We start from the raw sequence: 421,695 nt of genomic DNA, 5'->3' as shown, positions 1-421,695 counted from the left end.
AAAACAGAAAATTCAATTAAAATTCACGCGACGCTAGTGTTTTATGCCCTTTTTTGACAAGCTCCCAATCAACCTCGATATTTTTCCTAACCCTTCCAAGGAGCTGGAAAATAAGGTCAGTTTCCTCAGCAGAAAAGCCTGTTAATGCCACGCTGTTTGAGTAATCATTTTCTCGTTTAATCATTGGAAATATTGTCTTGCCTTTATCAGTTGGAAAGAGTCGTTTTATTTTTTTGTTTTGCGTATCGTTTCTTTTTTCAATAAAGCCATTTGCCTCTAATTTTTGGATAGCGCGTGCGGCGGTTGTTCGATCTACCTTTATCTTCTCAGCTAGCTTTTCCTGAATAATACCTGGATTTTCGCATATTCGTACAAGATATAAATATTGTCCTTTTGTTAAATGATATTCTTTAAATTCGATATTGCTGATGGAATCCAATGCCCTAGCAATCATACCGATTTCACGAAGAATTTCTGTCATGTTGCACCTCCTTAGCAATGTTTTTTATTGCAAATACAATAAAAAAGCTGTATGGTTAATATAATGTAATTTTGTTGTATTTGCAATAAAAATAAGGACGGAGGGCTAGAAGGTATTTTTTTAACATTCGGGACTTCGTTAATGATTTAAGCCAACTAAGAGTAGCTCCTTCTGATATAATACTAATAGGGCTGTATGTGACGGGGAGAATTATTGCCTTATCCTGATAGACTGTAATCTTTTTTCAGTGAGGCAAAAAACTGAATTTTTGGTAGTAGCGAAAACTTTGGAATTAACTCTTATGTCCCTATTTATCCTATAATTTTATATTTTTTTAACAAATTTGACCATGATTATTGCAGAGATTTTACATAGATAAAATTAAGGTTTCAAATTTGTTATTCACTAATAATCAGTAATACTATTGAAAAATAATACTTATCTATTTCGTGCTATTCTTACTCTAGTCAAAAGCAAAAGCGATTTGAAAGGAGTAAGGTTAATTGAAGAAAAAATGGTTACTACCCATTTTTGCATCTTTCACACTTTTCACAGGAATCGGTATACATGATGCAAAAGCAGCAACAATAGCAGATATTACTAATACAGCTAAGGAATATATCGGGGTTCCCTATAAATATGGAGGAAGCGATATGAGGACAGGCGTTGATTGCTCAGCCTATACACAATTTGTTTTTTCGAAGGTAGGCATCTCGTTACCACGTACCTCCAAAACTCAATATCAGCAAGGTACTTCTATCTCAAAGGAGCATTTAAAGACAGGTGATCTTGTATTTTTTAATACTTCAGGAAGCGGTGTTTCCCACGTTGGTATATACATAGGTGACAGTAAGTTTATTTCAGCTACAACAAGTGCTGGAGTTAAAATAGATAAAATGAACGATCCCTATTACTGGGGGTCTCGTTACATAGGAGCAAAACGTATTGCTGACTTCACTGAAAATGATTTTGGAGAAGTAAAAGATGCAGAGATTGACTTTAGCGTTTATGCATCGCGTGGAGAGGTGGCACTTCGACTTGCGGACGTACTACAGCTAGATACAAGTGAGACAAATACAAGTTTCCCTGATATCAAGCCATCTTCTAACTATGCAGGTGCTGTGGAAGCACTAAAAAAGATGGGCATTTTTACGGGCGATGAACACGGAAAATTTAATCCAAGTTCTCCGATTACACGTGGCCAGTTATCCAAGGTTTTAGTGGAAGCCTTTCATTTACAACAACAAGGAACAGCAGATGAATTTACAGATGTTCCGCCTACACACTGGGCTAATCCATATGTAGTAATTCTTGCCTCCACTAAAGTTACAGTAGGTAAAGGAGACAATACATTTGGGGTAAATGACAATGTCACATTAGAACAATTAGCTGCCTTTATTCAACGATTAAGTCAGTAACATATAAAACGGGGGCTGCGTATTTTAAGGAGCCCCCGTTTTGTCATTTATTTATGATCACTAACTTCCTCATTCATGTTACTGTCATGAGCAGGTGAAACTCTCTTCATAAAGAAGGCAAGAATAAGTGCGATGACTGCAATTAATGTGGAAATAAAGAAGGTGAAGGTAATGCCATGCAGCATTGATTCATTCACTATATTGGCTGTCCCCTGCGTAGCGGAAGAAGCTAATTCCTCTGCTTTTGCAGTGGCTTTATTGTTCATCACAGTAATTAATACAGCAGAGCCAATAGCCCCTGATACTTGCTGTAATGTATTATTCATTGCTGTCCCATGTGGGTTATTATAGGCTGGTAGCTGATTCAAGCCGTTGGTCATCACGGGCATCATGACCATGGACATCCCAAACATACGCAATGTATAGAGCCAAACAAGCGTAGCATAAGTTGTCTCCATATCAATTTTGCTAAAGTAATAGGTTGTCACAATGGTAATGGTTAAGCCGATAATTGCTAGGCTTCTTGCACCGTATTTATCAAATAGCTTACCTGTAATAGGTGACATAATCCCCATCACAATCGCTCCTGGTAGCATCAGTAAACCTGAATCCATCGGGGAAATCCCACGAATGGTTTGCACATAAATAGGCATTAAGATCATGGCTGAAAACATTGCGACTGAAAGAACAATTGCAATGGCGGAGGATAGCGCAAACATTGGATATTTGAAAATACGAAACTCCAGCATCGGCTCCTCCATTCGTAGCTGACGAAGAATAAAGGTTATTAATGCGAGTGTACCAATAATAATTGTGCCGTAAACAAGAATATGGTCCCAGCCCTTGTCCCCTGCTGAGCTAAAGCCGTAAAGCAGACCGCCAAAGCCGATGCTTGATAAAATAAGCGAGAATACATCGAGCTTAATGGCACGCTCTGGTGTGACATTTTTTAATTTAAAAATCGCAAAAATTAACGTTAAAATGGCAATTGGTAAGACAATATCGAATAAGATACGCCAGCTATAATGCTCAATTAACCAGCCAGAGAGTGTTGGTCCAATCGCTGGAGCGGTAATCATCACAAGCCCAAACATCCCCATCGCTGCTCCACGTTTTTCAACTGGAAAGGCTGTTAGCATCACATTCATTAACAAAGGCATCATAATTGCTGAGCCTGCTGCCTGAATCATACGAGCAGCTAATAATACACCGAAGGCTGGCGCAACACTTGCCAGGAATGTCCCAAGTGTAAATAATGCCATGGCCGTAATAAATAGCTTTCTATCTGTAAAACGTTGAATAAAGAAGGCACTTGCAGGTATTAAAATACCATTAATCAGCATATAGCCTGTAGAGAGCCATTGCACAGCCGTTGCTTTTACATGGAATTCATCCATAATCGCTGGCAAGGCAATATTAAGTAATGTTTCATTTAAAATCGCTACAAAGGCTCCGATAAATAAAATGGCAATCATACCATAGGGTGTTTTTGTTTGGGTGGAAGTTATGTTTTCTGTCAAATAGCCTCAGTCCTACTTTCTATATTTTTATCTTAATTATGACTACATGTACTGATCTTGTCCCCCAATCTGTTGAAATTGTAAATGGATGTCAACCTCTTCTAAAAATAAATATAAGAGTTGACATAAAGATAGTTTTCATTGTATAATTAAAATGTGGAGATGTGAGTAAAAATAATTATACGCAGTCTATCTATCTAAATTTATCATAAAATATAATTGATTTCAAGTCGATTCCTGCATATTTAAGGAATCGACTTTTTAGTTATTAATCAGATAGTGGCTTTCGTTAATTATTTCCTGCCTTTATTTTAAATTAGCAATGGGAGGTTAGAGGAAACCTAAAGCTCCCTCTTAGCACTGGCTTTTTCGCTAAAACAAATAAAGCATCATCATCATTTGGATGTAAGGCTACTGTCATGCCCTCAATAGAAAAATCAGGTGTGAAATAAAAGATCACCTTTTTCGTTGTTTCCTGTACAATCCTTGCTAATACAGCATCCACCTTAAATGATTGTAACGCAATGATATCATAAATATTTAGCACACCGTCCTCTTCCTCCATAAGCACAATTGTTTCTAAATCCTCTATATAATAGTTGGCTTTATGGAATACTAAGATGAAATAAAACATTAATAAATGCTGATTATGTTCAACATCTAAAATAGTTGAATTTACCTGGCGATTTTTTGCGTATTTTTCAAGTAGTATAAGATCCTGTTCAATGGTAAGCTGCTGTACGCTGGCATGCTGCTTCCGTTGAACAGGATTTTTTACAAGATCGAAGCTAAACTCACTTTCCTGTATTCGTGAAAAGCCAAACTTTGGATAAAAATCCAATACCGTATCATTGGCGAAAAGGTAGAAAAAATCACAAGCTTCTTTATATTCATTGAGAATATGCTGCATTAACTGCTTAGCCAAACCTTGATGGCGATAATTTTCCTCTGTCATCACAGTGCCAATTTGAATACTCTTATAACGTTGACCATTTATCACTACTGACATTTTACTGATAGAAGCATTGGCAATCACCTTTCCTTGCTGAATAAATGAATAAGGAATATATTGGTCATTCCAATAGCCTTGGTTGTACCAATTTTGAAAATCTAAGCCGAACGTTTTGATGGCTAAGTCATTAAAACTCGTCTTCAATTTTTCATCATGGCGATAATTACTCACTAATTCATATTTTTTCATATCTCTTCCCTCTCATTGTCTGTTTGAATATTAGATTTTATGGGAATGATCACCTCCTAAAAACAGCAAAAGACCTTATGAGAATAAACTCATAAAGTCTTTAATATATAGGCAGGAAGGCTATCTTCATCTCTGCTTATAATATGGATTAGACATTTTAGCAGCTCATCATTATCACATAAGGGCAACACAAATAAACCGATCATATGATAGACTCGCCCTTCTATTAAATTCATAGGAATTTAATGTGCGATAATAAGTTTTAGCATAGCTGTCTAATCCCCTTCTGCTTTTAAGATTATAGATATAATACTATCAAATGGTGAAGAATGTCTAGCATTTCATTTTGAGATAGGCTTCTCCAACAATATTGTTCATACTCTCCTTTGAAACAATTGCTTTTTATTTGTCAACACACTTTGCATTATTTGGTTATGTCTCCCAATCTAAAGTGAGGAATGATTGAAAATAAATGAAATACGTATAGAACACCTTTCTACCGTCAATTCTATAAACTAAGCTAACAATGAAGGGAGCCTCGTCATTCAATATGAAGCCTTTCAATCAAAACCAGTCACCTACAGCCATGAACTCGGAAGCTCCTACAGAAAATCTCGAAACAATTGCACAGGCACAAGATCATTTTATTCAATCAATAAAGGACGCAACAAATAATCCAGATGATTTAATTATTCAGTCTTTTCCGCCAAATATCACCCTTATTTATATCGATAATTTAGTGGATGATCAGACATTAAACAATAATATCATAGCCGATTTACAAAACAAACCAAACGATACACCAGAAATTTTGATGGCTGCCCTTTCTATTCCTGAGGTCACTGTAACGAGTCTACTAATAAAAGCGATAGAAGGAATCATTAATGGATCTGTTTTACTTCATATAGAAGGCTATCCGCAAGTTGTCATAGCCAATATTGCAAGTCGAGAATCGAGAGCTTTATCGACACCCGAAAATGAATCACAAGTAATCGGCACACAGGTTGCCTTTAATGAGAGTCTATCTACAAATATTTCGCTAATTCGTCGTTACATAGTAAGCCCAGATCTGTGTAATGAAAAAATAAAAATTGGCAGACGTACGAATACGGCTGTGACACTTTTATATATGAATGGTCTTGCCTCCGATCAAATGGTCAATACTGTACGTCAGCGCCTTGCCTCCCTCGATTTAGACGCATTAATTGATAGTGCGGTTTTAGCCGAAATGATTGATGATAATTCATTGTCTGTTTTTCCGCAAATGCTGTTAACTGAAAGACCTGACCGATTTTGTGATGGTTTATTGGATGGTAAGATCGGTGTGATTGTAGACGGAAGCTCGATGGCAATTATTTGTCCGCAATCGTTTACTGAATTTTTCCAAAGCCAAGAGGATCAAAACTTACGTTGGCAAATTGCTACCTTTGTGCGATTATTACGACTTGCCGCCTTCTTTTTATCTGTTTATTTAACACCATTTTATGTGGCCGCCCTCACCTTCCATTATGAGGTGATTCCACAAGCCTTTTTAGTGCCATTAAGTGAATCGAGAGCTTTAGTGCCTTTTCCACCCATATTTGAGGCATTGCTGCTGGAAATTATTATTGAACTATTGAGAGAAGCCAGTGCAAGGCTACCCACTAAAATTGGGCAAACAATCGGTATCGTTGGTGGTATCGTAATTGGGACAGCAGCGGTACAGGCAGGCATTACCAGTAATATTTTATTAATTATTATTGCTTTAAGTGCCCTAGCATCCTTTACCTCCCCAAGTTATATGATGGGGAATGTGATTCGACTTATTCGTTTCCCCATTATTATACTTGCAGGGTTTTGGGGCTTTTATGGAATTATGCTGGCGGTCTGTTTTATACTCGTTCATCTTTTACGCCAGTCAAGCTTGGGCGCACCGTATATGTCTCCCTTCTATCCTCCAAGATTGAAGGAAATGCGAGATAGTATTATCCGAATGCCAATTCCATTAACAGCAAAAAGGCCTGCTTTAACAAGATCAAAAGATGACTACAAGTTCGACCCTGAACCGATCAAGCCGAAAAAAAGTTGAACTGAAGGTGAAATAAATGAAAAATCCTCTACAGCTTAACCCTAAAGATATGGTCAATACTTATCTACTGTTTTTCGTGATGCACAGTGCTCAAATTGGGGTGGGTGTACAGGGATTTCAACGTATTGTGTTCCAGGATGCAAAACATGATGCATGGATTTCAGTTCTATTAGCGGGTATTGCCACACATATTGTGACCTTTTTTATGATTAAAACATTAGAAATATATGGCGCTAATGACCTTTATGGCATTCAACAAGATATCTTTGGAAAATTAATTGGTAATGTTTTGAATATCCTTTATATTTTCTATTGCTTTATGTCGTTTTTCTCCATTTTACGTAATTATATTGAGGTTATTCAGGCATGGATTTTTCCTAGTATTAGTGCATGGTTTTTAGCGATAACCTTATTAATCATTATTATCTATGCCTTTACAGGTGGATTACGTGTGATTGTAGGTGTCTCCTTTTTTAGTGTTGTATTGTCTTTATGGATTATTCCCATGCTTGCTTTTCCATTGAAATTTTCATCTATAAACAGCCTACTCCCTGTGTTAGAAACAGATTTTCGCTCTATTTTAAAAGGGGCAAAATCCATGACCTTTACCATTATTGGCTTTGAGATATTAATGGTTATTTATCCTTTTCTAAACGATAAAAAGCATGTTCAGAAATATGCTCATTTAAGTTTGCTCGCTACAACGGCTATCTATGTAGCTGTGATGGCCGTTTCGATTACCTATTATAGCAATGAGGAAATCGTAAAAACTGTATGGGCCACATTAACATTATTTAGCTTTATTAGCTTCCCTTTTATCGAACGCTTTGAATTTATGGCAGTGTGCTTTTGGATGCTCATTATTTTGCCGAATCTTTGTCTTTATTTATGGGCTGCTTATCGTGGTGCGATTCGTTTAGTCAATATTGGTCATACAAAATTTGTTTGGCTCTTCGCCTTCTTTATTTTCCTTGGCACATTATTTGTGCAAACACGTATACAAATCAATGCGATTAACAATCAATTTGCAAACATAGCGTTTTATGCCATCTTTGTCTATCCGATTGTGTTATGGATCATAGCTGCATTGAAAAAGAAAATCACCACAAAAAAGGAGCAAAAAAATGAACAAGCTTAAATATTTTTATAGTCCTTTGCTTGCGTTGGTGCTTTTATATGGATGTGTAGAGACTAACATTCTCGATAAAGTAGGGCTAACAACCTTAGTTGGCTATGACGTAGGCACAGAAAAAAAGATAGCTGCGACGGTGGTGATTCGGGAGGTCAACCCAGAATTTCAAAGTAATGTAGAGGTGCTGACAACAGAAAATGATACAAGTAAAGGCAATCGAATAGAAGCCAATCATCAGCTATCGAAAAAAGTTGTTGTTGGTCAAATGAGGGTTGTTTTATTTGGTGAAGAATTGGCAAAAGAAGGACTTCGTTACTTTATTGATACGAATCTGGAAAATGCCAGTGTGAGCAATGGTATATATATGGCTGTCGTAGAGGATAGAGTCGCACCCTTATTGGAATATGAATACGAAAATATTGAGGATATTGGTCAGCATATCTTTCGCCTTATTGAACAAAACATTGAGCAGGAATATATGATTTCAAGCACATTGCATGAAGTGGCACGCGATTATTATTCCGTTGGTAAAGATGTAGCCATGCCTATTATTAAAAGAGATAAGGAACTTGTGAAATTGAGCGGTGTAGCCTTATTTAAAGATGGCAAAATGGTAAGTAGACTCCCGGCCACAGATAGTTTTTATGTAAAAATTGTAAGAGATACATTTAAAGCTGGATTATACGAAACGATATTGCACCATGAAGACCTTCCTTCCGCCTTACAAAAAATAACAACGGATGACATGACAGTAGCCTTCGATGCGATCCATTCCAAAAGAAAAGTAACATTGGTGAATGCTGCAAATCCAGAATTTGATCTAAACGTTAAAATCAAAGCAAGAATTTTAGAAACCTATCCCGATATTAATCAGGGAGATCCCAAAAGTGTAGCTGCACTGGAAAAAGCCATTCAAAACAAATTAGCTAAAGAATTAGAGAAGGTGATTGCCCAAAGCCAGAAGGTGGAGTCAGATATTTTTGGCTTTGGTGAGATATATAGAGGTTCTGTAAGACACGCGCAACTTACAAAAGAAAAATGGCATGAAATGTATAAAGATATGAAAGTCAATATTCATGTTGATTTTGTTGTTTTGAGAAATGGTGTATTTGAATAAAGTGTATCTTTGTTTTTACAGGCTGCTTGATCCTCAATTAACTATTTATTAATACGGAATAAATGGCTATTCAGTGATGCCCTGTCATCACTGCTAAAAAGTGATGAAAAAATTGTTCATAATGAAGGTCAAAGGCAATACGGTGCACTTTCGCACCATTTTTTTCATTTTCATAATGCCTTGTTTCAGCAATGCTTTGCCCTCGCGCAGGCCCTTCCAGCTTATCAACAACCATTACAGGATAGGATTCGAAGATAAACATTTCAGGATGAATCGTCGCTATAAGTGTTGCGGCATCATGCACAGGGCTACCTAGTAAGGATGGATCACGCTCTCGATAAAAGTTTGTATAGTAGTCCATTAAAGGCTTGAAAATTTTTGCTTTGCCAAAAGAATCAATATAATTCACCATACCGGGTGTGACAATCGCCTTTTGCGTCGCATTCAATGGAATAATTGTTACATTATTGGCATATGTCAGAACAATATTGACTGCAAAAGGGTCACCATGAAAATTCGCCTCTGCAACGGTTGTAACATTGCCAGGAACCCAAAAAGCACCACCCATAATATAATATTCCTTGATATGTTTCATTAAATCATTGTACAGAATAAACATAATTGCCAGTGAGGTTAAACGACCAATATTGACAATTACTAGCTCATCTTGATAGCGCTTAATAATGTTAACGATTTCAAGAAAGTTTTCAATTTGTATATCATGATCATTGGTTGGGATAATAGGTCCAAGTCCACGCTCGCCATGGATTTCTGGATAAAAAATAGGCTGCTCTCCTGTTAAGGGCACCTCTGCCCCTAAAATAACGGGAATCTCTTGTGGAAAATCAAAGAGCTTCATCACATAATAAATATTGGCTACAGCATCATCCCTCGATACATTGCCGTAATCTGCCACTAACCCTACAATTTCAATCTCTTGATTCAGCCATGCATAGATTAAGGCTACTGTATCGTCAATACCAATATCTCCAAATAACAGCACCTTTTTTCCCAATAATATCCTCTCCTTTCCCTTATAGTACGGTGAAAGCTTGTAAGATGATACTCTATATAAAGAAAAAAACTCATTTGCCAATTGTGATGGCAAATGAGCATTGTTGTTAGCGATGCTGCTCAAGGCAGTGATAAATCGCCATCATCTGTTGTTTATTTAACTCTCGAATACGACTAAAAATAGGAATATTGGCGGCATCCTCTGTATATAAGCTCTCTGCGATGACATCACGAACAGTACCTGTTAGCCATATCTGAACATTGATGCCTTCAATGCTTTCCTTTAGCCCTTCCTCATTGATACCACTTGCGCCACAGCTAACACAAGGAATGGATAATTTCTGAACCCCATCATGCAAGCCGTCCTCTGCGATAACCTTTTTCCCTTTACAGAATGGACATGGATGACTTGCTTTTACTTTATTTATTTGTGTAACGATTTTTTTATAGCCAAATGCTTCATAGACATATGTGAGCTTTTTATATTTGCCATTTGTGAAATATTGGTCGATTATAGCCTCTCTTGTTTCGTAAATAGTAGCAAAATCACAGATTGTCACAAGATTTCTATGGCTAACCGTTTCGATATTGTCTTTGATTGTATCCCAGAACGGTAAAGCATTTTGCAGCACAATTTCATAGCCTACAAAGCTTGCTAGTTCCAATTCGAGCATTTTTAAGGATACTTGTGTGGCTCGTGGCAGCAGGGACACATCTTGTAGCAAGGACATCTCCCCACCGACAATTGCCTTTAGCCTATCAAGCACGGGTAGTTTGCCAACGATATTGATCACCTTATCAATTGGGAGATGAATGATTTCACGAATATCTGTATGGCCAAACAGCAATTTTCTTTGATGGTTAAGCACAGTGCCATGACAGATTGGACAAGGTAGCTTCTCTTTTGAATCTTTAATTTGCTGTTTAATAGCTGATTTGGAGATGACAATATAACGTCCGATAATGAAATTAAAGCCTTCCCATTTCTTCGATGATTTTGTGGCTTTATCATAAAACGGCTTGTCCCAATAGCCATATAAAAATGTATGCTTTTCATCCTCTGTCATATCATTGTAGCTTTTCGTTAAATCTTGACCAAGCTCACGTTTCATTTCCTCAAATAAAAAGGCTAATTTTGCATGCTGATAGTATTGTAGCACTTCCATAATATCAGGATGTAATAAGCCATCCCAAAAGGGTACGTCTTTATTTTGTATAACAATATCCATATCGAATTTTTCAATTTCTAGGCGACCTGAACAGCTCGGACAATGATTTTCTTGACGGAAAAAGTCAAAGCTTCGTGTATCTTTATTTGTTGGATGTGCAGCAACAATATGATTAATTAGCCCGCCCATTTCATATAGGAAGCTATACTGGCTATATAAATGTCTTTCAAGATCAATCGCCACAACAGGCGCAATTTTATTCGATTCATACTCCCCATAAATGAGGCGTGCCATAGATGATAGACTCTTTAAAATGCCGCCCTTATAAATATTTTCAGCCTGTTTAAAGTAGCTGATAGGGTCATCTTCTTGGTAGGCAATACCGTTTTTCACTGCCAATGTTGAGGTAATTTGCAATGGTGTAGCATGCTCTTTGTTATTTGATGGTTGGAAATAGTCATGATGACTGACAACATGGAGATGCTGAACTGGCTCCTGCTGTCTTTTACCAAAGTCAACAATAAAATCAGAGCTTTCCAGCATATAGGCATTATGCTCAATCATCAGTATGGAAATGGCTTCATCTTGTAAAATAGTACGGATGCTATCAATAAATTGATTTAAAATATTTTGCGATAATCCTTTTGAAGGCTCATCAAAAATAAACAGTGTATGTGGATGCTTCGTATTGGCAAATAGCTCTGATACTAAGTGCACACATTGGAATTCCCCTGTTGATAGAGATTGTGTTTTTCGTTCGAGCGTTAAATAGCCCAGCCCAAGCTTAATTAATAGACTTAAACGCTTATGAGCTATATCTGCTGCTGGTAGCTCATCAATAATATCCTCAATGGAGCGCTGGAAAATATCCTCAATATCCTCGCTATATTTTGTCAGCTTCTTTTTAATATCTAAAAATGTGGCAACGGTGGAGCGGCTTGTAATCGACTGGTTGCGGTCTTGTCCAACCATCACGAGCTTATCCTGTGGGTAGCGCTTGCTAAAATCCTTTGCCATACATTCATTGACAAGTGTTGATTTTCCACAGCCAGATTCACCCGTAAAGGTTACAAGACGATTTTGCGGAATTTCGATATGATCAATTTCAATATTACGGCAATATAAATCGTGAAATTGATAATAGGCTGTAGGGGCTGCCTCATTGCGCTTACAATAAATGGGCTGAGGTCTTGGTGATTGTTCAACAATTTTTCCACCGTATTTCCCACTGCCTGGCCCAAAGAATACAGGCTGATCAGCCGTATCAAGCACCGTATCGGAATGATCAATCAACCAAATTTGATTTTTTGTGCTTAATTGTTGAATTTGTTGTAAAATCTTTAGCAATGTATCGTGGTCAAGACCAACAGAAATTTCATCCACAATAATGACCGTATCTTCACTTGTTGCCATAAACTCTGCTAGGTAAAGTCTTGTTAATTCTCCACCTGATAATGTTCCCATAATGCGATTTAATGTTAGGTAACCAATATTCATTTCCATAATATTGCGCAAAATATGCTGTTTCTCTTCGCTAATTTTTAATTCCTCTGCTAATGCATAGATGGTTTCAACACTTAACTCATGAATAGCTGAAATGTTATAGGGCTGACCTTGTAATGTTATAATATGCTGCTCTACCTCAGGATTGTAGCGCTTCCCTTCGCACTTTTTACACTGTATATTTTTCGTTGTGCCACGTCCCTTACAGGCAGGACACCAGCCAAGTACATTGTTAAAGGAAAAAACCTCTGGCGATAGCTGAAATTCCTCTGCCATGTGCAGACGTATTTCTTTAAAAACACCTGTATGTGTGCCAATTGTTGAACGTGGATTAGTGGAAATAGATGATTTCCCTAAAAACAGCACTAAGGGCATATCCTCCATTTGAATGGCACTAAAATTGGTTTCCATAATAGCTGGAAATAAATATTGATATTCAGCCTTTGGCAATAACGATACAAGGCGTTTCTTTGATTCTTCTCCAATTGTTTGACAAAATGTTGTTTTCCCTGAGCCAGATAACCCAGCAATACCGAGTGATTGATTCTCGGGTAATGTCACATTTAGGCGATAAATATTGTTGGCAATTAGTTGGTTAATTTTCATGGTATGGTCCTTTCTCTGTCAATAAAAATGGAAAGAACACAATTCTATGTAAGGAATTGCGTTCTTTTTCACTATGCTAATACCTTTTGAAGCTGTTCACCCATTGTTATCCAGGAATATTTAGCCCCTTCAATTGCTCCTTGACGTGCTTTTGTCTCTTCACTAAAGCCAGATTGGTCGAGGCGTAGCTGGGTAGTACCATCCTCATTTTGTGTGAGTGTCCATGTAACGGTTGTTGTTTCACCAGCACTTGCCCAAGTGTACGATATTTTATGAGGCTCATCAATTTCCAGCACCTCACATTGGACAATGCCGTCCCACCATTCATTTGGCTCTGCACGGAATTGGAACTTGTGACCTACAACTGGCTGAAAATCATTGCTCCATATCCATTTTGCGAGCATATCCGAATCTGTTAAGGCATGCCAGACTTGTTTGATCGAACTTGTAAATTGATAATCAACTGATACATCTGGTTTCATTAGTTTTCCTCCAATAAACGTTGTAATTGACCCATTCGTTGCTTCCAAAAGCTTTCATAAAATGCGACCCAATCCTGAACCTCTTGTAATGGAGCAGCATGTAAACGATATTTCGTTTCCCTGCCATCCTTTCTTGCAAGCACAAGACCAGCATCCTTTAAAATAGTTAAATGTTTGGATACAGCAGTGCGCCCCATGTGAAAATGAGCGGTTAATTCATGAAGTGGTAATTCCTCTGCCTCTGCTAATAAACGCAATAATTGACGTCTTGTTGGGTCAGCAATGGCTACATAAACATCACGCTCTTGATTATTATGGCTCACAACCACCACCCTTTCTAATTGGACACTAAAAGGTGTCCTAATTATATGACACCATTTAGTGTCTAGTCAACATCTCCTTTATTTTTTCCATAAAAAAACGTTATGAAGAAGTCTTTCCCTTTTCCATAACGTTTTAATACGTAATTAATTGATAACCTTTAGGCTAATTCCAGCGGTAAAAAAACATATTCACCATCTTTGTGAATAGGGCATTGACGAACAGTGATAGGCTGTTGAAAAAGTGGTCCATCCAGCACGGTTGTATGAAATTCCCCTCCTTCTCCGCAAGGGTCAATCCCACGTGCTTCAAGCTCCTTTATATACTCATGGGTAAGCACACGCCCTAAATCTTCTTCTGTCATACCAAGTGATAAATTAACGGTCACCACCATGGTAACAAAGCCTAAATCAATAAACTCCTGCACAGCATCACGATGATCCATTTCCCATAATGGCATAGCTAACTGTAAACCAGCCAGCTTTGTGACCTTATCATGCCAGCAATTGTGAATAGGCATATCTAAATCCCCTGTCACTAATACCTCTGCTCCTTGCTGCTTGGCCTCTGCTAAAAGTTGGATAAATACATGCTCATAATCCGCCCAGCTCGCAGCAGCCGTATAAACAGGCAGCCCAATCGCCTGTGCTTGTGCCAGTATTAGTGCAGGAGGCATACCATGCGATCGGGAACGTTTGCCTTCCTCCTCCAGCATTACAATCAAGCCTAGTGCATGCCCGACTTTTCTTGCTTTGTATAATGCTAGCACGCTGTCCTTGCCCCCACTAAAGGAGGCAATAAATCGCTGACCTTGTGCATTGTTTTTCCAATTGACAGATTGTGACATGATGATCATCTCCTTTTGCTATCGTAAACGCTGCTTGTTTCCTGCTTGAGAAATTGGGTAATCCTTGGATAATCGCTTAAAGCAATATTGTTTTTTTGCCTAAAGATGGACTCCACTGAAAATCATTTTCTAATTTGTTTTTGTTGACGGTCTAGCTTTATCAAATAGACGATAAAACCTTCAACGAATGGGCGTGTTTGCCGAAGAATATTTAAGTAAATTTATTTGAGTTATTGTTTATTGCTAGCTATTTTTTTTACTGGCATCCAAATTTCGCTATATACATTTTCCGAAGTACTATTGTACTCTGTAAAAGAAATTCCAGGTATATCCACTACTTCATAGCCTGACGAAGGCAACCATTCAGAATAAATTTTAGCGGTAGTTTCTTGAAGCGTAACAGGAAATGGTCCTTTGTTAGGGAAAATTGCCCATAAACTTTCTGCAATGGAAAGTTGCTCTAAATCATCAAATGTATTTTCTTTTGTTGTGGCAAAACCAATCATATGCGTTAAGTATCCTTTTTCTTCTAAGAAACCATCATCAAAATCATAAGATACATTCAAGACCTGATGAGGATATAAATCAGCCAATTGATGCATTTCATTTCTTTGTTGTTCAGTAATTGATTGGGCTAGTTCTAAGATAGCATTATTTTCACCTTCGAATTGAATTGGTACTCTTTTCGATACACCGACTATATTAAATTTCTCTTTCCTCTCAATTTTGAATTCCATTGATATTCCTCCTCTTATATCGATAAAGAATGAAAATTTGGGAAATGATTTTTGAATTTTGTTTTTAGCTACTTCTGAAGGTAAAAAGCCACTCCATTCACGAAAGGCTCTTGAAAAACCTTCTATAGATTGATAGCCATATTTATAGGCAATATCTGTCACTTTTGCTCCGTTAATTAATTCAGCATTTGCAACGGATAATCTTCTATTTTTGATATACTCATTCAAGGACATTCCAGCCATATATGAAAACATCCTTTTAAAATGATAATCTGATAGCCCTACAATTTTTGCTATATCTTTTCCAGAGATTTCTTCCGTCAAATGGATTTCAATGTAGTTCATTAAATTATTGAATTCTTGTAACATTCATTTCCCTCCTTTACAAATACATATTATCGGCAAAATTTATTTTTCACTCGATATTTTATAGACGGATTATATCGGAATTCGCTTTTATAGGCACTTTAACAGCAGGTCATAGCATTTCTATATTCGTCACCTACGATGTTAAATAGCGATGAAGATTTATCATCAGCAACCTCATTCCTAGCCATTCAGCCATTATAATAATGACCCATTACCATTTGCACAATTTTTACGAACAAGCCGATTTCTAAAAAAGAAATCGGCTTAGGTTCATTAATAGGCTTGGGCAAACCAAACTGTATGCTTGGCTTTATAGCCACAGCCAATACAGGTTGGTTTTGTTATTGGTGGATTGAATGGAATATTACGAGAGGTATATTTCGTTTCTTCTTTTACTTGTTCCTCACAGGCATTCTCGCCACACCATCCAGCAAGCACCCAGCCTGGAATTGTGCTATTCTCTTTGGCTGCTTTAATATGCTGCTGAAGCTGTGCTAGGGATTCAATATGTGTATAAGCATTGGCCTCGCGGAATTGACGTGCTTTTTCTAGTAAGCGCGTTTGCATTGTTGTTAACTCTTGCTCAATGGCTGTAACAATATTGGCTAGCTCAATGGCTTGTTTATCCGCCTCATCACGTGCCTTTAGTTGTGCCTGGTTATTGTCGAGATCACGAGGCCCTAATTCTACACGCAATGGCACACCTTTGAGCTCCCACTCATTAAATTTAAAGCCTGGTGATTGGTCTGAATCATCGAGACATACACGAATACCCTTCGCCTTAAGCGCCCCAAAAATCTCATCCAGTTGCTCTATAATTTGAGGATTCTTTTTCCACGGCCCGACAGGAATTAATACAACCTGTGTTGGTGCAATACGTGGTGGTAGGACAAGCCCTTGCTCATCACCATGCACCATAATGACAGAGCCAATTAAGCGAGTGGAAGTTCCCCAAGAGGTTGTGTGTACATAGTCATGCTTATTTGCTTTTGTTAAATACTTGATATTAAAGGCTTCTGCAAATTTAGTGCCTAAATAATGCGAGGTACCGGCTTGCACAGCCTTGCCATTTTTCATCATGGCCTCAATGGAATACGTATCAACAGCACCTGCGAAACGCTCAGAAGGTGTTTTTTGTCCATCATAGACAGGAATGGCTAATACTTGCTCCACAACCTCTTTATAAATTTCCAGCATTTGCATTGTTTCTTGGCGCGCATCCTCTTCGTCTACATGAGCGGTATGCCCCTCCTGCCATAGAAATTCAGATGTTCGAATAAATGGCAGTGTTTTCTTTTCCCAGCGGAAGACATTTGCCCATTGATTAATAAGAACAGGTAGGTCACGATAGCTTTTGATCCAATTCGAGTAAAGATGGCCAATCATTGTTTCAGAGGTTGGACGAAGTGCTAGGCGTTCCTCTAATGGTTCACCTGCTGCCTCTGTCACCCAAGGAAGCTCTGGCGAGAACCCTTCGATATGATCCTTTTCCTTTTGAAAGAAGGATTCAGGAATAAGCATTGGGAAATAGGCATTACGATGTCCTGTTTCTTTAAAGCGACGATCCATTTCCTCCTGAATATGCTCCCAAATTTCATAGCCATCTGGCTTAAAGGCAATACAGCCACGAACAGGTGTATAGTCCATTAAATCTGCCTTTTGAATGGTTTCGATATACCATTTTGAAAAATCCTCTAGTTGCTTTGACATATGCATTCCTCCATTTCTATAAAATAAAAAAGCACAAAGCTGCCCTCGTTATAAGGACGTCTTTGTGCTGGATCGACGTGGTACCACCTTGATTTAGCTTTAAATCAAAACTTAAAACCCTCTCACGTTTGATAACGAAAACGACTCGGTTATGTTTGCATAACATCTCCGTGGTAGGTGTTCAGTGAAGAAGCGGTGATATAGCTTTCAGCAACTGCTATATTTTCTGTTTCACAATTCTTCCTTACTTGGCCACATCATCAATTATATTTGATCTAACTGTAGCAAAACAGCTCTCTAATAGCAATTAAAAACTGGATTGTTTAATTAAATTAGTAAAATCCTCTACAGACAAAGGTTTACTGAAATAATAGCCTTGTACATATTCACAGCCATGCTCTCGTAAAACCTTTAATTCTGCCTCCTCCTCAACCCCTTCAGCTACAACTTGTAGATTTAAGGCATGGGCTAAGGAAATCATCGCTGAAATCATCGCGATACCTGATTTTTCAGGTACAATATCACGTACAAAAGCACGATCGATTTTCAGCACATCCACAGGGAATTTTTTTAAATAATTTAACGATGAATAGCCTGTGCCAAAATCATCTAATGAAATGGTAATACCTAGTGCTCGTAATTGCTTAATGGTATTAATTAATTCCTCTGTATAATCAAGCATACTCATCTCTGTAATTTCAATTTCTAATAAATGTGGATCAATGGCTGTTTCTGTAATTATTTTACGAACCATATCGACAAAGCCGTGTGTACTAATATGGATAGGCGAAATATTAACAGCGACGCGTAAGCTTAGGCTATACTCTTGATTCCAAAAACGAGCTTGCGCACATGCCTTGCGTAGCACCCATACCCCAATATCATTGATAAGCCCACATTCCTCTGCAAATGGAATAAAACGGTCTGGTGGAACATGTCCTAATTCTGGATCATACCAGCGTAGCAATGCTTCCATACCAACAATTGTATCTGTTTTTAAATCAATTTTAGGTTGGTAATGTAATGCTAAACTATCCTTTTTTAAGGCCTGATGTAATTTCGTTTCTAATAAAAGCCATTTATCGTTTGCTTCTTCCATATTATCACGATATAAACGATATTGATTGCCACGTTTCGTTTTTGCGGCATACATCGCAATATCTGCGTTCTTTAATAATTCTTCAATGGAGCTTGCATGATCAGGGAATACACTAATACCGATACTAATGCTTGCATAAAACTCATAGTTATCAATGATAAAGCTCTCATTAAAAGCATTAATAATTTCCTTTGCCATTTCATCAATGCGATCGACATCATTTAAAATCATCACAAATTCATCACTATTATGGCGATAGAATGAGTTGGATGTATAATCAATACTGTGTAAACGATTGGCCATTTCTACTAAAAACATATCACCAATAATATGACCAAGCCCATCGTTAATGTGTTTGAAACGATTCACATCAATGAAAAATAGCGCAAACTTCTCTCCTGTACGCCGAGATTGATGAAATTCATTTTCTAAACGCTGTTCTAATTTACGACGATTTGGTAGTCCTGTTAATTCATCATGATAGGCAATATGTGTAATTTTCTTTATATCCTTTTGTGCTGTAATATCCACACGTATCGCAATATATTGATATGGCTTCCCTTTTTCATCAAGGAAAGGGAAAATAGTTGTCTTTACCCAATAAAGGCTGCCGTCTTTTGCACGGTTACACACCTCACCATTCCACATCTTTCCATTACCAATTGTTTTCCACATCTCTCGAAAGAAAGATTTAGGATGAAAGCCTGAGTTTAGTAAACGGTGATCCTGCCCTACTAATTCTTCGCGTGAATATTTCGAAATTTTACAAAAATGATCATTCACAAATGTGATTTTTCCTTTGCGATCCGTAATAGCAACAATAATGGAACTATTCATAGCAGAAAAGATATCCTGTAATTCTTTTAAACTATAGTTGATTTGATTCATACTACTAGGCGTGATATTCATCATTTTCATTCTCCATTCATTAAAATATGAAGGGTTTGGTACTTTTGCTTTATCTTACAGCGAGGTATAAAGTTGTGGTATAGCGCCCCTTTTTTATGTAACTATATTATAGTCCTAGAAAAGCAGTTAATTCAACCCAAATATCAAAAACATTTAAGGTTACGTTTTATATATTTTAACAAAAAAACAAATAATAGGATTTCTAAATCTTTCTATATCTTTCTACATGAATTACTTTTTTACCATAATGGATAATTTGTTTTTTTAAATGACAGTAAAAAATACCTTACTGTCCTAGGTAAACAGCAAGGCATTTTACAGGCTAAGAGACCTCATATTCGATTGAACCTCCTGATGTTTTGGCATAATGATTATAAGCATCTAATTGCTCTTGCGATAAATTTAAAATGTAATAGTGAAAATTAATAGGTTCCAAACCATGCTTTTCACAAGCTTGTCGATAATATTCATAACCTTCTCGATAATCTGCCATATTTATAACTTCCTTTCAGCGGTACGAGTATACTAAAATTGCAGAAGCCCAGTCCATGTTATTTAGTATGGCTGGGCTGTTTATAAAATATTCACGTCGGCTTCCGTCATAATCACATCCCTTTAAATTCCTAATTGTTTTGCTTGCATATTATAAGCAGAAAGCTGCTGCTGTGATAGCTGTAATACATAATAGCGGAAAGAAATTGGTTCTAATCCATAGCGCTCACACATTTCACAATAAAATTCATAGCCTTCACGATACTTTGACATATAAATTCCTCCTCTAAAGAAACTGTTTTATAACAGTTGTTATTATTTTTATTTAATATATAACAGATTATTTTATCCGTCAAGTATTCTTTTTTAAAAAAAGGGAATTTGGCTTTTTGCGTGAAAGCCAAATTCCCTGCTGTTTAATTCAAATCAGCTTTTACTGCATCCAATTCAACAGGTATATTTGCATGTAGTGCATTGAAATTGACCCTTAGAACATAGGTATCTGTACTAAAATCATGCACTGTCCCAATATTAAATGTACTCCGAAAGCGTAAGTTATCTTTATCTATCGCTTTTGTGGTATGTTTGATCGGCTTCTTGTACACTTCTTCTTCAGATTCTTCAACAAGTTCGACATTGTTTCGAGCAAAGTTTTCAAACAGTATAAAATCTTTATGTTCACTATTGAAGTGGAAATCAATCGTCAATTTTTCGTCCTTTAATGTTATCTTTTCTACTGTTATACCTAGCTTTTGTCGAGCAGAGTCAATATGAATCGGCGTTGGTTGTTCTAATGTGATAAACCGATCCTTTTCATAGACAGCTACTTTTGGAGAGATTGTTAAATAGCTTGTTACTTCTGCTAGGGGCTGTGGTATGATCGTTCTTCCTTTAACGGTTATAGAATGCTGATCCTTAGACGTTTCTAAATCAATACCATCTGCTAATAATGGGAGTTGTCTTCCTTTATCATCAAAAATTTCTAATCTTACTTGATCATGCTTTCCTTCACGGGGAAAGGTAGCTGTATAATTAATCGCAGTGGATGCCTGTCCTTGTATAATGGCATCAAACAACACGCTTACACCTGTATCTATAGCACTGCTTTTTTGCTGAAGCTGAATGGTTTTATACGGTAATTGCTGAATCGGCACATCAAACTTCCAAGCACCCTCTTTTGTGCCTATACGCTTAAATTCAAGTGGAAAAGTTGTGTTAGGCGGTAGCTCCGTTTTTGGATAATATAATCGAATATGACCTACATAGCCATCCTCAGTAGGATCTAAATAGACCAGTTCTTTACTATCTGCTATCTCTTCCTTCCCATCAAATAGTTCATAAAAGCCCTTCAATCTGCCATCAGCTTCTGTTTGAGCATCACCAGTGATATAAAAAGTAACGCCCATCACTGCGCCATCATAATAGGCACTTTTAATGCTAATATCAATGCCCTGATTGCTGGCTGTTTCATTTAATTCGGTAATTAATTGTTGTGAGGCTAAATTTCTGCCGACTAAATCATTCATATTTTCATATACCTTGCCGATAAAAGGTACTTCAGCCATGACGTATGATAAAGATGGAGAGATAAAGCTCGCTGTAATAAAAAGTGCTGCTGTTGCTGCTAGTAGATAAGGTTTTAAACGTTTTTTTACACTTTTTGTAGCCGTTGCTCGATTAATACCAGTCTGTATAGCCTGTAAAACCTCCTCCTGCGGTACTTCAATCTTTTCATATTCTACTTGAAACGGTTTCTTCTCCATTGTAACCATCCCCCCTTAGTAGTTTTTTTAACTGTCCCTTGCCACGATAAAGGTATGTTTTCACTGTATTTTCAGGAATATTCATTATTTTGGCTACCTCACTAATCGGCAAATCATGAAAATAAAATAGAATAATAGCATCCCGATAAGAGGCTTTTAATTGATGGATCACCTCTACTAAATCTAAATGTGTATCTCTTTTTTCTAATTTTTCAGATGAAAGCTCCATTATTTTTTCAATGGGCATTTCTTGTTTCTTCTTTTTTATGACATCAAAAGCACAATGCATTAAAATTTTTGTGAGCCATGTTAAGAAAAATTCCTCATTTCTTAACTGACCTATTGCTAAAAGCCCTTTATAAGCGGCTTCTTGTACAATATCTAATGCATCTTCACGATTTCCTACATATAAAAAGGCAGTGCGATACAATTGATTGCTATGTAGAACGAGAAGTTTTTCAAACGCTTCTTTGTTGCCCTTTATCGCCTTTTTTACTAGTTTTCTTTCGTTCATGCTCCAACCTCCTCTCGTTCATTAGAGACGGTACTCAGCCAAAAAGTTTCAATTTTTTTATTAGGGAAAAATTTTAGGGTCATTGGCTAAAAATCAAGCCGATGACCCTATTTCTTCTTATTTTTTGTGAGCAGTATTAAATGGATTGTTGTCGAGTACCTGTTGCAGCTGTTCGTCCTCGATATGGGTGTAAATTTGGGTGGTTGCGACACTGGAATGCCCTAAAATATGTTGCAGGCTACGAATATCAGCGCCTGCCTTATACATCATTGTGGCGGAGGTATGGCGCAGCTTATGTGGTGTTAAGCGCTCCTTTTGTAACCCTGATTGCTGATTAATGCGTTTTACAATTCTTGCAACGGTTTGGCGCGTAAGTCGTGTGCCCTTTTGTGAGACAAAAAGCGGCTCCTCGCCCTCCCCCTTATAGGTTGTTTTACCGCTGTTTTCATAATCTTCCAGAGCCTGTATACAGCTATCATTTAAATAAACGGTGCGCTCCTTATTGCCCTTTCCAACGACTGTTAAATAACGCCCTTGAATGGAAGACTTATTCAGCTGGCAAAGCTCTGTGACACGGATTCCTAGATTTAAGAAAAACATCATGATGCAGTAATTGCGTGGAGAAGCCTGTAGACCATCCATAAATTGTGTTGCCTCCTGCATATTTAGATAGATTGGTCTTTTGCGTCCAATTTTTGGTGTTTCTAATTCATCTGCTGGATTTTCCTCGATTAGCCGACGCTTCCCCTTTATGTATTTAAAGAAGGATTTTAAGGTGGCAACTTTGCGTGCCCTTGTCGCAGCCGAATTGCCACGCTGTACCTCACAATATTCCATAAATAAATAGAGGTCCTCTAATGTAATCTCACGAATATCATCAATGGAAATACTAGCAATATCAATGGCTGCTAAGTGATCAGCAGCTACATCCTCCTGCACAGCCTTGTAGAAGCGGAAAAATAATAGTAAATCATATTCATATTCTTTTCTTGTGCGCTGTGATTTGCCTTTAATGGTTGTTAAATAAATAAGAAAGTCCTTTATGATTTTTGGTAGTTTTGTTTTTTGCATAAAATCACCTCTGGTTGCTTTCTATTTTATCATAAAAAACGTTCCCAAATTGTATTTAGAGTAGATCATTTAATTTTACCTAGGCTATGAAAGGAAATGGATATTTCAATGTAAGAGATATAATTAGAGTTAACTAGTGACCAAATTGATTATTTACATCATTTAGAAAAAGAACATACTATAAAGATACGATATTTAACATTAATTGATTTAGAGCGAGCTTTATATCAATACCCTGAGCTTCAACATGTTTTAGTAAATGGGAAAATCTTAAGACAACAGGAGTGAAAAGTATGTACAAATTGAGTTATGATTCAACTACAGCAGAAATAGAACTTTATAATGGTTTAGAAATTATAAAAAAGTATGAAATGACAAGTGAACTATAAGCTAGCTGTTTTGTTTTATTTAAGCCGCATGCTTTTATTAATAGATATGTTTATTCCTGAAGTGCTTAAACAGGGAGACCTGAAAAAGTTTATAATAGATAGAATATAGAAAAAGCTTATGGAGGGGTTACTATGGAATTGAAGATATGTCCACAGTGTAATAATAAGGATATTCGTAAGGGAATTATTCGAGCTGCTCATGCTCCACTTCATATGTTTCCTGAAGAATCATTTAAAACAAACGCACCACTTAATTCTCACCAAAGAAAGAATTCTAAAATAAGTTCATACTATTGCCAAGATTGTGGTTATATTTTAGGGATGTTTGTAGATGAACCTCATAATCTTAGCTAAAATGAAAAGCTTCATTTTGATTAATCCTTTTTCAAAATGGAGCTTTTGTATTTTCTTTACTATAAAAAACGTTCCCAAATATAAATTTGGGAACGTTTTTTATAATCCATGGTAAAGAATATAGAATAGATGTAAAGGATAGACTGCCATACAAAAAATTATGTTCATCAACATGAATGGGTAAAAAATGATCAGAAATTTAGCTATCAAAGCATGTGGAACAGTGTCACATACTTTTTTGTATTTTGATTTTAATAAAAATGCCCTTTTTGGACACAAAGAACAAATGTTCTGTATAAAAATAAAAAAATCCTCTGTCAGTAAAGAGGACTTTTGCAATAGCAGGTATAAAATTCATTGGTTATGAATATTAACATGTAGTAGAGACTTTTTGCGCTGTGAAACGATTTGAAAAAGCAGAAGATGGATAACTACCTATGTCGATTCTTCTCATAACGAATGTTACATTATTTTACAAATATAGCGTATGTACCATCTGCTTGCTTTGTGAGTGACCAATTGCTGGAGAGCATTTGCTGAAGCTTGTCGATTGTTTCACTATTACATGTTAAATGCTGGATACCGGTTTCTTCTAGTTCGTAATCCTTGCCTGCCTCTAATTGAAAGCGTAGTTGTAATAAACGTTGGATGCCTGGCAATGTTACATATTTGATTTGATAATGGCCATGTAAGGCAGCTAAGAATTTTTGTTCCCCTTCCTGATAGAGTGCCATTGTTTCTTGAAATTCATAGTTTGGCACTTGTTGCTGCCAAGCTGATATATCCCCTGCTCGTAAAGCTTGTAAAATTTCCTCATCTGCTAACTGTAGTTTGGATAGCTTATCTATTTCATAGGCTTGCATTAAGTTAATCAGTGTCATAACTATTAGCTCCTTTTATCTATTTATTCACAGTGTAACATGTTTTCACCACTACTTAAATTCGGAGGCGATGCTATTATGATCAATTTCTATGACTCCAGCTTATTCTTTGATGAAATGTTTGAAGGTACTCAGCCCAAGCCGCATTATCGTTCATTTTATCGCAAGCTAGCCATGTTTTCTCAGGAGCAGCTTGAAGAAAAATATCGCCAGGCACAGACAAGTTTTCTTACACAAGGAATTACCTTTACAGTATACGGTGCGCAGGATGGAACAGAGCGCACAATGCCCTTTGATTGTGTGCCCATTATTATTCCACATGTACAATGGGCAACCATTGAGGCTGGTGTAAAACAGCGTGTCAAGGCTTTAAATTTATTTTTACAGGATATTTACGGGGCTCAAGCAATTATTCGAGATGGACATATTCCAAGACAGCTTGTTGAAAATAATCCTTATTATGCGCTAACAATGAAAGGGCTGAAGGTTCCAATTGCTAATCATATCTTTTTAGCGGGGATTGATTTAATTCGCGATGAGCATGGTAATTATCATGTATTAGAGGATAATTTACGTAACCCTTCTGGTATTTCCTATGTTTTTCAAAATCGTCATGTCATGAAAGAGGTATATCCTGAATTTTTCTCCAAGCATACGATACGCTCCCTCGATAAGCACATCGTTTATATGCAAAAAGCATTGCTAGCCCATCGCTCCCCCTCTATGCCAGCAGAGCGAGAGCCAAAAGCTGTGTTACTAACAGCAGGTATGTATAACTCAGCTTATTATGATCACGTGTTTTTAGCCCAACACTTAAATATTCAGCTCGTTGAGGGGCGCGATTTAGTAGTGAAAGATTTAAAAGTTTATATGAAAACAATTTATGGCTTGCAGCAAATCGATATTATTTATCGCCGGATTGATGATGATTTTTTAGACCCTATTGTATTTCGAGAGGATTCCTTATTGGGCGTTCCCTCTTTAATGGCAGCGTATCAAGCAGGAAATGTGGCCATTTTAAATGCTGTGGGTAATGGTGTGGCGGATGATAAGGCGATGTATGCCTATGTACCTGAGATGATTCGTTACTATTTGCAGGAGGAGCCTATTTTACCGAATGTAAAAACCTATCATTTAGGAGATGAGCGTCAGCGTGCATGGGTGCTGGAGCATTTACAGGAGCTCGTTATTAAAAATGTCGGTGCCTCTGGGGGCTATGATATGCTGATTGGCCCACATGCAAGCGAGGAAGAAATTGCTCTATTTAAACAAAAAATAGTAGCACAGCCCCTGCAATATATTGCACAGCCAACGATCAAGCTATCACGAGCACCTGCGTTTCAGCAAGGACGCTTTTATCCTTGCCATGTTGATTTACGTGTGTATGTGATAAAAAGTGATGACTGCTATGTATTACCTGGTGGTTTATCGCGCGTGGCATTACAGGAAGGATCATTGATTGTCAATTCATCGCAAGGTGGCGGCGCTAAGGATACTTGGATACTAAAGGAGGATGTGCAGCATGCTAAGTCGAGTAGCGGACGCACTATACTGGATGGCACGGTATAGTGAACGTACACAAACAAATGCACATATATTACAGGTACAGCTGTTGAATATGCTGGAGCAATCGGGAAAAGAGCATGATTATCTTGATCATTGGGAGGCTATCTTAAATATTTGTGCTTCTAAACAGGAATATTTATCGAATTACACAGCTCTACGTGTTAATCCATTAATTGATTATCTGCTATTTTCAACAAAAAATGGAAATGCACTTCATACGACATTGCGTGCTGTGCGGGAAAATGCACGTGTAACACGAGATAGTATGCCAGCAGAGCTATGGGAAATACAAAATGCTTTTTATTTAACAAAGCAGCAGGCCTTATTGACAAGAAAGCGCCCCATTCCACTTATTGAGCTTCAAGCCTTTTTACAGGATATACGAAAAACTTTATTAAAAGCAACTGGACTAATTGAAGGCACGATGGATCGCGATCTCCCCTTTTATTTTATGCAGATTGGCAAATGGCTTGAACGAGCAGAAAAAATCATTCGAATGATCGTTACTATTTTAGCGCAACATAAAGAATCAGCTATATCTCTTGCGGAGGAGGATGGCACCTTTTTATTGGATCTTGCCGCAGCGAGGGAATCATTCCTGCGTAAATATCGTCAAACGAACTTAGTAGCGGTTATGCGCTATTTAGTACAGGATGAGCATTTTCCATGTTCAGTCATGTTTTGTCTTCAAAAAATTGAAGAAGCTATCATAGCCATTGAGCAAGATACTTCATCTGTAAGATTTTTAACGCTGCATGCAATGATAAAGCGCTTTGCTTCTACAATGAACTTGATTAATTTTGAACAACTGGATATTCATGAAGCTATTATCATTATGGAGGAACGATTGGGGCAATGCATTGCCTTTGGTGATGCATTTTCAACAATCTATCATTTATATGAACCCAACCTACAACCTTGAAGGGAATCCACCACAGCTCCCTGTCAACAAGCAAGTCAGTAAGCAAAAGGAAGCGGACACGATGAAATTTGAAATTCAGCATACAAATATTTTTCAATATGAGTCTGAAGTCGATCAAAGCTTAAATACCATTCGTTTAAAGCCGCGCAGTGATGAGCGTCAGCGATTATTATCCTATCGAATTGCGATTACGCCTTCCTCCCTTACCCGTGAGCATACGGATATTTGGGGCAATACAGTTGGTTCTTTTTATATTCCAGAGCAGCATCAAACATTAGAGATTGATACATCCTCTATTGTTAGTATTCAGCGTGCACCATTTATTCAGCGTATCCAATATTCACCTGAAATGCAGATTATCTTTCACTCACAGCTATTTTATGAGCATTATTTACCTTATTTAAAGCAAACTCATTTTACATTTATGTCAGAGCGGCAATTAGAGGAGGTTTATCATGCGATCGGTCATGCTGAAAATCCTGTGCTGTTTTCGTTGAATTTAATGCAATATTTATATGCTAGCTTTGATTATGATCCAGCCGCAACAGATGTCACAACAACTGCTAGCGAAGCATTTGCATTAAAGCGAGGCGTTTGTCAGGATTTTACGCATGTCATGCTGGCTGTACTGCGCGCAAAAGGGATTCCAGCACGCTATGTTAGTGGTTATTTATATGTGGATGAAAATTCAGGGCTTATCGGTGATATTGCGACACATGCCTGGGTGGAAGTCATGATACCTGGTATTGGCTGGATTGGTCTTGACCCGACAAATAACGTGGAAGTATTAGAAAACCATATTATTTTATGCATTGGCCGTGATTATAGTGATATAAGCCCCGTAGAAGGTGTTTATACAGGTGGTAAGCATGATTTAACGGTAAAGGTAAGCGTTAAAGCATTAAATCATTTATAACAAAAATGTGCAGCAATGGCGAAAATGCAGTTGCTGCACATTTTTATTCAAAACGTTGCTGTCTTTCAGTTAGCACCCATTTACGCACATAGCCCATCTCCTGCTGAATATGCTCCAATGTTTTTTCCTGCTGAAATGCCCTCTGCATAACGGTATAGCGCAAATCTGTTGCCCTGACATTTTTCCCGATTTCCTGAGAGATGGTTTGAAAAATGCGCTCCACGGTTTTGGTCGTAATCGGCTTTGTCTGACTTGCCTCGCTAACCCACACCCATTCCCCCACCTCTTGCTGGTGTAACGTCTTTGTTTCCTTTTGATAATGTGCCAGCATATCCATTAATAACGCAGATAGCTTGATGGCCCGCCGTCCATTTCGATTGGCAATATAGAGGGATGATTCGTCATAGTTAAAATGTGTCCATTTCATGCGCACAAGCTCTGCCGGCTTACATCCCGTTTCCATTAGCATCTGGACAATACAGCCATTGCGCCGTGCCAGCCACGCATGTTCTGCTGTTTTAGCATATTGAAAATAGGTTGGCCAAACATTAGAAATTTGCATAATCTGTTTATTTGTTAGTAATTGAAGTGCCTCTTTTTGCCGTTTTTTCGGCTGTAAAATATGCTGATAATCAAAAGGCTCCAACCATTCACGTAAAAAAATAAAGTCTATAAAGCCTCTAAGCGTCGCGATTTTATGATTAAATGTATTGATATTGCTGTATGTTTCCTTGAGATAGTTACAATAGAGGACTAATAAATCTTTGAAGTGCTGATCTACATATAAGTAGTTTTTCTCATAAGCAAATGTTAAAAATTGCTGCCCATCCATGTTGTACTGCTTTTTTGTGGCAGCGCTTTTTTTCAATGATTGCAGCAATAATAAATAGCTATTCCATGCTTCCTTTAATGTGACCATAGAATCTCTCCTTGCTTATTATGCGTAAATTATTTATAGTTTACTATATTTTTGGTGCGTATGTTCTATTTATTTAATTAAATAGTAATGTCGGATAATCTGTTTTTAACTATTTCTTTATTAGGATGCCCTCACAGCAATAAGAAACTTATGTTCCTATAGCAATTTCTTATATTTGCGACATGCTTTCACTCAGAAATGCCGCTTCCTTGTAGAATTCAGATAATTTCGCGTTTTTTATTGTTTGTGTTATATAATAAGTAAATGAACGAAACCTATAGGAGGCTTTGCCGATATGCAAGTAAGGACAACTCGACTGGAAGCAGAAGATGCAAAAATTATTTATCAAGAAACCGCTGGACTAGCGATTATTACCATTCACCGCCCGCAGGCAAAAAACGCATTAACCGCAAATATGTGGGATGAATTAGCAAAGATCGCTCAGCAAGTATTAGAAAATCCTAAAAATAAAGTATTAATTTTACGCGGCTCAGGTGAAAACTTCACAGCAGGCTCCGATATTAAAGAATTTAATGCCATTTCTCTCGACAAAGCAGAGGAGGCGTTTCTTCATATGGAAAAAACCATTTCTACGATTGAGCGTCTTCCCCTGCCAACGATTGGCGTGATTAATGGACCTGCGATGGGCGCAGGCCTAGAGCTCGCTTTAGCATGTGATATTCGCATTGGCTCTGATAAAGCCAAGCTCGGTATTCCCGTTGGCAAATTAGGCATTACATTAAATAATCAATTTGCCAAGCGCTTAGTGCAGCTAGTTGGTCCCGCTACCACAAAGGATTTAGTCTTTACAGGACGCATGTTTAAAGCTGAGGAAGCCTTTAAGCTAGGATTGCTTAACTACTTAGTGGCAGAAAAAGACTTAAATAAATATATGATTCGCATGGGCAAGCTGGTTGCGGGCATGTCGCCAGAATCGTTGCTAGCTGTGAAACAATCTGTGCAGGAATGCCTCGATAGTGCACCCGTGTTATGGCAAGAATCTACTCCTTTTGTTGGCAGTGATTTTGCTGAGGGCTGCCGTGCCTTTGTTGAAAAGCGTCAACCCCAATTTACGCGTCAGCCAAAATAATTGAAAAGCTTCGATATGAGGCGTAGAATAATGGCAATATAAATTGGGATAAAGAATTCGAGCTATTATGATCACATGACTAACCATGTGAAGGATAAAAAAACAGGTACTCTCTTCGCTTATTTGGCGAGTGGAGTACCTGTTTTTATGGTTTTTTAGCTGTTTTGACATGAAGATGAATTGCATCTAATTCATAGCCAAAGTGCTGATAAAACTCCTGTTGGACCGCTTGTTGCAAGGCATGCAAGCGTTCTTTTAATGGATAATCAATGGGTAGCTTAAGCTGTATCGTCACAATTGCTTGCACCTGCTCGCCTAGTATAAATTGCACCTGCTCCACCTTCTGTACAATGGTCTGCTTACGACAGCAATAGGTTAGTAGCTGAACGTATACCTGCTTGCCAATTTCAATATATTCCCGCTGAAAATCAGGACGCACAATCGTTGTTTCACCAATTTTCTCACGTTTAGGACTAAAAATTTCTATACCCTTTTGCACTAAGCGCTTAAAAAAATTTTGCTCGACTTGGCGATATGGGATAGGCATTACATGCTTCCCCTGTGTTTGACGAATAAAGCGTGCCTTTTGAATATCCTTAGAGGAACGAACATCCCCCACATCATAATACTGCTCAATAGGTCCTAATGCTAGCTGCTTTGCAATACTATTGGTCATTTTATTTGATGTACCAATAATTAAAATCGACTGAACCTGATAGCTAGCTAACGCTTTCTTCACAGCCTCCCGATGCACTTCATCTGTAAAAATAGCACGTCGTACAGCCGTAATTGTATTTTTTTCAAACTTTGCTGACACACCAGCTACTCTTGTACCATTAACAATCAGTAAACCATCATCGATAATGGCTTCGACATCTAATTTATGCGCAAAGGCAAGCGCGCTGGTACTTTTGCCTGTGCCGCTTGGTCCACTTAATGAATATACTTTCAACAGCACTCTCCTCCTCTCTTAAAAATGGATGTATCTTGCTGTGTAATTGTTAAGATCAAGTCAAATATCTCTTGCTCGGTTCTCATCAAGCTCCCCCAATGAAGAAATTTTCCTATTTAGTATAATACAAGTTTAGCTATTTCGGAAAGTCCACTCCTAAAAAACTAGGTTTCTCTACCGTAAAATTCGCTAGCCTATGCAACCATTTTCTTTATTAAATAAATATTTTCTTTTTTCAGAATATCTTGCCCTTTCTACGCTTTCGTATGATAAAATGTGAACTACTATTCTTTGATAGGAATCCTCATAGAACAATAAGGAGTGTACGTGTTTTGAAAATCATACCATCTAAAAAAATGTCATTATTTACACCAGCAATTTTCGGAGATTTAAAAAACTTTGCGAAACAGCAGCAAGCAAAGGGGATGCATATGATTGATTTAAGCTTAGGCAGCCCTGATATTCCCCCACATGCGAAAATTCGTGAGCATCTATCCCACCGAGCAAGCCTAGCAGCATCTTATGGCTATACGCTCACAGGTACACAGCGATTCTATGAAGCTGTTAGCCGCTACTACAAGCGCCGTAGCCATGTTGACTTAGACCCCGCTTCGGAAATTATTCAAACAATGGGCTCACAGGAGGGCTTAGTTCATTTACCAATTGCCTTCTGTGACCCTGGCGATATTGTACTCTCTACCAATCCCGCTTATGTTGCCTATGATGCAGGCATTCATTTAGCAGGAGCAACACCTTACTATATGCCCCTAACAGCGGCTAACGATTATTTACCTGACTTAGACGCGGTGCCTGAGGAAATTGCCTATCAAGCAAAACTATTAATTTTAAACTTACCAGGCAATCCAGTACCTGCTATGCCGTCTTTCGCCTATTTTGAAAAGGTGATTGCCTTTGCCAAAAAATACAATATTATGGTGTTGCATGATGCAGCCTACTCTGAGTTTTATTTTACAGGAGATCAGCCAATTAGCTTCCTTGCTGCACCAGGTGCGAAAGAAGTTGGCTTAGAAATTAACTCCCTCTCAAAAAGCTTTAGTCTTGCTGGAACACGAATTGCCTATATCGCAGGTAATGCGGAGATGATTGCTGTGTTAAAGCAACTCAAATCTAATTTAGACTTTGGGATTTTTGAGCCGATTCAGGAGGCAGCGATTGTCGCACTTGATCATGCGGAGGAAGTGACTGACCATCTCCGTGCAACCTTTTCAGAGCGCCATAAAACGCTTATGAACGGCTTACAAGCATTAGGCTGGGAAGCAGCTCCGTCAGAGGGAGGTATGTTTGTCTGGGCGAAATATCCGTATGATATTGACTGTACAGAACTAGCCTTTCAATTGATTGAGCGAGCTGGCGTTGTCACAGTTCCTGGAACCGTATTTGGTACTGCGGGACAAGGGTATTTACGCTTAGCATTAGTACAACCAAAAGAGGTGCTGCAAGAGGCAATCGAACGCTTAGCGCAAGTGCAATTAATACCACAACCTTAATCAGACAAAAACCCTTCTAACGTTGCAGGCTAGAAGGGTTTTGTTATGATTTTTAAAGCCAGACATCATTTTCTGCTGTCTGTGCTGTTCTTTCTTCACCAGTATTTACTACACCGCTAGGTTCTACAAGCATAATTTTACATTCTGAAGCAGCGTAAGGTTTATGCTCCACATTGCGTGGTACAACAAACATTTCACCTGCACCTAAACGCACTTCACCATCTAGGAATTCAATTGTAGTTTTATAAAAAAGTTTAATCACTTAAAAAAAGTTCGATTATTTAAAACAAAGATTGATAATTTATATTAAAGTTTGATTAAACATCCTGTGTTGATATGCAGGATTTTTTTATTCAACAAACGGGCTATTTAATGGAATAAGGCTTCCAATTAAAAATGAATATTTAAGTTCATATAGCTGTTTGATTATGAAGAATGTACTTAAGCTAATAGTGCAGGATAATGGAACAAGTTAAACATAATTTTTGTAACAGATAGTAAAAATGTTCGTCAAATCTTATGAGGGAGTGATGATATTGAAAAAAATTAGCTTAATTTTGTCTTTTCTGTTTTTATCAATTGGTTTATTTGGTTGCCAACAAAGCAGTGGAATCGAAAATAACAATGATAATATTACAACACAAAATGAAGCAACCGAGAATGATGTAACGAATAAAAACTATGATATTGCAGGGATTGTTACCGAAGTAGATAGTGAGAATAAAGGAGTATTATTAGATTTAACAGAAATGGGAAATGAAAGGGCGGAACAAATGTGGGTTTTTTCGAAAGAGAACACTAAAATTTATAATGAAAACGAAGAAACTGTTCGTTTTGAGGACATAAAGACAACAGTTACATTAAAAGCTAATCTTAGCAAGTGCAATCAACCAGCAATACCACAATGCTCTGCAAGAGAAATTGTAATTGAACAATAATTAATCTTCTTTCGCTACTGGGTGCTCATCTATAATAAAATAACATAAGACAAAATATATGATCTTCCATAACAGGGCGCGATTGTGGAGCAACACAGGTAGAAAATAATCAAACTTCTTTTATAAAACCTAACTTAAAACTGCTAAAGAGGAATCCCTTTTGATCAATCTTTTTTCAAAAGGGATTCTTCTTATTTATCGTAAAATAAGGGTTTGCGAGGCATTTTTGCTCAAACTTTATTTCAAAGCAACATCAATGATTAAATTCCCTTCAATCACTATAAAAACTTCATCCGTATCTTCATGCTTATGCCAAAGAAAATCGTCCCGCACTTTCACAAGTTTAAATTGATAATCATTCATTTCTGCAATTACTTTTGGCGCCCACTGATCTTGAAATTTAGCTAATTTCTCTTGAATATTAATCGGTATGTATGACATGCTCTCTTCCCCACCCTTTTTATGCATCTCCTCAAAGAATAGCATAGTGACCTTCTCTTCTATCAAAAAACAGCTACTGCAGCAAGGCAGTAGCTGATCATACATCATATTTTTGATGGATATCATCTTCATAACGGTTATAACGTTGTTTAAAGAGCTTAAATAAATGGGACACAAGCACCTTAAAGATAGCGTAGCCTGGAATCCCTAAAATCACACCAGGTACACCGAATAACGAACCTGCCGTTAACAGTACAAAAATAATCGTAATCGGATGAATGCTTAGTGATTTCCCCATAATTTGTGGAGAAATAAACTTCCCTTCGATTAACTGAACAATCGTCCATACAATTGCTAGTTTCACCAGCATAAATGGGGATGTTACTAGCGCAATAATAACAGCGGGTGTAATCGCAATAACGGGCCCTAAATAAGGTACAACACTTGTAATCATTGCTAGGAAGCCAAGTAGTAGTGCATATTTCATACCGATAATTAAAAAGCCAATCGTCACCATTGCCCCTATGCACATAGAGACCAAAATTTGGCCTTGAATATAGGAGCTAATTTGCTTGTCCATATCATGAAAAATATCAGTCATTTCTTTACGCATACGTGGGGGACAGATTTTTAGCATAAATTTCGGTAATTTTTCGCCTTCTTTTAGTAAATAAAATAAAATAAATGGCACCGTTACAAGCGATAAAATAATACCTGTTAATGTAGATAAGAACCCTGTTATACCTGATGCGACGCCCTGTGCAACATTCGCAGCCGTATCCTTCACTGTTTCAATCATATCCGTTGTGAAATTATTCACAACTTCATCATAATTCATATTAATTTTATCTAAGTATTCATTAAAGCGTGATTGATTCAGGAATTCAACAATATTTTGCGTAAATGCCATAAAATACTCAGGAAACTCCTGGACTAAATTTGTGAATTGGTCGCGTAAAAATGGATAGACCAACACAACCAATAATGTAATAACACCGATAACAGCAATATAAAGCAGTAAAATACCCCAGATTCTTGGGATTCGCCCTCTCACCAATAGCGCTAACAATGGGCGCAATAAATAGTAGCCAATGACAGCTAATACCCCTGGCAAAATCACTACTTCAAATAATACTTGAAGGGGGGTAAAGATAAAGGAAACTTGATTAAACATAAAAATTACACATGCCACTAGCAATAAAATCACCAGTGTAAATAATAGGTTTCTACCACCTAAAAAACGAATAAACTTGGTTGCTAATAGGTTTGAACGCTCTTTTGGTCTCTCTTTTTCCATATATCCACCCCAATCCATATGCTCTCCCTTTATAGTACAGGATCATGCTGGTTTTTGCGAAATATCTACTCTAGTGAAATACCTAAAAAATCACTTAAAAAGGCTTTGTTTTGCTCCACATCGATGACGATCGAATCACCTGCATGGCTAAAGTTTTGGAATTGATAGCTACCCTCAATCGGAATCGTTGCTTTTTCAATGTTGACCTTGCCTTTTGATAGTAATTTAAGCACTTGCTGCATTTCCTCAGCAGATGAATAATCTGTTGTAATATAGCCCTGTGCTGCTCCAACGAATTTTGGTAAATGCAGCATATTCGTAGGCGTTAACAGTTCCGTTTTTAAGGCCTCTATGACTTTTTGCTGACGTGCAACACGACCGAAATCGCCTTCTGCATCTTGACGGAAGCGTGCATATCCTAACAGTTCCTGCCCATTTAGACGATGTACACCTTGCTTAAGCTCTACATCAATATGTTCAGACATATCCTTTTCCACATCCATCTCTACCCCATTTGGTGCTAAAATATCAACCAATGCTTCAAAGTTTTTAAAATCAATCAGAGCATAGTGATGAATTGGTAGCCCGAACATATGTGTAAGTGTATCTTTTAATAATTGCACACCATCTAAGTAGTAGGCTGTATTTAGCTTATACGACTGATAGCCGGGAATATCTGCATAAATATCACGCATAAAGGAAACAAGCTTCATATCATTATTGGCTTTATTCCACGATAATACCATCATTGTATCGGTCCGTGACTTTTCCTCCCCACGTGTATCCACACCTAATATTAAATAATTTTCGATATCGCCTTTTATCGCGTCACCCGTAAAATTCTCCTGCATTACATTGGTATTAGTGGCAAGCTTTAAGCCACTGCGATATTGCATCACAGAATAACCCACGAGCACAATCATACAGAGTATCAATAGGGTAAAAATGGCTCTTCCTTTACGCAATCGACGTTTTCTGGGACGTTGTGAGCGTCTTGTATATTCTTGCTCTTCCATACTGTCTAACTCCTCTATTTTATAATAATTAATGTAACGAATGTGTCGCTGGAAAGTTTCATCTTTCTTTTTGTTTTGCAAATGCTATAATAATGTTCACATAAAGAAAGGATGATTTAAATGATAGAAAAAGCTGCATTTGCGGGCGGTTGCTTTTGGTGCATGGTCAAGCCGTTCGTTGAATGGGATGGTATACATAAAGTAACATCTGGTTATATGGGTGGTCATCTCGAAAACCCCACCTATGAGGATGTCAAAAAAGGGACTTCTGGTCATGTAGAAGTCGTAGAAATTGAATTTGATCCAGCGATTTTTAGCTATGAGCAGCTCCTTGATATTTACTGGATGCAAATTGACCCAACGGATGCTTATGGCCAATTCCATGATCGCGGCGAATCCTATACAACAGCCATCTTTACTTATACAGCTGAGCAAAAGCGCCTTGCAGAAGCCTCCAAGGAAAAGCTGGCGAATAGCGGACGCTTTGATAAACCTATTGTAACCAAAATTCGTGATGCCGAACACTTCTATCCAGCAGAAGATTATCATCAAGATTATTATAAAAAAGAAGCTGAACATTACCAGCAAGACCGCGCTATTTCTGGTCGTGATGCCTTTATTGCCAAGCATTGGGGGCAATAAATAAAAGCCTTATTTCTCTCGATTACCAAAGAGAAATAAGGCTTCTATCATGCAAACGCAAAAGTGCCCTTCCTATATCAAAAAAGTTTTAGCTAACCTTATATTCAATAATTAGTAAGAAAGGTGCTTACGATGAAAAATAATAGTGTTGATTACATGGTAGTCTGCTTGCCACCAATCCCAAACCTAAAGGCACTCCTCAAGGTAAAATTATTATGAATGCGACTTCCTATCAGCCTGCTATAAAGGATTTCCTGCTAAAAAAGCTTGCAATGCTTCGAAAAAGCGTTTGCCATACTTGTCAAATTTCACCTCACCAATGCCGCTCACATGGCGTAGCTCTTCCAATTGGCTTGGTTTTTTATCACATAATTCACGCAATGTTTTATCTGAGAATACTACAAATGGTGGCACACGTTCTTCATCGGCAATTTGCTTGCGAAGCACACGTAAATGCTCAAATAGTGGGTCATTCGTTGCAATTTGGCGAACGACCACTGCCTCCTTGCGCATAACCTGTTGCTGGCCAAGCAGCACCTCCTTGCCCTCTGCTGACACATAAATAGTTGGATATGTACCGTGCTTTACTGCTAATAAGCCTTCTGCAATTAAAAATTCAATAAAGCTTGACACATCCTTTAAGGAATATTGCCCCTTTAATAAACCATAAGTGGATAGACGCGCAAAGCCAAAGTCAGTAATTTTTTGGTTTTTAGAACCAATTAAGACCTGTGCCACCATGGTCTTACCGAATTTTTGTCCCATGCGCACAACACAGGCTAACACCTTCTGTGCATCCTCTGTGACATCTGTTACAGCTCGTCCATCATTACAATTACTACAACGGCCACAGGGCTGCTCTTGGACCTCTCCAAAATAAGCCAAAATCGCATTTTGCAGGCAGCCCTCCGTATGACAATAATCGACCATTGTTTGCAGCTTCGCTAATTCTTGGGGAATCCGTGTCTCATCCTGAGCTTGTTCAATTAAAAAACGCTGGGTTTGCACATCTCCTGAGGCATATAGCAAAATACAGGCACTTGGTAAGCCATCACGCCCTGCTCTGCCTGCCTCCTGATAATAGCTCTCCATATTGCGCGGCATGTGATAATGCAGGACAAAACGCACATTGCTTTTATCAATGCCCATTCCAAAGGCATTTGTCGCTACCATAATTCGTGCCTCATCCTTTAAAAACCGCTCCTGCTCCAGCATTCGCAAATCCTCTGATAGCCCCGCATGGTATTTCGCAACTGCTTCGCCTGCACGTTGAAGCATGTCATAAATGGCATCTACTGCCTTGCGTGTAGCAGCATAAATAATACCAACTTCCTGGCTATTTTTCAGTAAATAATTTTTAATATAACGCTCTTTGTTTTCACCAATTAACACAGAAAGCGCCAAATTATTACGGGCAAAGCCTGTTATCACCGTTGCTTGTTCATCAATTTCTAGCAGTTGCCGAATATCCTCACAAACCGTTGGCGTAGCTGTAGCTGTTAGCGCCAAAACAGTGGGCTTTTGCGGCCATAGGGTAACAAGCTTTTGAATTGATCGATAGCTCGGGCGAAAATCATGCCCCCATTGTGAAATACAATGTGCCTCGTCCACTGCGATCAGTGGCACAGCAACATGTGACAGCGCCTGTAAAAAGGCTGTGCTATCCAGGCGCTCTGGTGCAATATACAAGAGCTTTAAATAGCCAGCACTTGCAAGCTGCATCGTTTCATCCACTTCCTGTGCTGTCAATGTACTATTAATATAGGCAGCAGGAATATTGGCAGTGCGTAACGCCTCTACCTGATCCTGCATCAATGAAATCAGCGGGGAAATAACAATCGTTAGCCCTTCAAGCATGAGCGCAGGAATTTGATAGCAAATCGACTTTCCTCCACCTGTTGGCATCACACAAAGGCTTGATTGCCCGCGTAATGTTTGCTTAATAATTTGCGCTTGGCCTTGGCGAAAGTTTTCGTAGCCAAAATGATGCTGTAGCATTTGTCTTGCTCGCTCCATAGAATGTTCACTCCTCGGTTGTTAGATGTAGTAGCTTGTACTCGCCTTGTTCATTTTTTGATAATTTATACAGGACCGTAGAATAAGCCAAAGCCTCCTGTCCTGCTGCATTGGTCAAGATATATTCCGTTTTCGCTTGCACTAGGAGATGCTGTCCCTCTACGCGAATATTCTGAATGTCCGTGTCAGAGAAATGTATTTTTGCTTGTTTAGAGGCATAGTAAGCAACCATACCAGCCAAGGTATCTTGTAAATCCTCTGTGCCTACGATTGGCTGCATAACGCTGGCATCCTGTATCGCTACTGCTCCCTTTAAATACTTATGGAACACCTCTAAAAAGAGCTTGATTTCATCTGTATTATATGCAAACAAATTTTCACCATAATGATCGATAGCTTGCTGTACAGCTTCTTGATCGCCCTGCTCAATATACGGATATAAATTTCTGGATTGAGATAATCGCACACTAGCTTTCATACCCTCTTCTATCCATTGATCCATCAGTGATTGAAGCTCCTTTAGAGGCAGTATGTACGGCTGTGATTTCCCCTGCTGTTGACGTTTAAAATAAAGACCAACAATAGCCCCACTATCAGCCTCCATCACAGGGCTTCCTATAGGTAAAGCTTCTTGCGCATCAATATAGTAAGCGGCGATCTTGTCCTGATATTGTTGAATTGTATAAGGTGAGCCATTCACATAAACGGCCAACTGAGATAGCTCACCTTCATAGATTTTCGGGACTCGCACATGTGCTTTATACGATATCTGCAAAAGAGCAACATTATAAGCGGTTGACATAAAATGAACATTTGCTGCCACTAACTTGTCTTGACCAAATTGTACAAGGGCAGTTGGTTTCGATGCAACCAGTGCACCATTTGTTAAAATATATAGCTGATCATCTTGTTGCTTGATAACGATGCCTGCACCAATCCCATACTCTCCGATAACCTTAACCTCAGGCACTATTTTTTGTGCTTGCTTCGTCGTCACGGTCGTTTGTACCTCTGCATTGTTTAGCTCAGAGGATCCCTTATCACAGCCTGTTAACAATAACATAGCTGCTCCGACTATAAGCCTTTTTTTATACATACGTTCACCAAAACTTTCTATAGTAACATTCTCTCCTGTCTATCATAATCAAGGATTTAGGATGTTTCAAGTTTACATAATAATATTATTTATATTTAAGTATTAGAAAAATGCAGTAACCATTCTAAATTTATTTCATTCTACCTATTATTATTTACGGAATATAAAATTTGCTATGAGAATTGAACGAGCACCTCATCATAAAATAATATTCATTAAAAAAGACATGTGCACTATGCCACATGTCTTTTTCATCTATTTTTTCTTAACAGTCCTGTCGTGGCGATAATGCACACCATCAATCCTAAAAAGATTATATACGTCCATGTATGGTTGCCTGTTCTATCATAGCAAACCCCAATCATCATCGGAATAATGGCGCTTAACATAAAGCCACCTGATAGCACCATCGATGACCAGCTATTAGCCTCCAGATCATTTTTGGCTTCGTCAAGCGGTAATAACAGGCCAATGGGAAATAGCCCACTTAACACAATGCCGATTAATAAAACAGCCAGCCACAAATAAGCACCTGACATAAGCCATAGGAGCGTAAAGCCTATCAATCCTACAAAGCCAAGTGCTAGTAACCATACCGTCCGACTTTGCCATTTTTCCATAAGTAGTGGCACCGCAATATTACCAAGCATTTGCACAATGGACATAAACGTTAACATGACGCTTGCTGTTTCAAGTGACATGCCTTTATCCTGCAAGAGCGGTGTAAGCCATGCCATCATTGAGAAAAACAGCGATGTTTGTAAACCAAAGTATAGTAAAATTGCCCAAGCACGTCCTGATGTCCATGGATTACGGGCATGTTCAATCGTTGTGATCCTTTGTAGCTGCTCATTGCTTTGCGCTGGTATCGCCCACAGCCATATCACTAGTGCCATCACAGCAAGTAAAGCCCAAATTCCAAGGGCAACCGTCCAGCTATTACCAAAGCTCTGATAAAAGGTCACGCTTAAGGCGGCACTTAATGTAGCACCTATGCCAATACCAAATGAATAAATGCCCACAACGGTTGTAAAACGTTGGGGAAATTTGTTCTTGATATAGGCATTTAAAATAGGACCCATTATCGCAATCGCCAAGCCTGCAGCAAAGCTTGTCATAACTAGCAAGAGATAGCTTTCCTGTAAAAAACGTAGCCCATTGGCTAGGATAAGGATAACCAATAAGAGCGCGATGGCTGATTTCGTGCCAATCTTGCGTTGAAGCGGTACAGCAAGGGAGGCAAATAATCCCATACAAAAAACAGGGATAGATGTAAGTAAGCTTATGCTTGTACTGGAGACATGTAAGGATGTCATTAGTACATTGAATAGTGGTCCAATCCCTGTTACTGCTGGTCTCATATTGAGTGCAACAAAAAATATACTTACCACCATAAGTATGAGTGAGATAGTCCATTGCCTTTTAGCCATTTGTTTGATCCTCTCTACTGTCACGCAACATTCATTTCTGAAAGAGTTTATTCATTACTTTATCCTTTTACCATGTTTTCTATAAACGGTCAATCATTGGACCGTCTGCTTGAAGATGGCTGTTTTTTTATTACATATTTTCAGGTGATTCAATACCCAATAGCGCTAATGATTCTTTTAAGACAATCGCAACACAACGACATAGTGCAAGACGAGATGCTTGTTGTTCATCGTCAGCTAATATTTTATGCTGTGCATAATATTTATTTAATAAACGTGCCAGTTGTAAGGCATATTTCGCTATTTGGGACGGATCAGTCTGCTCAAAAGCCATAACCACCGCTTTTGGAAACTGCTCCAGTAATAAGATAATCGGCCAAGCCTGCTCTCCTAATGGTGTGAACGTCATATCTTGAGTTGGTGCATTTGCTTTATCTAAAATGGAACAAATACGCGCATACGTATACTGCACATATGGTCCTGTTTCGCCCTCAAAATTCATCATTTGCTCAATTGAAAATTCAATATCGTTTAGACGATGGTATTTTAAATCATTAAAAATTACCGCTCCAACCCCCACTTGCTGTGCTACTCGCTCTTTATTTGGAAGATGAGGATTTTTCTCCTCAATATTACGCTTCGCCGTCGCAATGGCCTCTGCTAGCACATCAGCTAATAACACCACTTTGCCTTTACGAGTCGACATTTTTTTACCATCCTTCAGCATCATGCCAAATGGGACATGCTGCAGATTCTTTGCCCAAGGATAGCCCATTTTTTCGATGACCTGAAAAAGTTGTTTAAAGTGGAGGGACTGCTCATTGCCAACAACGTAAAACATCTTTTGGGGCTGGTAGTGCTGTTGGCGATACAGGGCTGCTGCTAAATCACGCGTCGCATAAAGCGTGGCTCCATCCGTTTTCGTTATTAAACATGGAGGCATCTCCTCCATCTCCACAACATACGCACCTTCTGATTCCACAAGGAGCCCTTTTTCTTTTAATTCTGTTACAACGGACGGCATTTTGTCATTGTAAAAGGCTTCACCTATAAAGGCATCAAAATGAATTCCTAATAGCTCATATATTGTTTGAAATTCTATGAATGACACATCTCGGAACCATTGCCATAATGCCTGTGCCTCTTCATTACCGTCCTCCAATGCTTTAAAGGCGGCACGAGCCTGTTCATTGAGCGTTGGGTCTTGCTCGGCCTCTTCATGAAACTTCACATAAATCTTTAATAACTCCTCTATTGGTGACGCTGAAATAGCTTGTTTATCACCCCAAAGCTGATAAGCAACAATAAGCTTGCCAAATTGTGTACCCCAGTCCCCTAAATGATTGATACGAATGGCTTGATAGCCATTTTTTTCTGCAATATTTGCTAAGGCATTGCCGATGACCGTTGAACGTAAATGTCCCATCGAGAATGGCTTGGCGATATTAGGAGAGGAAAAATCTAAGACGACCGTTCCCATCTTTGTTGGCGTAGTACCATATTGTTGCTTGTCGCGCAGAATCTTGCGTAACACCTGTTGCGTCACCTTTTGTTGATCAAGAAAAATATTGACATAGCCACCAACGGCTTGCACACGCTGGATACTGTCATGGTTTAATTGACTTGCTATATCTGCTGCGATACTTTGCGGAGACTGTTTCCACACTTTTGCTAGGGTAAAGCATGGGAAAGCCACATCCCCTAGCTCCAAGCTTTTTGGTTTTTCTAATAATAACAATATTTCCTCTCCTGTTATTTGTTGCTTTACTGCGACTGCTATACTATCAGCGATTGGTTTTTTCATCTTGCTCTTCCTCCTGTTCAAATAAAAAGCCCTCGCCTCTAAAATTAGAGACGAGAGCATGATAATCCCGTGGTACCACTCTAGTTGCCATGTGACATGACCACTTTCCGTTGTTAACGAGGTGACGCCCCGCTATTCTCTACTATTTGTTCAAGAATCTTCTCCAAAGTGCGCTTCATTCATGGTTCCTGCATTAGGCTTCCACCATCCCTAACTCGCTTGCCAGTCCTCCCATCAATTACTCTCTTTTTCATCGAATTTTTCTATGATTTTGACATATATTACAGGACTTTCTTTTTGGCGTCAACCCTTTATCGTTTGGCAAAAAAACGCCCCTCATTAAGAGGAACGTTCCTTTTCAACATAGCGAATAGCATCTGCCATAATCGCATACATTTCTTTTAATTTCAGTTTCTTATTGTCCTTGATTTTATCAGCTACTTTTTCTGTCACAATACCTTTATCGATCAACGTATCCCAACTTGTTGTATTCGATTCACCAATCAGTACATCCGCTAAATATTGTGCCACCTCATCACGTGTGATTGTCTCATCACCTGTGCTGTACACTTTATTAATCACAATTTCAAGCTGATCACGCATATTGGTAGCATTTTCTGGATAGGCACGTAACATGCTTTCTTTTAATGTTTTCGCAAATTTTAGTTTTGTTGCTTTACTATCTACGTTTAAATCATTATCATAGCCACCTACCACAAGGCCATAATTGATTAATGTTTGAATCGCCTCATCATACCATTCTCCTTGATATGGATAATCAACAGAAAAGGCATCGACATATGCGCCTTGCTTAGCTAGTTGCTTTCGCAGTGAAGCAATTAGATCTTTGTCCTGGCTCATTTCTCTAAAGCTTATAGTATGCTCAAGGGCTAGCGCTGCTGCTGTGCCTGCCGCTTCCCCTGCCACCATTCCTGTTGGCACAATACGTGCACTTCCCGCTGCTAATGAAGAATAACCAGCCGAACGTCCAACTACCAGTAAGCCATCAATATCCTTTGGTACAAGTGAACGGAACGGAATAGCGTATTGCTTTGGTGCAGCAATAACATAGCCATAATCGTGTGGTGTTTGCGCTTGAACATCGACGGGATAGGATGCAATGCCAATGCTATCCCAATGATCGCTGTTCGTCCAAATATCAGCCATTGGTAATTGATATTCTGCCCAAATATGTCTTGTTTCTCTAACATATAATTCCTCTGGATAGCTCACAACTTCAGCCTGTTCAAACCCTGGGAAGTGTTCCTGTAAATAATGTAAAATATGCTCTGTTTCTTTTTTCCCTACTATAATAGCAGCTTGCTTGGAATGTTCACTCAAGCCATCCACACCAAAAATTTGTAAGGCATTAATAAAATATTCATCATCCACGCGTGCTAAATTCAAGCCTCGTAATCTTACTCCCTCTTGAAGAGGCTTGTATTCATCATGAAGCTTTGTAAAGCCCCACATCACGCTAGCGTTTAAGTTAGCACCACCAAATACATCGGAGTTGGCCGCTGCTTTCACTTGATCCCAATCCACATTTTTTAAATGCAGCATTAACGTTACTGCCATACGTTTATCCTTAATGCCAATGTCCTCACCACCAACAAAATAAGGAACACCTGCCATCGTTGCAAAATCAGCATCCTGTGTCGCATCAATAAAGGACTTACCTGTTACAACATATGTACCAAATTCATTTTTTAATGTCACAGATGCTAATTGCTGTTGATTGAGATTCGCCTTGATGACCTCTGTTTGTACGGACAATGTTAAGTTTGGCTCCTCATCAACAAGCTTTTTAAAGGCTGCCTTTGCTCCTACAATCCCAAAAGCATCTTTGCCTTTCACAAGCTTATGCCATTCTTTAAAAATGCCTTCACTGAGGGAATGATTATTACCATCACGTGGAATATCAAGAAAATTGAGCATACCGTATGTAAATAAGCCACCTAATTCTTCTCTTTTTTCAACCAGTAATGTTTTTGCGCCATTTCGTGCCGCAGCTACCGCAGCCGCAACGCCCTCTGGCTCGCCACCAATGACAATCACATCATATTGTTCCTCAATATCCTGTATGGGTACTGGCTTTTGATATGCCTCTACTAATTGCTGATAGGCCCGCTCGCTTATCATTTCTTTAATATAATAATAGGCACCCAGCCCCAATAATATAACAATAATCGTAGCGGCTACCCACAATATTTTTCTGCCCATAAAACACCTCCTATAGTTAATATTTCCATGAAAAAGCTGATGTAATCACTCTTTCCATTACTCTATTTTATTTGCGATGTATTCATGAAAGGGTTTGTTTGCTGTTTAGCTATTGGTATAAAAGTGAGGGAGTAATAAGTTTCACCAAATAGCTTTGTGGTCGAAACATGTCAAGTGATCCGAAGTAAAAACAGTCAGCCTCCATTTTAGTTGATACTACGTTTAATAGGCAATGGAAAATGATGCAATGTTTCCATTCTTTTTCAAGAACAGTCAATCACCTGACATAATAGACGTCTTCTTCTCGTAAAAAGTTACAGATAAAAAATTTTTATTGTACCTTTATTCAATTTATGTGTCATAAAAATAGTAAAAAGAACGCCAAACCTTGATTTAATAATGTTTATAGACTATGGAACATATTTCATGCTATACTAGAGCCATTGTGAAAAAAGGAGGAACTTGCATGATTCAAGTTAGTAATGTAGGTCTTCGCTATGGCGATCGTAAACTATTTGAAGACGTAAATATAAAATTCACACCAGGCAATTGCTACGGTTTAATTGGGGCAAATGGTGCTGGTAAATCAACATTTTTAAAAATCCTTTCTGGTGAAATTGAAGCCCAAGAAGGTAACGTATCGATGGGTAAGGACGAACGTTTATCTGTCCTGAAACAAAACCACTTTGAATACGATGAGCATACAGTGCTCGACACAGTAATTATGGGAAATAAACGCCTTTATGATGTGAAAACAGAAAAAGACGCTATCTATGCAAAGGAAGATTTCTCAGATGAGGATGGCATGCGTGCTGCAGAGTTAGAAGGTGAATTTGCAGAGCTAAACGGTTGGGAAGCTGACTCAGAGGCAGCAACATTGTTAAACGGTTTAGGTATTTCAGATGATCTTCATTACATGCTAATGGGCGATCTTGAAGGTTCTGATAAGGTCAAAGTATTACTTGCACAGGCACTGTTTGGTCAGCCTGATGTGCTATTACTCGATGAGCCTACCAACCACCTTGACTTAAAGGCTATTCAATGGTTAGAAGAATTCCTCATTAACTTTGAGAATACAGTTATTGTTGTATCCCATGACCGTCACTTCTTAAACAAAGTATGTACACATATTGCGGATTTAGACTTCTCTAAAATCCAATTATATGTAGGGAACTATGATTTCTGGTATGAATCTTCTCAATTAGCGCAAAAAATGGCACAAGACCAAAATGCGAAAAAAGAAGAGAAAATTAAAGAATTACAAGCGTTTATCGCACGTTTCTCTGCGAATGCTTCTAAATCCAAGCAAGCGACATCTCGTAAAAAAATGCTGGATAAAATCGAGCTGGATGATATTAGACCATCAAGCCGTAAATATCCGTTTATCAACTTCCAAATTGGTCGTGAAATCGGTAATGATGTCCTAACAGTGGATGGTCTTACTGCGAGTCATGAGGGCGAAACATTATTCAAGGACATTCGCTTCTCGATGAACAAAGAGGATAAAATTGTTTTACTTGGTAGCCCAATGGCAAAAACAGCGCTTCTCGATATTTTAATGGAAGAAACAGAAGCGGATGCTGGCACATTTAAATGGGGTGTGACAACATCGCAAAGTTACTTCGAAAACGACCATGATAAATACTTTGAAGGCTCTGAGAAATCATTAGTAGAATGGCTACGTCAATATTCTCCAGATGATGAAACAGAGAGCTTCCTACGTGGCTTCCTAGGACGCATGCTGTTCTCTGGTGAAGAAGTGAAGAAATCCCCTGCTGTTCTTTCTGGGGGCGAAAAAGTACGTTGTATGCTATCGAAAATGATGCTTGCGACAGCAAACGTTATTTTACTTGATGAACCAACGAACCATCTTGACCTTGAATCCATCCAAGCATTGAACGAGGGCTTAATTCGTTTCAAAGGTGCGATGATTTTCACATCTCATGACCATCAGTTTATCCAAACTATTGCTAACCGTGTCATCGAAATCCGTGAAGACGGCTCGATTTTAGATAAGCAATTAACCTATGATGAATTCTTAGAGTGGAAAGACAGCCAAGGCTTAAGCTAAGGGAAAAATCCTCTGCCTGAAATTATTGGCAGAGGATTTTTTGTTTATTTAACATACCATTGCAGGGCATTATGATAGAGTATTTTATTCCTCAAACCTTTTAAAGGCTAGCACGGCATTATGGCCACCAAAGCCAAAGCCATTGGATAGCGCAATGTTGACAGGTTGCTGCAGTGCCTCGTTTGGTACATAGTTTAAATCACACGCTGGATCAGGTGTTTCATAATTAATTGTTGGTGGAATAATGCTATCCATTATACTTTTCAATGTAATAATAGCTTCGATCCCACCAGCCGCGCCAAAGAGATGCCCTGTCATTGATTTTGTGGAGCTAACCTTTAGTTGATAGGCATGGTCACCAAAAACGTGTTTAATAGCCTTCGTTTCAGATTTATCTCCCTCTGGTGTGCTTGTGCCATGTGCGTTGATATAATCGACAGCTGAGCCATCAATATCACCCATTTTTAATGCCAGCTTCATGGCATTGGCAGCACCCGTAAAATCAGGTGCTGTAATGTGATGAGCATCGGTTGTGACACCATAGCCAACAATCTCACCAAGAATCGTAGCACCCCTTTGTTTGGCGTGTTCATATTCCTCTAGGAACACGATGCCAGACCCTTCAGACATAACAAAGCCATCTCGCTCGCTATCGAATGGTCGACTAGCCTTTGTTGGCGCATCGTTTCTTGTGGACATGGCTTTCATACGAGAGAATCCTGCAAAGCTAAGTGGATTGATGGGTGCCTCCGCTCCACCTGCTAAAATACCATCCGCATAGCCATGTCGAATCGCTAGGAACGCTTCTCCAATGGCCTGGTTTCCTGTCGCACAGGCCGAAACAGGTGAAAAGCTTGGCCCTTTAAAGCCCGTTTTAATCGCTAGAATCCCTGCAGCCATATTGCTAATCATCATCGGTACCATAAACGGGGACACCTTTCTTGGCCCATTATCGAGCATAGCCTGATGATTTTCTAAAATCGTCTCAATGCCCCCGATCCCTGAGCCAATGTATACGCCTAAACGCTCCTTATCCACCTGCTCCATATTTAAATTGGCTTGCGTCAGGGCTTGTTGGGAAGCGGCAACAGCATATTGTACAAATAAATCATACTTACTGATTTCTTTTTTATCCATATACTGCGTTGCATCGAAATCCGTGATCGTCCCAGCAATTTGCGTATTAATGCCGCTAAATGCCTCCCCTTGAATATTTCGAATCCCTGATTGTCCTGCTTTAATATTCTCCCATAAGGCTGATACTGAATTACCTAACGGGGAAACAACACCATATCCAGTAACAACGACTCTTCGTATCATGTACATCGCTCCTTTTTGTTTTCGTTTTTTATTTTAACAATTCCTGTAATTGCGCCAGCATTTTGAGAAAGAAAGCTTCTCCTAAAACGCGTTTGTATTGTAATGCCCCTTTCGTACTTGAAATAAGGAATACAGCTAGTGCCTCCAAATCATTAGTGGCTTGGAGGGCGCCCTGTTGTTTAGCATCTTTCAGTAGCTCTACAAAGACATCGATTTCCATTTGGCTAAGCTGCTGAAGCTTTTCTTGCATCGGTTGCGGTAATTCTTGATAGTCTGCCTGTAAAGCTGAGATAGGGCAAACACCATCTTGCTCAAGGAATTTTACACGCTGCATAATAAAGGCAAAAGGCTTTTCTTCAGCTGGCATAGTGGACTCTTTAATCAGTGTATAAGCCCCCACTAACCCTTGTTGAATTCTTTCGCAAACAGCGATCCCTAAATCTCCCTTCTTCTCAAAATGATAGTGAATACTTGCCTTCGTAACGCCAAGCTCCTTTGCTAAATGCTCATAACTAAATGATGTGAAACCTTTTTCCTGAATATTCTTCAATGTTAATTCTATAATTTGCATTTTTCTATTTGTCATGGCTTTATACTAACTTACTAGTAGGTAAGTGTCAATTTAAAAAAGCAGCAGATAAAAACTATATATCTGCCGCTTGCGTGGTTATTGCATTTCCTTTGTTGGTCCCATCACACCAGGTACTGGTAAACCAGCTTGACGTAGCAGGACCGTCATTTGTCCACGATGATGTGTTTGATGGTCGATTAATACACGTAATAAAGCCCCTTTTGGCATGGGTGCCGTAAAGCCATTTACTACCTCTAGTAAATCGTCATTCGAAAGCTTAGCCACTTCCTCTTTGATACCGTTTGCAACGCTTTCATAGGCTGTCACGATCTCAGCTGCAGTCGTTGGTACAGGATCTTCTTGACGAATCATTGGTACTTTTAACCCTGTTAGATAGCTAAAATAACCAGCCGCCCCAACTAAATGCCAACCTAACCAGCCAAGTGTACTATGACCCTCTACAATACTTTGCGCTAGCTTGTCATCTGTTAAAGCCTGTAATACTTGCAGTGTTCCCTTCGATGCATTTGACCATTCTTGTAAAAAATCATCTACTTGTCTATACATATCTTTGCCCCCCATTTTTAACTTCATTTCTATCATAGTTAATTTTCCATTCTGTTACAAGTTTCTAGTATTTAGTTTACATAATATTATTATAAGATAAATATCTTATTTCATTCGTATAACACACTCCCTTCACGTATAATGAAAGAAAATAGCGAAGGAGTGTGCTTATGAGATACCATGTTCTCGTACTTTCTCTTGCATTTCTACTTGCTGGCTGTCGTGAAGAAGTCAAAGAAGAGCCTGTGCCATCGCCAACACCACCTGTGGAGGACAAGCAATCAGATGAACAAGATCAAACGTCACTTCTATCCTATTTTCCACCTGATGGATCCGTCGCCTCTTTTCAAGGGGAAGGAAATGAGTTTGCCAGCTTCACACTAAAAACAACCTATCTCGATACACAGCATATCGCGCAAATAGAGGATAATGGTGGTGTGACACTATTAAAAATCTATCGTATAACCGATGCAAGCATTGATCTTGTCTATCGAGAACCCGTTGACAGCAATCCAAGCATGCCAAGTGCAGCAGCGGCAGCTTCTTACCCTGTACTGGAAACCATACTTCAAAAGCCATTACAAGTCGGGATGAGCTTTCAAGGTTGGACCATTGAATCAACGACCGCCACTGTCGATACAGGCACAACGGTCTATCAAGATGTCATCCAGCTAAGCCGCTCTAAAGATCAAATGACGACAATCAAATATTTTGCAAAAGATATTGGCCTAATCCGCACAGAGGATACGATGGAAACAGAGCAAGATGAGCCATTTGTTGTGACATCAACCTTGCAAAAAATAGAATAATTGAATGAAAACAGGCGTCCTGCTTGGGCGTCTGTTTTTTAGCAAAGGGGGGCCATACATGAGTGAAATACATAATGCAACACCAAAGCAAGAAGACTTAACGGAAGAAGAATTTATTGAACTTGTACTCGAGGAACAGCAAAAAGCATTGGCACAGGAGCGAGAAGAACGCATTCACGGAAAAAAGCCCAAAAAACAAAAGCCTTTTGTACGCTGGATTGTGTGGGGCATGGCATTGGTGCTGTTTTTCAATACGTTCGCCCTAATTTTTCAAATTTATTCCATACCAGCAATTGAATTTTTGAAGGCTTCAACGCGACTCTCGACACAAGAGGATATCCAAACCTATAAAAAGGCAGTCGTTGAAATTTCGACAGGCTCCAGTAAAGGCACTGGTTTTGCCATCTCTCCTGATGGTCTGATTGTCACCAATGCCCATGTAGTAGAAGATGCGATGTCATTATCTGTTGTCTTTCCTGATGAGGGATTAATGAAGGCAACATTAATCGAGAGCGATCCAGCCGTAGATTTAGCCTTATTGCAGGTGGAAGCGGAGCAACTCCCCTCTCTTCCTCTTGCAGAAGATCCAGCTTTTTCTGCAGATGAACATGTCTATTTTATTGGGAACCCCCTTTCCTTCACGGGCATTGCCAATGAAGGGACATTACTTGAAGCCATCCAATTAGAGGATTGGCAGGAGCCTGTTATGATGTTAAAAGCACCTGTTTATCGTGGTAATAGTGGTAGCCCTGTCATCGATCAACAGGGCGAGGTCATTGGGGTGATTTTTGCAACGATGAAATATGAGCCCATTGGACGTGTCGGCCTGTTTGTACCTGTGCAACAGCTCCAACTTTTATTAGAAGAGCAACATAAAAAATGAGCCTGCTTATAACAGGCTCATTTTTTATGGGAAGTTTAGGGTTTACATAATAATATTATTTATCTTTACTCTCTTGCTTTACAAACTGAGCGATTGGCGATTTAACAGGGATTTTACTAATCACCTCATCACTCACTTCGGCAACCTTTTGCAGCACATGTAAAAGCTTGTCATCTCCTGTCCAATGCTTTTCTACTACGTCTGGTCCCAATTTATTGATGATCGTATTTACCACAAAAGTTGCAAGTACAATATCATCTAAATAACCACCAAAGCCCAGTAACCCTTCTGGCATCAGATCCAGTGGCAATACAAAGTATGCAAGGGATGCTCCGATTAACGCGCGACTTTTTTTATCCACACCTGTATCGGTTACTGTCTTAATTAATAAATGAAATAAATCAGGCACAAACATTAAATATGGAGTAAATTTATTGCTCTTTCCTTTTTTTGATTCAAGATAAGCTACTAATTTCGCACGTAGTTTCTGATAAAAATCTTGCTGCTCCTGTTCATTAGGTACTTTTTCTACAGTATTCAAATTCATCTGCCTCCTTCTTTGCAAGCTATCCAGTATTTTTGTGGGCCTATCTGCAGCATGATCCGCTTCTTTTATGAGGCTATCCGTTACTTTAGTGTGCCTATCCACTACTTATACGGCTATCCCTCATTCTTGCAGCGCTATCCTCCACTTTAGCGGGGCTATCCGTCATTTTAGCATTGCTATCCACCGCTACTTTATATTTAACCTAAATTAAGATTTGTAATCCTTAAAGTTCTAAATAATACAAAAAAGACATCCTATTTACATAGGATGCCTCGTGTTTAACGAAAGTAATTTTAATTATTGTGAATTAAAGTTTAGTTACGTTAGCAGCTTGTGGTCCGCGGTTGCCATCTACAACTTCGAATTCCACTTTTTGACCTTCGTCAAGAGTTTTGAAACCTTCGCCTTGGATAGCTGAGAAGTGTACGAATACGTCGTTTTCACCTTCAACCTCGATAAATCCAAAACCTTTTTCTGAGTTAAACCATTTTACTGTACCTTGTTTCATTTAAGAAAACCTCCAAAAAATAAAAGTGAACAATATGTAATTTCTTCAGCGAATGAAAAAAATTCACATATTACAAAGAGTACCGAACTAACGCGATCACTTTTTGTAATATGTGAATTCATGTTTCCGGTGAAGCAATTAAATTGTTAACCTAAGTATAACCGCCATTCATAATTTTGTCAAATAAAGAAAAGATATTTTTTTAATTTTTTTTCAAAATTATTTTACAACACTTCTTGCTTACAAGCAATAATGCCATGATAAACTTGAGCATCATCCTCACAAGCCTCGCAGTAAAAGCTTTCATGCTCTGACCAGAAAGCCCAATACTGCCCTTCCTTCATTGCTTCATTATCATAGATTGAACGAAAGTGTGCTAATTTTTGCTGTAAGGCAAGCTCAAATAGCTCCTTTGTTTCAAATGTATGTTGTGTTTGAATAAAAGCTTCCCAGCCTTCAAATTTCCACCAAGGCTCATAATCTGCTTTCATGTAAATAATTGTATACATATTTGTCCATTCCTTGCTGTCATAAGATATGTTCATTTTAGCAAAGCCACCTGAAATGTCTATTAAAACTATCTGTATTATGCTATCATTACCTTATTATATATACTTTCAGGAGGTATTTTTTTATGTTTTCAAGCATTCGTCCTAAGGCAGAGCTAGACGAGTTACTAAAACGTGGTACAGATTTACATGCAACAGGTCGATTTCACCAAACACTGGCATTTAATCATTTTCAATTAGAAGATGAGGAGCGTTTAAAAACACTCTATGAGAAGTTAAAAGATGTTTCTCCTCCTATGAATGCCATTTTTCATCATTATTTAAGTGAGATATCTCCTACCTCTCAATTAACTATTAGTGAAGAACAGATTCAACAATACTTAACGCAATTTTTCTTAGCAACACGTGATGATGATTACGTGGATAAAACCGTTAAATTTTTTGATTTACTACGCCAGCAACGATATGAACCTGGCCAATTAATCATTGTTTTCAATCAATTTGCATTTTATATTACTACATATATCTTACACAACTTCGGTATCAAACCAAATAAAGCCTTTCAATATATGAAATCTTTCCAAGCCGCTATCAACGTTGATCAGGAGCTGCTTGTGGAAGTATTGACAGAACGCATTATCGAAAATGTCGTTAGTGAAATATCCTCTTTAATGGATGTCAATGCAAAGATTATGTATATGAAGGATTTAGTTTTTAGCTTAGATAAGCAACATGCGGAAATTCAATCCTCTACCGCTGCTACAGAGGAAATGGCCGCTTCTATTAATGAAGTAGCGCGTATGTCCTCACATATATCAGAGAAAACAACGGAATCAGTTGATCATGCGACAAAAGGGAAAAATGCGATTGAACATGCCTTAACTGAAATCTTTAAAACAGAAACAACTTTTACATCTATTGTTCAATCATTTTCAGAACTGCAAAAACGGGTAAATGATATTGAACAGGTGGTCACATTAATTAATCAAATTGCCGATCAAACAAATTTACTTGCCTTAAATGCTTCGATTGAAGCAGCACGTGCAGGCGAGCATGGCAAGGGCTTTGCAGTCGTTGCACAGGAAGTACGAAAGCTAGCAGAAAGCACAGTCTCTGCACTTAGCGAAGTATCAACAAATGTCCATCATTTAAAAAGCTATTCCAATGAGGTAGCTGGCTCGATTACAGAAACAACGGCAATTATTAAGGAAGCAACCGTTGAGGCAAAAGATTCGCTACCGTTGTTAAATGCTATTGTCGATACAATTGAACGTATCAATACCGATGTAACAAATACAGCAGCCATTTCGCAGGAACAAGCAGCGGCTATTGATGAGGTAGCTTCAAGAATGATTAAAATTTCAAATTTACAGGAAGATATACGGGATTCTAGCCATCATACATCCAAGGATATTCATCTATTAGGGCGAGAAATTAACCGTTTCCGCAATGATATTATTGCCAAGAATAATGTACAGCTATCATCGATTGCCCTGTTACAATTATCAAAAGCTGATCATATTTTATGGAAGTGGCGTATTTATAACATGTTCCTTGGTTTAGAGCATGTGGAACCAAGCGATGTCTCCTCTCATCGAGATTGTCGTCTTGGTAAATGGTATACGGCTCCTCGTACAGTCGAGCGCTTTGGACATTTACAGGATTACCGTGAATTAGATAGCTATCATTTACAAGTACATGAATCAGCGAAGCTCGCAGCAGAGGCCCATAAAGCGGGTAAGATTGAACAGGCTGAGTTACATTTAAAAGAGATCGACAAAGCTTCTCAACAAGTTCTTTATTATATTAATAACTTAATTGCCTTTGTGGAAAAAGATCGTGTGATGCAATAAAGGGCGAGGAACATTTCCTTTCCCTCATTCGTAGGAGGTATTCGCTTGAATAAACGAGCAAGAATTAAATTTTTTGGTGATGTCTATGGAACCGGCTATCGTTTCTTTATTAAGCAAAAAGCAATTGAATTAAGATTAAAAGGATACTGTAAACTTAATGAAGCAGAGCAAATTGAAGTGGAAGTGGAAGGCTCAGAAAAAGCCATCAATGAATTTCTTCTTTTTGTACAAAAAGGCGTTAGCCCCCAAGCAGATTCCAATTCATTTTCATTAGAGTTGTATGAGGATTTAAAAGGATATGTACGTATGGAGTCAGACATTGTTTAGTCTGGCTCTTTTCTTTTTGTAGTGTTGTAGCAAGGTTCTTCAAGTTTTTTGGCTATTGTCGACGATGAATGAATACGGTTTAACTAAAGTGACGTTGCTGGGGTAAGTTTTTAAATAGAAGATGGGGGCTAAATTTGGCCCTCCCTATGAATAGAATAGCTATGGCATATACGCTATACTGGAAGCACAAATAAAATTAAGGAGCTGGAGCAAATGGCAATGGATGAACGACGTTTAAAGCAGCGTTCTGAAATGATTAACGGTAAAACGATTATGATGTCACCACGTCCAGTTGTTAACCATAATAAGATCATTGTCAATCTATCTATACTATTTGGTGTTTATTTAAAAGGGAAAAAGTGTATTAATCTTTCTGACGGCGTAGATGTTCACCTAGACGAAAAAAATAGGGTCGTACCTGATAGCATGATTATCTGTAATCAAGATATTATCAAGCGGGATGGTGTATATGGCGCACCTGATTTAGTGGTCGAAGTGCTTTCACCCTCTACAGCGCGTCGGGATAAAGGCGATAAAAAGGCACTTTATGAAAAGCATGGTGTAAAAGAATATTGGATAATTAGTCCTGATGAGAAGTCTATTGAAGTCTATTTATTAAAAGATGGCAAATATAAATGGGATAATATCTATACTGTGATTCCTGATGATGATTGGTTGGAAATGACTGAGGAAGATAAAGCAGAAGCTGTGCTCACCTTTAAAGTATCGCTTTATGATGACTTTATAATCGACATCAAAGAGGTATTCGAAAACGTTATTACTTACTAGCGTTTCGTATTTCTGGCACTAAAATAGTAAAGCACCCGTTCATTTGAATAGGTGCTTTTAAGCCGCTTCTATCTATAGGGTTACTGTGTATTCAGAAAGCGGATGTTTTTGTTATAGACACGCAACCGAGCTCTTTTGTTGTGGCATATGTGAGAACCTTTAGCAAGCTGTTAAACGTTTCTACTACTTTCATCCTCCCAAGTTTTGCTTCAACGTATTGACCACTATTACGCATTTCATCCACATGTGCTTCCACTATTTTATAGGTGATTTAACCGTCACTCTTTAAAAATTTAATAACTATTGCATTCGTATGTCGAGATAAATTGCCAAGCCAAATTAAGTGTCCCCAAGTATCTAATAAATATAGTTTGGAATGTCGTATATTGGCATGGGCTAGCTTGGCATGCTCTGTAGAAACTGCACTATCAAAATTACTATGCATAATCAAAGTTGGGCAATTAATAGACTTTAAATCCTTAACGGTTAGTTCCTTGGTTTGCGATAAATCCATTAAAAATCCATGACCTGAACGTTGGCGACGATTCATTTGAGCAACTGATGGAATGTCATTATTATTAATTTTGTCTTTTGCCTGTTTATATTTTAGAGTGCTGAAGGAGGAAAACATTTGTTTAAACATGAAGCGTGGGAAAACATTCGTTATTCCAGCAATCATAGCCCACGTATACTTTTCGGTACTAGCATTGAATAAGATCGATGCTAATTTATATGTGTGATCCTTTGGCATAAGCCATTCTTTAGTGACTGCCGACTGCAATATAAGTGAACGTGTAAGATGTGGAAATTTACTTGCAAAAATGATGCCCGTTGGCCCACCCGCTGATATCGCTACTACATGCACCTTTTCAATATTTAAATGCTGTAAAAGCTTTACATAGTAGTCACAAGCCATAGAAAGAGTCTCCCCTATCTCTTTGGATGTTTTTCCATACCCTGCCCTTGAAGGTGTGATAATAGAGAAGCCGTTCTCTATTAATGCTTCATATCCAAATTCTTCATGACAATTCGAATGCCCACCGTGAAAAACAAGTACAGGTTCCCCTATCCCTACCATTGTGTATTCAATGGATACATTATTAATTGTATATTCACCGTATATTTTCTTCACTCAATTAAGCCCCCTCATACAAATACCTTCCTTTACCCTAGTATACTTACGACCACTTGGCTATAAATCATAAACCTTGTGGCTGAGCATCCGCCTATTGACGATTTATTAGGAGAGGTTGGTTGTACTCCCGCAATACAGAAATTGATAGGATACAGTACTATTCTAAAATGGTAATTATTTAATTTTCACTTTGTGAATTTCAGCAACAGATATAGATGCTTCTGTGATTTTCATATATTGATTTTTGGATTCCTTAAAATAGCCTTCTTTGTTTAAATATTCTTTTAACTTCACCTTTCTCTTAAATACTTTTTCTTCAATCTGCTGTTCGTATTCTTGTCCATCATTTCCTTTTGTAATGAACAACCTATAAATTTTCGCCATGTCCTATTCCCCCTTGCCTAACTTACGAATATAATTGGCAAAAGTTTCACAAAAAAGTGACGCTTTATAATGTGACACCTTAATTATTTGTTTGATGCTTCTTAATTGGATAAAACCGCTCAATGCTATCCCTTATACGACCATTATTAGGAAAACATCTTGCTTTTTCTATGTATTATCATTGAGAAAGTTAGCGATTCGCAGTAAAATTTATGTAGAGTTTCTTTTTTCAATGAAACTTTATGTCGATTATTTCGTATAAGAAGATAGATATATTGAAAAGCAAGGAGGAAGGAACAATGCTTAGTGTTGGACAGTTTTTTTCAAGACATACTGCTAGCTTCTTTATTTCGCTCACAACTGTTTCTATCGCAGCAATTGCGGCAAATCCTGGATTCTTCCTTGGTGGTTTACTGTTTGCAGGTTCGTATGCGACGAGTACAGCATTGCTGAAACATAGACAAAAAAGAAAAGTCATGCAAATAGCAGGCATCACAAAAGAAGAATACAAACATATTGAAACACAGCTATCAACAGCGAATAAACAAATTCAAACATTAAGTCAAAATTATTTACGTGTACGCTCTGTTGCAGCCTTTAAGCAACTACTGGAAATGACACGTATCTCCAAAAATATTGTAAAAATCGTGAAGACTGATCCACGTAAATTTTATAATGTTGAGCCATTTTTCTATGCGCACTTACCTTCTGCTGTCGAATTAACAGAGAAATATTCAATGCTGTCAAAGCAGCCTGTGAAGGATAAGGATATTCAACTGACATTATCAAAAACACGTGAGACATTAACCGATTTAAACGATACGATTCAAATCGATTTAAAGGATGCGCTTGCAAATGATATTGATCACCTGCAAATGGAGATTGAATTTGCAAATCGCTCCAATCTTAGACGTAGAGAACAATTGGACTGGCGAGGCGATGACAAATGACAGCAAACAACCATGCATTTCAGCTCCATACAATACCAGGACTTTCTCCGCTCGTGCAATCCTACTTAGAGACGACTCCACAGCAAGAGGCGATGGCGACATTTGAAACGCTATCGCCTCTTGCACAAAGTCGTGCATTGCTGTATGCGAGTCAAATTGATTTGGCTAATTTTGAATCGTTGCTGTCACTTGGGCATGATTCACAGCGAGCCCTTTCTCAATTTGCAGATCGTATGCTAGCACAGGTCAAGCAAAAAGATGTCACGAAAATTGGGCAAATGCTTGATTCCCTTATGCAAACATTGGATCGGGTAGATCCAGCAGCTTTAGAGCCAAAGAAGCAGTCCTTTTTGAAAAAAATCTTTAGTAAAACAGAGCCCACCGTCAAACAAACCTTAACGGAATTTGAACGTATTAGTATACAGGTAGAGCGCATTGGCGTACAGCTAGAACGTGCACAGCTTCAGCTTATGAAAGATGTTGAAAACTTAGAGGCACTTTATGCACATAATCGAGGATTTTTTGAGGAATTGGCTACAGCCATTGCAGCGGGTCAAATGAAAAAGCAGCAAGTGATCGGGGAGGAGCTACCAGCAAAGGTCATGAATGTTCAAGCAACAAAGCAACCGTTAGCCATTCAACAGCTCAATGACTTTACTGCACAAATCGAACGACTGGATCAGCGTATTTATGATTTACAGATCTCACAGCAAGTTGCACTTCAAACAGCTCCACAAATTCGTATGATTCAACAGGCGAATCAAACTTTGGCTGAAAAAATAGAGTTTTCTATTGTAACCTTGATTCCTCTATGGAAAAATCAGCTTGCGATGATGTTATCGATGCATATGGACCATCACTATACCCAGTTAGAGGAACGCTTGTCACGTGCACAGGATCGCTTTGCAAGCCCTTCCTTTGAGCAGCAAGTATCGAAATTTAAAGAAACCCAGCTAGAGCTTCAGACAGCCATTAAGGATGTTTTTGCGCTACATACAGCAACCGAACAGGAAAAGCAGCAATTACAGGATGTAGCAAATGCTCGCAGCTTTGAAAGAGACTAGCATGTCCGAAAAAAGGGTGGCTCAGCAACTCTGAACCACCCCGCTATTATTTATTCAAAATAATCTTTATAGTAGCCACCGATTTTTCCTGTATTATCGATGATAAAAATGAACTCCTCTGTTTCATTTTTCACTTCATATTCTTTCCCAACTGTTAATACGTTTGACACTAAGTATTTTGATGCATTTGTATGTTTGCAAGTGACAGTACGTAATGTGGGCGCATCTTTCCATTTTAAATGTAACATATTCTCTCTACCTCTCTTTACTAGCGCAAAGCTAATGTCTATTGCTTATTTTATAATATTTTTAGGTCTTTGTGGAGAAAAAAGCGATAGAAGACCTGTTTAATCCAAAAAATTTTGAATAGTTGAGGTGTTAGCATGAGTTTTGGTGGTGTACCGCAATGGTTTTTTATTATTGCCGTAGCATTCGCAATCTGCTTTGTCCTTTATGCAGAGTGGAATTCCAGAAAATAGCTATTCTGTTGAGTGATCTTAAAATTTATTTATAAAAGATTGAAGCGTCTTGCTATATTTTATTGTAGCAAGGCTTTTTCCCAGCTAAATTTAACATTTATCTTCCACCACTAACATGTATAATTTCTCCGAGGATATAATTTGAAGCATCGGAGGAAAGAAAGGCAATTACCTCCGCTATTTCGACAGGTGTTGCTGCCCGATTAATAGGTACAGATGAAGCCATACGCTCAAGTCGATTATCACTGGGCGCAAATTTATTATGAAAAGGCGTTTCTACTATTCCTGGTGCTACCCCATTTACGATAACTCCATATTTAATTAGCTCTCTGGACATGCCAATTGTCATCGTATTGATCGCTCCTTTAGCAGATGCATAATGAATACTTTCACCTGCACCACCAATACGTGCAGCCGCTGAAGATATATTAATAATTTTTCCGCTTTTTTTCGGCATCATATATTTTAATACAGCTTGGGAGCATAAGAGGACACTGTTGACATTCAGCTTGAACGTTTCCTCCCATAGCTCCTCACTCATATCCATAAATGTACTTTGGCGGAGACCACCACCAGCGTTATTGACTAAAACATCAATTGTGCCAAATGCAGCAGTAGCCTGCTCAACCATTGCGTTCACTTTTTCTTTTTTCATCACATCCGCTTGAATGGCAATGGCATCTCCATCTTTTTCTCGAATACGCTGGACGGCTTCCATCGCACCCTTCATATTTGAATGATAATTCATAATGACTTTAGCCCCTTTAGCGGCCAGTAGCTCAGCTGTGGCTAGTCCAATACCGGAGCTTGCACCTGTAATAAGAATAACCTTTCCTGATAAATCATGCATAGCTTCCCTCCTAACAAAGTGTGTTGAATAGTAATTGTCGTTAAATCTTCTGAAGCGTTAATAAGAATTTTGTTAGATGACTGATTCTATAAGACCAACCCGATGCAGGAACCTTCCACCGTGCTAGAAAAACGCTAAAAATCCGCTTCACTTTCCACAGAAGGCTACACGGATTTATACGCTTTATTTTAATGTACGCTTTAAAAACTCTTTTGTGCGTTCGTGATGTGGGTGTACTAATACTTGGGTAGGCGGTCCTTCCTCGACAATTACTCCTTTATCCATAAAGACCACACGATCTGCTACTTCTTTCGCAAACTCCATCTCATGCGTGACAATCAGCATCGTATTTCCCTCATCGGCGAGCTGACGCATTACCTTTAATACCTCACCCACCATTTCAGGATCAAGGGCGGATGTTGGCTCATCAAACAGCATTACATCAGGATTCATCGATAATGCACGTGCAATTGCTACACGCTGTTTTTGACCTCCTGATAGCTGACGAGGCTTAGCATTCACATATTGATCCATGCCAACGATTTTTAAATATTTCAGCGCTATTTCCTCTGCTTCCTTTTTAGAGCGCTTTAATACCTTCATTTGCCCTACTGTACAGTTACTTAAAACATTATGATTATTAAATAAATTAAACTGCTGGAACACCATTCCTAGATGTGTACGATATTCGTCGATATTATGCTTATCATCAAGGATGTCTTCCCCTTTATAAATAATTTGTCCACCACTTGGCGTTTCCAATAAATTAATGCAGCGTAGTAATGTTGATTTACCAGAGCCAGAGGAGCCAATTAAGCAAACAACCTCACCCTTCTCTACTTGAAAATTCACATCTTTTAACACTTGGTTACGTCCAAATGATTTACTTAAATGCTCAATTTTAATAACAGCCATTTGTGCGTCCCCCTATACAGCTTCCTTTTGTTCTTTTTGATAGGCATCAGGTCCATCCAAACGTTTTTCAACATATAGAAGAATGCGAGATGCGGTAAATGTCATAACGAAATAAAGCACACATGCCACAAAGAATGACTCGAAATAACGGAAATTGTTTCCTGCAATTGATTTTGTTTGGAAGAATAGCTCTGTTACTCCAATCACATTTAAAACAGCCGTATCCTTAATATTCATAATTAATTGGTTCCCTGTTGCTGGCAGTATATTACGTGCAACTTGTGGCAAGACAACATAGAACATAATTTTAACGTGATTCATACCAATCGCTGATGCTGCTTCGTATTGACCTTTATCAATCGACACAATCCCACCACGCACAATTTCTGCCATATAAGCACCTGTATTCAGTGAAACAACAACAATCCCTGCTGTGATAAAGTGCATATCAATGCCAAATGCAATATCTAATCCGTAATAGACAACCATCGCCTGTACAATCATTGGTGTACCACGGAAAAATTCAACATAGCATGTTAGTATAAAATTAATAAGCTTTAAACTATAAAATTTCAAATTCTTTTTACGAACAGGAATCGTATGCATAATTCCAATGAAAAATCCGATAAATGCACCAATAATTGTACTAATAATCGAAATCAGTAATGTATAATACGCACCTCGTAAAAACATTTGCCAGTTGTTTTCAATAATTGAAAGTATCCATTCAAGACTCATGATGATCCTCCTAACAAGCGCGTGTTGCTTGTGTATATCTTTTTTGTTCTAGTATTCGATATTGACTAGAACTGTATCATTATGTAGAGAGGTTCTCATTTTAATAATGATGAAATGATAGTGCACGGACCAGTAGCTAGTCCGTGCAATGTTATTATTGTGCTGCTGGTTGCTGCTTAATTGCATCTTCCATAATTTGCTGACGCTCATCTTCGGAAATACCTTGGAGGATTTCATTGATTTTATCGAGATTTGCATCCTCTTTGCGTAAGCCTACAGCAATAGATGTGTTTGAAAGATCTGTCTCAAAGCCTTTATCTTCTTCAAATGAAACATATGTGAATTTATCGTTCGCTGCTGCAGCAGAAATACCCTCTGGACGCTCTGCTACATAGCCATCAATTTTACCAGCCTCTAAAGCAACACGCATGGCTGGGAAGTTTTCCATTGCTGTTTGCTTCTCTACACCCTCAATTTGATCAATAACATTATAGTTTGATGTATTCAATTGTGATGTAATTTTAGCACCTGAGAAATCTTGAATCGATGTTGCCGTTTCAAATTCACTGCCTTTTTTCACAACGATCACAAAATCAGATGTGTAATAGTTTTCTGTAAAATCAATTGTTTGCTTACGCTCTTCAGTTGGCGACATACCTGCGATAATAGCATCAATTTTATTGGACTGTAGCGCTGGTACTAGACCGTCCCATTCCATTTTAACAATGACTAACTCTTTGCCTAAACCTTCAGCGATTTTTTTCGCCATTTGTACATCATAGCCACCAGCATATTCTGCATTATCGGCAATTTTTACTGCGCCATTGTCATCACCTTGCTGTGTCCAGTTGAATGGTGGATAACCAGCCTCCATGCCAATGCGGAATTCACCGCCACCTTCTTCACTATCTGCTCCAGCGTCACCTGATCCCTCTTCTTTTTTGTCGCTAGTGCCACATGCAGCTAGCACAATTACCGTCATGATCGAGATCATTAGTAACAACCATTTTCTTTTCATGCAAAACTCCCCTTTTCTGTCAAAAAATAAAACAACTGTACTAAAAAAGACCTAAGTATCTGAACTTAGGTCTTACCTTTTATAACAGTTGCCCAAATCCTCACTATAATTTCCATATTTCCGAGATAGCACAACCTAGTAAATCTGGAAATCATTTTACTAGGACAGTCCTGCACTTATTCACTGCAGACCCAGCATAAAAGTACGAGCTCCTTTTATACTTCGGCGACATTTCCTTCTCCATTGCGTCTTCGCTTGCTTATACTCAACAATGAACTAATAAATATCGCGCCTCTACCTCACTTATTGACAACAGTGAGGTTTGTCTATTTAATTGCTACTTAGATACTACTATAAAACATATCTATTCGTCAAGATAATTTTATCATTTTTCTGACTAATGACAATATTAGGCGATTATACTTTCTCTATCTAAGTTAAAGCAATCTATTTTTAGCGATAACCCCTCTAAATATAGCAAATTTTTACTACAAAAGGTCATATATATGCAAAAATATATGAATATTTGATTTCTCCTATGACGTTTAGCCCTTCTTTTTTTAGAGGTTGCTTGCTTCATGCTTCCATAGTTTATCGTAAAATAGATTTGCTATTTTATGAATAAACAACTTTGCTCAAAAACAACAACCCTGCTAAGCAACGTTAGCAGGGTTGTTTTAGCCATAAGGGCATTATGAATTTAATAATAAATCTTCTGGGTTTTCAAGTAATTCTTTCACTGTTTTAAGGAAGCCTACAGAATCTTTACCATCGATAATACGGTGGTCGTAAGAAAGTGCTAAGTACATCATTGGGCGAATTTCCACTTCACCATTCACTTCTACTGGGCGTTTTTTAATTGTGTGCATACCTAGGATAGCAGCTTGTGTACCATTCATGATTGGTGTAGACATTAATGAACCGAAGACACCACCATTTGTAATGGTGAATGAACCACCTTGTAAATCTGCTAAACCTAATTTTTTATCGCGTGCTTTTTTCGCTAAATCAGCAATTGAATCTTCAATTTCAGCAAAGTTTTTACGGTCTGCATCACGGACAACTGGTACGACTAAGCCCTCTTCTGTTGATACAGCTACACCGATATCATAGAAGTTATTTAAGTGAATTTCATCACCAACGATTTGAGCGTTCACATATGGGTATTTTTTCAGTGCTGCAACAACTGCTTTTGTGAAGAATGACATGAAACCAAGTTTAGAGCCTGTTGACTCGAAGAATTGGTCTTTTTTACGAGAACGTAAAGCCATTACATTGGTCATATCTACTTCGTTAAATGTTGTTAGCATTGCTGTAGATTGTTTTACTTCAAGTAAACGTTTCGCAATTGTTTGACGACGACGACTCATTTTTTCTACAGTTACACGTGATTCATCAACTGCTGGAGATGCTGCTTTTGGTGCTGCTGGAGCCGCCGCAACTGGTGCAGGTGCTGTACCATGTGCTGCTACATCTTGCACACGTACACGACCTTGTGGGTCTACTGGAGATACCGCTGCAAGATCAATGCCTTTTTCACGTGCTAGTTTACGCGCCGCTGGAGATGCGATCACACGCTCGCCAGATGTTTCTTCTACTACTGGCGCTGCTGCAACTGGTGCAGGTGCTGCTTGTGGTGCTGCCGGAGCTGGCGTTGCTTCAGCTGGAGTCGCTGCTGGTGCAGCTGCTGCGCCTTCGCCTGCTTCTACTACTGCGATCACTTGACCGACTAGTACAGTATCGCCCTCTTCAGCTAAAATTTGTGTTAATACACCTGCTTCTTCAGAAATGATTTCAGCGTTTACTTTATCTGTTTCAAGTTCAACGATGAATTCACCTTTTTCAACGCGATCGCCCACTTTTTTTACCCACTGTGCGATACTACCTTCTGTAATCGATTCTGCTAATTCAGGGACTTTAATTTCAGCCACTTTTATTTCCTCCTTTGATTAACGTGCATGATGCACATAAAAGGGCTACTGCTCTAGGCAAGTAGCCCAGCTGTCAAAAATTAATATGTGATTATTTAACCTTTACTGGCTCAGCAACTGCTGCTTCAATCAATGCTGCTTGTGCTATTTTATGAGAATCTGCATCCCCTTCAGAAGTAGAGCTCATTGCAGGACGTCCTACATAACGAAGCTTTTTACCTGCTGAAAGTTCATATAATGTTTCTAATGCATAATTCCATGTGCCTTGGTTTTTAGGCTCTTCTTGTACCCATACAATTTCCTTCACATTAGAATACTTAGCAATGATACCAGCAACTTGCTCTTTTGGGAATGGGTAAAGTTGTTCCACACGAATAATATGCAGATGATCAAAGCCTTCGCCATCTTTCACGCGATCTGCTAAGTCAATCATTACTTTACCTGTACCTAAAACAATGCGCTCTACAGCCTCTGGTTTAGCGCCTAAGCCTGGTTGTTCAATCACTTCTTGGAATGAACCATCTGCTAATTGCTCAGCACTAGCCGCTGCTAATGGATGACGTAATAATGATTTTGGTGATACGACTACTAATGGACGTACCCCTTCTGTACCTAGTAACGCTGCTTGACGGCGCAATAAATGGTAGTAGTTGCCCGCATTTGAACAGTTGGCAACGAACCAGTTATTTTCTGCTGACATTTGTAAGTAGCGTTCCATACGGCTTGAAGAGTGCTCTGGACCTTGCCCTTCATAACCATGCGGTAATAGAATAACTAGGCCAGATTTTTGACCCCATTTCGCACGTGCCCCTGAAATAAAGTTATCAAACATCACTTGAGCCATGTTCGCAAAGTCACCGAATTGTGCCTCCCAAACCGTTAACACATGGCTGTTTTCTAAGTTATAGCCATATTCAAAGCCTACTACACCCGCTTCAGTTAATGGGGAGTTATACACGGTAAACGATGCATTAGCCCCTGAAATATAATGAAGTGGTGTAAAGACATTTCCATTGTTTTTATCGTGCAACACTAAGTGGCGTTGTGAGAATGTACCACGCTGTGCATCCTGACCAGTAAAGCGTACTGGTGTACCATCTTGAATAATTGTTGCGTATGCTAACGTTTCTGCATGGCCCCAGTCAATTTTTGCAGAAGCAAAAGCATCACGACGTTTTTCTAAAATCTTGCCAAGCTTTTTTTGTGGCTCAAAGTTTTCTTCAAACACTAAAAGCTCTTCATTGATTTTTTCTAAGCGTTCTGCTCCAACGGCTGTATCTAATTGTGGGAACTCAACTTTTAATTCTTCTGGCATTGCTAATTGCTTATGCTCATCTTTCTCAGCCATTTCTTTAACATGGTCATACGCAGCTTGCATTTCTGCATAAGCAGCTGCATCTAATGCTGCAACATCGTCAGCAGATACAAGACCTTCTGCTACTAATTGTTGACCATATAAAGCACGAACTGTTTCATGCTTCGCTACTAATTTATAAGTTTCTGGGTTTGTTACTGTTGGGTCATCTGTTTCATTGTGACCATGACGACGGTAACCGATTAAGTCAATCACAATATCTTTTCCGAACTTTTGACGATATCTAGCTGCAAAACGTCCAACTTGTGCAACGGCCTCTGGGCTATCTGCATTTACATGAACTACTGGTACTTCATAGCCTTTTGCTGGATCAGAAGAGTAGATCGATGAACGAGAATCTTGTTGCTCTGTTGTGAAGCCAATCATATTGTTGGCGATAATATGGATTGTTCCACCTGTTGTAAAGCCTTCTGTTTTGGCAAAGTTTAATACTTCCGTTACAATTCCTTGACCTGGGAATGCCGCATCCCCATGGACAAGAATACCTAAGCCTTTTGTGCGATCATGCACGGCTTGACCTGGGTTTGACGTATCATCCTGTGTTGCACGTGTAGCACCAAGCACAACTGGGTCCCCTACTTCTAAGTGAGATGGGTTGTAAGCAAGCTTAACATTCATACCTGATTCACGTTGGTAAGATGCACCCATATGATATTTGACATCGCCTGTCCAACCTTTTGTAATTTCAAGGCGGCCATGCTCCGGTATAAACAAATCATTTGAAACATGCGCAAAATCAGCAAACATCATGTCGTATGGTTTATTTAAAATATGTGTTAAAACATTTAAACGACCGCGGTGTGCCATACCAATGCGTACATTTTCCATGTTATCGGCTTCTACAGTTTTTAAAATCGCATCAAATAGAACGATTTGCGTATCTAAGCCCTCACCAGAGAAACGCTTTTGCCCTACAAAAGTTTTATGAATAAATTTTTCAAAATTTTCCACATGTGTTAAACGATCTAATAATGCTTGTTTCTCTTCAGCCGTGAATGCTTGTTTCAAAGCGCCTGATTCAATTTGAGCTTGAATCCATTCACGTTCTTCTGTTGCTGTTACATGACTATATTCAAATGCTGCTTTATCTGTATATACAGCTTTTAAATAGTCGATTGCATCCTTACCATTTTTCACGTTTGCTGGCACATCTTTGAAGAAGATTGCTGCAGGGATTGCTGCTAAATCTGCAGCGCTTAAGTTGAACGCGCTTTCTTCAATTTGAGCTGTTTGAAGTTCACGATTTTTCAGGGGATAAAGATCTGCTGCTAAATGCCCTTGTGAACGTATTGCCTCAGCTAATCTTATAGCGGCTAACACTTTTTTATAATCGCCAGCAGGAGCCGCTTCCGCATGACTAGCTACAGCTATTTCACCCTCTACTACTACTGGTGCACCAAATTGTTGGAATAAAGAAACTAACTCCGGTTCTACTTCTTCAGGAGACTGTAAGAATAAGTCGTATTGCTCCATCACATATCCTAGGTTAGGACCAGAGAAAGCTGACCATGGAGAACTTACAGTTGCTACGTTGTTCGACATGAAAAATGACCTCCAAATTTTGCCTTTTGGCAGTTCCAATTAATTAAATTGCAATTAATTATATAATATTTTACCGTTCTTTAAAAGGTTGTATTTCATCGTCTGTCCATATTTTAAAGAACGTTTTTTCCACTTCAATCTTACTACTCTTCACAAAAAATACAACTCTTTTTAGCAAATTAAGCAATTTTTTTCGCAAAGGATAGAATTCTGAAATAAAGCATATATTTTTCTTAATATTTCAGTGGTATTTTCAACAAGAAAACGGTTCCAACATTTACTTCACTCTTGACTTCTACCGAGGCATTGTATTTTTCAAGTAACATCTTCGAAATACTCAATCCTAAGCCTGTTCCACCAATTTGCCGATTTCTTGCTTCGTCGACTCGATAAAACCGATCAAAGATAAATGGTAGATTATCCTCTGTTATGCCTATACCATTATCCACAATTTCTAAACATGCATGATTTCCAGTGGTAAAAAGTGACAGTTTAATCTCAGGAATTTTTTCACAATAACGAATAGCGTTCTCTATTATATTACGCACAACTTGACTAAGTGCATTTTCTGTTATAAATAGCGGACCGACTTCGCCATTTTTTGACAGCGTAATTCGAGCCTCGGGATGTAAATGGACCATCTCCTCTATCACTGCTTCAATAACGGTTGGTGCATCCGCTTCGCTGGCCTCATCCTTTTCCTCACGTCTCGCCAGCTCTAATAATTCCTCAATCATTTTGCGCATGCGAGCAATCTCTGTTAACGATGTCTCAATGGATTCCTCTAAAATGGCTGGATCATGTTTCCCCCAGCGCTTTAATAGAGAAAGATGCCCTTCAATAGCTTGGATGGGCGTACGTAATTCGTGGGACGCATCGGCGACAAATTGCTGCTGCTGGGTAAAGGCTATTTGTAGCTCATTCATCATGGCATTATACATTTTCAATAAATCGCCAATTTCATCATGCGATGTATACGTTAATTGAATTGGCTCCTTAAAGCCCTGATCCATCACCGTTTTCATGGAGGCACGCAAGGTATGGAGCGGCTTCATTAAATAATTAGCAAGATAATAGCCAATCGAGCCTGATACAACTAATGCCCCGAGACCTGCAATCAGCATGGCTGTCAGCAAATAATGCATCAACGATTGAAAGCTTGTTAACGGGTGTATCACCTGAATATAGCCCTGGAAAAAGCCGAGCTGGATTGGTTCATTCACAACAAGAGCATCCTGCTTATCAATGGTCATCTCCACTATTTCCTGCATGGTATTGAATGGTGCGGCAGGGGACGTATTGTTAATGCGCAATATTTCAACGCCATCTCTATTAAACATTCTGACCGTTTCATCGCGATCAACAATGGATTCCAGCAAGCCCGTATTTTGTTGAATCTGCTGAATTGTAATATTTGGGCCTTGTGCTTCTAAAAAAGAGCTAATATCCTTACTAGTCCGTATGACTTTACTTTCCTCCTCATGTAAAAGCCATGTATGAAGGAATACATAGACCACGATACAAATAATCGTGTAACTAATAAAGATCACACTGCTTGATGTAAGCATCCATTTTTTTTGCAAAGATTGGTGACGTAAATAAGTTTTTAAGTTTGTCATTCACGCATCACATACCCAACACCACGAACCGTTGCAATATAAGCATTCATATCACCTGGTAGCTTTGTGCGTAAATGTCTGATATAGACGTCTACTACATTTGTTTCAATATCTGTATCATAGCCCCAAACAGATGTTAAAATTTGCTCACGTGTACATACGCGATTCTTATGCTCGATTAATAGTTTGAGTAAATCATATTCTGTCTTTGTTAGGTCAAGTTTATTCCCTTGCACAAAAACTTCATAGGCGGCTGTATCCATTTTAATATCACGAAAATGCAATGATTCACCAGCGGACTGCTCTGGGGCTACACGACGTAAAATCGTGCGTATGCGAGCCAGCAGCTCCTCAATCGCAAAAGGCTTCACGATATAATCATCCGCTCCTGCATCTAAGCCTGCCACACGATCCATCACAGCATCTCTTGCAGTTAATAAAAGAATGGGGACCTGTGATTGCGTGCGGATACGCCGACAAATTTCAATACCATTGAGCCCTGGTAGCATCACATCAAGTAGTAAGACATCAAAAGCTTCAGCCGTTGCCAACGCTAGCCCCTCTCGACCATCGTAGGCAACAGTGACCTCATAGCCCTCATGCTGCAATTCTAGCTCCACAAAGCGCGCAATATGCTTTTCATCTTCGACCAATAATAGCTTTTTAGGCATTCTATCACCTTCTATTTTAAAATAATATCCATCTTTTAGTTATAGCACATCCGTGAACAAAAAGTCTTTTATGTGATTGAAAAACGATTTTTGAAATAAACGAACAATTTAATGCTAGGGCGACTAAAAAGCTTATAAAGCCTTTTAAACAAGAGACTAATCCGTGTAGGAGGAGAATGTATTATGAAAAGATATACATGTTACTTTTATGATGTTTTATATGTATAGGAATAATTGGCGTACCAACAAATGCTTTCAATAGCCTAGAAGAAATTTATTTAGAAAGTGAAGACAGCTATTCAGAGGTTTATCAGGCAATGCGTGAAAGTGAGGCGTTCTTTCATAAAGAGATTGCATTACCAGCTCGTCTTCCCTCCATTGCTTTTACACATCATTTCGGTCGATTTAGTCATTTGTCAATGCCATTATTGGAAATAACTTATTTAAATGAGTATTCAGGCTATACGCATTATGAAATAGCTATTACATCAAACGAATATAAATCAGCACGCCCTACAGATGCTAAAACAATACGTTTAGACAACGGGAATCAAGCTTTTTATTATAACAGGAGAAAGATGGATGGGTATATACATTTAAAATGGACAAAGAAAGTGCCAAAAAAACGACAATCGAAGGCATCTTACAAATAACTAATTCAGTGAAAAAGGGCAATATTAAAAGTCTGTCTTACAAGACAGACTTTTAATATGTTTCTGAAATAGAAAGATTATTTTTGCCAGATTCCTTTGATTTATATAGCGCTTGATCAGCTAAATCCATTAATACCTCTAATGTTTGGGCATGGTCTGGATAATAGGCAATACCCATTGAGGCTGTTGGTGTAAAGTGATGGTCATCAATGATCCAGCCCTCTGCCAAATCGCCGCGAATGCGATGAATAATATGCATCATTTGGTCATGTCTTTTCTCTTGATCTCTCGTTAAGCCTGTTAGCAGTACGATAAACTCATCGCCGCCCATTCGAATCACCATATCATGGCTACGAATCGTTTTGCTTAATGCATGCCCAAATCGCTGAATAAACGCGTCACCTGTCTCATGACCATAGCGATCATTGACCTCTTTAAAATCATCCCCATCTATATAAAGCATTGCTACAGATGTCTGATTGACCTGTGCCTCAGCCACTATTTTTGGAAATTCCTTTTGAAGAAAGCGTCTGTTTGGCAATTGTGTTAATGAATCATGGTAAGCTAAATATAATAAATCATTTTCTCTTTCCTTACGATGCGTAATCTCCCGAGAAACCATCATAATTTGTGACACCTTTTCACGTTCAGGGTCATGCACGACCGTTACATTACTTTCTGTCCAAATAAGAGTGCCATCTTTTGCTTTTAATAATAGCTCAAATTGTGTATCTGTTTGACCTGTAAAATTATTTAAAAAGGTTTGCCATGCGTTCTTGCTTTCTTCATCGACAATATCACTATAAAACTGCCCCTGCAATTCTACATTTTCATAGCCTAAGTAAAGACGACAAGATGGAGACGCATAAATAATGATGCCATCCTCATTTGTAATAACAATTAAATCATTGGTATTTTCAGTGATCAGTCGGAACGTACGTTCAATATTTTTTAATTCTGTAAACATTCTTTTTTTATCTGTAATATCATAGTTAATGCTTAAAATTTGCTCTAATTCACCAGATTCATTTTTCAACGGAACAATGGTTGCTTCTACCCAATAATCCGCATGATATTTAGTGCGATAGCAAAGCTCCCCTTGCCACATTTCTCCTGCATCAAGCTTTTCAACAATCGTTTGTAAAAAATTACTGGAGTGATGGCGGGGTTCAATAATATCATAGGGCTGACCGATTAATTCTGCTGCTGTGTAACCAGAAGCACGTAAAAACATCTCGCTTACCTCGATCACAGTACCTTCATGGTCTAGCAGAGCAATGGCTGTTGCTGAATTTAAGGCAGACTTAAAAACCTCTAGTCCATGTGACTTTGAGCGCAATTCTGCCTTTTGAAGCGCATTCTGTGTGCAATCCTGCATAATTAAAAAAATCGCAAATGAATGATCATCCTGCCTCACTGGTGATAAGGAGAATAAATACATGCGCTCCTCACCATCTAATGTATATAGCTTAATAAGCTTTTCGCTAACGGTTTCCCCCATAGCTGCCTTTTGAATATACAGCTTTATTTTATGTGCCTCATCCTTTGGAACAATCGGTAAATCTATTAATAGCTGTTGCTTCACACTTGCATGGTCCAAGTGGAAATCTTCCATAAATCTTGCATTTACCTCATAGATCATCCCCTCAGCCGATAACATCACGGTGGAGAAGAAAGCATGGTCAAGTATGGACTGCATAAATAAAAATTTATCTTCAATGCTGCGACCATAACAAATTTCCTTCATAATCGCTAAAATATAATCATCGTTTTTATAGCGCAATGGTCTAACAGTCGTTTCGTATTTACGAACCTCTGACTGCACATATGCATAATCTACATAGTCGACCTGACTATGCTCGCTAATCGCTTGATGATAGCTTTTCTGAATCGTTGAAAAATAATGATTTGACATAACACTGGAAAGCATTTTTCCAATCGCTTCATTTGATAACAGTTCTTGAGCTGCTTGGTTTAAGCGAATATATTGATAATCATCCCCTACTTTTTTCATAAGAAAAACAAAATCCTTACCAATGAATAATTCATTGAAAAATTCTTCGCTTAAAAGATACTCCATACTGTCACCCCCAGAAAAAACCATGCTATCATGCTCAAAATATTACTATTTGGCTTATTTATATAAAATTAATATTACTATTATAACATAAAATTAAAAAATTACCTTTCAAAGAATAAGAGAAATTAAATCCTCTTAAGGGTATTTTTACTATATTACCTATATTGGCAAAAATAATATACTACTAAAGAAATATATAAATAATTAATAGTAGATAAATATAATCATATAGACTTAAAATCAAAAAACTATCCTATCATCGACAATGTTACAGGTGAACTTTTGGTATGTTTTAATTTCATTGAAATAGGGAAAATAAAGCCTAAGATCCTGTTGTCTCTCAGCAATGCCGCTAGTTGTGAGAGCGAGCTAATCCTAATAGGTAAATAAATTGTCAATAAAGACGGCTGATAGCAGTCGCTATTTATCAGAATTTACTGACTTTTAAACTTAAATTTTAGTTTTTTCGAGCAAAAATATTGCGTGAAGTAGCTTGTTTGATATATTATATTTAAAAAACTACCCTTTTTTTCGGTATGGTAAAATCAGTAAGACAGCGGGAGATTATGGAATATCATAGTTATAACGTCTAGTTCTTTGGGTTTTAATTCCAGTACGAATATTAGTTTTCTTCTTTATGTTTTAAAGGAATTGTATAACTACCCTAGTAAAGGAGGCGTTTCGTATGCTTAGACATCGAGACCTGCACGAATGCACAGAGCTTTATGAACTATTATCACACCCTTCTGTATTCCCTTTTGTCCGTCAAAAAGCCACATCTGCGGATGAGTACTGGTTTATGACAAAGCAACTGATTGAGGAGGAAGCGAGAGGTCTCGCTATCTCGAGAACCATTGCGGATGACTGGGGTCAGCCAATCGGCACGATTAGCATTCATGATATTGAAAATGGTGCTGGCTTCTTAGGAACATGGATTGGCGTCCCATATCAAGGTCAAGGTTATAATCAGAAAGCAAAATTGCTATTTCTGAATGAATTATTTTTTGACTATCATTTCCATACGGTATTTCTTCGAATTCGAGTTGAAAATATAAAATCACAGCGTGCTGCCTTAAAGCTACCTTATGTGGTAGAGGCCAATGAAAGTCATCCGACATTACTAGCACAGGTCAATAGCGGCGAAGCGCAATTTAATTTATTTAAAATTCCTAAAGATTTATTCTATCTAACAACTGCACATACAATGCAAGAGGACGAAGAACAAGCGATGTAATTAATTTTTATAAAGCAGAAGCTATAGGTTATTATTGCCATATAGCTTCTTTTTTTGTAGAAAGATTTATTTCTTATAATGTAAAATAAGCGCTGCCATTTCATCTGGTGTTTTGGGCTTTGGCGTTTGCTCCATCGTTGCTACCATTTCCACCTTACGCTCCGTTAATGTATAAACAGACTTTAAAAACGATTCCTTCGTCAGCTCTTCTTCCTGTAGTACCTCTGCATAGCCTTGTTTTTTAAATAAATTAGCATTTAAAATTTGGTCGCCGCGACTTTTTTGTGCAGATAGCGGCACTAACAGCATCGGCTTATGCAGTGCTAAAAATTCAAAAATGGAATTGGAGCCCGCACGTGACACAATAAAGTCAGCAGCATGTAGTAAATCAGGCAATTCTGTCGTGACATATTCAAACTGCTTATAGCCAGGCATTGCAGCCAATGCTTGATCATAGTGTCCTTTTCCGCATAAATGAATGATATAAAACTGCTTTAATAGCTCTGGTAAATTTTTACGCAATGCCTCATTCAATACGACAGAGCCTAAACTTCCTCCCATTACCAATAAAACAGGCTTCAATGTTGTAAAGCCACAGAAAGATAGCCCTCTTGCTTTTTCTCCCTTAAATAGTTCTGGACGAATAATAGAACCTGTGCATGTTGCCTTTTCCTGCGGCAAATGCTTTAATGTTTCCTCAAAAATTGTGAAAACATGAGAGGCAAAGGGCAGCGCAATTTTGTTTGCAAGGCCTGGTGTTACATCTGATTCATGGATCACAACTGGGACACTTGCAAGCTTAGCTGCCATAACAACAGGAACGGATACAAAGCCACCCTTTGAAAATATTACTTGGGGCTTTACTTTTTTTATAATGCGAAAAGCCTGCATTACGCCAGCAAGTACTTTAAACGGATCTGTAAAATTTTTCATTGAGAAATAACGACGGAGCTTCCCGCTAGCAATGCCGTAAAATGGGACATGTGGGAATGCCTCACCAATTAATTCTTTTTCGATCCCTTCATCTGAGCCAATATAATGGACATCATAACCTTGTTCAAGTAAGGACGGGAGTATCGCTTGATTTAACGATACATGGCCAGCTGTCCCACCACCGGTTAAAATGATTGTTTGTTGTTTCACACAAATTCTCCTATTCCGTAAAAGCCATCGTAGTTAGGTGCTACTTTCAGTCTTCTATTTTACTATATGCGAATGAAAAGATATAGATGAAGCATGAAAATTTCAGCCTCTCACTCTTTAAATATGCTATACTTTTTCATTATGTTCATAAAGGAAGTCTAAACTATGTATCAAACATCCACCATCAAAGAGAAATATACATTATTGTTAAAAATGATTGTTCCTATTTTAGTGACGCAAATAGCTATTTATTTAATTTCATTTTTTGATATTTTAATGTCAAGTCGCTACGGCACTCCTGATTTAGCAGGTGTATCCATTGGCTCCTCCATTTGGATGCCCATATACACAGGACTATCAGGCATTCTTCTTGCCATTACCCCTATTGTCTCACAGCTTGTCGGGGCAAAGAAAGAGTTAGATGCTAAAAAGGCTGTCCAGCAAGGTCTTTATGTGGCGATAACACTTGCCGTCATTATTTTTATCTCCCTGTTTTTTAGCATTGATTGGATTCTTAGCAAAATGAGCTTAGAGCCTGCTGTACACCGTATCGCCAAAAGCTACATCCATGTAATGTGCGCTGGTCTTGTGCCATTATTTTTATTTTTTGTAATGCGCTGCTTTATGGATGCGCTTGGTCAAACACGTGTCACAATGATAATTACCATCCTGACAACACCTATTAATATTATCCTAAACTATCTATTTATTTTCGGAAAATTTGGGCTACCTGAGCTTGGCGGTGTCGGGGCTGGTGTGGCAACAGCCATTACCTACTGGCTTATTTTCTTCATCACTGTATGGATTATTGCAAAACGCGTACCATTTGAACGCTTCCGTCTGTTTCATCAATGGCCAAAGCTGGAGTGGCTACGCTGGAAGGAAATTTTACTGATTGGTGTACCGATTGGCATTTCATTATTTGCCGAAACTAGTATTTTTTCTGCTGTAACGATGATGATGAGTAATTTTAGTACAGCCATCATTGCAGCCCATCAGATCGCTTTAAATTTTACGTCCCTCCTCTATATGGTGCCGCTTAGTATTTCGATGGGTGTCACGATATTAGTGGGCTTTGAGGTTGGAGCTGGCCGTATGGGAGATGCACGCATATATAGCTATTTATGCATAGCAACAGCTATTTTATTTAGCTTTATTTCTGCTTGTATTTTATTTATTTTACGTGAACCGATTGCCCATATGTATACAGCCGATGACATTGTACTTGAATATGCAGTGCATTTTTTAGTGTACGCAGCCATTTTCCAGTTATCCGATGCGATCCAAGCACCTGTACAGGGGGCTTTAAGGGGCTATAAAGATGTGATGATCACCTTTATTATGGCGATTATTTCCTATTGGGTTATTGGTCTACCCGTAGGCTATGCGCTCGCCACCTATACCGACTTTGGTCCATTTGGCTATTGGATTGGGCTTGTGGCAGGGTTAACAGCAGGTGCGATCACCCTTTTTATGCGCCTACTTATTGTACAAAAAAGAGTGACTGTTTAACGATAAAATCGCCTCACTCCCTAATATGGGAGAAGGCGTTTTTTTATGCTCTACTCTTTATTAAAAAATGCTTCAATATCTTCATAGATAAACGGCGTTCCTTTAATTTTTTTATGCTGATTATGCAATGCCGTCATTCGATTAATAATCGGCGCTAGCTTCCCCTCATCTTCAGGCTTTAAATGAAACGCCACACCGTAAGAATAGATTTGATAGCGCTCCTCCAATGTCCATCTAAATGTCCCCTCAATCTGAAAGGCTTGGTCCATTAACACAAAGCTAAATTTGAATTTCATGGTTTGGTTAATCGGTAGCTTTAACGTCGAACGAATTTTCATTCCGCCTAAGCTAATATTTTCAATTAAGATCGGTGTATGGCCAATATTAATTTTTTGCTGATTCATTTCAATAATCGTCATAGAGCCCTTTACATAGGCTGGAAAAGGGAAACGATAGTATTTGCGTCGTTCAACGGCTGGCTTCTTGTTCGGGCTCACTTTCTGCGGTGTTAAAAAGCCTCGTGCCAGCATTTTTTCAAACGCCTTTGCAGGAACCGCCTCTGTGTAAATACTACCTTGTATATAGTTACATTCCTGCTGCTTTAAAAAGATAAATTGGTCATAGCTTTCTACACCCTTCGCTACTACCTGAATACCAAGCATTTTTGTTAGATAAATCGTTGTGGAAATCAGCCCATTTTCGATGGGACGGTCATGGCGAAGTTGACGAATAAATGCCTCATAAATATGAATAGTTGTTGGCCGAAACGTTCTTAATGATTCTAGTGAGGAATAGCCTGCGCCAAAATCACCAATGGCAATCTTGACACCAAGTTCCTGTAACACTTGTAAGATATTCCGCACACTTTTACTATTTTTAAGCATCGCATTTTCTGAAATCACAAACTCTAAATAGTCTGCCTTAATAGCATGGATACTTATTTGTTCCTGCACAAATTCTACAAACCCTTTTTTCACTAGGTGAATAGGTGAAATGTTGATACTGATGGTACGTAATACATAGCCTTGTTGTTGCCATTCTTGTAAGAGTGCACAAGTTTTTTTAATCACCCAATCGGTAATAATATGAATCATATGATTTTCTTCCGCTAATGGAATAAATTCACCAGGTGATACGAGACCCCATTCTTTATGATGCCAGCGAATTAATGCCTCTGCACCGTACAGAATACCTTTCTGTGGCTCTACTAATGGTTGAAAATAAAGTTCAAACTCCTCATTTAGCAAAGCCTGTCGCATATCCCGATTTAGCACATATTGCTTATAAGAGGTAATATCTTCTGTAATGGCATGGATATGAAAATTATTGCGCCCTTGCTGCTGCGCATAGCACAAAGCAGCATAGCCATTTTCTAATAAGATATTTCTTATCGAGCCGTCTTCTGGATAAAACACAATACCAATGTTTGCAGATACATGGAGCTGATAGTCTTTGACGATGAGTGCTGTCTCAAAGATTTTTAATAATCGATTGGCTAGTGCATAAATAGTTTGTTTACTACTATATTTTTTAATAATAATCACGAAATGCTGATGATCTAGTCGTGCCATATAGCTATGATCATCTAACACTGTTGCGCAATAATTCGTCACGACTCGCAGCAATTCATCACCAATTTGTAGACCAAGCGCATGATGCACAACATGGAAGCGGTTGATGGACATATATAGAAGGGCAAATTGATCGCCTGCTGTACATAAAGTATCAAGCTTATTATAGAGGCTAAGCTGATTTGGCAAGCCTGTAAGCTCATCATAGTACACTAAGTAATTCAGTCGTTCCTTCCGCTCAATTTCAGTTGTAATATCTGTGACTAAGCCAAAAATATGATGGACATCTCCTTGCTGATCCAGTCGCGGGACAATTTGCTCCAGTAGCCATTTTATGGTTTGATCTCCCGCAATAATCCGATAGATAACCTGATAGCTTTGCCCTAATGCCAGATGATCTGTATAGGCTAAAACCTCCTCACGATGTGCAGGATGAATCAAATTAATCCATGCTTCGGAGTCTTCATAAAGCTTCTCTAATGGAATGCCTAGAATTCCTTCAAGCCCCTTTGAAGCAAAAAGCATATTCCCGCGAATGGAATCTCTCATCCAAACACCTGCATCTAAATTATTAAAAATATCATGATAGTTTGCGAGCGTGTCATTCAGCGTTTGCTCCATTTGCTTAAAGGAGGTATGGTCTTTAACAACCCCAATCATTTTAAAAGGCTTATGATCCTTCCAAACCACCTCTGCTGCTGCCTGTAAATAACGTAGTTCATTCGATTTACCATGATAAATCTGAAATTCACTGTCAAAATTTATACCATTGCAAGCCGCCTCAAAGGCCTTAGACGTTCTTTCATAGTCCTCAGGATGGATCAACTGAAATAGCTGGCGAATGCTCTCGTTTTCCGAACGGTCAAAGCCAAAAATATGATAAAAATTATCTGAGCAATAAAGTTTATCATGTTGAATAAAATACTCCCAGCTTCCAACCGCGGCAATTTGCTGGGCATAGTTTAAATGCTTTTCATGAAGCAATAATTGATGCTTCATCGCCTCGTAGGTAGACATGTCTTCAACGATTAAATAAAGGCCCTCTGCTTGCCCCTCATAATTTTTTATTGGAATAAATGTGAGCGTAAGGCTAAGATGACGCCCTTGATGCTGAAGGCTTTTAATTTCAAGCTTTGTTGATTGTCCCCGTAATGTTTGATTAAAGGCCCGTTTTAAACGCTTATAATCGGTTGCTGAAAAAATCTGTTGAAAGTCCTCTGCATGATTTGGGTGATACTGCAAGAGTTGATAAAGCGCCTCTTGATTCACATAAACCATCTCACCATCCGCTGCAAAGACAATCATCATATCGGGATGGTATTTCGCAAAGGATAAAGCATAGGCAAATAATTGAGAATCCTGAACCTCGTCTAATGCCACCGGCTGTGCAATCACTTCTTTTGAAAAAAACTGCTTTAAACGATTTGACCGTTTCATCCCCTCACCCCTCCGTACTTTTTACCCACTACTAATTTAGTAATTCCCTAAAATTATAGATTAAAAACTCCTATTTTTCTATTTTTTATTTTAGGATAGAAGCGTTATAGGACAGCATCTTAGCTCAACAGGCGAATAGAACAACTAAGGTGATAGATTGGGTTGCTAAAGTGACGGATGAAAATGATACACTCATGGAGAAAGGCTCCCTATTCAGGGAAGCGCTTCATTTCGTGGATAGAACGTTCCAATCAGCGGATTGAGTTGCTACTTTGATGGATAGAACCCCATCATTAACGGATAGCGGCTCTGCTCTATAGGAGGAGGTCCACCCATCAAAAAAGATGCCCTGCTAAAATGACGAGGGCATCGTTGATAAATCTATTATTATTTTTGAATAAATTGTTGTGTCCAATAGTTACCTGATTGAACATAACCCACACCAATATGGGTAAATTTCGCATTTAAAATATTGGCACGGTGACCTGGTGAGTCCATCCACGCTTTAACAACTTCTTGTGGTGAACGCTGACCTTGAGCAATGTTCTCTCCTGCCGCTTTATACTGAATGCCTAAAGCCTTCATACGATCAAATGGTGAACCGAATGTTGGGCTTGTATGAGAGAAATACTTATTTTTTTGCATATCTTGTGATTTTTCACGAGCTGCCGCCATTAGTGGTGCATCTGTTTGAAGTGGTGATAAACCAGCTTTTGTACGCTCAGCATTTGTTAATGTTACAACCTCTTGCTCAAATGCATTGACATCTGTTGATGGTGTAGATGTTGCTGGCGGTGTTGGTTGTGTCGTATTTGGTACTTCTTTAGATGGTGTTGATGGCTGCGTCGTATTTGGCACTTCTTTAGATGGTGTTGATGGCTGTGGTTGTTTTATCGACCACTTATGATGATTAGACCATTTATAATAAGAAACGTTGCAGTTCGTTGATGGCTGTACAGCATTCTCCTCTGATGTATTGGCAGCAGCTGATGCGAATTGAATTGGAGCTGCTAAAAGAAATGTTGCACAAATTGCAGTAAGTGTTTTTTTCATGTTTGCAATTCCTCCTTGTCTGCCACTAATCGTAAAGGATAATTTTCGTTAAAATCTCACCAACATCTACCAGCTGCGCCAGTCCACCAAAAAATGCGCGAAAAATCGGGATTGTTTCACACTATTTTTTAGTAGATTTCGCCAATCTATGAAATACTTACGTTTAAAAGAGTGTTGACACCTCTCTTAAACTAGCAAATAAACAATAATAAAATGCATATTTTATTCATGTACAGCCGAGCCCATAGCCGCGCTAATATTACATTTGTGTTACATTCATGTTACATAAATATAAAAAAGCCTGCGTAAATGTACATTCGCAGGCTGGTCATTTATTCAATTAAACCCAATAACGGGTACAGTGTCTATATTTTCACCAATCATCACAAGCTTAGCTGGCATTTTAAGATATTCAGGTAGCCATTGCACCATACCATAAGCGTATTGAAATAGCATTGGATTTTTAATGCCCTCGATCGGGACATAGCCCTTCATTCGATAAACAGTGTCAGGCAATGTCCGTACCCACTCCTCAAACTGCTCCTGTGTAAATTCCTTGCCTGTAAATTCTACTAAGCATGAGCCAAGCTGCATGGCGCTAAGTGGTGCTTTGATAATCTCCTTTTTAGCCACCTGTGCTGTCGCCTTTAAGTCCTCTAATAAATTTAATGGTACTCGTCCATTTGTTGTCTGCAAAATGAAGGCATGTGGATTCAAGCCCTGTAGCTCGTAAACAGCCTGACCCTGCTCTGCCTCCGTTAATAAATCCATTTTATTTGCTAGTAATAAGTGCGCATGACGAATCTGTTCCATAAATAACGAGCGCACTTGTGGTGTCAGCGTCTGACGATGCAGCCACAGCTTTGTATCCACGACTGTCACAATCCCTTTTACATTCAACTGATCGGCAAAAAGCGGGGAATACACCGCATCCAACGCTTCCACAGGATGGGCAGCACCCGTTGTTTCGATAATTAACACATCAAAATTACTATCTAATAGAAGAGATTGAATTTGTGCCTCTGTTTTTTCAGCACCTGAACAGCAAATACAGCCCTCTAGCATCTCCTTGAGGGGGATATCCTTCTCCACTACCTGTGAGTCAAATGGCAGCTTCCCTAGCTCATTCATCATAACAGCAGGTTTTAAATTTTTTTCTTTTAGCTGGCGAATGACATCTGTCAGCATGGATGTTTTGCCACTCCCTAAAAAGCCACTAAATAGGTATACATCTTTCATCCTTTTTCCTCCCATAAAAAAGCTGCCACAGATGCCGTGAAAGACGACTGCTGCGACAGCTACATTGTTAGTTTGTTGTTTCCTCTGTTTTTTCGGTTGCTCCTACAAGAAGCTCTTTCGCTTTTAGTAACTGAGGATCATCGGCTTTCATTTTTGCACGTAACGCATCCATTAATGCGTACGTTGTATTACCTGTTAAAATACCTGTTTGTTCAAGATTATTCGCTGTTTGTAGTTCTTCGATAGCACGCTGTGTATTGTTATCAAAAATACCATCGACTTCACCAGGCTCGTACCCTAGCACCTGTAGCATTTCCTCTGCTGCCTTGATGGATTCAGACTGCATACCTTCCTTCATCTCTAAAGAAGCATTTAAGTATGGTAAGGAAGCATAGGATGGGTACGCCACTTTGACATCAGGCTCAATTCCTTTTTCATTAATCCAATTACCATTTGGTGTTAGCCATTTACCTGTTGTAAATTTCAAATTCGAACCATCTCTTAATGGTGCTACATTTTGGACAGTACCTTTACCAAAGGATGTTTCTCCAACAACTTTTGCACCGACAGATTCTTTTAATGCACCTGCTAAAATTTCAGACGCAGAAGCACTACCACCATCCACAAGAACTGTTACTGGTAGGTTATATTTTTTCCCACCAGTTGCGTTGATGATTTGAGGCTCTTCCCCTTTTTCTTGTACTTGTACAATCGCTTTGCCTTCTGGTACAAATAAATTCGAAATAGCCTCAGCTGCATTTAAGTACCCACCAGGGTTTTGACGTAAATCTAAAACAATGCCCTTCATGCCTTTGCCTTCGTACTCAGCAAGAATGGTTTCAAGCTCTTTTGCTGTATCCTCACTAAACGATGTAATTTGAATATGGGCAATATTGCCATCAAGCAGCTCACCGTAAACCGTTTCAACTGGAATGTCGTCACGAACAATCGTCATCTGAATAGGCTCTGTATTTTCTCCACGTTTTACCGTTAATTTTACAGGGGTACCTTTTTCCCCACGGATAAGAGCTACGGCCTCTGTTGCACTAAAGCCTTGAATACTTTTACCATCCACCGTTAAGATTATATCTTTCGGTAATAAACCCGCCTTTTCAGCAGGTGAATTTTTGATTGGTGATACAACCGTAATATATCCATTACGCTCTTGAATTTCCGCACCTATTCCTTGGAAGCTAGAGGATAAGCCAGTGTTAAATTGTTCTGCTTCCTCCTTAACCATAAAATCAGAGTACGGGTCGCCTAGTGCATCAAACATCCCATTAATCGCACCATCGACTACCTTTTCATCATCAATATCTTGGTAATATTTATTTTTTAGTAAATCAAACGCCTCATATAATTTTGTAAATTCTGCACGTTCAACTGGAACCTTTACTTCCACTACTTTTTTATCGCCAAATGTTAACGCAAAAATCGTTAACCCTGCAGTAATCAGAATTGTAAAGAACATTAACATAATAAATTTAAACGGTTTTAATTGTATAAATTGCCCTGCTGGTTTTACTTCAGCTTCTGTTGGCTCTTGTTGTTCTGTACGATCTTTTTTCTGTTCATCCATCTTGATTGTCACCACTCTCATTTACACTAACTTCTTGTCACACTACTACCATCTTAACAGGTTATCGAGAAGACGAAAAGAAAAAGACTGTCACAATTTCTTGACAAACCTTGTTTTATCAAACTTCCATCGTCTATTCTTCCATTCAAGCATAGGTATGTAAGGATACTGCCTTTTCATTTTACTCGTTTCCTAGTAGCAGTCAACTAAAAATCCAAAGAATCATAGAAATCCTATAAGAATATAACGTACAAGTGCTGTAAAAAGTTGCAGACGAATAAAGTGAACCTTCACTCAATGGTAGTTTCACTAATCGGTTTTTACAGGCTGTTTGTCCCCCATTTAGTTTTATCTTATGCTTTTGGGGTCTTACAGCTTGTTAATACGGGATAAAAATAGTGTTGAAGGATGATGTCTTCAACACTACTATTTCTTTTCCATTTTTTTATTGGTGTTTTGTACCTCCAGCAATTCCGAAACAGTGACAAATTGATAACCCTGTTTTTTTAGCTCAGGAAGAATTTGCTCTAATGCCTTAACAGTTTGTGCTCGATTGCCACCACCATCATGAAATAATACAATATTGCCTGCCTTTACACCTTTTAGCACTATCTGTACAATGCGATACACACCAGGACTTTTCCAATCGAGTGTATCCAAATGCCAGGACCACATCACCACCTTATAGCCCTCCTTTGCTATCGCCTTAATCATAGCATCTGTATATTGGCCCTCTACTGGTCGAAATAGTGTCGGTCGATAGCCACTAATTTCAGCAATGACTTCATCGGTTTGTTGAATTTCTTTCAGTAAATTTGGCACTGTTGTTTTTAAAGGATGTGTAAAGGTATGATTGGCTAATTCATGCCCTTCTTCATACATTCTTGCAATAATTTCAGGATTTTTTTGCGCATTTTGACCAACAATAAAAAAGGTTGCCTTGGCATTATGCTTTTGCAAAACATCGAGAACAGCTTGTGTATAGATACGATGTGGTCCATCATCAAAGGTCAAGGCAATAATTTTTTCATCGGTTTGGATTTCCCATAAAATTTGACCCGCTTCTTCATAGTATTTTCTTCCTTTATTTTCAGAAGAGCTTACTTTACTATAAAAAAACAACATGGTGAGCAAGCAAATGGGCAGTAAAAATAGCGTAAATTTTTTCACAGCTTCACATCCCCAAATAATTTTTGTACTTTATTATTTGAGGATTTTATGAAAAGATGCCTAACATTCAGTTTTATTAATTGCTTGATTGTATGTAGGGTAGATGAGGAGATAATAATTCAATAAATTAATAACAGCCTGGGCTTTTTTATATTCTTTCTCAACTTTATATGAAATGATAAGAATGGCAACGGTCAAGCTTACTATAGCTAATGCCATTATTTGTATCAATGAAACCTCTACTATCAGCCTACTCATCCCAGCAGCAAGCAACGTCATCAGGGATAAAATAACACCACTTAATAAAATAAAAATGGGCTTTAGTCGCAACAATTCATCGGCTTGATGCTTTAAACGATCAACGATATAGTCTAGCTCCTTTATCGTGTAGTGCTGTTGAAAAATCACAAAATAAGACATATAAACATCATGGTGAAGCTTTTTATCCAAAATATTTTTATGAATTTTTTGGATAAATCGATCACAGAACTCTTTATCCAATGTTTCTTCAGGTCTTAGCAACTCTTTTTTATTAGCCATACTATTGATATTACTATGTCTCAAGCCTCCCCATCCTTTCCTAGTGATATTCCTTCTCATAATGTACTATATGAAAGAATGAAGGGAGGTTATGCCCTGGCTATTTTCAATTGTTCTTCCCTATTACAAAATAACTGTACAAAGCACATCGCCAGTACAATCACTTACATTATATAGGCAACTTCATAATTTACCGTATAGCAATATGGAATTCTTTCATCATACACTCAATTTTATCGTCAACAATTGTCATCAATCATTACTCCTTTTTCAAGCATGGAAATAGTAGGTTAATATGGTATAATTCTATATAGAAGGAGGTTTCGAAGCATGAAAAAACTATTCACAGCTATTTTTGCAGTATGTATATTGTTATGGACGATGACTCCTGTTGATGCCGCAGCCATTCAAATCAAAATGGATGATGTACTTGTAAAATCTGACATAGCTCCTGAAGTTAAAAATAACCGAGCAATGGTGCCTCTTCGTGTGATTAGTGAAAATTTAGGTGCACAAGTTCACTGGCAGGACGCAACTATTACCCTTACACTGGATAAGGTGACAGTCCAATTAAAGCTGAACAGTCGTACAATCATAAAAAATGGTCAAGCAGAGCAATTGGATGTACAGCCATACTTAAAAAATAATCGCGCCTTTGTACCAATTCGTTTTATTGCTGAAACATTTGGTAGTCAAGTTCATTACAACAATAGTCTTGTTCATATTACGAACGAGCCTTTAATGCTTGATAATGTAAAAATTCAAGCCCTTCGCTATGAATACCATATGACAATGGGTGGCGTAGTACAGGATATCAAAGGTAATGCTTATATAAAAGAAATTTCGTGTGCCTTCCAAGAACAGCAAGGCCAGCCCGTAGCAGCTCCTGCTGACTATTCTTGGCAGCTTAGCATTGCTCAGCCAGGGTCTTATTCTAAAAGTGGTCAATACGATTTTAAAAGTGCTGATGGTAAAAGTGGTCAGCAATTTGATATTTATTCTTTAAATAAAGGATTCCCTGTCGAACTATTAGAGGGGTCCCCTGCCTTATTGCTTCATGATGTAAGCGCAGATAAATGGTATACATTCACAGAAAAAGGCGTCCAATCCATTAGCCAACTTATTCAAAATGCCATAAAAAACGGCTTTAGCACGCTTATTAGTAATACAGTGGCTTAATCAATTAAAGAGCAAGCTTTGGGAAGAGCACATCAACAGGGGGTGTTCTTCTTTTTCAAGTCCAGACAATAACCGTGCGCAACAGTTTGACATCTTCGAATTACATTAATCCTCCCATACAAACCCTCGATAACACCACAAACAATAGCTTCGTACCCCCATCATCAAAATGACGATTATGATACAAAACTTGTAAAGAAAATACTAAACCTTCTGCCAGCTACATCCTTGAACTATAAAAATGGCTTAGTAAAACTTCAAGCAATATGGGCTATTCTTGTTAATAAGAAAAAGTTATACTCATAGGATCACTCTTGTCATTATAAATGATTCCAAAATGGGGTCATTTTTAATAATCTAATAAGAGTTCCCATTACTAGCGTATTTACTCGAAATAACCCAGTATCAAAAAGAAATCATCGTTCTTTTACTCACCATTATTTTAGGCTTTAGGATAGCTCCTTCTTTTTTAAGAAAGGTTATAAAAAATAGTAAAATTTTTCGTATATACCAAAGAATATTATGGTAAAATTGCTTGGTTACTATGTGTTTTGAATAAAGGAGGTTTTTTGCAATGAAGAAGTTTTTTACGGGGATCGTTTTAACATCTATGTTTTTGATGGCTTCCCCCGCTGATGCTGCGACAACGCACATTCAAATTGATCAGGTTGTCGTAAAATCCGATGCAGCACCCAAAATCAAAAATAATCGAACAATGGTGCCTTTGCGCGTGATTAGTGAAAATCTAGGTGCAAAAGTACAATGGAAGGATGCTCAAATTACCCTTTCAACGGATGAGACAACCGTTATTTTAAATTTAAAGAACAAGACGGTCATTAAAAATGGCAACGTTGAACAATTAGATGTGCAACCATATGTAAAAAACAACCGTACTTTTGTACCGATTCGTTTTATTGCTGAAACATTCGGCAGTCAGGTGGATTACAATCAAGGGAACATTAGCATCACATCAACACCATTGCTACTTGACAACGAACAAATCGAAACGCTTCGCTATGAATACAACATGGCAAGGGATGGAGAAATGCAGCTAATTAAAGGAAATGCTTATCACCAAGCAATTTATAATGTGCTTCAAAAGCAAAAGGGTGAAAAAGTAGAGGCTCCTAAAGACTACTATTGGCGCTTTAATTTAGAAACGGTTGGCTCTTATACGAAGCTTGAGCAGTATAACTTTTTAAACCAAGACAATAATAGTGTGGAGCAGTATGACATCTATGAATTAAATCAATCGTTCCCTGCTGAAGAATTAGCACCGTATCCAACATTCCTTCTCCACGATTTCAGTGAAAATGTTTGGTATCTATTTACGGAAAAAGAAATTAAGGCAATCCATCATATTCTGGATAATGCCGCAAACAACGGTTTTACAACGGTATAATTCAATCGAAAAGAGCAAATTTTGACCTGTAATCAAAATTTGCTCTTCCTAATTCCTTATCGTTTTTTTGAAAAATGGACAAAATAGGAACACCACTTTGCAATGGAGGTTGCGCCCGGTGTATAAATTTCTATTAGGAGCTAGCATTACCTTATTTCTTCTCCCCCCTGCACAACAGAAGAAGCCTCACCAGACAAGGAGGTAGAGCACCACTTATGCAGATACTCCTTGAGCAGAGCGAGTCCTTTGATTATGAAGGCTCTATCCTTCTATTTCACCACCAAAGCAGGGCATTGTACGCGTTTCATTACTTTATGGCTGACGCTGCCAAGCACCATTTCCTGAAAACGATTTAAGCCACGACTGCCGATCACAACTAAATCTACTTGTTTTTCATTGGCATAGCGCACAATTTCTGGTCCAGGCGTTCCTTTTAAAATCGTTGTTTGAAAAGAAACCTGTGCGGCTGTTAGTGCTTGCTCAACAGGGGCAATTTTACGTTGACGTGCTAACTCCATTGTTTCAGGGGAGCCTGCTCGTAATAATTCATTTTTTACTTTTTCTACATTGACTACATACACGATCTCAACCATGGAAGTCTGTGAAAGCTTGGCGATTTTAATGGCCTCCTGCGCTGCACGAAATGCATTATCAGAGCCATCAACTGCTACTAAAATATGCGAATACATCTAATCCCTCCTAATGATTTATTGTTAAGCCACTTAATTGATTATATAGGGCTTGGCTGGCAGGATTTAAGCCTATGACATTGACTTGAATATGCTGTGCCTCTAAGCGATGGATCACCTTGACAAGTGCCCCTACTGCCGATTCATCCCAGAGATGACTGCTTGATAAATCGATGGTAATGCTAGACGCTTCAATTTGCTCAAAGGTCTGCATAAAGCTTTTAGTCGAGGCAAAAAATAATGGCCCTTCAATTATATAGGTTGTTCCCCTCTGCTGAATCGTTACCTTTGATACAGTTGCCACAAAAAAGAGCGCACTTAAAATGACACCAATCACTACCCCAATCGCTAAATTATCGGTATACACAACAATCAGCACTGTCACAATCATCACAAAGGCATCAGCGCGAGGAGCAGTTACGATATAACGGAAGGAACCCCAGTCAAAGGTGCCAATACTCACCATAATCATAATCCCCACAAGCACAGGCATTGGAATATCCACCACTAAATCACCCAGAACAATAATTAAAAACATCAGAAACACGCCTGCCACCAAGGTAGATAAACGACCTCGTCCACCTGATTTTACATTAATCACCGATTGACCAATCATCGCACAGCCAGCCATCCCACCGAAAAATCCATTGATGATATTAGCAATTCCCTGTCCACGTGCCTCACGATTTTTATCACTTTTCGTGCTTGTCATCTCGTCGACAATTTGAGCCGTTAATAATGACTCTAATAGCCCAACAATAGATAGCGCTAAGGAATACGGTAGAATAATCATCACTGTTTCAAGATTGAAGGGTACATTGGGTAGGAAAAACGAGGGCAATGCACGTTCAATCGCGCCTAAATCACCAATTGTTTTTAAGTCTATACCTGTTGTAAAAGTTACAATGGTTAAGATAACAATGGCAATTAACGGTGCAGGAATTGCCTTAAAAAATCGAGGCACAACATACACAATCAGCAATGTTATGGCGATAAATAGATATGTCCAAAGTCCCTCCTTTAAAAAATGCGGAACTTGTGCCATAAAAATTAAAATCGCCAATGCATTGACAAAGCCAATCATGACAGCATTGGGCACAAAACGCATAAGCTTGGCAATCCCCAATACGCCAAATAGCAACTGTAATAAACCTGTTAAGATAGTAGCTGCCAACAAATATTGCAGCCCATGCTCCTTGACAAGACTTGTCATGACTAATGCCATCGCGCCCGTAGCAGCGGAAATCATCGCTGGGCGCCCTCCGACAAAGGCGATAATCGTTGCGATACAAAAGGAAGCATAGAGCCCAACCATTGGGTCAACCCCTGCAATAATGGAAAAGGCAATAGCTTCAGGAATTAGTGCGAGGGCAACAACGATGCCTGATAAAATATCGCCGCGAACATTGCCAAACCATTGTTCTTTTAATGTTTGCATAAATAAACTCCCTTAGTTATAGTATAAATAAACGTACCAAAAGATACCTTTTTGGAACGACAACAAGTAGCATAGCATAATCATTCCCAAAAAGGAATGGTTTTGGGAGGAAAATCATGATTTATGGCTACAAACGCCCGATTATTGGCGATGAATTAGGGGAACAGCAATTAGCGGGTATAGCGCTGGATCAATTATTTGCAGAGAGACATCCGTATGCAAAAAAGCGACAAGCCTTAGAGGAATTATTGATGGTCCTACAAGCGGGGGATGAAATATTCGTTGAAAATGTAGTGGTGCTTGCTGACTCCATACACCAATTAGCAGATATCCTGCATATTTTGGCAAAGGATGATGTGAAGATTACATTTCGACAGGAACAAATCACGAATATAACGCATCTACCTATGTCTTTGTTAGATAGTGCCGCACTTTTTGCCAATTTACAAACCCAGCTTAAAAGTCATGCCACAACCTTTGGACTAGCTGAGGCAAAGAAGGCTGGCAAAGCCATTGGCCGTCCTAAAAAATCTGATGATAATTTACGCAAGGCCCTTGCGATGTATCAAAGCAAGACCTATTCATTACTTGACATTAAAAATGAAACAGGCATTAGTAAATCCACCTTGTATCGCTATATAGATGAGATCAATAAACAGCAAAGATAGGGCTAACATCCCTTGAATTTTAAAATGCCAAAGCGTTGATCAACGCTTTGGCATTTTAATTTTGTTTCTTTGATAGCTTGACTTAAATCGACCCTTCCATTAATAGACCGCTTTCTTAGCTAATACAATAAAGGAAATAGTTGTGCCTTGATTTGGGCTACTTAAAATTTGTAAGCCCTGCCCATAATGCTGCTGCAATCGAAGATGAGTATTTAATAAGCCGATGCTTTTGGATGAATGGGCTGTTCGTTGCAGGAGCTGTGCCACTTGCCGCTCATCCATACCAACGCCATCATCAGCCACAGTGATTTCAAGATGCTCACCATTATCTAGTATGCGAATACAAATGGTACCACCCTCTGTTCGCTTTAAAATACCATGCTTTAATGCATTCTCCACTAAAGGTTGCATAATGAGTGGCGGAATAAGTACATCTTTCTCTGCCTCTATCTCCCACACCACCTGAATACGATTACCAAAGCGCTCCTGCTGAATATAAAGATAAGCTTGAATTAATCGAAGTTCATTTTCTAATGGTACAAGAGCTTCTACATTTTGAAAATTATAAGACTCTCTTAAAAAATCGCTCAGTGCCTCTACCAATTTACTTGTTCGTGCACTTTCTGCTTCACTTAATGTAAGAATCGCATTTAATGTATTAAATAGAAAATGGGGTTCAATTTGTGCCTGAAGCCAAGCAGCCTCCATACGATGTCGTTCCTGTACAGAGCGCTTCACCCTCGCTAAGGCCTCTACACGAGATCTTAGTTCTAAAGCATCCACAGGCTTCACCACATAATCATTAGCACCTACTAAAAAGCCTTTTTCAATCTGATGAGGCTGACTACGTGCTGTCAGCAATAATACAGGCAATTCTGTTAGCGAAAATTGCTTGCGAATAATCCGTACCAATTCATAGCCTGACATTTTTGGCATCATCACATCTGAAATGACTACATCCCACTTTTGCGATTGGATGCATTCCAATGCCTTTATGCCACTTGTTACTGTGACAATATCATATTTATCATTCGTTAAAATTGTTTCTACTACTCTTAGATTAATCGGCTCATCATCCACCACTAAAATACGAGATCGGCTCCAATCTACCACGCTAGTAGCCTCTGTAGACGGCTTCATTTGCATCTCCTCTTGGTGAGAATCGTTACTTTGTGTCACTCTCTCACCCTGGACATCTTTGGACAATGGCAGGGTAAACGTAAAGGTTGATCCTCTACCTAGCACCGATTGTACATCCAATGTCCCACCTTGCAGTTCAATTAATCGTTTACTAACGCTTAGCCCTAGCCCAAAGCCACCTTCAACAATATGTTTACCTGCTGCCCCTTGCTCATAGGGTCTAAAGATACGTTGGGTTGTTTCTTGATCCATACCAATGCCTGTATCTTCCACTATAATTTTTGCCAGCCCGTCTTTGGTATAGCCTGAAATACTAATATAGCCCTCATTCGTAAATTTCACTGCATTGTGCACTAAATTCAAAACAATTTGCGTCACGCGGTTTTCATCAGCCCATACTTGCTGAAAATCGGCTGGAATGCGATGAATAAATTGCACAGGCTTCCCTTCCACTGTATAACGCAGCATTTCTAACACACCCGATACAACAGTATGAATGGAAACATTCCCTAGCTGCAATTTTTGTGTATTTTCCTGTAAGCTCCTAACATCCAGCAAATCATCTAACAACAGGGACATGCGTTTCCCTACAGATAATACCGTTTCTAAATCGTTCACACTTGTATCGCTCAATGCATGGACCTCACGATCTAATACCGCTCTTGAAATATTAATAATACTATGAAGCGGATTGCGTAATTCATGAGAGGTACTTGCCAAAAATTCATCCTTTTGCTTATCTGCTTTTTGCAGCTGTAAGGCAAAGGCTTTTGTATCGGCATGGACCTTTGCAAAGCCCTGAAACCAGACAATCGCCAAACAAGCAATCGTGATAATCAGGTCAAATGGATAAAAGATCACCTTACTTCCTATAATCATCAAGAGACCAGCCCAAATCATACTATTCACAAAGGCAATAATGGCAAGTAAAACAAAAATATTACTTCGAATATCCTTTATAGAGTTTCCTAGGACAATCACTATCGTAATCATAATAGAGACACCGAAAATAAGAATATAGACGATTTGTATGGTCACAAGATAGTGGGTTGGCAATAGAATCGTCAGCAGCGAAGCTACAGCACAGAGAATCGCAAAGGCTTTTTTATACAGCTTGAAATGTGGTGGTAGCCAATGCTCAATGCATTGAAGCAGTGGGTAGCCAATGCCAATAGCCGTAAGATGAACAAGTATAAAGCTCCACTCATAATTAATGGAAAACCAAAAGGTCAACAGTTTGTCATCGTTACTCAGCAAATAATAAAACATCGTACTAACCATTAACAGTGAAAAGTAGAGTAATCGTTTATCCTTACTGCCAACGAAATACAGAATGATTGCGTAGCCGGCATGAATAAGTAAAACAACAGCGACTACTAGCTGCATAGTAATAGACAATAATGTTTCCCGATAAATGACATCCTCATGCCCAAATTTAATGGAACGCACAATACCACCCATACGAGGATCTTGAAAGTTGGCTACTTGAATAACGATCTCAATTTTACTTTGTCCCTGGACCTCAAAAGAAGCGGTAAATGGCACATTTTCTGCGACTGTTTCTGCACGATTTTTACCTACCTCACCTGATTTCGCCAGTAACCGTCCATTAACATAGACTTCTGATGCACTACGAATACTTGGTACTCTTATACTATAAGTCGTTGTTTCTTCTGGATTAACCAATATATGAAGGCGATAAGAACCATAGCCATAAGGGTTCGGCTCCTTTTCCTGAACAACTTTATCCCAGCCACCTGGAACCTGTATATATGTTGGCTGACCAGGCTGCTGCTTTTCATCCATCAACCATTGGGATGGGTAAAACAGCCACTCACCATCTAATGTGAGTGTATTATCTTGAAATTGAAAATCTCGGACATCTAGTTGACCTCTTTCGGCATATAATTGCTGTTGCTGGGTAAATACCTCAAGCCACACTAGCCGTAAAGCAGTTAACGATATAACAAATAGTGTAATAATAACTATAATTTTTTTTGTTTTCATTAATGATATTGTAAAAGAGCTAATGAATAATAACCTTCTACCAATTTCACCTCCCTGACCAGCACAGTCTAAGATCCGATCTATTTTAACAAACAAACCTCTACAAATTCTTTACAAAAAAAAATCGAGACAGTAGGGTTACTGACTTGATCTTTTAAAATACTTACTTCAATTATATTTAGGCATCATTGTTCCAAGCTTACGTAGAAGATTCTCTTGAAAGTCTGTGTGATCTATCAGGGCTTCCCTTGGTACAGCAGACCCTCTATCATCTACTGCACCAATAAACTCTATACTATTCCTGTTACAAGCAATAAGAAGAATACGAGTGACGCTACAAAGACAGGATCATTCCAACCTCCTACCTGTTTACGAGATACATAAAGCCTTGTCGTCCCCCTACCACTACTGGAAAAATAGTATAATATCATACCTGTAAAACGATAAAGCGGACAGAGAACATTCTAGCAACCAAAGTAATCAATACAATATATATGTATGGGATAGCGACCCTTTCCCTAAACCGTCACTCTTTTTATATCCCTCACGCATAAGGAGTTTCATTCTTCTCATTATTGGATAGCTGCCACTAATTTATTTAATTCTTGCTTACTGATGTCCCCTTTAATTGTATACGTTAATATACCTTCAGCGTCAAAAATAAAAGTTGTTGGATACCCTACCACTTGAAAGGATTGCTGAAGCGTCCCTTTTGGATCCAAAAAGACAGGAAATTTCAATTGATAGGTCTCCTGAAATGCCATTGCTTGCTTATGGCTATCATGCTTAGTTGCATTAATTGCTAATAGCTCTACTTGCTTGGATTTTTGCTCATAAAAGGCATTTAATGCAGGCGCTTCCTCTTGACAAGGTCCACACCACGATGCCCAAAAGTTAACCACCAAAATTTTCCCCTTATAGGCCTCAAACGTTGTTGTAGATTGATCCAGCTTCGTTAATGGTGTCGCAAAATCAAGCTGTGTTGTACCATCTGCTAAATCCACCATCGCTGATGATACTTCCTCTTTATTCAATATATTTTTCAGCATTATCCCAAGTAATAAAACAATGATGAACGCTGAAAGCATCAACCTAAGTGTTTTTCGTTGCATGTTCCGTCTCCTTTCATCTATTTGAGAACCATTTTGCACAAGAGATTTCCATATCTTTTTATTTTAACAATATTGAACTACCCCCACTTAGTTATTGAAGTGGGGGATTCCTAAGAACACCAGCGTAACCGCCAGTTATGGATTAGGCTATCCCCGTAGTCCCTACGGTTAGCAGTCTTATCGCTTCATTTTTAAGATTTTGTCCTGCGTTCCTATCTCTATCGTGATGTGTGCCGCAGGAAGGGCAATTCCACTCACGAAGATGTAAATGCTTAACGTCTTTGTTTTTGTGTTCGCAAGCTGAACATCGTTGAGAACTAGCAAATCTTTTTGATACAGCCACTACTTGTTTGCCATACCATTTCGCTTTGTACTCAAGTATGGTTCTAAATTGCGACCATGATGCTTCACTGATTGCTTTCGCTAACTTGTGGTTTTTTAGCATATTGGACACTTGCAAATCTTCGATACCGATGACATCGTGGTTTTTGATGATGTCAGTAGAAATTTTTTGCAAATAGTCTGTTCTTGCATGCGTTATTTTTTCATGAATGCATGCGACTTTCACCTTTTGTTTTTGGTAGTTTCTTGCTTCCTCTAACGGCTTCTTTTGCTGCAAAGCCATTTCTTTTCGCCTGAACAAAATACGCTGTGCTTTCGCCAGTTTCTTTTCAAGTGAACGGAAAAACTTCGGATTTTTATACACCGTTCCAGTAGAAAGAATGGAAAAATCTTTCAGACCAACGTCCATACCGGCAGAAGAACCTGTTTTTTCTAATGGCTGCACGTCTGTTTCAGCAAGAATTGAAACAAAATATTTACCACTTGGATTTCGTCTAATCGTAGCATTTACTATACGTCCTTCTACCTCACGACTTTTAGCAAAGCGAACAAGACCAAGTTTAGGTAGCTTGATATAGTTACCATCAACCGCAATATTTCCGTTTGTCTGTTTCGTTGTGTACGATTGAACAGGATTCTTTTTAGACTTAAATCGTGGTGCTTGATTTTGCTTCTTGAAAAAACGAGTATACGAATCCGCAAGGTTTTTAAGGGAGGATTGAAGCGCAATGCTGTCTACTTCTTTCAACCATACGAATTCTTTTTTTAACTGCGTTCATTCGGCAGAACATGAATGATAAGTGAATCCTTTGCCCGTTTCTTTGTAAGCAGCCTTCCATTTTGCTAAAAAATAATTGAAGACAAAACGCGAACAACCGATTGTTTTAGCTAGGAGGATTTCTTGTTCTTTGTTTGGATAGAGACGAAACTTATACGCTTTGTTGACCAACACACGAAATACCTCCCTCTTTGCCCGAATGTTTGTTTCTATTTTAACCGAAAGGACGTGGCTTTGGCTATCACCAACCGCCATTCATCACCCACTTACGCATTCCTTGAAGGAGGCGTCTTCTGTCGGAAAACGATAAATAATCCTTTACGTTTCAAACACAAAAAGACCAGAAAGCTCAAAATATTTGAGTCCTGATCTTTTTGTGAAAAGTGAATCTTACTAAGCTTTGCTTTAGTTTTTGTATTCTACTATTATAGTAGTCGCGCTAAGCCAATAAAAGTTACAGATTTTCAAAAAACTTTTTAGGACCGATTGATTCTTGCAGGCGTTGAACGCATTCCGTAAGCTTGCATTAAAGGCTTCCTCCAGATCCTTATTCATAAGCCCTGGTAAGTTTGCCTCTCTAACTTAGTTTGAATTGTCCTACCTGCTGATTTAATTCCTCTGCCATGTTGGCTAACTGATTAGAGCTATTTGAAATTTCCTCCATGGTGCTTGAGGTTTGCTGCATCGTTGCAGAGGTTTGTTCAACCCCAGCAGCCGATTCTTCTGAGATAGCTGCAATATCTTCAATCGCTTGGTCGATACGCACCGAATTTTCCACTAACTGATCAAGATTTTGTGAAACATTTGAAATATTATGCGCCATCGCTGTCACGGCAGTGCCGATTTCCACAAAGGTTTCATTGGTTAATGAAATTTGCTCTGAGCCGTGCTGTACCTCTTCATAGCTTGACTTTAATGAATTTGTTACATGATTGGTTTCCTCCACAATTTCTTCTACAATATGCTCAATATCAACCACCGATAACGACACCTGCTCAGCTAATTTTCGTACTTCTTCAGCTACTACAGCAAAGCCCTGTCCCTGCTCTCCTGCTCGTGCCGCTTCAATTGCTGCATTCAGGGCCAATAAATTCGTTTGTTTAGCAATATCATTAATGACCACCACAAGCTTGGAAATATCTTTGGATTTATCATTTAAGCCCTCTACCTTCCCTACTACCTCATGGACAATATGATCAATCTTTAACATTTGCTCTGTCGATGCTTGAATTAATGTTTGACCTGATTCCGTTAATGTAAGAACCTGATTGGAATCCTCCTCCACACGCTGACCATTTTGGCTAGCCTCGTTCATGCGCTTTACAAAGTCACTCATTAAATGCGATAAATCACTTGCATTATTGGCCTGTGATTCAGTGCCCTCTGCAATATCATTCATCGTAAGGGCCACTTGCTCCGTGCCTGTTTTTACCTCAACCGAAGACTGGAGCAATTCTTCACTATGTGCTGCTACTTCATTAGACACACTGTGTATACGCTGTAGCATATCCTTTATTTTTGTATTCATCGTATTGGTGGAATCCGTTAACTCACCAAGTTCATCTCGTGCATCGTTAGCAAGCGCCTCTTGGCTTAAATCACCATTTGCAATTAATTTTACACGCTGGGAAATTCGTTGCACAGACTTGGAAATAGTAGTCGCATTATAGAGAGCTACACCAATAGACAATACGATAATGATCACAAACATAATGATACTGATATTCGTGAGATGATTATTGTTATCCTTTAATTGGTCCCCAGCCTGTCGAATGATCTCCTCGCGAGCACTCGCTAATGACTCAAATCCTTGTTGAACCTCTTGCACTACTACTTCCTGGCTCATCACATTGCGAATCGCTAAATCTATATTTCCAGCCTCATAAACAGGGAAAACGTTTTTTTCAATATATTGACGCCAAGATTTTGCTCTTGCTGCATATTTTTCAAAATCCTCTGACTCACCAAGTTGTCGAGCACGATCTTCATTTTCTAAAGAGATTTTAATGTATTCATTAAATGTATCTTTATAGGATTGCTCACCTGTTAACACATAGCCCCGTACAGCCCCTATCCTCATCGACATGGAGTTCGCTAAATGTTGATCAATAATGGACAATTCTAGCTCCTTCTCGACTATATTTTCAATTTCCTTGTTCATTTTTATATTCGAATAAATGGTATAGCTACTTTGTATTATTATCCCTATTAAAACAATGGAAAAACCAACTAAAATTTTTGTCCGTATTGACTTAAATCTCATTCATACTAACCTCCCTCTCTTCGCTATCAGTTGTTTGAGCTGTCTGATAGGTGCTACAAACAAATAAAACTTATACATTTAACATAATTTTATTGATTACTAGCGCTTCATTCATAAATAAACACGCTCCTTTTATAAATAGTAGGTATATTCACTTGAATTTTTAAAAAGTGAAAATAAATATACAGTACTATTATCATCTTATTTTACTCTATATTGGAAATTATGTAAATTAAGAAATCTTATTATCAAAACATATGGTGTATACGTCCATACAAGCTAATACTTCTCGTCAAAAAGAGTAGGCTAATTTTATTACTTTAATTGCAAAGTCATACATTTTTGGTAAAACAATAACATATTACTATTCTACTAGGAGGAAGCTACTTGAAAAGTTAAGAATAATCATTCTATATATTATTTTATATATGAATTGCATTAGGAAACAAAAGTGTTAGTGCTCCATCGGGAATATCCATTTACGTAAACGGCGAAAAACAACCATTTTAGAAATCAAGCAGTAATTGAAAATGGTGTTACACTATTACACATGTGAATTATAGTTGGCAAAATTATAAATTTGGTGGTTGGGATGAAGATGAAATGGGGTTTTATTTCCTTAAGGAGTAAACAATAAAATGGTGAGATAGCCTATTAACAAAGGACATCGAGAGTGAATTTCTCGATGTCCTTATTATTTTTTATATGCCCTCTTTTTAAAACGCCTCACCAAGAAGATAATCCCAAGATCGATAGCCACAATACCCCCTAGTGTCTTATACCAAATGCTTTTTTGTAATGTAGTCTCTTTTTCTACATATGTATATTCCCCTTCTCTAAGTGCCTTGACATAGGTATCATTCGGCGTGTGTACGGCAATTGCATGATCGGTATCTACGCCTTTAATCGCATAATAGCTTGTTCCCTCTGGATAGATATTAGAGAAGTTGCCTTCATATTGCTCCATATCTGAATATACTGTGACGGCTCCAATTTTTTCGCCAAGGCTTGTTACTTGCTCATCCCCCACCACATATATATAGCCATTCCATACAACAAAAAGATAGACCCAGCTCGTCGCAAGGGCTTTCACAGGAACAAGCATAATAAGCAGCATTATAGCTCCCATGAATGGTTTTCGTGCACTCATCTAACCCTCTCCTTTTAGTATTAGACCTCTCTATTTGAGAAAAAATTACAATTGTTCAACATAAAGATTGACTTCACGTAGATGAAATGTTAAATTTACTAATGCAGTAATTTAGTAAATTACTAAATAAAAAGGAGCGTTAAAAAATGAAAATACCAACACATTTAAAGCATAAGCCCGTGATTGTGGCAGAAAACTATGCCAATATTGATGGACGCACAGCATACGACACAGATGCACAGGGGCTGTCACTTGGCTTAGCACAATGGAATGATCGCGGAAAGGTCGATATTTCGGCAAAGGTTTGGCGCCATACAGGTGGCAAATGGTCGCGTCAATCAGAGGAGCTACCCCTTCACCGCGTGCTTGACCTCGCTATTTTAGTATGTGAAACAGAGCTTTATTTCAAGGAGGCATACCGTCACGAGCATTTATATGACGAGGAAAATCCGCTTATTAAGCGTGTCGGCTTGCAGGGAGATGCCATGACTGTAGAGGTTTGCACAGACAATGAACAAATTAACGAGGATATTCAGCTTTTTCAGCAGGCATTAAACAATGATGGTGAATTAATTGGCGAACGCCTGCGTACATTATCACGAATTTTAAAAGAAATGGGTTATTAATACTCAAGAGGATCAAATGATGAATGAACAATTACTACAGGATGACAAACAACTACGAAAGGCTTTTTTTAATTTTTTAATTCCCGTGATGCTCGCTAATGTCCTGCAATCAGTTGGGCAAGTATTTGCGATGTTTATCGTGGGACGCAATTTAGGTGTCGATGCACTCGCTGCTATCTCGGCATTCTTTCCATTTTTCTTCTTTTTAATGGCTTTTGCGATTGGCATTGGCTCAGGTAGCTCGATTTTAGTTGGGCAAACATTTGGCGCTGGCAACCATGCAAAAATGAAGGAGGTTGTTGGCGTAACGCTTGCCTTTACAACCATTTTATCCATTGCCGTTGCGATTTTTGGCGGCTTCTTCATTGAATGGATTTTACGCTTTATGCAAACACCCGCTAATATTTTAGAGATGAGTATTAGCTATGCACAAATTTTATTTTTCACGCTGCCAATTATGTTTTGGTATTTTGTTTATACAACTTTTATGCGTGGCGTTGGCGATTCCAAAACACCCTTTTTATTTTTAGTTGTCAGTGTTATTCTCAATATCGCCTTTCTTCCACCATTAGTATTTGGCTGGTTGGGCTTGCCTGCATTTGGCTTAAACGGTGCTGCCTATGCCTCAGTGCTCTCAAACCTTGTAACCATGTTAATATTATTTATTTACTTGCATAAAACAAAGCATTTATTACGTTTAGACAAAACTATTTTACAGCACTTTAAGCTGAAAAAGGATATTTTAACGTCCCTGCTAAAGCTAGCCATTCCTTCAAGTATTAGTATGGTTGCCATCTCTGTTGCAGAAATTGCCGTGATTGGCTTTGTCAATCTGCATGGCTCAAATGCAACAGCTGCCTATGGAGTTGTCAATCAGGTGGCAAGCTATGCCCAAGTGCCAGCAATGAGTATTGCTATTGCCACATCTGTCTTTGTTGCACAGGCACTAGGCGCAAACTCTACAGAAATGATTAAAAAAGTTCGTCAGATGGGCGTGCAAATTAATTATCTTTTAGGTGGCGCCATTATTTTATTGATGTATGTATTTGCAGGACCTATTCTCGCTTTATTTATTGATACACAGGAAACCCTGCATATTGCTAAAAATTATTTATTTATTGCCTTTTGGAGCTATTTAATTTTTGGACATATGCAAACCGTGTCAGCAACCATGCGCGCAACAGGCGTTGTGCTATGGCCGACTGTCTTTTTAATTATTGCCATTTGGGTTGTGCAAGTGCCGTTAGCCTACTTCCTATCCCATCATACTTCACTTGCTCTAAATGGCGTATGGTTAGCCTACCCGATTACCTTCTGTGTCCTCTTTATTATGCAGTATGCGTACTTTAAGCTAGGCTGGCAAAAACGAACATTACAAGCTATGTTAAAATAATAAAATGGAAAGGGGATGTTTCAAAAGCCAATTGAAACATCCCCTTTTCTAATTTTGGCCTAACAATATCCTATGTTATTGACTAGCATTACGCTTTTTTACTGTTAAATTCATAGCGTTTATAGGTACCCATTGTTATCATGCCAAGAATAGGGCCAATCGCCAATATTGTAAAGACCCACTCCCAACCAACAACCCTTTGAATGAGCGGAATTAAATTGATAGAAAAGATCGTGATTAAGAAGCCTATGCACATTTGAAACGTAAGGGCTGTCCCTACATACTCCTCTTCGGCTACTTCTGTAACGGCTGCGGAAAATTGAGCGGAGTCAGCTATCACTGCTGCGCCCCAAATAATAGAGATAAGGAGCGTAAGCCAAATAAACTGCCCAAATGTAAAGCCGATGACGATCGAACAAATAGCGCTGATTAACATAGCCAGCATCGTTAGATTAGCTCTTCCAATTCTATCTGAGATAAGTCCACCAATCACACAACCAATTCCCCCTGCAATGCCTATTGATAGAAAAGAGGATAAGGCAATAAACCATTGTGGTGTTGCTGGTGAATAGGCTAAAAAGCTAGCTGTCAAAAAAGCAGGAAGCCATGTCCACATTGCATACAATTCCCACATATGACCAAAATAGCCGTAGTTCGCAAGCATAACAGGTTTATTTGTCACTACTTTTTTAATTAATTTTAAAGAAAAAGGCAATTTTTTTGATTTTACTGGAGCATCCTCTAAAATAAAGAAAACAATAAAAGCTGACAATAAAGCTAATATGGAACTACAAATAATCACAAACTGCCAACTTAATGAAGAAAAGAACATAACAATAAAGTGTGGCAATGATGATCCTACTGTTAATGCCGCAATTAAGATACCAATCGCTAACCCACGCTTTTTAGGAAACCATTCCGATAAAATTTTTACAGCGATTGGGTAGACACCAGCAAGTATGAGGCCTGTTAATACTCTTAGTAAAATACCGAAAAAACCAGAATCAACGAAAATTAATAAAATATTCAAGAATGCCCCTAGACATGCTGAAATACCAAAAACTTTGCGGGGATTAAAACGATCAGCAACCCCAAAATACGCACTACATAATGCCCCTATAACAAAGCCAACAGGGACAGCAGCAGAAAGCCAAGCCTCCAAATTAGCGCTAAGATGCCAAATGGCAATTAGTTCAGGTGCAATCACGGAAGCACTATACCATAAGCTTAAGGCACATAATTCTGCTAAGCCAATCCATACCAATGCTCTCCAAGACCCTTGTATCATCCTATCCCCCCAAATTAGAAAAACGGATTCCAACATGCTCCTATACAGTTATTAAATAATTTTAGCATATTTACTTTAAAACGGAGGCATTTATACTATAAAAATTTTCCTATAAATGATAATGTAACCTTTTTTTATAGATTATCACTTTTTCAATAGATTTGTTTGAAGGAATGATTTTGGTTTATTTTTATAGGAGGATAGTAGCTGTTTAAAAAATTAAATGTAAAGCAACAACTATTAACTGTTTTTAGTGTTATTTTAACAACAGGTGTTGTTGCTAGCCTAACGCCTTGGAATCAATATAAGACTCTTTTTATGGCTCCTATTATCACTTTGGCAGCTTTTATTGGTAGTCTTATTTCAAAATGAAAAAATAGGTAAATTAAAATGCTAAAGCATTAATGGCATTTTCACATGCTCATTTCCCAAAAAACAAAACAACCAGGCACTCAATCCTGAGCCCTGGTCATTTTGTGAAAAGTGAATGTTACGAATTGCCTAAGTTTTGTATTCTACTATTAGAGTAGTCGTTTCATAACAAAAAAGGTTACACAAAAAAAATAAAAATTTTTTATTTTTCACTAGGCATTCTGCTTATCCATTAAACACCATATGCAGGCAATAAATAGAAAAAATCTATAAAGATTAAAATATTGATTGTTCACATGGATCGTTAAGCCAGTGGTGATATCTTTAATATATTGCAGATCGGCAGTGCCATTTTGCTGAAGCCATGCCTCTTTTATAACCTCTCGATAATTGGCCAAAGCGATTCTTTGATAAACAATAGCAGCGCTGCTATAAGTAATTGTAACCACCAAGCTTATTGAAGGGTACGCTTTTTCATAGCGTACTGGCGAACAAGCCGAATCCATAACAACAGCATTCCTTTGAACTACCCCCACTTATAGAAGAAGAAGTGTGGGATTCCTGCGAACACCAGACCAACGTCTAGTTATAGTAGCAGGCTCTACCCGTAGTGAAACACTTGCAATGATTGTACGTTAGACTCTGCTGTCTAGCGTACTGCTTGGTTTTCGCTTTTCGGCTAGACAGAGCGATAGAACGTTGAAGATTTTACATAACAGACGAACTTTCCTGTTACAACCTCCTATCTTCAGTTTTCAAAGAGCAATCTGTACAGGTTCGTTATAGCACATACGTTCTAATTGTGCGATAATTTAGGCGAACGCCTACCGACATTCATCTCCCCCTTACTCATAGGGTTATCCCCTTCACGTTCCTTAAAGTGGGCGTCTTCTGTCGGAAAATGATAAATAGCGGCAGTAGAAAGATCGCTATTAATAAAGCTGGATTGCCATTACCTGAGATAGTCACTGGGCTTACCGTCCTTTGATTAATAACCTTAAACAGTGCTAAAACAAGCAAACTTGTCCATAATAAGAGCCATTTGGTCGTCTTCAATAGAAATCCCCTTCGCTTTACTTTTATCATAATCTAGCAAAGGAAAAAGGACAAGGCACATTCACCCTGTCCTTTTTGTGCGTGTTAGTTACTTACGCATCCCGACGTTAGTAAGATTATCATATCATTCTCTACAACTTCTAAACAATAACTCAACAAATTCTTTACAAGAATAGTGGGTTAGTAAAACGATAAATACTATAAACCTTATATAAGAAATTTTGCTTAGTGAAGCCAAAAAAAGCAGATCTATACACTTTTTCAACAGCGTGTAGCATTCACTTTATAGGGTGATTCCATATTTAAACAAACCTTTGAAGCGTGTGTATGACTTTTCCCAAACTTATGTCAAATAGAATGAATGAATCATCCTATTCTTGCGCAAACGGAAGAAATTAAAAAGCTTCATGAGGAAGTACAGATACTTAAAGAAAATCATTCTTCAGATCGCTCTTGATAAGTGCTCTTTTATAATGTCGTCTTTTTCTCCATCCCATCAGGCACACACATCCCACTAATACCACCACACTAATGACAATATATGCAAATAGATGAATCACCATAAAATAACTATCTTGGAACTGATAATGGCTGCTTGCCACTGGCATACAAACGCCTCCTTTATTCTCGTTCATAATATTGGAAAATATGTTTGCAATACTCTTCTAATTCCTCTGCTGAGAACAACTTTGTAATGGGAAATATCTTGGAAGTTTCCTGTGCGTATGTTAAATGGACAATCGCATATTGTTCAATAGCGCTTATCCAAAACACAACATCATCATTGTCCTCTCGCTTCGCTATGGCTTGAGCCTTTGTACCATATAATACATGCTCTCGAGAAAGCTCCTTTACTAATTCCTGTTGAAGTCGCTCTGCCATATCATCATTAACAGGCAACCATGGCTTGTTTTTAAAAAATATTTTCAAATAAATTGCAATCCTTTCCAGATAAAATAAGCTTAAATACATCATAACTGATAGCATAGATGATTAGGTTATTTTTTCTTCTATCTATCAGCATATACATATTTTCAATAAATAAGGCCAGTTGGTTTTATTTATTGTTAGGAATGAATATATATCTTTTGTCCTTATTTAAATTGGTTTTATTTTCTAATTATAAAGGTCTAAAATATCAGCAAAAAATATTATATAAGAAAGCCAATCACTTTACTGACAACACTTACCATTATTGATACAATTTAATAACAATTACCTATAAAGGAGGATATTCTATATGAGAAAGAAACTAATATTTAGTATATCTTTAGTCTTATTTTTAGGTCTAGCAGCTTGTGGTGAAGAAAATGTAAAAGAGGAAGAAACGCCCAAAGAAGAAATGCAAAAACCCGCGTCTACCGACAACGAAAGTGAAGGGGCTGCTGATAACTCAGCAACTGAAGAATCGAATGGCGTTGGGGACACAACAGAATCTGAATTAGGTAAATTAACCGTTCTCTATAAAGATAAAGAGCTTAATAGGACGGTAAATAATGGTCCAGTAAATGCAACATTAGATAAAATCCAGTTGGCAACTCTTGAGCCTAGTGAATCCTATAAAGAGTCATTTGACGGACAAGATAAAGTAACGGTTGTAACGATTGAAGCTTCAGCAGAAAATACAGTCGATAACACGATAAACTACTACTTGAATCAAGCAAAACTTGTCACAGATACTGGTCAGCAAGTTAACGCAGATATTTGGTTTAGTGACGATATTGGTGGAGAATTTTTAGGTAAAGTCAAGAAAAATGGCAATATTATTTGGATTCTTAAGCATGATGAGGCTGTAAAAAAAGTCACACTACATATCACTGGGGCATCTAATGATACTTTTGATCATATAGGAGAAGACTTGAAAGTAGAAATACCCTTAGATAAATAACTAGTCCAATGTTTGTTACTCTTGTAGCAAGAGTACCTTGTCTTCTATATTAAAATTTTTCATAATTACCATGGTTCAATGCATACTACATTTCGCAATAGTAGCTTTTGTTCTTTTCATAGATAAAATCACCAAAGAGGATGCCCCAAGCATTATGGGAGACATCCTCTTTAAGGTTCTCTTTATGATTGTTTCTGAGACAACATATTTACAATTTCTTTTATTTGCAGCTCCAATGATATAGGATCATTACCCCAGAATAAATCTGGATCAAGCTTGTACACTCGGTCATTCTTCACAGCGTCCAATGACTTCCAAAGTCCTTCGCTCTCGCCCCATACTTCTGAGATCAAATCACCCTGGTCAATGAAGATATAATCGCCCGCATATTCAGGAATAACCTCGTACGAAACCTGTCGGTAGGCCTCTTTCCCTATCATTTCCTTCTCCTGTTTTGCAGGTGGCTTTAATTGAAGATGCTTATAGATGGCTTCACCGCCTCTATAGCCTCCATCCCCGTAAATATAAAATCCTTTATCTACTACGAAAACGCCCATCAGTGCAAATGTATCATCTGGCTTCATAATATCTACAAGCTGTGCTCGTGCTTCCGCTGCTATCTTATCTAAGTGCTTAATCCATTGTTCGGCTTCCTCTTTTTTATCTAAAGCATCACCCAAACGACGCATAATTTCATAAATATCACCTGAAGAGCTATAAGGGAGTGCAAGCGTTGGTGCGATTTTTTCATACTNAGTGCAAATGTATCATCTGGCTTCATAATATCTACAAGCTGTGCTCGTGCTTCCGCTGCTATCTTATCTAAGTGCTTAATCCATTGTTCGGCTTCCTCTTTTTTATCTAAAGCATCACCCAAACGACGCATAATTTCATAAATATCACCTGAAGAGCTATAAGGGAGTGCAAGCGTTGGTGCGATTTTTTCATACTGCTGAAGTATCTTTTCATCACTCACCCAAGTGATAATTAAATCTGGTTTCAATTGTACAATTGTCTCCAATGATCGCTCTCCAGTTGATTCAATTCCATCAATCTGATCCTGAATGACTTTGTTCTCCAAATCCCATTGCGTCGAACCGACCGGCTTCACACCTAGCACAAGCAGCTCTGGTAAATAGCCATCCGTCACAATACGCTGCGGATGACGTGGCATTTCAAGATCACCACGCTTTGTTTTGATTATTTTTGTTGCTGACTCTGATGTTTCAGCTTTTGTGGACGAGTCGCTATTTGTGCTATCATGCGCATTGCCACAAGCAGTAAGTATAGCAATTAAAGCAAGAAATAATATCGATTTTAATAGCTTATGTAAGTACAAGATTATACCTCCTTGTTTGATAATGATTATCATTCGCGATGATATATTCATTATAAAGACAGTCTTGTACAAGGACAATGTCTATAAATTGGATGTTTCATAGGGAAAATTGTTGGATTTAGCTTTGCTCCATTAACAATTTTACCATTACGTCAAGCTGAAGCTCTAATGAAAGACCATCATCAAACCAAAACTCATTTAGCTTAAGTAAGTGCAATTGACAGCCTTGTTCATGCACTAATCGTTGCCACACAGAGCGCTGCATCAGCTTGGCACGGAAGGATTCCGTATCATCCGTTGGCACAATTAAAAACATGTGACTTGCCGCGTACAATGGGAGGTCCTGCTCTTCGACTTTAAGATGTTTCCCTGTTTGCAGTACCTCCTGCTGAATACGTTGAGGAGCACTGAGTCCTAAAAGCTGATATAGCGTATAGGCAGAGCGAACCGATAAATAAGGCATTAGCCATAAATTATCGTGACCTAATTCAAAGATCCCTGCTGTTGTGCCAGACTCGATAATGGGAGTGATGGCTTTTCTTGCTCCCATCGCTATTTGCTGCAACCTCGCAATCCACTCCTCAGTCTCTTGTACTCGCCCAAAAAGTCTCCCAAGCAGTCGCACCTCCTCAAGCTTGTCCAACTGTCCCCAAGGAATCATCAAAACAGGGGCAATTTGTTCGAGTGCCTTCAATATATCAGGATAATTATATAAATAAGTTGGAGCCACGATTAACTCTGGGTCTAATTGTTGTATCACTTCGATTTGGTCAAAGGACGCTATCTCTACAATATCTGGCACTCGTTTGTGTAACAGCTGGGATGATTGAAGTAGCTCTCGTGTAGTAGCAAGAGGCTGAATTTTTAAAGCCAGTAATGCCCCAAGAAATTGTATACTGACTATACGGTTTGTATGCTTCCTTTTGCGAAAACTACTAGGTGACAGATGTACGTACTTGGTGAACGTTTTTCCCAAATATGAGCCATCTGCGAATCCTGTTTTCAATGCAATATCCTGTAATTTATCATTTGTTCCGAGTAGCATAAGCTTTGCTTGATCAATTCGTATTTGATTTACATACTCAGCAAAGCTCCACCCTGTTTCCTTCTTAAACAATGAGGAAAAATAGCTTTCGTTAAAACCCGTCATATTGGCCATAAAAGAACGCGTTAGGGGTGCTTCAAAATGCTGTTTAATATAGGTAACAGCCTGCTGAATTGCTTGATCGTTTGTCACAAAGCTGATATCGATGCTCTTTCTTTCAAAAATCGTATCGAGTAACTCATGTAGAAGCAAATGAAGCTTAGGAGTAGCATGTGGTCTTTGTGTCTGCTGAAACTGCTCCATTAATTTTTTTAGCAGTCCCTCCGCATATCGTGGAAATTCCATGATCTGTCCATGCGCAGGCAAATGTGTTGTATCCTTTTCATATAATAGCGTATCTTTTTCACGTTTTGCCAACCGATAGCTGTTAAAGGAAATGCTATAAACAGGAGCCAATTCTTCACCCTCACTTGGGACTATATAAATACCCTGCTCTGGGTATAGAAGCAAGATAAATTGCCCTTTGCCTATTCGACAAGCATGTTTCTCTGCTTGAATGACTATCGGTTGCGTAGGAATAATAATCATCGGAAACATCCCTGTCAGCACCACAGGACTAATCATTCCTTCATCGGCTAGTAGCCTTGTATCCAGTAGCTCATATGTTAGCATTTTACTTGATCCTCCCCTTATTGTTAGATCATCGATTATTATTGTAAAACAACGAAACTACAAACTATCATAAGAAAATCCAAATGACTGTTAAAACTGATCAGTTGTGCTTCTACATAGATTTAGACACTGCTACTATATGTAGAATTATTTCACATTAGATCAAACGGCATTTTCAGTATGTGAACAAACCCCTTGGAAAAATGTTCATTATCCCAGCTTTATTCGCCCATGTTGTTATGGTGCTGGATGGCATTGGGAAAGGGTTTGCGGTAGCTACGATAGCCATTATTTAGGAGGACCCTTTACGTTTTTTATTAGTGTTAACACAAAAGCTTAGGTTCAAAAAGTTAATTGTACCCTCTACGATAGACATTTTGAAAACAGTCCATCTTGTTTATGCTACATAACTTTACTATATAAATTGAACTAAAGCTTCTATCTCCTTCAAAATGGGTAAAGTATACAAACTTATTGTCGAAAGGATGATCCCACATGTTACGCAATGAACAACGAGAAGAACTTCAAACGGCGATGCGACAAACAAAGGATAAGCGACTATTTGAGCGGTATCAGACTGTATTTCTACACCTTGAAGGAAAAAATAACGTTGAAATTGCGATGATCATTCAACGCAATCGAGCAACTGTTGGTGAATATATTAAAGCCTATAAAAAAGAAGGCATAACAGGTTTACGCATGGGGATTTCTACAGGTAAACCACATCGTTTGACCATCGAACAACGTGCTGAGTTGGCTGAGATTGTCACAACGAAAACGCCTGCTGATGTGGGATTTGCACCGTATACGAATTGGACGCTCGCGTTACTCGTTTCACTCGTGAAACGTGAATGGGCTGTGTCCTATTCTTTACGTGGCATGTCTAAATTATTAGAACGCATGCAATTTAGTCATACGCGCCCTACCTATACGTTGGCGAATGCGGACCCAGAAAAGCAAAAAACATTTAAAGAAGAAACATTTCCTGCTTTAAAAAAAGCTATTGTATGAGGAAATCGATCACCTTCTCTTTCAAGATGAGTCCATGATTCGTGACTACCAAGCCATTCAAAAGTCATGGTTTCCAAAAGGGAAACAGCGTCAAATCCCCACATACGGTAAGCATCAAGGCGTGAAATTAATCGGTACGTTAAATTATGAAACAGGTGAAATCTTCTGCGTCGAAGAAGAGAAATACGATGCAGAAGTCTTCCTGCGTTTCTTAGAAAAAGTCATTGCTCATTACCCAAATGGAAAAATTGTCATGATCCTCGATAACGCTCGCATTCATCATGCGAAGCTCATTCAGCCTTTTTTAAAGCTGCATCAAAATCGATTACAACTGGTGTTTTTACCACCTTACAGCCCGCAATTGAATTTAATTGAGGGGCTATGGAAATGGTTGAAAGACAGCGTCATTCATAATGTCTTTTTTTCAAGTACATCGCAAATCAAACTCGCTGTTCGTGAATTTATCCGTTGTCAAAGTGAAGATACACAAGGTATAATCGACCGACTTTGTGTTAGGTTCTAAAGTTCAATCTATATAGTCAAAAGACATGAAAAATTGAACAAGTGATAAAGTTCTAAATAAAAAATATTTATCGACTCATTTCCCAAACAATATCTTGTAATCCTTTTAGATTTCCCTTTCCTAAAGTTGAATAATAGTTTATATGTTTCTGTACAGCGCTTAAAGCATCCTGGAAAGCATCATTGCCAAAATCTTCTTTAATACTTTCAAGTAAAAATTTATTAGTTTCATTATTGAATGCTCTTTTATATACTTCTCCATTCATCATAGCTAGGAATATAGTAATAAAAGCTTGTGCTGACCCTACATTCATTCCTGTAACTTTGTTTATTTCTAAAGAGCCCTCGATTCTTGTGATCTGCTTAAAATAAACTTTTTTGGCTATTTCATAGGCACCCTTACTCATATCTATCGTTATCTTACTCCCCATTTTTCTCCTCCTCTTGTTAAATTTTCAATATTATACAGTCCATTATACGTAAATCTATTCTTAAATTAAATACACAAAAAGCTCGTGTACAAATTTGATTACCTTGGTCTCCCTTTTATTTTGTTTTACGATTAACGTAAGTCATAGCAAAATAGGGCCCTTAAATAAGAGGGCCACAAAAATAATTTGTGTCGTAGTTTTTACTGTAAGCTTGTTTTGATAATAAATGCTAATAACCTGCACCAATCATCATTGTAGAAATTTTATTTAATCATGGATGGGCGTTTTCGTACTCCCATATACCTTGCTTTGGATAAAATAAAAGCCCTCCACAGCAATCTATGGAAGGCATAAAAAAGAACACTAGCTTTTGCATTTATTTATTTTTTCTAGTAATGCCCGTGAAAAGACGCCCAATGCCTATAAAAAAGAACAATGGGAACGTTATTACCATTATTGCAATTCCTGTCCAACCATCATCTAACATAAAGCCAATGATAAAACTCACTAGCACTGCTAATAACGGTGCTATCACCAATATAGTTACGATTCCCCAAATAATATTTCTTTTTATAGATTTCCCTTTACCTAGTCGAAAACCTATGTATAATCCTACTATTAAATCAAATAAAACAATGACTAATTGCACCAACAACTCTGATCCCAATCAACAAAACCCCCTTTAGCTACTAAACTTTCGACAAAAACAGAGAATATCCTTTAATAAATTTTTGATCTACGCAAATCTTCAATGTAGCGCCTTTATCTGTCAGACGCAATAAAAGTCTCTGCTTGCGTAGCTGTTACAGATAGACTACTATAGTCCCTTCAGTATTTACAAAATTACTCCTTTAATCATGAAGTATAGCACTATCAAATTGTGCTTTTATTAAATTAATCGCCAGTCCTTTGCTTTGAAATTAAGTTTCTTTTCTTGCTACAGCGTTCACTTTTATTATAAATCTGTAAAATTATTCAGAAACAATTCAGACATGAAAACATTCATGCTAGCAATTTAATATTTAAAGATCAAGAGAAGCAGGTGATCATTTTATAGTATGAAAACCCTGCCATATCGATTATTCCTAAATCCCTCCCTCTAAGGCTACAATTATCATAACTTAAATTACTAGTACTTTTTATCAAGTCAAAATACTTCAATAACATTGATTTAACAGTATTTTATATTTTATGAAAGGTTTCTTAAAATGTTACCTAAATTTTAAACATTGGACAGCTTTTTAGTAACCCCTCAACCTAGAGTGGGCTGACAATTGTCATGAAATTTATGATAAATTCCAAAATTACATGGCAGATTTAATTTCATAAATAAATTGGTGATTCTCTCATTTTTTATATTTTTATGTTGAAGCCTGTCTTATAATAGGAAGTGTTTCATAAGCTACAAAAAATAGAATGAGAGGTATAAATATGAAAAAGTTCCTAAAAATTTCCTCTGTTACTATACTTGTTATTGGAATCGTGTCGGTAGTAGCCTTGCTATTATTTGGACGTAACAACCATAGTAATTTATCTGGAAGCGTTTCTGAAAAAATCGATCAATATTTAACAAATGAAAAATTCCAGGGAACCGTCCTTATTGCAAAGGAAGGAGAAGTTTTATTTACACAAGGATACGGAATGGCAGCTCCTGGTTTACCTAATAGCCCAAGCACCCTCTATCAGATTGCTTCACTATCTAAAACATTTACTGCTGTAGCAATCATGCAATTAGTAGAAAAGGATCTTCTAAGCTTAGATAATCCAATTTCTCAATACTTTTCGGACTTTCCAAATGGAGAAACAATTACAATCAGTCATCTACTAAGTCATAGCTCGGGCATTCCTGATTATCTAACGGAAAATGCTGAATTTGACTACAGCAAAGAATGGAAGCCCAATGATATTGTAAATACCATTCGTGATTCTGAATTAAAGTTTACTTCAGGCAAAAGCTTTAGTTATAGTAATACGGGGTATGTGATGCTAGGACTTATTATTGAAAAAGTCAGTGGCCAATCCTATGCGAATTATATAGAACAACATATTTTTGAGCCGAGCAACATGGTTAATTCTATGTTTACAGTTCCGCCAGGTGTACCGAAAGCACAAGGATACGTAGATGGAAAAGCCGGGCCCTTCATACATAATTCTGCAGCGTATGCAGCCGGGGATATCATTTCGACAGTTGAAGATTTAGAGCTATTTGACAGAGCCTTGCGTAATCATGTATTGATAAGCAAAGAGACATCAGAGCTGATGAGTAGAACTCATGCTAAAAAGTTCCCCCATCAATATGGATATGGCTGGTATACTCAAGATGTCATGGGGAAACAAGCTGTCGGGCATTCAGGAGGATATCCAAGTGGTTTTCGTCATTATATAACACGACTAAATGATGAGGAATTAACAGTGATTGTTCTTAGCAACGAGATGACAATAAATTCAAAAAGAATCAATCGACATCTGACATCCATCGTTCTCCAGCAGCCGATTTGGATATGGCAGGAGAAATTTTGATTAGAAAATAATTGGTATTAAAAGGTGCTTTTTCTAAAGCTATTGATTGATGAATGAAGTAAAGAGATATTGGGAAATACAATTTTATTAACTACACTCAATACTATGAATGAATACGATGACATTGCTGAGATGATAAAAAACTCAATTTGTGAAAGTCATGAATTTCCTTCACCTCTTGATGGAACGTCTAATTTTTCATCAATTACACCACACATATGCTTTATAGATGATAAGTAAAAATATAAATTTTAGAGTTATTTGAGACACCATAAATACTTATATTTAACAGGTAAAGGTAAAGATAAAGAAAAAGCAACCGATTCTCCTGAACCGCTGCCTCTAACACGACAACCATCATCCTGTTGAAATATTTGTGCTATCACAATAAATCATGACTGGTCAACAGCTTGATATAACAGTATTTTATTGTCTGCAATCTTTTATTAATCCTCAAGAATTATCATAAATAATCTTTAAATATCATGGTTTGGTCGGATTTTAGTCGCTTGCTTTTTCATCGATTAAGACTACCCATCACGGAATGGTCTAATTTTAAAATAATTTAAGTGTAAAGTTGAAATAAACAAGGGATATTTTATTGAATAAGTTAAATAATATCTTTAGGAGGTGTCGAAATGAAAAGAGATAAAAAAATTACAGAATTTGCAACAGACGAGCCAACAAAACAATCATTCTCTAATGGAGCAGACCTAGAAAAACCTAATGGGCATAAAGGAGCTACTGAACCCCCTCGCCCACAACATGAAGAAGACCTTATTATTAATGAGAAAAAAAGTAAGTCAACTTCACTATAATATAAGACTAATTAGGTTTTATTTATTTTGACCACCCATATTGGAGTGGTCTTTTATGGTGTATTTAATTAAAGCATTCCGTTAGTTGAAGAAGAAAAAAGAGCTGTATATGCAACTCAATAATCTTCAAGAAAATCACCCATATAGTTTAAGTAGAGATTTCTTCACAAACTTGTCTTTTTTAAACCTAATTAATTATTACTATTTATATGCTTATTTATTTTTTCTTCTGTCAATGATAAACCATTTTAAGATTCCAATTATTAGTATTAAAAGTGGTATTCCCTGGATGAGGAGAAATCCTGTCCAAAAATCATTTGTAGTGCTGGTCGGGGAGGCTGTTGCCATTATACCTATAAATAAAGCCAATGGAGTTGCGATTACATTGAATCCCAAACTAATCATAACAAATGATAATTTTTTACTTTTAATCTTCGGTAATCCAGCCGACCAAAATAAAATTATTGCAACTAACAAAATTAAAACACCCCAAACACCAAAAACAGCCAAAACAGCCAAAACCTCTACCTCCTAACTAAACGGTAGCCCATCCCACCTTCCTGCAAAGATGTAGATGCACCTACCGTCTACTATTTTACCACAAAAAACCATATCGTTATTCAACTGAACGCTCCTTTAGTTTAATAATACCTCATCTCAATATCACTAGGATAACTATTTCCATTTACCACTCCAGCCAATTATCTAACGATGGTTCATTATGCACTATTGATTGTGGAAGCTATTCCTTTCATTTAACCAATTATAGAAAGGGACTGGACGTTCTCTAAGAGCTTTGCCCTCCACAGATGATGAATTTAACTAATCTTTATACTAGAACGCTTTATAGCCTTACTATATGCCCCCTGAAAATACAGCGCTCAGTGTACTTGATACCGTTAACACACCATCCTTAATATCCATAGAGAATATATAATTTTTTCCTTCAAAACATTTCAATAAGTGTTTGATAATAAGGACTTCAAAATTGACTTTCTACTATAAATAATCAATAAAACAGGCCACCTTTTAATGGTAGACTGTTTTTGTATAAATTTTATTTTTTTATAAGCTTATCTTTCACAAGCCCATCCATCTCCATCAGGAAGGGTATGCTTTTCTTAACACAGTACAGCCAATCAAGTTCTTCAAATTATACCTTGTCAATAAACATTTTAGTGCATACAACTTCCACCTTTAATGGCGGCATAAAAATATTGCACTTTAATAAGGTTTTTCCGCCCTCAATGTCCAGCTTACTGATTTCAATATCCTGAATAAAATAAGGAATCTGAGGTTTAGTTAATTCTTTTAGAGGTTTTAATCTATCCTCAACACTGGTTATAAATGAAAATTTTGAACAACCAGTGAATAGTAAATTTACATTATAATCGGTGTCCTCAAACATAATGGTAAGCTCATCACAAAAAAACTAGTGTCCATTTGCAATACTCTTGCATCCCAATAATGCATAGCCTCTATTTCACTTTGAATATGCTTTGCTTTCAACTTAATCATCTCACTTTTTATAAGGTATATGTGCATCTGGACTTTTTCTATCCACAATATTCAAATAAATATAGGTACAAAACCATGAGAGGTATAGGACATTGAAAAATAGCAAAAGACCACCCATCACGGAGTGGTCTTAATTGTTTTTTTCTTTATGCTTTTTTCACTTGTTATCTTAGTTAAAATTGTAAATTCTAAGTATTTGAATACACTTTTTATTTTATAATTTCATAATAATATCCACTACCATCATCTGTTCTTCCTGATATTGGATCATCAGTTGTTTCACTCTCAATTTCTACAGCCCAATAGCGGACAGTTTTACCTTTTGTGAAGAAATCGTTTGTTATTTTTTTGAATACTCCCTTTTCTACTTCCTCGTAGTACCATCCGTCTGTTGTTCGAGGTGTCGCGATACCAAATTGTTTCGCTTTTACCAAATTAACAACTTGCGAACTTGCTTGTCCCATTATAGAACCATTATACATACTAGATAAAGTGGTATTTTGACTTGGTGTTGTTGTATATTCGGTATATACATGATATAAATTTCTATTAAGTATATTACCATCTAGGTTCGGTTTTGGGTTTATATAAAAAAACATATCCTTGTAAATACCTTTTGCTTGTGAACCTCTTGTGTCCACGAAAATGACACGTTCTATAGTGTTAACAGCACGTTTGTTTAGCAAAGTATAAGGTTTCCCTAGTACATCCTCAAAACCACCTACTGCTTCTCCCTCAACTGGTAGCTTAAATGCCACCCCATAGACCATATTTATATATTCTTCTACACTCATATTTAACTTTTTTGCAGATTTTTCTGTACTACTGTACCAAGAAGTAGTATCTTTATACCTCCTTTTTTCAAAATTTGTGAGTGTAAATATATTCGTCCCAGTATTAGCAACCTCGCGAAGTTCCTGTAAACCTATGAAATCAGATGGCACTTTCTTCAATGTATCCATGAAACGAATAAGGATTGTTGCTACCTCGGCACGAGTTGTATTACCATTCGGCTTAAAGGTGAAGTCCTCATAACCTGAAAGCAATCCCGTACCTAGTGCTACCCCAATATAAGGTAAGTCTTTTTTGTTTACTCCACCCTTATAAAATTCGGGAATGGGTATTAACGTAAGGTCTGAATGTCCTAAAGTTGAAACTATTTTAGAATAATCAGGGTGATTGTTAATTAATGCTTTAGTTAACCACGTAGCAATCTCAACACGAGTCATTGGTTTATTAGGCTCAAATTTAAAAGAATCTAATTCTATAATTCCTGCACTGATACCATTATTAATTGCATCATACGCCCAATGGCTAGAAGGTAAGTCTGGGAAAGAATTTTTCTTGTCAGCTTCTATTCCTAAGATACGGGATAAAAAAGAAGCGAATTCAGCACGAGTAACGTGAGCAGATGGCTTGTATGTACCGTCATCATATCCTTTTACTAGTCCTTTTTCAGCGACCAGTTTAATTGATTCATAAGCCCAATGGGATTTAGGTACATCATTAAAGGTTGTTTGAGTAACTGGTGCTGCTTGAACATTTTCAGTAGCAATTGGAATAACCATAGCAGCTGTCATAACACTCGCTGCTATTGCTTTAGTCATTAAATTATTTTTCGCTGATTTCCTATGTAACATTTCATACTCTCCTTTTTATGCAAAATCTATGTACATACCAAAGTTACCATATTAAACCTAAGCAAGGAATACATGATCTTCACTCCTTTACAGAAGTTTCTACAAATTATATATAATTACCTTCTTACTTCCGTTTTAAGATGAAGCAGATAACTAATAATGTTGTCTGTTTTTTATTATGGTAAATAAGTATAAGTATGGTTAAAGTTGTTACTATAAGTTACTTAAAAGAATAACCTAAGACAATTTTAAAGGAGGATACATAAGTGGTTAATTTGTTTAAAAAAAGTTTTATTTATTTAGCATTAACGTTATTAGTACTAGTTAGTATTAGCGTTGAAAGTGCATCTGCAGCAGAAACTGTGGATTATGAAGAAGGGATAACTAATTTAAATAATACTCCTGAACTGAAAATAGTGCTGTAGTAGGTGATAGACTCACACACCCTGAAATTGGTTGGAAAAGATATGACAATTCTCATCAAGCTATTATAAAAAACGGTTACTTAACTCAGAGTGATACTGGCTCATACAAAGGTCAATATTCTTATACACCTGCAAATGATAAACCTGTTCTATTTGATTTCACTGGGGATAAAGTTCGAATTATTGTCCGCAAATGGAACACAAATAATTATTACGCTGAAAAAGTTGAATTAGTTATAGATGGAGAAGTAAAGCAAGTATTTTCTATTCACGGACCTACTCAAAATCAGACTTTAATAGCTGAAGTAACTGGATTAGAAAATAAGAGACACAAAGCAATAATCCGTGTAGCAGAAGGTTTTAAAAAGGGTATAAATATCGATGCAATAGACATTGATGCAAACAGTGAATTACTTTCTCCACTTCAGGAACCTAATGTAGAGGCAATCATATTAGACAAAAATAATTTAGAACTTTTAGAAGGTAGTCAAGATAAATTAACAGCTACAGTTACTCCAGATACTGCAAAAGTAACATGGTCATCAAGTGATGAATCAATTGCTACTGTAGATCAGAATGGTAATATAACTGCTATTAGCGAAGGTTCAGCAATCATTACAGCAACAATAGAAAACACAGATGTTTCATCTACAAGTACGGTTATTGTTAAAAAACCCGATCATGATTTTCCAAGTGCTATTCTAAGTATCACTCTAGTAAACGGTATAACAAAAGAATATGATGTAACAAATGCCGTTTTAAACAACTACTTAAATTGGTTTGATAGTGCTCAAGGTACTTCTACATTCAAATTTTCAAAAACCATTTCACCTTATAAAAAGGTAACTGAATATATTGCCCATGATAAGATTGCTTCATTTGAAGTAAGAGAATATTAGACACAAAAAAGCCCAGGCTCACATGAGTACCTGGGCTTTTTTTGAAGTTTAGGTAAAGTATGAAATCTTACATTAATAAAAAACACAACAACCTAAACAAATGCTGAACAAAAACCACTCTACTAATGAGGTGACCCCTAAAAGTTAGAGTTTTACGATGTTTGCAGCTTGTGGTCCACGTTGGCCATCTTCTACTGAGAATTCAACTTTTTGACCTTCTTCAAGTGATTTGAATCCATCACCTTGGATAGCTGAGAAGTGTGCGAATACATCTTTCCCGCCTTCCATTTCGATGAAACCAAAACCTTTGTCTGCGTTAAACCATTTCACTGTACCTTGTGCCATTTATAATGACCTCCATTAATTGTATTAAATAAAATCATACTACTTCAAAAGAAAAAAATTCACATATTACAAAAAGTATCTAACAATACACGATTACTCTTTGTAATATGTGAATTCATTGTTCCCTTGCAAACGATTTTATTACATTAATTATATGTTAAAAAATCATATTTGTCTAGTGTAAAAGCGAACTCATTAACTATAAACTAAGCTAAATGACCGCCAACAAGAACATTCATTTGTATTTTGACAAGTATTAATCTGTGAAAATAAAAAAAGCCCATTACCTATTTGTGATATGCTCCCTATTAGGTAGGCAGATTAAAAAATAAAATCTGTTTATCTAAAGGGAGTATTTTTTATGGGGCGAAGCAAACATCCACTTGAGTTAAAACTACACATCCTTTAGCAGCACACGCTTATGGTGTTTCATATCAGCAGGTGTATCAATGGACGAAGAAATTTGAAGCAAATGGTGAAGAGGGATTACGTGATCGCTGTGGTCGCACAAAAGATGAGGTTGAATTAACAGTTGAAGAGAAGTTGAAATTAGAGATTCAACGTATTGAGCGGGAAAATGAGCCTTACGGGCAGAAAATCTATTTTTAAAAAAGGTAGAGGAAATCGAAAGGAGGCGTCACTAAGCCAAATTCGCTTACAACAACGCTATTTAGCGATTCAAGAATTACATCAAGAGGAAAAAATTGCAATTCTTTCATTAGGTGAAATCTGATGTTTCACGCGCTGCTTACTATAAGTGGCTAAGTCGTAAGCCTTCTAACAGAGAAGTTGAAAATGAAGCAATTTTAAGGGATATTCATCTTCTTTACCAACAAGTAGATGACATTTACGGTTATCGACGTATAGCGTTGACAATCAAGCGCCAGCGAAAAGAGAAGAATCAAGCGGTAGTTAATGAGAAGCGTATTTATCGTTTGATGCAGGTGAGTGGGTTGAAATCCGTTATTCGGCGAAAACGAAAACCTTATCGTAAATCACCCGCACGTCACGTGGCAGAGCATGTGTTAAATCGGGCATTTGCATCGGAAAAGCCAAATGAAAAATAGTGTACAGATGTAACAGAGTTTAAGTATGGGAGCGGGAAAAAGGCATATTTAAGCGCAATTGTCGATTTATATGATGGTTTAATTGTAAGTTATGTAGTAAATCATTCGAATAATAATTCCCTCGTTTCAAAACAATAAAAGCAGCAATTGAATCATTACAACAAGGTGAGCAGCCATTCATACATAGGGATCGAGGTTTTCAATATACATCAAAAGAGTTTAAGCGAATCGTTGATAAAGCAGAATTGACACAAAGTATGTCGCGTGTTGGTCGATGTATTGATAACGGACCGATTGAAGCATTTTGGGGTATATTGAAATGTGAGAAGTATTATTTACATAAGTACGATTCATATGAAGAGTTAAAACTATCGATTGATGGCTATATATTCATTTTTATAATCACTATCGCTACCAGAAACGATTAAACGGCTTGAGTCCTTTAGAATTCAGGGCTCAAACCGCTTAATTCAATTTTTATTATTTCCACTGTCTACTTGACGGGTGCAGTTCATTTTTAATAAACTGCTTTAGTTGGTCACTCGTCCATTTTCAACATTTTACATAGCTCTTACAAACGCCGCTATATCAACTACTCCTGAATCGCTGCCTCTAATGCGACAACCATCATATCATTGAATGTTGTTTGGCGTTCTTCAGCTGTTGTTACTTCGCCTGTGATAATATGATCACTTACTGTTAGAACAGAAAGTGCTTGACGGCCGAATTTTGCAGCTAATGTGTAAAGTGCTGCGGATTCCATTTCTACTGCTAGCACGCCATATTGCGCTAATTTTTCGTTTTGGTGCTCGTCTGAGTAGAATAGATCTGCCGTAAAGATATTGCCTACTTGTAAGTTAAGACCTGCTGCTTTACCAGCGTTGTAAGCTTTTAATAATAAATCAAAGTTTGCGATTGGTGCAAAGTCGATCGCTCCGCCCCAAATGATTTGGTTCATACGTGTATCCGATGTTGCACCTTGCGCTAAAATCACATCACGCACTTTTACATCCTTTTGAATTGCACCACAAGTACCAACACGGATTAATTTTTGGACATCATATTCTTGCATTAATTCTGTTACGTAGATCGAAATCGATGGTACACCCATACCTGTTCCTTGTACAGAAATACGTTTTCCTTTATACGTACCTGTGTAACCAAACATATTACGTACTTCATTGTAGCAAGTTACATCCTCTAAAAATGTTTCTGCGATATATTTTGCACGTAATGGATCTCCTGGCAGTAAAATTGTGTCAGCAATTTCACCTTTTTTTGCATTAATATGAATACTCATACTGCAATCCCTCTTTTCTGTCAGATATCATATCCATCATACTGTTTTTTTGTTATTTTCGCAACGCTAGACGTCTAGCAACTAAAAAATTATGCTTGCTCTTCATAAAGCGCCCACAAAGTATCGAAAGCCTCTGTTGTTAGATTGGCTGTTGCATAAGACTCAATATAGGTGGATAGCTCATTAAAGTCTGTGCTTTGCTTTGGAAAATTATGCTCCTGAAACATTTCTTCTGCAAAGCGCACTTTAGGATCTGACCAATCACCACCCCGGAAGGCTAGTACATAGAGATAAAAACTTTTTTTCATTACACGATTTCCCCTTTTACTGCAATTGCTTTTTCGCTAGTGTACCAAAAAAACTAACATTCGTCATAGCTTCTAGTGCTATGAATTTTTACCTATCGGTGTATTTAGCACTATTTCTTTGTCTAACATAGACTTTTGTCACGACATCGTTTATCAGAAAATTTTTATTTTTATAAATTTCAATAGAAATATCTACTAAAATAAGATAAAATTGAAATCGATGGTTAAAAAAATAGGAAGGTGATGGCGATGAAAAAGACTAGAAAAGACCCTAACACAGCGAAACAGCGCCCGTCTCTCTCTGCTTTTCGTTTTTTTAATAAGAAGGAAGCAATAAAAGAGGAAAGCGGGACTAATTCCCCTCCTATTAAAGAAAAGCAGCAACGTTTTTATCATTTAATTCGGGGCAAGGTGCTCCTCATGTTTGCACTGCTTATTGTCATTAACGGCATTATGGGGGTGTTATCGTATGCCAATATCCAAAACCTACAGCAGCAAATGGAGGATTTCACCAAGAGAAATGTGCAGGAGCAGTTAACTGTTAATAAGCTGGCATATGAGATTGCACGACTAACCAATTTAGAGCAAACCTATTTAATTACAGGGGATGGCAATTATTTTACCTCCTATCATATGAAAACGGACACCATTCAGAAAGAACTCACATCATTAAAAAAGCAGTTTGAGGATCGGCAAACAGAGCTTAGTCATATGCAGGCCATTGAGCAATATTTTAAAAATTATCTGGATTATTCCAAAAAAGTAATGACCATGCGTGATGAATTAGGGCTTGAGCAGGCGCGTAAATTAATAATGGGTGCTGCTGGGGAAACCATGAAAACGCATATTGATAGTAATATTGTGGCGATTAATAATGTGATGGATGCGTCCAATAAAACAAAATTGGACAAGCTCAATCAACAGGTTAATCTGTCCATTGTCACATTCTTTCTCGTATCCGTTATTGGCTTTTTAGCGATTGTGATTTTTGGTTATATGCTCTTTAAATCACTAAAGCGTAATACACGGGTCATTAATGATTCGATTCTCGATATTGCACAGGCTGGAGGCGATTTAACAAGGCGTGTAAAAGTACAAAATCGCGATGAATTTTCGATTATTGCCGCTTCCACTAATACATTAATCGAGTCGATTTCTAACTTAATCAGACGTGTTAGTGAGCTGGCTGATCACGTATCCAGCAGTAGCCAAGAGCTGATGTCCTTAGCTGATGAAAATGCACGTACTATTCAAGATATTGCAGATGCCACGGCTGATATTGCGAGCGATAGTGATCAGACGATTGCCAGCATGAATAGTGCACAGCAAAAAATGAGCGACCTTGAGCACTCTATGCATCAATTAAATGAACAGGCTAGCGCTGTGCAACGTGCCTCACTCGCGATGCAACAAGCCGCTGATGAGGGGAGTCATTCTGTTGAACAATCCTCGCTTGTCATGCAGTCGATTGAAGAAACAATGGCATCCACAACCTCCACTGTTGAGGCATTAGGTCGTAAATCAGCCGATATTACCTCCATTATTGGCACGATTACAGCGATTGCTGAGCAAACCAATCTCCTTGCCTTAAATGCAGCCATTGAAGCGGCACGCGCTGGCGAGCATGGACGGGGCTTTGCCGTTGTAGCGGATGAGGTGCGGAAGCTGGCTGAGCAATCACAAAGTGCAGCAAAAGAAGTCACAGGGATTGTGACCTCTATTCAAGAGGAAGTGACCTCTATTATTGCGCAAAATCATGAGGGTGTTACATCGGTTATCCGAGGCGTGGAGGTAACCAATGAAACCAACCAATCATTGGAAAATATTTTAGCACATACACAGGAAACAACAGCGATTATTGCTGCAATGGTTGCGCAAATTGGCACAACCATTGACTATAGTAATGCTGTGGCTAATGATTTCGTCCATGTCAATGCATATGCCGAGCAATCAGCAGCTAACACGGTGACCTCTGCGGCAGCGGCAACACAGGGCTCTGCATCCATGCAGGAAATCAATGCAGCCGCTACAGAGCTTGCTCAACAAGCAGATAGTCTACGTAACCTTGTAAGTGCGTTTAAAGTATAGCTCATCCATACACATGAAAGGCTAACAACATAAAAATCCTAGCAAAGGGTACACTTTGCTAGGATTTTTTTATTTAAATAATGCTAAATAATCGCTGTAGCCTTCTTTTTCTAAGTCTTCTTTTGCGATAAAGCGTAGTGCTGCTGAGTTAATACAATAACGCATGCCACCTAGCTCATTTGGCCCGTCTGGAAAGACATGACCTAAATGAGAGTCCGCCTCTTTACTGCGTACCTCCACACGACGCATACCGTGGGATGTATCAAAATGCTCTGTTACTTCCTCTTTTTCAATCGGCTTGGCAAAAGCAGGCCAGCCACAGCCTGAATTGAATTTATCCAATGAACTAAATAATGGCTTTCCAGATACAATATCTACATAAATGCCCTCTTCAAAATGGTCATCATATTCATTGCGAAATGGTGGCTCTGTCCCATTTTCCTGTGTCACATAATATTGCATTTCAGTTAATTCTTTTAAACGCTGTTCTTTATTCATGTTTATTCCCCCAGTGATGCTCCTGAAACGCTCTGCGACCTGATCCAATCGAATAGCGCTCATAGTGCATTGGATTTTTCTTATAATAATGTTGATGATAATCTTCAGCTGGATAAAACGTGCTAGCTGGTAAGATTTTTACCATAATCGGCTTATCAAATTTACCAGAGGCCTCTAAATCTGCCTTAGAGCGTTCAGCTAACTCACGTTGTTCTTCATTATGATAAAAAATCGCCGTTGTATAGGATTGTCCACGATCATAAAATTGACCACCAGCATCTGTTGGATCAATTAATGTCCAATAGGTTGCAAGTAATTGCTCGTAGCTATAAAGCTCATCATTGAAGATGATTTGTACGGCTTCCACATGCCCAGTCGTTTCCGCACATACTTGTTCATATGTGGGATTTTCAACATGTCCTCCTGTATAGCCCGATATGACAGATTCGATGCCAGGTGTTTCATCAAAGGGCTTGACCATGCACCAAAAACAGCCACCTGCAAATGTTGCATATTGCCTTACCATAGCTTTCACTCCTTATTCACCAGGTACAATAATTTCTAATAAAATTTTATTATTGGCTAAATCCAATTCCTTTGCACGAACACGCGAGCCCGATGCAATATTAATACGCGATAAATCAATATAGATTTCCGCTTTATTGGGATTGACCGTAATCCATGAGGGGAATTCCACCGAATCACGCATAATTTTCATCGTTGTTTCGGGTGGAATATTGAGTAGCCCCACATTCATACCAGTTTGCTTTAAAATAATATTACCACTGTCATCTACGATCGGATCAAAATTCATCGAAATTGGAATTTCTGTATAAAATACAGTGAGCGTGCTTTTTAATTGAATATCGTTTCCGATTGTATAATCAATTGGTAAGGGTGAGCCCTCTACTGCATCCTTTAAATATTTTTTTGATATTGATTCTAATTCTTGTGCTGTCGTTTGCACAACGAGAACATTCTCTTTGCCTTCACTTTTACCTACTGTATTCTTTGCGACATTGACACCATCTACTGGTCTAGTTGCTAAAAAAACAACGAGGAGGATTGCAAAAAGCACGGTGCCCGCTAAGGCAAAAAATGCGATCTTCCATTTATTCATTTTGTCACTCCTCGAAGCCTATTGCTTTGTTAATCTTTTTTTCCATCTCACACTGCTCCATTGTTACGAGTATACGCTCTGTCATTTTGTCATAGCCCTTTGCATTTGGGTGGAAAAAGTCTGTATGATAAACGAGCTCTTCATTTGAATCAAATAAATCCTCCACTGAAATATAGCAGGCATTGGAATCCTCGCTTGCTACTTCCTCAATCACCTTATTCCATTCCGTAATAATTGTATCAAATTCATTGACCTCATTTGTAACAATGGAGAATGGATTGTAAAAGCCAATGAGCAATAGGGGCACCGTTGGGTTTTTTGCGCGAATCCCTTCAATAATTTTCCTGTAGCGCTCCTTGTAATCAAGCAATTCTTTGTCAAAAGCATCGCGCTTTAAATTAAATAGATCCTGCTTAACAACTTTCATTACATCATTGCCGCCCATTGTTAGTGAAACGAGCTGTGCCTGTTGCAGCTCTTCATTATAATGCCCCTTTTTCACTAATTTTAGTAGCTGATCACTGCGTCTACCACGTTTTCCACGATTATCGATCTCTACCTCTGCTACAGAGGGCCATGTTAACAATGAATCTGCTAATCTTCCCACATAACCGTCTTGACTATACTCATCACCAACACCGGCTGTTAATGAATCGCCTAGTGCCAAGTAATGTAGTTGCTTTGCGTTTTCTTCATCAATTTGCGATAAATCCTCTGCTGATGGCTCAAAAAAATGTTCAAAAATTTGCGTCAACATATTCTTAGAGGTTTTTTCCTCGTCCTTTGTTTGTTGCTCATCCTGCGTCATCTCTTGCTCCGTCTCTGCCTGCTCACCATCTGGCTCTGCTTGCGGATTCGGTTCATCGATTGATATTGCACAACCACTTAGTACAAAGACGGTCAAACATGACAATATAAATCGCCACATGCCGATTTGACCACCTTCCATCTCTTTCTATTACTTCTATTATAGAATAGTTCATACCGCAATGGAAAGTGACTTCCCTTTTGTTCTTGATAATTTTGATGGATTCTATAGCAGTTCGCTCCATTTTGTGTGGAAGTGATCAATTCTGTGAGGATTTCGCTCATTTCCTTGCCGAAAGTGATCAATTCTATGGGAACTTCGCTCATTTCCTTGCCGAGAGTGATCAATCTATTGGGACTTCGTTCATTTCCTTGCCGTAAGTGATCAATACAATAATTTTTGTCAGAACTTCGCCTAATTTTCACTATACAAAAAAAGCCACTACACTCACAAATGTAGTAGCTTCTGTCTATTATTCTGCGTAGTAAATAAACCCAATGGCTCCTGGCCCTGTGTGGGTTGAAATAATTGGAGAGGTAAAGGCGATTTCGACATCCTGAAAGCCTGTTCCCTCAACCAGCTCTTTTAATGGATTGCCCATCGTTGCAAGTCCATCTGCATGTGAAATACCTACCGTCTTCACGGTTTTGCTAGCCGTATCTGCTTGGAATTGTTTAAATAAATAATTCACCACTTGCTTATGACTACGCACCTTTGACACAGGATTGTAAACGCCACCCTCTAAATTAGCAATCACTTTAATATTAAGCAATGAGCCGATAAAGCCTGTTCCCTTACCGATTCGACCACCTTTAATAAGGTTTTCCAGCGTATCCACAATTACATACAAATGTGTGTTGGCACGTACCTTGTCAAGCCGTGCTACGATATCCTCTACCGTTGCGCCTGCATCACGCATCTTAATAGCCTCTCGAAGCTGGATAGCAAGACCTATAGCAATAAAACGGGAGTCAATCACCGTAACATGGGCATCCGTCATTTGTGCCGCCTGACGTGCAGATTCAACCGTGCCGCTCATGCCGCCCGTCATATGAATGGAAAGAATGTGATCACCATCTTTTCCTAGCTCATCGTATAATTCCTTAAATTTCCCTGGCGCTGGCTGCGAGCTTTTTGGTAAATTTTTCGCATTTTTCATTAGTCCTAAAAAAGACTGTGGCTCCAAATCTACCCCATCTATATACGTGTTCCCATCAATTTGAATGGTTAAAGGCACAATATGTATACCATGCTGTGCTACCTCTTCTTTTGTTAAATCACAAGTTGAGTCCGTTACTATATGAATTCGTCCCACTTCGACACATCCTTTTACTTCATTAGCATTTATTATATAGATGAATGAATCATTATGTAAACATGACATTTGTCATTAAGCCAAGTCTTATTGTAAGCGCTCTCTTAAAGTGGCAACAATAAAAGCCCATCAAGGCATATGACATTTTGGATAGAAAAGATATGACAAATGTAAATGGTTGTTTAGATGTTATCGGGGTATAGTAAATATATCAACGAAAGGAGTGTTTCAAATGGTGGATTCATTTGACTATAAATCATGGAAGGAAGAGCTATGGAATGCCATTACACACGGTATTGGCTTTATTATCAGCATTCCAGCATTGGTGGTCTTACTAATAGCAGCCGTGCAAACAGGAAATGCCCTACATGTAACAACTTTTAGTATTTTTGGCGCTTCGGTGATTATTTTATTTTTAATGTCGACATTGCTGCATAGCATGCCAGAAAAGTATAAGCGTTTTTTCGCCATTCTTGACCACTCATCCATTTATATTTTAATTGCTGGTACGTATACGCCATTTTTATTAATCGCTGTTGGTGGCGCAGTAGGCTTAACATTGCTTTGTATTATTTGGACATTGGCAATACTTGGAGTGCTTTTTAAATGCTTCTTTATTGAGCGTTTTGAAATGCTCTCATTAATTTTTTATATCGGGATGGGCTGGTTAATTATTTTTGCCATTAAGCCTGTTTATGTATACTTAGGCTTTCATGGCTTTGCCTTACTGCTAGCAGGTGGGCTATTTTATACAATTGGCGCGATTTTTTATGCATGGCGCTCCCTCCCCTATAATCATGCAATTTGGCATCTCTTTGTTCTAGCTGGCTGTGCCTCGATGTATGGCTGTGTGTATTTTTACTTATAATATGGAAAAGCACGGTGCGTGTGAACACCGTGCTTTTATGTGGCTTTTCGTTCAAAAATTTGATACTGGAATGTATAGCCGTCTGGTGCTGTTTCAGGTGCTTCTGATGATACTTGTACAAAATCCTGCTCGTATTTTGGGAAATAGGTATCCCCCTGAAACGAATGATTGATTTTGGTAATGTACAAGCGATCAGCCATAGCCATCGACAGACGGAAAATTTGCTCACCACCAATAATCATAATTTCAGGCACATCTCCAGCAAGTGCCAGAGCATCCTCTAAGCCCGTCACCGTTTCAATGCCCTCTGCCGAGTAGTTTGGATCGCGCGTAATAACAATATTGCGTCGGCCAGGCAGTGGACGTCCAATAGATTCAAATGTTTTGCGCCCCATAATCATTGGCTTGCCCATCGTTTTATGTTTAAAATATTGCAAATCACCAGGTAAATGCCATGGCATACCATTGTTATAGCCAATTACATAATGGTCGTCGTGCGCTACAATTAAAGAAATCATTTTATCCCTCCAGTCACTCTATTATAACCCTATTTTTGCATGATACTAAAATTTTTTTACCTTAAATCCTAGTATTTTTATAATATTAGTTTATAATAGAAACAAACAATGGAAATAAAGGACGGATGACCTTGACAAAATTAAGAGATGAAGCAGTTCAATTCATTCAAGCAAATCATACGGATACACCTTATTATATATGTTCCCCACAGCAAGCAAGAGCGATGCGCAGTGTTGCACCGTGGCAATCCGCTCAGAAGCCACAGCTTGCAGCAATTGAAGATAAATATATTCCTGTACGAGATGGCGCACAAATTCCTGTACGTATTTATACGCCTGTTGTCGGCAAAAAGCTACCTGTGATTGTGTTTTACCACGGTGGCGGCTGGGTTTATGGTAATTTGGACTCTGTCGATGCAGGTTGTCAATTACTAGCCGATAAAGCACAGGCAATTGTTGTATCAGTCGATTATCGTCTAGCACCCGAGTATCCCTTCCCAATCCCGCTTTATGATGCCTATGATAGCTTATTATGGGTGCAGGAGCAGTTAGAGGCATTGGGTGGTGATGCTACGAAGATCACGATTGCTGGCGATAGTGCTGGTGGTAACCTGGCAACGGTTGTCACTTATTTAGCGGCTACATTAAATGGGCCAGCTATCCATGCACAGGCACTTATTTATCCTGTTGTCCATGTGGATTTTTCCACAGCTTCTTATACTGCCTATGGTGAAAACTATGGTTTGGATAAGCAAGGGATGGAATGGTTTGCCCATCATTATACAGATGAGCAAAACTTTACAAATCCGTTTATTTCCCCTCTGTTAATAGAGGATGCGAGTGTTTTTCCAAAAACGATGATTATCGCTGCAGATGCCGATGTACTCTACGATGAAGGTCAGGCCTACGCACAAAAGCTGACACAAGCAGGCGTTGCTGTTGAGCATATCACGATGCATGGCTTAATCCATAGCTATTTTAGTAAAATGACTTATTTTGAGGAAGCGACAATTGACACAGTTGAAAAAATTGCACAGTTTCTGAAATAACTTTAGCCATCCTGCTCAAACAATGCGATAATAAGGAAAAACGGTTTTTAAAGGATGACATGATGACACAAATAGTAACTTTACAACTTAAACAGCCCTTTGCTAATTCATTAAAAAAGGGCTACCCGCTTCTTCCAAAGGATGCCGTGGATGCACGCCAGCTCCCAGCGCAGCAAGGGACATTGCTAAGGCTAGTTGACCAGCATCAGCGCTTTATTGGGACAGGGTACTATGGTATCCAAAATAAAGGCATCGGCTGGGTGCTAACAACAGATGCTAATGAAGCGATTGATCAAGCTTTTTTTAGCAAAAAATTTAAAAAGGCTATCGAGAATCGTGAAGCTTTTTTTAACAATCCGAGCACAACAGCCTTTCGTGTGTTTAATGGCGAAGGGGATGGTATTGGTGGTCTAACGATTGACTTTTTTAATGGCTATTATATGGTGAGCTGGTATAGCGAGGGTATTTATTGCTTTAAAGAAGCGGTCTATGCGGCATTGGCTGAAACGGTTCACTACGAGGCGATTTATGAGAAAAAGCGCTTTGATGGCAAAGGGCAGTATATGGAGCAGGATGATTTTGTCATGGGTACACCAGGCGAATTTCCAATCATGGTGAAGGAAAATGGTATGACCTATGCCGTGCATTTAAACGATGGGGCCATGACAGGTATTTTCCTTGATCAACGTGATGTTCGATTGGCGATTCGTGAGCGCTATGCAAACCAGACAAATATGCTGAATACCTTCTCCTATACAGGTGCATTTTCAGTAGCAGCGGCACTTGGAGGCGCGCTTAAAACAACGAGTGTCGATGTAGCGAAGCGCAGTTTAGCGAAAACAATTGAGCAATTTAGTGTGAACGATATTGACTATGAGGCACAGGCTATTAAGGTGATGGATGTTTTTCATTATTTTAAATATGCGCAGCGCCACGAGCTAAAATTTGATCTTGTTGTCTTGGACCCACCAAGCTTTGCCCGTACAAAGCAAATGACGTTTTCAACAGCAAAGGACTATCCTAAATTACTCAAGGATGCCATTGCCATTACAGCAAAAAACGGCATTATTGTTGCCTCAACCAACAATGCTAGCTTTGGTATGAAAAAGTTTAAAGGCTTTATTGACCAAGCCTTTCAAGCGACGAATACACGCTACAAAATAATGGAAGAGCATAGTTTACCAAAGGATTTCCGTGTCCTGCGTGAATACCCTGAATTTAATTACTTAAAGGTTGTTTTTATTAAAAAGTTAAGCTAATTGGAAAAGGACGTGTTTCAAAAGCTATTGGAAACACGTCCTTTTTGCTTATAAATAATCCTTAAACCAATCACGGATATACGTAAGGCGCTGGATTCTTAAAGATGGTTTGCCGCTCCTCGAAAGCTCATGATTAGAGGCTGGGAAACGGATAAATTTGGTCTCTTTTTTACGCTGCTTTAAGGCGATAAATAATTGCTCTGCCTGCTCAATTGGACAACGATAATCGTTTTCCGCATGTAAAATCAACAATGGTGTTTCTATATTATTTACATACTTCAATGGTGAGTGATGCCATAGCTTATCAATATCCTCTAGCCCCGCAAAAATTTGCCAGTCTGTAAAATAATAGCCGATATCACTCACACCATAAAAGCTAATCCAGTTCGCAATTGAACGTTGTGTAACAGCAGCTTTAAAACGCTTTGTATGCCCAACAATCCAGTTCGTCATAAAGCCGCCATAGCTACCACCTGTCACGCCAAGACGAACCTGATCAATAAAATCAACATGCGCTAGCGCGTAATCTACCGCTGCCATTAAGTCCCGATAATCATTGCCACCATAATCACCACGCACTGCATCAACAAATGTTTGCCCATAGCCATGACTGCCACGGGGATTTGTATATAAAACGACAAAGCCCTGCGCAGCTAAAATCTGAAATTCATTAAAATAGCTATTGCCATACATTGCATGTGGTCCGCCATGAATTTCCAGAATAAGTGGATATTTATTGCCCTCTTGATAGTCAATCGGCTTCATCATCCAGCCATGAACACGCCAGCCCTCTGCCCCTTTAAATTCAATCGCTTCAGGCACAGCTAAGGCTCTTGTTTGTAAAAATTCCTGATTCACGGCCGTAAGCTGCTCTTTTTCCCCTGTTTGTAAATTTATATAAAATAAATCGCCAGGATTTGTTGGCGTGCTAATGGCCACAATGGCTTTATCACGCTTAGCATCCAACGAAAAGCCATAAACATACTGGTCATCCAAAATTGCTGGATATAATTCACCTGCAAGATTGCCAAAATAAATCGCTGTGCTGCCTTGGTCTGTCACTTGGAAATAAAAGCTTTCATTATCTGCCAGCCATTGCACACGTGGAGCTACAACGCCTTGCAGAAAATCACCAATCATACAATCACCAATATGTGCGTCAAAATCACTTGTCGCACATATTAGCTGTTGTTGCGCTACATCATATAACCATAGCTTTGCTTGGGTAGCATTTTGAAATTCACGTCTACTACCAAGAAAGGTCAGAAAGCGGCTATTTGGCGACCATGAAATTTGATAAAACATGCCTATCCCCGCTGTTAGCTGACGACTCTGTTTTGTCGCGACATCCAATAAATAAAGATCATTGGTAAATGAAAGATCTGGATCCTCCGCTAAATCGGCTGTGTACGCAAGGTATTGTCCATTTGGTGACCAGGCACCAAGGTGAAAATGATGACTCCCCGCTGTCAGTTGCTCTAATTCACCTGTTTCGAGATAGACAACGGCAATATGGGTAAATTGCTCCATATCCAACAAGCCCCCTGCATCTGACTTATACTTCATATCGTTAACTTCCAGTGGCTTTAGTTCCTTGTCCCCTGTTGTAGGCTCTTCAGGTTGAGCATAAATGCTATCCTCCTGACCAAGCTTCAAGGAAAACGCAATTTTTTTGCCACAGGGCGACCATACAGGTGAGGTTGCCCCATTTTTACAATGGGTTACTTGCTTTGCCTCCCCACCTGCCTTTGCCAATACAAAAATTTGTGGCTTGCCTGTTCTGGTGGAGACAAATGCAATTTTACTGCCATCTGGTGACCATTGAGGCGCGCTTGTTTTTGCCTCGCCAAATGTCCATTGCTGAGGCTGTTTATCTTGTAGGTTGAGATAGTATAAGTGAGATACATAATCGTTTTTCTTCTCATCCATAGACGTTGCTATATAGACAATCTCTGTACCATCAGGTGATAGCTGTGGGTCAGAGACCGATTTTAAGTGGTATAGGTCCTGTGGTTGAATGCCTTGTTTTGCTGTCATCTTTTTGCCCCTTTATTATAAGATTCACTTATAATATTTCGACACACTAATGATTATTCCTGCTTAGGCGCTGCCAAAAATCGTCCGACTTTGTTCGCCGGTAAAATTTATAAAAAGGCTCGTTTGGACGTGCATATGTCTGGTAAAGCTGAATAATATGCTGTACAAACACTTCAATCTTGGCTACCGCTACCCTTTTGGCAAATAATGTACCAGCCTGTGCCTTGGCGCCCATTGGCACTGCGCCTAAATAGACATCAAAGCTATCCTGTTGATAAACAAGTCCAATATCATCATAGACCGCATTATAGCAGGCAGATGCACAGCCATTGATATTGACGCGCACTCTTGCAGGTACTGTTACGCCCTCCAATGTATGATAAAGCTGCTCTGTGATTGGCGCTGCCTCCATTTTCTCGCCATCGCAAAAATCACAGGCCTTCATCGCTATAATTGCCCCTGAAGACATTATATAAAGCCCTGCCTGCTGCAATGTATAAATGGCTTCCTTAACATCGCTTGTTGGAATAGCTAATAATAGGCTATAGGAGGCCGAATACTTAATCGCGCCCCGCTCCCCTACAACTTCTGCAATCGTTTGAAATTGTGCAGGTGTATAATGCTTATTAATAATGCCTGGGCTAATAACCAATCGTGTAAAATCACCTTGACGATTTAAAGTTTCAAAGGTTTGATCAGGTATATTTTTCTGAAATGCATTCATCTATATAATGGCTCCTTCTTAAAAATTATCAGGATAGAAGCCTTTTGCTAAAATTTCAAACGCCTCTGCTGCACGTACCCCCTCAGACGCTGCTGATAGTGGTAGGATCACGAAACGATCATTTTTAACGGCCTCCATTTCCTTTAATGCAGGATCGTTTTTTAAGAAGTCTATTTTTTGTTGGGCTGTTGTTTCACCATAATCAATAACAACAACAACCTCAGGATTGCGATCTACGGCATCCTCCTTCGATACAGTTGTCCAGCCTGATTCCACATCACCAAAAACATTTTGCCCGCCAGCAATGGTTACAAGCTCATTCATAAAGTTTTGACCAGCCGTGAACACATCCTTTTCACCACTATCAAATACTAAAACACGTAAATCTTCGCCATCCTGTGGTAATTTCGCACGAATCGCATCTACATCCTTCGTCATTTGCTCAATGAATGCCTCTCCGCGCTCTTCCACACGGAAAATCTTTGCTACATTGCGAATATCTGTGAAAATATCCTCCAATGTTGGCTTTGTCATATTCGAAGAGGTATGTAAATACGTATGAATGCCTAGCTCCTCTAGCTCCTCAGGTGTGCCCACTCCCTTTTCACCAAAGGCACTTTTCCAGCCACCATATAAAAAGTCTGCCTCTGCATCAATGACCTGCTCCTTTGTTGGGTATTGGTCTGATAGAACAGGCACTTTCTCGTATGCCGCTTGCAATGGCTCATAAATTTTATCATCTAAGTAAGCCGTACCTACCATTGAATCCTCTAAGCCTAACGCTAGCATAATTTCTGTCACATGTTGATTTAAACTAATCGCTTTTGTTGGTGCTTCTGTATAGGTTTGCGTTGTATCATTATTGTCGATTACGACTTCCGTTGCAGCTGTTTCAGCTGGCTCCGTCTTTTCTTCCTGCTCTGCTGACTCCGATTTATCGTTGGCATTACATGCGGCTAACATCGCTACAAGGGCAATGATGAGCACAAGCCAACTATTTTTCCATTTTTTCATGTTCCTGTTCTCCTTTATTATCAAAATAGCAAGAAGGCATAAAAAAACCCTCTTGTCACCAAGAGGGTAGCATAGTGAAAAAATGGTTCGTCAACCTTTATCACTATCCCCATCCTCGTGGTTCGTAGTTCATCCATCTATACTGGCAGGTCTCCTGGCTTAGGTTCATCATCTATACGCCTTCCCGTAGCATGACGCTACAGTGGCATATTGTATAGACTCCCCATTTACAGTTGCGGGACAGCATCGGAATTGCACCGATTTCCCTTTTAAGCAAATAACAAATGCTATTTGCACCAATATGTTTTATGATTATTCATACTATTGATAGACTAGCAGAAGAATATTTTTATGGCAATGCATAAATCAATAATCATACTTATCTTAGCACTATTTTGACATAAAGGCCGAATATTTATGATAGTATTTGATTACAAAACGAAAAAAGCAATGGAAACGAGGATTTAAGATGTATAAAACAATCGGCGTGCTTGCACATGTGGATGCTGGGAAAACTTCCTTTTCTGAGCAAGTGCTCTTTCATACAAAGAGTATTCAGGCACGAGGACGTGTCGATCATCAGGACACCTTTTTAGATAATCATGAGCTGGAGCGACAGCGCGGTATTACGATATTTGCTGAGCAAGGTCGCTTCATGCTAGGCGAGGATACGTATACACTGATTGATACACCGGGGCATGTCGATTTTTCCCCTGAAATGGAGCGTGCTATTCGCGTCATGGATTATGCCATTATTATTGTGAGCGCAGTGGAAGGCATGCAGGGACATACCGAAACCGTCTGGCAGCTCCTGCGCAAGTACCATGTGCCAACCTTCTTTTTTATCAATAAAATCGACCGTGAAGGTGCAGATGTAGCGGCAGTAATGGCACAGCTTCGTAAGGATTGCTCTGAGCATATTCTCTTAGTGGATGAACCGTTGCAAGCTGATTATGTATCGAGCAGCATAATGGAATGGCTTGCTGAGCGTGATGAGCAGTTACTGGATGCCTTTTTACAGGAAACATTGGATCCTGAGCAATGCCTTGCACAGCTACAGGCGATGATCAAAGACGAGCGTGCCTTTCCATGCTTTACAGGCTCTGCCTTAAAGGATATAGGCATTCAGGAATTATTGGCACAGCTTCCACTATTAACCGTAACTTACTTTAAACAGAATGCATCGTTTCAAGGAGAGGTTTTTAAAATTCGCCATGACGGGCATCAGCGTGTAACCTTTCTAAAAGCTTTGCAGGGGTCACTCCATATTCGGGATGAATTGACAGTTGGAGAGGTTACGGAAAAAATTACGGAGATTCGTCTTTATAATGGCAGTCGCTTTGATACGGTTCAGCAGGTGGAGGCTGGCGAAATTTTTGCTGTTAAAGGGCTGAGTGCTGCAAATATTGGCGATCAAATCGGCAGTACGGCGTATACACAGCCTTATGAGCTGATGCCTACTTTACAGGCGAAGGTTCAATATCAGGGCGATCAGCATATGAAGGAAGTACTAAAGATTTTTCGTCTGCTGGAGGCCGAGGAGCCATCCTTACGCGTTGTTTGGCAGGAAAAATTCCAAGAAATTCATGTCCATATTATGGGCGTTATTCAGTTGGAGGTGCTCATTGATGTATTGATGAGGCGCTTCTCGTTGGAGGTGTCCTTTGGCGCTCCACAAATTTTATATATGGAGACCATTGCAAATACCGTGACAGGCTATGGACATTTTGAGCCATTAAAGCATTATGCAGAGGTGCATGTATTAATGGAGCCCAATGCACGTGGCACAGGCAATACCTTTAGCAATGCCTGCCATGCAGATGCTTTATCAGTAGGCAACCAGCGCCTTGTGGAACAGCATTTATTTGAGCGGGACCATCATGGCTTATTAACGGGCTTTCCTGTTACAGATATTCATTTCACGCTGTTAACAGGTCGCGGGCACAATGAACATACATCTGGTGGCGATTTTCGTGAGGCAACCTTCCGAGCATTGCGTCAAGGGCTAGAGCAAGCGCACAATATTTTGCTGGAGCCGTACTATCGCTTTAAAATGAAGGCTTCCAACGATTTTATCGGCCGTATGATGACAGATATTCAGCAAATGGCTGGCACATTTAATGACCCGATTTTAACGGAGACAGATGTACTTTTAACTGGACGTGCGCCCGTTGCCACTTTTATGAGCTATAGCACTACTTTTGCTGCCTATACAAATGGCAAAGGCGCCCTGACACTCCAATTTGATGGCTATGATATTTGCCATAATGCGGAGGAAGTTATCGCACAAATTGGCTACGATAAAAACGCTGATCCTGACTATACATCCTCTAGCATTTTTTGTGCAAAAGGCAAGGGCTATTCTGTACCATGGGACCAAGCACAGGCAGCGATGCACTGCCAGTAGCGGGGGCGGTTACGGGGATTTCACCTCTGCGCTCTTTACTATGAAAATAAGCCCTCCGCATTTTGGAGGGCTTGGGCTTATAGTGCTTGCTGAGCTGGCTTTGCTGGCAAATAAGCAGGCTTCACGACAACATAGTCATGCGTATTGGCAAAATCAATTAAGAGCTTGCCTGGATGACTTTTAATCATTTGTAGGTCTGCAATTAATTGCAATAGCTTGCTATGACCGTTGCCGCGAGGATGCCAATTGAAATGAACATCATTTAACGCTTGAACAGCTTGTAAAAATTGCGTATACTCCTGCTGCACAAATGCCATTAATTGCTCCGTATAAGGAATTGGCGCTAAATCATGCATATAGGTTTCATAAAAGCGCATAACAATCGAGCATAATAAATCATTAACACGAGCAGCACTTAACACAGGCTTGGGCTCCTGCGACAGGCGCGCAAGATTCGGCTTGGCACGCGTTGAATCAATACGTGTCAGTAAATGATACAGCTCTCCATCCACCTCATAAACAATTGGATTTGTCGGCATATACATCATAAAGCCGTTTGTCTTTGTTTTTAGCTGGTCTGCTAGCGCTGCCTTTGCAAAAAGATGACCATCCACCTCGCCATTTTGTAGCCAAACAATTTCTTTATTATATAAAATTTGCTCAAAAAATCGGTCATTGCGAATAAGCTTCGTTGCTAATAATCGATCGATCAGCGACTCCACAGCCATTCGTGTTTTCGCCTTTTTAGCTACCTCTGTCCGTGGCTGCTTACAAATTTTTATATCCATATAATGCTTCATTTTTTATCCCCTTTGCGTACATATTTGCAAAACAAAAAGGATTCCCTACGTGTCGAGGAAATCCTTTACTTTATCATCTTTCATCACACAATGCCAAATAAGCCTCATCTAAAATTGAATATGTCCAAGGATGAACACTTTCATTTTCGTTGGGCGTTTGACGTACTGTGACGAACAGAGCATTCTGTTTTGTCAACATGCCACCTCCTATTCCTCGTAGGTTATGGTGTGTACTTGTAATAGGCAGGTCTCCTGACTTATGGTCATCGCTTCCCTTCTCCTTCCCGTCCAAGGACAGTGGTTGCTGAAAGGTCGCTCACATTTACAGTTGCGGGACAGTGTCGGATTCGCACCGACTTCCCTTTTAAGTAAATTGCACGCAATTTACACCTATTACTACACGCTATTTAGTTGTGAAGGAATTCTATTCCTCCTAGCATTTATTGTAGAGGAGTGGAATTTAGAAGTCAATGAACACTAGATTTTGAACTTTTTTCAATGTCCTACTCCACTTACAAGAACGATCATGCAATGTCGTTTTTTTGTAATTAACAGTTAAATATTCCCACCCATATATCCAGAAGAAGTACTTGCCGATCCTCTCACTAGCCTTAGCTATAGGCGGTGTCCATTTTTCATCGATGCTTATTTTACAAAAGGACATTGTAATTGTTTAAAATGGTATGGCGGATATTTTCAACATGGCGTTTTAAATAGTTTTCCGCTTGCTCAGCATCATGGTTTTGTAAGGCTTCTAAAATATGACGATGCTCTTCTAATGAATTTTCATTACGCCCTGGCACCAGAATGGTTTTAAATTGTAATCTTTTTAGTTGCTGTTTAATGATTTTGACCATATCTACAGCCTGTTGATTATGCGAGGCATTGTAAATGACTTCATGGAAATCTAAATTGCTTTGTGAATAGGCATCAAAGTCATGATTTTGGAGATGACTTTTCATTTCCATTAAAATGGTGTCGAGCTTTTGTAAATCTTCTGCTGTAATATTTTGCGCTGCATCTGAAGCAATTAATCCCTCTAACACTTCACGAATTTTTAAAAAGTTATTAATTTCATCGAGTGAAAAGGATTTAATCGTTGCGCCCTTATTTTTTTCTAATACAACGAGGTTCTCTTGTTCTAACTTTAATAACGCTTTTTTGACCGTATTACGACTCACACCAATTTCGAGTGATAGATCATTTTCAATGAGCTTTTGTGAAGGTTGATAAATGCCCTCCAGTATTCTTTCTTTTATAAATTCATAGGCAATTTCTGTTGGCCTTTTCAAGATAACCCCTCATTTCAATAGTTTAAAATTACCTTATAGTAATAATATAAAGATGTTCTTTTGACAATACAATAGAAGCTGATAAGAAAGGGGCTGTACTGAAATAGCGATTTCAACACAGCCGCTTGTGGGCAATTATCATATAAGCTATCACAGCATTTATTTATCTGTTATGCTTGGTAACCATGTTGTGAGTGCTGGAATATACGTTATTAAGAATAGCACAAAAATAGCCACTAGCACGAAGGGAATGATGGCCCGAATTAATTTTTCCATCTTGACGTTACCAACACTAGAGGCAATAAATAAGCCAGCACCTACAGGCGGTGTTAGTAAGCCAATTGTTGCATTTAAGCATAGCATAACGCCAAAGTGTACAGGGTCAATATTAAAGCTATGAACAAGTGGCATAAAGATTGGTAATAAAATAATCATCACCGCTAATTCATCTAGGAAAATACCTGTTACTAATAAGAAAATATTGACCAATAATAAAAATACCCATGGATTCGTAGAAATATTCCCCATTACTTCCACCATTGTTTGCGGAATACGTTCAAACGCTAAAATCCATCCAAACATACTGGCAGTAGACATTAATAATGTCACAACAGCGGTAGCAATTGTCGCGTTAATTAACAGTGACGGGAACTCTTGGAATGTAAGTTCCTTATAAAAGAATTTCCCAACTAAAATGGCGACAATACAGGCAACTGCGGCAGATTCTGTTGCTGTAAATATACCTGAAATTGTACCAACAATAATGGAGGCTGGCACTAGTAATGCTGGAATAATTTTTACAAATGCACGAATAACTTCCTGAAATGCAGCTTTTTCAGAGCTTGGATAGCTATTTTTTATGCCTAAAATCATAATTAACACAATAAACGAAAGCGCTAACAAAATACCAGGGATTATACCAGCCATAAACATATCATTAACCGAGACACTCGCGCCAACAGCATAAATGATAAATAGCATGCTTGGTGGGATAATCGGCCCTAGCATGGCAGCGGATGCAGTGGTTGCCGCTGCAAACTCGCGTTTATAGCCCGCTTTTTCCATTTCAGGAATCATAATTTTACTCATCATCGCTGTTTGTGCTGTTGCCGAGCCAATAATCGAGGCTAAGAACATATTGGCCACAACGTTTACATAGGCAAGTCCCCCTCTAAAGTGACCTACTGATTTTTTGGCAAATTCGATTAAACGAACTGTAATTCCTGAGGCATTCATAAGCTCTCCAGCTAACATAAATAAGGGAATGGCTAATAGGCTAAAGCTTTGTACCCCTGAGAATAGCTGCTGAGGTATATTGTTTAATAAGAAAAATTGTTGAGTCACCACAATATAAACTAGGCTAACAATCCCTAAAATTAAGGCAATTGGCACTTTTAATAATAGCAGCAGAAAAAATACAATTAGCGTTGCTGTCATTTTACCTCACTCCCCTCATCCCCTGTATCGTTCTCTTTATATGTAAATGCTTGAATGAAATGATGAAAGGAATGCACCGTTAAGCACACTAAGCCAAATGGAATAGCTAGATAAGGTAAAAACATCGAAATTTTTAATCCAGGTGATATTTTTGTTTGAATGGAAGGGTTTGAAATCCACTGAATCGCCATATACGCTACAATCGCCGCAAAGAGGATCGCACAGGCATAGCCGACGATTAAAAAGATTTTCTTCCATATTAATTGTACTCTTTCAAAGACTAAATCTAAGCTAGCAGCTTTCCCACTTTTAACGCTCATGCTTCCCCCTACAAAGGTTAGCCAAATCAGCATATAGACCGCCAATTCATCTGTCCAAGTTAAAGGGTTACCGAAGAAGTATCGAAATACCACACCTAAGGCAATACTCCCTAGCATCACACTCATTAAAATAACAGCTAGTACCTTTTCCATTTTATAGAGAGTAGTGCTAATCGTCGCTATTATTTTCATCTTTACCTTCCTCCTCTGCAAAATAAGAACGGTAGGAATGTTGTTGAACACCCCTACCACCCCTCACATTTTCTAACAGCGCTGAATGGACAGCCACGTCTAGCTATTGATTCGCTTCAATAAATGCTTTAATGGTATCGTTTGAAGAGTATTGCTCATAGACACTCTTACTTACTTCTTTAAATGCTGTAAGGTCAGAGATTTCATTTACTGTCACACCTAAATCTTTTAACTCTTGTAACAATGCGTCGTTTTTAGCGATCCCTTCTTGTACACCCCAATCAATCACGGATTGCCAAGTATCTGCTATGATTTGACGATCTTCTTCACTTAAGCCATCTATGACATTTTTGCTGCCAATGACTACTTCTGGGAAAACAATATGACCTGTTAACGTAAGCACTTCTGCTGCTTCGTAAAATTTTTGTGATACCGCTGCATCTAAATCCGTATCCACTGCATCAATTACCCCTGTTGATAAGGATGTATAAACCTCTGGTAAAGGCATGGAAGCTGGGCCCGCCCCTAAAGCTTTATAATAAGATTCGAACACAGGGCTACCAGGAATACGGATTTTTAACCCTTTTAAATCTGCTACAGATTGAAGCCCTTTACTAGCGATAATGTGGCGTTGACCTGCAAAGAAAACACCATAGCCTATCATGCTTTTATCTTCAAGGTCTGTCATCATCTGTTTAGCAGGCTCAGAGCTTGAGGCTTTAGCGGCTGCCTCTAAATCCTCAAACAAATAGGGCATAAACCACCCATTAATCGATTCAGAAATACTACTCATCGTCCCATTACTTAAAATGGCAAAATCTAAAGTGCCCGACTCCACTTGCTGCTGCATATCCGCTTCTTTGCCCAATTGATTGGCTGGATAGATATTTACCTTCATACGACCATCTGAATTTTTTTCAAGCTCCTCAGCGAACTTTTCAGCAACTTTAAACTTAATATGTGAATCGGCTGCTTCATGACCTAGCTTAAATGTGTAAGCTTGCCCCTTGTCTGCATCCGATGTATCGCCTGACCCACCACCTGTTGAATCACCACCACAAGCCGCTAATACTACTGCTAAAGCACCTAATACTAGCATACAAAACCATTTCTTCATGACTTCCACCCCTTTTTATTGAATACCGAACATTAAAGTACAGCGGTCATTTCAAATTGCACACGTAAACCCTGTCGTAAGCTTTTTTCTGTTGTATGGCGTGCTGGACGATTATCCGCATGTGGAAACATTTTTAGCCATTCAATATTGACATTTTCCTTATATTTTCGATCCACCATATAGACGCTAAGGTGGGCAATATTGTCGGTAGTCCCCCCCGCAGCCTTCATAATTTCTTCTACGTAATAAAAGAGATTGCGAATTTCCTTATTGACATCCTCCGGCATCTCCCCTGTTTCTGGATCTGAGCCGATTAAGGCAGATGTATAAACCATATTGCCAATTTTCACAGCAGTAGGAATTGGATTTTGATGTTCAGAGCCTTTAATATGCAATACCTCACGCTTTACCATCCCTTACGCCCCCTTATGAATGTTTAGCCTGTAATAATTCTTCTTCATTTTCATAATAAACAACGCCTTCTGCCTCTAAAACAGGGCGCAAATTGTAGAAATCTACACTAATTTGACCACTGTCAATTTTCGCCTTTGTACCCTCTTCTTTTCTAAGGCGGGCATTGGATAAATCCAATGTGCTTTGCAGGTCTTCTTTTTTAATGACAACGACTCCATCATCATCTGCCATAATTAAGTCACCAGGTGCTACTGTAACATCTCCGCAGTTTGCTGGTGCATTGACCCAGCCGCCCTTAATTTTGTTTGTTCCCTGCGATAAAATATCACGTGTCCAAACAGGGAAGTCTAATGCACGAAGCTGTCGAACATCTCGAATCCCCGAATCAATAATGACACCCTGAACACCTTTTTTCATTAACGCTGTGACGATTAATTCACCAATCATTCCTGCTACACAATCGCCTGCTGTAGTAATGACCAAAATATCGCCTGGTTTACACACTTCAATGGCTGCATGAATCATAAGATTGTCACCCGCCTGACAAATAACAGTGACAGCAGGCCCGACAATCATCTTATTCGATAAAATTGGCTTTAGGCGCGAGTTCATAATTCCTTGCTTGCCTTGTGCCTCATAAACCGTGGAAACATCTAGTTGATGATATTGCTGCAAGAGTGCTAGTGTTGGACGCTGAATCTCTTTAACCACATATTTTTGCATTACACAAATTCACATCCAACATAGGGGAAGAATCTGCTGAATGCCTCCGCTTGTTTATAGTCGTTGTTACCAGAGCAACGGCGCGCATGATTGCCACGTAGCTCTGCTTTATAGCCATAGTACTGAATTAAGTGTTTTTGCGCCTTAAAGCATTCCATCGCTGCTTTCTTTTGCTCATATACTTCTGAAATATCTAAAATCACATCTGGCTTGAAGTCAGAGATCTCAGATTGATGAGGTTCAAAGCCAAAGATTTTCGCTTGCTTTGCCGTCTTTGTCCCCTCTAAACGTACACCGTTGGAAGTGGATAGTACGCTAGCATCAAAGACAAATTTTGAGACGGCTTCATGATCAGGATTAAATGCGTCACGAGGACCGTGTGTAATAATGATATGTGGCTGGACAGCACGTATTTTGTAAACTAAACGTTCCATACGCTCTTCATCAAGCCTCATATGATAATCTTGGTAATCCCAAATTTCAATATTGGTCACACCTAGGCATTTAGCGGCTGCCTCAAGCTCTGCTTTACGTTGCGCTTTTACGTTTTCTAATGTTTGTCCCTCTATATTCCATAAATCATTGGACTCACCCCGAGCACCATAACTTAAAATAACTAAATGGACGTTTGCACCCTGTTTCACATATTTTGCAATAGCACCACCACTGCGCCATACAAAGTCTGCGGCATGTGCACTCACAATGAGTACGTTTGTTGTTGAATCAATCATCCTTATCCCTCCGATATAGCATTCATTTATTTCACAAACTCTTTGACAATTGGCGTTCCATATGTATGGAAGCTTTCAATGGTTTTATTGCCCCAAGCTTGACCACGCTTACGTTCCTGCTCTGTCCATGTAATTGGCTCAAAGTCTGGGTCTACTACTAAGTAGCCACCAGAGCAAATTTCGATACGGTTACCGCCTGGCTCATACACATACACAAAATACGTTTGGTTAATCGCATGTTTACTTGGTGCAAATTCGATAAAGACATTTTGATCGACAAATAAATTTGCCGCGCGCCAAATGCCTTCATTGGTATCTACTGACAAGGCTAAATGATGGAAGCGGGCCTTTGCTTCAGTTGCATCTTTTGTGTAGACAAGCTCATAGGACTTGCTATTAGCACGATACCAAACGGCTGGACGTGTGCCATTGTCTAAACGAATTTGTTCTGTTAAACGTAAACCGAGTACATGCTCAGCAAAATCACCATCTTTTTCAGGATCAGACGATAAAAAATTAATATGGTCTAAATTTTTAACCGCTGCCCCTCGCCCTAAAAATTTTTGTGGTTGATTTTTTAAGGTTGGGCGTAAATGTTCAGGCGCTTGATATTTTTCCGTTTCAAAATAAAGCTCCATTAAATGACCATCTGGTCCATGATATTGATAAGCACGTCCATGACCAAAATCAGCCTCAATCCATTTCCCTTGAACACCTGCTTCCTCAATGGCTATCACACGACGCTCTAATGCCTGTGGGCTTTTAACACGAAAAGCAGTATGCCCCACACCTGGTTCATCGGCTTGCGTTAAAATAATAGAGTATTGCTCATAGTCACCCCAGCAACGCATATAGGCCTTGTTTGCTGTTTGCTTGACAATTTCTAACCCTAAGCTTTCATAGAAGAAATCAATACTTTCCTGTAGTGTTGGTGTAAACAACTCCACATGTGCAATATGCGCAATATCATCAATTGCTTCCTTCAGAACTTCTCCCATTGCTATCACCCCTTCGATAATTGTTGAACAATATTGCAAACCAATTATAAAACACTATTTTGTTTACAGTCAATATTTTTCTAAATATTTAAAATAATAAATTCACAATGAGGGCTAATTGGTATAACTGGTTGACAATTATTTTATTCGTTTTACAATGTAATTGTTCAACAAAATTGTTAAACGGATGTGTAGTAATGAATGTATATGTGATTGTTTTTTTAACCTTACTTTTTCAAATTAGCTTAAAGGGAAATATTATGTTAGTAACGTTGACGGGCTTACATTTAGAGGCTAGTCCTACGATTTTAGGCATTCTTCTAGCGCTCGGTTCTCTATTTCCGATGTTACTCGCCTCTTATGCAGGTAGATTATCGGATCGGATCGCGATCAATTATTTATTAGCAATAGGCATGATTGGCGCAGCGCTGTCATTATTTGTGCCATACTTTTTCCACAATCATTTATATGTATTATTAGCTGTGCAACTAAGCTTCGGTTTATTCCAGATTTTAACGGTGGTGAGCAGTCAAAATTTAATTGGCACTGTCAGCACTTCCGCCACTCGTGCTAAAAATTATGGTATCTATACATTATCTGTATCCATTGCTAATTTAATTGGGCCGTTAATTGTTGGGGGCGCTATTGATTTCTTTCATTATCGTATTGCTTATATGGTGTTGGGGATTTTTGCTGTGATTCCTGGCGTGTTTTTTTTATTTATACCTATTAGGAAAAAGAAGGCTACGTTAAAGGAGAGCGTAGAGGAGCGCAGCTTTTTACAGTTGCTCTTTCATCCCCAGCTAAAACAAGTGTTTATAACTAGTGGGGTGATTTTAACAGGGGTCGGTTTATTTGAGTTTTATTTTCCCATTTATACGGATTCCCTTGGCTTATCCGCTTCAATCATTGGTGTATTAGTTAGTATCAACGCGTGTGCATTTATACTTTCACGCTTACTGATGCACGTTTTACAGCGTAAATTTACGTCAGCACAAATTATTGGTGGCTGTTTACTCATTGCTGGAGCTACATTTTTCTTTATGCCATTTGTCACAACCGTTCCACTATTAGCCCTGCTGTCGTTTATAATGGGCTTGGGTCTTGGTTGCTGTCAGCCCTTATCCATTGTGATGGCATATGACCATTCACCAGCAGGTCACACAGGAGAAGTATTAGGTATTCGCTTAACCGTTAATAAAGCTGTGCAATTTACTGTCCCTATCCTATTTGGCAGCATTAGCTTTTTAGGTTTTTTTCCAATATTTTGGTTCAATACTATCCTCTTCGTGCTGAGTGGTAGGTCCTTGCTTCAACCATTGAAAAAATCTAAAACGTAGAGCTCCATATGCTAACACACTAAAAAAGCCTCACATAAAATGTGGGCTTTTTAATCCTTGCTAGATTACCATCAATGGGCCTACCCTAACACATACTTCGCTAAGACACCTTGAACTTTATAAATATTTGTCGACTTGTTAAAGTTTTTTTGTATCGGTGATTGACTGCCTGAAACCCAGATCTTTAGCTCTGCATCTAAATCAAATGTGCCTGCGGTTTCCACAGAGAAATGAACAATATTTTTATAGGGAATAGAATGATAGTCCGTTTTCTTGCCTGTGACGCCCTGCTTATCAATTAAAATCAATCGTTTATCCGTAAAAATAAAGGTGTCTCGAATAATCTTATAGGCATTCTGGATTGTTTCATTGGTGATTAATAGATCCTTGACCTCCTCCTGTAATTTTTCCAAATTCACCTCACTTGCATTGCCGATTAATCCATCAAATAAACCCATCTGTCCCCTCCTTTTTTCTACTATATTACAAAGGAACTAAGCCTACGACAGCATCAGCCTGTTTATTGTATAATAAGGTGAGGTGATGACTACAATGGGGCGTATCCTTTTATTATTACTGCTTCTAGTGATCGTTACGGGCTGCGGTCAGGGACAGCTTACTAAAGTGAGCATTTCTGAAAGCCAAGGATTTGGCGAAATGAATGATGATTTTTTTGCAATCTATACAGACAAAGCAGCATTGGATGTCTTCCAACATGCCATCACAACTGCGGTGCAGCAGGAGGGAGTTGTGGATGTTGCGGAACCTGAATTTGATTTACAGCTTGTCAAGGCAAAGGGGCAGAAATCCCATTATTATCTATGGTTAGGGCAAGAGGGGCAAAAAGGTAGCTTAATGGCGGCAGCAGATACACATACGCTCTATACCCTTACAGAAGAAGCCGCAGTATCACTACGTACACTGCTTTCTCAGGAAACAAAAGAAACTACTGGACAAAATTTATAGGCTAGAAAAAAGACTGTAGATTGTCTAAAAGACCTATCTACAGTCTAGCTAAATTATTTAAGTTGCATCATGCTAGAACCCGCAATGCCTGGGTGTGTCATTTCATATGGGTCTAAAATTAAGTCCAGTTGCTCGCTCGTTAACACATTTGCTTCAATACAAAGCTCACGAATAGAGCGACCTGTTAAAATTGCCTCACGTGCAAGACGAGCAGCCACCTCATAGCCGATATGTGGGTTAACGGCCGTGAGCACCCCTACACTTTTCTCAACATATTCCTTCATGCGCTCTTCATTTGCCTCAATATCCTTTAAGCAATTTTCTGTAAACGCATGGAAAACATTATTCATGATGCTGATGGATTGGATCAGATTAAAGACTAATACAGGCTCCATCACGTTTAATTCTAATTGGCCAGCCTCAGATGCCAATGAAATTGTATGGTCATTGCCAATTACTTGGAACGCCACTTGGTTGAGTACCTCAGGCATAACAGGGTTGACCTTACCTGGCATAATGGATGATCCTGGCTGACGCGCTGGTAAGACAATTTCTGCTAAGCCCGCACGTGGACCAGAAGCCATTAAGCGTAAGTCATTGGCGATTTTTGACATATTAATCATACAAATTTTTAATGCCCCTGATACTTCTGTATAGGCATCGGTATTTTGTGTTGCATCCACTAAATGGGTTGCACCTTTTAACGGGAAACCAGAAATTTCAGCAAGATGCTCATCCACTGTTTTAATATAATCAGGGAAGGCATTTAAGCCTGTGCCAACAGCCGTTGCTCCCATATTGACATCATATAAATTTGGACGCGTTTGGCGAATACGTACAATATCACGGTTAATGACGCGGCAATACGCTTCAAACTCTTGCCCTAAGCGAATAGGCACAGCATCCTGCAAATGGGTACGTCCCATTTTAATGACATGTGCAAATTGTTCTGCCTTTTGATGGAATACAGCCTGCATTGTATCCATCGTTACTAGTAATTCATCTATTAAATGTAACACAGCGATATGAATAGCTGTCGGAAAAGCATCATTTGTAGATTGTGACATATTGACATGACTGTTTGGACTTACTGTGTGATAGTCACCCTTTTCTTTCCCTAAAATTTCTAGGGCACGGTTAGCGATAACTTCATTGGCATTCATATTAATGGAGGTACCTGCTCCACCTTGAATTGGATCTACAATAAATTGTGCATCCCATTTGCCATCAATAACCTCTTGTGCTGCTTCGACAATTGCCTCCCCAATATCCTTCGATAATAGGTGAACCTCCATATTACTAAGTGCAGCCGCTTTCTTCACAATGCCCATTGCTTTAATTAATGCTGGATGGATTGTGTAACCTGTAATTGGGAAATTTTCCGTTGCACGTAATGTTTGAATCCCATAATACGCCTCTGCTGGTAGTATGCGTTCACCTAAAAAATCTTTTTCTATACGTTGTGTTGACATCATTGTCGTCTCCTTTTATGTGATACTCATCCTTGATAGTAGCTAATTAATGCAGGATTGTAAACAGGCATTTTACGGTCTTTCTTGAAAAAGTAAAAAATCTGCTTAAAAATGAGCTTATTTTAGAAGATGGGGAAAGTTCTTATTTATTTTTTTAAAAATATGATAGGTTTTGACAATCCCAACGAATATAAGAGTGAACGGACTTTTCGCGAAAAAACGTTTAGAGAGGTGTGTCATGGACAAACAAATACTTCAAGCCATTCGGCAAAAACAAGAACTGGGCGTAACTTTATTACTTGAACACTATGGCGGCTTATTGAACGCCATTGTACGCAAATATATTGCAGGCAGACCGCAGGAAATGGAGGAATGTATGGCAGATATTGTTGTAGCCATTTGGTATCATATTGATGATTTTGATGCAACGAAAAATGACTTTAAAAACTGGATTGCGGTGATTGCCAAATTTAAAGCCATTGATAGGCTAAGAAAAATAGAACGGCAGCAGACCACCGTTGAATTACCTGAGCAACTTGCAACAACGCAAGACGTCGAGCTAGATTGGCACACAATCCTTCGTCAATTACCACAAAAGGAGCAGGAGATTTTTCAAAAATACTATTTTGAGGGACTAGCAGCGAAGGAAATTGCCCAGCACTACCAGACAAAAGCATCATGGGTGCATAATAAATTATCACGCAGTCGTCAAAAATTACGCACATTATTTTTAAAGGATGAGGTGTAGCAATGGGTATGTATAAGGATTTTAATGATATTACAATAGATACTACTGAATTTGAGGAGCAGCCCCTGACAAAGCTAGAGCAGAAAAGACTAAAGCGCCGTATTGTTAAACAATTGCCTAGGAAACGTCGCCGTATTGGCTATCGCCTTGGTACTGTCGCTATTTTAGCGCTCAGTATTGTTATCTTTCAGCATCAAAGCATTGCTAATATGCCATTTGTCGCTAGTTTATTGGAGGAATGGCGGCAGGATAAAGCCGTCGATTGGGGTGACTATAAAAACGTTGTAGGTCAAACCGTCACAACACAATTTGGTGCTTTAACGGTCAATGAGGTACTGCTTGACTACGATAAAATCCTTGTCAGCGCAACATTACAGCCAGCTGATAAGCAAGCATTTTCCTATCGCCATCAGCTTTTGCCAACGATTTCTATCGATGGACAGCCAATTGACGATGTAGGCTATAGCGCACAGTCCATTGAGCAAAATGATGCGATGTTTACCATCTATAGTGAAATCAAGCTGCCGCAGCCAGTAGACGCCGCACAAGTATCTATACAATTAAGCTATAACCGTATGCTGTTGCCAAATGGTACACAGCCGTTTGGACAGCTTTTGGAGGAGCCTTGGACATTCAATGTTGTAGCAACACAGGCAGCCGTTCAACAGCAAACAAAAGAATACCCAATTCAGCAGCCTATAACACTAGCGGATGGACAAAGCTTGACAGTTGAACGCATCGTTACAACCCCTATTTCAACAACCATCTACTATAGCAACGCTTCGCAAAAGCCCGATTTTGCGCTATTTGACAAAAATGGTGAGCGCTACATGTGGGATTCCGCCACACATGAGGATGATGGCTCAGGTATACTGCATTTCCCAGGCGCATTCTTTAGCAAGCAAGCTCTTTATATCGGCACGAAGAAAAGTGAACAGCTAGTCGTGCAGCCATAATAAAGTAAACCCACTGATTGGTTTTTTTCAGGATGGTCGTCTTAAAACACGACCATCCTTTTATACTTTCTTTACATAAATCACTAATTCTTGACGGATGTGCCCCTCTTCCTCATAAAAGTCTAAATTATGAAATTCATATTTAAAATGACCGACAGGGAATGTCACACTTTCTCCTTGGGCTGCTGCCAAAACACCTGCTACATCCTGTGACACCATTTGCAGCAGCTCCTCTCCAGAAAATGAATCAACGAAAACTACGTTCACCAAAAAACACCTCCTAAGCTATTATAGCTTAGGAGGCGCTTTCATTTATAGTGTTTCTTGATAGCCTTTTAACCGAATCTCCTCGATGACTTGCATTATTTCGTGAATTTGCTGTTGCGACAATTTTAACGTGTTGGCAGAAAGCTTCTGTCGTCGTTTGGCAATTATTTGCCGACGAGACTGCTGTATATGTTCATCTACCTGACATACCATTGTTTTTTCCACAGCTTTCACCTCTATCATTCAATTTACACATCTATAGTTCCAAATAATTCCACTATTAATATAAACATTTTTTACTTTTTATGTCAACCACTGATCCATCTATTTTATCTTTTGAAAAAACAGCAACCATGACGGCTGCTGCTTCTTTATACAGCGATTGGTGCTTTAATCGTAGGATGCGGATCATAGCCTTCAATCGATAAATCCTCCAGCTCTATCTCAAAAATAGAGGTTTTCGCAGGATTAATGTGTAGTGTTGGTAAGTCTTTAGGTGTACGTGAAAGCTGCTCCTTTACTTGCTCCACATGATTGGTATAGATATGAGCATCCCCAATGCTATGAATAAACTCGCCTACCTCTAACCCACATTCATGGGCAACTAGATGCGTTAACAAGGCGTAGGAGGCAATATTAAATGGACAACCTAGCAGTGTATCTAAGCTTCGTTGCATTAATTGGCAGCTTAGCTTACCATCTGTCACATAAAATTGGAACATCACATGACATGGCGGTAGCGCTGATTTGCTACCCTTTGCACCTGCATTGATAACATCCTCAGGATTCCATGCATTCACAATCAATCTACGAGAGTCTGGATTTGTTTTAATTTGGTCAATCACATCTTGTAATTGGTCAATTTCCTGCCCCTCTGAATTTGTCCAACGACGCCATTGCTTGCCATAGACATTGCCAAGATCACCATATTTTTCGGCAAAAGCATCGTCTGTTAAAATGCGCTCGCAAAATAATGCAAGCTCTTGCTGATAAAGGGTATTAAAGGATTCGTCCACTAAACAGCGTCGGCCAAAATCCGTCATATCAGGCCCTGTATATTCGTCAGATTCCACCCATTTCTTAAATGCCCATTCATTCCATATATGATTATTATGCTGCAATAAATAACGAATATTGGTATCGCCTTTTATAAACCATAGTAATTCACTGGCAACAAGCTTAAAAGGTACGCGCTTTGTTGTGAGGAGCGGAAAGCCCTTGCTTAAATCAAAGCGCATTTGGTAGCCGAAGATACTATACGTGCCTGTGCCTGTACGATCCTCTTTTTTCGCGCCATGCTCCAATATATGTTGTAGTAAATGTAAGTACGCCATTTCTGGATGTGTCATTGTTCTCAACAGCTCCTTCAAGTTTGCTGTTGATCATTATATCATTTCATTGTATTTTTTCGTTAAAGATTATTCAGCTCTCGTGAAATTTTACTCTCTGCTGTGACGAAAAAGGTTGGAAGCAGGATAATATTTAACAAGATCGGTCCAACAATCATCAGTAAATCAATGCCTGCACTAAAATAGAGACTAAAGGCTGTCATCAAACCTGATAGCACAAGGAAGATAACCTGACCTATAATAATCGTTATTGGCACAATTTGATACATATAATTGAGCTTGCGAAAATGATGCATATTTTCTGGATTATTAATCACCTTGCGTTTTAACTTTCTGGATAATAGAAAGCAGGCTAGTAGCTGGATGCCGATAAATCCAAAGTATAGCAAGCTATAGGTGAAGAATTGACCTTTATGAATAGTCCCATCAAAATGCCCAACACGTTGGCTTAACAGATCATGAACAGCCCCCTCATAAATATACTCGCGCTCACTAAATGAAGTAAGAGGCTCCATAAAGCCCAGTGCTGCCCAGTCCTTTGTATTGACGGTCCACTCTGATAGCTTACTTGCTAAAATACGCAATTGAATCGGATCTTGCTCTCCAAACATTCCTACTAAAATACGATAAGGAATAGCCACTTTTAGCTGACCATCCTGCTTCTTTTGAAATAAATCTTGAATATAAAAGGTATAGGCAACATCTGACTGCTCCGTCTGATAATAGGCATCCTCGATCTGCCAATGACTAGCTAAGGTGGATTGAATACCATTGCTCATTTCTGTATAGGGGATATCCTTATGTAAATGCTTTGGAATTTTATAGACAAAATAATTATCACTACCGATCATACAAATTTCGACTTTAACTTTCTCCTGATCCGTAGTTTTAGCAATTGCGGTCAATGGATTGGCGATGATAGCGATAAGAAACAACAAAATAAGTGTTAAACTACCATTTTTCACGCAATACTCCTCCTTTTCGTCACAACTCTTTATTTCACCCTATCATAAGCTTGTCCGAAAAAACTATTTCGTTATTCCGAAAAAGCAATAGTGGTTTTCCGAAACCCATCATTTCGGTATTCCAAAATTAACAATTATTAGCGATAATAAAAGGAAGTAAGGCAATGAATTGGAGGCATTATGATGATAGACATAATAGAGATTTGGCAATGAAAACATGGACATATAGTATTTTTTTACTTTATTTAGTGCTTGGCATCTATGTATTAGGGATTGCCATTCAAACACCCTTTATTAGTATTACTCTTGATATAACAAATGGTCAGCCAGTGATTGTCGATCCCTACTATCCGCAATGGGCACAGCAAAAAAATATTGAAAAGGGCGATATTGTTGTTACAATTGATGGAAAGCCAGCCTTAGAGAATCGTTCCGTACAACTTGATGCTGTGATTCGAAGTGCCAATACACTAACGATTCAGAAGCGTGATCACACAGTTCATGCCATTACTGTGAAGCATAGAGACATTCCGGAAGAATTATATTTGCAAATTTTATTCCCCATCTTTTATTTTCTATTAGCTTTTGTCGTCGCTCTGTATTTAGGCTATCGCAATAAAAATAATGTACCGATGTTTTTATTAACCTTATTTTTATTAACATGCTCCCTAGCCTATATTAGTACAGGGGCTTCAGCACGAGGCAATTTTATTGGGGGAATTGTGATTGGAGTTTGCATTGTTTTATGCATGGTGCTCTTTATCCACTTTTTACAGCATTTTTTCCATTATCAACATATTCAATGGTCGTATATGCATAGCAAGTGGCTCTATCTGCTACCGCTTATTATTCCTTGCTGTTACATAATAGAAGGATTTATACCCACAATGCGAGCACTAACGCCGCCATTAAACTTAAGCTTATTTGCCCTACTTGTGCTCTATGCAATTTATATTTTAGTGACAAGCTATTTACGCACGAAATTGGCGAAGCTGCGTTTAATTGCTATTGCCTTTATTGTTCCTTTTTTACCATTTCTATTATTCTTTGTAACACCTGAAATTTTAGGGCATAACCCCTTACTCCATGCAGAGGTGGCAGCATTATTTTTATTGTTCATTCCTTTCTCCTTCTTATTTATTCAGGTGAATGAACGGCTATTTGATATTGAATACCAATTATCACGTTTACGTTACTATTCGACATTAGCATTTTTTAGCGCGTTGTTGCTAACAGCAGGTATTGCGCTCTTATTTATGGGGCAGCTATCCATCGTCCATCTCACAAGTATCTTTTTGCTTGTTTTTATGGTGATACTGGCGAGCTTTTATATCAAGGAGCGTATCGATTTTAAATATCGGAAAATTATTTTCTCCTCTACTGGCAATTATGTACATAATTTATATGCCGCGGTGCAGCGTATGGGGAAAGCGAAAACACAGCAGGAGCTGTTAGAGCGCTTTACCTACGAAATTACTGAAAAACTTGGCACAACCGCCTTTTATATTCAAACTGTTACAGAGGAAAACACCACCATCAAGCAGCAAGACAACTATACACAGTTGTTATTGCATGATGCGGGTGATGAAAAAATCATACTTGAAATTAGACATGCCCTGCAAAAGGAAGAGCTGCTATGGTTAGAATTGCTAGCGCTGTATGTGTCGATGTTTATTAATAATTTACAGTTAATTGAGGATTTAGTACGTGAAATTCAGCATATGAAAAATACTAGTGATACAGCACTGCCTTGGCTCGATAAGCTATTATGGAATATTATTGAGAAGGAAAAAAGTATTTTAGCGCAGGAATTACATGATACTATTTTGCAGGAGCAGCTTCATTTGGCAAGGGAGCTGGATGTGCTTGCAGAGTCTGCAGTCATTAGAAAAGAACGCGTTCTCGATATTCGAGAGCAGCTCTTAAATGCCTCGAAGGACTTACGCGAGTATTGTGAAAACTTAAGCCCACCTCTTTTGGACACATTTGGTTTACAAATGGCCTTAAAAAAATTAATCCAAAAGATAAAAATACGTGCTGATTTTTTATTAACTACACATATAGAACGCATACACTTTCAGGATGCTACGCTTCATTTAGTTGTCTATCGTCTTGTGCAGGAGCTTTTCAATAACGCCATTAAGCATGCTGAAGCAACAGAGGTTTCGCTGCAATTACAAGCCATTCCCCATGGCTTTACGTTGCAATATGATGATAATGGTGTTGGCTGTGATATTGAGCAATTAATGCAGTCCTCCGCTTCGATGGGCATTAACGGTATTCGAGAGCGTGTCCGTGCTTTTAATGGTACGATTACAATTCAGTCAAGTCGCAATGAAGGGATGCATATTTTTATTCAAATACAGGAGGACGGAGATTCATATGATGAATATATTGATTATAGATGATCATCCTGTCGTTTTAGATGGTACGAAAACCTTGTTACAGGATTTAACCAATGTCCACATCGAAACGGAGCAGGATAGCGCTGCGGTGCTAACAAGAATGGAATCAGAAACCTTTCAGCTATTTCTTATTGACATTAATATGAAGCCAATCAATGGTATCCAGCTATCCGAAATCATTAAGAAAAAGCAGCCAGAGGCATTAATTATTCTTTATACAGGCTATGAGCTATCCGATTATTATGAGCTTTTAATTGAGAAAAAAATTGATGGTTTATTATCGAAGCTGGCAACGAAGGAGCAAGTGATTCAAACAATTCAGGCAGCGTTTCGTGGTGAAATTTTACTGGCCGCTGATTTTTTAGACTTTATTCAGCAACGCACCAATTTACCAAATGTTCAGCAGGAAATCTTACTCAGTGATAAAGAACAGGAAATTTTACAGCTTGTTGCCCAAGGCTGTACAAATAAAGCCATTGCCTCCGCCATAGGTGTGACACAGCGCACCGTAGAAAATTATTTATCGAAGCTTTTTGTTAAGCTGAATGTAGAATCACGTGCAGAGGCTGTCATCGTCGCTAAGGAAAAGGCCTGGATCGACTAGTCAGCATGTAGGAATATATATTTTTCTTACTAAAAGCGGAATTTACTGGATATCTGCTCAAATCTGTATTATAATGAAGGTAATGATTATATTCCTTCAAGCGCTACGATGAAGAAACATAGGTTCAACTTGCTATTGAAGTAATTGATTGTTGAATTTTTTTGGGAGGGTGTTTACATGACACAAGGAACAGTAAAATGGTTTAACGCAGAAAAAGGTTTTGGCTTCATCGCAGTGGAAGGCGGCAATGACGTATTCGTACATTTCTCAGCAATCCAATCAGATGGCTTCAAAACATTAGAAGAGGGACAAAAGGTAGAATTCGGCGTAGAAGAAGGTAGCCGTGGACCTCAAGCAACGAATGTAGTGAAACTATAATCTTCACCTAACATAGACGTGCAACATTAAAAGACATTCTCACTGTAGAATGTCTTTTTTGAATGGCGGTTAATTGGTTTGATTGAATTGATCCCCTGTGGTTGCGAATGGAGCGGCGTTTTTGCTGAGTTGATCATTTTTATAATGCTATATGGACGTTGCATTCTTTGAATTGATCACTTTTACCCTATTATTGAGCGAAGCTTTCACTAGATTGATCACTTTTATCCTATTATTGAGCGAAGCTTTCACTAGATTGATCACTTTCATCCTCTTATTGAGCGAAGCTTTCACTGGATTGATCACTTTCATCCTCTTATTGAGCGAAGCTTTCACTGGATTGATCACTTTCATCCTCTTATTGAGCGAAGCTTTCACTGGATTAATCCCCTTTACTTCACTATTAGGCAAAATTTGACATACTTCTATCTACATCCTACTAAAATTTTAATAAAAGTGTATTTCTTTTTATGCTACCATGGGACAATGAAGATGCGCACAAATAACATAACGTTATGTTCCATAAAGCTGGAGGTTAACGATGACACAAAATATTTATGATCACCCACTATTTTTTCAAGAATATAAGGCTTTGCGCCAAAAGGCCTTTAATTATAATCGACTACTTGAACAGCCCACCCTGAAATCTTTATTGCCACCATTAACAGATTTATCTCTCCTTGATATCGGCTGTGGCATGGGCGAATTTGCTAAGTATTGTATCGAGCAGCGCACTAAGCATGTCACGGCATTAGATATTTCGAGTAATATGTTAGCCATCGCTAAGCTTGAACAGGCCCATCCGCAAATTGACTATTATCTACAAGCTATTGAGGATTATCAAGCGCCTCCTCATAGCTTTGATTGTATTACAAGCTCGCTTTCCCTTCATTATGTACAGAATTTCGATAAGGTTATTGGTCAAATCGCTCGAATGCTTTGTCCAGGTGGCGTCTTTATTTTCTCTGTAGAGTACCCCATTACTACAGCACGTAGGACAAACGAGGATAACTGGGCCTATGACGAAGAGGGCAGCCGTCTTTACTATGCTATTGATCATTATCAAGAAGAGGGCTTGCGTCAGCAGACATGGTTAGTGGATGGTGTTCTCAAATATCATCGCACTCTTGCAACGATGGTCAATACATTGATTGCTTATGGGTTAACAATTGATAAAATCGTAGAACCGATTCCAAGCCAAGAAGCCATTCAACAGCTCCCTTCCATTGAAAAAGAGCTACGCAGACCGTCCTTTCTATTTATCAAAGTAAAAAAATAAACGAAAGCCTCACCCTACGTTTGTGGTGAGGCTTGCTATCTATTATATGAGCTTAAAACTCCTCCTCATAAATTGCCGTAAATTCATAGTCCCCTTCCATAAGTTGCTGTAAGTATTCCTCAAAGGAAGAAGCGATCACCGCAAAGCTATCAGGATCATGCACATAACGCACCACCTGGCCAACCTGTCCCGCTTCATTTGGCGAAAAATCAATATATAGGCTTGACGTTCCACCATTATTCATGCAATCTGCAAAGCATAATCGTTCATTCAAGGGCACATGTCTATTAATCTTTTCATCTATCTCCACATGCTCTAAAAATTCTTTATACCTTTCAAAAATAGTTTCACGTTTCTCATGATAATCCGCCACTATTTGCTCCACAGACTTCAAATAGTATGGATAATCCCCTACATCAGAGCCTAGTACAAGAACGCTGATTGTTTCTTTGCCATGCTGACAATAATAGGTCCCATTGATATCCTGTAAAAGCTCTAGTAAGGCTTGGGGACAGTTTGGGAAAATTTTCAGCAAAGCTTGAATTTGTTTATCTGTTGCACCCCTTGCCTGCTGTAATTGGAGTTATTCCTGCTCAGGTAAATAGGCTAATAAGTTTTGAAAATAGACTGTCTGCATTCCTCTACCCTCTCTCTTTATTATACTATGGCATATTTTAACATAGCTCTCCTCTCTATCGCACACTTTTGTTATGATAAAAACATTTATTAATAAAGGCGTTGCGAGAAGTACAAGGGAGAAATATCTCAAAAAATTTTCAACTGGTCAAACGATAACATTCCAGTCAATGACTCCCGTTAGCCTAGAAGCCTTTATTAGTATCGAAAGTCAAACAATAGCTTTGCTGCTTACCAATGATGAAAAATGTGGCTTTATACAAGCAAGGTTTTTACGTTAAGAGATCTTCCATTTCGGTACATTCCAGAATGGACGATTATTCGGTTTATGGTGGGAATGGGCACAGTACTAATTGCTATGTCTTATCGCTATCTACCGTTAACGACATATACCTGAAGTGGCTCGCTAATAGCTCCTCTTATGCACCTTTCTAGGCGATACTAGACTCCTTATCTTCTACTCTTACGTGTAGTAGATTGATAGAAAACTTAAAAGCAACATTTATTAATTATCTTAAAATTACTACTATTGCTCTTAAGTGGATAACACCCTCTATTTCTAAACAGCATCAATGCTAATTTGATAAAATATGACAAAATACTAACAGAATTCGCAAATTCAACCCTACCAAAAATGTTCCTATTAGTTAAAAGGATACAATTTTTTTGATTATTCTACATAATTAAAATAATTAAAAGATGCCTGTAGACTGCGGTATTATTTATCTTCTTCCTTTTTTATCTTACGGGACCATAACCTTATCTATGACTATATGACGAATTTCACCCGTGATACACAATATGACATTTTTTTCATACTTCTTGATATACAATGAAAAGGTTGAATCGAGGTCAAAGGGATTTATTTTATGAGTATGGATCAAAATAGGAGGAAAATATTGTGGTAAACTTATTGCTTAAACAATTCTTGAAGGCAGAAATCGAGATCAAACGAAGAATTATGTATAAAAAAGCAAAGGATCTTGGTTTTACACACCCTATTGTGGTAGATTACAGTCAAGAGTTGGACATTCTACTAAATAAATATTTAAAGACTTCCTAATCGACTGATGTTAGCGCTTCTACTATATGTGCACAATACACCCATTTTAGGAGCCCTATTTTTTATAAAATGACAAGCTTGCCTTGAATATTTATGATTCAAAGCAAGCTTTCTTTTATAGACTTTTTTGCTGCACTTCTGCTGTTATGCCCTCTAGCAATTGCATCAGTGATTTTTCAATAGAGGCCTGCTGCCCATGTTTACGTACACTTACACTTTGATTAGCAACCTCTCGATCACCAATCACAATAATATATGGTATTTTCTGTAACTGTGCCTCTCGAATTTTCTTCCCTAGCTTCTCGGGGCGGCCATCTAATTGCACACGGATTTGTGCCTGCTGTAAGGCTTCTACTACTTGCTTGGCATAGCCTTGATGTGCCTCTGCTACCCCAATAACTTGCACTTGCTGTGGTGCTAGCCAAGTTGGGAATGCTCCGCCAAAATGCTCGATTAAAATACCCAAGAAGCGATCAATTGAGCCAAACACTGCACGATGGATGACAACAGGTCTCACCCTTTCATTGTGCTCATTAATATACGTTAAATCAAATTTCTCTGGTAGCTGGAAATCAAGCTGAACCGTTGCACATTGATGACTGCGCTGAATTGCATCTTTAATATGGATGTCAATTTTCGGTCCATAGAAAGCTCCGTCCCCTGCATTAATTGTATAGGCAATACCTAAATTGTTTAGGACATTTTCAAGTGCTGCTTCTGCTTGATCCCACAGTGCCAAATCACCCATATAATCATCTGGTCGTGTCGATAATTCAATCGTATACGCAAATCCAAAGACGCTGTACACTTCATCTATAATCTTTAAGGCCAGCGCAATTTCATCCTCAATTTGCTTTGGTGTTGCAAAAATATGAGCATCATCCTGACAAAAAGTTCGTACACGTAATAGACCATTCAAGGCGCCACTAAATTCGTGTCGGTGTACTTGCCCAAATTCTGCCATACGTATTGGTAAATCCCGATAGGAATGTAACACATTTTTGAAAATCAGCATATGCCCAGGACAGTTCATCGGCTTTAAGGCAAAGCTTTGGTCATCCACCTGTGTGAAATACATATTGTCCTTATAATGATCCCAGTGACCTGACTGCTCCCATAAGCGTTGGTTCATCATCAATGGTGTTCGTACTTCCCTATAGTCATATTTTGCTTGTAAATGGCGCAAATAAGATTCCAGTTCATTACGCAAAATTTGACCGTTTGCTAAATAGAAGGGCATGCCAGGTGCTTCCTCTGAAAACATAAATAACGACAGCTCTTTTCCCAGCTTGCGATGATTCCGCTTTTCTGCTTCCTCCAAAAAGACAAAATGATTGTGAAGTTCTTCCTTTGTCGCAAAGGCAACGCCATAAATACGTTGAAGCATTTGATTATTGCTATCACCTCGCCAGTAAGCGCCCGACACATGCATTAATTTAAAATGCTGTAACTTGCCTGTTGACGGGACATGTGGACCACGACATAAATCGTAAAACTCCCCCTGCTCATATATCGTAACTAGCTCATTAGCAGGTATGGCCTCTAACAGCTCTAGCTTTAATGCATCATGGGCGAATAATTGCTTCGCTGCTTCACGTGAAACCTCACGTCTATGAATCGGAATATTTTCCTGTACAATTTGTTTCATTTTCTTTTCAATTTGCTGCAAATCACTCGGTGTCAGTGTATCAGCAATATCTATATCATAATAAAAGCCATTTTCAATAACTGGTCCTACCCCAAATTGTGCATGTGGATAAAGTCGTTTAAACGCCTGAGCTAATAAATGGGCCGTAGAATGGCGAATGACTTCGATGCCTTCCTTTGAGCTTGCATCGTACAATGTAATTTGTGCATCTTCCATAATCGGGCGCGTCAAATCAATGATGGTTCCGTTAACACACCCTGCGACTGCCTTTTTGCGAAGCTCTGGACGAATTGCTTGTGCAATATCGGTTAGTGTCACACCTTTTGTAAATGCTTGTTGTTGACCATCTGGAAATTGAATGTGAATACATTGATTTGACATGTTCTCTACTCCTTTTAGTAATAAAATCAATTACACCTTGGCATAATTGTGTAGATAAAAAAAACACATATCCGCCCCTAAGAAGGGACGAGCATGTGTTGATTACCCGTGGTTCCACCCAAATTCCCACTAGTTTATAAGCTAGTGGCTCATTGATTTTGCTGTAACGTCGCAAAAAAACGGTGCAAGTTTCCAAGCACGGCTCCAAGGTAGTAAGATGGGATCACGACATTAGGAAGCTTGCAGCCAAGGCCTCCCTCTCTAAAAATGGTTAATCGCATCTCTTGTCCTTATCATTGCCCATTTCATTTTGTATGAAATTGTTAATTACTATAACGAATAGTGAATTCTTTGTCAAACACTAAAAAAAGAAAAAAATTTACCAATGGCGTTGTACACAGTAGTGACAATGCGGGTCATCACATGCCGCCTCTTGCCATTCATTCCACATCGCACAAAAATAACTATCAAACCTGTCATCATCGATGATAGAACTTTGATAAATCGAGCATTTTTTGTTTTTTGAATCGTTCCACTGATTTCTAAACCATTCATGACCACTCTATCCCCACGCTACTCAATTCGCCTATTTTTACGATCTCCTAATGATTTTTTACTTCTAAAGTCTCATTCTTGGATTGCCAGTGCATATGAATCTCTGGCTTCGTATCTCGTTTAAATATTTTCTCACTTTCTTTTTTCGTGAAAGAATAATACCCATCTTTGTTTAACTGTGCATCATCCAACGTTAGAGATTCCTTTGTCCCTTCCAGCGTAATTTGTAAAGGCCCCAAATCATCGTCATCGCCCAGATAAAATAAGCGTAAGCCCTCCTTGGCATTGCTATGATACACCGCTTTCCAATGCTCACTTTTGGCAATATAATGCACCTCTTGCTTAGGGCTTTGACAGGCTGCTAGCAACATCAACATCAGTATTGGAAAAATCCATTTTTTCATTGGATATTCCCTCCTATCCTTGAATGGTTACTTCGAAGCCTGTTGATGGTTCTTCAAAGACATCTTTATATTCAGTAAAAATAAAGTCAAGCCCTTCTATATGATCTGGCAATGGTGGTGTCACAATAAATGTATGACATTCATAATGGTCACTGATAAATGATCCAAAATGGTGACGCTTTAATTTTTCGCGAATATCCTGCACAGGCTCTTGCAGGGCATCCCCATCGACCAATAACTGCCCAACACTCGCATGGTGATATTGGCGAATAACGGAAACGGTATAAAGCCTTTTATTTATGTCCACTGACTGTAAAACAGGGAAATAGCGGTGAAAGTCTGTTGGTTCTACATGTGGTTGATAATATTTTTCTGATCTTAGCCAGCTAAAAATCCTGGCTAAAAATGTTTCCTCAAAACCATATTGTTGCGTCCATTCCCTGATGGTTTCATCGGAAGGAAAGCGTGGTTTATGACTGACTAGCTCTTTACGTTGCTGTAAATGTACACAAATTTGCTCATCAATTGCATGTAGCTTGTTCGTTGCTAAATATTCGTTCATGTCTATTCTCCTCCATCCTATAAGCCTTTTCTCTTGTTATACGTTATTTCCCCTATTTGGTTCCATAAACGGCCTAAATTCACTGATTAGGATGTAGGAGAGACATTTTTCTTCTACTTATTGCTCCGACTGTAGCTCAGCTGTTAATGTAAATGGTAATTTTAAATATTCATATTGAATGGTGATTTTCTTTATATCAGGTGCTGTAACTTGGAGCGCATAATGCTGCGGCTTGCCAATAGCTTGTGGGTCTATGTATTGTCGCGGTAGCATCGCCACCTGTGTTAATTTATGCAAGGACATCTCGCTACTTTCCTCTAGCTTAGTGTCTACCTCAAAAGGCTCAGACTTACTAATCACAAGCCCCACATGCTCAGGAAGCTTATCATTAACAAGCAACTGTTTTAGCTTAATCTCACGCAAGCCTTGATTATCCAGCGTAATCAATGTGACGGCTGTATTGTCCTGCATTTTCATATAGCTTTGCATAACAAGCGGTGGATTACTTTTTAAATAAACAATAAATATAGCTCCGACTACGAGCACACTTAATAATAAGGCAAATAGTATTTTTTTCATGCGAACCTCCTCTGTTCCAGTATAACAAAAAAACAACCTGACTTATGGCAAGTCAAGCTGTTTTTGTAAACGTATTTCATCATGTATGGGGATACCATCATAGCCAATCAATGGAATGGAGGGCTTATACGCTCTTGCCTGTTCAACCGCATTTTGCAAAACTTCTACGAGATAATACCCACGCTTTTGATAAAATTTTAAAGCCTGTAAATTATCATTGGTTGTAATCAGCGCTATACTTGTACAGCCCTGTTGATCTACCTGCTGCTCGACAGCCTGTACAAGGGCAGAACCGATGCCCTTGCCCTCCTCTATACTATCGAGTGAAATGATTTCACAGCTAGTTTCGTTTATGGTATACGTAACGAGCCCTATTATCGTCTGTTGTGATTAATACAGGCAGAGCCCTCTAGTGGCTGCAGTCATAAATGCCACTGGCTATCACCATTTCTGTACTTCCCCACTGTGTCATAAAAAACTAAAGCACCTCTTGCTGGGATAATTGTTGAATTGGCAGTAGTGTCATAGCTAAGCTCCTTACATAGAAAGATGGAAAACATTTGCAATGGCCTTTTGGATACCTAAAAATACTGCCCAAGAAAGTATCCCTAAACCAATGGCGAAAACAAGATGCAGCGAGGATTTCATGGCGACATAAATAACAAACAGCATACACATCGTTGCTGGTAAGCCCACCATAACCCCTACTGTAAAACGCTGAATATGCTCGCTCGGTTCACTTTGCACCGTTAGCCAAATAATACTTAAAATACTTACCAAGGGCAAGGCTGCAATAATGCCCCCATAGGTTGGAAATCTACGCGCTATCTCTGTCACAATACCAATAATCGCTGCGGAGCTTAAAATTTTAACAAATGTATACATTACTTTGCCACCTCACTTAAACGTCGAAATGCCTGTAGGATGGCCTGTTGCTCCTGCTCTGTTAAGCGATTCAATGCATCCTGTAGCTTCGCATCATCCAATTCTGCATTCTTCTTTAGCACCTCTAGCCCCTCTTGTGTTAAATGAAGAAGTACCTTGCGCTGGTCCTCAGCAGCACGCTCCTTCTGCACCCAGCCATGTCGCTCTAGCTTTTTAACATGCTCAGATGCTGTATTATGCGAAATATAGAGGAACTCCGCAATATCGCGCACTGTTACCTCCTCTTCCTTTTGAATCATTTGTAAAATACGTACGCTTTGGTGGGAAATCACATCTTCATGTGTTGAATGTAGATGATAGTAGATTGTTGTAAAATAGTCATTTATAGCTTTAATCATCTCTTGGACTCCTTTAATATATCGTTATACACGATTATATCGCATATAACGATATATTAAAAGCCCCCTTCATACATTTATATTTTTTAGATCATTTTGGAGTACCTTATCCACTAATTTCAACATAATCGCAATTGAAGATGGAACAGTTTGCTCATAGCTATCTCCCCTCAAACAGCATAAGGTCTTTCTCAGGTTGTCAAAAAGTGCTATGATAATAGTAGTTTTCTTTTAAGGAGGAATCAATTTGAACGCATTTTTTAGAAATGCTTACACTAGAACTCCCTCTTTCGGTCAAAGAGGTCTTGTGTAAGTTACACAACTAATAGTGATTGAATGATCTCTTTAGGCCATATGCATGAAAAGCCTATACTACAGGAGAGATTTCAAATGGACAAACAAACAATTCAGCCATTTTTAACGGTGGCTAACTATCATTTACTCGAGCAGCAATTAAATAAAATTCTACATGCCCTGACAACGACAAAGGATAAAAATGTAATTCTAGCTGTACGCGGTCTTGTGGATCATGAAATTACAACTAAATTAGCCCTATCCACAGAAGAAACAAAGCTTATTGAACAGCTCTTTACAATAACAGATCGCACACAAGGCGAGGCATTTTTAACGAAGATTAAGCCCTATGTTATTCCGTTCAAGCCTCTGACAGTCAGCACACTAAAAAGCTTATTTAAAAAAGAGAAAAAGCTAAAACTACCAAAGCTGGAGGAACTCGATTTTTCTCGAATTTGCTATTTAGCCTGGGATGACCCTGGCACACATCGAAAATACGTGGTGCTTGAGCAGGATGGGCAGTGTAAAGCCATTAAAGGCACATTCTCCCACAATATAATTCGTGGTATTTGTGCTGTTTGTCATCGCCATTCAGATGTGGGACTCTTTACCACTTCCGTTAAAGGGCAAGCTGTAGGAACTTATACCAACCACAGCAATTACATTTGTGCAGATAGCCAAACATGCAATGAGCATGTCACAGATATGGATAAAACCCTAGCATTTTTCGAGCGAATTACCCAAAAATAATAAATAGAAAAGGCAGAAATGGAAGTAACGTTTCTGCCTTTTGCTTGCTAATGAAAATCCACGATTGTTTCTACATAGCTTGACTGAAAACCCCTCCCCTTCATTCCATTCAGCAGCTTAAACACCTAATACGTCTAAATCGTCAGGAACAACATTTCTTTCACGGGTGATAATGGATTTACCTTTTTAATACCGTCTGAAACACTCATTTTGCGATAAAAATGTCTAGTCTCTCCTAGTGTGGCATGGCGATGTGCAATGATTAACATTCCTTTTCCTATTGGCACGTCTATAGCATCAATTGAAAAATCTGTTATAGCCTGAGTGAATAATAAACTCATAGCTACTAGCAAGGTTAGCGTTAGTACCTCATATCTTCTTAGCATTCTAGCCGTCATACTACAATATAAAAGGACACCAGTGTTAGGATAATGGGGACAAGCATTCCAGTCTACTTTAAAAACAAAAAATTATAATCATTCATACTTACTAACACAATCGGAAAGTCCAGCACCAACACGCTAAGAAAGAGCATTACCTCGGGTTAGGAGCAATTGCTCAGGGAAGTTTTATTTAAAAGATTCAACAAGGTCATAAAAAAGTAGATTGTTCATAAAATATTAACGAATCATATATTTTTATAATTTATTGGATACCAAAATAGAAAAAAGGGGAATAGCGATGAGCATTGAATTTATTACACTAGCACCAACATTATTTCATGTGTTTAAAGCAGGAGAGCCCCATCCTAAAAAAGCAAAGCGCATTATTTATGGACAAGCTACATCAGACGCAAATGGCATAGCTACGTTTTATTTTACAGATAATGCATTAGCTACTGGCAATACACTGTTATCAACAATTGACTATGCAGTAGCCAGCGTCTTTTCGACAAATCCATTAATAAATTCAAGACCGAGAGTGCAAATGAGAGAGAAGAACATTCCTGCAAAATACGTCTCTGCTAACGTTACAAATATTAGTGGTGTAACAGTATTAGGCATTAGTGTTTTAGGTTCAGAAAATCCTGTCAGTGGAGTCATTGTTGATTTTATGATAGTAGGCAGCTTTGATACCTGAGCATAAGGCGAGCTTTTTAAATTCCATAGAGTAGTTAGTTAGTGAATTTTGTCGTATATTTCATTTAGACATACCAAAAGACGAAAGTATAATATTTTTTTAATACCATTGCGGTTATTAACGGCTTCCACTACCTCAGTGCATTCACTAAAGAATCAGCGCCATACTATTAATTATAGATGTATTGCAATGATGGCTAATAAACAAAGAGCAGCAACACTACACGTTGAAACAGAACATGAGCCCAATGGTTTGATATGTGATTTGAGACAAGAAAAAGGAAATGTTATTAGAGGCTATTTTCATAATAAAAAGCCACATCATAATAGATGTGACTTAAATCGAACTATTTGTTAAAAATAATATATGTATAACAGCAAGGATGCCCATTGGATAAATAATGGATCTTGAAAACGTATTTTTAAACCCGTTACGAGGATGTCGTTCAAAAAGCAAATGCAGGATTGCATGAATGATAAAGAATAAATCAAGGACCCAGAAAGTTATCGTTTGATATTGGCTAAAAAGTAAGGAAAGTATGAATACGTAAAGAAAGAGGTGAATAAATGTGAAAACTTTATAAGCCTTTGCATCTTCCATATCTTTAAGTATAATAAACAATCGCCACTCAGAGCGCCTTATTGCGTCCATTTCGTGCAAAAGAAATAAAGAAAGATTAAATAAAAAAAGTACAAGTAATAAATCAGGCATATAAAACCTCCTACATCTTTATATCCAATGTTACTATAAAGTTATTTTTAAAATATCAAGTAAACCTGCCAAAATATGTCGATATAAAGTCACAATGAAAGTGAGTGAAGTTCACTTACTTTTCGCTAATTACCCTTTTATAGCAATTAGGTGAGGAAAACCTTACTGCGCCACCCTACCTTCGAATTACACGATCAATTGCTTAAGCTAAATTCATTTGAAGAAAGTGAAAACAGATAAAAAACGGGTACATTTTTGGGTACAGGTTTTCCCCACTCTTTTTGCTTGATTCCCTTCACAAAAACCATTTTTTCGTAAACTGCTAAAAACCCTATTATATCAGCATTTTCGGACAAAAAAACACTCGTATTGTCAACGAGTGTTTTCGATCTTTTATGACAACCACTTCGGTGGTGTGTTTTTGTTCCAGTAAATATCGCCTAGATTGTGGTGTGCCATAAAATCGTCCTCGGCACTATGGTAGTGGAAATTATAATAGTAGCCTTCTAAAGGTCTTTTTTCTGTACGCACATGGAAGCGAATGACATCTGTGCCTGTTGCATTATTGATCACATTAAAAATTTTTTCGCCATAATGACCGCTTGGCTTTTCAGAGATCGTTAAGGAGGCTAGTGATTGCTCGTCCAAGCTAGCCACTGTCATTGCAATCGCTTCCTCGATTTTTGGGAAGATAATGCTGTCAAATTCATTGCTAATTTTTGGACCAATTTTTGTGCCAAACTTTATGTATGATTGCTCTTTTGCGGCATCAATCAGCGTAGCACTATAATCAACCGCTTCTTCCTGTACTTGAGTCTGCTCATCCCAGTTATTCTCTGTTTCTGCTGCAACAGCCGTGCCTATCCCTGGTGTAGAGTCAATCGAGGCGCGGTTAGAGGAGCCTTGATCAAATGCATCCCAAATTTCATGTGTCGGCGTAATTAAACCAAATGTTAAAAACGCCACCATGATGACAATACTTTTTTTCACCCACGTTTTCATTTATTCACACCTACTCTTTTATGTACAAATTGGTAATTCTCCTTATTATTATATACGTTATCGCCATTAAAAGGTTTCATATTTCTACAATTCATTGTACAATATTTATGAAGAATGTGTCGTTTTTTAAAGGAGGTACAAAGTATGAGTATCGCAATGGGTATTGGTCTTTTATTAATGTTAGGTTACTTATCATCTCTATGCTTCACGGACTAATTTTATTATTTTGCATTATGCACCCGATTAAGCCCCAGAAAACCTTTCATATCAAGGTAACTGGGGTTTTTCCATTTTTCTTTACAATGTATTTTAGAGCAAAATAATACACACGGTTGGGGCTAATTGAGGCTGGTTTTGAGACTAAGTTGGGGCTAACTAAGGCTAAAAAATTGCTTGGCAGCCCCTGTAAGCTATCGATTTAAAATTTCTTAAGGCATATGAAATTACTATATTTACTTTCTGAATTAAACCATGCCTTTACTACATTCTGGGATATATTTAAAGGTGACCAAGATTCTCTGTTATCATGGTTTAATTTAATAAAAGGTTGTTCTGTTGAATATCCCCTTGGTTTTCTCCCTATAGGTATTTTATTGGAGGCATTAGTTATTTCACCTTTTTTAGGATCAATATTCACCTTCGTAAATACTTTATCTTTTGTCGAAGCCTATTACAGTAGGTTCATTATCGGTGTTTGTCAAGGGTAAAATGATATCCTCTAGCCCACTCTTCTCCTTGGTGAAGCTCATACCTATCTATTACAATCTTCAATAGCTTAGGACTATTAAATATAATATCTTTTAATTCGATTGGTCTTGTCTCCTTTGACCAATTATTTCTTGCTCTGTATCTATGATTTCTTTTGATATTCCTACGAGTAGTTGTCTTTCGGAACCTGGAACTGTAAAGAATAAATTCCAATTCCAATTATACCTTTTCCCAGTTTCTCCGCTTGTCCCGCCACCATTCTCATCACTACTAGTAAGCTTATAAAATGCAGCATTTTCATTCCATTTTTATAGTACTTAACCCTAGAGCTATAGCCTCTTTGAGAGTTAGTTCTTCATTAGTTGTTTTGAATTCTTCTAATTGATCATAATCTTTATTTTTAAATCCTATAAAAAAATGCTAAAAACTATTGTTAATATAATTGAGTTAATTTCATAATTCTAATCCCTTTAATATCAAGGGCTAAAATTAAATAAAAATGAGGCACCTCCCCAAATTCGGTATAATGGTAGCGACTAAACAACCCACCGAAAAGGAATGATGCCTCATGACTATTGTAAAACAAATGAGCCTATTTGACATCCGTGAATTATTGAAAATGGAAAGTTCTCGTCGTTTTGATGCTATTTTAGCCACTTTCGATGTGCAGCCAATCTTTCAACTATTTCGAAAGAAGACGATGCGTGGTGCTCCACGAGAATTAAACTACGGTGCGATGATTCAATCATTGATGATCCGCATTGTCGAGCGTATCCCTACCGTTAAAGATTTGGTCAATCGATTAACGCATGATTTCGTCTTTCGCTTAGATTGTGGCTTTTTAGTTTCGGACACGGTGCCATCTGAAGCCTCGTATTCACGTATGGTCGACGTGATTAGTCAATCAGATGTCTTAGATCGCATGCACGATGAACTTATTCAAGCTGCCTTTACAGAAGGTTTTCTTGAAGAGGAACACCTTAGTTTTGATGCAACACATTTTGAAGCGAGAGATGCCGCAAAACCAGCAGAGAAAAAAGAAACACAACCGAAAAAACGTGGTCGTAAATCAAAAGAAGAACGTGCTGCCTGGCTCGCTGAACAAGCAGAACTTGAAGCGAATCAAACGACTTTTGAAAAGAAGTTGGAAGCACAATTAACCATTCCATTGACGACTCTATGGCAAGACATCCCCATTGAACCAAAGTGGGGCATCAAGAAAAACAGCGATGGTAAAAACACATTCTGGTACGGCTTTAAAGGGCATTTAGCTGTTTCGACAAAAAGCCAATATATCGTGGCGCGTCTAATGTCTTCCGGCAATCTGAGTGATAGTAAAGCGGCGATTCCGTTACTAAAAAAGATGAACCATATCATGCCTAACCATTTCACAACGGCTATTTTCGATGCAGGTTATGACTATGAAGCAATTTACCGCCAGATTTCAATACAAGAGATGAAAGCTGTGATTCCATATGTGAAAAGACGTGAGGGCGAAATGATCGGTTTTGATGAACATTTCCGTCCAACCTGTGTGCGTGAACATAGCTACTGTTACGACAGCTTTGATGAAAAGTATCAAACGCTTAAGTTCACACGTCCAAAAGATTGCGCAACCTGTCCATTACGTGATGACTCGCTCTGTCAAAAGGTGTTTAAAATCAAGTGTGAAACCGATATCCGCAAATACACGTTTCCAGCACGTGGCTCCGAGCTATGGAAGAAACTTTACAAGGAACGCACAGCTGTCGAACGAGTAAATGCTTATTTAAAGCAATTTTTTCAGTTAAACAACGTCCGTCACAAAACCGGTAGAAAAGCTAAACTGCACTTCAACCTTGTGACGTTTATTTATAATGCCTGCAAATTAGCAGTCGATCGGATGAATGTACGTTTACAGCTACAAAACAACGCAGCTTAAATTTTAAAAAACAAAAATCAGACACAGGAGCAGTCTAAGCTCTTGAAAAAATCGATTTATGAAATTGATTCAATTAGCGTATAAAAAACAGTTTTTTATTATTCAATTTAGTTCTCCTATTTTTTAAAGTTTTATGATAGTGAAGTTGAATTTATAATTTAATTAATACGAAAATAAGAATATAAATGCAGACAAGTAATTTAATACTATGTTTTATGTTAATTTGATTTAGTGTTTATAACTTCATAATAGTATACAACATTATTTATATAAAAAAATTTAAAATTCGGAATTTTTAATTTCGTGAGTATTAATAAAGAAGAAATTTTCCATTTTATAGGAAATATTTGTTTATAGCAAATTCATTTAGCCTAGAGGAAATTTATAATAATGTTCAATTTGGATGAAAGTACCCACCTACCTTTCATAAATTTTATATTTATTAACTACATAATTTTAAAGAATTTGTTAATAATATAAAAAATTTAAAGAGATGTATTATATGTGAAAAAGGGATTATATTCTTTAATAATATTACTGATTCTTGTTTTATTTTTCCTTCCAAAGACAGGGTTTGGGATAAATGAACCCACTCAAGACTCTAACGAACTTAGAATGCAGGATATGCTCATGCTTATGCTTACTCCCTATATTGAAAAAGATTTGAGTAGCTATTATTATCCGAAGATTTTCAAGGATTTTCCGCCCCAGGTGACTCCTTGGAAAATTGAAGTTATCGAAACGAGAAGAGTAAATGATTTTCGTGGCTTTATATTGCAAATTACATTTGAAATTGAACCTACAGGCATTCAGTATAACTCCATAGGGAAGGATAAAATGACCTATGAAATATCTTATGGACCTGAGGTTAAATTGATAAATCACACTCACCTAAAGACTTATAAATATCCATCTGAGTAATTATATTGAAAACGGTATGACTTTATTTCAAATCTACACGAGTACGAAATAACTTATTATTTCTACAGAGGTTTTGAATGCAAGGGAGAGAGCTTTGAATTTTGCACAGAAAGGGACATTGGAAAAATTAAAGCAGTAGCGTCTAATTACACTACTGCTTAAGAATTGGTCGCCCTTTTATGGACTCAGTAATGAATTATACCATAAGGGACCTATAACAACTAATTTTGAACATTCAACACTACAATTTGTAAATAAGTCTTTTTTATACCTCATTTACTTGTATGCGAATGGTCATCCCTTCTCCAACCTTCGTATCTAGCATGAATTTCCCGTTAAACGACTGAACGCGCTCCTGCATACCACGAATGCCCATCGAGTCAGCATGTCTAATATCATCCATATTACAGCCTATACCATCATCTGTATAAAGAATTTCAAAGCCTTCCTCCGTGCTAAGTAAATGCACTTCAACTGTATTAGCATAGGCATGTTTGAGTGCATTGTTTAATAGCTCCTGGAACAGGCGATAAATCATTAAATTTAAACGTTCATCCTCTAAATATAGGCGATCTATCGTATAGATTAACAGAAAATCAACACGCTTATGAATTTTTTGAATTAGCTTTTTAAGTGCTGCATTTAAGCCTAGTGTGTCCAGTAAGGGGGGCTTTAAGCTTTCACAATATCCCCTTAAATCATTTAAGGAAATCACCATCTGTTCATGCACCTTTTCAAGCTGTGACGGGATCATTTCTACGTCCTTCCAATGTACTAGCGCATCCATTTCTCTAGCGATATGAAGCTGTTCCTGTAAAATCGTATCATGCAGTTCTTGGGCCAATTGATATTTTTCTTCCTCAAAACGTAGCCATAGTAATTTATTGAGCCATGATAATTCTTGATTACCAGATGCTTTCTTATGCTTGAGCTGCTGTAAAAGCTCCTCGATCATTTTGGTATTTTCAATAAAATTATTTAAGTATAACAGTAATAATTCAAGCCAGAGCAATTCCTCATCTTTCAGGTAAATGGCTTGACGATGGTCGATGACAAGAATTCGTTTAAAGCGAGCATCCTGATGAATAAAGGCTAGGTAAAAATAATCTGTTTTTTGAATATCCCCTAAGCTTAATCGTTCCAGCAATGCCTCATCAATGTGCTCCATATATTCCTTGGATGGATTGTTCAAGATAACCTGATGAGTGTGAAAATCGTAGGTAAGCACAGAAACATGTTCTACCTCAAGCTGTAGCGCCACTTCCTGAGCAAATCGTGCCAACAAATCTTCAATTTTCACCACTCTACCAATACTATCGATAGTAGTATGCAGATGATGAATATAGTCATCTTTGGTAGAGAATAGAATCTTGCGCTTATGATAATCCAGCCGCTCCTTTATATAAAACAGTGCCATTAACGAAAGAAAGGTAAAAAGGAAAATCTCTGTGAGGCGGGCCAACGATAGGCCCGTTAAAAAATAGAGCCCTAGTAAAAGCCAAAGCGTAAAGATAAAAGAAAAATTAAAATAATAACGCAGCCTCGAAATATAATACTCCATATCAAAGATCCGTTCAGTAAGCTGTGTGAAAATAAAGCTAAAAGGAATTAACATTAGGAATAAAGAGCAAACTTCAGGAGAAAGAAAATATCTATTAAACAAAATCATGGGTAATACATACATGAAAAGAAACGGTAAAAATGGAATAATGACACTGTCCAATAAAATTTTTAATTGGGGTATCTTATATTTTAAATAACCTACTATCATAATGCCTAATATTACTACTAAAAGTAGGAAAAAAATACCGAGTACAATAAAAGAATGATAATAATTTGTATGTGGAATAATTATGCTTATAACACTAAGTAATAAAGCAAGCATAGGAAATAAATATAATATTTTCAAATTTTCTAAAAATATCCATTTTAAATTTAAAAATCGAAAATATTCTTTTAAAAAATGTATTAATATTACTAAACATAATAACATGCTCGTTCGATTCACAATGGTACCAACAGGGTATAGCTTACCTGAAGCACCACCGCTCACATATGCCAAAGAAACAGGGAGAATAAACAGAATAAGTAATGTAATTAAATTTGAATCTTTCTGTCTATAGTTCAAATATAAAACGATAAATAAATTAAGTAGAAAATAACAAGCAGGAATTACTAGTACATAATAAAACTGCTGAGGAATATCTAAATGATCTATTTTTACCTCTAATATTTGTCCATCTTGTTTTCTTATTAATAATTCATTTGCTTCTCTAATTATAGATTCATATTCTAGGTTGGGAATATTTTCTATTTGGATATCATTGACCTCTAAAACTGTGTCTCCGAATGCTATTTGATGATGATCTGCCCATTCTTTAAAATATAGTTCCTTTATAATCCATTGCCCATTTCTTTCTTGGACTTTAAGATTTATAGAAGGCGAGCTATAAGTTATACTTAGCAAATATATCCCTATAATCAAATAAAAACTTATAGCTACCCAAAGAACGTTTTTTGTATTGATCTTTAGAACCAAATTAAATCTTGAGAACATACGTTTTCATCAAACGAATCCAAAATCGCTTTTTGCTCTAGTGCTGTCATACCAATTAGAGAAGCTTTTTTTTCTTTTAACAATGTTACTAATGCTGGATTTTGCTCTAAATATTGAATCATGTTAATCATAAAATCTCCTCATTCCCTAGTTTTTTTATAGTTTCAACTATTAGCTACTAAATCTCTATAACAAAGGGATTATTAACCATATTTGAAACTATATATTTATTATACTATCTATTCCCAATAATTCAACATTATTTTCTGAAAATTTCCAAAAAATTTAAAATCCATCATATTTCTACAGATAAATAGTCTTGAACAGCTGCGATCTTTATTTCTTTCAGAGTAGGTTTTCTGTTAATTAATTGCCCAAGACCCTCTTCTCTAAATCAAGAATATCATTAAATTCCTTTTCACTTCTAAAATATCTCTTGTGTTAGTAGAATGTTTTTTAAGATTATTCTATTATATTAATCTTATTGTCGGATAATCTGTATTTCCTATTGTGTATCGAGATAATAAAATCACTTAATTTTCACCGTAAAAAATTAGAGCCTACCTACATCAAGTTGTAGAAAGACTCTTTAAAGAATGTACTCATATTTAGGACTATTCTATTTCAATATTCTTTACACAAACAGCCGTACGTGAAATAGAGATGTCTAATGGCTCTTTTCTTCTTTTACATATACCTGTCCATCTTTATTAATTTCGTGTCCTTGCTTAACAATAAGTGTTGTAGGCAAACGCATATCTTTCCATACTTTTTATAATATGCCTCCATCACGCCAGAGGCTGGCATCTTCAATAGTTTCTGAATAAGGAGATGAAAAATGACGACCATGCAGATCATTCTCATGGTCGCGCACTTCAAAAGAAATAGGATGTACAGATGCTGTTGGCCTCTCTACTAAAACCTTCGAAAATTCTTCAGGGTTTGGTGTCATTTTCGAAAAGCTTGATAACTCTTTAATGGGGATAATTAAGGTCCCAAATGCCTGTACTTCCATAAACAATTGGATATTCTGCATATAATGAATGATTTTTTTCCGAATATAAATACTCTTTGTTTAATAGACATATTGCCAATCACCTTTCCATCTTAATTCATAAAATAGTAATGAAAGCAAGATCTATTTTTTAAACATCTTTCTCTGTAACAAATGCCTATGACTTTCGGGGTCAAAAACATATTGGAAAGAGAGGTGAGAAAAATAATGAAAAAAATGGACCTCCAAAAGTTGCCTTGTGACAGTTGCTGTGAAAATAATCGGGTTGTTTGGTCTCGTATAAGGGCTATTGACATAGGTGCTATTCAACCTCCCCTCGTCGTTCCTCCTGCTGGAACGATTATTCCTATCATCAATCGATATTTCTATATTGTTACAGAGGCAATTAATTTAACAAACGGAGCAACCCTTCCGGCTCATTTATTTACCGATGATAATGGCGCTCCCATAACCGAATTTACGCTTTTTCGTCCTAATGGCTACGTCAATCTTTATATCAATGCCGTTATGCAGGAGGGTGGCGCCTATAACGTAACTCCAGATTCCTTAAACCTTAATCCATTTAACGCCACTATTTTTGCTGGAACGCCGATTATTATAGAATCATTGGGCTTCCAATAAACATTTCTGCTCTTGAAAGGAGGTGAAAAAATGGCGCTTTCAATTATTAATATTCATGTAAATGTTACTGGCTCTTCGACTAGATTCTTTAATGTTTTAGCAGCAAATTTAGCTATCACAGACGGAACTACCATTGCTGCAACTGCCTTTTTAGATGATAGTGGAAATGCTGCAACTGCTTTCCCTGTAGTAACGAATGGCTACTATAATTTCTATATTAATGGTGTCTTACAAGAAGGTGATTTATATACAATCTCTGAAACGGAGTTAACATTTAACGATATTACTGGTACACTCACAGCAGGCACTCCATTAGTGATAGAAGCAGTAGAATTAGTAACACAAGTTTAATGCTGACATACAAAACCATCACTTTTAGCTGATTTCTCCTATTTTAGGACTTAGGGTCACTTTTGCCAAAGTGGCCCTTTATTGTTTTTGGTTAAGGATTTACATAAAATCACATTTTTCAAACTGTTGTTTAATACTCTTTGCAAACTACATCGCGTCAAAGCACAAATACTCCCAACAATAGTAAAAGCTAACCTGTCACTACTTTTGATAACCTTCCTTGTGAACCTCTGATTCCTTTTGTCTGGATAGAAACTTTAGAAAGAGATTTTTGTTTATATAAAAAATAAGATTACCTCAATTGAGATAATCTTATTTCGAAACAGCCCATAAGTATAACCATCACGGTCATGTTTGTTCTGATAAGCCCAACTAACTACATTATTCTTTAATTTGGTTTCATTTTATCTACTAAATATTTTGATCCGATATATATTCCATTAATTTCTCCGTCATCAGGATACTCATCAATATAAGACCAACCATCAACTGATCCATATACATGAACCTTGATCCCGCTTCGAAGTAATCCTGCGCTTCCATATAATTTACTTGCGATTAAGTATGAATCTATATAGTCCGTTGAATTGCTAATATATTTCACTACAGGCTTAGGGTTAGTAATAAAACTTGTTTTCACAAAGCCTATAATATTTCCATATTGAACATAGGAATAGCCATTCTCAACCTCTCCGTAATTATCCATTAGTATACCGTAATTAAGTGTTCCTACTGTATTACTATCTGATGTTGGTTGCTCTTTCACTACTACACCACTTGTCATATCTGATTTACTAATTGTGGTAGGTAAGTAAAATTCAAGCCGACCTATTTCAATAAAACCATATTGCCCATTAAATACAATAGGTATCCACCCACCCTCGGCCACATGGTTAGAAATCACAAATTCTCCCCCCTGTATTTTACCAATAGTCTTTGACGATTTAGAGGGTAATTCTTTTACCGTTGCCCCAGATTCTTCAACCTTTACAGTATACTTTATTATTGTGTAATCGAAATCTGCTAAACTTTGATTTTGTGCATACGACTTCTCTTCATTTAGAAAAAAGCAACTTAATAATAAACATACTATTACACCAATTTTTTCAACATACCCCACCCCTTTTTATAAAAATACTACTATACAATAATATTTATTTCCATATAATTCTTACTTTTCAATTTTAAATATACTAGAATGGAGTGGTGGGCATGATAGCCTCCGTTTGGCAGAGCCAGTTCTATGAAGTTGGTTCCTTGGCGCAAGAATCATGCCCACAGAGGCTCCATGTCAAGCCACTTCAGAACAAAATCGCCCTTAAAGGATTTGTTCAAATTAGTGTTGACATTCCAATCTTCACACTTATCAAAGAACAATAAATAGAAATTTTGGGGGACTAGTAAAAATTAGAGATGGGGCTAATTAATTTTAAATTCGTGTAAATGATGAGTCATTATTTTATGCAAAAACCCACTAGCATCGCATTAAAATAGTCAATGCGACGCTAGTGGGTTTATCTATATATATCTATCAGATTCAATAAATACATTTCTACTTCAGTAATCGCAAACATCACTTCTTTGTGAAATTGATCTTCAGTAAAGGATTCTAAGTATTTATTTACTTCTACAAAAATTTTTTCATAGGATTGTAAAAATCCATCGATTTTTTGATCACCAGGTGTTACAGATAAATAAATGGTTTTGAATAAATTAAAATCACTATAGGCATTATTAAAAAAATAAAGTGCTAATATTTTATCGTGCTTCGCATAAGATTTTACAAAAGATAGGTTTTGTTTTAATTTATTCAACGCATGTATGAGATTTGAAGTTTGTTTAAGCATATTTGCTGTATTACTATACATCTGATTATCACCTCCATCATAATAATAAGCAGATCAACCATAAATTGAAACAAGTTTCTACAAATTTCCCCTCAAAAGTAAGCACCCATGAATCAAAGGTTTAGACTTTATTCCAATCCACTTTATAGAAAGCTGGAATCTATTGAAAGTCATTATGTATTCTCTAGCTATATGAATGTCCTGCTTCCGATCATGCTTCAACGGTCCAAGCTGCCATTTTTTCGCAAACTAGCATCCTACGTTTTCGGGTTCTAGGTATTCATTAAAATTCTTACACTAACCAATTCATAAAGTTTGGTAGGTATATCCCCCACCAAACTTATTTCGTTAGACGCTTATGTTCTTAGTTTAAATATTTACCTTGCTTTGGCAGAGCGATTTGTTCAAAATGATCGACAAGCTTCTTCAGGTCTCTTGTAAGTTCTTCACCTTTTACTGGTAAGCCATGACCCGTGATCGCAACAGATGGCTTTAATGCAGCTAATTTCTCAATAGATTCTTGAGCAGCTTGCCAATTCGTCGTTAAATATTGAGGTGGGCCACTAATTTCCTTTGTCTGGGTAAAAACTTTATAAAGAGATTCTTGTTTAACCGTCACAAATGCATCTCCCACAATCAGGGCTCCATCCTGCTCACGAAACAATGAAATATGACCTGGTGAATGGCCTGGGGTGTGTAGCCAGCGAAAACCTGGCATATATGGAATACATCCATCCGAAGGAATTTCTTTGATGTACGCACCTAAATGAATAGCCTCATTTGGAAACATAGGTGACATTTTTGCCACCATGCCAGCACTTACCGTAGGGTCAGGTTCTGGATAGCTTTGTTGTCCGGTTAAATAGGGCATTTCCAAAGCATGGGCATAGACAGGGACATCCCAATGCTTAATTAATTCAATAATGCCTCCAACATGATCAAAATGACCATGAGTGAGAATGATTGCTTTCGGTTGCGAATTAGGTCCAAAACGGTCTTCAGCTACTGAAATGATTTCCTCTGCACTTTTTGGCATCCCTGCATCAATCAGCACAAATTCTTTCGAGCCTGGATCGCCATAAAGCACAATGTTTACAATTTGAATCGTGTATTGATATAAATCAGGTAACACCTCTATACCTACACCACTCCCAACAGAAGTAGCCGGAATAAATTTATAATCCTCACCATAATTCAAATCCGTGTCCATCTTCTACCTTCTTTCCTCCATAAATTCAAGTCTACCCTTTAACGATGGCGCTAAAGCTTTAATCCCTTATATTATGAAAGCACTACAACCCAAAGGCTGCGGCATAATGAACGTTCCATTATTTTTCTTCATTATTATATTGTTGCTCTTTCTTTTTGTTTTTTTCTTCCGTTACTTCTAGTTCTTCAGGATTAAACTCCATTGCTATTTCCTCTTGCTCTAATTCATTCCTTTTCTTTTGTCAAAGCACTCACCCCAATATGCCTTAAAGTGTCCTGATAGCCAAGATCTATACGTTTAACTTTTTATCTAAGTGACGTATAAATAGCCGATTAACAGCCATTATAACAGTACGTAGTGTCTCACTACTTAAAGAGCTGCAGAGATTTTACTCTCTGTGGCTTCTTTTATTATCCCTACCTTAACTATTTTAGATAAAAGTGAATCTTACTTCTTTTTTCAACCATACTAACATGGCTTTCATGGCGAAAAAAAGAAAAGGATGTGTATGTATGGGTATTCTTGGTGGAAATCCAAAAGACGAACCATTGCATTATGGGGAGGTATTTAGTGTTTGGTCAAGTTTAATTGCAGACTATGGGATGATTTCTGGCTATCAAACGTTTTATAATCATGCGGGTGATGATGAGCTTAAAAAAATTATTGAGGATATCATCGACACATGTAGGGAAGAAGTAAAACAATTAGAAAAAATTCTAAAAACAAATGGTATTGCATTACCTCCAGCTTCACCTGAACGACCTGTAGCAAGACTGGAAGATATTCCTCCAGGTGCTAAGTTTAATGATCCAGAAATAAGTGCTGCTCTCTCTGCTGATATAGCCGCTGGATTAGTGGCATGTAGCCAAGCAATGGGTACCTCTACTCGCGAAGATATCACCTTAATGTATGGGCAATTCCATATGGCAAAGGCTCAACTTGGTGCTAAGCTTTTACGTTTGAACAAAAATAAGGGCTGGCTTGTACCACCGCCATTACATGTTAATTATCCTGAAAAATAAAGACTAGTTCCACGAATCGGGGGAATGTAAAAGGGTTTTTATAAAGAAGAATTAATTTATTAAACCTGCTAAACCGGATTCACATGCAGCATGTGTCATACAAGAAATACTTGGTGGGCATTATGGTGAAATAAGAACTATGATGCAGCACTTTTTTTCAAAGCTTTAATTTTGGAGGTAAAGAAATCCAATATCATGCTTGTTTTCTTAGAGAAAATTACGTATGTTGAGCTTATACAAACCAAATTAATCATGATTCTGGGGAATCCTTTGCACTAGGCAATAACGGTATGGACCAAGTACCTTTGGATAAGGCTGTTAAACATGCAAATCCACACCATTATATTTCCTCTTTTCCTGTAGATGCTGCAGGTAATCTCGTGGGTGTATGTACATGAAAATCTGATTGTCGATTTATTGGATAATTTAGTACTTGAGCCAATGGGTGTACTTCAAAAGACACGTATTTAACAAATGAGTTCTAATCAGACATTTAGGGAAGCACTTGCTTTTCTAATTGTTCGTGATCAAGCGTACCAAAATGCATTTGCCAAAGCATTAGAAACGTTATGGGTAGATTGCGGGAAACTATTCCCTGTACCAGACTACGATATCAACAAATACCCTGAATGTAGAAAGTTTGTTGAAATGGGCTATCATAATGCTTAATTTAACTTTAAATTAGATACAACATATATTAGATAAATCTTCCAAGTAGAAATAGGGGAAAATTAAATGTGACGCCCTCACCTGAAAGACTCTCCATACCCATGATGCCTGAGATGCCAAATGAATCCAGCCTAGGTGTAAAAGATATGAATAATTAAGCTTATCAATGTTAAATTTATCGACTGAAGCCAAAAGTTATAGCTCTTCGTCTTGCTTGTCAACGAGCAGTTATATTTTGTTAGAAGCCACATATGTATATTTTACATGGCAAAGCCCGCGAACAGGCTGTAGTTCGCGGGCTTTCACTAATTATTGCCAAGCCTGTTTATGATAGTCCCATTGCTTAAAGCACTCATCTTCTGTCAATATAGCATCGAAAAAGGGCTTTAATGCCTCCTTGTATGTAAGGGGCTGATAGGCTGCAATTGACAGACGTTGTTGATCCAGCAGTTCCTCGATATACCCCTGTAAGGCACGTCCTTCGATCGTTTGCGTCTGGATCAACTGACAAATAGCCGTTTCATTCTGTGCTAGAAATTTTTGCGCAATCACCATTTCTACTGGGTATGTATACAGCACAGCTGGTTTCATATCTAGCAAGGTTGGAAAAATCATAGTTTTTGGTGTTACTCGCCTATTGTTATGAAAGGCTATTATTACGTCTATGTATATCGTTACTTGAGCCAACCTAGCAGGAATTGTAAGTTGAATACTAGTAGCGTTTACAGTGCTTGCTAACTCATCCCCTAAAAATATAATACCATCCTCTACCTCTTCCATCGCACAAATTTCCTTGAAAGCCTGCTCTGCGATATTGACTTGCTGAGCATTTGCCCTAGCTAATAGCGTGATTTTTCTTAAAGGTAGTATGACATCTTCCATCATGCCATCTACGTAAAATTGGTCATCGTAGGATGATGCGGATAAGCGATATAGTAGCCTTTCCTGACAATAGGCTGTTATCAATTGCGTTAAGCTTTTTTGCTGTGCGCTAGCCTTTGCCGTTAATTGTGCCAAAATAGTTGTTTCCATAAAAATCCCTCGCCTTTTCTTTGTTTGTCTTTATTATTACGTATTTAACAATCGGCGTAAACGGCAATGCATACCAGCTAAAAAAAGGAAGCCCTAGTATTAGACAAGGGGTAGCCTCGCCATTGCGAAACTACCCCTTTAGTATTTATAGGTAACATTCTCGTAAATTGTAAGAGTCTCAACCCAATCATCTGGGGAATAATTATCTCGAAACAATGTTGTTTCATCACCGCGGTAAAATTCCACTGTGTGCCTTCTAACTTAAGCAACGCAAACCCTACCATCTTTTGCGTCCTTGCAGCCCCAAAGCATGCGCCAGTGTGAATAAGTATCTTCAAAAACAAAAGCAGAATGCCAGATTACGGAAATATGCTACCTAAAATAGCACAAACTCATTATAACACACTGTCTGCTAAAAGTAAAAACGCTGTAAACTCACGGGGAACAAGGAATGCATATGGGCCAATTTATCATTAAAAAATATTACCTAGTAGCATGTTAAACATAAATTGAAGAAAAGAACTTGTAAGGCTACTAAAAAAGCGCATCGATCTACTATATTGATTATTCTATCCAGTAGAAAAAAATATTTTTTGAATTTTTATCCTATTTTAGGTATTTATTAAGAAAACTAGTAATATATATATATGGAATGACGATTTTTACCTAATCTTTAGCAAAGGCACCTTACTGTGGAAGCTAAATCATAAATTTGCTATCTGACTTATCGTGAAAAAGTCGAGCCTGATTGGTAAGATTCTTTAATTCAAATGATGTAGTTTTAAAATAACACAAATATCAGGAGGGTTTTTTAATGACATTATCAACAAAACAGTTAATTGCTAGTGTGACATCTGAAAAGGGGCCTCAAAGTGGACAAAAACATCGTTCCAGTGGGAATTTTAGTACAGAGGGTCTCCCTCAAGGAACAAAAGCATTAGTTTGGGAAATTGAAGGCGGGGGCGATCCAGATCTCATCTCATTTAATGTGATGCAAGATAAATCTGCCGCTACAGACCCTGTTATCTTTAAAGATGTTTTAAACGGCAATCGAACAGCCGTAAAATCTATTCGTTCTCTTTATATCGCAGATCCAAGTGGCGCATCTTCTTCATTTATCGTACATGTGTACGCAATTAGTTAATCAGCTTCAAAAATGGGGTATGTTCTTTAAGAGCATGCCCCCAATCTTTGATATAGGTATTACCTAATATAATCTTGATACAATTTGATACCACTCTATCAACTGATAAAATACGCTACACTCATCCCTCTTATTTTACTCAATAAGAAATAGTAATAATAATTTTTGTTATCCTCATCTCTATAGCCATCACTGTTGACTGAATCCCGTTCACACATTGGAATAATCATTTCATATTCCCAAGGACTAAAAGCTTCATGCAGTTAAACTCGTAGGTAATTCTGTTTTCATCACGTACTTCCCAGTTCTAAAACACCATAATGAAATTTTGCTGTTGCTCGTTTATATTGCTGAAAATGATAGTGTGCAAACCATTCCGAGCGAAAATATGCCTTTAACACAACACGTTTTCTCGCTACCCGCTTTGCTTCCATAACCCACTGATTCGTTAATGTCATATGCTCTCCAGCCTGCCGTAACGCTTGAAAATTATTCGCCTCTTCAATCGTTTCCTCAAACATCGGGTCCATATAAACAACGTCAAACGATTGATCTGGCAATGCTTGTAAATAATGTACAGCCTCTTTCTGCACGACTTCAATCTGTCGCATACAGGCAGTTAATGGCAGCTCGGATGTATCATAGCTTTCCATCCCCTGCTTCACAATAAACGCCACATTCGCATTTGCCTCTAGCCCGACAACATGCCCTGTTGCCCCAACCGCATAAGCTGCCAGCATGGCATCCGCTGCTAGTCCCAGCGTACAATCCAGCACCGTATCACCCTGTTGAAGCTGTGCTGCCTCTAAAAATGGCTCACGCTCACCACGCGCTACCCGCTTTAAGCGAAATGCGGCCGAATTAGGATGAAAGAAAAACGGCTCCTGTGCGCCATAGGCATAGTAATCATAGCGATGTTTCCCTGCAACAATTACATGTGCCTGTAATTCCTGCGACATCTTCCGAATCGAACGCTTATTTCGCGCCTCAAATGGAGCGCCCAATTCTTTACATGCAAAAGCAGCGAGCGCCATCGATAACTCGTCTGGTCTGCCCGCTGTCGTCACAATCGTTATTATTTCGTGCATGTTTGCTCTAGCACACCTGTTAAATGAGCCACAATTTGCTCCACAGGGAACCCCTCAATTTGCTCACGTGGGATAAAGTACGCCAATTCCCCATCCTTTAAAATCGCCATGGATGGTGAGCTTGGTGGCACATCCTCAAAATAACCACGCATCGCCGCCGTCGCCTCTGGGTCCTGCCCCGCAAACACCGTCATAAGGTGATCTGGCTTCACCGCTGCAATCGCCTCACGCGCTGCTGGACGCGCAAGCCCTGCCGCACAACCACAAACCGAGTTAATCACCACTAACGAAGTCCCCTTCGTCTCTGCCATAAATTCATTCACCGCATCCGCAGTCGTTAGCTCTGTAAAACCAGCCTCCACAAGCTCCTCACGCATCGGCTTCACTACCTGCTTCATATATTCATCATAAGCGTTCATCTCTTCGCCCTCTTTCATATGTATTCACAAATGCAATTATAGCAAGGTTTCTTGGGAATGTATAATGTTTCGATTTTCAGCAGGTTTCGGATAGTTTCGGGATTTTTGTTACTTTTTCGTTACTTTTTTAGTTTTTCAGAATTCGAGTTTTGAAAAAGTGCAACGGTTGCGTTTTTTATCAATAGACAATAAATCATATTTAAAGAGATGATATGCAAACAGAGATATTAACACCTACAGAGGGGATAGAGGGATTGTAGGCTAAAGACAGACCATATAAATGGACAGGTACTCACTGTGATATGAGCATCTGGGCTTTGTTATTAAATGTTATTATTGAGAAATAATGATTTCTAAAACTTCAAAATCACCCCTTGTCATTTCACTTTTATCAAATTTATTTAACCAAGACTTATCAATTACTTTTTTGTCAATAGCTTGCTCGATATAATCCCGGATGGCTTCCTTCGTTTCTTTGATTGTAAATTTCATTATATCCTCCTCTTCTCCAGCACGACTTATAACACCTACTTCAATAAGTTGGCGGATACGTGTTTCAGTCAAATTGAGCATTTTAGCAATAGCTGCTGTATTTACAATGATTTCTGATATATCCGTTTTCCCCGCTGACATAATAGCACCTCATTTATCTTGACTATTTTCTCAAATATTATTGGTACTAAAACATAAAGACAGAGTCAATCTACAATATGTGTAGCATCAACTCTGTCTTTTTATTTTGATCATTCATAAATCTCTAATATTTAACTAATGTCTTTAATAACAAAAGTGTGATTCTTTGAAATTTCCGAAAATTTGAAATAAGATAGTAGGATTACCTTATTTATTAATTTCACCATATTAAAATTATATCCACATAACTTTAAATATAATGCATCTTAGATAACGAAATTTTATAAGCTGGATGACTTAGTGTAGCTGTAATTGTAAAGAAAAATTCATATAATTGATGAATTTTTTGGTATAAAATTTTGTAATTATAATCGCACGGTTCAACATACTCTCCATCGATATAAGGATCATCAAAAGTGCGGATTTCTAAGTGGACAGGAAAAATTCTTCCATCGATTGGGTGCTGATATTTAGTGTAAAAATCATTATAGTGAATAATCATATCTCTTGGGCCAACTGCAATTCTAATCCATTCATTATACTGTTCATAAATATAGTCCAACAATGGTTCTTTTTCTTTATCCACATCATTTGGCTTTTTTTTAATAGTAATTATTTTGTTTATTAAACCAGTTGCTGTACCATTTGCTTTAATATGTCCAAAAGTACTATCTTTTGATACACCTTTTATATAGTAAGTAAAAAGACTTACGCACCTATCCAATAACGTCTTTATAGAAATAAAAATCTGATTTACATATATATTTAGCTCAACTTCTGTTTTTTTTAATTTTTCACGTTCACCGAAATTATAGTAAACTGTATACTCATTTAGCTTTGTAAGGTATTGATTCAAATTGTAAGCAGGTGCAACTATACTTGGTTGCATTTTATAGAAAACATGTGCAGGAAAAATTGCTGTTTCCCTTTTATCACTTTCTTTATTAAAAGCTTCTTCTTGGACACGAAATCTCTTTTCAATATTCTCTAACTGATCCATTAAATAATCCATATTATATTTATATGAATCATAATACTTATACTTTTCAAGCCCTTCTTCTATGTTTTCAATTATAATTCTTTCTTTCAAAACTCATCACCCTCTTCTCCTCTAATTTATTTTATCCACCCTTGATATGTGACAATTTCAGATTAGGAAAATTGTTGGAGGATCAGCTACTTTGGCTTTACCTCGCGACAATATAATCACACAAATGTAAGGTAATTCCATTATATCAGTAATAAGATTCCTATCCATATTTATTTTTAATTCTTGGATTCTCATCTAACCACGCCAATAAAGCTATTTCCTTTACAATTTTCTACCTAGCTCTAAAGATAGCTTATTTTATTTCCTTGTCTATCCTTTAATTTCGACTAAAAAGCACTCTAATGCTTAAAAAGCCATTGAATAGGGTACTAACTGTCGTTTTTGAGACAGTACATCTGTCATGCGGTCAAAGCGCTCATAATCTAAGTAACCTCAGTCAAACACGTACATGCACCCCTTATCATCAACGAGAACTTCAAGCTAGCTTGCCCTGATCATGTTCTTTCGCATTCGTTAGCACTGCTTTCCCAAGGTACGAACAACCTTTTTCTAGGTGAACAAGGCACAAATGTAACTACACACCTGATTTTGTTTTACGGAATTCAGCCCATCTATGATTCTTTAAATTCAAAGAAAAAGATGGATCTCTCTGAAGTCCGTCTTTAAGTAAAGTATACTTTTTTGGGATAACTAAAATGATTTAAGTTAGATGGTATTGTGGAAGATCAAAGACTGCTAAATCTATGCGTACTAATTGAGCAAGTTCTACTCTTTTATAAACAACGATGAATTAACGGATTCGAGCCTTACGGAAGCCATCGAATATACTGATTGCCGCATATACAACAAATATGATGATAATGCCACCAATTATCCATATTTCAAATTGCTTAGTTGATGTGGTAAATAAATTACTCATGTACGTGATAGATTCTTGGTTCATTAAATTCGGATTACTGATGATCACAATGAATACAACGGTTGCGAAAAGCTCCACAATTGTATGAAAGATTGCCACTTTTTTCGTCCATTGCCCTTTCAGTAGTTTGTAAAGAGCTAACCCAATTTCGAGAGCAATGACAACGATCACAATGGGCCAATAACGAAGTAAAACATCTTGATTTAAAGCTGGCATTACAAACTTGAGACCCTCTCCACCACCTTCATATATACCTAAAAGATGATTTGCATAAAAATAAAAAGTTGCCCAAATGGCCGTCCACATTAAATAGCCAAATACTTCGAGCTTGGTAATGGCTTTTTTCTTCGGAATATAAACGACGGTTTTCAAATCCTCTGGGGTCCATTTTTTAAGACTTGCTGATAATGGATGCTGCTCTTTTCCTTTATCTGTTCGTTCCAAAATGACGAATACGAGTGTTAGCCAGAAAAAGACATGTATGCCGACTTCGATGATTCTCCATATTCCTTCACTGATCATCGTGATGACAACATTAAGAACCGCTTCTTCTCCACCAAAACCAATAAAATATTCAGCAATCATCGAGATCACTGCAATGACAGCGGCAATTGGAATAATCATTTTTAATAACGAAATGTATACATCAAAATAGCGTGGGCCAATTAAATGCATGGGTTGATCTCGATAACCGCTCGCTAATGCTGCTGGGTTCCCTAATTTTTCAAGTACATCCTTAACATCATCCTCATTGTAATCATCAGGCAGCATATCCCCAATGGTTGATCGTAACTCAAGTGCGATATCCTCACGATTTTTTTCAGGCAGCCTCCGCGTGACTTCTTGAATATAAATATCAGTCAGATTCATCTTTATCCTCATCTCCTTTTAGTAACGCATAGAGTTCTTTTGAATTATTAATCCATTCTTTTTTCAATTGCAAAAAGACGTCTAATCCATATTCACTTAATACATAATACTTGCGCGGTCTACTCTCTGATGTTTCCCAGCTACTCGTCACTAACTCCTGTTTTTCTAAACGACGAAGCAATGGATATAAGGTACTTTGATCGATGTTAATGCCCGATTCCTCTAATAATTGTACAAGTGAATATCCATACTGGGGTGTTCGTAGTTGACTTAAAACGGCTAATGTCAGTGTTCCTCTCCTAAGTTCTGTCATTAATGAATTCAGTAACGTACTCATTCACTCACCTCAATTTCACTTACTATATGACATACACTGTATAACTTATACTATGTATCGTACACTATTGTTGTTACAACAACAAACAATTTTAATTTCCTATAGAGAAAAAAAAGCTGTTTTTCAACACAGGATTCTTAGTCAACCTTCATCAAGCAAGGGTAAATCTGCTGCTTTTCCGCTATAAATACTCCTACTATTCTCTGATTAATATTATAATGATGTGATAAAATCAGATAAAAAAAGAAGGTCTTTGTATGTTAGAAAAACTGAATGAATTTCTTCAAAAATACATTGCGATCCTGACACCGTTAAGTTTGGTTTTGGGTGTGCTTTTAGAAAGCGTTGGTCAGCATTTATTATTCCTTGTGTCATGGCTATTTGCTTTTATGACATTCGCAGGAAGCTTAACGATGAAATTTAAGGATATAAAAATTTTTATGAAGCATCCCGTGCTTATTTTATTCTCTATTCTTTTTCTTCATCTTTTGATGCCTTTATGGGCTTATTTTTTATCCACCGTTATCTTTGACGATCATTTGTTAACGGTTGGCTTTGTCTTAGCTGTTGCCCTTCCAACAGGCGTAACGAGTGTGATTTGGATCAATATTTGTAAAGGACACTTACCTTTGGGCTTAGCGATTATTTTAATTGACACACTGCTTGCGCCATTCATTTTACCTTTTATCCTCTATATTGTGTCGGGTGAAAAAATTGAATTGGATGTGACATCGCTGATTTTGAACTTGCTGTGGATGATTGTGTTACCTACGATTTTAGGTATCTTGGTGAATGAACTGTCAAAAGGAGAAATACCAAAAAAATTTGGCAAGAAGCTTGCTCCTTTTTCTAAGCTATGTTTATTTGCGGTCATCTTGATTAATAGTAGTGCCATTGCTCCCTACTTAAAGGATATTAACTTCCATCTATTTTTCGTGATCCTTTTAGTATTTTTACTTGCGGTCTCAGGCTATACGTTTGCTTACCTTATCGGCCGCTATCTATTAAAAGATGGCCCACAAATGACGACCCTTGTCTTTACAGGTGGCATGAGAAATATTGCTGTTGGTGTTATTGTTGCGACAACATACTTTCCAGGTAAAGTGGCTATGCCTGTTGTGTTCGGTATGCTGTTTCAACAAGTTTTAGCTTCAATATTTAGCAAAGTGATTATCAAAAATACTGTTGCCGTTAAATAAGTAGCTTTGTTAGCGAGTGTCTGCAACAATCCTCGGTGTTCTTTTTATGTTAATAACTAATGATAGACAAAATATTTCTTCGTCATTTGTTGAGCTAGCCCTTCTTCTGTTAAGGAGGGAGGGCTCTAATATTCGTCAATTCAACGCTTTAAATATGCTAACCTTCCTAGACTTAGCTCATCTTTCGATGGGGAGATAACTATCTGCTTTTACTTATTTCTCTTATCGAATCCTCTATTTCCACATCCAAGTGGAGGGAAAGAAAAAAAGCTTATTCCCCTTTTCTTATATAGAGCAGCCCTTTCCTATGGCTCCACGCATAGAGCTTTCAAAGAAATTCATGGTGATATATTTCATCATACAAATTAATTTAAAAGCGCCAACAACTTTTTGTTAGCGCGTTACATGTTTAGACCTTTAGAGAGCCGCGGAAGCCTCTTGCAGCATAGTAGGAATCTGCGCCATTGTGGTAGACAAAGACCGTATCATAGCGACGATCACAAAAGATGGCTCCTCCGTGCTTTCGGATCGAATCAGGTGTTTGCACCCAGCTTGATGTTTTTAGATCGAACTCACCAAGCTGCTGCAATGCCCGGTATTGTTCCTCTGTTAATAGCTCGATGCCCATATCGGCTGCCATGCCCACTGCACTGTTTTCAGGCTTATGCTTTTTGCGTGCCTCCAATGCTTCATGGTCATAGCAAACACTGCGACGACCTTTAGGACTTTCTGCTGCGCAATCATAAAATGTATATTCATCGGTTTTTTGATCATAGCCGACAACATCAGGCTCACCGCCCGTTTCCTCCATTTGATAAAGCGACCATAGCTTGTCCTCCTTCGCCTCAAGTTTTGCCTGCACATTTGTCCACTCAAGCCCCTCGTGACGGCTTGTATGTTTCTCAAAGCGTGCCTGTAAAGTTTGCAGTAATTGCTCGCGCTGTTGTGCTGATAGCTCTTTGCTGTTTGTCATCTTATTTTTCCTCCTTGCAGTAGCTGGTTGAAATGATAATCCTTCCACTTCTAGCGATGCTCTCATAACAGGTAAGGAAGCTGGACCAATTCCATGCAATTGTAAAATAGCCTTTTCTGTATACATGGATAGCTTCTCCACTGTATCAATACCCTCATATAGCAGTGCATTTCTTGCGGGTGCACTAAGCTTTGACAGAAAGCCATCTTTTGGTTTATTTTCTTGGTCACAAACAGGACAGCTTGGACAGTCCGTGCTTTTATAATACTGATGACCTTTGTCACAAGTTCTTAAGCTTTTTTCGGTTACCAAAACAATTCCTCCCCATCTATACTATTGCCCATTTTAACATATTTTACGATTACAAGGAGTTTTAGCTTAGGGTGCTTTAAAGTTCAACATAGGCATTTTCAGAATAATTATATTCTCTTATCCGACCGTTCACAGAGATGATATTGCTTAACGTTCCTTCCATCTAGTCTTTTCATTGTATAAGCACTAGGTGACCAACTTCAAGATGCAATTCCAGCAATACTAGTTGATACATGAATAAGATCAATTGAGCTATTCGGTAATCTTACAAAGGTAATGGCTGTTACTGGATAAGCCTCTCTTATCGTTTTAAAATTAGCTGTTCTACTAATTGTTTCACTCTGTGCCGGTGGTGAAATTTGGTGATCAGAAGGAGCATGATCATTTATAGTGCTTGTGCCACTATGCCCTCGTTCCAAGTAAATGGCTGCCTCTTCAATCGAATCCAAGAGGGATCACCTTCAGGAATTTCTGTAACTGGTTGAAGATTAAACCTTTTATTCTAATTACTCCATCGTTGTAACATTCCAAATAGTGTTCTATTAATGTTACCATTTTGTTTAATTTTAGGATTAATGTTCCAGTTTTCGATTTTCATCATAAAAGTAACAAGTATAGAGTGAATAATCATTTCCTCTTTCTATGCCTATACATACTATAGATGGTAGGAAGGAGGTTTGACATATGTCATTTACCCGTAAAAATGAATGTTGCTGTGACAGTGCTAAAAATTATTATCCAAAAATTATTGCGACGTCCAATCCCGAGATGGCTCCTGCTGCTGATGTTCTTGGCTTTGTTTCATTAAGGGGCGAGACGGCTGAAATTGTTTTTTCTACAGCAACACCTGTGCCATTTTCAGTCGCTGGACCTTTGCGTAATGTGAGCGTTAGTGGTACAGGTAATGAATTAGTCGTCATGGAAAGCGGTGTCTATCAAATTACAGTATCACTAAATGCCGTCGCTACATCCGAGCCTGATCCTACACAATCTTTTTTTACAGCTAGCATTACCGTGAATGGCGCACCTATTTTTCTTCAAGGCTTAGCACTTTTTAACGTTCTCAATAGAAGTAGTTCCACATATGTTGTGCAGGCAGAATTGGCTGCGGGTGATCAAGTGGGCGTTAGTGTATCCTCAAACTCACCGCTTGCTGGTTATACCAATCGTTCATTGACGGTTGTACAACTGAGTCACTAATAGACCTGTAGGCTGATAGATTCTTTATAAATATTGGACAGACAACGCCTCTAAAATCGCTCTTCTTGTAAGGTGTAAAGGAAAGAGCTAGGCAAAAGATTTTCACTTTTTGCCTAGCCCTTGTTAAGCTTATTGCTCTTTATATTCATCTGGATAAACGATTGTTTTAATGACTTCATCCGTTGCTTCGTCTGTAAAGTTCACTGTTACTTGATAATCCTCTACGGCTACACCGTTAAATAATTGATAGTACATACCTGCTATACCAAGCCCAAAGGATGCAATGGAATCAAGCCCCTTTTCAAATTCCTCCTTGTTTACAGTTAGCGTAAACTCTGAAAAAGAATCATTATAGGTTACATTTTTAATGGATTGAAAGTCTTCCCCTTTTTCCATTTCATTAATGGATCCTTGAATGCCTTCCTTGATACCATTTAGCATTTCTTCATGCTCTGCTGTCGTCATTTTATATGTGACGGAGCCATCGCCGTTCTTGATGACTTCTTTTATTCCACTTTGTTTTGCATTGGCAATCGCCGCGTCAATATCTTGACCCTCAAAGAATGTAGCAGGTATTGTAACCTCTGCCAATTCATCGGATTTTTTATCTTCACTACATGCTGCAAGGATAATGCCAAGCACGACTGTTAGTGATACTAGTAAAATTTTTTTCATTGATAAATCTCCCTTCCCCCTTACTATACATGGATAATAGCGGAAATTCTATGATTACTTTTTCAAAAAATACGTATGTATGCTGCTTCATGTTAAGACAAGGCTTTGGATGGAAACAAATGTTGAAAATAAACATACAATTATTAATAGCCAACCGTACACTTTACGTTGTTGTTGAAATTCTCTAATGGCTAAAACAAACAGCGCTANTTGATAAAGCGACCATAGCTTGTCCTCCTTCGCCTCAAGTTTTGCCTGCACATTTGTCCACTCAAGCCCCTCGTGACGGCTTGTATGTTTCTCAAAGCGTGCCTGTAAAGTTTGCAGTAATTGCTCGCGCTGTTGTGCTGATAGCTCTTTGCTGTTTGTCATCTTATTTTTCCTCCTTGCAGTAGCTGGTTGAAATGATAATCCTTCCACTTCTAGCGATGCTCTCATAACAGGTAAGGAAGCTGGACCAATTCCATGCAATTGTAAAATAGCCTTTTCTGTATACATGGATAGCTTCTCCACTGTATCAATACCCTCATATAGCAGTGCATTTCTTGCGGGTGCACTAAGCTTTGACAGAAAGCCATCTTTTGGTTTATTTTCTTGGTCACAAACAGGACAGCTTGGACAGTCCGTGCTTTTATAATACTGATGACCTTTGTCACAAGTTCTTAAGCTTTTTTCGGTTACCAAAACAATTCCTCCCCATCTATACTATTGCCCATTTTAACATATTTTACGATTACAAGGAGTTTTAGCTTAGGGTGCTTTAAAGTTCAACATAGGCATTTTCAGAATAATTATATTCTCTTATCCGACCGTTCACAGAGATGATATTGCTTAACGTTCCTTCCATCTAGTCTTTTCATTGTATAAGCACTAGGTGACCAACTTCAAGATGCAATTCCAGCAATACTAGTTGATACATGAATAAGATCAATTGAGCTATTCGGTAATCTTACAAAGGTAATGGCTGTTACTGGATAAGCCTCTCTTATCGTTTTAAAATTAGCTGTTCTACTAATTGTTTCACTCTGTGCCGGTGGTGAAATTTGGTGATCAGAAGGAGCATGATCATTTATAGTGCTTGTGCCACTATGCCCTCGTTCCAAGTAAATGGCTGCCTCTTCAATCGAATCCAAGAGGGATCACCTTCAGGAATTTCTGTAACTGGTTGAAGATTAAACCTTTTATTCTAATTACTCCATCGTTGTAACATTCCAAATAGTGTTCTATTAATGTTACCATTTTGTTTAATTTTAGGATTAATGTTCCAGTTTTCGATTTTCATCATAAAAGTAACAAGTATAGAGTGAATAATCATTTCCTCTTTCTATGCCTATACATACTATAGATGGTAGGAAGGAGGTTTGACATATGTCATTTACCCGTAAAAATGAATGTTGCTGTGACAGTGCTAAAAATTATTATCCAAAAATTATTGCGACGTCCAATCCCGAGATGGCTCCTGCTGCTGATGTTCTTGGCTTTGTTTCATTAAGGGGCGAGACGGCTGAAATTGTTTTTTCTACAGCAACACCTGTGCCATTTTCAGTCGCTGGACCTTTGCGTAATGTGAGCGTTAGTGGTACAGGTAATGAATTAGTCGTCATGGAAAGCGGTGTCTATCAAATTACAGTATCACTAAATGCCGTCGCTACATCCGAGCCTGATCCTACACAATCTTTTTTTACAGCTAGCATTACCGTGAATGGCGCACCTATTTTTCTTCAAGGCTTAGCACTTTTTAACGTTCTCAATAGAAGTAGTTCCACATATGTTGTGCAGGCAGAATTGGCTGCGGGTGATCAAGTGGGCGTTAGTGTATCCTCAAACTCACCGCTTGCTGGTTATACCAATCGTTCATTGACGGTTGTACAACTGAGTCACTAATAGACCTGTAGGCTGATAGATTCTTTATAAATATTGGACAGACAACGCCTCTAAAATCGCTCTTCTTGTAAGGTGTAAAGGAAAGAGCTAGGCAAAAGATTTTCACTTTTTGCCTAGCCCTTGTTAAGCTTATTGCTCTTTATATTCATCTGGATAAACGATTGTTTTAATGACTTCATCCGTTGCTTCGTCTGTAAAGTTCACTGTTACTTGATAATCCTCTACGGCTACACCGTTAAATAATTGATAGTACATACCTGCTATACCAAGCCCAAAGGATGCAATGGAATCAAGCCCCTTTTCAAATTCCTCCTTGTTTACAGTTAGCGTAAACTCTGAAAAAGAATCATTATAGGTTACATTTTTAATGGATTGAAAGTCTTCCCCTTTTTCCATTTCATTAATGGATCCTTGAATGCCTTCCTTGATACCATTTAGCATTTCTTCATGCTCTGCTGTCGTCATTTTATATGTGACGGAGCCATCGCCGTTCTTGATGACTTCTTTTATTCCACTTTGTTTTGCATTGGCAATCGCCGCGTCAATATCTTGACCCTCAAAGAATGTAGCAGGTATTGTAACCTCTGCCAATTCATCGGATTTTTTATCTTCACTACATGCTGCAAGGATAATGCCAAGCACGACTGTTAGTGATACTAGTAAAATTTTTTTCATTGATAAATCTCCCTTCCCCCTTACTATACATGGATAATAGCGGAAATTCTATGATTACTTTTTCAAAAAATACGTATGTATGCTGCTTCATGTTAAGACAAGGCTTTGGATGGAAACAAATGTTGAAAATAAACATACAATTATTAATAGCCAACCGTACACTTTACGTTGTTGTTGAAATTCTCTAATGGCTAAAACAAACAGCGCTAGCCCCATAAAGAAGATCATTAAAAAATTCAAGTGAAAATCTCGTGTTATTAATCCATAAGCTCCTAATGATATAGTCATAATAGCAAAAATAGTATATAAGGTTTTTAGCAATGGCTTTCTCCTATCCAATGAATTCCAATAAAAGTATTATAACATGAGCAACTTGTTTTTTGGCCATTAACAGTCTTTATCTACACATGTAAAAGGCAGAAATGTTGAGCTAACCACATTTCTGCCTTTTACCATTTATTGTTTAAATGCACGATATAAAAAAGTAGCAAATTCAGCGCGTGTAACAGGGGCGTTTGGCTTAAATTTTCCTTGATCTCCAAGCGCAATTCCTTGTTGTTCCAGTGCGGCAATATAGTTATGTGCCCAATGCGTATTAGGAACATCTTGGAAGGTTGTGTTGCCATCGCTCTCATAGCCAAGTGCTAGCACAAGCACTTTTGCCAGTTCAGCGCGCGTCATCGCTGCTTGTGGATGAAAAGCTCCATTTGCACCGTCTATAATCCCTGCTGTTTGAAGCTGATAAATGGCATCATAGTATGGACTATCTACCGCAACATCGTGGAATGGGAGAGCTGGTCGAACAGGTGGAAGTGTCAAAGCTCGTGCTAGCATCACAGCCATATGTTCTCGTGTAATAGAATGATCTGGTCGGAATGTGCCATCTTCATACCCCTGGATAATCCCATTTTTATACATAGCAGCAATTGAAGCCTGTGCCCAATGTCCTCCCGTATCAGGGAAATGATGTTCTCTGTCAGGTGTAGCAGTTGGTATTTCCGTTGCCGTTGGTGGATCTACAGCCATTATTGCATATTTATAAAACGCCTTCACCTCTGCTGTTAATTGGTTGTCTTTTATGCGTGTATCCTCAACCTGTAGCCATACATTATTCACATCATCGTAATAAAAAAGCCCAACAGTTTCATAGGATGAATCAAATAGTATCGAAAGTGTAACAGGTTTTGAAAAAGGCTCTGAACTATTTTTTCTTAGCTCAAAGATTGGACTCGCTAAAATCTTCCCATGTTCTAAAAGGGTTTCTATCTCCGTTAATTCCTCTATAGAAATGTCTAATTCCTGCTTAGCTGCATCCTTTGGAATAGAAATTTCGATTTTTTCTCCTAGACTCACGATGCCTGCCGTGCCTATTGGTAGCTTTAACTTGCCATTTTTAGATGTAACAACTGTGTCTGTTACAATTGGTGGTACTTCATGATTCGGTGTGTGATTAGCATTTCCACTACCTGTTGTCACCCTTGTGGAAATGGAAAATGGATTAGACGCTGTTATGCCCTGTCCTGCATTGCCCGCTTGATTCGTCACACCGCTAGCATCCAGCTTAATCACATTATTGGTTATATTGATGGCTGCCTGTGGCGTAAAGATCGCTGTCCATATCCGATGATCGGAAGTTTGAAGAGCACTTAATATGCCATTTTCTACAATTAAATCAGCGTTGTCAAACCCTGTTACCTCCTCAGAAAAGGTAAATGTAACAAGAGAAGTTTCACCAGCAGTTAACATCGTATCTGCTACCACAATTGTTACCGTGGGACGCACTGTATCAATTGCATAGGCATTGGAAGCCGTTGTCCCTAATCCCGTATTCCCCGCCATATTTTGTATGCCTGTATTATCCAATGTTATTACATTCGTTGTCGCTCTGGTATTCGCTGTTGGTGTGAGTGTTGCGGTATAGGTACTATTATTTGTTGTGCTTAGATTGCTTAATGTGCCATTTGCAACAGTGATATCTCCATAATCAAGACCTGTTATAGCTTCGGAAAAGGTCAGCGTGACAGGTGATGTTTCACCAGCTTTTAACATTGGCTTCGTTACAACGATTATGGCAGTGGGACGAACAACCGTCTGTGTAGTTGTATCAATTGCATAGTTATTGGATGTTGTTGTCCCTAAGCCTGTATTTCCTGCCGCGTTTTGTACACCTGTATTATCGAGTATGATCAGATTTGTTGTATCTGCTGTATTGGGTGCTGGCGTCAATGTGGCTGTCCATGTTATACCACCGTCTACTGTAGTCGGACTGCTTAGCGTGCCATTTGCAACAGTGAAATCTGCAACACTTAAGCCTGTTACTGCTTGTGAAAAGGTGATGGTCACAGTGGTTGTTTCATTAGCCGTTAACATTGTATCTGTTACGACAATCGTTGCGGTTGGGCGCACTGTATCAATTGCATAGTTATTGGAAATTAATGTCCCTTCGCCTGTATTCCCTGCCATATCTTGAAAAGCTGTATTATCCAGTGCGATCACATTCGTTGCTGCTGTAGTATTCGTTGCTGGTGTGAGCGTTGCTGTATAGGTAATATTATCCACTGTGCTAAGGTTGCTTAAATTTCCATTGGCGACTGTGAAATCTGCAATACTTAAGCCGGTTACTGCCTCGGAAAAGGTTATGGTCACAGGTGATGTTTCGTCAGCCGTTAATATTGTATCTGTCACTACAATCATTGCGGTTGGACGTACTGTATCAATTGCATAGTTGCGAGAAGTTGTTGTCCCTGAGCCTGTATGCCCTGCCGCGTTTTGTACACCTGCATTATTGAGTATTAGCAGATTTGTTGCATCTGCAATATTGGCTTCTGGCGTTAATGTTGCTGTCCATGTCACACCACCATCTGTTGTCACTAGATCGCTTAATGTGCCATTCGCAACGAAGACATCTGTACTTGTAAAGCCTGTTACTGCCTCCGAGAAAATGAATGTCACTTGAGTTGTATCGCCAATAGCCAACATCGTATCATATATTTCAATGGTTGCGGTTGGACGAGTAATTGTATTCACCGTTACTGTAATCTGTTCTTCATCTGTTAATACGCCATCGCTTACTCGAATGGTAAATGGATAGCTTCCTGGTACTTGTGGTGTCCATGTAAAGACACCTGTTACTGCATTTATACTTGCCCCCGTTGGCGCTCCTACTAAGCTGTAGATCAAAGTATTGGCGGGTATATCAGCATCTATTGCTGTTACTGTAAAGGTTAATAGACTTTCTTCATTTATCGTTTTATTACCTATTGCTGCTAATATAGGCGCTGTATTGACTTCATTTACCGTTACTGTTATCTCTTCTTCATCTGTTAATGCGTCATCACTTACTCGAATGATAAACGGATAGCTTCCTGGACCCTGTGCCTCCGTTGGTGTCCATGTAAAGACGCCTGTTGTTGCGTTTATAGTGGCTCCTGCTGGGGCTCCTACTAAGCTGTAAGTGAGGGAATCTCCCTCCGCATCTGATGCACTTGCTGTAAATGTCAAAAAGCTTCCTTCATTCACCGTTCGATTGCCGATTCCCGTCAAAACAGGTGCTGTATTCACTAACGATGCAACATATTCGATTTCCCGCTTTGGTTCCATAATATACGTATCTTGGAATGAATCAATAGACAATAGAAAAGGAATCAGTCCATCTACACCAATTTTACTGGAAGGCATCATCAAACTTCGAGACATATAAGTTTTATCAACTGGATTATAGTTATTGCGATTGAGAACATGAGGGCTTATAGCATCGTACGCATTTTCAGATAAAACTGGTGCTGGCAGTTGACCAGTTAACCAGTTATCATCAGCCAAGGCTATCTTTAAATTCGTCACCTCATACCCTGCTGCGGCACCAACAAAAGTAAAACATGCTGACGTGATAGGTTGATTGGTATCAATTCCCCCAAATTGAAATGCTGTTGCTGAATACTCACCAGCGCGACCATTCATATAGCCATAATTCGCTGTTTGTCCCAAATCCAAACTATTTCTTCCATCAATTGGCGCAAGTAATATAGGAGCAGCAGCCGCATGAGGTGGCATCACTGGAAACAAGGAAAACATTAAAAGAATCGTTAAAAAAATATTGATACTAATTTTATTGCTATGCACGATTAAACACCTCCAAATATTTTGTGTAAATAGAAATTGTGTGGTTAATGACGTGCTAATCGTCACTTCTGCATAAGAGCTAACAATCTTGATACACTGTTTTTTATTTGAGTGTCAACAAAAAATAGCAAGCGTTTTATACGGTTGCATCGGTTTGTTCTATAGTCCACCTCACTTTTAAGGATTTTGAAGATGTAATGACGATGACAGCTATGTGAATGGCCCAATCCCCCCTCGTTGTTTTTTAATTTTAAAGGATAAAGGTTAAAATTAGGTTAAAAAATCAAAACTATTTTATGTAGACTGTGAGGGAGCACTGCCAAATAGATAAGAAAAGCCTATGACACATATTTTTGCACTACAAGCTCCCGCCAGTAATATAGATTTGACAATATATAGCTTTTGCTTTATTTTTATATTGACTGATTAATCAACCGAAAAGGAGCTATCAATATGCCAAGAACGGAAACACAAAATTTAGAATTACGCGCACAAAGACGTGAGGAAATTTTACAGGCTGCCTTACATGTATTTGCTAGACGAGGAATGGTGGCGACAAAGATTAGTGATATCGCGAAAGAGGCAAATTTAAGTCATGGGCTTGTCTACCACTATTTTCAATCAAAAGAGGAAATTTTTACGCTTTTAGTACAACGCGCTGCAGATAGCTCTGTACAAATTATTGAACAAGCCTATCTTCGAGACGGCTCATCATTCGAAAAAATTAAATGGATGACAGAGCAAATTCTTCATAGCTTAGCAGAGGAGCAGCAAATTTTATTATTTTTAATTATGATTCAAGCGAGTACATCAGATGCTATACCCGAGGAAGTGAAGCAATTTTTAACTTCGAAGGAATTCAAATCACCTGTTCATTGCTTAATGCCCTTAATTATGGAAGGGCAGCAGCACAATGAAATTATTCAAGAAAACCCATTACAGCTAGCGGTTAGTTACTATGCCTTTATTCAGGGCTTTGCCATTAATAAGCTACAGTGGGCGCAATGTCCCCTTCCTGAAGCTGCATCTATTATGAAAATTTTTCAATAACTTTGAGGGAAAGAGGTTTAATATGACGATCCGTAATTCAAACGTAAAATTTTGGTGTTTATTCATCTCACCATTTTTTATTATATTACTAGGCTTTTTAACGGCTACAGTTTTTCATTCATTTATTGGCGGATGGGCTTGGATGCCGCTTGCGCTCGTTTATTGGAGTTTGCTAGGCTTTGCTATTTGGTTTTTTAACGATCATAAAAGATTAGGAGACTGGTTTCAAAAGTCAAAAAAAGCACCATTTTGGATAACCATTACAGTGCTCATCGGCATATTTCCCTTAACAATTCTTATGATGAATTATCATTTGTTTGAGTCCGCTTGGTTAATTTTCTATTGGCTTGTATTTGCCCTTTTGAATCCTTGGTTTGAGGAATATTACTGGCGTGGTGTTTTGTTTGATCATTTATTAACTAAATTTCCAAAATGGTTTGTTATTTTCTATACAACCGCACTTTTTGTTATAAGTCATCCATTAATGTGGGGCGTATTTTCGTATGCAAGTCGGTCTTATCATTTATATATTTATTTATCAGTCGCAGGTGTTGTCTGGGCGATCACTTATCTAAAAACACAAAGCTTACGTGCGGTTATTTTGTCTCATTTTATTGTAGATATTGGGAATCTAACGGTCTTAACCTTTTTAAATCTCTACATCCCCCTACCATGTAACGGCTTTTATAGTTAATTGTTTTTGTTAATCACTAAATATCATAGTAAAGTAATTCAATGCCCTCAATAAAAAGGTCCTTTTTAATATGAAGAATTTCCCTATCATGTATGGACAATCCTTTATTTCCATCATACTATAAAGAAGTGCCTTATTTTATATTTTTAACAGGTAAATTTTCATATTCAAAGATAAAGGAGAAAGTAAAATGGTTGTCTTAGATTTTTTGGGAAGTCTCGCATTGCTTTTTGCGATCGGCTATCTTATTTATTTTATGATAATGAAGGTGTTTAAAAGAAATCGTACTTTTTCAAAAAAGCTCTTTTTATCAACATTTGTTGGTAGTTTGGTTTTAATGGCCATTTCTATGCAGTTTGATACCGTTTCTGGCGCGCAATATCAGGAGCAAGTAAGTTTAAGTAAAGATTTACAAAATCAGGTAGATACATTAAATAGTGAACTAAAAAGCATTAAAGAGGAGCTAGCGCAGGCTTCAACAGCTAGTCAAAAAATAAAGGAAGCTGAAGACAAGCAAGTGAAAGCATTTGAAGAAGAGAAAAAAATGTTACAGGAGAAGCAACAGCAGCTACAGGAGCAAGTGGCTACATTACAAAAAGACAATGAAGCTCTTACTACACAGCTTGCAAGTGCTCAAGCAGCCAATACGAGCAGTAACACGTCAGCAGCAACGAGTCAAACACAGGAAGTGTCATCAAGCTCCTCCCAAAATGTCTACTATAAAAACTGTAGCCAAGTGCGTGCAGCAGGAGCCGCTCCTATTTATAGCGGTGACCCGGGCTATGCTCGCCATCTTGATCGAGATGGTGATGGAGTTGGTTGTGAATAATTAGCAAATATTCCGTTTTACAATTCGAGCGATTTGACTAGATGCCCCTCGCTCTTTTAATTTCACAAGCAAATAGTTATAAGGAAGTGGGTTTATGCAAGAATCACTGTTCATTTTCTTTTGTTTAGCGATCACATTACATAATATAGAAGAAGCTCTATGGCTACCGCAATGGTCCCAACAGCCTTCAAAATTTCAAAAAGCAGTAAGTACCAATGAATTTCATTTTGCTGTATTGGTTATTACATCACTTGCTTATTTAGCAGCCTTTAGTTATTGTTATTTTCCTGAGTCACTTCTAGCAAAATGGCTATTTATTGGATTTTTAGGGGCCATGATTCTTAATGCGTTCTTCCCTCATCTCCTTGCCACAATTGTTATGAAAAGATATGCACCTGGACTTTTAACAGGTGTTTTACTCAATATTCCTATCAACACTTTCATATTATATACAATGTTTATGGATGAACGAATGTCCATTAAAGAAACTATTTTTTCCACAATAATTATAGGCACAATTTTACTAGCATTAATTCCTTTATTATTTAAAATGGGGAAGCGAATTAGGGCTTAACCAGCCTCCCCTTTTGCTTCATGGTACATCTGCTTAATTTCACGTAAATTGAAATGTTTTTCTCTACCCACAACAGTTATCGTAGCTCCAGCCAACACATTTTGCTTGATGGCTGTGGCGTAAAATCAATATCTCGAATAAGCACTAGCATTTGCTTTTGTGTTGGAAGCTCCTGATGTAATTGTACAAGCAATGGGCTGATCATCCAATGAATTACTCAATAAGCTGCAAAATCTCCTCAGGCCTCTGCAAGATAAAGTCAGCCCCCTCAAAGCCGTTTGTTGTTTTAGCTCCCCATAGCGCCAAGGCAAATTTCGCCCCTGCTTGCTTAGCACATTGCAGGTCATATTTGGAATCGCCAATATAAATAGCATCCTTAGGCGCTACCTCTAATAAATCCAGGCATTTCAAAAGTGGATCTGGATGAGGCTTGTGTTTTTTTGTATCGCTTGCACTTATTACCTGCCTGAAATAGTGGCTTAAGCTAAATGGATCAAATTCATCCACGATCTCCTGTCGTGTTTTGGAAGTCACGATGCCTAGCTGTAAGGGCTTTGTCACCAAGGTTTGAATAACAGGCTTAAGCTCTGCAAAAACAGCTACTTCATGTGAAAAATCAAGCATCGCTGCACACCACTTTTGATGCACAGCCTCTATCTCACGTACCTGAAGCCTCTGCAAAGCAACCTTCCCCGGAATTCCTAGCGCAAATCGCAATTCATCAAACGAATAGGTTCCTTGCTGCTCTTGCTGTAAAGTCCGTTGCAATGATTGTAAAATCGCCTGCTCTGTATCCAAAATCGTTCCATCTACATCAAAAATAATGGCTTTTAGCATTATTATCCCCTTTTTTAAAATTGCGTATTAATAATTGTGTATAAAGCTTTTTTAAGAACTGCTTGCTCACTGCTCGACAAATTTTGAAAGGCTATTTGATTTAATTCCATTGTTGCCTTTTCGATTTTTTCCTTCAGCTCGTTTGCCTTCGGTGTGGCAACGACTAATACCGTTCGGCGATTATCAGGGGCGATGGAGCGCTCAATTAAACCCGCCTTTTGCATTTTATCTAAAATACCAGAAACCGTAGGCGCTTCTAAATACAGCATTTCCCCGATTTGCTTAGGAAGTAGCTGCCCCTCACGCCATAAGCAATTTAATACACCATACTGAGCCGGTGTCACATTATATTCTTCTAAAAGCTTGCTAAAATATTTAAACACTTTATTTTGACTTGTGCTTAATAAAAAGTTTATACATTCCTGTAATTCCATCGTATCTCCTCCATCTTGACAATACCTATCTTATCATGATAACTTTCAATTAGAAATATTTCTGCACCAAAACTATTTTGTACTAAAATCAAAGGAGACGATCACAATGGATTCTTTTAAAGCACTTATTGTAAAAGAGCAGGACGAGCAAATTATATATGACGTAGAGACAGTTACTTTAGACGATTTATCAGCAGGTGATGTGCTGATTCAAGTGGCCTATTCCTCCATTAACTATAAGGATATGCTGGCTGTTCAGAAAAATGGTGGGGTGATTCGCCATTATCCAATGATTCCGGGTATTGATTTAAGTGGCATAGTCGTTCAATCGGCAGATGCACGCTTTCAAGCTGGACAGCAAGTAATTGTCACAGGCTTTGCGATGGGCATGACGCATACAGGCGGATTTGCCGAATATGCGCGTGTACCTGCTGAGTGGATTGTGCCGTTACCAGAAAATTTAGAGGCAAGGGATGCCATGATTTTTGGCACAGCAGGCTATACGGCGGCACTGTCGATTACCGCGCTTGAGCAGCATGGCATGAAGGTAGAAGATAATCCACGCATACTTGTAACAGGGTCAACTGGTGGTGTTGGTAGTCTTGCTGTGCAAATGCTGGCAAAAATCGGCTATAGCAATATTGCGGCATTGGTGAGAAAAGAGCATCAAGTGGCTGTTGCAAAATCTTTAGGGGCAACGGACGTTATTTTTGCCAGTGAGCTAGGTGATCTGAAAAAGCCATTACAACAGCAAAAATATGATTATGTTTTAGATACGGTAGGCGGAGATGTTGCTGCTACGTTAATTACACAAATTGCTTATGGCGGTAGCATCAGCATGTGTGGCAATGCTGGTGGGATTCAGTTAACAACGAATGTCTTACCATTTATTTTACGAGGCGTTCAGCTTTTAGGCATTGATTCGGTTAATGTGCCAATTGAGCAACGAGCAGGCGTGTGGACAAAAATGGCAAATGACTGGAATATCGCCCACAATGCTTTAACAGAGGAGATTACGCTGGAAGAAGTACCACAAACCATTGATGCCATCAAAAATGGACAGCATTTAGGAAGAACAATTATAAAATTATAGAAAACGATTAAGAACACAGATGACATAGATTATTTGTGTTCTTTTTGTATGCTTGCTACAAAAGTTCACCAAACGCTGATGTAGCTTTAAAAAAGAACCTAAGTGAGCGTTCACAAAGGTCCTTTTTACTGAAATTATATAGAGGGAAAGCTTTCTTAGAGGTCATCAGCCTTCAATTTACTTTGGATCATTAAATCATAGCTATCAATTATTAGAAGGTTGTCGCTTTGATAATCATTCATTTGAATTAACTGATCTGTGTCTCGATGGGTTCTTATTAGGATTTTTAAAATACAATCTCTTTTTTTACTGGCAGCCAGTAATTTATCAATCGCTTCCTCTAGTGTTTCTTCTGGTTTTTGTATTTTTATTGGTACAGGTTTTTCCTCATAGTATTCTTTAAGAATGCCGTCTATTCCCTTATTTCGTTGAACGGGCATGGCATCGACACTATTTAAAATAGATAGTTCTTCCTCTGTCTTCGTAACATACTCTTGCTCTCCTTTTTTCAGCAAGTGAGACGTAGTTTTGATAGGGTTGTCGAGCCGTTGCTTCGTTAATTCGATAGCGTCCTCTGAAATATCTATGCCTATATATTGACGATTCATCATATCTGCCGTGACAAGAGTTGTCCCACTTCCGCAAAACGGATCTAGCACAACATCCCCTTCATTTGTTGCGATCTTCAAGATTTGTTCGAGCAGAAGGATCGGTTTTTGTGTAGGATACCCCGTTCTTTCTTTTGCTTTAGGATTTAAAAAGGGAATATTCCATACATCTGATAATGGCACACCTTTTTTTTCTTTGCCAATAATCGGCTTACCATCCTTATCTAGCTTATAGGTAGATTTTGCGTTTTTGTTACGTACTCTGTCCTGTAGTATTTGATCAATATTTGTTGTGGCTGAATAATCCGTATAGATTTTATTAAACTTAAATTTATTGGTCTTGCTATAAAAATAAATCGTTTGATGATTGTTTAATAAGCCCACTTTAGAATTTGACCAACGTTTATAAGCCCAAATGATTTCACTTTGAAATTTATCCATTCCAAAAACTTCATCTAATGCGATCCGTAAATAATGGGAAGCTGATTTATCACAATGTAAAAATATGCTACCCGTTTTCTTTAACACTCTGTGACACTCCACTAATCTAACCTTAATAAAGTTGAAATACTGTTGAATGGATGACCAACTATCTTCAAAAGAATATTCTTTAAGGTTGTCTCTCGTCTTTAGTTTTTGGGTTTTTTGAGTATAGAAAGGTGGATCTAAGTAAATGAGGTCTACAGTTTCATCAGGTATATTTTTTAGCTGTTCTAAGCAGTCCCCTAAGAAAATTGACATAACGTTATTGCTCCTTGCTTGCTCGATTTTCCTCCGCTATTTTAGTCAGTATTCCTTTTAAGTCAACGCTGGTTACTTCATAAATATAGTCCCATGCAGCATCACCATAGTAGTAATGGCCTTCTGCACCTTGATATAAAGTCTCTAATGTTTGTTGAATACGAATAGCTTGCGTCCGATTAGGATAGTAAAACATAATACGATTCGGCGTATAGCCTGCGTCTTTAATCACCTGCATACGGGTATGCTCTTTCGTGATATGATCTCCATCCGTGGTAGCATCTCTCCATTTTATCTCATAAGCATTGTCACCAACAAGGCAATCAATTTCAAATGTTTTAGGTCGTTGTCCGATGGTATTAGGGATTTTCACCTTTTTTAGTGCTTCCTCACCAAATTTATATTCAAAACAAAGAATGGCCGCTTCCTCCAAAAATGAGCCAGCATATTTGTAAAGAAAACGTCCCTTATTTTGATAGATATCAATCATTTCACCCTCTTCTAGGGTCACTTGTAAAACCTGATAAATTAAATAGTGTGATTTATCATCTTTTTCCATGTCCTCTACACGCTGTAACACTTGTTTATTTAATTTAGTTGCATAAGCTTCAGCCAGTGTTCTGATGGCTTTTTCGACAGTATTTTTCATCGTATTCCCCCACATTTAAAAATCTATTTTATATTATAGCATACCTCTTTTGATGAATAATTGGAGGTATTTTGTTAGAGACAAGCTCTATTTCTATGAATCGCCTATTTTTTAGTACAGGATAGCATTGCTCGCTTTTCTAAAAACGCTATACGCTTTCTTATTAAAACAATGGATTTTCCTTTATACTAATAAAAGCCTGTATTAGGGGGAAATTTCGCGTCATTATTCGTAAATTATGATCACAACATATTCATTGATCATTGCGGTTACCCTATCAACGCCCTTTGTATTGCCAGGGCCGCCTAATTTAAAACTGGTGCTAACCATTTCAATGGAATAAGAGTTTACCTAGTAACAGTCTATTTTTCATCTTTTGTGGGGCCCTTTGTTCATTTTTAATGGGGTATTTAGTATGATTTGAGAGGACTAACAAGGAGGTGTGCTGCTCTCTCAAAGAGAGACACACTTTTATAGACATATAGAAAGGAGCCTTTTATGAAAGAATATTTTATTCAAAAAACAAATTGTATGCTTCGCTATAATGATTTCCCGGGAAAGGATATGCCCATTTTATTTATTCATGGACTTGGCTGTGCTGGTTCATTTGATTACCCCGAGGTTGCCGCTCAAGCAGCATTAAAAAATCATCGTTGTGTCATTGTAGATCTTTTAGGGGCTGGGTATAGTGATAAACCAGCTAACTTTCCTTATACCGTCAATGATCATGCTGAATATTTACTTGATTTTCTAACAGCTATTGGACTAGAATCATTTATTTTATTTGGTCATAGCTTGGGTGGAGCTGTTGCATTATCTTTAGCAGCAAAGTGCCCTGAACGTATTCATCGTATTATTTTAAGCGAGGCTAATTTGGACAAAAGCAGTGCTGGCTCTACTAGCAAATACATTGCGGATTATGAAATGTCAGCATTTCTACAGCATGGTTTTCATGATTTGGTGCAGGAAAGCTATGCTAGTGGCAATCACATGTGGGCTGCCTCTTTATCGCTATGGTCACCTCAAGCTACCTACCTGATTTCTCAATCAGCCGCAAAGGGTAATCATCCATCATGGCGAGAGCTATTATATGCACTTGATTGCCCTAAAACCTTTATCTTTGGCGAGCATTCACTGCCTGACTCAGATATGCAGGTACTCGCTACACATGGTATTCATATTGGGCTTGTACCCAATGCAGGGCACTCTATGGCTTGGGAAAATCCTGTCGGTTTAGCTAATGCTATTGGTGATGCTATACAAAGAAAATAATAGGCGCAAATAAATCGCCAAGAGCGTAGACAGGATTACATAGCAGCAGAGATGCTTGTGCAAAGTACCTTTTTACATATAGCGAGTAAAAAAGCGATGAAGAGCATTGACGCTTGCCTTTATCTTAACTCCATCATTTATTTTTCAATTATTGGACAAATGAAGTAAATAGTTTCTCCTTATCCATCATTATGCTATAATGCAATATGAGAACCTCAAAGGGCATCAACCAATTCTGAGCTGTAGCGTCAATGTGCGCTACAGCTTTTTATTGTTGTGCTAGTGTTACTGTTTTTTCCCCCATTGATATGGCTTTTCTGACCAATTCCATAGGACAAGAAATAAATAAATCACCACTGAAGTAATAATCCACATCGTTATATTTTCTTGCCATGTAATCGTGTCCTGCTTTCGCCATTGATTTAAGGTGACTACCACAAAATACACAAATGGATATAAAAAATAGGTGAATTGATGCTTTTTCATGCCCTCCCCCTTACTCGTCAATCATCTTAGTTAGCTTCGTGATGGTTTTCCAATTACGAACGGTTGCTGGTAGCTCTAGCTGAGGGAGCTGCTGACCAAGCTTGGCATTACGGATGCTGTGATAAAATAATAAATAGATATTTCTGCCCTCTATCACACAGCGTTCTTTGTCATTTGCGTAGGATAAGAGCTTCTCAGCATTGGCTTTGGTAGGTATAGCTGGCAGGAACGCCACATGAAGGCACTCACCTACAGCTGTAGCACTTGCCTCCGCAATATCCTGCTCTGAAAAAGGACATTGCTTCATAATTGCCTGAAATTCCTCGGCTGTTCTTAGGATGACCGTGCTTGTAATAGCAAATGTCTCCTGAAGAATAGCTTGAATTTGCTGTTGCAGCACAGCCTCAGATTCGCCTGAGTCAAAAAGAATATTGCCGCTTTGTATATAGGTTTGAATATTTTGGAGTGCCAATATTTGCAGTGCTTCACGTAATGCAGCCATTTTTATTTGATTATGCCCGCCTACATTAATGCCTCTTAGCAATGCGATATACTTGGTCATAGGTTCCCACCTTCTAACTTCTCAATATCCGCTCGTAATCTATCCACATGTTCCTGTTTCGTCGCCCAGCTTGTACAAAAACGCACAACGGTATGTGTATCATTATAGGGCTCCCAAATGGAGAAGGAGTATTTTTCGCTTAATTTCTCTAATAAATCATTTGGCAAAATGGGAAACTGCTGATTGGTTTTGGAATCATAGCGCAATGCAAAGCCTTTGTCGATAAATGCTTGACGTATCTGCATGGCCATTGCCACCGCATGATGGGCAATATCCAGATAAAGATTATCTTCAAATAATGTGTCAAATTGAATGCCTAGTAACCGACCTTTCGCAAGAAGTCCGCCTCTTTGCTTGATCATATAGCGAAAATGCGGTTGATAGGCAGGATTGACAATGACAACAGCCTCGCCAAACAAAGCGCCCATTTTTGTGCCACCAATATAAAAGACATCGCAAAGCGTAGCAATATCAGCTAACGATAAATCATTATCCTGTGCTACAAGGCCATAGCCTAAGCGCGCACCATCTAAAAACAATGGTAAACCACAGTTTTGACAAACTTCACGCAATGCGGTTAACTCTGCCTTGCTATAGGTTGTTCCATTTTCTGTAGGATGTGATATGTATACTAGGCCTGGCTGCACCATATGCTCATGTGTACCATCTTGCCAATGTGCATCATAAAGAGCTTTTACCTGTGCAGCCGTTATTTTGCCATCATCGCTTGCAATTGGTAAAACTTTATGACCCGCTGCTTCGATAGCTCCTGTTTCATGCACCGCAATATGACCTGTGCTCGCTGATACCACTCCTTGATATGACCGTAAAATAGAGGCAATCACCGTGGTATTGGTTTGTGTACCTCCCACTAAAAAATGAACCGTTGCTTGCTCTACTGCAATGGCCTTTTGAATAGAGGCTCTCGCTTTTTCGCTATACGCATCCATGCCATAGCCTGGTGATTGCTCTTCATTCGTTGCGACTAGACGCTGCAAAATTTGTGGATGTGCGCCCTCTGCATAATCGTTGTCAAATCGTATCATCTCTTGTCCCTCCAGTGTTGCTCTCTCTTTCTCTATCTTACGCTATCTGCTAGCTGTAAACAAATATCGATTGGCGATTCACCTTCTTTTTGTTATGATACAAATCAATCATCACTTTTTAAGAGGAGTGTTTATATATGTATATTCCAAAATATTATCGAGTACAGGATATGGAAGAAATTCGCCAGTTTATTCAAGTGCATTCATTTGCAACGGTTGTATCCATTCGCAAGGGCAAACCAATTGCAACGCATGTGCCGCTACTTTTACAGCAGGAAGGCGACGATTATTATTTAGCGGGACATCTAGCCTATGGCAATCCGCAATGGCGAACATTTGAGGACGGTGAGGTGCTTGTTATGTTCCAAGGACCACATGCCTATGTGTCCTCCTCTTGGTATGAACAGGAAAATGTGCCGACATGGAATTATCAAGCTGTACATATTTATGGAAAAGCCTCTACATTCGAGGGAGAAGCATTGGCACAGCATTTGGCAGCCATCTTGGAGAAATATGAAAAGCATAGGGACAATGCAGTTTTATGGGATACCCTTTCTCCTGAAACATTGCAGGAAAATTTACAGGGCATTGTTGGTATCAAAATTGCTGTGGAAGATATCCAAGCTGCCTATAAATTAAGCCAAAATCGTAAGCCGCATGATTATGAAAATATTATGAAGATGCTTAATGAAGAAAACGATACACAGGCCTCGGCTGTGGCAGAGGCGATGAAAAAGGCTGGCTTGCCAAAGCATTAGGCTACTGTCATGCTAGCTACTACTTCCCTACCCTTTTTCAATAAAATTAGGCTATCGAGAAGGTTTCAACGTTCTCCATAGCCTTGTATGTTATGCTTATTTTTTATGTGCTGAGGATTTTTTTGTATCGTTATGATTATCTGCATTGTTCTTTTGCTCCTGTGTTAACGCATTATCTTCACGCACATCTAAATCATCTGGACTTAAATCCATCGCTAATTCAGCGAGCTCCGACTCACGCTTATATTGCTTACCCTTTGTCACATCATCACCTCCAAGTACTATTACCTTGCCCGATTTATGCTAATCTATTCCCGATTTTCGCTTTGGATGAAAATTATTAGGACCTTCTTTAACTAATGGGTGCTTTATTTCAATAAGGTTGATACGCTCTAAATTTTTGTAACGAAACTTACTTTACTTAGTCTTATTTATGAAAGGAGGTAGAAATGTGAATGAGTTTGAGCGTATATACAATCAATATTTCCAAGATGTTCACTTGTTTGTCTTATCATTAAGTCGCAATGACAAGATAGCAGAAGAAATAACACAAGAAACTTTTTTTAAGGCTTTAAAAAGCATTGATAAATTCAAAGGCAATTGCAAAATCAATGTATGGCTTTGTCAAATAGCAAAAAATACATACTTTACCTATCTCGATAAACAAAAGCGATATGATACAGGCGATATACCAGAAGAGATAAGCGAGAATAGCATTGAATCAATGATAGTGAGTAAAGAAGAAACCTTCCGTTTACATAGGGTCTTACATCGCTTAGAAGAGCCTTATAAAGAAGTTTTTACATTAAGAGTGTTTGGAGAACTGTCCTTTAAACAAATAAGTCAACTTTTTGAAAAAACGGAGAGTTGGGCAAGAGTAACATTTCACCGAGCTAAAGGTAAAATTCAAGATTTACTGAGGGAGGAATAGAGATGAGTAATAAAGTGTCATGTGAAATAATTAAAGATATGCTTCCTTTGTATTATGACGATGTATGCAGTGATGACAGCAAAAGAATGGTAGAAGAACACCTTGCTGAGTGCCCTAATTGTCAAAACGAATTAGATAGATTAAAAGCTGATTTTACATTACCAAAAGAAGAAATCGAATCAATTAGAAATGATAGGAATGTTATAAACAATATTTCTTCTTTTTGGAAGCAGTCAAGAATTAAATCCTTTATGAAAGGGATAATTATTAGTACATTATTGTTTTCGCTTATCATTTTGGGGTATTTTGGCTTATTTAATTGGCAAATCATAAGCGTCTCAACTGATAAGATAGAGGCAGAGAATGTAGGCCAATTGGCAGACAGCAAAATTTTCTTTTACTATGAGATAAATGATGGTCATAGTTTGAATAGGTTAAAATACGATATGGACAAGGAAGGTAACTTTTATATTACTCCTTTACGCCCAATAATTAAGCGAGAAGGACAACCACATACCGGTTTGGAAAAGAGTTATTATGTTATTGACATTAAATACCATGAACAAGCTCGTGGTAAGGAGATAAAAGCGATTTATTTTGGAACTCCAAAAGATAAAATTTTGATTTGGGAAAAGGGAATGGATGTACCAAAAGTAAATGAAGAAATAGAAAATAGGTATCATAATGGTAAATTATAAAATGATATAGGGTTTTTAGCATTACATTTATTTTTTATCCTTGATTTTAAGGGCTTGTTCACAAGTTGGAAATATAGTTTTGAAGGAAAAAATAAAACTTCAATTGTTCAGTATTACTAAAGAAAGAGAACTTGGAAAATATACATGAAAAGAACCTGTACCTGAACTATTTGTATATAAAATAAAAGGTGCATCGTTGGATATGAGTATTGTTGAAGATACTTTTAACAAAAAAACAATGTACACAAGTGAAAGAAAAAACTTACAGCAAATAAAGGCACTCAATAAAGGGTGTCTTTTCTTATTCAACTAAAGGGACTTTCGTTTAACACAAATATTATGTTTCTCATTAATGATCTATTTAAACTGTTCAAAATGATTAGTAACCCATCGTTTCTGATTTTCTGCAACGGAAGGCATTCTTGGTTTATCTCCTCTTCTACATCATTCCATTGCACTCGTTTGCTCTCCTCCTCTAACCACCAAAAAAAGGAAATTAGCAGTTTAAATAAGATGTTACAGAACTCTTATCAATTCTCCCTACGGTCATGGTAGAAATGGCAGATTTTCTTTGAAAACAAGTAACTGCTATTTACTTTGGATATGTTTTGGGCAACGTTCATACCAATACATATATTAACGCCTTACAGAATGGAACGTTTGTTTGTTAAATCAATAGAAATAAAAGCAAAATAAAAAATGCACATCACTAAAATTGAATTAAGTAATGTACATTTACTTGTCTTTAAGATTACAGAGTAAAAGATGCTTTTTTGTTATTTTCGTTCCTTTGCATACTCCGCAGCTGCTGTAAAGACAATGTCTGATGATGAATTTAACGCTGTTTCACAGGAATCTTGTACAACGCCAATAATAAAGCCAATTGCTACAACCTGCATAGCAATATCGTCCGAAATGCCAAGTAAGCTACAGGCAAGCGGAATTAATAATAAAGAACCACCTGGCACACCCGATGCACCAGCCGCTGATACCGCTGCCAGTACCATTAAAATCACCGCTGTTAAAATATCTACCTCAATATTTAACGTATGTGCTGTTGCCATTGTTAACACAGAAATCGTTACAGCCGCTCCAGCCATATTAATCGTTGCCCCTAATGGAATGGATACTGCATATGTATCTTTATTCAGCTTTAACTTTTCTGCTAACGCCATATTGACTGGAATATTAGCAGCCGAGCTACGTGTAAAGAATGCCATTGTGCCGCTTTCCTTTATACATGTGATCACAAGTGGATATGGATTGCGACGCGCCACCACAAAGACCATCAATGGATTGATCACTAATGCAATAAAGAACATTGTTACCACTAAAATAACAATTAATCGCCCATACTCTGCCAATGCTGATAAACCTGTTGATGAAATAATATCAAACACAATCCCCATAATGCCAATCGGTGCTAAACTAATAATCCATTGCACAATTTTTGTTATGGCATCTGATACATTGCTAAGCATTGTTTTAGTGGTAGCACTGGCTGCCTTTAATGCAATTCCAAACAACACTGCCCATGCTAAAATACCAAGATAATTCGCCTCTATAATGGCACTAATAGGATTAGATACAATATTAAATAAAAGCGACTCTAATACTTCTGTAATCCCACTTGGCGGAGCAATTTCCTCTGCGCCTGTTTTTAATGTAAGCGTTGTTGGGAATAAAAAGCTGACAATGACCGCTACTAATCCTGCTAAAAATGTACCTACTAAATAGAGCACAATCACCATCTTCATATTCGTTGCCTTGCCACTAACATGGGATGCCAGCGCATTAATGACTAAAATAAATACAAGGACAGGCGCAACAGCCTTTAATGCCCCTATGAAAAGCGTTCCTAAAATCGCTATGCCACTTGCTGCCTCTGGAACCGTTAAAGCTAAAAGTATACCGACAATAATCCCCACCACAATGCGGCTAACGAGATTAATACGGTTCCATGTTTCAAATAATGTCTTCATTTCTTCCTCCATGACTCTAAGTTGTCTAATTTTTTATTGTAAAATAATCATACAATGTATATTACAATAATACAACTGTCTTTTCTAAACAAACAAATAAGCGTTATCATCTTATTTGCACTGAATATTTAGAATTAAATTTATTTTCTAAAAATAATAATATTATTTTTGAAACTATTTTCCTCCCCCATCCGTCTATTGCGTGAAGAAAGGAGGCAGCGGACTTTGCAAACAGAGGATATGAGAGAATTGATGCGTTTATATGGCGATTATTTAACACGCCTTGCCTATGTTTATGTAAAAAATTGGAGCAATGCAGAGGATATTGTGCAAGATGTCTTTATCAAATATTTTAGCGCACAGCAATATCGAGGCGAGGCAAGCGTGAAAACCTATTTAGCCAAAATGACGATTCATAAAAGCTGTGATCATTTACGCAGCGTGAAAAATCGTCTACGCATTTTAGAAAACTTTTGGAAAAGCAAGAAGGACACTATGCCTTCCAGTGAACAGCAAACATTAAAGAAGCTTGAACAACATGCTATTGCCAAAGCCGTGCTGGCGCTTCCTATCAAATATCGAGAAGTTATCGTCCTGTTTTACTATGAAGAACTAACAAGCCTTGAAATTGCGACATTATTAGATACCTCCGAAAATACCATTAAAACACGCTTAAGGCGAGGGCGGCAGCTATTGAAAACATCACTGAGCGAATTGAATCTGAGAGGTGATTTTTTATGAATGATATTAAGCGTGCGCTAAAAGAGGTGCTTGAAGACACAAAACGGTTTAGTCAACAGAGCGAGGATACGGTGATTCAGCGTATACACCAGCCTCAGCGAAAAAAATGGGGCGTGCCGTTCATCACTGTAAGCTTTATCGCCTTATTCCTATTTTTTCTAGGGGCTTATTTATGGCAGCCAAATCAGCAGGCACAATTTACGCGCTACTTTCAAGAAAAAATGGGTGATGCCGATTATCAGGTGATTTTCCAAGAATTTAATTCCCTCAAGGACAATGATGCCCTTGTTGCTTTTATCCAGCAGGAAGAGGACACGGAGAAAATTTATCTAGCCTATTTTGACTATCAGAAAAAGTGGCGCTGGCTACAAACAACGGGTACACAAAGTAAGCCTTATCAGGGCAAGGAATCATGGACCTCCACTGCACAGGAGCCTTTTATGTATGCAGGCGTGATTGATGCAACGGAGATCAGCCAAATTATTGTGGGCAAGCAGCAGGCAACACAAATTGCTCTACAGGGCAACCTTGTTTACTGGTTTGCGGTTAGTGATAAGGCTGCACGAATTATAGCGAAACGGACAGATAATACCTGGGAGCGACTAACCGAGCTCCAGTCTAGCAATGAGCCAACTTACAACATTCCAATCATTGATACCCTATCAGATATGCAACAAGTGATTGAATTAAAAACAGATACAATGGATCGTGGCAATCGTGAATACTATCAATCCCCCATTGTCATTGATCCGCAATTTACTAAGCTGGAACGAGGCGATGTTATTACGTATACCACACAGGATGGTCAGCAAACCATTAGCCGTGTGCTTGGACTCCCTCATGAGACCGTTGAAATTATCAATGGCACTGTGGTTATCAATACCGTATCATTTGCGCATCCCTTTATGTTTGCAACCATTATGGGCGAAACCGTCTATGAAAGCTATGGTGAAAAGCTTGGCACTCACCTGATGAATCGAGAAGCAGCCAAAAAAACATTCTTTTACAGCTTCCCCTTCACACAGCTATCCCAAACGCAAATTTTTGTCGTCCCTGATAACTGGGCTGGCGGTGTTATAGAGGTCATCTCTCTCGGGCAGGTAAACGCGAAAGTGCTTGGCTATAAGGGCGAATAAATAGTCCGTTCCACCCCATTAAACAGCCTCCCCACTCAAAGCAACTGAGTGAGAAGGCTGTTTTTAAAGCTCCTCGTATTGTGCAGGGTCTTGGTTGTTAATGCGACCTGCTGCGCTTGTCAGAGAGGAAATGACTTGCATTTCTTGTTCGCTTAACCCAAAATCAAAGACTTGTAAATTTTCAAGCTGTCTTTTGGGTGAAGCAGATTTTGGTAGCGGAACAGCGCCTAGTTGAATATGCCAGCGTAAAATAATTTGACCTGGTGTTTTGCCATGTTCCTTGGCAATCTGGATAAGCTTTTCGTCCTGTAAAACACTGCCTGAGCGTTCGAGCGGACTCCATGCCTCTGTCACAATGCCCTGTGATTGATTATAGGCAAGCTGCTCGACCTGCGAAAAACGCGGATGTAATTCAATTTGATTAATGCTTGGGGCAACACCTGTTTCTTGTAGTAAACGATCAATATGCTCTGTATTAAAATTACATACGCCAATTGAGCGCACTAAGCCCCATTTTTTGGCATCAATCAATGCCTGCCAAGCCTCCACGTATAAGTCTCGCTTTGGATTTGGCCAATGAATTAAATAAATATCTAAATAATCAACATGTAGGCGGTATAATGATTCATGAATGGTTTTTAACGCCCGATCATAGCGGTGATGTCTGCCAGGCAGCTTAGACGTTACAATAATTTCTTCTCTGGCAACCGAACTTCTACGAATCGCCTCGCCAACTGCGCCTTCATTTTCATAGTTAAAGGCAGTATCAAGCAGGCGATAGCCATTGTCTAATGCACTTTGGATAGCCGACACACCTTGCACGCCATTTAATGCATATGTTCCTAGTCCTATACTTGGAATTTGCAATCCATCATTTAATGTAATTAGTGGAATTGTCTTGCCCATACCATCACTCCTTAGACTCTTTCTCTAAGACTACCATAAACTTACTATTCAAATAAAGTACAAGCCATGACAAATAGGCCCTTCTTATAGGATAATAATCATTAGTAATGAAAAGGATGTGTGAATCAATGAACGTAGCAACAGTAATGCAGGAGCTAGAGGCGCTGGGCAAGGAGCGTACAAAAAAAATGTATCTATCAAATGGGGCGCAGGAGCCATTATTTGGCGTAGCAACAGGTGCGATGAAGCCTCTGGCAAAGCAAATAAAGGTCGATCAGGCTTTAGCAGAGGAACTTTATGCAACAGGTAACTATGATGCAATGTACTTTGCGGGAGTAATTGCAGACCCAAAGGCAATGACCGCAGCCGATTTTGACCGTTGGATGGATGGTGCTTACTTTTATATGCTGTCCGACTATGTGGTCGCCGTTACATTGGCGGAAGCGGCCATTGCACAGGAGGTAGCAGATGCCTGGATAGCAAGTGACGAGGAGTTGCGCATGTCAGCCGGCTGGAGCTGCTACTGCTGGCTACTTGGCAATCGCAAGGACCATGAATTTTCCGAAAGTAAGCTTGCTTCGATGCTTGAAACGGTGAAAGATACGATTCATGCTGCACCTGAACGTACCAAATCAGCGATGAATCATTTCCTATATACGGTGGCGATTTCGTATGTGCCGCTTCATGACAAAGCCGTTGAAATAGCGAAGGCTGTTGGGCCTGTAGAAATGAAACGCGATCAGAAAAAAAGTACGACACTGCATGCGTATGAAAACATTCAAAAGGATGTGGAGCGAGGTAGGGTTGGCTTTAAACGAAAATATGTAAGATGTTAAATGAGAGGCATTGATCCATATTGGATTGATGCTTTTTTATGTACAGCAATATTTTTTTATTGATAAACAATAAATTTTAATTTAAAATCAATATACTATTTATAAGTGAAGTGTTTTGATGAAAGGTCAACTAGGAGCCATTATTTTTTTAAAGGGTGTTGTAGTGTTAATGGGTATGGCTGTTTTTGTGGTAGCTTTATTTTTATTACCTGTCATGGCAAACAAAGATGCAGCGGCACATCCTGACACGATATATGTATTCTATCTTTTTTTACTTTATGCCTATGTGCTCTGTACGCCATTTTTTATTGCACTGTATCAAGCCTACCTTCTTTTAACAAATATCAGTTGTCATAATACATTTTCTGCATCATCCATAAAAGCTTTAAGCCGTATCAAGCATTGTGCTATGACAATTATCGTTTTGCTTGTAGTAGGCATTGCTCTACCACTTATTATCTTTTATGGAAAGGAAGATATGACGGGCCCTATGATGCTGGCACTTATTAGTATTTTTGGCACCAGTGTAATCGCAGCCTTTGCAGCCGTACTACACTGGCTTGTACAGCAAACGGTGGATAATCAGTCTGAAAATAAACTAACAATATAAGCATATAAAGGAAGTGGCACAGCGTTATTTCATCATGCCACTTCTTTTCTTAAAATCTATTTAGTTACAGGTGGGGCCTAACGATTTTCTATGACCCTTCTTCTCTTTAACCAAAAAACCTATCAAATTTTATTTTTAAATAGTATAATGCTTACATATTTAGAAAATTGGAGGATATCTATGAGAAAATTGGTTTTAGTGATAGCCATGCTTACCGTATGTTTAACAATAGCCTCTATTGCTGAGGCGCATCCAGGGCGTTTAGACAGCAATGGCGGTCATAACTGTTCCGAGAAGTCCAAGGCAAAGGGGCTTTGTTCAGGTTATCATTATCACCACGGTGACCAAGCGAACGATCAAAGCAGCAATCCTCAGCCACCAAAAGCCACTCCAGCTCCAGCACTCACAAAGGTTGGCGTCTATCTGAATAATACCAAGCAAAATTATACACCTGGCGCTTATATGAAAAATGGCACAACATTAGTCCCAATGAAGGCTATTTTTGAATCTCTTGGCGCAACGGTTTCCTATGAGAGTGCGACAAAAAAGGTAACCGCGATCAAGGACAATAAAAAAATTATTATCGGTGTTGGCAATAAAGTCGCCTATGTTGATACAAATGGCGCAACATCCACTATTACGCTCAATCATCCTGCTGAAATTTATCAAGGTACAACAATGGTGCCGTTACGCTTTGTGAGTCAAGCACTTGGCGCAAATGTAACGTTTGATGAAGCGGCATTCATTGTTTATATTGAAACAAAATAGCTTTACTCGCCATTCACTCATTAAATTTAAAAGCAGCCTCCTTCTATGGAAGCTGCTTTAGGTCAAATTGATATTTCTTATTAATTTTCTGAGCGATTGTTTCCAAAAAGAGAGCAACTGTCATATTTTCGACTTCATTGGTATACCACGCTAGCTTAGCTCCGTAGTTTTTACGATTATAATTGACTTTTAACGGCCAGAAATTTTGGGTTGCATAGGTATAATCAAACTTTACATAAAGCTGTTTGCCATCTGGACACTCCATCACAACTTGATATAATGGTTTTTTTCTTGCCTGTTCCAACTTTACCTTTTTAATTTTGGTTAACATCGAAACAACTCCTCTCTTACTTACTCTATTCGACAAAAATTTTCAAAGTCCTTTATTTATTAAAAAAGGGATAAAGCTTGTGATTCTAACAAGCTTTATCCTTCTTCGATTAATTAGCAATAAATTTATCGTAATAACGTTTAAGTATCGTTGCCATTTGCTCGCGCGTTAACACACCTGCTGGGTTCATATTCTTACTGCCATCTCCTCGAATCAGCCCTTCCTTTATTGCCCATTCCCATGCCTCTTTATGCGATGTACCTACGTCCTGCTGAGAATGAGTGCTAGCTTTCTCCGCGAGTAAGCTTTTTAAGGCTGCGATTTCCTGCTTTAGCTCATTGTATTGTGACAATGTTAATCCCTCCTCAAGTCCATTTTGAATATCACGGTGAAACTGCGCCTCGGTAATGCCCATACTTTGTAAATAGGCAAATGGATCTCTATGCGTCGTGCCACCTAAATTATCTGCAATCCAGCGATGCGATTTAATGCCATTGCCGTTGCCATCTAACATTGTTGGAACGCCTGCTTCTATCGCAAGCTTGCGTAAGAGCCAAATATATGCCGCATAATCCTTTTGAAATTGCTGTGGATCAGCCGTTCGTGCCAGCTCTACCTGTGCATAGCTATATGGATTGCCCTTTGGACCACAGCCATATTGTATACGATTAACAGGCGCTACTTGGACAATCCGACCGCCCCCGCCAACCCAGTGAGACACAAAGGCATTCGCTTTATTGCGCTTCATATACGCAATCTCATTTTCTAATGCATTTGACCCTGTATTGCTTGAATTGCCTGATTCATGAGCGACAATATATTTAATCGCCGTTAGTGGCAGATTCGGTAAGCCTGACATCAACTGCTTTTCAATAATATAGCTCAATCTCCATCCCTCCCTTCATTTTTAGTGAACATAAAGCTATTCACTTACTACTAGTAAATGCACACAAATCTATGTTTTCTAGTTAATTGTGCTTTTGCTCTTTTCTTTCACACTCTCTAGCATAGCCAGTATTTTTTGACGCTCTGCTGCAAAATCAATGGTTGATGGCTGTTCCTCTTGTTGCTGATGACGCTGATCAAACCACTTTGGCACCACCTCACGCCTTTGTCCTCTCTTAGACGCTTGAAATTGCTGTCTATCTGCTTGGATTTCCACCATATTTTTAAGCTGTTTCGCCTGCCAGTTTTGCAAAATTTTTTCGACATAGCGCCAGCGTAAGACATTGTTTTCTACAGCGAGCTTCATTGCATAGATCACTACCTCCTCTGAAAAAATCGTTAGCCAATGATGCATTTGATTCGTTATATGGGCTGAACGAAAGCCAAAACCATGCTGCTCATAAAATTGATAAACAGTAAGAGACTCTTGCTCATTATCGTTCCTTTTTAGTAACTGGTTATTTAGTGATTGATTAGTTAGTAGTGGCGGCTTATCCGTTGGTGATAATGCCGCGGATGGTTTTCCCGTTAACGGAAGGGCAGCATGAGATGGCGCTTCAAAAACGAAAAGCTCCACCTTGTCAAACTTTCCCTTCGCTGTTCTTGCCTGCTCCTTTTGCAAATAGCCTGCCTGTATAAGCTCTTTGACAATATTGGTTGTTGCCTCACGCCCACATTTACTGCGAGTTGCTAAATCTGCTATGCAAAACGACCAATCATCGGGTAATGACAGCATATACGCAAGCAGCCCCTTTGCCTTCCAGCTTAATCGTGCATCATTTAAAAATCCTTTATCTAATACAACAAAATTCCCCTTTTTCGGCACTCGATAAATAGCCATCGCCAATCCCTCTTTCCGCTTTATTTGTTATATACAAAAAAATACACGAAAAAGGACATTTTAAAGGCAAAAAAAAGACATACCTTGGCAGTATGTCCTTATTCATAAAGTTCTTTATAGACAATCACTTTTAACGCAGCAATTTCCTCTGCTGATAATTTCCCTTGTACTTGCTGAAGCGCTTCCTCTTTGGTCATCGAGCCATCCTGTAATTTCACACGAATATCATTTAGCTCTGTAATGCCTACCTTTTGAAGTACTACCTTCGTCGCCTCTTCCTTTGTCGTAAATGGCAATGCGCTACTATCGACGGTTTGAGCCTCCTCCATAAATGCCTTTAGCTCTGGATCATTTTCAATCGTTTGTTTAATTTCTTCCATTTGCCCACTATTCTCTAATTCTGTTGAGAGCGTATCCACGATTTTTTCAGAGGCAAATTTTGTGCCGAAATGAAGTACACCATAGCCAGCAACACCAAGAAAAATCCCCAAAACAGTTAGAAACTTTAGTATTCTCAACGACTCACACTCCTTTATCCACGTCTATCATACTATAAGCGTGGGTCGTTGAAAAATAATCGCATTTATTTCACGTATTTTAAATATTTGCGCACAAACTCCACAATATACAGCACTTCTTCCTCCGTCATATTTAGCAGCTTGCAAACGCGCTGCAATCTAGCAGGTAAGGCTAATTGCTGACGTACTTGATGGATAAACATATACTTGCATTTCCGCGGATTGACCTTATCTCGAATTTGCTTGTAATGCGAATAGGCATAGCGCGCAAATGCATTGAGCATTTCCCGCTCCTGCTCATCACGCTGTACCTTTTTCGCTGCTTCATCAATCACCTCTGTATCAAATAGCCATGTGCCATCTGTTAATTGCATCGTACCACCTCTCTATTGCAAATGTGCTTCTTCCTAGTAAATGCAAACAAAAAAGCCACACCTAGTTAGATGTGACCCTTTTACAGGATTTTCATGAATAGAGTGTATACGCGATTATAGCAACAATAAGATTTGGCACAGCAAGCAGTAATGCACGTGTCATCACGTGATGCCGTTCATGTCGACCTGCTGTTGTTTCGGTGGCAAAGTTCGCCCGCATTCGATCCCCACTTACCAACGCACCCGACAATAGCATCGATACGGCAAGGCATATAAAACCTGCTATCCCTGGTAGAAAGTAAGCCTGTTGTGCTCCCCAGAGAAGCATCGAAACCACAACTCCTAGCATGGATACAGTGGTACCAATTACTACATACCTCATAACCACATCCCCTTTATTTAACTATACGGATGACCACTTCTTTTAGTTTCAAATAAAGGTACTAATTGATTAGCATTTTTGAATCGGTATCCATATTTCACTTTGAAAGGAAGACGAGGTAAAATCGGTACTCGCATGATGCACAATTTCAGGTCCTGCTATTTGTTCATAGGCAGATGATGGAAACCATTCAGCATAAATGCGCCCCCAAATTTTCTGAAGCGTATGTGGAAATGGCCCTACCGCTTCAAATACAGCCCAAGTAGAAGCAGGGACGTGTAACTGTGTGAAACTTTTTGTAGGTGCTAGTGTTGTAGCTACCCCAATATAATGATCTAGCTCCCCCTTTTCCACCATTCGGTCCTCTGAAAAGTTTGTTGATGCTTGGATGATGCCTCTTGGCTCTATATTGGACAACTCTTTCAAATACTCGATATCTTCCATTGTTAAAGATTGTGCCATTTCTACAATGGTCGGATTTTCTCCTTGAAAAACGATAGGCACTCTTTTCATAAGCCCAATAATATGAAAGGCTTCCTTTTGTTCAATTCGATAATTCATTTCATTCCCTCCTGTAATGGTTAATTGGAAGGTCATTCGTGGAAAAGCTTTTAAGTATTGGCCACTTTGTCTTGCCTCTGAGGGTGTAATACCATGCATTTGCTGAAAGGCTCGCGCAAAAGAATCTGCTGAGCTATAGCCATAACGAATCGCAATATCCAGAATTCTCATGGAGGAATTTGACAGCTCAAAGGCCGCTAATGTTAAACGCCTACGACGAATATAGTCAGACAGTGAGATACCCGCAAGAAATGAAAACATGCGTTTAAAATGATATTCAGAACAATAAGCCCTTTGTGCTACTTCCTTCAGATCGATATCGTTCGTTAAATTGGCTTCTATATAGGCAATTGCATTATTCATACTTATCAATGAATCCACATCTATAACCTCCCTTTTCACAACAATAACAGGAAATGAAACACGACATCCGACAATTCGTGCACGTTTTTACCGGCTTCTCATCATGTGCAGTTTTAAAGAATGCTTCATCCTTGTGGTGCACAAGCGAAAAATGATCTACAATGATGGACTAAATATGGATAAATTGGCGGATTAGTAGTGGATAAAGCAGCTTAATCGCTGGATTACTTTTTAACCCTAGAAAGCGTTATGCCATCTCCTATAGGTAAGAGAATCGATTCAAGCTGTGGATGATTCGCTACGGTGACATTGAATTTTTTCATGGTCGCTGTGTAACGCTTTAGTGGGGCCTCAGGATTGACTACACTACCTGCTGCCAGAACATTATCCGTGACAATTAATGCGCCAGGCTTGGCTAGTGCAATACAATCATCTAAATACTGCTCATAATGATCTTTATCTGCATCAATAAAAAAGAAATCAAAGCTACGTTCATCGACTACAAGCTGTTTAAGACTTTGCAGCGCAGGACCCGTTAGATATGTAACCTGCTGGGCAAAGCCTGCCTTGGCAAGGTTGTTAGCGGCTAGATGGGCATATTTTTCGTCTAATTCTAGGGAGGTTAAAGTACCCTCGCCTACTATCCCCCTTGCTAGACAAATCCCACTATAGCCGCCCAGTGCCCCGATTTCCAAAATATCCTTCGCTCCTGCAATTGACACAAGCATAGTAAGCAACTTGCCAGAGGATGGGGACACAGACATTGCTGGCATGCCATTGTCCACAATCGAGGCAAGAACATTCTCTAACAGTGCATCTTGCTGACAAAATGTTTTATCAATATAATTATTCATTTGTTTCATGGATGGGATCTTCCTCTATTTCATTTTCTTGAATATCAAATACTTGGCTAAATTCCTGAATCACCATATCTATGGCCTTTAATTCACCCACTAAAATTTGCTGAATGCCTTGAAACTCTGGTTGTTCTAATTGCTGTTTAATAGTTGCACGTTTTACATGGAGCATTTCTAAAAAAGTAAGTGCCTTGCCACGTCGGAATGTTTTAGCGCCGCGCTGTGGAGAACCCTCCATGCCTCTATGACGCCCTCTACGATGATGCCCTTCTCTAAATCCTTCGCCTCTCATTATTAACTTCCTCCTTTTGTATACATATGTATACACTTATTTAAAACCTATTGTATACATATGTATACAATTTGTCAATTAAACATATTGCTTTTATGGTGCAACATAGGATAGGAGAAGGAATGATTCCAGTAATAAGGGGGTAAGCGAATTGAAACGGGGCATCAAATATATGTTGGCAATCGGTTCTTTATTGGTCCTGTCTGGCATATTTTTAATTGGTGTGCAATCGTACTATAACCAAAAGGAAATTAAAATTGCTAGTAAATTATGTCTCGAAAAAGGAGGGCAGCCGACCATTATCAGAGATTATTTGGCACTGAATTACTCCTTTTTATGTCAAAAGGACTAAGAGCTGTACATAATAGATGATAGATAGACAATAGAGAAGAGGTGAAATTTTTATCCACTTTATAGACGAATGGCTAGCGCAATAAACTATTTTGCCATATTTATAGTAATGTAAAGTGAATCTAGCTTTACACAACTCTCCTGTTTTGAGGGACTGTCGGAAAAGAAAAATCTTCTCTGACAGTTCTATCTTTATCTGTCGCTCTGCTTGCGCTATAAAGACAGTGTCTCTCATTGACTGATCCCTCCTTTTCTCCAGAAAAAAAGACGTCAAGTCGACGTCTTTAATGTCTGATCAATATCCTCAATTAACCGATCTATATGCTCCTTTGTAATTTTTATTACATATAATTCTGTTGTTTCATTTTCGTAGTTGTTTGTTAGGTTTGTAGGATATTGACCGCTATTTGTTATCTCTTTGTTCATGCAATCACCTCTCCATGATAGATTCGACATAAAGTATAACAAACCTTCTATAAAAAGGAAAAAAGTCATATAATGTTCACTTTTTTAAATGTATGTCTTTAGACACCAAGCGTACTATCATTTACCTAATTTTGTAATATTTTAAGATAAACATACCTTATAAAGCCATATACTGTTAGATAAAATAGCGAAGAGACCTTCCTCATTATGTTAATAAAGGAAAGTCCCTTCCTAGAGATGAATGCCATTTTTCACCCTTTTCCTTAATAAGCAATGCCTACGCGCGTGTGGAAAAATTCCTTGCTAAATAGTTGTTGATAGGCAAAGTCTGCTGTATCGGCTACTGAAATTTTAGTGCCACCCTCTGGTAAAAAATTACGTGCAACGCGGTGGACACCCGTGAAGTCACCATCCGCTAAATAGGTAGGGCACACAATTGTCCAATCCATAGTAGATTGCTGTAAATGCTCAAAAACACGTTGATGCTCCTGGGCAGCAAAGATAGATTTGCGTTTGGATTCGCTGGATTGATAACGAAAAATTGTTGGTGTCACACGGCTTTGCAATATGCCTGCTGTACCAATCGTAATAATTCTTGTTACATTTTGCTGTTTCATTGCCTCCAGTATGATGGGGATACTGGCTGATAAGGTCGTGCTACCATCTGTATTTAGCGCGCTGACCACTACGTCTATATTAAGCATGGCCTGCTCAATTGCTTGCTTATCTAAAACATCACCTTGGACAATGCGTAGCTGTCTGTGTTGGACGAGCCTTTGTTGGGGATTACGTACCAGGGCAGTTACATTGTGGTGCTCCTTTAATGCCCGTGCCACAAGCTGACTTCCGACACGCCCTGTAGCTCCTAAAAGTAAAATATTAATTGTTCTCACCTCTTAGAAAAAAGACACATTTATGACAATGTGCCTTGTTCTTTAATCAGCCTCTAGTCGCTCAATATTAACAATGAATGGATGCATTTGATGCTTGGCTGTTAGCTTATCGATGATGGATTGAATCTTACTTTCTGAGCTTTTATCCATTTTGTCGCCATCGTGCAATTGGATCGTGATAATTTGATTGGCTGATGAATCAATTAAATAACCAATTGTACTATCAGGCGAATAGCCCGCTTCTCGCAATGCCTGTAAAACCTTTTGCGTAAAATTGGTTGCCTGTAGTTGTTTACTTAGTTCCTCGGCATAGAGAGCAGACGCATTTGGATTGGTTGGTGCGGCTGTAGGCTGTTGTTGCTCCATCCCTACAAAAACAATCACCAATAAGCATAGTAATAGTAAGAAGCTTTGAACTCTCCTCTTCATCCATACGCTCCATTTCCTTTTTACAATTCATTAACAATCACTTTAACCGTAGGCTCTAACTTACCTCTATTGATATCGCCCAAATAATCAACTTCCACAACAATTGCTCTTGGCTCAAAGCGTTGGATACATTCTATCAGGCGTTTTGTATTTATTTTTTTTAGACGTTGGAAGGGTTTCATACCATAGTTTCGCAGCGGGCAAGGTAGTGCAAATGTCGACAAAATAAAGGCTACATTTTGCAAAATACCCTCCACTCCCGTAGCGTTACCGTTTACATGGTTTAAAGCAGTTACTTGATGTGTCATTCTATCAACCTTTCTTCTACGTTCATCGCAATAACTTTGTTCTTTTGAAAAAGAGCACTTTGTTATTTATGCTTGTTGCGCTGAAATTATGAACGTCTCTGCTCTATAATACCCTGTGGTATGCTTTTCAAACGGCTCTCTTAACGGGTAATGACATAGTAAAGAACATAGAACCAGCTAAAGCAGCCATGAATTATCGCCCAAATAATAGAATGATGGACGCTCCATGAAATGGTAATGGCTAACACAGAACCAAAGCCAATCCCGTTTTTTACAACGGTTTTATGCTCCATCCTTTTCACCTTCCTTACTTCCCCCTCATGCCATCTCAAGATGCTTCCCCCTTTGATTAATAAAAATCACCATGCACACGCCAAAGCTGCTTGTCAGGATGGTAGAAGAAATAAAAATTGCCATTATTTCTAAAGGACAAATGGATAATCCTTACCAAAGTCATGTTTACTTTGACAGACGGTTGGATAGCCTCTGATCTTAAAGGGGCTTGACAATATCATTAAAATAGGCTAGCTCCCCGTCCTGCTCCAGCGTTACAATCTCTTGTTCAATTTAGCATGGAATACCGCCTCCATCCGAGATTGGATAATCATCTGTCATTTTTTTCGGTACAAGCGGGAAGGAGCGGATAGCTCTGTGCTACTAGTCGCGCTTAACCAAGCCATCGGATGTTAGATAGGCAAAAGGACTTAGGTCATCCTCCCTCAGATAATCCAAAACATGCTTATGCACATGAATGCGACGGACTGGAAAGCCTCAGGTACATAGAGTAAGTCCTTTAAAAATAACGTTGCAAGCGGCTGATATCCTTGTGGTTGCTGTTCCTCTGGTAACGACCATTTAACAGCTCGCCAATCATTCATGAGTTGGTCTGATGCCCCCTTATTGCTAGTGCTTGAATGCTTTTAATTGTCATTGGCAGCGACTTTCTGACGACAGCAGCAATCTACGGTATGGTCATTCACCATACCCACTGCCTGCATAAAAGAATAGCAAATGGTACTGCCAACAAATTTAAAGCCATCCTTTTTTAATTGCTTACTCATACGTTCACTAAGCGCTGGTGTAGCAGGCACCTCCGCAATGGATGTCCATTCATTGATAATGGGCTGGTGTTCCACAAAGCCCCAAATATAATCCGAAAATGAGCCATGTTGCTCCTGCATACGTAAAAAGGCTTTAGCATTTGTCACTACACTAGCAATTTTTAATTTATTGCGTACAATACGCGTATCTTGCTGCAATTCTGCTAGCTTCTCTGCTGTATAATGCACGATTTTTGTGGCATCAAACTGGTCAAAGGCCTCTCGATAGCCCTCACGCTTTTGTAAAATTGTCCACCAGCTTAAACCAGCCTGTGCCCCCTCTAAGCATAGCATTTCAAATAGCTGCTGATCGTCATAAACAGGCACACCCCATTCCTTATCATGATAATCTACATATAACGGCTCCTCTAATTTTACCCATGCACATCTTGTCATTGCTATCTCTCCTATTGTATAAATTATTTAATGGCTGTCATACATAGCCATCCCTTACTCGTTTTTTCGGTTATATATACGGTTTGAAAGCCCGTATGCTCCAATAACTGCTTCATAGCAGCTGGTGTTTGAAAAGCCTCCATATGGTACTTCATTTTATATGTCTCTGCCATGACAATTAATTTTCCCCCGTCCTTCAGCACCCGCCCTATTTCCTTAACATCCTGTTCTAATGACGGCCAAAAATAATGCGTTTGAAAGGCTGTAATGGTATCAAAAAATTGTTCATGATATGGCATTTTGGATACACTTGCCTGTGTCACAACAATACGTTTATTGTTGTTATTGAGCTTTAACGATTCCTTCACAGCTTGCTCTGAAATATCTATACCATAAATCATACCATTTGGATTGAGGCTTGCTAAAATTTGCAGCATCTTCCCGCCGCCACAACCTATATCTAACACACAAGTTCCATCATTAACAGCCCCCTGTCGAATAAACCAAGCATACATACCCCGATGTGCCCTATTCATGATACGGAGCATCCATACGCCCATCCTTCCAGTTGGTTTTTTTACCTGTTCAATGAGTGTTTGCAATAGTGACATAAGCCAATTCCCCCGCTTTACGTAATGATGTGAGATATGTACTTTTTTGACAAGAAATCCTTATTAGTTTGTACGTCTTTAAGGGAATTTTGTTTCAGCATGCATAAAAAAATCACAAATGTTTTGATCTGAACACTTGTGATTTTTAATGGCTATGTCTAGTAATTCTAGTTTAAATATGTATTGTTAGAAGTATTGCGTTCGCGCTCTTCCATAATTAAATGAATCATAAATGCGAGCTGTTGCTCTATTCGCATATTGTTTAGATGAAAGATATCAGTAATCGCACTTTTTTGTTTTTCTGCTAAATCACTGTCCTCCAGTAATAACATAATTTCTTCTTTTGTTAGCCCAAACAAGCCTTGTCACCTCATTCTCTCTCTTTTTATTATTGTAAAATCATTACACACACTTTAACATTAACAAATAACACCCTAAATTATGAATCATTTTTACTAAGTATAAGATAAAACATGGAAAATAATCAATCGATGTTGTGTATAGATTTAATAATTTTTTTACATAAACTAAAAAATGTTATTATTTGATTCATATTTTTATGGGCTTTTACAAATGTTTCGGAATATTACAGTAATTTTAAAAAAGACATCTATACCATTATAGAAATATTCACTTCATTTGTCGAATTTTAGTTTTTTACGTCTATTAGCGCACAAACACCCTTTTACCCATTTCTCTAAACAATTAAACATAGGATGAAATAAAAATGAGCTTTCACGCTTTTCGTACAGCGTAAAGCTCTCCATCCTTGCACAAAAAAAGTAATTTCAAAATTGAAACTACTTTTCTCATTTAACATATTTCGTTTTATTCTCATTGGCTGTTATTTTTGTAATCCTTGAGGTTGCGTCTTTTTGCCAGGGTGCAGTGTTATGACAGCTCTGCACATACAATTGACTACGTTCCTGCACAATTGCGGGTATTTTCAGCACCTGAACATCTGTATGACGCATCTCCAATAATGATTGATTTGACAAGGCTAAAAATGGACGTGCTGCCTGATCCACTGTGCACGCTTCAATACGCCCCATCGAGCGATCAGACCAAACCATCGCATAAGGACTGTCGATACCCTGTTTAAAATGACTATGGGCTACCTCAAAAATAGCGTCAATACACGTAACCCCATTTTCTTGCATTTGCTCAAATGTGCAATGCTGTGTAAATAAACGTGCCTGATTAATGTAAATATGGTGGCTTTTCAGCTCTCGCATCACGGTATGCTGCAATGTAATTTTAGCATGGTCATTGCCATAAATACCGCCTGACTGTCCAAATTGTAGGGTGGATTGCTGGAGCTGAAGCCCACTCGCATCCACAATGATATGAAATTGCTGATGGTGCTGAATTTGACAGTCCGTCATGGAAACATCTGCCTCATCCGCAATGGTCATACCTGCTGCCATGCCATTTTGCACACGGCATTTGCACAGCTCTGCCTTACTATTTTCGATCAAAACCTGTGCCTTTACATGACGGGAAAATTGACAATCATAGAGCTTTGCCTCTGTTTTTTCACCAAGATATAATCCATGACCTTGCCCATCTGAAAATTGACAATCCGATAGCATTAACTCACTGCGATGCACCATCATGCCTGTATCATGATGATCCTTGAGCACACAGCCATCCATGCGTAATGTAGTGCTATCAAATATTTGCAGCCCTATCTCTTGCCCTTGATGAATGAGGCTATTTGTGATGGTAAGCTGACTGGCTGCTGCCATAATTTGCGCTTTCTGATGCCCATGAAACTCACAATGCTCCATCGTCATTTGGACATGACGTATCGCAAAAATCCCATGCTTTTTCCCCTCCAGCAGCATGCAATTTGTCAACGTCAGCTCACAGTTTTGCGCGATAATCTGCGCCTTCTCATGATGCTCAAATGTTGTGTCAGCTAGGATAACGCTTGAACCATTCGCCACCCGTAAGCCAAAATGATTCAGCGGTGTAGCCAGTACCGCACAATTTTGCATCGAGAGACTGCCGTAGCTAACCATAATTTGTGTACGAATCAATTGCTCCTCAATAATACAATTTTCTAGCTGTAAATCACCTTTAACATAGATGCCCTGCCCTTGACGAAAACGCAAATTACGCATGCTTACATGGTTTTGGTAGCGAATAAACACGCCACCCTTAATCGTGACATTGCCTACCCCATAAAGCGTCAGCCGCTTCGCAATATCCAAGTCCTCCTCATAAATACCATCCCGAATTTCAATCTGATCCCCTGGCGCTGCCTCTGCAATCGCCTGCCCGATACTTTGATAACGATGCATAATACTTCTCTTCACCACAAGTGTTGCCATACACACGCTCCTTCAGCATAAAAATAGTCGTACCCTATTTATATACCGAACTCGCTTATGATTATTCAATGTTGGGCAAATTGCAACAGCCAAATGTGAAAATATAATCCTTCGCTATTTTTAGCGAACACACAAATTTTTGGCAAAACCATCATTCCTGTATTTTATTAAGAAATATCATTTTGCTGTTTATACCATTCACACGTTTCCATAATTGCCTGTTTATATGGTGTTGGCTGGAATGGGAAATAAGCAGTAAATTTGTTTGAATCTACGATAAAATTCTGCGTATTTTGATAAAGAATCTCTTTAAATTCCTTCATAACAGGATTAAACATGCCCATCATTGTTAAAACTAGCTTATTGGCAATACGATACGTAGGCTTAATTTCTAAATGATCGGCAATTTCTTCTACTAATTGACGAGTAGACATAGGCGTTGGATGAGGAATATGCCATACCTCCCCATCTGCTTTCGGCTCATCACCAAGCATCACTAAGCCCCTAGCAAAATCCTTGATATAAATATGTGCATGAAGCTGATTGGGATTGCCAATTAGCTCCACTGGCTTGCCCTCTAATAAATGCTGAAAAACGCGCTGCCCTAGCATTGCATTACGCACATTGGGACCATAAAAATCAGACCCTCTGCCAATTGTTGCAGTTATTTTTCGGTATTTGATCGCTGTCATTAACATATTGGCGACCTCAGCTCGAACCCTCGTCTTTATACCTATCGATTGATAAGTCATTTTTTCATGAAAAGGCTCTTTTTGAGGCCCATAGGCATATAAATTATCTGCATAGACAATCTTCACATGATGCTCCTCCGCCGCAGCTATTAAATTCGCCATGATGGTAGGCAAGGTCCGCTGCCATTCCGCATATGGAAGACCTACGCAATGATAGACAACAACTGCATTTTTCAGGATAGCACTTATCTGTTCGTAGTTTGTCACATCACATTGTTTAAAGGAAACTTTTTCAGATACTGCTTGCCCGCTCCGATTGACCGCTATAACCTCCTTACCCTGCTTCAATAATTCATCTATTATCGCTAAGCCAAGTGGACCTGTTCCTACTACTACATGTTCATTTCTCAATGATTATCCCTCCAAGTCATTTAACTAACCACTGGTCAATTAATGGTAAAAAATAAACTCTAGTAAACTAGAGCTCTTACTAAATAGTCACAATAATTTTGTGCCGCTTGCTGTGCCTCTTCATAATGCTTCACGCGCCCCTTATGATTAAGCACAAAGCCATGCAAGGCCATAAAGGTAGCGTAAATATCAATAGGCTTTAGCTGATGGCTATGCAATGCTTGGAGCGTAGCACTAAATTTCTCATAGCTTGCGTTCGGCGCTTGCTGCAGTAAAGGATCAAAAAAATCATCTCGCTTCGCAAACATAAGCTCGTATTGACTTTGAAAATTCAAGCCAAACTCCATATACTTTAACAGCACCCTCTTTGTCCCCTCAAGCCCGTTCTCTTGTAACGCCTCATCCAAGTAATGATTCAACACCGCAAAATACTTTTCAATTACTGCATGAAATAGATCAGACTTATTCTGAAAATGATAATAAATCGCACCATGACTACAACCAAGCGCCTTCGCAATCGCCCGCATCGACACCTGCTGAAACTCCTGCTGTAAAAACTGACGATCTGCCTCTTCCACAATCATTTCCTTTGTCAATTCATCCTCTACCTTTTTTCTCGCCATCTCTCAGCACCTCACTAACCACTGGTCAATTGAATTGTAGCAAATTATTTGATTGCACACAACCATAAAAAACAGTACCAAACAAAATACCTATGATAAACCTTATGCCAAGCGAAGTTTAAAATGAGCGTTTGTGTGAATACAATATAGCAACGGCTAGTCCAACAGCAACGTAGAGATTGGTATTTTATTATGAAAGTGTACCTTGTTTACAAAAGAAAATATCGCTTATGTATTTATATTTTTCTCGTTAATGAAAAACATGCGGTGGGTGCAGATAACGAATATGGAGGCACAAGATTTATATTCCACTTAGTTAATGAAAAACGTGTTATATTTTCTAAAACCAGCTTGGACTACTACATTTATATTCCACTTAGTTAATGAAAAACCAGCAACAACTTTTGGTGCTGTTGTAGTAGTTACTTTATTTATATTCCACTTAGTTAATGAAAAACTCATCTTTATTAATAGATGCAGCATAATCTTCACCATTTATATTCCACTTAGTTAATGAAAAACAGAAAGTCCTTCATGGGTAGATTATAGCGGAGTTTTTAAATTTATATTCCACTTAGTTAATGAAAAACGGAAAATGGAATCTTGTTGGCTAATTGAATTTACTAAATTTATATTCCACTTAGTTAATGAAAAACGTTAACGAGCAAGGAGCGGCATTATTAGAGCAGCAATTTATATTCCACTTAGTTAATGAAAAACGATCGGTCTGGCTTTAGTAATTGAGTAACAAAAAGATTTATATTCCACTTAGTTAATGAAAAACCGATGACACCCCCAATTGTATTTGTCCCCGCTGGTAATTTATATTCCACTTAGTTAATGAAAAACATGTATGCCCAGCTGGTGTGTGGACAATTGGATATATTTATATTCCACTTAGTTAATGAAAAACCTGTTGCACTAGTTGTACCTCCACCAGCAGCGCTAACATTTATATTCCACTTAGTTAATGAAAAACATTCTTGTTTCTTATCCATGTTATCCCTCCATGTAATATTTATATTCCACTTAGTTAATGAAAAACAGTTCCTTTAACGCTACGCCTATTGGTCTTTCAATATTTATATTCCACTTAGTTAATGAAAAACAGGTTGTTATAGATGGCTCCCCAGCATTCCCAACAATTTATATTCCACTTAGTTAATGAAAAACGTAGTTCAGGCTTGCGTTCTTTGCGTTCCGAATATTTAATTTATATTCCACTTAGTTAATGAAAAACGTAAAATTCCACAGTTAGTTATTGCACCTGATAAACAAATTTATATTCCACTTAGTTAATGAAAAACCCTACTAACTCATCAACGCTCGCCTTGCGCTCTATATTTATATTCCACTTAGTTAATGAAAAACCTTGTCAGCTATATCCTCCCATTCATAACAGCCTGATTTATATTCCACTTAGTTAATGAAAAACTGCATGTTGCAACCATTCTACAAAACGATATTCATTATTTATATTCCACTTAGTTAATGAAAAACTGCTTTAAGCTTACGGCAATTAACACATTCTTTAGTGATTTATATTCCACTTAGTTAATGAAAAACCGAGACATTGGTTAATGGATGCAGAGCTTGCTTTTCGGTATTTATATTCCACTTAGTTAATGAAAAACTTACTTCTTTTAGTTCTGATTTCACACAATCAAGAATATTTATATTCCACTTAGTTAATGAAAAACTTGATGCTCTTTTAACATCTGCAGTAACTCAATAATTTATATTCCACTTAGTTAATGAAAAACTAATTGACGTTCAGCCTTTTCAACCTCATCTTGTGAATTTATATTCCACTTAGTTAATGAAAAACTCCCTAGCTCCCTTTCAAGATAATCAATATATTCATATTTATATTCCACTTAGTTAATGAAAAACGGGAAATGTCTCGTATTTACTTTTTGCTGGTTGGGATTTATATTCCACTTAGTTAATGAAAAACAAATAATTCGCTGCATAATCAACAGTTTCATTCAATGATTTATATTCCACTTAGTTAATGAAAAACTCTCTGTGCTTCTTAATATCATCAGCAACCTTTTCATTTATATTCCACTTAGTTAATGAAAAACATTGCTGGTGGCACGTGGAAGCGGTGGAATGGTTCATCGATTTATATTCCACTTAGTTAATGAAAAACTCTTTTGTAAGTGATGTTGTGAGAACAATCGAAATGCATTTATATTCCACTTAGTTAATGAAAAACACCGATTTGTGTCGTGCTTTTATTTGTCAGCAAATAGATTTATATTCCACTTAGTTAATGAAAAACCTCACCCTCTTTTTTAGCAGCCTTTAGTAAATCAAATTTATATTCCACTTAGTTAATGAAAAACTGATAAATTGCGTGATAGTATCGTCATTTTCATCATAATTTATATTCCACTTAGTTAATGAAAAACTTCAGCAAATCAGCAATCCATTTAAGTTTATTCGTCTGAATTTATATTCCACTTAGTTAATGAAAAACAGAAGGTAAGGTATACGACGTAAATTGCGCTCAACGATTTATATTCCACTTAGTTAATGAAAAACTTTCATTTACACCATCATAGACAACTGGTGAGGATATATTTATATTCCACTTAGTTAATGAAAAACAAGTAAAAGAAATGAAAGAAATCATTGAACAGCACTATTTATATTCCACTTAGTTAATGAAAAACATAGTAGGCAAACAACATGCTCGCGGTGACTATGCATATTTATATTCCACTTAGTTAATGAAAAACTCGCATGAATTATGTCATTGGTATCTACATCATAAATTTATATTCCACTTAGTTAATGAAAAACAATTTGCCTCACGCTCAATTTTGTCGATCGAAAACAATTTATATTCCACTTAGTTAATGAAAAACTCATGACAAGCGTATTAAATGACACAACAAAGCCCATTTATATTCCACTTAGTTAATGAAAAACGAGCAATGAGTTTTCAAGTCACGTTCTTTTGAGCGATTTATATTCCACTTAGTTAATGAAAAACTTTTTTTGTAGTTGTTTCTTCTGTATCTTTCTTTTATTTATATTCCACTTAGTTAATGAAAAACATCCTTCGACTTATATACTTTGAATGTGAAGTCGTGTATTTATATTCCACTTAGTTAATGAAAAACCACCTACATAAGATGACTGGCTGTAGCGTACTTGTCCTTTAGGTAACATTTGTGGAATATACATTATTCCCTCTTTTAGTGATTCCTTTTCTGTTGCTGGTCTTGCAGGTTGGGGTGGTGGAGATGGTTTTTCAAATGACATATGATTTCATCCTCTCTTTCTAAATTCCTAAGCGCTTGGGATTTTGACCAAAATAAAAACACTCAACCTTTTATAGTCAAGTGCTTTACGCTTTCTTATTTTTCTTACGGTTTTTCAAAAATTCAGCTACTTCTTTATCAGATTGCTCTTTGCGTTTTTTTGCTCTTCGGTTAATGGAAACTCGCCTACAACTTCAAAAACAGGGTTATCACGCCATCTTGGGTGTTCGAATGGTTCATACTTCTTATTCATCGTATTCCTCCAAAATAATCAATAATTTATCTTCTACAGTTTGAATATCTATTACTTTGAATCGTGTACCACGTTTGTATAGTACTTCTTGTTCACTATCATTATATCCTTTTAAATCAACACCATTTTTCGCATTCTGAATAACTAATCTAACATCGTCCATATCATCATAAACACCTTTAGATGTTGAGGTATAACTCGGTTCACTAATTATTTTACCAATTTCATAGGATGATATAAAATCAATTAAACTGGATAGGCTACACTTAGTTGGACAGAATTTTTAAGGTCAAGTAGACTACAAATAACACATTTGAGGAGAATCTACATGACTAAAAGAGAACGCCGAACATTTACTGAAGATTTCAAGCAACAGATCGTGCAGCTGTACCAAAATGGAAAACCAAGAAAAGAGATTATTCGTGAATATGATCTTACTCCTTCATCTTTAGACAAGTGGGTGAGTCAGAGTCAAAAATCAGGTTCTTTTAAGGAGAAAGACAATTTAACAGATGAACAAAAAGAATTGATGGAACTCCGAAAAAGAAACAAGCAACTAGAAATGGAAAATGACATTTTAAAGCAAGCCGCGCTGATACTAGGACGAAAGTAAATGTAATCAAGAATAATCAACACAAATACTCGATATCAGCAATGTGCAAAGTCCTGCAAATCCCTAGAAGTACTTATTATTATGAAGCAAAAGAAAGAGTATCGGAGGATCCCGTTACCTCTGATGTAATCGATATTTTTCACGCAAGCCGTCAGAACTATGGAACACGTAAAATCAAAGTAGAATTAAAAAAGCGCGGTCATATTGTTTCCAGGCGAAGAATTGGGCGCATCATGCAGGAGCAGGGTCTCGTTTCTTCATACACAATCGCTCAATTTAAACCACATACAAAATCCTGTAATGAATCAGAACAAACAAATGAACTAAATCGTGCATTCGCACAGGAACAAGAAATGACCACAATCGTTAGCGATTTAACGTACGTAAGAGTCAATCAAAAATGGAACTACGTATGTGTCTTTGTCGATCTCTTTAATCGGGAAATCGTCGGTTTTAGTACAGGGCCAAATAAAGATGCATTACTCGTTTATCGTGCGTTAGCTTCTATCAAAGTCGATCTTAATAAGATACAGCTTTTTCATACGGATCGTGGAAATGAGTTTAAAAATAATTTGATTGATGATGCTTTAAAGACTTTTAATATCCAACGATCCTTAAGTATGAAGGGCTGCCCGTATGATAATGCAGTAGCTGAAGCAACATTCAAAATCATCAAAACAGAGTTTGTGAAGGGCAGACATTTTAGTAGTTTAGAAGAATTAACAAGGGAGTTAAAGGACTATGTTCACTGGTTTAATAGCATAAGAATTCATGGAACCCTTGGATATGAAAGCCCAATTGAGTACAAACATAGACACCTTAAAAAAATTGTCTAGTTTAGTGTTGACATACCAAAACTTTCAGTTTTTCATTAACTAAGTGGAATGTAAATCTATAGGTAGTTGCTGGATAGTCCTTTATATTAAGATGTTGATGAACTTCCGTTTGTTTAGGGAACGGTGAATTATCACTCCCCTCATTAGCAGACGTCAATTCTCCACCAACAGTATTTAATACTTTAAAATGACCTTTATCTTGTTGATAATACCAGACTACTGGTTTCGCATCTACAGAATCAGATTCTACCGGTATTGTAATGGTCTGAGTGTTAGGCTTAGCTGCAAAAGCTGTACTGGTGTTTATACTTATTGTCACTAAAAATAGTAACAATAATAGTTCAATGAGAATTTTTCTTCTCACTAACAATCACTCCTTAGAGTGGAGACATGAAGGTATAGCTTTTCCCATTAACTAAGTGGCTAATAGTGTAAAAATCAGCATCATTGAATTTATCTACCCAAGAGCTGAACCACATAGTAACTTCATCTCCAGGTTTAATATTCCAACCATTAACTTGTTTATTTAATTCATCACTCCATTGGTTAACAGAGTAAATAGAACCCTCTGGGAAACCAAAAGATTTGTAGCTAGGTATAGGATCTACTGTACTGTTTAGTAACTCTGGTTTATTAGACTCCATTGTGTAGTCAAGAGCATTAGGAGTAGATTTACTGGCTACAAATACATGTTCATTAAATGCTAAATAAACAGGTTCCTTATCCATCACTTGAGCATTAAAGCTACTAGCAGTAAACATGTATCGGTAAACGCCTTTAATATTTTTAGGATTAGTAGTATCTACTAGGATAGTGCGGTTAACTCGAGCTTTACCGATACCTGAACGCTGTTCATACCATTCTTTTCGTAAATCCATAAATGTACCATCAGATTGCTCATGAACTTTAATATTAGCAACAGTCACCATGTTAGTCCCTGTTTCAGCTACTTCAACAAGTTCTTGTAATTCTGAAAAGTCGGTTGGTTTCTTTTCAATTACATTTAAATAGCGTGTGATGATACTGGCAACTTCTGCACGTGTTGTATTGCCATTAGGTTTGAATGTAGAATCAGAATAACCGTTTAATAATCCCGTACCAATAGCTACACCGATATAAGGTAAATCTTTCTTATTTACCCCACCTTTATATGTTTCTGGAATAGGAATCAGTGTAAGGTCTGACTTAGCCATTGTATTGACAATAGTTGTATATTCAGAATGTTTACTAGCTAACCCTTTAGTCAACCATGTAGCCATCTCTGCACGAGTCATAGCTTTATTAGGTTCGAATTTACCTGTTCCTGCTTCAATGAATCCAGCACTGATACCTTTGTTAATTGAATCGTAAGCCCAGTGATTAGATGGTACATCAGAGAAAGAGTTTTTCTTAGTCGCTTCTACTCCTAATATACGAGACAGAATAGCTGCAAACTCTGAACGAGTTACTTGATTGCTAGGTCGGAATGTACCATCTTCATAACCCTTTAAATAACCCTTTTGAGCTACCTTAGAGATGTCACCATAAGCCCAGTGACTGCTTTTAACATCTTTAAAAGTTGTACTAGCTTCAGCTGTTACAGGATTAAATCCTACACAAAGTGCTGGTGTCATTAGCATTGCAGTAGTTGCCATTAAAAATAAATTCTTCTTTTTCATAATTGAAATCCTCCGATTCTATGTTCTTATTTTTGTAAGTATTGGATGTCAGCCATAAAGCCTGCTTTAGCCGCATCGTCTACTTTTGTAAACGTATCTATAAATTTATATTCCACTTAGTTAATGAAAAACGTAAAAATGACGAGGCATCCACGAATGTCATTATTAAATTTATATTCCACTTAGTTAATGAAAAACCTACAGCAACTAGCTTAAAAATGCGTGTAAAAGCTAATTTATATTCCACTTAGTTAATGAAAAACAACAAGCAGTAGACAAAAAGCTGATTGATAAAGCGATTTATATTCCACTTAGTTAATGAAAAACGTTAATCGCATTACTCTTAGTGCTCGCTAATCAAGTAGATTTATATTCCACTTAGTTAATGAAAAACCCACCTTAATCATAATCAAAAAACCCTTATTTTTCAACGGTTTGATAGGTTAGTGGTAGCAGCAGATTTGAGTAATTTGCAGCCAATCGGTAGTCTAAAGATTGGCCATTGACCCAAACATGCCGTAAAGTCAGATGTGGTGTGCTTTGAAGTGATTTTGTGTTAAAAAGTGATTCACTGCAATCTTATAAAAGAGAATCTATTAGATTCCATTTTGGCAAGAGTTGATTAACTCCTATAGATTCTCTTTTTCTTATTTAACCTCTATAAAAACATACTTTCAAAATCTTTTTCTACACCGTAGACCGTTTTTTTCATGTTTTTTGGATTAGCAATTCGATAGACATAAATAGAATCAACATGGGGATTGGCTTTTGTGGCGAGCTCGGCTAAGCATTGCTTTAAAAGCCCTTCTGTAATTTCTCCTTCAAATAAGGAATTTTGTGTCCACGTTAAATATTTTTTCAACACTTTATGAACCTTCCCTACACGTTTTATATCCACATCATAAGCAACTAGCACGTACATACCACCACCACGCCTTCAATGCTTTATAATCTTCATCGCCAATTAGATGCTTAATGAGCTTATAACATTCTAACCGAATTAAAAAACGATATGAAGTTTGCCGGTTTAATTTTCGATGTTTAACTGTTGTGCTCATACGCTTTTCAAATTCGGCGATAAAAATTTTACGCCCCATTTCATTTAACAGACAAATATGCTCTTCAACATATTCGAAATGTTCTGCACGAATCATTTTTTTATTAATTAACATAAAAATCAAATTATCCATTAGTAATGGTTTAAAAATTTCTGCTAAATCTAGTGATAAGGAATATCTTCGTGAGCCAGGCTCATGCAAATAGCTGATAGTAGGATTTAATTGCGTTTTGTACATTTCAGATAATACGGCTGTATACATTAAACTATTGCCAAACGAAATAAGCGCATTGATAGGATTTGTGGGTGGGCGTTTTTCTCTTTTAGTGAATTGGAAATCTGGATTTTTAATGATAGCATTAAAGCATTGATAGTAAGTAAAGCGAATTTTCCCTTCAATGCCCATGAGGGTTTGTATATCTGAAGCATCCGCTACTTGTTTCTTTAGCTGCTCGATTTCATGGATGAATGGTGCTACTTCATCCTTGTAGCGACGAACATTGCGCAACATATGATGAATAGCACTATAGACAAATTGTTGGGCAATATATAATCTCTTATTAATATCTAGCACATGCGCTGCCTGTTGAACATCAACAAAGCCTGCTACTTTTTTTCGTCTAGGTATGTAACTACCTGAATAGTAGCCATAATAATTATAAAAATGTAGCATCACATCTTTTTGATTCATTAAGTTGAAAAAAGACGTATTAAAGTCCATTTCTGCAAATACATGAAGGTTTTCTGTATTTTCGATTGGCAATGCTTTTTTCGTACCATCCTCAAGCACTAAAGAAATCGTAGAATCTTTTCTCTGAATTCTTCCATTATTAAATAAATAAACATTTTTCATTCTTCTTCACCTACCCAACAGAAAGAATAATAAGCACATTTAGTACAATACCTGAATTTTTTCTTCTTTGGTGGCTTGTCTAGCTGAATAATTTGTTGAATTTGAGCTAACCATTGTGGAATTTTCTTTCGATCCTCATTCGTTAATTCAATCTCATCTACACGTTTCTCTTTTGGATAATGAATTTTTCCCTTTCGATTAATACCCATTTGTTCCAGCACAAATAAATAATATAAAAGCTGTGCTTTATCAGCCTCCACCATTTTACTACTCGATTTCACTTCTCCAACATATTTCTTATCCATCATATCAATACGAATTAAATTGTCGATTAACACTTCTTTCGATTTTTGACGTTGGTAGGATGTATCATGTAGCACTTTCCCCTGTTGTACACGATCATCTTCATCCTCAAAACCAAGTTGATGTGAATGTAGCCATAATTTACGCTCGCATACTTTGAAATATTGGACCTGCAAGCCTGTTGCCTGTAAATCATCCCATTGCATATACTTTCACTCCCTCAGGATTATTGGAATAATGCATCGTAATCATTTTCAAAGATTAATCCTTGGTCTTCCGTGTACTGATAAGTAATAATAGGATATTCTGTAAAGCGGTCGACTCTAATTGTTGAGGAAATCTCTCCATTTTTTCGTTTTCTTGCATTGTCATATGCCCAAGTTGCAATTGGCACGGTGAATTTTTGTAGCTCAATTAACAATTTAATACGCTGATCTAATGGCAATTTCTCTGAAATTTGTTCATTTATATCATCTATTTTTGTTCTATTTTGATTATAAATTACATATGGTATCACTAATTGATTTTGTATATCTCGTAGTGTAGGCTTTTCTTCCTCTTGATAAGGTAATAGATCCTTATACCAAGCTAATGTTTCATCAAATGTTTTCATATAGTCGCACACTTCGCCTAGCGCCTCTCTACTATACACTTGCTCCACGATATCCATTTTAGTTTGTTCATCAATTAATTGATTGTTGTATTGTAATAATACTTCTTTTGACTTCTCATAAATCGTATAATCCACAATAGATCTTCTAGTATTTGCAATGCCTGATGGTAGTGGCTCCCCTGTAAAAACATAAATATTCGGGATGTTTTCCAAATAATCTCGTTCACGATACACACGCCCCATACGTTGAAATAAGCCTGATGCATCTGAAAGCTCAGTAAACAAAACATCAAAATCAATATTAACGCTCGCCTCTACTAACTGTGTTGTAATCCATATTCCTGTACATGTACAAATTCTTTTTCCTAATTTTAGAATAGCATCTTCCTTTTCTTTTCGATGCTGGCTTATAAAACGTCCATGTAATAAGGAAACGGCTATCTCAGTAGCTTGAAACGCCTGATATAACTGTTGCGCTTTCGTCACCGTATTCACAATAATTAATACTTTTCGATTCAGGGCATGCTTTAAAATTTCTTCTTTTGTTAAATCTTTTTCAACGATTTGCATAACGTGACGCTTAATTGGCTGATTATCTGAATTTCGTTTTAAAAATGGTTTGCCTGGTTTTTCAAATGGAACGTCTAACCGCTTTAATGCTTCTACGAAAAGTGGCGGTAATGTCGCCGTCATAATTAAAAATTTCCCACCCATATCCGTAATATATTTCAACCCTAGTACAATAAAGGCGGCTAATCGCGGGCTATACATTTGAATTTCATCAATAATGATTTTGCTGTAAGACAATGTAGCGAGCTTCATTTCAAAGCCTGGATACAGCCCAACAAAATCAATAATTTGGTCGATGGTTGTCACTGTTAATGGCATTGATAGATTTTTTGCATGTGTGACCGTAACTAAATCAAGGTCTTGGTCATCTGCACGCTTCACATACTCAGCATGCATATCACTATGCAATAAGCCTGTAGTCTTCCTATTACAGCCAATTTCTGCAATTAATCTATCATAAATCGCATTAATAGACACTTTCAACGGCAATGTGAAAATGCCTTTATCATTACCTAGCCACCATAGAGCTGCTTCTGTTTTCCCAATGCCTGTTGAAGCAATGACTACATGATTAGCTTGTTGGCGATGATACAAATGCTCTTGCAATTCATTCTTATCGTGACCTTTTTCGCGAAAATATTTCTCCATCTTTTGTGGCAACTTCTCAGGCGGAACCTCGACTTCATAATTCCCGCTTGCTGCGTAGTCTAGTTTGTTTAATAATCCTTTGATTCGTACGAAATGATTAAGATGATTACGATTTCGGAGATACTTGCGTTCAGTGAATTCCTCATAATCAAATATGGGTTCTTCACGAATAGCAAGATCTTTCGTTGTATCAAATGTGCCGAAATCCTCAACTAACATCGGAACATATTGCCCTAACTCCTTTTCAATATCCTCATTGCTGTCATCAAAATTTTGCTCCTCGCGTTCATGATGATAATATACAGCTAAAATCAATATAGTAACTTCTTCCTCGCTATATTGTTCCAATAAATCATCAATTGGTATAAATGCACAACTTACATAACCATGGGGAATTTCAGCGAATTCAGGAAACAAGTCTTTAATTCTTTCTTCTATATCATGCACTTTATTTTGAAACTTGGTGTTTGCTTTCCCTACATCATGATACTTTACTGCAAGCAATAAAATTTTCCAATCTTTATCTGACAATGCACTTGGATATATTTTACCAAATAAATCCCACTGTTTAATCAGTTCATTTGTGTGCTCAGCAATTGTTTGTGCTGGCTTATCTTTTTTAGCTGATTTTGCTAATAGCTTTTTAAACATATAGCTATCCCCTTTGTGAAAAAAGAATGGAGAGCATGCCCCCATCCCTATGCTAAAAATATCGTAAAACCGTCTTCATCAAACTCTAATTCCTTGCGCCCATACATTGCATTTGTGGGTGTAGCTGGAACATGAAACACATTCACTTTTTCCCATTGGCGAATTTGCTTTCCTTTAGCAATTTCGATTAATTCATATGTTTTATTTAAACGATAAGATGTCCCATTTTTTTTGTAAATATCTCTTTCTTCTACCATCGTATGTGGTATAAAAATATCGTATGGGACTGTCTTATGTCGCTTCGTTCTTTCTATTGCGATCTCCACCTCTTTCACCACATTCACCTGCAATAAATCCTCACGTCTGCCTAAAGATAGATATTCCGCAGGTGATTTTAGTGCTTCGACAATTATCGGGATATACTGCTCATCCTCTGGTACAATATGTAAAACGAGCTCTACATCTACTAGTAGCTCTGTTGTAGAAACTCCTCGTGTGATTCCATGAGCTTTGCCATCGGATAACTTGACTTTTAGTTGGTGACGTCCTTGCTCGTATGAACTACACGCAAACTCATAACGTGTCCATAAATCGTTAACCTTTGAATGGTATTTGCCTTGAATACTCACCTGCATTGGTACATAGCTTGTAAAGCCACATGCCGCATGCACCATACCAATAACAGTTGAGTACGGGGGCAATGGATACGATTCCTTTATTTGAAAACTCGTCGGCTTTTTATAGTTCACCAAGTTCTGATAAGCCTCAATTCGAATCCCCTTCATTTACTCACCTGCTTATTTATAATAGTCTGTAACAGCTTGCTCCAGCTGTACAAAGAAATCTGCCATTGGCCTTGCCTGTAAATGTTGCTCAATTTCATCGTCATTCGCTAATAAGCCTTTCACTAAACCAACATGAGTATTTTCTTGAATATGGATATCCAATGCCAAAATACCTTCAACCGTCGATACCGCAAGCCTATTATTTTGAAGTTTTAAGCGGTTTTCGAAAAATGGGTTTTTCAAATCATAGACACCACCGATTGCCAAAATTGGTGCTAAATTTTCACGTCGTCCTTTAATATCTCGATATAAAAACTTCAATGTACGAAGCAATGAAATTACACGATTTGCCCGCTCTTCTAACGGAATCTCGATTTGATCATTTGCATCAATGCCGACTTTATCTAAATCAATCGTCAATGTATACGCATAAAAGGATTTATGGATTTCACTTTGTGCAATATTGCCTCCTCTTAATTCTCCCCCTGTAGCGGCACTTTGATGGCGGTCAAATAATCCTTTATTTGTTAAAAACTCTAAATCTGTATTATAACTTTCAAGCGCAACTGCATTGGATAAACGAGCAACCGCAGCACGGGTTTTTGTTGGCTTTACTGTTTTCATATAGCCGAACAAATCAATTTCTGGATAGTCTGCAATAGTTGTCTCTGGGTGAAATTGGATAACAGAGCCATCCACTCCTAATGGCGTATTATTCACACCCATTTGATCAACAATGTTATAGCGCAATGCTTGTCGAGAAATGTACGTGTAAACTTCATGATCTCCGCGTGAAATCTTTTTCAACGAAGCCACATTCCCTACGCCTTCACCATAGTTCGCACTTTCCGCTTCGAATATAATGCTAATTGTTAGTCCCTTTTTATTCATGTTCTTTCTCCTCCTTCGCTTTATCCTTTTGCTCAAATTCCGCCCCATTTAGTCCAATTAAAAATGCATAACCAATCGTTTGGAATTTTTCTGGATTATTTAATGCTTTCGTAAAAAATAGTGGTATACCTAATTTTTCATGACGTTTATAGTTATAAGCTTGTACAATTGTTTCCATAAATTTATTTGGATTTTTCACTTTTAGAGCGTTTAACAAACGGTGTGAAATTGCATTTAATTTTGGATCTTGTCCTCTATATAATTTTCTCAGCTCATAACCACTAATACGAATGCCTCTTAGCTCTTGATCTGTCATCCGCTTCTCCTCCTCCAACCCATAATTCGAAATTTTCAAAATTCTATGGATAGAAAATATATCTTTATAGTCTTCTTCTACTTTTAAACGTAATAAACGATACAATAAATCATAAAGACTTTGCCCGTTGTAAAAACGGCGAATCACCTCTTGATACAAGCTAATATATTCCCCATTTTCCTTCGTAAACTTTCCTGTTAAATAATGAAAATCTTTGCGACTGTTATAAAGCTGTTGTGCTTTTTCACGTGACAGCATATTAAATGTATATGGTCTTGTATCATGATTTCGGTCATACTTAACAATTTGAATATTGTCAATTTCAACGTTTTTCTTGTTTTCAGCATGTTGGTACATTTCATCAACAATCTTTGAGTACGCCATTGCCTCAAGCTTATCGCGCGTATATTCTTCTCCTTGAGCATCTCGCAGTTGAATTTTATTATAAGCGTATAACTCCTTAAACGATTGATTATTATTAATAAATAGACCTACCCCATTTTTCAACGTAAACCCTAATGGCAAGCAACTGTACACAATATTACATATTGGGCAAATAAATAGATTGCGCTGATGGTTCCAATAATGTGAAGATTTCCTTGCTCCATCAACACCTAAATTTTGTACCCAAGTAAGATCAAATGCCTTTGAAACCGTTTTCATTTTATTATCACAACACGCGCATGTTAGCTTGTTTTTCTCATATTTTTTAACATCCTTTTTAGATGCTAAAAAATCCTGTGCAGGCTGAATGAAGTAGTTAAAATATTCTTCATATAAATCCTTTTTGCTCGCTGTGCTATTTAAAAATGACACATTTGACCAGAAACTTTGAATGACTTGATATGAAAGAACGCGCGGTACAATATAGCGTTTGGCATCCGCATGCTTTAAATGCTCCACAATTTCTAATAATGCATCTACAGCCTCGGCAATTTGTGGCTGTATTTGCTCAAGTGTCTCACTTTTCTTTTGTGTCACCTTTTTCAAACTCTTCCCTGCTTCTAAAAAATCAAAAGGAATGGCAGATAAAAATGGATACACATTTTTATAGCTATTTGACGATAGCCAATACTTTACTTTATCAATATGGTCATTTAAGCGCGTTAAATTTTTAGCATCTACAATATCTTTCTTTGCTTTTTGCAAAAAGTCGCTTATAACACCATTCGTCATTCGATAGTAGTTTGTTTCATGTTCATACTCATTCGCTAAGTAGGCAAAATAATGCTCATGAAAATTGTCTAAGTTACTTTCTGGAAAGCGGATGGTTTGACCATCTTCTTTGTAATCCAATTTTGCGTATTTAAAAACACGGCAAATCCCAAGTATACTGGCATTGTAAATCGTTTCCTCCAATTGTAGTTCAATCATTTACTTCACCTCCTATTCATTGATCATCTCAATACAGCCAAGCATTTGTGATCTTCTAAAGCCTAGCCCCACTTGAGTTAACAAAGCTAAATCTTCAGCATGCCCACCTAACACAAAGCTTCCTTCAAACCCATTAAGATAAAGAATTCCTTTCGCATTTAAGTTGATAAATTTATCATGCTTTAATTGCACTACCTTTTTTTGCATGGCGACAGGTGTAAAAACAAGTGGTTGATGTAATGCTCGTCCAACAATCGACTTCAAGCATTCATTTGCAGCATAGTTTAATTCCTTCTCATAATTCGGGTCATCTATATTGAGATATTGATTATTTTTATCCTTCATAACAATGGTGCTATTAGTCCTAAATAAAGCTTGGGACTTTGTTGGTAATTTTTCAGGTAGAAACTTAACGTCTTTAATATTTAATGTGTATGACTTGTACTGGATGTGTTGTTGCACAAGCAAGCCATTATAAAGGGTAAGCATAAATGCTATATCGGAAGAGGAAATCGTAATGCGGATATCTTGATGAATCGTAAACTCTTCATGCTCTAGCGTATAACCATTTAAATAAATCGCGCCTGTAAAAGGACGCATCATTTTATTCGCTTGATTTCCCTCAAAATTATACATGCTTTCCATTAGCTCTGGATTAGCCAAGGATAAGCCAGCTTTTACAATGCTTACACCGATAAAATGATAATGTCTTGGAATCTTCTTAGTCTCAGCGATAATTTGTATCCTCATTTTTTCACCTCCTTGTAAAACTAAATCTATCCTCATATTAAAGAAATAAGGATAAATTTACTATTATATTAATCTGTTTTTTCCAAATATTCAATATTATATTTTCTTAAAAATAAATTAATAAAAACTTACACTGGATTAAAATTTTATTAGGATGATATTCTCATGTATTTTTATTGTCATTCTTGAGATAATGAAATTTTAAGCAACTAAGTGGAATATAAATGTGTTTGTTTTAATGAAATTTAATTTGTTTGAAAATCATCTTTATTTTCTATTAACTATGTGGAACGTAAATTTTATCTTTCACCTGTTCAAAAAAGCTGTTAAAGGAATATGTACTAGAACTACCTCAAAAATAAGCTATGATGTAAAAAAGGTTTTGAAGGCATACTTTAATAAGATTGCAGTGAATCATTTTTTACACAAAATTGCTTCAAAGTGCGCCATCCCTAGCTTTACGGCACATTGATGTCAAAGGTAAATTTTCAGACTACCGATTGGCTGCAAATTACTAAAATTCACTGCCATACCCAACCCACTAAAGCGTTGAAAAATAAGGGTTTTTTGATTATGATTAAGGTGGGTTTTTCATTAACTAAGTGGAATGTAAATGTACCACCAGCACCAGCAACGGTAGAGGAAGAACAGGTTTTTCATTAACTAAGTGGAATGTAAATCCGTTACTCATTATGGCAGGTGCTGGCTCGGGGAAAAGTTTTTCATTAACTAAGTGGAATGTAAATAACGCTGCCGACACAGCGCGCGGACATTGAAAACTCGGTTTTTCATTAACTAAGTGGAATGTAAATAACTACTGACAGCAGTAAAGGGGCTGCTGCCGAAGGTTTTTCATTAACTAAGTGGAATGTAAATGGCGTCTATGTATTTGACTGGAGCAATCAGGGTATCCCGTTTTTCATTAACTAAGTGGAATATAAAGTTAATCTATCGAGGTTTCGAAACAGAACTAGCAACTTTCTCGATTAACCAAGTGGAGTATAAATTTGCCTAAGCTACTACCAAGTATGATTTTCTTATCAGATCTTTTGTTACTTATGTACAATAAAAATAACACCTATCATTATTTTCACTATTGTAGTTATTTTTTTGAAGGAATCGAACGCATATAAAACACCAGGCACCTCCTTTAATTGATACGTTTATCGTACCGGAGGTGCTTGGTGTTTTGTAAGCCCGAAATATAAAAAAATAGCGCACCTTAATGGTACGCATGACGAATGGCCAGCTAGCTGAATTTTTTTCAGCTGGCTGGCTATTTTGCACATGTGGCTTGAATATTTTCTGACCATGGTAGATAGTTATGTAAAATTTCAGGTTGCTGGTGAAACAGTACATTGGGTAACTCTGTCATCAACTTTACCAAGTACTGATAAAAATCAATTCCGTTTGCCTTAGCTGTTTCAGCTAAACTTAAACAAATGGCATTTGCTTTCGCACCTGCTTCACTAACAGAGAAAAGCCAGTTTTTTCGACCCATGACATTTGGATGAATCGCATTTTCAGCTGGATTGTTATCAATGGCCACATTTCCGTTTTCAAGAAACATCATTAACGCTGCTTTGCGGCTCAATGTATATTCAGCTGCTTTCGCAATAGCGTTTTTACCAAAGAATGGCGAGCGATCAATCCAATCAAAAAATTCATCCACAATCGGCTTTGCTTCTTGTTGGCGAATTTGCACACGCTCTTCTAATGAAAAGTGCTTAATTTTACGCTCAATCTGAAATAACCGATCACAATATGCCACGCCTATTCGTCCATTTTTACTGTCAGCTTTTAACCAATAACGACGTACATGTGCCCAACAGTTGGCGAACTGAACATGAGGTAATTGACTATATGCTGAATACCCATCACAGATGACAGTGCCTTTAAAACCCTTGATTAAATCTTCCAAGACGGCTCGCCTACGAGAAAGGGCACTCTTAAATAAAACGATAATAAACCCTTCACTCTGGACACTACGACATACCCAATTATAGGCGTTTGATTGTGCTGATTTTCCATCAGAACGCTTAATGATTTGTGCATAGGTTTCATCTATATGAAGCACAGATTTTTCCGTTACTAGCTGCTTCATTAAATCGTAAAGTGGTTGAAGCCAATCTTCTGCCACACGTATTACCCAGTTAGACAAATTTTTATCGTTTGTATATAAGCCATGGCGTTCCCACTCATTTACCTGACGATAAAGAGGTAAGTACTGAATAAATTTATCGTAAATAAGCTTCGCCAATACTGTAGGGCCGGCAATACTTCTTTGAATCGCACCTTGTGGTGCTTTCCCACGTTTGATTTGTGCTTTTTGTAGGGCATCTTTTTTACATGATTTACACTCGTATACATGTTCAAAATGCTGCACACGTTTCATCGTAGCCGGAATGAACCTTGCTTCTTCACGTACCAAGATGGAAGTGAATTCAACCATTTCCCCACGACAACAGTCACAAACTAAATGAGCAGGGTGATGATGAATTTCTTCCATTTCTATCTCTTCATGAAACGAATCATTTCGTTTTTTATTTGTCTTTTTGCGAGTAATCGTATAACTAACTGCTTCGGTGCTTTGTTCTTCTGTCTGCTCAGATTCGTTAAAAGACGGGTCATTTTCAAATAAAGAAACTTGCCCATCGGGCGCTTGATACTTGGATTTCTCTGATTTGGAGCGATATAAAGCCTTTGTTAATTGGCGGACTTGTTCCGTTAATACTTCAATTTGTTTAAGTGATTGATCCAATTTATTGGTTAATTCGTCATTCTGTTCATTCGAATGTGCTAATTGTTGCTCTAACAATTGAATTAATCGTTCAGTCTGTTTCGTGGAGGCATTTTCCAAATCATTCACCACATTTCGTTCAAGATAAGTTATGGATGATTATACCATTAAGGAAACGTTGATTAAAAGATACTTTTTGCAGATTTTGCAATGGCCTTTGGTTGTTGTAAGGATAATCCTTCTAACAACCAGCGTAGTTCCTGTTGTGAAAGGCTTCGTACCTCTTTTTCATCTTTTGGCCATTGAAGTTTGCCCTGATCTAATCGCTTGTAAAGCATAGCGAAGCCATCTCCATCAAAATACAAACATTTATAGCGATCCTTACTCCATCCTGAAAAGAGAAAAATAGAATCACTATAAGGATCTAATTCGAAAGAATCTTGAATCAGTGTTGCGAGACCATCGATGCCTTTTCGCATATCTGTCTTCCCACAAATCATATAAATGTTTTGCACATCCGTAAAATCATGCCTCATCGACTTTTCAGCTCCTTCATAACCGTTTGGATGATGTGCTCATTTACGCCATGATAAAAGGTAACTTCAGCTACTCCCATTTTTACAATACAAGCTGGTGCAGCGGTCATTCTCGAAGAAGGGAACGAAGAACTTTCCGTTGAAAGAGGATCAAGTTTGACGGGAACTATGGTTAATTTGTTTGTGGACATAAATAGGGCACCTCCTTTAATTGATACGTTTATCGTACCGGAGGTGCCTGGTGTTTTATATGCGTTATTTGATTACGGGCTTACCATGGAACTGATTGCCCAACACAAAATTAGTGAAGCAAAAATCAATTATCAAGAAGCGCATTATAAAGCCGGAATTCAAGCTGCGATGCCGACCTATCCTGATATTGATGATTTAGCAAAACAAAACTTAAAAGCGATTGGAGAAATGTATAAATGAGTACAACGAATTATCAGCAATTACAACAAAATTTAGCGTATCTAAAACTAAAGCAAATGGGACTCCATTTGAATGAAGTCATTGACTTCAGTATTAAGAATCAATTGTCCTTTACGGATACGTTAATCAAATTGACGAATTATGAAATAGATGTACGTGAGCAAAATATGATTCACGCGATGGTGAGAGTCGCAGCCTTCCCGCATTTAAAGGAAATGAAGGATTTTGAATTCGACTTTCAACCAAGTGTCAATCCGCAGCAAATGTACGATTTTCAAACGCTTCGTTTTATCGAAGCCAATGAAAACATTGTTTTTCTCGGTACAAGTGGTGTCGGCAAGACCCACTTGGCCACAGCAATAGGGATTACAGCTGCGAAAAAGCGCACAAGTACGTATTTTATTAAGTGTCATGATTTAATTCAAAATCTAAAAAGGGCTCGCCTTGAAAATCGCTTGGAGAGCCGTCTGAAACATTATACAAAATATAAGTTATTAATCATTGATGAGATTGGTTATTTACCGATTGATCCGGAGGATGCAAAGCTATTTTTCCAGTTGATTGATGCAAGGTATGAGAAACGTAGTACTATCTTTACAACAAATACGAACTTCAAAGATTGGGATCAAATCTTCTTGGAACCAAAGTTAGCGAATGCCATTTTAGATCGTATTTTACATCACGCAAGCGTTGTCACAATCGTTGGAGATTCATACCGACTGAAAAATCATTTAGCAACAAACGAGTAATTTTGTACACCCTTAAACGAGCAAAAATGTACATATTGGTGTTGACATTTATATCTCCATAAAGAGAGAGACCAAAACGTTCAAACGGCGCTTTCAACTTACTATCCATTTCAATCCACTCTCTCCATAAAGAGAGAGACAATACATCTAACGCTTATTGTGGCAGCATCTTTATTTCAATCCACTCTCTCCATAAAGAGAGAGACAATACATCTAACGCTTATTGTGGCAGCATCTTTATTTCAATCCACTCTCTCCATAAAGAGAGAGACTTGACACCGTAACAGTAAACGCGCTGCCAGATTGATTTCAATCCACTCTCTCCATAAAGAGAGAGACAGCAATATCCAATTCATATGAAATGTCTATGTCTATATCTTATTTCAATCCACTCTCTCCATAAAGAGAGAGACTTGACACCGTAACAGTAAACGCGCTGCCAGATTGATTTCAACCCACTCTCTCCATAAAGAGAGAGACTTGACACCGTAACAGTAAACGCGCTGCCAGATTGATTTCAACCCACTCTCTCCATAAAGAGAGAGACTTGACACCGTAACAGTCAACGCGCTGCCAGATTGATTTCAATCCACTCTCTCCATAAAGAGAGAGACAGCAATATCCAATTCATATGAAATGTCTATATCTTATTTCAATCCACTCTCTCCATAAAGAGAGAGACTTATATTTCAAAAAAGATGGGTTTTAATGTACTATTTCAATCCACTCTCTCCATAAAGAGAGAGACCGATTGAGTTTTTAAAGAAAAGAAAGCGAGGTGAGATTTCAATCCACTCTCTCCATAAAGAGAGAGACGAAACGTTATGTGACATTACCTGATTCTGTTATGATTTCAATCCACTCTCTCCATAAAGAGAGAGACGTTTTTAGCATCCCAAGCTGGATGATGCGTTGTGATTTCAATCCACTCTCTCCATAAAGAGAGAGACCTACCTTTGGTTGCGACGAGCCAAAAGTTTACAATTTCAATCCACTCTCTCCATAAAGAGAGAGACATATCTTGTGATGTTGTAAATTTGCTATCGCGTGATTTCAATCCACTCTCTCCATAAAGAGAGAGACGCTTACGAATAGCTCTACTAACTGTGATAAGTATTTCAATCCACTCTCTCCATAAAGAGAGAGACTTGGATAACAGCATGGGAGCCGTTGCTAGTGGTAAATTTCAATCCACTCTCTCCATAAAGAGAGAGACGAGCCGATTTTATTCACTTTAGAGGTGCAGGAAATTTCAATCCACTCTCTCCATAAAGAGAGAGACTGGCTGGGGTGCTGGCCGTGAATCATGGGGTATTATTTCAATCCACTCTCTCCATAAAGAGAGAGACGATATTAAACTACCATTTACTAAAAATTAGGAGATTTCAATCCACTCTCTCCATAAAGAGAGAGACTAATATCCCATCGTCTAATAAATCCTTCAATTGTCATTTCAATCCACTCTCTCCATAAAGAGAGAGACTTTCCATCCCTTACATTGAAAAATGAGTATAAATTTCAATCCACTCTCTCCATAAAGAGAGAGACGCGCAAACGAAAAATTACGTGAAGCACTAACGAATTTCAATCCACTCTCTCCATAAAGAGAGAGACGGCAATCCAAATAACACAGGATCAAACGCATTGATTTCAATCCACTCTCTCCATAAAGAGAGAGACTATATCCCTTATAATAATTATTAAAGTCACTATAAATTTCAATCCACTCTCTCCATAAAGAGAGAGACCAGGTGATCATGTTATATTAACTAATACTGGATGATAAATTTCAATCCACTCTCTCCATAAAGAGAGAGACTCATACAACTCAAATGACGCTCTCTGCATGATTTCATTTCAATCCACTCTCTCCATAAAGAGAGAGACTATCATGGACGGCAGGACGTATGTACAAGTGAGAATTTCAATCCACTCTCTCCATAAAGAGAGAGACCATTGCCAAGACTCATAATATTATTTGCTTGTTTAATTTCAATCCACTCTCTCCATAAAGAGAGAGACCATTGCCAAGACTCATAATATTATTTGCTTGTTTAATTTCAATCCACTCTCTCCATAAAGAGAGAGACCCATCTTTTTAGAGATAATCTGCATGTTAGCTTTATTTCAATCCACTCTCTCCATAAAGAGAGAGACTTGTACCTGGCTGCCTTTCACCATTTTTAAAAAACTATTTCAATCCACTCTCTCCATAAAGAGAGAGACGTGCCAACGGATTGTTAGGCCCTCGTCCCTCGTCCGGATTTCAATCCACTCTCTCCATAAAGAGAGAGACGGCAGTTGAGCAATGTCATGAAACATTGGCAGGATTTCAATCCACTCTCTCCATAAAGAGAGAGACATTTCAGTCAAACTTACTACAATAAAAGTACGCGATTTCAATCCACTCTCTCCATAAAGAGAGAGACGCTACGGATTCTCCTTCTTTTTGTTCGAGTTCTTATTTCAATCCACTCTCTCCATAAAGAGAGAGACTAGTGCCGTCAACATAACGTTGTATAGTGCCTTGAATTTCAATCCACTCTCTCCATAAAGAGAGAGACCAAAAGAGTAATCTCGTTAACGAGTGTTTGAGATTTCAATCCACTCTCTCCATAAAGAGAGAGACTCCGACTAGTCCACCAACACAATTATCGCCGTATTTCAATCCACTCTCTCCATAAAGAGAGAGACATAATTGATTTCTATTCTCAGCAGATTCGAGATATTTCAATCCACTCTCTCCATAAAGAGAGAGACGTAAAGTCAGTCATAATTTCACTCCTTATTTGAAATTTCAATCCACTCTCTCCATAAAGAGAGAGACTGCCTTGAATTGTCTCAATTGTAACTACAAATGTATTTCAATCCACTCTCTCCATAAAGAGAGAGACACAAACGGTTATAAGGAATGGTTCTTAGCGAAAATATTTCAATCCACTCTCTCCATAAAGAGAGAGACTCATGGTCTACTATGTCAGATCATAGTAATTAAAATTTCAATCCACTCTCTCCATAAAGAGAGAGACGCTTATCAATATCGCCCTTTTTAGTAGCCTTTTTTATTTCAATCCACTCTCTCCATAAAGAGAGAGACAGTATAGCTCATGTCACCACCACCATGTTTGGCATTTCAATCCACTCTCTCCATAAAGAGAGAGACGTGGCTAACCAAGTAAAACAGCTCACTAAAAAAATTTCAATCCACTCTCTCCATAAAGAGAGAGACTGTTTGTAAACATAATTTATTATGTTATTGATTTATTTCAATCCACTCTCTCCATAAAGAGAGAGACACCTATCGTTTCATTTGATGACCCTGCAGTATTTATTTCAATCCACTCTCTCCATAAAGAGAGAGACCTAGTAATGACGTGGTTTGTGAGCCTTCCACAGAATTTCAATCCACTCTCTCCATAAAGAGAGAGACCCTTTCAATATAAAAGCCTTCCAATGCTCTGTGATTTCAATCCACTCTCTCCATAAAGAGAGAGACACCTATCGTGTCATTTGATGACCCTGCAGTATTTATTTCAATCCACTCTCTCCATAAAGAGAGAGACCCTTTCAATATAAAAGCCTTCCAATGCTCTGTGATTTCAATCCACTCTCTCCATAAAGAGAGAGACAGCAACCACAAGAGGTTGTAACGCCAGATAGTAAAATTTCAATCCACTCTCTCCATAAAGAGAGAGACGCGATATAGAGCTTATATAGGATTCAAGGGTAAATTTCAATCCACTCTCTCCATAAAGAGAGAGACACTAACAGCTTTTAATGTAAATTTAGCATCTTTATTTCAATCCACTCTCTCCATAAAGAGAGAGACGATTTATTAACTAACTTCATTCTACACTATCTATTTCAATCCACTCTCTCCATAAAGAGAGAGACATTAATAACTAGTTGAGAACGTCTGAGATCAATAATTTCAATCCACTCTCTCCATAAAGAGAGAGACAAGTCAACGTAGTTTGACATGCCTGCAATATGCTATTTCAATCCACTCTCTCCATAAAGAGAGAGACAAGTCAACGTAGTTTGACATGCCTGCAATATGCTATTTCAATCCACTCTCTCCATAAAGAGAGAGACATATTGTTATAGGGCAAAAGGTGGTGGGCAAGTAATTTCAATCCACTCTCTCCATAAAGAGAGAGACATATTTTGTTGGTTACTTTTGAGCATGATAACGTTATTTCAATCCACTCTCTCCATAAAGAGAGAGACTGTTTTTCTGTTATTCCAAATATTACCACAAATATTTCAATCCACTCTCTCCATAAAGAGAGAGACAAAAAACAGTATGCCATTAGATACATTTTTAACAATTTCAATCCACTCTCTCCATAAAGAGAGAGACCGTTTGTTCGGTGTCTTGTTTGGTGCTTCATTGATTTCAATCCACTCTCTCCATAAAGAGAGAGACATGTGGTGTTGGTGAAATCAAAAACAAAAATATAATTTCAATCCACTCTCTCCATAAAGAGAGAGACTTGATGGTAATATTTCATGGGAAGAGTGGGCAAACATTTCAATCCACTCTCTCCATAAAGAGAGAGACAATTACAACCAATTTACACGCTAAAAAACGGTGTATTTCAATCCACTCTCTCCATAAAGAGAGAGACTATAACTTGCCATATCGATTCTCCTTTCGTTTTTTTATTTCAATCCACTCTCTCCATAAAGAGAGAGACTTATAGTAATATATGGATAAAGGAGGTGAGATATTTCAATCCACTCTCTCCATAAAGAGAGAGACTTATAGTAATATATGGATAAAGGAGGTGAGAGATTTCAATCCACTCTCTCCATAAAGAGAGAGACTTATAGTAATATATGGATAAAGGAGGTGAGAGATTTCAATCCACTCTCTCCATAAAGAGAGAGACTTATAGTAATATATGGATAAAGGAGGTGAGAGATTTCAATCCACTCTCTCCATAAAGAGAGAGACTTATAGTAATATATGGATAAAGGAGGTGAGAGATTTCAATCCACTCTCTCCATAAAGAGAGAGACTTATAGTAATATATGGATAAAGGAGGTGAGAGATTTCAATCCACTCTCTCCATAAAGAGAGAGACTTATAGTCATTTGATTGGTAAAAAAGGCGTTGTGCAATTTCAATCCACTCTCTCCATAAAGAGAGAGACACTATTGTTAACTTTTTCCGATGCACTTGCGTTATTTCAATCCACTCTCTCCATAAAGAGAGAGACGGTATTGGTATTGGTATTGTTGATACTGCATGTATTTCAATCCACTCTCTCCATAAAGAGAGAGACCATGTTCAGTTGTGTCAGATGATATGGATAATGTATTTCAATCCACTCTCTCCATAAAGAGAGAGACTATTGCAACTATTCATATAATTCAATATTATTAATTTCAATCCACTCTCTCCATAAAGAGAGAGACAAAAGGCAAGGCTTTTTGGTTTCGGTATTTTTAAATTTCAATCCACTCTCTCCATAAAGAGAGAGACGAATGTCCCATGTGTAATGGTAGTGGTGACTATATTTCAATCCACTCTCTCCATAAAGAGAGAGACAACAGTGGAAGTTGCAAAAAATGGAAGCGTTCAAATTTCAATCCACTCTCTCCATAAAGAGAGAGACAAGCAACCCCAGCCGTAAGCAAATCTTCAGCCGTATTTCAATCCACTCTCTCCATAAAGAGAGAGACAATTATTTCAATCCACACTCTCATAATGAGAGTATTTCAATCCACACTCTCATAATGAGAGTATTTCAATCCACTCTCTCCATAAAGAGAGAGACTTCCTTGCGGATCGGTACTTGCTTTTGGAAATAATTTCAATCCACTCTCTCCATAAAGAGAGAGACAAAGGCAAGGCTTTTTGGTTTCGGTATTTTTAAATTTCAATCCACTCTCTCCATAAAGAGAGAGACGTTAGATAAACCTTTTTTTCATCTCGAATCTGCTGAATTTCAATCCACTCTCTCCATAAAGAGAGAGACGTTGTTTGGCTTGTCTTTATATTAAGGCATACAATTTCAATCCACTCTCTCCATAAAGAGAGAGACGAAAATTGTATATACAGTATAATTATGCAATAAATTTCAATCCACTCTCTCCATAAAGAGAGAGACGGACTACCTTTGTTAGTAGGTACATGTTTATACGATTTCAATCCACTCTCTCCATAAAGAGAGAGACGATGATAAACTATTTATTGCTATGCTTCATCTAATTTCAATCCACTCTCTCCATAAAGAGAGAGACTGTTGATACTGCATCAGATGATATGGATAGTGTATTTCAATCCACTCTCTCCATAAAGAGAGAGACTGCAAGTTTGTTAAATAATACATACGTACATGGATATTTCAATCCACTCTCTCCATAAAGAGAGAGACTGCCTTGAATTGTCTCAATTGTAACTACAAATGTATTTCAATCCACTCTCTCCATAAAGAGAGAGACAAAACTAAATGTGTATATGGCAGTTCGTGATGATATTTCAATCCACTCTCTCCATAAAGAGAGAGACAGCGATTGATGAAGGTTTACTAGCCGAGTTACGCATTTCAATCCACTCTCTCCATAAAGAGAGAGACGCTATACAAATAGCTATGAGGTGCTAGATGCACGTATTTCAATCCACTCTCTCCATAAAGAGAGAGACGACCCTGACGGTGACGTAAAATTGCCTATGATGGCATTTCAATCCACTCTCTCCATAAAGAGAGAGACAGAAATCAGTAAAAAAGTATTTTCGGCATTTTGATTTCAATCCACTCTCTCCATAAAGAGAGAGACTGATACTTGCAATAGTCAAATGGTCTTTGAGTAAATTTCAATCCACTCTCTCCATAAAGAGAGAGACCGTTAACAGGTGCGTTAAAGAGGATTGAATCACTTATTTCAATCCACTCTCTCCATAAAGAGAGAGACTAGGCGTTTGGAAACCACGAGTTGTCATTTGGGAATTTCAATCCACTCTCTCCATAAAGAGAGAGACGATTTAATTGTACAGCAGTTAAGGTTTTGAGGCAATATTTCAATCCACTCTCTCCATAAAGAGAGAGACCTGCATTTTCGCTCTCTTCCACTAAATCTTTTAATTTCAATCCACTCTCTCCATAAAGAGAGAGACTGGGTAGCCTTTAAAATTTAAGAGGAGAGAGGGGATTTCAATCCACTCTCTCCATAAAGAGAGAGACGGTCTTGTGCGAAACGCCCTGGGTGGAGCACGCAATTTCAATCCACTCTCTCCATAAAGAGAGAGACGTGAAAAATGGTGGAAAATGAAAATAATGCAAATATTTCAATCCACTCTCTCCATAAAGAGAGAGACCAAGCAGGCAACAGTATTGTTGTAGATGTGTTAATTTCAATCCACTCTCTCCATAAAGAGAGAGACTGCTTGGTAATGGGTAGATATGACAAAAAAGTTATTTCAATCCACTCTCTCCATAAAGAGAGAGACGGTGAAAAATAATTAAAAGTTAATAAATATAACTATTTTTCACTAAAAAACTATGGGATAAGGTCATATTATCCTAGATTCATTTCCAATTCAATGGATAATTTTCGAAGATAGAGGTGCGAATCCCTCTGGGAAATCATGTTTGCTTCACATTCGCACCGATCGATTTTTCACTATAAAATTAGAGTATCTTCCACGTTAAAGCTTTCCTTAGCTCCGATATGCTCTACCTTCGAGTGATAACGATTTCCTAATTGATAAAAGCGCAAACTATCTATATCAGGATCAATGCTATCCACTAATTGTAATTTTAACTGTTTAAATTGTGTGGCGTCTACTATACATTCAAAAACAGAATTTTGTACACGCAAACCATAGTTTTCACATATTTTTGCGACTTTTCTTAGTCTCTTTTGACCCGAGGTTGATTTTGTTGCAACATCATACGTGACCAATACTAGCATATCAATTCCTCATTTCCATAAAAATGGCGGATATTCCTCTAAATCGCCTCGTAAATGCCGAGCTAGTAGCATTGCTTGGGCATGAGGTACAAGCCCCCAATTGATTTTTTCTTTAAGATATGGATGTGTTAAAGGTTCTTGTTTACGTTCGCGCCAGGTTTGAATAAATTTAGCTCTTCCCTCATCGGTTAGTAATACTGCGCCATTTTCTTTGGTAAGGAAATCTTTAGCTGTGATAATTTTCTTGTTTATAAGCTTCAACACAAAACGGTCGGCCATAACCCCTCTTAATTCTTCCATTACATCGAGTGCTAATGAGGCTCTGCCTGGTCGATCACGATGTAAATAGCCAACATAGGCATCAAGACCAACATTTTCAAGTGCCGCACCCACATCCTTGGCTAACAAAGTGTAGGCTAAAGACAATAGGGCATTCACATTGTCTGTAGGTGGTCGGCGATTTCTTGTCTTAAAAAAGAAGGATTCTTTTTGTTGTAAAATCATTTGATCAAAGCAACGAAAATAATGATTGGCCGCCTGTCCTTCCAAACCACGCAGTCTTTCTAAATCTTGCATCGTTAAAATTTCTTTTAAATACCCGCTTAAAGTAGCAGATATTTTTTTGAAGGCGGGTACATCAATACGCATTGGGTAGTCTCGCGTCATACGTTCTACTATCCATTTTTGATTCGCTATTTTTGCAAAGATAAAATTTCTAGCAATTTTTGCACTTTCATCTGTACTATCTGAAAGACGATATTGGGTTTTACGCAGCACAACATTCCCTTTTGATTCGCCAACAACTCGCGCTAAAAATTTCCCACTCTCTGATAAAAAAGTAAGCGAAATATTACGTTCAGCACACGCTTGCATTAATTTTGGGCTTGCTCCCATATACCCAAACGTACAGATAGCCTCTAAATTGTGTAAAGGGATGCGACCTAACTGATCCTCTCCAGCTGTCACAACAACTGTTTCACCTTTTAATGCCAAATAACTATTAGGGGTTGTAATAAATAATGTATTTAATAATTTTCTCATTACAAAAACCTCTCCATATATTGACGTACGGGGGTTGAATCAATAAGTGTGGGCAAACAAATATTTTCTAAAGAACAGCTTTTACAATGCTTGCCTGGTTTTACTTTCGGTGTATGACGACGGTCATAGTAATTGTGCATTTGCTTAAATATAAATCGAACTTCATCTCTTAATTCATTTGTAATCTCTACTTCTACACGTCGCTTAATCTCATCATAAAATAAATAAGCTTTTGGTACTTCACAAGCAAGCATTTCTTCTAGGCACATTGCCTGTGCAACAAGCTGAACAACGTCCTCTTTTCCTGCTTTTGGCTTACCACGTTTATACTCCACAGGTACAGGTATGTATTTTCCTTCTTCATCTATTAATTCAATACCTTGCTGGTCCTGTATAAATTCAACCACATCACAAATACCAGTTGTTTTTAAAGCATGAGAGCGAACTTGCATCGCTCTCACAATCAATTTATTGCCACGCTTTTCGCGAATAAAGGGTTGATCAGCTTTTTCATGGATATGTTGTCCCTCTATCGTTTTGACATTGTCTTCCCACTGCTGCTCAATATGAATGAGCGCCCATTGCCTTTGACAAAAGCGAAAATGCTGGATGCCTGATAACAGTAAATAGTTATCCTCATTATTTTCCGTCCAGCTCATATGTTTGTAGCCCTTCTAAAGGTGTGAGTTGAACAAATTCATCCTTAAATTCTTTTGCACCTTCAGGCATCTCCACTTTTAATGAACGATGTACCTTAGCTGAAGAATATTGTCCAAGCTTTGAATCATGTTCCCACCAAATCACTTTATGTACTTCCAGTGACCCCTCTGGACGGGCAGATGATGCATCATTTTCAAACAAAGAAACTAACGCTTCTTGTAATTTTTTTGCATCGTCCCTTGTGAAACCTGTTTTTTCAGCAAGCTGTGTATTAATACTGCCGACAAATTTATAGACACCGAAATCAACACGATGCTTCATGCCCATTGTATCAGAGCCCTTTTTGTCACCTGTTACTGAATTGACGCTTTTTGTAATTTGAATACTTGTAATATCTATTGGCTGTACACTAATTGCGGGATGAACCGATACAGGACCACGTACACCTACAGATAAATTACTGCCTTTAAAGGCGAATACTTGTCCAAAGGCACGTACATCATACCAAGTCTGAGCAGCAATTGTAGCAAATGTATCGGCATCTCCACCTTTTTTATCTGCTTTGATTTTTTTCAGTTCTGAGATTGAATCGGCTCTGTCGTTTAAGCTTTTAAAGCCATCTGCTGCACGCTCATCAGATTGCACAAAAATAGCTTCGCCTAAATCTTGTAGACGGTTACGTAGCTTTCTTTTTATACATACATCTGATACTTCGCCATAGCCATCAAAGTTTTGGCGTGGGCGATTGCCATTCAACGGGTCTCCATTGGGGTTAGCATTGTGTACAGAAAAAATAACAGCAAAATCAACTTTATAATCTAAAATCGTCATGATTGGTCTTCCCCCTCTTTATCCTCTGTTTTTGTATATAAATCTTGGCGCTGACTATAGTAGCCTAATAAATATTTTCCGCTCAATGGTTTATTATTAAAGTCCTCGTATTCAAATTTCATGGCAATTTCATCAATTAGTATTGAATAACGAATCCCTTTTTCACGCAATTTCATTTGATACGGCTGTAAATTACGCTGAATCGTGCTCCAAGTTCGTAGCGGATTGCTTTGGAACATATTCAAATAACGTAGCGCATTTGTTGCGCGTTTTTCATCTTTTCCTAAGGCACTTCGTTCAAGTACATCGGCTACGGCCAACAAACGTCCAAATAAATAATCACGATCTGTTGTTTCTGTATTTAATGCCACTTGCCACCCCTCCTTTTTAAAGTGATTTCTCACTAATGCACATGCCACCGTTAAAACTTGTTCCCATTCCCAATTTTGCTCATAAAATTGTGGATTTGAGGCACGTACAATAGCACTTCGTATAATATCAAGTGGTATATTTCGTCCATCTAGTACACATGGCAGCAAACGTTCCATAACACCTTTTACAACTTTATCATTTGGCCTTGGTCCAAAAGCTGCATAGGCAATTGTATAAAAGGAAGGTGAGCCATAAAATTCAACCCAATTATTCTCTTTTTTGCGTACTTGACGCCAGCTCGTAGCGCGATGCCATTCACGTAAACGCTTGAAGTATTCCCATATTTGAAAATCCCGATAATATAATACAGCCATACGCCCCGGTGTAGCAGCATCTAATGTCAACACGTACACCTTCTCATCTGCTAGCTGCTCAAAAGACATATCTTTTTGCACACCGACTAATAAATGACGGTATTTACGTGCTAATGCTTCCCTTGTTTGTACATGCTCTTCCTCTATAGAAGTTTCCTCCAAGGCCTCCTCTAAATCAAAATCCTGTTCAAATAAATCATCTGTCGCTGGCAGCATATCTACATATTTAGAACCCCAAACAAGAAAGACACGGCCATCAATTTGTTTACCCTGGCGTTCAATTAACCATTTCAACGCATTATGCGCTTTTTGTGATACATCGTAGCTAATATTAGCAGCCTGTAAGCTATCCTTGAATCGACCACGGTATGTATAGCCTGTCCCATCATTTGCCGAAATTAGCTTCGCCTTATCTCCTGAATTGCGTAATTTATTTGGGTGTCTCTCAATCATTGGTACGATTTTTCCAGATACATAGCAAATATCTTTATCTTTCAATTTCGTATTGTAATAGTCAATATAAGCATTAAAAACCTCTTCATTTCGCCAAAGTGGTGGTATATGCTGCTCAGGCTCGTGAATAGCGAAGCGAACAAATGCACTTTCTTGATCGCCTGTTAAGACAGAGAAGATTTTCGGTTTCTCCTCTTCTGTATTTGTCCATTTTTTCAATAAACGATTATTATCTGCATACAATACACCTTCATTGATTAAATCTGCTATAACCTTGCCCTGCTTGACATAATGATAAACTGCTGTAATGTGTGGATGTGCATAAGGTGATTCACACCAATTCCGCAATTGTTCAATATATTTATGAAAAGCTTCTGCTTTATCATCCTCACCCGTATACTGACAGTAATCTCCCGCTATGTACATCAGCTTATCATGCAGAACATGTGGTGCAAATTTCTTACCGGCGCGACTACCTGATTCCTCCGTAAATGGTAATATCGTACTTACTTTATCAATGACATCTGCTCGAATAAAATCACCAGCTAAATTAAGAGTCACTTCAATATGAGCCGTTTGTGTTGTATGAGAAATTGGCAATAACATATACTCCACAAACTTGCCATCCTTCATTGGCTTCGCTATTACTTTGCCAACTTCATCCTTACTATTTTCATAAGTTTCATAAAGTGCCTGCAAGTAACTCAACTTATTCGCCTCCTTCCATGTCAGCGTATAATACATCAACAGATTGCATAGTTTGTTCAAGCTGGAATGGCTTTGCCTCCATCTCATAGAGCGGTCTGACTAGGGTACATTGCTCTGGTCGTATAAATTTAATTTTTCCATATTCCATTTTAGGCTGCCAAAGTCTTGCTTCTAGCATATTTTTTCCTGTTTCATCTGGATAGTTAATGCCATGCACCATTGTGCCAAAATGCATTTCATCAATCTCATCATAAAAGCCTTTACCTTCTCCATACGTACAAGGCTCCACATATCCCTGGCACTCTCTTGTCCCTAAAAAAATATCGCGTCGTCCACCTCGTTCAATACAGCGTTTGGCAATATTATGATGCTTGTGCTCGTTGAAATCTTCCTGTAAATCTGAACGATTTTCATTAAAAATAAAATGTGCCTTTACCTGATAGTTGACATCTCGCAAATAGCTATAATTAGCGAGTGTATTGCCCCCACTCATATCAATTGGGCGCACTCCTTTTGACTCCATACGAATAGCATTCACTACACGCACCTCATCCACCACCCAAATAATAGATGGTTTCCAATAAATTGACTCTGTTATCCCTTTCAACGCACTATAGGAAGGGACTTGAGTGGTCATTTTTTCGCCCCCAAGCTTCATTAGTGGGTCTGTAAATAAAGCGTAATCTCCACTTACCTGGTATTCAATTTGATTACGGATTTTTGTCATCTTCTCACCACCCTTCATAATGTTAAATCATCTAAAGCCGCTTCTCCCTCTACACTCAGGCCGTACGACAAATCATAAGCCAGCTGTTTTGCGATATAAACTTTTGTGACACCAAACTTCACCTCTTCCACTAACCTATTTGCACATAGCCATTCAAACTCATAAGGAAATACATTCACACTGTATTGCTGTATATTTTTCAAAAACTGCGCTAAATCCGCAATATAATCTCCACCTGTTAATTGGTTAATATAAATCTTACCTTTTCCATAAGGGACAACGATTGCTCGTGTGTTTGCTTCAATCACTTCAAAATGCTGTGCAGCTGTTTTAAAGCTTGCCCGTGACCAAAATGGATAGGTCCCTTTAAACTCTTGCGAAAAAACACCATTGCTTGTAAATAAAATATCGTACATCGATTGAGAAATTTTTTTAATAGGATAATCTAAAGAATAGGCTAAGCGATTATAAAAAGCTTCGAAATAATAGGTGAGTGCCTCTGTTGATAAGAGATAGCCGCCATAGAGCGTAGCGTCCTTCTCCATATCTCGTAAAATTAAATTTGTACATGCTCTCCCTTTTTCAATCGTGGTTAACCATTTCAATGACTCTTCCGCATGATTCATAATATAAACTTCTCGTAAGGCTACTTCTCCGTTTCGATTACAGCGCCCTGCTGCTTGGGCGATGGCATCGAGGCCTGCTAATGAACGAATAACACATTGAAAACTAATATCAACGCCCGCCTCGATAAGTTGGGTGCTAATACAAACAACACGTTCACCCTCTGTCAATTTTTCACGCATTTCTTGTAAAATCGCTTTACGATGTGCCACACACATACCTGTACTTAAATGATAAACATGGACATCTTCATACTTTAATTCTTCATACAAGGCTTTAACGACACGTCGATTATTTAGAATAATCAGTACATTTTGTATAGAATTCAACTTTTCACGTACAAAATCACCTAAGTCCTCTGTATACCAACCGCCAACCTTGATTAGTGGAACAAGTTCTATTCGTTTAAATGCCTTAATAATAGTAGGTAAATTGTCAATTAACTCGCCAGCTTTCTTAATATTATGCTTTACATAATCGAGGGCAGGCTGCGTTGCTGTGCAAAGCAACACAGTTGTTCCACAGCTTTTGCTTAAAAAATTTAGCGTTGTATTAAATAAAGAAATGCAGGAAATGGGCACAGATTGCACTTCATCAAAAATAACGATGGCATTACTTAAATTATGTAAGCGTCTTTCATTTCTGGATTTTCCACTATAAAATGTATCTAAATATTGCACCATCGTTGTAAAGATAATCGGAATATCCCAATTATCTTTAGCATTCGCTAATTTTCTATGCTGTTCTAATTCGTCATAAGATAAAGCGCTATCCTCCTCTAAAGATGGTTCATTGACTACATTGCTATGATGCTCTAAAACTTGATCTGTTGTTTGCAAAAGTTCTCTAACGGTTTGGGCATTTTGCTCAATAATTGTTGTGTAAGGGACAATATAAATAATGCGTTCTTTTTGGTGGTGTAAGGCATGTTGTAAGGCAAAGCGTAAACTCGCTAGCGTTTTCCCACCCCCTGTTGGAATGGAGAGCGTATAAATACCCGTTGGCAGAGAGGCTTTCGCCAAACAAGTATCAGACATTTGCTGACGTAACTTTGTTATTTCATTGGGTATGGCTTTTTTCTGCATATCAAGGAGTTGTTCTTCTAATCGTTGCAGAAATTGTGCAAAAGGAGGGGTTGTATCTTGTATATCTGTTTCTTCATCAAATAAACGAGAATTTGTTCTATCAGCATCGAGAAGGGCACTAAAAATAAATTTTGTTAATAAAGCGATAACAGGTCGAATCGCTTGAATTGTCGCTTGTTTCGTTTTTTCTTTATAGGGTTGAATAAACTGCATAAATTCTTTGTTTGCTTGTGCAATATAAGCATCCAATTCTTCTCGTGTACAGATTTCATTGAAAAATCGTTCTTCAATTATTTCAAAGTCAATGGGTTTTTTAGGTGTCTGTCGATTCGCAAACGGAGACTCTCCTTCCATATCGACCATATCCAATAACTGACCATGATGACTATAAATCGCATTCGCCACACATTCAATCATAGGCTTTGCCTTTGCATGATATTGCTTCATTAAAAAGTGCCCACCCGCTGTTGAATGGTTGACACTCCCTCTTTTTGGAGGCTCAGATGGATTATGAAAGGCTTCTAGTATATATTCTTGAAAATCATCACTGTACTTCCCCATATCGTGTAGCCACGCTGCCAGACCTGTCACGTGGGGAATACTGATTTTACGCCCAATGTCTTCTGCTATTTCTTTGGATTCATTAAGATGAACGGATAACGGTTGGACCTGTCCATCTTTTTTTCTAATATGTGCAATGTATAAAGTCATTAAAAATCACTCTTTCTCAATTTTTATTTTTTCAAAATTCAGAAAAAGTTTGATAGTTCTTTCATACCAGTCCATCTTTCTAAATATTTTTTCATAGTTTTTTGCATTTGCAGTGTCATATTCTTTTACCCCATATTTCTTCATCATAAATTTAATCTGAGCATCCTTATCTTCATCAACTTTACACATTTACCATACACCCCTCTAAAATCCTTAATTTGTATTTATAATATCATATTGTAAAACATTAGTCAATTTTGTATTTAATATCAAAGTATGTCAACATTAAATGACATACTTTGATATTACTCTAATTAGAGTATTATCAATATTGAATTTTATTATATGCCTTATAAATTTGATTTTGTGTTATTATAGAATAGTCGTAATTTATTACGCGGATTGAAATTAATTAGAGCCTTATCATGTATGTATTTGTATTGATAAACTCAAAAACCCCCTGTACCTAATCACACAGGGGGTTCATCTATTTCTTCTCATGCTCCTTCACCCGCTTCAACTCTGCCACAATCAAAAAGCTCACAATCACTAACAATAGCCATGAGCTAATTTTCCCTAAATGTACAAGGCTCCAGGTGTGTGTTTGATTTGGATATTGCCATGCCCCGAAAAAAGTGGCAATGTTTTCAGCAAGCCAAATGAAAAAGCCGATAAGGACAAAGGATAATACGATGGGCATATGATACTTTATGCCATTTACTTGATAATTTACAGACGAGCGCCAGAAAATGATCATAACCAACAGCCCAAGCCACCAACGAACATCCAACCAAAAATGATGCCAGAAAAAGTTTAAATAAATAGCAATAGCAAGGGGAACAACCACTACATAAGGTGGCCAATTGACAAGCTCCACATATAGACGCCGCCATGCTTGGCATAAATAACTTGCAACACTCGCATACATAAAGCCACTATAAAGCGGTACACCCAAAACTTTAAAGAGTCCCTCCTCTGGATATGCCCATGAGCCCATATGTACTTTAAAAATTTCGAGTGCAAGTCCGATCAAGTGAAATAATGTAATGACTTTGAGCTCATCCTTAGTTTCGAGACCAGCGCGTAGCATCCACCATTGCATCGTGAGACAAATGATAAGTAGCCAGTCATACCTCGTTAATAAAGGCAAGGGTATAAATTTTGTTATAGCAAGCGAAGCAAAGATTACAACTGGAAAAATACACGCGAATGCTTGTTCACGTCCAAAATAGAACAGTTGCTTTAGCATATGGATGATCTTACTTTTCATATCGCCCCATCACTCCAGATTGATAGCATAAAGCTTGCTTCTAATAGCCCTTTGACACACATGATTCTTTTCACAAACCTGACATCGAATGCAATAAATATCTCCATATTCGTCCACCCCAAATTTTTAAATTGTTTCTTATTTTCCTCTTGACAGTTCCTGCTGCAAAGACACTAACAACAAGTACCACATCACCTAACATTAAGCCAATTACGCCAACATATTCTTGCTGCGTATAAGTCTGTAATAATAAAAGCATTCCCCTTGATTTTTTCAACGCTCCTATGGATTTATAGAAGATTGCACCCTAGTAATCAAGCTAGGTTAATCGCTTCAATGCCGCACAGACCTCTACCTCCAATTTTTGGAATACGTGTTACTAGCATCGGCAAAGCAAGGATCATTAAAGTTACTCTCAAAAATATTTACTTCTTCCTATACAGACATTTTTATTGTTTATCGATAATTTTATATTGAAAAACATTTTATAGTATAAGACTACAGTATGTCGTATGGGGTTCCACTTAAATGAAAAAGGCAGAAAAAGAGATCACAAAAAGCCCGAAAAATTCTACAAATAGTAAAATCTTTCGGGCTTGGCCTTTGAATATATATTTTAATCTACTTTTTTGAATAAAGAGCTACACTGACATTGTTCTTTAAATACGCTTGTATGTATTTCACCCCACTTTCTTTATACAAAGAGAGACATTAGCTTCACAACATGAAAATAAGCGACTCCGTATTTCAATCCACTCTCTTTATACAAAGAGAGACAAGTCAACGTAGTTTGACATGCCTGCACTATGCTATTTCAATCCACTCTCTTTATACAAAGAGAGACTTCCTGTTTTCCATTCATTAAAAGTAGGATAGCGATTTCAATCCACTCTCTTTATACAAAGAGAGACTTCCTGTTTTCCATTCATTAAAAGTAGGATAGCGATTTCAATCCACTCTCTTTATACAAAGAGAGACTTCCTGTTTTCCATTCATTAAAAGTAGGATAGCGATTTCAATCCACTCTCTTTATACAAAGAGAGACAAGTCAACGTAGTTTGACATGCCTGCAATATGCTATTTCAATCCACTCTCTTTATACAAAGAGAGACACCTTGAATTGTCTCAATTGTAACTATAAATGTATTTCAATCCACTCTCTTTATACAAAGAGAGACGTCGTTTAATATTGACAATTTGCTGGATGGTCTATTTCAATCCACTCTCTTTATACAAAGAGAGACCTTGCGCTTCCTGAAAATCATTTCCAACTAACAAAGGATTTCAATCCACTCTCTTTATACAAAGAGAGACGCGAAAAACAATATAAAAATGATATTTATAATTGATTTTCACAAAAAAAAATAAATCTCTAAGGTTATATTAACCTAATTCCCCTTCCATTTCAATGGAAAATTGGTTGGTTTATAGGTGCGAATCTCCTTGGATAATCATGTTTGCTTCCCATTCGCACTTGTTGTTTAAAAAATACTTGCGCTTATAAAGTCCAGATAACACCAACTATTTCACATAGCGGATTTTGTTCATTTTTGACGCCTATCTTAAAACCTCTCCCAATCCCTCTACTTTTATATATTTGATAGATAAAGCATACTTTCCTTTCCGTTATTAACAGAAACCTATAGTTAGAGAAAAAATTTATCAAGCTTCTAGGCATTGTTCAATCCAACATATTAAGGCAAACCTATAAGCTTGAGTTGGATTGGAAGCAATTTATACATAGCAAACAAGAAATCCTCGTGGGCTTCAAATCAATAGGGCATTGTTGTAAGACATATGATTGGTGGAATCTCCATCCACACTCTTCACATCAAGAGTGACATCTAGCCCCCCATTTCCACACTCCCACATTCAGAATGACATCAGCTTTATCACTGGCACGCTTTAAATCGTTGCTTTTAATCCGCACTCTCTGCATTCAGAGTGACTGTAAATTTACTTAATTTTTGAAAAATCGGCATCTCTCATTAAATTGCCATCCAACCCATCATTCATAGCTTCACCTTATAATTAGTACGAAACTTATGGGAACTTTCTATTTGCTTACTCACTGTACTGGCAAAGTTTTCTTCCATCTGATGAAAGAAATCAAAACACCTTTTATGTATTTTTTGTGCTCTCTATGCCTTCTAGGTAAAAGACACTATATCCTCCTCCAACTTATTACATAGATTATCACAAATCTCTTTTCGTATAAAATCAGCAATGATCCAAGTATTGTTTTTTCGCTCCTGTTGTACAGATTAGCTTTAATGGATGACCTTATACAACTTGCATCAATGCATCCATGCTCTCGTCTCTTTTTAATAAAATCAGAGCGCAATGTTAAAATGCCAAAACGCTGTGTAATCAACGCTTTGGCATTTTTATTCCCTCTTCTCTGTCAGCCCTGTTACTGTACGAGTTTAAGGTAGAAAGGAGCTATCGGGAAAATCAAATTTTATTTACCATTCTCGCAACCTTTTGTATGCTTGGTTGCCCTTTAGAAAGCCTTACCTATTTATGAGGAGTGATGCTGTGCTGATGGATAATTCAGCGTTTGCTCCTGTGTTATAGGCGCTCTTTTAATTGAAAAGATGATACAGCCTAATGCACAAAGCACGAAAAGAGCGCCGAAGCTTGCTAAATGCATGGCAGATGCTGTTACTGCAAATATAGCACCACCAACAGCTGAGCCAATCGAAATCCCAATTTGAAGGGCTGCTGTATTTAAGCTTTGCTGAATATCTGAGGATTTTGGATCAGCTTGAATTAAATAGCTTTGTAATGGCGGTGTTAATGCCCAGCTTAATGCTCCCCATAAAACGGTGAACAGTAAAAAGAGTGGGAAAGCAATCGTTGTATATGGAATTGTAAACAAGACAAGTGCAAATATAGATACAATTACAATAAGCGCCTTACTTGTACCGATTTTATCACTTACCCAGCCACCAATCGCATTTCCACTAACAGAGGCAATCCCAAAGATTAAATAACAAATACTAATCCATGAAGCCCCCATATCAAATGCTTCCACTAAGAATGGTGTTAAATAGGCGTATAGCACATAATGACCCGCTAGCATAAATAATGTGGTTAATTGTGCGGTTAAAATTTTTAAATTTCCTAATGATTTTAGCTGCGTTTTTAATGGCACAATTTCCCCAATCGGCATCCTTTCAAGTAGAAGTGCAATTAAAATCATAGAAATCGTTGATAATAAACTAATGCCTAAGAAAACGGCTCGCCAGCCAAAAGCCTCTGTAATAAAAATACCCATTGGCACACCAACGACAAGTGCAGAGCTAACGCCCATAAATACAAGACCTAGCGCTTTTGCTCGATGCGTAGGCGCAACAATTCTCGTTGTAATCGTTAAGGATAGCACAATAACTAATGCGGTACTCATCGCTGTAAAAATACGAGCAATCATCACGGTTAAAAATGTGGTACTAAAGAATGTTAGTAAATTGCCTAATGTAAAAATTAATAAAGAAATAAGGAACAAGCGCTTTCTCTCTACCTTCGCTGTTAGGGATAGTAGAACAGGCGCAGAAATCGCATAGACCAGTGCAAAAATTGTAATTAATTGCCCTGCTGTTGCTAAGGATACATGTAAATCCTCTGCAATATTGGGCAGTATCCCACCAACAATTAACTCAACCAACCCTACGGCAAAGGTTGTCACGGCAAGAATATAAACTCTCCAATTCATCGTAATCTCCCTTTCATACCGCTTTCCTATTTGTAGGAGATTTTTTCAATAAAAAATCCTGACTACAAATAGGAAGCAAAGTTTTGTAGTCAGGATTTTATGGTTCCTGGTAGAGACCCTCAATCCATATTATTGAGGTTATACAGATCAACTATTTACTTTAGCTATAGTAGCATATGAAAATTGGTCTGACAACATCTTTTTTCATATGAAGTACTACAGAAAAAAATAGTTTATCAGAGAGAAAATTTAGAGTTTTCGATTATATTTTAATACATTTGACCATACATACTAACATACACTAATGATTGAACGAGGTGATTGTTTGCGCATTCTAGGATTTGTCTGTTATTTTTTATTGTTATTTTATGGAGTAGAATTAGTGGCAGAGGAACTCGCCATCAAACAGTCAGCAATCAGTTCGCCAACGATAGCTAGGCAATCTCCGATAAAAGAAACGGTTGAGCATTCAACGGTTTGTGTGCATTACCCCACACAGAAAGTTTGTACTGCTTTACCCACACATCATTAATGAAGCAATAAAAAAACGCTTGAAATGGCTTCAAGCGTTTTTGATCTATTCTTTGGAGCCTAGATGGAAATGGCTAAATGGATAGACAATTAATTTAGATTCACCTAATACGGCATCCTCTGCAATAAGACCGTAATGACGGCTATCAGAGCTTTTTAAACGGTTATCGCCAAGCACAAAATACATGCCCTTTGGTACTTCTTGTTGATCGACTAATTGCTCCAGCGTAAAGTTTTCCGTAATGCGTAATTGGTTAGGATCATCTGTTTCACGATTCACATAATTCTCTGGATATGCCTTGCCATTTACATATAAAACATCATCTTTCATTTCTACTTTATCACCAGGCAGACCAATTACTCTTTTAATATAGTATTCATCCTCTATCGGTGATTGGAAAATAATTTGATCAAAGCGTTCAATTTTACTTGTTTTGCTGACAATAATAATATCCTTATCATGATAGGTTGGGTACATAGATGCCCCCTGCACCTTAATCGGCGTAAATAAAAATTGCTTACAGCCTAACACAATAATCGCTGTAATCACAATAATCTTAATGTAGGATAATATTTCCTTTTTTAAGTTAGTTGCTTTTTCCTCTTGCATGTTCATTCCCCAATACTGTGTTTTTTAATAGTATAACATGTTCTTTCTATTATTGACGAAAGAATCCTACAATGAGTTGCAAGTTCACAAAAAATAGACAAGGCTACGAGGTAACATTGTCTGAATAGCTATCATTTAATTGGTTATCGTTCTTAATGGTTAGTGGGTGTAGCCGAGTGACGCTGTTCATTTAATAAATTGGCTGTTAAAGCAATTCCTACTGGTAATGCCACTGCTAATAAAATTGTGCCGATCATCATTACAATCACTCCCTTAACCATGTTTAAATACACTATACATTAAATTTTCTGATATTTCAATAAAAAGAAAAAATCATTCAACTAGGCATGCATCCTACCTGAATGATTTTTTTGTCTGTTACGTTAATAATTTTAAATAGACTAATTGTAAGGTTTTCATTGCTGATTGGACTAGGCTTTTTCTTGCTTTGCGTTTAGGTATAGAGCTTTGCATGCAATGATTTAGCGCGGTATACCTAAGCACCTGGGTCCTTCCATTCATTGTTCTCCCCCCTTTCATGGACATTACTTCCCTATTTTTCTAAATGATTATTTAACGTTAACTGGATACGCTGGAGCTCTTTGTCATCAGGAATATAATACCAAATACCACGAATTCTTTCTCCTTCTCCCGCTTCAAAGGATAATTGCTCCATATCAGCATTCATTTTTTTATAAAGGCCTTGTAGCTGAAGAAGGTCTTTCACAGAGAAGTTCATGCGCACATTATCCCCTAATACATCAAGCATATCTGTTGCTTTTAATAATGTAGATGGGGTAGAGGCTTTTTTCATAACAGCTTCAATAATTTGACGCTGGCGAATTTGGCGGCCAAAATCACCACGTGGATCCTCATAGCGAATACGGGAAAAAATCAGTGCCTCATTCCCATCTAGTGTCACTTCCCCTTTTGGATAATGATATTCGTTATAGGTTAAATCCATATCATTATCAATCGTCACACCACCAAGTGTATCAATAATTTGTAGAAATCCCTCCATATTAATAAACACATAATAATCAATCGGTATATTTAAAAAATGCTCCACTGTATCCACAGCCATCGTCACACCACCAAAGGCATAGGCATGATTAATTTTATCAACCGTATCATGCCCCACAATTTCTGTGCGTGTATCGCGGGGAATACTAAGCATTTTCATCGTTTGTTTCTCAGGGTTCACCGTCACTACAATCATTGTATCTGAACGACCACTATCCTCTTTGCGCTCATCCACACCAAGCAGTAATACTGAAAATGGGTCTTTTCTAATGACTGTTTTTTCCTCCTGCTGTGCAGCCTCTGTTGTTTGAAGCAGCGGTGTATTGATTTTATTCATCGTTTTTTGAATGGTAAAGTAGACGCTCCCTATCAACACCAAAAAAATGGTGAGTAGGCTAGCAACAACCCACAGCCATATTTTTTTCTTGCTCTTTTTCTCTTTTGAGCGTTTCATATTTTTTTCCATACATAAGTCCCTTTCTGCTTACAATTTTACCCCTCTTTTTGACGTATTACGTTGGAAAAAAGTTGACCTAGTCTACTTATATGCATAATAGACGAAAAAAAGACGTACACTAGTATTTACTCAATAAACGGTAGACTATTCCCTTATTTGTAAATTAACTTCCTTCTTTAATTAATTGAAAATTCATGCTTGTTAATATATAATATTTATAGATACAATGTTTCTATATTAGAAACAAAAATAGAAAATAAGGAGGAATCACTGGATGTTTCAACAACGAAGAGAACAGCTCGTTTCGCGTATAAAGCAACAGCAGATAGATGGAGCAATACTTGTCCCGGGAGCCAATATGTATTATTTTACAGGGTTACAGTTAAAGCAAAGTGAACGTTTAACATTCGCTATGATCACTGCTAACAATCAATTATATTTTCTAGTACCACAAGTAGAGGTTAATAAAGTAGATACAAGTAACGGTGGCACGATCTTCTATTATTCTGATGAAGAGGGCCCAGCGCAAACTCTTGAGCAATTAACAAGAGAATTAGGTAAATTGCAAACCATTGCTATTGAATATGACAGCATGCGTGTCAAGGAGCAAAGAGCCATTGAAAAACTTACATATCAGTCTATATGCGATATTGGTGCATCTATTCGTGAACTGCGTATGGCAAAAGATCCGCATGAAATTCAATTAATGCGGCAGGCTGTTAAAATTGTGGAGGACAGTCTCGAGGCAATATTGCCCACGATTCAAGCTGGTGTTTCAGAAATGGATATAGCGGCACAATTGGAATATGAAATGCGCCGCCGTGGCTCTGAAGGAACACCCTTTGGTACCATTGTTGCCTCTGGCTATCGAGGCGCACTGCCACATGGTCGAGCAAGCACAAAGAAAATTGAGAAGGGTGAATTAATTGTCTTAGATTTTGGCTCCATCTATCAAGGCTATGTAGCAGATATTACGAGAACAGTAGCTTTAGGGGATATTTCACCTACATTAAAAAATATGTATCAGCTTGTTAAACAAGCCAATGAAGCAGCAATAGCCGCAATAAAGCCAGGGATGACTGCTCATCAGATTGATACGATTGCTAGAGATGTTATTAATAATGAGGGTTATGGACAATATTTTTCACATCGACTTGGGCATGGAATTGGCTTAAGCGCACATGAAGAGCCATACTTGATGCAACAGAATGAGCTTGTCCTAACAGCAGGGATGACATTTACGGTAGAGCCAGGTATTTATGTAAAGGATATTGGCGGTGTTCGCATTGAGGATAACCTTCTGGTGACAGAGAATGGCTATGAAAACCTAATGACTTATTCAAAAGAATTAATTATTCTATAGGGCTGGTGACTGCAATGATGGATATAACGCGCATTCAAAAGGATATGCCACTGCTAGAGCACTACATCTATTTAAACACGGCTGCTGCTTCTGCCATGCCTCAGCCAGTAGTAGATGTCATGACCAGCTATCTACAAAAACAGGCAAGTATTGGCCCCTACCTACCCTCCTTTCGTCAAGAAACATATGAACAGGTAGAACATATTCGTGAAAAATCAGCTTTATTTATTGGCGCTAAAAAAGAGGAAATTGCCTTTGTGCCAAATGGCTCAATGGGCATTAATTATATAGCAGGTGGCTTCCAGTGGCAGCAGGGCGATGAAGTGATTGTGCTGGATACTGAAATGTTAAGTAATTATGTACCATGGCTTGCCCTTGAGCGACAAGGCGTGCGGTTAAAGGTTTTGCCAACTGATACGGAGTATATGGTGGATTTACAGGAGCTTGAACAGCTGATCACACCGCAAACAAGATTAATTGCCTTTGCGCATATGTCCAATGCTGCTGGTGCACTACAGCCCGCACAGGAGATATGCCAGCTTGCACAAAAGCATCATGTACACACATTGATCAATGCCAATCAAACAGTTGGTCTAACACCCATTGATGTGCGGAAGCTTGGCTGTGATTTTTTAGTTGCCTGTGGACGCAAATGGCTACGTGGACCAGAAGGATCAGGCATCTTATATGTGCGACAAGCGCTACTGCCAACCATTACCCCGATTATGATTGGCTGGGGTAGTACAACGTGGCATTATCAGCAAAATGACTATTCATTTTCAGCAACAGCCAAACGCTTTGAGCCGGGCTGTCCTGTCATTCCAAGTATTTTAGGACTAGGAGCTGCTATTGATTATGCCAATCAGATTGGTATCGACCATATTTATCAGCGTGTACAGCAATTAACAAAGTATTTAATAAAGCAGCTTGAAACCATTCCAGGACTGGTCTTATATGGACCACAAAATATAGCAAACCGCTTATCGATCACACCATTTACTATTGAGGGCGTTTCTCCTGAGGAGCTAACAAATTATTTAGCCGCTCATGGTGTGATCATTGAAGCAGGCACATTTATGGCAAATACAATCATGGAGCGTAATGCTATTCAGCAAATGGCGCGTTTTTCACCCCATTATTTTAATACCTGTGAAGAAATTGAGAGAGCTGTATCCTCTATCAAGAAATTTATAAAAGGCGCGAGATAGCATGCGCCTTTTTTATTATTCATGATATAATTTAAAGCTATATTGATCAAAGTAGCGTTGAATATTCATCGCACCATATTGCAGAACATTAATCATTTCAGGTAGCCTGTCCTCTGTTGGTTTACGATAAATAGGCCCAGCAATGGTTAATGAGGCAATTACTTCTCTTTTGTTATTAAAAAGAGGAACGCCAAGTCCAAATACTGAATGGGCATACTCCCCCGTTGTAAAGCACCAGCCCTGCTGTTGAATCTTCTCTAAATCAGCTAACAGAGCATCAGGATCTGTAATCGTGTCAGGCGTTAATTTCTTCATGCCATGATCCGTAATCTCCTTTTTTCTCTCTGCAGGTAGAAAGGCCATCATCGTTTTACAAGATGCGCCTATGTATAATGGTGTACGTGTGCCAATCGACACCGAAAATTTAATGGTTTGAGAGCTTTCCGCAATTTCCACCGTCACGCCATCTGTACCATCTAACCATGTTAAAAATACAGACTCCTTCACGGTATCCGCAACGTTTTTCATAATCGGTAGCACGAAATCAGAAAGATTTAATTTATCCCTGACCATCTGCCCATATTCCAAAAAACGTAGCCCTAATTCATATTTTTTCGTCTCAGGATTTTGAATGAGGAAGCCATGCTGTTCAAATGTTGTCAAAATTCGATAAATAATGGAGTGGCTAATATTCATTTCCTTCGCTAATTCACGTACACCCCATGTCGGATTTTCTTTATTAAAATATTTCAAAACCTCTAATGAGTTATCTAATGTTTTTAATGTCATTGTCCACCTCACATGTTTCTATAATAGAACCATAATCTATTATAAAATGAATCAGGATACTTTTCAATAAATTCAACTATTTTACAAATAAAAAGACGCTCTAACATGAAACGACCTTTTTAACGATCTATTTTTTGTTGGGTACCCTGTACTAATTTTTCTTGAATTAGCAAATACTGTGTTATTTCCGCCTCATCTAGCACTTCAAAAAGCTGGACAAAAAGCTCTTTTCCAATCGCCTGTGCCTTTGACAATGCCACCTTCCCCTCAGCAGTTATTTGTAAACGTATAATGCGACGGTCAGATGGGTCATATAATCTTTCTGCTAAGTCAAGCTTCACAAGTTTTTCCGCAATACTTGTCATCGCTCCCTTTGTATAGCCAAGGGTTTCAGCTAATTCCGCTTGCTTTTGCGGGCCCTTTGTATGAAGCTCATTTAATACTAAAATAGGCGAAATTCCTAATGGGTAAGGAAATGCTTTTGTAAAACGTATAATATTAGCATTATTCACCTGTTCAACCATATGGATGAGTTTAAAAATATTGGTTTGTTTCAAAAAAATCCTCCTTACATATAGAGCATTGCATTGGTGAGCCTCCAGCCAAGCTGTACTATAATCATCGTACAGCGCCTTGTCAGATACCCTGCCAAAACAACCTCGTGGGATTTTACTTCCCACTACTTTAATTGATAATTTATGACCATTTAGAAATACCTCGGATCGCTTCCTAACGATCGGCACATATAGCTTACATAAAATAAAAACCTCTTCCAAATGTGCTTGTGTTATTTAACTTGTTTCAAGGCATGTGCATTATAACTAGCACATCTAGTTTACCGTATTTTGCTACGACTGTATCAATAATTTTTGGGAATGGCGCTCGTTTCACTAGATGTGTCTGCAAAACATAGATTTCTATAACTTTTCGATGCCACCTGAGCCGCTTTGTTTGGAAAGTTATTCAATTCTTTTATCAATAAAGACAATAAACTACAGTTATTTTCAAATTTCTTCAAGCATCTTTTTTATTTGACAAGAATATACTGTAGCAGCTAGCTAAAATACTTTCAGGAAAGGAGTTGTTACGGATGGGTGCGAAATGGATTAAGATTTCAATCGTCTATTTAGTAATTGTTTTAGCGTTTGGACTGTTTATGCATTATACGATTCAACTTCAATGGAAGGCAACACATGCGCATATTGGTGTGATCGGTTGGCTTACTACTGGATTTATTGGGTTAATTTATTCGATCTATCGACAGGCGGCGGAGACGAGGCTTGCAAAGGCACAATTTTGGCTTTATAATCTCGGTCTACCATTTTTACTAATCGGTATGATGATGGTCTATTTAGATGTACCGCGTTGGTTATTTGAGTTATTTGTATCAGGGGGAGGCATAGCCGTAGCCCTCTCTGCGCTATTATTCTTTGTCAATATCTTTAAATATGTGAGATAAATACGCAAAGCCCCACTTTCGCTGTAAAGTGGGGCTTTGCCTTATTGCAAGGAATTGGCTTGCATTTGATACATTTACTTATACTTCGCTAGTACTTCTTGTTTTAATTTATTAAATTGATCTACATTTTCACCAAGATACTCACTTTCAATATCGGTTTTATTAACCTGTGCATCGACCTGGTTTGGTGCAGTTACATCATATTTCCCTTGGTACATCCCAACAATTGTAAAAACAGGACCAGCTTCGTTCTTTTTTAAAAACAAAATATACTTACCCGCTTCGTTCATTAAATTGTAACCTTCTAAGTTTACATATTCATCTTCCTTTTGGAAAAATCCTGGCTCAAAAGTTTGGATTGTACTCCCTACATCAATTTCTCCCTTGAAAGCCTTCAATATGTTAACAGTTGAGATTGAATTTTGGTGGAACGTATACCCTTCCGCCGTTTTATACTCATTTAATTGTCGTTGACCTGTAAACTCAGCTAAAACAATACTATCAGCATTTTTTTCTATTTCTGATAAACTATCATAGATAATGAAATCGGCATGCATTGAGGCAATCTTAGTTTTTTGATTAACAGTAGCATCCGCCACAATCTGCGAAGCAACTTTTTTAGTCGTAGTGTCATTAGAGAAACTATCTTGCTCTAAACCACAGGCTGTTGTACTCAATAAGACACCGCTAATTATTATTGATTGTAATAATTTTTTCATATAACTCACCTTCCCTATAATTAATATTTCCATTGAAGATTGCTTATATCAAGGGGTTGTGGGTCAGTATAATTTAACAGACCTTGTCGCATAACTGAAATTGTAGGCGATACTTGATGCCTCATAGAAAATGCATGCCCTAATTCATGAATCGTCGTTTTGTGTCTGTTCGTACTCGTAAAATTATTATCATCCATGAACTTATCATTCATAATGACATGAGCCTTTGCCCATGTATTAGTCATAAATACGTCTAAAGTCCCATTAGATGTATAGGGGTTCATAATACCACCATAATCATCGCCATAAGATACTACAAAAAAACGAATTTCAGCATCTGCATAATTTCCAACATTGGTGAAACCTATATTTGCGTTTGAAATACCGGCATAATCAGCTCTTGCATTTGCAGTCCAATAACTATATCCAAAACTTGCAACAGAAGGGTCTTCATAATAATCAGCAAGTTTAATTACAGAAGCTGGAAAGCCACCAGTCCAAAACGCATGTTCATCTTCATAATCTGCATAAACCACAGTTGGTAAAACTAGTATTGTCATTAAAACAAAAGAGATTACAACTTGTTTAATCTTTTTCATAATATGATTCCCTCCTCACAAAGTATTATTAATAAAATAATACCATTAAAATATTAAATTGTAAATAAAATACTTTAATGTTATATTTATACTATATAACAATTAATTTAATATTAATCTAATAATATTATATTAAATTCCTGTGTATTGGCATCAATCGAACTAAAATATAGTCGTATAATACGTCACTTTCAATTCAGCTAATGCTATTATTCTACTTTGTTCAAAATTTATTAATAAGTGATAATAATACAAAAGCCCCACTTTCGCTGTAAAGTGGGGCTTTGCCTTATTGCAAGGAATTGGCTTGCATTTGATACATTTTTTTATAAATACCGCCAAGTGCTAGTAGCTCATCGTGTGTGCCATTTTCTACAATTTCGCCTCGCTCCAGCACAAGGATGCGATCGGCATTTTTAATAGTAGAAAGTCGGTGAGCAATAATAAAGGTTGTGCGCCCTTTCTTTAGCACATCCATGGCATGTTGAATGATTTCCTCTGTTTCTGTATCAATATTTGACGTAGCTTCATCTAATATTAAAATCGCTGGATCAAAGGCAAGGGCACGTGCAAAGGAAATTAGCTGACGTTGCCCTGAGGATAGGGTACTGCCCTTCTCAATAACGGGTTCATCATAGCCTTTGGGCAAATTCGCTAATACACGCTCTGCCCCAACAGCCTTTAAGGAAGCCTCTACCTTTTCTCGTGAAATGGCAGGATTGTTTAAGCTCACATTGGAGGCAATTGTTCCTGTAAATAAATAAGGATCTTGCAGTACAATGCCCATATGCTCACGCATTGTTTGACGGGGCACAGCCGTTATATCGATGCCATCAATCGTAATTTTTCCTTTGGAGGGGTCATAGAAACGGAACAATAAATTCATAATGGAGCTTTTTCCTGAGCCTGTATGACCGACTAAAGCAATCGTTTCCCCTTGATATGCCGCAAAGGATAGATTTTTCAGCACATAGTCATTCTCCTTATAGGCAAAGGAAACAGCCTCAAACACGACATTCCCCTGATAACGTGGCAGGCTTTTTTTGGAGACAGGCTCACCTTTTGTATCCAATACCTCAAACACACGTTTACCTGCAACAAGTGAGCGCTCAAGCTGCGAAAATTGATTCACAATATTGGTAATGGGATTAAAGAGCTTTGTTAAATAATCAACAAAGGCATACAAGGTCCCAGCCGAAATGATTTCAGTCGCTGTCAATGACTGTGTCCCGAAATAGAAAATAAAAACCGTAAACATTATTAGCCTTAAGGTATTTACAAGATTGAAGGAAGTAGCTGAATCAAGCATTAATAGCTTACGCCCATAAGCATAGTGCTCATTATTCATCGCATCGAATTCTTTTGTCATTTGCTGCTCACGGCGAAATGCCTGAATAATCGTCATACCTTGAATGGATTCATTAATCATGGCATTCAGATCAGCGATTTTTGTACGAATGACATCATTGTATTTGGAGGCAAATTTTCGATACAAAATCATCCATACATAAATAATAGGGATCATGATTAAGGCAAGCATCGCCATTTTCCAGTTTAAAATAAAGAGTGCAATATAGACACCAATAATGGAAATAAAACTTGTGACAAAATTCGACAGCACCTGCACATATAAATTGCGCACTGCCTCAGTATCATTGGTCACACGTGCGACAATTTTCCCTGCTGGTAAATTGTCAAAATACTGGATCGGTAAGGTTTGAATATGGGCAAACACATCCTGCCGTAATTTTTGGATAACACGGTTCGCCCCAATTTGTAAATATATATACATAAAATAGCGTAATATAGCAGTTGCAATGGCTAATAGTAAATACAGCAGCAACAGCCACGTAATGGGTTTAATATCGATCTGACCAATTGTCATATAGTTATCAATAATATGCTTGGCGATAAATGGCCCAACAAGCTCTGTAAAAACAGCGATTGTTAGGAAGAATAACCCTAGTAGTATCGGCTTTTTAAAATACATCGCATAGCGTGTTAAACGTTGACTCGTACTCATGAGGTACCTCCTTCTAGTTGCTGACGGTCAAATTGCTCTTTATACCATCCCTGTTGTGCAAGAAGCTCCTCATGTGTACCCTGCTCCACAATTTGCCCATTATCTAAAACAATAATCTTATCTGCATGCTGAATACCAGATAAACGGTGCGTCGTAATAATGGTCGTTTTACCATGGCGCTCTCGCTGAATATTTTCAATAATCTTTGCCTCTGTTTTGGCATCAACAGCGGATAGTGAATCATCCAGCATTAAAATTTCAGGGTCTTTGATGAATGCACGCGCAATGGACACACGCTGTTTTTGACCACCTGAAAGAGACACACCCTTTTCACCAACAAGCGTTTCAAGCCCCATTGGCAAATTATCTAAATCCTTTTCAAAATAGGCGGCACGAATCGCCTGCTCTAATTCAGCCTGTGTGGCATCCTCTTTCCCAAATAAAATATTTTCACGAATCGTCCGTGAGAAAAGTATATGGTCTTGCGGTACATAGCCAATCCAATCCAGCACTTGCTCCTTCGTTTGGGCAGTAATATCAATATCATCAATATATAGCTGACCCTGACCAATTGGATACTCCCGCAATAATTGTCGCAGGAAGGTTGTTTTTCCTGCTCCTGTTTTCCCAACAATGCCAAGTGTTTGCCCTTTTTTCAATGACAGCGAAATTTGCTGGAGGTTTTTTACCTCACTCATTGGATATTGGAATGTTAAAGCATCAAATCCAATGGCTTTTGGTGTCGCCATTATTTGTGGATTCGTACTATTTTGAACATCTGCCTGATAATTCAATGTTTCCTGTACACGATCTAAAGACGCATTCCCCTGCTGCATCACATTTATAAGCTCGCCAATTGCAAATATTGGCCAAACAGCTAGCCCTAAATAAACATTAAATGTAACAAGCTGCCCAACCGTCATCGCCTCAATTGCGACTAAATGGGCGCCATAGCCAAGTGCTACAACATAGCTAATGCCTGTACCTACTTTTGTGATAGGTCCAAATAAGGCATTGATTTTAGCTGTATGCATATTTTTGGCATACACCTCTTCACTCATCTGCGCAAAACTAGCCTCATCCTTTTTCTCCTGCACATAGGCTCGCACAACACGAACACCTGCTACAGATTCAAGCACACTATCATTGAGTTCTCCGAAAGCATCCTGCGCCTTCATATAGCGTTCATGCACGATTTTCCCTAAATATTGAATGACAATAGCCATAATTGGCACAGGTAACATCGCAAACAATGTTAGCTTCCATGAAATCATATAGCCCATCGCAAAAATAATACAGCCCATATAAATCGTTGAATCAATCAACGTCATAATACCAAAACCGGCTGTCATGGATACGGCATTTAAGTCATTGGTTGCTCGTGCCATTAAATCCCCTGTACGATTTTTCTCATAAAATGTTGGGGTCATGCGTAAAAAATGCTGCATTAAATTTCGACGTAAAATTTTCTCAAGGTTGATAGCCCCTTCAAATAATCGAAATTGCCAGACAAAATTAAGGAAATAGCCCCCAATAATAATCCCTACAAAAATTAAAATATAGTTCGCTAAAATGGCTGGGGTCATTTCTCCTGCTGTCAATATATCAATAATCGAGCCGAGTAAATAGGGAGGAACAACCTCTAATCCACTGGCAATAATCAGTAGAATAATCGCAATCGTATACTGCTTCCAGTATTGTTTAAAAAACCAGCTTAATTTACTTAAGACGTCAAACATAGATGATAACCTTCTTTCTTCTGTGCTATTAGAGATATACTACCCACTTTCTAGCAATTCCTTTTTGAAAATCATACGTTGTCCGATGTTTCTTTTCATCAACATCCACTCCTTTATTTAGTCTCACTACAACCTTTTTAAGACACAAAAAGACACATACCCTACAAAGAGCATGTGTCTCTTATAAAAGGCAGGACAGAGCCATACCTTTTCTATGCGATTAAAATTAGAAATCAGGCATGGACAATGTATGGAACTGTGTTGGAATATACTACTGGTAAAATGAACATTGCCATGCCCTCCTTTCGTTTATTTGTTATAGTGTTCTTGAAGATTATCATAGTGTAGAAATATTTGTCAACCATCATTTTGCAATTTACAGTAAATAATTTGCGCTTTAACGCATTAAATAATTACTCTGTTACCTCAAAGGCTAGGCGAATCGCAGGCATTGCCGAGCCAGGATGGTCTGTAGCATACGTTAATTGGGGAATTAACGTCATATCTGTTTCCTTTTCCTGCTGCTTATAAATGCCAGGGTATAGATCAATTAAATGATACCCAACATCACCCGTTGCAATAACATCAAATGTTAGATTTCCTTGGCTATTAAAAGCACATAAGTAGCCTGTATAAGCATTGTCATATGTTAAATAATAGGCATTATCAAATTCTGTCCAGCCACCGCCTTTAATGGTGATGGAAATCTTTGTGCCAACTGGACCTGATTTTGGCGTGAAATCAACAATGGAGGGTAAAATGCGTAAATACGTCTGACCCTGCACCTTGCCATCTGCTACTAAATCTAAACGATGTGGAATACCACCTAAATCATCAGGCACTTTAAAGTCATATTGCAGTTGCCCCCCGGCGTCTGTTTTGACCTTATCGAGTGACATTGTTTCCTCACCAAAGCCTTTCCCACTCACACGGCTACCCTTCATCGTATTCCAAACAAGCTCGATTTCCGTATCCTTTGGTAAGCCTGAAGCTGTTAATGTGATCGGCTCATCAACAATGCCTTCGTCCTTGCTTAGCGCCACCTTCACATTTTCTGCTTGCTGTAGCTCAGGCATTTCCAAACCACCTGATGCCGCAACTGGCGCATCCTCTACATGGTTTTCAATTGTGGCAGCAACACCCTCTGTAATCGTAAACATAAAGTCAGGTGCTGGTTTATCCGGATATGGCGATTGTAAGTAGTTGATATACTGCATTCCTAAATAGCCTGTGCGCAGACGAATCGCATGGTCACCGACAGCACCAGCAGCACGAATTTTCGCCTTCGCTGTACCGTTCGTTGAAATAGCTGTCACAAGCCCTGTATATTTATTATCATACGTTAATTGCCAATTACGCATATAGGTGCTCCAGCCAAGGCCCTCCATTTTAATGGTAATTTCTGTACCAACTGGACCTGACGTAGGCTCCATCACAAATGATGGATCAACAGTATAGCCGACCTGCCCAATTTTTTTACTATCCTGTTTGACCCAAACGGTAAAATCTCCACCGAAGCCTTCAGGTACTTGGAATATACCATTCCATTTTCCTTCTGCATCTGCTGTTCCCTGCTGTAAAACAATTTCTTCCTCTGTGAACTTTGGTCCGATCACTGCATATAAATCCTCAATCTCATACTCCCCATTAATGGCATTCCATACTAACTCTACTGGCTCGTTTGCCTGCAGGTCTGTTACTTCAAATGCTACTTCATCTCGGACAAACCCACGTGCCTTTGATAAGGTAATATTGTTTAATAGCTTTTCTTCCGTTGCTTCCTGCTGCTCTGCATTTTTGCTAGCAGGTTGGTTATCTGTCGTTGCCTTGTCTTCATCTGAACAAGCGATTAACATGATGCTCATCATAAGCAATACAAGCATAAGCAGGGGCGTTTTACCAATGTACTTCATCTAAACCCCTCCTTTTAGTTAACAACAACTAATTTTGCTGTCATATCACCATGTCCTGTACCGCAAAATACACTACAAGTCATGTTATATTCACCCGCTTTTTCAGGTGTAAACTTTGTAGAACCATCCTTATCTAATTTAACATCTAATCCATCTACAGAAACACCGTGCACACCCTCTTCAGATTTTAACGAAAGCGTTACTTCCTCGCCTGCTTTTACATAAAAAGTTTGCTCGCCATTTGGACCATGGAACTCAAAATTTTTCCCAATGATCTCAACGTTTTGATTTGTTTCCACTGTAGCCAAATCTACTTCCTCTTCCTTTGCAGCAGGCTCTTCCTGTGGTGCTGCCGCTACATCCTCAGAAACAATTGTTAATAATGAAGGAGCAACATTAAATGGCTTAAACTCACCCTTTTGATCCTCATATTCTGCTGTCACTGTGTAATTAATCGTACCTGTTGGTGTATCGGCTGTTACAGGATACGCGACTACCCAAAAGTTATCCTCTCCATGCTTACCATAAGCCATATCCAGTGTTTCGCCTGTAGAAAGATGAACCTGTACCTTGGCATCCTTGACTTGCTCATTTGTTAGACCATCCACCACATTATTACGGAAAATTATTTTATCGCCTGGTGAGAAGCGGTTTGCTAAGACACATCCTCCTTGCTCTGAGACAATATCTCCAGAAATAACAAGTGACCCTGTGTCATTCTTTTCCGCTGCTTTATCTTCCTTGTCATCTCCCGTATCATTACATGCAGCCAATACCATCAGCAGCATAAACATAAAGACAATCCCCATCGTTATTTTTTTCATACACAAACCCCCTACCTCATTTTATGACACTATCCTGTAAGCATATATACCTATTATCATTGCCCAGATAAATTATTTGGAGGCGCTTACAAATTTCTAAACTGAGTGAAAAAGATGCTTGTTAGATAGCCTCATCTATATTTTAATCCTTTATAATTCTACTAATCAATAAAAATTGCTTAAATTTTTAGAAAATTCATTCTTTAGTCTGATATAGTATTCAATTAAACCATTTTCACTATTATTATAATGTTATAGTAAATAAGTAATAAGGAAACAAGCTATCCATTCCTAACGTGCCATGATACAATCTTTATACCTGTTATGCCTTAAAGGAGCGATGAACCTTTGAAATCATTTTTTACTGTTGGTATAGGGGGATTTTTAGGGGCTATTTGTCGATATAGCCTTAGCCTTGCCATTCCAAATGCAAGTGGCTTTCCCTTTGCAACACTCTGTATAAATTTACTAGGCTGCTTATGCCTTGCATGGCTTTTTACAACCTTTACAAAACGAACACCGATCATTGTAGGAATTGGCACAGGCTTTTTAGGGGCTTTTACAACTTTTTCCACCTTTTCCTTAGAGACATTATTACTTTTACAGCATAGTGAATGGCTACAGGCTATTGTTTATAGCCTTGGCAGTGTTGGTGGAGGTCTTATTTGTGCATGGATGGGTATTCAATTAGCAAGGAGGCTTACTGCATGATGTTGGTTGGTCTTGGCGGGTTTTTTGGCGCCATCACAAGATTTTATCTAGGCAAATACCTTGCCCATCCGTATCCTTGGGCAACTTTTTTCATTAATAGCACAGGGGCTTTTGCGCTTGGTCTGTTATTTGCCCTACACCCAAGTGATACGCTTTGGCAGTTAGTTGGCATTGGCTTTTTAGGGGCCTATACAACCTTTTCAACATTTGGCTTTGAATGCTTACAATTGATTGAGCAAAAAAAGGAAAAACAAGCTATTATTTATATAAGTACAACACTTCTCGTTGGCATCCTTTGTGCCACACTCGGATTTTTCGTTATCTAAGAAGGGGGTGATTTTTTCACAATGACGACACCAGAGCAGCTACAACTACTCGAAGCAGACATTGAACAAACATTATTTACATTAATTGACCTGGCACTGGATGAAAACTACTTAGAGATGAATGAGCATTTTGCCCAATTACTTGCAAAGGTGCAGGCAGCACAGTTAATTGATTATAAGCTTGATGTGCTTGTAGACCCGCAAGCATTTGCACCTGAAACACGTATACTCCTACTAAGTTTAATAGAAGCGAAAGCAAGGCCTCGAAAAAGGAAAAAGCTGCTAACACATCGTATTATTTTAAAAATATGGCTCCGGAAAAATCAGCGCTATCTAAAAGAAATTTTACCTCAAATGTTTTAGGCGCTCCTTTACTTGCTAAGGGCGCCCTTATAATTGTTGCAACACTTCTTTTATTTTTCCCGCAATTGTGAGATCGAATTGGGTTTTATGCTGTGAAACATCTAAATTAATATACACCGTTTTTCCCGTTGTCATCATAGGCAGTTGATTGACAGGGTACACTTCGAGACTTGTACCAATGACAAGAACAAGCTCAGCAGCTTTAATTGCCTCTATAGATATATGCCAGCTTGCCTGTGGTAGGCTTTCTCCAAATAACACAACATTTGGGCGTAGCTGTCCACCGCAGTGTATACACTCAACCTTGTCAAAGAAATGTTCCATTGCAGCAGCTTGCTGGCAGCGATCACAACGAATGGTGCGTATGGAGCCATGAAGTTCCTCCACTCGTTGACTACCTGCCAATTGATGAAAACCATCTACATTTTGCGTAGCAATTAAGGAAACCATTCCTCTTTTTTCCCAATCTGCTAAAATATGATGCCCTTCATGTGGCATCGCTTTTGCTAAATTTTCAATACGCATTTTATAGAACTCATGAAATAATGCATAATTTTGCGCTAATGCCTCCGTTGTCGCGACAGTGCGAGGATCAATATTGTTCCACCAGCCTGATGCAGAGCGAAAATCAGGAATACCACTTTCCGTTGACATGCCAGCACCTGTTAAAACAACCGTATTTGTCGAGGCTTGCAGCCATTCACGTAATCGTTCGATTGTCATTGTCATTCCTCCATTTCACCATACTATTTCGACAAGAAAATTCGTTTTCCTGTCAATTTATTTAGATTGCTTCATTGGAAATGGAAATATCCATTTATAATTGACAGCTATCATTCGAATGAAGACAATCAACACAACAATAATGGATAATTCAAGTGGGCTACTCCAGCCAATCCAAATACAAAAAGCACATAAAAAGGTCAATACAGCATGAATTTCCTCCCTTAATGCCAGTGGTGTTCGACCAGCTAACAAATCACGAATCATTCCACCTCCTACCCCTGTAAACATACAAGCAATCATAATAATGCCTAGATCATGATCCAAGCTTTTGGCTAGTAGTCCTCCTTGTAGCGCAAAGGATGCAAGCCCAATTGAATCAAAGAAATAGCCCCAGCGGTTCCAGTGATGGATCCAATTTCTTTTTATAAATAAAATCACTGTTAGCGTGATCAGTACAACGAATAAGGATTGACGATCCCATATCGCTGAAACTGGTATATCGAGTACAATATTGCGAATAATAGACCCACCATAAGACGTTACAAGCCCAAGCACAAATATGCCAATAAACGAATAGCGAGCCTGTAATGCCACAAATGCTCCACTGATCGCATACGCAATAATGCCAATTATATGTAATACTTCCCACGTCATATCCATTATTCCTCCCTTATGTCTACAGCAAAAAGCCCACCATAAAATAGTTGCGCATCTGTTACGCAAGCTATTTTATAGTGGGCTAATACCTAAGCAGGTGTCCCTACTTATTTATCCATCTCACCATTCATTCATAAAAAATTTCATGGACGTGAAGCAATCCAACAATTACCTAACGACCATAAAATTTTCTAATCAAATTGTAATTGATTTCGTTTTTAAACTCAATATAAATTTTCATTAGAGTGTTTCATAGATAATCTGCCCCATTTGACTAATATCATAATCCCCTAGTGCAACCACCTCTTCCTGGAAATCTGCTGCTGTTAAAATTTCCTTTACCGTGCGTATCAATGCTTCATTTTCCACCGTTTTAAAGAGCACAATATCATAACGCTCCTTCACCACAGGGACAAAATCAACATTCATGAGCTTGGCTATTTTTTCAATGCCTATGCCAATATCTGCATGACCATTTGCCACAGCAGAGGCTACATCGATATGGCTCATGCCCTCATTGTCATACCCTTTAATCATCGATGGCGTGATCTGATGAATGCGCAATTGCTCATCTAATAATGTCCGCGCACCTGAGCCTTTTTCACGATTGATCAACTGAAATGATTTCGTTTTAAAATCGTCAAAGGAATGTATGTGCAAAGGATTGCCTTTCTGCACATAAAAGCCCGCCCTGCGTGTGATAACATTGATGAGTAGAAAGGCATGGCTGACAAAAATCCTTTTAAGGTAAGGTGTATTGTAATCACCTGAGTCACCATCATACATATGTAAGCTCGCAATATCACATTCACCATTATACATCGCCATTACCCCGTTTAAGCTACCTTCATGGGAGCGCAGCACCTTAATGGATAGTCGCTTTTCAATATATTTTCCTAATAAATCTAATACGAAATCCTGTCCACTTATAATAATTTTTTGCTTATTTTGAGGAGGGCTGGCTACTGCTGGTGGGGTAGCTCCTGTTTTACGCTTTTGTATATAGCTTTGTAAATCCGCACGATCCACGCGCATTTGACGACCAACACGAAAAACGGGTAAATCGCCCTTTTTCACTAAATCATAAATCGTTAATTTCGACACCTTTAATAATTGTGCAACCTCTTCAATTGTATAGGATTGTTCTTGTGACATGTAAACCTTCTCCCCCTATAAACCTCTTCCATCTATCGTAACGTATTTATAACGCTATGAATATCTTGAAATTTTATATTTCATTTTCATTTATAACTGATTATAATTAGTTATATCTTGTTATAACTAGTTATAAAAGGAGTACAATTCATATGAAAAAATTTTATTGTTTCTTTCCTCTATTATTACTACTCGCTTGTGTTATAGCGGGTTGTAGTAACCAAGAAAAAGACACACAAGTAAGCGACGAACCTATCGAATTAACCATTTCTGCGGCTGCTAGCTTACAAGATGCTTTAGAGGAATTAAAAACAACCTACGAAAAAGAGCATGATACCATCACATTGCTCTACAACTTCGGTGGTTCAGGTGCATTACAGCAACAGATTTTACAGGGTGCGCCTGCTGATCTATTCTTTTCAGCAGCAGAAGATAAATTTGATGCACTCGTAAAAGAGGATATGATCACGGCTAACCAAGGAACAGACCTTCTAGCAAATGAGCTTGTCTTAGTTGTTCCGAAAACCAATAGCAAACAGATTCAATCTTTTGAGGATTTAGCGCAGGCAGATAAAATTGCACTCGGTACGCCAGAAAGCGTTCCTGCTGGGCAATATGGTGTGGAAACCTTAAAAAATTTGAATCTTTGGGAAGCAGTAGAGCCTAAAGTTGTTTATACAAAGGATGTACGCCAAGTGCTAACGTACACAGAAACAGAGAATGTGGATGCGGGTATTGTTTATAAAACAGATGCCCTTGTATCAGAGAAAGTAGATATTGTGTCAACTGCCAGTGATACGATGCATACACCGATTATTTATCCTGTAGGGGTTATCAAGGATCGCCCACATGCACAGGAGGCGGAAGACTTTTATCAGTTTTTACAAAGTGCTGAAGCGATGGCTGTCTTTAAAAAGTATGGCTTTAAAGGGGTTCACTAATTAAATGAGTACCGATTTTTGGTCTCCTGTGAAGCTGTCGATTGAAATTGCCTTTGTTGCAGGCATTCTTGCAATAATCGCAGGGATTCTGCTTGGCAAATGGATGGCTACTCGCCGTTTTAAAGGGAAGCTGTTACTTGAAACCGTATTGTTACTACCACTAGTATTGCCTCCAACAGTTGTAGGCTTTTTGTTAATTATGCTATTTGGAAAAAATAGTGTTTTTGGTCATCTGATTATGTGGCTTTTTCATCAGCCTGTCATGTTTACATGGTGGGCGGCTGTGATTGCCTCGACCATTGTCGCCTTTCCATTAATGTATCAATCGGCTAAAACAGGCTTTGCCTCTGTTGACCCAGATATTGAAAATGCTGCGCGTATAGATGGGGCTAATGAATGGCAGGTTTTTCTCTATATATCTGTGCCGCTTGCATTGAAAGCACTTGTTTCAGGAGGCATATTAAGCTTTACACGCGCTTTAGGGGAGTTTGGGGCAACATTAATGTTTGCTGGCAATATTCCAGGGAAAACGCAAACAACACCACTTGCAATTTATATGGCGATCGATACAGGTAATATGCCACTTGCTTGGGCATGGGTCTTATGCATGATCGGTCTGTCATTTTTGATGCTGCTCAGCATTCATCTGCTCAAAGTGTAAGAGGTAGTTGGCTGCTCACCAACTACCTTTGATACTGTCGTTATCCACCACTAATTGGTGGAATAAAGGCAATGGTATCACCTGATTGAATCATCGTTGTATCTGTGGCAAACTCCTCATTGATCGCTACCATAATAGATTGCAGTGAAAGCTGTGGGTATTGCTTTTCTAGCCAAGCCTTTAGTTGATCCACTGTTATATCCGACAGCTCTACTGATAACTTCGACTCGCCTACCACTTCCTGTAAATGTGCAAATAATAGTATATGAATCATGCTAATCCTCCTTGTCAATAGATGGCTGTCCCTGAGGGTAAGGGATATTTTCTAATTGATCACCGATCCATTCACTGCCATCTTCCCAAAATTCCTTTTTCCAAATTGGCACAATTTGCTTCATACGCTCAATGGCATATTCATTTGCCTGATAAGCCATTTTACGATGGGGAGATGACACCGCAATAACGACTGCAATATCAGAAATCGCTAAATGCCCAACGCGATGCGTAATTGCCACCTTTGCTTCAGGCCATTGTTCATGGATTTCTTTGGCAATCTGCTCAAACATTTTCACTGCCATTGGTGGATAGGCTTGATATTCTAAGTGTACTGTTTTTTTGCCATTTGTCAGCTCTCTTACTGTGCCAATAAATAGTGTAATCGCCCCTGCATTGCGGCTAACCACCTTTTGGCGTACTGCCTCCACATCAATTGGTTTTTCTGTTATATCAAACAATCATTTCCCCTCATTTCTGTCCATAAAAATTCCATATACTGTACTGGGTCATCTATTGAAAAAGCTGGAATCGCTAGTGATGTATCCACTTTACAGCCCTGCCAATAGAGCACACAGAGAATATTCGACACTTGTTGCAGTAAGACTTGGTCTTGTGCTGTTCGTAAAAGTACGACCTTTGGATAAGGTTCTTTTTTATAGCCCTCAACTAAAATCAAGTCCATTGGCAAGTCGGCATAAATCGCTACTATATCGGCAAGCTGCCAGCTATTTTGATGAATGCTTAGACGCAATGTTCCGCCGCCCTCTACCGCTGTGACGCTTGCCCCTGCCTGCTCATGGCGCAGACTATCTTTCGTTGTTTCAATCATGGGAATACCGCCATGTCCATGATGCTTAATGGTTCCTACACGTAGCCCTTTCACTGTCGCGTGTGCAATTAGTTGCTCCATCAAGGTCGTTTTCCCGCTATTTTGATAGCCTACGATTTGGAGGATTTTTTGATGTTGTCCCAAGGCCATTCACTTCCCTGTAAATCTTCTAGCAATAAAACAGCCACCTGCCTACCCTTTTCATAGCCTCTTGAGCCGCCTGGTAGCATAATAAAGGCATTGGCTGCTGCTAGAGAAGAAACGGCGCTTGATTTATCAAAGCCAGATGGTACAGCAATAAGCTGCCCTTTCTCATAGTAGGCACTCGCTCGTACAAAGCGGGTAAATGGATTAGGTTTTGTAAAATCTGCTCCTAGTATGGCTTGTTCTCTGCGTAAATGTGGCTGCGGATTGCCAAAGGCTGTGCGGATAATCGGGCGTACAAATAGCTCAAAGCCCACATAACAGGCGGATGGATTGCCAGAAAGCCCGAATAGTAATTGCCCATTTCGAGCAGCTACCGTTGTGACACTGCCTGGGCGCATAGCTACTTTATTAAACAGGACATCCGCTTGAATAGCTTGATAAATGGCAGGCAAATAATCATAATCTCCTACTGATACCCCGCCTGTCGTTAGTAAAATATCCACTTTCTGCAATGTTTCTCCAACAATTTCAATACATAAGTCAAGGTCATCACTAAGCTTGCCAAAGTATTGAACCTCCGCTCCTGCACGTTCAATTTGTGCCATTACCATATAGGCATTACTATTACGAATTTTGCCTGGCTGTAACGCTTCCTCTGGCTCTAGTAGTTCACTGCCTGTCGCAATGACACCGACCGTTACTTTGCGAAACACTGGTACTTGCTGGTAGCCAAATGTGGCAAGTAACGCCATCACACCTGGATTGATGTATTGCCCTGCAGTAATAAGCGTTGTTCCCTGTCGCACTTCTTCGCCTTTATAGGAAATATTTGTTCCTGCTGCAAAGGAGCGTTTAATGGACATATAGGTTTGATGATTTACCTCAAATGTCTGGGTTAATTCAAGCATGACAACGGCATCACAGCCCTTTGGAATCGGCGCACCTGTCATAATCCGTACTGCTTGTCGATAGCCAACGTCCTCCTCATAGACAAAGCCAGCCCCAATTTCCCCTACAACCTGAAAACGAACAGGATGCTCAGATGAAGCCTCTTGACTATCAATGGAGCGGATTGCATAACCATCATAGGGTGAACGATCAAAGGCGGGTATATCCTGATCTGCTATAATAGCTTCTGCAATAACACGCCCATGTGCTTGTGTTAGTGGCACAAACTCTTTTTTTGCTGGAAAGGCATAATCCATGACACGTTGCACAGCCTCACCTACAGCAATTGGTTTTCTTTTTTCGACCATTTCATCCACTCCCTTAACCTAATAAACGATAGTAAATACTTTGTGCTTGTTGAATATCTTGAATACCATGAATAACAACCCGTCCATCCTGGAAAATAACCACACGATAATCCGCTGCTTGGCAAGCTAGCAAATAAGGATTAAGCTGAATCTCACCATACGGACGAAGCTTAGTTGCCAACTGCTCTAACTGATAATAAATCGGCTTGGCTGGTCGAATTTGAACCGCATCACGGCCACATAATACCGCTAATTTTGTTTGATTGTCATAAGATAAATAGGGGTATGTAGGGTTTTGACCACAGGAGGGACAATCATCCTGTTGCATTGTATCCACATTGATTTCATAATGCTGATTTTGCCATACATCAAATGTTAAATAGCTTTTGCGTAAGGCCTTCTCATCCCCCACTGCTAGCTTTAAAACCTCAGCCACTTGATAAGCAGCTACCATTTGCACGGCTGGGCTAATAATGCCTGCCGTATCACAGGTCATTCCCGTACGGGGCATCACCTTTAGCAGGCAATGCAAGCATGGTGTTTGCCCAGGCACAATTGTATATGTTGCGCCATAGCTACTAACACAGGAGCCATACACCCATGGAATGGTATGTTTTTGAGCAAGGTCATTCATGAGAAAACGCACATCAAAATTATCGGTTGCATCCATCATTACATCGATATCTGCTAGCAGTGGCTCTAATGACGCTACACTGGCATCTATAATGGCTGCATGAATATCGACCTCTGTATTTATTTCTTGGAGTCTTTTTTTAGCTGCAATCACCTTGGGCATTTTGTCTTGTGCATCTTGCTCTGTATATAATTGCTGCCTTTGCAAATTGCTCCACTCTACATAATCGCGATCAATAATCGTTAGCTTGCCAATGCCTGCCCTTACAAGTGCCTCTGCGCTCGCACTTCCCAATGCGCCAGCGCCAACAATAAGAACATGTTTTTGTCGAAGTGCTTGCTGCCCGTTCTCACCAATTGGGCGAAATAATTGTTGTCTTGAATATCTATTCTCCATAAATGTTTGCCTTTCTTTCTATGAATTTTCGTTTGACCTTTTCGTTGATAGCATTATAATGAAAACAATGTTTGCCAGCGTAAAGGAGGTTTTTCATGATGCATCCCACACATCAGCAGCTATCGATTCAAGCTGCCATTTTAACTGTAAGCGATACCCGTACAAAGGCAGATGATCGCAGTGGACAGCGTATTCACACATTCCTGCAAGAGGCTTCATTTGATATTATAGACTATCAACTAACAAAGGATGAACCAGCGAGCATTTTACACTATATTCAGCAGTGGTGTGCGCGTCCTGACATTAATACGATTATCGTGACAGGCGGTACAGGATTTACACCAAGAGATCAAACCTACGACACCATTGTTCCTCTTTTTGATAAGGAGATGACGGGGTTTGGCGAATTATTTCGCACACTCAGCTATGAAGAGATTGGGCCGAAAGCAATGTTTAGCCGTGCCACAGCAGGTAGCTGCCAGCAAACAGCTATTTATCTGTTGCCAGGCTCTACCAATGCCGTCACACTCGCTATGACGAAACTGATTAACCCTACTGTGCAGCATTTTGTTGGAGAGCTGAACCGCCTATGAATATGGCAGGTGTTCTATTAGCAGGTGGTCAATCCTCTCGCTATGGCCAGCCTAAAATGTTTGCGTTATTTGCTGGTCAGCCATTATATAAACAGAGTCTTACAGCATTACAGCAAAGTCAATTAGACCCCATCATCATAGCGACAAATGCCAGTCTACAGCCATATTTTACAGAGGAGCATGTTCAATGGCTAATTGATAAAAAGCCACATCAAGGGCCTCTTTTTGCCCTACATACAGTTCTCACAGCCTACCCTGAAGTGGAGTGGTTTTTTATCGTTGCCTGTGATATGCCTTGTATGAATGCACCATTTATTCAACAAATGCTTGGCTTTATCGATAATCAGTATGATGCCATTGTGCCAAGGCAGGGAGAACGCTACCAGCCACTAGCGGCATTGTATCGTCGCACTGCATTAGCTAAAACAACGGCGCTGATCCAGCAAAACAAACGCAATATGAGGGCGTTATTAGAGCAGCTTCGTGTGTGCTATGTGCCATTTACAGAGCATGAGCCCGCATTTATTAATATCAATGCGCAGCAAGATTGGGCGCAAATCGCTAACAAGGAGAACAACCATGACTAAATTTTCACACTGGAACGAAGAAGGTCGCCCGAAAATGGTCGATATTTCAGCGAAAGAAATGACAACACGGACAGCTATTGCGCGCAGTACCATTACATTATCTGATGAGGTCTATCAAGCCATCCAACAAGGTGGCATCAAAAAAGGTGACCCTACACATGTAGCACAAATTGCGGGTATTATGGGCGCGAAAAAAACAGCCGATATGATTCCAATGTGTCATCCCATTATGCTACAGGGCACAGACCTGCAATTTGACTATACAAAGACAAAAGATGGCTATGAGCTCCATATTCAAGCAACGGTGAAATGTAGTGGAAAAACAGGTGTTGAAATGGAGGCACTCATGGCTGTCTCCATTGCAGCCCTAACCTTTTACGATATGTGTAAAGCCGTTGATAAAGCAATGGTTATTAAAGACACCTATTTGGTGGAAAAAACAGGCGGTAAAAGCGGCACATTTATGCATAAATAAAGGGTTTTCACACATTCCCACGTTTTTACAGGCCACCCGCCCCTGATTTTATGCTTGGAAGCAGGCTTTCGCACCCAAAACATCTGTTCATATAGGATAAACAAAAAAATCGGACATGAATGAGCCGATTTTTTTGTTTGCCTCTGCTTATCCGCCAATATGAGACATTTCAATTTTCACGCTTTGTCTTTTCGCTCTCGTCTGTTCATTGCGTTCATCTGAATAACGATCTGTTCGATCGCCCCAGACATGTGCAATGTGCTGGCGAATCATTGCATCATCCTGCCCTGTGCGTAACAGCTCTCTTAAATCCGTGCCTGCTGTTGCAAATAAGCACGTATATAAGGTTCCCTCTGCCGATAGACGGGCACGCGAGCAGGTGGAGCAGAAAGAATCCGTGACGGAAGAAATCACACCAATTTCGCCTTGCTTGTCCTGATATTGATAACGTGTCGCCACTTCCCCTTTGTAGTTTGGGGCAATAGCTTGTAACGATGAAAATTGCTGTACTTGATCGAGAATTTCCCTTTTTGATACAACATCATCAAGCCGCCAGCCATTTGAATTCCCAACATCCATATATTCAATAAAGCGTAAAATATGCTGCTTTTCTTTGAAAAATCGTGCCATTGCTACAATATCCTGATCATTTTGCCCTTTTTGAACAACCATATTAATCTTGACCTGCAAGCCCGCTTCTGCTGCCTTTTCAATGCCCTCTAATACAGTGCTAACCTTGCCACGCTGACCATTCATCTCAAAAAAGCGCTCGTTATCCAGTGAATCTAAACTAACAGAAACACGCGATAAGCCTGCCTTTGCCAATGGCTCTGCATATTTTTTTAATAAAGTACCATTTGTTGTAAGTGCAATATCCTCAACGCCCTCAATCTGATGAATACGCTCAATTAATGTAGGCAAATCACGGCGTAATAACGGTTCGCCACCTGTAATACGTATCTTTTTTACACCTAATGACACAAAAATGGTGACTAAGCGTTCAATCTCATCAAAACTTAATATTTTAGCAGACGGTAAAAATGCGTAATCTGGACCAAATACTTCTGCGGGCATGCAATAGCGACAGCGAAAATTACAGCGATCTGTCACCGATATTCTTAAATCTCTTAATGGTCGTTGGTATTGGTCTTGTAGATTCGTCATTTAATCTCCTTCTTTCAATACCTCATTTGTAGGTAATAAAATGCGTTGTGAGTGTGTATAAATATTCAATGTGTTGTGACGAATAAAGCCTACTGCTGTAATCCCTAGCTGCTCTGCCAATTGTAGAGCTAATTCTGTGGGTGCTGATTTTGACAGCACAATTTCACAGCCAATCTTGGATACTTTCAGTAAAATCTCCGAGGATATTCGCCCACTAAAAACAATAATTTTACCTTGCATACTGATGTTGTGGCGCAGACAGTAGCCATAAATTTTATCTAAAGCATTATGACGGCCAATATCCATGCGACTTAACACAATACCATTGACATCGCATAGTGCCGCATTATGCACACCACCTGTTTTTTTAAAAATATCAGCACTATCCTGCATCGCAAGCATTAAACGAAAGCAATCATCAGACGTAATTTGCACATGGATGTCGTCCATTTTTTTTGCTACTAATGCATCATTTGTAAAAACAAAGCCTTGACGACTCATGCCACAGCAGGATGTAATATAGCGTTTATTTTGTGTTTGCTGATAGTAAGGATTGACATGCTTTGTGCGAATATGGACAAAGCCCTGTTTTTCCTGATGCCATATTTCCTCAATATCCTCATAGCTGCGGATCACACGCTCAGAGGCAAGATAGCCAATGACCATATCCTCTACATACTCAGGCGTACAAACCATCGTGACAAATTCCTGTCCATTAATCTTGACTGTCACCGCATATTCTGACACAACGAGATCATCCATTGTTTTCACTTGCTGATTGTCCACACGAAAAATTTTCCTTGTGATGGCTCGCTCCATATGGCATCCTCCTTACTCACTGATGTTCTTGTCAAAAACAAAGACAGAAATCGCAAAATCCTCTTCAATTTTAATGTCTGAAAAGAGGTGGAGTAATTGACTGCCCATTAATTCCTCCATTCCTTCAGGCGGTGATTGTGTATATAAATCTTGAATCATACTTGTGCGAGCTGTACGTACCATCTGTAGCCCTTCAGGTGTACTGGCAATAAATTTTTCGGTTGGTGTAAGATTGCCATATAAAGTGGACACAGCCATATTATCCACAAAAACGGTATGAATACGCTCTGGACCTTTCCCAAATATTTCTTTGCGCAGCTTTCGAATGATATCGTTAAATTCATGTACCTTTTTAGACATAGCTATGCTTCCCCCATCGTTCTAAGACTTTTGGATGCCGTCTCTATCAGGGTCACCCTTACAGTTTGTTAATGATATAGTAACTTGCAAAAAAATAAAAGGGCAAATATTTTAGACAATCCATATTGTTCATTTAACCAAAAAGGACTATAATGGTGAGGAACAGTAATGGAATTAAGCTATTTTAATGGTTGAATTCTATTGTTACGCACATAAAAGTAGATTGAGTTTTTAGCAAGACCTGCTAAGAATTTTATCCACCATGAAGCATAAACATGTCCAAGACGTGTTTTTTCATGGTGGATTTTTTTATGCGAACATTGAACAACTTGCTACACTCTAGCAATTTAAGTGTAGCTTCAAGGTTATGAAGGAATTACAATAATAGCAAGACAATCTTTTACTAAAATCATTCACTTGATATGTTATTCCCTTTTTCTTTGAAGCTATAACAATTGTTCTAGTCAACTTAACATGCAAAAGGAGGAAGACCCCTTGACTCAAATCAATATTAATGGCGTACCGTATGATGCAACAGAAGGCGCTACAATCCTTGATACCATTAATCAGCATGACATTGCCCATCCTCAAATTTGTCGTGTGCCAGCTGTTGACCCTATTGAGACATGTGATACATGTATCGTTGAGGTAGATGGCCAATTAGTGCGTTCCTGCTCAACGAAAATTACTAATGGCATGGATGTTTTACTAAATTCAGAAAAAGCAAAGGCTGCGCAAACCGAGGCAATGGATCGCCTACTGGAAAATCACCTACTTTACTGTACGGTTTGTGACAACAATAATGGAAATTGTACATTGCACAACACCGCCGAGCTAATGGAAATCGAGCATCAAAAATATCCCTACAAGCCAAAAGTAGAACCCAATGAGGTGGATATGTCCCACCCATTTTACCGCTACGATCCCAACCAATGTATTGCATGTGGGCAATGTGTAGAGATTTGTCAAAATTTACAGGTAAATGAAACACTGTCTTTAGATTGGGAGGCAGAAAGACCTCGCGTTATTTGGGATACGGGCGTGGCGATTAATGATTCTTCCTGCGTAGGCTGTGGGCAATGTGTCACTGTCTGTCCGTGTAATGCCCTAATGGAAAAATCCATGCTTGGAGAGGCTGGATTTATGACGGGGCTTAAGCAGGATATGTTAGATCCGATGATTCATTTAATTAAAGAAGTGGAACCCGGCTATAGTGGTATTTTTGCGGTATCTGAAATCGAAGCAGCGATGCGGAGTAAGCGCACGCGAAAAACCAAAACCGTCTGTACGTTCTGTGGTGTCGGTTGTTCATTTGAAGTGTGGACAAAAGATCGCAAAATTTTAAAAGTACAGCCTTCAGAGGGGCCAGTAAATGCCATTTCTACCTGTGTAAAAGGGAAATTTGGCTGGGACTTTATCAACTCGGAGGAGCGTATTACCAAGCCTTTGATTCGTAAAAATGAGGAATTTGTAGAAGCATCTTGGGATGAGGCACTCGATTTAATTGCTACAAAGCTTGGTGGTATTCAGCAGCAATATGGCCCTGGCTCTGTTGGCTTTATCTCCTCGTCTAAAATTACGAACGAAGAAAATTACTTAATTCAAAAAATGGCACGTCAATTGTTTGAAACAAATGATGTAGATAATTGCTCTCGTTATTGTCAATCCCCTGCTACGGATGGTTTATTACGTACTGTTGGTATGGGTGGTGATGCTGGGACAATCAAGGATATTGCCAAGGCTGGTCTTGTCATTATTGTTGGAGCTAACCCAGCGGAGGGGCATCCTGTTTTAGCAACGCGTGTCAAACGTGCTCATAAGCTGCATGGACAGAAATTAATTGTTGCGGATATTCGTAAGCATGAAATGGCAGAGCGCTCCGATATTTTTATGCGTCCAAAGCCAGGAACCGATCAAGTTTGGCTAATGGCTGTAACCAAATATATCATCGATCAAGGCTGGCATGATGAAGCCTTTATTCGAGAAAATGTCCTTTATTTTGATGATTTTAAACAGGTGCTTGAAACCTATACACTTGATTACGCTGAGGAAATGACGGGTATTAGCAAAGAAACATTGATCGAAGTGGCTGAAATGATTCGTGATGCAGACGGCACATGTGTACTTTGGGGTATGGGTGTAACACAAAATACCGGTGGCTCTTATACTTCAGCTGCTATTTCAAATTTACTTTTAGCAACAGGTAACTATCGTCGTCCAGGTGCTGGAGCCTACCCGCTGCGTGGTCATAATAATGTACAAGGCGCCTGTGACATGGGGACATTGCCAAATCTATTGCCAGGCTATCAACAAGTGACAGATGATACAGCCCGTGCCAAATTTGAAAAAGCCTATGGTGTTAAAATTCCATCACAGCCAGGACGTAAAAACGGACAAATGCTTGATGCGATCATGGAAGGCAAAATGAAGGCCATGTATTTAGTGGGTGAGGATATGGCGCTTGTGGACTGTAACGCCAACCATATAGATGAAGTGCTGTCACAATTAGATTTCTTCGTTGTGCAGGATTGCTTCCTATCACGTACAGCGCAATATGCAGATGTGATTTTACCTGCTGCACCATCACTTGAAAAAGAGGGAACATTTACTAATACAGAACGTCGTGTGCAGCGGCTGTATCAGGTTTTACCAACTCTTGGTGAGTCAAAGGCAGACTGGGAAATCCTTCAAGCAGTGGCACGTCGCTTAGGGGCAGATTGGCATTATAATCATCCAAGTGACATTTTCGATGAAATGGCGAGTCTATCTCCCCTTTTCTCACAGGCTAACTATGATGTTTTAGAGGGCTGGGGTAGCTTCTGCTGGGGTAGCCATGATGGCACAGATACACCATTATTATATGAAGACGGTTTTAATTTCCCTGATAAAAAAGCTCGTTTTGCTTTAAACGATTGGGTGCAACCAGTTGAATTTGAGGCACAGTACGATTGTCATATTAATAATGGTCGTATGCTTGAACACTTCCATGAAGGAAATTTAACAAATAAATCACAAGGGATTCAATCAAAAGTACCCGAAATTTTCGTTGAAGTATCACCAGAATTGGCAAAAGAACGAGGCATTGCAGATGGCGCCCTACTCCGTTTGGTGTCTCCATATGGTGCCTTAAAGCTAAATGCCCTTGTCACAGATCGCGTGCAAGGAAATGAATTATTTTTACCAATGAACTCTGTTAGCAAAGATTCAGCCATTAATTTCTTAACAGGCCCTGCTGCAGATGTCAATACATCAACACCAGCCTATAAGCAAACAAAGGTACGAGTAGAGGTGCTAAAACCAAAAGGGAAATCGCCGCTTCCGCGTACAAACCCACGCTATAAAAAGCGTCATCCTCAAAATGGTGTTGAGGTACAACGAAAATGGAATCGTCCTGGCTACGTTCACTTAACAACCATTAACGAAAGAGAGTGAGAGCATGGCTGTACCCATTACAAAAATAAAAAAGCAACCATTCACAGAAGAGCAACTCAAGGAGCAAAAATTAGCCAATCTACAGCAGCTATTATCAGATAATGAAGAAACGGTCAATCAAGTTTTTAGCATTATGGCTGAGTTAAATGATATTGGTGCACTAGAGGCAGCGATGAAGCTATTAGAAGCAAAAGAGGACGTTGCTCATATTGCCCTTGAACAATTAACGCGCAAGCCTGTGACCAATATGATTAATAATGTAATGGGCGTCGCTGGCGCATTGACTGAGCTAAATCCCGAAACAACCGCAAAGCTGGTGGAAGGGTTAAACGCTGGTGTAGAAGAAGCTAATAAAGCACTTGAAACTGAGGAAAAAATAAGTGCCTTTAAACTGGTGAAAATGCTCAATGATCCAGATGTCAATCGCGCTGTTCAATTTGGCGTCCATTTCTTAAAAGGGCTTGGCAAAGGCTTAAAAGAATAGATTATAAAATCCGCGAGTGTGCTTGCTACACTACGCGGATTTTTCTTATGAATAGCCTGCCTTTTTCAATACTTGCATAAAATAAAAACGGTAGGTGTTTTGGACAAAGGTTTCTAATGGTAGTCCAACATGTAGCTGGTATTTGGTAAAAATAAAATAAAATCGTTTATTCCATTTTAAACGTAATAATGCACCAGCCTCCTCACCATATTTGTCCGTAAATTCCTCGATTAAGGGCTCAATCATGCTAGAGCAATATGCTTTTAAATTGGCCAGTGCCTCTCTATCCTTGTCCCTTTGAAAGCGTATAATCCAAGCTGCTACTTGTTCATTCATGATGTTTCACCCCTTCTGTATGTAGTGCTATTTACGAAATAGGTCGATTCCAGCGTAAATGATAGGTTGCATGAATTTTTTTTGTGTCTTTATCTACTATTAGCAAATGATCTCCCGTTTGAATAATATAATTATTATCTAATGTATGAACACTAGGCTGCTTCTGATATGAATTCACCCTACCTATATTGATTTCCCAGCCAATTGGTGCTTGTTCATATCATACAGCACGAGTAGATGATCTGCACTTTCACGCTTTGTTTGTCGGTAAGAAATAAGCGCTGTTTGTGCCTGTATATCTACATCAATTACTTTTGAATCTAAATTTTGATAGGCTTTTAGAGCTAGCTCCTCTAATACCCTACTACTAAACGCACAAATTTCTTCAGTACCCTTAAAGGCTACTGGTGGGCAGCAAAATAGTGAGGCAAGGTTGTTTCAAGGAAGAAACGTGTTGCTAAATATTCTTTCGCCTGTGGGTCTTCACTTAAATGTTTACCATCATAGCGATAAAACTTGCCATCAACACCCTCTACATATAAATTGTTTGGCAAGGCAACGATATCGTGTGGACCATTGCTTAAAATATCAATGAGTGCCTTGTGTTGTTGTCGAAATTCTTTTTCAGAAAGTAGCTCTTTTCCTGTTTCAATATCTAAGAGCGACAATTGTCCAAACTCACCATCACGATGATGAACAAGCAAACCATCCATAAAGTGACCAATAAGCTTTTCTTTATGGCAGGCAGATTTTACCCACTGCTTCTCACCTGTTTGCAAATTAACTACAATCATTAAGTAATGCGAAATTATCTGAGTAATCCCATGGGATACACCATTATTTTCAAGTCCTCGCACCATTTGAACAGCAATGTCCTGCTCTTCATTCTGAATGGGAAAGCCTCGTCCTGCTAACCCAAAAATAAACATGGCAAAATTGCTGGCACTAAAAAAAGCAATTAATAGAATGATAGCTGTTACAACACGGCTACGCTTTATAAGTAAGAAACAATACAAGTAACATTCCTATGCCTAGTACATTCCCCAACACCATATCGTGGAAAAACCAACCATTAAAACGCCGGGAATATATGTATCGTTGAAGAAATGGCTCCATTTCTCCACCTCCTACTAAAATAAGTATAATCCAAGCTCAAGCTCTATTAGCTACTATTTTCTAAAAGAATACGCTTTAAGCATTTGGCAAATTTCCACATTGTATGCCGTATACCATTTATCTTTACCCAATTGTTGCGCTATTAAATGCTTTGCATGTTCCTTCCATGCTTGAATAGCCTCTAATGATGTCCAATAAGATACCGTAATACCCTTTCCTTCCTCATTTCTTACACTTTCAGCACGCAGAAAACCAGGCTGCTGCTGTGCTAAGGCATCTATTCTTTCAGCCATTTTGTCATAGCCCTCCTCGTCCTGCTCTGTTCTTTGTGATGTAAAAATCACTGCATAATATGTTTCCATGTCATTCTCCTCCTTATTTTTATTGTAAACGATCATTACTTTCCCTAAAATCAACTATAGAAAACTGAAAGGATTGTGACACATGGGAATTAATCCAAATATGGCTGAAATAGCTGCACTGCTTGGCGAGACATCGAGAGCAACAATACTTGCTAGTATGATGGATGGTCGCTTTCATACAGCTAGTGAACTTGCCTATATGGCGGCCATCAAACCGCAAACAGCTAGCTTTCATCTTGCTAAATTAGTAGAAGGTAAACTAATAAAAGTTGAAAAGCAAGGCCGACACCGTTATTTTCAATTAGCGAGTGACGACATTGCTCAATTTCTTGAAGCTTTCCTAGCCATCTCCCCTCCACCTGAAGTTCGTTCTTTAAAGCAATCGAGTCAAATCAAATTATTGCAGGCTGCTAGAACTTGCTATGATCATCTGGCTGGTAAGCTAGGCGTTCAATTGACGGAATCATTGGTGGCAGCAGGCTATATAAAGCTGGAAGAAAAACAATTTATACTGACCAATGAGGGCACTTTATTTTTTACCTCATTCGGCATTGATATAGCTGCTTTAAAAAGACAACGGCGCTCCTTTTGTCACACCTGTTTAGATTGGAGTGAGCGGCGTTATCATTTAGCTGGTGCACTAGGTAGTGAACTATTAAACCGACTCCTCGAGCTTGACTGGCTAACTCGTGTTCCATCCATTCGCGCCATTAAAGTAACAGAGAAAGGGAAGGTCGGCTTTAAAGAAATATTTCATTTAGACTGCTAAAATAGAAAGGAACTTGAAGATCGCCTGCTAGTCTCTTTTTTTACTAAAGGTACGATTCACTAAATAAATGCCAATGATAATAAATAACCCACCGATCGCTAACGATGGCTTTAATGGTTCATCTAATAACAGCCAGCCTGTTAAAACACCGAAAAAAGGCGCTAAAAATAAATACGCACTTGTTTTACCTGGATCGCTATTTTGCAGAAGATAGTACCAACCTGCAAATTGAACAATGGAGGAAAAGATAGTCAGCCAAAACAAAATAAATAATGACTGCTGATTTATGACAAAGAACGGTTGCTCTAATAAGAAGCTTCCTAATAAAAGGAGTAGCCCGCCAAATAGCATTTGATAGGCTGATAAAACCCAAGTATCAAATAATATCCCCCATTTTTTAGCTAAGAGTGTTGCAATGGCCCAAAAAACAGCTGATAAAAATCCAAATAGAAGTCCGATTTTCAATTCAACCTGGGCGCCCATTGTAATAATGACGCCTATTAAGCCAAACAAAACGCCTATCCATTGATAGAGTTGGTAACGTGCTTTGGTAAAGATCGTGGCAAATATTACAACCAGTAATGGATTTGTAAATGTTAAAATTGAAGACTCACTTGCTGTAATGGTCCGTAGACTTAAAAAAATACATCCCATGACACCAGCCGTTTGAAAGGCCCCAATCATCAATAGCTTGCTCCATTCTCTCTTTGAGGTGGGATGGGGTCTTTTGAACAGCCTAACAACAACAGCCATCATTATTCCTGCCAGTATAAAGCGAAGTGCTGCTAGTAACAAAGGCGAGGAATATGGTAATCCTAATTTAACGATAGCAAACGATGAACCCATTAAAAAGGTCGTTACAACTAATAAAGCAATAAATTGATAGTTTTTCATAGAAAATCTCCTATCCTAATTTAATAATTATACTAATTATAAACAGAAAGTAGTTCAATGCTTATCGAAGTATGGATTACATCTATACTATTCCACTTAAAAATCTTACCCAAAACAACAAGGGTAAGATTTTTGACTGTTATGAAGTTGCCCTTCTCGACCAAATCACCACAGGAATCAATAGTAAGGATAGCAGCCCTCCTGCCAAGGACAATGCTGCATAGCTTGAATTTGCCACTACCATCCCTGAGAGTGCACCACCAGATGCACCTGCCAGCGCAACAAAGACATCCATTTTTCCCTGTGTTTTTGCACGGGTGGAGGGCTCTGTCGCATCAACGATTTGGGCCGTGCCACTAATTAAACCAAAGTTCCAGCCTAATCCCAGCAAGGACAGTGCTACGATCAGTAAAACCATCGAATCACTTGGTGCAAATGCAGCTAAGAGACCTGCCAATAATAATGTAATACCGGAAGCAATACTCATCGCTGTTCGCCCTATTTTATCGACAAGAATACCTGTTACAAGCGATGGCAAATACATAGCGCCAACATGGAAGCCTATTACAACACCAACCTCTGCTAGCCCATGCCCATGATGCTTCATATGTACAGGTGTCATAGTCATAATCGCCACCATCACAATTTGCGTTAACACCATAACCGTTGCCCCTACAGCCAGACCTCTTTTATTGCTGGATGTAGGTAAGGTTTGGGCTTTATGTTCTTGATTTTTTTGCTTATGGGTTTCAATCGCCTTTGCAATTTCTAAAGGATCAGGGCGCAACATTATAAAAAGCACTAGACCTGCTAGAATAAAAGCAGCAGCCGATAATAGAAAAGGCCCTGCCAGCGCTGGAATGCCAACGGATAGTGCCACTTTCCCCATGAGCTCGACAAGATTGGGGCCTAAAACAGCGCCAAATGTTGTCATTAGCATGGTTGTACTAATGGCTGTTGCTCGCTGCTTGCTATTGGCTAAATCGGTACCAGCATAGCGTGCCTGTAAATTGGTTGCCGTACCCGCACCATAGATTAATAGAGCAGCAAATAATAAAGGTACATTATTTAATACAGCTGCCATCACAACGCCAACAGCCCCTAACCCGCCAACAATAAAGCCCCCTGATAAACCCAAGCGACGTCCATAACGCTGAGACAGCTTCCCTACAGCAAAAGCCGCTACTGCTGACCCTAAGGTAAATAATGCAGACGGTACACCTGCATAGGCATCTGTGCCCAGCATTTGTTGAGCCAACAGCGCACCCACTGTAACCCCCGCTGCAAGGCCTGCTCCACCAAAAATTTGCGATAAGCTAACAACAAATAATACACGTTTATATAAGCTTTTTAGTTTTTCAGGTGACTCTATATACGTCTCTACCGAAACTTGTGCTTTGTTAAACATTTTTCTCCTTCTTTCCATCATCGTCATAATTTTTATTAGCTATTATTTGTTTTTAGCCATTGCGCCCAATCTTTTATGCCTTCCTCTAATCGAAAAGCATTAATGCCTTGTGCCTTCAACATTTCTACAGCCTGTGCTGACATTAAGCAATAAGGCCCTCTACAATAAGCCACAATATCAATGTTCGTTGGTAAAGAAGCTAGTTGTTCCTCAAGCTCTTCAATAGGAATCGACAGCGCTCCTGGGATATGCGCTTTCTCAAATTCCTCTTTCGGTCGAACATCAATTAATAAAACCTCACCTTGCTCCATACGAAGCATCAGTTCTGAAAGTGGTACACCCTCTATTCCAAGCTGCTGATTTAAAAAGGCTTCCTTGATTTGCTGCACTTGTAGCAATTGCTTTTCAGCTAGAGCGTGGAATGTTGTTAAAAAATCAGCAATGATGTCATCTGCTAATTCATAAATAACAAAATTCCCCTCCTTCGTAAACGTTACTAACCTCGCATGTAAAAGTGTTTGCAAATGCTGGGACACATTCGCCACTGACATATCTGTATGTTTGGCTAATGCGTCAACAGATTTTGGCCCTTGAGAAAGAATATCGAGAATTTCTAATCGTTTAGGGCTTGATAAGCTCTTTCCTATTCTAGCGAATTCTTGATACAATAAATCCTTTAAATTACGCTCACTCAATATAGCTAGCCACCCTTCAATTATTCAATAAATTACTTGAATAGTTGAATATTAATGCTTTATTTTTCCATTGTCAACCACTAAATCTATTTCATCAAAATAAGCCACTCCTGTTTCTAGCATTTTTTAACGAAAATACTATTTTTACATAGAGCATTACTTTGAAATTGCCAAGAAAAAGCCCCGTTCGATAAACATATCCAACGAGGCTGCTCATTAAGTTATTTCTAGTTTATGCATATGTGCCTTTCTTTTACGCTCAATTAGTTTTTGACCGATTAAGACAATCATAAATAGCATACCTACAGCTGCTGCCATCATCCCTGCAATCGATGTATCCCAGAGCTTTGCTAAATAATAGCCAATTACAGCCGCTAGCGCTCCAAACAACATGCTATAAATAAACATTTGCTTAATTGTTTTACTAATTAAATAGGACGTTGCAGCTGGACCAATTAACATGGCAACGACTAAAATAGCGCCTACACTATCAAATGCAGCAACGGTTGTAAAGGAAATCGATGTCATAAAGGCATAATGAAGAAAGACAATCGGCAGACCAATCGATGCGGCATACACAGGATCAAAGGTTGCCAGCTTCATTTCCTTAAAGAACAAGACAAGGAATGTTACATTAATTATTAGCACGAATAATAGCATCCAGACAGCTTTCGGCATGGTGATACCAAGCAGTGACCATTGATTCCACGGCACAAAAGCAATTTCTCCCATTAAAACATGCTCAACATCTAAATGCACGTTCCCCGCAAATAGTGTAATAAGCAGAACACCCGCAGCAAATAACGATGTAAAGACTACCCCAATCGCAGCATCCTCCTGAATCCCAGAGGAATGTAATAATTGCACAAGATAAGCCGTTAAAATACCTGCGAGTGCTGCCCCAACAAGCATCCAAAAGCCATTCAGTGTTTGTGTAAGGATATAGGCCATTACAATGCCAAATAATACCGTATGGCTAATGGCATCCGCAATCATGGCCATTTTCCGCAGTATTAAAAAGACACCTGCAATCCCACAGGTAATGCCCACTAGCAGCCCTGTAACAATTACCCAAAATTCAATCATCCTACATCACCTTGCTTTCGAAACTGTCTTTTTCGATAATATTGACGAATTTGGCCTGTAGGACTAATAAAATAAGAAATAAAAAATATCCCAGCTGCCACCAATACAATAATTGGCCCTGTCGATAAGCCTGTTCTGATTGCGCTAATAAAGGTACCTGCTATACCAGCAATACCACCAATAGCGGCACTAAGGATTAGCATTGAGCTTAATTTATTGGTCCATAGCCTCGCACTAGCCGTAGGGATAATTAATAGGGCAGACATTAAAATGACACCTACAGCTTGAATACCCGTAACAATCGTCATCACAATTAGCACGGTTAAGGTTGCCTTTAGCATCTCAATCGGCAAACCAATTCCTTTTGCATAAACAGGGTCAAAAATAAGCAGTTTCCATTCTTTATAGAATAGAAGACTTACCACAATAATAATGATGGCACTCATAAACAGCCACAGTAAATCTGCCTTTGTCATAGTTGCTGCTTTGCCAAAAATAAAGCTATTAAGCCCGCTTTGATTGCCAAGCGGACTACGATTGACAACCGTTAAAAAAACAATACCAACTCCAAAAAATACCGTCAGCACCAATCCAATGGCTGCGTCTGCTTTTAATTTGGAAAACGATACAATCCATTGTATACAATAAACGGATAGGGCAGATGTAATGCCCGCTCCAAGCATTAAAATCGGTAGTTCCTTTTGTCCTGTTAGCAGGAACGCCAGCGCAATGCCCGGTAATGCTGCATGTGCCGCAGCATCACCCACTAGACTTTGCTTTTGTAAGAAGGAAAAAGTACCTGTGATGCCAGCCGCAATGCCAAGTAACATTGTTCCGCTTAGTACCCATAATAAGTTACCACTTAACATCGTGACCCTCCCTACACATGCTGCATCATAAAAAGTTTGCCACCATAGGTCTTCTGTAATTGCTCTGGTGTAAAAACATCTTCTGTTGCGCCTGATGCTAAAATTGTTTTATTTAATAAAATTGTATAATCAAAGTATTCTTTGACGGTTTGCAGATCATGGTGCACCACAAAAATACTTTTTCCCTGTACCTTTAACGCTTTTAAAATATCAATAATGGTTTTTTCTGTTGCCGCATCCACTCCTGCAAATGGCTCATCTAAAAAGTAAATATCAGCATTTTGGGCAAGGGCTCTTGCCAAAAAGACACGCTGTTGCTGCCCTCCTGACAGCTGCCCAATAGAACGCTCTGCAAAATCCTGCATCCCTACACTTGCTAAAGCCTGCTGAGCAATTAATTTATCCTGCTTGGATGGTCTTTTCAATAAACCCATATGACCATAACGCCCCATGAGGACAATATCGAGTGCATTTGTAGGAAAGCCCCAATCAACGGCATTGCGCTGAGGAACATAGCCAACGACTAAGCTTTTTGGCTCAAATGCCTTCCCTAAAATTTCAACTTTCCCTACTTTATTAGGAAGCTGATTTAAAATCGCCTTTAAAAAGGTTGACTTGCCTGCACCATTTGGCCCAATAATGGCAGCCAAATGCCCTTGTGGTACTGTTACACAAGCATTTTCTAATACGGTTTTCTTATCATATGCCACTGATAAATTTTCCACTGCTAATGCATACATCTTATTCACCTACTTTAGTGCATCAACAATTGTGTTGATATTATGCTGATACATCCCAATATATGTGCCTTCTTCCGTGCCCTCTGCGCCCATTGCATCCGAGAACAGCTCTCCACCGATAACAATATCGTGTCCTTTTTCCTTTGCACCTTCAATAACAGCCTGCATCGCTTTATCAGACACACTTGACTCAACAAAAATCGCCTTAATCTTATTAGCCACTAAGAAATCTACCATTTCCTGCACATCTTTCACACCATACTCTGATTCTGTGCTAAGCCCTTGTAAGCCACGTACCTCAAAGCCTTGACTTCTACCAAAATAGTTAAAGGCATCATGAGCCGTTACTAAAATACGTTGCTGCTGTGGAATTTCATTGACACGCTCTTTTGCATATGCTTGTAATTCATTCAATTCCTTTACATACTTTTCTTCATTCTTTTGGAAATCCTCTTTAAATTCTGGATATTCTTCTTGTAATTGCTCACTAATCGTCTTTGTTACTTCTTTCCAAATATCAATATCAAACCAAATATGTGGATCATGCAGTATGGCATCATCATCACTAGCGAGTAACTGTTTTTCATCTACTGTTTCACCAACAGCTACCACCGTTTTATCCTTGGCCATTTGCTCAAAAATATCGAGCATTTGTCCTTCTAAATGTAAGCCATTATAAAAAATAACCTCTGCTTTTTCTAATTTGGATAAATCACTTTGTGTTGCCTTGTATAGATGTGGATCTACACCTGATCCCATTAATGCAGATACCTGTAAATGATCGCCACTAATTTCTTGAATGACATCTGCAATTTGTCCTGTTGTTGCCACAACAATGCCTTCCTTCTCCCCCTCTGTTGTCGATGAACAGCCGAACAACAGCGAGAGTGATACGACCACTACACCTAATAATTGTTTCATTCCTTTACCTCTTCTTTCTTATTTTTAGCGATTGCTTGAAAATGGATAGCGGACAACTTTCAGGATGCCCGCTAGCATTTTCTACAATGGCTTATATTTTATTTTTCCGAATAAACTGCCGCCAGCTTATCCAGAAAAGAATAAATAGTATTCCTGCTCCTATAGAATCTGTAAGCACCCATAGTATCGCGAGCATTAGAAAAATCACCATTGGAAGAATTGTCAGCTTGAAATCATCTGTCTCTTTCATACACTCACTCTTCTTTCTTCACAGATATTTTGTTTCCCTTAGGAAAAATATATGCTATAAGTTAAAATAATTCAACCCTTTTATAAAAATTTCTTTTTTAAAATTTTTTTCTAGGCGGAAATCCTGTAAGTTTAGTGTCCCTACATCCTCTACTTAAAATTCTTGAAAGTCTGAAGTGGCACTGTGTTTATCCGTCTCTTCTAAGCCTCTATCTGTCAATTTTCTCGAGCTATCCGTCCTTGCTCAGACTTCCTACATTTTTTGTTCTACCGCTGCGCTCTATCCATTACTTGGCTCGGGCTATCCTTCGCTCTTCCCTTTCTATCCACCTTTGCTCGGATTCCTTACAACTCTTTGCTATGCTCCCCCGCCTTCGCCAAAAGACATTTGCAGTTTCTATCCATTTCCTGCAAACTATTACATAGAACATGTAAGAAAGGATGAGGCTGACGATATGAAAAAACTCGTAGGTATCTTATTTTTTATGCTGCTTGCAGGCAGTGTGAGCAATGTACAGGCTGCTGGCTTTAAGGATGTCTCAGAGGAGCATTATGCGTATGAGGCGATTTTGTGGGCAGAGGAATATGATATTGTGAATGGTTTTACAGATGGGACGTTTAAGCCAAATGCAACGATTACAGAACAGCAATTGGCAAAGCTGCTCGCTAATTTTTATGAGCTGGAGTCACCGATTGAGGAGTTAGACAAGCAGACACCTGCTGCCAATTGGTCTGATGACTATTATGATCAACTCGCTAGCTATAGCGTTCCATTAAATGGTTATTTTGATAATCGTATTCGTGCGGCTACTGTTAAACGTGGCGTTGTGGCACAGGCGATTGCCCATTTAGCCAGCGGGAAAAAAGACTTAAATCAATCTATTCAATTTTTACTTGATTATTATATTTCATCAGGGCAAAACCCGAAGTATGAGGATCGAAATTTACAAAAATTCTACGGTGTAGCAAATAATATTACCCGCGCCGAGGTGGTTACAATGCTGTATCGTATGGACGAGCGCAATTTTTATGAAATTTCGGAGGATGCACAAGCTAGCCATGATAATGCCAATCAGCTAGCATTAAACACCCGTGCCAAAAATGCACAAAGCCAGCTTGATCCATCTCTGCAAGTCTCAGCACCTAGTACAAGCGCTTGGGAGGGAATCTACACGTATTATTATAAATGGGGCAAGGGAGCGAATGATTTTAACCGACGTGATGCCGTTATCACCAATGCCACAAATAAAAGTTTTAGCATTTCTTTAACAGCAAATGATGGGAAGGCTTCAGGCAGTGTTCAGGGGACTGTTACCATCACAAGCAGCAATAAAGCGTTAATGAATACGTCTGCGAATGGTAATCGCTGTGTGATTGAGTTTGAGCGTTTATCCAATAATGCGCTCAAAGTAACAGAGATTGACTGTCGTGCAGAGCGCAATGAAGGCACAAATTATTCAGGTACACTGAAAAAGCAATAACTATAAAACCGCATGACATCAAGTGAAAAAGCTTTGATGTCATGCGGTCCATTTAATTTAAGGTCGATACCCCTGCTTTGCGATTGTAATAAAATCTTGAAGGACTGGCTGCATATGTTTATCTTTATGCCAAGCAATATCTGTATAAATTGGCGCTAGCATAAAGGAAAATGGGCATTCGATCAATTCGCCGTTGTGTAATTTCTTTTCTACAACCATTTTAGGTAAATAGGTAATGCCTAATCCTGCTATGACACATTGCTTAATTGCTTCCATACTGGCAAATTCAATTACTTGTTGTGGTATAACTTTTTCCTGCTGTAAATATGTTTCTAATTGATTTCGATAAGAGCAGCCTGCTTCCGTTAACAGGAATGTTTCCATGGATAATGGCTGTCTTTTATGATTGAAGGCACACACAAAAACAAGCTGTTCTTCCGTTAAATGTTCTCGTTGTAGCATGACAGTTTCTTGGTAGGTATCTGTAATAAAAGCAATATCTAATGCGCCTGTTGGCAATAATTCTTTGGCAATTTCAGTCGTATGTACAGGCTTAAAAATAATTTTTACTTGTGGATAGGCTTGCTGAAATTGCTGTAAAATACTAGGTAAACGATAGACACATTGGCTTTCCTGTGCGCCTACCTTTAATACCGTTTGCTCCTGCTCATTACGCATGGCCTTTTTCATTGTCTGCTCTAGCTCTACCATTTTTTGAGCATACTGCTGTAGATGCTTGCCCTCCTCTGTTAGGACAATGCGTTTGCCAAGCCGTTCAAAAAGCAGGACACCTAGCTCTTGCTCCAATGCTTTGATTTGAGCCGTTATGCTTGATTGAGCATAGTCCAGACGCTGGGCTGTTGTGTAAAGCTTAGTGTTTTGACTGCGATTAAAAAGGTTTGGAGCTGCTTATTATCCATTACTCCTCTATTCCATTTTTTCGCAACATTCAGCTTTATCGATAATAAAATACATTTTACACTAGAGGTAACTTAAAAGAAAGAGGCGAATCCATATGAACATTACTGCATTTATTGGCAGCTCCAGAGCGCACAGCAATAGTGAGCACTTAACAGATGTTGTACTAGAAGGCATTACCTATAAAAAATTATACTTAAAGGATTTACACATTGAGCCTATTAACGATTTACGTCATGATGCCCATGGCTTTCAATTGGTGGAGGATGATTATGACCAAGTAATTGAGGCGCTGCTTACAAGTGATCTAGTTGTGTTCGCTACACCGATCTATTGGTATAGCATGTCCGGTATCATGAAAAATATGGTAGACCGCTTTAGCCAAGCCATTCGCGATGAACGTTTTCCACAGTTGAAGGAAAAGCTCACAGCAACGGAAGCCATTGTCCTTGCTGTTGGTGGCGATAATCCTACCGTCAAAGCTTTACCAATGATTCAGCAATTCCAATATATCTTTGATTTTATTAAAATGCCGTTTACGTTTTATATTATCGGGGAAGGTAATAAGCCTGGGGATATTGCCAATGATAAGCAAGCACTTGCACAGGCAGCTATTCTAAATAAACAATTAAAAGCTCGTACGCTATAAATTTATTAGAAAACGACCTAAAGCCTCTTAGGTCGTTTTTGTTACGCTTCATGTGAAAAGGTTAACTCTTTCGGTGGCTCCCCTTTTTTATTCATCAGGCGCATACGAAGGGGTTCAATTTTTAAGGTTACCATGTCGTCTTGATTGCCAATCAATAGACTTGTGAAAAATTCAGCTACTTTATTTTTTAAACCTTCTTCCTCTACTTCTGTTAGCTTGCCCTCTATTTCCACATACGTATCGCCAAAGCCTCCATTGTCATAGCCATATAAAATATGGACATATGGATTTTTACGAAGCTCTGCCATTTTCTCAGAATGCTGATTAGTAACGGTATATAAAACAAAATCTTTATGCTGAAATGTCATATAACGAGAATGCGGTTTGCCATTTTCCACGGTTGCCATTGTCCCTATTTTTTCTCGATTTAAAATTGCTAAAATTTCCTCGCGTACAGAAGTCATTTCATCCCATCCTTTCCTCTACATGTTTAGTGTACCCTCCTCTCTCAAAGCTCAACCGTTTTTTTTGAAAAATGTGAAATGACAATTTTCGGGCAGATAAGGAATGTCCTGCTATAATACGTTATTGGACAACAAGAATTTTCGTATAAAGTGAATCTTTAGTCAGTAAATCGAGGTCTTACAGCCTCGCTTTCAGTACAAAAAAGATTGCTCATACGAAATCAATGAGGGGTACATAATGAAACAAGCTTTTTTATCACGCTGTATATTTTTTATCACAGGAATTTTCGTTTTATCGTTTGGCATTACATTAACGATTAAAGGGCAGCTTTTCGGTGTTGGCTCTTGGGATGTACTCTATATTGGCTTAACGAAAACAATCGGCACATGGTCTATTTTATTAGGGCTTACCATTTTAGCCTTCGATATACCAATAACAAAAAATTCCATTAATAGGAACTTTTATAGATATGTTTTTAGCAGGTATTTTTATTGATGTGTTTAACTACTGGCTGCCTGACATTCATGGCTTTTGGCTACAAATTTTTCTTATATAATCGGATTAATTTTATTAGGCTGGGGCTGTGGTATGTATATGGTTGCCAATTTAGGCATTGGTCCCCATGATACGTTCATGTTAATGGTGGTGCATAAGCTAGGCTGGAGTGTAACACGCACTCGTACAACAATGGAGGTAACGGTTGCGATTGTCGGTGTTTTACTAGGTGGACCACTTGGCATTGGTACAGTATTCATGGCTTTTGGACTTGGACCAATTGTTCAATTGGCAATAGCCTTTAATGAAAAATTATTATGGCAATGGACAGGTGTAAAAACGGCGATCGTTTCCTAAAAACAATGTTTTTGTGCATTGTATAGTGGAGATAAATACGTAAAAAAAATAAATTACTCCCTTTATCAGAAACTATGCACGATGTAAGCCGCTATATGGCTATGCAATAATGCAAAAAATCGAAGAAATGCAGCGAGTACGATGTATAGAACTATTATAAATTTACGGAAATACAAATGAATAACACCTGTTCATGCAGAGGATGCACAACGTATTTTATGCAATATGCCAGCAATCGGGACATAATCACTTTCATCTGATTCATGCTTTTGTATGAAAATCAGCAACCTGCCGCGTATTTTTTCAATAGCAAACATGCTTATTTCACACCAGATTTATGCGATAAAGAAGGCGTTGCTTTCCTTTTTGCCTTTTTATTTGAAACGAATTTGCTCTTCGCTATCGTTCTTAATAGTAGCTGTATTGGCTACCTCATCGCATATATGCGCTATCGTAAAATAAAAAAGCGAGCAATCAACATTTTGAAAATTGATTGCTCACTTTCTTATGCTTGTGGCTCGGCTGTATTTTGCCCTGTCGCTTCGATCACTTCCGGTGTCTCATCGACTGTATCATCTTCCTGTACATTTTCCGCAGGTGGTGGTGTAATTGTCACTAATGTATAGTCATCCTCCTGCAAAATTTCAAATGGCAACTGCTGACGGATATCACCCACATAGAGCGAAGTGCCAATGGCAACATTGGTAACATCAATATCAATTGCCTCAGGAATTTCTGTTGGCTTTACTTTAATGCGTACCTCACGATTTGGCTGTAGCAATAAGCCACCATCCGCAACACCAACAGCATCACCTATAGGATTGACTGGCACATCTACTTCTAGCTCCTCTGCCATATTAATGGATTTAAAATCGACATGCTTGACATTGCCCTTTAATGCACAGCGCTGCACCTCTGTTAACACAGCATTGACATGCTGACCCTCCAGCTCTAATTGAAACACACCATTTGTTCCATACGTAGCTAGCATTTTAGCAAATGTACGCGCATCTAAAGAAATGGCTGTTGAGGCCATTTGAAAGCCATAGACAACACCAGGTATAGCTCCATCTTGTCTAAGCTGTGTTAAAGATGAACGACGCCCTTTTTGACGTTGTTGAACGGTTAAAACCATTGTCATTAGATAATTCCCCTTTCAAAGAACGAGTCTTATAAAAGGTTTTGCCTGTTCTCATGGTTTTTATACCTATCAGAAAAAAAGCAGCTCTTTTGCCCATCCTCAAGCGCAAAGAAACTGCCTTATGTTTAATACTGGGGCACCTTATGGCTGAGTAAGCCATGTAGTTCATGTAAGGCGGTAATTTCATAATGTGGTGTAATCGTACTTGTATTTTCTATATTATGAATATTAAACCAGCATGTATCAATGCCTGCCTGTAAGCCACCTTTTATATCTGATGTAAGGGAATCGCCAATAATTAAGGCTTTATCCTTTTGGAAACGCTCAATACGTTCAAATACATAGTCGAAAAAGGCGGGCATAGGCTTTTGATAGCCTGTTTGCTCTGATACAAAAATGCCTTTAAAATAGGGCGCTAGCTTGGCATCTGTCAGTCGTTTATTTTGTGTAATCGTTACACCGTTTGAGACAACATATAAATCGTAATGCTCTGCTAAATGCGCAATTACCTCATAGGCTCCCTCTACATATGGATGTGCCTGCTGCAAATATTTTTGAAAAACCGTTTCCACATAGGCACCATCCACCTCAAAGCCAAATTCTTTTAAAGCAACGGCAAAGCGTGTATTATGGAGGGTATTTTTGGTGATCTCCCCACGCTCAAAAGCCCGCCACATGGAGTCATTGATTTCCTTATAACGCGCAATCATGGCTGGTGTAGCCGCTATATTTTCCTGCTGAAACACTTGAGCCAGTGCCGCATTTTCCGCTACATTAAAATCTAATAACGTGTCATCCACGTCAAATAATAGTGTTTCATACTTCGTCATAGTTATTCCCACTTTCTTCGAAACATTGTGACTTTTACTCTATTTATCATAACGTTTTTTTAGAAAAATAACAGTAAAATGTCCTACTGTATTGACAACTATTGAAATCCTTCTCCTTTTTTCTTTATTCATATTTAAAATTATCAGTGAATATGAGAAAATAGAATGCTAGAAAGGAAGATGTACGAAAGATGACAACCTTACAAAAAATGACGCCTATCTTTGATCCATGGGAGGCTTATTTAGATGTTGAGCAGCATGGACAGATGACACTGTCAAATATTGAGTTTACCACAACAACACTTTGCAATATGCGTTGTGCACATTGCGCTGTTGGTTATACATTGCAACAGAAAGACCCCGAAGCACTGCCAATTGAGCTAATTTTACAGCGCTTAGATGAAATCCCTCATTTAAAAACGATTAGCATTACAGGCGGCGAACCGATGCTAAGTAAAAAATCTGTGCAAAATTATGTATTGCCACTATTGAAATGCGCATATGCGCGAGGTGTACGCACACAAATCAACTCCAACCTAACATTGGAGCCAGCGCGTTATTTACTGATTGCGCCTTATTTAGATGTGCTCCATATTTCCCATAACTGGGGAACAATTGATGAGTTTGTAGAAACAGGCTTTGCGATGATGGAGCGCAAACCGACATATGACCAACGTGCAGCTTTATTCCAACGCATGATTACTAACGCTCAAATGCTAGCTGAACATGGCGTGATGGTCTCTGCTGAAACGATGCTTAATAAAAAAACATTGCCTTATTTAGCCCATATTCACCATCAAATTATTCATGAAATGAAGTGTGCACGACATGAGGTGCATCCCATGTACCCATCCGATTTCGCCAGCTCGCTGACATCATTATCATTAGATGAAACGCGGGCAGCGATTCATCACTTATTAGATATTCGCGATGAACAAACATGGATGCTATTTGGCACACTGCCATTCTACCCTTGTAGTACAAACGAGGAAGATCAACGCCTATTACAACGTTTACGCTCAGCGAAAAATGTCACAATGCGTAATGATCCAGACGGTCGCTCACGCTTAAATGTCAATATTTTCACAGGCGATGTGATTGTCACAGACTTTGGCGATACACCTGCACTTGGCAATATCGCCCACGATACATTACCTGCCATTTTTGACAAATGGATGGCAAGCGATTTGGCAAAATCATTAAACTGCCATTGCCCAGCCGTCAAATGCCTTGGTCCAAATGTGCTTGTCAAAAATATGTACTATCAAAACACCAACTTTACAAGCGGCTCGGCTCAGGTTTAACAATTACGATAGACAGCTCTGCTCTTTTGGGAAATAACTTTTTGCCAAAGGAGTGGGCTTTATTTTTTATCAGGAAGGGTAGGTGTATATATGAAAATTAACATTATATTGCTTGCTTTTTTAACACTTTTATTGGTTGCTTGTCATGATGGGCACAAACAGCCAAATAACAAGCAAACAGCCATTGTCAAAAAAGAGCCGTTTACCTTTACAATAATGAGTGATAAGCAGGTATATACTAAGTTATACAAGATTTAATATCGCAAAAACCACCTCAATTGAGCAGATAGAGAGGTGATAGTTATAAAAATAAGTAGAACTATTTAATTTATTCACAATACACATTGAGTAATTTAAATATATTTGGTAAAATATATATACAATGAATTATTTAACCATATTTGGAGGTGTTAATTTTATGAAATTAAAATCAATACTAGTAGTTTCGTTGTTTCTACCTTTCTTACATTCTGGTGTAGTTAGTGCGGAAAATGATTTATCTACTAACATTGTTGAAGAAAAAAACTTTAGAGAGGATTTTGGACTTAATTCTGATACTAGCTTTGTCAAAAACGTAATGGAAAATCCTAATTCTAAAAAGACATTTGGTGTAGCTCTAACAGATACTGAAGAAAAAGAAATGCATAGACGCATTAAAATTCAAGAGGAATATATCCCTAAGATAAAAAATATAATTAAAGCAAACGAAGCAATAGATATTATATATATTGATCAAAAAAATAACGGAAAAATCAAAGTCGGATTTAAAAATATTAGATCTCGGAACACTCAGAATGCTATTAAACAAATTCAAGAAGAGTTTGGAAACGAAGTCGAGGTTTTTGAAACAGTATACAGTGAAGAAGATTTAGATAACTATAATAAACAAGTATGGGCTGCAAAAGATGAATTGTTGAACCAAGGAATCGATTTAATTATGGTTTCTACAGATATAATAAATCAAACTGTAACAATCGGAATCGCAAAAACAACTAAAGCAAATGTGGATTTTATTAAATCCTACTTTAAAGGGATGCCTATATCTATTACAGAAGTTACAGACCCACCCACTGATACAGCTGTAAGAGGTGGTGAAGAAATCATATCTACAAATAATCGAGGCTGTTCCATTGGTTTTGGTGCTAAAGATAGTTCAGGTCAATACTATGTTATTACAGCAGCACATTGTAGTAGAATACAAAATACATCAACGGGTGGCTGGGTCTATTTGTCTGGTCAAGGTTGGAATTATAATGGAACATATCTTGGTCATGCAAGTTCACGTTGGAGTTACTATGGTATGTCAGATGCTATGGGAATCGCAGTTACAAATGTAACGGTTAAAGAGATGAATCTAAATGGTGGCTTGCGAACTATTAATGGCTTTCAGAATTCGTCTAATGATGTTGTTGGTCAAGTAGTTTGCAAAACTGGTCATACAACTAAGGTAACATGTGGAAAATTAACAAGTAGAAACGTAGGTTATAGTGTTGATGGTTCTACATTTTTCAATCTACGTGGTGCGACTGCAACAAATACTAAGGGGGATAGTGGTGGTACAGTTTATTCAGATTATACTGTACTTGGTATAGTAAAAGGTGCTGCACCTGGATATCCATTGGTATATTCACATGTTGGAAACATTGCAAATGATTTAGGTATAACTCCAACTACTAAGTAAATTTGACAAACAAATTATTCCGCCTTAAATCTATTTAAAATATTTAAGGCGGAATTTTAATCTTTTAATCATCAATCACTTTAATATCTTTAGCAGTTCCCGAAGCTGGAGAGGATTGATCAATAGGACCTGTTGTATAAGATACTTTATCACCGATTTTTATATGTTCAATTTGTTTATTCGTTACGGTTAACCAAATAGCTCCCATATCTCTTAAGTCTTCCATTGAACTGTTTAATGCCTCATCCTTACTCTCACTATGAACAACTAATAATCGAGTAGTACTTTTTTCTTTGACATAGCCTATTTCACGCTCTTCCAATGTCACTTCATTTGCGTCATTGGAACACCCTACTATCAAAAGCAATATCATCATTGTAAAAATTAAAAAACATAACCTTCGCATAGTTTACCTCCTCTCAACTCCAACACGTTCTCTCTCAAAAAGCCGTATTTCCACAACGAAATACGGCTTTTTATGTTAGAGCAATTCCTTCGCCAAAAATGTATAGCAATTTAAACGACTTTCAAGCTCATATTGATTGCAGTTGAGCATCACCTCATCAAAGCCATAGTGCTCTTGCTCCGCGCTTAAAAATGCTGCAATCTCCTTTGGTGTCCCCACAAGATTGGCTTTACGATTATTGGCAATGGTTAGTTTATCCACTTCTGATAATGGATAATCCTTCGCCTCTTCTGGTGACATGTATTGAATAATTTGCCCCTTCATAAGCTGTAAACGAGCAATATCAATAGGCTTTGCCAAATATTCTGCCTCTTCTAATGTGGGAGCAACTGTTGCCGCATAGGTTACCATGATTTGCGGCTTTTCCATATAATAAGAAGGCGTAAAATGGGCTTTATAGGCATCAAAAATATCCTTTGACATATTGCCTGTGAAAAATTGTGCATAGGAATAGCCTACGCCAAGCTGTCCAGCCTGCATCGCACTTTGGCCACTTGAGCCTAGTAGCCAAGCCTCTGGTAAGGCAATTTGAACAGGTGCTGCGACGACTTGATCATAGACATGTTCGCCTGTTTTTTGATTATTCATCAGCTTTAAAATGATTGCTAGCTTATCATACTGTTCCGTGAAGCGTTGTCGTCTTCCTTCTGCTAACGCATAAATAGCGGCAGGGTCACCGCCTGGGGCTCTCCCTACGCCAAAATCAATACGATTTGGCGCAAGTCCTGCTAATGTCTTAAAAACCTCTGCCAGCTTATAAGGCGAATAATGCATCATCATCACGCCGCCTGTGCCAATGCGAAGACGTTTTGTTTTCGCAGCTAAAAAAGCAGCAGTCACCTCAGGAGCTGAGCTTGCCAATGATTGACTATTGTGGTGTTCTGCTAGCCACATCCGATGGTAGCCAAATTCTTCTCCTACTAGTGCCAGTTGCTCTGTACGTTGAAAGGCTTCCTCTGCTGAATGGCCTTTTGGTATTGGCATTTGATCTAAAATACTTAACTTCATTCAAAACACCCTCTCTATCTATATGCTCCTCCTTTACTGTAATATAGTTTGCTTTATTTACAAAGCAAAAAACCTTACTCGTAAGCTAGTTGTTTCATTTCCCATGTTTGATAGACCAGACCAACTAGCTGCTGCTTTTGCGCTGTATTTAGCACGGTATCATTAAATTTCATCGCCCGTAGTGAGAATTGCTCTGTTTGCTCATTCACTACAAATTGTAAAATAGCATGTCCATCTTTCCCTTGAAATAAAATATCGCCCGATAATTCCACGACATGCTCCCCTGTTTGTGCTTCATAGTAACGCCAGTAAGGTTCAAAAAAGGCATAATTAAAGGCGTTACGCACTGTAACATCTGAAAAATTTTCTAAATAGCCCTCTTTCACTACTTCAATATATGCATGATCTGTTATATCTTTTTGTGTATTAAAGACATAGCCTACAAGCACGCCCATAAACACGACACAAAGAAATACACGGATATGATTGCCTAAACTCATGTTATTCACATCCCCTTTACATCCAAACACTGTTAATACCATCATACATCAAAATACATACTCAAAGTAGAAAATATTTGATTATTATAGATATTTCGTGCATTTTTAGGTTTCAACTACTTGCCCTTCAACTTTTTGCTATTCATTACGATGAATAAATGATTTATGACCATTCTATTAGAATAAACAACTACATATGACTACTTTTCATCATTTTCATGTGGTAGGCAAAGACTTATCCGATCGTTTTTTTAGAAAGCATTAACTTTTTCCTGCTCTTTGTACGTCTAAGTTAATGTATACAATTTGATAATGTGAAAAAGGAGCTTCTTTGGACATGAAAATAAGAAATGCATTTCAACACGAAGAGGTGTTTGTCCAATTTATTCGTGAACAAAAAGAGCGTTTTTACTTGCTCGCCTATAGCTATACCAAAAACGAACAGGACGCACTGGATGTTGTACAGGATAGTATTCAAAAGGCCATGCTTTCATTAGATCGTCTCGAGCATGTTACATATATGAAAAGTTGGTTTTATAAAATCGTTGTTCGTACAGCGATTGATTTTTTACGCAAGCATAAACGCTTACAAGTGACAGATGATGATACATTGCATTATTTAACGCCTGCCCAAGAAGATGTTTACGAAAATATCGATTTGGAGCATGCATTAGAGGAGCTTCCGCAAATGTATCGAGAGGTGATTATTCTTCATTATTTTGAGGATTTAAAACTCGCAGACGTTGCGCAGATTCTTGATATTAAGCTGAGTACAACCAAGTCGCGTCTTTATAAAGCATTGAAACTGTTGAAAATACAATTGGAAGATGTGAAAGGAGAAAGTACCCATGGATAAGAAATTACAAAATTTAGAAAAAAACTATGCAGAAATTCCAATTCCAAAGGAGCTAGACAGCATTGTAGAAAACGCGCTAAAGCAAGGCCGCAAAAAGAGAAAAAGACGTACTTCACAATGGCTACTGGGGACAGCCGCTGCGGCAATGCTGTTTACCGCTAGTTTAAATATGAGCCCTGCAATGGCACGAACGCTCTCAGAAATTCCTGTTGTGGGAAGTGTTGTGAAGGTTTTAACATGGACAGAATATAAGGTGGAAGAAGACGGTTATGATGCCACTATTCAAGTACCTACCATTGAAAACTTAGAAAATCAAGATCTTGCCCAGATATTAAATGAAAAATATCGCGCACAAGGAAAGGCATTGTATGAGGAATTTATCGCTGAAGTTGGTGATTTGAAGGCTAATGGGGGTGGTCATTTAGGTGTTGATAGCGGCTTTGAAGTTAAAACAGATAATGAGCAAATTTTATCCATTGGTCGTTATGTTGTAAATACCGTTGCCTCCTCTTCAACAGTGATAGAATACGATACCATTGATAAAGAACATGAAATTTTACTTACCTTGCCAATGCTTTTTAAAGATCAGCAATATATTGATATTATTAGTGACAATATTAAAGAGCAAATGCGTACGCAGATAGCCGAATCGAATCAGGAAAAAATCTATTGGGTGAAAGGTGCTGGTCTAGCGGATGAAGAGCTGATGGAGGAATTTACGACTATTAAGCCTAATCAGCAATTTTATATTTCTGATACTGGTAAGCTTATTATCTCCTTTGATAAATATGAAGTAGCACCGGGCTATATGGGTGTGGTGGAGTTTGAAATTCCAACCGCTATCCTAAAGGAAAATCTTGTTAGTATGACGTATATTCATTAATACAGGGAACTAGGGACGCTTTGTAACAAGCGTCTCTTTTTTGCTTATAAAGCTGGTGTTTTTTGTCTAAGCTAATATGTATCAATCAATGTTAGAGGGTTTTCATCATGAAAGATGTAGGATCAATCGGTATTTTACATGTTATCTTCTTATCAATGACTGTTATTGGCTTAAAAAACCATGTAACCATTCTTCCTCCACTACTGGATACAGCCCAACGAGATGGCTGGCTATCTGTGCTGTTTGCGGCAGTCATTCTGTTCTTTTGGCTATTTCTATTAGTGTATGTTCAAAAAAAAACACAACAGAAGCCTATAGGGGATTGGTTACATCAAAAAATTGGAAAAATCGGCGCTACTATTGTGATTTACACAATCGCCATTTATTTAATTATTGTAACTGCCTTTACAATGGTTGAAACGTTACAGTGGGTCAACACAACCTTTTTACCACAGACGCCTGTCATTATCCTATTATTTATTTATACCATCCTTTGTATCTTACTTGTAACAACAAGCTTACAAACCATGGTTATTTTAAATGTTTTTGTGCTCTTTGGTGTGGTAGTCTTTGGTTTTTTTGTAGCCTTTACCAATATACAAGTCAAAAACTATGATTTATTACGACCCTTTTTTGAGCATGGTTTCGAGCCTGTCATAAAGGGCATGATTTTTCCAGCATCGGGATTTATTGAGCTATTCATCCTCTTATTTTTACAGCATCAATATAAGGAACGTATTCGGTGGTATCACTTTGCTATTATGCTATTTATTCTAACGGGACTTACATTAGGGCCATTAATTGGCGCTATTACAGAATTCGGTCCAGTAGAAGCAGCTAAACAACGATACCCTGCCTATGAAGAATGGGGATTGGTGACAATTGGGCGCTATATTGAACATCTTGACTTTTTCTCGATTTATCAATGGCTCACAGGAACCTTTATTCGTGTTAGTTTCTTGCTTTATATCGTCGCCGATTTATTGAAAATGACGGGCAATCCTAAGCGTATATGGAACATGATTGCACCGCCCTTCTTTATTATTTGTTTGCCATTAATTATGTTGAATGAAAATTTATTTTTAAAGATCAAAGGAAACTATATCTTAACAACTACGTTTATTTTTTTCTTTGTGCTTTCTATTTTTTTCGTGATTATTGCTTCCTTGTCGGATAAATCTTCTCAAAAGGGGAAAACTGAAAAACAAGACATGGAAAGCGGTGAGTCATAATGCCTCAGCAAGAGCAGGCGCTAGAGCTTCATACGTTAAAACAATTATTTCAAAAATCAGCAGATATTCAATTTCAGGAATATACTTTTCATCAACAAAAGGTACACTTTATTACCTGTGATGCGATGATTGATCAGCAAATGCTGAACGAAGTTATTATGCAACGTATTCAGTATTTCTATGATCATTTAGAAGAGATTCCCTTTGAAGAAAATATTACGCGTCATCTTCATCTACCTAGTCTCAAAAAAGTACAGGACAAAGAACAGCTTATTACATTGGTCTATAGTGGTTTTTTGCTGCTCTATTTTGATAAAGACAAGCTGTTATACGCGTGTGATATTGCGAAAAAACCAAATCGCCAGCCTGAAGAAACACGCATGGAGGTAATTGTTAAAGGACCACGAGATAATTTTATTGAAGATATTCGTGTCAATATTGCTCTGCTACGTAAACGATTACCAACCAATTCTTTTTGCGTGGAAAAAATGGAGATTGGCAAACGCTCCAAAACAACGGTGGCAATTCTTTATTTTGATGATATTGTCGATATGGATATTTTACACGGCATAAAAAAGCAATTAGCAGCGATTGATACAGATATTATTTTTAGTGGCGATTTATTGATGGAGCGTGTCAATAAAAATTCCAAGCTATTTCCAAAATTTGATTACACGGGACGGCCTGATTATGCGGTGCAGGCATTAGCAAGAGGCAGATTTATTATTTTTGTGGATGGTGTGGCCTATGGCGTTGTTACACCTGTGAATTTATTTTTATTACTGAAATCTGCTGAGGATAATGAGTATCCCATTGTCTTTAGCTCATTAGAACGATTATTAAGGATTTTCGGGATTCTGATTGGCTTACTACTTCCTGCCTTTTGGCTTGCCTTAACAACCTATCATCAAAACCAATTACCGCTACAGCTACTAGCAACAGTTGTACAAGCGAAGGCAGGATTACCGCTTCCCTCTTCACTGGAAATGCTGCTGATGCTACTCATGTTTGAGCTATTTCGTGAGGCAGGCTTACGTCTACCCTCTGTTATCGGGGGCACAATTAGTGTTGTAGGAGGATTAATTATAGGGGATGCAGCAATTCGTGCAGGCGTCACAAGCCCTGAAATGATTGTCATCATCGCTATTTCTACGATTGCTTCCTTTACATTAGTCAATCAGTCCCTTGTGACATCCATTAGTATATTGCGTGTCGCCTTTATTTTAGCAAGTGCCTTTTTAGGATTGTTTGGCTTTTTTGTGTCGTTATACCTAACTTTTTTATACTTGTGCAATATTCGAATTTATGGTTATTCTTACATGAATTTAGCGACAGATCTAAATTGGATGACCATAAAAAAATCTATTTTCCGTCTATCTCCCAAAGGCTACTCAGAGCGTAATAAAGCACTTGCACCTCAAGATTTTACACGAACATCCAAAATTCCTAATCAAAAAGAACAATAAAGTGAGCCTTCAATCAGCGCGAGTTTTCGCACATCTCCTGCTGATTGGACGTTGCATTAACCTTTGTTTATACAGGCTGTAAGATCCCACTTAAACATAATGTATTAGCTTATGTTGTACAATGAGGGTCTTACAGTCTGTTATTATGGAAAAAAACCACCAGCATCCCTTTTAGAGAATGCTAGCGGTTTACAGTGATAAATTATACTTTAAACTTCCGTGCTTCTTCCTGTAATTCCTGAGCGTTTTCGCTTAACGCTGTCGCCACATTTGTCACTTCATTCATCGTTGCAGACTGCTCCTCCATTGCGGCTGCCACCGTATCAATATTGCTTGTGATATTTTTCGCACCTATGGCAATCTCTGTGACAGAGGCTGACACTTGCTCCGCACTGGCTGAAAGCTCCTCAGCCGTTGCCGATACCTCTTGAATTTGATGGGTCATTTCACCAACTGCTCCCACAATTGTTGCAAAGGACTCGCCAGCCTTGGTGATCACCACTACCCCATCCTGTACAGACGCCAGTGAATTGGTCATAGCACGTTCGACATTTTCCGTATCCTGCTGAATTTCTGTTGTAAGCATTGTAATACTATTTGCAGATGCCTTGGATTCCTCTGCCAGCTTACGCACCTCATCTGCCACAACGGCAAAGCCTTTCCCATGCTCCCCTGCACGCGCTGCTTCAATCGCTGCATTTAACGCTAACAAGTTGGTTTGTTCAGTTATATCCGTAATCACCTTCGTAATATTGCCAATTTCCTCTGTTTGCTTTGCCAGCTTTTGCACCAGCTCATTGACGGTAGAGGTTGACTCATTAATCGTATCCATTTGCTTTTTGGCATCCGCAATAATTTCTGTACCATTTGTTGCTGTCTCACTCGCATAAAGGGAAGAGGTGTGAAGCTGCTGGGAAGCCTCGGCAATACGCTGGATACCGTGTGCTGTCTCCTCCATGGCCACCGCACTTTCATTTGCTGCACCTGTCGCTAGTTGTGAGCTTTCTGCTGTTTCTGTTGCTTGTCTTGTCACATCCTCTGTGGTCGCTGCCATTTCCTCGGCACTTGCTGAAAGCTCCTCAGCGGATGCACTCAATTGCTCTGCATTGGATTGAATATGTACAATCAAATTACTTAAATTATTTTTCATCTCATTAAACACAGTACCTAATTGACCAATTTCATCATTGGATGTTATTTGCATATCCTCTTTTGATAAATCACCATTGCGAATAACCATTGCAACATCTATCATGCCTAATAATGGCTTTGTGATGGTACGACGTACATAAACCATTAAACCGATCGCAATTACTATACTAGTCACTAAAATAGCAATAGAGATTGTTCGTGCATTGAGAATAGCAGAGAAGGTGGACTCCTCAATCTCTTCCATTTGTGCCATTTGATATTCTTTCATCTGGGCGGCTATATCAAACAATTCTAAATTAGCCTTTGAAATGGTTGTATTCAGTATGGATGTTGCTTGTGCAATATTATCATTCTCCATAGCTGCGATTAATTTTGGCATTTCTGTATTGAATAGGTTATTAGAGTCATTTACTTGTGTCCATAGTTCCTTCATTTCCTGGGCTTTTAAATAACCCTCTAATGTTGCAATAGTATTGTCTAGCTCCTTTGCAGTGTTTAAAAGCTGTTCTTTATTTTCAGATGATGGATTTAAGATCAGCGCACGAATAAATACCTCTTGTGTAGCAATGGAAAAGCGGAGTTCTTCTATAAGAAGAAGCTGTTCTAAATGAGAATCCATCGCTTCTTTTGTTCGTTTGTCAATCGTATTTAAGTTGAAGATACTACTACCAATGGAAGCAGCTAATAAAAAAATAAAGGTAATAAAAGACAGGTTTAATTTTTTTCCTACGCTCATCATCAACACCCTTTTGTTGTATAGTTTTAGGATCGTTATTGTTAATTAAGCATCTGTGTTGATTGTATGTATTCTATTGAGGCTATGCTTGATTTGTTTTTGCTATAAGATAGTGATTTACCTTTTTACACTTTAGAGGATTTTTATACCATAAAGGTATACTATTTAAATGAAGTTATTCAGGATAAGGATAGTATCTTTTGAAGTTTATAGCTACAAATCACCTTGCTTTCTTGTAAATCTGTTAAATTATAAAACAAATATAAAATATTTTCAATTTAAATAATACTTAAATTTGTCTAAATCACCTATTGATGGAACCTCGAATAAGTGGCTTTATTCGAAGCTCTATTCAATATTCAGAAGAGAGAGCCTATAAACCTCTCACTAAATATTTCCCCCACTCTCTCATCGCTACCTTCTCTCCTGCCTCAGCCGCTCGCTTTAGCCAGTATTCACCATCCTCCACATGCTGCTCCATATGTTCACCTTTAATCAGGTAGATGCCTAATAGTCTCATGGCTACAAGTTCGTTTAATTCCTCAGCGGCTAGGCGAAGCCAGTTAACGCCCTCTTCTATATTTTGCCCTAAGCTATCCCCATGGATTAAACGATAGCCTAAAATTCTTGTCGCCACACTATCGCGACGATCAACTGCTAATCGTAGCCACTTTTCCCCCTCCGCTGAATTTTTTCCTAGTATTTCGCCATCAAGTAAACGAATCGCTAGATCAACCATCGCCCACAAGTTACCAAGCTTTGCAGATTGCCGTAGCCAGTACTCACCCTCCACAATATTTGGCGGTAAGCCAGTTCCTGTTAAAAAACTATAGGCTAATTCATTCATGGCTCCTGTATCCCCTAAATCAGCAGCTGCTTTTAGCCATTTTATGCCTTCCTGGGCCTTATTTTTTTCCTTTTCTTCAATAAAATCAATGACATTTGATGTTTGTTCTGTAGTCGTCTGTTCCTCTTGCTCGAATCCTAGTGATTTAGAAAGCTGATTGAATAACGAGAATTTTTTCTTTTTATCATTATCTTCATGCAATGGTAAACCCTCCAGTCTGTTTTAATATCGTTTTAGCCCTGTATATTAATAGCTCAGGATACTAAAAATATATTTTCTTTGCAAAAATTTAACTCCTTTTATAAATGAAACAAATACTAGCCTGTCTAAAATCCTTTGATTAAATAGTTTTCGGCTATAAAAATTTCCTTCATTATTAGTAAAATTTTATTATTTTTATTTTAATACCTTTTTATGAGGTATTTTAAACAATTAGGTAGCACCCTAAAAAATAGCATCCCCTCAACGATATGTAAGAGAATGCTATTTTTTATCATTTTCCGATAGAACATCTCCACTTTAAGGAACGTGAAGGGGATACCCTGTGAGTAAATGGGAGATAATGTCGGTAGGCGTTAGCCTAAATTGTCACACAATTAGAACGTATGTGCTCTAATGAACCTGTACAGATTGCTCTTTGAAAACTGAGGACAGGAGGTTATAACAAGAAAGTTCGTCTGTTATATAAAATCTTTAACGTTCTATCGCTCTGTCTAGCCGAAAAGCGAAAACCAAGCAGTACGCTAGACAGCGGAGTCTAACGTACAATCATTGCAAGTGTTTCACTACGGGTAGAGCCTGCTACTATAACTAGACGTTGGTCTGGTGTTCGCAGGAATCCCACATTTCTATAAGTGGGGGAGTTCAAGTTAGCTCAACAAAATCTTTTGGTACGGATTGTTCCTTACGAAATTGAATATGGTGAAGCTTGGCAAAGATACCATTTTGCGCAACAAGCTCGTCATATGTGCCATCTTCCTCAATGCCATTCGGTGTTACTACAAGTACACGGTCTGCATTGCGAATTGTCGCTAAACGGTGTGCAATCACAAGCGTTGTACGATTTTCCGCTAGCTCTGTTAAGGATTGCTGAATAATCATTTCTGTCTCCGTATCTAGTGCAGAGGTTGCTTCATCTAAAATTAAGATCGGTGGATTTTTCAGGAACATACGGGCAATTGCTAGTCGTTGCTTTTGACCACCTGATAATTTTAAGCCACGTTCACCAATTTGCGTATCATAGCCATCTGGCAGCTCTGCAATAAATGCCTCTAAATGAGCCTTTTTCGCTGCCTCTCGAATTTCTTCCTCACTTGCACCTAGCTTGCCATATGCAATGTTTTCACGAATTGTGCCAGTAAACAAAAAGACATCTTGCTGCACAATACCAATTTGAGCGCGCAGTGAAGCCTGGGTCATATTGCGTATATCGATTCCATCAATCGTAATTGCACCTTTTGTCACTTCATAGAATCTCGGAATTAACGAACAGATAGTCGTTTTACCCGCTCCCGATGGCCCTACAAAGGCAATGGTTTGCCCTGCTCGAATATCAAATGAAATATCCTGTAAAACTTGCTTCGACGTATCATAATTAAAATCCACTTGGTTAAATGAAATATTACCATCTAAATGCTTGATTGCCTTTGCATTCTTACGATCTTGAATTTCTGGCGTCTGCTCAATTAATTCACGGAAACGCTTAAAGCCAGCCATCCCCTTCGGATAAAGCTCTAATAAGGCACTAATTTTATCAATTGGTTTAATGAGTACATTGGTATACAATACAAAGCTGACAAGCTCTCCATAAGAAAGTTTGCCATTGAAGCTGAGCCAAGCACCAACAACGAGCACCACTAATGTTAACAGACGTGTCATCATATAAATGCTGGAATGCGTGCCTGCCATAATTTTATAGGCATATAATTTAGCTGCACGGAAAAAGCCGTTTTGCTCTTTAAAGCGGTTAATTTCAAACGCTTCATTCGTAAAGGATTTCACAACGCGTGCACCTGATACACTATCTTCCACACGGCCATTGACATCCGCAATTTTGCCATACATCGTTTTCCAGGCATTATTCATTTTTATATTACTAAATGTTACAAGCCATGTTAAAAACGGCACCATAATTACCGCAATTAGTGCGAGTGTTGGGTTGACATTAAACATAATTGCAAAAGCTCCAATAAAGGTCATAATGGCAATAAACAAATCCTCAGGTCCATGATGGGCAAACTCCCCTATATCAAATAAATCATTGGTAATACGACTCATAATATGACCTGTCTTCGTATTATCAAAGAAACGGAATGATTGCCTTTGCACATGTGTAAATAATTCTTGCCGCATATCGGTCTCAATATTGATGCCTAGTTTATGGCCTAAATAGTTGACGATAAAGTTCAAGAGTGTACTAATAGCATAAACAAGCAGCAATAATAGACTGACTTTGACAATCATACTCCAATCACCTGTTGGCAATAGCTTATCAATAAACCATTGTACAGCTAATGGAAATGCAAGCTCTAAAATAGCGACAATAATAGCACTTGAAAAATCAATGATAAATAATCGCTTATGAGGCTTATAGTAGGAAAAAAATTTTCTATACATGCTTGTCTCCCTTCTAGTTGTAAAAATTTCACCTGTTGTTAATAGTATCATTTCTACAATTGTAATGGAAAATATTTTTTCTATAACGGTATATTTTTATTTACATATTCTCTGCTATATGTTATTATCTAACTAAGAATTGAATAGCTTTTGACTTTATTGTCAAGGGGGAGTAGCTAGCAGATGCGAACGAAGCATCTGGTTTCACATTCGTCATTACATGGTTTAATACCATCGGGTGTGATAGCATTTTTTGTATAACAAGTTATACATTGCTTAGCAAGACCTTTGCCTATTTTTTAGGCAGGGGTCTTTTTCTTTTGCTTAAAATAGGTAAAAATAGGTTAGAAGCACATCATTCATTTCTGTTCAATGAATAAAGGAGGAACGATTTTGGAAGCAATTTTATTAGAATACGCATGGGTACTTGTCGTATTAATCGTACTAGAAGGGTTATTGGCGGCAGATAATGCTGTTGTTATGGCGGTTATGGTGAAGCATTTACCAAAAGTTCAACAACAAAAAGCATTATTATATGGCTTAGCTGGGGCATTTATTTTCCGCTTTATTGCCTTATTCTTAATCACAACCCTTGTGAACTTTTGGCAAATCCAAGCGGTTGGTGCCATTTATCTACTATTTATATCCATTAAGCATATTTATGAATCCTGGAAAGCATCATCCGATGATTCAGAGGAACTGAAGGAGCCTAAAAAGCAATCTGGCTTTTGGATGACGGTTGTAAAGGTTGAACTTGCGGATATCGCGTTTGCGGTGGATTCCATTCTAGCAGCAGTCGCAATTGCTGTAACACTTCCACATATCGGTGATTTTGATATTGGGGGCATTAACGCAGGACCATTTGCAGTGATGTTCTTAGGTGGTATTATTGGTGTGATTATGATGCGATTTGCCGCTCGTTGGTTTGTAACAGTTCTCGAAAGATTTCCTTCTCTTGAAACAGCTGCCTTTCTGATCGTAGGTTGGGTTGGTGTAAAATTAGCTGTTTTAACATTAGGACATGAAAAATTAGAACTGATTCCACATGAGTTTCCACATTCTACATTGTGGAAAGCTACCTTCTGGATCGTCTTAATCGCCATTGCACTTGGTGGCTACTTAATCGGTCTTAAAAATCAGAAAAAACAAGCATAATGTCGAAAAAAATCGCCTCAACAACAGTTGAAGCGATTTTTTCTTTTTGTCAGAAAGTGCGCGAATTTTCTAATTGATAACGGATATCAATTAACTTTTGCATGTTTTGCTCTTAATTTTAAAATTTTTGTCCATTACGATAGCTACACTGTATACTAGAGCTGTAGGCATTTACTTCAAAGGGAGGAAACTTATATGTTATCTGAAAAATTACACACAGCACTAAATGAACAAATGAATTTTGAATTTTACTCTGCGCACGCTTATATGGCAATGGCAGCCTATTGTACAGATCAAGATTATGATGGCTTTGCTAATTTCTTTTTAGTACAAGCTGAGGAAGAACGTTTCCATGCAATGAAATTTTATAATTTTTTAAGCGATATGGGCTACCGCGCAACCATTCATGGCTTTGATAGCCCAGGCAATCATTTTGAATCGATTTTAGATGCCTTCAAAACAGCTCTTTCTCATGAAAAAGAAGTAACACGCCGTATTTATAATTTATCTGACATTGCTTTAGATGAGCGCGAGCATGCGACAATGGCCTTTTTAAAATGGTTTATCGATGAGCAAGTAGAAGAAGAATCAACATTTGATACATTAATTCGCAAAATTGAGCGTATCGAAAATGACTCCAATGCTATCTTTATGTTGGATGCAGAATTAGCAAACCGCACGTTTTCACCAGAAGCAGAAGCGTAAACTTTATGCACAATAAAGCCGCTTTACATTTTGCAGATAAGGCATAAAATACATGTTGATCTGCACAAGTAAAGTGGTTTTTTGCCTAAAAAATCAACGCTTCTTTTCGTTTATAATAACTATCTAGCTTTTTCTTTGATAAGGCTTTACAGCTTCACTTGCTTTAAAGTTATAAACTGGCTTAATCACTTTGACTATATCGACTGTGTCCTCAATAACAGCTGTAATTTCTGCCATTGGTTTATAGGCCATTGGAGCCTCATCTAATGTTTCCTCATTGACGGAAGTTGACCAAATGCCCTGCATGGTTTCTTTAAAGTCGTCCATATTTAAGGCTTTTTTGGCGGCGCGACGTGAAAACATACGCCCTGCTCCATGGGGCGCTGAATAATTCCAATCTGCATTGCCTTTTCCTATGCAAATCAGCGACCCATCCCGCATATTCATTGGAATGACCAGCTTTTCTCCTTTATTGGCACGAACAGCACCCTTCCGCAATGTCATTGTTTCCGTATCAATATAGTTATGAATCGTATCAAATGTCTCTGTAAACTGCCACCCCATATGCTCAGCAATTGTTTTAGCGATTGTCCAACGATTCATGCGTGCATACTGCTGGGCAATCTTCATATCGTGAATATAATCATCGAAAAGATCACCCTCTAAATAAGCTAAATCCTTTGGAATTACAGGATTTTGCGCTTTATAGCTTTGAATCATGCGCTGAATTTCTTGGGCTCGCCCTTGCTGCTTCAGCTCCGCTATTTTTTCCGTTAAATCTTGGCGGCGTAAACTTTCATAGGCTCTTTTTTGATGCCAATTGGCTACCTTTGCCCCTACATAGCGGGAGCCTGTGTGAATAAGCAAATAATAGCGATCCGCTTCATCCTTTGCGAGCTCAATGAAATGATTGCCTCCGCCAAGCGTTCCTAATGATAAATTTGTATAATCATCCTTTAAGCCAGTCGCTCGAAATTGCTTGCTGTCAAATTCCAAAAAATGACGTGTTGGCGATACATCTTGGTGAATATCCTGCCCGCTTGGGATATAGGTTCGAATGATTGTATCAAGCTTTGCATAATCAACCATTGATGCATCTATCTCCGCGACAAATACACCGCAGCCTACATCAACACCTACAAGATTTGGTACAACACAATCCTGCAACTGAATCGTCGTACCAATTACACAGCCTTTTCCTGCATGATAATCAGGCATAATTCGTATTGTTGTGCCTGCCATAAAGGGCTGATTGATCAATTCTTGAATTTGGTCGATAGCTGTTTGTAATGCCGTTTGTGCATAAATTTTAGCGCCTGTATAGCGTCCAGTCATTTCAATCATTTAAATACCTCCTTTCTTTCTATACGAAAAACATCCCTATTTGTTTCATTTATAAAAAACGCTCTACAAGCCTATATACTTGTAGAACGTTTAGTGCAGATCTATTCTTCATATTGTATCGTTAATTTATTAGGGATTTCTGGTATATCATTGGATTTCACATCTTCTTCCTTTAAGTTCAATATATACAGTGGATATTTGTCTTGCACAACAAAAGGAATGGCCACATTTTCCGTATTCTTAACCTGACTTCGTGCCAGTAATCCATTGTAGGATAGATCAATGTCTAAAATGGCCTGCATCGTATCTTCAAGCATGTTAAGATCTTTGGCTTTTAGAGGAAGTTGCTCACTCATTAAAAATGGCTGCAAATGATCTTTCATATAGCCCTGAGCTTCCATCAAGCATGAAAATTCATTTAATTTATCCGTATAGAGCTTTAATTGACGCCTCTCTTTTGCACGCTGCTGGTTTAATTTTTGTGCTTTATGCTCAACATGTGCCAAACGCGCTCTTACTAACTCCATTAAGTGCTGCTGGATATCCTGCATAATTTGCAGTACGGAGGTCTCAGCTTGCTGGATTTTATCATATTGGGCAACACAAATAACCTGTTGCTCATTTAACTTATTCACACGTTCCTTGAAAAATTCATTTTGGGTATGCTGACCAAAAATCGCCTTCATAAGCCCCTTTCCATGAATTTTTTTATGCTGTACATCTAAACGCTCATATTCGTGTATATATTCACTATGCATATTGCGGTATTCTCGTAGCATTTGCTGATAGTGTACAGCAATTTCTGTAAATTCTTCGACCTTTTCATCCTGTAAATAATCATGCTGTGCAATCGTTTGTAAGAGCTGATACAGTGTTTGAACCTTTTTGAAGGTATTGGCTACCTGCTCATATTCTTGCTCATATTCCTGAACAATCGCTAAATCACGTTGATAGCGAGAAAATTCATATTGTGTATCACCTGTATACCTTTCAATATGCTCAGCAGCTGATTGGAATGGATCGCGCTGGGGAATAACCGTTAATTCAAAGCGGAATCGTTCCAGCCATTGCAAAAAGCGAATTAAAATAGCATAGGTTTTTTTATCACTATTTTTAGCAACACGGTGAATCTCATTAATTAAATAGTCGTACTGGCTTTTTTGCCAAAGCTCTTGATTATTCGTTTGCTTAGCCTCCAAGGCATTTCTGGCAGAAACCGCAAGAAAATTACTCATTAAATGACCGATTCGTTGCTGCTCTGCTTTCATAAAGGCATCAGCATCGTCAACGGCATCAATACCATTAATCACGCATAAAGGTTCAACCCCTTTGTTTTTTAACGACTCTATCAATAACAGCTCCGCATCAATCGCCATAGAACCGGCACGTAAAGTCCAAAAGATTTCATCCACACGCTTGAGCAATGCCTCCGAAAAATAGGCCATTTCTCCTCCCCCTGCCTCTAATGAAACAGAGTCAATAATCGTCACCGATTTTAATAGATCATTTTTCACATAGACTTCCAGATAGTCTAAATGTTCACGTAAAATTTGAGAGGCAAATGTATCGCCAGTCGTTAACAACTCTAATTTGCTCATATCAAAGGTAGCCACAACCCCATCTAAAAAATACGCTTTAATCTCCTCATGTTCGCCATATCTTATAAATGTATTGACACCTGTTGGATGTTGATCACTTACGAATAACACCTCACGGCCAAGAAGCCCATTTACAAGTGTTGTCTTTCCCACTCGCTCCTTTCCAACAATAAGAATCATCGTCTGGTTATTTGCATCCCGAATAATGCGATCTAAATGTTTCACAGTATCTTTCACATATGTATTTTGGACAATGATGCTATATAGTTGTCGTAGCTGATCAACAAGTTGCGGCAACGTATTATTCGCTGAGGTTGTAGCTTCGTTTGGCGTATTATTATTATTCGTCATCCTCAATACCTCTTTTCATATGTATCTATAATTTCATTATAAATGAAACTATTGCTTTTCTAATACATCAATCATTGAAAAAAGGACAATATACTTAGACGTTTCGTTCATAAATAGGAATTCGTTCTCACTCTACTCTAACGCCTATTCGTTGGATGATTTATTACTCAGACTAAAAGAAATAGCTACCTCCCCCATTATTACCGTAAAATCGCCAAAATTATTAAGCTTCATGATAGAGCACTCTTAACCAGATGACCTTTCTCCTAGGAAATAGGGTGTTATCCCCTCTATTTGTCACTTCCAAAAATATCAAAAATAAAAGAACCTCTCCCCCATTGCAGGGAAGAAGATTCTCTTTAAATGCTGCAAGCCCATTCATCTATTAAAGCAGGCAGGTCATCCTCTTTTATATATGATCGGGATTTTTTTAATCCTTCTAATGATCAGCTCCATTTTCTCTCTTACCTGTGCAATCGCTATAGTTCCTTCTATTGTTTCACTCTTTCTTTAACATCTTCTACATCACCAATCCGCACGCACAACCAGTATAGTTACTTTTTTAAAACGAAAAAATTACTTCGTTTCAAAAAGTTCAGTTTTTATAAAGCTTCATTACCAGTCTTTGGTGTAGAAACACACCATTGACATTTCATCGATAATTGTTGATCGAGCAATTTTGCTGAAAGAGTCCCGTTCATTTTTTCCATCAAGCTTTTGGCAATAGATAGGCCTAGTCCTGTGCCTTTGCCCTTTCTTGCTTGATCGGCTTTGTAAAAACGGTCAAATAGATGAAAAAGGTCTTGCTCTTGTAATTGTGGTGCTGGATTGCTAATGATCAGCTCCGTGCATGATGGTGTTTGATGGAGGGCGATGGTAACGTGCCCCACCGAATGCTTTAAAGCGTTGGTCACTAAGTTTTCAATGACTCGCTTGAGTGCTGATGGGTCTGCCTTCACCCTTACCATTTCTTCTGGCATATGAATAGTTGGCTCGATCTGCTGTTGGTTAAATGCTTCATAAAAGCTAACTAACACCTCTAACACCAAATCATTCAATTGAACCCATTCCATCTTTAATAAATAGTCGGTAGACTCAATAACGGATAGCTCAAAAAAATCTTCCAATAATACTTTTAGCCTTAATGCACTTGATTTGACAATGCGCATATACTCCTGGCGTATGTGAGGAGGAATCGTTTCATCCTCTAAAAATTGCACATAGCCTAAAATAGAGGTCATCGGTGTACGAATATCATGTGAAATATTGGAAATCGCCTGCTTAAGCTCATTTTCTGTTCTTTTTTGCTCAGCAATCGCCTGCTTTGTTTCATCTATTTCATGATTAATTTCCTCTGCTAGCCGTTCAAAATCTTTATCATAAAGGCTAAGATTAATTTTCTTCGTAGTTTGCTGCTTATGTCGTTGTTGTAATTGCTTCGTTGCACTGCGTATTTCCTTTTTCAAACATAGAAAGCGGGCGAGAAGACATATTGTGATAAAGCTTAAAACGATGACCACATATAGCATTTTCTCCCCCACCTCCCTGTTTATTTAATTTCTTTTTTCTGAAATACAATACTTCCTAAAATACCGAAAACAATAAAGGTAATGATGGGCATCATGATTAATTGCACCAGCTCAGCACCATGTATGGTCTCTATGCGTCCAATATCTAAAAACAGCTTAAAGATCGAGGAGTTAAAAACGACCTCAAATACTGGAAAGAAGTGACTTAATGTATACAATAGACTATCCAACAGCAAGAAAAAGAACAGCATAAAGCCAATGGCCTTCCCACTCTCCGTAAAAATTGTAGCAAATAAAGCCATAATGGATGCAAAAGCGATTGTATAAAGAGCAGTTAAGCCAACTGTGCTTGCAAAATAGCTAAGTGTAGGCATCCCATTAAAATGCAGAAAAATAGCCACAGCTCCTGTAAACACAAAAGGAAAGACAAATGCAATCAAAATGGCTCCAATCGAGTAGACCATTAATTTTGCAAAATAAATACGCACTCTACTATTTCCTGACGCGACAATGCTTTTCATCGTGCCCATTGCATATTCACTGGAAATAAAGAACCCTCCTAGTACACAGGGCACCAGTCTTATAATATAATTATTGCCCCCAAGAATCGTCTGACGGTAAAAGTCATTAACCGCTATAGTATCTGCACCTTCATCAAATATAATTAACAACGGATAGGAGAGGCTAATTACTATTAGAATAATAAGCAATGTCCATAGTGAGCGATCCTTCCTAAGCTTATACCATTCTGACTTGATCACATTATTCATGATAAATACCTCCAATGCGCTCCATAAAATAGGACTCTAAATCCTGACCCATTGGCATAAATTGTTCAATAATAAGCCCTTCATTGACAAGCGTTGAAGAAACTTTTCCAGGCGTATCTACATAACGATATAGCTTAATACAGCCATCTGGCATTACTTCAAAGTTATTTGTCGCAAGAGTCGTTTCCAGAATCGCCGCAGCCTTCTCAGGATTGCTTACCTTAATATGCAGAAATTGCTGACATTGATGATTCAGCTCTTCTACCGTTAATTGCTCCAATAAATCACCTTTATGGATAATGCCATAATGCGTAGCAAGTAAATGAAGCTCACTTAGTAAATGGCTTGAAATTAAAATGGTCATACCATATTCACGATTTAATTTTTTCAGCAGTTCTCGTACTTCAACAACCCCCATTGGGTCTAAACCATTGATTGGTTCATCTAAAATCAGAAACTCTGGGTCTCCCAGTAAGGAGATGGCTATACCTAAGCGTTGTTTCATGCCCAATGAAAAATTTTTTGCCTTCTTTTTCCCTGTATCCTGAAGACCTACAATGGCTAATGCCTTTTCTACGCAGTCTTTCCCTGGAATGCCCTTTAACAGCCTGTGAGCTTCTAAATTTTCAGCCGCTGTCATATATGGGTATAATGCAGGCCCCTCAATCATTGTTCCGATACGTTTGCGCGCTTCCACTAGCGCTGATCCATGACTATAGCCAAACAATTCAATTGATCCCGCAGTTGGCATAGCAAGACCTGAAACAATGCGAATCAGGGTAGATTTCCCAGCACCGTTTTGTCCAATAAAGCCGTAAATAGAGCCTTTTTTGATGGAAAGATTGACTTTATGTAAAGCGATTTGTTTGTTAAATTGCTTCGTTAAATGACTTGTTTTCAATATATAATCCGTCATATAATCCCTCCTTCTATGATACATCAAGTATAAAAAGGAAGTATTAATAAAGACTTAAGGCAATTCTTAAAAAAAGCTTAAGTTTTCAATCGATACCCCATCCCCCAAACCGTTTCAATATAGTCCTCCTCTGGATTCACCGCTGCTAATTTACTACGGATATTACTAATATGGACATTGATGGTGTTATCATCCCCATAATAGGTCTCCTGCCACACACTTTCAAACATATTTTTCTTTGTAAACACCTTCTTCGGTGATGCCATAAGAAGCACAAATATCTCATATTCCCGAGCGGTAAAATTCAACGCTTCCCCTTTGATAAAAACAGCTTTTGCATCTTGGTCAACCTCTACATCCTTATGGACAAGTCGCTTTGTTGCTGGCTGCCTTGTAATACGTTGGTATCTTCTTAAGTGGGAGTCGATTCTTGCCGATACTTCTTCAATATCAAAGGGCTTTGTAATATAATCATCCGCTCCTGTTCGTAACATGCCTATTTTTGTTTGTTGGTCTAACTTGGCAGAAATAATAATAATCGGTATAGGACTTTGTGCTGTAATGTTTGTCAGTAGCTCATCTCCAGACATCCCTGGCAGCATAAGATCAAGGAGTATCATATCCCATTCCGCCTTTTCCAAATAGAGCATTGCCTCTGTTCCTGAAAAAGCAGGTTGAGGAAAATAGCCATTTTTCTTAATAATACTACAGAGCAATTGGTTAATCGCATCATCATCTTCCACCACTAAAATATTTACTTTTTCTGTCATCGCCTAATCCCTCCTACTTTTTATAGGGCATCTTAATGATAGTATAGCGAGATTTTTTGATTAAACACAAAAAAACTGAAGACAACATTATATTTGTCTTCAGTCTCACCATTCTATTAGTGCTTCTCTTCTTAAGACTATGATAAATAGCTCTTTGCATCATCCAAACTACTAATTGTGAAAATATTTGCTACAATTTCATTTAACACTTCTACATTTGCTTGGCTTATAGCCTGCTTTAGCTCCTCAGGCAACTCACCAAATTTTTGTGTTAATTGGACTGTTGCCATTTGCGATAAAGCATTTCTTTCTCCTTGTCGTAAGCCTTTGTGTAGCCCTTGTTGTAATCCTTCTTGTAATCCTTCATTTTTCCAAATTTCCGCCAATGTCATGACTAAGTCACTCCCTTTCAGCTCGTGGTTTTCAAGGCGTTCAATAATTTTGCCCATATCCTCTTTTGTTAAATCGTTCCCAGCCTCATAAATATAACGCAGCATCGTTTCAATATAGCCTACTGCCGTTTGTTTATCCTCTAGCTCACCTAAATAATGAAAGGCACGTAAAATGGCCTCTAATAATGCCCTGCCTTGTTTTGTTTGTACATCACGAAATAGTGTGAAGAGAATACGATTGCGGACAGTACCACGTATATCATTATCATCATATTGAGAGAAATCATATACTAAATAGTTAAAATTAGGCACATACGCTCTAATGGAATCTGGTAATGCCTGATAGCCATCCAATAGCTCACCTAAGTTTGTTGGCAATTGCCATTCTTTTTTCCCATGATACATAAGCAATGGAATAATAATGGGCAACTTTTTTACACGCTCCTTGCTGCGCTTTGCCTCCCAAATATCTAACATATAGCGCAGTAATTGCAATATTGTTCCTTTATCCAAGTAGCTTTTATGCTCAAATAATAAATATAAATAGCCTTCTCGCTGGCAAATATCGACCTTAAACAGTAAATCGGAAAAACTTTCTTCTAGTTCAGGTGTTAAAAAGCTGTCCTTCTGTGGTGTTAGTGTGTCTAAATTCAACACTTGCAATACTTCCTTTGGACAATAATGCAACAAAAAATCCTTTGCGACCTCCACATCACCAAATGATTCCTTAAAAAACTTATCATGTGGATTTTGCAACTTCACGTTTAATATCACCTCACCTATAAATAATTTTAAGTATCTTTATTATACAATTTTGCTTTTTAAGATGCGAATAATGATAATGGATATAAAATAACAAAAAACTGAAGACAACATTATAATTGTCTTCAGTCTCGTTATTAATAGGCCACACGTTGTGCCTCGTAGGCAGCAATATGGTCTTCGTATTTAAAGGTTAAAGCAATTTCATCCCAACCGTTTAGCAATGTTTCCTTATAGTATGGATCAATTGTGAAACGATAGACTTTGCCATCCTCACCTGTCACCGTTTGCTCTGCAAGGTTGACTTCCATTGTATATGGCTTTGCTAAGCCTTTTGCTAGAATATCATCGCATTCTGCTTCTGTTAGTTTAATTGGCAAAATCCCATTTTTAAAGCAGTTATTATGGAAAATATCTGCAAAGGATGGTGCGATAACAACATTAAAGCCATAGTCTAAAATAGCCCATGGTGCATGCTCACGAGAAGAGCCACAGCCAAAATTATCTTGTGCTACAAGAATTTTTGAATCTTTAAATTCAGGTTTATTCAGCACAAAGTCCTGTATTTCATTGCCCTGTGCATCAAAGCGCCAATGGTAAAATAAATATTGGCCAAAGCCTGTACGCTCAATACGCTTTAAAAACTCTTTTGAAATAATTTGGTCTGTATCTACATTTTTACGGTCAAGTGGTGTGATCACACTATTTACGATATTAATTGGTTCCATTTTCAATCATCCTTTCCATGTAAAGCAAGGCTTACACAGTTTCCTTTACAAATTCACGTACATCGATAAAGTGACCTGCAATGGCAGCGGCTGCTGCCATTGGCGGAGATACTAAATGTGTACGAGAACCTGCACCTTGACGTCCTTCAAAGTTACGGTTGGATGTAGAGGCACAGCGTTCGCCAGCTGGAACTACATCATCATTCATCGCTAGACACATCGAGCAGCCTGACTCTCGCCACTCAAAGCCTGCCTCAATAAAGATTTTATCCAGTCCTTCTGCCTCTGCCTGCTTTTTCGTAGAATGAGAACCTGGTACAACAATTGCTGTGACACGATCATGCACCTTGCGTCCTTTAATAACGCTAGCCGCTGCACGTAAATCACTAATACGTGAGTTTGTACAGGAGCCAATAAAGACATGCTGGATGTCGATGGATGTTAGTGGTTGCCCTTCCTCTAAGCCCATATAAGCAAGTGCTTTACGAAGAGCCGCCTTATCTGTCTCATCATGATAATCTGCTTGTGTTGGTACATTTCCTGAGATACCTGAACCCATGGATGGATTTGTGCCCCATGTCACGATTGGCTCGATTTCCTCAGCTTGGATGATGCGTACTTCATCATACGTTGCATCCTCATCTGATGCTAAGCTTAGCCAATAAGCCGTAGCCTCTTCAAATTTTTCACCCTGTGGTGCATAGCGACGTCCACGAATATAATCAACTGTAATTTGGTCAGGTGATACCAATCCTGCTTTTGCACCCGCCTCAATCGACATATTACAAATTGTCATACGTTCTTCCATTGACAGCTTGTGGATGGCCTCTCCAGTAAACTCCACAATATGCCCTGTACCAACGCCAATACCGAACTTGGCAATAATCGCTAAAATAATATCCTTTGCGGCTACACCAACTGGTAGCTCACCTTCTACACGAATTTCCATTGTTTTTGGCTTGCTTTGCCATAATGTTTGTGTGGATAAAACATGCTCCACCTCTGATGTACCGATACCAAAGGCGATCGCACCAAAGGCTCCGTGTGTAGATGTATGAGAGTCACCACAAACAATTGTCTTACCTGGCTGTGTTAGGCCTAGCTCTGGTCCAATAACATGGACAATTCCTTGGTCTGGATGTCCCATTCCTGCAAGCTCCACACCAAATTCTTCCGCATTTTTTGCCAATGTTTCGATTTGGTTGCGTGCAATTGGGTCATTAATTGTTGGTAAGTTTTTCGTTGGTACATTGTGATCCATTGTCGCAAAGCTTAAATCAGGGCGTCGCACTTTACGTCCATTGATACGTAGTCCTTCAAAAGCCTGTGGAGACGTTACTTCATGAATTAAATGAAGATCAATATATAACAGGTCCGGTTTGCCCTCTTCCTGATAAACAACATGTTTATCCCAAATCTTTTCAATTATATTTTTACCCATTGTCTTCACCTATTTCTTTAAATTTCGTTAGATATATGTTGTCATAATGCTTTCTGAAACAAAGCTTGTATCAATTTCATTAATTACTTTATCTGTCCATTCATTTGTGGATAACGTGCGACCGCCGTCACGAGCAAGATCTGCTGTAAAGTAGCCATCATCAAACACTGCACTGACAGCACGTTCAATTTCTGCTGCCTCTTCCTTTAAGCCAAAGGAGTATTGTAGCATCATCGCTACTGAAAGAATTGTAGCGGCAGGGTTGGCAACACCTTGTCCTGCAATTTCAGGCGCTGAACCATGGACAGGTTCATATAAGCCAAAATTATCACCACGAATGGATGCAGATGGTAGTACACCAAGTGAGCCTGTAATAACCGATGCCTCATCACTTAAAATATCACCAAACATATTTTCCGTAACGACTACATCATAGTGTCCTGGATTAGTAATAAGCTTCATTGCTACAGAGTCCACTAGGTTGTGCTCTACTCGTACATCTGGATAATCTTTTTTCTTTTCTTCTACAACTTCACGCCATAAGCGACTTGTTTCGAGAACATTCGCCTTATCAACAGAGCATAATTTGCCTCCACGTAAACGTGCTAGCTCAAAGGCATTTTCAACGATACGCTCCACTTCTGCTTTTGAGTAAACCGTTGTATCAATTGCGCCATTTTCAGTACGCATACGTGGTTCCCCGAAGTATACTCCGCCTGTTAATTCACGTACAATCATTAAATCAACGTTTTCAGCTACTTCACGCTTTAATGGTGAAGCATCTAGTAAACTCGGGAACGCCTTTACTGGACGTAGATTTGCAAATAAATCAAAGTGTTTACGAATACGCAATAATCCTTTTTCTGGACGTAATTCAGGTGGATTTTGATCCCATTTTGGGCCACCAACGGCTCCTAATAGAATGGCATCACTATTTTCACACATGTCAATTGTTTCATCAGGTAGTGGATTATTGTGTTGGTCGATGGCAGCACCTCCAATTGTTGCATACCCTAAATGAAATGTATGATTAAACCGCTTACCAATCACCTGTAATACACGTACAGCAGAAGCAACAACCTCTGGTCCGATTCCGTCACCAGGAAGCACTGTAATTTTTTTCTCCATCGTCAAAACACCTTTCTTTGTATAGTGCATTCGTTATTTGAATAATTACGCTCACCTACCTTTGATTGAGGTGAGCGTAATGGTTGATTCACATTCTACATTGTAGAATCGAAATAATTAGTTTTTCGCGCTTGTTGCTGCTTCTTCTCTTACAACTTTCTTTTTACCTTCATTGATAAATGGCATCATCGCACGTAATTTTGCGCCAACTTCTTCGATTTGATGGTTTGCACCAGCTTCTTTGAATTTTGTATATTCAGGACGGCCATTTTCATTTTCTTGAATCCAGCGACGAGCAAATGTACCATCTTGGATATCTGTTAAAACATCTTTCATACGAGCTTTCACAGATTCATCCACAATACGTGGTCCTGCTACATAATCGCCCCATTCCGCTGTATCGGATACAGAGTAGCGCATTGTTGCCATACCACCTTCAAACATTAGGTCAACAATTAGCTTTAACTCATGAAGTGTTTCAAAGTATGCTAGCTCTGGTTGATAGCCAGCTTCTACTAGCGTTTCAAAGCCTGCTTGTACTAATGCTGTCGCACCACCACATAATACTGCTTGTTCACCGAATAAATCTGTTTCTGTTTCTTCTTTAAATGATGTTTCAAGAAGTCCACCACGTGCAGCACCGATTCCTTTACCGTATGCAAGTGCGATGTCTTTTGCTTGACCTGTTGCATCTTGATGGATTGCGAATAAACCTGGTACGCCCGCACCTTCTTGGAATTGACGACGCACTAAGTGACCTGGGCCTTTTGGTGCTACTAAAAATACATCAACATCTGCTGGTGGTGTAATTTGACCGAAGTGAATATTGAAACCATGAGCAAACATTAATGCTTTTCCAGCTTGTAAATGTGGTGCAATTTCTGCTTCATAAACAGCTTTTTGACGCTCATCTGGTAGTAAAATTTGAATAATATCTGCTTCTTGTGCTGCCTCTGCAACTGTTTTCACATCAAGACCATCTGCTTTTGCTGCATCGAAAGAGCCGCCTGGACGAACTCCTACAACTACATCGAAACCTGATTCTTTAAGGTTTAGTGCATGCGCATGACCTTGTGAGCCATAGCCGATAATCGCGATTTTCTTTCCTTTTAATACATCTTCATTGATATTTTGTTCGTAGTACATTGTAGCCATAATTTGTTTCCTCCTAGAATGTGTTTGTTTTAGCGCTTTCGGAAAAGCGGTTAATTTTTATATGCAAACTATTTTAAAATAGAAAGCTGTGGGTTTGAGACGATTTGTGTTTCACGCACGGATGCTGTTGCCCCTGTACGTGTAAGTTCTTTAATGCCATATGGTCGAATGAGCTCAATAAAGGCATCAATTTTTTCAGGGTGTCCTACTACTTGATACGTCACAACATTTTTGGCCGTATCAATAATTTGTGCACGGAATGGTTCGACAATCGAATTCATTTCCAATCGTAAATTTGGTGGTGAAATAACCTTTACAAGTGCTAGCTCGCGTAGAACAATGGCTTTGTCAGTAATGTCATTCACTTTTAATACATCAATTTGCTTGGATAATTGCTTGACTAGCTGCTCGATTTTGCGCTCATCCTCTACATGCACCACAAAGGTCATTTTTGAAGAGTTTTGTTGCTCTGTATGACCAACTGTAATGGATTCAATATTGAATTGACGCTTCATCAATAAACCTGTTAATCGATTTAATACACCACTTTGGTTAATCACAGTTACAGTAATTACTCGTTTCAATTCTTTTTCACCCCAATCATTTCGTGTAAGCCTGCGCCTGGTGCTACCATTGGGTAAACACATTCCAACTGTTTCACGCGGCAATCAATTAATACTGGCTCATCAGAAAGTAGTGCCTCACGGAAAATGGCTTCTGCCTCATCGATTGTGTTAATACGATAGCCTTTAATATCATAGGCATCTGCTAATTTAACAAAATCTGGTTGGATTGGCATTAGTGATGATGAATAGCGCTCTTCATAGAATGTTTCTTGCCATTGGCGCACCATGCCAAGACAGCTATTATTCAAAATCACGATTTTTACTGGTAAGTTAAATTCCTGTAGAATCGAAAGCTCCTGTGCTGTCATCTGGAAGCCTGCATCTCCTACAATCGAAATAACTTTTTTGTCTGGTTTCGCAAACTGGGCGCCAATTGCGGCAGGGAAGCCGAAGCCCATCGTACCAAGTCCACCAGACGTTACCCATCCATGTGCATTATTTAAGTGATAGTATTGCGCTGTCCACATTTGATGCTGACCCACATCTGTTGTGACAATTGCTTCACCTTCTGTAATTTTGTGTACAAGCTGTAATGCCTCTTGTGGTAAAATTTCCTGATCATTCGCATCCTTGACATACCATAATGGGTATTCTTCAGCATGATTTTGTAAAAATGCTAGCCATTCTGCTGTATCAGGACCCTCAAAGCTCTTTTTCAATAATGCTTTTAAAGCTTCTTTTGCATCAGCAACGATCGGTATATCCGTTGGTACATTTTTACCGATTTCAGCTGGGTCGATATCAATATGGATAATGGTTGCATTTGGTGCAAAGGTAGCTAAATTACCTGTTAAACGGTCATCAAAGCGCGCACCGATATTTAGTAATAAATCTGATTTTGTAATAGCGGTATTTGCTGTCACTGTCCCATGCATACCAGCCATACCAAGGAATAGCTCATGTTCACCATGAATCGAGCCTAGCCCAAGCAATGTATTAACTACTGGAATGCGATATTTTTCTGCGAAAGTTGTTAGCTCTTCACGTGCATCAGCAAACAGAACACCCGCACCCGCTAAAATCACTGGGTTTTTAGCTAAAGATATGGCTTGGATCGCCTTTTGAATTTGCAAATAATTTGGCTTATAGGTCGGCTGGTAACCTGGTAAATAAATTTCATCAGGTGCTTGTGGTGGATTCTCTACATCAAATAACATTTGTGAGACGTTTTTTGGGAAGTCCACGACAACAGGACCCTTTCTACCTGTGTTGGCAATATGGAAAGCTTCTTTCACGATACGTGGAATATCATTAATATCCTGTACTTGGTAATTATGCTTAGTAATTGGTGTTGTAATCCCCATAATATCTGCTTCTTGGAAAGCGTCTGTGCCAATAACAGCGGTAGAAACCTGACCTGTAAAGACAACTAATGGGATGGAATCAATCATGGCATCGGCAATACCTGTTACAAGATTTGTCGCGCCAGGTCCACTTGTTGCAATAACAACGCCTGGTTGATTCGATACACGTGCATAGCCTTCCGCTGCATGAATCGCTCCCTGCTCATGTCTTGTTAAAATATGACGGATTGGATTTTTATACATCGCATCATAAATTTGTAGTACGGCTCCTCCGGGATAGCCAAAAATGATTTCAACACCTTGATCATGTAGTGCTTGTACTAATATATCTGCACCATCCTTCGCCTGATAAGCTGGTTTATCAGTGGCTGTTGCTGTTAATTGTTCTTTTTCGTTGATCGAAACATTTGTACTCATCAAATTATGCCTCCTTTATATTTTTCAATCCTATTTTTTACTAAAGAGTTGGCTTATTCCATATTGAACATAATAAAAAGCCTTTTTCTCCACACGCAAAGAATTACCTTACGTAGGGATGAAAAAGACTTTCCATGGTACCACCCTTTTTTATAGCAAATAATTGCTACCTCGCGAATAAATGATTGCATTTATGCACCAATGCGAAAGACATCGCATCCAATAGAGTGTCATAAAACATTTATTCATTAATAACGAGCACTTTCGACTATGCCCGAAGCTATCTAATGGTGTAAACACGTTTAATAGCTCACTCCGAGGGGATGTCGGATTTAGTTGTATCGCCGGCTTCCAGCACGACCGGCTCTCTGGTAGATACAAGACTCTAAAACCTTTAACCTCATCAACGTTTTCAAATATCTAATTGTTAGATCTTCATCACGCCGCCTGTTGAAGCGTTTGTGACTAATTTTGAATATCTTGCGAGCCAACCACGTTTAATCTTTGGCTCAAAGACTGGTAATTTTGCACGACGTTCAGCTAAAACCTCCTCTGAAACTTCCAACTGAATTGTGCGGTTTGGTAAATCAATAGAAATGATATCGCCGTTTTCAACTAAAGCGATTGGACCGCCCTCAGCAGCTTCTGGTGAAATATGTCCGATTGAAATACCGCGAGATGCACCTGAGAAACGACCATCTGTAATTAGTGCAACCTTTGTGCCAAGACCACGACCTTGAATGGCAGATGTTGGTGCAAGCATTTCAGGCATCCCTGGGCCACCTTTTGGTCCTTCATAACGAATGACGACCACATGACCCTCTTGCACTGTGCCATTATCAATATTTTCTTGTGCTGCCTCCTGTGAATCAAAGACGATAGCCTCTCCTGTAAATACTTTGATGGAAGGATCGACCGCTCCAACCTTAATCACAGAGCCTTCTGGTGCGATATTACCGAATAATACCGATAAGCCACCTACAGCACTATATGGATTATCTTTCGTTCGAATGACTTGATCATTAGTAATATGATTATCATATTACTAATGACTTGATCATTAGTAATATGATAATCTTTTACAAGCTCACCCATCGTTACACCCGCCACTGTTGGTCGGTCTGGATGAATGGCTCCTGGAATGGCTGTTAATTCATTAATAATGGCACTTACGCCACCAGCTTTATTAATATCATCCATTGAAATATCTGAAGCAGGCATGATTTTTGCTAAATATGGTACGCGCTCTGCTACTTTATTAATATCTTCAATGTTGTAATCTATTTCTGCTTCACTCGCAATCGCTAATGTATGGAGCACCGTATTTGTGGAACCACCCATTGCCATATCAAGTGCAAAGGCATCATCAATGGCCTCTTTTGTAATAATGTCGCGAGGTTTAACATCCTCTTTGACCATACGAATTAATTGCTTAGCTGCTTCCTTAATCAGCTGATGACGCTCTTCAGAAGTGGCTACGATTGTACCATTTCCAGGTAAAGCGACACCAAGCATTTCCATTAAGCAGTTCATCGAGTTTGCTGTAAACATCCCTGAGCATGAACCACATGTTGGACATGCATTATTTTCAATATCTAGTAGCTCCTCCGCTGACATATTGCCAGATTTATGAGCCCCTACACCTTCAAAAACAGATGTTAATGAAAGCTGCTTACCTGAAGCAGATGTACCAGCCTCCATGGGACCACCCGAAACAAAAATGGATGGTACATTAGTACGAACTGCTGCCATTAGCATACCTGGTGTAATTTTGTCACAGTTTGGAATATAAAACACACCATCAAACCAGTGTGCATTGATAACTGTTTCTGCTGAGTCTGCGATAATTTCACGGCTTGGTAATGAATAACGCATACCAATATGCCCCATTGCAATACCATCATCAACACCGATTGTATTAAATTCGAATGGAATACCGCCCGCCTCAATAATGGCTTCTTTGACAACATCAGCGAATGTACGTAAATGAACGTGACCTGGTATTATGTCGATATAAGAGTTACAAACCCCAATAAATGGCTTGCCTAAATCTTTCGCTTTTACTTTGCCTGTTGCATATAAAAGACTTCGATGCGGCGCTCGATCTACGCCTACTTTAATCATGTCACTTCTCATTTTAAACGCCCCTCATTTATTGCTCTGTTTGTTGCTATATACAAAATGTTCTGTCTATTTTAATTTTGTTTATAGAATCCTAGCTTTTTCGTTTCGTTACGGCTGTAACAAACGTGTTAAATTGTTGTTATCATAGTACGAAAAAAGCTTCTCGTCAACAGTATTTTTTGAATTGTTTAAACAATTCAAAAAATCAGCCGAATTTGAAATCGTTTTCATGCTGATTAAATATCATTTTTATCTCGTTTTGATAAAATTTTTAATAGTTCATGTAATTTTTAATTTTTTTAGGATTCGCCCGCTACAATAGAAATAATTTTTTTAGATATCCTGTTAAAAATACTTGATCCGGATCATATTGCTGACGGATGGCTAAAAATCTTTCAATCTCTGGATACAATGTATGGACTGCCTGTGCTGTTAAATGATGCTGCTTGCCCCAGTGAGGACGTCCCTTATATTTTTGCATTAATGTCTGCACCCATTTAAAATAGGGCTCTTCTGGCATTCCTTTATACATATGAAAGGCGATAAAGGCTGACTCTCGCCCTTGTGTTGGGCTTAAAAAGCCTGCTTCTCCAGCCGTTGTTCGACATTCTAATGGAAAATGCACATGGAAGATGCCCTTTTGAAAGGTCGCATGTATTTCCTCCATACAGGCTTCAAATTGGGTTAATGGAATCGCATATTCACTTTCCTGAAACTTTACACTACGAGGTGACGGATAAATTTCATAGCTAATGCCTACTTTTTCACCCTCTACTACATTTGCAGCTGCAATCTTACTCATCACACCACTTAAAGCAGGCTTCCATCTACAAAGCTCTGACATCGCAAAAAAAGCACCATTTTCTACAATTTGCAGCTTTAGCATTTCTACTCGTTTATGCCATTCACTCTGATAGACAGGCGCTACCGCATTCATACGCTTTACCTGAATGGTTTCACTACCAGGAAAATAAAACCACTCCACATGGCGATGCTGGCGAATATCCTCCGCAAAAGCAGCAAGTCCATTTGCCAAAGTTTCTCTTGCTCCCACATAATGCAAAGCGTATAGTGGTATGACCTTGATCGTTATTTTGACAACTACACCAAGCATTCCAAGTGATACATGAAGTGCTTCAGATACATCATCCAGCCCTCTTCTATGCTCCTGGTAAGCACCAGTGCCATCTACAAACCCCCATGCCATAACAGCAGCAGACAAGGAGCCAAGTGTCACCCCAGTGCCATGTGTGCCAGTTGATACTGCTCCTGCAATTGTTTGCTCCTGAATATCGCCCATATTGATTAATGCAAAGCCGTGTTGCGCTAGCAGTGGGCCAATTTCATAGAGGTAGGTTCCCGCCCATAATGTAACCTCCTGCCTGTCCTTATTCACGGCGATTAATCCACGCATATTATGTAAGGAAATAGCGATATGCTCAGGCATGGCTACAGCACTAAAAGAATGAGCTGCACCTGTGACACGAATATTTTTCCCCGCTTGACGCGCTTGCTTGACAATTGTTGAAACTTCCTCAATGGACTGCGGTAAGTGCATTTCACCTGGATATGACACCACATTGCCAGCCCAATTTGTCCATTTTGCCCCATTATGCCATTTATCTATAGAAAACATTGTCCATCCCCCCTATATGTGGTGTAAGGTCCCATATACTTATCTCCACGAATACTATGCAATACTTGAAAGCGCTCACAAAGCTCGCCAGCCTTGGCATGTCGAAAATAAATTGTATCGCCCATCTGCAGCTGTCTTCCCTTTACTTTAACAGGCGTTTGCACCTCCCCTGCTCCTTCTAAGCTAAGATATGCAAATGTAGCAGGTTCATAGAATACAGGTAAACGATCACTACCAATTGCACCAGAAGCGGTATAACCACCACCATGACAAACAACAATATCCTTGTCAGGCTTTCTTGTAACACGTAATGCAAACCCGGCTGCTTTTGCTAGCTGCAAATGTGTAAATTGGTCAAACAATGCAGGTGCATAAAATGCGGAGCCCACTGTTATTTCGGTCACCTCTTTTTGCTGGGCTGTATAGTGCATACTACCTGACCCTCCTCCATTGACAAAGCGAAGATTCGGAAAATAAGCCTTAATATGGGCAACGGCGAAGCGACGAAATTGAGTCACTTGCTTTTTGGCCTGTCTTTGCATCGTTTCAATCAACCTACCTTTTAAAGCATTTGCAGGACGATTACCAACACCTGCAATTTGAGCTTCATAGCCCATCGCGCCAACAACTTCAATTATAGGATGCTGTTGAATAACTTGTAAAAACGATGTTAATAGCTCAAGGGAATGCAAGGAAGAACGCTTCGTACCAAAATACAATAGTTTAAAATCAGTGGAGACATTCATATCAATGCAAACCTGCACACGTACATCCATTTCCTCCCCCAGCTTTGCTAATAGGTGGATATGCTCAGGTCGATCCACCATAAAAGTAACGGTTTTTCCATTTTTTACAAAATGTAATAAGCGTTGAATCGCCGACTCCTCCATAACGGGATAGCCGAGCAATACGTCATCAAAATGCTGTTCTAATAGATAAATCGTTTCTGCTGCCGTGAATGTCATCAAGCCTACAACATTCGCAAGATTCTTTTGGATATAGCGCAGCACCTCCACAGAACGAATGGATTTTGTCGCAATTCGAATTTGTTTTTCACCACAAGCATTGTGCACCGTTTGAATATTTTTATCTAACGCATCTAAGTCCAGCCAAGCAAATGGTCGTTCCAAATGATAAAATGCTTGATCGAGTCTTGCTATCATACCATCGCCCCCCTTTGTATGTACTATGTATTTGACATTTAACAGACCAATCCCTCTTTTCAGCAAAAATAAAAACAACCGTGAGCAACGGCTAAGTAAAGCCTTCACGATTGTTTTAAGATTGAATAAACATTGTATTCACCTTTCTATAGTAGTTAATTACGATACGTATAAAAATTCAGCTGCAAAATTCAGCATAACTAATAAATGCAACCCTGCAATAAGAAAACCTTGTCGATTTAAACGTTTCATAACAGCCATATCCATCTCAATCACTCTCCTTTTTTATTATTATAGTGATTTGTCACAAAATTTTCAAACTATTTTTTAATTTTATATATACTTTTTTTATTCATTATGATCCAAATCGGAAGTTTCCATATTGAAGAGAGGCTGGTACAAATTTTTTTGTTGAACATATGATAGGAGTAAGCGATGAAATCATGCTATGTACAAGATATAGGCTATTGTAGTTAATTTGCTCAAGTTTACAGCGATTTATGTAGATGAAAGTAACTGTTGGAAAAAGCCATCTACTATCCAAAAAAAGCATGTAATAATTACTAAAAAAGCGGATAGCGTTTAATCTGCTTTATTCAGGGTATAACTAAGTAATCGCCATTATATCTTAATTTAAGGAGATGAAAAATAATGATTAGTTTCATTTGGTATTTAATCATCGGTGGGATTTTAGGTTGGTTAGCAGGCGTAATTTTAGGTAAGGATGTACCTGGTGGCATCATCGGGAATATTATTGCCGGGATTGTTGGTTCTTGGATTGGTAGTATGATTTTAGGTAACTGGGGCTGGCGAGTTAGTGATTTCTACGTATTCCCTGCATTAATCGGTGCGATTGTACTGATCTTTATTGTAAGCCTTATTCTAAAGGGTATGCGTAAAGCAACTTAAATATGTAATGAAGAGCCATCCATTAGGGTGGCTCTTTATTTTTCATTATTCATCAGCAGTGCTGCTTTCAGCTCATCGCGATAGTCGTTGTATAATTGAAAGTAATAGAGCACATTCTCTACATATTCATCACTATGGTTGTATTGAAAAACAGCTTGTTGAATATCGCCACTGGCGGCACCCGAGTTAGCTAAATAATTGGCAGCACTAAAGACCGCATCTTCAATATCATAGGGATCTGCAAGGCCGTCACCATTGGCATCTACGCCATAGCCACCATATTTTTCAATAATGGCGGGATTCATGAGCTCCGCCTTCGGTATATTGCCTTTCCCTAACCCAGTACAAGTAGGATGCTGCCAGCCCACGAAGGTACAAGGCATAAATTGTAAGTGCCCTTCTGCGCCAGCGGATGATACCATTGATTTCATGGTAGAAAAGCGCGTTTCTATACGATGATGAGCAGCTAGTAATGTCCAGGGCACACCGTATTTTTCCTCTGCCGCTACATAGATAGGAATAAATTGCTCTGGGATATTCATATCGAATTGTTGTTGAATCTCTTCCATTGCCTTTTGCTGGGCAAGTTTTTCGAAAATCGGTAATGTTTGTAGCTCCTTCCACGCAAAAAAGGTAAGGACATACACGGTTATTGCTATTGGGAGTAATAACGCTATCATACCCTTTTTTGTGGCGGATGATAACATCGGTTTATTGTTCTTTTTCTTTGCCATATGTCACACCTAATTCAGTATTCTTCTTTCATCTTACCAAACTTACTGATAAATGTAGTATATCTTTTCATCAATAGTACGATGTTGGAAATCGTCTCAAGATTTTCTCTTCATTTAAGCAGGAAAAAGACGTATTGAATTCGCTCTATATTGAAACGGACATCTTCCATTGATTGAAGGAAGAGAAATCATTTCCACTACGAATCCAGTTGAAATGGTTGGGAAAAATATAGTAAAATACAAATTGATTTCTTTTAAATGGATAAAGTGAATCTTTAATGAATGGGGTTTCGCACGGGCCCCACTGATTGGACGTTTCACCACGCTTTATTACAGGCTGTTGGTCCCCGTGTTTATCGGGGGTCTTACAGCCTATTAATACGGGATAAAAATAGGGAGGAATTTATTTTGTGGAAAGACTTTAAAGAATTTGCGATGAAAGGCAATATTATCGATCTCGCTGTAGCAGTTGTTATTGGGGGTGCTTTCGGTAAAATTGTAACCTCCTTAGTTGAAAATATTATTATGCCATTAGTAGGTGTATTAACAGGTGGCATTGATTTAACGAAAAGCTTTGTGTACGGCTCAGGTGAAGCCCAAATCCAATTAGGGGTATTTTTGCAATCCATTCTTGATTTTTTAATTATTGCCTTTGCGATTTTTATGGCCTTACGAATTATGACCAAGCTAACACGTAAAAAGGAAGAAGCGGTCGTTGAGGAACCAACACCTGAACTGGATGCAAAGGAAGAGCTACTAAAGGAAATTCGCGATTTATTAAAGCAAGAAAAAGCATAATGCTTAAAAATCTGTCTCATGCATACATGAGGCAGATTTTTTGTCTGGAGCACGTATTTGCCTTTATGTAGAAGCAGACGCCCATACAGTATGTTCCCCACCCTCTATTCCATATCTCCTACTATTCCTAGGAGATTAACTAGCAATAATCCCGCTAATTTTCAGAAATCACCCTTGTTCTTCTTTTCCATACATGTTAAATTGATAACAATTATTGAAAATACAATGAATTAAAAGCGTATATGGTCGCTTTTAATTCAGCATTAGAGAAAAGAGTGACATTATGACAATAAACAGAAGCATTGAAACAAAACTCGTACAATTAGGAAATTTAAGTGACCCCGCAACAGGTGCTGTGAGCCCGCCCATTCATTTATCAACTGCCTATAAGCATACTGGAATTGGTGAATCTACTGGCTTTGACTATACACGTACAAAAAACCCAACACGTACCCTTTTAGAGGCAGGCATTGCAGATTTAGAGGGCGGCGATATGGGCTTTGCCTGTAGCTCTGGGATGGCAGCCATTCAATTAGTGCTTTCCTTATTTAAACCAGGCGATGAGCTAGTAGTCCCTGATGATTTATATGGGGGTACATACCGACTATTTGGCTTCTTTGAGGAAACCTATAATATTAAGCCTGTTTATTCAAAATTTGAAGCCGTGGAGCAGGTGGAGGCGTTAATCACAGCCAATACACGTGCATTATTCATTGAAACACCAACAAATCCATTAATGCAGGAATTTGATTTACAATTATATGCTGAGCTAGCACAGAAGCATGATCTATTATTAATTGTTGATAATACGTTTTATACACCATACTTCCAGCGCCCTATTGAATTAGGTGCAGATATTGTCCTTCATTCTGCGACAAAATATATCGGAGGGCATAATGATGTACTAGCAGGTCTTGTAGTGGTAAAGGGCGCAGAATTAGCTGAGCGTATTGGCTTTATTCATAATGGTAGCGGTATGGTGCTAGGTGCAATGGATGCATGGTTGCTAATTCGTGGCTTAAAAACAATGCATCTACGCTTAAAACAGCATGATGCAAATGCCAAAGCAATTGCTGCTTATTTAGAGGAAGAAGAGCTTGTAACAGATGTGCTGTATACAGGAAAAGGTGGTATGCTATCCTTCCGCCTGCAAAAGCCTGAGTGGGTTGACCCATTCCTGCGCAACTTAAAATTAATTACGTTTGCTGAAAGTCTTGGCGGTGTTGAAAGCTTTATTACGTATCCTGCTACACAAACACATGCAGATATGCCATATGAAGAGCGTGTTGAGCGTGGCGTATGTGATCGTTTACTGCGCTTCTCTGTTGGTATTGAGGAGGCAGAGGATTTAATTGCAGACTTACGACAAGTATTTGATATCCTAAGAAAAGAGGCGTAATTGATGAAGCAACGTATTGAAACAAGCCTCATTCACGCAGGTGTTCGTGATGGCTATAGTAATAAAAAAGGGGCTGTTAACGTCCCGATGTATCTGTCCTCTACTTTCCATCAAGAAAGTATAGATGAATTTGGAGAATATGATTATGCTCGTTCAGGCAACCCTACAAGAGATGCGTTAGAAAAAGCTGTAGCAGAGCTTGAGGGTGGCGTTCGTGCCCATGCTTTTTCATCTGGTATCGCTGCTGTGTCAGCAGCATTAATGCTGTTATCGCAGGGAGATCATATCGTCATGACTGAGGATGTTTATGGTGGAACCTATCGTTTTGTAACAAAGGTGTTGCCGCGCTTTGGGATTTCCCATACATTTGTAGATTTTACGGATCTAGCAGCTGTAGAAGCAGCAATCACGCCAGCTACAAAACTACTTTATATGGAAACACCATCAAATCCAATGTTAGGCATTACAGATATTCGTGGTGTAGTGGCGCTTGCCAAGCAACACCACTGCCTTACATTCTTGGATAATACTTTTATGACACCGTTACACCAACGCCCACTAGAACTTGGTGTAGATGTCGTCATTCATAGTGCAACGAAGTTTTTATCTGGACATTCTGATATTATTGCTGGCTTAACGGTTACTGCCGATGAAAAGCTAGGTCAGGATCTCTACTTTATCCAAAATTCATTCGGTAATATTTTAGGTGTACAGGATTCATTCACACTACTACAAAACATCAAAACAACAGATGTACGCTTTAGTCGTTCTGCTGAATCTGCACAAAAAATTGCAGAATTTTTAGCTGCCAGCCCTGTTGTGGAGCAAGTGTATTATCCTGGACTTGCCTCACATCCTGGCTATGCTATTCATCAAAGCCAAAGTACAAGCGCAGGTGCTGTCTTATCCTTCCGCTTGCCAAGCTATGCTGCTGCAAAGGCATTGGTCGAAGCGATGACCATTCCTGTTTTTGCGGTTTCTCTTGGCGGTGTAGAATCTATACTTTCGTATCCAGCAAAGATGAGTCATGCTGCGATGGAGCCTGAGGAGCGTGCAAAACGTGGGATTACAGATGGACTTTTACGCTTTTCAGTAGGGCTTGAGCATGTAGATGATTTAATTGCCGATTTCGCACAAGCATTAGACATTGCTGCACAAGTTTAATTCACTTCAAGGACTGTGAGCATGCATTTTCTTACAGTCCTTTTTACTATTCATATTGTAAAGCACTGTAGCTATCAGCATCCTCGCCTATATCTCCTCTAGTGGTTATGCTAATTCTTCCTCTGCAAATGGCTGTAAATAGAGTGGAATCGGAATATTCATGGTATTCTCTCCTTATTTTTCAAGTAGTATGTATAGTATATAATCTCATATAAAAAACATCGAGAATTTTTCATCTCGATGCTTTTGGGCTTGATTACACTTATTTGTCTAGCATGATTAAAACTGTCGGGCCTTTGCTTCACTTCGCAAGAGACGGTTATGGAGTGTAATCTCCGTTTCGCCATTGACTTGCGCTTTGGAATGCTTCATCCTTGACCAGTTGCGGTGGATTTTTTGAGATTTTGGGTCTAATTGTTCGAACCTACTCATTGTTCATCCTCCTCATCATTGAGCCTTTATAAGTGAAACCTTTTTTATTATGACCAATGTCTAATCATCTATACCTCTTCCATTATATCTGCTTGACCTCCTTATATTCTGCACAATCAGTTCCATCACAAAACTTCCTCATGTTGCTCTACTTTTTCTCCAATAAAATATGGACGATTTTCTCAAGCTGAAGCTCTAAAAAGCAATGATAATGATTCTCATAAAAAAAGCTTAATGAAATACAGAAAAGGACTTGCTATTCCATTGAACAAGTCCCTTTTTACTGTATTATTCTTTAAAACGATTACCTGTATTCGTATAAACAAGCACAAAAATAGTGAGTACTACAAATAGGCTAAGTCCAATTACTAATAACCATTGTATGAACAAAAGTTCACCCAGAGCACATAATAATAGGCAAAAGCAGTATCCATACATGACCTTCCCCATAAATTTTGCCAGTGCTTTTTCATCATATTGTTCCTGCTCTTTCTGTGACATCGTATTAAACCCTGTCAGCAAAAAGGCTCCCTTCCCCTGTGATAAAACAATCGCAAATATCAGGAATGGTAGCATTATTATAAAATATACAACGGCACTCAAACGCACGTCACCTTACTTTCCATTTAGGATAAATTGTTGAACAGCAGGTAACAAATCTTCATGTAACGGGCGTGAGGGATCTGCATAGGTTGCTAAATTGCCAGCGCGATCTGTTGGTGCTGCTTTTAGCACGTGGTTCATATCTTCCATATAGAGTAGCTGTGCCTCTTGCTTCCCTTCTTTTAATGCCGCAGCATCCGCTTCCTTCACCTGTAAATCATTTGTTCCCTGTACTAATAATACACGACTTGTCACTTTGGCAAGCTCAGCTGCAGGGTGATATTTCAGCAAGGAAATCAAGAAAGGCTGCACAGATGGACGAAAGAGGGTCTGTAATTCGGGCGAAATTGTTTTTACCTGCTCACCCTGTTTAAGAGCAGCCAAAATATCGGTTGCTTCGTTGACAAGATTGGGTGTTAGCTGCCCTTGTAATTGTTCCGTTAAAACCTCATCTAACGCTCTCCCTGCGCCCGCGATGGAAACAAAGGATGCAACCTCTGTTTTTTGCGCGGCTAGTAACCCAATTAGTGAACCTTCACTATGTCCAATAATATGAACGCTTGTATAAGCTTGATCCGCTTGCAATGCTTGAAGGACTTGCACGGCATCATCCACATATTGATCGAATGTACTGTCCTCCTCCTTTGTTAAGAGTGCTTGATTATCGCCAAGTCCCCGCTTATCATAGCGCACTGTGGCAATTCCCTCTTTGGCAAGGCCTTCTGCAAGCATTTTTAAGCTATTATTTTTACCTGCTAAAGCTGAATTGCCGTCCTTATCTGTTGGACCAGAGCCAGCAATAATCAGTGCCACGGGTGATGGGGCTGTGCTAGCCTTGTGCAGGGCTACCGTTAAATCACCGTTTTGAACAGGTATTTTCACTGTCTCATACGTAATGGGCTGCTCCTGATAGGGTGTTAAAACTAATGGGAATATACCACCATTTTGCTGGAATGTAGCCTCTATCTGATCATTTTTCAATTTACCTTTAATCGTGATAGCAGAGCCGTTTAGCTGAATCGAGATATTTACTTGGTGCTCTGTGTAGTTGACGTGTTGAACGGGAAAATTGGCTAAGCCTTGTGCAGGCACCGATACTGTACCACGATCCTTCTGTAAATCAACCATCATCAGTAATGGGCCATTGGGTGTTTCAATCGTTCCCTCCCATTTGCCAAGAAACTGCTCATTCATATGATCTTCCCCCTTTGTTTCCTTTTGCGTGCATGCTCCTAAAAGTAGCCATACACAGCATAGCCATAATAATTTTTTCATAGCCTCTCCCCCAATCTGTTATAGTCAGAGTATTACAGATTTTTTCGTATGTCAAAACTTTAAATTTTTGATGGACCATTTTTTAGGCAAACGAAAAAAGGACCCAGAAAAATTCTGGATCCATGGACACTTATTGTTTCTTGTTGACTTTTACTGTTAATATCTTTAACAGTTGTGGCGGACTTTCCTGAGATTCTTGGTCTTTGGGTGTTTGACTACTCATTCTATATCCTCCCCATCATCACAGATTAATAAGTGGTTCCGCTATTATGATGAGCCATTTCCCATGTTTTTATTCATTTTTTTCTGCAAAAACTTGCTGTGCGATTGTTAAAGCATTTTGTACGCGTGGGAAACCCACATAAGGCACTAATTGTAAAAGTGCTTCGACAATTTCTGTTTGCGTTAAGCCTGCATGTAGGCCGCGCTGGATATGTGTTTTAGTTTGAGGTGCTTCGCCCTGTGTGACAACCGTTGTGATGACAACAAGCGCCCGACTTTTCGCATCAAGCCCAGGTCTCGAATAAACATCCCCATAAGCAAACTCAATAATCATTTTTCGTAAATCTGGTGCTGTATCAGCCAATGCATCGGATTCGATCATTCTTGTTGCTTCTTCCTCTGTTACATATTCTTTAATCGTTTCAAGCCCCTTTGTAAAACGTTCACTCATTTATAAATCCTCCCCTGTTTTTTGTACACAAAAACCTCAATTCTGCGTCTCCAGAATTGAGGATTGTCCTTCACGTATGTAAGGTTCTCTTTTTCACATCACCCTCTGGCTTTGTTGAAAAAGGATATGGTTTTCATAGCGCCTCACAGGACAGCTTTCATGAATTATCTATGCAAAAGTCACAAGGACATGCACGCAAAAGTAATATTAGGCAAGACAGGCTTGCGCTTGCTCAATTTGGATTTGCACCTGCTCAAAGCCAGTGCCGCCTAAGGAATGACGACGACGAACAGCCGCTTCTGGCGCTAAGACATCATAAATATCCTTTTCAATCAGCGCACTTTCCTTCTGCATCTCATCAAGCGGTAAATCTAATAAGTAAATGCCTTTTTGAATACACGTAAAGACAAGTTTTCCTGTTACCTCATGTGCCTCACGGAATGGCATACCCTTTGTAGCCAGATAATCGGCAAGCTCTGTGGCATTTGAAAAGTCCGCATGAACAGCTTGATGTAAGCGTTCCGTATTGACAGTCATTGTACGAACCATACCTTCAAAGATTTTGAGTGAGCCAAGGATTGTATGTACCGTATCGAACATGCCTTCCTTGTCCTCCTGCATATCTTTATTGTATGTTAGCGGTGTACCTTTTAACACCGTTAATAAGCCCATTAGGTTGCCGTAGACACGACCAGTTTTACCACGAATCAGCTCTGCCATATCAGGATTTTTCTTTTGTGGCATAATGGAAGAGCCTGTGGAAAAGGCATCATCCAGCTCGATAAACTTGAATTCATCTGTAGACCAGATAATAATTTCCTCCGCAAAGCGTGACAGATGTGCCATGAGCAGGGATGAATTGCTTAAAAATTCAACAATAAAATCACGGTCACTTACTGCATCCATTGAATTGGCATACACTTGGCTAAAACCAAGTAACTCTGCCGATTGTAGGCGGTCGATTGGGAAAGTTGTACCAGCCATCGCCCCTGCACCTAATGGCAAAATATCAATGCGTTTGATGGATTCTGTAAAGCGCTGTTTATCACGCTCAAGCATCCAAAAATAAGCCATTAAATGATGCGCAAAGGAAATCGGCTGGGCACGTTGTAAATGCGTGTAGCCTGGTGCAATTGTTTCGATATGCTCCTGTGCTTTCTCTACTAATGTGTGTTGGAATGCTACGATTAAATCAATCGCTTCCTGCACACGTTTTTTCAAGAAAAGATGCATATCCGTTGCTACTTGGTCATTACGGCTACGACCTGTGTGCAGTTTACCACCAACAGGGCCGATTAAATCAATTAGCATCTTTTCTAAATTTAAATGGATATCTTCATTGGCAACGGTAAATTCAAGCCCACCAGCAATTGCCTTGTCTTTTAATTGGGCAAGACCATCTAAGATCGCCTCTACATCAGCCGCTGGTAAAATCCCTGTTGCACCAAGCATTGTGACATGTGCAACACTACCTTCAAGATCCTCTAGTACAAGCTCTTGGTCAAAGCCTATGGATGCGCCAAACTCATCTACCCATGCCTCTGCTGATTTTTGGAAACGTCCACCCCAAAGTTTTGTCATGTCAGCTCACCTTTTCCTCTATTACTTATCAAAAGGTGTAGTTTAAGCACGAATGCCTCCCCACACCTTGCTCGTGTCACATTACTTTTTATTAACAGATGCATTGACCACTGTTGGCAGACCCCATAGTTCAATAAAGCCTACAGCGGAAGCATGGTTGAACTGATCTTCCTTCGAATATGTGGCAAGTTGTTCATTGTACAGTGAATTTGGTGATTTACGTCCCTCTACAATGGCATGACCTTTGAATAGCTTCACGCGCACTGTGCCATTCACATATTGCTGTGATTGGGCAAGGAATGCTTCTAATGCATCACGTAATGGTGAGAACCACAGACCATTGTAAATTAGCTCAGAAAGCTTTTGCTCAATGATTGGTTTAAAGTGTGCTAATTCTTTTACAAGCGTTAAATCTTCCAGCTCTTTATGGGCTGTTAGCAACACCTTTGCTCCTGGGATTTCATATACTTCACGAGATTTAATACCAACAAGACGGTTTTCGACATGGTCAATACGTCCAACCCCATGCTCACCTGCAATCGCATTTAGTTGTTGAATTAAATCAGCTAGCTTCAACTCTTCGCCATTTAAGGCAACAGGCTTCCCAGCAACAAACTCAATTTCCACAAATTCTGCTGTATCTGGTGTGTTTTCAATTGCCTTTGTTAAGCCATAAGCTTCTTCTGGTGGTGCAACCCAAGGGTCTTCCATAATACCCGCTTCGTTCGCACGACCCCATAAGTTTTGGTCAATGGAAAATGGTGAATCCAATGTTGCAGGAACTGGTACATTATGCTTGATCGCATATTCAATTTCCTCATCACGACTCCAGCCCCACTCACGTACAGGCGCTAATACCTCTAAGTTAGGATTTAACGCTTTAATGGAAACCTCAAAACGAACTTGGTCATTACCTTTCCCTGTGCAACCATGAGCTACAGCGTCCGCGCCTACTTGGTTTGCGATTTCCACTAATTTTTTCGAGATCAGTGGACGAGAAAGTGCTGATACTAATGGATATTTTTGTTCATACCATGTATGTGCCTGCAAAGAAATCAATGCATAGTTCTCAGCGAATTCATCCTTCGCATCCACCATATAAGACTCAACTGCACCTACTTGCAATGCTTTATTTTTAATAAATTCAAGGTCTTTTCCTTCACCGACATCAAGACATACGGCAATAACGTCCCAACCTTGCTCTTTTAACCATGGAATTGCGACTGAAGTATCCAGTCCACCTGAATAGGCTAATACTACTTTTTTGTTTGTCATGAAAAATGCGCCTCCAATTGCTCATATCAATATGTATGTTTATACATTTGTTTAAAAGTTTATATATGAATACTATCATGTTATAAAAATAAATACAAGTGTATTTTTATGAATATATAACATTTCATTTTTACGCACAAAATAAGGTATAGCAATACTTAAAGCCCTATTATAGGCGATGAATATTTTTACGCGAAAAAAACGTTTTTTGGCTCGCTATAGTAGTTATATTGTATTATTAACCATATTTGTAAGTTGAATCAAAATTTTTTCGTACTCATATGATGTATATTCAACACCTATAAAAATAAAATATTAATTGAATTACATATAAATACATAATTTTCTGAATTATCATATAATTATATTGGTATTTACAATGAAATTTAGTATAACAAAGTAAAGTCAAACTATTATAAGGAGGAAATTATGAGAAAAAAAAGGATTTCAATCAATTTATTCATTATTGCTCTCTTATTATTAATGTCAAGTGTTGTTTCCGCAGACACATGGTTTATGCATAGGTCTAATAAATTTAATAGTATACTAACAGCTTATTATGATTCGAGTGTAGCAACTTATGGATATACAAGTGCCTATGATGATGCACGAGCACGTTGGGGGGGAATTTCTTCAGATGTGAGTATTTCTAAAACAACATCAACAAACAATAATCCTGATAAGTATTATATTGGTACTACCGCTTCACCAACTTTGATTGGTCGAATGATACCTTATACTAAAACATCAACAGGTTTTATTACCGAAGCCTCGGTTGATGATGATTGGTTATATGCAACAGTTAGGATGTATTATAATAATATGAACTCTTTTGGAATGAACTATAGTCAGATTGTTTCTAATGCTGTACATGAAATAGGACATTCATTAAAATTGGCACATCCAGGGCAAGGAACAGAAAGTTCAACACCAGTACCATCTGGTCAATATTCTGTTATGAATCAAGGTATTCAAAGTATTGGTCCACAATCCTACGATAAAAATGAGTTAATCAAAAAATGGGGATATTAAATAAAGGAGGTTTTTAAATATGTTGAACACTCCCATGAAACGTGTCATTACCTTAATAACTGTGGTGATTATATCTTTTACTCTAGTATGGATAATGAAGATAACACAGACAGCAGCGATTGTAGAGGTTCACGTAGACGCCAATGAAATTATTTTTGAAACACCAGAAAAATTAGAAGCTGCTGCAGATTTAATTATAATTGCCTCTCCAACGAAGGAATTTATGGATCGTGAACATCAGGTGACCTTTTTTGATGACGGAACTATTCAAGATTACTATACATTAACAGAGGTACTTGTTGAAAAAATAATAAAATCTCCTGATGATTTTTCGCTTGCTGACAATCAGCTAATGTCAATTATCGAGCCAGTAGGGATTGTCGAACGACAGGCAGAGAAAAAGAAGCTCATTACAAATCATTATAAAGAGCTTCAAGAAGATAGTGCCTATATTTTATTTTTAAAGCAAAACATGTTTGGTCAATATGCGATTATCAATAATAACTTAGGTAAATTTAACATCGATCAAACCGATTCCTCCGATATAGGTGAGGAAAAATTAACAGAAGCTAAGCAATTTAAAGAAGATGTACTGAAAAAATATATGCTTCCATAAAAACAGCCACCAATGTCGTTTGGCGGCTGTTGTTTATTTTTTATGGAAAAATGATTTGCCTAAAAATTCAATGGTGGCTGGAGCTAGTGCATAAAGCTTGCTCGTTAGTCCCATAATTTTGGGTAAGTTGACCTCACGTACAGGACATTCAATCGTTTTCACGGTCGCCTGTGCCACCTCCTCAGCGGACAATAACAATTTGCCTAAAGATGCTCGGTAGCCATGGTCATCGCTTGCCTTATCTAAAAAAGGCGTATCGATAGGACCTGGATGAATCGCAGTGACATGGATATGATAAGGTGCTAATTCCATACGCAGCCCATTCGTAAAGCCAACTAATGCATGCTTTGTTGCTGCATAGACACTCGCCTTTGGTGTGGCAACCTTTCCTGCCTGTGAGCCGAGAAAAATGAAATGCCCTTGCTGACGCTGCATCATTGTGGCTGCTAAACGTTTGGTAAGATAGATGGGCACAGCAATATTTAGCTCAAGCATTTGTGCAATTGCCTGATCTGATAAAGCTGGGGCAATCTCAAATTTCCCTACACCTGCTGATAAAATTGCGACATCCAGTAAAGGTAGCTGTGCACAAACCTTATCAATAGCAGCTAAATTGCTTAAATCAGCTTGGATAACATTGGCTCCTAAGCGCTCCAATGCTTTTAATGCCACTGCATTGCGACCCGTTGCATAAACGGTATGCCCCTGTGCTACTAGTAATTCTGTAATTTTCAAGCCAACACCGCTTGTTGCACCTGTAACGAAAATCGTTTTGTTCCTCATCGATCAGCCTGCTTTCTTGTAAATAAATAAATGCCCTCTGCTGTTTTTGTCGATGTCACTAATTGATGTGCCTCTAAATAATCTAAATGACCAAGTGTTTTTGATAATGTTAAGCCAAGCTGACGCTGGAAAATGGCAGGATATAAACGCTCTGTTACTTGCACAACCGTTAATTCATCATCCCCCATTAATTCATAAACCTTCATCGACTGCTGATGCTGACGTTCAAGTCGCTGATCAATCAATGCTGGAATACCCTCCAGCTCTGCCCCATGTCCTGTATGCATCATTTTTACAGGCAATTGACGCAAAATTTCAAGCGAGGCATTATATTGCAGCAATGATTTTGTACGTCCTACGGTACGATCCAATGGTGGCTCGATTAATGGATTAGGCGTAATTTTTTCAAGCAATAAATCCCCACCAATAACATGATGTGTTTTTTCATCCCAGAAAATAAAATGGCTTTGTGCATGTCCCAATGTTTCAATTGCCTTTAATCCTGGGTGACCAGGCACTTCATCTCCGTCCATTAAAATTTGTGTTAATGGGCGTTCCCCAACAAGCTCTAATTCGCGGCGAACATGGACACTTGTTGGAATATACTGTTGTGGAACACCGTGCTCTAATAAACGCTCACTGTAAAATTGCTCATGATAGCGTAAAAAATCTTCATCATGCCGCAGCCATTTATCATTGTAGGCATGTCCTAAAATTTCTGCATATGGAAAGGCATCTACCCATCCAGCATGATCTGGATGATGGTGGGTTAAGACAACTTGTTCGATATCGCGCATCTCAAAGCCAGCTGCTCGAATCCCCCATTTCAACGCATCATAGGCTTCCATTGTTTTTGGTCCAACATCAAAAATGCTTAGTGCATCCCCCTTGACAATAAATGCATTAACATCTCCTACTGCATAGGGCGTTGGTATTTCTATTTTGTAAATAGACAAAGTTGTTTCCCCCTTTTCACGCACTAGTGAATACGAATTCATTCTATTTTACAAGTTTTTTCTCTTTTCGTCATCCTCCTGTTGACACGTTGCCTATTCATCACTATAATTTTGAATAATCAAATTACTTATATGCGTTGATGAAGCCAAGTAAGTGATTGGTGAAGGTGTTAGAGAGTGTTACACTTTGCTGAAAGTAACATCACCCGCTCCCATTGCTGAACCTACTTCTGAGCAGTTATGCAAACATAACCGTTTCCCTTGCGATAAAAGGGCTAAAAGTTGTGCCAAATTGGCAAACAAAGGTGGTACCGCGGAAACGACAGCGTTTTCGTCCTTGTAAGAAGGACGAGAGCGCTTTTTATTTTGGTTCGACAGGGACATTTAAGTACCTGCTGCACCAAAATAAAGCACTAGCGGCTATCACAGATTTTGAACTGGAGGTGTTGGTCATGAAAAAAATAGTATTTATTGGTGCAGGTTCAATGGCTGAGGCGTTAATGCAAGGCTGGATTAAGCAAAATGTGCTAACCGCACAGGAAATTTACATTACGAATCGTTCTGATAAGGAACGTTTACAGTTTTTACATGAAACATATGGGGTGAATAAGGTGGATGACCCTGCTATTTATCAGCAAGCAGATGTCATTATTTTGGCCATGAAGCCAAAGGATGCGATTGTGGCAATGCGTGAACTAAAGTCGAAAATTACGGCTCAATCAGCTGTGGTATCTGTGCTAGCAGGTGTTTCCATCGAGACAATTACACACTTTTTAGGGGACCGCCCTATTGCACGGGTGATGCCAAATACCTCTGCGACAATCGGTATGTCTGCAAGTGGTATCGCCTTTAATGACAAAGTATCTGCCACACAGCGGTCCATGTTCCTTGAGTTATTAGAGGCGATTGGCTCTGTTATTGAGGTCAATGAAGATCAATTACATGCGGTAACAGCTCTTTCAGGTAGTGGCCCTGCGTATATTTATTATTTAATGGAGGCATTTGAACGAGTAGGCACAAAGGTGGGGCTATCTAAAGATACGGTACGGCTTCTTATGACGCAAACGCTTGCTGGTAGTGCTGAAATGCTTAAGCAATCCACAGATGAGCCTGATGTTTTACGCAAAAAAGTCACAAGCCCAGGAGGCACAACAGAGGCTGGTATTCAAGCATTAGAGCAACATCATTTCCATGAAGCCATTGAAGCGTGTATTAAAGAAGCGGAAGCGCGATCTCGTTCACTTGCAAATGGCTAGCAACAGGTGCAAAATAAAGTGTATCACTAGGAATTAGGGAGGCTTTATTTTGAGTAAATTATTCGAACCTTATCAACTACAATCCATCACTTTAAAAAATCGTGTTGTAATGGCACCAATGTGTATGTATTCAGCACAGGAGGATGGACTTGTTACCCCCTTTCATGTCGTACACTATGCAACACGTGCAGCAGGTCAAGTAGGGCTAATTATTGTTGAAGCAACAGGTGTTGTACCTGAAGGTCGTATCTCCAATAAGGATTTAGGCATTTGGGATGATGCACATATCGAAGGTTTACGTCAATTAGTGGAGGGCATGAAAGCCTATGGGGCGAAAGCAGGGATTCAGCTTGCACATGCGGGGCGTAAAGCAACCGTAGATGGCGAAATCTTTGCCCCATCCGCTATTGCCTTTAGTGAAGATTATAAAACGCCAACGGCAATGACAGAGGATGATATGCATCGTGTCATTGAAGCCTTTAAGCAAGCTGCCATCCGCGCAGCAAAGGCAGGCTTTGATGTGCTTGAAATACATGGGGCACATGGCTATTTAATTAGTGCGTTTTTATCGCCTGCAACAAATAAACGTCAGGATCAATATGGTGGCTCACAGGAAAATCGCTATCGTATCCTACGTCAAGTAATTGATGCTGTGCGGAGTGTGTGGGAAGGTCCTTTACTTGTCCGTGTTTCTGCGGAGGACTATGCAGAGGATGGCACAACAATGGAGGACTTTATTGTCTTTAGTCGCTGGATGAAATCACAGGGTGTGGATTTACTCGATGTATCCACAGGTGGTGTTGTGCCAGCAGCTATCCATGCGTTCCCAGGCTATCAAGTACCACACGCAGAGGCCATTAAGCATGGGGCTAATATTCCGACTGGTGCAGTTGGTCTTATTACAACAGCTATTCAAGCAGAGGAAATTTTACAAAATAGCCGTGCCGATTTAATTTTCCTTGCGCGTGTTTTACTACGAGAACCTTATTGGCCACTTCATGCTGCAAAAGCGTTGGGCGAGGATATTCAACCGCCTGTGCAATATGTGCGAGGCTGGTAATAAAACATGAAAAAACAGCTTGTCTCGATGCAAGCTGTTTTTTTGCTTATAAAAGAGGGTTTTGCGTTAGTTCTTCTTCAATCGCCTGTACTAGGGCTTGTGCATCATCTGCTGTGACCACTTCCCCGTTCACAATAGCAAACAAACCTTGCTCACAAACTTCACAATACGATGTACAGCCCGATTCCTCCACCTCGATATCATCACGTTCTATCAATACATCATAGGCATCTGCTGCACCTAGTGATAGATTCGTAATGCAAAACTCCACTCTATTTTTCATAAGCTGTGGCTCTTTTTTTCTTTTAAATAGTGAAAATACCATTGTCAACGCCCCCTACTATTGATTATGCTGTGAAGGCGACATAGATTGCAAGAAAGATAGCCTTCTTTATTGCGCTGTATATTTTTTCATAGCAGGGATTATATCATTGCCAATCAATTCAATGTTTTTCATGATTTTATGGAAGGGTACGCCTCCAAAATCAATTTGCGCCATAAAACGCTGCATCCCAAATAGCTCGTATTGATACAATAACTTTTCAATAATTTGTTCCTTGCTGCCGACCATTAAGGCATCGTGTACATCTGGTGCTTCAGCAAATTGTTGCTGTGGATAGCCGCTGCCACGAATCGCTTGGAAGCCGCCGTTTAAATGTGGGTACATTCCTTCAAGCGCCTCTTTCGTTGTGTCCGCCACATAAAATAAGCTTGTCGTCGCAATTGGTAGCTCATTCGGCTCAAAGCCACTGCGTTCTGCCGCCTCTCGGTATGCATCAACGGATGGCTTGAAATGACTAGCAGGTCCACCTAATGTTGTTAGCATCATCGGAATCCCCATATAGCCTGCTTTAATGGCACTGGCAGGTGGCCCACCAACCGCTCGCCAAATTGGTAAAGAGCCATTTTTAGGCTGCGGTAAAATTTGAGCATGATTGAGTGGTGCACGGAATTGGCCCTCCCATGTCACAAATTCCTCCTCATTAATTTTCATAAGTAGTGCTAATTTCTCCTCAAAAATTTCTTCATAGTTTTGTACATCAACACCAAGTAATTGATAGGCACCTATGCGCGAACCACGTCCTGCCACAATTTCTGCACGTCCATCTGATAATAAATCAATCGTAGCAAAATCCTCATAAACACGCACAGGGTCTGACACACTTAGCACCGTAGCAGAGCTTGCTAATTTAATGCTTGCTGTGGCTTGTGCAATCGCCCCTAATACAACGGTATGTGCCTGTGTTGTAAAGTACGTTTGATGGCTTTCACCAATAGCAAACACATCAATTCCTGCCTGCTCCGCTAATTGGCTTGCCTCTACTAGCTCTTGTAGCCGTTGCTGGGCAGAAATGCGTTCGCCTGTTAATGGATTTGGTATATGATCTCCTAAAGAATAGAGTCCAAACTCAAGACCTTGTGCTGGGTTGATACGATATTTTTCCATGTTTATCATCTCTCCTTAATCAAGTGGTTCTAAAATCGCTTCAATGTCTGCGCGTTTTTCTTCTAAAAATGGTGGGAGGTCTAACTCTTTGCCAAGGTCTTCCACAGCAGAATCTACGGTAAATCCTGGTCCATCTGTTGCCAGTTCAAATAAAATACCATTACGATCTCTAAAATACAGGCTCTGGAAATAATAACGATCCACAACACCTGAGCTATCAAAGCCTCGCTCCTTAATTGTCGTAGCCCATGCCTGTAGCTCCTCAACGCTCTCTATACGCAATGCGAGATGGTGAATACTGCCTTTGCCAGGCTTTTCACTTGGTCCTTCTAGCTCTTTCACAATAATTTCACCAAACACTTCCCCTTCAATTGCTTGAAGAGCCACTTCTTTCTCACGTTCTGCAACAACCGTATAGTGCAATAAATCTTGCAGTACGTGCACTGTGCGTTGTAAATAGCGAACTGTTATTTCCACTGGCCCCATGCCCAAAATGCGATGTGCTGCGGGAATATCATTGCCTTCCCATGGCTGCCACTGTGCAGGTGTAGCCTGACCATGATGATTGATTAGCACCATGCGTAAACCTTCATGATCTTCAAAAAATAAAGCATCTTTTCCTGCATAGGTCGTAATAGCACTATGTTCAATCCCTTGCTGTTGAAAGCGTTCCTGCCAATAGCGCAGGCTATCATAGCTTGGGACAAGTAAGCCAATACGTGTAATAGCATTTGTTCCTCTTATAGTTCGCCCTGCAACAGGCATTTCAAAAAAGGTTAGCTCTGTGCCAGCTGCCCCTGTTAAATCACCATAAAATAAATGATACATGGATGGCGAATCTTGATTGACGGTTTTTTTTACACGACGTAGCCCTAAAATTTTTGTATAAAAATCATTATTTTTTTTGCCGTTTTTCGTCAGCATTGAAATATGGTGATGTCCATTTAATTTTTCCATGATGGATTGTCCTCCTCGTTACTCTTCACTTGATTAAGCAAGTGATGGTGTAAAAAAATTTACACTGGTGGCAAGTGCTTTGCGCGACTATGCTTTTCAAGTTTTGTCATCATTGTATATAAAGATTTTATTTCCTCTTCTGTTAATACATCTTCAAAAAATGAGGATTGGAAATGAAGCTGACTTGGTGTCGCTGCCTGCAGTATCTGTTCCCCTTTTGCCGTTAATAAAATGGTTTTTGTCTTCCAATTTTGCTTCCGCTCAATAAGCCCCTCTTTTTCAAGTCGAGCAAGCATACGAGACATGCCCCCTTGTGTCACCGTGACTTTTTCCGCTAATTGGGACTGCGTAATGGGTGCATAGGTCTTTATTTGTATGAGAACATCAAATTGTGCAGTCGTTAAATCAAAGCGCTTTAAAAATTCGTTGGATAGCTGATTGCTCTGCGTTGTAAAGCGCATCATACGAATCCACGTCAATGTTCCTAGTGTATGATTTTTCATTACCCTATCCCCTTTCTACTATCACTTTACCATGCAAGTGATAGGAAGGCAAGAAAAATACCTCGAATTCGAGATATTTTTCTATAGGGAGAGTCCCCTATATAATGCCATGAGGTGTAATCGGATATAAGTTGCCCCGAAACGCAAAAGAAATTCTTCCTGTTTCCTCTGACACGATCATAATAAGCGCATCACTCACCTCACTTAATCCTAATGCAGCACGATGCCTTGTCCCTAATTTTTTGTCGCCCATAGCACGCTCTGATAATGGGAGTACATTTGCTGCTGACTCAATAACATTGTGATTTACTAGCACAGCGCCATCATGTAACGGATTACCAGGGAAGAAAATAGATTCTACTAAGGAATGGGTGACCTCTGCACCAATATGAACACCTGGCTGAATCAAACGCTCTAAAGAATCTTCGCGTTGAATAACAATTAAGCCGCCATGTTTTCTTGTGGACATATTTTGCACACTATACGATAGTTCTGGATACTTTTCAGTAAAGGGGGAAAGATAACAATTCAAATAAAATGTAGCTGCCTTCATCTCAATCGCCATAAATTGTTCTTTAATCTTTTCAAAATTACCAAGAAGACAATTCGCATCTGTATCCATTTCCTTCACGCTTTGTTGTAAGGATAAAATAACGTTGAGAAGCTCTTCCTTTAATGTTTCCTTCATTGGTGAAAAATCGCAATTGATGTCCATTCAAACACCTCACTTTGTTTGATCTTTGTGTGTAATAGTGTTTCTCCATCCCTCTTTTTTATGCCCCTTTATCCTAAACAAAAACGACTTCCTACTAGAAGAAAATAGGAAGTCGTTCTATTTAGCCTTACATATGTCCCGCGCGAATTTTTTTCACAATACTAAAGGTCGTATAGAGAGCAGCTGGTGCTAGCACGACGATAAAAATAAGCCAGACGGTCAAATTATTGTTTGCTTTCAATGTTTCATAGTTTGTTATTACAAAGATAATAAGACCGAATAGTAAAAAGTAACTCAGCACATTTGGAAAAATAACGATTAAGCGTAATAGTGCTGGTGGCATCTTTTGTTGATTCATTTAAAATCACACCCCTTTTTCAATTATACGGGAACGATACCATTTATCGCACTATATTTCTTTCGCCTATCCGCATCGCCTGTTGTAAAGGTCCCTTTCTTGACTTTATCACGCTTATCCTTACACTTTATATTTGCCTGCGGATTGTTGAAGGCTTTCTGCTGTTGCATTCAATTGGTCGATAAATTTGGTCATGCCCTCCATACTTTCTGCCTGCTGCTTCGCTTTTTGAGCAACCGCATCAACACTTTGCGATGTTTGTTTTGCTAGTAATGATACATCCTCCATTGTCGCTGTTACTTCCTCCGTACTGGCAGCAATTTCTTCTGTTGAGCTAGATACTAAGTCCACCTGCGTTGCTAACACTTGTACATCATTATGAATGCCCTCAAAGGAGTGCTGTGCTTCTTGTACAATTGAACGTCCTGCATGTAAAACATCTGCCGTGGATTGAATGGTTGTGACCATATTGGTTGTTTCTTTTTGCACATTTACTACGACCTGTGTAATTCTATCTGCTGCACCCTTAGAATCCTCTGCTAATTTACGAACTTCCTCTGCCACCACTGCAAAGCCTTTCCCCGCTTCTCCAGCTCGTGCTGCTTCAATAGAGGCATTTAATGCTAGCAAATTCGTTTGATCGGAAATTCCTGTAATGACACTCGTAAATTCCCCAATCATGGCTGATAATTTTTCTAATTCCTGTGTGCCCATAACTGCATGATTTGTTTTTTCATGAATGGTTACTAATTGCTGCTGAAGTGTACGCATAATTTGTAAACCATTCTCCGCATTTTCCTCGGTATTACGAGAAATCGTGGAGATTTCGGCAATCGATTCTGAGATATGTTGAATACCTCGTGCTAATTCCTCCATTGAATGGGCACTATCTTCTGTATTTTTTTGTTGAGCAAAGGAGGCCTGTGCCACCTGACTTGATTCCCCCTGAATAATAGCTGCTGAATCAAATGTGTCATGAGCATTTTCTTGAATGGTATAGGTGGCTTCTTTAATCTGATTCGCATCTTGCTTTAATTCCCGCATAATCATTTGGAAATTTTCCATCATCCCATTAAAGGAACCAACTAATCGCCCAATCTCATCCTGCGCCTTGATCGGAATGCGCTTCGTTAAATCCGCCTCACCTTTACTAATTTCCTCTAAAGAGTTCCGTACATTGTTGATACGAGAAACCTGTTTGGAGACAGAGATTCCCGTAATAAAGAAAATCACACAGACAACAATTAATGACGCCACAATAGTTCCAATTAAGATATGTGATAGAATTTTATTGGAAACAATAATAGCTAAAGATGTACCATTGGATAAGGGCTTTACATATTGTGTCACACGTGTTCCATCATAATGTCCTGAAAACTCCGTAGCCTGTTGTGCTGAAAAATGAGCCGGTAAAAAGCCTATATCTGCTAAATTTCTATCAGTTGTAGCCGAAATAACTTGACCTGCTTCGTCTACAATTGCCGCATATAACACTGCGGATGATAAGTATTGATGAAGCTCATTGATATAGGATTCACCGCCAATACTCGCTTCTAAATCTAATAGCTGCTGTCCATTACGTGCTACTTGTACAATTTGAGGTGTTGCGGGATTCCAGCTACCTACCCCAACAAATTTAAAGAATTCATTGTCAATATCACGAACTTGTGCCTTTTGAACAACCTCCTTTACATCGCCATCCAGGAGCTGCATATATTCTGCCGCCTGCCCATTAGGATCTGCGCCAAAATTAAAATCAACGGATGGCGCAACAGATGTCACGGTTGTATTACCTTTATCATCTGTACTCCAAATTTCATCGATCCCAGCTCGTTCAGTGATAGCTTTTAAATCGTCATATGTTGCCCCTTGATCGAGAATGTAAGAAGCCATCACTGATTCGGCAATCATTTCTTTTTCCATTATCTCTTCTGCTTTTTCTCGTGATTGAATAGCTGCTTCCATTCCCATCACAATGGAACTAGCGAGTGCCTCTCCATTGTTTTTTTCAGTTTTATACGTAGCCTGGTAGACATAAATAGAAAATGCACCAATAATTAACACAACAGTTATCATAATTTCTAGCAACATTTTCCATCTCATTGAATTTCTCATTATTCCTATCCCCCTAAAAAATATACCGCCTTTCCGTTTTATCATACAATAGTACTTCCATATATTTCATTCATTTTTATGAAAAAACTATAATAAATTACAGAGGAATATGAAATTGTCGTTAAATTGTAAAAATTCTGCAATAAATATAATTAGGATAAATAGCATATGTATTCGAGCAATGATAAAGTAAATAGAGCCTATTTTTTAGTAGATAGTTAGCACTATTTAAAGAATACCCTATTCATTGAGAGTACTCACAATAAATAGGGTATTTTTACAAAAAATATATTAAAATAATTGATGGTTATGCCACGTAAAGATGGTCTGGTCGGCTGCTAGCAATGTTTGTGGAAAAATATGCTGTGCTTCCGCCAAAAATTGAGGTAAATCCTGCGGAAGGAAGCGAGCGCTTAAATGGTTTAATAATAAATAATTTGCCCCTGCCTGCTGTGCAACTTTTGCTGCCTCCACATTTGTCGTATGCCCATAGCTTGCTGCTAGGTCTGGTGTTGTGCTATCAAAAGTGGCCTCATGCACAACAATATCAGCCTTCATTGCTAATTGAACAGCCTCTTGACAATATTTCGTATCCCCTAAAATCGTCAAAGTAAAGCCTTTTTTCGGAGGAGCAGTGACATCCTTTGCTTGAATCAGCACACCATTGTCCAGTACAATATCCTGACCCTTTTTCAATTGCCCCAGCAATGGTCCTTTTGGAACACCAAGAGCTTGTGCCTTTTCAATCAGCAATTCACCAGGTAAAGGCTTTTGCTCAATACGATAGCCATAACATGGTATCACATGTCGCAGCGCCTTTGCGTAAACTGTAAAATGCTCATCCTCCAACATTACGCCCTCCTGTACTTCGACAAAATGTAGAGGATATGTTAAATGGGTATTGGATAATGCCAATGTTTGCTCCACCCAGTGCTGTAGACCTGCAGGACCAAAAATTGTTAAGGGGTCATTGCCTCCTTGAAAGGAACGTGAGCTTAAAAAGCCTGGTAAGCCAAAAATATGATCGCCATGTAAATGGGTAATAAAAATTTTAGTGACTTTCCTTGGCTTTAATGAGGTATGTAAAATTTGATGCTGTGTTGCCTCCCCACAGTCAAATAACCATAGTTCTCCTATTTCATCCAGTAGCTTCACCATTAAAGCACTCGTGTTACGATCTTTTGAAGGCATCCCTGCGCCTGTTCCTAAAAAATGTAGCTGCACATCTGCCACCTCATTTCTTGTTCTATCGTTTTATTGTACCCTATCTATACCAATAAGAAAAACCTTTGGAAAAATAGCTTTCCCCAAAGGTTTGTCTCTTATTTTGGTTGCCATGACACAAGTGCCGCATGAAAATCATGACGATAATAATAACGTCCATTTTTTTCTTCAATAAAAGGTGCAAGAGACTCCTCCACATGTGCTTGCTGGAAGTCTGTACTTAGTATTTTCTTGCTTTGTGTTGTTACAAGCTGCTCATAGCTATTATATTCATAGACACGCTCTAACGGAATGATTTGACAATCCGCATAAATATCCATTTCATACAGTAAATTTAAAAACTCAATATAATCTCTACGTGGGTATTTAATCGCATAGCCATATTTTTCGTATAAATATTCATAATGTGGTTGAATTGGGCCTGTTGTCATGCCAATAATCGCCCGCTTTTTGGCCAGACGATTCATATGGTATAAGGCATTTTTAATTTCATACATCCGATAAAAGCAATTGATGCCTAAAACAATATCATGTGGCTCGATATCATTCTCAGCTAGCTGTTCCCACTTTGCATGCACATAAGAGACATGCTGACTAGGGATATATTGCTGTAAGTATTGCAATATGCTTTCGGAGCTATCTACGCATGTCAGCTTGTCTACTCGCTCGGCTAATGGAAATGTATAATTCCCCCATCCAGGGCCAATTTCTACTACGGAATGCTGAGGCTCAATGTGCTTTTGAAGCTCCTGAAAAATTTTTGCAGCATACGGATCGGTGTAGCCTATTTTTTTCCGTGCAACCGACTGTGCCCAAAATTGCTCCTCAAGCTGATCATCGACCATCCGCACAGGCATATGACCATGCCAATCCTTCATACCCTCCTGCCATAATGCCTCATAATTAATAGCTAATGGTCCTTTTCTTGTCATACAGATACCTCTAACGATAAAATTTCATATATTTTTTTCATATCGAGATTGGCACGTACATGGCTAGCTAGCATATTGTAGGCATCCTCTCTGCGCTGTGCATCGCTTTTTACATCACTTGGTAAAGCGACTAATCCCTTTGTTAATCGGATTTCATTGACAAGCTGGCGGGTAAAGGGACGATTATGGAATAATCCATGGAAATACGTGCCAATCACTTGCTCATCGTGACTAATCGCACCATCTACGCGTCCATCCTCAAGGTGAAGAAATGGCGATACTTCATCACGTAAAATTTTTGTACGCCCTAGATGGATTTCATAGCCTGTCAATATATCCTGTCCTCTCATGCCCGTCATTTGCACAGTCTTTTTATCCCCAACAAAAATGGTTTCCATCGGCAATAATCCAAGCCCTTCAGCCGACTCCCCATTTCCTTCCACTGCATCTGGGTCCAATAATGTTTCGCCAAGCATTTGGAAGCCACCACAAATACCAATAATTTTTGTACCATGCTGACGTAAGTTTGTAATTGCCTGATCAAAGCCCTGTGCCCTTAACCATGCTAAATCATCCATGGTACTTTTTGTTCCTGGCAGTATAAGTAAATCTGGCGTGCCAAGCTCCTGCACATTGCCAATTAATCGGACGCCTACCTCAGGCTCATCAAAAAATGGATCAATATCTGTAAAATTTGAAATACGTGGTAAACGAATCATGGCTACGTCTACGGCAAACTCACCTGGCTTTGGCTTTTTAAAACGCAGGGATGATAAAGCAAGCGAATCCTCCGCTTCGATCTTGACATCTAAATAGGGAATAACACCAAGCACCGGGATGCCGGTTTCACGCTCTACCCATTCAAGACCATCATCCAATAATTCTCGCATACCTCGAAACTTATTAATAATCAGCCCTTTGACACGTGCTCGCTCCGCCTCATCCAGTAAAGCCAATGTGCCAATAATGGAAGCAAAGACACCGCCACGATCAATATCGGCAACAAGCACGACCGCAGCATCTGCTAAATGGGCCATTCGCATATTGGCAATATCACGGTCCTTTAAATTAATTTCCGCTGGACTTCCCGCACCCTCTAGGACCATCACATCATATGTATGTTGGAGTGTACGCACTGATTTTTCAACAATCGGCATTGCCTCCTGCACAAAGTTATTGCGATAGCTTTTAGCATCCATATTTAAAAAATGCTTGCCATGCACAATGACTTCAGACATCATATCTTGCTTTGGCTTTAGCAAAATAGGGTTCATATCCGTTGTTGCGACAACGCGGGCTGCCTCTGCCTGTACACCCTGTGCACGACCAATTTCTCCGCCATCCTGTGTTACAAATGAATTAAGTGCCATATTTTGCGATTTAAACGGCACTACCTGAAAGCCATCATCTGAAAAGATACGACATAATGCTGTACAAATCATACTTTTTCCAACATCAGAGGCTGTTCCTTGAATCATAATTGATTTAGCTGGCATTATTCTTTTTCCTCCGTCGTAATTGATGTAACGCGGGTATTTTTTATCATAGCAAATAGCTTAAAATTCAAGCCCTTTTACTGCTGGAATACCTTCATCGTAATAATGCTTGGTGGCATCAATGGTTGACACTAAATCAGCCATCGCCAGCAGCGCAGGGTTAGCACTTCTGCCTGTCACCACTAAATGCATGGTTGCTGGACGTTGCTTAATGGCGTCGATCACCTCTGCCAGTGGAAGGACATCATCAATAGGAAACTTTGTAATGGCAAGCGCATTGTTTAACTCATCCAGCACTAATAAATCAATGCTGTCATCCTGCAAGGCAGCCTTTGTTTTTTTCCATGCCTTTGCTAATGCAACGCGATGCTCCTCAGGCGTCTTTGTCCATGTAAAGCCAATGCCCAGTTGCTCCATGTCCACGCCAAGCTTACGCAGGGCAATTTGCTCGCCATACGTACGCTCTGGTGATTTGATAAATTGCATATAGCGCACACGTAAGCCACGACCAACCGCGCGTAATGTCACGCCAAGAGATGCTGTTGTTTTACCTTTTCCTTCGCCTGTATAAACTAAAAACAAGCCTTTTCTAGCCATGTGTTTAGCCTCCTTACAGCCAAGTTGTTTTTTCTTCAAAGGATGTGCGCTTCTTAGCGCCAAGCTCCTGCTCCTCTGGATAGCCAATAAAAATTGTTCCAACTACTTTTTCCGTATCGCTAGCACCGATAAATGCATGCATGCGTGGATCATGGACAAGTCCAACGCCACGTGTACGCCAGACAAAGCCAAGTCCTAGCTCCTCTGCTGCTAGCCACATGGACATAATTGCACTACAGACAGCAAAAATATTATCCTGTGTCGCATCAGCATCCCCTTCTACCATCGCGGCTGTCACAACAATCGCAACAGGTGTTGTTTGTACAACCTTTAAAGAACTTTCCACTAAATGAGGCTTTGTTGGGAAGCGTTCCTGTAAATAGCTAGTCGCCATGTCCTCATAATGCTGCATCGCTTCACCTTGAATCACATAAAAATGCCAAGGCTCACGCATTCGGTCATTTGGTGCATAGGTTGCAGCCTGTAAGATTTGTTCAATTTTTTCTTTCTCAACTGGCTGTGCTGTGTAATTGCGAATTGCTCGACGTTTTTGTAACGCTTCCATTATAGTTGTCATGCTTCCTCCTCCTTCTGCTTTACGAAAAAGCAAGTCCTTGCTCTTCAAACCATTGGATTTTTTCACGTACATTGACGACTTCACCAACAACAATCATGGAAGGATTATGATACCCTTGTCGTTCAATAATGCTGGCAATTTCATCTAATCTGCCTGTAATTGTACGCTGCTGTGCAGTTGTTCCCCACTCAATGACCGCGACAGGGGTTGTTGCCTTGCGTCCATGTTCGATTAATTTTCGAGCGATATAGGCAATATTGCCAACGCTCATATAAAAGGCCACCGTATCAATGCCTGTTGCTAGTGCTGGCCAATTTAAAAAATCTTGCCCCTTTTCCTCACGACCATGTCCTGTGACAATTGCAAAGCTTGTTGCAAAGTCTCGATGTGTCACAGGAATACCTGCATAGGCTGGTGCTGCGATACCTGCTGTAATGCCAGGAATAATTTCATAGGCAATGCCATGATTTTTTAAAATTTCCGCTTCCTCAGCACCACGTCCAAACACAAATGGATCGCCGCCTTTCAGACGTGTAACGATTTTGCCTTGCTGTGCTTTCTCTACAAGTAGCGCATGAATTTCATCTTGAATCAGATGATGCTTGCCAGGTAATTTACCACAATAAACAAGTTCTGCATCCTTTTTCGCATGCTTGAGCAATGCAGGATTGACCAGTCGATCATAGGCAATGACATCAGCCTTTTGAATGCATTCTAGGCCATATACAGTAATAAGCTTTGGGTCTCCAGGACCTGCCCCAACGATATAGACGATTCCATTCTTCATTGCTGTTCTCCTATCAATAATTGTTGTAAATAGGCTTCGCGCTTTTGCGTTTCACCATTTCTTGTCCATTCAAGGATGCTTGGCTCTAGCAATGCTTGTAATGCTGCACGTCTTTGTGGACCTTTCTCGTACTTGGCAGCAATCATTAAACGTGCCTGTTGTAAAAAGCAGACATAGTCATCATATGCCTCATCAAATTGCTCGGCTAACTCTGCTTTTACTTTGCGCGCTAATCCTGGGCTTGCGCCTGATGTCGAAACCGTTAATACAAAAGGACCACGGCGCACAGTAGCTGGCGTAATAAAATCACTTTCGTTTTGTGCATCTGTTCGATTCACAAGCTGCCAATGCTGGGCTGCCTCTTGCACTGCTTCATTCACAGCTGTCACATTTGTTGCCGCAATAATAAGGATGGCATCATCTAAATCACTTGGTTCAAATTCTTTTTGCTGCCATGTAATTTGCCCTGAATCAGCAAGCGGCTGTAAAGTGTCATGTAGTATTGGGCTAACAATCACGATATGTGCCTTTGTTGGCAATAGGGACGTTACCTTCTGTGTTGCGACGTGACCACCGCCAACAATCACAACTGTTTTATAGTCAAGATTGATATGAATGGGAAAATAATTAGTCATGCTTCTTCACCTTCTTACAAGCTGTTAACCAATTGTCAACGAGCTTTGGGTTTGATACAAAATGAAAATGTGTATAGCCTGCCACCAAGTTTTCTGCTTGATAGCCTTCTTGCTTTTTGCCAAAGCGCCCAATTGTTTCATATGCCGGTGTGTTATGAGCGCCACTATATTTAGAATAGTGGAATTCATGGCCCTTCGCTTGCTCCTCTGCACCGATTAAAAAATTACCTATTGTACCGAAAATTTCACGATAGCCAAGTGCTGCTAGCTTTGTTTGCATCGCTACCTCACCAGGGATCACGCCTACCATATCGTAACGTTCACCTTCGCTATTGGTAATTGCCTCTGTTAAATACATAAAGCCACCGCATTCCGCTAATGTTGGCAGTCCCTTGGCAATCGCTTGACGTATCGAATCTTTCGCCACTATGCTGTTGGCAAGTGTTGCCGCAAATTCCTCTGGGAAGCCACCCCCAATATATAAGCCATCTGCCTCCGCTGGCACAGGCTCATTAGCAAGCGGTGAGAAAAATTGCAATGTTGCACCCTTTGCACGTAATAAAGCCAAGTTTTCCTCGTAATAAAAATTAAAGGCAGCATCTCTTGCCACAGCAATGACAATATTTTGAGGTGGCTTTGCTGCAAATAGCTGCCCTGATTCTTGTAAAATAGGAGCCTTCGTTAAATCAAGTAATTGATCCAAATCAATGGTTTCTGCCATGAGGTCACCTAGTTTATCAAAAAATGAATCTAGCTCTCCGCGTTCAATCGCTGGCACTAAGCCTAAATGACGGCTCGGGATATCAATGCCCTCCTCACGCTTTAAATAGCCAATAACAGGAATGCCACATTCTTGCTCAATCGCTGCCTTTGCGATCTCATAATGCCCAACGCTGCCGACCTGATTAGCAATTACCCCAACGATATTGGGCTTATCGGATAGTAATTGGAAGCCCTTGACAACTGCTGCAACGCTTCTAGCCATACTTGCACAATTGACAATTAAAATCACAGGGCTCTCTGTGACAACACTAATATCTGCAGCAGAGCCAGTATCTGATAACGGACTTTTACCATCATAAAAACCCATAACCCCTTCAATAATTGCCACATCCGCATCCTTGCTTGCACGTGCTACAATATCGCGTACAGCTTCATGTGAAAACATCCAGCTATCAATATTGCGTGATATCCTTCCTGTTACAGCCGTATGATAGGTAGGGTCGATATAATCAGGACCGCATTTAAAGCCTTGAACAATGTTACCTTTATTTTGTAGCGCCTTCATCAGCCCAATTGTAAAGGTTGTTTTCCCTACACCACTGCCTGTACCAGCTAGCACAAAACGATTTGTTTGCATGGGTGTCCTCCTTAAAATTGCAATCTAGCAACAGAAATCGTAGCATTGCCTGATTTTTTCTTTTCTAATAGCAGTGAATCAACCTTCGCATAGCGCATAGCCGCGGGTTCGCTTACACCATATGCACCTGTATATTTAAAGACCGTTTCAGAAGGAGATGGGAAGTCGATTTCATTTAATTCAGCAGGTGTATAGGTGATAAATTCCCAATCATATTTCTTGGTAATCTCTAAAAAGCATTGCTCATCCTTCTTTAGATCAATGGTACATAATGCCTTTACGCTTTTTTTCGAAAGCTTAAGCTCCGCCAATGTTTCATCAATGACTTGTTCAACTTCCTCTACAGAGGTTCCACGATTACAGCCCATCCCTAAGATAATTGATTTAGGTCGATAAATCACGCCATTTTCCAATAGCACTTCTTCCGCTGGCTCAATAATCCGATCTGTAATGAATAACGTGGCATGTGGTTTCGCCTCTATCGCTGCCTGTGTAGATGGATAGATTTTAATTTGCTCTGGCATTGGCGTATCACGCATCCACCAATCACGCTCACCCGCTTCCTGCACAATGGCAACGTGCTCCTCATTGACAACAGAGGCACTAACAGGCGTTAATTTATCGGCACTATCCCAGACCCAGCCAAAGCGTGCGCCAAACAAATCAACAGGAATGGTCTTTTGCACATCAGAAGCCGTTGTAATAATCGGGTTAGCATCAAGTGCCGCTGCTACCTCATGTGTCAGTTCATTTGCTCCACCAAGATGCCCTGACAAAACACTAATAACATTTTCGCCTCGATCATCAATGACGACAACACCAGGATCGGTTTTTTTATCCTTTAAAATAGGGGCAATCATGCGTACTACTGCGCCTAGTGAAATAATTAAAATCAACCCTTTATATTGCTTAAATAGTGTTGGCAATAGCAGGCGCACTGTTCCTGTAAATAGTTGAATATGCTTTTCTTCTTCATCGCCTTGTTCAAATTTACTCATATAATATAAATCGCTTGCTGCAAAGGTTTGCTGCAGACGACGTCCTATTTGGACACCATGCTTCGTAATGGCTACAACGGCATAAGGATTACGTTGCTCAACCTCTGGTAACACACCCTCTTGTAACTCAATCACTTGTCTTCACACCTTTTCTAAAGCCATGTGTAAAGCTTGCATCATATAACTTCGAACGATATTGATCTTTATCATGAATGTTCGGGTCTAATGCCCAGCCTGCTAAAATCATCGCATGCTTACGAATACCATTCACACGCATCGCTTCATCTAATTCGATTAAAGTCGTTCGTACGATTTTTTGATCGGGCCATGAAGCTCGTTGAATAACGGCTACGGGTGTCTCATCTGCCCAACCTGCACTTTGTAGTTCCTTGACAATTTTTTTGGTAAGCGTCGCACTTAGGAATAAGGCAATCGTACAATGATGGCTCGCTAAATCATGTAGCTTTTCAAATTCTGGCACAGGTGTACGCCCTTCGGCACGTGTTAAAATAAGGGTTTGCGTTAAATCTGGAATTGTTAGCTCCGCGCCAATTGCCGCTGCTGATGCAAAGACAGAGCTCACGCCTGGAATAACCTCATAGCCAATGCCTTCCTTTTTTAAGAGTGCTACCTGCTCCATAATTGCCCCATACATCGCAGGGTCACCTGTATGCATACGTGCAACTGTTTTTCCTGCATTGACACGGTCCACCATCACAGCAACCATTTCCTCTAAATGCATACCAGCCGTGCGAATCACCTCTGCATCTGAGCTTGCTTTGGCAATGAGGTCTTCACTCACTAATGAATCTGTATACATGACAACATCCGCTGTTTGTAGCATATGTAAGCCTTTGACTGTAATTAAATCGGGATCACCAGGACCCGCGCCGACAATATAGATTTTCTTCATTTATTTACGCACCACCATTAATGTTAAATATTCTAAATCGACACCATCTAGCTCACGTACATCCCAAATAATCTCTTCATCAGATGTTACCTTTGTCACGACAGATGCTTTATCCAGTAAATCTAAATCACGTAGCACCTCAAGCATTAAATCAATGACTTTTGCTACTTTAATAAAGACCACGGCATCATGACTTTCAATCGCTTCACGCATTGCCTCGTAATTATCATGGGCTGGAATAATGGCTACACGGTCATCGCCGTCCGCCAATGCAATGCCTAAGCGTGAGGCGGAGCCATTGAACGAAGAAATACCTGGAACTGTACGAATTTCTACCTCTGGATGCTTTTCCTGCATCAGCTTCATCATATGGATAAACGTACTATATAATAGCGGATCACCCTCTGTTACAAAGGCAACATCCTTGCCCTGCTGTAATTTTTCATAGACAAGCGCCACTGATTTTGTCCATTCACGCTCAAGAACAGCCTCATCCTTTGTCATCGGGAAAACAAGCCCAAGCATATCCTTTTCCTCTGGATTAATATAGACATCAACAATACGATGGGCATAGCTTTTACTGCCTTTTAGCTTTTTCGGATAGGCAATAACTGATGATTCCTGAATCACACGGAATGCCTTTACTGTAATTAATTCTGGATCGCCAGGACCAACGCCCAAGCCGTATAAAACACCTAAATTAGTCATGATTTTCTTCCTTTCGATAAGCCGAAATAATATAGATTGGATTTAATGGGACAAAGCGTGTCATATCTAAGATTGGTTTACTGCGCGCAAGCTGTGCCTGTAAAATATCAACAGCAAAACCACAGGCTTTAAAGGCCTCCACAGCCTTATATAAATTTTCAATAGTTGCAGCATTTAACACAATGCGACCATATGGCTTTAGACGGTTACAGCATAATTGTAATAACTCCACCATCTCACCACCTGTGCCACCGATGAAAATAGCATCAGGATCTGGGAAGCTGTCTAGTCCCTCCGGTGCTTTACTATGAATCGCTGTAATATCAACTCGGAATTTCTGTTGATTTTGGAGACAATTTTCTAAATCAGGTGCATTTTTCTCCACCGCAAATACTTGTCCTTCAGGTGCAAGCTTACCAGCCTCTATTGCCATCGAGCCTGTGCATGTACCAATATCCCAAATAATGCTATCTTTTTGTAACTGCATGGCCTGCAAGCTTAACACACGGATTTCTTTTTTCGTAATCAGCCCTTTATCTGGCTTGCGCTGTGAGAACTCTTCATCAGCAATACCAAGTGTATAACGCTTTGGCTCAAAGGTTTGCTGTAAAATCACAACATTTAATGGGGAAAACATAGCCGTTTCCAATTCATCGAGCGAATACCAGCCAACTTTTTCGTTTTCACCCTGTAAATTTTCCGCCACAAACGCGCGGTATTCTGTTAATCCAAAATGCTTTAAATAACGAGCGAGCGCATTTGGGCTATTATCGGCATCTGTTAACAGTGCTACTTTCTTTTTACCATTGATGCGCTGTGCCAAGCCCTTCATAGAACGGCCATGAATACTTGTCACATAAGCATCCTGCCAGCTTTCGCCCATCTTTGCAAAGGCAAGCTGGATGGAGCTTATATACGGATACACCTCTAGTTTCAGCTTTTTCGCTAAATAGCCACCAAGCCCATAAAATAACGGATCACCTGATGCTAAAATGACTGTTTTTTTTGTTTCATTTGCTAAGCGTTCAACAAGTGACGAAAGACCACCTTTAATAACAATCTTTTCACCTGTATAAGCTGGGAAAAAATCGAGAACACGCTCACCTCCAACAAGCACCTCACTATCCTCAATCCATTGGAGGTATTGTGGTAGTAAGCTTGCTAATCCGTTATCCCCGATCCCAATTAACTTCATCGATCGATGCAATATTATCAGCCCTTCCTAGTAATTGTCCCTGCATCGAATAGATCGATGTGGAAAGTGTTAGACCACCCTTTATATGATGTAAGGAGGAATAGCAGCAAGCCTCACATAAATGATGGAAGAACGCATGATAGCCCTTTGCCATCATAATTTCTCCGACTTGTGACGCTGTGTTGGCATGTCGTACTTCGGCAATCGTTGCTTCATCTGCGCCACTATCTGCTGCTAGCTGTGCTAAAAAAGGAAAATCAATCGGTGCGCTTTTGGAATGCACCATCATTACTCCTTGCGCAACCTTCGAAAACTTGCCCATCATACCAACAAGCGACACCTGCTTCATGCCTAGACGTTTGCAATGCTTTAAGGTAAAGCCAACAAAATCGCCCATTTCAATAAAGGCTTCTTCTGGTAAATTTGGATATTGCTGCATTGCAAATTTTTCACTGCGACCACCCGTAGTGACCACTAAATGGTCACAGCCAGCCTCTTTTGCCACGCTAATCGCCTGCACAATACTTGCCATATAGGCAGAACTCGAAAAAGGCACGACGGTTCCCCTTGTGCCTAAAATCGAGATGCCTCCAAGTATACCAAGCCGCCCATTTAACGTTTTTTTAGCAATTTCTTCACCCTTCGGTACAGAAATAACCACATTTACGCCTCGAGTAATGTGAAATTCGTCCAACACACCTTGGACCGTGCTATAAATCATTTTACGGGGCACAGGATTAATGGCTGCCTCTCCGACAGGCACTGGCAGGCCAGGCTTTGTGACACGCCCGACGCCAATCCCTCCATCTAAATGAATCCCAGGTGTATCTGCCCAGCTCACCGTGCTAACAATGAGTGCCTGATGTGTGGCATCAGGATCATCGCCTGCATCTTTAATCGTTTCACAGCTAACTGCATTTTGTTCAAATATGCATTTTTCAATGGTAAAGGTTGCATCTCGCCCAATTGGTAAATGGATCGTGCTTGTTTCTTGCTCTTCCTTGGTAATTAAGGCAAGCAATGCAGCCTTTGTTACCGCAGTTGCACAGGCCCCTGTTGTGTAACCGTGACGCATGTCCTTAGGGTCCTTTTTAGGCTTGCGCTCCATTATTTTTTGGCCTGTTCATCCGCTAAAAGTGAAACAGCGTTTAAAGCGGCTACCGTCACTGTACTGCCGCCTTTACGACCAACATTCGTAATATATGGAATCCCTTCTAATTTCAGTAGCTCTTCCTTTGATTCAGCCGCTGATACAAAACCAACAGGCATGCCAATAATTAAATCAGGCTTTGCTAGACCTTCTTTTATTAAACGAATTAATTCAAGCAATGCTGTTGGGGCATTACCGATTGCATAAATACCACCTTCATGGAGCTTCGCTGCCTTTTGCATTGAAATAATGGCACGCGTTGTATTTTGTTTTTTCGCTTCAATCGACACATCTTCATCTGCAATATAACAATGTAAATCTCCTCCATGCTTTTGGAAGCGCTTCTTACCAGAGCCACTTTCAATCATTTGCACATCTGCAATAACATGTCGCCCTGCAAGAATGGATTTAATGCCCGCTTCAATCGCGCCTGGTGTAATGATGACGCTACGACCTAGCTCAAAATCTGCCGATGCATGGATAATACGGCGCACAACCTTCCACTCGTCTTCCGAAAAGTCATGCTCGCCCATTTCCTCTGCAATAATTGAAAAGCTATAATCGTAAATTTTATCTGGGTCTACTGTTAGTGGTTTGAAATCTGTTTTAAAATCCATGAAAAATGCCTCCTAAAGTGTTTTTTGTACAGCCTGTAAAACGTCTTCAAAGGTTGAATATTGTTGGCCATATTGAATATTTGGTCTTGCAATTAAAATCGTTTCAATATTACAAGCAAGCGCCGCCTCTAGCTTCTCATCCACTGAGCCAACTTTGCCGCTTTCCTTGGTAATCATTAATGTTACCCCATATTGACGAAATAGCGCTTCATTTAACTCCTTTGTAAACGGACCTTGAATCGCTACAATATCTCGCTGTGCCACGCCAAGTGCCTCACATTTTTCCATATTGTCCAGTCGTGGCAGCATACGCGCGATCACTCTTGTATTGTCTAAGCCGTGTAACACCTTTGTAAAGGTCGCGAGCGTCTTACTGCCTGTTGTCAGCATAATAACCCCGCGCTTTTGTGCCGCTAGCTGAGCGGCTTCCTCATAATCCTTCACAACGGTAATCAATGGATGGGCATAATGCTCATGTACACGCTCATAGCGAATATAAGGAATTTGTGCTTGTTTGGCTGCTGCCATCGCATTTTTAGAGGCCTCTTCCGCAAAGGGATGGGAGGCATCTACTACTAATTGATAGCCCTGCTCTGTCATAATTGCTGCCATTTCATCAGCCGTCAGTCGACCGATTAAATGCGGCAAGCCAGCATCAGCAAGACTAGCGGCTGCTGATTCGGTAACAACTGTAGCTGTGACAGGATAACCTGCCTGCTGCAAGTTGAGGGCGAGGCTTCTGGCATCACTCGTTCCTGCTAACATAAAAATCATTTTACAGACTCCTCTATATGATGATCATGGTCGTGATGATGGTGATGGTGGTCATGATCATGATGGTGGTGATGATGTGCATGACCATGTACTGCCGCATAAGCACGGTAATTCTCTAAATCTTGCATGCCTGTTGATGTACCATTTACTGCCTGTTCAATACGCTCTAATAACACATTTTGCAGACGTTCATGGTAGCCAAAATAATCAGCAATTTGAATAGCACAATCTGGATACTGCTTATTGAACTTTTCACACATGCCATTCATGCGTTCCATTAAAATGCCTGTGAATAAAAAGTACGGCAGCATAATAATCTTTTTAGCACCTAATTTAACACAGCGCTCCATTCCTTCTTCAACAAGTGGATCTGTTACCCCCATAAAAGCACTTTCCACATATTTTACAGGTAGCTTTTCCCATAAGAGACGTGTTATTTTATAAAAATCACCATTTGCCTCTGGATCACTGCCACCACGTGCAATTAATAAAATCGCGGTATCCTGCTGCTCTTGCTCTGTGTTAAAGCCAATGTTTGCTAGACGATCCTGTAAAATGCCAAATATCTCCTCATGAATACCAATTGTTTGACCATATGTGAAGGTGATGTTTGGATAATGTTCACGTGCATGCTCAATTTCTGCTGGAATATGAAGCTTAGAGTGACCCGCATGGAGTAAAATAATAGGGATAACATGAACCTCTGTTGCCCCCTTCTTCACGCAGTTTGTAATACCCTCTTCAATATTTGGCGAGGCAAATTCAAGAAAACAGGTTTCCACTAAAAATTGTGGGTCAATACGCGGTGTCATTTGCGCAATAAATGTGCGTACCTCCTCATTTCCTGCTGCTAAACGGCTACCATGGCCGACAAATAAAATTGCTTTCATCTCTATTACTCCTCACTAGTCGCCACATGGAGCGGGCTCTACTTTTATTTTGGAAGACATATCTTGATAGGTAAAATGCAGTATTTTTTTCACACGTTTAAAATATTTGAATAGGCGCTCATTTGGATGAGCATTCGCTTTGTATTCTTCAATAATATCCGTAAGCAATGGCACTAGCTGGTCAGGCTCTAATCCTTCTACAACAGGCTGTGCTGCATGTGCTGTACGACCTACTGGCTTTGCCCCTATGAAAACATCAAACTTGCTTTTGCGATACACAATACCAATATCATCAAACACGGCACGATAACAGGCCATACCACAGCCATTAAAGCCAATATTTAATGTTTTCGGCAAAGACATGCCCCCTAGCTTTTCCTGAATTTCTTCTGCATAGGGAATGGAATCAGCCTTTTCGCCATAACAAAAATCGCAAGCCTTTAGTGTGGCAACATCACCGATAGGCGCTAATAAAAAGCCTACTGCCTGTAGCTTTTCGGTAATGTGATCTGGCTCCGTTGTTGGGATTTTCAAATGGATCTGATGCTCTGGTGTATATTCCATCGTGCCATGTTCGCCAACGACCTCTGCTAACGTCGTCATTTGCTGTGGTGTAAAAAATTTATTGGCAACCCCTGGACTGACGGCTAACTCAAAAATAGCTTCAATTTTTTGCTGGACAAGCTTGGGTGTTACCTGTATCGCACTTGTACCTTTCACCATTGCAAGCGCCGCTGTAGCCATTTCCAATGCTGTTTTTTTCGGCTTTGGCGTAGCGGCTACACTGGGTTTATGATTACGTCCTGCATTGGGATCAGCCGCAAAGTCCCCACGAGCCTCCCCTGTTTCCTGATTCATTGCCCATGGCTCATTTTCCTCACGTAGGCGCTGATGCGGACGTAATGGCTGCTTCTCTTCACCAAGTGTATATTTTCGTTGATAGCCACGCGGTGTAATCATTTTATTATCATAGAAAAATGTCGATGAATTCCCAATAATCACAGTTGTTAGCATACCAATATCATGCTCTAGCATTTCGGCTAATGTTGTCATCGTAACTTCTTGACGCTCACGATAGGCACTTTTCACAAGTCCAACAGGTGTATCAGGTGAACGATATTCTAAAAGAATGCGCTGTGCCTCGGCAATTTGTCTTGTACGTCGACCACTTTTGGGATTGTAGAGCGCAATGACAAAATCTGCCATCGCTGCTGCCTCTACACGCTTGGCAATTAAATTCCAGGGTGTTAAATGGTCGCTTAAACTGATGGTACAAGCATCATGCATAATCGGGGCTCCTAGTAAACTAGCACATGAATTAATCGCTGAAATCCCTGGTACAATTTCAACTTCAATGCCTGTTGCTTCTGTCCAGCCTAACTCAATTAACACCTCATACACTAAGCCTGCCATGCCATAAACGCCTGCATCTCCACTAGAAATCACAGAGACAATGCTACCAGCCTCCGCTTGACGTACAGCCTCCTGTGCACGTGAAACCTCCTCTGTCATGCCTGTACTAACAATCGATTTGGCATTGACTAAATCTTGAATAAGCTCTACATAGGTTTTGTAGCCAATAATCATATCACTTTGTTGCAATGCCTCTACAGCACGTGTCGTAATATGCTTAAAATCTCCAGGTCCAAAGCCCACGACGAAAATTTTCCCTTTTTGTGCCATCTTGCTACCTCTCTTTCACCTTTTCAATCCCTTTAATAGCCGTTGTTTGTGCTGTACGCTGTAATATACCTTCACGCAATGTAAAAACATGCTCCTTGTATAAAGATTCATGATGTAAGTCTTGTACAAGTGCTCTCGCATGCTCTGTTGATGGCACACGATACCAATTGCCCTGCGGATAGGCAATGACAACGCAAGCATCCTTACATCGTCCATTACAGCGTGTTCTTGTCGTATGTATTTCTTGATCAAGTGCCTGTCGCTGTATTTCATCTCGAATGGCTTGTGTAATGTCCTCCGCATCCTTTTTCATACAGCTACTGCCGTTGCAAATAAAGAGATGTGTTTGCATCCCCTCTAAATTCCATGTTGTCATCTAATCGCTCCCTTCATTTGCTGTTTTGGAAAAGAAAAAACCTTTACTCTTCGCTTGAGAGTAAAGGTTTTATAGAAGCTTGTTAAAAACGAATAAAATGCTGGTACCCGCTTTTGCTCCAACTTCTCCCTCCGAAAAGTTTGCATGCACAATCAACTAAGCAGGTTTCCTGACTTAAGCTTCATCTTACTTTCACGCCTTCCCAGTTTGCACAAGTGGCTTTGTGATTTCATCAGCTATTACAGTAGCGGGGGCTGTATTGGACTTTCACCAATTTCCCTATTATCTCGAAAATTTGAGCACTTATTGATGTTTTTATATGAAATTATTAGCGTTATCTTTGAATAGAAAACTGTCTCTATCATAGCTTATTATTTTAAAATTTCAATATTTCTTTAACAAATTGTGATAATTTTATCAGTTTTGGTTATCAGAATTTTTGACATTGACGCCCAATTCGAAAAAATTTCATAAAAAGTATAGCATATTTATGGAAATGCATGTTACAATTTGTCGTGAAATCTCACAATTCTATATTTTTCGGTGTAAAATACTTGTTATTTTACTTAAAAGGGAAGTCGGTGTAAGTCCGACGCGGTCCCGCCACTGTAATAGGGAGTTATATAGAAATTGCCACTGTCCAACGGATGGGAAGGCCTATAAAACAATGAACTAGAGCCAGGAGACCTGCCGAAAATACGTGACCGTTTCAGCCTACGAGGATAGGTGTGCAACTTAGCAGATACGCATGTTTTTGCTCTTTTAGTATGCACTTTTCCTGTAGCGGAGAAGTGCTTTTTGTATGGACGCAGCCAAACAGCCTGTTGAGCGAGCAGCAGGATACTTATGGAATCATGCGAAAGTCTAAATACGCAAAAAGCATTTCTCCGCCCGTCATATTTTTACAATCTATTTCATAGTGAGGAGGAAAAATATTGAAGCTTTCTTGGTGGAAATGTAGTTATTTTTTAGTGGCATATTTAATGGTGCCAAAACAAGCTTTTGCCATGCATATCATGGAAGGTTTTTTACCAATTGAATGGGCTATTTTTTGGTGGGTTATCTCTATTCCCTTTATTGTACTAGGATTGCGTTCCATTCGAAAAACAATCGAAGCAAACCCAGAAACCAAAATGATGCTGGGTCTTTCAGGAGCCTTTGCGTTTGTGTTATCTGCCTTAAAAATTCCCTCTGTTACAGGGAGCTGCTCGCATCCTACAGGTGTGGGACTTGGTACCGTTTTATTTGGCCCGCTTGCCATGAGTGTGATCGGCACGATTGTTTTATTATTCCAATCTTTACTTTTAGCACATGGGGGTCTTACAACGTTAGGAGCAAATGCCTTTTCAATGGCGATCGTAGGTCCTTTTATCGTGTATTTTGTCTTTAAAGGGGCACAAAAAATAGGTTTGTCGTTTTCATTAGCTGTGTTCTTCGCTGCCATGCTTGGCGACTTAGGCACATATGTTGTGACTTCTGTACAGCTAGCACTTGCCTTCCCTTCTGAGGTGGGTGGCTTCGCCGCATCCTTCACAAAATTCGCAGGTATTTTTGCTTTAACACAAATTCCATTAGCCATTAGTGAGGGGATTTTAACAGTGATTGTGATGAACTTCTTGAAAAAATATAATATTAGCGAATTAAAGGCATTACGTGTTTTCTCAGCAAAGGAGGCACACTAAGATGAAACGTACTTTATTACTATTAGCCATTGTTGTCCTGTTAGCCATTATCCCCCTGTTTATTCAAAAGGGTGCAGAGTTCGGTGGTGCTGATGGTGAGGCCGAAGCAGCCATTGGCGAAATTAATAAGGATTATGAACCATGGTTTGAAAGTTTATGGGAGCCGCCTAGTGGTGAAATTGAAAGCTTACTATTTGTACTACAGGCTGCGATTGGCGCAGGCTTTATTGGCTACTTTATCGGCTATATGCGCGGCAAGCATAAAGAAGGCTAAATACGATGCTATTAATCGATAAGTATGCTTACCTTAATAAACTAGCGCACGTTCATCCACTAGAAAAAATGATCTTTTCCTTAGGACTATTGTTATTATCCCTAATTTTAAGAGATGAACAGCTTTCACTCATTACATTTTTTGTAATGAGTGCTTTTATCATTTTCGGCGCAAAAATCCCATTAAGCTATTATGTAAAACTATTGCTATTACCAGCCTTTTTTTTATTCACTAGTCTTGTATCCATTTTAATCTCAATTGCACCATCTACACATGTGCTACCTCCTCACATTTGGTCTTTCACCTTTAGCAATTGGACGATTTTTATTGGGCAGGCCAGTATGACAGCAGCACAGCAATTATTTTTTATTGTGCTTGGTAGTATCAGTTGCTTATATTTTTTAATCCTAACAACCTCAGTTCAAGGAATTTGCTATGTTTTACGACAATGGCGATTTCCAGTGTTATTAGTTGAATTAGTAGAGCTAACCTATCGTTTTATTTTTCTTTTTTTAGCTAGTATGCAAAAAATTTACCTCGCCCAGCAAGCACGTCTCGGCTATTATTCACCTATCCAATGGCTACGTTCACTATCCATGCTGATAGCAGCATTATTTGTGGAGATGTTTCAGCGGAGTCGAGCGCTTAACAATGCGATGCAATCACGTGGTGGCGAGGCTGTCTATTGGCACGAAGCAAGCTCGTATAACAAGAAAAATTGGCTAGGCATGGCACTTATTTTTCTACTCTTTATCGTATATGGAGGTTTTTTCGCATGACAGCCTATTATTTTGAACTTCATCATCTGTCCCATATTTACGCAGATGGCACAACAGCGCTCACAGATATTTCATTGCAAATTCCAAGGGGGAAAAAAATTGCGATCCTTGGACATAACGGTGCAGGAAAATCTACGTTATTTCAGCATCTTAACGGGATATTAAAGCCTACTACAGGCACTATTTCTTTTCAGGGTAACAAGCTTCAGTACAGCAGCAAAGCTTTAAGAACCCTTCGTCAACAGGTTGGGATTGTCTTTCAAGATGCAGACCATCAGCTTTTTTCAGGCACAGTCAAGCAAGATATAGCGTATGGACCGCTTAATTTGGGCTGGTCTACTGAAAAAATTGAGGAAAAGATCGCCTGGGCGGTTGCACAAACAGAGGTAGAGAATTTACTAGATAAGCCGATTCATTTCTTAAGTGTTGGACAAAAAAAACGTGTGGCGATGGCTGGTGTTTTAGCAATGGAGCCATCTGTTCTCTTATTAGATGAACCAACAGCAGGTCTGGATCATTATTATGCTACACAAGTTTTACAATACCTAGCAAAATTAGAGGATGGGGAAAGAACCATTCTATTAGCAACACATGATATTCAACTCGCCTATGAATGGGCAGAGCAAATTATTGTGATGGAGGCAGGGTCAATCATTTATAATGGTGATCCCATCACTCTATTCTATAACGAAGAACTATTAAAACGTGCCCATCTTGAACGCCCATGGGTCTTTGCGATGACCATGCTATTACAAGAAAAAAAGATCTTAACGAGCAAGGAGCCAATACCTCGTTCTAGGGATGATTTACACAGACTTATTCAACAGCTTTAAACAGTTTGACCAGGGGCTAATTTAAGCAGCAGTGAAAATTTTTCCTCATTTACGAAACTTTTCTATTAGTTAATCGTATAAATATAGTCAAGGCGTTCAATAGGCAAAAATAAGAACTATGATTTCCATCTAAGTAAGAAGATAGCAAAAACTCTTCTATCTTTAGAATAGAACGGAAGTAAGGGTTTGAAAATTTATGTTTATTGGGAGGCCAAACTTAACATATGAAGGAGAGAAAGTTATTGAGAAATTGGTTGAAGAAATCCGTCACTGTGGTAGCATCTGCTGCACTAATGGTCCCTGCTGTCTCTGCCTTTGCGGAGACCCCACAGCCTGCTACAAAGAATGGCAAGCTTGAACAGCTTATGCTTGCAAGTAATCAAACACGAACAGGACAAAATTCACAGAATAGCGAAAAATGGATCAGCAAAAATACAATTGTTATTAAGCATGCAGGGCTTGATCAAAATGTACATAAAAAAATTGGTGCTAAGGTCCTCCGCTCCATTCCTTCATTAGGATATGATGTTATTCAGTTAAACAAGGACGTCTCGCTTGAAAAAGCTGTCTCTTACTATTTACAGCAGGATGGCATTACAAGCGTATCCCCTAGCTATATATACCATACATTTGCCACGGACACCGATCCCAAGACAGAAGAAATGTATCATTTAAGCCTGCTACAAATAGATAGGGCACTTAAATTAGCAGGTGATCATGAAGTAACGGTGGCTGTGATTGATTCGGGCGTGGACTTTAAGCATCCCGATTTAAAAGCTCAAGTACTACCGCCCTATAACGCAGCCGCACCAGCTAATACAACTTATACAGCCGATCATGGTACACATGTAGCAGGAATTATTGCTGCTGCAAAAGATAATGGTATTGGCGGACATGGCATTCATCCAAAAGCTAAGCTTCTACCCATTGATGTATTTAATGGCAAGGAGGGCGCCGATGATTTCACAATCGCACAAGGTATTCTATACGCCATTGAACAAGGCGCTGATATTATTAATATGAGCCTTGGCGGCTATGGAGAGTCTCCACTTATGCAAGAGGCTGTCCAAAAAGCGATTGATAGCGGCATTACCATTGTAGCTGCTGCAGGCAATGAGGCGACAGATGAATACTCCTTCCCTGCTTCCTTTGAAGGTGTCATTAGTGTCGGCTCAACAAATAACAAAAATAAGCTATCCAGCTATTCCAATTACGGGCCATCTGTTGATATTGTAGCACCAGGTGAAGATGTATATAGTACTGTTTATGATGCGAAAAAGGGATCATCCTTTATTAAATTTAGTGGTACGTCCATGGCATCACCTGTTGTGGCAGGAATTGCATCCTTGCTTAAATCAAAATATCCACAGTTAAAGCCCTATGAAATAGAAGCCATTCTCGAAATGTCCGCCCAAGATTTAGGTGAGAAAGGCTATGATCTCACGTATGGACATGGGCTTGTTGATCCTATTAAAGCCTTGCAATTCGATCTTCAGAAGCTGCCTAAGCATCATTCAGAAACAGTCGAAGAACGTCTTACAAATGCAAAAGTATTGACTAAAAATACATTGAATACAGAACAGGGTGTGTTTGAGCAGCCTGATGAAAAGAAATGGTACAAGGTCGATTTAGAGGCGGAGGAATATGCACAGTTCACATTAAAAGGTGCAGACAAATATGATTATGCCTTTGATTTATACTTCTACCCAACTAGTCATTTTGGTGAGGTTGAGCCTATTCATGTGAATGATGTGCGCATAGGCAAAAAGGAGGGCTATCTATTTAAAGCGGAGCAAGAGGGTACGCTATTAGTCGGTGTCAAAGATCATAATGGCAGCTATAGCTTAAAGGGTAAATCAACCTTTACCTTTACTGCTCAAACGACCAAAGAGCTACCAGTAGATGCACTAGATCAAACGAATAGGGAAGAAATTAAAAAATTCCCATTTAGTACAGCAGGTAAAGACTATACCCTGCTTTCGACAGATCAGCAAAAAGACCAAGATTACTTTACATTTTCTGTTAAAAAACCAACAACACTAAAATTTGATCTATCAGGAATTCCAGGCGTGACCACATCAATGGAGCTTTATTTAAAAGAAGACTTTATGCCACTAGAAGCGGAGGAACTAACGCAACCGCCAGGCGAACAGGAGCCACCAGCACAAGAGCTTGAGCCAGCCAAGGAAGATGAGGACGAAATGGAAGCTTATCCAATGCAAATGGCCTATGGTACAGCGAAAGGTGAAAATATCAGCCTCATTGTTGATGCTATGCCTGAGCAAGAATATGTCTTACGTGTATCCAATGACAATAGTATGGACTTTTCGATGGGAATGTTCTTCAGTGGCGGTGTTGAAAAAGAAGAAAAGGTAAGTGAATCCATTCTTCCCTACACATTAAAAGGTACAGCTGTGACGCTGCCAAAGGATGAGGATGGTCTACCAGCAGATGGTATCTCACTAGAAGAATCTGCTAACGAGGAGCCATCATCCATTGCACCAAGTGCCATCAAAAAACGTGATGACATGGATACCATGCTAAGTATGCTAACAAACGCCTTTAGTGGAGAAAAATTGGAAGATGTTGAGCCAATTATGGAAAAAGCACTTCGCTTTAATATTGGGGAGGATCAAACAGCCTACTTCCAATCAGATTATGATGAAGATTACTTTTTATTGAAATCACCTGAGGATGCCCTTTATCGCTTCCAATTTAACAAAGGCACAGGTCAAATGCCATCTGGCACAATCTTTGAATATGATGAGGAAGCCAAAGAATTATTACCTGTCGCTTCCCTCACAGATAGTCTAAACATTCTGGCATTACTGTCTGGAGCAACCAATAATGAAGACGATGCAAAGGTTGTACCACTGAAAAAGGATAAAACCTATGTAGTCGCGGTTATGAATATGGGGGAACGCTCCGTTGATCCTTATACATTAAAAACACGTAAAATCGGTGATATTCCAGCAACTTATAATCCAGATAATCAGGAGGAAGGCAAAGCCCAACCACTTCAATTAGGTACAACCTATAAAGATCATCTGATTTATCAAGATGACATCGATTATTACTACTATAAGCAACAGGGTAATGATGAAGTGATGAGTCTACTGCTTTCCACTATTCCTTTTACAGATGAAGAATTGAAGCAATTACCAAAAGAGCTTCAGCAAGATCTAAAATTTGCAGGGTCTATTATTGAAGATACAAATGGCAATATGAAAATCGATCCAAAGGAATTGGCGACAGAGGTGCCATTTGGAATTGGTGAAAACATTCTTGAGCTGCTGCTTGGTGTAATGGGAACAGCAGATGTCAATACATCGTTTCAAGCGAAAAAGGACCGAGGCTATTTTATCTTGGTCAGCAGCATAAACTTTGGTCAAGTATCGGTTCAACCTTATGCATTAACATTATTTGATCATCGTCGAGTGGATGAGGATGCGGATTCTACCTTAGTAAATGGCGTACCAACAAAGCCACTTGCACTCACGAAAAAAGAGGATAAATGGATTGCCTCTCACTATTTCAATACGGGGATTCCGTTTGGGGATAAGGATTACTTTGAATTTACAAATAATCAAAAACGTGAGGTGTCCTTCTCCCTTCAAACCGAAAAAGCATTGGATGGTGTGATTCGCATCATCAATGCAAATGGTAAAACAGTCTCAACCTTAGACTTATATGGGGCTGAAGATGCGGAAATCGGTACCGTTGAGCTGGATGCAGGCACATACTATATCGAGGTTAGCGAAGCTTATGGCAAGGCAAGTACACAGCCATATACACTAGAAATCCAATAACTCACCTATTCCCTAGGCTTACCACAAGGCCTAGGGATATTTTTATAGGCACAGCTGCACGACATAAAGAAAGCATCTTCCCCCTTAGAAAAGATGCTTACGAATGCTAGTTAGTCAAAATATTTCACATAATTACAAAATTCATCTTGCTGCATATGTAGCTTTTCATACAGTCTTCGTGCATTGATATTATCCGTGGCTGTTTGCAATGTCACATAACGGGCATATTGCTGCTCACAATATTGGAACACCTTCTCCATCAATGCCGTGCCGACCCCCTGGCCTCTCACATCGTCTACCACATACATATCATTTAAAATATAAGCACGCTGTAAGGCAATTGAGGAAAACGTTGGATATAATTGTGTAAAGCCAACCGCCTTACCATCCTTCACTGCTATAAAAATCACCGACTCTTTTAAAGCCAAGCGTAATTGTAAAAATGCCTTGGCACTGCTGATATCTGACTCGATCCCATAAAACTGACGATATTCATCAAATAGCACCGTTAACTCCTCTAGTTCATGCATTGTTGCTTGAAATATTTTCATTCTTTTCTCCCCTTATGTCTACCCATGATTGTTAAATCTAGTATTGATTATATAGAAAATAAGTGAATAAAGGAAAGAAAACCCTCTAAAGCAAGAAAATATTCACACTAAGTAATGAGCAATCTTTGTGACAATATCACGCCAATTTAAGGTTTGACGTGCAAAGGCTTGTAGCTGCTCACACGTAGTAGCTAGCAATGCTTCCTCCTGTGTTACATGCTGCAATGTCTTACTGATGCTTTGCCAATCATGCGTTGGATGAATCGTTCCAAAGCGCTGCTGCTGGGTAATATCCGCAGCTCCATCCACATCCGTTGCCACAATATAACAGCCATTTTTAGCAGCCTCTGCAAACACATGGGCATAGCATTCCACTAAGGACGTTAGACAAAAAATTTTAGCCTTCCGATATTCTTCCTCCAATTGCACCTTATCTTGAATCGACCCTACAATGATTACCTGAGCAGCAAACGGATGACCATTCAGTAATGCCAGAAGCTCCTGATAAAATGGCTCAGACATTGGTCCAACTAAACGCAGCTCCCAACCAGTAAGCTGGGCTGCTAGAAATGCCTTGACCGCCAATAATGTTTGCTTCTCTGGTGCATCTAAACGACCTACCATCACTATTCGATTTTCTTTCTCGCTGAATAATACAGGAGCTGTTGGAAAATGCTCATAAAAGCCATTTGGGATATGCTGAATCGTTACTTGCGAAAATTCTTGAATAGCCGTTTGAATGGCTACACATTCAGAAGAAAGAAGATCACAGAGCTGCAACAGCTCTAAAAAATAAGGATAGGTTTTTAAACGTTCAAGCCAATAACGATTCACATCTAGCTTCATATAAATTTTCCCTTGAGGATGATGGTGCTTATAGGCTTTTAAAATTGGTAAATAAGATGGATAGGGACCTATAGCAAAGACAATATCAATATCCTTCGCATGCCCTGCTAAATAAGCGTTCATATTGGCAATATAGTCATCTTCAAAAGGTATCCGCTCAAACTTCACAGCAGGAAAGGTTTGTTGAAGAAGTGCTTCATTCATTTCCGTTGTGAGAATACTCACGTCATATCCTAAATGCTCTCCTAATAAAATCGGTACAAGACAAAGATCTTTAAAAATATGAGCATCAGAAAGCTTATAAGACTCCACGCTACAAATAAAGGCAATCCTTTTTGACATTGTTTCCCTCTTTCTAAAAGGCGTTCTACTAGTATATGACAACAACGGCTAAATGTGCATAACTTAGCATTTTTCATCCCTCTACATCCACTTTCTCTCGTAAATCTCTCTTTTAAAAACTTATGTCAACAAGCAATTGCCTACAAGCGTACACCCTACATGCATATTGTAATAAAGAATCTACTCTGCCAACGTGAACTAGAAAAATGCTACCAATCTATTAGGAATGGAGGGATCACATGAAGATTAGTTTTTTATCACCTGCGTTTAATAGTGAGCAATGGATTGTCACCATGCTAGACAGTATTCCGAAAGAATATGCCTATGAAATCATTGTGGTGGATGATGGCTCTACAGACAATACATTAGCCCTTTTACAAGACTATCAAAAAAACTGTGCAGCCTTAAAAATCATTGTCCATCCTACCAATTTAGGTGCGAGTGTTGCTTATAATCGATGCATTGCAGAGGCAACGGGTGATTATATAGCGATTATTGATAGTGACGACCACTATTTACCTGCTATTCGCAATGTATTAGCACAGGTAGATGGTGAGTTTGATATTTACTACTATAATATGATTATTAAAAACGGCTATGCATTTATTAAAGATGAATCCAATCGCTACTCATTGCCTGGACAATTTAAAATTATTCGTAGAAGCTTTATCGGGGATGCTACCTTTACAATACGTAAGGATATTGCTGGGGACTGGGATTTTAATCGTGCCCTGATGGATAAAAACCCCACATGTAAATATACAAACGAATTCGCCTATTGGTACAACTATCCAAGAGAAAACTCAGAATGCGATTTACATCAAAGAGGGTTGAAATAGCATGGGGGAGGTGTCATCCAGCATACGATGTTTACAAATAAAATTTTACTGATTACTGGCGGTACTGGCTCTTTTGGTAATGCGGTCTTACAGCGATTTTTAAATACCGATATCAAGGAAATTCGGATCTTTTCGAGAGATGAAAAAAAGCAAGATGATATGAGAAAGCTTTATCAGCATCCTAAGATAAAGTTTTATATTGGCGATGTGCGCGATATAGAAAGCATCCACCATGCCATGTATCAAGTCGATTTTGTATTCCATGCGGCAGCCCTAAAGCAAGTTCCCTCCTGTGAATTTTTTCCTTTAGAAGCTGTTAAAACAAATATTTTAGGCACAGAAAATGTCTTAACAGCTGCTATTCAAGCTGGTGTTCAAAAAATTATTTGTCTCTCCACTGATAAGGCTGCCTATCCTGTAAATGCGATGGGCATCTCCAAAGCAATGATGGAAAAAACATTTATTGCAAAATCAAGAATGGTGGACCCTAAGCAAACCTTAATTTGTGGCACAAGATACGGCAATGTGATGGCTTCCCGTGGCTCTGTTATTCCGTTGTTTATCGAACAAATTAAAACTGGTCAGCCTTTAACCATTACAGATCCCCGAATGACACGCTTTATCATGAGTCTCGAGGAAGCAGTCGAATTAGTTTTATATGCCTTTGTCCATGCCCAACATGGCGATATTATGGTACAAAAGTCACCGGCCGCTACCGTGCAAGATTTAGCACAGGCTTTACTGGCGATTTTCCACGCGAATAATGCGATTCAAATTATTGGCACACGGCATGGAGAAAAAATGTATGAAGTATTATGTACAAAGGAGGAAGCCGCAAAAGCGATAGATGTAGGTAATTTTTATCGCATTCCCGCAGATAATCGAGATTTACATTATGGCAAATACCTTGATGAAGGCTCTCCTAAAATATCGTTAACAGATGAATATAATTCCAATAATACACAACTATTAAGCATTGTTGAGCTAAAAGAAAGATTAATAAAGCTGCCACTTATTCAACAAGAGCTCCTTCACTGGATGGGAGGAAAACCATGAAATTTTTAGTGCTTGGCGCTACAGGTATGGCTGGTCATATGATTGCTATGTACTTATGTGAGCAAGGACATCATGTTACCACCTACTCCAGAACAGCCTTTCCCTATGGTAACAATATTGTTGGTGATATTACAGATCGCCAGTTTTTACAGGCGCTCTTAACCACTACCGATGTGGATATTGTTATTAATTGTATCGGTATGTTAAACAATGCCTGCGAACAATACCCTGCGAAAAGTATTTTTTTAAATAGCTATTTACCCCATGCCATTGCGGCTCACCTAAAAGATCACCAAACAAGGCTGATTCATCTTAGTACCGATTGCGTCTTTTCAGGGAAAGCTGCACCCTATTATGAAAAAAGTCCATGTGACGGAGAAACCTTTTATGATCGTACAAAGGGCTTAGGGGAAATTGATGACAACAAGCATTTAACATTCCGCAACTCTATTATTGGCCCTGCCCTACAAAAGGACGGCATCGGGCTGTTCAATTGGTTTATGCAACAGCATGGTTCCATTAATGGCTATACGGGTGCGCTTTGGACGGGTGTTACAACACTGACCTTAGCAAAAGCGATTGAACAGGCTGCCCACGAAGGCTTAACAGGACTCTATCATTTAGTTAACACGACAAATATCTCAAAATACGACCTGTTACAGCTATTGAATCAATATTTTAGAAACAATACCATCAGCATTGTTCCTGACTCACTTGTCAATGTCGATAAAACATTAATCAAGACCAGACATGATTTCTCCTTTGTTGTACCTAGCTATGAAGCTATGATTGTGGAAATGAAAGATTGGATGCTACAGCATAAAAATTTATATCCTCATTATCATTTATGAACGCAAACGCCATGATACATATTAATCGTGGCGTTTTACCAATTACATCACCATGCCCTTAGGTAATTGCCCATCCTTAATCCAATGTTCAACAAAGTCATTAAAAAAGGCAGGCTTTGCCAACGACACACCGTGACCCACATTTCCTACTATTACACCATAGCAATTGGGGTGCTGTTGAAGCAGTGCTTTGGCAGATTTTTTCATAACGCTTTTTTCTTGATCGCCCACCGTAATTAAAATCTTCCCCTGTGCTTTATGAAAATTGGGCGGAATAGAAAACGACATATTCTCTTGCAGGATTTGCAGCAATACCTCTATATGCATTGTAGAGCTCTCATGATAATAGCGTTCAAAATAATGGTCATCAATAGATAAGGTTTTCGCTTGCAGCTTAGCAAATGTTTTATTTTTAACAAGTGGAAATGTTAGTCGAATCAATGGCTGCATAAGCCCTATCATAGTAGGTGAGGGAATCACAAGAGCACTATTAATCATCGTAAAATCACTGACATTCGGCTTTATACTGAGCATTTGAATGGCAATTTGTGCACCTAATGAAAAGCCAATCACAATAACCGTTTTGCCATTCGCCTTTTCTTCAATTAACTGTAAAAGCTTGTGGGCACAGCGCTCAATGGAAAATGGAGATATCGATAAAAGCTCTGGTACAATACAATGATAGTTGGAAAAATGCTGCACTTGCTCATCCCACATCCATCCTCCCACGCCACCTCCATGAATAAACATCATCAATGGCTTGCTGCTATTGCCATATTCTCTATATTGCATAAACTCCTCATCTCCCTTTTAGTGATGATCGTCTAAAAAATCTTTACTAAAGCTTGTTTGAGATTGATAGGATGAACGCTTTCCAACATCAATCCCTCGCTGAATCATGCCCTTACCAAAGCGCTCCTCTATTTCATCCACAATTTTCAAAATCGGTTCATCCTTGACATGCTCTTGAAAATTAAAAAGGGATAATTGCTGTGAATACTCTTTACGATCAACCACATTGGAAACGGTAACACCAAGTAATCTAACAGGCGTTTCATCCCAATGCTTATCAAATAATGCACAAGCAACAGGAAAAATATCCTCAAAGCGATAAAGCACATTAGACATTGTTTTTGAGCGTGTATGATTATGCCAATTCGCATCCCGTATTTGAATGCTGACAGTAGAGCCTGCTAAACGCTTCGCATCTAGTCGTTCTGCTACTTTTTTACATAGCCCTTCAATCGTTTTATGCAATATTCGAATATCGTTGATATCTTCAGGCAATGTCGTTGAATTGCCTACACTTTTCGTATCAAAAATAGCCTCTGGGTCTACTGCACGGTCATCCATGCCATTCGCCCTTGCACGAAGGCGCACACCATTTTTTCCTAACATTTGCTTGATAGCATACTCATCCGTTTTCGCTAAATCACCAATGGTAAATATACCGTGTGTATTTAATTTTTTTGCTGTGCTTGTACCAATACCATGCATTTTCACCACTTCATCTGGCCACAGTAGTTGTTCCAGATCACGTCTTCGCAAAATGGTAATGCCCATCGGCTTTTTACGATCTGAAGCCGTTTTCGCTAAAAATTTATTGGGAGCAATGCCTATGGAGCAAGGTAAATCAAGCTCTGTTAAAATACGCTGCTGTATTTCCTGGGCAATATTGAGTGCATGCCTTTCCTTGCTTAATACCGTCACGTCCATATAGCCCTCATCAATTGACACAGGCTCTACTAAATCTGTATAGCTCCGAAGAATAGTGAATATTTCTTTTGAGGCGGCACGATACTTTGGAAAATCAGGTGGCAATAGCAATAGCTCAGGACATTTACGCAGTGCCTCATGAACGGTCATTGTGGTATAAATCCCAAGCGCTCTTGCTTCATATGAGCAGGTAACTAAAATGCCACGCCGCTCCTTTGGATTACCCGCTATTGCAAGTGGTTTACCCTTTAAACTAGGATTATGTGCCTGCTCCACAGAGGCATAAAAACTATTCATATCCACATGAAAAATAACGCGCCCTTTATGAGCCATTTGCTTCACCTCTTTTCTTCTATATTTTTATTATACGCTGGTCTGCTATTAATCAACAAACGCATAATCCCCATTGCTTTCAAGTATATCCTTTAAGATTATCAATGCTTGCTCAAGCTGATGCTCGGGCGCTGTAATCGCTAAGCGAACGGCATTGACAGGCTTGGTATTGCCAACAGCAAAGCGCTCTGCTGCATATACCTGTACACCCGCCTTAGCAGCCAGCAATTCAAATTGCACACCTGTAAATTGCTCAGGCAGTAGCAGCCATCTAAAAATACATTCCTCATCACCTAAAATCTGATACTCTCCTAAATACTGATTGACGAGCGCATTTTGCTGCTTTGTATAGGTACGGTGTTTCTCTAAAATCGTTTGTGCCACCCCTTCATGAATCAATCTCGCTGCAAGCTCCAGCATAAGCGGAGAAACCGAAATATTAATATTATAAAGCGTTTCCATAATTTTTTTACGATAGGCTGGTGGTGTCACAATAAAGGATAAGCGTAAGCCCGGCGAAATCGTTTTTGATAGACTGGCAATATAAATAACCTTTTCCGGTGCATAGGAAGCTATTGGTGCGAGCGCCTGCTCCTTTAAAAAGCTATAAATCGCATCCTCAATCACAATTAAATCCTTCTGCCTTGCCACCTCTGCAATCATTTGTCTTGTCGCCACAGTCATTGTATGGGTTGTTGGATTATGAAAATCAGGGATCACATAGATGCCCTTAATATGTTCATTTTTACAGGCATACAATAGCCCCTCTCTTGTCATTTCACCTTGACTTTGTTGAATCGCTACAAGTTGAATACCGAGCATATTGGCAGCCGTTTTAATGCCCGCATAGGTCATAGGGTCTGTGCCAATGCGATCGCCTGGCTGAAATAATGCTGCCAGTGTCCCAACAATCGCATTTTGCCCACCCGCTCCAAGCAAAATAGGCTGATTAGGTTGGAAATGAATCCATTCAAAAAGCTTCATCACTGCCTCTTGCTGCCAAGCATTGCTCTCAGGACGTCCATATTGAAACAGTTTGCTTACACTAGGCTCATTTAGCATTTTTTTCATAAAACGTGTAATATCCTCATTGGCAAAATTATCAGGCAGCACAGAGCCCATTTCAATCATAGGTGTTGTATGGTTTGTTGGTAATAGTATTTTATTGCTTGCTGCATCCGTTGACACAAATGTACCACTACCAATCGAAGCATAAATAAGCCCTTTTTGTCCGCATAGCTTAAAGGCACGTGTAATGGTGCTTAAATTGACATCTAAAAAATCAGCCAATTCACGTTGGGGAGGAAGTTTTGTTCCGGGTAGTAGCTTGCCATCCTTGATATCTTGTTCAAGCTGTTGTGCGATCGCTATATATAATGGCGCTGAACTATTGCCAATATCAGGCTTCCAGCTCATTGGATATTCATCAAATGAATTTATAGGCATGTGCTAAACTCCTTCTTTTTTAATTTGCATACAATCTTTTAATTGTCTTGCATACAATGATAATATTGTATGCACACGATGACAATGATATAATTTTAAAAAATCAGAAAAAAAGGACCGATAATTATGCAATATTCAGAAAGAATCTTAAAGACACCATCTTCATTTATTCGAAATATTTTAAAAGTAACAGAGGCAGAGGATGTCATTTCCTTTGCAGGGGGGCTTCCAAATCCAATCTCTTTCCCAGTGGATGCACTAAAAGCATCTGTAGATCATGCGATTACAACAAACGGTAGCCGTTTGTTCCAGTATTCTTCTACACAGGGTTATGCACCGTTACGTGAATACATTGCTGCCAAATATCAACGTGTACACGGACTGGATATACATGCTGACGATGTGTTAATTACAACAGGCTCACAGCAGGCGCTGGAATTGATTAGCAAGGTGCTGATTAATAAGGGCGATGGCATTATCATCGAGGAGCCAGGCTATTTAGGGGCTATTCAAGCTTTTACATTATGTGAGCCAACTTTCCACGGTGTTACGCTTGAACATGATGGGCTTAATTTAGAGGAGTTAGAAAAAGCCCTGCAACAGCCAAATGTTAAAATTCTTTATACGGTACCAAATTTCCAAAACCCTACAGGTCTTACATACTCAAAGGAAAAACGTCAGCAAATTTGTGAAATCGTAGCTAAATACGATGTTGCTTTAATTGAGGATGATCCATATGGGGAGCTACGATTCGAGGGCGAAACACTGCCTTATATCGGTGCTGGAAAATTAGAAAATAGTATTTTACTAGGTTCTTTCTCCAAAACAGTGACACCTGGTATGCGACTTGGCTTTATGATTACGAAAAATAAAGAGCTGTTACAGCATGTTGAAACAGCGAAGCAAGCCTCTGATCTGCATACAAATATTTTCTCGCAATACATTATCTATGATTATTTAGCGAATAATGATTATATGGCGCATGTACAAAAAATTATTGCCCTTTACAAAAATCAGGCATATGCCATGCTGGATGCGATGCAGGAGTTCTTCCCTGCACATGTAGAATATACACGACCTGAGGGAGGTATGTTTATTTGGGCAACGATGAAGGACGGCACATCAGCTCTTGATGTATTCGCTAAGGCAATGGAGCAAAAGGTTGCCTTCGTCCCAGGTGATCCATTCTATACCAATAAAACAAATGTCAATACAATGCGTCTTAACTATACAAATGCCACACCTGAAGTTATCCGTGAAGGCATTCAACGTTTAGCAAGTATTTTATAAAAAAAGGCCGTATAAACGCTCTTCACAGCGCTTATACGGCTTTTGATTGTACGCTATCCGTCACATCTAACTTCCTAGCAAAACGCTTCCTCTTGCTTCTCTGTTAATTCAATGTCAAAGCCTAAGTCCTCTATCATACGATAATCGCTATTTTCCTCTTGCCCTGCCGTTGTTAAATAATCTCCTACAAAAATACTGTTGGCTGCGTAAAGACCGAGTGGCTGTAGCATGCCAAGATTAATTTCACGACCACCAGCAATGCGGATTTCCTTTGTAGGGTTGATATAACGAAACAGCGCTAATACTTTTAAGCAATAGCGTGGATTTAAATCCTTTGTTCCCTCTAGCTTTGTGCCATCAATGGCATTTAAAAAGTTCACTGGAATCGAGTCTGCATCCAATTGATAAAGGGCGCGAGCAATATTAACAACATCCTCCTTTGTTTCCTTCATCCCAATAATTGCACCTGAGCAAGGTGAAATGCCATGCTTTTTCACAATTTCCACCGTGTTGACACGATCCTCATATGTATGGGAGGTTGTAATAAAGGAGTGATGGCGCTCTGATGTATTTAAGTTATGATTGTAGCGATCCACACCAGCTTCCTTTAATTGCTGTGCTTGCTCCTCTTTTAATAAACCAAGGCAGGCACAAATCTTTAAGCCATACTTCTCCTTAATTTCAGCCACAGCCTCACTCACGACATTGACATCCTTACGTGTTGGTCCACGCCCACTTGCCACAATGCAATAGGTCCCAATTTTATTGTCAAATGCCTGCTTTGCACCTGCTAAAATTTCCTCCTTTGTAATAAAAGGATATTTTTCAATTGGTGCAGTTGAGCGAGAGGACTGGGAGCAATAGCCGCAATCCTCAGGACAGTAGCCACTCTTCGCATTCATAATCATATTGAGCTTAACCTTTTTACCAAAATAATGGCGACGAATCGCAAAAGCACCATCCATTAGCTGTAGTAGCTCATCATCCTCACTAGTTAAAATTGCGAGTGCCTCCTCATTGCTAATCACCTTACCAGCGATGACCTCTTGTGCTAATTGTAAATAATTCATATCATTTTCTCCCTTTCCACCTGTGAAATTTTCAATGTTCTTGCTGATTGGAATACTTTATACAATCGTTCAGCTAATAACGCAGATGTAATAGCTAAACAAAAATCAGCGACAATACTGCCTAAAAAGCCGACAGCGAACACATGTGACCAGCTTGTTTTCATATCTAGCCAGAAATTCAAGCTCATATATAAATACGGCACGGCTACCACATAAATAATGATAAGCCCTATAATGGTTGCACCAATAAAATGCTTTTTCGTAGGTGTCTGCACCCTTTCAATGAGCCAGCCAATACAATAGGCAGCAAGTGCAAAGCCAATCAAATAGCCGAATGTTGGCTGTAATACATAGGTGATGCCACCTCCTTGCGTAAATACAGGTAGCCCCACTAAGCCAACACCTATATAAACAAGCTGACTAGATAGAGCATTGCAGCTTCCAAGCAAACAGCCCGCTAAAAATACAAACACAATTTGTAATGTAAATGGGACGATAGGTAATGGAATTTTAATAAATGCACCAATAGCTGTTAAAGCGGCAAACATTGCAATTATTACAAGTGCCAATGTAGATTGTCGTTTAACCAATATACTCCCCCCGCTCGTGGAAAAATTGTTCGATGGCCTCTTTTGCAGTAGCAATCATCATACGCATGTCCTCTTCTGAAATAATATAAGGTGGCATAAAATACAAAACATTGCCAAGTGGACGTAATAATAAGCCCTTCGCTAAGGCACGCTGATAAATTTGATAGCCTATTCGCGCCTCGCTTGCAAACGGCTCCTTTGTAGCGCGATCCGCCACAAGCTCAATCGCCCCAACTAAGCCTATTTGTCGATATTCACCCACATAGGGCATCTCATTAAATGCTGTCATTGCTAGCGCTCGCATCCATTGTCCTTTGCGTTGAATCATCTCCATTACTGGCTCTTCTTCAAATATCGTTAATACTTCAAGGGCAACACGACAGGCTAATGTATTGCCTGAATAGCTATGTGAATGTAAAAATGCTCTCATTGTGCCATAGTCATCATAAAAAGCGCTATAAATTTCATTCGTTGTTACCACAACAGATAATGGTAAATAGCCACCTGTTAAGCCCTTCGATAAACACATAAAATCAGGTGTAATATCCGCCTGCTCACAGGCAAATAATGTACCTGTACGTCCAAAGCCAACTGCAATTTCATCCGCAATCAGATGTACATCATATTGCGTACACAATGCGCGTAAACGCTTTAAGTAGACAGGGGGATACATTTTCATGCCTGCTGCTGCTTGAATCAGTGGCTCAATAATCACGGCCGTAAGGTCCTGATGATGCGCTTTTAGCTGCTCCTCTACAAACTGACTGCACGGGGCATGACAGCTTGCTGGCTCTTCTTGGAAGGGACAACGGAAGCAATCTGGCCCTTTGGCACGTACCGTATCTAACAGCAATGGCTGATAGATATCATTGTAAAGTCCAACGCCTCCTACAGATAAGGCACCAATTGTTTCGCCATGATAAGCATCTGTTAACGCTAGAAAACGCTTTTTTGCTGATTTTCCTGTTTGCATATGGTATTGAAAGCTCATTTTTAAAGCCACTTCAATCGCGGATGAGCCATTATCGGCAAAAAATACTTTTTGCAACCCGTTTGGTGTTAAAGCTACTAGTTTTTCAGCTAAGCGAATGGCAGGCTCATGTGTAAAATTAGCAAAAATCGTATGCTCCAATATAAAGGCCTGCTCACTCAATACCTGACTAATACGCGGATTGGCATGTCCAAAAAGATTGACCCACCAAGACGATACAGCATCTAAATAACGTTGCCCTTGCTCATCGTAAAGCCATACACCTTGCCCTTTTGTAATTACGATTGGCGGAAATGTTTCATAATCCTTCATCTGTGAGCATGGATGCCAAACATACTGCAAATCTCTTGTCTGTAAATCAGTGAATGGTTGATTCATATACATAAAGCCTTTCAAATAATGATGTTGCTTTAATGGAATATGCGCCTAGTTGTGCATGATTCTGCAATGGTGGGATAATAGCATACGGTATAGGATGATATGTCAAAATAGTTTTGATATTATCCTGCTCTAGCCTGCTCCCTGTACAGCCATTAAAGGCAATACCAAGTACCTCAATTTGTCGAGCTTGCAATGCCTCCATTGTTAATAATGTGTGGTTAATGGTACCAAGAGATGTTCTTGTTACAACGACAACGGGTAACTGACTATGTACAATTACTTCGAGAAGTGTGAGTTGCTTTTCACTATCTAATGGTACAAAAAGTCCACCAGCTCCCTCGCATATTACAACATCATAGGATTGTTGTAGCTCTTCGATATGCTGTAACAGCTTATCTACCTCGATTTGCTGGCTCTCCAGCTGTGCAGCAAAATGTGGTGATGCCGCCTCCTTCAAGGAATAGCTATTTAAGTGCGCTTCCTTTAATTTTTGTAAGGAATACTTTTGATACATGGCGGTATCCTCATAATAGCTATGTCCATTTCCATAAATCTCACCTGTTTGCACAGGCTTATATGGTATAACCTGTAAATGCTCTTGTTGCAATTGACGCATAAGTAATGTTGTGACAACCGTCTTCCCGACATCTGTATCGGTCCCTACAACCCAAAAATGCATGGTTAACCTCCCCCTATTTAAGTTAACTTATCACAATAATTAAGTTAACACATTTATTTTTATTTTGTAAATGGCTATTTTTCATTTTCTTGGTTTTTCACCATAACGTAAGATCTGATTCCATTTTTCGCTACATTTTCATAACAAAGCTTCTTGGTGATACGTCTATCAACTTGCATACTAGTGTAGGATGTTGTTCAAATGGCCTATTTCTATGAAATTAACGGTGATTTAAAGGATTTTTCATCATTTTTGTAGTATTACAATGACATGGGGGTGGTGTGGATGTTTGGCATTTTTAAGGAAA

At 38.7% G+C, this 421,695-nt stretch carries 407 protein-coding genes, 13 pseudogenes, 4 CRISPR repeat arrays, 6 riboswitches and 2 other annotated features (1 of these 432 cut by a window edge); of the genes and pseudogenes, 127 read left to right on the top strand and 293 right to left on the bottom strand.

Going from position 1 to position 421,695, the window contains the following annotated elements; translation table 11 throughout:
- Positions 1–16: 16 nt before the first annotated feature.
- Positions 17–481, bottom strand: a complete 465-nt coding sequence (locus ADM90_RS10325; RefSeq protein WP_053994868.1) for a MarR family winged helix-turn-helix transcriptional regulator — start codon at positions 479–481, stop codon at positions 17–19.
- A 503-nt stretch (positions 482–984) separates the two neighbouring features.
- Between ADM90_RS10325 and ADM90_RS10320 the strand changes: the two genes are divergently transcribed.
- A complete protein-coding gene (locus ADM90_RS10320; RefSeq protein WP_053994867.1) occupies positions 985–1,899 on the top strand; it encodes a C40 family peptidase in 915 nt (304 codons plus the stop codon).
- A 47-nt stretch (positions 1,900–1,946) separates the two neighbouring features.
- Here the strand turns inward: ADM90_RS10320 and ADM90_RS10315 are convergent, their stop codons facing one another.
- Both ADM90_RS10315 and ADM90_RS10310 read right to left on the bottom strand, forming a co-directional pair.
- Positions 1,947–3,374 carry a DHA2 family efflux MFS transporter permease subunit gene (locus ADM90_RS10315; RefSeq protein ID WP_412176985.1) on the bottom strand — a complete coding sequence of 476 codons (1,428 nt, stop codon included), beginning with the start codon at positions 3,372–3,374 and terminating at the stop codon, positions 1,947–1,949.
- A 361-nt stretch (positions 3,375–3,735) separates the two neighbouring features.
- On the bottom strand, positions 3,736–4,620 hold the full coding sequence (locus ADM90_RS10310) for a GNAT family N-acetyltransferase (protein WP_053994865.1): 885 nt from the start codon (positions 4,618–4,620) through the stop codon (positions 3,736–3,738).
- 550 nt (positions 4,621–5,170) lie between these two features.
- Between ADM90_RS10310 and ADM90_RS10305 the strand changes: the two genes are divergently transcribed.
- The 3 genes from ADM90_RS10305 to ADM90_RS10295 are packed head-to-tail and all read left to right on the top strand — an operon-like array spanning position 5,171 to position 8,937.
- A complete protein-coding gene (locus ADM90_RS10305; RefSeq protein WP_053994864.1) occupies positions 5,171–6,688 on the top strand; it encodes a spore germination protein in 1,518 nt (505 codons plus the stop codon).
- Between the two features lie 16 nt (positions 6,689–6,704).
- Positions 6,705–7,826: a GerAB/ArcD/ProY family transporter gene (locus tag ADM90_RS10300; RefSeq protein ID WP_053994863.1), complete on the top strand. Its 1,122-nt coding sequence runs from the start codon at positions 6,705–6,707 to the stop codon at positions 7,824–7,826.
- Positions 7,813–8,937, top strand: coding sequence for a Ger(x)C family spore germination protein (locus ADM90_RS10295; RefSeq protein WP_053994862.1), 1,125 nt, complete (start codon positions 7,813–7,815; stop codon positions 8,935–8,937). Before ADM90_RS10300 ends, ADM90_RS10295 begins: the two co-directional genes overlap by 14 nt.
- A gap of 70 nt (positions 8,938–9,007) precedes the next feature.
- Here ADM90_RS10295 and ADM90_RS10290 read toward each other — a convergent pair whose 3' ends face one another.
- From ADM90_RS10290 to ADM90_RS10230, 13 genes are all read right to left on the bottom strand, one after another.
- The gene (locus ADM90_RS10290; RefSeq protein WP_053994861.1) at positions 9,008–9,952 is read right to left on the bottom strand and encodes a nucleoside hydrolase; all 945 of its coding nucleotides are present in this window, start codon (positions 9,950–9,952) and stop codon (positions 9,008–9,010) included.
- 106 nt (positions 9,953–10,058) lie between these two features.
- Positions 10,059–13,229, bottom strand: coding sequence for an ATP-binding cassette domain-containing protein (locus tag ADM90_RS10285; protein ID WP_053994860.1), 3,171 nt, complete (start codon positions 13,227–13,229; stop codon positions 10,059–10,061).
- 71 nt (positions 13,230–13,300) lie between these two features.
- Positions 13,301–13,711 (bottom strand): SRPBCC family protein, encoded by a 411-nt coding sequence (locus ADM90_RS10280; RefSeq protein WP_053994859.1) that lies wholly within the window; start codon positions 13,709–13,711, stop codon positions 13,301–13,303.
- Positions 13,711–14,034, bottom strand: a complete 324-nt coding sequence (locus ADM90_RS10275) for an ArsR/SmtB family transcription factor (RefSeq protein WP_053994858.1) — start codon at positions 14,032–14,034, stop codon at positions 13,711–13,713. The genes ADM90_RS10280 and ADM90_RS10275 overlap by 1 nt, the downstream gene beginning before the upstream one ends.
- A 158-nt stretch (positions 14,035–14,192) precedes the next feature.
- Positions 14,193–14,879: a Dph6-related ATP pyrophosphatase gene (locus ADM90_RS10270; RefSeq protein WP_053994857.1), complete on the bottom strand. Its 687-nt coding sequence runs from the start codon at positions 14,877–14,879 to the stop codon at positions 14,193–14,195.
- Positions 14,880–15,109: 230 nt separating this feature from the next.
- Entirely contained in the window at positions 15,110–15,985 is an 876-nt protein-coding gene (locus ADM90_RS10265) for an AraC family transcriptional regulator (protein WP_053994856.1), read from the bottom strand.
- 273 nt (positions 15,986–16,258) lie between these two features.
- The gene (gene proS, locus ADM90_RS10260) at positions 16,259–17,695 is read right to left on the bottom strand and encodes a proline--tRNA ligase (RefSeq protein ID WP_053994855.1); all 1,437 of its coding nucleotides are present in this window, start codon (positions 17,693–17,695) and stop codon (positions 16,259–16,261) included.
- Between the two features lie 49 nt (positions 17,696–17,744).
- Positions 17,745–17,965 (bottom strand) — a binding site (T-box leader).
- A 37-nt stretch (positions 17,966–18,002) separates the two neighbouring features.
- Entirely contained in the window at positions 18,003–19,706 is a 1,704-nt protein-coding gene (locus ADM90_RS10255; protein ID WP_053994854.1) for a sensor domain-containing protein, read from the bottom strand.
- A gap of 319 nt (positions 19,707–20,025) precedes the next feature.
- On the bottom strand, positions 20,026–20,196 hold the full coding sequence (locus ADM90_RS10250) for a hypothetical protein (RefSeq protein WP_053994853.1): 171 nt from the start codon (positions 20,194–20,196) through the stop codon (positions 20,026–20,028).
- A gap of 122 nt (positions 20,197–20,318) precedes the next feature.
- Positions 20,319–20,468, bottom strand: coding sequence for a hypothetical protein (locus ADM90_RS10245; protein WP_053994852.1), 150 nt, complete (start codon positions 20,466–20,468; stop codon positions 20,319–20,321).
- A 143-nt stretch (positions 20,469–20,611) separates the two neighbouring features.
- Complete coding sequence (locus ADM90_RS10240) at positions 20,612–21,958, bottom strand: DUF4179 domain-containing protein (protein ID WP_053994851.1); 1,347 nt, start codon at positions 21,956–21,958, stop codon at positions 20,612–20,614.
- Positions 21,927–22,472 (bottom strand): sigma-70 family RNA polymerase sigma factor, encoded by a 546-nt coding sequence (locus ADM90_RS10235; protein WP_053994850.1) that lies wholly within the window; start codon positions 22,470–22,472, stop codon positions 21,927–21,929. The genes ADM90_RS10240 and ADM90_RS10235 overlap by 32 nt, the downstream gene beginning before the upstream one ends.
- Positions 22,473–22,589: 117 nt before the next feature.
- On the bottom strand, positions 22,590–23,543 hold the full coding sequence (locus tag ADM90_RS10230; protein WP_053994849.1) for a tyrosine recombinase XerC: 954 nt from the start codon (positions 23,541–23,543) through the stop codon (positions 22,590–22,592).
- A gap of 521 nt (positions 23,544–24,064) precedes the next feature.
- Between ADM90_RS10230 and ADM90_RS10225 the strand changes: the two genes are divergently transcribed.
- Positions 24,065–24,286, top strand: a complete 222-nt coding sequence (locus tag ADM90_RS10225; RefSeq protein ID WP_053994848.1) for a PF20097 family protein — start codon at positions 24,065–24,067, stop codon at positions 24,284–24,286.
- Positions 24,287–24,753: 467 nt separating this feature from the next.
- Here ADM90_RS10225 and ADM90_RS10220 read toward each other — a convergent pair whose 3' ends face one another.
- Positions 24,754–25,167: a hypothetical protein gene (locus tag ADM90_RS10220; RefSeq protein WP_053994847.1), complete on the bottom strand. Its 414-nt coding sequence runs from the start codon at positions 25,165–25,167 to the stop codon at positions 24,754–24,756.
- 78 nt (positions 25,168–25,245) lie between these two features.
- On the opposite strand from ADM90_RS10220, the gene ADM90_RS10215 reads away from it, so the two are divergent.
- The 3 genes from ADM90_RS10215 (at position 25,246) to ADM90_RS10205 (ending at position 28,571) form a co-directional block, all read left to right on the top strand.
- Positions 25,246–26,736, top strand: coding sequence for a circularly permuted type 2 ATP-grasp protein (locus ADM90_RS10215; RefSeq protein ID WP_053994846.1), 1,491 nt, complete (start codon positions 25,246–25,248; stop codon positions 26,734–26,736).
- Positions 26,690–27,655: an alpha-E domain-containing protein gene (locus ADM90_RS10210; RefSeq protein WP_083448506.1), complete on the top strand. Its 966-nt coding sequence runs from the start codon at positions 26,690–26,692 to the stop codon at positions 27,653–27,655. Before ADM90_RS10215 ends, ADM90_RS10210 begins: the two co-directional genes overlap by 47 nt.
- A gap of 61 nt (positions 27,656–27,716) precedes the next feature.
- Positions 27,717–28,571: a transglutaminase family protein gene (locus tag ADM90_RS10205; protein ID WP_053994949.1), complete on the top strand. Its 855-nt coding sequence runs from the start codon at positions 27,717–27,719 to the stop codon at positions 28,569–28,571.
- A gap of 43 nt (positions 28,572–28,614) precedes the next feature.
- On the opposite strand, the gene ADM90_RS10200 is transcribed toward ADM90_RS10205, so the two are convergent.
- Positions 28,615–29,490 (bottom strand): tyrosine-type recombinase/integrase, encoded by an 876-nt coding sequence (locus tag ADM90_RS10200; RefSeq protein WP_053994845.1) that lies wholly within the window; start codon positions 29,488–29,490, stop codon positions 28,615–28,617.
- Between the two features lie 295 nt (positions 29,491–29,785).
- On the opposite strand from ADM90_RS10200, the gene ADM90_RS10195 reads away from it, so the two are divergent.
- A complete protein-coding gene (locus ADM90_RS10195) occupies positions 29,786–30,580 on the top strand; it encodes an enoyl-CoA hydratase/isomerase family protein (RefSeq protein WP_053994844.1) in 795 nt (264 codons plus the stop codon).
- A gap of 145 nt (positions 30,581–30,725) precedes the next feature.
- On the opposite strand, the gene ADM90_RS10190 is transcribed toward ADM90_RS10195, so the two are convergent.
- A complete protein-coding gene (locus ADM90_RS10190) occupies positions 30,726–31,532 on the bottom strand; it encodes an AAA family ATPase (protein WP_053994843.1) in 807 nt (268 codons plus the stop codon).
- 332 nt (positions 31,533–31,864) lie between these two features.
- Between ADM90_RS10190 and ADM90_RS10185 the strand changes: the two genes are divergently transcribed.
- On the top strand, positions 31,865–33,040 hold the full coding sequence (locus tag ADM90_RS10185) for an aminotransferase class I/II-fold pyridoxal phosphate-dependent enzyme (protein WP_053994842.1): 1,176 nt from the start codon (positions 31,865–31,867) through the stop codon (positions 33,038–33,040).
- A gap of 52 nt (positions 33,041–33,092) precedes the next feature.
- Here the strand turns inward: ADM90_RS10185 and ADM90_RS10180 are convergent.
- Positions 33,093–33,275, bottom strand: a pseudogene (locus ADM90_RS10180) (cupin domain-containing protein); the annotation flags it as partial.
- 301 nt (positions 33,276–33,576) lie between these two features.
- On the opposite strand from ADM90_RS10180, the gene ADM90_RS10175 reads away from it, so the two are divergent.
- Positions 33,577–33,978 carry a hypothetical protein gene (locus tag ADM90_RS10175; protein ID WP_053994841.1) on the top strand — a complete coding sequence of 134 codons (402 nt, stop codon included), beginning with the start codon at positions 33,577–33,579 and terminating at the stop codon, positions 33,976–33,978.
- Positions 33,979–34,230: 252 nt separating this feature from the next.
- Here the strand turns inward: ADM90_RS10175 and ADM90_RS10170 are convergent.
- The 3 genes and pseudogenes from ADM90_RS10170 to ADM90_RS10160 form a co-directional block, all read right to left on the bottom strand.
- A pseudogene (locus ADM90_RS10170) lies at positions 34,231–34,419 on the bottom strand (cupin domain-containing protein); the annotation flags it as partial.
- A 97-nt stretch (positions 34,420–34,516) separates the two neighbouring features.
- The gene (locus ADM90_RS10165; RefSeq protein WP_083448519.1) at positions 34,517–35,716 is read right to left on the bottom strand and encodes an AI-2E family transporter; all 1,200 of its coding nucleotides are present in this window, start codon (positions 35,714–35,716) and stop codon (positions 34,517–34,519) included.
- 65 nt (positions 35,717–35,781) lie between these two features.
- The gene (locus ADM90_RS10160) at positions 35,782–36,732 is read right to left on the bottom strand and encodes an LCP family protein (RefSeq protein WP_053994839.1); all 951 of its coding nucleotides are present in this window, start codon (positions 36,730–36,732) and stop codon (positions 35,782–35,784) included.
- 120 nt (positions 36,733–36,852) lie between these two features.
- Between ADM90_RS10160 and msrA (ADM90_RS10155) the strand changes: the two genes are divergently transcribed.
- A complete protein-coding gene (gene msrA, locus ADM90_RS10155; protein WP_083448505.1) occupies positions 36,853–37,374 on the top strand; it encodes a peptide-methionine (S)-S-oxide reductase MsrA in 522 nt (173 codons plus the stop codon).
- A 240-nt stretch (positions 37,375–37,614) separates the two neighbouring features.
- On the opposite strand, the gene recQ is transcribed toward msrA (ADM90_RS10155), so the two are convergent.
- From recQ to ADM90_RS10130, 5 genes are all read right to left on the bottom strand, one after another.
- Positions 37,615–39,390, bottom strand: a complete 1,776-nt coding sequence (gene recQ / locus ADM90_RS10150) for a DNA helicase RecQ (RefSeq protein WP_053994838.1) — start codon at positions 39,388–39,390, stop codon at positions 37,615–37,617.
- 7 nt (positions 39,391–39,397) lie between these two features.
- Positions 39,398–40,453 carry a TcaA NTF2-like domain-containing protein gene (locus tag ADM90_RS10145; protein ID WP_235473417.1) on the bottom strand — a complete coding sequence of 352 codons (1,056 nt, stop codon included), beginning with the start codon at positions 40,451–40,453 and terminating at the stop codon, positions 39,398–39,400.
- Positions 40,454–40,737: 284 nt separating this feature from the next.
- Positions 40,738–41,916 carry an MFS transporter gene (locus ADM90_RS10140; protein ID WP_053994836.1) on the bottom strand — a complete coding sequence of 393 codons (1,179 nt, stop codon included), beginning with the start codon at positions 41,914–41,916 and terminating at the stop codon, positions 40,738–40,740.
- 130 nt (positions 41,917–42,046) lie between these two features.
- The gene (argS, locus tag ADM90_RS10135) at positions 42,047–43,720 is read right to left on the bottom strand and encodes an arginine--tRNA ligase (RefSeq protein ID WP_053994835.1); all 1,674 of its coding nucleotides are present in this window, start codon (positions 43,718–43,720) and stop codon (positions 42,047–42,049) included.
- 43 nt (positions 43,721–43,763) lie between these two features.
- Positions 43,764–43,983: a binding site (T-box leader), on the bottom strand.
- 76 nt (positions 43,984–44,059) lie between these two features.
- Entirely contained in the window at positions 44,060–45,943 is a 1,884-nt protein-coding gene (locus ADM90_RS10130) for an FAD-dependent oxidoreductase (protein WP_053994834.1), read from the bottom strand.
- 466 nt (positions 45,944–46,409) lie between these two features.
- Between ADM90_RS10130 and ADM90_RS10125 the strand changes: the two genes are divergently transcribed.
- The gene (locus ADM90_RS10125) at positions 46,410–48,014 is read left to right on the top strand and encodes an ABC-F family ATP-binding cassette domain-containing protein (RefSeq protein WP_053994833.1); all 1,605 of its coding nucleotides are present in this window, start codon (positions 46,410–46,412) and stop codon (positions 48,012–48,014) included.
- A gap of 84 nt (positions 48,015–48,098) precedes the next feature.
- Here ADM90_RS10125 and fabF read toward each other — a convergent pair whose 3' ends face one another.
- The 3 genes from fabF to ADM90_RS10110 form a co-directional block, all read right to left on the bottom strand.
- Entirely contained in the window at positions 48,099–49,334 is a 1,236-nt protein-coding gene (gene fabF / locus ADM90_RS10120) for a beta-ketoacyl-ACP synthase II (RefSeq protein ID WP_053994832.1), read from the bottom strand.
- Positions 49,335–49,362: 28 nt separating this feature from the next.
- Positions 49,363–49,920 (bottom strand): TetR/AcrR family transcriptional regulator, encoded by a 558-nt coding sequence (locus ADM90_RS10115; protein ID WP_053994831.1) that lies wholly within the window; start codon positions 49,918–49,920, stop codon positions 49,363–49,365.
- A gap of 81 nt (positions 49,921–50,001) precedes the next feature.
- On the bottom strand, positions 50,002–50,472 hold the full coding sequence (locus ADM90_RS10110; RefSeq protein WP_053994830.1) for a DinB family protein: 471 nt from the start codon (positions 50,470–50,472) through the stop codon (positions 50,002–50,004).
- A 170-nt stretch (positions 50,473–50,642) separates the two neighbouring features.
- Between ADM90_RS10110 and ADM90_RS10105 the strand changes: the two genes are divergently transcribed.
- Positions 50,643–51,281, top strand: coding sequence for a hypothetical protein (locus tag ADM90_RS10105; RefSeq protein WP_053994829.1), 639 nt, complete (start codon positions 50,643–50,645; stop codon positions 51,279–51,281).
- Between the two features lie 58 nt (positions 51,282–51,339).
- Positions 51,340–52,164 carry a S1C family serine protease gene (locus tag ADM90_RS10100; RefSeq protein WP_053994828.1) on the top strand — a complete coding sequence of 275 codons (825 nt, stop codon included), beginning with the start codon at positions 51,340–51,342 and terminating at the stop codon, positions 52,162–52,164.
- A 55-nt stretch (positions 52,165–52,219) separates the two neighbouring features.
- Here the strand turns inward: ADM90_RS10100 and ADM90_RS10095 are convergent, their stop codons facing one another.
- The 3 genes from ADM90_RS10095 to ADM90_RS10085 form a co-directional block, all read right to left on the bottom strand.
- A complete protein-coding gene (locus ADM90_RS10095; protein ID WP_053994827.1) occupies positions 52,220–52,711 on the bottom strand; it encodes a YkvA family protein in 492 nt (163 codons plus the stop codon).
- Positions 52,712–53,018: 307 nt separating this feature from the next.
- Positions 53,019–53,219, bottom strand: a complete 201-nt coding sequence (locus tag ADM90_RS10090) for a cold-shock protein (RefSeq protein ID WP_004230088.1) — start codon at positions 53,217–53,219, stop codon at positions 53,019–53,021.
- Between the two features lie 224 nt (positions 53,220–53,443).
- The gene (locus ADM90_RS10085; protein WP_152927991.1) at positions 53,444–53,764 is read right to left on the bottom strand and encodes a DUF1033 family protein; all 321 of its coding nucleotides are present in this window, start codon (positions 53,762–53,764) and stop codon (positions 53,444–53,446) included.
- An 89-nt stretch (positions 53,765–53,853) separates the two neighbouring features.
- Here ADM90_RS10085 and ADM90_RS10080 point away from each other — a divergent pair, with 89 nt between their 5' ends.
- The 3 genes from ADM90_RS10080 to ADM90_RS10070 all read left to right on the top strand — a co-directional run bounded on the left by ADM90_RS10080 (position 53,854) and on the right by ADM90_RS10070 (position 56,697).
- A complete protein-coding gene (locus ADM90_RS10080; RefSeq protein ID WP_053994826.1) occupies positions 53,854–55,581 on the top strand; it encodes a globin-coupled sensor protein in 1,728 nt (575 codons plus the stop codon).
- Positions 55,582–55,626: 45 nt separating this feature from the next.
- On the top strand, positions 55,627–55,908 hold the full coding sequence (locus ADM90_RS10075; RefSeq protein WP_053994825.1) for an acylphosphatase: 282 nt from the start codon (positions 55,627–55,629) through the stop codon (positions 55,906–55,908).
- Between the two features lie 213 nt (positions 55,909–56,121).
- Positions 56,122–56,697: a Uma2 family endonuclease gene (locus ADM90_RS10070; RefSeq protein WP_053994824.1), complete on the top strand. Its 576-nt coding sequence runs from the start codon at positions 56,122–56,124 to the stop codon at positions 56,695–56,697.
- Positions 56,698–56,968: 271 nt separating this feature from the next.
- On the opposite strand, the gene ADM90_RS10065 is transcribed toward ADM90_RS10070, so the two are convergent.
- Together ADM90_RS10065 and ADM90_RS10060 are read right to left on the bottom strand one after the other, a co-directional pair.
- Positions 56,969–57,829, bottom strand: coding sequence for an alpha/beta fold hydrolase (locus ADM90_RS10065; protein WP_412176978.1), 861 nt, complete (start codon positions 57,827–57,829; stop codon positions 56,969–56,971).
- 177 nt (positions 57,830–58,006) lie between these two features.
- Positions 58,007–58,216, bottom strand: a complete 210-nt coding sequence (locus tag ADM90_RS10060) for a hypothetical protein (protein WP_053994823.1) — start codon at positions 58,214–58,216, stop codon at positions 58,007–58,009.
- Between the two features lie 299 nt (positions 58,217–58,515).
- Here ADM90_RS10060 and ADM90_RS10055 point away from each other — a divergent pair, with 299 nt between their 5' ends.
- Both ADM90_RS10055 and ADM90_RS10050 read left to right on the top strand, forming a co-directional pair.
- The gene (locus ADM90_RS10055; RefSeq protein ID WP_053994822.1) at positions 58,516–59,166 is read left to right on the top strand and encodes a 5-bromo-4-chloroindolyl phosphate hydrolysis family protein; all 651 of its coding nucleotides are present in this window, start codon (positions 58,516–58,518) and stop codon (positions 59,164–59,166) included.
- Complete coding sequence (locus ADM90_RS10050; protein ID WP_053994821.1) at positions 59,163–60,230, top strand: toxic anion resistance protein; 1,068 nt, start codon at positions 59,163–59,165, stop codon at positions 60,228–60,230. The genes ADM90_RS10055 and ADM90_RS10050 overlap by 4 nt, the downstream gene beginning before the upstream one ends.
- A 50-nt stretch (positions 60,231–60,280) precedes the next feature.
- On the opposite strand, the gene ADM90_RS10045 is transcribed toward ADM90_RS10050, so the two are convergent.
- The 9 genes from ADM90_RS10045 to ADM90_RS10005 all read right to left on the bottom strand — a co-directional run bounded on the left by ADM90_RS10045 (position 60,281) and on the right by ADM90_RS10005 (position 71,368).
- The gene (locus ADM90_RS10045; protein ID WP_053994820.1) at positions 60,281–60,478 is read right to left on the bottom strand and encodes a DUF6501 family protein; all 198 of its coding nucleotides are present in this window, start codon (positions 60,476–60,478) and stop codon (positions 60,281–60,283) included.
- A 328-nt stretch (positions 60,479–60,806) separates the two neighbouring features.
- Complete coding sequence (locus ADM90_RS10040) at positions 60,807–61,559, bottom strand: SDR family NAD(P)-dependent oxidoreductase (protein WP_053994819.1); 753 nt, start codon at positions 61,557–61,559, stop codon at positions 60,807–60,809.
- Positions 61,560–61,742: 183 nt separating this feature from the next.
- Positions 61,743–62,474, bottom strand: a complete 732-nt coding sequence (locus tag ADM90_RS10035; RefSeq protein WP_053994818.1) for an amino acid ABC transporter ATP-binding protein — start codon at positions 62,472–62,474, stop codon at positions 61,743–61,745.
- Positions 62,475–62,486: 12 nt separating this feature from the next.
- Positions 62,487–63,212: an amino acid ABC transporter permease gene (locus ADM90_RS10030; RefSeq protein ID WP_053994817.1), complete on the bottom strand. Its 726-nt coding sequence runs from the start codon at positions 63,210–63,212 to the stop codon at positions 62,487–62,489.
- A gap of 154 nt (positions 63,213–63,366) precedes the next feature.
- Positions 63,367–64,230 (bottom strand): transporter substrate-binding domain-containing protein, encoded by an 864-nt coding sequence (locus ADM90_RS10025; RefSeq protein WP_053994816.1) that lies wholly within the window; start codon positions 64,228–64,230, stop codon positions 63,367–63,369.
- Between the two features lie 118 nt (positions 64,231–64,348).
- Positions 64,349–64,535, bottom strand: a riboswitch (Lysine riboswitch).
- A 387-nt stretch (positions 64,536–64,922) separates the two neighbouring features.
- Complete coding sequence (gene odhB / locus ADM90_RS10020) at positions 64,923–66,161, bottom strand: 2-oxoglutarate dehydrogenase complex dihydrolipoyllysine-residue succinyltransferase (protein ID WP_053994815.1); 1,239 nt, start codon at positions 66,159–66,161, stop codon at positions 64,923–64,925.
- A gap of 91 nt (positions 66,162–66,252) precedes the next feature.
- Entirely contained in the window at positions 66,253–69,078 is a 2,826-nt protein-coding gene (locus tag ADM90_RS10015; protein WP_053994814.1) for a 2-oxoglutarate dehydrogenase E1 component, read from the bottom strand.
- A gap of 233 nt (positions 69,079–69,311) precedes the next feature.
- Entirely contained in the window at positions 69,312–70,697 is a 1,386-nt protein-coding gene (locus ADM90_RS10010) for a sensor histidine kinase (protein WP_053994813.1), read from the bottom strand.
- Positions 70,694–71,368 carry a response regulator transcription factor gene (locus ADM90_RS10005; protein ID WP_053994812.1) on the bottom strand — a complete coding sequence of 225 codons (675 nt, stop codon included), beginning with the start codon at positions 71,366–71,368 and terminating at the stop codon, positions 70,694–70,696. The genes ADM90_RS10010 and ADM90_RS10005 overlap by 4 nt, the downstream gene beginning before the upstream one ends.
- 317 nt (positions 71,369–71,685) lie before the next feature.
- Between ADM90_RS10005 and ADM90_RS10000 the strand changes: the two genes are divergently transcribed.
- Positions 71,686–72,021 carry a hypothetical protein gene (locus tag ADM90_RS10000; protein WP_053994811.1) on the top strand — a complete coding sequence of 112 codons (336 nt, stop codon included), beginning with the start codon at positions 71,686–71,688 and terminating at the stop codon, positions 72,019–72,021.
- 52 nt (positions 72,022–72,073) lie between these two features.
- On the opposite strand, the gene ADM90_RS09995 is transcribed toward ADM90_RS10000, so the two are convergent.
- Positions 72,074–74,101, bottom strand: a complete 2,028-nt coding sequence (locus ADM90_RS09995) for a sensor domain-containing protein (protein WP_053994810.1) — start codon at positions 74,099–74,101, stop codon at positions 72,074–72,076.
- A 685-nt stretch (positions 74,102–74,786) separates the two neighbouring features.
- Here ADM90_RS09995 and ADM90_RS09990 point away from each other — a divergent pair.
- Positions 74,787–75,335 carry a GNAT family N-acetyltransferase gene (locus tag ADM90_RS09990; RefSeq protein ID WP_053994809.1) on the top strand — a complete coding sequence of 183 codons (549 nt, stop codon included), beginning with the start codon at positions 74,787–74,789 and terminating at the stop codon, positions 75,333–75,335.
- Positions 75,336–75,401: 66 nt separating this feature from the next.
- On the opposite strand, the gene ADM90_RS09985 is transcribed toward ADM90_RS09990, so the two are convergent.
- Positions 75,402–76,478 (bottom strand): undecaprenyldiphospho-muramoylpentapeptide beta-N-acetylglucosaminyltransferase, encoded by a 1,077-nt coding sequence (locus ADM90_RS09985; RefSeq protein WP_053994808.1) that lies wholly within the window; start codon positions 76,476–76,478, stop codon positions 75,402–75,404.
- A 165-nt stretch (positions 76,479–76,643) separates the two neighbouring features.
- Here ADM90_RS09985 and ADM90_RS09980 point away from each other — a divergent pair, with 165 nt between their 5' ends.
- The gene (locus tag ADM90_RS09980; protein ID WP_053994807.1) at positions 76,644–77,990 is read left to right on the top strand and encodes an MATE family efflux transporter; all 1,347 of its coding nucleotides are present in this window, start codon (positions 76,644–76,646) and stop codon (positions 77,988–77,990) included.
- Between the two features lie 50 nt (positions 77,991–78,040).
- On the opposite strand, the gene ADM90_RS09975 is transcribed toward ADM90_RS09980, so the two are convergent.
- The 6 genes from ADM90_RS09975 to ADM90_RS09950 all read right to left on the bottom strand — a co-directional run bounded on the left by ADM90_RS09975 (position 78,041) and on the right by ADM90_RS09950 (position 86,603).
- A complete protein-coding gene (locus tag ADM90_RS09975) occupies positions 78,041–80,998 on the bottom strand; it encodes an EAL domain-containing protein (RefSeq protein WP_053994806.1) in 2,958 nt (985 codons plus the stop codon).
- A 387-nt stretch (positions 80,999–81,385) separates the two neighbouring features.
- On the bottom strand, positions 81,386–82,051 hold the full coding sequence (locus ADM90_RS09970; RefSeq protein WP_053994805.1) for a CAP domain-containing protein: 666 nt from the start codon (positions 82,049–82,051) through the stop codon (positions 81,386–81,388).
- 336 nt (positions 82,052–82,387) lie between these two features.
- Positions 82,388–83,290, bottom strand: coding sequence for a CobW family GTP-binding protein (locus tag ADM90_RS09965; protein ID WP_053994804.1), 903 nt, complete (start codon positions 83,288–83,290; stop codon positions 82,388–82,390).
- A 67-nt stretch (positions 83,291–83,357) separates the two neighbouring features.
- Entirely contained in the window at positions 83,358–84,869 is a 1,512-nt protein-coding gene (locus tag ADM90_RS09960) for a lmo1851 family serine protease (protein WP_053994945.1), read from the bottom strand.
- A gap of 426 nt (positions 84,870–85,295) precedes the next feature.
- Complete coding sequence (locus ADM90_RS09955) at positions 85,296–86,039, bottom strand: polysaccharide deacetylase family protein (RefSeq protein ID WP_053994803.1); 744 nt, start codon at positions 86,037–86,039, stop codon at positions 85,296–85,298.
- A gap of 60 nt (positions 86,040–86,099) precedes the next feature.
- A complete protein-coding gene (locus tag ADM90_RS09950; RefSeq protein WP_235473415.1) occupies positions 86,100–86,603 on the bottom strand; it encodes a hydroxymyristoyl-ACP dehydratase in 504 nt (167 codons plus the stop codon).
- Between the two features lie 306 nt (positions 86,604–86,909).
- Between ADM90_RS09950 and ADM90_RS09945 the strand changes: the two genes are divergently transcribed.
- Both ADM90_RS09945 and ADM90_RS09940 read left to right on the top strand, forming a co-directional pair.
- Positions 86,910–87,758, top strand: a complete 849-nt coding sequence (locus ADM90_RS09945) for a copper amine oxidase N-terminal domain-containing protein (RefSeq protein ID WP_053994801.1) — start codon at positions 86,910–86,912, stop codon at positions 87,756–87,758.
- Between the two features lie 574 nt (positions 87,759–88,332).
- The gene (locus ADM90_RS09940; protein WP_053994800.1) at positions 88,333–89,160 is read left to right on the top strand and encodes a copper amine oxidase N-terminal domain-containing protein; all 828 of its coding nucleotides are present in this window, start codon (positions 88,333–88,335) and stop codon (positions 89,158–89,160) included.
- A gap of 269 nt (positions 89,161–89,429) precedes the next feature.
- Here the strand turns inward: ADM90_RS09940 and ADM90_RS09935 are convergent, their stop codons facing one another.
- Positions 89,430–89,849: a universal stress protein gene (locus ADM90_RS09935; RefSeq protein WP_053994799.1), complete on the bottom strand. Its 420-nt coding sequence runs from the start codon at positions 89,847–89,849 to the stop codon at positions 89,430–89,432.
- A gap of 10 nt (positions 89,850–89,859) precedes the next feature.
- Positions 89,860–91,287 (bottom strand): SulP family inorganic anion transporter, encoded by a 1,428-nt coding sequence (locus ADM90_RS09930; RefSeq protein WP_053994798.1) that lies wholly within the window; start codon positions 91,285–91,287, stop codon positions 89,860–89,862.
- A gap of 116 nt (positions 91,288–91,403) precedes the next feature.
- Here ADM90_RS09930 and ADM90_RS09925 point away from each other — a divergent pair, with 116 nt between their 5' ends.
- Entirely contained in the window at positions 91,404–91,955 is a 552-nt protein-coding gene (locus ADM90_RS09925) for a recombinase family protein (RefSeq protein WP_053994797.1), read from the top strand.
- A 99-nt stretch (positions 91,956–92,054) separates the two neighbouring features.
- On the opposite strand, the gene ADM90_RS09920 is transcribed toward ADM90_RS09925, so the two are convergent.
- The 5 genes and pseudogenes from ADM90_RS09920 to ADM90_RS09900 form a co-directional block, all read right to left on the bottom strand.
- The gene (locus tag ADM90_RS09920) at positions 92,055–95,198 is read right to left on the bottom strand and encodes a hybrid sensor histidine kinase/response regulator (RefSeq protein ID WP_235473412.1); all 3,144 of its coding nucleotides are present in this window, start codon (positions 95,196–95,198) and stop codon (positions 92,055–92,057) included.
- A 476-nt stretch (positions 95,199–95,674) separates the two neighbouring features.
- Complete coding sequence (locus ADM90_RS09915; protein ID WP_053994795.1) at positions 95,675–96,214, bottom strand: TlpA family protein disulfide reductase; 540 nt, start codon at positions 96,212–96,214, stop codon at positions 95,675–95,677.
- A 142-nt stretch (positions 96,215–96,356) separates the two neighbouring features.
- Positions 96,357–97,508 (bottom strand): annotated as a pseudogene (tnpB, locus tag ADM90_RS09910) (IS200/IS605 family element RNA-guided endonuclease TnpB).
- A 403-nt stretch (positions 97,509–97,911) separates the two neighbouring features.
- Positions 97,912–99,597, bottom strand: a complete 1,686-nt coding sequence (locus tag ADM90_RS09905; RefSeq protein ID WP_053994794.1) for a methyl-accepting chemotaxis protein — start codon at positions 99,595–99,597, stop codon at positions 97,912–97,914.
- A gap of 694 nt (positions 99,598–100,291) precedes the next feature.
- Positions 100,292–100,747, bottom strand: coding sequence for a hypothetical protein (locus ADM90_RS09900; RefSeq protein WP_053994793.1), 456 nt, complete (start codon positions 100,745–100,747; stop codon positions 100,292–100,294).
- 146 nt (positions 100,748–100,893) lie between these two features.
- On the opposite strand from ADM90_RS09900, the gene ADM90_RS09895 reads away from it, so the two are divergent.
- Both ADM90_RS09895 and ADM90_RS09890 read left to right on the top strand, forming a co-directional pair.
- A complete protein-coding gene (locus ADM90_RS09895) occupies positions 100,894–101,373 on the top strand; it encodes a DUF6530 family protein (protein WP_053994792.1) in 480 nt (159 codons plus the stop codon).
- Between the two features lie 16 nt (positions 101,374–101,389).
- Positions 101,390–102,766, top strand: coding sequence for an MATE family efflux transporter (locus ADM90_RS09890; RefSeq protein ID WP_053994791.1), 1,377 nt, complete (start codon positions 101,390–101,392; stop codon positions 102,764–102,766).
- 88 nt (positions 102,767–102,854) lie between these two features.
- Here ADM90_RS09890 and ADM90_RS09885 read toward each other — a convergent pair whose 3' ends face one another.
- The 4 genes from ADM90_RS09885 to ADM90_RS09870 all read right to left on the bottom strand — a co-directional run bounded on the left by ADM90_RS09885 (position 102,855) and on the right by ADM90_RS09870 (position 106,412).
- Positions 102,855–104,054 carry an MFS transporter gene (locus tag ADM90_RS09885; RefSeq protein ID WP_053994790.1) on the bottom strand — a complete coding sequence of 400 codons (1,200 nt, stop codon included), beginning with the start codon at positions 104,052–104,054 and terminating at the stop codon, positions 102,855–102,857.
- A gap of 584 nt (positions 104,055–104,638) precedes the next feature.
- Positions 104,639–104,932: a hypothetical protein gene (locus tag ADM90_RS09880; protein ID WP_053994789.1), complete on the bottom strand. Its 294-nt coding sequence runs from the start codon at positions 104,930–104,932 to the stop codon at positions 104,639–104,641.
- A gap of 975 nt (positions 104,933–105,907) precedes the next feature.
- Positions 105,908–106,090 carry a hypothetical protein gene (locus ADM90_RS09875; protein ID WP_053994788.1) on the bottom strand — a complete coding sequence of 61 codons (183 nt, stop codon included), beginning with the start codon at positions 106,088–106,090 and terminating at the stop codon, positions 105,908–105,910.
- A gap of 13 nt (positions 106,091–106,103) precedes the next feature.
- A complete protein-coding gene (locus tag ADM90_RS09870; RefSeq protein ID WP_235473410.1) occupies positions 106,104–106,412 on the bottom strand; it encodes a hypothetical protein in 309 nt (102 codons plus the stop codon).
- A 310-nt stretch (positions 106,413–106,722) separates the two neighbouring features.
- On the opposite strand from ADM90_RS09870, the gene ADM90_RS09865 reads away from it, so the two are divergent.
- Positions 106,723–107,370: a hypothetical protein gene (locus ADM90_RS09865; RefSeq protein WP_053994786.1), complete on the top strand. Its 648-nt coding sequence runs from the start codon at positions 106,723–106,725 to the stop codon at positions 107,368–107,370.
- A 182-nt stretch (positions 107,371–107,552) separates the two neighbouring features.
- Here the strand turns inward: ADM90_RS09865 and ADM90_RS25535 are convergent, their stop codons facing one another.
- From ADM90_RS25535 to ADM90_RS09850, 3 genes are all read right to left on the bottom strand, one after another.
- Positions 107,553–108,113 (bottom strand): ABC transporter substrate-binding protein, encoded by a 561-nt coding sequence (locus tag ADM90_RS25535; RefSeq protein WP_412176984.1) that lies wholly within the window; start codon positions 108,111–108,113, stop codon positions 107,553–107,555.
- A gap of 12 nt (positions 108,114–108,125) precedes the next feature.
- A partial coding sequence (locus ADM90_RS25530; RefSeq protein WP_412176983.1) for an ABC transporter substrate-binding protein occupies positions 108,126–108,544 on the bottom strand: 419 nt, incomplete at its 3' end.
- 283 nt (positions 108,545–108,827) lie between these two features.
- The gene (locus tag ADM90_RS09850; RefSeq protein ID WP_053994783.1) at positions 108,828–110,426 is read right to left on the bottom strand and encodes a helix-turn-helix domain-containing protein; all 1,599 of its coding nucleotides are present in this window, start codon (positions 110,424–110,426) and stop codon (positions 108,828–108,830) included.
- A 495-nt stretch (positions 110,427–110,921) separates the two neighbouring features.
- Between ADM90_RS09850 and ADM90_RS23795 the strand changes: the two genes are divergently transcribed.
- A protein-coding gene (locus tag ADM90_RS23795) for an IS630 family transposase (RefSeq protein WP_152927960.1) occupies positions 110,922–111,960 on the top strand; the annotation gives its coding sequence in 2 pieces (ribosomal slippage) (positions 110,922–111,419 and positions 111,421–111,960; 1,038 coding nt in all).
- A gap of 67 nt (positions 111,961–112,027) precedes the next feature.
- On the opposite strand, the gene ADM90_RS09835 is transcribed toward ADM90_RS23795, so the two are convergent.
- Positions 112,028–112,390, bottom strand: coding sequence for a hypothetical protein (locus ADM90_RS09835; protein WP_053994782.1), 363 nt, complete (start codon positions 112,388–112,390; stop codon positions 112,028–112,030).
- A 376-nt stretch (positions 112,391–112,766) separates the two neighbouring features.
- Positions 112,767–113,057, bottom strand: a complete 291-nt coding sequence (locus ADM90_RS09830) for a hypothetical protein (RefSeq protein WP_053994781.1) — start codon at positions 113,055–113,057, stop codon at positions 112,767–112,769.
- A gap of 764 nt (positions 113,058–113,821) precedes the next feature.
- Between ADM90_RS09830 and ADM90_RS09825 the strand changes: the two genes are divergently transcribed.
- Both ADM90_RS09825 and ADM90_RS09820 read left to right on the top strand, forming a co-directional pair.
- Positions 113,822–114,910 carry a serine hydrolase domain-containing protein gene (locus ADM90_RS09825; RefSeq protein ID WP_053994780.1) on the top strand — a complete coding sequence of 363 codons (1,089 nt, stop codon included), beginning with the start codon at positions 113,822–113,824 and terminating at the stop codon, positions 114,908–114,910.
- A gap of 638 nt (positions 114,911–115,548) precedes the next feature.
- On the top strand, positions 115,549–115,728 hold the full coding sequence (locus ADM90_RS09820) for a hypothetical protein (RefSeq protein ID WP_053994779.1): 180 nt from the start codon (positions 115,549–115,551) through the stop codon (positions 115,726–115,728).
- A 213-nt stretch (positions 115,729–115,941) separates the two neighbouring features.
- Here ADM90_RS09820 and ADM90_RS09815 read toward each other — a convergent pair whose 3' ends face one another.
- Positions 115,942–116,247: a hypothetical protein gene (locus tag ADM90_RS09815; protein WP_053994778.1), complete on the bottom strand. Its 306-nt coding sequence runs from the start codon at positions 116,245–116,247 to the stop codon at positions 115,942–115,944.
- 1,208 nt (positions 116,248–117,455) lie between these two features.
- Positions 117,456–118,886 carry an S-layer homology domain-containing protein gene (locus ADM90_RS09805; RefSeq protein ID WP_053994777.1) on the bottom strand — a complete coding sequence of 477 codons (1,431 nt, stop codon included), beginning with the start codon at positions 118,884–118,886 and terminating at the stop codon, positions 117,456–117,458.
- A gap of 266 nt (positions 118,887–119,152) precedes the next feature.
- Between ADM90_RS09805 and ADM90_RS25060 the strand changes: the two genes are divergently transcribed.
- The gene (locus ADM90_RS25060) at positions 119,153–119,311 is read left to right on the top strand and encodes a hypothetical protein (RefSeq protein ID WP_235473408.1); all 159 of its coding nucleotides are present in this window, start codon (positions 119,153–119,155) and stop codon (positions 119,309–119,311) included.
- Positions 119,312–119,337: 26 nt separating this feature from the next.
- Positions 119,338–120,210, top strand: coding sequence for an Ig-like domain-containing protein (locus tag ADM90_RS25440; protein WP_327037018.1), 873 nt, complete (start codon positions 119,338–119,340; stop codon positions 120,208–120,210).
- Positions 120,211–120,354: 144 nt separating this feature from the next.
- Here ADM90_RS25440 and ADM90_RS09795 read toward each other — a convergent pair whose 3' ends face one another.
- Positions 120,355–120,555, bottom strand: coding sequence for a cold-shock protein (locus ADM90_RS09795; RefSeq protein ID WP_049664906.1), 201 nt, complete (start codon positions 120,553–120,555; stop codon positions 120,355–120,357).
- Between the two features lie 420 nt (positions 120,556–120,975).
- On the opposite strand from ADM90_RS09795, the pseudogene ADM90_RS09790 reads away from it, so the two are divergent.
- From ADM90_RS09790 to ADM90_RS25525, 3 genes and pseudogenes are all read left to right on the top strand, one after another.
- Positions 120,976–121,164: pseudogene (locus ADM90_RS09790) on the top strand (helix-turn-helix domain-containing protein); the annotation flags it as partial.
- A 113-nt stretch (positions 121,165–121,277) separates the two neighbouring features.
- On the top strand, positions 121,278–121,622 hold the full coding sequence (locus ADM90_RS24285; protein WP_152927990.1) for an IS3 family transposase: 345 nt from the start codon (positions 121,278–121,280) through the stop codon (positions 121,620–121,622).
- Positions 121,623–122,010: 388 nt separating this feature from the next.
- Positions 122,011–122,091, top strand: coding sequence for an IS3 family transposase (locus ADM90_RS25525; protein WP_152928006.1), 81 nt, complete (start codon positions 122,011–122,013; stop codon positions 122,089–122,091).
- Positions 122,092–122,214: 123 nt separating this feature from the next.
- On the opposite strand, the gene deoD is transcribed toward ADM90_RS25525, so the two are convergent.
- Both deoD and ADM90_RS09775 read right to left on the bottom strand, forming a co-directional pair.
- Positions 122,215–122,922, bottom strand: coding sequence for a purine-nucleoside phosphorylase (deoD, locus tag ADM90_RS09780; protein WP_053994776.1), 708 nt, complete (start codon positions 122,920–122,922; stop codon positions 122,215–122,217).
- An 89-nt stretch (positions 122,923–123,011) separates the two neighbouring features.
- The gene (locus ADM90_RS09775) at positions 123,012–123,230 is read right to left on the bottom strand and encodes a YozE family protein (protein ID WP_053994775.1); all 219 of its coding nucleotides are present in this window, start codon (positions 123,228–123,230) and stop codon (positions 123,012–123,014) included.
- Between the two features lie 249 nt (positions 123,231–123,479).
- Between ADM90_RS09775 and ADM90_RS09770 the strand changes: the two genes are divergently transcribed.
- A complete protein-coding gene (locus ADM90_RS09770) occupies positions 123,480–125,318 on the top strand; it encodes a methyl-accepting chemotaxis protein (RefSeq protein WP_053994774.1) in 1,839 nt (612 codons plus the stop codon).
- Between the two features lie 69 nt (positions 125,319–125,387).
- Here the strand turns inward: ADM90_RS09770 and msrB are convergent, their stop codons facing one another.
- The 5 genes from msrB to ADM90_RS09745 form a co-directional block, all read right to left on the bottom strand.
- Positions 125,388–125,816 carry a peptide-methionine (R)-S-oxide reductase MsrB gene (gene msrB, locus ADM90_RS09765; RefSeq protein WP_053994773.1) on the bottom strand — a complete coding sequence of 143 codons (429 nt, stop codon included), beginning with the start codon at positions 125,814–125,816 and terminating at the stop codon, positions 125,388–125,390.
- The gene (gene msrA / locus ADM90_RS09760; protein ID WP_053994772.1) at positions 125,809–126,342 is read right to left on the bottom strand and encodes a peptide-methionine (S)-S-oxide reductase MsrA; all 534 of its coding nucleotides are present in this window, start codon (positions 126,340–126,342) and stop codon (positions 125,809–125,811) included. The genes msrB and msrA (ADM90_RS09760) overlap by 8 nt, the downstream gene beginning before the upstream one ends.
- Positions 126,343–126,354: 12 nt before the next feature.
- Entirely contained in the window at positions 126,355–126,936 is a 582-nt protein-coding gene (locus ADM90_RS09755) for a YpmS family protein (protein ID WP_053994771.1), read from the bottom strand.
- 4 nt (positions 126,937–126,940) lie between these two features.
- The gene (locus ADM90_RS09750; RefSeq protein WP_053994944.1) at positions 126,941–127,864 is read right to left on the bottom strand and encodes a GDSL-type esterase/lipase family protein; all 924 of its coding nucleotides are present in this window, start codon (positions 127,862–127,864) and stop codon (positions 126,941–126,943) included.
- 352 nt (positions 127,865–128,216) lie between these two features.
- Complete coding sequence (locus ADM90_RS09745; protein WP_053994770.1) at positions 128,217–129,059, bottom strand: DegV family protein; 843 nt, start codon at positions 129,057–129,059, stop codon at positions 128,217–128,219.
- Between the two features lie 232 nt (positions 129,060–129,291).
- Between ADM90_RS09745 and trhA the strand changes: the two genes are divergently transcribed.
- Positions 129,292–129,927: a PAQR family membrane homeostasis protein TrhA gene (gene trhA / locus ADM90_RS09740; RefSeq protein ID WP_053994769.1), complete on the top strand. Its 636-nt coding sequence runs from the start codon at positions 129,292–129,294 to the stop codon at positions 129,925–129,927.
- A 35-nt stretch (positions 129,928–129,962) separates the two neighbouring features.
- On the opposite strand, the gene ADM90_RS09735 is transcribed toward trhA, so the two are convergent.
- Positions 129,963–130,445 (bottom strand): dihydrofolate reductase, encoded by a 483-nt coding sequence (locus ADM90_RS09735; RefSeq protein WP_053994768.1) that lies wholly within the window; start codon positions 130,443–130,445, stop codon positions 129,963–129,965.
- Positions 130,446–130,576: 131 nt separating this feature from the next.
- On the opposite strand from ADM90_RS09735, the gene ADM90_RS09730 reads away from it, so the two are divergent.
- Both ADM90_RS09730 and ADM90_RS09725 read left to right on the top strand, forming a co-directional pair.
- Positions 130,577–131,494: an alpha/beta hydrolase gene (locus ADM90_RS09730; RefSeq protein WP_152927989.1), complete on the top strand. Its 918-nt coding sequence runs from the start codon at positions 130,577–130,579 to the stop codon at positions 131,492–131,494.
- A gap of 62 nt (positions 131,495–131,556) precedes the next feature.
- Positions 131,557–132,753 (top strand): class I SAM-dependent rRNA methyltransferase, encoded by a 1,197-nt coding sequence (locus ADM90_RS09725; RefSeq protein ID WP_053994766.1) that lies wholly within the window; start codon positions 131,557–131,559, stop codon positions 132,751–132,753.
- 48 nt (positions 132,754–132,801) lie between these two features.
- On the opposite strand, the gene ADM90_RS09720 is transcribed toward ADM90_RS09725, so the two are convergent.
- Genes ADM90_RS09720 through ADM90_RS09710 form a run of 3 tightly spaced genes read right to left on the bottom strand, consistent with a single transcriptional unit; the run spans position 132,802 to position 136,528 of the window.
- A complete protein-coding gene (locus ADM90_RS09720) occupies positions 132,802–134,790 on the bottom strand; it encodes a S9 family peptidase (protein WP_053994765.1) in 1,989 nt (662 codons plus the stop codon).
- A gap of 46 nt (positions 134,791–134,836) precedes the next feature.
- A complete protein-coding gene (locus tag ADM90_RS09715; RefSeq protein WP_053994764.1) occupies positions 134,837–135,514 on the bottom strand; it encodes an NAD(P)/FAD-dependent oxidoreductase in 678 nt (225 codons plus the stop codon).
- An 18-nt stretch (positions 135,515–135,532) separates the two neighbouring features.
- A complete protein-coding gene (locus tag ADM90_RS09710; RefSeq protein WP_053994763.1) occupies positions 135,533–136,528 on the bottom strand; it encodes an ABC transporter substrate-binding protein in 996 nt (331 codons plus the stop codon).
- 127 nt (positions 136,529–136,655) lie between these two features.
- A riboswitch (cobalamin riboswitch) is annotated at positions 136,656–136,844 on the bottom strand.
- A 153-nt stretch (positions 136,845–136,997) separates the two neighbouring features.
- Here ADM90_RS09710 and ADM90_RS09705 point away from each other — a divergent pair.
- Positions 136,998–138,935, top strand: a complete 1,938-nt coding sequence (locus ADM90_RS09705; protein WP_053994762.1) for an elongation factor G — start codon at positions 136,998–137,000, stop codon at positions 138,933–138,935.
- 77 nt (positions 138,936–139,012) lie between these two features.
- On the opposite strand, the gene ADM90_RS09700 is transcribed toward ADM90_RS09705, so the two are convergent.
- From ADM90_RS09700 to ADM90_RS09660, 10 genes are all read right to left on the bottom strand, one after another.
- Entirely contained in the window at positions 139,013–139,735 is a 723-nt protein-coding gene (locus tag ADM90_RS09700) for a hypothetical protein (protein WP_053994761.1), read from the bottom strand.
- 73 nt (positions 139,736–139,808) lie between these two features.
- Entirely contained in the window at positions 139,809–139,931 is a 123-nt protein-coding gene (locus tag ADM90_RS25330; protein WP_268766615.1) for a hypothetical protein, read from the bottom strand.
- A gap of 29 nt (positions 139,932–139,960) precedes the next feature.
- Positions 139,961–140,144: riboswitch (cobalamin riboswitch) on the bottom strand.
- A gap of 241 nt (positions 140,145–140,385) precedes the next feature.
- The gene (locus ADM90_RS09695) at positions 140,386–141,027 is read right to left on the bottom strand and encodes a GntR family transcriptional regulator (RefSeq protein WP_053994760.1); all 642 of its coding nucleotides are present in this window, start codon (positions 141,025–141,027) and stop codon (positions 140,386–140,388) included.
- Between the two features lie 159 nt (positions 141,028–141,186).
- Complete coding sequence (locus tag ADM90_RS09690) at positions 141,187–142,464, bottom strand: TRAP transporter large permease (RefSeq protein ID WP_053994759.1); 1,278 nt, start codon at positions 142,462–142,464, stop codon at positions 141,187–141,189.
- The gene (locus ADM90_RS09685) at positions 142,461–142,976 is read right to left on the bottom strand and encodes a TRAP transporter small permease (protein ID WP_053994758.1); all 516 of its coding nucleotides are present in this window, start codon (positions 142,974–142,976) and stop codon (positions 142,461–142,463) included. Before ADM90_RS09685 ends, ADM90_RS09690 begins: the two co-directional genes overlap by 4 nt.
- A 103-nt stretch (positions 142,977–143,079) precedes the next feature.
- Complete coding sequence (locus tag ADM90_RS09680) at positions 143,080–144,093, bottom strand: TRAP transporter substrate-binding protein (RefSeq protein ID WP_053994757.1); 1,014 nt, start codon at positions 144,091–144,093, stop codon at positions 143,080–143,082.
- A gap of 32 nt (positions 144,094–144,125) precedes the next feature.
- On the bottom strand, positions 144,126–144,506 hold the full coding sequence (locus tag ADM90_RS09675) for a RidA family protein (protein ID WP_053994756.1): 381 nt from the start codon (positions 144,504–144,506) through the stop codon (positions 144,126–144,128).
- A 13-nt stretch (positions 144,507–144,519) separates the two neighbouring features.
- Positions 144,520–145,230 carry a 4-carboxy-4-hydroxy-2-oxoadipate aldolase/oxaloacetate decarboxylase gene (locus ADM90_RS09670; RefSeq protein ID WP_053994755.1) on the bottom strand — a complete coding sequence of 237 codons (711 nt, stop codon included), beginning with the start codon at positions 145,228–145,230 and terminating at the stop codon, positions 144,520–144,522.
- Entirely contained in the window at positions 145,230–145,961 is a 732-nt protein-coding gene (locus ADM90_RS09665; RefSeq protein ID WP_200908528.1) for a PIG-L deacetylase family protein, read from the bottom strand. The genes ADM90_RS09670 and ADM90_RS09665 overlap by 1 nt, the downstream gene beginning before the upstream one ends.
- Before the next feature lie 26 nt (positions 145,962–145,987).
- Positions 145,988–146,959: a VOC family protein gene (locus tag ADM90_RS09660; RefSeq protein WP_053994754.1), complete on the bottom strand. Its 972-nt coding sequence runs from the start codon at positions 146,957–146,959 to the stop codon at positions 145,988–145,990.
- Between the two features lie 197 nt (positions 146,960–147,156).
- Here ADM90_RS09660 and ADM90_RS09655 point away from each other — a divergent pair, with 197 nt between their 5' ends.
- Entirely contained in the window at positions 147,157–148,299 is a 1,143-nt protein-coding gene (locus ADM90_RS09655; protein ID WP_053994753.1) for an MFS transporter, read from the top strand.
- A gap of 80 nt (positions 148,300–148,379) precedes the next feature.
- On the opposite strand, the gene ADM90_RS09650 is transcribed toward ADM90_RS09655, so the two are convergent.
- Complete coding sequence (locus ADM90_RS09650; RefSeq protein WP_053994752.1) at positions 148,380–148,757, bottom strand: PH domain-containing protein; 378 nt, start codon at positions 148,755–148,757, stop codon at positions 148,380–148,382.
- A 94-nt stretch (positions 148,758–148,851) separates the two neighbouring features.
- Between ADM90_RS09650 and ADM90_RS09645 the strand changes: the two genes are divergently transcribed.
- Complete coding sequence (locus ADM90_RS09645; protein ID WP_200908527.1) at positions 148,852–149,265, top strand: hypothetical protein; 414 nt, start codon at positions 148,852–148,854, stop codon at positions 149,263–149,265.
- 53 nt (positions 149,266–149,318) lie between these two features.
- Here the strand turns inward: ADM90_RS09645 and aspA are convergent, their stop codons facing one another.
- Complete coding sequence (gene aspA, locus ADM90_RS09640; protein ID WP_200908526.1) at positions 149,319–150,740, bottom strand: aspartate ammonia-lyase; 1,422 nt, start codon at positions 150,738–150,740, stop codon at positions 149,319–149,321.
- Positions 150,741–150,975: 235 nt separating this feature from the next.
- Here aspA and ADM90_RS09635 point away from each other — a divergent pair, with 235 nt between their 5' ends.
- Both ADM90_RS09635 and ADM90_RS09630 read left to right on the top strand, forming a co-directional pair.
- Positions 150,976–151,485, top strand: a complete 510-nt coding sequence (locus ADM90_RS09635) for a sigma-70 family RNA polymerase sigma factor (RefSeq protein WP_053994750.1) — start codon at positions 150,976–150,978, stop codon at positions 151,483–151,485.
- 2 nt (positions 151,486–151,487) lie between these two features.
- On the top strand, positions 151,488–152,441 hold the full coding sequence (locus tag ADM90_RS09630; protein ID WP_053994749.1) for a DUF4179 domain-containing protein: 954 nt from the start codon (positions 151,488–151,490) through the stop codon (positions 152,439–152,441).
- 60 nt (positions 152,442–152,501) lie between these two features.
- Here ADM90_RS09630 and ADM90_RS09625 read toward each other — a convergent pair whose 3' ends face one another.
- The 4 genes from ADM90_RS09625 to ADM90_RS09610 all read right to left on the bottom strand — a co-directional run bounded on the left by ADM90_RS09625 (position 152,502) and on the right by ADM90_RS09610 (position 155,022).
- Complete coding sequence (locus tag ADM90_RS09625) at positions 152,502–152,708, bottom strand: hypothetical protein (protein WP_053994748.1); 207 nt, start codon at positions 152,706–152,708, stop codon at positions 152,502–152,504.
- Between the two features lie 45 nt (positions 152,709–152,753).
- A complete protein-coding gene (locus ADM90_RS09620; RefSeq protein ID WP_053994747.1) occupies positions 152,754–152,951 on the bottom strand; it encodes a hypothetical protein in 198 nt (65 codons plus the stop codon).
- A 128-nt stretch (positions 152,952–153,079) separates the two neighbouring features.
- Complete coding sequence (locus tag ADM90_RS09615; RefSeq protein WP_053994746.1) at positions 153,080–154,057, bottom strand: thymidylate synthase; 978 nt, start codon at positions 154,055–154,057, stop codon at positions 153,080–153,082.
- Positions 154,058–154,119: 62 nt separating this feature from the next.
- Positions 154,120–155,022: a hypothetical protein gene (locus ADM90_RS09610; RefSeq protein WP_053994745.1), complete on the bottom strand. Its 903-nt coding sequence runs from the start codon at positions 155,020–155,022 to the stop codon at positions 154,120–154,122.
- A gap of 164 nt (positions 155,023–155,186) precedes the next feature.
- Here ADM90_RS09610 and ADM90_RS09605 point away from each other — a divergent pair, with 164 nt between their 5' ends.
- From ADM90_RS09605 to ADM90_RS09585, 4 genes are all read left to right on the top strand, one after another.
- Positions 155,187–157,430 (top strand): ATP-binding protein, encoded by a 2,244-nt coding sequence (locus ADM90_RS09605; protein ID WP_235473405.1) that lies wholly within the window; start codon positions 155,187–155,189, stop codon positions 157,428–157,430.
- Positions 157,405–158,031, top strand: a complete 627-nt coding sequence (locus ADM90_RS09600) for a response regulator transcription factor (RefSeq protein ID WP_053994744.1) — start codon at positions 157,405–157,407, stop codon at positions 158,029–158,031. Before ADM90_RS09605 ends, ADM90_RS09600 begins: the two co-directional genes overlap by 26 nt.
- A gap of 177 nt (positions 158,032–158,208) precedes the next feature.
- Positions 158,209–158,409, top strand: coding sequence for a cold-shock protein (locus tag ADM90_RS09595; RefSeq protein ID WP_004230248.1), 201 nt, complete (start codon positions 158,209–158,211; stop codon positions 158,407–158,409).
- A gap of 541 nt (positions 158,410–158,950) precedes the next feature.
- A complete protein-coding gene (locus ADM90_RS09585; protein WP_053994742.1) occupies positions 158,951–159,688 on the top strand; it encodes a class I SAM-dependent DNA methyltransferase in 738 nt (245 codons plus the stop codon).
- A 52-nt stretch (positions 159,689–159,740) separates the two neighbouring features.
- Here ADM90_RS09585 and ADM90_RS09580 read toward each other — a convergent pair.
- Positions 159,741–160,238 (bottom strand): annotated as a pseudogene (locus ADM90_RS09580) (SMI1/KNR4 family protein); the annotation flags it as partial.
- Between the two features lie 987 nt (positions 160,239–161,225).
- Here ADM90_RS09580 and ADM90_RS09575 point away from each other — a divergent pair.
- Positions 161,226–161,387, top strand: a complete 162-nt coding sequence (locus ADM90_RS09575) for an aspartyl-phosphate phosphatase Spo0E family protein (protein WP_053994741.1) — start codon at positions 161,226–161,228, stop codon at positions 161,385–161,387.
- 115 nt (positions 161,388–161,502) lie between these two features.
- On the opposite strand, the gene thrS is transcribed toward ADM90_RS09575, so the two are convergent.
- The 8 genes and pseudogenes from thrS to ADM90_RS09540 all read right to left on the bottom strand — a co-directional run bounded on the left by thrS (position 161,503) and on the right by ADM90_RS09540 (position 166,799).
- Positions 161,503–163,416 carry a threonine--tRNA ligase gene (thrS, locus tag ADM90_RS09570; RefSeq protein WP_053994740.1) on the bottom strand — a complete coding sequence of 638 codons (1,914 nt, stop codon included), beginning with the start codon at positions 163,414–163,416 and terminating at the stop codon, positions 161,503–161,505.
- A gap of 354 nt (positions 163,417–163,770) precedes the next feature.
- Positions 163,771–163,971, bottom strand: a complete 201-nt coding sequence (locus ADM90_RS24625) for a hypothetical protein (RefSeq protein WP_053994739.1) — start codon at positions 163,969–163,971, stop codon at positions 163,771–163,773.
- Between the two features lie 47 nt (positions 163,972–164,018).
- Positions 164,019–164,375: a hypothetical protein gene (locus ADM90_RS09560; RefSeq protein ID WP_053994738.1), complete on the bottom strand. Its 357-nt coding sequence runs from the start codon at positions 164,373–164,375 to the stop codon at positions 164,019–164,021.
- A gap of 13 nt (positions 164,376–164,388) precedes the next feature.
- Positions 164,389–164,937 (bottom strand): hypothetical protein, encoded by a 549-nt coding sequence (locus ADM90_RS09555; protein ID WP_053994737.1) that lies wholly within the window; start codon positions 164,935–164,937, stop codon positions 164,389–164,391.
- Between the two features lie 117 nt (positions 164,938–165,054).
- A complete protein-coding gene (locus tag ADM90_RS09550; protein ID WP_053994736.1) occupies positions 165,055–165,516 on the bottom strand; it encodes a hypothetical protein in 462 nt (153 codons plus the stop codon).
- A gap of 42 nt (positions 165,517–165,558) precedes the next feature.
- Positions 165,559–165,988: pseudogene (locus tag ADM90_RS23790) on the bottom strand (GNAT family N-acetyltransferase).
- Positions 165,989–166,053: 65 nt separating this feature from the next.
- On the bottom strand, positions 166,054–166,401 hold the full coding sequence (locus ADM90_RS09545) for a DUF3147 family protein (protein WP_053994735.1): 348 nt from the start codon (positions 166,399–166,401) through the stop codon (positions 166,054–166,056).
- Positions 166,401–166,799 carry a MarR family winged helix-turn-helix transcriptional regulator gene (locus ADM90_RS09540; RefSeq protein WP_053994734.1) on the bottom strand — a complete coding sequence of 133 codons (399 nt, stop codon included), beginning with the start codon at positions 166,797–166,799 and terminating at the stop codon, positions 166,401–166,403. Before ADM90_RS09540 ends, ADM90_RS09545 begins: the two co-directional genes overlap by 1 nt.
- A 390-nt stretch (positions 166,800–167,189) precedes the next feature.
- On the opposite strand from ADM90_RS09540, the gene ADM90_RS09535 reads away from it, so the two are divergent.
- Entirely contained in the window at positions 167,190–167,843 is a 654-nt protein-coding gene (locus ADM90_RS09535; RefSeq protein WP_053994733.1) for a FusB/FusC family EF-G-binding protein, read from the top strand.
- Positions 167,844–167,977: 134 nt separating this feature from the next.
- Here the strand turns inward: ADM90_RS09535 and ADM90_RS09530 are convergent, their stop codons facing one another.
- Complete coding sequence (locus ADM90_RS09530; protein WP_152927988.1) at positions 167,978–168,229, bottom strand: hypothetical protein; 252 nt, start codon at positions 168,227–168,229, stop codon at positions 167,978–167,980.
- 295 nt (positions 168,230–168,524) lie between these two features.
- Between ADM90_RS09530 and ADM90_RS09525 the strand changes: the two genes are divergently transcribed.
- Positions 168,525–168,923, top strand: coding sequence for a hypothetical protein (locus tag ADM90_RS09525; RefSeq protein WP_053994731.1), 399 nt, complete (start codon positions 168,525–168,527; stop codon positions 168,921–168,923).
- Positions 168,924–169,259: 336 nt separating this feature from the next.
- On the opposite strand, the gene ADM90_RS09520 is transcribed toward ADM90_RS09525, so the two are convergent.
- Positions 169,260–169,634 (bottom strand): DUF6713 family protein, encoded by a 375-nt coding sequence (locus ADM90_RS09520; protein ID WP_053994730.1) that lies wholly within the window; start codon positions 169,632–169,634, stop codon positions 169,260–169,262.
- 393 nt (positions 169,635–170,027) lie between these two features.
- Positions 170,028–170,636, bottom strand: a complete 609-nt coding sequence (locus tag ADM90_RS09515; protein ID WP_053994729.1) for a YpjP family protein — start codon at positions 170,634–170,636, stop codon at positions 170,028–170,030.
- Positions 170,637–171,912: 1,276 nt separating this feature from the next.
- Between ADM90_RS09515 and ADM90_RS09510 the strand changes: the two genes are divergently transcribed.
- Both ADM90_RS09510 and ADM90_RS09505 read left to right on the top strand, forming a co-directional pair.
- Positions 171,913–173,265 carry a transposase gene (locus ADM90_RS09510; RefSeq protein ID WP_053994487.1) on the top strand — a complete coding sequence of 451 codons (1,353 nt, stop codon included), beginning with the start codon at positions 171,913–171,915 and terminating at the stop codon, positions 173,263–173,265.
- A gap of 504 nt (positions 173,266–173,769) precedes the next feature.
- On the top strand, positions 173,770–174,186 hold the full coding sequence (locus tag ADM90_RS09505; protein WP_053994728.1) for a DUF3888 domain-containing protein: 417 nt from the start codon (positions 173,770–173,772) through the stop codon (positions 174,184–174,186).
- A 265-nt stretch (positions 174,187–174,451) separates the two neighbouring features.
- Here ADM90_RS09505 and ADM90_RS09500 read toward each other — a convergent pair whose 3' ends face one another.
- From ADM90_RS09500 to ADM90_RS09490, 3 genes are all read right to left on the bottom strand, one after another.
- A complete protein-coding gene (locus tag ADM90_RS09500; protein WP_327037016.1) occupies positions 174,452–176,653 on the bottom strand; it encodes an ATP-binding protein in 2,202 nt (733 codons plus the stop codon).
- Between the two features lie 62 nt (positions 176,654–176,715).
- The gene (gene comX / locus ADM90_RS09495) at positions 176,716–176,874 is read right to left on the bottom strand and encodes a competence pheromone ComX (RefSeq protein WP_053994726.1); all 159 of its coding nucleotides are present in this window, start codon (positions 176,872–176,874) and stop codon (positions 176,716–176,718) included.
- Between the two features lie 641 nt (positions 176,875–177,515).
- Positions 177,516–177,764 carry a PhzF family phenazine biosynthesis protein gene (locus ADM90_RS09490; RefSeq protein WP_161804065.1) on the bottom strand — a complete coding sequence of 83 codons (249 nt, stop codon included), beginning with the start codon at positions 177,762–177,764 and terminating at the stop codon, positions 177,516–177,518.
- A gap of 201 nt (positions 177,765–177,965) precedes the next feature.
- On the opposite strand from ADM90_RS09490, the gene ADM90_RS09485 reads away from it, so the two are divergent.
- Together ADM90_RS09485 and ADM90_RS09480 are read left to right on the top strand one after the other, a co-directional pair.
- Positions 177,966–178,379: a DUF4183 domain-containing protein gene (locus tag ADM90_RS09485; RefSeq protein ID WP_235473399.1), complete on the top strand. Its 414-nt coding sequence runs from the start codon at positions 177,966–177,968 to the stop codon at positions 178,377–178,379.
- Between the two features lie 30 nt (positions 178,380–178,409).
- Positions 178,410–178,730: a DUF4183 domain-containing protein gene (locus ADM90_RS09480; protein WP_053994724.1), complete on the top strand. Its 321-nt coding sequence runs from the start codon at positions 178,410–178,412 to the stop codon at positions 178,728–178,730.
- 388 nt (positions 178,731–179,118) lie between these two features.
- Here the strand turns inward: ADM90_RS09480 and ADM90_RS09475 are convergent, their stop codons facing one another.
- The 3 genes from ADM90_RS09475 to ADM90_RS09465 all read right to left on the bottom strand — a co-directional run bounded on the left by ADM90_RS09475 (position 179,119) and on the right by ADM90_RS09465 (position 181,787).
- Complete coding sequence (locus ADM90_RS09475) at positions 179,119–179,850, bottom strand: hypothetical protein (protein WP_053994723.1); 732 nt, start codon at positions 179,848–179,850, stop codon at positions 179,119–179,121.
- A 394-nt stretch (positions 179,851–180,244) separates the two neighbouring features.
- A complete protein-coding gene (locus ADM90_RS09470) occupies positions 180,245–180,598 on the bottom strand; it encodes a hypothetical protein (RefSeq protein WP_053994722.1) in 354 nt (117 codons plus the stop codon).
- A gap of 343 nt (positions 180,599–180,941) precedes the next feature.
- On the bottom strand, positions 180,942–181,787 hold the full coding sequence (locus ADM90_RS09465) for an MBL fold metallo-hydrolase (protein ID WP_053994721.1): 846 nt from the start codon (positions 181,785–181,787) through the stop codon (positions 180,942–180,944).
- A 512-nt stretch (positions 181,788–182,299) separates the two neighbouring features.
- Between ADM90_RS09465 and ADM90_RS09460 the strand changes: the two genes are divergently transcribed.
- Together ADM90_RS09460 and ADM90_RS09455 are read left to right on the top strand one after the other, a co-directional pair.
- A complete protein-coding gene (locus ADM90_RS09460; protein WP_053994720.1) occupies positions 182,300–182,809 on the top strand; it encodes a DUF3231 family protein in 510 nt (169 codons plus the stop codon).
- Positions 182,810–182,867: 58 nt separating this feature from the next.
- Positions 182,868–183,636, top strand: a pseudogene (locus tag ADM90_RS09455) (manganese catalase family protein).
- Positions 183,637–183,787: 151 nt separating this feature from the next.
- Here the strand turns inward: ADM90_RS09455 and ADM90_RS09450 are convergent.
- Positions 183,788–184,510 carry a nucleotidyl transferase AbiEii/AbiGii toxin family protein gene (locus tag ADM90_RS09450; RefSeq protein WP_053994719.1) on the bottom strand — a complete coding sequence of 241 codons (723 nt, stop codon included), beginning with the start codon at positions 184,508–184,510 and terminating at the stop codon, positions 183,788–183,790.
- 814 nt (positions 184,511–185,324) lie between these two features.
- Here ADM90_RS09450 and ADM90_RS09440 point away from each other — a divergent pair.
- Entirely contained in the window at positions 185,325–185,654 is a 330-nt protein-coding gene (locus tag ADM90_RS09440; protein WP_053994717.1) for a hypothetical protein, read from the top strand.
- Positions 185,655–185,944: 290 nt separating this feature from the next.
- On the opposite strand, the gene ADM90_RS09435 is transcribed toward ADM90_RS09440, so the two are convergent.
- From ADM90_RS09435 to ADM90_RS09410, 7 genes and pseudogenes are all read right to left on the bottom strand, one after another.
- The gene (locus tag ADM90_RS09435) at positions 185,945–186,742 is read right to left on the bottom strand and encodes a class I SAM-dependent methyltransferase (protein ID WP_053994716.1); all 798 of its coding nucleotides are present in this window, start codon (positions 186,740–186,742) and stop codon (positions 185,945–185,947) included.
- Positions 186,730–187,161, bottom strand: a complete 432-nt coding sequence (locus tag ADM90_RS09430) for a BrxA/BrxB family bacilliredoxin (RefSeq protein WP_053994715.1) — start codon at positions 187,159–187,161, stop codon at positions 186,730–186,732. The genes ADM90_RS09435 and ADM90_RS09430 overlap by 13 nt, the downstream gene beginning before the upstream one ends.
- A gap of 333 nt (positions 187,162–187,494) precedes the next feature.
- Complete coding sequence (locus ADM90_RS24620; protein ID WP_053994714.1) at positions 187,495–187,794, bottom strand: hypothetical protein; 300 nt, start codon at positions 187,792–187,794, stop codon at positions 187,495–187,497.
- Positions 187,795–188,044: 250 nt separating this feature from the next.
- A complete protein-coding gene (locus tag ADM90_RS09420) occupies positions 188,045–188,884 on the bottom strand; it encodes a hypothetical protein (protein WP_053994713.1) in 840 nt (279 codons plus the stop codon).
- Positions 188,885–189,280: 396 nt separating this feature from the next.
- A pseudogene (locus ADM90_RS23785) lies at positions 189,281–189,476 on the bottom strand (IS4 family transposase); the annotation flags it as partial.
- Between the two features lie 159 nt (positions 189,477–189,635).
- On the bottom strand, positions 189,636–190,634 hold the full coding sequence (locus ADM90_RS09415) for an HAAS signaling domain-containing protein (protein ID WP_053994712.1): 999 nt from the start codon (positions 190,632–190,634) through the stop codon (positions 189,636–189,638).
- A complete protein-coding gene (locus ADM90_RS09410) occupies positions 190,621–190,971 on the bottom strand; it encodes a PadR family transcriptional regulator (RefSeq protein WP_053994711.1) in 351 nt (116 codons plus the stop codon). Before ADM90_RS09410 ends, ADM90_RS09415 begins: the two co-directional genes overlap by 14 nt.
- A gap of 257 nt (positions 190,972–191,228) precedes the next feature.
- Between ADM90_RS09410 and ADM90_RS09405 the strand changes: the two genes are divergently transcribed.
- Positions 191,229–192,170, top strand: coding sequence for a bile acid:sodium symporter family protein (locus ADM90_RS09405; RefSeq protein ID WP_053994710.1), 942 nt, complete (start codon positions 191,229–191,231; stop codon positions 192,168–192,170).
- A 409-nt stretch (positions 192,171–192,579) separates the two neighbouring features.
- Here the strand turns inward: ADM90_RS09405 and ADM90_RS25050 are convergent, their stop codons facing one another.
- From ADM90_RS25050 to ADM90_RS09395, 3 genes and pseudogenes are all read right to left on the bottom strand, one after another.
- Positions 192,580–193,143 (bottom strand): DUF4256 domain-containing protein, encoded by a 564-nt coding sequence (locus tag ADM90_RS25050; protein WP_053994940.1) that lies wholly within the window; start codon positions 193,141–193,143, stop codon positions 192,580–192,582.
- A 39-nt stretch (positions 193,144–193,182) separates the two neighbouring features.
- Positions 193,183–193,455, bottom strand: a pseudogene (locus tag ADM90_RS25045) (RNA polymerase alpha subunit C-terminal domain-containing protein); the annotation flags it as partial.
- Positions 193,456–193,655: 200 nt separating this feature from the next.
- Positions 193,656–193,904: a hypothetical protein gene (locus ADM90_RS09395; protein ID WP_053994709.1), complete on the bottom strand. Its 249-nt coding sequence runs from the start codon at positions 193,902–193,904 to the stop codon at positions 193,656–193,658.
- A gap of 235 nt (positions 193,905–194,139) precedes the next feature.
- On the opposite strand from ADM90_RS09395, the gene ADM90_RS09390 reads away from it, so the two are divergent.
- Positions 194,140–194,655: a hypothetical protein gene (locus tag ADM90_RS09390; protein ID WP_053994708.1), complete on the top strand. Its 516-nt coding sequence runs from the start codon at positions 194,140–194,142 to the stop codon at positions 194,653–194,655.
- A gap of 129 nt (positions 194,656–194,784) precedes the next feature.
- Here ADM90_RS09390 and ADM90_RS09385 read toward each other — a convergent pair whose 3' ends face one another.
- From ADM90_RS09385 to ADM90_RS09375, 5 genes and pseudogenes are all read right to left on the bottom strand, one after another.
- Entirely contained in the window at positions 194,785–195,330 is a 546-nt protein-coding gene (locus ADM90_RS09385) for a hypothetical protein (RefSeq protein WP_053994707.1), read from the bottom strand.
- Between the two features lie 87 nt (positions 195,331–195,417).
- The gene (locus ADM90_RS25520) at positions 195,418–195,534 is read right to left on the bottom strand and encodes a DUF3953 domain-containing protein (protein WP_412176982.1); all 117 of its coding nucleotides are present in this window, start codon (positions 195,532–195,534) and stop codon (positions 195,418–195,420) included.
- A gap of 6 nt (positions 195,535–195,540) precedes the next feature.
- On the bottom strand, positions 195,541–195,702 hold a 162-nt coding region (locus ADM90_RS25040), incomplete at its 3' end, for a DUF4256 domain-containing protein (protein WP_152928003.1).
- A 27-nt stretch (positions 195,703–195,729) separates the two neighbouring features.
- Positions 195,730–196,014, bottom strand: a pseudogene (locus ADM90_RS24260) (RNA polymerase alpha subunit C-terminal domain-containing protein); the annotation flags it as partial.
- Between the two features lie 200 nt (positions 196,015–196,214).
- Positions 196,215–196,463, bottom strand: a complete 249-nt coding sequence (locus tag ADM90_RS09375) for a hypothetical protein (RefSeq protein ID WP_053994709.1) — start codon at positions 196,461–196,463, stop codon at positions 196,215–196,217.
- Between the two features lie 235 nt (positions 196,464–196,698).
- Between ADM90_RS09375 and ADM90_RS09370 the strand changes: the two genes are divergently transcribed.
- Positions 196,699–197,214 carry a hypothetical protein gene (locus tag ADM90_RS09370; RefSeq protein ID WP_053994708.1) on the top strand — a complete coding sequence of 172 codons (516 nt, stop codon included), beginning with the start codon at positions 196,699–196,701 and terminating at the stop codon, positions 197,212–197,214.
- A gap of 129 nt (positions 197,215–197,343) precedes the next feature.
- On the opposite strand, the gene ADM90_RS09365 is transcribed toward ADM90_RS09370, so the two are convergent.
- The 3 genes from ADM90_RS09365 to ADM90_RS09355 all read right to left on the bottom strand — a co-directional run bounded on the left by ADM90_RS09365 (position 197,344) and on the right by ADM90_RS09355 (position 202,008).
- On the bottom strand, positions 197,344–197,889 hold the full coding sequence (locus ADM90_RS09365) for a hypothetical protein (RefSeq protein ID WP_053994707.1): 546 nt from the start codon (positions 197,887–197,889) through the stop codon (positions 197,344–197,346).
- 87 nt (positions 197,890–197,976) lie between these two features.
- Entirely contained in the window at positions 197,977–198,210 is a 234-nt protein-coding gene (locus ADM90_RS09360) for a DUF3953 domain-containing protein (RefSeq protein ID WP_053994706.1), read from the bottom strand.
- A gap of 135 nt (positions 198,211–198,345) precedes the next feature.
- Entirely contained in the window at positions 198,346–202,008 is a 3,663-nt protein-coding gene (locus ADM90_RS09355; protein ID WP_053994705.1) for an Ig-like domain-containing protein, read from the bottom strand.
- Positions 202,009–202,461: 453 nt separating this feature from the next.
- On the opposite strand from ADM90_RS09355, the gene ADM90_RS09350 reads away from it, so the two are divergent.
- The 4 genes from ADM90_RS09350 (at position 202,462) to ADM90_RS09335 (ending at position 205,155) form a co-directional block, all read left to right on the top strand.
- A complete protein-coding gene (locus ADM90_RS09350; RefSeq protein WP_053994704.1) occupies positions 202,462–203,058 on the top strand; it encodes a TetR/AcrR family transcriptional regulator in 597 nt (198 codons plus the stop codon).
- Positions 203,059–203,080: 22 nt separating this feature from the next.
- The gene (locus ADM90_RS09345) at positions 203,081–203,752 is read left to right on the top strand and encodes a CPBP family intramembrane glutamic endopeptidase (RefSeq protein ID WP_053994703.1); all 672 of its coding nucleotides are present in this window, start codon (positions 203,081–203,083) and stop codon (positions 203,750–203,752) included.
- A gap of 190 nt (positions 203,753–203,942) precedes the next feature.
- Positions 203,943–204,581: an excalibur calcium-binding domain-containing protein gene (locus ADM90_RS09340; protein WP_053994702.1), complete on the top strand. Its 639-nt coding sequence runs from the start codon at positions 203,943–203,945 to the stop codon at positions 204,579–204,581.
- Positions 204,582–204,675: 94 nt separating this feature from the next.
- Complete coding sequence (locus ADM90_RS09335; protein WP_053994701.1) at positions 204,676–205,155, top strand: HXXEE domain-containing protein; 480 nt, start codon at positions 204,676–204,678, stop codon at positions 205,153–205,155.
- 213 nt (positions 205,156–205,368) lie between these two features.
- Here the strand turns inward: ADM90_RS09335 and ADM90_RS09330 are convergent, their stop codons facing one another.
- A complete protein-coding gene (locus ADM90_RS09330) occupies positions 205,369–205,992 on the bottom strand; it encodes an HAD family hydrolase (protein WP_053994700.1) in 624 nt (207 codons plus the stop codon).
- 14 nt (positions 205,993–206,006) lie between these two features.
- Positions 206,007–206,426 carry a MarR family winged helix-turn-helix transcriptional regulator gene (locus ADM90_RS09325; protein WP_053994699.1) on the bottom strand — a complete coding sequence of 140 codons (420 nt, stop codon included), beginning with the start codon at positions 206,424–206,426 and terminating at the stop codon, positions 206,007–206,009.
- 106 nt (positions 206,427–206,532) lie between these two features.
- Between ADM90_RS09325 and ADM90_RS09320 the strand changes: the two genes are divergently transcribed.
- Complete coding sequence (locus tag ADM90_RS09320) at positions 206,533–207,519, top strand: YhdH/YhfP family quinone oxidoreductase (protein WP_053994698.1); 987 nt, start codon at positions 206,533–206,535, stop codon at positions 207,517–207,519.
- A gap of 155 nt (positions 207,520–207,674) precedes the next feature.
- Here the strand turns inward: ADM90_RS09320 and ADM90_RS09315 are convergent, their stop codons facing one another.
- Positions 207,675–208,868 carry a DNA-methyltransferase gene (locus ADM90_RS09315; protein WP_053994697.1) on the bottom strand — a complete coding sequence of 398 codons (1,194 nt, stop codon included), beginning with the start codon at positions 208,866–208,868 and terminating at the stop codon, positions 207,675–207,677.
- Between the two features lie 4 nt (positions 208,869–208,872).
- Complete coding sequence (locus tag ADM90_RS09310; protein ID WP_083448497.1) at positions 208,873–209,517, bottom strand: ApaLI family restriction endonuclease; 645 nt, start codon at positions 209,515–209,517, stop codon at positions 208,873–208,875.
- A gap of 498 nt (positions 209,518–210,015) precedes the next feature.
- Between ADM90_RS09310 and ADM90_RS09305 the strand changes: the two genes are divergently transcribed.
- Positions 210,016–210,789 (top strand): alpha/beta fold hydrolase, encoded by a 774-nt coding sequence (locus ADM90_RS09305; protein WP_053994696.1) that lies wholly within the window; start codon positions 210,016–210,018, stop codon positions 210,787–210,789.
- Positions 210,790–211,074: 285 nt separating this feature from the next.
- Here ADM90_RS09305 and ADM90_RS09300 read toward each other — a convergent pair whose 3' ends face one another.
- From ADM90_RS09300 to ADM90_RS09290, 3 genes are read right to left on the bottom strand one after another with little or no spacing between them, the layout of a single operon-like run.
- Positions 211,075–211,275 (bottom strand): hypothetical protein, encoded by a 201-nt coding sequence (locus tag ADM90_RS09300; protein WP_053994695.1) that lies wholly within the window; start codon positions 211,273–211,275, stop codon positions 211,075–211,077.
- Between the two features lie 10 nt (positions 211,276–211,285).
- Positions 211,286–211,837, bottom strand: coding sequence for a DUF1697 domain-containing protein (locus ADM90_RS09295; protein ID WP_053994694.1), 552 nt, complete (start codon positions 211,835–211,837; stop codon positions 211,286–211,288).
- Positions 211,834–212,883, bottom strand: a complete 1,050-nt coding sequence (locus tag ADM90_RS09290; RefSeq protein WP_053994693.1) for a threonine aldolase family protein — start codon at positions 212,881–212,883, stop codon at positions 211,834–211,836. The genes ADM90_RS09295 and ADM90_RS09290 overlap by 4 nt, the downstream gene beginning before the upstream one ends.
- 137 nt (positions 212,884–213,020) lie before the next feature.
- Between ADM90_RS09290 and ADM90_RS09285 the strand changes: the two genes are divergently transcribed.
- A complete protein-coding gene (locus ADM90_RS09285; RefSeq protein ID WP_053994692.1) occupies positions 213,021–213,641 on the top strand; it encodes an FMN-binding negative transcriptional regulator in 621 nt (206 codons plus the stop codon).
- 96 nt (positions 213,642–213,737) lie between these two features.
- Here ADM90_RS09285 and ADM90_RS24690 read toward each other — a convergent pair whose 3' ends face one another.
- Positions 213,738–213,905: a hypothetical protein gene (locus ADM90_RS24690; protein WP_162838600.1), complete on the bottom strand. Its 168-nt coding sequence runs from the start codon at positions 213,903–213,905 to the stop codon at positions 213,738–213,740.
- Between the two features lie 187 nt (positions 213,906–214,092).
- On the opposite strand from ADM90_RS24690, the gene ADM90_RS09280 reads away from it, so the two are divergent.
- Positions 214,093–214,572, top strand: coding sequence for an RNA polymerase sigma factor (locus ADM90_RS09280; protein WP_053994691.1), 480 nt, complete (start codon positions 214,093–214,095; stop codon positions 214,570–214,572).
- A 2-nt stretch (positions 214,573–214,574) separates the two neighbouring features.
- The gene (locus tag ADM90_RS09275) at positions 214,575–215,270 is read left to right on the top strand and encodes a zf-HC2 domain-containing protein (RefSeq protein ID WP_053994690.1); all 696 of its coding nucleotides are present in this window, start codon (positions 214,575–214,577) and stop codon (positions 215,268–215,270) included.
- A gap of 776 nt (positions 215,271–216,046) precedes the next feature.
- Here the strand turns inward: ADM90_RS09275 and sstT are convergent.
- The gene (sstT, locus tag ADM90_RS09270; RefSeq protein WP_053994689.1) at positions 216,047–217,252 is read right to left on the bottom strand and encodes a serine/threonine transporter SstT; all 1,206 of its coding nucleotides are present in this window, start codon (positions 217,250–217,252) and stop codon (positions 216,047–216,049) included.
- Between the two features lie 225 nt (positions 217,253–217,477).
- On the opposite strand from sstT, the gene ADM90_RS09265 reads away from it, so the two are divergent.
- Together ADM90_RS09265 and ADM90_RS09260 are read left to right on the top strand one after the other, a co-directional pair.
- Positions 217,478–217,993, top strand: coding sequence for a sigma-70 family RNA polymerase sigma factor (locus tag ADM90_RS09265; RefSeq protein ID WP_053994688.1), 516 nt, complete (start codon positions 217,478–217,480; stop codon positions 217,991–217,993).
- Complete coding sequence (locus ADM90_RS09260; RefSeq protein ID WP_053994687.1) at positions 217,990–219,129, top strand: S26 family signal peptidase; 1,140 nt, start codon at positions 217,990–217,992, stop codon at positions 219,127–219,129. The genes ADM90_RS09265 and ADM90_RS09260 overlap by 4 nt, the downstream gene beginning before the upstream one ends.
- A 63-nt stretch (positions 219,130–219,192) precedes the next feature.
- Here the strand turns inward: ADM90_RS09260 and ADM90_RS09255 are convergent, their stop codons facing one another.
- Positions 219,193–220,035: an aldo/keto reductase gene (locus tag ADM90_RS09255; protein ID WP_053994686.1), complete on the bottom strand. Its 843-nt coding sequence runs from the start codon at positions 220,033–220,035 to the stop codon at positions 219,193–219,195.
- Positions 220,036–220,163: 128 nt separating this feature from the next.
- On the opposite strand from ADM90_RS09255, the gene ADM90_RS09250 reads away from it, so the two are divergent.
- The 3 genes from ADM90_RS09250 (at position 220,164) to ADM90_RS09240 (ending at position 222,249) form a co-directional block, all read left to right on the top strand.
- Positions 220,164–220,871 (top strand): DNA alkylation repair protein, encoded by a 708-nt coding sequence (locus tag ADM90_RS09250; protein WP_053994685.1) that lies wholly within the window; start codon positions 220,164–220,166, stop codon positions 220,869–220,871.
- Between the two features lie 118 nt (positions 220,872–220,989).
- The gene (locus ADM90_RS09245) at positions 220,990–221,481 is read left to right on the top strand and encodes a DUF2975 domain-containing protein (RefSeq protein ID WP_053994684.1); all 492 of its coding nucleotides are present in this window, start codon (positions 220,990–220,992) and stop codon (positions 221,479–221,481) included.
- Between the two features lie 180 nt (positions 221,482–221,661).
- The gene (locus ADM90_RS09240) at positions 221,662–222,249 is read left to right on the top strand and encodes a copper amine oxidase N-terminal domain-containing protein (RefSeq protein ID WP_053994683.1); all 588 of its coding nucleotides are present in this window, start codon (positions 221,662–221,664) and stop codon (positions 222,247–222,249) included.
- Positions 222,250–222,292: 43 nt separating this feature from the next.
- Here the strand turns inward: ADM90_RS09240 and ADM90_RS09235 are convergent, their stop codons facing one another.
- From ADM90_RS09235 to ADM90_RS09195, 9 genes are all read right to left on the bottom strand, one after another.
- Complete coding sequence (locus ADM90_RS09235; protein WP_053994682.1) at positions 222,293–222,580, bottom strand: hypothetical protein; 288 nt, start codon at positions 222,578–222,580, stop codon at positions 222,293–222,295.
- A gap of 109 nt (positions 222,581–222,689) precedes the next feature.
- Entirely contained in the window at positions 222,690–223,466 is a 777-nt protein-coding gene (locus tag ADM90_RS09230; protein ID WP_053994681.1) for an N-acetylmuramoyl-L-alanine amidase, read from the bottom strand.
- Between the two features lie 78 nt (positions 223,467–223,544).
- Positions 223,545–224,366, bottom strand: a complete 822-nt coding sequence (locus ADM90_RS09225; RefSeq protein WP_053994680.1) for a DnaD domain protein — start codon at positions 224,364–224,366, stop codon at positions 223,545–223,547.
- Between the two features lie 98 nt (positions 224,367–224,464).
- On the bottom strand, positions 224,465–224,884 hold the full coding sequence (locus ADM90_RS09220; protein WP_053994679.1) for a hypothetical protein: 420 nt from the start codon (positions 224,882–224,884) through the stop codon (positions 224,465–224,467).
- Between the two features lie 65 nt (positions 224,885–224,949).
- Positions 224,950–225,258: a hypothetical protein gene (locus ADM90_RS09215; protein ID WP_053994678.1), complete on the bottom strand. Its 309-nt coding sequence runs from the start codon at positions 225,256–225,258 to the stop codon at positions 224,950–224,952.
- A gap of 91 nt (positions 225,259–225,349) precedes the next feature.
- On the bottom strand, positions 225,350–225,640 hold the full coding sequence (locus tag ADM90_RS09210; RefSeq protein ID WP_053994677.1) for a DUF5316 domain-containing protein: 291 nt from the start codon (positions 225,638–225,640) through the stop codon (positions 225,350–225,352).
- Positions 225,641–225,709: 69 nt separating this feature from the next.
- Entirely contained in the window at positions 225,710–226,582 is an 873-nt protein-coding gene (locus ADM90_RS09205; RefSeq protein ID WP_053994676.1) for an AraC family transcriptional regulator, read from the bottom strand.
- A gap of 206 nt (positions 226,583–226,788) precedes the next feature.
- Positions 226,789–227,427 carry an O-methyltransferase gene (locus ADM90_RS09200; RefSeq protein WP_053994675.1) on the bottom strand — a complete coding sequence of 213 codons (639 nt, stop codon included), beginning with the start codon at positions 227,425–227,427 and terminating at the stop codon, positions 226,789–226,791.
- Positions 227,411–227,713, bottom strand: a complete 303-nt coding sequence (locus ADM90_RS09195; RefSeq protein ID WP_053994674.1) for a hypothetical protein — start codon at positions 227,711–227,713, stop codon at positions 227,411–227,413. The genes ADM90_RS09200 and ADM90_RS09195 overlap by 17 nt, the downstream gene beginning before the upstream one ends.
- Before the next feature lie 151 nt (positions 227,714–227,864).
- Between ADM90_RS09195 and ADM90_RS09190 the strand changes: the two genes are divergently transcribed.
- Positions 227,865–228,065 carry a hypothetical protein gene (locus ADM90_RS09190; protein ID WP_053994673.1) on the top strand — a complete coding sequence of 67 codons (201 nt, stop codon included), beginning with the start codon at positions 227,865–227,867 and terminating at the stop codon, positions 228,063–228,065.
- Positions 228,066–228,334: 269 nt separating this feature from the next.
- Here the strand turns inward: ADM90_RS09190 and ADM90_RS24685 are convergent, their stop codons facing one another.
- The 14 genes from ADM90_RS24685 to ADM90_RS24480 all read right to left on the bottom strand — a co-directional run bounded on the left by ADM90_RS24685 (position 228,335) and on the right by ADM90_RS24480 (position 240,055).
- The gene (locus tag ADM90_RS24685; protein WP_162838599.1) at positions 228,335–228,490 is read right to left on the bottom strand and encodes a hypothetical protein; all 156 of its coding nucleotides are present in this window, start codon (positions 228,488–228,490) and stop codon (positions 228,335–228,337) included.
- Positions 228,491–228,753: 263 nt separating this feature from the next.
- Entirely contained in the window at positions 228,754–229,374 is a 621-nt protein-coding gene (locus tag ADM90_RS09180) for an NAD(P)-dependent oxidoreductase (RefSeq protein WP_053994938.1), read from the bottom strand.
- A 51-nt stretch (positions 229,375–229,425) separates the two neighbouring features.
- Positions 229,426–229,812 (bottom strand): hypothetical protein, encoded by a 387-nt coding sequence (locus ADM90_RS09175; RefSeq protein ID WP_053994671.1) that lies wholly within the window; start codon positions 229,810–229,812, stop codon positions 229,426–229,428.
- A 20-nt stretch (positions 229,813–229,832) separates the two neighbouring features.
- Positions 229,833–230,120 carry a GPW/gp25 family protein gene (locus tag ADM90_RS09170; protein WP_053994670.1) on the bottom strand — a complete coding sequence of 96 codons (288 nt, stop codon included), beginning with the start codon at positions 230,118–230,120 and terminating at the stop codon, positions 229,833–229,835.
- A gap of 140 nt (positions 230,121–230,260) precedes the next feature.
- Positions 230,261–230,452 (bottom strand): hypothetical protein, encoded by a 192-nt coding sequence (locus ADM90_RS09165; protein WP_053994669.1) that lies wholly within the window; start codon positions 230,450–230,452, stop codon positions 230,261–230,263.
- 387 nt (positions 230,453–230,839) lie between these two features.
- Complete coding sequence (locus ADM90_RS25035) at positions 230,840–230,998, bottom strand: hypothetical protein (RefSeq protein WP_235473396.1); 159 nt, start codon at positions 230,996–230,998, stop codon at positions 230,840–230,842.
- 42 nt (positions 230,999–231,040) lie between these two features.
- Entirely contained in the window at positions 231,041–231,616 is a 576-nt protein-coding gene (locus ADM90_RS09155; RefSeq protein WP_053994668.1) for a DNA-3-methyladenine glycosylase I, read from the bottom strand.
- Between the two features lie 23 nt (positions 231,617–231,639).
- Entirely contained in the window at positions 231,640–232,227 is a 588-nt protein-coding gene (locus tag ADM90_RS09150) for a class I SAM-dependent methyltransferase (RefSeq protein ID WP_053994667.1), read from the bottom strand.
- A gap of 167 nt (positions 232,228–232,394) precedes the next feature.
- Entirely contained in the window at positions 232,395–232,586 is a 192-nt protein-coding gene (locus tag ADM90_RS09145; RefSeq protein ID WP_053994666.1) for a hypothetical protein, read from the bottom strand.
- 450 nt (positions 232,587–233,036) lie between these two features.
- Complete coding sequence (locus ADM90_RS09140; RefSeq protein WP_053994665.1) at positions 233,037–234,563, bottom strand: right-handed parallel beta-helix repeat-containing protein; 1,527 nt, start codon at positions 234,561–234,563, stop codon at positions 233,037–233,039.
- A gap of 167 nt (positions 234,564–234,730) precedes the next feature.
- Positions 234,731–235,666, bottom strand: coding sequence for an NAD-dependent epimerase/dehydratase family protein (locus ADM90_RS09135; RefSeq protein WP_053994664.1), 936 nt, complete (start codon positions 235,664–235,666; stop codon positions 234,731–234,733).
- Between the two features lie 59 nt (positions 235,667–235,725).
- On the bottom strand, positions 235,726–236,289 hold the full coding sequence (locus ADM90_RS09130; protein WP_053994663.1) for a TetR/AcrR family transcriptional regulator: 564 nt from the start codon (positions 236,287–236,289) through the stop codon (positions 235,726–235,728).
- 299 nt (positions 236,290–236,588) lie between these two features.
- Positions 236,589–239,423: a CRISPR direct-repeat array (repeat unit 29 nt; unit sequence ATTTATATTCCACTTAGTTAATGAAAAAC).
- Between the two features lie 268 nt (positions 239,424–239,691).
- On the bottom strand, positions 239,692–239,817 hold the full coding sequence (locus ADM90_RS25325) for a hypothetical protein (RefSeq protein WP_268766611.1): 126 nt from the start codon (positions 239,815–239,817) through the stop codon (positions 239,692–239,694).
- Positions 239,810–240,055, bottom strand: coding sequence for an ADP-ribosyltransferase (locus tag ADM90_RS24480; RefSeq protein ID WP_268766622.1), 246 nt, complete (start codon positions 240,053–240,055; stop codon positions 239,810–239,812). Before ADM90_RS24480 ends, ADM90_RS25325 begins: the two co-directional genes overlap by 8 nt.
- Before the next feature lie 90 nt (positions 240,056–240,145).
- On the opposite strand from ADM90_RS24480, the gene ADM90_RS09120 reads away from it, so the two are divergent.
- A protein-coding gene (locus ADM90_RS09120; protein ID WP_152927986.1) for an IS3 family transposase occupies positions 240,146–241,266 on the top strand; the annotation gives its coding sequence in 2 pieces (ribosomal slippage) (positions 240,146–240,395 and positions 240,395–241,266; 1,122 coding nt in all).
- A gap of 1 nt (position 241,267) precedes the next feature.
- Here ADM90_RS09120 and ADM90_RS09115 read toward each other — a convergent pair.
- The 13 genes from ADM90_RS09115 to ADM90_RS09050 form a co-directional block, all read right to left on the bottom strand.
- Entirely contained in the window at positions 241,268–241,630 is a 363-nt protein-coding gene (locus tag ADM90_RS09115; RefSeq protein ID WP_053994660.1) for a hypothetical protein, read from the bottom strand.
- A 13-nt stretch (positions 241,631–241,643) separates the two neighbouring features.
- A complete protein-coding gene (locus ADM90_RS09110; protein WP_053994659.1) occupies positions 241,644–242,924 on the bottom strand; it encodes an S-layer homology domain-containing protein in 1,281 nt (426 codons plus the stop codon).
- Positions 242,925–243,582: 658 nt separating this feature from the next.
- On the bottom strand, positions 243,583–243,846 hold the full coding sequence (cas2, locus tag ADM90_RS09105; RefSeq protein WP_053994658.1) for a CRISPR-associated endonuclease Cas2: 264 nt from the start codon (positions 243,844–243,846) through the stop codon (positions 243,583–243,585).
- Positions 243,824–244,834, bottom strand: coding sequence for a type I-B CRISPR-associated endonuclease Cas1b (gene cas1b, locus ADM90_RS09100; RefSeq protein WP_053994657.1), 1,011 nt, complete (start codon positions 244,832–244,834; stop codon positions 243,824–243,826). The genes cas2 (ADM90_RS09105) and cas1b overlap by 23 nt, the downstream gene beginning before the upstream one ends.
- A complete protein-coding gene (gene cas4, locus ADM90_RS09095) occupies positions 244,831–245,343 on the bottom strand; it encodes a CRISPR-associated protein Cas4 (protein WP_053994656.1) in 513 nt (170 codons plus the stop codon). Before cas4 (ADM90_RS09095) ends, cas1b begins: the two co-directional genes overlap by 4 nt.
- Positions 245,344–245,363: 20 nt before the next feature.
- Positions 245,364–247,619 (bottom strand): CRISPR-associated helicase/endonuclease Cas3, encoded by a 2,256-nt coding sequence (locus ADM90_RS09090; protein WP_053994655.1) that lies wholly within the window; start codon positions 247,617–247,619, stop codon positions 245,364–245,366.
- 47 nt (positions 247,620–247,666) lie between these two features.
- Positions 247,667–248,404 (bottom strand): type I-B CRISPR-associated protein Cas5b, encoded by a 738-nt coding sequence (gene cas5b / locus ADM90_RS09085; protein ID WP_053994654.1) that lies wholly within the window; start codon positions 248,402–248,404, stop codon positions 247,667–247,669.
- 12 nt (positions 248,405–248,416) lie between these two features.
- On the bottom strand, positions 248,417–249,295 hold the full coding sequence (cas7i, locus tag ADM90_RS09080; RefSeq protein ID WP_053994653.1) for a type I-B CRISPR-associated protein Cas7/Cst2/DevR: 879 nt from the start codon (positions 249,293–249,295) through the stop codon (positions 248,417–248,419).
- Entirely contained in the window at positions 249,288–250,985 is a 1,698-nt protein-coding gene (locus ADM90_RS09075) for a Cas8a1 family CRISPR/Cas system-associated protein (protein WP_235473393.1), read from the bottom strand. Before ADM90_RS09075 ends, cas7i begins: the two co-directional genes overlap by 8 nt.
- 12 nt (positions 250,986–250,997) lie before the next feature.
- A complete protein-coding gene (cas6, locus tag ADM90_RS09070; protein WP_053994652.1) occupies positions 250,998–251,735 on the bottom strand; it encodes a CRISPR-associated endoribonuclease Cas6 in 738 nt (245 codons plus the stop codon).
- 585 nt (positions 251,736–252,320) lie between these two features.
- Positions 252,321–252,678: a CRISPR direct-repeat array (repeat unit 30 nt; unit sequence GGTTTTTCATTAACTAAGTGGAATGTAAAT).
- Positions 252,679–253,011: 333 nt separating this feature from the next.
- Positions 253,012–254,604 carry an IS66 family transposase gene (gene tnpC / locus ADM90_RS09060; RefSeq protein ID WP_235473390.1) on the bottom strand — a complete coding sequence of 531 codons (1,593 nt, stop codon included), beginning with the start codon at positions 254,602–254,604 and terminating at the stop codon, positions 253,012–253,014.
- A gap of 53 nt (positions 254,605–254,657) precedes the next feature.
- A complete protein-coding gene (tnpB, locus tag ADM90_RS09055; protein ID WP_053994649.1) occupies positions 254,658–255,011 on the bottom strand; it encodes an IS66 family insertion sequence element accessory protein TnpB in 354 nt (117 codons plus the stop codon).
- Positions 255,008–255,202, bottom strand: a complete 195-nt coding sequence (locus ADM90_RS09050) for a hypothetical protein (protein ID WP_053994648.1) — start codon at positions 255,200–255,202, stop codon at positions 255,008–255,010. The genes tnpB (ADM90_RS09055) and ADM90_RS09050 overlap by 4 nt, the downstream gene beginning before the upstream one ends.
- Between ADM90_RS09050 and ADM90_RS09045 the strand changes: the two genes are divergently transcribed.
- Positions 255,195–255,443 (top strand): hypothetical protein, encoded by a 249-nt coding sequence (locus ADM90_RS09045; protein ID WP_053994647.1) that lies wholly within the window; start codon positions 255,195–255,197, stop codon positions 255,441–255,443. The genes ADM90_RS09050 and ADM90_RS09045 overlap by 8 nt on opposite strands.
- A complete protein-coding gene (gene istB, locus ADM90_RS09040; protein ID WP_053994646.1) occupies positions 255,440–256,192 on the top strand; it encodes an IS21-like element helper ATPase IstB in 753 nt (250 codons plus the stop codon). Before ADM90_RS09045 ends, istB begins: the two co-directional genes overlap by 4 nt.
- Before the next feature lie 107 nt (positions 256,193–256,299).
- Positions 256,300–263,651: a CRISPR direct-repeat array (repeat unit 33 nt; unit sequence ATTTCAATCCACTCTCTCCATAAAGAGAGAGAC).
- A gap of 173 nt (positions 263,652–263,824) precedes the next feature.
- Here istB and cas2 (ADM90_RS09035) read toward each other — a convergent pair.
- From cas2 (ADM90_RS09035) to ADM90_RS08990, 10 genes are all read right to left on the bottom strand, one after another.
- A complete protein-coding gene (gene cas2 / locus ADM90_RS09035; protein ID WP_053994645.1) occupies positions 263,825–264,115 on the bottom strand; it encodes a CRISPR-associated endonuclease Cas2 in 291 nt (96 codons plus the stop codon).
- Between the two features lie 9 nt (positions 264,116–264,124).
- Entirely contained in the window at positions 264,125–265,156 is a 1,032-nt protein-coding gene (cas1c, locus tag ADM90_RS09030) for a type I-C CRISPR-associated endonuclease Cas1c (RefSeq protein ID WP_053994644.1), read from the bottom strand.
- Positions 265,156–265,815, bottom strand: coding sequence for a CRISPR-associated protein Cas4 (gene cas4 / locus ADM90_RS09025; RefSeq protein WP_053994643.1), 660 nt, complete (start codon positions 265,813–265,815; stop codon positions 265,156–265,158). Before cas4 (ADM90_RS09025) ends, cas1c begins: the two co-directional genes overlap by 1 nt.
- Positions 265,796–266,647 carry a type I-C CRISPR-associated protein Cas7/Csd2 gene (gene cas7c / locus ADM90_RS09020; protein WP_053994642.1) on the bottom strand — a complete coding sequence of 284 codons (852 nt, stop codon included), beginning with the start codon at positions 266,645–266,647 and terminating at the stop codon, positions 265,796–265,798. The genes cas4 (ADM90_RS09025) and cas7c overlap by 20 nt, the downstream gene beginning before the upstream one ends.
- Positions 266,644–268,554, bottom strand: coding sequence for a type I-C CRISPR-associated protein Cas8c/Csd1 (gene cas8c / locus ADM90_RS09015; RefSeq protein ID WP_053994641.1), 1,911 nt, complete (start codon positions 268,552–268,554; stop codon positions 266,644–266,646). The genes cas7c and cas8c overlap by 4 nt, the downstream gene beginning before the upstream one ends.
- Position 268,555: 1 nt before the next feature.
- Positions 268,556–269,272, bottom strand: a complete 717-nt coding sequence (gene cas5c, locus ADM90_RS09010; protein WP_053994936.1) for a type I-C CRISPR-associated protein Cas5c — start codon at positions 269,270–269,272, stop codon at positions 268,556–268,558.
- Positions 269,273–269,295: 23 nt separating this feature from the next.
- On the bottom strand, positions 269,296–271,701 hold the full coding sequence (locus tag ADM90_RS09005) for a CRISPR-associated helicase/endonuclease Cas3 (protein WP_053994640.1): 2,406 nt from the start codon (positions 271,699–271,701) through the stop codon (positions 269,296–269,298).
- Positions 271,702–271,707: 6 nt separating this feature from the next.
- Positions 271,708–271,890: a hypothetical protein gene (locus ADM90_RS09000; protein WP_053994639.1), complete on the bottom strand. Its 183-nt coding sequence runs from the start codon at positions 271,888–271,890 to the stop codon at positions 271,708–271,710.
- 298 nt (positions 271,891–272,188) lie between these two features.
- The gene (locus ADM90_RS08995) at positions 272,189–272,971 is read right to left on the bottom strand and encodes a DUF817 domain-containing protein (RefSeq protein ID WP_053994638.1); all 783 of its coding nucleotides are present in this window, start codon (positions 272,969–272,971) and stop codon (positions 272,189–272,191) included.
- Positions 272,972–273,647: 676 nt separating this feature from the next.
- Positions 273,648–274,285: a CRISPR direct-repeat array (repeat unit 34 nt; unit sequence TATTTCAATCCACTCTCTTTATACAAAGAGAGAC).
- A gap of 1,207 nt (positions 274,286–275,492) precedes the next feature.
- Entirely contained in the window at positions 275,493–276,686 is a 1,194-nt protein-coding gene (locus ADM90_RS08990) for an MFS transporter (RefSeq protein WP_053994637.1), read from the bottom strand.
- Positions 276,687–276,752: 66 nt separating this feature from the next.
- Positions 276,753–276,852, bottom strand: a riboswitch (purine riboswitch).
- Between the two features lie 159 nt (positions 276,853–277,011).
- Here ADM90_RS08990 and ADM90_RS24255 point away from each other — a divergent pair.
- Positions 277,012–277,218 carry a hypothetical protein gene (locus tag ADM90_RS24255; RefSeq protein WP_152927985.1) on the top strand — a complete coding sequence of 69 codons (207 nt, stop codon included), beginning with the start codon at positions 277,012–277,014 and terminating at the stop codon, positions 277,216–277,218.
- A gap of 45 nt (positions 277,219–277,263) precedes the next feature.
- Here ADM90_RS24255 and lepB read toward each other — a convergent pair whose 3' ends face one another.
- The 3 genes from lepB to ADM90_RS08975 form a co-directional block, all read right to left on the bottom strand.
- Positions 277,264–277,827, bottom strand: a complete 564-nt coding sequence (gene lepB, locus ADM90_RS08985) for a signal peptidase I (RefSeq protein WP_053994636.1) — start codon at positions 277,825–277,827, stop codon at positions 277,264–277,266.
- Between the two features lie 152 nt (positions 277,828–277,979).
- Positions 277,980–278,087 carry a hypothetical protein gene (locus ADM90_RS08980; protein WP_053994635.1) on the bottom strand — a complete coding sequence of 36 codons (108 nt, stop codon included), beginning with the start codon at positions 278,085–278,087 and terminating at the stop codon, positions 277,980–277,982.
- A gap of 293 nt (positions 278,088–278,380) precedes the next feature.
- A complete protein-coding gene (locus tag ADM90_RS08975; protein ID WP_053994634.1) occupies positions 278,381–279,316 on the bottom strand; it encodes an LCP family glycopolymer transferase in 936 nt (311 codons plus the stop codon).
- A gap of 265 nt (positions 279,317–279,581) precedes the next feature.
- On the opposite strand from ADM90_RS08975, the gene ADM90_RS08970 reads away from it, so the two are divergent.
- Positions 279,582–280,670, top strand: a complete 1,089-nt coding sequence (locus ADM90_RS08970; protein WP_053994633.1) for a M24 family metallopeptidase — start codon at positions 279,582–279,584, stop codon at positions 280,668–280,670.
- Positions 280,671–280,684: 14 nt separating this feature from the next.
- Complete coding sequence (locus ADM90_RS08965) at positions 280,685–281,878, top strand: aminotransferase class V-fold PLP-dependent enzyme (protein WP_053994632.1); 1,194 nt, start codon at positions 280,685–280,687, stop codon at positions 281,876–281,878.
- Between the two features lie 15 nt (positions 281,879–281,893).
- Here ADM90_RS08965 and ADM90_RS08960 read toward each other — a convergent pair whose 3' ends face one another.
- Together ADM90_RS08960 and ADM90_RS08955 are read right to left on the bottom strand one after the other, a co-directional pair.
- The gene (locus tag ADM90_RS08960) at positions 281,894–282,667 is read right to left on the bottom strand and encodes an IclR family transcriptional regulator (protein ID WP_053994631.1); all 774 of its coding nucleotides are present in this window, start codon (positions 282,665–282,667) and stop codon (positions 281,894–281,896) included.
- Between the two features lie 119 nt (positions 282,668–282,786).
- Entirely contained in the window at positions 282,787–283,224 is a 438-nt protein-coding gene (locus tag ADM90_RS08955; protein ID WP_053994630.1) for a MarR family winged helix-turn-helix transcriptional regulator, read from the bottom strand.
- A 533-nt stretch (positions 283,225–283,757) separates the two neighbouring features.
- Between ADM90_RS08955 and ADM90_RS08950 the strand changes: the two genes are divergently transcribed.
- Entirely contained in the window at positions 283,758–284,126 is a 369-nt protein-coding gene (locus tag ADM90_RS08950) for a hypothetical protein (protein WP_053994629.1), read from the top strand.
- A gap of 74 nt (positions 284,127–284,200) precedes the next feature.
- On the opposite strand, the gene ADM90_RS08945 is transcribed toward ADM90_RS08950, so the two are convergent.
- The 6 genes from ADM90_RS08945 to ADM90_RS08920 all read right to left on the bottom strand — a co-directional run bounded on the left by ADM90_RS08945 (position 284,201) and on the right by ADM90_RS08920 (position 291,943).
- A complete protein-coding gene (locus ADM90_RS08945; protein ID WP_053994628.1) occupies positions 284,201–284,845 on the bottom strand; it encodes a hypothetical protein in 645 nt (214 codons plus the stop codon).
- A gap of 20 nt (positions 284,846–284,865) precedes the next feature.
- Positions 284,866–285,444 carry a zinc metalloprotease gene (locus ADM90_RS08940; protein ID WP_053994627.1) on the bottom strand — a complete coding sequence of 193 codons (579 nt, stop codon included), beginning with the start codon at positions 285,442–285,444 and terminating at the stop codon, positions 284,866–284,868.
- A gap of 289 nt (positions 285,445–285,733) precedes the next feature.
- The gene (locus tag ADM90_RS08935) at positions 285,734–287,467 is read right to left on the bottom strand and encodes an ABC transporter ATP-binding protein (protein ID WP_053994626.1); all 1,734 of its coding nucleotides are present in this window, start codon (positions 287,465–287,467) and stop codon (positions 285,734–285,736) included.
- Positions 287,464–289,206, bottom strand: coding sequence for an ABC transporter ATP-binding protein (locus ADM90_RS08930; RefSeq protein WP_053994625.1), 1,743 nt, complete (start codon positions 289,204–289,206; stop codon positions 287,464–287,466). The genes ADM90_RS08935 and ADM90_RS08930 overlap by 4 nt, the downstream gene beginning before the upstream one ends.
- A gap of 413 nt (positions 289,207–289,619) precedes the next feature.
- Entirely contained in the window at positions 289,620–291,119 is a 1,500-nt protein-coding gene (locus ADM90_RS08925) for a hypothetical protein (protein WP_053994624.1), read from the bottom strand.
- Between the two features lie 14 nt (positions 291,120–291,133).
- Positions 291,134–291,943: a cupredoxin domain-containing protein gene (locus tag ADM90_RS08920; RefSeq protein ID WP_053994623.1), complete on the bottom strand. Its 810-nt coding sequence runs from the start codon at positions 291,941–291,943 to the stop codon at positions 291,134–291,136.
- Positions 291,944–292,291: 348 nt separating this feature from the next.
- Between ADM90_RS08920 and crcB the strand changes: the two genes are divergently transcribed.
- Genes crcB through ADM90_RS08905 form a run of 3 tightly spaced genes read left to right on the top strand, consistent with a single transcriptional unit; the run spans position 292,292 to position 293,343 of the window.
- Positions 292,292–292,654, top strand: a complete 363-nt coding sequence (gene crcB, locus ADM90_RS08915) for a fluoride efflux transporter CrcB (RefSeq protein WP_053994622.1) — start codon at positions 292,292–292,294, stop codon at positions 292,652–292,654.
- Positions 292,651–292,980: a fluoride efflux transporter FluC gene (locus ADM90_RS08910; RefSeq protein WP_053994621.1), complete on the top strand. Its 330-nt coding sequence runs from the start codon at positions 292,651–292,653 to the stop codon at positions 292,978–292,980. Before crcB ends, ADM90_RS08910 begins: the two co-directional genes overlap by 4 nt.
- 21 nt (positions 292,981–293,001) lie before the next feature.
- Positions 293,002–293,343: a hypothetical protein gene (locus tag ADM90_RS08905; RefSeq protein WP_053994620.1), complete on the top strand. Its 342-nt coding sequence runs from the start codon at positions 293,002–293,004 to the stop codon at positions 293,341–293,343.
- A 27-nt stretch (positions 293,344–293,370) separates the two neighbouring features.
- On the opposite strand, the gene ADM90_RS08900 is transcribed toward ADM90_RS08905, so the two are convergent.
- The 3 genes from ADM90_RS08900 to ADM90_RS08890 form a co-directional block, all read right to left on the bottom strand.
- Positions 293,371–294,066 (bottom strand): SIR2 family NAD-dependent protein deacylase, encoded by a 696-nt coding sequence (locus ADM90_RS08900; RefSeq protein WP_053994619.1) that lies wholly within the window; start codon positions 294,064–294,066, stop codon positions 293,371–293,373.
- A 57-nt stretch (positions 294,067–294,123) separates the two neighbouring features.
- The gene (locus tag ADM90_RS08895) at positions 294,124–294,723 is read right to left on the bottom strand and encodes a trimeric intracellular cation channel family protein (RefSeq protein ID WP_053994935.1); all 600 of its coding nucleotides are present in this window, start codon (positions 294,721–294,723) and stop codon (positions 294,124–294,126) included.
- A gap of 243 nt (positions 294,724–294,966) precedes the next feature.
- Positions 294,967–295,881 carry a helix-turn-helix transcriptional regulator gene (locus ADM90_RS08890; RefSeq protein ID WP_053994618.1) on the bottom strand — a complete coding sequence of 305 codons (915 nt, stop codon included), beginning with the start codon at positions 295,879–295,881 and terminating at the stop codon, positions 294,967–294,969.
- A 152-nt stretch (positions 295,882–296,033) separates the two neighbouring features.
- Between ADM90_RS08890 and modA the strand changes: the two genes are divergently transcribed.
- Both modA and modB read left to right on the top strand, forming a co-directional pair.
- Complete coding sequence (gene modA / locus ADM90_RS08885) at positions 296,034–296,822, top strand: molybdate ABC transporter substrate-binding protein (RefSeq protein WP_053994617.1); 789 nt, start codon at positions 296,034–296,036, stop codon at positions 296,820–296,822.
- Between the two features lie 4 nt (positions 296,823–296,826).
- Positions 296,827–297,483 (top strand): molybdate ABC transporter permease subunit, encoded by a 657-nt coding sequence (gene modB / locus ADM90_RS08880; RefSeq protein WP_053994616.1) that lies wholly within the window; start codon positions 296,827–296,829, stop codon positions 297,481–297,483.
- Between the two features lie 40 nt (positions 297,484–297,523).
- Here modB and moaD read toward each other — a convergent pair whose 3' ends face one another.
- From moaD to ADM90_RS08855, 5 genes are read right to left on the bottom strand one after another with little or no spacing between them, the layout of a single operon-like run.
- The gene (moaD, locus tag ADM90_RS08875) at positions 297,524–297,757 is read right to left on the bottom strand and encodes a molybdopterin converting factor subunit 1 (RefSeq protein ID WP_053994615.1); all 234 of its coding nucleotides are present in this window, start codon (positions 297,755–297,757) and stop codon (positions 297,524–297,526) included.
- 1 nt (position 297,758) lies between these two features.
- The gene (locus tag ADM90_RS08870) at positions 297,759–298,217 is read right to left on the bottom strand and encodes a molybdenum cofactor biosynthesis protein MoaE (protein ID WP_053994614.1); all 459 of its coding nucleotides are present in this window, start codon (positions 298,215–298,217) and stop codon (positions 297,759–297,761) included.
- Entirely contained in the window at positions 298,205–298,738 is a 534-nt protein-coding gene (gene mobB / locus ADM90_RS08865) for a molybdopterin-guanine dinucleotide biosynthesis protein B (protein WP_053994613.1), read from the bottom strand. Before mobB ends, ADM90_RS08870 begins: the two co-directional genes overlap by 13 nt.
- Positions 298,699–299,991, bottom strand: a complete 1,293-nt coding sequence (locus tag ADM90_RS08860) for a molybdopterin molybdotransferase MoeA (protein ID WP_053994612.1) — start codon at positions 299,989–299,991, stop codon at positions 298,699–298,701. Before ADM90_RS08860 ends, mobB begins: the two co-directional genes overlap by 40 nt.
- A 13-nt stretch (positions 299,992–300,004) precedes the next feature.
- Positions 300,005–301,021, bottom strand: coding sequence for a thiazole biosynthesis adenylyltransferase ThiF (locus tag ADM90_RS08855; protein ID WP_053994611.1), 1,017 nt, complete (start codon positions 301,019–301,021; stop codon positions 300,005–300,007).
- 98 nt (positions 301,022–301,119) lie between these two features.
- Between ADM90_RS08855 and ADM90_RS08850 the strand changes: the two genes are divergently transcribed.
- From ADM90_RS08850 to moaC, 3 genes are read left to right on the top strand one after another with little or no spacing between them, the layout of a single operon-like run.
- Positions 301,120–301,614 carry a MogA/MoaB family molybdenum cofactor biosynthesis protein gene (locus tag ADM90_RS08850; protein ID WP_053994934.1) on the top strand — a complete coding sequence of 165 codons (495 nt, stop codon included), beginning with the start codon at positions 301,120–301,122 and terminating at the stop codon, positions 301,612–301,614.
- Positions 301,611–302,201, top strand: a complete 591-nt coding sequence (gene mobA / locus ADM90_RS08845) for a molybdenum cofactor guanylyltransferase (protein ID WP_053994610.1) — start codon at positions 301,611–301,613, stop codon at positions 302,199–302,201. The genes ADM90_RS08850 and mobA overlap by 4 nt, the downstream gene beginning before the upstream one ends.
- Positions 302,194–302,676 (top strand): cyclic pyranopterin monophosphate synthase MoaC, encoded by a 483-nt coding sequence (gene moaC, locus ADM90_RS08840; protein ID WP_053994609.1) that lies wholly within the window; start codon positions 302,194–302,196, stop codon positions 302,674–302,676. Before mobA ends, moaC begins: the two co-directional genes overlap by 8 nt.
- Positions 302,677–302,823: 147 nt before the next feature.
- On the opposite strand, the gene moaA is transcribed toward moaC, so the two are convergent.
- Genes moaA through ADM90_RS08825 form a run of 3 tightly spaced genes read right to left on the bottom strand, consistent with a single transcriptional unit; the run spans position 302,824 to position 305,019 of the window.
- Complete coding sequence (moaA, locus tag ADM90_RS08835; RefSeq protein ID WP_053994608.1) at positions 302,824–303,840, bottom strand: GTP 3',8-cyclase MoaA; 1,017 nt, start codon at positions 303,838–303,840, stop codon at positions 302,824–302,826.
- On the bottom strand, positions 303,841–304,659 hold the full coding sequence (fdhD, locus tag ADM90_RS08830) for a formate dehydrogenase accessory sulfurtransferase FdhD (protein ID WP_053994607.1): 819 nt from the start codon (positions 304,657–304,659) through the stop codon (positions 303,841–303,843).
- A 12-nt stretch (positions 304,660–304,671) separates the two neighbouring features.
- Positions 304,672–305,019 carry a Na-translocating system protein MpsC family protein gene (locus ADM90_RS08825; RefSeq protein WP_053994606.1) on the bottom strand — a complete coding sequence of 116 codons (348 nt, stop codon included), beginning with the start codon at positions 305,017–305,019 and terminating at the stop codon, positions 304,672–304,674.
- A 474-nt stretch (positions 305,020–305,493) separates the two neighbouring features.
- Between ADM90_RS08825 and fdhF the strand changes: the two genes are divergently transcribed.
- Positions 305,494–308,451, top strand: coding sequence for a formate dehydrogenase subunit alpha (fdhF, locus tag ADM90_RS08820; protein ID WP_053994605.1), 2,958 nt, complete (start codon positions 305,494–305,496; stop codon positions 308,449–308,451).
- Positions 308,452–308,455: 4 nt separating this feature from the next.
- Positions 308,456–308,935: a helical membrane plugin domain-containing protein gene (locus ADM90_RS08815; protein ID WP_053994604.1), complete on the top strand. Its 480-nt coding sequence runs from the start codon at positions 308,456–308,458 to the stop codon at positions 308,933–308,935.
- Positions 308,936–308,980: 45 nt separating this feature from the next.
- On the opposite strand, the gene ADM90_RS08810 is transcribed toward ADM90_RS08815, so the two are convergent.
- From ADM90_RS08810 to ADM90_RS08800, 3 genes are all read right to left on the bottom strand, one after another.
- The gene (locus ADM90_RS08810; protein ID WP_053994603.1) at positions 308,981–309,271 is read right to left on the bottom strand and encodes a hypothetical protein; all 291 of its coding nucleotides are present in this window, start codon (positions 309,269–309,271) and stop codon (positions 308,981–308,983) included.
- Between the two features lie 401 nt (positions 309,272–309,672).
- Entirely contained in the window at positions 309,673–310,287 is a 615-nt protein-coding gene (locus tag ADM90_RS25030; protein WP_235473387.1) for a PA2928 family protein, read from the bottom strand.
- Positions 310,288–310,440: 153 nt separating this feature from the next.
- Entirely contained in the window at positions 310,441–310,749 is a 309-nt protein-coding gene (locus ADM90_RS08800; RefSeq protein ID WP_053994602.1) for an antibiotic biosynthesis monooxygenase family protein, read from the bottom strand.
- 82 nt (positions 310,750–310,831) lie between these two features.
- Here ADM90_RS08800 and ADM90_RS08795 point away from each other — a divergent pair, with 82 nt between their 5' ends.
- Entirely contained in the window at positions 310,832–311,518 is a 687-nt protein-coding gene (locus ADM90_RS08795; RefSeq protein ID WP_053994601.1) for an ArsR/SmtB family transcription factor, read from the top strand.
- A gap of 27 nt (positions 311,519–311,545) precedes the next feature.
- Here the strand turns inward: ADM90_RS08795 and ADM90_RS08790 are convergent, their stop codons facing one another.
- From ADM90_RS08790 to ADM90_RS08760, 7 genes are all read right to left on the bottom strand, one after another.
- Positions 311,546–312,412 (bottom strand): DMT family transporter, encoded by an 867-nt coding sequence (locus ADM90_RS08790; protein WP_053994600.1) that lies wholly within the window; start codon positions 312,410–312,412, stop codon positions 311,546–311,548.
- A 139-nt stretch (positions 312,413–312,551) separates the two neighbouring features.
- Positions 312,552–313,820 carry an MFS transporter gene (locus ADM90_RS08785; protein ID WP_053994599.1) on the bottom strand — a complete coding sequence of 423 codons (1,269 nt, stop codon included), beginning with the start codon at positions 313,818–313,820 and terminating at the stop codon, positions 312,552–312,554.
- Between the two features lie 35 nt (positions 313,821–313,855).
- Complete coding sequence (locus tag ADM90_RS08780; RefSeq protein ID WP_053994598.1) at positions 313,856–314,515, bottom strand: ArsR/SmtB family transcription factor; 660 nt, start codon at positions 314,513–314,515, stop codon at positions 313,856–313,858.
- Between the two features lie 216 nt (positions 314,516–314,731).
- Positions 314,732–315,601: a metal ABC transporter permease gene (locus tag ADM90_RS08775; RefSeq protein ID WP_053994597.1), complete on the bottom strand. Its 870-nt coding sequence runs from the start codon at positions 315,599–315,601 to the stop codon at positions 314,732–314,734.
- A complete protein-coding gene (locus ADM90_RS08770; RefSeq protein ID WP_053994596.1) occupies positions 315,598–316,470 on the bottom strand; it encodes a metal ABC transporter permease in 873 nt (290 codons plus the stop codon). Before ADM90_RS08770 ends, ADM90_RS08775 begins: the two co-directional genes overlap by 4 nt.
- An 11-nt stretch (positions 316,471–316,481) precedes the next feature.
- On the bottom strand, positions 316,482–317,210 hold the full coding sequence (locus ADM90_RS08765; protein WP_053994595.1) for a metal ABC transporter ATP-binding protein: 729 nt from the start codon (positions 317,208–317,210) through the stop codon (positions 316,482–316,484).
- Positions 317,211–317,219: 9 nt separating this feature from the next.
- Complete coding sequence (locus tag ADM90_RS08760) at positions 317,220–318,131, bottom strand: metal ABC transporter solute-binding protein, Zn/Mn family (protein WP_053994594.1); 912 nt, start codon at positions 318,129–318,131, stop codon at positions 317,220–317,222.
- 704 nt (positions 318,132–318,835) lie between these two features.
- Here ADM90_RS08760 and ADM90_RS08755 point away from each other — a divergent pair.
- On the top strand, positions 318,836–319,861 hold the full coding sequence (locus tag ADM90_RS08755; protein WP_053994593.1) for an S-layer homology domain-containing protein: 1,026 nt from the start codon (positions 318,836–318,838) through the stop codon (positions 319,859–319,861).
- Between the two features lie 57 nt (positions 319,862–319,918).
- On the opposite strand, the pseudogene ADM90_RS08750 reads toward ADM90_RS08755, so the two are convergent.
- Positions 319,919–320,781, bottom strand: a pseudogene (locus tag ADM90_RS08750) (LysR family transcriptional regulator).
- A 95-nt stretch (positions 320,782–320,876) separates the two neighbouring features.
- On the opposite strand from ADM90_RS08750, the gene ADM90_RS08745 reads away from it, so the two are divergent.
- On the top strand, positions 320,877–321,428 hold the full coding sequence (locus ADM90_RS08745; protein ID WP_053994592.1) for a flavodoxin family protein: 552 nt from the start codon (positions 320,877–320,879) through the stop codon (positions 321,426–321,428).
- A 41-nt stretch (positions 321,429–321,469) separates the two neighbouring features.
- Here ADM90_RS08745 and ADM90_RS08740 read toward each other — a convergent pair whose 3' ends face one another.
- Positions 321,470–321,892 (bottom strand): pyridoxamine 5'-phosphate oxidase family protein, encoded by a 423-nt coding sequence (locus ADM90_RS08740; RefSeq protein ID WP_053994591.1) that lies wholly within the window; start codon positions 321,890–321,892, stop codon positions 321,470–321,472.
- 238 nt (positions 321,893–322,130) lie between these two features.
- Between ADM90_RS08740 and ADM90_RS25025 the strand changes: the two genes are divergently transcribed.
- Together ADM90_RS25025 and ADM90_RS25020 are read left to right on the top strand one after the other, a co-directional pair.
- Positions 322,131–322,388 carry a hypothetical protein gene (locus ADM90_RS25025; RefSeq protein WP_235473384.1) on the top strand — a complete coding sequence of 86 codons (258 nt, stop codon included), beginning with the start codon at positions 322,131–322,133 and terminating at the stop codon, positions 322,386–322,388.
- 93 nt (positions 322,389–322,481) lie between these two features.
- Positions 322,482–322,745, top strand: coding sequence for a hypothetical protein (locus tag ADM90_RS25020; RefSeq protein ID WP_235473382.1), 264 nt, complete (start codon positions 322,482–322,484; stop codon positions 322,743–322,745).
- Positions 322,746–323,250: 505 nt separating this feature from the next.
- On the opposite strand, the gene ADM90_RS08730 is transcribed toward ADM90_RS25020, so the two are convergent.
- Both ADM90_RS08730 and ADM90_RS08725 read right to left on the bottom strand, forming a co-directional pair.
- Positions 323,251–323,886: a 50S ribosomal protein L25/general stress protein Ctc gene (locus ADM90_RS08730; RefSeq protein ID WP_053994590.1), complete on the bottom strand. Its 636-nt coding sequence runs from the start codon at positions 323,884–323,886 to the stop codon at positions 323,251–323,253.
- A gap of 125 nt (positions 323,887–324,011) precedes the next feature.
- On the bottom strand, positions 324,012–324,716 hold the full coding sequence (locus ADM90_RS08725) for a YjjG family noncanonical pyrimidine nucleotidase (RefSeq protein WP_053994589.1): 705 nt from the start codon (positions 324,714–324,716) through the stop codon (positions 324,012–324,014).
- Between the two features lie 191 nt (positions 324,717–324,907).
- On the opposite strand from ADM90_RS08725, the gene yfkAB reads away from it, so the two are divergent.
- From yfkAB to ADM90_RS08715, 3 genes are all read left to right on the top strand, one after another.
- The gene (gene yfkAB / locus ADM90_RS08720; protein ID WP_053994588.1) at positions 324,908–326,020 is read left to right on the top strand and encodes a radical SAM/CxCxxxxC motif protein YfkAB; all 1,113 of its coding nucleotides are present in this window, start codon (positions 324,908–324,910) and stop codon (positions 326,018–326,020) included.
- A 90-nt stretch (positions 326,021–326,110) separates the two neighbouring features.
- Positions 326,111–326,278: a hypothetical protein gene (locus tag ADM90_RS24475; RefSeq protein ID WP_161804063.1), complete on the top strand. Its 168-nt coding sequence runs from the start codon at positions 326,111–326,113 to the stop codon at positions 326,276–326,278.
- A 160-nt stretch (positions 326,279–326,438) separates the two neighbouring features.
- Entirely contained in the window at positions 326,439–327,701 is a 1,263-nt protein-coding gene (locus tag ADM90_RS08715; RefSeq protein WP_053994587.1) for a S1 family peptidase, read from the top strand.
- A gap of 64 nt (positions 327,702–327,765) precedes the next feature.
- On the opposite strand, the gene ADM90_RS08710 is transcribed toward ADM90_RS08715, so the two are convergent.
- The 3 genes from ADM90_RS08710 to ADM90_RS08700 form a co-directional block, all read right to left on the bottom strand.
- A complete protein-coding gene (locus tag ADM90_RS08710) occupies positions 327,766–328,107 on the bottom strand; it encodes a DUF3221 domain-containing protein (protein WP_053994586.1) in 342 nt (113 codons plus the stop codon).
- A 75-nt stretch (positions 328,108–328,182) separates the two neighbouring features.
- Positions 328,183–329,175, bottom strand: a complete 993-nt coding sequence (locus tag ADM90_RS08705) for an LLM class flavin-dependent oxidoreductase (protein ID WP_053994585.1) — start codon at positions 329,173–329,175, stop codon at positions 328,183–328,185.
- A gap of 74 nt (positions 329,176–329,249) precedes the next feature.
- Positions 329,250–329,675, bottom strand: coding sequence for a hypothetical protein (locus ADM90_RS08700; protein WP_053994584.1), 426 nt, complete (start codon positions 329,673–329,675; stop codon positions 329,250–329,252).
- A 337-nt stretch (positions 329,676–330,012) separates the two neighbouring features.
- Between ADM90_RS08700 and ADM90_RS08695 the strand changes: the two genes are divergently transcribed.
- The 4 genes from ADM90_RS08695 (at position 330,013) to ADM90_RS08680 (ending at position 334,112) form a co-directional block, all read left to right on the top strand.
- Positions 330,013–330,531, top strand: coding sequence for an RNA polymerase sigma factor (locus tag ADM90_RS08695; RefSeq protein ID WP_053994583.1), 519 nt, complete (start codon positions 330,013–330,015; stop codon positions 330,529–330,531).
- A complete protein-coding gene (gene rsiV / locus ADM90_RS08690; RefSeq protein ID WP_053994582.1) occupies positions 330,524–331,414 on the top strand; it encodes a DUF3298 and DUF4163 domain-containing protein in 891 nt (296 codons plus the stop codon). Before ADM90_RS08695 ends, rsiV begins: the two co-directional genes overlap by 8 nt.
- Positions 331,415–331,521: 107 nt before the next feature.
- Positions 331,522–332,646, top strand: a complete 1,125-nt coding sequence (locus tag ADM90_RS08685; RefSeq protein WP_053994581.1) for an endospore germination permease — start codon at positions 331,522–331,524, stop codon at positions 332,644–332,646.
- Positions 332,646–334,112 carry a spore germination protein gene (locus tag ADM90_RS08680; protein WP_053994580.1) on the top strand — a complete coding sequence of 489 codons (1,467 nt, stop codon included), beginning with the start codon at positions 332,646–332,648 and terminating at the stop codon, positions 334,110–334,112. Before ADM90_RS08685 ends, ADM90_RS08680 begins: the two co-directional genes overlap by 1 nt.
- 202 nt (positions 334,113–334,314) lie before the next feature.
- On the opposite strand, the gene ADM90_RS08675 is transcribed toward ADM90_RS08680, so the two are convergent.
- The 3 genes from ADM90_RS08675 to ADM90_RS08665 form a co-directional block, all read right to left on the bottom strand.
- Positions 334,315–336,000, bottom strand: a complete 1,686-nt coding sequence (locus ADM90_RS08675) for a methyl-accepting chemotaxis protein (protein WP_053994579.1) — start codon at positions 335,998–336,000, stop codon at positions 334,315–334,317.
- 373 nt (positions 336,001–336,373) lie between these two features.
- Positions 336,374–337,048 (bottom strand): tetratricopeptide repeat protein, encoded by a 675-nt coding sequence (locus ADM90_RS08670; protein ID WP_053994578.1) that lies wholly within the window; start codon positions 337,046–337,048, stop codon positions 336,374–336,376.
- 663 nt (positions 337,049–337,711) lie between these two features.
- Positions 337,712–339,463, bottom strand: a complete 1,752-nt coding sequence (locus tag ADM90_RS08665; RefSeq protein ID WP_053994577.1) for an ABC transporter ATP-binding protein — start codon at positions 339,461–339,463, stop codon at positions 337,712–337,714.
- Between the two features lie 393 nt (positions 339,464–339,856).
- Here ADM90_RS08665 and ADM90_RS08660 point away from each other — a divergent pair, with 393 nt between their 5' ends.
- Together ADM90_RS08660 and ADM90_RS08655 are read left to right on the top strand one after the other, a co-directional pair.
- The gene (locus ADM90_RS08660; protein WP_053994576.1) at positions 339,857–340,618 is read left to right on the top strand and encodes a TerC family protein; all 762 of its coding nucleotides are present in this window, start codon (positions 339,857–339,859) and stop codon (positions 340,616–340,618) included.
- Positions 340,619–340,813: 195 nt separating this feature from the next.
- The gene (locus tag ADM90_RS08655) at positions 340,814–341,323 is read left to right on the top strand and encodes a ferritin (RefSeq protein ID WP_053994575.1); all 510 of its coding nucleotides are present in this window, start codon (positions 340,814–340,816) and stop codon (positions 341,321–341,323) included.
- A 123-nt stretch (positions 341,324–341,446) separates the two neighbouring features.
- On the opposite strand, the gene ADM90_RS08650 is transcribed toward ADM90_RS08655, so the two are convergent.
- From ADM90_RS08650 to ADM90_RS08575, 16 genes and pseudogenes are all read right to left on the bottom strand, one after another.
- Positions 341,447–342,667 carry an RtcB family protein gene (locus ADM90_RS08650; protein WP_053994574.1) on the bottom strand — a complete coding sequence of 407 codons (1,221 nt, stop codon included), beginning with the start codon at positions 342,665–342,667 and terminating at the stop codon, positions 341,447–341,449.
- A 101-nt stretch (positions 342,668–342,768) separates the two neighbouring features.
- Positions 342,769–344,616, bottom strand: a complete 1,848-nt coding sequence (locus tag ADM90_RS08645; protein ID WP_053994573.1) for a P-loop NTPase family protein — start codon at positions 344,614–344,616, stop codon at positions 342,769–342,771.
- Positions 344,617–345,218: 602 nt separating this feature from the next.
- Positions 345,219–346,145, bottom strand: coding sequence for a sensor histidine kinase (locus tag ADM90_RS08640; protein WP_053994572.1), 927 nt, complete (start codon positions 346,143–346,145; stop codon positions 345,219–345,221).
- A gap of 20 nt (positions 346,146–346,165) precedes the next feature.
- Entirely contained in the window at positions 346,166–346,915 is a 750-nt protein-coding gene (locus tag ADM90_RS08635) for an ABC transporter permease (protein ID WP_053994571.1), read from the bottom strand.
- Entirely contained in the window at positions 346,908–347,831 is a 924-nt protein-coding gene (locus ADM90_RS08630) for an ATP-binding cassette domain-containing protein (protein ID WP_053994570.1), read from the bottom strand. The genes ADM90_RS08635 and ADM90_RS08630 overlap by 8 nt, the downstream gene beginning before the upstream one ends.
- A gap of 77 nt (positions 347,832–347,908) precedes the next feature.
- Positions 347,909–348,601 (bottom strand): response regulator transcription factor, encoded by a 693-nt coding sequence (locus ADM90_RS08625; RefSeq protein ID WP_053994569.1) that lies wholly within the window; start codon positions 348,599–348,601, stop codon positions 347,909–347,911.
- Positions 348,602–348,738: 137 nt separating this feature from the next.
- A complete protein-coding gene (locus tag ADM90_RS08620; RefSeq protein ID WP_053994568.1) occupies positions 348,739–349,755 on the bottom strand; it encodes an Rpn family recombination-promoting nuclease/putative transposase in 1,017 nt (338 codons plus the stop codon).
- Between the two features lie 137 nt (positions 349,756–349,892).
- Positions 349,893–350,483, bottom strand: coding sequence for a 3-isopropylmalate dehydratase small subunit (gene leuD / locus ADM90_RS08615; protein ID WP_053994567.1), 591 nt, complete (start codon positions 350,481–350,483; stop codon positions 349,893–349,895).
- A gap of 31 nt (positions 350,484–350,514) precedes the next feature.
- Positions 350,515–351,924, bottom strand: coding sequence for a 3-isopropylmalate dehydratase large subunit (leuC, locus tag ADM90_RS08610; RefSeq protein WP_053994566.1), 1,410 nt, complete (start codon positions 351,922–351,924; stop codon positions 350,515–350,517).
- Between the two features lie 27 nt (positions 351,925–351,951).
- Positions 351,952–353,052, bottom strand: a complete 1,101-nt coding sequence (gene leuB, locus ADM90_RS08605) for a 3-isopropylmalate dehydrogenase (RefSeq protein WP_053994565.1) — start codon at positions 353,050–353,052, stop codon at positions 351,952–351,954.
- Positions 353,053–353,169: 117 nt separating this feature from the next.
- Positions 353,170–354,231, bottom strand: a pseudogene (gene ilvC / locus ADM90_RS08600) (ketol-acid reductoisomerase); the annotation flags it as partial.
- 44 nt (positions 354,232–354,275) lie between these two features.
- Positions 354,276–354,791 (bottom strand): acetolactate synthase small subunit, encoded by a 516-nt coding sequence (ilvN, locus tag ADM90_RS08595; protein ID WP_053994563.1) that lies wholly within the window; start codon positions 354,789–354,791, stop codon positions 354,276–354,278.
- Positions 354,788–356,554 carry a biosynthetic-type acetolactate synthase large subunit gene (gene ilvB / locus ADM90_RS08590; protein WP_053994562.1) on the bottom strand — a complete coding sequence of 589 codons (1,767 nt, stop codon included), beginning with the start codon at positions 356,552–356,554 and terminating at the stop codon, positions 354,788–354,790. Before ilvB ends, ilvN begins: the two co-directional genes overlap by 4 nt.
- 427 nt (positions 356,555–356,981) lie before the next feature.
- Positions 356,982–358,690 (bottom strand): annotated as a pseudogene (ilvD, locus tag ADM90_RS08585) (dihydroxy-acid dehydratase).
- A gap of 301 nt (positions 358,691–358,991) precedes the next feature.
- Entirely contained in the window at positions 358,992–360,314 is a 1,323-nt protein-coding gene (locus ADM90_RS08580) for a D-arabinono-1,4-lactone oxidase (RefSeq protein ID WP_053994561.1), read from the bottom strand.
- Entirely contained in the window at positions 360,302–361,477 is a 1,176-nt protein-coding gene (locus ADM90_RS08575) for an amino acid deaminase/aldolase (protein WP_053994560.1), read from the bottom strand. Before ADM90_RS08575 ends, ADM90_RS08580 begins: the two co-directional genes overlap by 13 nt.
- 651 nt (positions 361,478–362,128) lie before the next feature.
- Here ADM90_RS08575 and ADM90_RS08570 point away from each other — a divergent pair.
- Positions 362,129–362,386 carry a GlsB/YeaQ/YmgE family stress response membrane protein gene (locus tag ADM90_RS08570; RefSeq protein ID WP_053994559.1) on the top strand — a complete coding sequence of 86 codons (258 nt, stop codon included), beginning with the start codon at positions 362,129–362,131 and terminating at the stop codon, positions 362,384–362,386.
- A gap of 35 nt (positions 362,387–362,421) precedes the next feature.
- On the opposite strand, the gene ADM90_RS08565 is transcribed toward ADM90_RS08570, so the two are convergent.
- Complete coding sequence (locus ADM90_RS08565) at positions 362,422–363,120, bottom strand: lytic transglycosylase domain-containing protein (protein WP_053994558.1); 699 nt, start codon at positions 363,118–363,120, stop codon at positions 362,422–362,424.
- A gap of 408 nt (positions 363,121–363,528) precedes the next feature.
- On the opposite strand from ADM90_RS08565, the gene mscL reads away from it, so the two are divergent.
- From mscL to ADM90_RS08550, 3 genes are all read left to right on the top strand, one after another.
- Positions 363,529–363,918, top strand: a complete 390-nt coding sequence (gene mscL / locus ADM90_RS08560) for a large conductance mechanosensitive channel protein MscL (RefSeq protein WP_053994557.1) — start codon at positions 363,529–363,531, stop codon at positions 363,916–363,918.
- Between the two features lie 283 nt (positions 363,919–364,201).
- Positions 364,202–365,317, top strand: a complete 1,116-nt coding sequence (locus tag ADM90_RS08555; RefSeq protein WP_053994556.1) for a methionine biosynthesis PLP-dependent protein — start codon at positions 364,202–364,204, stop codon at positions 365,315–365,317.
- 3 nt (positions 365,318–365,320) lie between these two features.
- On the top strand, positions 365,321–366,481 hold the full coding sequence (locus ADM90_RS08550; protein WP_053994555.1) for an aminotransferase class I/II-fold pyridoxal phosphate-dependent enzyme: 1,161 nt from the start codon (positions 365,321–365,323) through the stop codon (positions 366,479–366,481).
- Positions 366,482–366,760: 279 nt separating this feature from the next.
- On the opposite strand, the gene ADM90_RS23770 is transcribed toward ADM90_RS08550, so the two are convergent.
- The 6 genes from ADM90_RS23770 to ADM90_RS08525 all read right to left on the bottom strand — a co-directional run bounded on the left by ADM90_RS23770 (position 366,761) and on the right by ADM90_RS08525 (position 372,320).
- The gene (locus ADM90_RS23770) at positions 366,761–366,913 is read right to left on the bottom strand and encodes a YpzG family protein (protein WP_083448495.1); all 153 of its coding nucleotides are present in this window, start codon (positions 366,911–366,913) and stop codon (positions 366,761–366,763) included.
- 288 nt (positions 366,914–367,201) lie between these two features.
- The gene (locus ADM90_RS08545; protein WP_327037015.1) at positions 367,202–367,522 is read right to left on the bottom strand and encodes a DUF3784 domain-containing protein; all 321 of its coding nucleotides are present in this window, start codon (positions 367,520–367,522) and stop codon (positions 367,202–367,204) included.
- Positions 367,523–367,528: 6 nt separating this feature from the next.
- On the bottom strand, positions 367,529–368,791 hold the full coding sequence (locus ADM90_RS08540; RefSeq protein ID WP_083448494.1) for an alpha/beta hydrolase: 1,263 nt from the start codon (positions 368,789–368,791) through the stop codon (positions 367,529–367,531).
- A gap of 292 nt (positions 368,792–369,083) precedes the next feature.
- Positions 369,084–369,464, bottom strand: coding sequence for a carboxymuconolactone decarboxylase family protein (locus ADM90_RS08535; RefSeq protein WP_053994554.1), 381 nt, complete (start codon positions 369,462–369,464; stop codon positions 369,084–369,086).
- A 207-nt stretch (positions 369,465–369,671) separates the two neighbouring features.
- Positions 369,672–371,045, bottom strand: a complete 1,374-nt coding sequence (gene argH, locus ADM90_RS08530) for an argininosuccinate lyase (protein ID WP_053994553.1) — start codon at positions 371,043–371,045, stop codon at positions 369,672–369,674.
- A gap of 81 nt (positions 371,046–371,126) precedes the next feature.
- Complete coding sequence (locus ADM90_RS08525; protein WP_053994552.1) at positions 371,127–372,320, bottom strand: argininosuccinate synthase; 1,194 nt, start codon at positions 372,318–372,320, stop codon at positions 371,127–371,129.
- Between the two features lie 429 nt (positions 372,321–372,749).
- Between ADM90_RS08525 and ADM90_RS08520 the strand changes: the two genes are divergently transcribed.
- Positions 372,750–373,352, top strand: a complete 603-nt coding sequence (locus ADM90_RS08520) for a zinc metalloprotease (protein ID WP_053994551.1) — start codon at positions 372,750–372,752, stop codon at positions 373,350–373,352.
- Between the two features lie 19 nt (positions 373,353–373,371).
- Positions 373,372–373,968, top strand: coding sequence for a hypothetical protein (locus ADM90_RS08515; RefSeq protein ID WP_053994550.1), 597 nt, complete (start codon positions 373,372–373,374; stop codon positions 373,966–373,968).
- A gap of 33 nt (positions 373,969–374,001) precedes the next feature.
- On the opposite strand, the gene ADM90_RS08510 is transcribed toward ADM90_RS08515, so the two are convergent.
- Positions 374,002–374,751 carry an SDR family NAD(P)-dependent oxidoreductase gene (locus ADM90_RS08510; protein WP_053994549.1) on the bottom strand — a complete coding sequence of 250 codons (750 nt, stop codon included), beginning with the start codon at positions 374,749–374,751 and terminating at the stop codon, positions 374,002–374,004.
- Positions 374,748–375,749, bottom strand: coding sequence for an MBL fold metallo-hydrolase (locus ADM90_RS08505; RefSeq protein WP_200908524.1), 1,002 nt, complete (start codon positions 375,747–375,749; stop codon positions 374,748–374,750). The genes ADM90_RS08510 and ADM90_RS08505 overlap by 4 nt, the downstream gene beginning before the upstream one ends.
- Before the next feature lie 410 nt (positions 375,750–376,159).
- Here ADM90_RS08505 and proC point away from each other — a divergent pair, with 410 nt between their 5' ends.
- Positions 376,160–376,963, top strand: coding sequence for a pyrroline-5-carboxylate reductase (gene proC / locus ADM90_RS08500; RefSeq protein ID WP_053994548.1), 804 nt, complete (start codon positions 376,160–376,162; stop codon positions 376,961–376,963).
- A 49-nt stretch (positions 376,964–377,012) separates the two neighbouring features.
- Complete coding sequence (namA, locus tag ADM90_RS08495) at positions 377,013–378,023, top strand: NADPH dehydrogenase NamA (RefSeq protein WP_053994547.1); 1,011 nt, start codon at positions 377,013–377,015, stop codon at positions 378,021–378,023.
- 46 nt (positions 378,024–378,069) lie between these two features.
- Here namA and ADM90_RS08490 read toward each other — a convergent pair whose 3' ends face one another.
- The 25 genes from ADM90_RS08490 to ADM90_RS08370 all read right to left on the bottom strand — a co-directional run bounded on the left by ADM90_RS08490 (position 378,070) and on the right by ADM90_RS08370 (position 401,030).
- Complete coding sequence (locus tag ADM90_RS08490) at positions 378,070–378,348, bottom strand: YuzB family protein (protein ID WP_083448493.1); 279 nt, start codon at positions 378,346–378,348, stop codon at positions 378,070–378,072.
- A gap of 66 nt (positions 378,349–378,414) precedes the next feature.
- Positions 378,415–379,470 carry an LLM class flavin-dependent oxidoreductase gene (locus ADM90_RS08485; protein ID WP_053994546.1) on the bottom strand — a complete coding sequence of 352 codons (1,056 nt, stop codon included), beginning with the start codon at positions 379,468–379,470 and terminating at the stop codon, positions 378,415–378,417.
- Between the two features lie 15 nt (positions 379,471–379,485).
- Positions 379,486–380,427 (bottom strand): ring-cleaving dioxygenase, encoded by a 942-nt coding sequence (locus tag ADM90_RS08480; RefSeq protein ID WP_053994545.1) that lies wholly within the window; start codon positions 380,425–380,427, stop codon positions 379,486–379,488.
- Between the two features lie 59 nt (positions 380,428–380,486).
- Complete coding sequence (locus tag ADM90_RS08475; RefSeq protein WP_053994544.1) at positions 380,487–380,930, bottom strand: MarR family winged helix-turn-helix transcriptional regulator; 444 nt, start codon at positions 380,928–380,930, stop codon at positions 380,487–380,489.
- A 97-nt stretch (positions 380,931–381,027) separates the two neighbouring features.
- A complete protein-coding gene (cdaS, locus tag ADM90_RS08470; protein ID WP_053994543.1) occupies positions 381,028–381,645 on the bottom strand; it encodes a sporulation-specific diadenylate cyclase CdaS in 618 nt (205 codons plus the stop codon).
- A gap of 127 nt (positions 381,646–381,772) precedes the next feature.
- On the bottom strand, positions 381,773–382,003 hold the full coding sequence (locus ADM90_RS08465; RefSeq protein WP_053994542.1) for a hypothetical protein: 231 nt from the start codon (positions 382,001–382,003) through the stop codon (positions 381,773–381,775).
- A 120-nt stretch (positions 382,004–382,123) separates the two neighbouring features.
- The gene (locus tag ADM90_RS08460) at positions 382,124–384,118 is read right to left on the bottom strand and encodes a methyl-accepting chemotaxis protein (RefSeq protein WP_053994541.1); all 1,995 of its coding nucleotides are present in this window, start codon (positions 384,116–384,118) and stop codon (positions 382,124–382,126) included.
- A 291-nt stretch (positions 384,119–384,409) separates the two neighbouring features.
- A complete protein-coding gene (rnz, locus tag ADM90_RS08455) occupies positions 384,410–385,342 on the bottom strand; it encodes a ribonuclease Z (protein WP_053994540.1) in 933 nt (310 codons plus the stop codon).
- 98 nt (positions 385,343–385,440) lie between these two features.
- Positions 385,441–386,274: a class I SAM-dependent methyltransferase gene (locus ADM90_RS08450; protein ID WP_053994539.1), complete on the bottom strand. Its 834-nt coding sequence runs from the start codon at positions 386,272–386,274 to the stop codon at positions 385,441–385,443.
- Positions 386,271–387,770 carry a cobyric acid synthase gene (locus ADM90_RS08445; RefSeq protein WP_053994538.1) on the bottom strand — a complete coding sequence of 500 codons (1,500 nt, stop codon included), beginning with the start codon at positions 387,768–387,770 and terminating at the stop codon, positions 386,271–386,273. Before ADM90_RS08445 ends, ADM90_RS08450 begins: the two co-directional genes overlap by 4 nt.
- A gap of 60 nt (positions 387,771–387,830) precedes the next feature.
- The gene (locus ADM90_RS08440; protein WP_053994537.1) at positions 387,831–388,367 is read right to left on the bottom strand and encodes a cob(I)yrinic acid a,c-diamide adenosyltransferase; all 537 of its coding nucleotides are present in this window, start codon (positions 388,365–388,367) and stop codon (positions 387,831–387,833) included.
- A 13-nt stretch (positions 388,368–388,380) separates the two neighbouring features.
- Positions 388,381–388,944 carry a nitroreductase family protein gene (locus tag ADM90_RS08435; protein WP_083448492.1) on the bottom strand — a complete coding sequence of 188 codons (564 nt, stop codon included), beginning with the start codon at positions 388,942–388,944 and terminating at the stop codon, positions 388,381–388,383.
- Positions 388,945–388,963: 19 nt separating this feature from the next.
- On the bottom strand, positions 388,964–389,731 hold the full coding sequence (gene cobA, locus ADM90_RS08430) for a uroporphyrinogen-III C-methyltransferase (protein ID WP_053994536.1): 768 nt from the start codon (positions 389,729–389,731) through the stop codon (positions 388,964–388,966).
- Positions 389,728–390,366: a precorrin-2 dehydrogenase/sirohydrochlorin ferrochelatase family protein gene (locus ADM90_RS08425; RefSeq protein WP_053994535.1), complete on the bottom strand. Its 639-nt coding sequence runs from the start codon at positions 390,364–390,366 to the stop codon at positions 389,728–389,730. Before ADM90_RS08425 ends, cobA begins: the two co-directional genes overlap by 4 nt.
- A complete protein-coding gene (locus tag ADM90_RS08420; RefSeq protein ID WP_053994534.1) occupies positions 390,359–391,726 on the bottom strand; it encodes a cobyrinate a,c-diamide synthase in 1,368 nt (455 codons plus the stop codon). The genes ADM90_RS08425 and ADM90_RS08420 overlap by 8 nt, the downstream gene beginning before the upstream one ends.
- 11 nt (positions 391,727–391,737) lie before the next feature.
- Complete coding sequence (locus ADM90_RS08415; RefSeq protein ID WP_053994533.1) at positions 391,738–392,859, bottom strand: cobalt-precorrin 5A hydrolase; 1,122 nt, start codon at positions 392,857–392,859, stop codon at positions 391,738–391,740.
- The gene (gene cobM, locus ADM90_RS08410; protein ID WP_053994532.1) at positions 392,852–393,637 is read right to left on the bottom strand and encodes a precorrin-4 C(11)-methyltransferase; all 786 of its coding nucleotides are present in this window, start codon (positions 393,635–393,637) and stop codon (positions 392,852–392,854) included. Before cobM ends, ADM90_RS08415 begins: the two co-directional genes overlap by 8 nt.
- A complete protein-coding gene (gene cobI, locus ADM90_RS08405; RefSeq protein ID WP_053994531.1) occupies positions 393,638–394,345 on the bottom strand; it encodes a precorrin-2 C(20)-methyltransferase in 708 nt (235 codons plus the stop codon).
- Positions 394,338–395,540, bottom strand: coding sequence for a precorrin-6y C5,15-methyltransferase (decarboxylating) subunit CbiE (gene cbiE / locus ADM90_RS08400; RefSeq protein ID WP_200908541.1), 1,203 nt, complete (start codon positions 395,538–395,540; stop codon positions 394,338–394,340). The genes cobI and cbiE overlap by 8 nt, the downstream gene beginning before the upstream one ends.
- Positions 395,515–396,648 (bottom strand): cobalt-precorrin-5B (C(1))-methyltransferase, encoded by a 1,134-nt coding sequence (locus tag ADM90_RS08395; protein WP_053994529.1) that lies wholly within the window; start codon positions 396,646–396,648, stop codon positions 395,515–395,517. The genes cbiE and ADM90_RS08395 overlap by 26 nt, the downstream gene beginning before the upstream one ends.
- On the bottom strand, positions 396,648–397,307 hold the full coding sequence (locus tag ADM90_RS08390; protein ID WP_053994528.1) for a precorrin-8X methylmutase: 660 nt from the start codon (positions 397,305–397,307) through the stop codon (positions 396,648–396,650). The genes ADM90_RS08395 and ADM90_RS08390 overlap by 1 nt, the downstream gene beginning before the upstream one ends.
- 12 nt (positions 397,308–397,319) lie before the next feature.
- Complete coding sequence (gene cobK, locus ADM90_RS08385) at positions 397,320–398,081, bottom strand: precorrin-6A reductase (RefSeq protein ID WP_053994527.1); 762 nt, start codon at positions 398,079–398,081, stop codon at positions 397,320–397,322.
- Positions 398,078–398,971, bottom strand: a complete 894-nt coding sequence (locus ADM90_RS08380) for a sirohydrochlorin chelatase (protein WP_053994526.1) — start codon at positions 398,969–398,971, stop codon at positions 398,078–398,080. Before ADM90_RS08380 ends, cobK begins: the two co-directional genes overlap by 4 nt.
- 15 nt (positions 398,972–398,986) lie before the next feature.
- Entirely contained in the window at positions 398,987–400,654 is a 1,668-nt protein-coding gene (gene cobJ, locus ADM90_RS08375; protein WP_053994525.1) for a precorrin-3B C(17)-methyltransferase, read from the bottom strand.
- Positions 400,655–400,658: 4 nt separating this feature from the next.
- Positions 400,659–401,030, bottom strand: a complete 372-nt coding sequence (locus ADM90_RS08370) for a (2Fe-2S) ferredoxin domain-containing protein (protein WP_053994524.1) — start codon at positions 401,028–401,030, stop codon at positions 400,659–400,661.
- Positions 401,031–401,171: 141 nt separating this feature from the next.
- Positions 401,172–401,352, bottom strand: a riboswitch (cobalamin riboswitch).
- A gap of 202 nt (positions 401,353–401,554) precedes the next feature.
- Positions 401,555–401,739, top strand: a riboswitch (cobalamin riboswitch).
- 226 nt (positions 401,740–401,965) lie between these two features.
- Here ADM90_RS08370 and ADM90_RS08365 point away from each other — a divergent pair.
- The 5 genes from ADM90_RS08365 to ADM90_RS08345 all read left to right on the top strand — a co-directional run bounded on the left by ADM90_RS08365 (position 401,966) and on the right by ADM90_RS08345 (position 408,407).
- Entirely contained in the window at positions 401,966–402,712 is a 747-nt protein-coding gene (locus tag ADM90_RS08365) for an energy-coupling factor ABC transporter permease (RefSeq protein ID WP_053994523.1), read from the top strand.
- 1 nt (position 402,713) lies between these two features.
- Positions 402,714–402,986, top strand: a complete 273-nt coding sequence (locus ADM90_RS08360; protein WP_053994522.1) for an energy-coupling factor ABC transporter substrate-binding protein — start codon at positions 402,714–402,716, stop codon at positions 402,984–402,986.
- Positions 402,987–402,991: 5 nt separating this feature from the next.
- On the top strand, positions 402,992–403,765 hold the full coding sequence (cbiQ, locus tag ADM90_RS08355; protein WP_053994521.1) for a cobalt ECF transporter T component CbiQ: 774 nt from the start codon (positions 402,992–402,994) through the stop codon (positions 403,763–403,765).
- Complete coding sequence (locus ADM90_RS08350) at positions 403,762–404,598, top strand: energy-coupling factor ABC transporter ATP-binding protein (protein WP_053994520.1); 837 nt, start codon at positions 403,762–403,764, stop codon at positions 404,596–404,598. Before cbiQ ends, ADM90_RS08350 begins: the two co-directional genes overlap by 4 nt.
- Positions 404,599–404,840: 242 nt before the next feature.
- Entirely contained in the window at positions 404,841–408,407 is a 3,567-nt protein-coding gene (locus ADM90_RS08345; protein WP_053994519.1) for a S8 family peptidase, read from the top strand.
- Between the two features lie 110 nt (positions 408,408–408,517).
- Here ADM90_RS08345 and ADM90_RS08340 read toward each other — a convergent pair whose 3' ends face one another.
- Positions 408,518–408,958, bottom strand: coding sequence for a GNAT family N-acetyltransferase (locus ADM90_RS08340; protein ID WP_053994518.1), 441 nt, complete (start codon positions 408,956–408,958; stop codon positions 408,518–408,520).
- A 102-nt stretch (positions 408,959–409,060) separates the two neighbouring features.
- Entirely contained in the window at positions 409,061–410,146 is a 1,086-nt protein-coding gene (locus ADM90_RS08335; protein WP_053994517.1) for a glycosyltransferase family 4 protein, read from the bottom strand.
- Positions 410,147–410,385: 239 nt separating this feature from the next.
- Between ADM90_RS08335 and ADM90_RS08330 the strand changes: the two genes are divergently transcribed.
- The 3 genes from ADM90_RS08330 to ADM90_RS08320 are packed head-to-tail and all read left to right on the top strand — an operon-like array spanning position 410,386 to position 412,892.
- Entirely contained in the window at positions 410,386–410,985 is a 600-nt protein-coding gene (locus tag ADM90_RS08330) for a glycosyltransferase family 2 protein (RefSeq protein ID WP_053994516.1), read from the top strand.
- 27 nt (positions 410,986–411,012) lie between these two features.
- Entirely contained in the window at positions 411,013–412,041 is a 1,029-nt protein-coding gene (locus ADM90_RS08325; RefSeq protein ID WP_053994515.1) for a polysaccharide biosynthesis protein, read from the top strand.
- Positions 412,038–412,892: an SDR family oxidoreductase gene (locus tag ADM90_RS08320; protein WP_053994514.1), complete on the top strand. Its 855-nt coding sequence runs from the start codon at positions 412,038–412,040 to the stop codon at positions 412,890–412,892. The genes ADM90_RS08325 and ADM90_RS08320 overlap by 4 nt, the downstream gene beginning before the upstream one ends.
- Positions 412,893–412,934: 42 nt before the next feature.
- On the opposite strand, the gene ADM90_RS08315 is transcribed toward ADM90_RS08320, so the two are convergent.
- From ADM90_RS08315 to ADM90_RS08305, 3 genes are read right to left on the bottom strand one after another with little or no spacing between them, the layout of a single operon-like run.
- Positions 412,935–413,684, bottom strand: a complete 750-nt coding sequence (locus tag ADM90_RS08315) for an alpha/beta fold hydrolase (protein ID WP_053994513.1) — start codon at positions 413,682–413,684, stop codon at positions 412,935–412,937.
- Between the two features lie 18 nt (positions 413,685–413,702).
- Entirely contained in the window at positions 413,703–414,941 is a 1,239-nt protein-coding gene (locus tag ADM90_RS08310) for a DNA polymerase IV (protein ID WP_053994512.1), read from the bottom strand.
- A 48-nt stretch (positions 414,942–414,989) separates the two neighbouring features.
- Entirely contained in the window at positions 414,990–416,387 is a 1,398-nt protein-coding gene (locus ADM90_RS08305) for an aminotransferase-like domain-containing protein (protein WP_053994511.1), read from the bottom strand.
- Positions 416,388–416,513: 126 nt separating this feature from the next.
- On the opposite strand from ADM90_RS08305, the gene ADM90_RS08300 reads away from it, so the two are divergent.
- Complete coding sequence (locus tag ADM90_RS08300) at positions 416,514–417,677, top strand: aminotransferase-like domain-containing protein (RefSeq protein WP_053994510.1); 1,164 nt, start codon at positions 416,514–416,516, stop codon at positions 417,675–417,677.
- Positions 417,678–417,751: 74 nt separating this feature from the next.
- Here the strand turns inward: ADM90_RS08300 and bioB are convergent, their stop codons facing one another.
- Genes bioB through bioD form a run of 4 tightly spaced genes read right to left on the bottom strand, consistent with a single transcriptional unit; the run spans position 417,752 to position 421,388 of the window.
- On the bottom strand, positions 417,752–418,747 hold the full coding sequence (bioB, locus tag ADM90_RS08295) for a biotin synthase BioB (RefSeq protein ID WP_053994509.1): 996 nt from the start codon (positions 418,745–418,747) through the stop codon (positions 417,752–417,754).
- On the bottom strand, positions 418,744–419,337 hold the full coding sequence (locus ADM90_RS08290; RefSeq protein WP_053994508.1) for a biotin transporter BioY: 594 nt from the start codon (positions 419,335–419,337) through the stop codon (positions 418,744–418,746). The genes bioB and ADM90_RS08290 overlap by 4 nt, the downstream gene beginning before the upstream one ends.
- Complete coding sequence (gene bioA, locus ADM90_RS08285) at positions 419,330–420,706, bottom strand: adenosylmethionine--8-amino-7-oxononanoate transaminase (RefSeq protein WP_053994507.1); 1,377 nt, start codon at positions 420,704–420,706, stop codon at positions 419,330–419,332. The genes ADM90_RS08290 and bioA overlap by 8 nt, the downstream gene beginning before the upstream one ends.
- The gene (gene bioD, locus ADM90_RS08280) at positions 420,687–421,388 is read right to left on the bottom strand and encodes a dethiobiotin synthase (protein ID WP_053994506.1); all 702 of its coding nucleotides are present in this window, start codon (positions 421,386–421,388) and stop codon (positions 420,687–420,689) included. Before bioD ends, bioA begins: the two co-directional genes overlap by 20 nt.
- Positions 421,389–421,673: 285 nt before the next feature.
- Here bioD and ADM90_RS08275 point away from each other — a divergent pair, with 285 nt between their 5' ends.
- Positions 421,674–421,695, top strand: partial view of a hypothetical protein gene (locus ADM90_RS08275; RefSeq protein ID WP_053994505.1) — the 5' portion only. It continues 443 nt past the right edge of the window; 22 of the gene's 465 nt are visible here — the first part of the coding sequence; it begins with the start codon at positions 421,674–421,676; its stop codon lies off the right edge, out of view.

The organism is Lysinibacillus macroides (genome assembly GCF_001281525.1).
GTDB classification, from domain to species: Bacteria; Bacillota; Bacilli; order Bacillales_A; family Planococcaceae; genus Lysinibacillus; species Lysinibacillus macroides.
The sequence above is the reverse complement of the archived record's forward strand: the minus strand, read 5'-3'. Positions and strand labels throughout refer to the sequence as shown.

Bases quoted from the DNA above. Each gene is read 5' to 3' on its own strand.
- ADM90_RS10325 (WP_053994868.1), bottom strand. From the start codon at position 481: ATGACAGAAATTCTTCGTGAAATCGGTATGATTGCTAGGGCATTGGAT.
- ADM90_RS10315 (WP_412176985.1), bottom strand. From the start codon at position 3,374: ATGATTGCCATTTTATTTATCGGAGCCTTTGTAGCGATTTTAAATGAA.
- ADM90_RS10310 (WP_053994865.1), bottom strand. From the start codon at position 4,620: ATGAAAAAATATGAATTAGTGAGTAATTATCGCCATGATGAAAAATTG.
- ADM90_RS10305 (WP_053994864.1), top strand. From the start codon at position 5,171: ATGAAGCCTTTCAATCAAAACCAGTCACCTACAGCCATGAACTCGGAA.
- ADM90_RS10300 (WP_053994863.1), top strand. From the start codon at position 6,705: ATGAAAAATCCTCTACAGCTTAACCCTAAAGATATGGTCAATACTTAT.
- ADM90_RS10295 (WP_053994862.1), top strand. From the start codon at position 7,813: ATGAACAAGCTTAAATATTTTTATAGTCCTTTGCTTGCGTTGGTGCTT.
- ADM90_RS10285 (WP_053994860.1), bottom strand. From the start codon at position 13,229: ATGAAAATTAACCAACTAATTGCCAACAATATTTATCGCCTAAATGTG.
- ADM90_RS10280 (WP_053994859.1), bottom strand. From the start codon at position 13,711: ATGAAACCAGATGTATCAGTTGATTATCAATTTACAAGTTCGATCAAA.
- ADM90_RS10270 (WP_053994857.1), bottom strand. From the start codon at position 14,879: ATGTCACAATCTGTCAATTGGAAAAACAATGCACAAGGTCAGCGATTT.
- ADM90_RS10265 (WP_053994856.1), bottom strand. From the start codon at position 15,985: ATGTTACAAGAATTCAATAATTTAATGAACTACATTGAAATCCATTTG.
- proS (WP_053994855.1), bottom strand. From the start codon at position 17,695: ATGTCAAAGCAACTAGAGGATTTTTCAAAATGGTATATCGAAACCATT.
- ADM90_RS10255 (WP_053994854.1), bottom strand. From the start codon at position 19,706: ATGATGAATATCACGCCTAGTAGTATGAATCAAATCAACTATAGTTTA.
- ADM90_RS10250 (WP_053994853.1), bottom strand. From the start codon at position 20,196: ATGGCAGATTATCGAGAAGGTTATGAATATTATCGACAAGCTTGTGAA.
- ADM90_RS10245 (WP_053994852.1), bottom strand. From the start codon at position 20,468: ATGTCAAAGTATCGTGAAGGCTATGAATTTTATTGTGAAATGTGTGAG.
- ADM90_RS10240 (WP_053994851.1), bottom strand. From the start codon at position 21,958: ATGGAGAAGAAACCGTTTCAAGTAGAATATGAAAAGATTGAAGTACCG.
- ADM90_RS10235 (WP_053994850.1), bottom strand. From the start codon at position 22,472: ATGAACGAAAGAAAACTAGTAAAAAAGGCGATAAAGGGCAACAAAGAA.
- ADM90_RS10230 (WP_053994849.1), bottom strand. From the start codon at position 23,543: ATGCAAAAAACAAAACTACCAAAAATCATAAAGGACTTTCTTATTTAT.
- ADM90_RS10225 (WP_053994848.1), top strand. From the start codon at position 24,065: ATGGAATTGAAGATATGTCCACAGTGTAATAATAAGGATATTCGTAAG.
- ADM90_RS10220 (WP_053994847.1), bottom strand. From the start codon at position 25,167: ATGACACTGATTAACTTAATGCAAGCCTATGAAATAGATAAGCTATCC.
- ADM90_RS10215 (WP_053994846.1), top strand. From the start codon at position 25,246: ATGATCAATTTCTATGACTCCAGCTTATTCTTTGATGAAATGTTTGAA.
- ADM90_RS10210 (WP_083448506.1), top strand. From the start codon at position 26,690: ATGCTAAGTCGAGTAGCGGACGCACTATACTGGATGGCACGGTATAGT.
- ADM90_RS10205 (WP_053994949.1), top strand. From the start codon at position 27,717: ATGAAATTTGAAATTCAGCATACAAATATTTTTCAATATGAGTCTGAA.
- ADM90_RS10200 (WP_053994845.1), bottom strand. From the start codon at position 29,490: ATGGTCACATTAAAGGAAGCATGGAATAGCTATTTATTATTGCTGCAA.
- ADM90_RS10195 (WP_053994844.1), top strand. From the start codon at position 29,786: ATGCAAGTAAGGACAACTCGACTGGAAGCAGAAGATGCAAAAATTATT.
- ADM90_RS10165 (WP_083448519.1), bottom strand. From the start codon at position 35,716: ATGGAAAAAGAGAGACCAAAAGAGCGTTCAAACCTATTAGCAACCAAG.
- ADM90_RS10160 (WP_053994839.1), bottom strand. From the start codon at position 36,732: ATGGAAGAGCAAGAATATACAAGACGCTCACAACGTCCCAGAAAACGT.
- msrA (WP_083448505.1), top strand. From the start codon at position 36,853: ATGATAGAAAAAGCTGCATTTGCGGGCGGTTGCTTTTGGTGCATGGTC.
- recQ (WP_053994838.1), bottom strand. From the start codon at position 39,390: ATGGAGCGAGCAAGACAAATGCTACAGCATCATTTTGGCTACGAAAAC.
- ADM90_RS10145 (WP_235473417.1), bottom strand. From the start codon at position 40,453: ATGTTATTGTTAACAGGCTGTGATAAGGGATCCTCTGAGCTAAACAAT.
- ADM90_RS10140 (WP_053994836.1), bottom strand. From the start codon at position 41,916: ATGGCTAAAAGGCAATGGACTATCTCACTCATACTTATGGTGGTAAGT.
- argS (WP_053994835.1), bottom strand. From the start codon at position 43,720: ATGAAAAAACCAATCGCTGATAGTATAGCAGTCGCAGTAAAGCAACAA.
- ADM90_RS10130 (WP_053994834.1), bottom strand. From the start codon at position 45,943: ATGGGCAGAAAAATATTGTGGGTAGCCGCTACGATTATTGTTATATTA.
- ADM90_RS10125 (WP_053994833.1), top strand. From the start codon at position 46,410: ATGATTCAAGTTAGTAATGTAGGTCTTCGCTATGGCGATCGTAAACTA.
- fabF (WP_053994832.1), bottom strand. From the start codon at position 49,334: ATGATACGAAGAGTCGTTGTTACTGGATATGGTGTTGTTTCCCCGTTA.
- ADM90_RS10115 (WP_053994831.1), bottom strand. From the start codon at position 49,920: ATGACAAATAGAAAAATGCAAATTATAGAATTAACATTGAAGAATATT.
- ADM90_RS10110 (WP_053994830.1), bottom strand. From the start codon at position 50,472: ATGTATAGACAAGTAGATGATTTTTTACAAGAATGGTCAAATGCATCG.
- ADM90_RS10105 (WP_053994829.1), top strand. From the start codon at position 50,643: ATGAGATACCATGTTCTCGTACTTTCTCTTGCATTTCTACTTGCTGGC.
- ADM90_RS10100 (WP_053994828.1), top strand. From the start codon at position 51,340: ATGAGTGAAATACATAATGCAACACCAAAGCAAGAAGACTTAACGGAA.
- ADM90_RS10095 (WP_053994827.1), bottom strand. From the start codon at position 52,711: ATGAATTTGAATACTGTAGAAAAAGTACCTAATGAACAGGAGCAGCAA.
- ADM90_RS10090 (WP_004230088.1), bottom strand. From the start codon at position 53,219: ATGAAACAAGGTACAGTAAAATGGTTTAACTCAGAAAAAGGTTTTGGA.
- ADM90_RS10085 (WP_152927991.1), bottom strand. From the start codon at position 53,764: ATGAACATATCTTATGACAGCAAGGAATGGACAAATATGTATACAATT.
- ADM90_RS10080 (WP_053994826.1), top strand. From the start codon at position 53,854: ATGTTTTCAAGCATTCGTCCTAAGGCAGAGCTAGACGAGTTACTAAAA.
- ADM90_RS10070 (WP_053994824.1), top strand. From the start codon at position 56,122: ATGGCAATGGATGAACGACGTTTAAAGCAGCGTTCTGAAATGATTAAC.
- ADM90_RS10060 (WP_053994823.1), bottom strand. From the start codon at position 58,216: ATGGCGAAAATTTATAGGTTGTTCATTACAAAAGGAAATGATGGACAA.
- ADM90_RS10055 (WP_053994822.1), top strand. From the start codon at position 58,516: ATGCTTAGTGTTGGACAGTTTTTTTCAAGACATACTGCTAGCTTCTTT.
- ADM90_RS10050 (WP_053994821.1), top strand. From the start codon at position 59,163: ATGACAGCAAACAACCATGCATTTCAGCTCCATACAATACCAGGACTT.
- ADM90_RS10045 (WP_053994820.1), bottom strand. From the start codon at position 60,478: ATGTTACATTTAAAATGGAAAGATGCGCCCACATTACGTACTGTCACT.
- ADM90_RS10040 (WP_053994819.1), bottom strand. From the start codon at position 61,559: ATGCATGATTTATCAGGAAAGGTTATTCTTATTACAGGTGCAAGCTCC.
- ADM90_RS10035 (WP_053994818.1), bottom strand. From the start codon at position 62,474: ATGGCTGTTATTAAAATTGAGCATTTAAGTAAATCATTTGGACGTAAC.
- ADM90_RS10030 (WP_053994817.1), bottom strand. From the start codon at position 63,212: ATGAGTCTTGAATGGATACTTTCAATTATTGAAAACAACTGGCAAATG.
- ADM90_RS10025 (WP_053994816.1), bottom strand. From the start codon at position 64,230: ATGAAAAGAAAATGGTTGTTACTAATGATCTCGATCATGACGGTAATT.
- ADM90_RS10015 (WP_053994814.1), bottom strand. From the start codon at position 69,078: ATGTCGAACAACGTAGCAACTGTAAGTTCTCCATGGTCAGCTTTCTCT.
- ADM90_RS10010 (WP_053994813.1), bottom strand. From the start codon at position 70,697: ATGACAAACTTAAAAACTTATTTACGTCACCAATCTTTGCAAAAAAAA.
- ADM90_RS10005 (WP_053994812.1), bottom strand. From the start codon at position 71,368: ATGCCTAAAAAGCTATTATTGGTCGAAGATGAAAAGCATATTGCGCGC.
- ADM90_RS10000 (WP_053994811.1), top strand. From the start codon at position 71,686: ATGCGTGAAAGTGAGGCGTTCTTTCATAAAGAGATTGCATTACCAGCT.
- ADM90_RS09995 (WP_053994810.1), bottom strand. From the start codon at position 74,101: ATGGAGTATCTTTTAAGCGAAGAATTTTTCAATGAATTATTCATTGGT.
- ADM90_RS09990 (WP_053994809.1), top strand. From the start codon at position 74,787: ATGCTTAGACATCGAGACCTGCACGAATGCACAGAGCTTTATGAACTA.
- ADM90_RS09980 (WP_053994807.1), top strand. From the start codon at position 76,644: ATGTATCAAACATCCACCATCAAAGAGAAATATACATTATTGTTAAAA.
- ADM90_RS09975 (WP_053994806.1), bottom strand. From the start codon at position 80,998: ATGAAACGGTCAAATCGTTTAAAGCAGTTTTTTTCAAAAGAAGTGATT.
- ADM90_RS09970 (WP_053994805.1), bottom strand. From the start codon at position 82,051: ATGAAAAAAACACTTACTGCAATTTGTGCAACATTTCTTTTAGCAGCT.
- ADM90_RS09965 (WP_053994804.1), bottom strand. From the start codon at position 83,290: ATGAAAGATGTATACCTATTTAGTGGCTTTTTAGGGAGTGGCAAAACA.
- ADM90_RS09960 (WP_053994945.1), bottom strand. From the start codon at position 84,869: ATGGATGAACAGAAAAAAGATCGTACAGAACAACAAGAGCCAACAGAA.
- ADM90_RS09945 (WP_053994801.1), top strand. From the start codon at position 86,910: ATGAAAAAACTATTCACAGCTATTTTTGCAGTATGTATATTGTTATGG.
- ADM90_RS09940 (WP_053994800.1), top strand. From the start codon at position 88,333: ATGAAGAAGTTTTTTACGGGGATCGTTTTAACATCTATGTTTTTGATG.
- ADM90_RS09935 (WP_053994799.1), bottom strand. From the start codon at position 89,849: ATGTATTCGCATATTTTAGTAGCAGTTGATGGCTCTGATAATGCATTT.
- ADM90_RS09930 (WP_053994798.1), bottom strand. From the start codon at position 91,287: ATGCAAACATTAAAAGAACAATGGTTTGGCAATGTTCGCGGCGATATT.
- ADM90_RS09925 (WP_053994797.1), top strand. From the start codon at position 91,404: ATGATTTATGGCTACAAACGCCCGATTATTGGCGATGAATTAGGGGAA.
- ADM90_RS09915 (WP_053994795.1), bottom strand. From the start codon at position 96,214: ATGCAACGAAAAACACTTAGGTTGATGCTTTCAGCGTTCATCATTGTT.
- ADM90_RS09905 (WP_053994794.1), bottom strand. From the start codon at position 99,597: ATGAGATTTAAGTCAATACGGACAAAAATTTTAGTTGGTTTTTCCATT.
- ADM90_RS09900 (WP_053994793.1), bottom strand. From the start codon at position 100,747: ATGAGTGCACGAAAACCATTCATGGGAGCTATAATGCTGCTTATTATG.
- ADM90_RS09895 (WP_053994792.1), top strand. From the start codon at position 100,894: ATGAAAATACCAACACATTTAAAGCATAAGCCCGTGATTGTGGCAGAA.
- ADM90_RS09890 (WP_053994791.1), top strand. From the start codon at position 101,390: ATGATGAATGAACAATTACTACAGGATGACAAACAACTACGAAAGGCT.
- ADM90_RS09885 (WP_053994790.1), bottom strand. From the start codon at position 104,054: ATGATACAAGGGTCTTGGAGAGCATTGGTATGGATTGGCTTAGCAGAA.
- ADM90_RS09880 (WP_053994789.1), bottom strand. From the start codon at position 104,932: ATGGATTCGGCTTGTTCGCCAGTACGCTATGAAAAAGCGTACCCTTCA.
- ADM90_RS09875 (WP_053994788.1), bottom strand. From the start codon at position 106,090: ATGCCAGTGGCAAGCAGCCATTATCAGTTCCAAGATAGTTATTTTATG.
- ADM90_RS09865 (WP_053994786.1), top strand. From the start codon at position 106,723: ATGAGAAAGAAACTAATATTTAGTATATCTTTAGTCTTATTTTTAGGT.
- ADM90_RS09850 (WP_053994783.1), bottom strand. From the start codon at position 110,426: ATGCTAACATATGAGCTACTGGATACAAGGCTACTAGCCGATGAAGGA.
- ADM90_RS09835 (WP_053994782.1), bottom strand. From the start codon at position 112,390: ATGGGGAGTAAGATAACGATAGATATGAGTAAGGGTGCCTATGAAATA.
- ADM90_RS09825 (WP_053994780.1), top strand. From the start codon at position 113,822: ATGAAAAAGTTCCTAAAAATTTCCTCTGTTACTATACTTGTTATTGGA.
- ADM90_RS09820 (WP_053994779.1), top strand. From the start codon at position 115,549: ATGAAAAGAGATAAAAAAATTACAGAATTTGCAACAGACGAGCCAACA.
- ADM90_RS09805 (WP_053994777.1), bottom strand. From the start codon at position 118,886: ATGTTACATAGGAAATCAGCGAAAAATAATTTAATGACTAAAGCAATA.
- ADM90_RS09795 (WP_049664906.1), bottom strand. From the start codon at position 120,555: ATGGCACAAGGTACAGTGAAATGGTTTAACGCAGACAAAGGTTTTGGT.
- deoD (WP_053994776.1), bottom strand. From the start codon at position 122,922: ATGAGTATTCATATTAATGCAAAAAAAGGTGAAATTGCTGACACAATT.
- ADM90_RS09775 (WP_053994775.1), bottom strand. From the start codon at position 123,230: ATGAAAAAAAGTTTTTATCTCTATGTACTAGCCTTCCGGGGTGGTGAT.
- ADM90_RS09770 (WP_053994774.1), top strand. From the start codon at position 123,480: ATGAAAAAGACTAGAAAAGACCCTAACACAGCGAAACAGCGCCCGTCT.
- msrB (WP_053994773.1), bottom strand. From the start codon at position 125,816: ATGAATAAAGAACAGCGTTTAAAAGAATTAACTGAAATGCAATATTAT.
- msrA (WP_053994772.1), bottom strand. From the start codon at position 126,342: ATGGTAAGGCAATATGCAACATTTGCAGGTGGCTGTTTTTGGTGCATG.
- ADM90_RS09755 (WP_053994771.1), bottom strand. From the start codon at position 126,936: ATGAATAAATGGAAGATCGCATTTTTTGCCTTAGCGGGCACCGTGCTT.
- ADM90_RS09750 (WP_053994944.1), bottom strand. From the start codon at position 127,864: ATGTGGCGATTTATATTGTCATGTTTGACCGTCTTTGTACTAAGTGGT.
- trhA (WP_053994769.1), top strand. From the start codon at position 129,292: ATGGTGGATTCATTTGACTATAAATCATGGAAGGAAGAGCTATGGAAT.
- ADM90_RS09735 (WP_053994768.1), bottom strand. From the start codon at position 130,445: ATGATTTCTTTAATTGTAGCGCACGACGACCATTATGTAATTGGCTAT.
- ADM90_RS09725 (WP_053994766.1), top strand. From the start codon at position 131,557: ATGACACAAATAGTAACTTTACAACTTAAACAGCCCTTTGCTAATTCA.
- ADM90_RS09720 (WP_053994765.1), bottom strand. From the start codon at position 134,790: ATGACAGCAAAACAAGGCATTCAACCACAGGACCTATACCACTTAAAA.
- ADM90_RS09715 (WP_053994764.1), bottom strand. From the start codon at position 135,514: ATGAATGCATTTCAGAAAAATATACCTGATCAAACCTTTGAAACTTTA.
- ADM90_RS09710 (WP_053994763.1), bottom strand. From the start codon at position 136,528: ATGAAAAAATGGAAAAATAGTTGGCTTGTGCTCATCATTGCCCTTGTA.
- ADM90_RS09705 (WP_053994762.1), top strand. From the start codon at position 136,998: ATGTATAAAACAATCGGCGTGCTTGCACATGTGGATGCTGGGAAAACT.
- ADM90_RS09700 (WP_053994761.1), bottom strand. From the start codon at position 139,735: ATGAAGCATTATATGGATATAAAAATTTGTAAGCAGCCACGGACAGAG.
- ADM90_RS09690 (WP_053994759.1), bottom strand. From the start codon at position 142,464: ATGACAGCAACGCTAATTGTATTTTTTCTGCTGCTATTATTAAAAGTG.
- ADM90_RS09685 (WP_053994758.1), bottom strand. From the start codon at position 142,976: ATGAAAATAATAGCGACGATTAGCACTACTCTCTATAAAATGGAAAAG.
- ADM90_RS09680 (WP_053994757.1), bottom strand. From the start codon at position 144,093: ATGAAGAAATGGTTTTGTATGCTAGTATTAGGTGCTTTAGCAGTAGTA.
- ADM90_RS09675 (WP_053994756.1), bottom strand. From the start codon at position 144,506: ATGGTAAAGCGTGAGGTATTGCATATTAAAGGCTCTGAACATCAAAAT.
- ADM90_RS09670 (WP_053994755.1), bottom strand. From the start codon at position 145,230: ATGCAAAAATATGTGGTTAAAGAGATTCAGCGTCCAACACTAGCACTC.
- ADM90_RS09665 (WP_200908528.1), bottom strand. From the start codon at position 145,961: ATGATTGATTCAACAACAAACGTACTCATTGTGAGTGCACATGCCGCA.
- ADM90_RS09660 (WP_053994754.1), bottom strand. From the start codon at position 146,959: ATGGGAGAAGTTCTGAAGGAAGCAATTGATGATATTGCGCATATTGCA.
- ADM90_RS09655 (WP_053994753.1), top strand. From the start codon at position 147,157: ATGAATGTATATGTGATTGTTTTTTTAACCTTACTTTTTCAAATTAGC.
- ADM90_RS09650 (WP_053994752.1), bottom strand. From the start codon at position 148,757: ATGGGTTTATTTGATGGATTAATCGGCAATGCAAGTGAGGTGAATTTG.
- ADM90_RS09645 (WP_200908527.1), top strand. From the start codon at position 148,852: ATGGGGCGTATCCTTTTATTATTACTGCTTCTAGTGATCGTTACGGGC.
- aspA (WP_200908526.1), bottom strand. From the start codon at position 150,740: ATGATGTCAACACAACGTATAGAAAAAGATTTTTTAGGTGAACGCATA.
- ADM90_RS09635 (WP_053994750.1), top strand. From the start codon at position 150,976: ATGGACAAACAAATACTTCAAGCCATTCGGCAAAAACAAGAACTGGGC.
- ADM90_RS09630 (WP_053994749.1), top strand. From the start codon at position 151,488: ATGGGTATGTATAAGGATTTTAATGATATTACAATAGATACTACTGAA.
- ADM90_RS09620 (WP_053994747.1), bottom strand. From the start codon at position 152,951: ATGATAGAGGTGAAAGCTGTGGAAAAAACAATGGTATGTCAGGTAGAT.
- ADM90_RS09615 (WP_053994746.1), bottom strand. From the start codon at position 154,057: ATGACACATCCAGAAATGGCGTACTTACATTTACTACAACATATATTG.
- ADM90_RS09605 (WP_235473405.1), top strand. From the start codon at position 155,187: ATGAATTGGAGGCATTATGATGATAGACATAATAGAGATTTGGCAATG.
- ADM90_RS09600 (WP_053994744.1), top strand. From the start codon at position 157,405: ATGATGAATATATTGATTATAGATGATCATCCTGTCGTTTTAGATGGT.
- ADM90_RS09595 (WP_004230248.1), top strand. From the start codon at position 158,209: ATGACACAAGGAACAGTAAAATGGTTTAACGCAGAAAAAGGTTTTGGC.
- ADM90_RS09585 (WP_053994742.1), top strand. From the start codon at position 158,951: ATGACACAAAATATTTATGATCACCCACTATTTTTTCAAGAATATAAG.
- thrS (WP_053994740.1), bottom strand. From the start codon at position 163,416: ATGTCAAATCAATGTATTCACATTCAATTTCCAGATGGTCAACAACAA.
- ADM90_RS24625 (WP_053994739.1), bottom strand. From the start codon at position 163,971: ATGAATGGTTTAGAAATCAGTGGAACGATTCAAAAAACAAAAAATGCT.
- ADM90_RS09560 (WP_053994738.1), bottom strand. From the start codon at position 164,375: ATGAAAAAATGGATTTTTCCAATACTGATGTTGATGTTGCTAGCAGCC.
- ADM90_RS09555 (WP_053994737.1), bottom strand. From the start codon at position 164,937: ATGAACGAATATTTAGCAACGAACAAGCTACATGCAATTGATGAGCAA.
- ADM90_RS09550 (WP_053994736.1), bottom strand. From the start codon at position 165,516: ATGAAAAAAATACTATTTGCCTTATTATTAAGTGTGCTCGTAGTCGGA.
- ADM90_RS09545 (WP_053994735.1), bottom strand. From the start codon at position 166,401: ATGTATACATTTGTTAAAATTTTAAGCTCCGCAGCGATTATTGGTATT.
- ADM90_RS09540 (WP_053994734.1), bottom strand. From the start codon at position 166,799: ATGATTAAAGCTATAAATGACTATTTTACAACAATCTACTATCATCTA.
- ADM90_RS09535 (WP_053994733.1), top strand. From the start codon at position 167,190: ATGGACAAACAAACAATTCAGCCATTTTTAACGGTGGCTAACTATCAT.
- ADM90_RS09530 (WP_152927988.1), bottom strand. From the start codon at position 168,229: ATGCTAAGAAGATATGAGGTACTAACGCTAACCTTGCTAGTAGCTATG.
- ADM90_RS09525 (WP_053994731.1), top strand. From the start codon at position 168,525: ATGAGCATTGAATTTATTACACTAGCACCAACATTATTTCATGTGTTT.
- ADM90_RS09520 (WP_053994730.1), bottom strand. From the start codon at position 169,634: ATGCCTGATTTATTACTTGTACTTTTTTTATTTAATCTTTCTTTATTT.
- ADM90_RS09515 (WP_053994729.1), bottom strand. From the start codon at position 170,636: ATGAAAACGTGGGTGAAAAAAAGTATTGTCATCATGGTGGCGTTTTTA.
- ADM90_RS09510 (WP_053994487.1), top strand. From the start codon at position 171,913: ATGACTATTGTAAAACAAATGAGCCTATTTGACATCCGTGAATTATTG.
- comX (WP_053994726.1), bottom strand. From the start codon at position 176,874: ATGATTAACATGATTCAATATTTAGAGCAAAATCCAGCATTAGTAACA.
- ADM90_RS09485 (WP_235473399.1), top strand. From the start codon at position 177,966: ATGAAAAAAATGGACCTCCAAAAGTTGCCTTGTGACAGTTGCTGTGAA.
- ADM90_RS09480 (WP_053994724.1), top strand. From the start codon at position 178,410: ATGGCGCTTTCAATTATTAATATTCATGTAAATGTTACTGGCTCTTCG.
- ADM90_RS09470 (WP_053994722.1), bottom strand. From the start codon at position 180,598: ATGTATAGTAATACAGCAAATATGCTTAAACAAACTTCAAATCTCATA.
- ADM90_RS09465 (WP_053994721.1), bottom strand. From the start codon at position 181,787: ATGGACACGGATTTGAATTATGGTGAGGATTATAAATTTATTCCGGCT.
- ADM90_RS09460 (WP_053994720.1), top strand. From the start codon at position 182,300: ATGGGTATTCTTGGTGGAAATCCAAAAGACGAACCATTGCATTATGGG.
- ADM90_RS09450 (WP_053994719.1), bottom strand. From the start codon at position 184,510: ATGGAAACAACTATTTTGGCACAATTAACGGCAAAGGCTAGCGCACAG.
- ADM90_RS09440 (WP_053994717.1), top strand. From the start codon at position 185,325: ATGACATTATCAACAAAACAGTTAATTGCTAGTGTGACATCTGAAAAG.
- ADM90_RS09435 (WP_053994716.1), bottom strand. From the start codon at position 186,742: ATGCACGAAATAATAACGATTGTGACGACAGCGGGCAGACCAGACGAG.
- ADM90_RS09430 (WP_053994715.1), bottom strand. From the start codon at position 187,161: ATGAACGCTTATGATGAATATATGAAGCAGGTAGTGAAGCCGATGCGT.
- ADM90_RS24620 (WP_053994714.1), bottom strand. From the start codon at position 187,794: ATGTCAGCGGGGAAAACGGATATATCAGAAATCATTGTAAATACAGCA.
- ADM90_RS09415 (WP_053994712.1), bottom strand. From the start codon at position 190,634: ATGAATCTGACTGATATTTATATTCAAGAAGTCACGCGGAGGCTGCCT.
- ADM90_RS09410 (WP_053994711.1), bottom strand. From the start codon at position 190,971: ATGAGTACGTTACTGAATTCATTAATGACAGAACTTAGGAGAGGAACA.
- ADM90_RS09405 (WP_053994710.1), top strand. From the start codon at position 191,229: ATGTTAGAAAAACTGAATGAATTTCTTCAAAAATACATTGCGATCCTG.
- ADM90_RS25050 (WP_053994940.1), bottom strand. From the start codon at position 193,143: ATGACAAACAGCAAAGAGCTATCAGCACAACAGCGCGAGCAATTACTG.
- ADM90_RS09390 (WP_053994708.1), top strand. From the start codon at position 194,140: ATGTCATTTACCCGTAAAAATGAATGTTGCTGTGACAGTGCTAAAAAT.
- ADM90_RS09385 (WP_053994707.1), bottom strand. From the start codon at position 195,330: ATGAAAAAAATTTTACTAGTATCACTAACAGTCGTGCTTGGCATTATC.
- ADM90_RS09370 (WP_053994708.1), top strand. From the start codon at position 196,699: ATGTCATTTACCCGTAAAAATGAATGTTGCTGTGACAGTGCTAAAAAT.
- ADM90_RS09365 (WP_053994707.1), bottom strand. From the start codon at position 197,889: ATGAAAAAAATTTTACTAGTATCACTAACAGTCGTGCTTGGCATTATC.
- ADM90_RS09350 (WP_053994704.1), top strand. From the start codon at position 202,462: ATGCCAAGAACGGAAACACAAAATTTAGAATTACGCGCACAAAGACGT.
- ADM90_RS09345 (WP_053994703.1), top strand. From the start codon at position 203,081: ATGACGATCCGTAATTCAAACGTAAAATTTTGGTGTTTATTCATCTCA.
- ADM90_RS09340 (WP_053994702.1), top strand. From the start codon at position 203,943: ATGGTTGTCTTAGATTTTTTGGGAAGTCTCGCATTGCTTTTTGCGATC.
- ADM90_RS09335 (WP_053994701.1), top strand. From the start codon at position 204,676: ATGCAAGAATCACTGTTCATTTTCTTTTGTTTAGCGATCACATTACAT.
- ADM90_RS09330 (WP_053994700.1), bottom strand. From the start codon at position 205,992: ATGCTAAAAGCCATTATTTTTGATGTAGATGGAACGATTTTGGATACA.
- ADM90_RS09325 (WP_053994699.1), bottom strand. From the start codon at position 206,426: ATGGAATTACAGGAATGTATAAACTTTTTATTAAGCACAAGTCAAAAT.
- ADM90_RS09320 (WP_053994698.1), top strand. From the start codon at position 206,533: ATGGATTCTTTTAAAGCACTTATTGTAAAAGAGCAGGACGAGCAAATT.
- ADM90_RS09315 (WP_053994697.1), bottom strand. From the start codon at position 208,868: ATGTCAATTTTCTTAGGGGACTGCTTAGAACAGCTAAAAAATATACCT.
- ADM90_RS09310 (WP_083448497.1), bottom strand. From the start codon at position 209,517: ATGAAAAATACTGTCGAAAAAGCCATCAGAACACTGGCTGAAGCTTAT.
- ADM90_RS09305 (WP_053994696.1), top strand. From the start codon at position 210,016: ATGAAAGAATATTTTATTCAAAAAACAAATTGTATGCTTCGCTATAAT.
- ADM90_RS09300 (WP_053994695.1), bottom strand. From the start codon at position 211,275: ATGAAAAAGCATCAATTCACCTATTTTTTATATCCATTTGTGTATTTT.
- ADM90_RS09295 (WP_053994694.1), bottom strand. From the start codon at position 211,837: ATGACCAAGTATATCGCATTGCTAAGAGGCATTAATGTAGGCGGGCAT.
- ADM90_RS09290 (WP_053994693.1), bottom strand. From the start codon at position 212,883: ATGATACGATTTGACAACGATTATGCAGAGGGCGCACATCCACAAATT.
- ADM90_RS09285 (WP_053994692.1), top strand. From the start codon at position 213,021: ATGTATATTCCAAAATATTATCGAGTACAGGATATGGAAGAAATTCGC.
- ADM90_RS09275 (WP_053994690.1), top strand. From the start codon at position 214,575: ATGAGTAATAAAGTGTCATGTGAAATAATTAAAGATATGCTTCCTTTG.
- sstT (WP_053994689.1), bottom strand. From the start codon at position 217,252: ATGAAGACATTATTTGAAACATGGAACCGTATTAATCTCGTTAGCCGC.
- ADM90_RS09260 (WP_053994687.1), top strand. From the start codon at position 217,990: ATGAATGATATTAAGCGTGCGCTAAAAGAGGTGCTTGAAGACACAAAA.
- ADM90_RS09255 (WP_053994686.1), bottom strand. From the start codon at position 220,035: ATGGGCAAGACAATTCCACTAATTACATTAAATGATGGATTGCAAATT.
- ADM90_RS09250 (WP_053994685.1), top strand. From the start codon at position 220,164: ATGAACGTAGCAACAGTAATGCAGGAGCTAGAGGCGCTGGGCAAGGAG.
- ADM90_RS09245 (WP_053994684.1), top strand. From the start codon at position 220,990: ATGAAAGGTCAACTAGGAGCCATTATTTTTTTAAAGGGTGTTGTAGTG.
- ADM90_RS09240 (WP_053994683.1), top strand. From the start codon at position 221,662: ATGAGAAAATTGGTTTTAGTGATAGCCATGCTTACCGTATGTTTAACA.
- ADM90_RS09235 (WP_053994682.1), bottom strand. From the start codon at position 222,580: ATGTTAACCAAAATTAAAAAGGTAAAGTTGGAACAGGCAAGAAAAAAA.
- ADM90_RS09225 (WP_053994680.1), bottom strand. From the start codon at position 224,366: ATGGCTATTTATCGAGTGCCGAAAAAGGGGAATTTTGTTGTATTAGAT.
- ADM90_RS09215 (WP_053994678.1), bottom strand. From the start codon at position 225,258: ATGCAATTAACAGATGGCACATGGCTATTTGATACAGAGGTGATTGAT.
- ADM90_RS09210 (WP_053994677.1), bottom strand. From the start codon at position 225,640: ATGAGGTATGTAGTAATTGGTACCACTGTATCCATGCTAGGAGTTGTG.
- ADM90_RS09200 (WP_053994675.1), bottom strand. From the start codon at position 227,427: ATGAAACAAATGAATAATTATATTGATAAAACATTTTGTCAGCAAGAT.
- ADM90_RS09195 (WP_053994674.1), bottom strand. From the start codon at position 227,713: ATGAGAGGCGAAGGATTTAGAGAAGGGCATCATCGTAGAGGGCGTCAT.
- ADM90_RS24685 (WP_162838599.1), bottom strand. From the start codon at position 228,490: ATGAACAAAGAGATAACAAATAGCGGTCAATATCCTACAAACCTAACA.
- ADM90_RS09175 (WP_053994671.1), bottom strand. From the start codon at position 229,812: ATGAAGAGGAGAGTTCAAAGCTTCTTACTATTACTATGCTTATTGGTG.
- ADM90_RS09170 (WP_053994670.1), bottom strand. From the start codon at position 230,120: ATGACACATCAAGTAACTGCTTTAAACCATGTAAACGGTAACGCTACG.
- ADM90_RS25035 (WP_235473396.1), bottom strand. From the start codon at position 230,998: ATGAATGATTGGCGAGCTGTTAAATGGTCGTTACCAGAGGAACAGCAA.
- ADM90_RS09155 (WP_053994668.1), bottom strand. From the start codon at position 231,616: ATGACAAGATGTGCATGGGTAAAATTAGAGGAGCCGTTATATGTAGAT.
- ADM90_RS09150 (WP_053994667.1), bottom strand. From the start codon at position 232,227: ATGTCACTATTGCAAACACTCATTGAACAGGTAAAAAAACCAACTGGA.
- ADM90_RS09140 (WP_053994665.1), bottom strand. From the start codon at position 234,563: ATGGCAACACTTGTGGTGAAGAGAAGTATTATGCATCGTTATCAAAGT.
- ADM90_RS09130 (WP_053994663.1), bottom strand. From the start codon at position 236,289: ATGGCGAGAAAAAAGGTAGAGGATGAATTGACAAAGGAAATGATTGTG.
- ADM90_RS25325 (WP_268766611.1), bottom strand. From the start codon at position 239,817: ATGAATAAGAAGTATGAACCATTCGAACACCCAAGATGGCGTGATAAC.
- ADM90_RS09110 (WP_053994659.1), bottom strand. From the start codon at position 242,924: ATGAAAAAGAAGAATTTATTTTTAATGGCAACTACTGCAATGCTAATG.
- cas2 (WP_053994658.1), bottom strand. From the start codon at position 243,846: ATGTACGTGCTAGTTGCTTATGATGTGGATATAAAACGTGTAGGGAAG.
- cas1b (WP_053994657.1), bottom strand. From the start codon at position 244,834: ATGAAAAATGTTTATTTATTTAATAATGGAAGAATTCAGAGAAAAGAT.
- cas4 (WP_053994656.1), bottom strand. From the start codon at position 245,343: ATGCAATGGGATGATTTACAGGCAACAGGCTTGCAGGTCCAATATTTC.
- ADM90_RS09090 (WP_053994655.1), bottom strand. From the start codon at position 247,619: ATGTTTAAAAAGCTATTAGCAAAATCAGCTAAAAAAGATAAGCCAGCA.
- cas5b (WP_053994654.1), bottom strand. From the start codon at position 248,404: ATGAAGGGGATTCGAATTGAGGCTTATCAGAACTTGGTGAACTATAAA.
- cas7i (WP_053994653.1), bottom strand. From the start codon at position 249,295: ATGAATAAAAAGGGACTAACAATTAGCATTATATTCGAAGCGGAAAGT.
- ADM90_RS09075 (WP_235473393.1), bottom strand. From the start codon at position 250,985: ATGATTGAACTACAATTGGAGGAAACGATTTACAATGCCAGTATACTT.
- cas6 (WP_053994652.1), bottom strand. From the start codon at position 251,735: ATGAGGATACAAATTATCGCTGAGACTAAGAAGATTCCAAGACATTAT.
- tnpB (WP_053994649.1), bottom strand. From the start codon at position 255,011: ATGAGGCATGATTTTACGGATGTGCAAAACATTTATATGATTTGTGGG.
- ADM90_RS09050 (WP_053994648.1), bottom strand. From the start codon at position 255,202: ATGTCCACAAACAAATTAACCATAGTTCCCGTCAAACTTGATCCTCTT.
- istB (WP_053994646.1), top strand. From the start codon at position 255,440: ATGAGTACAACGAATTATCAGCAATTACAACAAAATTTAGCGTATCTA.
- cas2 (WP_053994645.1), bottom strand. From the start codon at position 264,115: ATGCTAGTATTGGTCACGTATGATGTTGCAACAAAATCAACCTCGGGT.
- cas1c (WP_053994644.1), bottom strand. From the start codon at position 265,156: ATGAGAAAATTATTAAATACATTATTTATTACAACCCCTAATAGTTAT.
- cas4 (WP_053994643.1), bottom strand. From the start codon at position 265,815: ATGAGCTGGACGGAAAATAATGAGGATAACTATTTACTGTTATCAGGC.
- cas7c (WP_053994642.1), bottom strand. From the start codon at position 266,647: ATGACGATTTTAGATTATAAAGTTGATTTTGCTGTTATTTTTTCTGTA.
- ADM90_RS09005 (WP_053994640.1), bottom strand. From the start codon at position 271,701: ATGACTTTATACATTGCACATATTAGAAAAAAAGATGGACAGGTCCAA.
- ADM90_RS09000 (WP_053994639.1), bottom strand. From the start codon at position 271,890: ATGTGTAAAGTTGATGAAGATAAGGATGCTCAGATTAAATTTATGATG.
- ADM90_RS08995 (WP_053994638.1), bottom strand. From the start codon at position 272,971: ATGAAAAGTAAGATCATCCATATGCTAAAGCAACTGTTCTATTTTGGA.
- ADM90_RS08990 (WP_053994637.1), bottom strand. From the start codon at position 276,686: ATGAATTGGAGAGTTTATATTCTTGCCGTGACAACCTTTGCCGTAGGG.
- lepB (WP_053994636.1), bottom strand. From the start codon at position 277,827: ATGCAAGAGGAAAAAGCAACTAACTTAAAAAAGGAAATATTATCCTAC.
- ADM90_RS08980 (WP_053994635.1), bottom strand. From the start codon at position 278,087: ATGATGATCGGCACAATTTTATTAGCAGTGGCATTACCAGTAGGAATT.
- ADM90_RS08975 (WP_053994634.1), bottom strand. From the start codon at position 279,316: ATGGAAAAAAATATGAAACGCTCAAAAGAGAAAAAGAGCAAGAAAAAA.
- ADM90_RS08970 (WP_053994633.1), top strand. From the start codon at position 279,582: ATGTTTCAACAACGAAGAGAACAGCTCGTTTCGCGTATAAAGCAACAG.
- ADM90_RS08965 (WP_053994632.1), top strand. From the start codon at position 280,685: ATGATGGATATAACGCGCATTCAAAAGGATATGCCACTGCTAGAGCAC.
- ADM90_RS08960 (WP_053994631.1), bottom strand. From the start codon at position 282,667: ATGACATTAAAAACATTAGATAACTCATTAGAGGTTTTGAAATATTTT.
- ADM90_RS08950 (WP_053994629.1), top strand. From the start codon at position 283,758: ATGGGTGCGAAATGGATTAAGATTTCAATCGTCTATTTAGTAATTGTT.
- ADM90_RS08945 (WP_053994628.1), bottom strand. From the start codon at position 284,845: ATGAAAAAATTATTACAATCAATAATAATTAGCGGTGTCTTATTGAGT.
- ADM90_RS08940 (WP_053994627.1), bottom strand. From the start codon at position 285,444: ATGAAAAAGATTAAACAAGTTGTAATCTCTTTTGTTTTAATGACAATA.
- ADM90_RS08935 (WP_053994626.1), bottom strand. From the start codon at position 287,467: ATGAGTACGAGTCAACGTTTAACACGCTATGCGATGTATTTTAAAAAG.
- ADM90_RS08930 (WP_053994625.1), bottom strand. From the start codon at position 289,206: ATGTTTGACGTCTTAAGTAAATTAAGCTGGTTTTTTAAACAATACTGG.
- ADM90_RS08925 (WP_053994624.1), bottom strand. From the start codon at position 291,119: ATGAAGTACATTGGTAAAACGCCCCTGCTTATGCTTGTATTGCTTATG.
- ADM90_RS08920 (WP_053994623.1), bottom strand. From the start codon at position 291,943: ATGAAAAAAATAACGATGGGGATTGTCTTTATGTTTATGCTGCTGATG.
- ADM90_RS08910 (WP_053994621.1), top strand. From the start codon at position 292,651: ATGATGTTGGTTGGTCTTGGCGGGTTTTTTGGCGCCATCACAAGATTT.
- ADM90_RS08905 (WP_053994620.1), top strand. From the start codon at position 293,002: ATGACGACACCAGAGCAGCTACAACTACTCGAAGCAGACATTGAACAA.
- ADM90_RS08900 (WP_053994619.1), bottom strand. From the start codon at position 294,066: ATGACAATCGAACGATTACGTGAATGGCTGCAAGCCTCGACAAATACG.
- ADM90_RS08895 (WP_053994935.1), bottom strand. From the start codon at position 294,723: ATGACGTGGGAAGTATTACATATAATTGGCATTATTGCGTATGCGATC.
- ADM90_RS08890 (WP_053994618.1), bottom strand. From the start codon at position 295,881: ATGTCACAAGAACAATCCTATACAATTGAAGAGGTTGCACAATTATTA.
- modA (WP_053994617.1), top strand. From the start codon at position 296,034: ATGAAAAAATTTTATTGTTTCTTTCCTCTATTATTACTACTCGCTTGT.
- modB (WP_053994616.1), top strand. From the start codon at position 296,827: ATGAGTACCGATTTTTGGTCTCCTGTGAAGCTGTCGATTGAAATTGCC.
- moaD (WP_053994615.1), bottom strand. From the start codon at position 297,757: ATGATTCATATACTATTATTTGCACATTTACAGGAAGTGGTAGGCGAG.
- mobB (WP_053994613.1), bottom strand. From the start codon at position 298,738: ATGGCCTTGGGACAACATCAAAAAATCCTCCAAATCGTAGGCTATCAA.
- ADM90_RS08860 (WP_053994612.1), bottom strand. From the start codon at position 299,991: ATGGTCGAAAAAAGAAAACCAATTGCTGTAGGTGAGGCTGTGCAACGT.
- ADM90_RS08855 (WP_053994611.1), bottom strand. From the start codon at position 301,021: ATGGAGAATAGATATTCAAGACAACAATTATTTCGCCCAATTGGTGAG.
- ADM90_RS08850 (WP_053994934.1), top strand. From the start codon at position 301,120: ATGCATCCCACACATCAGCAGCTATCGATTCAAGCTGCCATTTTAACT.
- mobA (WP_053994610.1), top strand. From the start codon at position 301,611: ATGAATATGGCAGGTGTTCTATTAGCAGGTGGTCAATCCTCTCGCTAT.
- moaC (WP_053994609.1), top strand. From the start codon at position 302,194: ATGACTAAATTTTCACACTGGAACGAAGAAGGTCGCCCGAAAATGGTC.
- moaA (WP_053994608.1), bottom strand. From the start codon at position 303,840: ATGACGAATCTACAAGACCAATACCAACGACCATTAAGAGATTTAAGA.
- fdhD (WP_053994607.1), bottom strand. From the start codon at position 304,659: ATGGAGCGAGCCATCACAAGGAAAATTTTTCGTGTGGACAATCAGCAA.
- ADM90_RS08825 (WP_053994606.1), bottom strand. From the start codon at position 305,019: ATGTCTAAAAAGGTACATGAATTTAACGATATCATTCGAAAGCTGCGC.
- fdhF (WP_053994605.1), top strand. From the start codon at position 305,494: ATGCAAAAGGAGGAAGACCCCTTGACTCAAATCAATATTAATGGCGTA.
- ADM90_RS08815 (WP_053994604.1), top strand. From the start codon at position 308,456: ATGGCTGTACCCATTACAAAAATAAAAAAGCAACCATTCACAGAAGAG.
- ADM90_RS08810 (WP_053994603.1), bottom strand. From the start codon at position 309,271: ATGAATGAACAAGTAGCAGCTTGGATTATACGCTTTCAAAGGGACAAG.
- ADM90_RS08800 (WP_053994602.1), bottom strand. From the start codon at position 310,749: ATGGAAACATATTATGCAGTGATTTTTACATCACAAAGAACAGAGCAG.
- ADM90_RS08795 (WP_053994601.1), top strand. From the start codon at position 310,832: ATGGGAATTAATCCAAATATGGCTGAAATAGCTGCACTGCTTGGCGAG.
- ADM90_RS08790 (WP_053994600.1), bottom strand. From the start codon at position 312,412: ATGAAAAACTATCAATTTATTGCTTTATTAGTTGTAACGACCTTTTTA.
- ADM90_RS08785 (WP_053994599.1), bottom strand. From the start codon at position 313,820: ATGTTTAACAAAGCACAAGTTTCGGTAGAGACGTATATAGAGTCACCT.
- ADM90_RS08775 (WP_053994597.1), bottom strand. From the start codon at position 315,601: ATGATTGAATTTTGGGTAATTGTTACAGGGCTGCTAGTGGGCATTACC.
- ADM90_RS08770 (WP_053994596.1), bottom strand. From the start codon at position 316,470: ATGTTAAGTGGTAACTTATTATGGGTACTAAGCGGAACAATGTTACTT.
- ADM90_RS08765 (WP_053994595.1), bottom strand. From the start codon at position 317,210: ATGTATGCATTAGCAGTGGAAAATTTATCAGTGGCATATGATAAGAAA.
- ADM90_RS08760 (WP_053994594.1), bottom strand. From the start codon at position 318,131: ATGAAACAATTATTAGGTGTAGTGGTCGTATCACTCTCGCTGTTGTTC.
- ADM90_RS08755 (WP_053994593.1), top strand. From the start codon at position 318,836: ATGAAAAAACTCGTAGGTATCTTATTTTTTATGCTGCTTGCAGGCAGT.
- ADM90_RS08745 (WP_053994592.1), top strand. From the start codon at position 320,877: ATGAACATTACTGCATTTATTGGCAGCTCCAGAGCGCACAGCAATAGT.
- ADM90_RS08740 (WP_053994591.1), bottom strand. From the start codon at position 321,892: ATGACTTCTGTACGCGAGGAAATTTTAGCAATTTTAAATCGAGAAAAA.
- ADM90_RS25025 (WP_235473384.1), top strand. From the start codon at position 322,131: ATGAAACAAGCTTTTTTATCACGCTGTATATTTTTTATCACAGGAATT.
- ADM90_RS25020 (WP_235473382.1), top strand. From the start codon at position 322,482: ATGTATATGGTTGCCAATTTAGGCATTGGTCCCCATGATACGTTCATG.
- ADM90_RS08730 (WP_053994590.1), bottom strand. From the start codon at position 323,886: ATGACAATGGTTTTAACCGTTCAACAACGTCAAAAAGGGCGTCGTTCA.
- ADM90_RS08725 (WP_053994589.1), bottom strand. From the start codon at position 324,716: ATGACGAAGTATGAAACACTATTATTTGACGTGGATGACACGTTATTA.
- yfkAB (WP_053994588.1), top strand. From the start codon at position 324,908: ATGACAACCTTACAAAAAATGACGCCTATCTTTGATCCATGGGAGGCT.
- ADM90_RS24475 (WP_161804063.1), top strand. From the start codon at position 326,111: ATGAAAATTAACATTATATTGCTTGCTTTTTTAACACTTTTATTGGTT.
- ADM90_RS08715 (WP_053994587.1), top strand. From the start codon at position 326,439: ATGAAATTAAAATCAATACTAGTAGTTTCGTTGTTTCTACCTTTCTTA.
- ADM90_RS08710 (WP_053994586.1), bottom strand. From the start codon at position 328,107: ATGCGAAGGTTATGTTTTTTAATTTTTACAATGATGATATTGCTTTTG.
- ADM90_RS08705 (WP_053994585.1), bottom strand. From the start codon at position 329,175: ATGAAGTTAAGTATTTTAGATCAAATGCCAATACCAAAAGGCCATTCA.
- ADM90_RS08700 (WP_053994584.1), bottom strand. From the start codon at position 329,675: ATGAGTTTAGGCAATCATATCCGTGTATTTCTTTGTGTCGTGTTTATG.
- ADM90_RS08695 (WP_053994583.1), top strand. From the start codon at position 330,013: ATGAAAATAAGAAATGCATTTCAACACGAAGAGGTGTTTGTCCAATTT.
- rsiV (WP_053994582.1), top strand. From the start codon at position 330,524: ATGGATAAGAAATTACAAAATTTAGAAAAAAACTATGCAGAAATTCCA.
- ADM90_RS08685 (WP_053994581.1), top strand. From the start codon at position 331,522: ATGAAAGATGTAGGATCAATCGGTATTTTACATGTTATCTTCTTATCA.
- ADM90_RS08680 (WP_053994580.1), top strand. From the start codon at position 332,646: ATGCCTCAGCAAGAGCAGGCGCTAGAGCTTCATACGTTAAAACAATTA.
- ADM90_RS08675 (WP_053994579.1), bottom strand. From the start codon at position 336,000: ATGAGCGTAGGAAAAAAATTAAACCTGTCTTTTATTACCTTTATTTTT.
- ADM90_RS08665 (WP_053994577.1), bottom strand. From the start codon at position 339,463: ATGTATAGAAAATTTTTTTCCTACTATAAGCCTCATAAGCGATTATTT.
- ADM90_RS08655 (WP_053994575.1), top strand. From the start codon at position 340,814: ATGTTATCTGAAAAATTACACACAGCACTAAATGAACAAATGAATTTT.
- ADM90_RS08650 (WP_053994574.1), bottom strand. From the start codon at position 342,667: ATGATTGAAATGACTGGACGCTATACAGGCGCTAAAATTTATGCACAA.
- ADM90_RS08645 (WP_053994573.1), bottom strand. From the start codon at position 344,616: ATGACGAATAATAATAATACGCCAAACGAAGCTACAACCTCAGCGAAT.
- ADM90_RS08640 (WP_053994572.1), bottom strand. From the start codon at position 346,145: ATGCTATATGTGGTCATCGTTTTAAGCTTTATCACAATATGTCTTCTC.
- ADM90_RS08635 (WP_053994571.1), bottom strand. From the start codon at position 346,915: ATGAATAATGTGATCAAGTCAGAATGGTATAAGCTTAGGAAGGATCGC.
- ADM90_RS08630 (WP_053994570.1), bottom strand. From the start codon at position 347,831: ATGACGGATTATATATTGAAAACAAGTCATTTAACGAAGCAATTTAAC.
- ADM90_RS08625 (WP_053994569.1), bottom strand. From the start codon at position 348,601: ATGACAGAAAAAGTAAATATTTTAGTGGTGGAAGATGATGATGCGATT.
- leuD (WP_053994567.1), bottom strand. From the start codon at position 350,483: ATGGAACCAATTAATATCGTAAATAGTGTGATCACACCACTTGACCGT.
- leuC (WP_053994566.1), bottom strand. From the start codon at position 351,924: ATGGGTAAAAATATAATTGAAAAGATTTGGGATAAACATGTTGTTTAT.
- leuB (WP_053994565.1), bottom strand. From the start codon at position 353,052: ATGGAGAAAAAAATTACAGTGCTTCCTGGTGACGGAATCGGACCAGAG.
- ilvB (WP_053994562.1), bottom strand. From the start codon at position 356,554: ATGAGTACAAATGTTTCGATCAACGAAAAAGAACAATTAACAGCAACA.
- ADM90_RS08580 (WP_053994561.1), bottom strand. From the start codon at position 360,314: ATGTTTTCTATAGATAAATGGCATAATGGGGCAAAATGGACAAATTGG.
- ADM90_RS08575 (WP_053994560.1), bottom strand. From the start codon at position 361,477: ATGATAGCAAGACTCGATCAAGCATTTTATCATTTGGAACGACCATTT.
- ADM90_RS08570 (WP_053994559.1), top strand. From the start codon at position 362,129: ATGATTAGTTTCATTTGGTATTTAATCATCGGTGGGATTTTAGGTTGG.
- ADM90_RS08565 (WP_053994558.1), bottom strand. From the start codon at position 363,120: ATGGCAAAGAAAAAGAACAATAAACCGATGTTATCATCCGCCACAAAA.
- ADM90_RS08555 (WP_053994556.1), top strand. From the start codon at position 364,202: ATGACAATAAACAGAAGCATTGAAACAAAACTCGTACAATTAGGAAAT.
- ADM90_RS08550 (WP_053994555.1), top strand. From the start codon at position 365,321: ATGAAGCAACGTATTGAAACAAGCCTCATTCACGCAGGTGTTCGTGAT.
- ADM90_RS23770 (WP_083448495.1), bottom strand. From the start codon at position 366,913: ATGAGTAGGTTCGAACAATTAGACCCAAAATCTCAAAAAATCCACCGC.
- ADM90_RS08540 (WP_083448494.1), bottom strand. From the start codon at position 368,791: ATGAAAAAATTATTATGGCTATGCTGTGTATGGCTACTTTTAGGAGCA.
- ADM90_RS08535 (WP_053994554.1), bottom strand. From the start codon at position 369,464: ATGAGTGAACGTTTTACAAAGGGGCTTGAAACGATTAAAGAATATGTA.
- argH (WP_053994553.1), bottom strand. From the start codon at position 371,045: ATGACAAAACTTTGGGGTGGACGTTTCCAAAAATCAGCAGAGGCATGG.
- ADM90_RS08525 (WP_053994552.1), bottom strand. From the start codon at position 372,320: ATGACAAACAAAAAAGTAGTATTAGCCTATTCAGGTGGACTGGATACT.
- ADM90_RS08520 (WP_053994551.1), top strand. From the start codon at position 372,750: ATGAGAAAAAAAAGGATTTCAATCAATTTATTCATTATTGCTCTCTTA.
- ADM90_RS08515 (WP_053994550.1), top strand. From the start codon at position 373,372: ATGTTGAACACTCCCATGAAACGTGTCATTACCTTAATAACTGTGGTG.
- ADM90_RS08510 (WP_053994549.1), bottom strand. From the start codon at position 374,751: ATGAGGAACAAAACGATTTTCGTTACAGGTGCAACAAGCGGTGTTGGC.
- ADM90_RS08505 (WP_200908524.1), bottom strand. From the start codon at position 375,749: ATGAATTCGTATTCACTAGTGCGTGAAAAGGGGGAAACAACTTTGTCT.
- proC (WP_053994548.1), top strand. From the start codon at position 376,160: ATGAAAAAAATAGTATTTATTGGTGCAGGTTCAATGGCTGAGGCGTTA.
- ADM90_RS08490 (WP_083448493.1), bottom strand. From the start codon at position 378,348: ATGGTATTTTCACTATTTAAAAGAAAAAAAGAGCCACAGCTTATGAAA.
- ADM90_RS08485 (WP_053994546.1), bottom strand. From the start codon at position 379,470: ATGGAAAAATATCGTATCAACCCAGCACAAGGTCTTGAGTTTGGACTC.
- ADM90_RS08480 (WP_053994545.1), bottom strand. From the start codon at position 380,427: ATGGAAAAATTAAATGGACATCACCATATTTCAATGCTGACGAAAAAC.
- ADM90_RS08475 (WP_053994544.1), bottom strand. From the start codon at position 380,930: ATGAAAAATCATACACTAGGAACATTGACGTGGATTCGTATGATGCGC.
- cdaS (WP_053994543.1), bottom strand. From the start codon at position 381,645: ATGGACATCAATTGCGATTTTTCACCAATGAAGGAAACATTAAAGGAA.
- ADM90_RS08465 (WP_053994542.1), bottom strand. From the start codon at position 382,003: ATGAATCAACAAAAGATGCCACCAGCACTATTACGCTTAATCGTTATT.
- ADM90_RS08460 (WP_053994541.1), bottom strand. From the start codon at position 384,118: ATGAGAAATTCAATGAGATGGAAAATGTTGCTAGAAATTATGATAACT.
- ADM90_RS08450 (WP_053994539.1), bottom strand. From the start codon at position 386,274: ATGACAAGAAAAGGACCATTAGCTATTAATTATGAGGCATTATGGCAG.
- ADM90_RS08445 (WP_053994538.1), bottom strand. From the start codon at position 387,770: ATGCCAGCTAAATCAATTATGATTCAAGGAACAGCCTCTGATGTTGGA.
- ADM90_RS08440 (WP_053994537.1), bottom strand. From the start codon at position 388,367: ATGGCTAGAAAAGGCTTGTTTTTAGTTTATACAGGCGAAGGAAAAGGT.
- ADM90_RS08435 (WP_083448492.1), bottom strand. From the start codon at position 388,944: ATGACAACTATAATGGAAGCGTTACAAAAACGTCGAGCAATTCGCAAT.
- cobA (WP_053994536.1), bottom strand. From the start codon at position 389,731: ATGAAGAATGGAATCGTCTATATCGTTGGGGCAGGTCCTGGAGACCCA.
- ADM90_RS08425 (WP_053994535.1), bottom strand. From the start codon at position 390,366: ATGACTAATTATTTTCCCATTCATATCAATCTTGACTATAAAACAGTT.
- ADM90_RS08420 (WP_053994534.1), bottom strand. From the start codon at position 391,726: ATGCAAACAAATCGTTTTGTGCTAGCTGGTACAGGCAGTGGTGTAGGG.
- cobM (WP_053994532.1), bottom strand. From the start codon at position 393,637: ATGAAGAAAATCTATATTGTCGGCGCGGGTCCTGGTGATCCCGATTTA.
- cobI (WP_053994531.1), bottom strand. From the start codon at position 394,345: ATGACTAATTTAGGTGTTTTATACGGCTTGGGCGTTGGTCCTGGCGAT.
- cbiE (WP_200908541.1), bottom strand. From the start codon at position 395,540: ATGAAGTTAATTGGGATCGGGGATAACGGATTAGCAAGCTTACTACCA.
- ADM90_RS08395 (WP_053994529.1), bottom strand. From the start codon at position 396,648: ATGGAGCGCAAGCCTAAAAAGGACCCTAAGGACATGCGTCACGGTTAC.
- ADM90_RS08390 (WP_053994528.1), bottom strand. From the start codon at position 397,307: ATGGATTTTAAAACAGATTTCAAACCACTAACAGTAGACCCAGATAAA.
- cobK (WP_053994527.1), bottom strand. From the start codon at position 398,081: ATGATTTTTATGTTAGCAGGAACGAGTGATGCCAGAAGCCTCGCCCTC.
- ADM90_RS08380 (WP_053994526.1), bottom strand. From the start codon at position 398,971: ATGAAAGCAATTTTATTTGTCGGCCATGGTAGCCGTTTAGCAGCAGGA.
- cobJ (WP_053994525.1), bottom strand. From the start codon at position 400,654: ATGGCACAAAAAGGGAAAATTTTCGTCGTGGGCTTTGGACCTGGAGAT.
- ADM90_RS08370 (WP_053994524.1), bottom strand. From the start codon at position 401,030: ATGACAACATGGAATTTAGAGGGGATGCAAACACATCTCTTTATTTGC.
- ADM90_RS08360 (WP_053994522.1), top strand. From the start codon at position 402,714: ATGAAACGTACTTTATTACTATTAGCCATTGTTGTCCTGTTAGCCATT.
- cbiQ (WP_053994521.1), top strand. From the start codon at position 402,992: ATGCTATTAATCGATAAGTATGCTTACCTTAATAAACTAGCGCACGTT.
- ADM90_RS08350 (WP_053994520.1), top strand. From the start codon at position 403,762: ATGACAGCCTATTATTTTGAACTTCATCATCTGTCCCATATTTACGCA.
- ADM90_RS08340 (WP_053994518.1), bottom strand. From the start codon at position 408,958: ATGAAAATATTTCAAGCAACAATGCATGAACTAGAGGAGTTAACGGTG.
- ADM90_RS08335 (WP_053994517.1), bottom strand. From the start codon at position 410,146: ATGTCAAAAAGGATTGCCTTTATTTGTAGCGTGGAGTCTTATAAGCTT.
- ADM90_RS08330 (WP_053994516.1), top strand. From the start codon at position 410,386: ATGAAGATTAGTTTTTTATCACCTGCGTTTAATAGTGAGCAATGGATT.
- ADM90_RS08325 (WP_053994515.1), top strand. From the start codon at position 411,013: ATGTTTACAAATAAAATTTTACTGATTACTGGCGGTACTGGCTCTTTT.
- ADM90_RS08320 (WP_053994514.1), top strand. From the start codon at position 412,038: ATGAAATTTTTAGTGCTTGGCGCTACAGGTATGGCTGGTCATATGATT.
- ADM90_RS08315 (WP_053994513.1), bottom strand. From the start codon at position 413,684: ATGCAATATAGAGAATATGGCAATAGCAGCAAGCCATTGATGATGTTT.
- ADM90_RS08310 (WP_053994512.1), bottom strand. From the start codon at position 414,941: ATGGCTCATAAAGGGCGCGTTATTTTTCATGTGGATATGAATAGTTTT.
- ADM90_RS08305 (WP_053994511.1), bottom strand. From the start codon at position 416,387: ATGCCTATAAATTCATTTGATGAATATCCAATGAGCTGGAAGCCTGAT.
- ADM90_RS08300 (WP_053994510.1), top strand. From the start codon at position 416,514: ATGCAATATTCAGAAAGAATCTTAAAGACACCATCTTCATTTATTCGA.
- bioB (WP_053994509.1), bottom strand. From the start codon at position 418,747: ATGAATTATTTACAATTAGCACAAGAGGTCATCGCTGGTAAGGTGATT.
- bioA (WP_053994507.1), bottom strand. From the start codon at position 420,706: ATGAATCAACCATTCACTGATTTACAGACAAGAGATTTGCAGTATGTT.
- bioD (WP_053994506.1), bottom strand. From the start codon at position 421,388: ATGCATTTTTGGGTTGTAGGGACCGATACAGATGTCGGGAAGACGGTT.